This is a genomic window from Salimicrobium jeotgali (assembly GCF_001685435.2).
GTDB lineage: Bacteria > Bacillota > Bacilli > Bacillales > Halobacillaceae > Salimicrobium > Salimicrobium album.
Window position 1 is genome coordinate 343,081 of record NZ_CP011361.2, and the last position, 461,373, is coordinate 804,453.

At 48.1% G+C, this 461,373-nt stretch carries 449 protein-coding genes, 1 tRNA gene, 1 other RNA gene and 7 riboswitches (1 of these 458 only partly in view); of the genes, 360 read left to right on the plus strand and 91 right to left on the minus strand.

Annotated elements, in window-relative coordinates; all coding sequences use genetic code 11:
* Positions 1-170, minus strand: partial view of a homoserine O-acetyltransferase MetX gene (gene metX, locus AAV35_RS01770; RefSeq protein ID WP_040609275.1) — the 5' portion only. It extends 883 nt beyond the left edge of the window; only the first 170 of its 1,053 coding nucleotides appear in the window; its start codon is at positions 168-170; its stop codon lies beyond the left edge, outside the window.
* A gap of 108 nt (positions 171-278) precedes the next feature.
* A riboswitch (SAM riboswitch) is annotated at positions 279-389 on the minus strand.
* A 155-nt stretch (positions 390-544) separates the two neighbouring features.
* Here metX and AAV35_RS01775 point away from each other — a divergent pair.
* The 12 genes from AAV35_RS01775 (at position 545) to AAV35_RS01825 (ending at position 11,129) form a co-directional block, all read left to right on the plus strand.
* Positions 545-745, plus strand: a complete 201-nt coding sequence (locus AAV35_RS01775; protein WP_008589353.1) for a DUF2188 domain-containing protein — start codon at positions 545-547, stop codon at positions 743-745.
* A gap of 311 nt (positions 746-1,056) precedes the next feature.
* Entirely contained in the window at positions 1,057-2,379 is a 1,323-nt protein-coding gene (locus AAV35_RS01780; RefSeq protein ID WP_008589354.1) for an ABC transporter substrate-binding protein, read from the plus strand.
* 100 nt (positions 2,380-2,479) lie between these two features.
* A complete protein-coding gene (locus tag AAV35_RS01785) occupies positions 2,480-3,340 on the plus strand; it encodes a carbohydrate ABC transporter permease (RefSeq protein ID WP_008589355.1) in 861 nt (286 codons plus the stop codon).
* Entirely contained in the window at positions 3,340-4,197 is an 858-nt protein-coding gene (locus tag AAV35_RS01790; RefSeq protein ID WP_065757334.1) for a carbohydrate ABC transporter permease, read from the plus strand. Before AAV35_RS01785 ends, AAV35_RS01790 begins: the two co-directional genes overlap by 1 nt.
* Before the next feature lie 15 nt (positions 4,198-4,212).
* A complete protein-coding gene (locus tag AAV35_RS01795) occupies positions 4,213-5,235 on the plus strand; it encodes a LacI family DNA-binding transcriptional regulator (protein WP_008589357.1) in 1,023 nt (340 codons plus the stop codon).
* Positions 5,236-5,296: 61 nt separating this feature from the next.
* Complete coding sequence (locus AAV35_RS01800; RefSeq protein ID WP_008589358.1) at positions 5,297-6,016, plus strand: ThuA domain-containing protein; 720 nt, start codon at positions 5,297-5,299, stop codon at positions 6,014-6,016.
* Positions 6,017-6,051: 35 nt separating this feature from the next.
* Positions 6,052-7,083 carry a Gfo/Idh/MocA family protein gene (locus tag AAV35_RS01805; RefSeq protein WP_008589359.1) on the plus strand — a complete coding sequence of 344 codons (1,032 nt, stop codon included), beginning with the start codon at positions 6,052-6,054 and terminating at the stop codon, positions 7,081-7,083.
* 1 nt (position 7,084) lies between these two features.
* On the plus strand, positions 7,085-8,149 hold the full coding sequence (locus AAV35_RS01810; RefSeq protein WP_008589360.1) for a Gfo/Idh/MocA family protein: 1,065 nt from the start codon (positions 7,085-7,087) through the stop codon (positions 8,147-8,149).
* The gene (locus AAV35_RS01815; RefSeq protein WP_008589361.1) at positions 8,146-9,114 is read left to right on the plus strand and encodes a sugar phosphate isomerase/epimerase family protein; all 969 of its coding nucleotides are present in this window, start codon (positions 8,146-8,148) and stop codon (positions 9,112-9,114) included. Before AAV35_RS01810 ends, AAV35_RS01815 begins: the two co-directional genes overlap by 4 nt.
* 48 nt (positions 9,115-9,162) lie before the next feature.
* Positions 9,163-9,852, plus strand: coding sequence for a YesL family protein (locus AAV35_RS01820; RefSeq protein WP_244890594.1), 690 nt, complete (start codon positions 9,163-9,165; stop codon positions 9,850-9,852).
* Positions 9,849-9,974: a hypothetical protein gene (locus tag AAV35_RS14600; RefSeq protein WP_272947611.1), complete on the plus strand. Its 126-nt coding sequence runs from the start codon at positions 9,849-9,851 to the stop codon at positions 9,972-9,974. Before AAV35_RS01820 ends, AAV35_RS14600 begins: the two co-directional genes overlap by 4 nt.
* A gap of 12 nt (positions 9,975-9,986) precedes the next feature.
* A complete protein-coding gene (locus tag AAV35_RS01825) occupies positions 9,987-11,129 on the plus strand; it encodes an FAD-dependent oxidoreductase (protein WP_008589363.1) in 1,143 nt (380 codons plus the stop codon).
* Positions 11,130-11,200: 71 nt separating this feature from the next.
* On the opposite strand, the gene AAV35_RS01830 is transcribed toward AAV35_RS01825, so the two are convergent.
* Both AAV35_RS01830 and rarD read right to left on the minus strand, forming a co-directional pair.
* The gene (locus tag AAV35_RS01830; protein ID WP_008589364.1) at positions 11,201-12,055 is read right to left on the minus strand and encodes a TetR/AcrR family transcriptional regulator; all 855 of its coding nucleotides are present in this window, start codon (positions 12,053-12,055) and stop codon (positions 11,201-11,203) included.
* A gap of 233 nt (positions 12,056-12,288) precedes the next feature.
* Positions 12,289-13,191, minus strand: coding sequence for an EamA family transporter RarD (gene rarD, locus AAV35_RS01835; protein ID WP_008589365.1), 903 nt, complete (start codon positions 13,189-13,191; stop codon positions 12,289-12,291).
* Positions 13,192-13,419: 228 nt separating this feature from the next.
* Between rarD and AAV35_RS01840 the strand changes: the two genes are divergently transcribed.
* From AAV35_RS01840 to cls (AAV35_RS01860), 5 genes are all read left to right on the plus strand, one after another.
* A complete protein-coding gene (locus AAV35_RS01840) occupies positions 13,420-14,613 on the plus strand; it encodes an MFS transporter (RefSeq protein ID WP_008589366.1) in 1,194 nt (397 codons plus the stop codon).
* 58 nt (positions 14,614-14,671) lie between these two features.
* The gene (locus AAV35_RS01845) at positions 14,672-15,166 is read left to right on the plus strand and encodes a PTS sugar transporter subunit IIA (RefSeq protein ID WP_008589367.1); all 495 of its coding nucleotides are present in this window, start codon (positions 14,672-14,674) and stop codon (positions 15,164-15,166) included.
* Between the two features lie 82 nt (positions 15,167-15,248).
* Positions 15,249-16,697 carry a glycoside hydrolase family 32 protein gene (locus tag AAV35_RS01850; RefSeq protein WP_008589368.1) on the plus strand — a complete coding sequence of 483 codons (1,449 nt, stop codon included), beginning with the start codon at positions 15,249-15,251 and terminating at the stop codon, positions 16,695-16,697.
* Between the two features lie 118 nt (positions 16,698-16,815).
* Positions 16,816-17,352, plus strand: a complete 537-nt coding sequence (locus tag AAV35_RS01855; RefSeq protein WP_008589369.1) for a transcription repressor NadR — start codon at positions 16,816-16,818, stop codon at positions 17,350-17,352.
* A 144-nt stretch (positions 17,353-17,496) separates the two neighbouring features.
* Complete coding sequence (gene cls, locus AAV35_RS01860; protein WP_008589370.1) at positions 17,497-18,945, plus strand: cardiolipin synthase; 1,449 nt, start codon at positions 17,497-17,499, stop codon at positions 18,943-18,945.
* 51 nt (positions 18,946-18,996) lie between these two features.
* Here cls (AAV35_RS01860) and AAV35_RS01865 read toward each other — a convergent pair whose 3' ends face one another.
* Positions 18,997-19,230, minus strand: coding sequence for a TM2 domain-containing protein (locus AAV35_RS01865; protein ID WP_008589371.1), 234 nt, complete (start codon positions 19,228-19,230; stop codon positions 18,997-18,999).
* Between the two features lie 782 nt (positions 19,231-20,012).
* Positions 20,013-21,164: a S1C family serine protease gene (locus AAV35_RS01875; protein WP_008589374.1), complete on the minus strand. Its 1,152-nt coding sequence runs from the start codon at positions 21,162-21,164 to the stop codon at positions 20,013-20,015.
* 136 nt (positions 21,165-21,300) lie between these two features.
* On the opposite strand from AAV35_RS01875, the gene AAV35_RS01880 reads away from it, so the two are divergent.
* The 3 genes from AAV35_RS01880 (at position 21,301) to AAV35_RS01890 (ending at position 23,895) form a co-directional block, all read left to right on the plus strand.
* Complete coding sequence (locus tag AAV35_RS01880; protein ID WP_008589375.1) at positions 21,301-21,993, plus strand: response regulator transcription factor; 693 nt, start codon at positions 21,301-21,303, stop codon at positions 21,991-21,993.
* Positions 21,990-23,312, plus strand: a complete 1,323-nt coding sequence (locus AAV35_RS01885; RefSeq protein WP_008589376.1) for a sensor histidine kinase — start codon at positions 21,990-21,992, stop codon at positions 23,310-23,312. The genes AAV35_RS01880 and AAV35_RS01885 overlap by 4 nt, the downstream gene beginning before the upstream one ends.
* Positions 23,313-23,385: 73 nt before the next feature.
* Positions 23,386-23,895, plus strand: coding sequence for an acyl-CoA thioesterase (locus AAV35_RS01890; RefSeq protein WP_008589378.1), 510 nt, complete (start codon positions 23,386-23,388; stop codon positions 23,893-23,895).
* Positions 23,896-24,221: 326 nt separating this feature from the next.
* On the opposite strand, the gene AAV35_RS14285 is transcribed toward AAV35_RS01890, so the two are convergent.
* Together AAV35_RS14285 and AAV35_RS01900 are read right to left on the minus strand one after the other, a co-directional pair.
* A complete protein-coding gene (locus AAV35_RS14285) occupies positions 24,222-24,764 on the minus strand; it encodes an ATP-binding cassette domain-containing protein (RefSeq protein ID WP_008589379.1) in 543 nt (180 codons plus the stop codon).
* 105 nt (positions 24,765-24,869) lie between these two features.
* Positions 24,870-25,205: a hypothetical protein gene (locus AAV35_RS01900; protein ID WP_008589381.1), complete on the minus strand. Its 336-nt coding sequence runs from the start codon at positions 25,203-25,205 to the stop codon at positions 24,870-24,872.
* Between the two features lie 156 nt (positions 25,206-25,361).
* Here AAV35_RS01900 and AAV35_RS01905 point away from each other — a divergent pair, with 156 nt between their 5' ends.
* The 4 genes from AAV35_RS01905 (at position 25,362) to AAV35_RS14290 (ending at position 30,479) form a co-directional block, all read left to right on the plus strand.
* Positions 25,362-26,792, plus strand: coding sequence for an alanine/glycine:cation symporter family protein (locus AAV35_RS01905; protein WP_008589383.1), 1,431 nt, complete (start codon positions 25,362-25,364; stop codon positions 26,790-26,792).
* A gap of 239 nt (positions 26,793-27,031) precedes the next feature.
* Positions 27,032-28,906 carry an ABC-F family ATP-binding cassette domain-containing protein gene (locus AAV35_RS01910; protein WP_008589386.1) on the plus strand — a complete coding sequence of 625 codons (1,875 nt, stop codon included), beginning with the start codon at positions 27,032-27,034 and terminating at the stop codon, positions 28,904-28,906.
* A gap of 102 nt (positions 28,907-29,008) precedes the next feature.
* Entirely contained in the window at positions 29,009-30,250 is a 1,242-nt protein-coding gene (locus AAV35_RS01915) for an aminopeptidase (protein WP_008589387.1), read from the plus strand.
* Between the two features lie 55 nt (positions 30,251-30,305).
* Positions 30,306-30,479, plus strand: a complete 174-nt coding sequence (locus tag AAV35_RS14290; RefSeq protein ID WP_008589388.1) for a hypothetical protein — start codon at positions 30,306-30,308, stop codon at positions 30,477-30,479.
* Positions 30,480-30,539: 60 nt separating this feature from the next.
* Here the strand turns inward: AAV35_RS14290 and brnQ are convergent, their stop codons facing one another.
* Positions 30,540-31,877, minus strand: a complete 1,338-nt coding sequence (gene brnQ / locus AAV35_RS01920; protein WP_008589390.1) for a branched-chain amino acid transport system II carrier protein — start codon at positions 31,875-31,877, stop codon at positions 30,540-30,542.
* A 310-nt stretch (positions 31,878-32,187) separates the two neighbouring features.
* On the opposite strand from brnQ, the gene AAV35_RS01925 reads away from it, so the two are divergent.
* The gene (locus AAV35_RS01925) at positions 32,188-34,047 is read left to right on the plus strand and encodes a cation:proton antiporter (RefSeq protein ID WP_008589391.1); all 1,860 of its coding nucleotides are present in this window, start codon (positions 32,188-32,190) and stop codon (positions 34,045-34,047) included.
* Between the two features lie 12 nt (positions 34,048-34,059).
* Here AAV35_RS01925 and AAV35_RS14465 read toward each other — a convergent pair whose 3' ends face one another.
* Complete coding sequence (locus AAV35_RS14465) at positions 34,060-34,236, minus strand: SE1832 family protein (protein ID WP_008589393.1); 177 nt, start codon at positions 34,234-34,236, stop codon at positions 34,060-34,062.
* A gap of 311 nt (positions 34,237-34,547) precedes the next feature.
* Between AAV35_RS14465 and AAV35_RS01930 the strand changes: the two genes are divergently transcribed.
* From AAV35_RS01930 to AAV35_RS01940, 3 genes are all read left to right on the plus strand, one after another.
* Complete coding sequence (locus tag AAV35_RS01930; RefSeq protein ID WP_008589396.1) at positions 34,548-35,105, plus strand: TRAP transporter small permease; 558 nt, start codon at positions 34,548-34,550, stop codon at positions 35,103-35,105.
* Positions 35,106-35,135: 30 nt separating this feature from the next.
* Positions 35,136-36,401 (plus strand): TRAP transporter large permease, encoded by a 1,266-nt coding sequence (locus tag AAV35_RS01935; RefSeq protein ID WP_008589398.1) that lies wholly within the window; start codon positions 35,136-35,138, stop codon positions 36,399-36,401.
* 75 nt (positions 36,402-36,476) lie between these two features.
* Positions 36,477-37,553, plus strand: a complete 1,077-nt coding sequence (locus AAV35_RS01940) for a DctP family TRAP transporter solute-binding subunit (protein WP_008589400.1) — start codon at positions 36,477-36,479, stop codon at positions 37,551-37,553.
* An 80-nt stretch (positions 37,554-37,633) separates the two neighbouring features.
* Here AAV35_RS01940 and AAV35_RS01945 read toward each other — a convergent pair whose 3' ends face one another.
* On the minus strand, positions 37,634-38,704 hold the full coding sequence (locus AAV35_RS01945) for an AI-2E family transporter (RefSeq protein WP_008589403.1): 1,071 nt from the start codon (positions 38,702-38,704) through the stop codon (positions 37,634-37,636).
* 364 nt (positions 38,705-39,068) lie between these two features.
* On the opposite strand from AAV35_RS01945, the gene AAV35_RS01950 reads away from it, so the two are divergent.
* The 5 genes from AAV35_RS01950 (at position 39,069) to AAV35_RS01970 (ending at position 42,641) form a co-directional block, all read left to right on the plus strand.
* Positions 39,069-39,851 (plus strand): TerC family protein, encoded by a 783-nt coding sequence (locus tag AAV35_RS01950; protein WP_008589405.1) that lies wholly within the window; start codon positions 39,069-39,071, stop codon positions 39,849-39,851.
* 14 nt (positions 39,852-39,865) lie between these two features.
* A complete protein-coding gene (locus AAV35_RS01955; RefSeq protein ID WP_008589407.1) occupies positions 39,866-40,057 on the plus strand; it encodes an SE1561 family protein in 192 nt (63 codons plus the stop codon).
* Positions 40,057-40,506 (plus strand): OsmC family protein, encoded by a 450-nt coding sequence (locus AAV35_RS01960; protein WP_008589409.1) that lies wholly within the window; start codon positions 40,057-40,059, stop codon positions 40,504-40,506. Before AAV35_RS01955 ends, AAV35_RS01960 begins: the two co-directional genes overlap by 1 nt.
* A gap of 138 nt (positions 40,507-40,644) precedes the next feature.
* Positions 40,645-41,928, plus strand: coding sequence for a nucleotide sugar dehydrogenase (locus AAV35_RS01965; RefSeq protein ID WP_008589411.1), 1,284 nt, complete (start codon positions 40,645-40,647; stop codon positions 41,926-41,928).
* Positions 41,925-42,641 (plus strand): WecB/TagA/CpsF family glycosyltransferase, encoded by a 717-nt coding sequence (locus AAV35_RS01970; protein WP_008589412.1) that lies wholly within the window; start codon positions 41,925-41,927, stop codon positions 42,639-42,641. The genes AAV35_RS01965 and AAV35_RS01970 overlap by 4 nt, the downstream gene beginning before the upstream one ends.
* A gap of 74 nt (positions 42,642-42,715) precedes the next feature.
* Here AAV35_RS01970 and AAV35_RS01975 read toward each other — a convergent pair whose 3' ends face one another.
* Entirely contained in the window at positions 42,716-44,368 is a 1,653-nt protein-coding gene (locus tag AAV35_RS01975) for an alpha-glucosidase (protein WP_008589414.1), read from the minus strand.
* Positions 44,369-44,587: 219 nt separating this feature from the next.
* A riboswitch (FMN riboswitch) is annotated at positions 44,588-44,728 on the plus strand.
* Positions 44,729-44,897: 169 nt separating this feature from the next.
* Between AAV35_RS01975 and ribD the strand changes: the two genes are divergently transcribed.
* From ribD to AAV35_RS02000, 5 genes are read left to right on the plus strand one after another with little or no spacing between them, the layout of a single operon-like run.
* On the plus strand, positions 44,898-45,992 hold the full coding sequence (gene ribD / locus AAV35_RS01980; RefSeq protein WP_008589416.1) for a bifunctional diaminohydroxyphosphoribosylaminopyrimidine deaminase/5-amino-6-(5-phosphoribosylamino)uracil reductase RibD: 1,095 nt from the start codon (positions 44,898-44,900) through the stop codon (positions 45,990-45,992).
* Between the two features lies 1 nt (position 45,993).
* A complete protein-coding gene (gene ribE / locus AAV35_RS01985) occupies positions 45,994-46,635 on the plus strand; it encodes a riboflavin synthase (RefSeq protein WP_008589418.1) in 642 nt (213 codons plus the stop codon).
* 16 nt (positions 46,636-46,651) lie between these two features.
* Positions 46,652-47,845, plus strand: a complete 1,194-nt coding sequence (locus AAV35_RS01990) for a bifunctional 3,4-dihydroxy-2-butanone-4-phosphate synthase/GTP cyclohydrolase II (protein WP_008589420.1) — start codon at positions 46,652-46,654, stop codon at positions 47,843-47,845.
* A gap of 15 nt (positions 47,846-47,860) precedes the next feature.
* A complete protein-coding gene (gene ribH / locus AAV35_RS01995; RefSeq protein WP_040609268.1) occupies positions 47,861-48,325 on the plus strand; it encodes a 6,7-dimethyl-8-ribityllumazine synthase in 465 nt (154 codons plus the stop codon).
* A gap of 1 nt (position 48,326) precedes the next feature.
* Entirely contained in the window at positions 48,327-49,745 is a 1,419-nt protein-coding gene (locus AAV35_RS02000; RefSeq protein ID WP_008589424.1) for a cryptochrome/photolyase family protein, read from the plus strand.
* A gap of 208 nt (positions 49,746-49,953) precedes the next feature.
* Here AAV35_RS02000 and AAV35_RS02005 read toward each other — a convergent pair whose 3' ends face one another.
* Complete coding sequence (locus AAV35_RS02005) at positions 49,954-51,309, minus strand: IS1182 family transposase (RefSeq protein WP_065757335.1); 1,356 nt, start codon at positions 51,307-51,309, stop codon at positions 49,954-49,956.
* A 445-nt stretch (positions 51,310-51,754) separates the two neighbouring features.
* Between AAV35_RS02005 and AAV35_RS14655 the strand changes: the two genes are divergently transcribed.
* The 8 genes from AAV35_RS14655 (at position 51,755) to AAV35_RS02045 (ending at position 58,056) form a co-directional block, all read left to right on the plus strand.
* Positions 51,755-51,922, plus strand: a complete 168-nt coding sequence (locus tag AAV35_RS14655; protein ID WP_008591491.1) for a hypothetical protein — start codon at positions 51,755-51,757, stop codon at positions 51,920-51,922.
* Positions 51,923-51,930: 8 nt separating this feature from the next.
* Positions 51,931-53,142 carry a PTS transporter subunit EIIC gene (locus AAV35_RS02015; RefSeq protein ID WP_008591493.1) on the plus strand — a complete coding sequence of 404 codons (1,212 nt, stop codon included), beginning with the start codon at positions 51,931-51,933 and terminating at the stop codon, positions 53,140-53,142.
* A gap of 15 nt (positions 53,143-53,157) precedes the next feature.
* Entirely contained in the window at positions 53,158-54,315 is a 1,158-nt protein-coding gene (gene nagA / locus AAV35_RS02020) for an N-acetylglucosamine-6-phosphate deacetylase (protein WP_008591495.1), read from the plus strand.
* Between the two features lie 2 nt (positions 54,316-54,317).
* Positions 54,318-55,055: a glucosamine-6-phosphate deaminase gene (gene nagB / locus AAV35_RS02025; RefSeq protein WP_008591496.1), complete on the plus strand. Its 738-nt coding sequence runs from the start codon at positions 54,318-54,320 to the stop codon at positions 55,053-55,055.
* Positions 55,045-55,773 carry a GntR family transcriptional regulator gene (locus AAV35_RS02030; protein WP_008591498.1) on the plus strand — a complete coding sequence of 243 codons (729 nt, stop codon included), beginning with the start codon at positions 55,045-55,047 and terminating at the stop codon, positions 55,771-55,773. Before nagB ends, AAV35_RS02030 begins: the two co-directional genes overlap by 11 nt.
* A 129-nt stretch (positions 55,774-55,902) precedes the next feature.
* Positions 55,903-56,163: a hypothetical protein gene (locus AAV35_RS02035; protein ID WP_237757040.1), complete on the plus strand. Its 261-nt coding sequence runs from the start codon at positions 55,903-55,905 to the stop codon at positions 56,161-56,163.
* Positions 56,164-56,261: 98 nt separating this feature from the next.
* Complete coding sequence (locus AAV35_RS02040; protein WP_008591502.1) at positions 56,262-56,801, plus strand: YpjP family protein; 540 nt, start codon at positions 56,262-56,264, stop codon at positions 56,799-56,801.
* Positions 56,802-56,811: 10 nt separating this feature from the next.
* Positions 56,812-58,056: an aminopeptidase gene (locus AAV35_RS02045; RefSeq protein ID WP_008591504.1), complete on the plus strand. Its 1,245-nt coding sequence runs from the start codon at positions 56,812-56,814 to the stop codon at positions 58,054-58,056.
* Between the two features lie 86 nt (positions 58,057-58,142).
* Here AAV35_RS02045 and AAV35_RS02050 read toward each other — a convergent pair whose 3' ends face one another.
* Together AAV35_RS02050 and AAV35_RS02055 are read right to left on the minus strand one after the other, a co-directional pair.
* Positions 58,143-59,132: an acyltransferase family protein gene (locus AAV35_RS02050; protein WP_008591507.1), complete on the minus strand. Its 990-nt coding sequence runs from the start codon at positions 59,130-59,132 to the stop codon at positions 58,143-58,145.
* A gap of 182 nt (positions 59,133-59,314) precedes the next feature.
* Positions 59,315-60,664, minus strand: coding sequence for a YjiH family protein (locus tag AAV35_RS02055; RefSeq protein WP_008591509.1), 1,350 nt, complete (start codon positions 60,662-60,664; stop codon positions 59,315-59,317).
* 160 nt (positions 60,665-60,824) lie between these two features.
* Between AAV35_RS02055 and AAV35_RS02060 the strand changes: the two genes are divergently transcribed.
* Complete coding sequence (locus AAV35_RS02060; protein WP_040609665.1) at positions 60,825-61,448, plus strand: DUF1722 domain-containing protein; 624 nt, start codon at positions 60,825-60,827, stop codon at positions 61,446-61,448.
* Here the strand turns inward: AAV35_RS02060 and AAV35_RS02065 are convergent.
* From AAV35_RS02065 to AAV35_RS02075, 3 genes are all read right to left on the minus strand, one after another.
* Positions 61,427-62,299, minus strand: coding sequence for a fructosamine kinase family protein (locus AAV35_RS02065; RefSeq protein WP_008591514.1), 873 nt, complete (start codon positions 62,297-62,299; stop codon positions 61,427-61,429). The two genes, AAV35_RS02060 and AAV35_RS02065, sit on opposite strands and share 22 nt — an antisense overlap.
* 24 nt (positions 62,300-62,323) lie before the next feature.
* Positions 62,324-63,214, minus strand: a complete 891-nt coding sequence (locus tag AAV35_RS02070) for a GNAT family N-acetyltransferase (RefSeq protein WP_008591516.1) — start codon at positions 63,212-63,214, stop codon at positions 62,324-62,326.
* Positions 63,215-63,468: 254 nt separating this feature from the next.
* Positions 63,469-65,628: an immune inhibitor A domain-containing protein gene (locus AAV35_RS02075; RefSeq protein WP_008591518.1), complete on the minus strand. Its 2,160-nt coding sequence runs from the start codon at positions 65,626-65,628 to the stop codon at positions 63,469-63,471.
* A gap of 282 nt (positions 65,629-65,910) precedes the next feature.
* Here AAV35_RS02075 and AAV35_RS02080 point away from each other — a divergent pair, with 282 nt between their 5' ends.
* The 5 genes from AAV35_RS02080 to AAV35_RS02100 all read left to right on the plus strand — a co-directional run bounded on the left by AAV35_RS02080 (position 65,911) and on the right by AAV35_RS02100 (position 70,287).
* Positions 65,911-67,551 carry an ABC1 kinase family protein gene (locus AAV35_RS02080; RefSeq protein ID WP_008591520.1) on the plus strand — a complete coding sequence of 547 codons (1,641 nt, stop codon included), beginning with the start codon at positions 65,911-65,913 and terminating at the stop codon, positions 67,549-67,551.
* 13 nt (positions 67,552-67,564) lie between these two features.
* Positions 67,565-67,876, plus strand: coding sequence for a phasin family protein (locus tag AAV35_RS02085; protein ID WP_008591522.1), 312 nt, complete (start codon positions 67,565-67,567; stop codon positions 67,874-67,876).
* A gap of 183 nt (positions 67,877-68,059) precedes the next feature.
* A complete protein-coding gene (locus tag AAV35_RS02090) occupies positions 68,060-69,394 on the plus strand; it encodes a sodium-dependent transporter (RefSeq protein WP_008591524.1) in 1,335 nt (444 codons plus the stop codon).
* 203 nt (positions 69,395-69,597) lie between these two features.
* Positions 69,598-69,903: a YwdI family protein gene (locus AAV35_RS02095; protein ID WP_008591528.1), complete on the plus strand. Its 306-nt coding sequence runs from the start codon at positions 69,598-69,600 to the stop codon at positions 69,901-69,903.
* Positions 69,904-69,918: 15 nt separating this feature from the next.
* Positions 69,919-70,287 (plus strand): DUF423 domain-containing protein, encoded by a 369-nt coding sequence (locus AAV35_RS02100; protein ID WP_008591531.1) that lies wholly within the window; start codon positions 69,919-69,921, stop codon positions 70,285-70,287.
* Positions 70,288-70,361: 74 nt separating this feature from the next.
* Here the strand turns inward: AAV35_RS02100 and hemQ are convergent, their stop codons facing one another.
* Entirely contained in the window at positions 70,362-71,102 is a 741-nt protein-coding gene (gene hemQ, locus AAV35_RS02105; protein WP_008591533.1) for a hydrogen peroxide-dependent heme synthase, read from the minus strand.
* A gap of 245 nt (positions 71,103-71,347) precedes the next feature.
* On the opposite strand from hemQ, the gene pta reads away from it, so the two are divergent.
* Positions 71,348-72,322, plus strand: a complete 975-nt coding sequence (pta, locus tag AAV35_RS02110; protein WP_008591534.1) for a phosphate acetyltransferase — start codon at positions 71,348-71,350, stop codon at positions 72,320-72,322.
* Between the two features lie 67 nt (positions 72,323-72,389).
* Here pta and AAV35_RS02115 read toward each other — a convergent pair whose 3' ends face one another.
* Complete coding sequence (locus AAV35_RS02115; RefSeq protein WP_008591536.1) at positions 72,390-73,202, minus strand: lipoate--protein ligase family protein; 813 nt, start codon at positions 73,200-73,202, stop codon at positions 72,390-72,392.
* Between the two features lie 164 nt (positions 73,203-73,366).
* On the opposite strand from AAV35_RS02115, the gene AAV35_RS02120 reads away from it, so the two are divergent.
* The 7 genes from AAV35_RS02120 to AAV35_RS02150 all read left to right on the plus strand — a co-directional run bounded on the left by AAV35_RS02120 (position 73,367) and on the right by AAV35_RS02150 (position 80,056).
* Entirely contained in the window at positions 73,367-74,671 is a 1,305-nt protein-coding gene (locus AAV35_RS02120) for an HD domain-containing protein (protein ID WP_008591538.1), read from the plus strand.
* Complete coding sequence (locus AAV35_RS02125) at positions 74,671-75,171, plus strand: YwgA family protein (protein WP_008591541.1); 501 nt, start codon at positions 74,671-74,673, stop codon at positions 75,169-75,171. Before AAV35_RS02120 ends, AAV35_RS02125 begins: the two co-directional genes overlap by 1 nt.
* Positions 75,172-75,238: 67 nt before the next feature.
* On the plus strand, positions 75,239-75,565 hold the full coding sequence (locus AAV35_RS02130; protein WP_008591543.1) for a YolD-like family protein: 327 nt from the start codon (positions 75,239-75,241) through the stop codon (positions 75,563-75,565).
* 341 nt (positions 75,566-75,906) lie between these two features.
* Complete coding sequence (locus AAV35_RS02135; protein ID WP_008591545.1) at positions 75,907-76,350, plus strand: hypothetical protein; 444 nt, start codon at positions 75,907-75,909, stop codon at positions 76,348-76,350.
* Between the two features lie 66 nt (positions 76,351-76,416).
* On the plus strand, positions 76,417-76,842 hold the full coding sequence (locus AAV35_RS02140; protein WP_008591547.1) for a YwiB family protein: 426 nt from the start codon (positions 76,417-76,419) through the stop codon (positions 76,840-76,842).
* Positions 76,839-78,506, plus strand: coding sequence for an arginine--tRNA ligase (argS, locus tag AAV35_RS02145; protein WP_008591548.1), 1,668 nt, complete (start codon positions 76,839-76,841; stop codon positions 78,504-78,506). The genes AAV35_RS02140 and argS overlap by 4 nt, the downstream gene beginning before the upstream one ends.
* A gap of 194 nt (positions 78,507-78,700) precedes the next feature.
* Entirely contained in the window at positions 78,701-80,056 is a 1,356-nt protein-coding gene (locus AAV35_RS02150) for an IS1182 family transposase (RefSeq protein ID WP_065757338.1), read from the plus strand.
* Between the two features lie 228 nt (positions 80,057-80,284).
* Here AAV35_RS02150 and cls (AAV35_RS02155) read toward each other — a convergent pair whose 3' ends face one another.
* The gene (gene cls / locus AAV35_RS02155; protein WP_008590516.1) at positions 80,285-81,460 is read right to left on the minus strand and encodes a cardiolipin synthase; all 1,176 of its coding nucleotides are present in this window, start codon (positions 81,458-81,460) and stop codon (positions 80,285-80,287) included.
* Positions 81,461-81,649: 189 nt separating this feature from the next.
* Between cls (AAV35_RS02155) and AAV35_RS02160 the strand changes: the two genes are divergently transcribed.
* The 8 genes from AAV35_RS02160 to icmF all read left to right on the plus strand — a co-directional run bounded on the left by AAV35_RS02160 (position 81,650) and on the right by icmF (position 93,315).
* Positions 81,650-83,773 carry a (Fe-S)-binding protein gene (locus tag AAV35_RS02160; protein ID WP_008590514.1) on the plus strand — a complete coding sequence of 708 codons (2,124 nt, stop codon included), beginning with the start codon at positions 81,650-81,652 and terminating at the stop codon, positions 83,771-83,773.
* A 286-nt stretch (positions 83,774-84,059) separates the two neighbouring features.
* A complete protein-coding gene (locus tag AAV35_RS02165; protein WP_008590513.1) occupies positions 84,060-85,247 on the plus strand; it encodes an acetyl-CoA C-acetyltransferase in 1,188 nt (395 codons plus the stop codon).
* A gap of 2 nt (positions 85,248-85,249) precedes the next feature.
* Positions 85,250-86,095, plus strand: coding sequence for a 3-hydroxybutyryl-CoA dehydrogenase (locus AAV35_RS02170; protein ID WP_008590512.1), 846 nt, complete (start codon positions 85,250-85,252; stop codon positions 86,093-86,095).
* A gap of 11 nt (positions 86,096-86,106) precedes the next feature.
* The gene (locus AAV35_RS02175; RefSeq protein WP_008590511.1) at positions 86,107-87,243 is read left to right on the plus strand and encodes an acyl-CoA dehydrogenase; all 1,137 of its coding nucleotides are present in this window, start codon (positions 86,107-86,109) and stop codon (positions 87,241-87,243) included.
* A gap of 32 nt (positions 87,244-87,275) precedes the next feature.
* Positions 87,276-88,415, plus strand: a complete 1,140-nt coding sequence (locus AAV35_RS02180; RefSeq protein ID WP_008590510.1) for an acyl-CoA dehydrogenase — start codon at positions 87,276-87,278, stop codon at positions 88,413-88,415.
* A 121-nt stretch (positions 88,416-88,536) separates the two neighbouring features.
* Complete coding sequence (meaB, locus tag AAV35_RS02185) at positions 88,537-89,487, plus strand: methylmalonyl Co-A mutase-associated GTPase MeaB (RefSeq protein WP_008590509.1); 951 nt, start codon at positions 88,537-88,539, stop codon at positions 89,485-89,487.
* Complete coding sequence (locus AAV35_RS02190) at positions 89,474-90,091, plus strand: TetR/AcrR family transcriptional regulator (RefSeq protein ID WP_008590508.1); 618 nt, start codon at positions 89,474-89,476, stop codon at positions 90,089-90,091. The genes meaB and AAV35_RS02190 overlap by 14 nt, the downstream gene beginning before the upstream one ends.
* Positions 90,092-90,111: 20 nt before the next feature.
* Complete coding sequence (gene icmF / locus AAV35_RS02195) at positions 90,112-93,315, plus strand: fused isobutyryl-CoA mutase/GTPase IcmF (protein ID WP_008590505.1); 3,204 nt, start codon at positions 90,112-90,114, stop codon at positions 93,313-93,315.
* Positions 93,316-93,431: 116 nt separating this feature from the next.
* On the opposite strand, the gene AAV35_RS02200 is transcribed toward icmF, so the two are convergent.
* Positions 93,432-93,758: a hypothetical protein gene (locus AAV35_RS02200; protein WP_008590503.1), complete on the minus strand. Its 327-nt coding sequence runs from the start codon at positions 93,756-93,758 to the stop codon at positions 93,432-93,434.
* A 221-nt stretch (positions 93,759-93,979) separates the two neighbouring features.
* On the opposite strand from AAV35_RS02200, the gene rpoE reads away from it, so the two are divergent.
* The 31 genes from rpoE to AAV35_RS02355 all read left to right on the plus strand — a co-directional run bounded on the left by rpoE (position 93,980) and on the right by AAV35_RS02355 (position 122,127).
* Complete coding sequence (rpoE, locus tag AAV35_RS02205) at positions 93,980-94,540, plus strand: DNA-directed RNA polymerase subunit delta (protein ID WP_425319132.1); 561 nt, start codon at positions 93,980-93,982, stop codon at positions 94,538-94,540.
* A gap of 264 nt (positions 94,541-94,804) precedes the next feature.
* Entirely contained in the window at positions 94,805-96,400 is a 1,596-nt protein-coding gene (locus AAV35_RS02210) for a CTP synthase (protein WP_008590500.1), read from the plus strand.
* 270 nt (positions 96,401-96,670) lie between these two features.
* The gene (gene fsa, locus AAV35_RS02215; protein ID WP_008590497.1) at positions 96,671-97,318 is read left to right on the plus strand and encodes a fructose-6-phosphate aldolase; all 648 of its coding nucleotides are present in this window, start codon (positions 96,671-96,673) and stop codon (positions 97,316-97,318) included.
* 34 nt (positions 97,319-97,352) lie between these two features.
* The gene (locus AAV35_RS02220; protein ID WP_008590495.1) at positions 97,353-98,639 is read left to right on the plus strand and encodes a UDP-N-acetylglucosamine 1-carboxyvinyltransferase; all 1,287 of its coding nucleotides are present in this window, start codon (positions 97,353-97,355) and stop codon (positions 98,637-98,639) included.
* Positions 98,640-98,896: 257 nt separating this feature from the next.
* Positions 98,897-100,174, plus strand: a complete 1,278-nt coding sequence (rho, locus tag AAV35_RS02225; RefSeq protein ID WP_008590492.1) for a transcription termination factor Rho — start codon at positions 98,897-98,899, stop codon at positions 100,172-100,174.
* Between the two features lie 148 nt (positions 100,175-100,322).
* Complete coding sequence (locus AAV35_RS02230; protein WP_008590489.1) at positions 100,323-100,568, plus strand: type B 50S ribosomal protein L31; 246 nt, start codon at positions 100,323-100,325, stop codon at positions 100,566-100,568.
* A gap of 323 nt (positions 100,569-100,891) precedes the next feature.
* Positions 100,892-101,464, plus strand: a complete 573-nt coding sequence (locus AAV35_RS02235; protein ID WP_008590487.1) for a thymidine kinase — start codon at positions 100,892-100,894, stop codon at positions 101,462-101,464.
* Positions 101,465-101,541: 77 nt separating this feature from the next.
* Positions 101,542-102,612 carry a peptide chain release factor 1 gene (gene prfA, locus AAV35_RS02240; RefSeq protein WP_008590486.1) on the plus strand — a complete coding sequence of 357 codons (1,071 nt, stop codon included), beginning with the start codon at positions 101,542-101,544 and terminating at the stop codon, positions 102,610-102,612.
* Between the two features lies 1 nt (position 102,613).
* Positions 102,614-103,450, plus strand: coding sequence for a peptide chain release factor N(5)-glutamine methyltransferase (prmC, locus tag AAV35_RS02245; protein WP_008590485.1), 837 nt, complete (start codon positions 102,614-102,616; stop codon positions 103,448-103,450).
* 286 nt (positions 103,451-103,736) lie between these two features.
* The gene (locus tag AAV35_RS02250; protein ID WP_008590482.1) at positions 103,737-104,744 is read left to right on the plus strand and encodes an L-threonylcarbamoyladenylate synthase; all 1,008 of its coding nucleotides are present in this window, start codon (positions 103,737-103,739) and stop codon (positions 104,742-104,744) included.
* Positions 104,745-104,793: 49 nt separating this feature from the next.
* Positions 104,794-105,387, plus strand: a complete 594-nt coding sequence (locus AAV35_RS02255) for a low molecular weight protein arginine phosphatase (protein ID WP_234972610.1) — start codon at positions 104,794-104,796, stop codon at positions 105,385-105,387.
* 163 nt (positions 105,388-105,550) lie between these two features.
* Positions 105,551-106,081, plus strand: coding sequence for a TIGR01440 family protein (locus AAV35_RS02260; protein ID WP_008590478.1), 531 nt, complete (start codon positions 105,551-105,553; stop codon positions 106,079-106,081).
* Between the two features lie 60 nt (positions 106,082-106,141).
* Complete coding sequence (locus AAV35_RS02265; protein ID WP_008590476.1) at positions 106,142-107,398, plus strand: serine hydroxymethyltransferase; 1,257 nt, start codon at positions 106,142-106,144, stop codon at positions 107,396-107,398.
* 183 nt (positions 107,399-107,581) lie between these two features.
* The gene (gene upp / locus AAV35_RS02270; RefSeq protein ID WP_008590474.1) at positions 107,582-108,214 is read left to right on the plus strand and encodes a uracil phosphoribosyltransferase; all 633 of its coding nucleotides are present in this window, start codon (positions 107,582-107,584) and stop codon (positions 108,212-108,214) included.
* A gap of 9 nt (positions 108,215-108,223) precedes the next feature.
* Entirely contained in the window at positions 108,224-109,372 is a 1,149-nt protein-coding gene (wecB, locus tag AAV35_RS02275; protein WP_008590471.1) for a non-hydrolyzing UDP-N-acetylglucosamine 2-epimerase, read from the plus strand.
* 275 nt (positions 109,373-109,647) lie between these two features.
* Positions 109,648-109,866, plus strand: coding sequence for an AtpZ/AtpI family protein (locus tag AAV35_RS02280; protein WP_008590469.1), 219 nt, complete (start codon positions 109,648-109,650; stop codon positions 109,864-109,866).
* Between the two features lies 1 nt (position 109,867).
* Positions 109,868-110,254 (plus strand): ATP synthase subunit I, encoded by a 387-nt coding sequence (locus tag AAV35_RS02285; protein ID WP_008590468.1) that lies wholly within the window; start codon positions 109,868-109,870, stop codon positions 110,252-110,254.
* Between the two features lie 5 nt (positions 110,255-110,259).
* Positions 110,260-110,982: a F0F1 ATP synthase subunit A gene (gene atpB / locus AAV35_RS02290; RefSeq protein WP_008590467.1), complete on the plus strand. Its 723-nt coding sequence runs from the start codon at positions 110,260-110,262 to the stop codon at positions 110,980-110,982.
* Positions 110,983-111,037: 55 nt separating this feature from the next.
* Positions 111,038-111,250, plus strand: a complete 213-nt coding sequence (gene atpE / locus AAV35_RS02295) for a F0F1 ATP synthase subunit C (RefSeq protein ID WP_008590466.1) — start codon at positions 111,038-111,040, stop codon at positions 111,248-111,250.
* A gap of 210 nt (positions 111,251-111,460) precedes the next feature.
* Entirely contained in the window at positions 111,461-111,982 is a 522-nt protein-coding gene (atpF, locus tag AAV35_RS02300) for a F0F1 ATP synthase subunit B (protein WP_008590465.1), read from the plus strand.
* Positions 111,979-112,530: a F0F1 ATP synthase subunit delta gene (locus AAV35_RS02305; protein ID WP_008590463.1), complete on the plus strand. Its 552-nt coding sequence runs from the start codon at positions 111,979-111,981 to the stop codon at positions 112,528-112,530. Before atpF ends, AAV35_RS02305 begins: the two co-directional genes overlap by 4 nt.
* 12 nt (positions 112,531-112,542) lie before the next feature.
* Positions 112,543-114,051 carry a F0F1 ATP synthase subunit alpha gene (gene atpA, locus AAV35_RS02310; protein ID WP_008590461.1) on the plus strand — a complete coding sequence of 503 codons (1,509 nt, stop codon included), beginning with the start codon at positions 112,543-112,545 and terminating at the stop codon, positions 114,049-114,051.
* Positions 114,052-114,158: 107 nt separating this feature from the next.
* Positions 114,159-115,028 (plus strand): F0F1 ATP synthase subunit gamma, encoded by an 870-nt coding sequence (locus tag AAV35_RS02315; protein WP_008590460.1) that lies wholly within the window; start codon positions 114,159-114,161, stop codon positions 115,026-115,028.
* A gap of 38 nt (positions 115,029-115,066) precedes the next feature.
* Positions 115,067-116,461: a F0F1 ATP synthase subunit beta gene (gene atpD, locus AAV35_RS02320; RefSeq protein ID WP_008590458.1), complete on the plus strand. Its 1,395-nt coding sequence runs from the start codon at positions 115,067-115,069 to the stop codon at positions 116,459-116,461.
* Between the two features lie 68 nt (positions 116,462-116,529).
* Complete coding sequence (locus tag AAV35_RS02325) at positions 116,530-116,934, plus strand: F0F1 ATP synthase subunit epsilon (RefSeq protein ID WP_008590457.1); 405 nt, start codon at positions 116,530-116,532, stop codon at positions 116,932-116,934.
* Between the two features lie 201 nt (positions 116,935-117,135).
* Positions 117,136-117,369 (plus strand): DUF1146 family protein, encoded by a 234-nt coding sequence (locus AAV35_RS02330; RefSeq protein WP_008590456.1) that lies wholly within the window; start codon positions 117,136-117,138, stop codon positions 117,367-117,369.
* A 266-nt stretch (positions 117,370-117,635) separates the two neighbouring features.
* Positions 117,636-118,931 (plus strand): UDP-N-acetylglucosamine 1-carboxyvinyltransferase, encoded by a 1,296-nt coding sequence (gene murA / locus AAV35_RS02335; protein ID WP_040609438.1) that lies wholly within the window; start codon positions 117,636-117,638, stop codon positions 118,929-118,931.
* 203 nt (positions 118,932-119,134) lie between these two features.
* Positions 119,135-120,130 (plus strand): rod shape-determining protein, encoded by a 996-nt coding sequence (gene mreB, locus AAV35_RS02340; protein ID WP_008590454.1) that lies wholly within the window; start codon positions 119,135-119,137, stop codon positions 120,128-120,130.
* Between the two features lie 28 nt (positions 120,131-120,158).
* Positions 120,159-120,980 (plus strand): flagellar hook-basal body protein, encoded by an 822-nt coding sequence (locus AAV35_RS02345; RefSeq protein WP_008590452.1) that lies wholly within the window; start codon positions 120,159-120,161, stop codon positions 120,978-120,980.
* Between the two features lie 49 nt (positions 120,981-121,029).
* On the plus strand, positions 121,030-121,866 hold the full coding sequence (locus AAV35_RS02350; RefSeq protein WP_008590450.1) for a flagellar hook-basal body protein: 837 nt from the start codon (positions 121,030-121,032) through the stop codon (positions 121,864-121,866).
* Positions 121,867-121,884: 18 nt separating this feature from the next.
* Positions 121,885-122,127, plus strand: a complete 243-nt coding sequence (locus tag AAV35_RS02355; protein WP_008590447.1) for a DNA-directed RNA polymerase subunit beta — start codon at positions 121,885-121,887, stop codon at positions 122,125-122,127.
* 14 nt (positions 122,128-122,141) lie between these two features.
* Here AAV35_RS02355 and AAV35_RS14295 read toward each other — a convergent pair whose 3' ends face one another.
* A complete protein-coding gene (locus tag AAV35_RS14295; protein WP_143023826.1) occupies positions 122,142-122,288 on the minus strand; it encodes a lmo0937 family membrane protein in 147 nt (48 codons plus the stop codon).
* Between the two features lie 111 nt (positions 122,289-122,399).
* Here AAV35_RS14295 and fabZ point away from each other — a divergent pair, with 111 nt between their 5' ends.
* Positions 122,400-122,822 carry a 3-hydroxyacyl-ACP dehydratase FabZ gene (fabZ, locus tag AAV35_RS02360; RefSeq protein WP_008590444.1) on the plus strand — a complete coding sequence of 141 codons (423 nt, stop codon included), beginning with the start codon at positions 122,400-122,402 and terminating at the stop codon, positions 122,820-122,822.
* A 50-nt stretch (positions 122,823-122,872) separates the two neighbouring features.
* Here the strand turns inward: fabZ and AAV35_RS02365 are convergent, their stop codons facing one another.
* Entirely contained in the window at positions 122,873-123,763 is an 891-nt protein-coding gene (locus AAV35_RS02365) for a nuclease-related domain-containing protein (RefSeq protein ID WP_008590442.1), read from the minus strand.
* 360 nt (positions 123,764-124,123) lie between these two features.
* Between AAV35_RS02365 and AAV35_RS02375 the strand changes: the two genes are divergently transcribed.
* The 15 genes from AAV35_RS02375 to AAV35_RS02445 all read left to right on the plus strand — a co-directional run bounded on the left by AAV35_RS02375 (position 124,124) and on the right by AAV35_RS02445 (position 142,425).
* Positions 124,124-124,741 carry a hypothetical protein gene (locus AAV35_RS02375; protein ID WP_040609424.1) on the plus strand — a complete coding sequence of 206 codons (618 nt, stop codon included), beginning with the start codon at positions 124,124-124,126 and terminating at the stop codon, positions 124,739-124,741.
* A 90-nt stretch (positions 124,742-124,831) separates the two neighbouring features.
* The gene (locus AAV35_RS02380; RefSeq protein ID WP_008590436.1) at positions 124,832-125,968 is read left to right on the plus strand and encodes an efflux RND transporter periplasmic adaptor subunit; all 1,137 of its coding nucleotides are present in this window, start codon (positions 124,832-124,834) and stop codon (positions 125,966-125,968) included.
* On the plus strand, positions 125,969-129,034 hold the full coding sequence (locus AAV35_RS02385; RefSeq protein ID WP_008590435.1) for an efflux RND transporter permease subunit: 3,066 nt from the start codon (positions 125,969-125,971) through the stop codon (positions 129,032-129,034).
* 217 nt (positions 129,035-129,251) lie between these two features.
* Entirely contained in the window at positions 129,252-129,587 is a 336-nt protein-coding gene (locus AAV35_RS02390) for a helix-turn-helix domain-containing protein (protein WP_008590432.1), read from the plus strand.
* A 1,033-nt stretch (positions 129,588-130,620) separates the two neighbouring features.
* Positions 130,621-132,204, plus strand: a complete 1,584-nt coding sequence (locus AAV35_RS02395) for an ATP-binding protein (protein ID WP_008590430.1) — start codon at positions 130,621-130,623, stop codon at positions 132,202-132,204.
* Positions 132,201-132,866: a response regulator gene (locus AAV35_RS02400; RefSeq protein WP_008590429.1), complete on the plus strand. Its 666-nt coding sequence runs from the start codon at positions 132,201-132,203 to the stop codon at positions 132,864-132,866. The genes AAV35_RS02395 and AAV35_RS02400 overlap by 4 nt, the downstream gene beginning before the upstream one ends.
* A 147-nt stretch (positions 132,867-133,013) precedes the next feature.
* The gene (locus AAV35_RS02405) at positions 133,014-134,030 is read left to right on the plus strand and encodes a tripartite tricarboxylate transporter substrate binding protein (protein ID WP_008590427.1); all 1,017 of its coding nucleotides are present in this window, start codon (positions 133,014-133,016) and stop codon (positions 134,028-134,030) included.
* 67 nt (positions 134,031-134,097) lie between these two features.
* Entirely contained in the window at positions 134,098-134,556 is a 459-nt protein-coding gene (locus tag AAV35_RS02410; RefSeq protein ID WP_008590425.1) for a tripartite tricarboxylate transporter TctB family protein, read from the plus strand.
* A 16-nt stretch (positions 134,557-134,572) separates the two neighbouring features.
* The gene (locus tag AAV35_RS02415; protein WP_008590422.1) at positions 134,573-136,063 is read left to right on the plus strand and encodes a tripartite tricarboxylate transporter permease; all 1,491 of its coding nucleotides are present in this window, start codon (positions 134,573-134,575) and stop codon (positions 136,061-136,063) included.
* A 649-nt stretch (positions 136,064-136,712) separates the two neighbouring features.
* On the plus strand, positions 136,713-138,110 hold the full coding sequence (locus AAV35_RS02420) for an O-antigen ligase family protein (RefSeq protein ID WP_008590420.1): 1,398 nt from the start codon (positions 136,713-136,715) through the stop codon (positions 138,108-138,110).
* Positions 138,111-138,128: 18 nt separating this feature from the next.
* Positions 138,129-139,226, plus strand: a complete 1,098-nt coding sequence (locus tag AAV35_RS02425) for a glycosyltransferase (RefSeq protein ID WP_008590419.1) — start codon at positions 138,129-138,131, stop codon at positions 139,224-139,226.
* Complete coding sequence (pssD, locus tag AAV35_RS02430) at positions 139,227-139,700, plus strand: PssD/Cps14F family polysaccharide biosynthesis glycosyltransferase (protein WP_008590416.1); 474 nt, start codon at positions 139,227-139,229, stop codon at positions 139,698-139,700. It begins immediately after the preceding gene.
* The gene (gene pssE, locus AAV35_RS02435; RefSeq protein ID WP_008590413.1) at positions 139,697-140,176 is read left to right on the plus strand and encodes a PssE/Cps14G family polysaccharide biosynthesis glycosyltransferase; all 480 of its coding nucleotides are present in this window, start codon (positions 139,697-139,699) and stop codon (positions 140,174-140,176) included. Before pssD ends, pssE begins: the two co-directional genes overlap by 4 nt.
* Before the next feature lie 37 nt (positions 140,177-140,213).
* A complete protein-coding gene (gene galU / locus AAV35_RS02440) occupies positions 140,214-141,098 on the plus strand; it encodes a UTP--glucose-1-phosphate uridylyltransferase GalU (RefSeq protein ID WP_008590411.1) in 885 nt (294 codons plus the stop codon).
* A gap of 16 nt (positions 141,099-141,114) precedes the next feature.
* A complete protein-coding gene (locus AAV35_RS02445; RefSeq protein WP_008590409.1) occupies positions 141,115-142,425 on the plus strand; it encodes a UDP-glucose dehydrogenase family protein in 1,311 nt (436 codons plus the stop codon).
* A gap of 216 nt (positions 142,426-142,641) precedes the next feature.
* Here the strand turns inward: AAV35_RS02445 and AAV35_RS02450 are convergent, their stop codons facing one another.
* The 4 genes from AAV35_RS02450 to AAV35_RS02465 form a co-directional block, all read right to left on the minus strand.
* Positions 142,642-144,159 (minus strand): putative polysaccharide biosynthesis protein, encoded by a 1,518-nt coding sequence (locus AAV35_RS02450; RefSeq protein WP_008590407.1) that lies wholly within the window; start codon positions 144,157-144,159, stop codon positions 142,642-142,644.
* Complete coding sequence (locus AAV35_RS02455) at positions 144,156-144,905, minus strand: WecB/TagA/CpsF family glycosyltransferase (protein WP_008590405.1); 750 nt, start codon at positions 144,903-144,905, stop codon at positions 144,156-144,158. Before AAV35_RS02455 ends, AAV35_RS02450 begins: the two co-directional genes overlap by 4 nt.
* A 44-nt stretch (positions 144,906-144,949) precedes the next feature.
* Positions 144,950-146,032 (minus strand): polysaccharide pyruvyl transferase CsaB, encoded by a 1,083-nt coding sequence (gene csaB / locus AAV35_RS02460; RefSeq protein ID WP_008590402.1) that lies wholly within the window; start codon positions 146,030-146,032, stop codon positions 144,950-144,952.
* Positions 146,033-146,139: 107 nt separating this feature from the next.
* Positions 146,140-148,092 (minus strand): S-layer homology domain-containing protein, encoded by a 1,953-nt coding sequence (locus tag AAV35_RS02465; RefSeq protein WP_008590399.1) that lies wholly within the window; start codon positions 148,090-148,092, stop codon positions 146,140-146,142.
* Between the two features lie 335 nt (positions 148,093-148,427).
* Here AAV35_RS02465 and AAV35_RS02470 point away from each other — a divergent pair, with 335 nt between their 5' ends.
* The 3 genes from AAV35_RS02470 (at position 148,428) to AAV35_RS02480 (ending at position 153,090) form a co-directional block, all read left to right on the plus strand.
* Entirely contained in the window at positions 148,428-149,813 is a 1,386-nt protein-coding gene (locus AAV35_RS02470) for an N-acetylmuramoyl-L-alanine amidase (RefSeq protein ID WP_008590396.1), read from the plus strand.
* A 95-nt stretch (positions 149,814-149,908) separates the two neighbouring features.
* Complete coding sequence (locus tag AAV35_RS02475) at positions 149,909-151,567, plus strand: S8 family peptidase (protein WP_008590394.1); 1,659 nt, start codon at positions 149,909-149,911, stop codon at positions 151,565-151,567.
* A gap of 140 nt (positions 151,568-151,707) precedes the next feature.
* On the plus strand, positions 151,708-153,090 hold the full coding sequence (locus tag AAV35_RS02480) for an N-acetylmuramoyl-L-alanine amidase (RefSeq protein WP_008590392.1): 1,383 nt from the start codon (positions 151,708-151,710) through the stop codon (positions 153,088-153,090).
* Positions 153,091-153,220: 130 nt separating this feature from the next.
* On the opposite strand, the gene AAV35_RS14200 is transcribed toward AAV35_RS02480, so the two are convergent.
* The 3 genes from AAV35_RS14200 to AAV35_RS02500 all read right to left on the minus strand — a co-directional run bounded on the left by AAV35_RS14200 (position 153,221) and on the right by AAV35_RS02500 (position 156,951).
* Positions 153,221-154,584 (minus strand): IS1182 family transposase gene (locus tag AAV35_RS14200; protein ID WP_156874356.1). Its coding sequence is split into 2 segments (ribosomal slippage): positions 153,221-154,017 and positions 154,017-154,584, totalling 1,365 coding nucleotides; the frame shifts between segments, so codons are not numbered across the junction.
* 343 nt (positions 154,585-154,927) lie between these two features.
* On the minus strand, positions 154,928-155,905 hold the full coding sequence (locus AAV35_RS02495) for a C40 family peptidase (RefSeq protein WP_008590677.1): 978 nt from the start codon (positions 155,903-155,905) through the stop codon (positions 154,928-154,930).
* 236 nt (positions 155,906-156,141) lie between these two features.
* Positions 156,142-156,951 (minus strand): LysM peptidoglycan-binding domain-containing protein, encoded by an 810-nt coding sequence (locus tag AAV35_RS02500; protein ID WP_008590679.1) that lies wholly within the window; start codon positions 156,949-156,951, stop codon positions 156,142-156,144.
* Positions 156,952-157,498: 547 nt separating this feature from the next.
* Between AAV35_RS02500 and AAV35_RS02505 the strand changes: the two genes are divergently transcribed.
* The 15 genes from AAV35_RS02505 (at position 157,499) to AAV35_RS02575 (ending at position 174,440) form a co-directional block, all read left to right on the plus strand.
* On the plus strand, positions 157,499-158,266 hold the full coding sequence (locus tag AAV35_RS02505; RefSeq protein WP_008590681.1) for a YveK family protein: 768 nt from the start codon (positions 157,499-157,501) through the stop codon (positions 158,264-158,266).
* On the plus strand, positions 158,256-158,960 hold the full coding sequence (locus tag AAV35_RS02510) for a CpsD/CapB family tyrosine-protein kinase (protein WP_008590684.1): 705 nt from the start codon (positions 158,256-158,258) through the stop codon (positions 158,958-158,960). Before AAV35_RS02505 ends, AAV35_RS02510 begins: the two co-directional genes overlap by 11 nt.
* A gap of 108 nt (positions 158,961-159,068) precedes the next feature.
* Complete coding sequence (locus tag AAV35_RS02515; protein WP_008590685.1) at positions 159,069-159,833, plus strand: tyrosine-protein phosphatase; 765 nt, start codon at positions 159,069-159,071, stop codon at positions 159,831-159,833.
* Between the two features lie 355 nt (positions 159,834-160,188).
* Complete coding sequence (locus AAV35_RS02520) at positions 160,189-162,036, plus strand: polysaccharide biosynthesis protein (RefSeq protein WP_008590687.1); 1,848 nt, start codon at positions 160,189-160,191, stop codon at positions 162,034-162,036.
* A 38-nt stretch (positions 162,037-162,074) separates the two neighbouring features.
* On the plus strand, positions 162,075-163,202 hold the full coding sequence (locus AAV35_RS02525) for a DegT/DnrJ/EryC1/StrS family aminotransferase (protein ID WP_008590689.1): 1,128 nt from the start codon (positions 162,075-162,077) through the stop codon (positions 163,200-163,202).
* Complete coding sequence (locus AAV35_RS02530) at positions 163,186-163,788, plus strand: sugar transferase (protein ID WP_008590692.1); 603 nt, start codon at positions 163,186-163,188, stop codon at positions 163,786-163,788. The genes AAV35_RS02525 and AAV35_RS02530 overlap by 17 nt, the downstream gene beginning before the upstream one ends.
* 38 nt (positions 163,789-163,826) lie before the next feature.
* Positions 163,827-164,561: a formyl transferase gene (locus AAV35_RS02535; RefSeq protein ID WP_008590693.1), complete on the plus strand. Its 735-nt coding sequence runs from the start codon at positions 163,827-163,829 to the stop codon at positions 164,559-164,561.
* 11 nt (positions 164,562-164,572) lie between these two features.
* The gene (locus tag AAV35_RS02540) at positions 164,573-165,496 is read left to right on the plus strand and encodes a 1-aminocyclopropane-1-carboxylate deaminase/D-cysteine desulfhydrase (protein WP_008590695.1); all 924 of its coding nucleotides are present in this window, start codon (positions 164,573-164,575) and stop codon (positions 165,494-165,496) included.
* Between the two features lie 163 nt (positions 165,497-165,659).
* A complete protein-coding gene (locus AAV35_RS02545) occupies positions 165,660-166,616 on the plus strand; it encodes an ATP-grasp domain-containing protein (protein WP_008590696.1) in 957 nt (318 codons plus the stop codon).
* Between the two features lie 73 nt (positions 166,617-166,689).
* On the plus strand, positions 166,690-167,853 hold the full coding sequence (locus AAV35_RS02550) for a glycosyltransferase family 2 protein (RefSeq protein WP_008590698.1): 1,164 nt from the start codon (positions 166,690-166,692) through the stop codon (positions 167,851-167,853).
* A 481-nt stretch (positions 167,854-168,334) separates the two neighbouring features.
* Positions 168,335-169,414, plus strand: coding sequence for a glycosyltransferase family 4 protein (locus AAV35_RS02555; RefSeq protein WP_008590701.1), 1,080 nt, complete (start codon positions 168,335-168,337; stop codon positions 169,412-169,414).
* A gap of 68 nt (positions 169,415-169,482) precedes the next feature.
* Entirely contained in the window at positions 169,483-170,655 is a 1,173-nt protein-coding gene (locus AAV35_RS02560) for a glycosyltransferase (RefSeq protein ID WP_008590702.1), read from the plus strand.
* 137 nt (positions 170,656-170,792) lie between these two features.
* Entirely contained in the window at positions 170,793-171,968 is a 1,176-nt protein-coding gene (locus AAV35_RS02565) for an O-antigen ligase family protein (RefSeq protein ID WP_008590704.1), read from the plus strand.
* A gap of 813 nt (positions 171,969-172,781) precedes the next feature.
* A complete protein-coding gene (locus tag AAV35_RS02570; RefSeq protein ID WP_008590707.1) occupies positions 172,782-174,059 on the plus strand; it encodes a lipopolysaccharide biosynthesis protein in 1,278 nt (425 codons plus the stop codon).
* Positions 174,060-174,149: 90 nt separating this feature from the next.
* Positions 174,150-174,440: a DUF4282 domain-containing protein gene (locus AAV35_RS02575; protein WP_008590709.1), complete on the plus strand. Its 291-nt coding sequence runs from the start codon at positions 174,150-174,152 to the stop codon at positions 174,438-174,440.
* Positions 174,441-175,208: 768 nt separating this feature from the next.
* On the opposite strand, the gene AAV35_RS14680 is transcribed toward AAV35_RS02575, so the two are convergent.
* Entirely contained in the window at positions 175,209-175,442 is a 234-nt protein-coding gene (locus AAV35_RS14680) for a helix-turn-helix transcriptional regulator (RefSeq protein ID WP_040609479.1), read from the minus strand.
* Positions 175,443-175,882: 440 nt separating this feature from the next.
* Between AAV35_RS14680 and AAV35_RS02590 the strand changes: the two genes are divergently transcribed.
* The 14 genes from AAV35_RS02590 to AAV35_RS02655 all read left to right on the plus strand — a co-directional run bounded on the left by AAV35_RS02590 (position 175,883) and on the right by AAV35_RS02655 (position 192,194).
* Positions 175,883-177,277, plus strand: a complete 1,395-nt coding sequence (locus AAV35_RS02590; RefSeq protein ID WP_008590714.1) for an alanine/glycine:cation symporter family protein — start codon at positions 175,883-175,885, stop codon at positions 177,275-177,277.
* 179 nt (positions 177,278-177,456) lie between these two features.
* Positions 177,457-178,410: a glycosyltransferase family 2 protein gene (locus AAV35_RS02595; protein WP_169819454.1), complete on the plus strand. Its 954-nt coding sequence runs from the start codon at positions 177,457-177,459 to the stop codon at positions 178,408-178,410.
* An 89-nt stretch (positions 178,411-178,499) separates the two neighbouring features.
* Positions 178,500-179,426 (plus strand): GNAT family N-acetyltransferase, encoded by a 927-nt coding sequence (locus AAV35_RS02600; RefSeq protein WP_008590719.1) that lies wholly within the window; start codon positions 178,500-178,502, stop codon positions 179,424-179,426.
* A gap of 14 nt (positions 179,427-179,440) precedes the next feature.
* A complete protein-coding gene (locus AAV35_RS02605) occupies positions 179,441-180,406 on the plus strand; it encodes a serine hydrolase domain-containing protein (protein WP_008590721.1) in 966 nt (321 codons plus the stop codon).
* Between the two features lie 88 nt (positions 180,407-180,494).
* Positions 180,495-181,976: a beta-N-acetylhexosaminidase gene (nagZ, locus tag AAV35_RS02610; protein ID WP_008590724.1), complete on the plus strand. Its 1,482-nt coding sequence runs from the start codon at positions 180,495-180,497 to the stop codon at positions 181,974-181,976.
* 12 nt (positions 181,977-181,988) lie between these two features.
* Positions 181,989-183,287 carry an ABC transporter substrate-binding protein gene (locus AAV35_RS02615; RefSeq protein ID WP_008590725.1) on the plus strand — a complete coding sequence of 433 codons (1,299 nt, stop codon included), beginning with the start codon at positions 181,989-181,991 and terminating at the stop codon, positions 183,285-183,287.
* 144 nt (positions 183,288-183,431) lie between these two features.
* Positions 183,432-184,298 (plus strand): carbohydrate ABC transporter permease, encoded by an 867-nt coding sequence (locus tag AAV35_RS02620; RefSeq protein WP_008590727.1) that lies wholly within the window; start codon positions 183,432-183,434, stop codon positions 184,296-184,298.
* 10 nt (positions 184,299-184,308) lie between these two features.
* Positions 184,309-185,160 (plus strand): carbohydrate ABC transporter permease, encoded by an 852-nt coding sequence (locus AAV35_RS02625; RefSeq protein ID WP_008590728.1) that lies wholly within the window; start codon positions 184,309-184,311, stop codon positions 185,158-185,160.
* Positions 185,157-186,311 (plus strand): exo-beta-N-acetylmuramidase NamZ family protein, encoded by a 1,155-nt coding sequence (locus AAV35_RS02630; protein WP_008590729.1) that lies wholly within the window; start codon positions 185,157-185,159, stop codon positions 186,309-186,311. Before AAV35_RS02625 ends, AAV35_RS02630 begins: the two co-directional genes overlap by 4 nt.
* A 15-nt stretch (positions 186,312-186,326) precedes the next feature.
* A complete protein-coding gene (murQ, locus tag AAV35_RS02635; protein WP_008590732.1) occupies positions 186,327-187,211 on the plus strand; it encodes an N-acetylmuramic acid 6-phosphate etherase in 885 nt (294 codons plus the stop codon).
* Complete coding sequence (locus AAV35_RS02640) at positions 187,208-188,164, plus strand: N-acetylglucosamine kinase (protein ID WP_008590734.1); 957 nt, start codon at positions 187,208-187,210, stop codon at positions 188,162-188,164. Before murQ ends, AAV35_RS02640 begins: the two co-directional genes overlap by 4 nt.
* Complete coding sequence (locus AAV35_RS02645) at positions 188,140-188,991, plus strand: MurR/RpiR family transcriptional regulator (RefSeq protein ID WP_008590736.1); 852 nt, start codon at positions 188,140-188,142, stop codon at positions 188,989-188,991. Before AAV35_RS02640 ends, AAV35_RS02645 begins: the two co-directional genes overlap by 25 nt.
* 242 nt (positions 188,992-189,233) lie before the next feature.
* Positions 189,234-190,028, plus strand: a complete 795-nt coding sequence (locus tag AAV35_RS02650) for a mechanosensitive ion channel family protein (RefSeq protein WP_008590738.1) — start codon at positions 189,234-189,236, stop codon at positions 190,026-190,028.
* Between the two features lie 150 nt (positions 190,029-190,178).
* Positions 190,179-192,194 (plus strand): acyltransferase family protein, encoded by a 2,016-nt coding sequence (locus AAV35_RS02655; RefSeq protein WP_008590741.1) that lies wholly within the window; start codon positions 190,179-190,181, stop codon positions 192,192-192,194.
* Between the two features lie 41 nt (positions 192,195-192,235).
* Here the strand turns inward: AAV35_RS02655 and AAV35_RS02660 are convergent, their stop codons facing one another.
* Positions 192,236-192,796 (minus strand): DUF6241 domain-containing protein, encoded by a 561-nt coding sequence (locus tag AAV35_RS02660; protein ID WP_008590743.1) that lies wholly within the window; start codon positions 192,794-192,796, stop codon positions 192,236-192,238.
* A 173-nt stretch (positions 192,797-192,969) separates the two neighbouring features.
* On the opposite strand from AAV35_RS02660, the gene AAV35_RS02665 reads away from it, so the two are divergent.
* The 4 genes from AAV35_RS02665 (at position 192,970) to asnB (ending at position 197,789) form a co-directional block, all read left to right on the plus strand.
* Positions 192,970-194,346 (plus strand): outer membrane protein assembly factor BamB family protein, encoded by a 1,377-nt coding sequence (locus AAV35_RS02665; RefSeq protein ID WP_008590745.1) that lies wholly within the window; start codon positions 192,970-192,972, stop codon positions 194,344-194,346.
* 64 nt (positions 194,347-194,410) lie between these two features.
* A complete protein-coding gene (gene cysQ, locus AAV35_RS02670) occupies positions 194,411-195,190 on the plus strand; it encodes a 3'(2'),5'-bisphosphate nucleotidase CysQ (RefSeq protein WP_008590747.1) in 780 nt (259 codons plus the stop codon).
* Between the two features lie 53 nt (positions 195,191-195,243).
* Entirely contained in the window at positions 195,244-195,810 is a 567-nt protein-coding gene (locus AAV35_RS02675) for a YdcF family protein (RefSeq protein WP_008590748.1), read from the plus strand.
* A gap of 74 nt (positions 195,811-195,884) precedes the next feature.
* Positions 195,885-197,789, plus strand: coding sequence for an asparagine synthase (glutamine-hydrolyzing) (gene asnB / locus AAV35_RS02680; RefSeq protein WP_008590750.1), 1,905 nt, complete (start codon positions 195,885-195,887; stop codon positions 197,787-197,789).
* Between the two features lie 58 nt (positions 197,790-197,847).
* On the opposite strand, the gene AAV35_RS02685 is transcribed toward asnB, so the two are convergent.
* Together AAV35_RS02685 and AAV35_RS02690 are read right to left on the minus strand one after the other, a co-directional pair.
* On the minus strand, positions 197,848-198,753 hold the full coding sequence (locus tag AAV35_RS02685; protein ID WP_008590753.1) for an LCP family glycopolymer transferase: 906 nt from the start codon (positions 198,751-198,753) through the stop codon (positions 197,848-197,850).
* Between the two features lie 109 nt (positions 198,754-198,862).
* Positions 198,863-199,603, minus strand: coding sequence for a helix-turn-helix domain-containing protein (locus AAV35_RS02690; protein ID WP_008590755.1), 741 nt, complete (start codon positions 199,601-199,603; stop codon positions 198,863-198,865).
* Positions 199,604-199,837: 234 nt separating this feature from the next.
* Between AAV35_RS02690 and AAV35_RS02695 the strand changes: the two genes are divergently transcribed.
* From AAV35_RS02695 to AAV35_RS02785, 19 genes are all read left to right on the plus strand, one after another.
* Positions 199,838-200,695 (plus strand): glycosyltransferase family 2 protein, encoded by an 858-nt coding sequence (locus tag AAV35_RS02695; RefSeq protein ID WP_008590757.1) that lies wholly within the window; start codon positions 199,838-199,840, stop codon positions 200,693-200,695.
* A gap of 461 nt (positions 200,696-201,156) precedes the next feature.
* Entirely contained in the window at positions 201,157-201,828 is a 672-nt protein-coding gene (locus AAV35_RS02700; protein WP_008590759.1) for a sugar transferase, read from the plus strand.
* A gap of 49 nt (positions 201,829-201,877) precedes the next feature.
* The gene (locus tag AAV35_RS02705) at positions 201,878-202,885 is read left to right on the plus strand and encodes an EpsG family protein (protein WP_008590761.1); all 1,008 of its coding nucleotides are present in this window, start codon (positions 201,878-201,880) and stop codon (positions 202,883-202,885) included.
* A gap of 79 nt (positions 202,886-202,964) precedes the next feature.
* The gene (locus AAV35_RS02710) at positions 202,965-203,714 is read left to right on the plus strand and encodes a YveK family protein (protein WP_008590763.1); all 750 of its coding nucleotides are present in this window, start codon (positions 202,965-202,967) and stop codon (positions 203,712-203,714) included.
* The gene (locus AAV35_RS02715; RefSeq protein ID WP_008590765.1) at positions 203,704-204,390 is read left to right on the plus strand and encodes a CpsD/CapB family tyrosine-protein kinase; all 687 of its coding nucleotides are present in this window, start codon (positions 203,704-203,706) and stop codon (positions 204,388-204,390) included. Before AAV35_RS02710 ends, AAV35_RS02715 begins: the two co-directional genes overlap by 11 nt.
* Positions 204,391-204,437: 47 nt before the next feature.
* Positions 204,438-205,745: a lipopolysaccharide biosynthesis protein gene (locus tag AAV35_RS02720; protein WP_008590767.1), complete on the plus strand. Its 1,308-nt coding sequence runs from the start codon at positions 204,438-204,440 to the stop codon at positions 205,743-205,745.
* A 94-nt stretch (positions 205,746-205,839) separates the two neighbouring features.
* Complete coding sequence (gene galE, locus AAV35_RS02725) at positions 205,840-206,928, plus strand: UDP-glucose 4-epimerase GalE (RefSeq protein WP_008590770.1); 1,089 nt, start codon at positions 205,840-205,842, stop codon at positions 206,926-206,928.
* Between the two features lie 73 nt (positions 206,929-207,001).
* Positions 207,002-207,844: a glycosyltransferase gene (locus tag AAV35_RS02730; protein ID WP_008590772.1), complete on the plus strand. Its 843-nt coding sequence runs from the start codon at positions 207,002-207,004 to the stop codon at positions 207,842-207,844.
* 441 nt (positions 207,845-208,285) lie between these two features.
* Complete coding sequence (locus AAV35_RS02735; RefSeq protein WP_008590774.1) at positions 208,286-209,098, plus strand: amino acid ABC transporter substrate-binding protein; 813 nt, start codon at positions 208,286-208,288, stop codon at positions 209,096-209,098.
* Positions 209,076-209,786, plus strand: a complete 711-nt coding sequence (locus AAV35_RS02740) for an amino acid ABC transporter permease (protein WP_169819471.1) — start codon at positions 209,076-209,078, stop codon at positions 209,784-209,786. The genes AAV35_RS02735 and AAV35_RS02740 overlap by 23 nt, the downstream gene beginning before the upstream one ends.
* A 10-nt stretch (positions 209,787-209,796) precedes the next feature.
* Positions 209,797-210,534 (plus strand): amino acid ABC transporter ATP-binding protein, encoded by a 738-nt coding sequence (locus AAV35_RS02745; protein WP_008590777.1) that lies wholly within the window; start codon positions 209,797-209,799, stop codon positions 210,532-210,534.
* A 327-nt stretch (positions 210,535-210,861) separates the two neighbouring features.
* Positions 210,862-211,563, plus strand: coding sequence for an N-acetylmannosamine-6-phosphate 2-epimerase (locus AAV35_RS02750; protein WP_008590779.1), 702 nt, complete (start codon positions 210,862-210,864; stop codon positions 211,561-211,563).
* 1 nt (position 211,564) lies between these two features.
* Complete coding sequence (locus AAV35_RS02755; RefSeq protein WP_008590781.1) at positions 211,565-212,434, plus strand: N-acetylneuraminate lyase; 870 nt, start codon at positions 211,565-211,567, stop codon at positions 212,432-212,434.
* Positions 212,435-212,470: 36 nt separating this feature from the next.
* Positions 212,471-213,508, plus strand: coding sequence for a sialic acid TRAP transporter substrate-binding protein SiaP (locus AAV35_RS02760; RefSeq protein WP_008590782.1), 1,038 nt, complete (start codon positions 212,471-212,473; stop codon positions 213,506-213,508).
* Positions 213,509-213,535: 27 nt separating this feature from the next.
* On the plus strand, positions 213,536-214,000 hold the full coding sequence (locus tag AAV35_RS14470; protein ID WP_008590784.1) for a TRAP transporter small permease: 465 nt from the start codon (positions 213,536-213,538) through the stop codon (positions 213,998-214,000).
* Positions 214,001-214,004: 4 nt separating this feature from the next.
* The gene (locus AAV35_RS02770) at positions 214,005-215,285 is read left to right on the plus strand and encodes a TRAP transporter large permease (protein ID WP_008590786.1); all 1,281 of its coding nucleotides are present in this window, start codon (positions 214,005-214,007) and stop codon (positions 215,283-215,285) included.
* 48 nt (positions 215,286-215,333) lie between these two features.
* Complete coding sequence (locus AAV35_RS02775; RefSeq protein ID WP_008590788.1) at positions 215,334-216,233, plus strand: ROK family protein; 900 nt, start codon at positions 215,334-215,336, stop codon at positions 216,231-216,233.
* A 21-nt stretch (positions 216,234-216,254) separates the two neighbouring features.
* Positions 216,255-217,094, plus strand: coding sequence for a MurR/RpiR family transcriptional regulator (locus AAV35_RS02780; RefSeq protein ID WP_008590789.1), 840 nt, complete (start codon positions 216,255-216,257; stop codon positions 217,092-217,094).
* 32 nt (positions 217,095-217,126) lie between these two features.
* The gene (locus AAV35_RS02785; protein ID WP_008590791.1) at positions 217,127-217,432 is read left to right on the plus strand and encodes a monooxygenase; all 306 of its coding nucleotides are present in this window, start codon (positions 217,127-217,129) and stop codon (positions 217,430-217,432) included.
* A 261-nt stretch (positions 217,433-217,693) separates the two neighbouring features.
* On the opposite strand, the gene AAV35_RS02790 is transcribed toward AAV35_RS02785, so the two are convergent.
* Positions 217,694-219,349 carry a high affinity choline transporter 1 gene (locus AAV35_RS02790; protein ID WP_008590793.1) on the minus strand — a complete coding sequence of 552 codons (1,656 nt, stop codon included), beginning with the start codon at positions 219,347-219,349 and terminating at the stop codon, positions 217,694-217,696.
* A 457-nt stretch (positions 219,350-219,806) separates the two neighbouring features.
* On the opposite strand from AAV35_RS02790, the gene betB reads away from it, so the two are divergent.
* The 3 genes from betB (at position 219,807) to cudC (ending at position 223,642) form a co-directional block, all read left to right on the plus strand.
* Positions 219,807-221,273: a betaine-aldehyde dehydrogenase gene (betB, locus tag AAV35_RS02795; protein ID WP_008590794.1), complete on the plus strand. Its 1,467-nt coding sequence runs from the start codon at positions 219,807-219,809 to the stop codon at positions 221,271-221,273.
* Positions 221,274-221,289: 16 nt separating this feature from the next.
* The gene (betA, locus tag AAV35_RS02800; RefSeq protein ID WP_008590797.1) at positions 221,290-222,975 is read left to right on the plus strand and encodes a choline dehydrogenase; all 1,686 of its coding nucleotides are present in this window, start codon (positions 221,290-221,292) and stop codon (positions 222,973-222,975) included.
* A 121-nt stretch (positions 222,976-223,096) separates the two neighbouring features.
* Positions 223,097-223,642, plus strand: coding sequence for a choline uptake/conversion transcriptional regulator CudC (gene cudC / locus AAV35_RS02805; RefSeq protein ID WP_008590799.1), 546 nt, complete (start codon positions 223,097-223,099; stop codon positions 223,640-223,642).
* Positions 223,643-223,870: 228 nt separating this feature from the next.
* On the opposite strand, the gene AAV35_RS02810 is transcribed toward cudC, so the two are convergent.
* Entirely contained in the window at positions 223,871-225,226 is a 1,356-nt protein-coding gene (locus AAV35_RS02810) for an IS1182 family transposase (protein WP_065757335.1), read from the minus strand.
* 370 nt (positions 225,227-225,596) lie between these two features.
* Between AAV35_RS02810 and AAV35_RS14305 the strand changes: the two genes are divergently transcribed.
* The 4 genes from AAV35_RS14305 to AAV35_RS02825 all read left to right on the plus strand — a co-directional run bounded on the left by AAV35_RS14305 (position 225,597) and on the right by AAV35_RS02825 (position 228,721).
* Positions 225,597-225,734 carry a hypothetical protein gene (locus AAV35_RS14305; RefSeq protein ID WP_156330830.1) on the plus strand — a complete coding sequence of 46 codons (138 nt, stop codon included), beginning with the start codon at positions 225,597-225,599 and terminating at the stop codon, positions 225,732-225,734.
* A gap of 36 nt (positions 225,735-225,770) precedes the next feature.
* The gene (locus AAV35_RS02815) at positions 225,771-226,535 is read left to right on the plus strand and encodes a helix-turn-helix transcriptional regulator (RefSeq protein WP_008586830.1); all 765 of its coding nucleotides are present in this window, start codon (positions 225,771-225,773) and stop codon (positions 226,533-226,535) included.
* Positions 226,536-226,674: 139 nt separating this feature from the next.
* Positions 226,675-228,240 carry a mechanosensitive ion channel gene (locus AAV35_RS02820; RefSeq protein WP_008586833.1) on the plus strand — a complete coding sequence of 522 codons (1,566 nt, stop codon included), beginning with the start codon at positions 226,675-226,677 and terminating at the stop codon, positions 228,238-228,240.
* 184 nt (positions 228,241-228,424) lie between these two features.
* On the plus strand, positions 228,425-228,721 hold the full coding sequence (locus AAV35_RS02825; protein ID WP_237757014.1) for a transposase family protein: 297 nt from the start codon (positions 228,425-228,427) through the stop codon (positions 228,719-228,721).
* On the opposite strand, the gene gdhA is transcribed toward AAV35_RS02825, so the two are convergent.
* Positions 228,705-230,087, minus strand: coding sequence for an NADP-specific glutamate dehydrogenase (gene gdhA, locus AAV35_RS02830; protein WP_008586835.1), 1,383 nt, complete (start codon positions 230,085-230,087; stop codon positions 228,705-228,707). The genes AAV35_RS02825 and gdhA overlap by 17 nt on opposite strands.
* 163 nt (positions 230,088-230,250) lie before the next feature.
* On the opposite strand from gdhA, the gene gltC reads away from it, so the two are divergent.
* Together gltC and AAV35_RS02840 are read left to right on the plus strand one after the other, a co-directional pair.
* Positions 230,251-231,141: a glutamate biosynthesis transcriptional regulator GltC gene (gene gltC, locus AAV35_RS02835; RefSeq protein WP_008586836.1), complete on the plus strand. Its 891-nt coding sequence runs from the start codon at positions 230,251-230,253 to the stop codon at positions 231,139-231,141.
* Positions 231,142-231,234: 93 nt separating this feature from the next.
* Complete coding sequence (locus tag AAV35_RS02840) at positions 231,235-232,386, plus strand: MFS transporter (RefSeq protein WP_008586838.1); 1,152 nt, start codon at positions 231,235-231,237, stop codon at positions 232,384-232,386.
* A gap of 97 nt (positions 232,387-232,483) precedes the next feature.
* On the opposite strand, the gene AAV35_RS02845 is transcribed toward AAV35_RS02840, so the two are convergent.
* From AAV35_RS02845 to AAV35_RS02855, 3 genes are read right to left on the minus strand one after another with little or no spacing between them, the layout of a single operon-like run.
* The gene (locus AAV35_RS02845; protein ID WP_237757012.1) at positions 232,484-232,870 is read right to left on the minus strand and encodes a carboxymuconolactone decarboxylase family protein; all 387 of its coding nucleotides are present in this window, start codon (positions 232,868-232,870) and stop codon (positions 232,484-232,486) included.
* 2 nt (positions 232,871-232,872) lie between these two features.
* A complete protein-coding gene (locus tag AAV35_RS02850) occupies positions 232,873-234,501 on the minus strand; it encodes a thiamine pyrophosphate-binding protein (RefSeq protein WP_008586841.1) in 1,629 nt (542 codons plus the stop codon).
* A gap of 2 nt (positions 234,502-234,503) precedes the next feature.
* Complete coding sequence (locus AAV35_RS02855) at positions 234,504-236,747, minus strand: EAL domain-containing protein (RefSeq protein WP_008586843.1); 2,244 nt, start codon at positions 236,745-236,747, stop codon at positions 234,504-234,506.
* A 254-nt stretch (positions 236,748-237,001) separates the two neighbouring features.
* Here AAV35_RS02855 and AAV35_RS02860 point away from each other — a divergent pair, with 254 nt between their 5' ends.
* Positions 237,002-237,982, plus strand: a complete 981-nt coding sequence (locus AAV35_RS02860) for a CAP domain-containing protein (protein WP_008586845.1) — start codon at positions 237,002-237,004, stop codon at positions 237,980-237,982.
* Positions 237,983-238,072: 90 nt separating this feature from the next.
* Here the strand turns inward: AAV35_RS02860 and AAV35_RS02865 are convergent, their stop codons facing one another.
* A complete protein-coding gene (locus AAV35_RS02865; RefSeq protein WP_008586847.1) occupies positions 238,073-240,439 on the minus strand; it encodes a sensor domain-containing protein in 2,367 nt (788 codons plus the stop codon).
* 236 nt (positions 240,440-240,675) lie between these two features.
* Here AAV35_RS02865 and AAV35_RS02870 point away from each other — a divergent pair, with 236 nt between their 5' ends.
* The gene (locus AAV35_RS02870; protein ID WP_008586849.1) at positions 240,676-241,356 is read left to right on the plus strand and encodes a hypothetical protein; all 681 of its coding nucleotides are present in this window, start codon (positions 240,676-240,678) and stop codon (positions 241,354-241,356) included.
* Between the two features lie 185 nt (positions 241,357-241,541).
* On the opposite strand, the gene AAV35_RS02875 is transcribed toward AAV35_RS02870, so the two are convergent.
* Positions 241,542-242,018 carry a hypothetical protein gene (locus AAV35_RS02875; protein ID WP_156330831.1) on the minus strand — a complete coding sequence of 159 codons (477 nt, stop codon included), beginning with the start codon at positions 242,016-242,018 and terminating at the stop codon, positions 241,542-241,544.
* 120 nt (positions 242,019-242,138) lie between these two features.
* Here AAV35_RS02875 and AAV35_RS02880 point away from each other — a divergent pair, with 120 nt between their 5' ends.
* The 3 genes from AAV35_RS02880 to AAV35_RS02890 all read left to right on the plus strand — a co-directional run bounded on the left by AAV35_RS02880 (position 242,139) and on the right by AAV35_RS02890 (position 246,287).
* Positions 242,139-243,431 carry an acetamidase/formamidase family protein gene (locus AAV35_RS02880; RefSeq protein WP_008586853.1) on the plus strand — a complete coding sequence of 431 codons (1,293 nt, stop codon included), beginning with the start codon at positions 242,139-242,141 and terminating at the stop codon, positions 243,429-243,431.
* Between the two features lie 189 nt (positions 243,432-243,620).
* Complete coding sequence (locus AAV35_RS02885) at positions 243,621-245,006, plus strand: YjiH family protein (RefSeq protein WP_008586855.1); 1,386 nt, start codon at positions 243,621-243,623, stop codon at positions 245,004-245,006.
* Positions 245,007-245,021: 15 nt separating this feature from the next.
* On the plus strand, positions 245,022-246,287 hold the full coding sequence (locus tag AAV35_RS02890; protein ID WP_008586857.1) for an aspartate aminotransferase family protein: 1,266 nt from the start codon (positions 245,022-245,024) through the stop codon (positions 246,285-246,287).
* Positions 246,288-246,356: 69 nt separating this feature from the next.
* On the opposite strand, the gene AAV35_RS02895 is transcribed toward AAV35_RS02890, so the two are convergent.
* Entirely contained in the window at positions 246,357-247,865 is a 1,509-nt protein-coding gene (locus tag AAV35_RS02895) for a BCCT family transporter (RefSeq protein WP_008586859.1), read from the minus strand.
* A gap of 327 nt (positions 247,866-248,192) precedes the next feature.
* Here AAV35_RS02895 and AAV35_RS02900 point away from each other — a divergent pair, with 327 nt between their 5' ends.
* Positions 248,193-248,834 carry a YczE/YyaS/YitT family protein gene (locus tag AAV35_RS02900; RefSeq protein WP_008586861.1) on the plus strand — a complete coding sequence of 214 codons (642 nt, stop codon included), beginning with the start codon at positions 248,193-248,195 and terminating at the stop codon, positions 248,832-248,834.
* Between the two features lie 42 nt (positions 248,835-248,876).
* Here the strand turns inward: AAV35_RS02900 and AAV35_RS02905 are convergent, their stop codons facing one another.
* Complete coding sequence (locus AAV35_RS02905) at positions 248,877-249,776, minus strand: acetamidase/formamidase family protein (RefSeq protein ID WP_008586863.1); 900 nt, start codon at positions 249,774-249,776, stop codon at positions 248,877-248,879.
* A gap of 62 nt (positions 249,777-249,838) precedes the next feature.
* Here AAV35_RS02905 and AAV35_RS02910 point away from each other — a divergent pair, with 62 nt between their 5' ends.
* The gene (locus AAV35_RS02910; RefSeq protein WP_008586865.1) at positions 249,839-250,243 is read left to right on the plus strand and encodes a VanZ family protein; all 405 of its coding nucleotides are present in this window, start codon (positions 249,839-249,841) and stop codon (positions 250,241-250,243) included.
* A gap of 70 nt (positions 250,244-250,313) precedes the next feature.
* Here AAV35_RS02910 and AAV35_RS02915 read toward each other — a convergent pair whose 3' ends face one another.
* The 7 genes from AAV35_RS02915 to hmpA form a co-directional block, all read right to left on the minus strand.
* Entirely contained in the window at positions 250,314-251,606 is a 1,293-nt protein-coding gene (locus AAV35_RS02915) for a nucleobase:cation symporter-2 family protein (RefSeq protein WP_008586869.1), read from the minus strand.
* On the minus strand, positions 251,606-252,190 hold the full coding sequence (locus AAV35_RS02920; RefSeq protein ID WP_008586871.1) for a xanthine phosphoribosyltransferase: 585 nt from the start codon (positions 252,188-252,190) through the stop codon (positions 251,606-251,608). Before AAV35_RS02920 ends, AAV35_RS02915 begins: the two co-directional genes overlap by 1 nt.
* Before the next feature lie 153 nt (positions 252,191-252,343).
* Positions 252,344-252,445: riboswitch (purine riboswitch) on the minus strand.
* Positions 252,435-253,415, minus strand: coding sequence for a GMP reductase (gene guaC / locus AAV35_RS02925; protein WP_008586873.1), 981 nt, complete (start codon positions 253,413-253,415; stop codon positions 252,435-252,437). Its footprint overlaps the riboswitch before it by 11 nt.
* A gap of 338 nt (positions 253,416-253,753) precedes the next feature.
* The gene (locus AAV35_RS02930) at positions 253,754-254,476 is read right to left on the minus strand and encodes an amino acid ABC transporter ATP-binding protein (RefSeq protein WP_008586875.1); all 723 of its coding nucleotides are present in this window, start codon (positions 254,474-254,476) and stop codon (positions 253,754-253,756) included.
* A gap of 5 nt (positions 254,477-254,481) precedes the next feature.
* On the minus strand, positions 254,482-255,138 hold the full coding sequence (locus AAV35_RS02935; protein WP_008586877.1) for an amino acid ABC transporter permease: 657 nt from the start codon (positions 255,136-255,138) through the stop codon (positions 254,482-254,484).
* 84 nt (positions 255,139-255,222) lie between these two features.
* Entirely contained in the window at positions 255,223-256,044 is an 822-nt protein-coding gene (locus AAV35_RS02940) for a glutamine ABC transporter substrate-binding protein (protein WP_008586879.1), read from the minus strand.
* 246 nt (positions 256,045-256,290) lie between these two features.
* Complete coding sequence (gene hmpA / locus AAV35_RS02945) at positions 256,291-257,478, minus strand: NO-inducible flavohemoprotein (RefSeq protein ID WP_008586881.1); 1,188 nt, start codon at positions 257,476-257,478, stop codon at positions 256,291-256,293.
* A 166-nt stretch (positions 257,479-257,644) separates the two neighbouring features.
* Between hmpA and AAV35_RS02950 the strand changes: the two genes are divergently transcribed.
* The 3 genes from AAV35_RS02950 to AAV35_RS02960 are packed head-to-tail and all read left to right on the plus strand — an operon-like array spanning position 257,645 to position 260,065.
* Positions 257,645-258,076 carry an RrF2 family transcriptional regulator gene (locus AAV35_RS02950; protein WP_008586883.1) on the plus strand — a complete coding sequence of 144 codons (432 nt, stop codon included), beginning with the start codon at positions 257,645-257,647 and terminating at the stop codon, positions 258,074-258,076.
* 27 nt (positions 258,077-258,103) lie between these two features.
* Entirely contained in the window at positions 258,104-259,576 is a 1,473-nt protein-coding gene (locus AAV35_RS02955) for a Na+/H+ antiporter NhaC family protein (RefSeq protein ID WP_008586885.1), read from the plus strand.
* A gap of 36 nt (positions 259,577-259,612) precedes the next feature.
* Complete coding sequence (locus tag AAV35_RS02960; protein ID WP_008586887.1) at positions 259,613-260,065, plus strand: hypothetical protein; 453 nt, start codon at positions 259,613-259,615, stop codon at positions 260,063-260,065.
* A gap of 23 nt (positions 260,066-260,088) precedes the next feature.
* Here the strand turns inward: AAV35_RS02960 and AAV35_RS02965 are convergent, their stop codons facing one another.
* The gene (locus AAV35_RS02965) at positions 260,089-261,009 is read right to left on the minus strand and encodes a prenyltransferase (RefSeq protein ID WP_008586889.1); all 921 of its coding nucleotides are present in this window, start codon (positions 261,007-261,009) and stop codon (positions 260,089-260,091) included.
* A 147-nt stretch (positions 261,010-261,156) separates the two neighbouring features.
* On the opposite strand from AAV35_RS02965, the gene AAV35_RS02970 reads away from it, so the two are divergent.
* The 4 genes from AAV35_RS02970 to AAV35_RS02985 all read left to right on the plus strand — a co-directional run bounded on the left by AAV35_RS02970 (position 261,157) and on the right by AAV35_RS02985 (position 264,572).
* Positions 261,157-261,591, plus strand: a complete 435-nt coding sequence (locus AAV35_RS02970) for a YkvA family protein (protein WP_008586891.1) — start codon at positions 261,157-261,159, stop codon at positions 261,589-261,591.
* 80 nt (positions 261,592-261,671) lie between these two features.
* Positions 261,672-262,841 (plus strand): MFS transporter, encoded by a 1,170-nt coding sequence (locus tag AAV35_RS02975; protein WP_008586895.1) that lies wholly within the window; start codon positions 261,672-261,674, stop codon positions 262,839-262,841.
* 140 nt (positions 262,842-262,981) lie between these two features.
* Positions 262,982-264,253: a PTS mannitol transporter subunit IIBC gene (locus AAV35_RS02980; protein ID WP_008586900.1), complete on the plus strand. Its 1,272-nt coding sequence runs from the start codon at positions 262,982-262,984 to the stop codon at positions 264,251-264,253.
* 7 nt (positions 264,254-264,260) lie between these two features.
* The gene (locus AAV35_RS02985; protein WP_237757015.1) at positions 264,261-264,572 is read left to right on the plus strand and encodes a mannitol dehydrogenase family protein; all 312 of its coding nucleotides are present in this window, start codon (positions 264,261-264,263) and stop codon (positions 264,570-264,572) included.
* Positions 264,573-264,666: 94 nt separating this feature from the next.
* On the opposite strand, the gene AAV35_RS02990 is transcribed toward AAV35_RS02985, so the two are convergent.
* Both AAV35_RS02990 and AAV35_RS02995 read right to left on the minus strand, forming a co-directional pair.
* Positions 264,667-265,887, minus strand: a complete 1,221-nt coding sequence (locus tag AAV35_RS02990; protein ID WP_008586904.1) for an iron-containing alcohol dehydrogenase — start codon at positions 265,885-265,887, stop codon at positions 264,667-264,669.
* Positions 265,884-267,449, minus strand: coding sequence for a long-chain-fatty-acid--CoA ligase (locus AAV35_RS02995; RefSeq protein ID WP_008586906.1), 1,566 nt, complete (start codon positions 267,447-267,449; stop codon positions 265,884-265,886). Before AAV35_RS02995 ends, AAV35_RS02990 begins: the two co-directional genes overlap by 4 nt.
* A 147-nt stretch (positions 267,450-267,596) precedes the next feature.
* On the opposite strand from AAV35_RS02995, the gene gvpQ reads away from it, so the two are divergent.
* From gvpQ to ltrA, 22 genes are all read left to right on the plus strand, one after another.
* On the plus strand, positions 267,597-268,070 hold the full coding sequence (gene gvpQ / locus AAV35_RS03000; RefSeq protein WP_008586909.1) for a gas vesicle protein GvpQ: 474 nt from the start codon (positions 267,597-267,599) through the stop codon (positions 268,068-268,070).
* 124 nt (positions 268,071-268,194) lie between these two features.
* Positions 268,195-268,503: a gas vesicle structural protein GvpA gene (gene gvpA, locus AAV35_RS03005; protein WP_008586911.1), complete on the plus strand. Its 309-nt coding sequence runs from the start codon at positions 268,195-268,197 to the stop codon at positions 268,501-268,503.
* Positions 268,504-268,524: 21 nt separating this feature from the next.
* Positions 268,525-268,782 carry a gas vesicle protein GvpR gene (locus AAV35_RS03010; protein WP_008586912.1) on the plus strand — a complete coding sequence of 86 codons (258 nt, stop codon included), beginning with the start codon at positions 268,525-268,527 and terminating at the stop codon, positions 268,780-268,782.
* A 14-nt stretch (positions 268,783-268,796) separates the two neighbouring features.
* Positions 268,797-269,636, plus strand: a complete 840-nt coding sequence (gvpN, locus tag AAV35_RS03015) for a gas vesicle protein GvpN (RefSeq protein ID WP_008586915.1) — start codon at positions 268,797-268,799, stop codon at positions 269,634-269,636.
* Positions 269,637-269,648: 12 nt separating this feature from the next.
* Entirely contained in the window at positions 269,649-270,407 is a 759-nt protein-coding gene (locus AAV35_RS03020) for a GvpL/GvpF family gas vesicle protein (RefSeq protein WP_008586916.1), read from the plus strand.
* Positions 270,408-270,409: 2 nt separating this feature from the next.
* Positions 270,410-270,661, plus strand: a complete 252-nt coding sequence (locus AAV35_RS03025; RefSeq protein ID WP_008586919.1) for a gas vesicle protein GvpG — start codon at positions 270,410-270,412, stop codon at positions 270,659-270,661.
* Positions 270,662-270,672: 11 nt separating this feature from the next.
* Entirely contained in the window at positions 270,673-271,482 is an 810-nt protein-coding gene (locus AAV35_RS03030; protein WP_008586921.1) for a GvpL/GvpF family gas vesicle protein, read from the plus strand.
* Between the two features lie 12 nt (positions 271,483-271,494).
* Complete coding sequence (locus AAV35_RS03035; RefSeq protein ID WP_008586924.1) at positions 271,495-271,743, plus strand: gas vesicle protein; 249 nt, start codon at positions 271,495-271,497, stop codon at positions 271,741-271,743.
* On the plus strand, positions 271,727-272,038 hold the full coding sequence (locus tag AAV35_RS03040; protein ID WP_008586926.1) for a gas vesicle protein K: 312 nt from the start codon (positions 271,727-271,729) through the stop codon (positions 272,036-272,038). The genes AAV35_RS03035 and AAV35_RS03040 overlap by 17 nt, the downstream gene beginning before the upstream one ends.
* Before the next feature lie 37 nt (positions 272,039-272,075).
* A complete protein-coding gene (locus tag AAV35_RS03045) occupies positions 272,076-272,399 on the plus strand; it encodes a gas vesicle protein (protein ID WP_008586928.1) in 324 nt (107 codons plus the stop codon).
* Positions 272,396-273,334 (plus strand): hypothetical protein, encoded by a 939-nt coding sequence (locus tag AAV35_RS03050; RefSeq protein WP_008586930.1) that lies wholly within the window; start codon positions 272,396-272,398, stop codon positions 273,332-273,334. The genes AAV35_RS03045 and AAV35_RS03050 overlap by 4 nt, the downstream gene beginning before the upstream one ends.
* 14 nt (positions 273,335-273,348) lie before the next feature.
* Complete coding sequence (gene gvpU, locus AAV35_RS03055; protein WP_008586931.1) at positions 273,349-273,714, plus strand: gas vesicle accessory protein GvpU; 366 nt, start codon at positions 273,349-273,351, stop codon at positions 273,712-273,714.
* 72 nt (positions 273,715-273,786) lie between these two features.
* Positions 273,787-274,629 carry a Cof-type HAD-IIB family hydrolase gene (locus tag AAV35_RS03060; protein WP_008586934.1) on the plus strand — a complete coding sequence of 281 codons (843 nt, stop codon included), beginning with the start codon at positions 273,787-273,789 and terminating at the stop codon, positions 274,627-274,629.
* 33 nt (positions 274,630-274,662) lie between these two features.
* Entirely contained in the window at positions 274,663-275,652 is a 990-nt protein-coding gene (locus AAV35_RS03065; protein ID WP_008586935.1) for a LacI family DNA-binding transcriptional regulator, read from the plus strand.
* Positions 275,653-275,765: 113 nt separating this feature from the next.
* Positions 275,766-277,163 (plus strand): sucrose-specific PTS transporter subunit IIBC, encoded by a 1,398-nt coding sequence (locus tag AAV35_RS03070; protein WP_008586937.1) that lies wholly within the window; start codon positions 275,766-275,768, stop codon positions 277,161-277,163.
* Between the two features lie 65 nt (positions 277,164-277,228).
* Positions 277,229-278,617 carry a glycoside hydrolase family 32 protein gene (locus tag AAV35_RS03075; protein WP_008586939.1) on the plus strand — a complete coding sequence of 463 codons (1,389 nt, stop codon included), beginning with the start codon at positions 277,229-277,231 and terminating at the stop codon, positions 278,615-278,617.
* Complete coding sequence (locus AAV35_RS03080) at positions 278,614-279,489, plus strand: ROK family protein (RefSeq protein ID WP_008586941.1); 876 nt, start codon at positions 278,614-278,616, stop codon at positions 279,487-279,489. Before AAV35_RS03075 ends, AAV35_RS03080 begins: the two co-directional genes overlap by 4 nt.
* A 50-nt stretch (positions 279,490-279,539) precedes the next feature.
* Positions 279,540-280,049, plus strand: coding sequence for a macro domain-containing protein (locus tag AAV35_RS03085; protein WP_008586943.1), 510 nt, complete (start codon positions 279,540-279,542; stop codon positions 280,047-280,049).
* 165 nt (positions 280,050-280,214) lie between these two features.
* A complete protein-coding gene (locus AAV35_RS03090) occupies positions 280,215-280,487 on the plus strand; it encodes a YhdT family protein (RefSeq protein WP_008586946.1) in 273 nt (90 codons plus the stop codon).
* Entirely contained in the window at positions 280,484-281,938 is a 1,455-nt protein-coding gene (panF, locus tag AAV35_RS03095) for a sodium/pantothenate symporter (protein ID WP_008586949.1), read from the plus strand. Before AAV35_RS03090 ends, panF begins: the two co-directional genes overlap by 4 nt.
* A gap of 206 nt (positions 281,939-282,144) precedes the next feature.
* Positions 282,145-282,315 carry a hypothetical protein gene (locus tag AAV35_RS14310; protein ID WP_156330832.1) on the plus strand — a complete coding sequence of 57 codons (171 nt, stop codon included), beginning with the start codon at positions 282,145-282,147 and terminating at the stop codon, positions 282,313-282,315.
* A 526-nt stretch (positions 282,316-282,841) separates the two neighbouring features.
* Positions 282,842-284,221: a group II intron reverse transcriptase/maturase gene (gene ltrA, locus AAV35_RS03100; protein ID WP_040608979.1), complete on the plus strand. Its 1,380-nt coding sequence runs from the start codon at positions 282,842-282,844 to the stop codon at positions 284,219-284,221.
* A gap of 91 nt (positions 284,222-284,312) precedes the next feature.
* On the opposite strand, the gene AAV35_RS03105 is transcribed toward ltrA, so the two are convergent.
* The gene (locus tag AAV35_RS03105; protein ID WP_008586953.1) at positions 284,313-285,017 is read right to left on the minus strand and encodes a DsbA family oxidoreductase; all 705 of its coding nucleotides are present in this window, start codon (positions 285,015-285,017) and stop codon (positions 284,313-284,315) included.
* A gap of 125 nt (positions 285,018-285,142) precedes the next feature.
* Between AAV35_RS03105 and AAV35_RS03110 the strand changes: the two genes are divergently transcribed.
* The 5 genes from AAV35_RS03110 (at position 285,143) to AAV35_RS03130 (ending at position 293,064) form a co-directional block, all read left to right on the plus strand.
* On the plus strand, positions 285,143-285,814 hold the full coding sequence (locus AAV35_RS03110; protein ID WP_008586955.1) for a M15 family metallopeptidase: 672 nt from the start codon (positions 285,143-285,145) through the stop codon (positions 285,812-285,814).
* Positions 285,815-285,941: 127 nt separating this feature from the next.
* Entirely contained in the window at positions 285,942-290,732 is a 4,791-nt protein-coding gene (locus tag AAV35_RS03115) for a 5'-nucleotidase C-terminal domain-containing protein (protein ID WP_008586956.1), read from the plus strand.
* 150 nt (positions 290,733-290,882) lie between these two features.
* On the plus strand, positions 290,883-291,068 hold the full coding sequence (locus AAV35_RS03120; RefSeq protein ID WP_008586958.1) for a hypothetical protein: 186 nt from the start codon (positions 290,883-290,885) through the stop codon (positions 291,066-291,068).
* Between the two features lie 16 nt (positions 291,069-291,084).
* Positions 291,085-291,390 (plus strand): DUF4212 domain-containing protein, encoded by a 306-nt coding sequence (locus AAV35_RS03125; RefSeq protein ID WP_008586960.1) that lies wholly within the window; start codon positions 291,085-291,087, stop codon positions 291,388-291,390.
* Between the two features lie 12 nt (positions 291,391-291,402).
* Positions 291,403-293,064 carry a sodium:solute symporter family protein gene (locus tag AAV35_RS03130; RefSeq protein ID WP_008586961.1) on the plus strand — a complete coding sequence of 554 codons (1,662 nt, stop codon included), beginning with the start codon at positions 291,403-291,405 and terminating at the stop codon, positions 293,062-293,064.
* 129 nt (positions 293,065-293,193) lie between these two features.
* On the opposite strand, the gene AAV35_RS14475 is transcribed toward AAV35_RS03130, so the two are convergent.
* From AAV35_RS14475 to AAV35_RS03140, 3 genes are read right to left on the minus strand one after another with little or no spacing between them, the layout of a single operon-like run.
* Positions 293,194-293,358, minus strand: a complete 165-nt coding sequence (locus AAV35_RS14475) for a hypothetical protein (protein WP_008586963.1) — start codon at positions 293,356-293,358, stop codon at positions 293,194-293,196.
* A 16-nt stretch (positions 293,359-293,374) separates the two neighbouring features.
* Positions 293,375-293,653, minus strand: a complete 279-nt coding sequence (locus tag AAV35_RS03135; RefSeq protein WP_008586964.1) for a hypothetical protein — start codon at positions 293,651-293,653, stop codon at positions 293,375-293,377.
* A gap of 38 nt (positions 293,654-293,691) precedes the next feature.
* A complete protein-coding gene (locus AAV35_RS03140) occupies positions 293,692-294,141 on the minus strand; it encodes a LuxR C-terminal-related transcriptional regulator (RefSeq protein ID WP_008586966.1) in 450 nt (149 codons plus the stop codon).
* A 158-nt stretch (positions 294,142-294,299) separates the two neighbouring features.
* Here AAV35_RS03140 and AAV35_RS03145 point away from each other — a divergent pair, with 158 nt between their 5' ends.
* Entirely contained in the window at positions 294,300-294,800 is a 501-nt protein-coding gene (locus tag AAV35_RS03145) for a sigma-70 family RNA polymerase sigma factor (protein WP_008586968.1), read from the plus strand.
* A 23-nt stretch (positions 294,801-294,823) separates the two neighbouring features.
* Here AAV35_RS03145 and thrB read toward each other — a convergent pair whose 3' ends face one another.
* The 3 genes from thrB to AAV35_RS03160 are packed head-to-tail and all read right to left on the minus strand — an operon-like array spanning position 294,824 to position 298,096.
* Complete coding sequence (thrB, locus tag AAV35_RS03150; RefSeq protein WP_008586970.1) at positions 294,824-295,747, minus strand: homoserine kinase; 924 nt, start codon at positions 295,745-295,747, stop codon at positions 294,824-294,826.
* Positions 295,740-296,798: a threonine synthase gene (gene thrC, locus AAV35_RS03155; RefSeq protein WP_008586972.1), complete on the minus strand. Its 1,059-nt coding sequence runs from the start codon at positions 296,796-296,798 to the stop codon at positions 295,740-295,742. Before thrC ends, thrB begins: the two co-directional genes overlap by 8 nt.
* A complete protein-coding gene (locus AAV35_RS03160) occupies positions 296,798-298,096 on the minus strand; it encodes a homoserine dehydrogenase (protein ID WP_008586974.1) in 1,299 nt (432 codons plus the stop codon). Before AAV35_RS03160 ends, thrC begins: the two co-directional genes overlap by 1 nt.
* A gap of 273 nt (positions 298,097-298,369) precedes the next feature.
* On the opposite strand from AAV35_RS03160, the gene AAV35_RS03165 reads away from it, so the two are divergent.
* From AAV35_RS03165 to AAV35_RS03195, 7 genes are all read left to right on the plus strand, one after another.
* The gene (locus AAV35_RS03165) at positions 298,370-298,588 is read left to right on the plus strand and encodes a hypothetical protein (RefSeq protein WP_008586975.1); all 219 of its coding nucleotides are present in this window, start codon (positions 298,370-298,372) and stop codon (positions 298,586-298,588) included.
* A gap of 60 nt (positions 298,589-298,648) precedes the next feature.
* A complete protein-coding gene (manA, locus tag AAV35_RS03170; protein ID WP_008586978.1) occupies positions 298,649-299,620 on the plus strand; it encodes a mannose-6-phosphate isomerase, class I in 972 nt (323 codons plus the stop codon).
* Positions 299,621-299,624: 4 nt separating this feature from the next.
* A complete protein-coding gene (locus AAV35_RS03175) occupies positions 299,625-301,319 on the plus strand; it encodes a phospho-sugar mutase (protein WP_008586980.1) in 1,695 nt (564 codons plus the stop codon).
* 76 nt (positions 301,320-301,395) lie between these two features.
* Complete coding sequence (locus AAV35_RS03180) at positions 301,396-301,854, plus strand: IDEAL domain-containing protein (RefSeq protein ID WP_040608981.1); 459 nt, start codon at positions 301,396-301,398, stop codon at positions 301,852-301,854.
* A 253-nt stretch (positions 301,855-302,107) separates the two neighbouring features.
* Positions 302,108-302,347 carry a helix-turn-helix domain-containing protein gene (locus tag AAV35_RS03185; RefSeq protein WP_234972589.1) on the plus strand — a complete coding sequence of 80 codons (240 nt, stop codon included), beginning with the start codon at positions 302,108-302,110 and terminating at the stop codon, positions 302,345-302,347.
* A gap of 18 nt (positions 302,348-302,365) precedes the next feature.
* Complete coding sequence (gene sinI, locus AAV35_RS03190; RefSeq protein ID WP_073991979.1) at positions 302,366-302,467, plus strand: DNA-binding anti-repressor SinI; 102 nt, start codon at positions 302,366-302,368, stop codon at positions 302,465-302,467.
* A gap of 12 nt (positions 302,468-302,479) precedes the next feature.
* Entirely contained in the window at positions 302,480-303,013 is a 534-nt protein-coding gene (locus AAV35_RS03195) for a hypothetical protein (RefSeq protein WP_008586987.1), read from the plus strand.
* A gap of 71 nt (positions 303,014-303,084) precedes the next feature.
* On the opposite strand, the gene AAV35_RS03200 is transcribed toward AAV35_RS03195, so the two are convergent.
* Positions 303,085-304,548: an APC family permease gene (locus tag AAV35_RS03200; RefSeq protein WP_008586989.1), complete on the minus strand. Its 1,464-nt coding sequence runs from the start codon at positions 304,546-304,548 to the stop codon at positions 303,085-303,087.
* Between the two features lie 312 nt (positions 304,549-304,860).
* On the opposite strand from AAV35_RS03200, the gene AAV35_RS03205 reads away from it, so the two are divergent.
* Positions 304,861-305,916, plus strand: a complete 1,056-nt coding sequence (locus AAV35_RS03205; RefSeq protein ID WP_008586991.1) for a glycosyltransferase family 4 protein — start codon at positions 304,861-304,863, stop codon at positions 305,914-305,916.
* A 107-nt stretch (positions 305,917-306,023) separates the two neighbouring features.
* Here the strand turns inward: AAV35_RS03205 and AAV35_RS03210 are convergent, their stop codons facing one another.
* Together AAV35_RS03210 and AAV35_RS03215 are read right to left on the minus strand one after the other, a co-directional pair.
* Positions 306,024-307,013: an LCP family protein gene (locus AAV35_RS03210; RefSeq protein ID WP_008586994.1), complete on the minus strand. Its 990-nt coding sequence runs from the start codon at positions 307,011-307,013 to the stop codon at positions 306,024-306,026.
* 4 nt (positions 307,014-307,017) lie between these two features.
* Positions 307,018-307,671, minus strand: coding sequence for a YigZ family protein (locus AAV35_RS03215; RefSeq protein WP_008586996.1), 654 nt, complete (start codon positions 307,669-307,671; stop codon positions 307,018-307,020).
* 147 nt (positions 307,672-307,818) lie between these two features.
* On the opposite strand from AAV35_RS03215, the gene AAV35_RS03220 reads away from it, so the two are divergent.
* The 30 genes from AAV35_RS03220 to AAV35_RS03360 all read left to right on the plus strand — a co-directional run bounded on the left by AAV35_RS03220 (position 307,819) and on the right by AAV35_RS03360 (position 337,894).
* Positions 307,819-308,964 carry a sensor histidine kinase gene (locus AAV35_RS03220; protein ID WP_008586998.1) on the plus strand — a complete coding sequence of 382 codons (1,146 nt, stop codon included), beginning with the start codon at positions 307,819-307,821 and terminating at the stop codon, positions 308,962-308,964.
* Positions 308,965-309,039: 75 nt separating this feature from the next.
* The gene (locus AAV35_RS03225) at positions 309,040-309,717 is read left to right on the plus strand and encodes a response regulator (RefSeq protein WP_008587000.1); all 678 of its coding nucleotides are present in this window, start codon (positions 309,040-309,042) and stop codon (positions 309,715-309,717) included.
* A gap of 176 nt (positions 309,718-309,893) precedes the next feature.
* Complete coding sequence (locus AAV35_RS03230; protein ID WP_008587002.1) at positions 309,894-310,736, plus strand: DegV family protein; 843 nt, start codon at positions 309,894-309,896, stop codon at positions 310,734-310,736.
* Positions 310,737-310,830: 94 nt separating this feature from the next.
* Complete coding sequence (locus AAV35_RS03235; protein ID WP_008587004.1) at positions 310,831-312,057, plus strand: ATP-dependent helicase ComFA; 1,227 nt, start codon at positions 310,831-310,833, stop codon at positions 312,055-312,057.
* On the plus strand, positions 312,054-312,686 hold the full coding sequence (locus AAV35_RS03240) for a ComF family protein (RefSeq protein ID WP_008587007.1): 633 nt from the start codon (positions 312,054-312,056) through the stop codon (positions 312,684-312,686). Before AAV35_RS03235 ends, AAV35_RS03240 begins: the two co-directional genes overlap by 4 nt.
* Before the next feature lie 36 nt (positions 312,687-312,722).
* A complete protein-coding gene (locus tag AAV35_RS03245; RefSeq protein WP_008587009.1) occupies positions 312,723-313,157 on the plus strand; it encodes a TIGR03826 family flagellar region protein in 435 nt (144 codons plus the stop codon).
* A gap of 55 nt (positions 313,158-313,212) precedes the next feature.
* Entirely contained in the window at positions 313,213-313,500 is a 288-nt protein-coding gene (gene flgM / locus AAV35_RS03250; protein WP_008587011.1) for a flagellar biosynthesis anti-sigma factor FlgM, read from the plus strand.
* A 14-nt stretch (positions 313,501-313,514) separates the two neighbouring features.
* Entirely contained in the window at positions 313,515-313,994 is a 480-nt protein-coding gene (locus tag AAV35_RS03255; RefSeq protein ID WP_008587013.1) for a flagellar protein FlgN, read from the plus strand.
* A gap of 17 nt (positions 313,995-314,011) precedes the next feature.
* Positions 314,012-315,928 carry a flagellar hook-associated protein FlgK gene (flgK, locus tag AAV35_RS03260; protein ID WP_040608984.1) on the plus strand — a complete coding sequence of 639 codons (1,917 nt, stop codon included), beginning with the start codon at positions 314,012-314,014 and terminating at the stop codon, positions 315,926-315,928.
* 9 nt (positions 315,929-315,937) lie between these two features.
* Positions 315,938-316,873 carry a flagellar hook-associated protein FlgL gene (flgL, locus tag AAV35_RS03265; RefSeq protein WP_008587017.1) on the plus strand — a complete coding sequence of 312 codons (936 nt, stop codon included), beginning with the start codon at positions 315,938-315,940 and terminating at the stop codon, positions 316,871-316,873.
* 64 nt (positions 316,874-316,937) lie between these two features.
* Positions 316,938-317,489 carry a DUF6470 family protein gene (locus tag AAV35_RS03270; RefSeq protein WP_008587019.1) on the plus strand — a complete coding sequence of 184 codons (552 nt, stop codon included), beginning with the start codon at positions 316,938-316,940 and terminating at the stop codon, positions 317,487-317,489.
* Between the two features lie 20 nt (positions 317,490-317,509).
* Positions 317,510-317,962 (plus strand): flagellar assembly protein FliW, encoded by a 453-nt coding sequence (gene fliW / locus AAV35_RS03275; RefSeq protein ID WP_008587021.1) that lies wholly within the window; start codon positions 317,510-317,512, stop codon positions 317,960-317,962.
* Entirely contained in the window at positions 317,949-318,176 is a 228-nt protein-coding gene (gene csrA, locus AAV35_RS03280) for a carbon storage regulator CsrA (RefSeq protein ID WP_008587023.1), read from the plus strand. Before fliW ends, csrA begins: the two co-directional genes overlap by 14 nt.
* A 129-nt stretch (positions 318,177-318,305) precedes the next feature.
* Positions 318,306-319,526 (plus strand): flagellin N-terminal helical domain-containing protein, encoded by a 1,221-nt coding sequence (locus AAV35_RS03285; protein ID WP_008587025.1) that lies wholly within the window; start codon positions 318,306-318,308, stop codon positions 319,524-319,526.
* 147 nt (positions 319,527-319,673) lie between these two features.
* Positions 319,674-321,782: a flagellar filament capping protein FliD gene (gene fliD / locus AAV35_RS03290; protein WP_008587027.1), complete on the plus strand. Its 2,109-nt coding sequence runs from the start codon at positions 319,674-319,676 to the stop codon at positions 321,780-321,782.
* A gap of 15 nt (positions 321,783-321,797) precedes the next feature.
* Positions 321,798-322,187, plus strand: coding sequence for a flagellar export chaperone FliS (gene fliS / locus AAV35_RS03295; protein ID WP_008587029.1), 390 nt, complete (start codon positions 321,798-321,800; stop codon positions 322,185-322,187).
* Positions 322,187-322,531 (plus strand): flagellar protein FliT, encoded by a 345-nt coding sequence (gene fliT / locus AAV35_RS03300; protein ID WP_008587031.1) that lies wholly within the window; start codon positions 322,187-322,189, stop codon positions 322,529-322,531. Before fliS ends, fliT begins: the two co-directional genes overlap by 1 nt.
* Positions 322,532-322,944: 413 nt before the next feature.
* Positions 322,945-323,724 (plus strand): 3'(2'),5'-bisphosphate nucleotidase CysQ, encoded by a 780-nt coding sequence (cysQ, locus tag AAV35_RS03305; protein ID WP_008587033.1) that lies wholly within the window; start codon positions 322,945-322,947, stop codon positions 323,722-323,724.
* A 155-nt stretch (positions 323,725-323,879) separates the two neighbouring features.
* Complete coding sequence (hpf, locus tag AAV35_RS03310) at positions 323,880-324,431, plus strand: ribosome hibernation-promoting factor, HPF/YfiA family (RefSeq protein WP_008587035.1); 552 nt, start codon at positions 323,880-323,882, stop codon at positions 324,429-324,431.
* Positions 324,432-324,714: 283 nt separating this feature from the next.
* Entirely contained in the window at positions 324,715-324,858 is a 144-nt protein-coding gene (locus AAV35_RS14315) for a DUF4806 domain-containing protein (RefSeq protein ID WP_156330833.1), read from the plus strand.
* Between the two features lie 84 nt (positions 324,859-324,942).
* Positions 324,943-327,456 (plus strand): preprotein translocase subunit SecA, encoded by a 2,514-nt coding sequence (gene secA / locus AAV35_RS03315; RefSeq protein ID WP_008587037.1) that lies wholly within the window; start codon positions 324,943-324,945, stop codon positions 327,454-327,456.
* Between the two features lie 51 nt (positions 327,457-327,507).
* A protein-coding gene (prfB, locus tag AAV35_RS03320; protein WP_179946307.1) for a peptide chain release factor 2 occupies positions 327,508-328,612 on the plus strand; the annotation gives its coding sequence in 2 pieces (ribosomal slippage) (positions 327,508-327,579 and positions 327,581-328,612; 1,104 coding nt in all).
* Positions 328,613-328,818: 206 nt separating this feature from the next.
* Positions 328,819-329,658 carry a YitT family protein gene (locus AAV35_RS03325; protein ID WP_040609029.1) on the plus strand — a complete coding sequence of 280 codons (840 nt, stop codon included), beginning with the start codon at positions 328,819-328,821 and terminating at the stop codon, positions 329,656-329,658.
* Between the two features lie 43 nt (positions 329,659-329,701).
* Positions 329,702-330,076, plus strand: coding sequence for a cytochrome c551 (gene cccB, locus AAV35_RS03330; RefSeq protein ID WP_008587044.1), 375 nt, complete (start codon positions 329,702-329,704; stop codon positions 330,074-330,076).
* A gap of 236 nt (positions 330,077-330,312) precedes the next feature.
* The gene (gene ftsE, locus AAV35_RS03335; RefSeq protein ID WP_008587046.1) at positions 330,313-330,999 is read left to right on the plus strand and encodes a cell division ATP-binding protein FtsE; all 687 of its coding nucleotides are present in this window, start codon (positions 330,313-330,315) and stop codon (positions 330,997-330,999) included.
* Entirely contained in the window at positions 330,989-331,882 is an 894-nt protein-coding gene (gene ftsX / locus AAV35_RS03340; protein ID WP_008587048.1) for a permease-like cell division protein FtsX, read from the plus strand. Before ftsE ends, ftsX begins: the two co-directional genes overlap by 11 nt.
* Positions 331,883-331,907: 25 nt before the next feature.
* A complete protein-coding gene (locus AAV35_RS14605; RefSeq protein ID WP_008587051.1) occupies positions 331,908-333,416 on the plus strand; it encodes a murein hydrolase activator EnvC family protein in 1,509 nt (502 codons plus the stop codon).
* A 211-nt stretch (positions 333,417-333,627) separates the two neighbouring features.
* Positions 333,628-333,713, plus strand: a riboswitch (cyclic di-GMP riboswitch).
* A gap of 566 nt (positions 333,714-334,279) precedes the next feature.
* Positions 334,280-335,776, plus strand: coding sequence for a S41 family peptidase (locus tag AAV35_RS03350; RefSeq protein ID WP_008587053.1), 1,497 nt, complete (start codon positions 334,280-334,282; stop codon positions 335,774-335,776).
* Positions 335,777-335,974: 198 nt separating this feature from the next.
* On the plus strand, positions 335,975-336,820 hold the full coding sequence (locus AAV35_RS03355) for an ABC transporter ATP-binding protein (protein ID WP_008587055.1): 846 nt from the start codon (positions 335,975-335,977) through the stop codon (positions 336,818-336,820).
* A gap of 186 nt (positions 336,821-337,006) precedes the next feature.
* On the plus strand, positions 337,007-337,894 hold the full coding sequence (locus AAV35_RS03360) for a COX15/CtaA family protein (RefSeq protein ID WP_008587058.1): 888 nt from the start codon (positions 337,007-337,009) through the stop codon (positions 337,892-337,894).
* Between the two features lie 60 nt (positions 337,895-337,954).
* Here the strand turns inward: AAV35_RS03360 and AAV35_RS03365 are convergent, their stop codons facing one another.
* Positions 337,955-341,110, minus strand: coding sequence for a DEAD/DEAH box helicase (locus tag AAV35_RS03365; RefSeq protein WP_008587060.1), 3,156 nt, complete (start codon positions 341,108-341,110; stop codon positions 337,955-337,957).
* Between the two features lie 270 nt (positions 341,111-341,380).
* Here AAV35_RS03365 and AAV35_RS03370 point away from each other — a divergent pair, with 270 nt between their 5' ends.
* From AAV35_RS03370 to AAV35_RS03505, 28 genes are all read left to right on the plus strand, one after another.
* Positions 341,381-342,964, plus strand: coding sequence for a peptide chain release factor 3 (locus AAV35_RS03370; protein ID WP_008587062.1), 1,584 nt, complete (start codon positions 341,381-341,383; stop codon positions 342,962-342,964).
* Between the two features lie 337 nt (positions 342,965-343,301).
* On the plus strand, positions 343,302-345,281 hold the full coding sequence (uvrB, locus tag AAV35_RS03375; RefSeq protein ID WP_008587064.1) for an excinuclease ABC subunit UvrB: 1,980 nt from the start codon (positions 343,302-343,304) through the stop codon (positions 345,279-345,281).
* 7 nt (positions 345,282-345,288) lie between these two features.
* Positions 345,289-348,150 carry an excinuclease ABC subunit UvrA gene (gene uvrA, locus AAV35_RS03380; RefSeq protein ID WP_008587068.1) on the plus strand — a complete coding sequence of 954 codons (2,862 nt, stop codon included), beginning with the start codon at positions 345,289-345,291 and terminating at the stop codon, positions 348,148-348,150.
* Positions 348,151-348,154: 4 nt separating this feature from the next.
* Entirely contained in the window at positions 348,155-348,526 is a 372-nt protein-coding gene (locus AAV35_RS03385) for a YojF family protein (protein ID WP_008587070.1), read from the plus strand.
* A complete protein-coding gene (gene bshB2 / locus AAV35_RS03390) occupies positions 348,519-349,157 on the plus strand; it encodes a bacillithiol biosynthesis deacetylase BshB2 (RefSeq protein ID WP_008587073.1) in 639 nt (212 codons plus the stop codon). The genes AAV35_RS03385 and bshB2 overlap by 8 nt, the downstream gene beginning before the upstream one ends.
* A gap of 28 nt (positions 349,158-349,185) precedes the next feature.
* Positions 349,186-350,175: a DUF4097 family beta strand repeat-containing protein gene (locus tag AAV35_RS03395; RefSeq protein WP_008587075.1), complete on the plus strand. Its 990-nt coding sequence runs from the start codon at positions 349,186-349,188 to the stop codon at positions 350,173-350,175.
* 19 nt (positions 350,176-350,194) lie between these two features.
* A complete protein-coding gene (locus tag AAV35_RS03400) occupies positions 350,195-350,542 on the plus strand; it encodes a phage holin family protein (RefSeq protein WP_008587077.1) in 348 nt (115 codons plus the stop codon).
* Between the two features lie 212 nt (positions 350,543-350,754).
* Positions 350,755-351,714: an HPr(Ser) kinase/phosphatase gene (gene hprK, locus AAV35_RS03405; RefSeq protein ID WP_008587079.1), complete on the plus strand. Its 960-nt coding sequence runs from the start codon at positions 350,755-350,757 to the stop codon at positions 351,712-351,714.
* Between the two features lie 12 nt (positions 351,715-351,726).
* A complete protein-coding gene (gene lgt / locus AAV35_RS03410) occupies positions 351,727-352,563 on the plus strand; it encodes a prolipoprotein diacylglyceryl transferase (protein ID WP_008587081.1) in 837 nt (278 codons plus the stop codon).
* 10 nt (positions 352,564-352,573) lie between these two features.
* Positions 352,574-353,524, plus strand: coding sequence for a nucleoside recognition domain-containing protein (locus tag AAV35_RS03415; protein WP_008587083.1), 951 nt, complete (start codon positions 352,574-352,576; stop codon positions 353,522-353,524).
* A 3-nt stretch (positions 353,525-353,527) separates the two neighbouring features.
* Complete coding sequence (locus AAV35_RS03420) at positions 353,528-354,022, plus strand: acyltransferase (RefSeq protein ID WP_008587085.1); 495 nt, start codon at positions 353,528-353,530, stop codon at positions 354,020-354,022.
* The gene (locus tag AAV35_RS03425; RefSeq protein WP_008587087.1) at positions 354,015-354,560 is read left to right on the plus strand and encodes a glycerol-3-phosphate responsive antiterminator; all 546 of its coding nucleotides are present in this window, start codon (positions 354,015-354,017) and stop codon (positions 354,558-354,560) included. The genes AAV35_RS03420 and AAV35_RS03425 overlap by 8 nt, the downstream gene beginning before the upstream one ends.
* A gap of 219 nt (positions 354,561-354,779) precedes the next feature.
* Positions 354,780-356,444: a glycerol-3-phosphate dehydrogenase/oxidase gene (locus tag AAV35_RS03430; protein ID WP_008587089.1), complete on the plus strand. Its 1,665-nt coding sequence runs from the start codon at positions 354,780-354,782 to the stop codon at positions 356,442-356,444.
* Positions 356,445-356,556: 112 nt separating this feature from the next.
* Positions 356,557-357,369 (plus strand): hypothetical protein, encoded by an 813-nt coding sequence (locus AAV35_RS03435; RefSeq protein ID WP_008587091.1) that lies wholly within the window; start codon positions 356,557-356,559, stop codon positions 357,367-357,369.
* Positions 357,370-357,442: 73 nt separating this feature from the next.
* Positions 357,443-358,624, plus strand: coding sequence for an ATP phosphoribosyltransferase regulatory subunit (locus AAV35_RS03440; RefSeq protein ID WP_008587093.1), 1,182 nt, complete (start codon positions 357,443-357,445; stop codon positions 358,622-358,624).
* Entirely contained in the window at positions 358,624-359,259 is a 636-nt protein-coding gene (gene hisG, locus AAV35_RS03445; RefSeq protein ID WP_008587095.1) for an ATP phosphoribosyltransferase, read from the plus strand. Before AAV35_RS03440 ends, hisG begins: the two co-directional genes overlap by 1 nt.
* A complete protein-coding gene (gene hisD / locus AAV35_RS03450) occupies positions 359,256-360,533 on the plus strand; it encodes a histidinol dehydrogenase (protein WP_008587097.1) in 1,278 nt (425 codons plus the stop codon). Before hisG ends, hisD begins: the two co-directional genes overlap by 4 nt.
* On the plus strand, positions 360,526-361,116 hold the full coding sequence (gene hisB / locus AAV35_RS03455) for an imidazoleglycerol-phosphate dehydratase HisB (protein WP_008587099.1): 591 nt from the start codon (positions 360,526-360,528) through the stop codon (positions 361,114-361,116). The genes hisD and hisB overlap by 8 nt, the downstream gene beginning before the upstream one ends.
* Positions 361,113-361,757 carry an imidazole glycerol phosphate synthase subunit HisH gene (gene hisH, locus AAV35_RS03460; protein ID WP_008587101.1) on the plus strand — a complete coding sequence of 215 codons (645 nt, stop codon included), beginning with the start codon at positions 361,113-361,115 and terminating at the stop codon, positions 361,755-361,757. Before hisB ends, hisH begins: the two co-directional genes overlap by 4 nt.
* A gap of 32 nt (positions 361,758-361,789) precedes the next feature.
* Positions 361,790-362,512, plus strand: coding sequence for a 1-(5-phosphoribosyl)-5-[(5-phosphoribosylamino)methylideneamino]imidazole-4-carboxamide isomerase (gene hisA / locus AAV35_RS03465; protein ID WP_008587103.1), 723 nt, complete (start codon positions 361,790-361,792; stop codon positions 362,510-362,512).
* Entirely contained in the window at positions 362,512-363,270 is a 759-nt protein-coding gene (gene hisF / locus AAV35_RS03470) for an imidazole glycerol phosphate synthase subunit HisF (RefSeq protein ID WP_008587105.1), read from the plus strand. The genes hisA and hisF overlap by 1 nt, the downstream gene beginning before the upstream one ends.
* Positions 363,267-363,881, plus strand: a complete 615-nt coding sequence (gene hisIE / locus AAV35_RS03475) for a bifunctional phosphoribosyl-AMP cyclohydrolase/phosphoribosyl-ATP diphosphatase HisIE (RefSeq protein ID WP_008587107.1) — start codon at positions 363,267-363,269, stop codon at positions 363,879-363,881. The genes hisF and hisIE overlap by 4 nt, the downstream gene beginning before the upstream one ends.
* 113 nt (positions 363,882-363,994) lie before the next feature.
* Positions 363,995-364,993 carry a tetratricopeptide repeat protein gene (locus tag AAV35_RS03480; protein WP_008587109.1) on the plus strand — a complete coding sequence of 333 codons (999 nt, stop codon included), beginning with the start codon at positions 363,995-363,997 and terminating at the stop codon, positions 364,991-364,993.
* Positions 364,994-365,065: 72 nt separating this feature from the next.
* A complete protein-coding gene (gene trxB / locus AAV35_RS03485; protein WP_008587111.1) occupies positions 365,066-366,019 on the plus strand; it encodes a thioredoxin-disulfide reductase in 954 nt (317 codons plus the stop codon).
* Between the two features lie 167 nt (positions 366,020-366,186).
* The gene (rapZ, locus tag AAV35_RS03490; RefSeq protein WP_008587113.1) at positions 366,187-367,074 is read left to right on the plus strand and encodes an RNase adapter RapZ; all 888 of its coding nucleotides are present in this window, start codon (positions 366,187-366,189) and stop codon (positions 367,072-367,074) included.
* Positions 367,074-368,039, plus strand: coding sequence for a gluconeogenesis factor YvcK family protein (locus AAV35_RS03495; RefSeq protein WP_008587115.1), 966 nt, complete (start codon positions 367,074-367,076; stop codon positions 368,037-368,039). The genes rapZ and AAV35_RS03495 overlap by 1 nt, the downstream gene beginning before the upstream one ends.
* Positions 368,040-368,054: 15 nt before the next feature.
* Positions 368,055-369,014, plus strand: coding sequence for a DNA-binding protein WhiA (gene whiA, locus AAV35_RS03500; RefSeq protein WP_008587118.1), 960 nt, complete (start codon positions 368,055-368,057; stop codon positions 369,012-369,014).
* 123 nt (positions 369,015-369,137) lie between these two features.
* Positions 369,138-369,392: an HPr family phosphocarrier protein gene (locus tag AAV35_RS03505; protein ID WP_008587120.1), complete on the plus strand. Its 255-nt coding sequence runs from the start codon at positions 369,138-369,140 to the stop codon at positions 369,390-369,392.
* A 418-nt stretch (positions 369,393-369,810) separates the two neighbouring features.
* Here AAV35_RS03505 and clpP read toward each other — a convergent pair whose 3' ends face one another.
* Entirely contained in the window at positions 369,811-370,389 is a 579-nt protein-coding gene (gene clpP, locus AAV35_RS03510; protein ID WP_008587122.1) for an ATP-dependent Clp endopeptidase proteolytic subunit ClpP, read from the minus strand.
* 189 nt (positions 370,390-370,578) lie between these two features.
* On the opposite strand from clpP, the gene AAV35_RS03515 reads away from it, so the two are divergent.
* From AAV35_RS03515 to AAV35_RS03560, 10 genes are all read left to right on the plus strand, one after another.
* Positions 370,579-370,652 (plus strand) — tRNA-Arg (locus tag AAV35_RS03515).
* A 172-nt stretch (positions 370,653-370,824) separates the two neighbouring features.
* Positions 370,825-371,049, plus strand: coding sequence for a hypothetical protein (locus tag AAV35_RS03520; RefSeq protein ID WP_008587124.1), 225 nt, complete (start codon positions 370,825-370,827; stop codon positions 371,047-371,049).
* Between the two features lie 69 nt (positions 371,050-371,118).
* Positions 371,119-371,358, plus strand: coding sequence for a glutaredoxin family protein (locus AAV35_RS03525; protein WP_040609031.1), 240 nt, complete (start codon positions 371,119-371,121; stop codon positions 371,356-371,358).
* A 132-nt stretch (positions 371,359-371,490) separates the two neighbouring features.
* A complete protein-coding gene (locus AAV35_RS03530) occupies positions 371,491-372,519 on the plus strand; it encodes a sugar-binding transcriptional regulator (protein ID WP_008587128.1) in 1,029 nt (342 codons plus the stop codon).
* 35 nt (positions 372,520-372,554) lie between these two features.
* The gene (gap, locus tag AAV35_RS03535; protein WP_008587131.1) at positions 372,555-373,562 is read left to right on the plus strand and encodes a type I glyceraldehyde-3-phosphate dehydrogenase; all 1,008 of its coding nucleotides are present in this window, start codon (positions 372,555-372,557) and stop codon (positions 373,560-373,562) included.
* 136 nt (positions 373,563-373,698) lie between these two features.
* Positions 373,699-374,880, plus strand: coding sequence for a phosphoglycerate kinase (locus AAV35_RS03540; RefSeq protein WP_008587134.1), 1,182 nt, complete (start codon positions 373,699-373,701; stop codon positions 374,878-374,880).
* An 18-nt stretch (positions 374,881-374,898) separates the two neighbouring features.
* Entirely contained in the window at positions 374,899-375,660 is a 762-nt protein-coding gene (gene tpiA / locus AAV35_RS03545) for a triose-phosphate isomerase (protein WP_008587136.1), read from the plus strand.
* A complete protein-coding gene (gene gpmI, locus AAV35_RS03550; RefSeq protein ID WP_008587138.1) occupies positions 375,653-377,191 on the plus strand; it encodes a 2,3-bisphosphoglycerate-independent phosphoglycerate mutase in 1,539 nt (512 codons plus the stop codon). Before tpiA ends, gpmI begins: the two co-directional genes overlap by 8 nt.
* 31 nt (positions 377,192-377,222) lie before the next feature.
* On the plus strand, positions 377,223-378,509 hold the full coding sequence (eno, locus tag AAV35_RS03555; RefSeq protein ID WP_008587140.1) for a phosphopyruvate hydratase: 1,287 nt from the start codon (positions 377,223-377,225) through the stop codon (positions 378,507-378,509).
* A 164-nt stretch (positions 378,510-378,673) separates the two neighbouring features.
* A complete protein-coding gene (locus AAV35_RS03560; RefSeq protein WP_008587142.1) occupies positions 378,674-379,258 on the plus strand; it encodes a YdcF family protein in 585 nt (194 codons plus the stop codon).
* A gap of 62 nt (positions 379,259-379,320) precedes the next feature.
* On the opposite strand, the gene ytzI is transcribed toward AAV35_RS03560, so the two are convergent.
* Genes ytzI through AAV35_RS03590 form a run of 6 tightly spaced genes read right to left on the minus strand, consistent with a single transcriptional unit; the run spans position 379,321 to position 385,101 of the window.
* The gene (gene ytzI / locus AAV35_RS03565) at positions 379,321-379,473 is read right to left on the minus strand and encodes a YtzI protein (protein ID WP_008587145.1); all 153 of its coding nucleotides are present in this window, start codon (positions 379,471-379,473) and stop codon (positions 379,321-379,323) included.
* Between the two features lie 36 nt (positions 379,474-379,509).
* On the minus strand, positions 379,510-381,228 hold the full coding sequence (ptsP, locus tag AAV35_RS03570; RefSeq protein WP_008587148.1) for a phosphoenolpyruvate--protein phosphotransferase: 1,719 nt from the start codon (positions 381,226-381,228) through the stop codon (positions 379,510-379,512).
* A 4-nt stretch (positions 381,229-381,232) separates the two neighbouring features.
* Complete coding sequence (locus AAV35_RS03575) at positions 381,233-381,499, minus strand: phosphocarrier protein HPr (RefSeq protein ID WP_008587150.1); 267 nt, start codon at positions 381,497-381,499, stop codon at positions 381,233-381,235.
* Positions 381,500-381,551: 52 nt separating this feature from the next.
* Positions 381,552-383,438, minus strand: a complete 1,887-nt coding sequence (locus AAV35_RS03580) for a PTS fructose transporter subunit IIABC (RefSeq protein ID WP_008587152.1) — start codon at positions 383,436-383,438, stop codon at positions 381,552-381,554.
* Entirely contained in the window at positions 383,435-384,358 is a 924-nt protein-coding gene (gene pfkB / locus AAV35_RS03585) for a 1-phosphofructokinase (RefSeq protein ID WP_008587154.1), read from the minus strand. The genes AAV35_RS03580 and pfkB overlap by 4 nt, the downstream gene beginning before the upstream one ends.
* Positions 384,355-385,101: a DeoR/GlpR family DNA-binding transcription regulator gene (locus AAV35_RS03590; protein ID WP_008587156.1), complete on the minus strand. Its 747-nt coding sequence runs from the start codon at positions 385,099-385,101 to the stop codon at positions 384,355-384,357. Before AAV35_RS03590 ends, pfkB begins: the two co-directional genes overlap by 4 nt.
* 207 nt (positions 385,102-385,308) lie before the next feature.
* On the opposite strand from AAV35_RS03590, the gene secG reads away from it, so the two are divergent.
* The 3 genes from secG to rnr all read left to right on the plus strand — a co-directional run bounded on the left by secG (position 385,309) and on the right by rnr (position 388,755).
* A complete protein-coding gene (secG, locus tag AAV35_RS03595; RefSeq protein ID WP_008587158.1) occupies positions 385,309-385,542 on the plus strand; it encodes a preprotein translocase subunit SecG in 234 nt (77 codons plus the stop codon).
* Positions 385,543-385,707: 165 nt separating this feature from the next.
* Positions 385,708-386,454, plus strand: coding sequence for an alpha/beta hydrolase (locus AAV35_RS03600; RefSeq protein ID WP_008587160.1), 747 nt, complete (start codon positions 385,708-385,710; stop codon positions 386,452-386,454).
* A 42-nt stretch (positions 386,455-386,496) separates the two neighbouring features.
* Positions 386,497-388,755, plus strand: a complete 2,259-nt coding sequence (rnr, locus tag AAV35_RS03605; protein ID WP_008587162.1) for a ribonuclease R — start codon at positions 386,497-386,499, stop codon at positions 388,753-388,755.
* 132 nt (positions 388,756-388,887) lie between these two features.
* Here the strand turns inward: rnr and AAV35_RS03610 are convergent, their stop codons facing one another.
* Entirely contained in the window at positions 388,888-389,724 is an 837-nt protein-coding gene (locus AAV35_RS03610; RefSeq protein WP_008587164.1) for a GNAT family N-acetyltransferase, read from the minus strand.
* A 125-nt stretch (positions 389,725-389,849) separates the two neighbouring features.
* On the opposite strand from AAV35_RS03610, the gene smpB reads away from it, so the two are divergent.
* Positions 389,850-390,320 (plus strand): SsrA-binding protein SmpB, encoded by a 471-nt coding sequence (smpB, locus tag AAV35_RS03615; RefSeq protein ID WP_008587166.1) that lies wholly within the window; start codon positions 389,850-389,852, stop codon positions 390,318-390,320.
* Positions 390,321-390,366: 46 nt separating this feature from the next.
* Positions 390,367-390,729: a transfer-messenger RNA gene (ssrA, locus tag AAV35_RS03620) on the plus strand.
* A gap of 188 nt (positions 390,730-390,917) precedes the next feature.
* On the opposite strand, the gene murB is transcribed toward ssrA, so the two are convergent.
* A complete protein-coding gene (murB, locus tag AAV35_RS03625; protein WP_008587168.1) occupies positions 390,918-391,832 on the minus strand; it encodes a UDP-N-acetylmuramate dehydrogenase in 915 nt (304 codons plus the stop codon).
* Between the two features lie 204 nt (positions 391,833-392,036).
* On the opposite strand from murB, the gene ilvD reads away from it, so the two are divergent.
* The 13 genes from ilvD (at position 392,037) to AAV35_RS03695 (ending at position 404,333) form a co-directional block, all read left to right on the plus strand.
* Positions 392,037-393,731: a dihydroxy-acid dehydratase gene (ilvD, locus tag AAV35_RS03630; RefSeq protein WP_008587169.1), complete on the plus strand. Its 1,695-nt coding sequence runs from the start codon at positions 392,037-392,039 to the stop codon at positions 393,729-393,731.
* Positions 393,732-394,129: 398 nt separating this feature from the next.
* Entirely contained in the window at positions 394,130-394,942 is an 813-nt protein-coding gene (locus AAV35_RS03640) for a VLRF1 family aeRF1-type release factor (protein WP_008587173.1), read from the plus strand.
* A 140-nt stretch (positions 394,943-395,082) separates the two neighbouring features.
* Complete coding sequence (locus AAV35_RS03645) at positions 395,083-395,388, plus strand: antibiotic biosynthesis monooxygenase family protein (RefSeq protein WP_008587175.1); 306 nt, start codon at positions 395,083-395,085, stop codon at positions 395,386-395,388.
* A complete protein-coding gene (locus AAV35_RS03650; RefSeq protein WP_008587177.1) occupies positions 395,385-395,753 on the plus strand; it encodes a hypothetical protein in 369 nt (122 codons plus the stop codon). Before AAV35_RS03645 ends, AAV35_RS03650 begins: the two co-directional genes overlap by 4 nt.
* A gap of 6 nt (positions 395,754-395,759) precedes the next feature.
* Entirely contained in the window at positions 395,760-396,395 is a 636-nt protein-coding gene (locus tag AAV35_RS03655; protein WP_008587179.1) for a cobalamin B12-binding domain-containing protein, read from the plus strand.
* Positions 396,392-397,183, plus strand: a complete 792-nt coding sequence (locus tag AAV35_RS03660) for an STAS domain-containing protein (protein ID WP_008587182.1) — start codon at positions 396,392-396,394, stop codon at positions 397,181-397,183. Before AAV35_RS03655 ends, AAV35_RS03660 begins: the two co-directional genes overlap by 4 nt.
* 168 nt (positions 397,184-397,351) lie before the next feature.
* Positions 397,352-399,751, plus strand: coding sequence for a 3-hydroxyacyl-CoA dehydrogenase/enoyl-CoA hydratase family protein (locus AAV35_RS03665; RefSeq protein ID WP_008587184.1), 2,400 nt, complete (start codon positions 397,352-397,354; stop codon positions 399,749-399,751).
* A gap of 14 nt (positions 399,752-399,765) precedes the next feature.
* Positions 399,766-400,944: an acetyl-CoA C-acetyltransferase gene (locus AAV35_RS03670; RefSeq protein WP_008587186.1), complete on the plus strand. Its 1,179-nt coding sequence runs from the start codon at positions 399,766-399,768 to the stop codon at positions 400,942-400,944.
* A gap of 12 nt (positions 400,945-400,956) precedes the next feature.
* Positions 400,957-402,738, plus strand: coding sequence for an acyl-CoA dehydrogenase family protein (locus tag AAV35_RS03675; RefSeq protein ID WP_008587188.1), 1,782 nt, complete (start codon positions 400,957-400,959; stop codon positions 402,736-402,738).
* A 108-nt stretch (positions 402,739-402,846) separates the two neighbouring features.
* On the plus strand, positions 402,847-403,200 hold the full coding sequence (locus tag AAV35_RS03680) for an arsenate reductase family protein (protein WP_008587190.1): 354 nt from the start codon (positions 402,847-402,849) through the stop codon (positions 403,198-403,200).
* A gap of 21 nt (positions 403,201-403,221) precedes the next feature.
* Complete coding sequence (gcvH, locus tag AAV35_RS03685) at positions 403,222-403,608, plus strand: glycine cleavage system protein GcvH (protein ID WP_008587193.1); 387 nt, start codon at positions 403,222-403,224, stop codon at positions 403,606-403,608.
* Positions 403,609-403,672: 64 nt separating this feature from the next.
* Entirely contained in the window at positions 403,673-404,017 is a 345-nt protein-coding gene (locus AAV35_RS03690) for a toprim domain-containing protein (RefSeq protein ID WP_008587195.1), read from the plus strand.
* Positions 404,018-404,027: 10 nt separating this feature from the next.
* Positions 404,028-404,333 carry a thioredoxin family protein gene (locus AAV35_RS03695; protein WP_008587198.1) on the plus strand — a complete coding sequence of 102 codons (306 nt, stop codon included), beginning with the start codon at positions 404,028-404,030 and terminating at the stop codon, positions 404,331-404,333.
* A gap of 216 nt (positions 404,334-404,549) precedes the next feature.
* Here AAV35_RS03695 and AAV35_RS03700 read toward each other — a convergent pair whose 3' ends face one another.
* Positions 404,550-404,966: a TlpA family protein disulfide reductase gene (locus tag AAV35_RS03700; RefSeq protein ID WP_008587200.1), complete on the minus strand. Its 417-nt coding sequence runs from the start codon at positions 404,964-404,966 to the stop codon at positions 404,550-404,552.
* 137 nt (positions 404,967-405,103) lie between these two features.
* A riboswitch (SAM riboswitch) is annotated at positions 405,104-405,214 on the plus strand.
* Between the two features lie 112 nt (positions 405,215-405,326).
* On the opposite strand from AAV35_RS03700, the gene AAV35_RS03705 reads away from it, so the two are divergent.
* Genes AAV35_RS03705 through AAV35_RS03715 form a run of 3 tightly spaced genes read left to right on the plus strand, consistent with a single transcriptional unit; the run spans position 405,327 to position 407,900 of the window.
* Entirely contained in the window at positions 405,327-406,352 is a 1,026-nt protein-coding gene (locus tag AAV35_RS03705) for a methionine ABC transporter ATP-binding protein (protein ID WP_008587201.1), read from the plus strand.
* The gene (locus AAV35_RS03710) at positions 406,345-407,013 is read left to right on the plus strand and encodes a methionine ABC transporter permease (RefSeq protein ID WP_008587203.1); all 669 of its coding nucleotides are present in this window, start codon (positions 406,345-406,347) and stop codon (positions 407,011-407,013) included. Before AAV35_RS03705 ends, AAV35_RS03710 begins: the two co-directional genes overlap by 8 nt.
* 29 nt (positions 407,014-407,042) lie before the next feature.
* On the plus strand, positions 407,043-407,900 hold the full coding sequence (locus tag AAV35_RS03715) for a MetQ/NlpA family ABC transporter substrate-binding protein (RefSeq protein WP_008587205.1): 858 nt from the start codon (positions 407,043-407,045) through the stop codon (positions 407,898-407,900).
* 50 nt (positions 407,901-407,950) lie between these two features.
* On the opposite strand, the gene AAV35_RS03720 is transcribed toward AAV35_RS03715, so the two are convergent.
* Positions 407,951-408,226 (minus strand): hypothetical protein, encoded by a 276-nt coding sequence (locus AAV35_RS03720; RefSeq protein ID WP_008587207.1) that lies wholly within the window; start codon positions 408,224-408,226, stop codon positions 407,951-407,953.
* Between the two features lie 381 nt (positions 408,227-408,607).
* On the opposite strand from AAV35_RS03720, the gene AAV35_RS14720 reads away from it, so the two are divergent.
* The 11 genes from AAV35_RS14720 to AAV35_RS14320 all read left to right on the plus strand — a co-directional run bounded on the left by AAV35_RS14720 (position 408,608) and on the right by AAV35_RS14320 (position 417,142).
* On the plus strand, positions 408,608-408,748 hold the full coding sequence (locus AAV35_RS14720; protein WP_475269804.1) for a YuzK family famiily protein: 141 nt from the start codon (positions 408,608-408,610) through the stop codon (positions 408,746-408,748).
* A gap of 336 nt (positions 408,749-409,084) precedes the next feature.
* Positions 409,085-409,867: a Fe-S cluster assembly ATPase SufC gene (gene sufC / locus AAV35_RS03725; RefSeq protein WP_008587212.1), complete on the plus strand. Its 783-nt coding sequence runs from the start codon at positions 409,085-409,087 to the stop codon at positions 409,865-409,867.
* A 21-nt stretch (positions 409,868-409,888) separates the two neighbouring features.
* Complete coding sequence (gene sufD, locus AAV35_RS03730) at positions 409,889-411,196, plus strand: Fe-S cluster assembly protein SufD (RefSeq protein WP_008587214.1); 1,308 nt, start codon at positions 409,889-409,891, stop codon at positions 411,194-411,196.
* A complete protein-coding gene (locus AAV35_RS03735) occupies positions 411,196-412,416 on the plus strand; it encodes a cysteine desulfurase (protein WP_008587216.1) in 1,221 nt (406 codons plus the stop codon). Before sufD ends, AAV35_RS03735 begins: the two co-directional genes overlap by 1 nt.
* Complete coding sequence (sufU, locus tag AAV35_RS03740) at positions 412,406-412,849, plus strand: Fe-S cluster assembly sulfur transfer protein SufU (RefSeq protein WP_008587219.1); 444 nt, start codon at positions 412,406-412,408, stop codon at positions 412,847-412,849. Before AAV35_RS03735 ends, sufU begins: the two co-directional genes overlap by 11 nt.
* A gap of 32 nt (positions 412,850-412,881) precedes the next feature.
* Positions 412,882-414,279, plus strand: a complete 1,398-nt coding sequence (gene sufB / locus AAV35_RS03745) for a Fe-S cluster assembly protein SufB (protein ID WP_008587222.1) — start codon at positions 412,882-412,884, stop codon at positions 414,277-414,279.
* Positions 414,280-414,401: 122 nt separating this feature from the next.
* Entirely contained in the window at positions 414,402-415,430 is a 1,029-nt protein-coding gene (locus AAV35_RS03750; protein WP_008587223.1) for a DUF2332 domain-containing protein, read from the plus strand.
* Between the two features lie 190 nt (positions 415,431-415,620).
* Positions 415,621-415,845, plus strand: coding sequence for a helix-turn-helix transcriptional regulator (locus AAV35_RS03755; protein WP_008587225.1), 225 nt, complete (start codon positions 415,621-415,623; stop codon positions 415,843-415,845).
* Complete coding sequence (locus AAV35_RS03760; RefSeq protein WP_040609035.1) at positions 415,829-416,239, plus strand: hypothetical protein; 411 nt, start codon at positions 415,829-415,831, stop codon at positions 416,237-416,239. Before AAV35_RS03755 ends, AAV35_RS03760 begins: the two co-directional genes overlap by 17 nt.
* An 84-nt stretch (positions 416,240-416,323) precedes the next feature.
* Entirely contained in the window at positions 416,324-416,692 is a 369-nt protein-coding gene (locus tag AAV35_RS03765) for a hypothetical protein (protein ID WP_374704049.1), read from the plus strand.
* A 273-nt stretch (positions 416,693-416,965) separates the two neighbouring features.
* Positions 416,966-417,142 (plus strand): hypothetical protein, encoded by a 177-nt coding sequence (locus AAV35_RS14320; RefSeq protein ID WP_156330835.1) that lies wholly within the window; start codon positions 416,966-416,968, stop codon positions 417,140-417,142.
* 150 nt (positions 417,143-417,292) lie between these two features.
* Here the strand turns inward: AAV35_RS14320 and AAV35_RS03770 are convergent, their stop codons facing one another.
* Positions 417,293-418,027 carry a MerR family transcriptional regulator gene (locus tag AAV35_RS03770; RefSeq protein ID WP_040608993.1) on the minus strand — a complete coding sequence of 245 codons (735 nt, stop codon included), beginning with the start codon at positions 418,025-418,027 and terminating at the stop codon, positions 417,293-417,295.
* Between the two features lie 191 nt (positions 418,028-418,218).
* Here AAV35_RS03770 and AAV35_RS03775 point away from each other — a divergent pair, with 191 nt between their 5' ends.
* Both AAV35_RS03775 and AAV35_RS03780 read left to right on the plus strand, forming a co-directional pair.
* Positions 418,219-419,088: an ABC transporter permease subunit gene (locus AAV35_RS03775; protein ID WP_146003359.1), complete on the plus strand. Its 870-nt coding sequence runs from the start codon at positions 418,219-418,221 to the stop codon at positions 419,086-419,088.
* Positions 419,088-420,113: an ABC transporter permease subunit gene (locus tag AAV35_RS03780; RefSeq protein ID WP_008587235.1), complete on the plus strand. Its 1,026-nt coding sequence runs from the start codon at positions 419,088-419,090 to the stop codon at positions 420,111-420,113. The genes AAV35_RS03775 and AAV35_RS03780 overlap by 1 nt, the downstream gene beginning before the upstream one ends.
* A 688-nt stretch (positions 420,114-420,801) precedes the next feature.
* On the opposite strand, the gene AAV35_RS14690 is transcribed toward AAV35_RS03780, so the two are convergent.
* From AAV35_RS14690 to mmgD, 4 genes are all read right to left on the minus strand, one after another.
* Positions 420,802-421,137 (minus strand): helix-turn-helix domain-containing protein, encoded by a 336-nt coding sequence (locus tag AAV35_RS14690; protein WP_374704050.1) that lies wholly within the window; start codon positions 421,135-421,137, stop codon positions 420,802-420,804.
* A 217-nt stretch (positions 421,138-421,354) separates the two neighbouring features.
* Complete coding sequence (gene prpB, locus AAV35_RS03795; RefSeq protein WP_008587240.1) at positions 421,355-422,275, minus strand: methylisocitrate lyase; 921 nt, start codon at positions 422,273-422,275, stop codon at positions 421,355-421,357.
* A gap of 22 nt (positions 422,276-422,297) precedes the next feature.
* The gene (locus AAV35_RS03800) at positions 422,298-423,740 is read right to left on the minus strand and encodes a bifunctional 2-methylcitrate dehydratase/aconitate hydratase (RefSeq protein ID WP_008587242.1); all 1,443 of its coding nucleotides are present in this window, start codon (positions 423,738-423,740) and stop codon (positions 422,298-422,300) included.
* 68 nt (positions 423,741-423,808) lie between these two features.
* Positions 423,809-424,924, minus strand: coding sequence for a citrate synthase (gene mmgD / locus AAV35_RS03805; protein WP_008587244.1), 1,116 nt, complete (start codon positions 424,922-424,924; stop codon positions 423,809-423,811).
* Between the two features lie 423 nt (positions 424,925-425,347).
* A riboswitch (cobalamin riboswitch) is annotated at positions 425,348-425,548 on the minus strand.
* 456 nt (positions 425,549-426,004) lie between these two features.
* Between mmgD and AAV35_RS03810 the strand changes: the two genes are divergently transcribed.
* From AAV35_RS03810 to AAV35_RS03850, 9 genes are all read left to right on the plus strand, one after another.
* Complete coding sequence (locus tag AAV35_RS03810; protein ID WP_008587246.1) at positions 426,005-427,645, plus strand: DUF2207 domain-containing protein; 1,641 nt, start codon at positions 426,005-426,007, stop codon at positions 427,643-427,645.
* 166 nt (positions 427,646-427,811) lie between these two features.
* Positions 427,812-428,627 (plus strand): sulfite exporter TauE/SafE family protein, encoded by an 816-nt coding sequence (locus AAV35_RS03815; protein WP_008587249.1) that lies wholly within the window; start codon positions 427,812-427,814, stop codon positions 428,625-428,627.
* A 15-nt stretch (positions 428,628-428,642) separates the two neighbouring features.
* Entirely contained in the window at positions 428,643-430,046 is a 1,404-nt protein-coding gene (locus tag AAV35_RS03820) for a bifunctional metallophosphatase/5'-nucleotidase (protein ID WP_008587252.1), read from the plus strand.
* Between the two features lie 157 nt (positions 430,047-430,203).
* Positions 430,204-430,380: riboswitch (Lysine riboswitch) on the plus strand.
* A gap of 134 nt (positions 430,381-430,514) precedes the next feature.
* Positions 430,515-432,059 carry a Na+/H+ antiporter NhaC family protein gene (locus tag AAV35_RS03825; RefSeq protein WP_008587254.1) on the plus strand — a complete coding sequence of 515 codons (1,545 nt, stop codon included), beginning with the start codon at positions 430,515-430,517 and terminating at the stop codon, positions 432,057-432,059.
* Positions 432,060-432,240: 181 nt separating this feature from the next.
* Positions 432,241-433,773: a sodium-dependent transporter gene (locus tag AAV35_RS03830; RefSeq protein ID WP_008587256.1), complete on the plus strand. Its 1,533-nt coding sequence runs from the start codon at positions 432,241-432,243 to the stop codon at positions 433,771-433,773.
* Positions 433,773-433,868 (plus strand): methionine/alanine import family NSS transporter small subunit, encoded by a 96-nt coding sequence (locus AAV35_RS03835; RefSeq protein ID WP_008587259.1) that lies wholly within the window; start codon positions 433,773-433,775, stop codon positions 433,866-433,868. Before AAV35_RS03830 ends, AAV35_RS03835 begins: the two co-directional genes overlap by 1 nt.
* Before the next feature lie 126 nt (positions 433,869-433,994).
* Positions 433,995-434,270, plus strand: a complete 276-nt coding sequence (locus AAV35_RS03840) for a YutD family protein (protein WP_008587262.1) — start codon at positions 433,995-433,997, stop codon at positions 434,268-434,270.
* 64 nt (positions 434,271-434,334) lie between these two features.
* On the plus strand, positions 434,335-434,772 hold the full coding sequence (locus AAV35_RS03845; protein WP_008587265.1) for a DUF86 domain-containing protein: 438 nt from the start codon (positions 434,335-434,337) through the stop codon (positions 434,770-434,772).
* A gap of 5 nt (positions 434,773-434,777) precedes the next feature.
* Positions 434,778-435,545, plus strand: a complete 768-nt coding sequence (locus AAV35_RS03850) for a TIGR01457 family HAD-type hydrolase (RefSeq protein WP_008587268.1) — start codon at positions 434,778-434,780, stop codon at positions 435,543-435,545.
* Positions 435,546-435,551: 6 nt separating this feature from the next.
* Here the strand turns inward: AAV35_RS03850 and AAV35_RS03855 are convergent, their stop codons facing one another.
* On the minus strand, positions 435,552-436,052 hold the full coding sequence (locus tag AAV35_RS03855; RefSeq protein ID WP_008587271.1) for a phosphatidylglycerophosphatase A family protein: 501 nt from the start codon (positions 436,050-436,052) through the stop codon (positions 435,552-435,554).
* 125 nt (positions 436,053-436,177) lie between these two features.
* Between AAV35_RS03855 and AAV35_RS03860 the strand changes: the two genes are divergently transcribed.
* A complete protein-coding gene (locus AAV35_RS03860; protein WP_008587273.1) occupies positions 436,178-437,137 on the plus strand; it encodes a 2-hydroxyacid dehydrogenase in 960 nt (319 codons plus the stop codon).
* 49 nt (positions 437,138-437,186) lie between these two features.
* On the opposite strand, the gene AAV35_RS03865 is transcribed toward AAV35_RS03860, so the two are convergent.
* The gene (locus AAV35_RS03865) at positions 437,187-437,426 is read right to left on the minus strand and encodes a NifU family protein (protein WP_040608998.1); all 240 of its coding nucleotides are present in this window, start codon (positions 437,424-437,426) and stop codon (positions 437,187-437,189) included.
* A gap of 144 nt (positions 437,427-437,570) precedes the next feature.
* Between AAV35_RS03865 and AAV35_RS03870 the strand changes: the two genes are divergently transcribed.
* From AAV35_RS03870 to AAV35_RS03940, 16 genes are all read left to right on the plus strand, one after another.
* Positions 437,571-437,891, plus strand: a complete 321-nt coding sequence (locus AAV35_RS03870; protein ID WP_008587277.1) for a YuzD family protein — start codon at positions 437,571-437,573, stop codon at positions 437,889-437,891.
* A gap of 1 nt (position 437,892) precedes the next feature.
* Complete coding sequence (locus tag AAV35_RS03875) at positions 437,893-438,129, plus strand: YuzB family protein (protein ID WP_008587279.1); 237 nt, start codon at positions 437,893-437,895, stop codon at positions 438,127-438,129.
* A 58-nt stretch (positions 438,130-438,187) separates the two neighbouring features.
* Positions 438,188-438,550 carry a HesB/IscA family protein gene (locus AAV35_RS03880; protein ID WP_008587281.1) on the plus strand — a complete coding sequence of 121 codons (363 nt, stop codon included), beginning with the start codon at positions 438,188-438,190 and terminating at the stop codon, positions 438,548-438,550.
* Between the two features lie 356 nt (positions 438,551-438,906).
* The gene (locus AAV35_RS03885; protein WP_008587283.1) at positions 438,907-439,392 is read left to right on the plus strand and encodes an RNA polymerase sigma factor; all 486 of its coding nucleotides are present in this window, start codon (positions 438,907-438,909) and stop codon (positions 439,390-439,392) included.
* A complete protein-coding gene (locus tag AAV35_RS03890) occupies positions 439,389-440,288 on the plus strand; it encodes a zf-HC2 domain-containing protein (RefSeq protein ID WP_008587286.1) in 900 nt (299 codons plus the stop codon). The genes AAV35_RS03885 and AAV35_RS03890 overlap by 4 nt, the downstream gene beginning before the upstream one ends.
* A gap of 210 nt (positions 440,289-440,498) precedes the next feature.
* Positions 440,499-440,633, plus strand: a complete 135-nt coding sequence (locus tag AAV35_RS14610) for a hypothetical protein (protein ID WP_272947605.1) — start codon at positions 440,499-440,501, stop codon at positions 440,631-440,633.
* A gap of 325 nt (positions 440,634-440,958) precedes the next feature.
* Entirely contained in the window at positions 440,959-441,183 is a 225-nt protein-coding gene (locus AAV35_RS03895) for a hypothetical protein (protein ID WP_008587288.1), read from the plus strand.
* Between the two features lie 273 nt (positions 441,184-441,456).
* Positions 441,457-441,774: a DUF3870 domain-containing protein gene (locus AAV35_RS03900; RefSeq protein ID WP_008587290.1), complete on the plus strand. Its 318-nt coding sequence runs from the start codon at positions 441,457-441,459 to the stop codon at positions 441,772-441,774.
* Between the two features lie 113 nt (positions 441,775-441,887).
* Complete coding sequence (locus tag AAV35_RS03905; protein WP_008587292.1) at positions 441,888-443,051, plus strand: DUF819 family protein; 1,164 nt, start codon at positions 441,888-441,890, stop codon at positions 443,049-443,051.
* Positions 443,052-443,063: 12 nt separating this feature from the next.
* Positions 443,064-444,128 carry a dipeptide epimerase gene (locus AAV35_RS03910; RefSeq protein ID WP_008587294.1) on the plus strand — a complete coding sequence of 355 codons (1,065 nt, stop codon included), beginning with the start codon at positions 443,064-443,066 and terminating at the stop codon, positions 444,126-444,128.
* Between the two features lie 19 nt (positions 444,129-444,147).
* Complete coding sequence (locus AAV35_RS03915) at positions 444,148-445,140, plus strand: C40 family peptidase (RefSeq protein ID WP_008587296.1); 993 nt, start codon at positions 444,148-444,150, stop codon at positions 445,138-445,140.
* Positions 445,141-445,405: 265 nt separating this feature from the next.
* The gene (locus tag AAV35_RS03920; protein WP_008587298.1) at positions 445,406-446,515 is read left to right on the plus strand and encodes a CdaR family transcriptional regulator; all 1,110 of its coding nucleotides are present in this window, start codon (positions 445,406-445,408) and stop codon (positions 446,513-446,515) included.
* 94 nt (positions 446,516-446,609) lie between these two features.
* Positions 446,610-447,869: a GntP family permease gene (locus tag AAV35_RS03925; protein ID WP_008587300.1), complete on the plus strand. Its 1,260-nt coding sequence runs from the start codon at positions 446,610-446,612 to the stop codon at positions 447,867-447,869.
* Between the two features lie 39 nt (positions 447,870-447,908).
* Positions 447,909-449,045, plus strand: coding sequence for a glycerate kinase (locus AAV35_RS03930; protein ID WP_008587302.1), 1,137 nt, complete (start codon positions 447,909-447,911; stop codon positions 449,043-449,045).
* A 328-nt stretch (positions 449,046-449,373) separates the two neighbouring features.
* On the plus strand, positions 449,374-449,889 hold the full coding sequence (locus AAV35_RS03935; protein ID WP_008587305.1) for a hypothetical protein: 516 nt from the start codon (positions 449,374-449,376) through the stop codon (positions 449,887-449,889).
* Positions 449,890-450,262: 373 nt separating this feature from the next.
* Positions 450,263-451,582 carry an Ltp family lipoprotein gene (locus tag AAV35_RS03940; protein ID WP_008587307.1) on the plus strand — a complete coding sequence of 440 codons (1,320 nt, stop codon included), beginning with the start codon at positions 450,263-450,265 and terminating at the stop codon, positions 451,580-451,582.
* Between the two features lie 89 nt (positions 451,583-451,671).
* Here AAV35_RS03940 and AAV35_RS03945 read toward each other — a convergent pair whose 3' ends face one another.
* The gene (locus AAV35_RS03945; RefSeq protein ID WP_008587309.1) at positions 451,672-452,085 is read right to left on the minus strand and encodes a cupin domain-containing protein; all 414 of its coding nucleotides are present in this window, start codon (positions 452,083-452,085) and stop codon (positions 451,672-451,674) included.
* A gap of 164 nt (positions 452,086-452,249) precedes the next feature.
* Positions 452,250-453,422, minus strand: a complete 1,173-nt coding sequence (locus tag AAV35_RS03950; RefSeq protein WP_008587311.1) for an iron-containing alcohol dehydrogenase — start codon at positions 453,420-453,422, stop codon at positions 452,250-452,252.
* A gap of 289 nt (positions 453,423-453,711) precedes the next feature.
* Here AAV35_RS03950 and AAV35_RS03955 point away from each other — a divergent pair, with 289 nt between their 5' ends.
* Positions 453,712-455,496, plus strand: coding sequence for a DUF2339 domain-containing protein (locus tag AAV35_RS03955; RefSeq protein WP_008587313.1), 1,785 nt, complete (start codon positions 453,712-453,714; stop codon positions 455,494-455,496).
* Positions 455,497-455,714: 218 nt separating this feature from the next.
* A complete protein-coding gene (locus AAV35_RS03960) occupies positions 455,715-455,996 on the plus strand; it encodes a hypothetical protein (protein ID WP_008587316.1) in 282 nt (93 codons plus the stop codon).
* 120 nt (positions 455,997-456,116) lie between these two features.
* Here the strand turns inward: AAV35_RS03960 and AAV35_RS03965 are convergent, their stop codons facing one another.
* The 5 genes from AAV35_RS03965 to AAV35_RS03980 form a co-directional block, all read right to left on the minus strand.
* Positions 456,117-456,782, minus strand: coding sequence for an ABC transporter ATP-binding protein (locus tag AAV35_RS03965; protein ID WP_008587319.1), 666 nt, complete (start codon positions 456,780-456,782; stop codon positions 456,117-456,119).
* A 2-nt stretch (positions 456,783-456,784) separates the two neighbouring features.
* A complete protein-coding gene (locus AAV35_RS03970; protein WP_008587321.1) occupies positions 456,785-457,801 on the minus strand; it encodes an ABC transporter permease in 1,017 nt (338 codons plus the stop codon).
* 92 nt (positions 457,802-457,893) lie between these two features.
* Positions 457,894-458,121: a sensor histidine kinase gene (locus tag AAV35_RS14205; protein WP_082409492.1), complete on the minus strand. Its 228-nt coding sequence runs from the start codon at positions 458,119-458,121 to the stop codon at positions 457,894-457,896.
* Positions 458,122-459,264, minus strand: a complete 1,143-nt coding sequence (locus tag AAV35_RS03975) for a histidine kinase dimerization/phospho-acceptor domain-containing protein (protein ID WP_008587326.1) — start codon at positions 459,262-459,264, stop codon at positions 458,122-458,124. It lies immediately after the preceding gene.
* Complete coding sequence (locus AAV35_RS03980; protein WP_008587327.1) at positions 459,264-459,938, minus strand: response regulator transcription factor; 675 nt, start codon at positions 459,936-459,938, stop codon at positions 459,264-459,266. The genes AAV35_RS03975 and AAV35_RS03980 overlap by 1 nt, the downstream gene beginning before the upstream one ends.
* A 228-nt stretch (positions 459,939-460,166) precedes the next feature.
* Between AAV35_RS03980 and rpsN the strand changes: the two genes are divergently transcribed.
* Positions 460,167-460,436 (plus strand): 30S ribosomal protein S14, encoded by a 270-nt coding sequence (rpsN, locus tag AAV35_RS03985; protein ID WP_008587328.1) that lies wholly within the window; start codon positions 460,167-460,169, stop codon positions 460,434-460,436.
* A gap of 98 nt (positions 460,437-460,534) precedes the next feature.
* On the opposite strand, the gene AAV35_RS03990 is transcribed toward rpsN, so the two are convergent.
* Positions 460,535-461,290 carry an SDR family NAD(P)-dependent oxidoreductase gene (locus AAV35_RS03990; protein ID WP_008587329.1) on the minus strand — a complete coding sequence of 252 codons (756 nt, stop codon included), beginning with the start codon at positions 461,288-461,290 and terminating at the stop codon, positions 460,535-460,537.
* Between the last annotated feature and the right edge of the window lie 83 nt (positions 461,291-461,373).

The window sequence follows — 461,373 nt, forward strand, 5'->3', positions numbered from 1 at the left end:
TGATTGCCTGTGAGAGCGTGACATATAAGGAGCAGGGGCGCATTCTGGTTGCCGGCCTGCTCATAGGCGAGCGTGACTTCCGGCAGCCGTTCACCGGTTTCGCAAATGAACTCCCCGATCGACACTTCTTTATAAACGGTTTCACAAGTTCGGATATGATTGACGGACATCTGTCTTCCCTCCAATGGAATTATATAGGTAATGCGGCCGGGGAGCCCATACATAGAAAAAGCCCCCTTCTGATAAGTTAAGAAGAGGGCTGAATTATATATTGCCTCCTCTTATCTTTCAGATCAGTAAGATCTGTAGGACGTAGCACCTTTTCAAACTGACGTTTGAAGGTTGCCGGGCTTCACAGGGCCTAATCCCTCAGCCGCTCTTAATAAGAGTCGCACGAACTATTCAATTTAAGCTTATTATGAAGTATAACCACCAGAGGAAAGGTATGTCAACTAATTTTCTGACTATTTGAGATATGTTTGAAGGAAAAAGAGGCGGGGTACAATCAAAAGTATCCGATTATTAAAAGAGGAGTGGATTAATTATGGTAAAAGAATATAGCGTAGTACAAAACAAAGACAAAAACGGCTGGTACATTAAAATCGAAGACATCGCTCCGACGGATTTCTTCGAAGATTTTGATTCCGCAGTCAGCAAAGCCGAAGAAATTGCGAAGAAGAACTCTCCGAGTAAAGTTCTGATTCTCGATCAGGACGATAACGTGCAAGAAGAAAGAAGCTTTTAATTTAATTATGCGTAAAGAGCTGAAGGGTACCCCCTTCGGCTTTTTTTGTATGGAAAAAATAATATGATACATATTTTTCAGAATACTTATTGTAATATGTTTGTAATCGTGCTAAGATACAGACAATGAAACTGTGCAAACGAATTCACAGTATCGCTTCTGTCACCTGTCCTTTTCTTTACATAGGAGAAGGAGTAATTTATTGGATATTTTTGCAAACGAATGCACAAACTTTTCCGGCGTCCTTTATTTTTTTGTGTAAGTTGTAAGCGGATTCAAAAAATCAGAAACAGTAAAAGGGAGTGTATGGAATGAAGAAGAAAAAGTTTTATTCAGGGATTGCTACGGCTCTATTGGCTTCAAGTGTGCTGGCGGGCTGTTCGTTCGGCTCAGGTGAAGAATCTTCCGGCGGAAGTAATGACGGTGGAGGAGAAGGCGGCAACGGCGAAGCGGTTACGGTTGACGTTTTTCAATTCAAAGTGGAATTCAAAGATCAGTTTGAAGAACTTGTATCGATGTATGAAGAAGAGAACCCGGACGTCAATATTAACGTCAAAACCGTCGGTGGCGGTAACGATTACGGTGCTTCACTGAAAACTTCCTTCTCCTCCGGCGAAGAGCCTGACGTCTTCAACGTCGGCGGACCGACGGACGTGGACGAGTACGAAGAATATCTGGCCGACGTTTCGGATACGAAAGCTGCCGAAGCGGCTCTTGAGGGGACGTTGAACGGTGTAAGTCGTGACGATCAGGTTCTCGGACTTCCTTATAACCAGGAAGGCTATGGACTTCTTTACAATAAGAAAGTTTTCGAAGAAGCGGGTATTGATGCTTCCTCGATCAAGACGATGGAAGATCTGAAAGGTGCCGTGGAAACCCTGAATTCCAATAAAGAAGAATTGGGAATCAAAGCGCCGTTCGCTTTCCCCGGCAAAGAACAGTGGGTTATGGGTAACCACCTGGCAAACGCCTACCTGGCGGATGAGTTCAATCACGATGTAATGGAAGCATATGAAGCGGAGACTGTGGAATTCGCAATGGGAGATCAGATGAAAGAGTTCACGGATCTTCAGAGTGAAAATTCCATTCAGCCTGTATTGAGTCTCGATTATTCCCAGCAGGTGGAAGAGCACTTTTCTCTTGGAAACGTAGCGATGATTCAGCAGGGTAACTGGGTGTACAACACGATCGAATCCATGGATCAGGAATTCGCCGAAAACAATGTCGGGCTTCTTCCTATTCCGGTGGAAGGTTATGAAGGAAGTATTCCTGTAGGCGTGCCTAACTACTGGGTGGTAAACAAGCAATCCGAAGATGAAGTGGTACAGGCGTCCAAAGATTTCCTCGACTGGATGTACACGTCTGACAAAGGTAAGAAATTCGTAACGGAAGAATTCAAGTTCATTCCTGCTTACGAAGGGTACGAAGATCAGGAAATCGCAGATCCTATTTCCCAGGAAATATACAATTACGCGAACGAAGGTAATACGCTCGGCTGGGTTTTCCTCGGAGCTCCTACAGCGTGGACAGAAGATGCTCTCGGCGTCGCCATGCAGGAATATCTTGCCGGTGATATAACGTGGGAAGAAGTGGAGAAACAGGCGACTGATGCCTGGGAAGAAGCCAGACAATAAGCAAATAACAGAAGACCGGTAAAGAGCGCTGAACTATAGCGCTCTTATTGGTTACTGAAGGCGACAGAAGAGCTTTTTTACAACTGAGGAGGAACTTATTATGAGAAACAGGAGTTTATCATTCTGGCTTTTTCTGACCCCCGTTATTCTCGGGCTCGGAATTGTTGTCGTCATTCCATTCGTATACGGCCTCGTTTATTCATTTACGGACTGGAACGGATTAACGGCGAACAATTTCATCGGTTTGGAAAATTACATAAAACTGTTCCAGGAAGATGAGTTTATGAATTCAATCTGGTTCACTATCAAGTTTGCGGTCATTACCGTGCTGCTGCTGAACATATTCGGCCTTGGCCTCGCACTTCTCGTTACGAGAAACATGAAGACGAATAATTTAATGCGGACCATCTTTTTTATGCCGAACCTTATCGGGGGTCTCATACTCGGGTTTATCTGGCAATTTATTTTCATTTCTGTTTTTGGTGATATATCCGGAATTACAGGAATTGAAGGTCTGAGCGGCTGGTTATCTACGACGAACACAGGCTTCTGGGGACTGGTTATTCTCACTTCCTGGCAGATGGCCGGGTATATTATGATCATTTATATAGCCTATCTTGAAAACGTACCGAAAGAACTGATCGAGGCTTCAAAAATTGACGGGGCAAATGCAGTACAGCGATTCAAAAATGTCATTTTTCCGCTTGTGGCTCCCGCCTTTACGGTCAGTATGTTTCTTACCTTATCCATGTCTTTCAAAATTTACGACCAGAACCTGTCACTGACGAACGGAGGACCTTTCAACTCCACGCAGATGGTGGCAATGGAAATCGTACGTACGGCCTTCAGTGACAGGGAGATGGCGTATGCCCAGGCGAAAGCGGTCATTTTCTTCCTAATAGTAGCCGTCATTTCCCTGACGCAGGTTTATTACAATAAGAAACGTGAGGTGGACGTGTGATGAGGAAGGATAGAGAGAAACGAAATACAAGACTGCTTGAAATATTCGGCTTACTGCTGGCCCTTTTGTGGCTCTCTCCGTTTTATCTGATGATCGTCAACGCTTTCAAAACGAAGCGGGGGATTTTCGAGGGCGTCCTCGGAATACCGGTTGAACTTACATTTGAGAACTTCGTTAACGCTTTCGCGGAACTTGAATTTCTGAAGTCTCTCTTCAACTCCGTGCTTATAACCGGGTTGAGCATTCTGATCATCATTCTTTTCTCCTCGTTGAGCATTCTGATCATCATTCTTTTCTCCTCCATGGCGGGGTATGCTCTTGCGAGGAACAAAAGTAAGCTCTCCGGAATCATCTTTTTCGTATTTGTGGCAGCCATGCTCATTCCGTTCCAGTCTGTTATGATTCCTCTGGTGGCTATTTTCGGTCAGGTGGATATGCTGAATGCTGCCGGTCTCATCTTCATGTATCTCGGGTTCGGATGCAGCCTTTCCATCTTCCTTTATCACGGGGCGATGACCGGCATTTCCAAATCGCTGGATGAAGCCGCTATTATTGACGGGGCCAGCCGGTTTCAGACGTTCTGGTATATCATTTTTCCACTGCTGAAACCGATTTCCGTAACGGTGGCTATTTTGAATACGATATGGATCTGGAATGATTACCTGCTTCCGTCACTCGTACTGAGTGAAGCGAACGCAACGATTCCGCTGAAGATGTTCTATTTCTTCGGTCAGTACACAAAACAGTGGCACCTGGCTCTTGCCGGTCTGACTATAGCGATCATCCCGGTCATCATCGGTTATTTCTTCGCCCAGAAACAGATCATTGATGGAGTGTCGGAAGGTGCTGTGAAGTAGAGAGGAGCAGGAACGATGTCTGTTACGATTAAGGATGTAGCGAAGGAAGCGGGAGTCGCTCCTTCGACAGTATCCCGGGTGATTGCGGACAGTCCGCGAATCAGCCAGGTTACGAAGAAAAAAGTGAAAAAAGTCATGGAGGACATGGGCTATCACATGAACTACAACGCCCGCGTGCTTGTGAGGCAGGCTACCCAGACGATAGGGGTGGTGATGAAACATTCGAGTTCCCATTCTTTCGATAACCCCTTCTTCTCCGAAGTTCTGAGCGGAATCAGTAAGGCATGTCAGGAAAACGATTACAGCCTGAATCTGACGACCGGGGAGTCGGAAGAAGCTATTTTTCGGGATGTTATAAAAATGGTGCAGGGGAAAAGGGTGGATGCGATCGTAGTCCTTTATTCCAAAGAGGACGATCAGGTCGTTCCCTACCTGATGCAGCAGAACTTTCCGTTCGTCATGGTCGGGAAGCCGTTAATGGAGGCATCGAACATAATGTACGTGGATAATGACAACGTGCAGGCTTCGAATGAGGCAACGGATTATCTGATCCAGCTGGGGCATGAGCGGATCGGGATCGTCGGCGGAGAAGCCGATTTCGAAGTGACGAAAGCAAGGGTGGAAGGATATAAAAAAGCGCTCGCTCTCCATGGGTATCCGCAGAACGCTTCCTACATTAAGTACAGAAAAGACGGAAGTTACGACGGTACCATTATTACAGAAGAGCTGCTCGGGCTTCCGGAACCTCCGACAGCCCTTGTGATCATGGACGATTTTCATGCACTTTCCATTATTGCGGCACTCAAGGAGGCCGGCGTTTCCGTACCCGGGGATATGAGTGTTATCAGCTTCAACAATACGATCGTCTCCAGGCTCTCAAGTCCATCCCTTACAACGGTGGATACCAATGCAGGTCAGCTTGGCTATTATTCAGCCGACACCCTTATCGAAAAACTGCAGAAGCCCGGAATGATGAATAAAAGTCTGATTATCCCTACGAATATTGTGGAAAGAGAATCGTGCAGGGAACGAAAATAATTTTTTTTAAAGAAAAGTGCAAGCGATTTCGCTTATTGTTGCACAGAAGGAGGCAGTGAATATGAACGTACTGATATGGAACGAGTATCGCCATGAAAAGGAAAACCCGGCAGTTTCGGATATTTATCCGGAAGGGATCCACGGGGCCCTCGCCGATTTCCTGAAAAAAGACGGGCATACTGTTACCACGGCCACCCTTGATGAGGAGGAACACGGGCTGAAGAAGGAAGTCCTTGACCAGACGGACGTACTCGTCTGGTGGGGGCACAAAGCGCACGAGGAAGTTACCGAAGAGGCGGCCGAGAGAGTGAAGCAGAGAGTTCTCGACGGGATGGGGCTGGTCGTTCTCCACTCCGCCCACTTCTCGAAAGTATTCCGTAAGCTGATGGGAACCGGGTGCGATCTGAAATGGCGGGAAGCCGACGACAGGGAGCGGATCTGGAACGTTGATCCAACCCACCCGATCGCAGAAGGAATCGGTCAGTATTTTGAAATAGAAAAAGAGGAGATGTACGGGGAACACTTCGATATTCCGGCTCCGGATGAACTTATTTTCCTCAGCTGGTTTGAAGGCGGCGAAGTTTTCAGAAGCGGCGCTACGTTCAAACGCGGCAACGGTAAGATATTCTATTTCCGTCCCGGGCATGAAACATATCCGACTTATTATCATGAAGACGTACAGACGGTTATCCGTAACGGTGTCCGCTGGGCGCAGAATACGAACGGTCCGAAGCACCAGTACGGGAACGCTGCCCCGATTGAACGCATCTCCAAAAAATAAAAGTATGTAAACCTTTTGAAGGGAGCTGTTGATTTATGACATTGAAAACGGCAATTATCGGTTGTGGCAGTATCGCCCAGCACCGGCATTTAGTGGAGTATAGAAATAATGAAGAGACGGATATTACTGCAGTCTGTGACATTGTAGAAGAGCGGGCTGCCATCGCGGGTCAGATTTACGATGCCAAGACGTATACGGATTATGAAGAACTGTTCCAGAAAGAAGAAGTGGACATTGTAAGTATCTGCCTTCCGAACCATTTACATGCTTCCGTATCTATTGCAGCCCTGGAAGCAGGGGCTCACGTTTTATGTGAGAAGCCGATGGCTACAAGTACGGAAGAAGCGGAGCGAATGATCAGTGCGGCTGAGAAGAACGGAAAAAAACTGATGATTGCCCACAACCAGCGATTTGTAAAGTCCCACCGGAAAGCCCGGGAGATTGTCCGTTCGGGGGAACTTGGGAAAATCTACAGTTTCCGGACAACATTCGGTCACGGAGGGCCGGAAGACTGGAGCGTGGATGGGAAGGACAGCTGGTTCTTCAAAAAAGACGAAGCGTTCATCGGAGCGATGGGGGACCTCGGCGTCCATAAGGCGGATCTCATTCGCTATATTCTCGGAGAAGAGTTCACGGACGTAGCCGGTTTTGTTGAAAATAACGCAAAAGATGGTATTACGGTCGACGATAACGCCGTGTGCATGCTTCGTTCGGAATCGGGGATTCTCGGTACCCTCGCGGCAAGCTGGGCTTATAACACCGCTGAAGATAACTCCACGGTGATCTACGCGGAGAAAGGGATGCTCAGAATCGAGGACGACCCGGATTATTCTCTCGTAGCTTCTTATACGAACGGAGATGTAATCAATTTTCAGCTCGGTCAGATCCAGTCCAATGAAAGCGGCGGCCAGACGAACACCGGAGTCATCGATCATTTCGTGGAAAGTGTGCTGAACGATGAACAGCCGCTGATTGACGGTCATGAAGGGAAGAAATCCCTTGAAATCATTCTCGCAGCCCTGGAGTCCGGGGAAACGGGTAAAATCCAGTCGTTAAAGAAGGGATAATATGAATAAATGGAAAGTGGGAGTGATCGGTACGGGCGGGATAGCGACAGATCGCCACATCCCGGCCCTGCTGTCACTTCCTCATCTGGCTGAAATGACCGCCGTGCAGGATGTGGACAGGGAGCGGGCTTTGAAAGTCGCAAAGGAGTTTGAAGTGCCTCACGTTTGCACGTCTCCGGAGGAACTGCTCGATATCGTCGACGCTGTCATTATCTGTACACCGAATAAATTCCACGCGGAACTGAGTATAAAAGCCCTGAACAAAGGCGTACACGTCTTGTGCGAAAAGCCGATGGCCATGGACCGGCATGAAGCAGAAGCTATGCTGAGAGCTGCGCAGGAAAATGATAGAACTCTGGCTATCGCCTATCATTATCGTCACACTCCGGAAGGAATTATGGCGAAACGGGTGACGGAAGCGGGAGAACTCGGCAAGCCTCTTGTAGCGAGAGTGCAGGCCATGCGCCGGAGAAAGGTGCCGGGGTGGGGAGTGTTTACGGACAAAGACCTGCAGGGTGGCGGAAGCCTTATTGATTTTGGGTGTCATCTGCTGGATTTGTCGCTCTGGCTGCTCGGAAATCCGGAACCGGTGGAAGTGAGCGCCCAGACGTATAACGAGCTGAGCAGAACGCCGGGTCAGGTGAATGACTGGGGAGAAGTGGATCCTGAATCGTTCGAAGTGGATGATCACGTGACAAGTTACATACGTTTTGAAAACGGAGTGACGCTTCAGTTCGAATGCTCCTGGGCCGCAAATATAAAAGAGGATCATACGACTCTCAGCATATCGGGAGTACAGGGGGGGCTGGACGTGTATCCGTTCGAACTGTATCAGTCGAAACACGGTGCCGTGTGGGATGCCACCCCGGTAATGAGAGAAGAAGAGAGCGGATGGGCAGGGAAAAGGCAGATAGCTAATTTTCTTGAAGGCCTGAACGGCGGGGAAAAACTCGCTGTGCATCCTCAGGAGGCACTCCGTGTCACAAAAATTATAGACGCGATGTATGAAAGCAGTCGTACAGGGCAAGCGGTAGTAATGAACAGGCAGGAGGAGGAGTTACGATGAAACTTGGTGTCTTTGCAGTATTATTTTCAGATCTTTCCTTTGAAGAGATGCTCGACAAAGCGAAGGATTCGGGATTGAAGGCAGTGGAGATAGGGACAGGCGGATATCCGGGGGATGCTCACTGTCATGTGGACGAACTGCTTGGAAGTGAGGAGAAGCGCCGGGCTTATCTGGAGGAAGTGAATAAGCGGGGGCTTGAAATCAGTGCTTTCAGCTGCCACGGCAATCCTGTATCACCGGACGAAGCATTCGCATCCCGCTCTCATGAAAGTTTCGTGAAAACTGTGAAACTGGCCGGCCTGATGGGGGTACCTGTAGTAAATACTTTTTCCGGAACGCCGGGAGGTTCTGAGACGGACAAAACGCCGAACTGGCCCGTCACTCCATGGCCGGAGGAATACTCACAAGTGCTGAACTGGCAATGGGAAGAGAAACTCGTTCCTTACTGGAAAGAGCAGGCTGCTCTTGCTGAGAAGCATGGTGTGAAAATAGGGCTTGAACTTCATGCAGGCTTTCTTGTTCATACGCCGCACACGATGCTGAAACTGCGCGAAGCTACTTCTCCGGCTATCGGGGCCAACCTTGATCCGAGTCACCTGTGGTGGCAGGGAATCGATCCGGTTGCCGCTATTAAAATTCTTGGTAAAGAAGGGGCGATCCATCACTTCCATGCCAAAGATACGTATATAGATCAGGAAAATGTGAATATGTACGGTCTCACCGACATGCAGCCGTACGGGGAAGTTCGCAGCCGGGCCTGGAGTTTCCGTTCGGTCGGGTATGGACACAGCGTGCAGGAGTGGTCCGATATCGTGAGTGCTCTCAGAACGTTCGGTTACGACCACGCGGTGAGTATAGAGCACGAGGACCCGATCATGTCGATCGAAGAAGGTTTCAAAAGAGCAGTGAACAATCTCGACAATGTTATCATCGAAGAACCGCCAGCCGATATGTGGTGGGCCTGAGGCGTAATTCACCGGAGAGTACACGTACTTTAAACAGGGAGGGGAACCATGATGGGAAAACAAACGGGGTTTATGGGCGGTATGTATGCCGTAAGTGAGTGGATAGCAAAATTTTCGTTGACGAACCTGGCCTGGTTTGCCATGAACCTTCCCATTGTCGTCCTCGTTCTAAGTCTTCTTGACGCCCGCGATCAGGGTGAGGTACTCATACTTCTGATACCGATTATCCTGCTCGCTCCGGTGGTCTTTTTCCCGGCTACTGCCGCTTTGTTCGCTAAAGCGAGGGAGTGGGTAAGAAAAGATTATATGGTCGAAAACAAATCGTACTGGAGTTACTACAGGGAAAACTACCTGCAAAGTATTGCGGGAGGGCTGCTGTTCACCCTGCTGTGGGTCATCGTTGCCGTCGATATTTATTATTTTTATGAATCGAGCACGATTCTTACCGGAGTTTTCCTTGTCACTTCCATTTTGCTGTACGTATTTACCGTGAACTTCTTCGCAACAGTCGTACACGTGTCTTTGCCTTTTCGAAAACTGGTGAAGCGGTCTTTCTTCATTACGCTCGGCAGTCCTCTCCTCTTCGGAACGATTGCTGTAACGAACGGCTTCCTTCTGATGGTGAGTGTCTATATGTTTCCGGTGATCATCCCCGTCTTTACGGGAGCAATCGTCGCTTTCCTCAGTTTTTCCGCTTACTATCGTTTTATTATTGCGGTGAAGAAGGAAGAGGAATGAACCGGTCCGTCCCTTTGTGGGGGCGGGCTTTTTTGATGGGGATGCCGGATTGGTTGAATTGTTATTCATTCTATTATACGTTTAAAGAAGAAAGAGACGAAGCGGGAGTGGGGCAGAGATGAAGGAGGAGAAGGATGTCAGATTATGAAGTGATTATCGTAGGAGCAAGAGTGGCAGGAGCCAGTCTCGCTATCAGACTCGGCCAGCTGGGGATACGGACGCTGGTGATTGAAAAAGCCAGCTTTCCGAGCGATACGTTATCGACCCACCTTCTTTCCCATCAGCATTACCTAGACGTACTGGGAGTGAAAGAGAAGGTGGCCGGTCTCGGGCTCAGGGAAATCAGACGGATGCGTACATATATCGGGAAGAGTTTTACAGAAGCAGAAAGAGACGGGGCGACGGTAATTCCGGGACGGGCATCTTTTGACTCCCTGCTTATGGAGGAAGCGACTGCCTTTGAAACGGTAGAGTTCAGGGAGGAGATGCAGGTGCGTCGCCTGCTCTGGACGGATGGAGCGGTTACGGGCGTGGAAATCGTGGATAGAAAGGGGAAGAAAACAGAGCTCACAGCCGGACTGGTAGTCGGAGCCGACGGCCGGAATTCCACCGTCGCGGCGGAAGCGGGAGCTGCCATGTACGATTACACCCCGGCTCAGCGTCCGGTGTTTTACGGATATTACGAAGGTATATCTCCCCTCCCGGACCCGGCGGTGGAGATCTTCCTGGAGGAAGGAAGAATCGGCTTCGTCTTTCCGATGCAGGAAGGGATGGACTGTCTCGGTCTTGAAATCCATCCTGAAGAGTTCAAGTCGTTTGCCCGGGATCCGCAAAACGAGTTTGAAAAAGTATTTAAACGCATGTATGGAATGGAAGCGAGAATGGAGGAGTCCGTGCTTCACGGAAAAGTCATCGGGACGCCCGGGGTTCCAAATTTCTTCAGAGAGCCATACGGCAGAGGCTGGGCTCTTATAGGAGATGCAGCTCACGCCAAAGATCCGAGCACGGGACTCGGAATGAACGATGCTATCTGGCAGGCTCTTCTGCTGGCAGAAGTTATTCAAAAAACGGCAGACGGGGCGTCGTTCGGAGAGGAAATGGAAAAGTACCGCAAAGAACGGGATGAAGTTTTGAAGCCCTCCTACGATTTTACGCTCGGCTACATCAGTACGCTGAGAAGCTGGACGGAGGAGGAACTGGAAGCATTCCGGAAGTGGGCCTCCAACCCGGTGATGGTCAAAAATCAGGTACCTGCTTTTATGGAAATGTTCAAGTGAAGTGAAAAAATCCCCCGTGCTCCGGCAGGAGGTCACGGGATTTTTGAATGGAGAGAAAGACGAATAAAGATTTAACGGGACCTTATCTCCGGATAGGTTTCTTCCACACGGTCTATAATTTCTTCAAATCTGCCGTCTTCCCGAAGGACAGCCGTCATTCCTTTAATGATAGCAGTGCGGGGAGAGGAGGAAGTGAGCTCTTCTTTCAGGATGGTCAGCGCTTCTTTTTCTTCACCGCCGGCTTTCGTTTCTTTTGCCTGTATCAGTTTATGAAGGGCCGATTCGCTGACGCCGAGGAACTCTTCGGGGATGAGGTCCGCCATGTAGGCTTTTGTAAGCAGCGGAGTATCCTGATGATAGAGAAAGCCTTCAACGAGGTAGTCGACCCGTCGCAGTAAGGTTTCGGCCAGGTTCCTGAAGTCGAAGCGGGCTCCTTCCATAAGAATCAGTTCCAGATAGGCTTTGTACATCCCTTCGCTTATGATACTTATTTCAAAAGAGAATTCCTCCGCATTTTTACCGTATATGTCAAGGATATGGTTCTGATAGAACTGGTACGATTCATAACGCATCCGACTGGTGAACGTTTCGATATCTTCGTTGAACGGTATCGTCTGTTCGCGAATCTGCATCTTAATGAAATCCCGGTGGGAGGCTATTTCTTTGAACATTACGGCAAGTTGTGAAACGAACTTCTCGCGCGGATCCGGTTCATTAACACATGCATCCACTTTTGCTTTCATCTGATTATAGTAGTAATCAAACAGGGCAAAAAGCAGTTCGTCTTTGGAAGAAAAGTGAAGGTAAAAAGCTCCCTTGGAGATTCCTGCGTTTTTAGCGATTTCCTGAACGGAAGTCGAGGTGAATCCTTTTTTTGCAAATAATTTGATGGCTGCCTGCATGATGGATATCGATTTTTCGTCCATAGTACATTCTCCTTGGAGTTGCTGATATTTTTCAGTATAACACGGGGCGGAAGAGGATCACTTACGTTCGCACATTTTTCGGCGCATCCCTCCTGCTTCGTTCTGCCGCTTCTAAGCGGAAGGTTTCACTTTTCGGGGGCCAGTTCCACCTTCCAGAAGCTCGTGCCCGAAGCAGGAAGTCCGGGAAAGGAAAACCGCCTTTCGCTTGTCCTTCCTGCTTCGTTCTGCCGCTTCTAAACGGAAGGTTTCACTTTTCTATGGCCAGTTTTTTTGAATCTTTCTACGGTATATAAAAGGAGTCCTGTCCAGATGAAAGCGAAAGCTACAACGTGAACGGAAGTGAAAGGTTCGTTGTACATAAACACCCCGATCAAAAGCATGAGGGTCGGTGCTATATATTGAAGAAAGCCCACCATGGAGAGAGGTATGCGTTTCGTTCCGCTCGTGAAAAGTAACAGAGGTATGGCTGTCACTGCTCCTGCGCTGAATACGAGCAGGGAATTCGAGGAGAACCACGTCACCTCTCCGGGGAAACCGGAAGCAGGAATCAGGTAAACCAGAGCAAGAGGCGTCACGATTGCTGTTTCCACCGTCAGACCGAAAATAGCCGGGATCGCCGCCATTTTCTTCAGCAGTCCATATACTGCGAAGCTCATCGCAAGAGCGACGGACACCCACGGGAATGCTCCAACGTTAACGGTCATATAAGCGACTCCCGCACCGGCGAGAAGGAAAGAGAACCACTGGGCTTTCGTGAAAGTTTCCTTCATTACGAGCATACTGAAAAAGATGCTGATCAGAGGGTTGATATAGTAGCCGAGACTTGCCTGAACCACATGCCCGCTGTTTACAGCCCAGATGAAGATGAACCAGTTCAGGCTGATGGCGAAGGACGCCAGAATAATGCCGATAAGCGATTTTTTATCATTCCATAGCGTCCGTACACTCTGGAAAAAGTCTTTCTGTTTGCGGAGAACGATAACGATTCCAACCATGAATACGAGTGCCCACACTATCCGGTGGGCCAGAATTTCGAAAGGGGCTATGTGTTCCAGTGTTTTCCAGTAGATGGGCAGAATACCCCACAGCAGATAAGCGACGATTGTAATGAGAATCCCCTTGTTTTCCTCTTCCATTTTCCCCCTCCTCCCTGAAGACAGTGCCGTCTGTTTCGTTTCGTTTATGCCAGTCCCATTTTAGCGAAATGACGGTAAGAATGGAAGATTATTGTTTCCGGATACCGGGATCCGGATAAAGAATGGCCGGAGGGATAAATAGACACCACCTTTTGGATATTGTTATAATGGTGGGCGTGCTTACAAATTAGTGTAACTTCAACTGTTAGAAAAAAAGGACGGAGAACGATGAAACAACCTTTGTGGACGAAAAGTTTTTTGAACGTATGTACCAGTAACTTTTTCATATTTCTCGTGTTTTACATACTGTTTGTAACGATGCCGATTTTTTCCATCGAACAGCTGCAGGTGCCTGAGAGCAGAGCCGGGCTCGTAGTCACTGTCTTTCTCCTTTCGGCTATTATTATACGCCCCCTTTCGGGTCACTGGGTGGATGCTATAGGAAGGATGCCGATGCTGATAACGGCTGTCACCATTTTCTTCTTAAGCAGCGGATTCTACTTTTTTGCGGAATCCTTCGGCTGGCTTCTTCTTATCCGGTTTATCCAGGGGATAGGATTCGGTATGGGTACGACTGTTATGGGGGCGCTGGCCGCTGATGTCGTCCCTGATTCGCGTAAGGGTGAAGGAATGGGGTATTTCGCTATGTCCATGAATTTGGCTATGGTGGCCGGTCCCTTTGTCGGACTCACCCTTATCCAGTCGTACACGTATACGACGCTTTTTGCAGTCTGCACGTTATTCGCCGGTCTGGCATTCGCCACCGGGTTATTTATCCGCGTCCCGAAACTCCCTGAGGCGGACAGACCACAAAGTCTTATGCCGGGGGTGAACGGTCTTCTCGAAAAGTCGGTGCTTCCGGTGGCTCTGACCGGGGCGTTCATCGCTCTGGCCTACTCGAGTGTATTGTCGTTTGTTTCCGTACATGCTAAAAACATCGGGCTGGAAGAAGCGGCAAGCTACTTCTTCGTCGTTTATGCCGTAGTACTGCTTCTGTCACGGCCGTTTACCGGAAAATGGTTTGATCAGTATGGCGAAAATATTATCGTTATTCCGGCGATTTTCATCTTCAGTATAGGGATGTATCTGCTCGGATCAGCACAGACGGCTTTCGTCCTGCTGGCAGCCGGTGGTCTGATCGGACTGGGTTACGGCACACTTGTACCGAGCATGCAGACCATCGCTCTGCAAAAGGTTCCGAAACGCGCCGGAGCGGCAACGGCGACCTTTTTCACTATTTTTGATATCGGCATCGGCTCCGGATCTTTTCTTGTAGGGATTGTTGCAGAATCCGTAGGCTTCCGCAGTCTTTACGTGAACAGCTCCATTTTCATCGTACTTATTGTCGGTGTTTACATACTGCTGCACGGAAGATTTCAGCGCGGGAAACACAAAAAGAGTGTACAGTCCCGTGAGGTTTAAATATAATGGTCGAGGGAAAACGGATAAAAGATAACGAATAGAAAGGATGCACGACGACATGTTCAAAAAATTATTTGGTAAAGAAGATAAAAACATTTCGATTGTAGCACCGGTGAATGGTAAAGTAGTAGCACTCGATGAGGTGCCGGATCCCGTATTCAGCCAGCGCATGATGGGAGATGGCATGGCTATCGAACCGTCAGACGGAAAGGTGGTAAGTCCGGTGGACGGAGAGATCGTTCAAATATTCCCGACTAACCACGCTGTCGGTGTCAAAACTTCCAATGGTCTGGAAATCCTTGTCCATATAGGTCTGGAAACCGTATCCATGGAAGGAGAAGGTTTTGAAGGTCATGTAAGCCAGGGAGACAAAGTGAAGACAGGAGACCCTCTTGTCACCTTCGATAAAGACCTTGTTGCCGAAAAAGCCAAGGCGGTCGTCACTCCCGTAGTAATTACAAACTATGATGATGCTGTCGAGTCTTTTGAAGTCCATCAAACGGAGAACGCAACCGCCGGTGAAACGGTCATTGCTTCGGTGACAGCAAAGTAAATTAAGGAACTCCGGCCCGGAAGCACGTCTTTCCGGGCTTTTTTTCGAAGGAAGAAATACACGGGTGAAGGAGTGAGCATTCATGAAAGAGGAAGAATTCAAGAAATCCGTAAAAAAAGAGATACATAAAAACAGAAATGAAGTGGAAGCCGATCCGCATCGGCAAAGCTATCATCTTATGGCTCCGGTGGGGCTGATGGGCGAACCTGCCGGGCTTGTGGAACGGGACGGAGAGTATCATTTGTTCTTTCAATGGAACCCGTTCGACACCGGGCACAGTATGAAAATACGGGGACATTACCGTACAGTCGATTTCCTCCATTACACTCTTGAAGAACCGGCTCTCGTACCGGGTGAGTGGTACGATGCCGAGGGCTGTTCTGCAGGGAGCGCCGTCATCAAAGACGGTGTCCTTCACTTGTTCTATACTGGGTATGCAAAAGATAAGGATGGACAAATACGGGAGTATCCGGCCGTAGCGGTTTCGGAGAACGGTCACAGCTTCGAGAAACAGGAAGTGCTCCTCGATTTGCCGGAAAACGTCACCTCTTCTTTCCGCTCCCCCAACGTGTGGAGAGAAGGGGATCAGTGGTTCATGGCGGCCGGTTCGCAAACAGAGGGGGACAGAGGGGTAATTCTCCTGTATACGTCCCCCGACCTGAAAGAATGGGAAGTCGTTAAACGTCTGGCGGAAGCGGGAAATCAGGAGGGAGAAATGTGGGAGAATCCGGATTACTTCACTCTGGATGGGGAAGACATTCTTTTCTTCAGCGCCCGCGGATTAACCTCAGAGGATATCCATTTCCGGAATGCCTCCCAGGCCGGATATATTTCCGGAGTGACAGAAGGGAAGAGATGGCGAAAGGAAGATTTCAGGGAGCTGGATCGGGGTTTCGAATTTTACGCACCGCAGACGTTCGAAACGGGCGGACGCCGATTGATGATCGCCTGGATGGGAGTACCCGGACAGTATGAAGAGTCACATCCGACGGTAAACAGCGGATGGACACATACCTGGACTATTCCGAGAGAACTTTCATGGGACGGGGACAAAATTATTCAGCGTCCTTTCCCCGAGGCTCGCCAATGGAGAAAAAGCAGGGAACCCGTTGAGAAGAAAGCCGAGATTACCAACGATCAGCAGGAGTTGGAAGGTGTGAACGGCAGGGCAGCAGAGCTTGAGATCGAGTTTGAATCACTGGAGGACATGTGGGCAGTGGAACTGTTCCGTGAAGCATCGTTTTCCTATAAAAAATCCGAAAATCTTCTCACCCTTTCCCGCCCTCACCCCGAAGAACCGGAGATGACCGAATTCAGGCATGTACAGCTGGACGGCCCTCTTCGCAATCTGCATCTGTTTATCGATCGTTCGTCGCTTGAAATCTTCGTAAATGGCGGGGAAGAAGTATTCACATCGCGTATCTTTGCGGATGCTGCGTTGTCCGATCTTGCATTCACTTCTCTTGGAACTTCCACGTTCGGAGTGAAGATGTGGGAGCTTGGTCCTGTAGAAATCACATCCTATGTGTAGGGAGTGAGCGGATCTGTTCGAGCTCCGGGCAGGTCTCCCGATTTCCCCGAAACAGGAATAGAAACAGGGAAGCCTTTGATGTTACGTGAATCATATAAGGAGAAAGAGGGGTGCACCTATGACTTACGGAAAGAAACTGAGAGCCTCCGAGCGCCGGGAAGCTATTTTGCAACGACTGAAAATACAGGGTGCTGCTGTTACCGGTAAATTGCTGGCAGAAGAAATGAAGGTGACAAGACAGGTGATTGTGGCTGACGTTTCACTGCTCAAAGCCGGGGGCGAGCCGATTATAGCTACCAGTCAGGGCTATCTTTACATGAAAGACGAAAAGCAGGATTTTTCCTACAGGAAGACGATCGTATGCTGCCACAGCCCTTCCGAGACGAAGGAGGAACTCGATATTCTTGTCGATCACGGGGTACATGTAAAGAGTGTAGTGGTTGAACATCCGGTTTATGGAGACATGAAAGCCGAGCTCCATCTCGAAAACCGCCGTGATGTGGAACGTTTCGTTGAACAGGTCCATTCCTCGAATGCTTCTTATCTTCTGGAATTGACCGGAGGGGTCCACACTCACGAGATAGCGTCCGAAAGGGAGGGGGCTCTCCACGAAGCGCTCCGGGAACTGGGAGAAAGAGGATTCCTCGTAGAGTAAGAAGCAGGAGACAGTATTCCTGCTTCTTTTATATAAGAAAGAAGCGGGATATGTCACACACAAGATTCGTTATATCTTTCTTCCATCAAACCCCCTATGATATAGTGAACAGATAAGGAATTTCGAGAAAGGGAAGTGGCAGACGTGGAATTTATACCTTATTTTGTAACGGCGATCATTTTTTTAAACGTTCTGCTCGGGTTTACGATTATATTCCTGGAACGCAGGGACGCCAGTGCCACATGGGCGTGGCTGATGGTATTGATGTTTGTTCCTGTAGCCGGTTTCATTATTTATCTGATGTTCGGCCGCCGGTTAAGCAGAAAAAAAATATTCACGTGGGATAAGAAAGCACGCCTCGGCCTGTTAGCGGCTGTGCAGGAACAGCTGCGTGCAATCGATAATGATGAGTTTGAATTGAAACATCCGGAAGTCGCTCCTCACGAAGACCAGATTTATATGCATTTGAAAAACAATGATGCACTACTTAGCCAGGATAATAAACTGGATCTCTATACGGACGGAGAGGAGAAATTCCAGGCACTGATGCAGGATATTGAGAAAGCTCAGGACCATGTTCACCTCCTTTATTACATATTGCGTCACGATAACCTGGGGAGGAGGCTCGGAACGGTTCTGAGAAAAAAGGCCGAAGAAGGGGTCTCTGTGAAACTGTTGTATGACGACATGGGGTCCCGGCTGTTGAGCCGCTCCTACATAAAAGAAATGAAGCGTGCCGGTGTGGAGATGGAATCTTTCTTCCCTCCACTCATTCCTAAACTGAACATGAAAATCAACTACAGGAATCACCGGAAACTGGCAATCATTGATGGAACGGTCGGATACATCGGCGGGTTCAATATCGGGGATGAATATCTCGGCAAAGATAAGAAATTCGGGTATTGGAGAGATACGCACCTGCGTGTCAGAGGGAGTGCCGTCCACAATTTACAGACACGGTTTATTCTGGACTGGAACCAGGCTTCCAAACGCGACATTCTGTATGACGAGCGATTCTATCCCCAATTTGAGTCGGAGCCCGGGGATTCGGCAGTACAGATCGTCTCAAGCGGTCCTGATTCCGAATGGGAACAGATCAAGCACGGATACATCAAGACGATTCTTTCAGCGAAAGAGTATGTATACATCCAGACGCCCTACTTCATTCCGGACGACAGTCTGCTTGATGCCTTGCGCGTCGCTTCTCTTTCCGGGGTGGATGTGCGAGTGATGATTCCTAACAAACCGGATCACCCTTTTGTATACTGGGCGACGTATTCAAACGTCGGAGATCTGCTGTGGGCAGGTGCCAAAGTCTACATTTATCAGAACGGTTTTCTGCATGCGAAGACGATTGTAGCTGACGGCGTGGTCTCCTCGGTAGGTACAGCGAACATCGACGTACGGAGTTTCCGTCTTAATTTTGAAGTGAATGCGTTTGTTTATGATACGAAACTTGCCGGTGAACTGACGGACAGGTTCATGGAGGACAGTGAGCTCACTTCTGAGCTGACCCACTCCCTGTACGAGCAGCGCTCGGTGTGGATCCGCTTTAAAGAAGCGATCGCCCGGCTGCTTTCTCCGGTTTTATAAATGAAAAAAAGAGTTCAACTCCCAATCTCAGGGGTTGAACTCTTTTTTGTATTATTCAGGGTTGCGGCACATGCCCGGAATAAGGAAAATATCGATAACCAGCCAGATCCAGAGTACGAAAAGAGGGAACCAGCCAATCAGTATACCTGTAGTAGCCCAGCCGGCTGCGCCGAGAATCAGCTGGATGATTCCGGAGCCTGTGCGTCCTGTATAAAATCTGTGAATGCCCAGCTGGCCGAGGAACAGCCAGAGAATGTAGGCAAGAATGACACTTCGCTTCTGCATGGAGAGACTCCTTTCTGAATAAGTGTTGTAGAGTAAGGATTCCCGTTTATAAATGAACGAAAACGAACGGAGCACACTTGAAGTGTACTCCGTCCGAAGAGAGGTCAGGTTTTCTGGTGTACTACCAGAGAGTTCGGGTCTTTCGGAAATTCTTTATCGTATCCCGTCGTCATATTGGGATATACCAGGGCAAAGAGGGGAGCCCTTCACCGGGGTTCTGCCGGTGACGTGGAGGGAATTCCGCCTCCACGCGGTATTTGAAAAACGGGTGGTTCCGCTTTTGTTCCTCATCCAGCTGCAACTTCCAGAAGCTCCTGTTGTAAGCAGTACCCTTATTTTCGGGAGAGAGCACCCGAAAAGTAAGTCCCCTGCTTACGCCAGCGCTTCTAACCGGAAGTTTCCGCTTTTTTCTCCTCCAGCTGCACCACCCAGAAGTCCGCGTTCTAAGCAGCAACTTCTTTTTCAGGAAAGACCGCCTGAAAAGCGAACTTTCTGCTTAGTCCGGAACTTCTGAACGGGTGGTTCCGCTTTTGTTTTATCCAGCTGCAACTTCCAGAAGCTCCTGTTGTAAGCAGTACCCTTATTTTCGGGAGAGAGCACCCGAAAAGTAAGTCCCCTGCTTACGCCAGCGCTTCTAACCGGAAGTTTCCGCTTTTTTCTCCTCCAGCTGCACCACCCAGAAGTCCGCGTTCTAAGCAGCAACTTCTTTTTCAGGAAAGACCGCCTGAAAAGCGAACTTTCTGCTTAGTCCGGAACTTCTGAACGGGTGGTTCCGCTTTTTTCTATTGCTCACTCAGTGTGAGGGTTATTTGCTGTTGCTGGCCGTTTCTGTAAACGGTCAGCGTCGCTTCGTCTCCTGCTTTTGCATCCTCATACAGATACTTGCGCAGGTCGAGGGTGGAGGCGACCGTTTCTCCGTTAATTGCTGTAATCACATCATTTTGCTTCAGTCCTGCTTCTGCTGCAGGTGTGCCTGTTGCGGTTTTACCGACTACTGCGCCGCCTTCTACGTTTTCAGGAAGATTCAGTTCCCCCTGAACAGCGCGTGCCGGCAGTTGAGATAAATCATAGAGAGAGACCCCGATATAAGGGCGTTCCACTTCTCCTTTCGATTCGAGTTCCGAAGTGATGGAAGTGACCGTCTCTGCCGGGATGGCGAATCCGATGCCTTCTACTTCCGCTTTCGCTATCTTCATCGAATTGATACCGATCACTTTTCCGTTCTGATTAATCAGAGCCCCGCCGCTGTTACCCGGGTTGATGGCAGCATCGGTCTGGAGAACGGTAGTATGCCAATCCGGTTCTGAATCCCCGTTCAAATCGACGGGTACGTTTCTGTCCAGACCGCTTACGATTCCTTTGGTCACGGAACCGGCGAAGTCCATACCTAACGGGTTACCGATGGCGAAAGCCGTCTGACCGACCTCTACATCTTCACTCTTCGCAAAATCTGCTACTTTGGAAACGTGCTCAGCGTCTATTTCCAGAACTGCCAGGTCCGTAAAGGGGTCACTTCCCTGGAGTTCGGCATCCGTTTTGGTGCCGTCACTTAAAGTGACCTCCAGGTCGGAAGCCTGTTCGATGACGTGGTGATTCGTCACAACAAGGGCCTTGTCTCCGTCCTTTTTATATATGACTCCTGAACCTGTACCGGCACTATTTTCTCCGCGTGCTCCTTCTTTCACGGCACTTACGCCTACGACCGCTTCCTGTGCGGCCTGAATAGCTTTAATATTATTTTTTTCGGTGTTTTCGACAGTAAGCGGGTTCGCCTGAGCTTTTTCAGGGTTTGTTTCTATATTTATCTGAATCCCCTGGGACTGGAATAGTGCCGTTACGATAAAAACGGCTACGATGGCTCCGAAGACCCCGAAGGCGAATCCGTTTCGTTTGGAGACCCGTTTACCGTCTCCGTTGCGCTGAAATAGTTTCATCGTTCGGAAACCGCTCCTTTCTGATACAATATGAATAAATCTGTGAGAAGATGTTGTATAACTTATTATAAAAAAGAGATATGGGATGCATATGGATTATTTACGGAATAAATATGTAAATACAGGAGGTAATGGAATGGACACTTATATAGGACTCGTGGAAGATGATGATAACATCCGGGAAATCGTGAAAACGTATCTGGAGAAAGAAGGGTACCGGGTGGAGGATGTGGATTCGGCGGAACAGGCATGGGAATTATTCAATAAGTCCGCAAAACCTGATCTGTGGGTCCTGGATATTATGCTGCCCGGAATGGATGGTTATGAATTTTGTAAAAAGGTACGCACGCATTCGGAAGTTCCGATCATTATTATTTCAGCCAAAGACGAAGAGGTGGATAAAATACTGGGGCTGGAGCTCGGAGGTGATGATTACCTGACTAAGCCGTTCAGCCCGCGCGAGCTTGTTGCCCGCGTCAAGAGGCATGTGAAACGCTGGAAACAGATGCAGAAGGGGAGAGGAGCCGACGGGGAGGAGACGATTCTTTCCGGGAACCTTGAGCTGAACTTAACGGAACGTCTTGCTTTTTATGCAGGGGAGGAAGTGGAGACGACCCAGAAAGAGTTCGAGATGCTCCGTGTGCTTGCCGAACACGAGAATAAAGCTTTTTCCCGGGAGACGCTTCTCGAGTCCGTATGGGGTATGGATTACTTCGGGAGTGACAGAGCTGTTGACGATCTGATGAAACGACTCAGAAAGAAATTCCCCGATCTCGATCTTGAAACGGTGTGGGGATACGGGTACAGATTGAGGTCTCCGGGCTCATGAGACTGCTCCATCAGCTGAACACCGCCTTTACGGGACTCATTCTCGTCGTAATGACGATTACGGCAATCGTACTGTACTCCCTCGTTATGGATATTTTTATTATGGATGAAAAAAGGCAGCTGGAAATGCGTGCGGAGCTGCTCGTCGACATTTTGAACGATCCGGATCGTCTTCTCCAGTCTCCGGAAGTCTCGAGTCTGATTCAGGATCAAAACTACCCCCTTCTCCTGTTTGATAAGTCCACCGGAGAGCTGTTGTTTCACACTCTCCCGGAAGAGGCAGCGTCAGACTGGGTGGAACGTTACGAAGAAGAGCTTGCGGGAAGTGACACGTGGGACAGCGGGTACGGCCAGTACGTCGTCTCGGATCATGAACTGAGGGGGGACCAGGTACTGGTGATGGCTACGCCTATCGGGGACCTGGCCGCCATCCAGATGAATTTCGTCTGGAGAATAATGCTCATCTTTGTTCTTGGCCTGCTTCTTGCAGCAGTTGTCAGTTATCTGTTCACAAGAAAGCTCGTCACTCCTCTTGAACGGTTGAAACAGGAGGTCAAAAAGATTGAAAAGCGTAAATTCAATGAAGTACAGCCCGTACAAGCGACCGGAGAAATAAAAGAAGTGGACCAGAGTGTAAGACAGATGGCCGGAGAACTTGAAAGATACATCCGTACACAGCAGCAGTTTTTCCAAAACGCCTCCCACGAGCTCAAAACTCCTCTCATGTCCATCCAGGGATATGCGGAAGGTATAAGGGACGGTGTGTTTGAAGGAGAGAAAAGAGATCGTGGTCTCACGGTGATGGTGGAAGAAATCGACCGCCTGAAAAAAATCGTAAATGAAATGATTCTGCTGGCCAAACTCGACAGTAACGAAGATATTTATCGGCCGGAAGACCTGAAGTTAAGTGAATGGACAGGTCGTGCGGCGGACAGGCTGCTGCCGCTGGCGGAAGAGAAAAATATAGAAGTGGACGTGCATATAGAAGGCGACGGGTTCATCAGTGCTGACCCGGAACGTTTCCTGCAGGCTCTCATGAATATAGGGCGAAACGGAGTGCGTCATGCGTCATCCCGACTTTTGATTACGGTGGAAAGAAACGGGGACTTCCTTATCCGCATACAGGATGACGGGGAAGGTATCGGAGAAGAAGTTATGCCGCACTTATTCGAACGCTTCCAGAAGGGGAAAGACGGGGAAACGGGTCTTGGCCTGGCGATCTCAAGAGCGATCATCGAGAGAAGCGGCGGAACGATTTCCGCCTATAATCTGGAAGATTCCGGAGCCGTCTTCGAAATAAGACTCCCGGTCTCGGGGTGAGCGACTTGCAGCACGTGCTATAATAAGATAGGAAATTATATTATAGAATAGAATCAGAAAGGTGATAGATGACATGGAAGCGAAAAAAGCCAGAGAATCCTTTACAGTTAAAAATTCTCACGTCCTCCCCCCGGATACGAACAGTCACGGGACGTTATTCGGAGGCAAGCTGATGGCGTATATCGATGATATTGCGGCAATCGCTGCAGTCCGGCACTGCAGGCAGCCGGTAGTCACTGCATCCATCGATTCCGTGGACTTTCTCCATCCTGTGTTCGAAGGGCACGCGATATGTCTTGAGGCTTTCGTGACCTGGACTCACAATACTTCGATGGAAGTATTCGTTAAGGCGATAACGGAAGACTTGCTGAGTGGAGATCGGAAAGTATGTACCACGGCGTTTGTATCGATGGTAGCCGTAAACGAAGAAAATAAACCTGTACCGATTCCGGCCGTTTATCCGGAAACCGATCAGGAAAAACGTCTCCATGCGGGAGCTTCTGCCCGTCATGACCAGCGAAAAGAAAGAAGAAAAGAATCGAAAGAACTGGCGGAAGTCTATGGAACGGGCCTCCCGTGGTAAAAACAAAAGCGTAGCCATTCGATTAGAAGGTCTAAGATAAGCAGACTCTCCGGGCTTCGGGTGTTTTGTCCCGAAACAGGAGGGGCAGCTTATCTTACGGACTTCTGAATGGCGAAGCTGGATGAAATAAAAAAGCGGAAACTTCCGATTAGAAGCGCAGGTGTAAGCAGGAGGCTTACTTTTCGGGTGCTCTCTCCCGAAAATAAGGTTACTGCTTACAACAGGAGCTTCTGGAAGTTGCAGCTGGACAACAAAGGCGGACCCACCCGTTCAGAAACAAACAAAAGCGCGCAACTCCTGATGAGTATTCAGGGATTGCTCGCTTTTTATCGATCACCGGGAAAATGGTGGACAGCTTCGGAAGGTATTTCTGCCTCGGGCAGGGTCGTACACAGGGAGTCCCAGTCATGAGCGGCACCGTCGCGCATCGTAACGATACGGTCGGCAACAGCTTTTGCATCTTCCCGGTCATGAGTGACGAAAACAGTCGTCGTTCCCGTTTTCTTCAGAATGTCATACAACTCGTTACGAATAGTAACCTGAAGGTCGGCATCGAGACTGCTGAATGGTTCATCAAGAAGAAGCAGGGAAGGGGAGGGAGCAAGAGCTCTGGCAAGGGCGATCCTCTGCTGCTGTCCTCCGCTCAACTCATGAGGATACCGGTTTTTATACTCATCCATCCGGACAAGATCCAGCATTTCAACTTCTCCGCCTCTTTCTTCGGAAGAGGAGGCTTCTTCTGAAGAAGTTTCTTCTTTCTCAGCTTTCTCTCCGTTTCCGGAGCTTTCTTCTTCTCCCGAGTTGTTTCCGCACGCTGCGAGAAGCAGGAGAAAAGCAAGGAACAGGGTTGAAATAAATACTTTTTTCATAGTCCCGGCTTTTTTATGTAGTTCAAATGAAAATGGTTATCATTTGCAGTCTTTATTTTATAACATTGCGAAAAATAGTCAATAGAAATTTCGGATATTTTTGAATTAGACGGAGAAAGCGGCATGCGCTTCCTCTGTCTGTTCAGTGACAGGCTGTATAAATCCTCCCTGTAAAGGGCGATCCAGCAGTCCGGCGTCCATTGGCAGCAACAGGTCTGTGCCTGCAACCTGGCCTTCTCTCCCGAGGCGGACCATAAAGCCGTCCTCCGGTTCCGAAATCGTTGTCTCCGTTACAGTGGCAGGGGTCTGATGTTCAATTTCCTCGACAGTATCGACTATATCAATGTGGTAATTATCATTGGTTCCCGTGTAATCCGAAGTGAAAAAGAGGGCCAGGGCGAGTCCTATTATCGTAAGCACTGTACAAATGGCCTGTTTCATAAAATGTTTTCTCCTTTCGATGAATTGGGTACTCATTGTAGAGATACTTGAAAAAATGTCAAACAGTTCGGGAAAAGAATTTTAATTGTTTTCATTTATTGATAAAGTGAAAGAAGGAGAAGAATTGGTTGTTTTAATTCTAAGGAGGAAAAGAATATGGGGTTAGCGGAAAGTGTTATAAGTTTTTTCAATGATATATTGTGGGGCTATGTTCTCATCGTCGTACTTCTCGGACTGGGGTTATGGTTTTCCATAAAGCTGAAATTCGCCCAGTTCCGTCTCATACCGGAAATGTTCCGGGTGCTTTTCGATAAAAGATCGATTACAGCAGAAGGCAAGAAAGGAACATCTGCGTTTCAGGCATTTGCAATCAGTACTGCCTCCCGGGTAGGGACAGGAAATCTCGCAGGTGTGGCAGCAGCCGTTTCCACCGGGGGGCCGGGGGCTGTGTTCTGGATGTGGCTTGTAGCCATTCTCGGCGGAGCGTCGAGTTTTATCGAAAGTACGCTGGCGCAAATATTCAAAACGCCGGAGCACAATCAGTATCGCGGCGGCCCGGCTTACTACATGGAAAAAGGTCTGAACAATCGTACTCTCGGAATTGTCTTCGCCATCACCATCACTTTTACATACGGGCTCGTTTTCAGTTCCGTCCAGTCTAATACGATTGCTTCCGCCTTTGAACGCTCGTTTTCCCTCGAAGGCTGGGTGCTCGGTCTGGTTCTGACGGTTATTGTAGCTTCCATCATCTTCGGAGGGCTGAGAAGAATCGCCCAGGTGACACAGTTCATTATTCCGATCATGGCATTTTTCTACGTAGCTTTAGCGCTATATGTCCTGTTTCTCAACCTGGGTCAGGTGCCGGATATGCTTGGTCTGATTTTTTCCAGTGCTTTCGGCTTCCGTGAATTCGCGGGCGGCACCATCGGAGGTATGGTTATGATTGGTGTGCAGCGTGGTCTGTTCTCGAACGAAGCCGGTATGGGTAGTGCACCGAACGCAGCTGCCACCTCGGAAGTGACTCACCCGGTGAAGCAGGGGCTTATCCAGACGCTTGGGGTGTTCATTGATACGCTCGTCATCTGTAGTGCTACCGCAACGATTATTCTCTTTTCAGGAGAATACACGGATACAGGAGGGGCAGAAGGGATTCAGATCACCCAGATGGCTTTTGAGAATGAGATAGGGCAGTGGGCTTCTCTCTTTATCGCTGTCGCCATCTTCCTTTTCGCCTTCAGCTCCATCATCGGTAACTACTATTATGGTGAAACGAACCTTGAATTCATCCGCAACAGCGGAAGATTGAAGCTTATCTATCGTACGAGTGTACTGCTCATGGTGATGTTCGGGGCCGTCGCCGAGTTCGGTCTCGTATGGTCGCTTGCGGATCTGACGATGGGGATTATGGCACTGATCAACCTGTACGCGATCTTCCTGTTATCGAAGATCGCTTATGCGGCACTGAAAGACTATTTGAATCAGCGCAGACAGGGGAAAGACCCGGTCTTTTATCAGGACCATCTGCCCGGTGTGAAGGGTATGGATTACTGGAAACGCACGGACCCTGTCAGAAACGATAAGAAATAAACGAAAAAACGTATCCACATTGGATGTCAGGCTGTCGAGAAAATCTCGGCAGCTTTTATTTTTTTTGTTTTTCAATGAAGGGCGAACGGGATTCACCCCCCGCGCGAGAACTCCACAAAACTTGCGGAGAAAGACAGATTCCTCTACAAGCTGAAACCGCTCCCGCAGCGGTTTTTTTCGTATTCGTCCGTCTCTGTGCTAAAATACAATCATGATCTGAACGAAAAAGGATGGTAGCTATGAGTATACTGATCGCAGAAAATCTCGCTAAAGGGTACGGGGATAAAACACTGTTCGATGAACTTTCATTTACGGTGGAAGATAAAGAAAGAATCGGTCTCATAGGCGTAAACGGGACCGGGAAATCCTCGTTACTGAAAATTCTCGCAGATATCGAATCGAAGGATGCAGGTAACGTACATCACGCCAAGGATTTCCACGTGGAATATTTGTCCCAGGAGCCTGAACTTGAAGAGGAAGACACGGTTTTTGAACATATTTATTATGGGGATTCCGAGATAATGAGAGTGCTGCGGAGATATGAAAAAGCTCTTCAGCAGACGATGGAAAAGCCGGAGGACGAAAAGGTTCAGAACGAATTGATGGAAGCACAGGAAAAAATGGAAGATGCGGGAGCATGGGAAGCAAGTACGGAGGCGAAAAAAGTTCTCTCCCAGCTTGGCATCGAAGCGTATGACCATAAGGTGAAGGAACTGTCCGGAGGGCAGAAGAAGCGCGTGGCGATTGCGAAAGCCCTGCTGCAGCCGGCCGATCTTCTGCTTCTGGATGAACCGACCAACCACCTTGATAATGAAACGATCGAATGGCTCGAGGAGTATTTGAGTCAGTACAAAGGGGCACTTATGCTTGTCACCCACGACCGCTATTTTCTGAACCGGGTAACGAATAAAATATTTGAACTGGAAAGAGGACAGCTTTATGAGTACGAAGGTAACTACGAAGTTTTCCTTGAGAAAAAAGCGGAACGGGAAGAACTCGAAAAACGGAGAGAAGCGAAGCATCAGAACGTGCTGAAACAGGAACTTGCATGGCTGAAGCGTGGAGTGAAAGCCCGAGGTACGAAACAGAAAGCCAGAAAGCAGCGTGTGGAAGCGATGAAGGAGAAGACGTTCGAAACGGATAAGGAAGAAGCTGATATAGCTACGGCCTCCACCCGCCTCGGAAAACAGGTGATGGAACTCGAGGATATCGGCCATAAATTTGAAGAGGACTATCTGTTCCGTCATATCAGTGATCTGATTGTACCGGGAGAACGTATCGGCATCATCGGACCGAACGGGACCGGAAAGACGACGCTGCTCAATATAATGGCAGGGCGGAGAGAACCGTCGGAAGGTGCCGTACACATCGGACCGACTGTGAAAATCGGATACTATAAACAGGACCACGAAGAACTCGATGGCGATCAGACTGTCATCGGGTACATTAAAGAGACGGCCGAAGTCATCTCGACGAAAGATAAGCAGCAGGTGACAGCCGAGCAGATGCTTGAGCGGTTTTTATTCTCCCGCAGCCACCAGTGGACGTATATAAGAAGGTTATCGGGGGGCGAACGCCGCAGACTGTATCTTCTGAAAGTGCTGATGGAGGAACCGAACGTCCTGTTTCTCGATGAGCCGACGAACGACCTTGATACGGAAACGCTGAGCGTGCTTGAGGATTATATCGACAGCTTTCCGGGGGTCGTCATTACTGTCAGCCACGACCGTTACTTCCTCGACAGAATCGCCGATCGGCTGATTGCTCTTGAAACCGATGGGAATTTCGAGAAGTTTCAGGGAGCCTACAGTGAATTCCTGGAGAAAAAGAAAGAGGAGAAGAAACAGGACGCTGCACCTGCTCAGAAAAAAGAGTCGCGTACGAAGCGGAAAAAGAAACTGTCCTATCAGGATCAGCAGGAATGGAAGACGATTGAAGACGATATCTCGGCTGTAGAAGAACGGATCGAAGAGATCAAAACAGAAATCAGTGAAACCGGAAGTGATTTCGATAAAGCGGAAGAACTGTACAAAGAACAGCAGAGAAAAGAAGAAGAACTTGAACAGAAAATGGAACGATGGGAAGAATTGTCCGAACTGATGGAAGAAAATTGATGGAAGAAAGCGGGGGCCTTCATGAAGGTCCCTTTTTTGTATTGAAGGGGCAATTGTGAAATAATAGAAAGCGAAAAATTCCTTGGAAAGGTGATGAGTGTTATGCACCAACATATGCTTGATAAGTACGCGGATCTGGCGCTGAGAACCGGAGTCAATCTGCAGAAAGATCAGAAGCTGGTCATTAATTCTACCGTAGAGGGAGCGGACTTTACGCGGGTAATCGTAAAGAAAGCTTTTGAACTGGGCGCAAAAGATGTACATATCAACTGGGCGGACGACGACATTACCCGCCTGCGCTATGAATACGCAGATACTGAGACGTTGAAAGAAGTTCCCGAGTGGCAGCAGGATATGTTCAAATCGTTCGGCGAAGAAGGGATGGCTATTCTTTCCGTACGTGCAACAGACCCCGACCTTCTGCAGGGAATTGACGCCAAAAAGATTGCCGCGGCACAGAAATCCCGCAGTGAAGCCATGGCCGAGTTCCGTAACTACACGATGAACGACCGGATTCAGTGGTCGATCGTCAGTATCCCGATTACTGCCTGGGCGCAGAAAATATTCCCGGAAGCAGATGCAGAAACAGCGAAAGAGAAGCTGTGGGAGGAGATTTTCTCTATCGTCCGCATCGACCAGGAAGACCCGGTCAAAGCGTGGGATGAACATAATGAAATGCTTGAAAACGCACGGCAGTTCCTGAACAGAAAACAGTATAAAGAGCTCGTCTATCAGGGACCCGGTACGAACCTTACCGTTGCTCTTCCGAAAGGGCACATATGGAAAGGCGGAGCGAGCCGGACGGAAGCCGGTGTGCCGTTCAACCCGAACATGCCGACGGAGGAAGTTTTTACGGCTCCTCATAAATACGGGGTGGACGGAATCGTTTCGAGCACGAAACCTCTGAACTACGGCGGCAGTGTAATCGATAACTTTACACTTACTTTTAAAGACGGAGAGGTCGTCGACTTTTCTGCCGAGCAGGGAGAGGAAACACTGGAGCAGCTGCTTGATACGGATGACGGAGCTTCCCACCTCGGTGAACTGGCGCTCGTCCCTCACGAGTCTCCGATCTCGCAGTCAGGCCTCATATTCTACAATACCCTGTACGACGAGAACGCTTCCTGCCACCTGGCTTTCGGAAAAGCGTATCCGAACAACGTGGAAGGCGGTTCTGACATGAGTGAGAAAGAGCTTGATGAGAACGGGGTCAACCACAGTCTTGTACACGTAGACTTCATGATGGGCTCCGGCGAAATGGATATAGACGGAGTTCTTGAAGACGGTACAGAAGAAGCTGTAATGAGAAATGGCAGCTGGTCTCTCGACTTCAATGAAGATTAATACCGGGTCGGGAAGGGTATAAGATTTTCACAACCGAAAAGAAGGAGTGAATCTTATGCCGGGACCGGAACACGAACTTGCAGGGTTCCAGGGGAACCCTAACGAATTCAGTAAATGCAACAACTGCGGTAAACTGCTTCAGACGAAAAAAGAAGAAGAAGTGAAGCTTTGCAAAGCCTGTCAAAAGCGTCATAAAGAACGGGAAACTGATTATGACGATGTAGAATAGAAAGATGCAAAAAAAGAGTTCCGCCGAAAATGGCAGGAACTCTTTTTTGCATCTCTCCCATCATTTACTTCGGGATAATGCGTATTTCTCTCTTCTTCGTTTTGAAGAGGATGGCATCAGCACGTGTATGATCGCTCCGAGTACGCCCCCTGCGAAAGCGGGGAGGACCCAGGCGAGCCCGATCGTTACGAACGGCAACATTTCTACGAAGGCTGTCAGTGGTTCTATGCTGATCTCCAGCACCTGAAGCCCTTCATAAAGACTGATTATTGCGGTAAAAGCGACTGCTCCCCGATAGACGTAGCGCGAGTGCCGGAAATACTTGCCGATAAACGCAAGAATAACGAGAACGATAGTGATGGGATAAAGAAATGTCAGTACCGGTACCGAATACTTGATGATCTGGTTCAGTCCGAGATTTGTAATTCCGAGGCTGAGGATGGTCACGACGGTAATGACTTGTAGATAAGTAAGCTTCGGGATACGCTTCGAAAAGTACTGCCCGCAGGTTACGGTGAGACCTACACAAGTCGTAAAACAGGCGAGCGTTACAAGGAGCCCCAATATAATGGTTCCTGTAGATCCGAACATCGTTTCGGCGGCACTGGACAGGAGAAGACTTCCGCTGGCGAAATCTCCGGATGGGGCCATTTTCACTCCTACCCAGCCGATCGCAGCGTAAACGAGGCTGAGGCCGATGGCAGTGACAGCGCCCGCTTTAATCGTCTGTCTGGTAAGTTGTTTTTGGTCAGTGACTCCCTGCTGCTGGATGGAAGCAATGACGATAATTCCGAAAGCAAGCCCGGCGATAGCATCCATCGTCAGGTAACCTTCGACGAAACCGCTGAAAAAGGGAGTGCTCCCGTATTTCTCTCCCGGGGCGACGGTACCGGAAGAAGGAAGAAATAGGGCCCCTGCCGCCAAGGCTGCGATAGAAAGGAAAAGAAGCGGAGTGAGCCACCGTCCGATTATATCGACGAGTTTCGAAGGGTTCCGGCTTATGAGAAAGACGATAGTGAAAAAGATGAGAGAAAACACAAAGAGAATGGGGGAACTTAAGCCTCCGGTTAATGGAGCCGTTCCCATCTCATAGGCGACGTTGGCCGCTCTCGGGATACCGAAAAAGGGACCGATCGCGAGATAAATGAGTGAAACAAAAGCAATAGCAAAAGCCGGGTGCACTCTTCCGGCAATCTCCGTAGCCCCATTTTTGGAAAGGGAAAGAGCTATTACAGCCGTAATAGGGAGCCCTACCCCTGTAAGGATGAAACCTATGATAGCCGGAAGATAGTTCTCTCCGGCCCCCATGCCGAGGGAAGCCGGGTAAATGAGGTTACCCGCTCCGAAAAACATGGCGAACAACATAAATCCTACTGCTATAGTTCTTGAGTTTTTCAACCGATGCGCCTCCAATGTATCAGGCAGCTTCTTAATAGGAAGTGTGCCTTTTAAAAAATATTAATTTTTAGAAAATAAAATTAAATCAAAACCGAACTTTATGTTATCAACCTCCAAATGCTATGTCAATCTATTTAATGTCAAAGCTCAGGATACCGGCGAGTCAATAATGAAAAGGTTTTCATTATGAAGCGCTCTGAGAGAGGGATTCACGGCGTCTGTATTTGTTTACACGGGAAGAAGTTACATATAGAATAAAGCTATGCTTTTTTGAGAAAAGACTCTTTTCTAAAATGAGGAGATTACCTATATGATCATAGATTCATTATTGTTACAAATAACGCTCATTGGTCTGCTGGGAGTAGGATCTCAGTGGATCGCCTGGAGATACAGGCTTCCTGCCATCGTAGTGATGTCCCTGGCCGGACTCATGGCAGGCCCCGTACTCGGTCTGATGAACCCTTCCGAAAGTTACGGTGATCTGTACTCTCCGGTAATCAGTCTTGCTGTTGCCATTATCCTGTTCGAAGGCAGTCTGAACCTTGATTTTAAAGAGGTGAGAGGGCTCGGGAGACCGGTGTTCCGGATCGTCACCCTGGGCGCCTTTATCGCCTGGATTCTCGGGTCTCTCGCCGCTCATTACATTGCCGGTCTGAGTATCGCAGTGTCTTTCGTTATCGGCGGACTTCTGATTGTGACGGGACCGACCGTTATTCTGCCGCTGCTCCGTCAGGCCAAACTTAAACCGAGGCCTGCCAAAATATTGAAGTGGGAAGGGATTATCGTAGATCCTATCGGAGCTCTCCTTGCTGTATTCACTTTCGAAATCATCGTCTTTCTCATGGGAGATCCGCTCGCACCTTCTGCTCTGGTCACTTTCTTTCTTGCGGCGATCTTTGCCGTCGGGATAGGGTACGGCCTCGGCAGGGGAGTCGGATATATGTTCGAAAACGGCTACGTGCCGGAATTTCTGAAATCGGCTTTCGTATTCGGAGCTGTAATCGTCTGTTTTACGGCAGCCGATGAAATTATGCACGAGACGGGTCTTTTATCAGTGACGGCTATGGGGATGACGCTTGCGAATATGAGAATTTCCTCGATAAATGACATGAGGCACTTTAAGGAGAATATGTCCCTGCTCCTGATTTCGGCGATTTTCGTTATGCTGACGGCCTCTTTGACGAGAGAAACACTCGTGGAAATATTTCAGCCCGAAATCATCGCTTTCGTACTGATTATGCTTTTTGTCGTACGGCCCCTTTCTATATTCATTTCGACTATCGGCACGGATCTCAACAACTCGGAGAAATTACTCGTAGGATGGATTGCTCCTCGCGGGATAGTAGCTCTTACTGTAGCGAGTTATTTCGCCGGCGCGCTTTCCGATGCCGGATTCGAGGATGCGGAGATACTCGTTTCCCTGACGTTTGCCCTGGTGTTCACCACGGTCGTGGCTCACGGGTTCTCGATGAGATGGCTTTCGAAAAAGCTCGATCTTTCGCAGGAAGGTCCGCCGGGAGTGCTGATCGTCGGCGGGAATCCCTTCACGACCAAGCTTGCCTCTACTCTTAAGAGTCTCGACGTACCGGTCGTAGTAGTCGATTCTTCCTGGAGAAAACTTACGAGAGCGAGATCCGAAGGAGTGAAAACGTTCCACGGGGAAATGCTCAGTGAGCAGACCGACTATTCCATTGATATGACTCCGTACGACTATCTCGTAACTGCGACGGAAATGGATTCTTATAACGCTCTCATATGTACTACGTTCGTGCCGGAATTTGGGAGAAACAACACGTTTCAGCTGAACCTGAGTGACCAGCGGGGAGATAATCTCGAGGGACTCAACCACACCATCAGCGGGCGGATTCTGTTCAGAAAAGATGTAACGTGGGAGCCTTTGAATGATATGGTGGAGAACGGGTATGTTTTAAGAAAAACGACTATAACGGAGAAATATACGTACAGCGATTATTTGAATAATCTCGATGATCAGGCAGTTCAGTTATTCGTGAAGAAGAAAGCGACAGGAATGCTTTATTTCTTTACGGAATACGGAGAGCTGGCGCCGGAGACAGGGGATATCGTAGTTTCCCTTACCCCTCCGAGTAAAGAATTCGAGAAAATTCAGGAAAAACTGGAGACGAAACGAAAAAATAAGCAGCAGGGCTGAGAGCCCGGCTGCTTATTTTTGACGTAATTCTTTTTTTAGATCGGAGAGTTCACTTTCAATCTTTTCGAGCTGCGCTTCGGCACGTTCCACATTTCCCCCGTTCGCTTCCAATTTGTCCATATCTCCCTGGACGCGGATATAATCGGATTTCAGTTCGGCGATGCGGGCTTCAATCTCCTGTTTAGACATATGTATGTACTCCTTCTTTGAACGTTATGGTATAATTCATTATATAAAATGCACTGAAAAGATGCAAAACCATGACTTTCCTCCCATGTCTTTACGTGTAAGATTAATTGACTGAATTTTAAGAAAAATGTAAAAATCCTCTGCTTTTCTCATTATGTTTATGATATTCTTTATATAACACAGGAAAAGCCGCTCTAAAGAGAGGAGAAGGGGGTATTTGCAAAATAAGCAGGTTTGTAGGGACTTTAAGCCTTATGTAAAATGAATGATGTCCAAATTACCTGCGTACAACCGAGGGGGTATAGCATAACTTGAAACTGTTTCGAGCTTTAGATCGAGGAATTTTAAAACTGGAAGAATTCATCCTGAGCTATGCCGTCATTCTGATTGCGCTGATGGTGATCAGCAAGCCGATTACCCGGACGCTGCTCGGCTATACGCTTCCTTTTGCGGATGAGGTCAGTCAGATATCAGTGACCGTCGCTACGTTCATGGGAATCAGCTATGCAGCCCGAAAAGGAAGGCATATCAGTATGTCCGCTTTTTATGATCTCTCTCCGTTTAAGGTGAGAAAAGTCTTATCTATATTCATCCCGGCTTTAACGGCTGCCATTTTATTCGTACTGGCCTATTACTCCACGCTCTATGTTCTGGATATCAAAGATTCCGGCCGTGTCACAGCAGCTCTGCAGATGCCGATGTACATCCTCTATATGTTTATCCCGATAGGATTTTCCCTGGGGGGCGTGCAGTTCCTGCGTAACATGTGGGTGAACATCAGGGACAAAGAAAATGTATACATCGGTACGGAAGCCCTGGACTATAATGACATGGAAGATGAGAAAGTGGAAGAAACCGGACACTTATAGTAACTACTTCGAACAAGAGAGGATAACAATATGCTGGCGACAATGTTAACAATTATGGTCATTCTATTATTGCTGAACTTTCCGATGCTGGTTCCTTTAATGGTTGCTCCTCTAATTGTCCTTTTTATCTATTTTCCGAATTTAGACCCGGTAATCATGATGCAGCAGTTCTCGACGGGGATCGAGGCTTACGTACTGCTGGCTGTTCCCCTTTTCATATTCGCAGCCGATATTATGACTACCGGAAAAACTTCGAACAGACTGCTTGATTTCATCGGTTCCTTCATCGGACATATCCGGGGTGGATACGCCGTTACTACAGCCGCCGCCTGTACGCTTTTCGGCGCAATTTCCGGATCCACCCAGGCCACCGTCGTAGCCATCGGTACCCCGATGCGGGAGCGGCTGCTCAAAATCGGTTACAAAGACCCGACCGCTATCGCACTTATCATCAATTCGAGCGACGTAGCTCTGCTCGTTCCTCCGAGTATCGGAATGATCATGTACGGACTCGTCTCCGGAACTTCAGTAGGAGACCTGTTCATCGCAGGTATCATCCCCGGCATCATCGTTTTTCTCGCTTTTACTATTTACAGCGTCACTTACGCTATCGTCAAAGACATACCGCTTGCAAACAAAACAACGTGGAAAGAACGACTGCACATGACTAAAAGAGCCCTGCTGCCTATCGGATTCCCCGTAATCGTCATCGGAGGTATCTACTCCGGGCTGTTCAGCCCGACGGAAGCAGCAGGCGTTTCCGTGCTTTATGCGTTCATACTGGAAGTACTTATATACAGATCCATCCATATTAAAAGACTGCCTAGTATCGCCCGCTCAACCGGTATCGTCACCTCGGCCGTGTTTGTACTTGTAGCAGGAGGTCAGGCATTCACCTGGGTCATCTCGTTCGCGCGCATTCCGCAGATGATAACGGATGCCGTGCTCGGTCCGGACCCATCCGCGATATTCGTACTGCTGATGGTATCTCTGTTTTTCTTCGTCGGCTGTATGTTCGTCGACCCGATTGTGGTCATTCTCGTACTTACACCGATTTTCTACCCGGCGGCTATGGGCGCCGGAGTAGATCCGATCCACCTTGGTGTCGTTATCACTTTCCAGGCGGCGCTCGGCTCAGCCACTCCGCCGTTCGGCGTCGATATTTTCACTGCCAGCGCCGTTTTCAACAAACCTTATCTGGAAGTGATCAAAGGGACACCGCCGTATATAGCAATTATGATAGCAGTAGCATTTTTACTGATTTACTTCGAAGAGTTATCACTTATGCTTTTATAAGCATGTGAAAGTATACCAAAAAAAACTGGGGAGGTTTTCACCATTATTAACAAAAAGAGTTTATTAACTGGTGTCATGGCATTATCGTTGTCGGGATTTCTTGCTGCATGTGGCGGTGGCGGTGACGGAGAAAGTTCCGGAGACGGAGGAGAATCTTCAGGAGGCGGTTCAGAGACCTGGAGAATGGTGACGGAAGAAGTGGACGGCCAGGTACAGTACGAATATGCGGAAGAATTCGGGAAACGTATCAATGAGAAAACCGATGGCAAAATCACGATAGAGCCATATGAATTCGGTGGTCTGGGTAACGAATCGGACCAGGTGGAACAGCTTGAGACAGGGGCCGTTGAAATGGCCGTCATGTCCCCGGGTTTCACAGGGAACATGGTAAAAGAAGGGCAGCTGTTCGCTCTGCATTTTCTGTTTCCTGACAGTGTGGAAAAAACTCAGGAAGTTCTGAACAAGAGTGAGGCTCTGAATAAAGACCTTCGTTCCAAATATGAAGAGCATGGAATCACTCCGCTCGCGTTCTGGACTGAAGGTGCAATGCAGTGGACTTTCAGTAAAAAGGTCGAAAAACCCGCAGATTTTGAAGGGTTGAAAATGCGTACCCAGACATCTCCGCTGATTCTGGAATCCTACAAAGCCTACGGCGCCGACCCGCAGTCGATGAGCTGGGGAGAGCTGTACACGGCGCTTGACCGCGGTACCGTGGAAGGTCAGGAGAACCCGATCTTTTTCATCGGAGATGCTTCGTTCCACGAAGTTCAGGATTATATGACACTCTCCAATCACAACAACTATGTAGCGATGACTACCGTGAACTCCGACTGGTATGACGGTCTTGATGAAGAAATGCAGAAGACAATCGACGAGACTGTGCAGGAAATGCAGGAGTGGGTGTATGAGGAGCAGGAAGCCCAGAACGAAGAATGGCTGAAGACTATTAAAGAAGACGAAGAGAACGCTACGGAAGTTATAGAACTGACGGAAGAACAGCGTGAGGCGTTCCGTAAAGAAGCAATGGGCGTCCGTGACTTCTACAGAGAGGAAGTCTCCACAGTCGATGGGGAAATTCTCGATAAGCTGGAGAAGGAGATAAGTGAAATTTCCGGAGAAGAAACGGGTGAGAGTTCCGGTTCCGAAGAATAATTTCCGGAATCAATTTTATACAGAATGAAAGAAGCTGCCGGGCCTGGCAGCTTCTTTTTTCATATATCGCAGTTCAGTCATTAAACAGTGGGAGACTTCCACTCTTCATATAAATGCGCAACGGTAGCTTTTATGAGTGCGTACGTCGGTATGGCAAACAATAAACCGAGGAAACCTGCGAGACTTCCGGCAGCCAGTATGACAGTGATGATCGTAAGCGGATGGATGTGCAGTGCTTTCCCCATTATATTCGGTGAAATGAGATTCCCTTCGACCTGCTGGGCGATTATCGTAATGATAGCTACCCAGATGACCATGATCGGCTCCTGGAAAACAGCGACGATCAGAGCCGGAATGACAGCGAGAAAAGGTCCGATGAAAGGTATGACGTTCATTATCATGGCGAACAGGGACAGAGTGAGTGAGTACTGCAGACCTATGGCCAGATAACCGATCAGAAGCAGTAAACCTACAGCTACACTGACCGTAAGCTGGCCGAGTATGAATGTGTATAGCGTACGATCCACGGAACGGGCCCATCGCACAAAGCTGTCCGCGAAAGAAGGACTCTTCTCACTCATGTACCCGCTCAGGAACGGGAGCAGACGGTGCCCGTCTTTCAGCATGAAGAAGAGGAAAAACGGGACAAGAATAAGTGAAAACAGAAAGCTGACGACGTTTGTGAGTATGTTGAAGAAAGCCGCGGAGGCCTCCTGAATATAGGACTCCAGATTATCCGTGAAGTTCTGGATAGTATCCGTTACCCTCTCTGGAAGAATATCCTGATTCTGCTGCCAGTAGCCGACTCCCTGTTCGACCGTCTCGACCATTTCCGGAATGTTGTTCATTAATTTCGTGTACTGCTGCTGGGCGATTGGTGCAATGAACTGAACGATCAGATAGCCGGCAGCGATAAAAAGAATGAAGACGAACAGGATAGCGGGGACTCTTGGCACTTTCATGCGTGTCAGCCACTCCACGAGCGGTCTTGAAATATAATAGAGAACGCCTCCGCCGATAAGCGGAAGGGCGATAGCGCTGATGTAGGTGAGAATCGGCTGGAAGAAAAACTGGATTTTATTCAGTAATAATATTAATAAACATATCGCTATCAGGGCGATAATCGTCTGGAACCATTTTTTTTGCAGCATTGCGTATTCCGCCTTTCCTGAAATGATTTTAAGTGACGTGCCGGGAGAAATGCAGGGTTACAGCATCACATGATTACATTTTACTGGAAAGATGTAAGGAAAGAAATGTTTTGTTGGAGACTTTAATTGACAGAGGTTGTCAGGGGGGGAGGTTTTTACTCTCCGGCGTTGACTTCAAAGGGATAAATGGTATGATAAAAAAAGAAGGGGAGTAGCTGTTCGATAAAATCGTCAATACGAGAGAAATCTCCGGTTTTATCGGCAACGACCGTTGTTTGCGAGACCTTTGTCCGGGAAGGGCAGAGGTCTCTTTTTTATGCTCTGCTTTTTACCGGGAATCGATTAATAAGGAGAGCGGAATGTTATGGAAGCACAATTACTGATTGAATATGGCTGGGTACTGATTGTACTCGTAGGACTCGAGGGTATACTGGCGGCCGACAACGCGCTCGTGCTGGCAATCATGGTGAAACATCTGCCGCCCGAGAAAAGAAAGAAAGCTTTGTTTTACGGCCTTGTCGGCGCGTTCATTCTTCGTTTTGCATCGCTGTTCGTTATTTCTTTGCTTGTGGACGTCTGGCAGGTGCAGGCTCTCGGCGCAGCCTATCTGTTAGTTATTGCAGGAAAGAACCTTTATGATAAATGGAAAGCGAAAGGAAACGGGGAAGAGGAGGACGAAGAACCCGCGTACGATGAAACATCGAAAGGGAAAGGCTTCTGGATTACTGTAGTGAAAGTGGAGTTCGCCGATCTCGCCTTTGCGGTCGACTCCATCCTCGCCGCTGTCGCACTTGCCGTAACCCTTCCCGAAACGGAGCTCCCGACGGTCGGGAGTCTCGACGGAGGACAGTTCGCTGTTATCCTTGCAGGCGGGATGATCGGTATTATCATCATGAGATTCGCGGCCAACGTATTCGTCAGAATTCTGCATGACCGTCCCGGTCTTGAAATCGCAGCTTTTGTTATTGTAGGGTGGGTCGGTGTAAAATTGGTCATATCCACTCTTGCCCATCCGAACATTCAGATTCTTAACGAAAGCTTTGCGCACTCGGCACTTTGGAAGATCACGTTTTATACCGTGCTCGTAAGTATTGCGGCAGCCGGCTGGTTTTTATCCGGGGGAAAGAAAAGCGGGGATAGTCAGTAAGGAGAGGAAATAGAATGGGTAAAGCGCTCGAAGGTAAAGACGAACAGTTTTACTACATTAAAAACAGGGTGTCCATGCTGAACGACGTAGTCCAGTCTATGGACGGTCCTGTAGACGAAGAGGATCTCGAAAAGGTGGAACTTATGATCCAAAGCCTCAATGGGAAAGTGCTCAGGTTTCAAAAAGACCGGAAGGAGGAACAATAATGACAAAGCATCATTTTCATATGAAATCGACGTGGCCCGGGGGCCGGGGCTCGGTCGGAATGATCGAAGCCGATAAACTGAAGACGGAAATTTCCATTCCCGAAGAAATGGACGGACCGGGCCAGGGGACGAATCCTGACGAGATGCTGCTTGGGGCGGCATCTACGTGCTATATAATAACGTTAGCTGCTATGATGGAACGGGCTGAGCTTCCGGTTAAAGAAATGGATATGGACTCGGAAGGTGTCGTAAGCGTTACGAACGGTGTTATAACTTATGAAGAGATCATTCACCGTCCGAGAGTCGTCCTTGAAAAGGAAGCTTCCGAGTCTGAACTCGAGAAACTGCGTAAGCTGGCTCACAAAGCGGAATCCTCCTGCATGATTTCAAGAGCGATTGCGGGGAACGTAAAACTTACGCTGGAGCCTGACCTTACGGTATCGAAATAACCGGGGGTCATAGTTTTACGATGTTTCCGGAATATCCGGGTGTTTCTTTGTCACAGGGGAAGAGGATAAGTACCGTAGTAAGTAATAATTGCTGACAATGGTTACGAGGAGATAATAAGGAATCCGGAGGAGTGAACGATGAAGAACATATGTGTAGTAGGACTCGGTCATATCGGGCTTCCGATTTCGGGGGTGCTGGCCGAGGCCGGCATGAACGTACACGGGGTTGATATAGACGAAAACGTGATCGATAATCTTCAGGGAGGAAGCATCCTCATTGAGGAGCCGGGCCTTGAAGATCTGATCAGAGGGGTGGTCAAATCCGGCCGTTTAACTGCAGGCGGGAAGCCTGAAAAGGCGGATGTGTTCATCGTGGCTGTTCCGACTCCCGTTTATGATGATGAGTCGGCGAATATCACTTACGTCGAACAGGCAGTGAAGAGCATTCTTCCATATTTGAATAAAGGGAACGCCGTCATTGTCGAATCCACCGTCCCGCCGCGCACGATACAGGACAAAGTGGCTCCTGTACTTGAAGAAGCCGGCTGGGACGTGGCTGCCAACGAAATATACCTGGCCCACTGCCCCGAGCGGGTGATTCCGGGCAGTGTCATGAAAGAGATAAAAGAAAACACGCTTATTATCGGCGGGTATACGAAAGAGGCGGCGGCAGAGGTCGCGGAAGTGTACAAACTTTTCCTGGAAGGGGAAATTATAGAAACGACGGCGATCACTGCCGAGATGTCCAAACTTATGGAAAATACGTACCGGGATGTAAATATAGCGCTGGCCAATGAACTTGCCAAAATATCGGCGGAGCTGGACGTCAACGCTCACGAAGTGATCCGCCTTGCCAATGTGCACCCGAGAGTGGAGCTGCATGAACCCGGCCCCGGCGTAGGGGGACACTGTATCCCGGTCGATTCTTATTTCGTTATAGAAAAAGCGAAAGATGTGTCGCCTCTGATGCAGACAGCGCGAGAAATCAATAATTCGATGCCTGAATTCGTCCTTTCCCAGATCGAAAAACTGACAAGGAACATATCCAACCCGAAAATAGCTGTCTTCGGACTCAGCTACAAAGGCGACGTGGACGATGTACGCGGAAGCCCGGCGATTGATGTCGTCTTTAAACTGGTGAACAATAAGAAGAACTATAAAGTCTTCTGTCACGACCCTTACGTCAGGGAAGACCAGGTTCCGCTCCGGATCCACCCTCTCGAGGAGTCTCTCGAAAAAGCGGATGTCGCCCTCGTGCTGGTCGATCACAGTGAATATAAAAAGATGGATACCTCTATCTTTGAAGACCGCATGAAGACCCCGGTCGTTCTCGATATGCGGAATTGCCTTCCGGAAGCGAAAGGCGATACGAGAATTTATCCGATCGGGGACCTGAGCGGACTGGAGGTTCTCGGAGAATGATGAAGGAAACTTTTTTGGGCGTCGACGTGGCGCCCGTCACCTATAAACGGGTGATCAGTGAAATTTCAAGGAATATCGATTCGGGGGAGCAGTCGACCATCGTCGCTGTCAATCCGGAGAAAGTAATGGAAGCCTGTAAGGATGAAAAAGTCCGGGAGCTTATCAACTCCTCCACTTTACAGATTCCTGATGGAATAGGAATCGTATGGGCCTCCAAATGGAGAGGCGGACAGATCAGGGAACGGGTGACCGGTATAGACATGATGAGTTACCTCCTGCACTTTGCCGAACAGAAGAACTTGCGCGTGTTTCTGTACGGAGCGGAAGAAGATTCTGTATCAAAAGCCAGGGACAACATTGAAAAACACTATCCCAACATCACCGTGGCAGGATATGAAAACGGTTTTGATGGAAATGAAGACCAGGTAGTGCAGCAAATTCAGGATTGTCAGGCTGACGTTCTGTTCGTAGCACTCGGAAGTCCGAAGCAGGAGCTCTGGATCCGTCGCAACAAAGAAAAACTCGGAGTGAAAGTATTTCAGGGCGTCGGAGGAAGTTTCGATGTGTGGGCCGGTAAGGAGAAGAAGGCTCCGAAACTGTATCGGGATCTGAACGTGGAATGGCTGTACCGGCTGGTTTCCGATCCGAAACGGATCAAACGCCAGCTCGCTTTGCCGAAATTCGCTTTTTGTGTCCTTACTAAAAATCGCTAAAAAAGAAATCAGAAAGCCTCCAACGGAACCGCTCAGGATTCGTGGAGGCTTTTCTAACTCGCGGAAATATTAATTTACCACTCTCTTTTATACACCCGTGCTTCAAAAGGGCGGATAATGGATTTATCGGGAAGATCACGGTAATTATGCAGAAGGAGATCTTCTTCTCGGACATCTGCTTCCGGCGGCAGGGCGGAGCAGGTGCCGGAGAGGTTTGCGATGATCACTGCCTGCTGATTCCCGAGCGTTCTCGTGTAAGCGTAAAGAGAAGGATCGGTTTCCTCCAGTAGATCATATTTTCCATATGTGAATAAATCATACGACTTTTTCAGCCGGATCAGCTGTCGATAGTAGTTCAAAATCGATGTTTCGTCTTCCTGCTGATCTTTTACGTTCACTTGCTTATAATCCGGGTTGATTTTTATCCAGGGGCGGCCTGAAGTGAAGCCGGCGTTGCGGCTGTTCTCCCACTGCATCGGCGTCCGGCTGTTGTCCCGGGAAGTTTCCCTGAGGTTTTGAAGTATCTCCTCATCTTTCCATCCCTGCTCCTTTTTGGCAGTATAGAAGTTCTTCGCCGCCACATCGTCATAGTCGTCGATAGCAGTGAAGCCGGCGTTCGTCATACCGATTTCCTGTCCCTGATAAATGAAGGGGGTACCCTGCATCAGGAAATACATAGTGGCAAGCGACGTGGCACTCTCTTTCCAAAACTCCCCGTCATCTCCCCACGTGGACACGGCACGTGCTTTGTCATGATTTTCGATGAACAGAGCGTTCCAGCCGTCTCCTTCGAGTCCTTTCTGCCATTTCGTAAGGACGCGTTTCAGCGCCGGCACGTCAAGACCTGTACCGCCTTCCCGGTCCCAAAGATCAAGATGTTCGAACTGGAAAATCATGTCCATTTTCCCTTCGTCCCCGACCCAGAGATGTGCTTCATCTGCGCTCACTCCGTTGGCTTCCCCGACAGAAACCGCGTCGTACTTTCCGTATGTTTCTTCTTTGAATTCCTGAAGGAACTCGTGGATGCCCTCCTGATTCATGTGCATATCAAAACTTGATACATACTGTCTTTGTTCGGGATTCGGCATATCAGGAAGCCCGGGACGCTTCTTGATATGGCTGATGGCGTCAATGCGGAAGCCGTCGATTCCTTTATCCAGCCACCAGTTGACGGTGTCGTAAAGTTCACGGCGCACTTCCCCGTTTTCCCAGTTCAAATCGGGCTGGCGTTCCGAGAAGATATGGAGGAAGTACTGGTCCGTCGCTTCATCATACTTCCAGGCCGAGCCGTCGAATATACTTTCCCAGTTGTTCGGCGGGCCCCCGCCGTCGCGTCCGTCTCTCCAAATATACCAGTCGCGTTTGGGGCTCTGTTTCGAAGATTTCGATTCAAGGAACCACGGATGTTCGTCACTCGTGTGGTTTAGAACGAGGTCGATGATCAGGCGCATGTCGCGGTTATGTACTTCTTCGAGAAGCTGATCGAAGTCCTCCATCGTACCGAAGTCCTGAAGAATATCCTTATAATCCGAAATGTCATAGCCGTTGTCGTCGAGCGGCGATTTGTACATCGGACAGATCCAGATAAAATCAATGCCCAGGTCCTTCAAATAATCGAGACGGCTGATCATTCCCTGCAGATCTCCGATACCGTCCCCGTCGGAGTCCTGGAAACTCCGCGGATACACCTGGTAGCCGACGGCCTCTTTCCACCATTTACGTTCCATACTCACTCACTCCTCTTCTCATTTCAAAAACTGCGATTTTATCCGGATGGATCATCATCCGCGTGCCCTGCATTCAATTGTGCAATCGTTTTCACAAACTAAGCATAGCATATCGGAAAGGATATGATTTTGCAACCGTTTCCTTTTTGTGAAAAGGCTGTGAAGCAAAAGGATTGCAGATTTTCCTCTCATCCTATATAGTAAGAAGTAATTCAATACAGTATCTTTCGGGGTCAGGTGAAATTCCTAGCCGGCGGTAATGGAGTAACGTCCTCAGCCCGCGACGGGGAAGAGCGTATTCCCCCTGATTTGGTGAAATTCCAAAGCCGACAGTTAAAGTCTGGATGGGAGAAAGATTATTCTAATCCTGGTACACGTGTACCTTTTTTTAAGTATCTTTATGCCCTGAAGGACAATTGTTCTTCAGGGCATTTTTTATGAAAAAAGACCATTCAGACAGAGCGCTTACTGCGTCCGAACCGACAATAAGCCTGTCTCCCGTAAAGAGAAGAAGTTCGGAGGAAAGCACATGAACAGAGACCGTTACTATATGGAACTTGCTGTGGAGATGGCACAGAAAACGATGGGCCAGACGGACCCAAATCCGGCCGTCGCCGCAGTAGTAGTTAAAAATAACCAGATCGTCGGCACCGGGGTTCACGTCAAAGCAGGGGAGCCTCATGCCGAAGTCCACGCGCTGAATATGGCCGGGACCCACGCCGAAGATGCAGAAATATACGTCACTCTTGAACCGTGCAGCCATTACGGCAGAACGCCGCCCTGCGCCGATGCGATTGTAGCTGCAGGGGTTAAGCGGGCTGTGATCGCCTCGTTCGATCCGAATCCTGAGGTGGCCGGAAAAGGCATGAAAAAAATGAAGGACGGCGGTGTGGAAGTCGTCACGGACGTCTGCCGCGAAGAAGCGGATGCTATTAACCGGCCTTTTTTCCACTATATTTCGAAGGGAAAACCGTACGTTCGGCTGAAGTCGGCGATGAGCCTCGACGGTAAAATCGCCACGTCCACCGGTGAGAGCCAGTGGATTACCGGGGAGAGGGCGCGGAAAGATGGACACTGGTACCGGCACCGTTCGGGAGCTATTCTCGTTGGGATAAATACGGTGCTTACGGATGATCCTATGCTGACCGCAAGACTCGAGGAAGGCGGAAGCCACCCGGTGCGTATCGTTCTCGACAACCATCTGCGGATGCCGAGGGATGCGAAACTTATGCAGGACGACACGTCGCCGGTATGGATTGTAGCCGGTAAAACAGTGACGAATAAGCAGTTGAAGGAATTCTCGGCCCCGTCCCACGTGGAAATTCTGCGACAGTCGGAAGAAACTGTGGACATTGACGTTTTTCTAAAGGAAATTGCGGAGAGAAAGATTTCCTCTCTGCTCGTAGAAGGCGGAGGAACAGTGGCTGACAGTTTTGTCCGCTCAAGAAATGTCGACGAAGTCATTACCTATATCGCCCCGAAACTGATCGGCGGCAGAAAAGCGCTCACCCCCGTGTCAGGGGCGGGTATCGAGCATTTGCATGACGCAATGAGTTTCTCCGTCGTTCATCAGGACCGGTTAGGAGAAGATATTAAAATCGTTTCAAGGAAAGAAGGCGAATGACATGTTTACAGGTATTGTAGAGGAAATCGGAACTATCAGATCGATTGAGCAGAAAGAAGAAGCGATGGATGTGAGTATCGAAGCTTCCGTCATTTTAGAAGACGTGGAAGAGGGAGACAGCATTTCCATTAACGGCGTCTGTTTAACAGTCACCGCATTTACGGAGACGACGGCTTCTTTCGACGTAATGCCGGAGACGTTCCGTGCCACGAACTTTAAAGATCTCACTGAAGGAAGCAAAGTGAATCTGGAACGGGCTCTTGCAGCGGGAGGACGATTCGGCGGCCACATCGTTTCCGGACACATTGACGGCACCGGAAAGATAACCGGGAAAACGCCGGAAGCGAATGCCGTCTATTATGAAATTGAACTCCCGGCAGACCTGATACAGTATTTCATCCACAAAGAGTCGATTGCTGTAGACGGTACGAGTCTGACCGTATTCGGAGTAAAAGGGAATACGATTCTCGTCTCCCTCATCCCGCACACCATGGAACACACCGTTCTCGGGAACAAAGAACCGGGAGATGAGGTTAACGTGGAGTGTGATATGATCGGTAAATATATTGCTCATTTCATGAAGAACAAAAATAGCGGAGAAGAAGTCAGCTCCGATTTTCTTAAAGAAAACGGCTACGTTTAGAGGACAGGGGGATATTATGTTTGATACTATCGAATACGCAATTGAACGTCTGAAACAGGGGAAGATGGTAATAGTATGTGATGATGAGGACAGAGAGAACGAGGGGGACCTCGTCGGGGTGGCGGAATACGCAACTTCCGAAATGATCAATTTTATGATTACCCACGGACGCGGTCTCGTATGTGCTCCTGTTTCCGGAGAAATAGCGGAGAGTCTCGAGCTGATGCCGATGGTCGGGGAAAACACCGATCCAAACAAAACGGCGTTCACTGTAAGTGTCGACCACCGCGATACGACGACCGGGATTTCCGCAGAGGAGCGGGCACTCACTATCCGCGAAATGTTGAGAACACAGGCGACGGCATCTGACTTCAACCGGCCGGGACACATTTTCCCGCTCGTCGGTAAAAAAGGGGGAGTCCTCCGTCGCGCCGGTCACACGGAAGCGTCCATTGACCTCGCCGAACTGGCAGGTGCGAAGTCCGCCGGTGTCATTTGTGAAATCATCAAGGATGACGGGACGATGGCGAGAGTGCCGGATCTCAAGAAGATGTCCGAGGAATTCGATATACCGATGATTACAATCGCAGATCTGATACAGTACCGGTACAACCATGAAGAACACGTCAAACGGGAAGTGGAAATCAAGCTCCCGACTGAATACGGGGACTTCCGGGCTATCGGCTTTACGAACGATATCGACTACAAGGATCATATCGCTCTTGTGAAGGGAGAAATCAACCCGGAAGAACCGGTGCTCGTACGTGTCCACTCGGAGTGCCTGACCGGAGACGTGTTCGGGTCCTGGCGCTGTGACTGTGGACCGCAGCTTCACAACGCTCTGAGGCAGATCGAAGAAAATGGCAGCGGGGTGCTCGTCTACATGCGTCAGGAAGGACGCGGGATCGGGCTCATGAACAAACTGTATGCCTATAAACTCCAGGAAGAAGGCTACGACACGGTGGAAGCCAATGAGAAACTCGGATTTGCTCCGGATTTGCGCGACTACGGGGTGGGAGCACAAATTCTGAAGGACCTCGGGATTACGAAGCTCAACCTTTTGACGAACAATCCGAAAAAAATCTCCGGGCTCGGCGGCTACGGTCTCGAAGTTACCGACCGCATACCGATTGAAATGCCTTCCCGGGAAGAGAACGCGCGCTACATGGAAACGAAACGTTCGAAAATGGGACACTTATTTCATTTATAAAGGGGAGTATCAAGCATGGTGAACAGACTTGAAGGTAATCTGGTAGGAACAGATCTTAAAATAGGTATCGTGACGGGACGATTCAACGAATTTATCACAGAACGGCTTTACGAAGGCGCTGTCGGAGCTTTGAAACAGCACGGTGTGGATGAAGCGAATATTGATGCAGCGTGGGTGCCGGGAGCTTTTGAAGTCCCGCTTGCGGCAGATCGCATGGCATCATCCGGGAAGTATGACGCTGTCATCACTCTCGGGGCAGTCATCCGGGGGTCGACCCCTCACTTCGACTACGTGTGCGGGGAAGCGGCGAAAGGGGTATCCCAGGCTTCCGTGAAGAACAGTCTGCCGGTCATTTTCGGTGTCATCACGACCGACACGATCGAACAGGCGATCGAACGTGCAGGAACGAAAGCCGGAAACAAAGGATCAGAGGCTGCTGTAGCTGCTGTCGAGATGGCCAATCTGATGAAACAGCTGTAATATGAGTACTTCTGTCGTATGGATTCGCAACGACCTGCGTCTGAACGATAATATTGCTCTGGCGGAAGCGGTGAAAAACCTCGGGGAAGAGGATGAGCTACTGCTTCTCTTCCATATCCATCCCGAGCTTATCCGGGAATTTGATCTGCAGGAGGACTATTTTTTTCAGACCGTCCGAAAGTTCCATGAATCATCGGGACCCCTCCATTTCATCTTCGGGGAGGAAGAGGAGGCATTCCGATCCTTTTTCGATACGGTGACGGATGCTGAGGACATTTATTTCAACAAAGCAGAAACCGGATTCGGCAAAGAACGGGACGAACGGGTGCTGCCTGTCTTCGAAGAGCGGGGGGTACGTACGCATACGTATATCGACCACCCTCTCCACGGAGCGGAGGAAGTGACGAAGAAAGACGGCGAGCTTTATCAGGTGTTCTCCCCTTATTTCAAGCAGTGGCAGAAGCTTGACAAACCACCGGTGGTGAAATTGGATACGGATAAAATGAAGCAGCATCTGACAGACCGCTCCGGGGATTTTACAGACGGAGAGGAAAAGTACCGGGAACTTACGAAAGCCCCGCTCCGGAAGTGGGAGGAGGTCGGTGAGGAAGCAGCTGAGCAGCGCCTCACCCGGTTTCTGGATGAACCGATCTATTATTACGACGAAGACCGGGACATCCCCTCGAAAGACGGAACCAGCCTGATGAGCCGCTACTTGCGCACGGGAGCAATTTCCCCGCGCACGGTATATCACAGAGTTCAACAGGAAACGGACGGGCGGAAGCGTCAGGACGGAGTAGAGAGCTTTATCCGGGAACTGGCTTTCCGTGATTTTTATCACATGGTGTACTACAATCATCCGGAAGCTGATGATCAGGAACTTACGGAAAAATTCCGCGATATCCCCTGGAACGAAGATGAGGAAATTTTTGACCGGTGGAAAGAAGCGCGGACCGGCTTCCCGTTTATAGATGCTGCCATGGCACAGATGAACGAAAGCGGCTGGATGCATAACCGCGCCAGGATGGCGGTCGCCTCTTTTCTGACGAAAGATCTTCTTATCGATTGGAGAAAAGGGGAAAGGTACTTCAACCGGAAACTGGCTGATTACGAAGCGGCTTCGAACATCGGCGGCTGGCAATGGGCAGCCTCGACAGGAACGGATGCGGTCCCTTATTTCCGTGTCTTCAACCCCGTCCGTCAGTCCGAACGGTTCGATAAGCATGGGGACTATATAAAAGAGTGGCTTCCGGCGCTTCGGAATGTGCCGGAGAAGTACATCCACGAACCTCATAAAATGTCGGAAGATGAGCAGAAGGAAGCAGGATGTACCATCGGGGAAGATTACCCGGAGCCGATGGTGGATCACAAGCGGATGCGGGAGAGAGCGATAGAAATCTATAAGCAGAAGAAGGACTGACGGAGGTCAGTCAGCTTGTAGAGAAACCCCGTGTTTTTCTGCAAGCTTTTTTTGTGCAGTTCGTGCGGGCGAATACCACTCGCTTTCCGCGGACGAACGCCCGAGCCTCCCTCGTGAAAACCCACACTGCGGGGTCTCGGATCGCCCGTTTTTCCGCAGGAGTCTCCTGGTATTCGCCTTCCCCTCACCGAAAAAGACTCTCCTTCACCTATCTCACCCTGGATAGGTGGAGGGCAATCTTTTTCATGTTTTGGCAGGCCGCCGTCAGTAACGCTTGTTCGCGTACATTCTCTTTTCCGCGCAAGCGACAATAACGCAGCCCGTGCAGTTCTTTTGAATCTGCGAAGCTACGTTCAACTTTCTCTTTTCTCATGCGATAGATCCACTTGCCTTCATTAGAAAGCCGGTTCAACCGAACCTTCTCCTTCGAGCTTTCCCATACATGGCGAGTGATCGTTTTTTGATACTTCTTATTTTGGGTACACTTCGCTAGAAGAGGGCAATCTGCACAATTTTCAGGGTTTGATTTGTAATGCCGATACCCCTCACGATCGGTGGTCGAATAGCTTAAAACTTCACCCTGGGGGCACACATATTCATCCCGCTCTTCATCATATGCATATTTCCATTTCGGAAGAAGCCCTTTCTTTGACTGGTACCTTCGATGAGCAATAACTCCAAATATTCCTCTTTCCATTATAAGCCCATGACATATAGGGTTCGTCAGATAGCCGGCATCTAGACCTACAGCTTCCACCTCAAAGCCAAATCGTTCGATTTGGCGGTCCAAACGTTGTAAGTAAGGTCTGGAATCATGAATATTTCCTGGCGTTACATGAACATCAGTAATGATGTTATGTTTTAAATCTGTGGTACGGTGATCAAGATAAAAGAAGCCTTCCGGCTTATTCTCCCGGTAAAGATAACCACTCTCGCTATCCGTGTCGCTAACCTTAATTTCCTTTGTCTTTTTTACCCCCTCCTTTTCCTTCAGAGGCTTTTTTTCATGATCTTCACGATCTTTTCTTACGGCTTCTTCCAAATCTTTGAGGTAGTCTACCGTTTCTACTTCAACTTCTTGTTTTGAGAATTTCTTCTTATTAGCGTTGGCTTTCAAGTGCGTGGAATCTGTGAATAATACACGGCCGGAGACCATACGGTGGTTCATCGCTTGGAGCACGATTTCATCAAAAACTTCTTGAAAGATATCCGTGTCTTTGAAACGAGTGCGGCGGTTCCAACTAATAGTGGAATGATGGGGGACTTTGTCTGTAAGATTCAACCCTAAGAACCAACGATAAGCAACATTCGTTTGAATTTGTCGCTCCAATTCGCGTTCGGAACGAACGCCATAGATATAACCAATGAACATCATTTTGAATAAAACAAGAGGATCCAAAGAGGGACGACCATTATCTTCTGAATAGTAAGGACGGACTTTTTCAGGAATGAAAGAAAAATCTATGTATTGGTCAATTTTGCGTAGGAGATGATCTTCAGGGACAAGCTCTTCAATGGTAACCATTTCGATTTCATTTTGTCGTTCAGTTTTAGATTGAAACATCCAATCACCTTTCGTTGATAAGTTACAGCTATTATAACAAATTAACGCGGTGATCTATTAAAAAAACAGAAAAAATAAAAGCTGCCGAGACTTTCTCGACAGCCTGACTGACGGAGGTCAGTCTTTTTTTGTGAGTAACTTTCCAGAGGTTCCCTGACCTGTGGGAGGACAGGGGACTGCTTTTTTCGTTACCTTCAGGCGCACTTGAAGCTTCCGAAGGTAACGTTTTCGCCTGAATCGTGACGTTCAAAGAAGAATATCCTCCGCGAAGGGAAGGAAAACGGTAGAATCGTTACCTTCAGCACCTGAACATTCCCGTGAAGGGAACGATAGCCGTACCCGAGCCAAATCAATTTCTTCTTCCGATAAATTGGTATAGACAACTATATACGTGAGTGGTAGAATTTATATAAAGCGTTTTCAAATAAAGAGAGGAGTTTTAATCGTGTTAGCATTTTTTCAACGAATCGGGAAATCACTGATGTTTCCCATTGCCACACTTCCGGCTGCGGCGCTGCTGTTGCGTCTCGGCATGGATGATATGCTCGATATCGACTTTATTGAAGCTGCAGGAAGCAGTATTCTTGATAACCTCCACTCATATTCGGTATAGGTATCGCGATGGGATTTGCGAAAGACGGAGGGGGAGGTGCAGCTCTGTCCGGGGCTATCGGGGTCCTCGTCCTACAGGCGGGAGTCGAAGCCATTAACGAAAATATATCTATGGGCGTATTCGCCGGTATCATCGCCGGTATTTCGGCCGGTATGTTGTACAACCGCTTCTACGATATTAAACTTCCGGAATATTTATCTTTCTTCGGAGGAAAGCGATTCGTACCGATTGTGACGTCTGCTGCCATGGTAGTCATGTCTTTCATCATGGGGTATTTATGGGTTTATCCGCAGTATGCTCTTGATGCGACAGCCCAGTGGATTCTTTCTTCCGGGGAAGCAGGCGTCGGTCTTTACGGATTCCTGAACCGCCTGCTGATACCGGTCGGGCTTCACCACGTCATGAATACACTGATCTGGTTCGATTTCGGAAGCTTTACGACGGCTGCAGGGGAGACAGTGAACGGGGAGATCAACCGTTTCCTTAAAGGGGACCCTGAGGCCGGGTACTTCCTTGCAGGTTTCTTCCCGATTATGATGTTCGGTCTGCCCGGTGCATGTCTTGCCATGTATGCGGCTGCCAAAAAAGAGAAGAAGGCAATTGTAGGCGGGATGCTCGGAAGTATCGATCTTACTTCCTTCCTTACGGGTGTTACGGAACCGATCGAGTTTTCTTTCATGTTCCTCGCTCCGCTTCTGTACGTAGTCCACGCCGTTCTGACCGGAGTATCGATGATTGCGGCTTATATGCTTGACGTGCGGCACGGATTCGGATTTTCGGCCGGGCTGATCGACTATTTACTGAACTTCAACATTGCCCAAAATCCGCTTCTGCTTCTCGTGCTCGGGCTCGTTATGGGAGCTTTGTATTTTGTCGTTTTCTACTTCCTCATTACGAAACTGGACCTGAAAACACCTGGACGTGAGGATGATGACGAAGAGGACGTCGAAGAAGCGTCTGGTGGAACGTCCGACTATGACGAAAAGGCGGCCGCCTATCTTCAGGCACTCGGCGGTGAAGAGAATATCGACACGCTGGAATACTGTACGACAAGACTCAGACTTACGATGGAAGACAGAGAGAAAGTGGATGACAAGAAGCTCAAACGTGAAGGGGCACGGGGTGTCATCAACATCGGTTCGAAAAACGTGCACGTAGTTTTAGGCACAAGCGTCGAGTTCCTCGCAGAAGCAATCAAAAAACAGATGAAAAATAAATAAGAGGAGGTGCACGGGATGAGTGTCGAGTATCAAAACGTGCGTATTGTACAGAAGGATCGTACTATTGAAGAGGGGAGCGTACTCTTTGAAGAAGGCGAAATCCGCAATGTGAGCGACTCCCCTCTCGGCCGGGGGGATACGGTCATCGATGGGAAAGGGCTTTCCCTGTTCCCCGGTTTCATCGACGTGCATATCCATGGCGCGAACGGCCACGATGTAATGGATGCCACTCCCGAAGCTCTGCAAGGCATAGCGGAGATTCTTCCGGAGGAGGGGACTACGTCTTTTCTTGCTACTACGATGACCCAGTCCCCGGAAAACATAGAGCGCGCTCTTCGTAACGCCGGCTCTTTTACAGGAGAAAACGTAAGCGGAGCCGAAATGCTCGGAGTGCATCTGGAGGGGCCGTTCATATCCGGCAGGAAAGCCGGAGCACAGCCCGTGGATTACATCCGTGAGCCCTCCGTCACTAAGTTCGAGTCCTACCGTAAAGCAAGTAATGACATGATCAGCCTCGTTACGCTGGCTCCCGAAGAAAAGGGCGGGGAGGAACTCATCCGTCATTTGAAAACAAGAGGCATCATCGCCTCGATGGGTCATACAGATGCAACGTTCGATGAAGCGGAAGCCGCTGTCGAAGCGGGTGTAAGTCACGTGACGCATTTATACAACCAGATGAGCGGGCTGCATCACAGGGACCCGGGCGTGACCGGGGCGGCCTTCACGGACCCGCGTCTTATGGTGGAACTGATTGTGGATCATATCCACTCACGTAAGGAAGCTGTCGAGATCGCCTACAGGCAGCTTACGGATGAGAGAATGCTGCTGATTACGGATGCGATGCGGGCCAAATGTCTGCCGGAAGGCACTTATGACCTCGGAGGCCAGGATGTGACTGTCGAAAATCAGAAGGCGGTTCTTGAAGACGGGACGCTTGCCGGGAGTATACTTACTCTTTCAAAAGCCGCGTCTCTTATGAAAAAACATCTTCATCTGTCGGACCAGGAATTGCTGGCCATCACTTCCGGAAACGCAGCCGGCGAACTTGGAGTGGAAAACCGGAAAGGCAGTATTGCGCCCGGAAAAGATGCCGATCTCGTACTCGTTGATAATGATTTCAACGTACATGCGACATGGTGCCGGGGAGAACTGGTATATGAAAGGAAGGAATAGGAATGGAAGTTATCGTTGTGAAAAATTATGAGGAAATGAGCCGGAAAGCGGCCTCTATTATAGAGGAAAAGGTGAATGCTGATCCTGAGTGCGTTCTCGGACTGGCTACCGGAGGAACGCCGCTCGGTACGTACGAACAGCTCATAGAGGGACACAGGTCACGCGGAATCGACTATTCCGGGGTTACGACGTTCAACCTTGATGAGTACGTGGGTCTGCCGAGAGATCACAGTCAGAGCTATCATACGTTTATGCAGGAACAACTCTTCTCGCACATCCCTTTTTTAAATACGTACATTCCGAACGGGGAAGCAGAAGATCTGGACAAAGAGTGCAGAGAGTATGAAGCACTTCTCGATAAAGAAGGTCCTGCAAACATTCAGCTGCTCGGGATAGGGAGTAACGGTCACATAGGTTTTAACGAGCCGGGAGCTTCCTTTGAAGCCGGGACGCACGTGGAAGAACTGGATCAGGTCACAAGGGAGGCGAACGCAAGATTTTTCCCGTCTCTTGAAGCAGTACCGACGGAAGCGGTAACGATGGGCATCGCCTCTATTCTGAAAAGTGAGGAAATCCTTTTGCTGGCTTCAGGAGCAAATAAACAGGAGGCTATCCGGCGGCTGCTGAAAGGAGAGATGGAAGAAATGTTTCCCGCTTCGGCTCTCTACAATCATAAACATGTTACATTGATTGTAGACGAAGAAGCTTACGGGAAGGACGTGGACACCAGTGCTGAATAAAGGATCTCCTCTGCCGATGTACTACCAGATAGAAGAGGATCTGAAACGGAAGATCGAGTCCGGTATTTATAACTATGGAGAGGCGATTCCTTCCGAAAGAGAGCTGTCCGAAACCTATGAAGTGAGTCGCATGACCGTCCGTCAGGCGATTTCGAATATGGTCCGGAATCGTATCCTTTACAGGGAGAAGGGGCGGGGCACGTTCGTAGCCGAAGAAAAATTCGAACAGCCTCTTCAGGGGGTCACAAGCTTCAGTGAGGATATGAAACGCCGCGGGCTTACGCCTCACAACGAACTGCTTATATTTGAGAAGCAGGAACCGGACGAAACGACGAAAGACATTCTTCAGCTGAAAGAGGGGGAAGTCTATTACCTGAAACGGATCCGTTATGCGGATGAGGAACCGATGGCTATCGAAGAGACTTTCATACCGGTCCATCTGTTTCCGGAACTCGATGCCGACAGACTGGAAGGTGTCTCCTTTTATGAATATATCGAAACGAAAACGGCACATTCGATTGAACGGGCCAGACAGACGATCGAAGCGGGGACAGCTGTTTTGGAAGAAGCAGAACCTCTTTCCATCGAAGAAGGAGATGCGATACTGCGGATAGAGCGTCTCGGTTACCTGAGTGCCGGCGTTCCATTTGAGCGGAACACATCCATTTATCGAAGCGATCGCTATAAATTCATCAGTGACATGCAAAGAGAAAAATAGTCCTTCTCTGCTTTTTAACGGTAAAGTGTTGAAATTGTGTGAGAATTTTGCGATAATTGACTCAACTTACAAATTGTCACACAATTAAATGCGGTTTTCCGTGATATAAGGAGTGATCTCTTGAAAATCATGACCCAAGTATGGATGGATGCCAGGCATCGCGTCGGGATAATGGAAAGAGAAGATGGACACCTCGGCAGGACGTATCACCCGATTGAGGTTACGGACAGGGAAAAAGGCGAATTTTCCGTAATTGGCAACAAATGGTTTACCACCTACAACGGAGCACGGGAATTTTTCCGGCATGAAACCAATCACTATACCGTTCAGGGGCGGATGAAAAAGGTCGATGTCACACTGAAACTGGAGACTTTCGTACTTACAGAGTAGAAATCGGCTGACACCTCTATGCGCGGGCATAGAGGTGTTTTGCGAGGACAATGATAAGTGGGGATAGTCCGACTTTTATCGATAAAAGGATGAGAAATATGAAGATATGGCTTAGAAAACTGTTTGTCTCCCTTGTAGCTGTTATGACACTCGGACTGTACATACCGCAGGCTCCCCTGGAATCCGAAGCGTCCGATGTGGAAACGGCCAGTGAAGAGACAGCCTTTTCGGATAAGCTGTCGCAGCAGCTTACCGTGGAAGACCTGACGGACAAAGCGAAAGAACAGACGTTCATGAAACTGGGGCCGCGCATCAAGGAGAAAGTGGAAGAAGACATGGTCGAGATTATCTTTCCGGAAATTGAAGCAGTAATCGAGTCCTGTGTGGATGTCGGAGATGTACCTGTCTATGAAATTTCGGAGAGCCCGGCTGGAGGTTATGGAGAAAAAATTTTCAACCTGACAAATACCCGTTCCGGTGAAGAGCTGGCGCGCTTCCACGTCAGGCGGGACCTGCGTCCGGGGGAAGGGTACTGGTTTAATTTCCATTATCATGTGAAAGAAGACGGGTATGAAAACCACCACCCGTTGGGAGAAATATACTGGGATAAAAACACACCACCGAAGTGGATGTCGTAGGAGGATGAGCATGAGTACATTTCAGAAAAAGCTTGAGCAGTATGCAGATGTTGCATTGCAAAAAGGGGTCAACATACAGGAAGGCCAGGGGATCATTATCAACGCCCCGATAGAAGCTGCCGATTTTGTGCATATACTGAGCGCAAAGGCGTACGGACGCGGTGCGAAAGACGTACACGTCCAGTGGGGCGATAACGTCCTCACTTATATGAAAATGAAACATGCAGCAGACGAAGTGCTTGAGAACTTCCCGCGCTGGCGGGCCGAGGGTCTTGAAGAAATGGCTAAAGACGGATATTCGGTAGTGAACGTCTACGGACCTGATCCGGACCTTTTAAAAGATGTGGACTCGGAAAGAGTAGCGAAAGCCAATAAAGCGAGTGCCGAAGCGCTCACCACCTACAGGGATTATATTATGGAAGATAAAATAACCTGGACGATCGTAGCTTTCCCTCATCCGGACTGGGCAAAGAAACTTTTTCCGAATGAGCCGGTGGCATCAGCTCAGGATAAACTGTGGGAACAGATTTTCCATATTACCCGGATTGATAAAGAAGACCCGATGAAAGCCTGGGATGAGCACAATGAGAACCTGCGTAAAGCGAGAGAGCTGCTGAATGATAAACAGTTCAAAAAGCTTCACTATAAAGCGCCTGGGACGGAACTTACGATTGAGCTTCCGAAAAATCATATTTGGGCCGGCGGCGCTGCCGAATCTGTGAAAGGCGTGAAGTTCAACCCTAACATGCCGACAGAAGAGGTGTTTACGATGCCTCATAAATACGGAGTGAACGGAACGGTACGGAGCACGATGCCGTTTAATTACGACGGGAACCTGATCGAGAACTTCTCGCTTACATTCGAAGAAGGGAAGGTCGTAGATTATAAGGCGGAATCCGGGGAAGAGTCCCTGAAATATCTTCTTGAAACGGATGAAGGAGCGAAACGTCTCGGCGAAGTTGCTCTCGTCCCTGTCGAATCACCGATTTCCGAGTCCGGTCACATCTTCTACAACACGCTGTTCGACGAGAATGCCTCCTGTCATATTGCTCTCGGAAAAGCTTATCCGACCAACGTGGAGAAAGGCTCGGAGATGAGCGCAGAGGAGCGGGATAAAAACGGAGTGAACGACAGTCTCGTGCACGAAGACTTCATGATCGGTTCGGCTGAACTCGATATTGACGGAGAGAAAGAGGACGGTACGTTTGAACCGGTGTTCCGCAACGGCAGCTGGGCCGGGGATTTCAGGAAGTAAAAACGGCACCGGAATCGAACGTGTAAGTCATTGTAAAAGCCCCCTGACAACATCTTGTTGCAGGGGACTTTTTCGTATTTATGACTTTATTGAAACGTACGGATCTTTCGTCTCCGGGGAAGTTTCGCTTCAATCAGAGGCGACGCCGCTTTCATCATGAAAGTGGAAGAGAAGAGATAGACGATTCCGAGCGATACGAAAAAGACTCCGAATACGTCCAGCCAGTGAGTATATGTGAAAAATTCTGTTTCCCGGAAAAACTGGATGACGAATCCGTGCAGTAAATACACGTAAAGCGTCCGCTGACCGAGTTTCGTGAAAGAGAAATGGCGACTCGGAACCCAGGCCAGCACGGATACTGTCATGGCAGCAGCAAGTACGTAGACTCCGAGACGGACCCAGCCGCCGGATTCAGGACTGCCGAGAGTGGCATAGGATTTGGAACCGAGCAGCCAGTCGGAACTGAATTCCGGAAAAAGGACGATCAGCGTACCTATCACCCCCATCGTCACGAGTGAACCGGCACGCACGGAAGTAATCTGCCACACTTTCACCTGCCGGGTAGTCAGCCAGTAGCCCGCAAGAAAGAATGGAAAGAATACAAAGGTGCGCGACAGACTGTACGTATGGCCGATGTCGCTGAAATATCCGATGACGAGACCGAGCTCAAGCGAAATAAGTATACCGAGGAGCGGCGGCAGCTTTTTGAACCCGATGAGCAGAATATGCCAGCAGAACAGACTGATGAGGAACCAGAGAGACCAGTGCGGGTGAAAGAAACCGTTGTACCATCCCTCGTCCCCGAGAGCGTAGTAATAGCCGCTGTACACTGCCTGAAAAAGGAAATAAGGGAGCAGCAGTTTCTTCACCATTTGCAGTATATACTTTTTGTCCCTCGACCCTTTGGCAAAAAAACCAGCAAGGAGAATGAAGGCCGGCATGTGGAAGATATAGATGAATGTGTAGAGATTATATACAAAGACGGAATCATTCGTCATCGGCTGTATCGCGTGTCCGAATACGACGAGCACGATCAGAAACAGTTTCGCATTATCGAAAAAAGCATCGCGTTCCATGTATGTCCCCGCCTTTTCTATAAGCATTAGTGTTATTTATATCGTACTACTTACCGGGGTGTTTGTGTATAAGTAAAAGAACAATGTTAGTAGAACGTAAAAGAGCTGTAACAGGAAGATATATCTTCATTATGAAAATAAGCAGAGACGACGGCCGGTCCGGCTGTCATCTCTGCTTTTATTTAAAATATCAGATGGGCGATCAGTGCAATCACCGGCAGGGTGATAATCGTCCTCTCGAGATAAATGATGAACAGATCTTTGATACCGACGGGTACTTTCGATCCGAGGAGAAGCCCACCGACTTCCGACATGTAAATCAGTTGTGTTACGGACAGGGCGGCAATGACGAAGCGGGTCATTTCACTTTCAATGGAAGCACCGATCAGTGCCGGCAGGAACATATCCGCGAACCCGATCAGAATGGTTTCGGATGCAGCCTGGGCCGACGGAATCTGCAGCAGTTCCAGAATCGGGATGAACGGCACACCGAGCCAGGAAAACAGCGGGGTGAACTCCGCCAGTACCAGAGCTATCGTACCGAGCGCCATAACGATGGGAGCCACGCCCATCCACATATCGAGGATGTTCTGCACCCCGTTTTTAAGGAAACCGGTGACCCCCGGGGACTGGTTCCCCTGTTTGACCGCCTGCTTATAACCGTAGGCGAAGGCGTTCTCCGATTTTGGAACATCATCCCCGTTCCCCTGAGGTTCTTCCGTAACGAACGTGTCGGGTTTTCGGGAAAGCGGAGGTATACGCGGCATAATCAGCGCTGCCACGACCCCGGCGACAACTATCGTTCCGTAAAGAGGGAGAAACATGTGCCCGAGTCCGAGTTCTTCGATGACGACGATCGTAAACGTTATCGATACGACGGAAAAGGTGGTACCGATGACGGCAGCTTCACGTTTCGTGTAATATCCTTCCTCGTATTGCTTACTCGTGAGAAGCACACCGATCGTCCCGTCACCAAGCCAGGAAGCAAGTGAATCGATCGATGAACGCCCCGGAAGTGTGAAGAGCGGACGCATAATTTTCGTCAGCAGCACTCCGAAGAGTTCCAGCAGCCCGTAATTCAATAGCAGGGGCAGGAACAGTCCGGCAAAGAGGAATACTGTAAACAGCACGTGAAGAAGGGAATCGAGAAGCATGCCGCCGGTATTTTCCGAAATGATCGCTTCCGGGCCGATCTGGAAATACACCATCAGGGCAAAAATCATTCCGAGAACCCGAACTCCTGTCCAGAAAGGGGTGACGTCCAGCAGTGAAGTGAAGAAAGGAGAGGACTTAACGTTTTTACGCCCTCCTGCTTTTACCCAGACGGTAAGTACAGCCGTAAGAGAAATGATGAACGTCATTATTAAAGATAAATAACCTGCCAGTGCCTCTTCAAGCCATCCGGCGAAAATAGCGACAAGTATGGTGAGGGATTCACCGGAGGGGATGGGCACCATAAACAGAATCACACCGATAAGAGAAGGTATGATGAATTTTAAATGAGCAGATAAGGGGAAAGTGTGTTTATTCATGAGAGCGCTCCTAACTTAGTATAATTATGCAATAAAATAGATTTTAATACATAAACGTCATATTGCCAAGTATTTTATGACTGCTTTTATGTTATTCGACGGCTATGACGGGGAATCCTTCTTCGTAGACAGAATCTTTCGTAAAAAGGGAGAGAGTGACGTGGACTATAAACAGAAGCCTGCTATATATATTGAAAGAGACGTGGACATCAGCAGGGAGTACTTACATCGACTGGAGGAATACGTAAATATTACCGGGAATCGCCATGCCGACGGGAGCAGCTCCGCTTCTTTTCTGATTCATGCGAGCCCTGAAGATCTCGATGACTTCTGGACGAAAATGTTTACGCTGCATCGCCTGAGAGAAGTGTTCGAGCAGGAATCAAAACGGCGGCTGTTCGATTTTCAATCGGATCATAAATATTTACTGATGGCGTACTCCCCGGGTATACAGAAACAAATGGGTCGATTATTGGCCCGGGGAAGAGAGACCCCGTTCTTTGAGCTGGCCGAAGATTATCGCCAGCTTCTCGAGAAAGCGGTGGAGACTCCTCCGACCCGGGCGAGACACGTCAATGCCTGTGAACATATTGCGGGACACGTAAAGCGGCAGTTATCCGAAGAAGAAAAAGAACTGCTTCAGAGAAAACTGAAGCAGTTCGTGGATGGTGCGATTTCTTTGGATGAAGTAAGAGCATTACTGAAAGATTTCGGTCATAAATATGAAGATGACTACGTACTATCCCAGGCTTATCTCTACCCTCACCCTTTCGTTTCTGTGTAATGAGTGAGAATCCGGTCCACCTGGCTTCCGAAGGCCTCCCCGAACATATTCAGGTGAACGAACAGATAAAACAGCTGGTATAAAGGTTTCACGTCCTGATAATAGTCGGGGAGAGGGGTGTACGCGGCATACGCCTCATAAAAATCCCGGGAATATCCTCCGAACAGTTCGGTGAAAGCGAGATCCATCAGTCTGTCTCCATATAAGACGGAAGGGTCTATCAGGTAAGGCGTGTCTTCGGGACCTGTCATCCAGTTGCCGCCCCAGAGATCACCGTGGAGAAGGGAACTTCCGGGATCTTCGGGGATCCACGTGTCCAGATGCTCCAGAAGCTGATGGGCACGTTTTTCTCTGTCCGGCGGAAGTTTCCCTTTTTCTCCTGCCAGTTTAATCTGTGGAAGAAGCCGTTCGCTCCGGTAATACTCCAGCCAGGACGGATACATATGATTCTCCTGCAGAAGTTCCCCGATGAACGTGGGCTGATCGAAACCGTAGGCACTGTTTTCCATGGCATGCATACGGGAAAGCCGCTCCCCGAGTCGGTGTTCGGACAGCGGGGAGGTAGTGCCGGCCGGGATATATTCCAGAACGAGCCACGCTTCCTCCTCGTTTCCTCCGTGATGATAAACTCGCGGAACGTCGATCGCGCCGGTCTGCCGGAGGAGCTCAAGACCTCTCGCTTCCGTCTGGAAGAACCGGGAAGAGGCTCCTTTATTTCTTTTCGCAAAATATTCCTGCGCTTTCGTCCGTACATAAAAAGCTTCATTGATGTCTCCGCCGCTTACCGATTTTTGCTTTATAATCGGTGTGGTGTCTCCTGTAGATTTTAAAATATCTTCAAGATAGCTCATGCGTTCCCTCCTTTTCCGCCGAAATCAGTGGACAAGTTTCGGAGGCGGCTGTGTTTCGATCGTTTTGTTGTAGGCGTAGATCGTATGCCATTCATAAAAGCCGAACTGCCTGTACAGATTCTCGGCTCCGCTGTTAGCTTCCCGCACGGAAATCGTAATATAGGAAAAGTTTTCCCTCCGGAATCCGAGAGAAAGGGCATAGGTGAGCAGGGCACTGCCGACGCCCTCTCCCTGTTCTTCGGAAGCTACGTTTACGAAACAGATTTCCCCTTCTTCTTCCGGGAGTATAGTTTCCAAATATAGATAACCGGCAAGAGCGTCGCCGTCGAAGTACCCGAGCAGGTGGTGGCCGTTTTCACGGGAAAATGTGAGCATTTCATCCGTCGTATAGTAGGCCCCGGCCGGATGAATCGAATCGAGCTCTTCGCGCCGGGATTCATCCAGCGGAGCGATTGGAGCACCCTCCGGTTCCTGGGTGAAGGATTCTTTATCAAGCCGGAGTGTCTTCTCTATATTATAAAGTTCAAATTCATAGTGTTCCGCGAAGGTGAGAAGTTCCGTGTTCACATCGAAACAGGCAAGCTTCGCCGCATCAAAATACATTTCGAGCGTAAGAGAAGCCTTCTGCCATAACCTCTCGATAATCAGAGTTTCCTGTTTTGTCGCGAATGGGCCGAGAAGTCTGCACACTCTCTGTTCGAAAAAAGGGAGTATGCCGAGGAAGCCGACGATTTCTTCCCCGTCCCATGCTACAAATGCGAAGGGATCGTTCAGCTGGGTAAGCCCCCAGATCTGTTCGAATATCTCTTTCGGATCCGAAGCGAGCCAGGCGACGAAGTGTTTATCATCCCCGTTCATCCGGTGCAGCCATTCGGATACCGGACGTAAATCTTTCACTTCCAGTTCTTTTATCATCAAGGAAAATCCCGTCCTCTCTAAGTACGTTCTCCCACTATCATGGCAAAAATCACCTCAAATGAAAAGTAGAATCAATCATCCGGGCGTCCCCGCGACAGGAGAATAGTTTTGCGTTCCCTCTAGGTGCCGTTCACTGAGAAAACAGAGTGGCGAACGTAACGAAAGAAAGCTTCGTCCGACATAAAAAATCTGCCGAACATACCGGGCTTTACGAAAAAAGAGAACCGGCCCTCCGAAAGGGCCGATTCTGCTTATTTCTGTTTGTTTTTTCCGTTGTTCCCGCTGTTACCATTATTCCCATTATTGCCTTTATTGCCTTTATTCCCGTTCTCTTTGTAGGAAATTTCATATTCGAAATTCACATACTCCGTACTGTCCTGCGGCGCAGCGTAATGAGTGGTCATGTACGTTTTGCCGGGACGGAATACCTGCTGAAGTTCGAGGGCATCCTTGTCTGTAATATTGAACGGGTCGACGTGTACGACCTGATACTTTCCGTTATTCTTCTCTTTGAAGAAAGAAACGCCGTAGTTCACGTAGTTTTCGTTCAGTTCCGCCTGGGAAGTAAAGCCTTCCGTACTCTCCCCGGTGTAAGAGACTCCTGCTTCCGGAACTTCAATGTTGTCGAGATACCAGCCTTTTTCGGTGGAACCCCAGTCCGTAAGGTAACGGAAGGAGATCAGTACGTTCTCTCCGGCATATTCAGAGAGGTCGAATGTTTCGTTTTGGAAAGAACCATTGCTTCCGGTGAAACCTGGAACGTTTTCTTTGATCTTCGGATACCCCTGATCGGTTACGTTACTCGTCGTGTTCCCGTTGGAGAGGGACGTCCACGTATCGCCGCCGTCGGTGGATACCTGAACCATTCCGAAGTCCCAGTTCTCTTCAATCTGGTAGTAGTGATCAAAAGAAAGAGTGGCTTCGTTAAGTCCTGAAAGGTCCGCTTCAAAAATCATCGCGTTATCCATTTCATCGCCTTTGGTACTGTAATATACATCGTTGCCTTTATTCAGCGGGTCTTCTGTCGAGGTCCATTGGAAAGGAAGGAAATCGACGCCGTTGAAATCGAAGGATTCCACATTTTCTCCCGGTTCAAAATTGAATTCTTTGAAATCGGTCCCCCAGGCAGGTACGCCTTCTTTTTCATAGTCTTCGGCTTTTTCGAAGTTTACAGTTTTTTCGCGTGTCCCATCTTCTGTCGGAAGATCGCGCAGGTCTACATTTTCAAATCCGTATTTTCCGCCTTTGAACTTGTTGTCGTCCATGACGAGTGCGGAAGTGAAGTCCTGATATACTTCCTCGAACGACTTATCGATACCGAATTCTTCATACGCTTTTCTGTAGCTGTCGATGCTGTTGATATCGCTTGTAGCTACAGAACGGATGAATTCCTGACCGAACTGTTCGTAGTTGTAAAGAGTGAACAGCTGCACGAGACCGTAGTCCGCAATCGTTTCCGGCCCCGTTTTTGCATCTACGTGTTCATCCCAGGCAGTAAGAGAGTTCTCCGGATGATCGAGCAGGAAATTGATGGAGCCGGCATCTACGCCGTAGCCGCCCAGGTACTCGGAGAACGTGGACATCCCTTCGTTCACCCAGGATGTTTCGTCGCTGTCATTATCAGCGTGAATCAGGTGCTGAAGTTCGTGGATGGTGGTCGAGAAAAAAGATTCTTCCAGACGCTCGCCCCAGTCCCGGGAATCGATCGTTACGATATTACGGTCCGTATACTGTTCGATCGTCTGCCAGAAAAAGCCTGCGACGAAGAACGGGTAGTCCGGGTCGTTGTAGTTGTCGTCTTTGATATTGTTCACGAGAATGGTGATTTTCTCATCGTCTTCGGTCTCGTAGTAACCTTCAGGGACGACGCCGAGATCCACCAGCTGGGCATTCGTCCCGTCGAGCGGATCCTGCTTACCGAAAAATTCGGTAGCTTTCGGATAAATATTCGTATCGAATTCTTTTGTAAGTTTATCTACCTGTTCCTGATTGATTTTATGTGCGTCACGCGGGTCACCTTCCGGGAAAGAAAGATCATCCGCTACCCACACTTCCACATGCTCGCCCGAACTGCGGAGAGTGAAATCCTGGAATCCGAGATCCCGGTCAAGAAACTTTTTCGTTCCTCCATCATATGTAAATCCGGAATCTCCACTTCCGTTTTCCGAACCTTCTTGTTCATTAAAGTTAACATTTTCTGCATTTTTTCTGATCGTTTCGATAGCTTTCTCATCGAAACCTTCCTGCTCGGATTTCTGCCTAAGCATGCTGTCGATGTGCATTTTGTCCGTGTAGCGTTCCTTGTTCCAGTTCGTGTAGTCTTCGGTGGAAGATGTTTCGGCACTTACTGTCGGAGCAGCGAGTACCATTGACAGTGCCCCGGCAGTCAGCCAGGTGGATAATTTCCTCATTTCCAGACCCCCTGTATCGATTTTGATTACAAAACCTATTATGCACATAATTGATAAAATTTTCAAAATAATTAAAATAGTAAAAAAGTACAGGTGTAACAGGTTCTGTTCGTTTGATAGAATTCTGATCATTATTTCATTTTAATAAGATAGTACTTTAGTTTTATTAAAAGTAAAAAAAAGTAAATAAACAAGTCTTTCAGATTAAATGTATGTTTTTTTATGGTTGAAAGAAAGCTGGAAAGGGAAAGGGTCATTACACTTGCAAGAGGGGGGAAGGCATTGGAGTCGAAGAAGTACATAGGGATTTATAGAATGTATATAATTATCTGGATGTCCATAAAGTTTTTGTGGAAAATATTCTGGTTCCAGAAACTGAACAGAATCTGGGATCAGGAAACGGAAAGAAAGTGGGAAAAACTTTTAAAAGAACTGGCTACCGAATACAGGCAGCGCGCCGTTTATCTGGGAGGACTGCTTATCAAGTTCGGCCAGTTCTTAAGTTCACGCGGTGACTTACTCCCTTCTTCTTTCATACGTGAACTTGAAGGTCTGGTCGATCGCGTCCAGCCCGTACCTTTTGAGTATTCGAAAGGGATTATAGAAGAGGACTGGCAGGAGTCCATGGACAAATATATCGCCTCCATCGATGAAGACCCCATCGCTTCCGCATCAATCGGGGAAGTGTATAAAGCTTATCTTCATAATGGCACCCCTGTGGCAGTCAAAGTTCAGCGATATCGTGTAAGAGAAATTTTCCAGACGGATTTCAAGGCGATGAGAGTGGTGTTCGGGATACTCAACCGCTTTACTATTTTCGGGAAGAAAGCGGATCTGCCTTCTCTATACAAAGAAGTCGTAGCTGTGATGAGCGACGAACTCGATTTCACGATGGAGCTGGAGAACGGGAATTATTTCCGGAAAAGGTTCGAGAATCATTCCAACGTGTACATACCGGAATATTTCACTGATCTTTCCACCGGCCGTGTGCTTGTGATGGAATGGGTGGAAGGCACGCGGGTAACGGATATTTCCTTCATCAAAAGAAACGACCTGGACCGTGAGAAACTTGCCCGGACTATATTCGACCTTTGTGTGGAACAGTTCGTCAATGCCGGAATGTTTCATGCGGACCCGCATGCGGGAAATATAATGATTAAAGAGGACGGTACCGTAGTCGTTATCGATTTCGGTATGGTCGGAAAAGTGAAAAGGGAAGACGTCGACCACATCCGCTCTATGATCGAAGGATTCATTATCGATGATTATGACAGAGTGGTGGATTCGCTCAGGGAAATGAACTTTCTTCTCGATGATGCAGATACGGAAGCGATGAAGAAGATGATGCGCCGACTGGTGTCGATGTATTTGAGTGAAGATATGAGTAAGATGGATGCAACCGTCATGAACGATATTCTGGAAGATCTTCAGGATTTCGTTAAGGACCAGCCGATACAGCTCCCGGCCGACTACGCTTTTCTCGGAAGGGCGGCGTCCATGATTTTAGGGGTGCTTACGGCTGTATACCCGCAAATGGATCTCGTATCGTGGGGCAAACCGGTGATCAACGAATGGATGACGGGCAGTCAGTCCAAATTCGGGTTTTATAAAAATATAGTAAAAGAAACGGGCCAGCCTCTCCTATCCCTGCCCCGGGCACTCGTGGAGTTTCTCGAAGACGGGGATAAGGAGCGGGAATGGCAGCAGACGAAGCAGCAGCAGACGTTGTGGCATCATTTTTATTTTTTCTATGCTGCTGTCACTTTTTTAATCGGGAGTACCATCCTGGTCGCCTCCTTCTTTCTGCCAGAGAGCTTACAGGAGATTCCGATCTGGGTGTTATATCTAATATCAGGCTTGAGTTTTGCCGGAACTTTTCTGTTTTCATGGAAACATGCAAGTATGATCAAAAATATTTCCTAGGAGGAGTGATAGAATGATGGACAAGTGGATGAAGCGCGGGTTTTACCTCGGTGTCGGAGCAGCTATAAGCGGCAAGGAAAGATTTGAGAAGATGGTGCAGGACATGGTCGACAAAGGGGAAATGACCCCGAAAGAAGCGAAAGCGATGATGAATGAATGGGTGGAAAAAGGTCAGAACGCCGACACGGACTTCACGAACCAGACGCGGACTATGATGAAAGACCGGCTGAAGGAAATCGGTTTTGTTACGGAAGAAGACTACTATAAACTTGAAGCCCGGGTGGAACGTCTGGAGAAGCTTCATCGCGAAAATGAGAATGACTAAGAAACATAAACTGTGAAGAGCCGTATTCCCGGGAAAAAAGGGGAGACGGCTTTTTTACTGTCTTATATAATATTCATACATCAACATGAATAAACCGAATAGTTGGAAAAAGGGGTAACCCGTGTCGTAACCGGGGGGTATGTGTGGTATGATGGTGCATATTCAATGTGGAGGAGGTCTATTATGGCTCGTGAACAATGGGGGACGAAACTCGGGTTTATGCTTGCAGCAATGGGTTCGGCTGTAGGTCTCGGAAATATATGGCGTTTTTCATTCGTAGCCGGAAACAACGGTGGCGGAGCGTTTCTGCTTTTATATCTTGTATTTGTATTTTTAATCGGAATTCCGCTCCTGTTGGCAGAAGTCAGTATCGGGAGGAAAGCGAAAAGTGATGTGATCGGCTCTTATCAGAAGCTCGCACCCGGGACGCCGTGGTTTCTGACCGGATTCTTCGGGGTCTTCAGCGCTTTTCTGATTTTGAGTTTTTATGCAGTAGTCGCCGGCTGGTCACTCTACTACCTGTTTCATTACATCACAGGTGACTTCTTCCAGGCTCCTGCGGAGGGAGGATACGAAGGAGCTTTCGGCGGGTTCATTACGCAGGAGTGGCAGCCGCTTTTCTGGTCCGCTCTATTTATGACTATGACCATCGTGATCGTGTTCAGTGGAGTGAAGAAGGGGATAGAGACGGCGAATAAAATATTCATGCCGCTGCTCGCTCTGCTGCTTCTGGCCCTTGCAGGGGTCAGCCTTTCGCTGGACGGGTCCATGGAAGGACTGAGTTTCCTGTTTCGACCGGACTGGTCGGCGCTGACCCAGCCTTCGATTTACGTGCAGGCCCTCGGTCAGGCCTTTTTCTCCCTGAGTCTTGGTATGGGGGCGCTGCTTACGTACGGCAGCTACCTGTCGGACGATAAACGGCTGCCGGGGGCTGCCGTCGGAATCGGTCTGATGGACACGTTTTTCGCCGTCATTTCAGGAATCGTCATTTTTCCGGCGGTGTTCGCCTTTAATATCGATCCATCATCAGGACCGCCGCTTGTGTTTATAACGCTTCCTTCCATCTTTGAACAGATGCCGCTTGGGGGGATAGCGGGGCTGCTGTTTTTCTTCGCTCTGTCGCTGGCAGCTCTCTCTTCGGCGATTTCCATACTCGAAGTGCCGACAGCTTACTTCATGCGCCTTTTCCGCTGGAGCAGAACGAAGGCAAGCGTCATTGTCGGGGTAATCATGTTCTTTCTCGGCATCTCCGTATCCCTCGGTTTCGGAATCTGGTCCGGGATAACGCCGATCGGAGAGAGGAACATCCTCGACTCGATGGACTACATCGCCTCCAATATCCTGCTTCCGCTCGGAGGACTTTCCATGGCGCTGTTTGTCGGCTGGTACTTTACGAAGGCTACAGCACTGAAAGCCGTGGACTTCGGTGATAATGTCATCGGGAACGTCTGGTATGGCCTTGTGAAGTATCTGTTACCCGTTATGATCATCATTATTTTTATAAGCAGTGTTCTGTAACCTATGAGTCCGGAGCGAAACGGATCTTCATCAAATGAACAATGATTGATTTCAGGAAGAACAACACGGATAGATCTGCGTGTTGTTCTTTTTTGCCTGTCCGGTTTTATCCCCTGTTCCCTTTGAAAATATTATCGAATTTTTGTCATAGGTAATTCCGTGGCAATCGTGATAAACTGACAGATGGAAAGGATGTGTAGCTGATGAGCATCTCCATGCAACAATTACTGCAGCGAATGAATAAGGAAATAGAGGAAGCTATGCTCAGGCACGAAGACCCGGTCCGGGTCAGGGAACATGCCCGGGCTGTCCGGCTGCTGTGTGATCTGGTGCTCGAAGAGGAAAGGCAGGAGTCCGCCGGGGCACCGGAAACTGCGAAGAAGAACGATATGCAGCCGACGGCGGAAGAAATGAGGAAGATGATGGGGGAAGACCCGCCGGAGCGGAAAAGCACAAATGATAAACTGGATCACGACGGAGCGAACGGTTCGTCTATCTTTGATTTTTGATAAGGGGGAAGAATAATGAAACTGTTTTTATTGCTGGGAGTCATTAACGGCTTTCTTGCTGTGGCACTCGGAGCGTTCGGGGCACACGGGCTGGAAGGAAAAGTGTCCGAAAAAGGACTCGGTCAGTGGGAGAAAGCGGTGAACTATCAGATGTTCCACACGATGGCGCTGTTCATAACGGCGCTGCTGCTCGGTAAGGGTGCATCCGGAATGTTCACAGGAGCCGGGTGGCTGTTTTTTGCCGGCATTCTTCTGTTTTCCGGAAGTCTTTATGTATATGCCGTAAGCGGTGTGAAAACATTTGCCATGATCACTCCGTTCGGTGGAGTCGCTTTCCTTATCGGATGGGTACTGCTCGGTATTGGAGCGATGAAAGTTCTATAGTCGGCAAGTGTTGCAATTGAAAACCCCGGTCTGACAGTGTCAGGCCGGGGTTTTGTTTTGCGGAAAAAAACGTTTTATGCTTCGAAGAACGTCTCCGCTTTTTCTTTTGTAAGGAGGTTGCCGATGAAAAAGGAACCGAAGTCACCATAACGGGAAGTCACTTCGTCAAAGCGCATCTCATAGACGAGCTTTTTGAATTGAAGAACGTCGTGCGCAAATAGGGTCACGCCCCATTCCCAGTCGTCAAAACCGATCGATCCGCTGATGAACTGACGGATTTTACCGGCGTACTGACGCCCGGTCATGCCGTGCTCGTACATCAGTTTCGCCCGCTCGTCCTTCTCGAGAACGTACCAGTTGTCATTCCCCTGACGACGCTTATCCATAGGGTAGAAGCAGACGTGTTCCCATTTCGGAAGTTTCGGCTTCAGACGGCCTTCGATTTCCGGATCTTCCGGATTCTGGTCGCCTCCCATGTAGTTGGAGAGTTCGATGACCGACACGTAAGAGTAGGCCGGCGTCATGAATTCCGCCAGTTTGGATTTATTGAAAGCCGTCTCGATTTCGTTGAGTTCTTCCATAGTCGGGCGCAGAATCATCATCATGAGATCAGCTTTCTGGCCGACAATCGTATAGATAGCGTGACTTCCTTCGCGGTTGTCTTCTTTCGTCTCAAAGGTCTCCATCAGCGCCTGAAATTCCTGAATCGCCTGCTGGCGCTCTTCGGCACTCGCGTACTTCCAGGAAGTCCAGTCCATCGTACGGAAATCGTGAAGGACGTACCACCCGTCCATTGTTATAACCGGTTCTGGCATAGTCGAATCGCTCCTTTATGGTTGATATAATTATGTCCTTATTCAATATAACATACGAGTGCCGGAGGGGCATGTGAAGTACTTTCCTGTAAACGATTTTTCCGATTTCTGTCACATATTCGAAAGAAGATTAGGGAACAGTGAAAATAAAGAGCGGTTACTGACGGCCGTTTGCGTGTATCGCTTTTCTTTTAAGCTGGCACGTTTTATCATATGATACAGACATCAAAACAGGAGGGGTACACATGAGTGATCTTTTTGACACACTGAAAGGAAAAATAGAAGGCAAAGGAAAGCGGATCGTCTTTCCGGAGGCCGGGGATGAAAGAATTCTGACGGCTGCGGGCAGGCTCGGGTCGGAAGGATATGTCCGTCCTGTATTAGTCGGAAATGAAGGTGAAGTGAAACAGAAGGCGGAAACGAACGGAGTCGATCTCAGCAGCGTGGATATCGTGGATCCGGAAACTTATGGAAATATGGATGATATGGTCCGGCTTTTTGTGGATCGGCGAAAAGGTAAGACGAGCGAAGAGGAAGCCCGCGACATTCTGAAAGACGGTAACTACTTCGGTACCATGCTCGTGTATATGAACGAAGCGGACGGACTGGTAAGCGGAGCAGTACACTCCACAGGAGATACGGTGCGCCCGGCTCTTCAGATTATAAAAACGAAAGAAGGCATCAACAAGACGTCCGGAGTATTCGTCATGGTCCGGGACGAGGAAAAATACATTTTCGCGGACTGTGCCATCAATATCTCCCCGGACAGTCAGGATCTGGCCGAAATCGCGATGGCCAGCGCAGACACTGCTGCCCTTTTCGATATCGACCCTCGTATAGCTATGCTCAGTTTCTCCACGAAAGGTTCGGCCGTCTCTCCGGAAACCGAAAAAGTGGGAGAAGCTCTCGAGATTGTGAAAGAGCAACGGAGCGACCTTCTGATTGATGGGGAATTTCAGTTTGACGCTGCTTTCGTTCCTTCCGTCGCTGAAAAGAAAGCGCCGGATTCTCCACTTGAAGGAAAAGCGAACACGTTCATCTTCCCGAGCCTCGAAGCGGGAAATATCGGCTATAAAATAGCCCAGCGTCTCGGTGGTTTTGATGCTGTCGGACCCGTGCTTCAGGGACTCAATCAGCCTGTGAACGATTTGTCGAGAGGCTGTAATGCGGATGATGTGTACAAGCTTGCCATCATAACAGCCGCCCAGTCTGTAGAGTAATATACAAAAAGCGTGGTGCCGATAGCGGGCACCGCGCTTTTTTAGCAGCTCAGGATTTCTGGTCTTTTTACACTCTTTTGTTTCTGGACACCATCTGTTCTGTCCGTTTACTGAGCCACTCTACTTCTTGGTCCGTAAGCGGGTAGGAAATGACGCTGTCACTGTAATGACGGAGACGGTCTTTGATCCGTTCCGTGATCGATTCTATCGTAACCGTTTCTTCCAGCAGTTCGTTGAGTGAAGCCATGACGGACGGATCGATATCGGGAAAAGAGAATTTTGTCTCCTCCCCTTTTTTCGCTGTGTCGTAAAAGTTCCGGATCAGCTCTGCCCGCTGCTGTCCGCTTCCTGTCACATCAAGGTAGATCTGTACGGCGAATCCGCCTTTTACACGGCGCTGGGATATACCTGCAAACTTCCGCCCGTCTATACTCAAGTCATAGTCGCCCGGACAGTAGGAGCGGGAAATCTCATATACATCGATGTCGGCATCGATAAGAGAGCGGATGAATTCGACCATAACGTCGTACCCGCCATGAATATCGACTCCTTTCGTCTCCGGAAAGATGAGGGAAAGGTTGAGTACTCCTTCGTCCAGTACGACGGCGAGACCTCCGGAGTTTCGGACGACGACGCTGTACCCTTCTTCTTCCAGGTAGTCGATACCTTCGGAGATGTAGGGAAGGCGCGCGTCGGGTATGCCGAGGACGACGGTTTTCGGGTGTACCCACAGACGGGCAGTGGCCGGGCTCGTCCCTGCCCCGACAGATGTCGCCAGCGCATCATCATAGGCGAAGGACGGCAGGGCGGATGTATGAAGTTCCGGGTCGCTGTGGTCCACGAGCCTGTATTCCGGTTGCTGCAGTATGGATGAAATCATTGGTCGGTCTCCTTTTGCATTCAGACTGCCACCATTATAGCAAATTTTTTTTGTGTTTGTAGAACGGGAGGAAAAGCGGATTTCACGGCTCTCCCGTATTGTCAAGACGTTTCTTTCCGGCCCGCAAAAGGCTATACTGGACAAAAAAGGAATGGAGCAGACACATGGCTTATCGTGATGAAAAATTAGACGAAGAGAAAGTATTCAAAGATCCGGTCCATCGCTACGTCCACGTCAGGGACCGTGTAATCTGGGATCTGATCGGTACCCGGGAATTCCAGCGGCTGCGCCGCGTTAAGCAGCTCGGAACCACGTACCTTACGTTCCACGGAGCGGAACACAGCCGCTTCAGCCACTCTCTCGGGGTATATGAAATCGTCCGGCGCATCCTTGAGAACTTCCGTGATCACAAAGACTGGAATGAAGACGAGCGCCTGCTTTCCCTATGTGCGGCCCTGCTGCACGACCTCGGCCACGGCCCTTTTTCCCACTCGTTCGAGAAAGCTTTCAGGCTCGATCACGAAGATTACACGCAGTCGATTCTGCTCGGTGATACGGAAGTGAACCGGGTGCTGTCCGGAGTGGAAGAAGGGTTCCCGAAGAAAGTGGCGGATGTAATCAACAAGACGTACACGGATAAGCTCGTCGTCAGCCTCATTTCCAGCCAGATCGACGCCGATCGCATGGATTACCTCCAGCGTGATGCTTATTTCACCGGGGTCAGCTACGGTCATTTCGATATGGAAAGAATACTCCGCGTCATGCGCCCGCTCGAGGATCAGGTGGCGATCAAGGAAAGCGGTATGCATGCGGTGGAGGACTACATAATGAGCCGCTATCAGATGTACTGGCAAATTTATTTCCACCCCGTGACCCGCAGTGCGGAAGTGATCCTGTCGAAGATTCTGAAGCGTGCCAAGGAGCTGTATAAAAACGGCTACGAGTTTGAGCTTAAACCGGTACACTTCTTCTCCTTTTTTGAAGAGGCGCCTTCTCTCGAAGAATATCTGGATCTGGATGAGAACGTAGTGATGTACTACTTCCAGATGTGGATCAGGGAGAAAGACCCGATTCTGAGCGATTTGTGTGAACGGTTCGTAAACAGGAAGCTGTTCAAATATATTGAATTCAACCCGAATCTGCAGATGAACGCCTGGCGGGAACTGTACGATTTATTTGAAGAGGCGGGAGTCGATCCGCGCTTTTATCTTGAAGTGGATTCAAGCTCCGATCTTCCTTACGATTTCTATCGTCCGGGAGAAGAAGGAGAAAGACTGCCGATTCATCTTCTGCAGCCGGACGGGGGACTGAAGGAACTGTCCCGGCTCTCCGAAATCGTCGAATCGATTTCCGGAAAGAAACGGACGGACCATAAACTCTATTTTCCGGCGGATACGGTTGAGCAGATCAGTGATGAGAAAACGAAGCAGCGGATTAAAGGAATTCTGTATGGCAGGGAGGAACAGTAATGCTCGAGAAACATGCGAGACTAATGCACTTTTTAAACAGTTGTGAGGAAGTAGTGGGACGAAAACGTCTTCAGAAAATGATATTCATTATGAAAAAATGCGGGGTTCCTTTTGAAGAAAAGTATGAGTTCCATTTTTACGGTCCTTATTCGGAGGAACTGACGCTTCGTATAGAAGAAATGTGCAACCTCGGTTTCATTTCGGAAGCGATGGAAGAAAAGCGGAATTATTACCAGTATCGCTATAACCTTACGGACTCCGGACACGATTTTCTGGAACATGCGGATATTGAACGTCCGGAACTCGGGGGATATATCAGTGCAATGAATGAAAAAAGTTCCAGGTTCCTTGAACTGGTGTCGACGATGCTCTTTTTTGAACACTTGCCGAAAGAGGAAATTGAAGAGAAGGTATATACGGTGAAAAGCAGACAGAATTACAAACAGGAAGAACTGGAGGAAGCGTGGGCTTTCATCCGGGAATTGCGTCCTGTTTCCTGATACCCCCGTGCACAAAAACGAGTAGTGTGATAAGATAGGAACAAATGTTCGTGTTGGAGGGATGATGATGAATCAGGAACCGAAAGATCGCGGCTCCATCAAATGGACTTCACTCATGCTGCCGGAGCACATCGAGATGCTCCGTAATCTCTGGAAAGAGGACGAGCGGGTTGAACAGGGGCATATGGAAGAACAGCAGGCGGCAGGAATCGATTTTTTATTGCAGCACGCAATGAACGGGCAGGTTCCTGTCTGTATTGAAATGGACGGGGATGTGCATGAAGTGGTGCCGCTTCGTTTCCACAGACGAAGCGGGGAGCTGGAGTGCCGTGATATCCACGGCGGCCGGCTGCTGCGACTCAGTCGCGATGAAGTTACCGACGTATCGATGTGAACAGGAAAGTACGGCCCGGGAGCTTTTATCGGCCGTCTGTGTCACAAAATGTTCACTTTTCCAGGATCTCCCGACTTGAAAAATATCACCCGCAGTAATATATTTGAAGTAGCATGGAAAAATGCTTTTACTAAGACAGAAAGAGGACCGGCTGAATCGTCAGCCGGTCTTTTTTCTATTCGAATGACGAAACGCAAGTGCTTCAGAGGGCGCACAAGCGTAAACCGGGGGCTTTGGCGGAACCGATAACTCGTGCTAAAATAGGTGGGATGAAAGTGAAATGATCCGGATGCACCCCGTCGCTTCGTTCAAAAGCCGGGGGCAGAGAAAGGGAAGGCTTTATGAATAAAAAACTGTTATGGATACCTGTAGTTTATGCGATTGTTATGGGAACGCTTCTGGTGGCCACCATCGGATATTCTTTTACACCTGTTCCTTACGAACATTCGATAGAAAACAATACGTGGAAAGTTGAGTACAAAGGGGAAACGTGGGAGACGAGTGCAGAAGAGCACGTGAACGAAGCACTCCGGGCTTCTGTCATCAGCAACAGGGAAAAGGAGCAGTGGACCCGGGACATCGTGGCCGTCGGAGCACTGCTGCCGTTTATTCTCTTCGCTTTTCATAAAAATTACCGTCCCTTCCGCAATAGAGTGCCCTACAAGTGGTATGCAGGCCTCATAGCGGGTGCGGTGGTACTGTACAGTATCTTCAGCATTACGACGCACGTGGATATCCATGCGGAACTGCAGGAGACGATCGACTATTTACGGGAAACAACTTGAGTTTTTACTGCACTCTTCTTATAATGGATTAGTTATAAACGGGACGAAAAAAGGAGCGATTACAGCATGACAAACGTAGCTGTTACGTTAGAAACGCACATCCGGGACGGTTCGGACTCCGAGCAGATGTCCCTGTCGGAAAAGGGGCGCTTTTTCAGAAAAGGGAATATGGACGTAGTGACTTTCAGGGAACACCCGGAAGGAAGAGAGCCGGTGGATACGATGGTGACCATCAAACCGGGTCATGTAAGCATTAAACGCTCCGGAGGCGTGGAAATGCGCCAGCTGTTCGAGGTCAACACGGAAACCGAGAACACGTACGTACATGAATACGGAAAACTTTTCATGAGCACCTGGACGGAACAGCTGGAATACCGTCCCCCGGGCGACTCAGGAAACGGTGAGCTGTTCATTGTCTATAAGATGACGGTCAATGAAGATGTCACACAGAATCACCAGCTGAAATTAACGCTTAAGGAGGAAACGGAATGAACATTGCAGAAAAGACGGAAGCAAAGATCAAAGAAGAGATCGTCCGCGCCGTGGAAGCAGCGGGGCTTGCTTCTTCCGAAGAAATCCCCGACGTGGTGCTCGAGCAGCCGAAAGATAAACAGCACGGGGATTATGCCACGAATATGGCTATGCAAATGGCGAGGATCGCAAAAAAGAATCCGAGAGAGATCGCAGGGGACATCGTAGAGGCTTTCGATAAGTCGAAAGCTTCGATAGAGGAGATGGAAATCGCCGGTCCCGGGTTCATCAACTTCCGCATGAACAATACGTATCTCGCAGAACTCGTTCCATCTATCCTCGAAGAAAAAGAAAGCTACGGTAAAAGCGGAGAAGCCCGCAGGGAGCGTATACAGGTGGAGTTCGTATCTGCGAATCCGACAGGAACGCTGCACCTGGGTCACGCCCGTGGAGCAGCCATTGGAGATGCGCTTTGTAATATCCTTGAAGCGGCCGGGTACGACGTGGAGAGGGAATACTACATCAATGATGCAGGGAATCAGATTTCAAAACTCGCAGAATCTGTAGAAGCCCGCTACATGCAGGCGCTCGGAGAAGAATACGCGATGCCTGAAGACGGTTATCACGGAGCTGACATCATTGAGCTCGGGAAGCAGCTTGCCGCAGAAGAAGGTGCCAGGTGGACGGAGGTCTCCGGAGAAGAGAGACACCGTCATTTCCGTGAATCCGGCCTCCGGTACGCACTCTCCCGTATAGAGAAGGACCTTGGTGATTTCCGCGTCACTTTCGACGAATGGTTCTCCGAGACGTCCCTGTACGAGGAGAACAAAATCGAAGCGGCTGTCGAAGAACTGAGAGCGCGGGATCTCGTGTATGAGCAGGAAGGGGCGACGTGGTTCAGAACTACGGAGTACGGAGACGACAAAGACCGTGTCCTCGTGAAAAACGACGGCACCTATACGTATCTGGCTCCGGACATTGCTTATCACAAAAACAAGCTGGACCGCGGTTTTGATACCCTTATCAACATTTGGGGCGCCGACCATCACGGGTATATTCCGCGGATGAGAGCGGCCGTTCAGGCGCTTGGCTATGCCAAAGAGACGCTTGAGGTCGAAATCATCCAGATGGTCAACCTGTTTGAAAACGGGGAAAAAGTGAAGATGAGCAAACGTACCGGCAAGGCCGTTACGCTTCGCGAACTGATGGATGAAGTCGGAGTGGACGCCATGCGCTATTTCTTCGCAATGCGTTCGAGTGATTCACACCTCGACTTCGACATGGACCTGGCCCGTTCCGAATCCAACGAAAACCCGGTCTACTATATACAGTATGCACACGCACGTATCGCAACGATGCTGAAACAATCCGAGGAGAAGAATCTCCGCTCCGATGAGTTCGACGGCACGCTGCTCACTTCGGAGAAAGAAATCGATCTTCTGAAGCGTCTCGGGGAATTTCCGCAGATCGTGAATGACGCTGCAGTGAACCGGACGCCACACCGCGTCACTCAGTACGCGTTCGATCTTGCATCGAACCTGCACAGTTTCTATAATGCGGAAAAAGTTCTGGATGCCGGGCATCCTGTACGTACGGCTTCCCGCATCAAACTGATGGAAGCTGTAAAGCAGACGCTCAGGAACGCTCTTTCTCTCGTCGGCGTCGAAGCCCCCGAAAAAATGTAGGCACAACCGCCAGCCTTCTGTCCGGGCGTAAATGATAATATATAAAAAAAGAGTGATGTTCTTCGATTTATAGAAGAACATCACTCTCAGGCTGTCGAGAAAGTCTCGGCAGCTTTTATTTGTTTTCTGTTTTTTAATAGATCACCGCGTTAATTTGTTATAATAGCTGTAACTTATCAACGAAAGGTGATTGGATGTTTCAATCTAAAACTGAACGACAAAATGAAATCGAAATGGTTACCATTGAAGAGCTTGTCCCTGAAGATCATCTCCTACGCAAAATTGACCAATACATAGATTTTTCTTTCATTCCTGAAAAAGTCCGTCCTTACTATTCAGAAGATAATGGCCGTCCCTCTTTGGATCCTCTTGTTTTATTCAAAATGATGTTCATTGGTTATATTTATGGCGTTCGTTCCGAACGCGAATTGGAGCGACAAATTCAAACGAATGTTGCTTATCGTTGGTTCTTAGGGTTGAATCTTACAGACAAAGTCCCCCATCATTCCACTATTAGTTGGAACCGCCGCACTCGTTTCAAAGACACGGATATCTTTCAAGAAGTTTTTGATGAAATCGTGCTCCAAGCGATGAACCACCGTATGGTCTCCGGCCGTGTATTATTCACAGATTCCACGCACTTGAAAGCCAACGCTAATAAGAAGAAATTCTCAAAACAAGAAGTTGAAGTAGAAACGGTAGACTACCTCGAAGATTTGGAAGAAGCCGTAAGAAAAGATCGTGAAGATCATGAAAAAAAGCCTCTGAAGGAAAAGGAGGGGGTAAAAAAGACAAAGGAAATTAAGGTTAGCGACACGGATAGCGAGAGTGGTTATCTTTACCGGGAGAATAAGCCGGAAGGCTTCTTTTATCTTGATCACCGTACCACAGATTTAAAACATAACATCATTACTGATGTTCATGTAACGCCAGGAAATATTCATGATTCCAGACCTTACTTACAACGTTTGGATCGCCAAATCGAACGATTTGGCTTTGAGGTGGAAGCTGTAGGTCTAGATGCCGGCTATCTGACGAACCCTATATGTCATGGGCTTATAATGGAAAGAGGAATATTTGGAGTTATTGCTCATCGAAGGTACCAGTCAAAGAAAGGGCTTCTTCCGAAATGGAAATATGCATATGATGAAGAGCGGGATGAATATGTGTGCCCCCAGGGTGAAGTTTTAAGCTATTCGACCACCGATCGTGAGGGGTATCGGCATTACAAATCAAACCCTGAAAATTGTGCAGATTGCCCTCTTCTAGCGAAGTGTACCCAAAATAAGAAGTATCAAAAAACGATCACTCGCCATGTATGGGAAAGCTCGAAGGAGAAGGTTCGGTTGAACCGGCTTTCTAATGAAGGCAAGTGGATCTATCGCATGAGAAAAGAGAAAGTTGAACGTAGCTTCGCAGATTCAAAAGAACTGCACGGGCTGCGTTATTGTCGCTTGCGCGGAAAAGAGAATGTACGCGAACAAGCGTTACTGACGGCGGCCTGCCAAAACATGAAAAAGATTGCCCTCCACCTATCCAGGGTGAGATAGGTGAACGAGAGTCTTTTTCGGTGAGGGGAAGGCGAATACCAGGAGACTCCTGCGGAAAAACGGGCGATCCGAGACCCCGCAGTGTGGGTTTTCACGAGGGAGGCTCGGGCGTTCGTCCGCGGAAAGCGAGTGGTATTCGCCCGCACGAACTGCACAAAAAAAGCTTGCAGAAAAACACGGGGTTTCTCTACAAGCTGATCACTCTTTTTGTTTTTTACAGAAAGAAGGTCAAAGCATCCAGCGAAACGGTTTGACGAGCTGCGTTTTCACTTTTGTGGCTACAGAAGGGTTAGCAGCCTGTTCCTTACCGTATACGAGAGAGTTTTCTGTATCTTTGAAGTACTCGGAACGCAGATGCCGGACGAAACTTTCTTCGAAAATGGAGATAGTCACTTCCTTATTCAGAAACATACTCCGCTTATCGAAATTCGCCGTACCGATATCGGCGGCTTCTTCGTCAACAAGAACGAGCTTCGCATGATAGAAGCCTGCGTTGTAGTGGTAGACGTTGGCTCCGCTAAGGACAAGTTTCTGAAGAGACGGGAAACCGGCCTCTTTTACGAAAGCGTGATCGCGTTTCAGCGGAAGCAGAATATGGACGTCCACCCCGCGCTCCAGCGCCTTGAGCAGTTCCCGGTGAATCCTTTTGGTCGGGATGAAGTAGGGGCTGCCGATGAGAATTTCCCTCCGGGCCCGCCTGATCATCGTAAGGAAAGTATTTTCTACTCCTATTCCGTCGAACGCTACAAGCTGGAAGGGGTGTTTTCCTCCTTCCCGGTAAGCGACGGAAGGAAGAGCCCCCCCGGTATTGTACGTCCAGTCACTCGCGATGATCCGGTGCAGATCGCGGACAATCGAACCTGTCAGCCGCAAATGATAGTCGCGCCAGTCGATGAACTGGGAACTTTTTCCGATATACTCCCGGCCGACGTTGAAACCGCCCACGTAGCCGATCACTCCGTCGATGACCACCATTTTCCGGTGGTTCCGCCGGTTGAATGTATAGAAGAAAAAAGGGAACTTCGGCGTCTCAGCGAAGGCTACGTCCACGCCCGCTTTCTTCAAAGATCGGTATTCCCGGCGAAGCGGCGCGCTTACGAGCCGGTCAACGAGAAGGTTGACCCTTACACCTTCCTCCGCTTTCATTTTGAGGAGTGTCATAAACTTGCGGCTGATGATATCCCGGCGTACGAGATAGTAGTATACGTCAATCTGTTCCTGGGCCTGGGAAATCTCTTCGAACAGATCCTCAAAAAGCGGAGTACCGTTTTTGTAGAAGCGGTAGTTCCCTCTCGTCTGTTCGAACGCAAGCGTACGGTTATGTTTGCGCTGACTTCTCCTGCCGAGGATCAGATCGAGCACGATCCATAGTAAAAGTGAAATGATAATTTTAATAGTGCGCAACTCTCCACCTCCAAAAATCCATACCTTGATTGTAACTGAAATTATAGAGATATACACGTATCTCCATTCACAAATACAGGAAGAAAAAAAGCGAAACATGTTGACTGAATGCTCATTCAGTTTTATAGTAGAGTTAACTGGAACATGAAAGGGGTTTCAATACAGAAAATAGGAAAGAGGGGGAAAAGGATGGATCCTTTACTGTTGGTGAACTGGTTGTTTTTTCTCGGAATAACGATTTATGCGCTTTATCTGTTCGCGCGTATCGTTCAGACGAGAATTGCTTATATCCGTATGGGGAAGAAGTTTGAATTCGACGGAAAGATCAAACGTCGTCTTCAAAAGATAGGTATTTACGTTTTCGGTCAGAAAAAATTGCTCAAAGATAAGAAATCCGGAGCAATTCACGTCATGATGTTTTATGGATTTATACTTGTACAGTTCGGAGCGATCGATTTTATTTGGAAGGGGCTGGCGCCTGATTCATACTTGCCGCTGGGTCCGTTGTATCCTGCCTTTACGTTTTTCCAGGAACTCGTAACACTCACTATCATCGTTGCCGTCGTCTGGGCTTTCTACCGTCGTTACATAGAGAAGCTCGTCCGCCTGAAGCGCGGCTGGAAAGCCGGTCTTGTACTTATTTTCATCGGAACACTGATGGTGACGGTACTGGCCGGAAACGGTATGAACATTATCTGGCATGGCCATGAAGCAAGCGTCTGGGAACCGGTGGCCAGTGCTATCGCACTCGGATTCGGATGGCTCCCGGAAACAGCGGCAGCCGCAGTATTTTTCGTTATGTGGTGGATTCACCTGATTACGCTACTCAGCTTTCTTGTATATGTACCTCAGTCGAAACACGCTCACCTTATTGCAGCTCCGGTCAACGTATTCCTCAGTCGTGAGGATGCACCTGGGAAGCTGAAGCCGATCAATTTCGACATTGATGATGAAACGGACGAGGAAGATGTGTCCTTCGGTGTCGGAAAAGTGGAAGAATTCAACCAGCTTCAGATGATCGATCTGTATGCGTGTGTGGAATGCGGGCGCTGTACGAACGTCTGTCCCGCTTCCGTATCCGGGAAGATGCTGTCTCCGATGGACCTTCTCGTTAAGATCCGTGACCACCTGACCGAAAAAGGGGCAGCGGTCACAGGGCGCGAAGCGTGGGTGCCATCCTACGCATTCTCCGGAACCGAAGGTAATATGCTCGCGTCGATGGCCCGCAATGAACAGAACGATGCTGTCGACCGCGTGAACGAAACGAACCTGATCGGGGACGTCATCACCGAAGAAGAACTTTGGGCATGTACGACGTGCCGGAACTGTGAAGACGCCTGTCCGGTCATGAACGAACACGTCGATAAAATCATCGACCTGCGCCGCTATCTCGTAATGACCGAAGGGAAAATGGATCAGGATGGTCAGCGTGCTCTTATGAATATCGAGCGTCAGGGGAACCCGTGGGGACTTTCCAAGAAAGAACGCGAAAACTGGCGTGACCTTGATGAAGAAGCATACATTCCGACGGTGAAGGAATTGAAGAAAGAAGGCGAAGAATTCGAGTATCTGTTCTGGGTAAGCTCTATGGGATCATATGATAACCGCAGTCAGAAAATAGCGATGGACTTCGCTAAACTTATGAACAAAGCGGGCATCAAATTCGCTATTCTCGGAAACAAGGAACAGAACTCCGGAGATACGGCCCGCCGCATGGGGAACGAATTCCTGTTCCAGGAACTTGCGGAGAAGAACATCAAAGAATTCGAAAAGAACGACGTGAAGAAGATCGTCACGATCGATCCTCACGCCTACAACATTTTCAAAAACGAGTACCCGGACTTCGGTTTCGAAGCGGAAGTGTATCACCACACGGAACTGCTTGCAGAGTGGCTTCAAGAAGGCCGTCTGAAACCGGAAGCACCGGTCAATGAAAGAATTACGTATCACGACAGCTGTTACCTCGGTCGCTACAACGAGGTGTATGAACCGCCTCGTGAAGTACTTGAAATGATTCCGGGTGTAGAAGTTGTGGAAATGCAGCGTAATCGTTCCAACGGCATGTGCTGTGGAGCGGGTGGCGGAATGATGTGGATGGAAGAGAAGACCGGAAACCGCGTCAACGAAGCCCGTACCGAACAGGCACTTGAAGTGGAACCGACTATGATCTCCAGTGGCTGTCCGTTCTGCCTGACTATGCTCTCCGATGGTACGAAAGCGAAGGAAGTCGAAGAAACAGTCAGCACGATGGACATCGCGGAAATACTTGCAAAATCCATCTTTGAAAAAGATAAAGCGGGGGCTTCCGCTTAGAAACACCGGAATAAGCAGGCCGGCCATCCGGAAGAGGTTTTCCTTCCGGTGGTCCGGAGGGCTTATAACGTGAGTTTCTGGAAGCCCGTGAGCTGGCATGAAAAAGATAAAGCGGGGGCTTCCGCTTAGAAACACTAAAGCGAAAAATGCCCGATCTGTAAAATAAAATTCAAAAAATTGTGGAAAGTGTACAGAAAGTTTTGTACACTTTCCTTATGAGAGGAAATTGAGCGAGCGTTCAATAGGATTATTTGAAAGCGTTACCACTACAGAGGAGGAATTATTAATGGTAAAAACAGTGATTGTTGATGGAGCACGTACCGCGTTTGGCAAACTCGGAGGAAGTCTCTCTTCTTTATCTGCTTCGGATCTTGGCGGAAAAGTCATTGCGGAAGCTATGCAGCGTGCCGGCGTAGAAGGTAAGGATATTGGAGAAGTCATTATGGGAAGCGTACTTCAGGGCGGACAGGGACAGCTGCCTTCAAGACAGGCGGCCCGGAATGCGAATATACCGTGGCATGTGAAGACGGAAACCGTCAACAAAGTTTGTGCTTCCGGTATGCGCAGTGTAACGATGGGTGATCAGTTCATCCGTCTCGGAGAAGAGGAGATCATCGTCGCGGGCGGCATGGAAAGTATGAGCAGTGCTCCGTATTTCCTTCCAAAAGCGAGGTTCGGCTATCGTATGGGCGATGGTGCCGTGAAAGATATGATGCTTCACGACGGTCTTACCTGCTCTTTCGAGGGCATCCACATGGGAAGCTACGGCAACCGCACGGCTAATAAGCACGACATTTCCAGAGAAGCCCAGGACGAATGGGCGGCGCGCAGTCATGAACTTGCCGGTAAAGCGATCGAATCCGGCGTGATGAAAGAAGAGATTGTACCGGTTGAAGTACCGCAGCGAAAAGGTGATCCGATCAGTGTCGATACCGATGAAGCACCGAGACTGGATACGACAGCGGAGAAACTTAAGAAGCTGAAACCTGCTTTCGACCCGGATGGCAGTATTACGGCAGGCAACGCACCTGGTGTGAATGACGGAGCCTGCGCAATGGTACTGATGAGTGATGAGAAAGCGAAGCAGCAGAACGTTAAGCCGCTTGCCACAATCATCGCCCACGATGAAATTGCAGTGGAAGCTCAGGATTTTCCTGAAACACCGGGACTCGTCATTAACAAAATTCTTGAAAAAACAGGCAAGAAAATGGAAGATATCGATCTGTTCGAAGTGAACGAAGCTTTTGCGGTCGTGTCACTGGCCGGCGGTAAGATTGCAGGACTTGATACGGATAAAGTGAACGTCAACGGTGGTGCCGTGGCGCTTGGTCACCCGATCGGTGCAAGTGGTGCCAGAATCATTCTTACACTTGCCTACGAACTTCGTCGTCGCGGCGGCGGTACCGGAATCGCTGCTATCTGCTCCGGCGGAGGCCAGGGTGATGCGGTTATGATCGAAGTGGAGGGAGCTTAATCATGAAGAATATTTTTGTTATAGGTGCCGGTCAGATGGGCGCCGGAATTGCACAGGTATTTGCTTCGCACAATTTCTCCGTAAAGTTGTTTGATGTAAACGAAGAAGCGTTGAAAAAAGGGATCGAAGGAATCTATAAGCGTCTTGACCGTGCTGTCGAAAAGGAACGTATGACAAAGGAAGGCGCGGAGCAGGCGAAAGCTCACCTCGAGACCGCTTCCGGTATGGAAGACGCTGCCCATTGTGACTTTGCAATCGAAGCCGTAGTAGAGCGGATGGATGTGAAGGAAAAAGTATTCCGTCAGCTCGATGACATTATGCCGGACCATGCCATTCTTGCGACGAACACCTCGTCTCTTCCGATCACGGACGTGGCGGCGGTAACGAATCGTCCGTCCCAGGTTATAGGTATGCACTTCATGAACCCCGTACCGGTGATGAAACTGGTGGAAATTATCCGTGCGATTCAGACGAGTGATGAGACGTTCGAACGGGTGGAACAGCTGGCGGAACAGCTGGCCAAAACACCGGTGGACGTGAGCGATTACCCGGGATTCGTGGCCAACCGGGTTCTTATGCCGATGATCAACGAAGCGGTTTTCACTATTTACGAAGGTGTGGCTTCAAAAGAAGACGTGGATACCGTTATGAAGCTCGGCATGAACCATCCGATGGGACCGCTCCAGCTGGCGGATTTTATAGGCCTTGATACTTGTCTGTCCATTATGGAAATACTTTACGACGGATTCGGCGATTCGAAATATCGTCCATGTCCGTTACTCAAGAAATATGTAGCAGCCGGCTGGCTCGGGAAGAAATCCGGGCGCGGTTTTTACGTTTATGAATAGGAGAGAACCGAATGTTTTTAACTGATGAACAGCAGATGATGAAGAAAATGGTCCGGGACTTCGCTGAGAACGAAGTCGCCCCGGCCATAGAACGCATGGAAGCGGAAGACCGCTTTCCGATAGAAGTAGTGAAAAAGATGGGAGAACTCGGCCTGATGGGCATACCGATCCCTGAAGAATATGGCGGCTCCGAGATGGATTTCACCTCGTACATTATCGCCATCAATGAACTGTCGAAGGTCAGCGCGACAGTCGGGGTGATTCTGTCCGTTCACACTTCAGTGGGCACGAACCCGATTCTTTACTTCGGAACGGAAGAACAGAAGAAGAAATACATTCCGAAACTGGCAAGGGGGGAGTATCTGGGAGCTTTTGCCCTCACGGAACCAGGCGCAGGGTCAGACGCTGCCAGTCTGAAAACGAAAGCGGTCAGAGACGGGGATTCCTACATCCTGAACGGCTCTAAAGCGTACATCACTAATGCCGAGGCGGCAGATACTTTCATCGTATTCGCCCGTACCAACCCGGAAGAATCGAGGAGCAAAGGCATCAGCGCTTTTATTGTGGAAAAAGACACTCCCGGTTTCACTGTCGGAAAAGTGGAAAGAAAAATGGGGCTGCACGGATCAAGCACGTGTGCCATCAACTTCGAGCAGTGCCGGATACCGAAAGAGAACCTGCTCGGGGAAGAAGGGAAAGGGTTCGACGTTGCGATGGCCAACCTTAATACCGGAAGAATCGGCATCGCGGCTCAGGCACTCGGGATAGCGCAGGCTTCTCTGGAGCATGCGGTAGGTTACGCGAAAGAACGGGAACAGTTCGGCAAACCGATTGCCAAACACCAGGGTCTCTCTTTCAAACTTTCGGATATGGCTACGGATGTCGAAGCCGCCAAATTGCTGGTGTATGAAGCGGCCCGTCTGCAGCAGGCACAGCAGCCATGCGGCAAAGAAGTGTCGATGGCAAAACTTTATGCTTCCCGTGCTGCGGTTAATACTAGTATTGAAGCTGTCCAGGTATACGGCGGCTACGGTTATACGGAAGACTACCCGGTAGAACGGTTTTTCCGTGATGCCAAAGTTTGTGAGATTTATGAAGGTACAAGTGAAATTCAGCGGATGGTCATTGGAACGCACTTGATGAAATAATAAGCAGTCGAACCGAAGAAAGGGGAACAGGTATGAACTTTCAATTGACAGAAGAACAGCAGATGCTCAAAAAAATGGTACGTGACTTCGCGGAGAATGAAGTAGAGCCGACAGCGGCGGAACGGGACGAAGAGGAAAGGTTTGACCGCAATATTTTCGATCAGATGTCCGAGCTCGGTCTTACAGGCATTCCGTGGCCGGAGGAATACGGCGGAATCGGATCCGATTTCGTAAGCTACGCGATTGCGGTGGAAGAACTCTCCCGCGTCTGTGCATCGACCGGTGTGACGCTTTCTGCCCACATCTCCCTTGCCAGCTGGCCGATTTACACGTTCGGAAACAAGGAACAGAAAGAAAACTTCCTGACACGTCTTGCAACAGGGGAAGCTCTTGGAGCCTATGCATTGTCCGAGCCGGGCGCAGGAAGTGACGTCTCCTCCATGCGTACTCAGGCGAAAAAAGACGGAGACGATTATATTCTGAACGGTAACAAAGTGTGGATCACGAACGGCGGCGTGGCGGACATTTACCTCGTTTTCGCCAAAACGGATCAGGATGCCGGCCATAAAGGCATCAGCGCGTTCATCGTGGAGAAAGGGACGGACGGTTTCACGTTCGGTAAGAAAGAGAAGAAACTCGGCATCCGGTCTTCCCCGACGACGGAACTTATTTTCGAAAACTGCCGCATACCGAAAGAGAACCTCCTCGGAGAAGAAGGGGAAGGATTCAAAATCGCTATGCAGACTCTCGATGGAGGACGGAATGGTATCGCTGCCCAGGCTGTAGGAATCGCCCAGGGTGCTCTCGATAAATCCATCGGCTATGCCAAAGAACGGGAACAGTTCGGCAAACCGATCGCCAAACATCAGGGTCTCTCCTTCAAACTGGCGGACATGGCGACAGACGTGGAAGCGGCCCGTCTGCTTACTTACCAGGCAGCTTTTCTCGAGTCGGAAGGAAAGCCGTACGCAAAAGCTTCCGCAATGGCGAAACTGTTCGCCGGTGACGCTGCAATGGAAGTAACGACAGAAGCCGTCCAGGTCTACGGCGGGTACGGGTATACAAAAGACTATCCGGTAGAGCGCTACATGCGTGACGCGAAGATCACTCAGATCTATGAAGGTACCAACGAAATCCAGCGTCTCGTAATCGGACGTATGGTCACCAGCTGATAGCGTAAGTTGTGCGCTCCCGTCTTCGCGGGGGCGACTGCTTTCGTTCAGTAAAAGGTCTTTCGGTACCGTAAACCGATTATAAGAAGTAAAAGTACCGGAATACAGAAAGGACGATTCGATGCATTCGCTGGCTGAAAGAATTCATAACGGAGATCGTCGGGCACTCGCAAGAGCCATTACGCTGGCAGAACGGGAAGACGAAGAAAAACTCACGCTGATGAGTGATATATTCTCCATTAAAAAACAGGCTCACTATATCGGTATTACAGGCTCTCCCGGCGCCGGTAAAAGCACGCTTATCAACGAGCTCCTTCATCTTCTCCGGGAACGGCATCTCAGTGTGGCGGTCATTGCCATCGATCCGACTAGTCCGTTCAGCGGAGGCTCGATTTTAGGGGATCGGACGAGGATGCATCAGCATTTCGTCGACCCCGGCATCTTCATCCGCAGTATGGCCACGAGAGGAAGTCTCGGCGGGCTTGCCAGGGCGACGAAAGACGCGATCCGTATGTGCGATGCTGCCGGTTTTGACATCGTACTTGTGGAAACAGTCGGAGTCGGACAGTCGGAGCTCGACGTGATGAAAGTGGTGGATACGACCGGGCTTGTACTTACGCCGAACAGCGGAGATATTCTTCAGATTTTCAAAGCCGGTATTATGGAAATCGCCGATCTGTTCGTTATCAACAAGGCGGACCTGCCGGACGTCGAGAAACTGAAACTTACACTCGAAGACTACATGATGATTGCCGATCCGAAAGGGTGGCAGCCGCCGATCGTCAAAACGGTATCGACGAAAAAGCAGGGTATTTTGAAAATGTGGGAGAAAATGAAGAAACACCGCATTTACCTCGAAGAAACGGCTTCCGGTCAGGAGAAAAAGCGGATGCAGCGGGAAATGGAAGTGTACGAGCTCATCCGTGAAGAAATATGGCGGGATGTCAGGCGCTGGATTGAATCCGGCGACCGCAGCAGAAATCTCGAGCGTGAGGATTACGATCCTTATGCACTCGCGAAACAGTGGTTCGGTGAATGGAAGCAGGAGGGGAAAGCCGATGGCGGGAAGTAAACAGGTTCCATCTTCCATTAAGAACAGGGCTCTCGTGGAGAAGAGGCGCCAGGAAATGATCCGCGGTGCTGTCTCTCTTTTCCGGGATAAAGGGTTCCACAAAACGACGACGCGTGAAATCGCGAAAGCGAGCGGTTTCAGTATCGGTACGCTTTACGAGTATATAAGGACGAAAGAAGATGTGCTGTTCCTTGTATGTGATTCCATCTACGAACAGGTGAATGAACGGATGAAAGAAGTGGTGGACACCTCCGTGCCGGACGGTGCTCCTCTTGAAGAAGCGGTCCGCTCCTATTTCCGTCTGATGGATGATCTGCAGGAGGAAGTAATCGTTCTTTACCAGGAAGTGAAGGCACTGCCGAAAGAGGCGAAAGATTATATCCTTGAGAAGGAACAGGAAATGGTGGCTATGCTGGAGGAATTACTGGCGTGCAGCCTTCCGGGAGCATCACGCGGTAAAATATCGGTCATTGCCAACAACGTGTTCGTGGAAGGTCAGATGTGGGGGTTCCGCAGATGGATTCTTCAGAGGTCCTTCACACTGGAAGAGTACATCGATCATCAGGTCAGTCTTTTGCTTGAAGGAGTTGCAACTTACAGATAGCCATAAAGGAGGAATTTATTGTGGAAGTATATAAACCGAAACATGCGGTGCGATTTGTAACCGCTTCCAGTCTGTTCGACGGTCACGACGCTTCAATCAACATTATGAGACGTATTCTGCAGGCTACAGGTGCCGAGGTTATTCATCTCGGGCACAACCGCTCTGTGGAAGACGTAGTCAACGCTGCCATACAGGAAGATGCCCAGGGGATTGCCATCTCCTCCTATCAGGGCGGTCATATGGAATACTTCAAATACATGATCGATCTACTGAACGAAAAAGGTGCAGAGCACGTCCAGACGTTCGGAGGAGGCGGGGGAGTCATTCTGCCCCGGGAAATCAAGGAGCTCCATGAATACGGAGTGACACACATCTTCTCTCCGGAGTTCGGACGGGAACACGGCCTGCAGGGTATGATCAACAGCATGGTCGAAAAAGCCGACTTCCTTCCGCCGGTGAAAGATAACATGGATCTGGAATCCGGGGACCCGGTTACGATCGCAAGAATGATCACGCAGGCGGAGAACGCAGATGAGAAAAAACTTAAAAGCTACCGGAAGCAGTGGCAGACGGATAAAGACGTACCCGTACTCGGTATCACCGGTACCGGCGGGGCAGGGAAAAGTTCCCTGACGGACGAACTGATACGCCGCTTCCTGAATGAAGTACCGGATAAAAAAGTGGGGATTCTCTCGGTGGATCCGACGAAGAAGAAAACCGGCGGTGCTCTCCTCGGGGACAGAATCCGTATGAACGCCATCTTCCACCCGAACGTATACATGAGATCTCTTGCGACGAGAGAAGCGCGTACGGAGATATCGACAGCGGTGACGGACGCGGTACAGATTCTGAAAAGAGCAGGCTACGACTTCATCATCATCGAAACGAGCGGAATCGGCCAGGGGGATGCCGAAATTACGGAAATCACCGACCTTTCCATGTACGTCATGACCGCCGAGTTCGGGGCGCCGTCCCAGCTCGAGAAGATCGACATGATCGACTACGCCGACTTCATCACTATCAACAAATTCGAACAGAAAGGTTCGGAGGATGCGCTGAAACAGGTGAGAAAGCAGTATGAACGCAGTCACATGCTGTTCCACGAAGATCATGAATCGTTCCCTGTCTACGGCACCATCGCCAGTCAGTTCAACGATCCGGGGACGAACACCCTTTTCGCTGCCCTTCTTGATGAAATAAATGAGCGGTACGGCTGGGATACGGAAACGTCGCTTGAACGGGTATCCAAAGTCGAAAAGCAGAACGTTATCATTCCGAACGACCGGAAGCAGTACCTCCGGGATATCGCGAAAGAAGTGCGCGGCTATCATGAATTCACGGAAGATCAGGCAGAAAAAGCCCGCCAGTGGTATCAGCTCGAAGGCACGGAGAAAATCGTCGGTGAGAATGAAGCCATCACGGGAGCGAAGAAAAAAGTAGTGAAAGAAATCAACGGCGAAGTGAAAGAAAAGCTGGAACATTGGGATACGCTCCATGAGAACTATTCAGGGGAGACGTTCACATACAAAGTGCGGGACAAGGAATTTACGATGGATCTGACGACAGAAAGCATATCCGGAACGAAAATCCCGAAAGTGGCCCTTCCGAAGTATGCGGACTGGGGCGACCGTCTCGAATGGCTTCGTAAAGAGAACGTACCGGGAGCCTTCCCGTTCACGGCCGGTGTATTTCCTTTCAAACGGAAAGGAGAAGACCCGACGAGACAGTTCGCCGGGGAAGGGACGCCGGAGAAAACAAACCGCCGGTTCCACTACCTCTCCGAAAACGAAGAAGCGAAAAGACTCAGTACCGCTTTCGACTCCGTAACCCTTTACGGGGAAGACCCGGGCGAGCGTCCGGACATCTACGGAAAAGTCGGGGAGAGCGGTGTGAACATCAGTACGCTCGAAGACATGAAGAAACTGTATGAAGGATTCGATCTCGTCGACCCGAAAACTTCCGTTTCCATGACGATCAACGGACCGGCTCCGATCATCCTTGCCATGTATTTCAACACGGCTATCGATAAGGAACTTCAGAAATTTGAAGAGAAAGAGGGCAGGAAGCCGTCTGCCGAGGAAGCGAAGCAGATCCGTGAAGACACGATCCACGTAGTGCGCGGAACGGTCCAGGCTGACATCCTGAAAGAGGATCAGGGACAGAACACATGTATCTTCTCGACAGAGTTCGCCCTCCGTATGATGGGAGATATCCAGCAGTACTTCATCGACCACGACGTGCGCAACTACTACTCCGTGTCGATTTCCGGGTATCACATCGCGGAAGCGGGAGCGAACCCGATTACGCAGCTCGCTTTCACGCTTGCAAACGGGTTCACCTACGTGGAGTACTATTTGAGCCGCGGTATGGACGTCGACAAGTTCGCACCGAACCTGTCTTTCTTCTTCTCGAACGGTCTGGATCCCGAATACAGCGTACTCGGGCGCGTCGCACGCCGCATCTGGGCAATCGTGATGAAGAATAAGTACGGAGCGAACGAGCGCAGTCAGAAGCTGAAGTATCACGTTCAGACATCCGGCCGTTCCCTGCACGCTCAGGAAATCCAGTTCAACGATATCCGTACGACGCTGCAGGCTCTGCTGGCTATCCAGGACAACTGTAACTCGCTTCATACAAACTCCTACGACGAGGCGATTACGACGCCGACGCAGGAATCCGTACGCCGGGCTATGGCGATCCAGATGATCATCAACAAGGAATACGGTCTTACGAAGAACGAAAACTCCCTGCAGGGGTCTTTCGTAATCAGAGAACTCACCGATCTCGTCGAAGAAGCGGTCATGCAGGAGTTCGAAAATATGAACGACCGCGGCGGAGTACTCGGGGCTATGGAGCGCCAGTATCAGCGTGGTAAGATTCAGGAAGAGTCCCTGTATTATGAAAGTAAGAAACATTCCGGTGAAATGCCGATCATCGGGGTGAATACGTATCTTAACCCTAATCCGCAGTCGGAAGAGGATATTGATTCGATGGAACTTGCCCGTGCCTCCACAGAAGAAAAAGAACACCAGATCAAAGAGCTTCGTAACTTCCAGAAGTCCAACGAAGATAAGGCGGAGGAAGCACTGAACAGACTGAAAGAAACGGCCAGTTCAGGCGGAAACGTGTTTGCCGAACTGATGGAAACCGTCCGCGTTGCAAGTCTCGGCCAGATTACCCACGCTCTTTACGAAGTGGGCGGTCAGTACCGCAGAAATATGTAAAAAACGGCAGGCGGGGAATGACATAATTTTCATCCCCTATCCTTTTATGACAGCTTAAAAACAGAAATCCGAACATCAATGTTCGGATTTCTGTGTGTATCATGCAGTTTCTGTTGTCAGTGACCGCCGCCGGTGCTGTCATCATCGTGGGCCTGGTTGATGGAGACGACTTCGGGCTCTTTCTGCCCGTACCATTCATACGTGATTTCATATTTCTCCTCAGGTTCGATGAGCATCCACTGGCTGGAATCGGACAATTTGATATCTTTACCGTCCGCGACGATATAATATTCGTCCTTTTCGTGATATTTTTCCGAGACGGTGGCTTCTTTAACATGTTCCTCATGAATGAGCCCGTAATTCATATAAAGCCAGGAAGGCACGAAAATCAGAATCAGGGCGATAATGACCCAGGTCACAGGGTGCAGTTCTTTAAGCTTCATCGGTCTCTCTCCTTCGTTCGATAGCTGTTTATATTGTACGGGAAAACGGGAGGGGATTCCAAAGAAATTCTCTGTTATTGATTTTTTTCTCCGTTCTTTTTATAATAAAGGGTATGGTTACAGTGAGAAACGTGTGTAATTGACGAAAAAAGCGAAAGTCTGTCCGGTCTCCTCCGCTTATGGAAGGGTAGGGACGGTCGGAACAGAATTGAGAAAAAGGAGTGCTGACGTTGAGTTTTGAAGAAATGACCCAACAACAGATAGACGAAACCTCTATGCTTGAAATGGCTTATACCATCCTGGAAGACGAGCATCAGACGTACGATTTCAACGAACTGTTCAAACAGATCGCCGACAGGAAGAATTATACGAAGGCACAGAAAGAAGAGGCCATCGCCCAGTTCTACACCGATATGAATCTCGACGGCCGTTTTACGACGACCGGTACGAACCAATGGGGACTTCGCAAATGGTACCCGATTGAACAGATGGAAGAAGACATCGCCAATCTTCCGAAAGTGCGCAAGAAGAAAAAGAAGAAGAAAAAGAAACCTTCCAAGCTTCTTGAAGATGAACTCGGCGTTTCGGAGTACGATGCCGACGAAGAAGATGAGAATACAGAAGAACTTGACCTGACGGATGAAGAACTCGATCTCGACGATGACGATGACTTCGAAGGTGACTATGAAGAGGATGAACTCGACGACGAAGAGGAAGAGATGGTGGACGAAGACACCAGCTTCATCGGCGACGAGGACGAAGAGGACAAAGAAGAAAGTTAATTTTTTCCTGTTCTTGACTTTACAGGTGAACCTTTTTATAATTCTATGTGGGCTCTTAAAAAAGGACGACCTTAACAGAAGCTCCCCAATTACGATTGGGGAGCTTTTCTTTTTTGCAGGAGATCCGGGGCATACCGGTTCCGGATTCCAGCAGGGAAGTATAACGGATTTTCTTCGGTGACGGGCGGTGCAACAGCCGCCCTTTCTATATTTATTCCGAAACAGAAGAAGTCATTACTAACAAACAAGGAAAGAGGGATGAACGTGACAAAGTACATTTTTGTTACCGGCGGTGTTGTATCTTCATTAGGAAAAGGAATTACGGCGGCATCACTGGGCCGTCTACTGAAAAACCGGGGGCTGAGCGTAACGATCCAGAAGTTCGACCCGTACCTGAACGTGGACCCGGGAACGATGAGTCCTTACCAGCACGGAGAAGTATTCGTAACGGACGACGGGGCGGAGACGGATCTTGACCTTGGTCATTACGAACGTTTCATCGATATCAATCTGAATAAGTTCTCAAACGTAACGACCGGTAAAGTCTACTCGAACGTGATCAAAAAAGAACGTCGCGGCGACTATCTGGGCGGTACGGTCCAGGTGATTCCGCATATTACGAACGAAATCAAGGAAAGGGTATATCGTGCCGGACACGAATCGAACGCAGATGTCGTCATCACGGAAATCGGCGGTACGGTCGGAGACATCGAGTCCCTTCCTTTCCTGGAAGCGATCCGTCAGATCAAAAGTGACATCGGCCGCGATAACGTCATGTATCTTCACTGTACTCTCGTTCCCTACATCCGGGCCGCGGGCGAACTGAAAACGAAGCCTACGCAGCACAGCGTGAAAGAACTGCGCTCCCTCGGCATACAGCCGGATGTGATCGTACTGCGTTCCGAAACGGAAATTTCCGATGATATGAAAGAGAAGATTTCCCTTTTCTGCGACCTGAAAAAAGAGGCCGTCATCGAAATGGTGGACGCGGAAACACTTTATGACGTTCCGCTTACGCTTCAGGAACAGAAGCTCGATCAGCTTACATGCGACCACTTCGGGCTGAACTGTCAGGCGGCTGACATGACGGAGTGGAATGAGCTTGTGGAGCGGGTCAAGCATCTGGAAGAGAAGCGTACGATTGCTCTTGTCGGGAAATACGTAGAGCTTCCGGACGCCTATATTTCCGTAGTGGAAGCACTGAAACACGCAGGCTACCAGCAGAACGCCGATGTGGAAGTGAAGTGGGTGAACGCTGAAGAAGTCACTGAGGACAACATCGGGGAACTCGTGGCGGATACCGACGGCATACTTGTGCCCGGCGGATTCGGACACCGCGGCATCGAAGGGAAAATCGAAGCGATCCGCTACGCACGTGAAAATAAAGTACCATTCCTTGGCATCTGCCTTGGTATGCAGCTGGCAACGGTGGAGTTCGCCCGTAACGTGCTGGGCTATAAGAACGCACACTCGGCGGAAATCGACCCGTCGACGAAAGATCCGATCATCGATCTGCTTCCGGAACAGAAAGATGTGGAAGATCTCGGCGGAACACTGCGCCTCGGTATCTATCCATCCCGTATTAAAGAAGATACGAAAGCGATGGAAGCATACGGGGAGGAAGTGATTTACGAACGTCACCGTCACCGCTTCGAGTTCAATAATCACTACCGTGAGGAGATGGAAGAGAAAGGATTCCTTTTCTCAGGCACCAGCCCGGACGGACGCCTTGTAGAAATCATCGAGGTCAAAGACCATCCGTGGTTCGTAGCCAGTCAGTTCCATCCGGAATTCAAATCCCGTCCGACACGCGCCCAGGAACTGTTCACCGGTTTCATCGGAGCGACATTCAACGGGTAACATATAGTCAGGACACCGTCCCTTACTAAAGGGGCCGGTGTCTTTTTTTATATTCGGAAGCTGTGAGAGAAATGAAAAAATTCTGATATGTAAGCGCTGATATACACACGAGCTGTTGCACCTTTATAAACGTACTGGTATTCTTAGAAGTATCAGTTCAAGCCCTGCCGGGGTGACGGAACGACAGTCTCTCCGCCGGTTTGGCAGGTGGAACAAAAGAGTGTTCCATATTTTGAAAACGCAATCACACTTATAAGGGGGAAATCAGTTATGAAATTTTTCATTGATACTGCAAACATAGACGAAATAAGGGAAGCGAATGCCCTCGGGCTGCTTTCGGGTGTGACCACCAACCCTTCCCTGGTAGCGAAAGAAGGCGTTTCCTTCCACGATCGTCTCCGTGAAATCACTTCGGAGGTGGACGGGTCTGTCAGTGCGGAAGTCGTTTCTGAGGACGTGGACGGTATGATGAAAGAAGCCAAGGAACTGGCTGCAATCGCCCCGAACATTACGGTGAAAGTTCCGATGACGATGGAGGGACTGAAAGCGGTGAAGCAACTTTCAGACCTGAACGTAAAAACGAACGTCACTCTCGTTTTCTCTGTGAATCAGGCGCTTCTTGCAGCGCGGGCCGGTGCTTCCTACGTGTCCCCATTCCTCGGTCGTCTGGATGATATCGGACACAATGGTATGGATCTGATTGCGCAGATTGCTGAAGTTTTTGACCGTCACGCCATCGACACGGAGATTATCGCAGCTTCCGTTCGCCACCCGATGCACGTCCACGAAGCAGCTTTGAACGGGGCGCATATTTCGACGATTCCTTTCAAAGTCCTTCACCAGCTCGTGAAACATCCGCTCACCGATCAGGGGATCGAGAAATTTCTGAACGACTGGAACAGTGCTCAAAATAAATAAGTTGCACAGGAATGTGTAAAGTGAGGAGTCCGATATGCATAAACTAATGATAGAAGGCGGCAGGCCTCTGGAGGGGACCCTTCGTGTCAGCGGAGCGAAGAACAGTGCCGTAGCTCTGCTTCCGGCAGCCATCCTGGCTGAATCACCGGTGACCATCGAAGGCCTGCCGGATATTTCGGACCTTGAGACGCTGAGCGGACTGCTCCGGGAGATCGGCGGGGAAGTGACCGAAGAGGGAAGAACCATTCACATCGACCCTTCCGGAATGGCTCCTCTCGCACTTCCGAATGGCCGGGTGAAGAAATTGCGGGCTTCCTATTATTTCATGGGAGCAATGCTCGGACGTTTCAACAAAGCCGTACTCGGGATGCCCGGAGGCTGCCATCTGGGTCCCCGTCCGATCGACCAGCACATTAAAGGTTTCGAAGCACTTGGAGCGGAAGTCACGAATGAACAGGGCTCCATCTGTATCCGGGCCGAGAAACTGAAGGGTGCACGGATTTACCTGGATATGGCCAGCGTCGGTGCCACGATCAATATTATGCTTGCAGCCGTAAGGGCCGAAGGGAAGACGCTCATCGAAAATGCGGCGAAAGAACCTGAGATCATTGACGTCGCCACCCTTCTGTCCAGCATGGGAGCGAATATCAAAGGGGCGGGGACCGACGTGGTCCGTATCGAAGGTGTCGAACATCTTTCCGGCTGCCGGCACACGATCATTCCGGACCGCATTGAAGCAGGGACGTACGCGATTCTCGCATCGGCTCAGGGGAACGGGGTCATCCTTGATAACGTCATCCCCCAGCACCTCGACTCCCTGCTGGCTAAACTGAGGGAGACGGGGGTGACGATTGAAGAGAAGGATGATCAGCTGTACATACGTCCGCCTGAAACATATAAGAGTGTGGATGTGAAAACGTTCGTATATCCCGGCTTTCCGACCGACCTGCAGCAGCCGTTCACTTCACTTCTGACGAAAGCCGAAGGCAGTGCGGTGGTAACTGATACTATTTACCCGTCCCGGTTCAAACATATCGATGAATTGAGACGGATGAACGCCAAAGTGAAAGAGTATGAAGGGTATGCAATTGTGGAAGGTCCGGTCCCTCTTCAGGGGGCCCGGGTCCGGGCTTCCGATCTTCGTGCCGGAGCGGCGCTCGTTATCGCCGGCCTGATGGCTGACGGGGTGACAGAGATTCGCGGCGTCGAACACATCGAGCGCGGTTACGAAAATATGGTGGAGAAACTGAACAGTATAGGTGCCAATATGTGGTACGAAGAAATCAGCGAAACGAAGCAGGAGCAGTTCCAGAAGTACTGACGAAACTCAAGAGGGGTACGCTTACCCTTTTGAGTTTTTTATTATGAAAAGCATTTTTCCACCCCGATTTTTTAAGAAGTGCGTCAAACCTCCTATTGAAGTGAAGATGTGATAAGATGTAAACTGAATATGTTTTAAAGACACCTGCCTCGGTAAGCTTCAGAACAATCACTCCAGCACCTTCTCTATATTTCTTCAACATTCATAAGCTGTCGAGACATTGTACGGATTCAAAAATTAATTAAAGTGGTGATTTTGTGGCGGAATTGAACATTTCCAGCTTGGAAACATTGAAATTGAAAGAACTCTATGACAAGGCACGTGAATACAAAGTGTCCTATTACTCCAAACTGACAAAGCGTGAACTTATATTTGCCATCCTGAAAGCACAGGCCGAAAAGGACGGCTATCTATTCATGGACGGCATTCTCGAAATCATCCCTTCGGAAGGTTTCGGTTTCCTGCGGCCGATCAACTACTCCCCGAGTGCGGAGGACATCTATATTTCGGCTTCCCAGATAAGAAGATTCGATTTAAGGAACGGGGACAAAGTCTCCGGTAAAGTCCGCCCGCCGAAGGAGAACGAACGGTACTACGGCCTGCTGCACGTGGACGCAGTGAACGGGGAAGACCCGGACTCCGCCAAGCAGCGGGTACACTTTCCGGCGTTGACCCCGCTCTATCCGGATCGTCACATGAATCTCGAAGTGGCGCAAAATCAGCTGGCAACGAGGATCATGGATGTAATGGCTCCTGTCGGGTACGGCCAGCGCGGGCTTATCGTCGCTCCGCCGAAAGCCGGGAAAACGATGCTTCTGAAGCAGATGGCGAACAGTATAGCCAAAAACCATCCCGACTCGAAACTGATCATTCTTCTCGTCGACGAGCGTCCGGAAGAAGTGACGGATATCGAACGTTCGGTAGCTCCGGATGTGGATGTAGTCTCCTCCACGTTCGATGAAGTGCCGGAGAACCATATCAAAGTTTCGGAACTGGTCCTCGAGCGGTCGATGCGTCTCGTGGAACATAAACGGGACGTGATTGTACTGATGGACAGTATCACTCGTCTTGCCAGAGCTTACAACCTGGTGATTCCGCCGAGCGGGCGCACGCTTTCAGGTGGTATCGATCCTGCTTCTTTCCACCGTCCGAAAAGGTTCTTCGGAGCCGCGCGTAACATCGAAGAAGGCGGCAGTCTCACCATTCTTGCTACGGCTCTGGTGGATACCGGTTCGAAGATGGACGACGTCATTTATGAAGAATTCAAGGGCACCGGTAATATGGAACTTCATCTCGACCGCAATCTGGCGGAGCGAAGGATCTTCCCGTCGATCGATCTGAAACGGTCCGGCACGCGAAAAGAGGAACTGCTTCTTTCGAAAGAACAGCTGGAGAAAATGTGGGCGATCCGTCAGGCGATGACGAGCTCCCACGATTTCTACGAACGCTTCCTGCGCCGCATGAAGAAATCGAAAGACAACCGTGAATTCTTCGACGTGATGGATAAGGAGATGAATCAGACATCTAAAAAGTAAAGCCTGCAATCACAGGTTGCATTACAGACAGCGACCTGCTATAATCACTCTATGTGAGTTTCAGTCAAGGGACAGATTACACCCGAAACGGCTCTTACAATAACTCTGTGCTGAAAAAGGGCTCAGGGCAAAAAGGAGTGGAAGAGTAATGAAAAAAGACATTCATCCAGAATACCAGAAAGTTGTATTCCTAGACACAAGCTCTGATTACAAGATTCTTACAGGATCTACTCAGACTTCCGATGAGACGATCGAATGGGAAGACGGTAACTCGTACCCGTTGATCCGTGTAGAGATCAGCTCTGCATCTCATCCGTTCTACACAGGTAAACAGAAAGCGGACAAAGCTGGTGGCCGTGTAGACCGTTTCAAGAAAAAATACAACCTTTCCTGATCGTTTTGGGAAGTTTACAGAGAACAGGCAGATGTCGCTTCCGGCATATGCCTGTTTTTTTATTGGCGGAGGACCGGTGAAGGTGTTTTTCGTGCCTTTGAGCTTAAAAAAACGGAGCCGAAGGGAAGGATTAGGCAGAAATCGTGACCTTCGGCTCCATTTTTCAGTACCCATTGTAACGATTCGGGGAGGATCGTTACCTTCAGGTCGCACCGGACCGTGCTGAAGCGAAGGAAAAAATTTTGAGAGAAACGGGGACATCTGCACGACCGTTATTTTTGTGTATAATGGGAGAAGCGCTTAGAAAAAAGGGGAGTCTGCACATGGCACAACTGTATTTTAAATACGGGGCAATGAACAGCGGAAAATCAATCGAAATCATAAAAGTCGCCCATAACTACGAAGAGCAGAATAAACCGGTGCTCATATTCACACCGGGGCTCGACGACCGGGATGAAATCGGATACGTTTCTTCGCGGATCGGTCTGCGCCGGAAAGCTTATCCGATTTTCGAAGAAACCGATCTGTACGAAACGGTGAAGCAGGAAGAGGAACAGCCGTACTGTGTCCTCGTCGATGAGGCACAGTTCCTGGATAAAGAACACGTACTGCAGCTTACGAAAATAGTGGACCGGCTGAACATCCCGGTCATGGGATTCGGTCTCAAAAACGATTTTCAGAACGAGCTGTTTGACGGAAGTAAGTATTTCCTTTTGTATGCAGATAAAATCGAAGAAATGAAAACGATCTGCTGGTTCTGTGAGAAGAAAGCGGTGATGAACCTGCGGGTGAATGAAGCCGGAAAGCCGGTCTACTCCGGAGAACAGATCCAGATCGGCGGAAATGATGCGTACTACCCGGTCTGTCGTAAATGTCACGGGAATCCCCCACTGTAAAGGACGGGGGCGCGGTTGTATCCGGGGTCTCCCTATAATATAATGACAATCGGTAGAGAAAAGTAGAGGTGAAGAAAATGATCGAACGGTTACAGACATTGGAAGATCGATACGATAAACTGAACGAGCTGCTGAGTGACCCGGAAGTCATCAGCGATACGAAGAAGCTGCGTGAGTACTCGAAGGAGCAGTCCGATCTTTCGGATACAGTCCGCGCCTATCAGGAATATAAAAGTGTAACTTCACAGATTGACGAAACGAAAGAGATGCTTGAGGACGAAACGGATGAAGAAATGAAGGAAATGGCGAAAGAAGAGCTGAGCGAACTCACTTCCCGCAAAGAACAACTTGAGGAAGAACTCCGCGTTCTCATGCTGCCGAAAGACCCGAACGACAGCAAAAACGTTATTCTCGAAGTTCGGGGAGCAGCCGGCGGCGATGAAGCTGCTCTGTTTGCGGGTGATTTGTACCGTATGTACACACGCTACGCCGAAGGAAAAGGGTGGAAAACGGAAGTCATCGATTCTACGGCGAGTGAAGTCGGAGGCTACAAAGAAATCACGTTTATGATTAAGGGAGAAGGAGCGTTCTCCCGCTTCAAGTATGAAAGCGGAGCCCACCGCGTCCAACGCGTACCGGAAACGGAATCCGGAGGCCGTATCCACACGTCGACCGCGACTGTCGTCTGCCTGCCGGAAGCGGAAGATGTCGAAGTGGATATCCACGAAAAGGATATACGTGTGGACACGTTTGCATCGAGCGGCCCGGGTGGTCAGAGTGTCAACACGACGATGTCCGCTGTGCGTCTTACCCACGAACCTACAGGAATTGTAGCCTCCTGTCAGGACGGCAAGTCCCAGATTAAGAACAAGGAAAAGGCGATGCAGATTCTGCGGGCCCGTATCTACGATAAGTACGAACGGGAAGCGCAGGAAGAGTATGACGAAAGCCGCAAATCTGCTGTCGGTACAGGAGACCGTTCGGAACGGATCCGTACGTACAACTTCCCGCAGACGCGTGTCACCGACCACCGTATCGGTCTCACGCTGCAGAAGCTCGATCAGGTGCTTCAGGGAAACCTCGATCAGATTATTGAGCCGCTGCTTATGGAAGAACAGGCGAAGAAGCTTGAAGAGATCGGGCAGTAATATGGAGACGATGACAATCAGGGAAGCTCTTCACCGGGCTTCTTCTTTTTTGCGGGAGCACGGACGCGAGGAGAGAGTAGGAGAATTTCTGCTCGAGTTTTATACGGGTCTCGAAGGTCCGGCCTTACATCTTGAAAGTGACTGCTCCCTCTCTTCAGAGGAGCAGCATTCTTTCATGGAAGCAGTCAGAACCCACGCTCTGACCGGTAAACCGTACCAGCATATCACAGGAGAAGCCCATTTTTATGGCCGGACCTTCATGGTCACTCCCGATGTTCTTATTCCGCGCCAGGAAACAGAGGAGCTGATGGATCTCGTCAGGTCCTGTGCGAGAACTGGTGAGCGGATCGCCGATATCGGCACGGGGAGCGGTGTGCTCGCCGTTACGCTTGCCCTGGAAACGGAAGCTGACGTGCTGGCTACCGACATATCCCCCGCCGCACTCGAAATCGCCCGTCATAATTCCGAGAATCTGGGGGCAGAGATCCGTTTTTTTGAAGGGAGTTTTCTTGCTCCCCTCAAAGAAGAACACGTGGATATTCTTGTTTCCAATCCGCCCTACATCTCCTGGAGAGAAAAAGAAGAGCTGGATATAACGGTCAGGGATTACGATCCGGAACTTGCCCTGTTCGCGGAAGAAGATGGTCTGGCGGCATACGCAGCGATATGCCGGGAACTTAAGGAACGCCCTCAACAACCGCGGATGGCAGTTTTCGAAATCGGACACACTCAAGGGGAGGCGGTGACCCGGCTTCTCGGAGAAGCACTGCCCGGACACCGTTTACAGGTTCATAAAGACTTGAACGGGAAAGATCGGTTCGTCACTGCCGGCCACTAGTTTCATAAGCCTCCGCCCCTCCGGACAGGAGGCTTTTTTTATAGGTGAATTTACTTACGGTTACATTCTGTGGATAAGTGGATAAATGACCGGTGCGGCTTGTGGATAGTGTGTATAAAAAGTAGATAACTTTATTATTATTTGATTCATAATTGTACACAACCTCATTTGTTGTGGAAAAAGCTGTGGATGAACGCTATACCACCCGGCGTGCTCATGCTTGCCTGTATCTTCAGCTTTGTCCATAATGGATAGTAGAGAAAACCGGAATAAAGGGGATTAAAAAATGCGTACGAAGATATGGACGATGGAGGAAGGATTGAGCGGAGCGGTAGAGGCTCTGCGCCAGAAAGAAACGGTAGCCTTTCCGACGGAAACGGTGTACGGCCTCGGGGCGGATGCTACGAGTAAAGAAGCGGTAAGTAAAATATTCAAAGCCAAAGGCCGTCCTGCGGACAACCCGCTCATCGTCCACATCGGTGAGCGCAGCCAGCTGAGTGCAATCGCTTCTTCCTGGTCGGAGACGGCCGAGAAGTGCATGGATGCGTTCTGGCCGGGTCCGCTTACTGTCATTGTTCCCTCGAATCATGAGGCGGCACCGAACGTCACGTCGAACCTTGATACGATAGGGGTGCGTATGCCGGATCACCCGGTCGCACTGGAACTGCTGTCGAAAGCAGGAGTGCCTATAGCTGCTCCGAGCGCCAACAGTTCAGGGAAGCCTTCTCCTACGACGGCAGGGCACGTGTATGAAGATTTGAACGGCAAAATCACGGGCATTGTCGATGGTGGTCCGACGGGAGTCGGGGTGGAGTCGACAGTTGTGGACTGTACGTCGGAGGTCCCTGTGATTTTACGTCCGGGCGGAATAACGAAAGAAGATCTGGAGCGAGTATTCGGTGAGGTGCAGGTGGATCCTGCTCTGGAAGGAGCCGGGGACCGGCCGAAATCTCCAGGCATGAAGTATCGTCACTATGCGCCGGATGTACCGCTGTGGCTCGTGGAAGGGGATGACGGGAGATTCGTCACTGCCCTGAAGTATTACAAAGAGGAAGGGAAAAAGATAGGTGTCATCGCAAGCCGGGAACTGGCACGGAAACTGGATCATGAGCCACTCGTGGAGTGCGGCTCCCGGGAGGACATGGGAGAAGTGGCCGGAGGGCTGTACAGCGCGCTCCGCTCTTTTTCCGATACGGAGATCGACCTTATTTTATGTGAAACGTTCAAAGAAGCGGGGATGGGCACGGCAGTCATGAACCGTCTACGGAAAGCGGCGGACCACACTGTCGTGTGAGGAAGCCGTAACCGCGCAGCCGGAATTTACGAGGAACGGGAGGAGAAATATGATGAATATCTTGTTTGTTTGTACAGGTAATACGTGCAGAAGTCCGATGGCTGAGGCCATTCTGAAAAATAAAACCTCAGGACACGACGTCCGTTCCGCCGGAATGTTCGCCGGCCACGGTTCCCCTGTGTCCCGGGGAGCCATGCAGGTGATGGAAGAAGAAGGAGTAAGTACCGATGGCAATTCCCAGCCTGTATCGCCGGAGCTCCTTTCCTGGGCGGATCTCGTTCTTACGATGACGGAGGGCCACAAACAGACGATCGCCATGCAGTATCAGGGGTATGAAGATAAACTGTTCACCCTGAAGGAATACGTTCTCGTGCCCGAAGAGAAATGGGACCGTCTGAAATCACTGTACAGTCGGGTGGAAGAGAAAAGAAATCAGCTTCGGCAGGAAGAAACAGAAGATGTAAGTGAAAAATGGCAGGAAGCATGTCGTGAAGAGCTCGAAGAAATCGAGGAACTGGAAGATTCTTTTCCGGATGTGAACGTGTCGGATCCGTTCGGGGCGGATGTGGAAATGTACAGGGAAACCTACCGCGAACTGGAGAAGTATATCGATCTGCTTATTGATAAGACCGGCGATAAATAAAGTTCCGGAGAGAGCCGTTCAGGCGGCATGATGCCAAAACCCGAACATTGCCGAAAACAGAAATTAGTAATACAATAAAGGAAAGTTTTATAGAGAAGCTCATGCTTCTCTTTTTTTGAAGAAGGAACAATACACTTTCGCGTGGAGAGGGAGGGACAGCTTTATGAATATACAACAGGATATAACCGCCCTTCTGCAGCAGCTCTCGGACACCGGATATATGACCGGAGGCACGCTCGTGGTCGGATGTTCCACAAGCGAAGTCCACGGCCGTAAAATAGGCACGTCCGGCAGCGGGGAAGTCGCCCGGGACCTGTACACGGAATTTTTACGTTTCAGGGAAAGAACCGGAATGTCGCTTGCCTTTCAGTGCTGTGAGCATCTGAACCGCGCTCTCGTCGTTGAAAGGCAGACGGCTGAGCGCTGCGGGGGCCGTATCGTCGCTGCTGTACCGGTACCGAAAGCAGGAGGGGCGATGGCGGCGCATGCTTACCGCGAGATGGAGGACCCTGTCCTGGTTGAGAGTATGGAAGCGGAAGCCGGTGTGGATATCGGTGAAACGATGATCGGCATGCATTTGAAACACGTCGCCGTACCGCTCCGCCTCGATCAGACCTCAGTAGGAGAAGCGAGGGCCCGGGCTGCCAGAACGAGACCGCCTATGATAGGCGGACCGCGTGCGGAGTACGAATGAAACGAGGCATCGCCAGGAAGAGAAAATAACGAGGGAAAGACGAAAGGGGAATACGAATCGATGAAACAACTGAAATCGCAAGACCCGGAACTGTTTGCATCTATCCAGAAGGAACACCACCGTCAGGACTATAATATCGAACTGATTGCATCCGAAAACTTCACTTCCGAAGCGGTTATGGAAGCGATGGGCTCTGTAATGACGAACAAATATGCCGAAGGATACCCGGGTAAACGCTACTACGGCGGCTGCGAATTCGTCGATGAAGCGGAAAACCTGGCTCGGGACCGGGCGAAAGAGATTTTTAACGCAGAACACGCGAACGTCCAGTCCCACTCCGGTTCCCAGGCGAACATGGCAGTTTATTTCACCGTTTTGAATCCCGGGGATACCGTGCTCGGAATGAATCTGAACCACGGCGGTCACCTGACGCATGGCAGCCCGGTGAACTTCAGCGGCTCCCTCTACAACTTCGAAGAGTACGGGGTGGATAAGGAATCGGAACTGATCGATTATGACGCCGTTCTCGAAAGGGCGAAAGAAGTTCAGCCGAAACTTATCGTTGCAGGAGCAAGTGCCTATCCCCGCGACATCGACTTCGCCCGTTTCCGTGAAATCGCGGACGAAGTAGGCGCGTACCTGCTCGTGGACATGGCACACGTAGCCGGACTTGTGGCAACCGGGCATCATTCCGATCCCGTTCCGCATGCTCACTTTGTAACGACGACTACACATAAAACTCTTCGCGGTCCACGTGGAGGGATGATCCTCTGCAAGGAGGAATTCGCGAAGAAACTCGACAAAAACGTTTTTCCCGGCATGCAGGGCGGCCCGCTGATGCACATCATCGCTGCGAAAGCCGTCGCATTCAAAGAAATTCTCGACAGTTCCTTCAAGGACTACTCGAGCCAGATCATCAGTAATGCGAAGAAACTCGGAGAAGCACTGCAGCAGAATGATATCCGTCTCGTCTCCGGCGGTACGGAGAATCATCTCCTTCTTCTTGACCTGCGCAATAAAGGCCTGACAGGAAAAGTGGCCGAAAAGGCGCTGGACGAAGTAGGTATCACTACGAACAAGAATACGATTCCATTCGATCCGGAAAGCCCGTTCGTGACAAGCGGTATCCGTGTCGGTACGGCAGCCGTAACGACGCGCGGTTTCAAAGAGGAAGAGATGAAGGAGATCGGGGATCTGATTGCATTCACCCTCGATCACCATGAAGAGCCCGGGAAACTGAAAGAAGCGAAGGAACGTGTACGTGCGCTTACGTCCCGCTTCCCGCTTTACCCCTCCCTGGAAAGTGCGGATGAATAATACGAATAAACGAAAAGTCGCTCGTCTGAGAGCGGCTTTTTGTGTGGAAAATCGTAAGTTCTGTAAGCACTTAGACATGGTTATGTTACGAATTTTTAAACCTTTTGTCCCTCGTTGCAAAACAGCTTATTATTCAGTACAATAAGACAGATATGAATAAAATTAACGAAGGAGAGTGCTTCGATGAGTAACGTTTACGTACTGGACCATCCGCTGATCCAGCATAAACTGACGTACATAAGGAAAAAAGAGACGGGAACGAAAGATTTCCGGGAGCTTGTGGACGAAGTGGCTACACTGATGGCGTTTGAAATTACCCGGGATCTTCCGGTCGAGGAAGTGGATATCCAGACCCCGGTCGTCGATGATGCAAAAGCGAAAGTCCTGTCCGGAAAGAAAGTCGGTCTGGTACCTATTCTGCGTGCCGGTCTCGGCATGGTCGACGGGATGGTAAATATGATTCCGGCAGCTAAAATCGGCCACGTGGGACTTTATCGTGATCCGGAAACGTTGAAACCGGTAGAGTACTACGTGAAAATGCCGAGTGATATCAGCGAACGCGAACTCATCGTTCTCGACCCGATGCTTGCTACCGGCGGTTCGGCAATCGAAGCTATTCACTCCCTGAAAAAACGTGGGGCGAAACAGATCCGTCTCATGTGTCTCGTGGCAGCTCCGGAAGGCGTGAGGCTGATGCAGGAAGCCCACCCTGACGTGGATATCTATTTAGCGGCTCTCGATGAGAAGCTTGATGAAAAAGGATACATCGTACCCGGTCTCGGGGACGCAGGCGACCGTCTGTACGGAACGAAGTAGGAAGTGGCTATGTCACGTCCGATTAAAGTGCTGACAGTGTTCGGAACGAGACCGGAGGCTATTAAAATGGCTCCTCTCGTTCTTGAATTGAAAAAGCGGAGCAATGATTTCGAAACGTCAGTGGCCGTCACGGCCCAGCACCGGGAAATGCTCGACCAGGTACTGTCGATCTTCGATATCAGACCCGACTACGATTTGAACGTCATGAAAAAGAAACAGACGCTTGCCCACGTTACCACCGGTGCGATGGAGGGGCTGGATGAAGTGATGAAGGAGGCAGCTCCGGATATCATACTTGTCCACGGAGATACGACGACGACGTTCGTCGCCTCCCTTACCGGATTTTACAATCAGATTCCGGTGGCACACGTGGAGGCGGGACTCCGGACTTGGGATAAAAAGACCCCTTTTCCCGAGGAGATGAACCGTCAGCTGACCGGGGTGCTCGCCGATCTCCACTTTGCCCCCACCAATCAGGCAAGGGACAATCTGCTTCTTGAAAACAAAAGGGAAGATCAGATTTTCGTCACCGGAAACACGGCGATTGATTCCCTTAAAACGACGGTGGATGAGGCGTATTCCAGTAAAGTGTTCGATTCGCTGGAAGGACGTCGCCTCGTACTTATGACTGCCCACCGGCGCGAGAATCTCGGTATGAATATGAAAAGAATGTTCAGGGCTGTGAAGCGGATCGTTGAGACTCATAAGGACGTGGTAGTCGTATACCCGGTTCACCTGAATCCGGAAGTACAGGAAACCGCAGAAGATATTCTCGGAGGCTGGGAGAGGGTCAAGTTGATCTCTCCGCTCGACGTCATTGATTTTCATAATTTCGCCTCCCGGGCCCATCTTATCCTTACCGATTCCGGCGGCGTGCAGGAGGAAGCCCCTTCTCTCGGCGTCCCTGTACTGGTCCTCCGTGATACTACGGAACGTCCGGAGGGGATAGATGCGGGCACGATAAAACTGGCCGGGACGGACGAGGAAAACATATTCAGACTGGCCGATGAGTTACTTTCGGACCCGGAGGCCTATGCAAAAATGTCAGGAGCCTCCAATCCGTACGGGGATGGCCAGGCGTCTGCCCGTATCGCGGAAGGACTCCGGTATTTCTTCGGAAAGACCGACAGAAAACCGGCCCCGTTCGAAATCGAATGAAAGCCGTCTGACCCCGGGACAGGTTCGGGTGTTTATCTCTGATCCCCCCTGTTGCAGGAGGGATGACCCCTTATGGAACAAACGTTTGCACACCCTTTTAAATTTCCTTGCTGAAATGTGGCAGAAATGTGAAAAAAACCGGGTTTATTGTTTACACTTTTATTCCACAAATTATTGACACTACAACAGTGCTAATGTAATCTTACATAGTGTGGAATGATAAGGTTTTCATGCAAAGAAAAGCTTGCACACAAAGGGAACGGGTGAGACGGTGTATGGGAAAATCGAACGGTTCGTTCCGGACAATCGGTCTTGTCAGCGCCATATCATCACAGCTGGCAGGAGGCATCCTCGTCGGTATCTATGCCGGCAAATGGGTGGACGGACAGTTCGGGAGTGACCCGCTGTTTCTGATTCTCGGTCTCCTGACCGGTCTTTCAGCAGGTACATACGGAACGATTCATTTAGTAAGGAAGTATACGGGGGACGATTAACTTGAAAGACTTTGATGTTATGGCGACCCGTCAACGTAAATGGATGTTCTACCTTCTCGCACTATTGGTTCTCGCCTATGGACTTACTCCATGGAAAGCATTTTTCCTCGGGACACTTCTCGGCACCGTACTCAGCTTCTACAATCTGTGGTTGATGCAGCGCAAGATGAAGCAGCTCGGGGAAACAGTAGCCGCCAATAAGTCGATGAAGGGGATCGGCACGTTCACGAGACTTGCGAGCGGAGCGCTCGCCGTCGTTGTCGCCCTTCAATTCGAAGAATATTTCCATTTAATTGGCGTAGTATCGGGCCTGATGACAGCTACGGTTGTCATTTTTATAGATGCCTTCATTAATTCTAGCAAGGATAGTAAGATGGAAGAGAGGTGAAGAGATTGGATCACGAAGCACCAATGTGGAATGAAGCGTTTGGCATACCATGGTTAACTTTTAACCTGTCGAACGTCCTCATGATGTTTGTCGCGTCTCTCATAGTCTTTATTGTGTGCGTTGCAGCAACAAGGAATCTGCAGCGACACCCGAAAGGCATGCAGAATGTGATTGAGTGGACCGTCGATTTTATAAAGAATATCATCGGCACCAACATGGACTGGCGAACAGGAAAGATGTTTCTGCCGCTTGGTTTAACGTTATTCCTCTACATATTTGTCTCAAACATGCTGGGGGTTATCGTTACCGGAACTGTCGGACACACGTTATGGTGGAAGTCACCGACTGCAGACCCTCTGATAACGATGACATTAGCTGTCATGGTAGTGGTGCTTACCCACTACTACGGGATCAAACTGAAGGGATCCAAAGAGTACGCAAAGGATTATGTACGTCCGTTGCCGTTCCTCCTGCCCTTCAATATCATTGAAGAATTTTCGAACACTTTGACGCTCGGTCTGCGTCTTTACGGGAACATTTACGCAGGCGAGATTCTTATCAGCCTGCTTCTGGGACTGGCATCAAGCGGTTTCTTCGGTTTCCTTGGAGCGTCAGTGCCGATGGTCGCCTGGATGGGTTTCAGTACATTCATCGGTTTTATCCAGGCATTCATTTTCGTTATGTTGACGATGGTTTATATGTCTCACAAAGTGAGCGAAGACCATTAACATATTTTTTTGAAATAACTAATCATTAATAAAATATTTGGGGAGGATTTACATTATGAATCTTTTAGCAGCAGCTATCGCAGTAGGACTGGCAGCACTTGGTGCCGGTATTGGTAACGGTTTGATCGTAAGTCGTACGGTAGAAGGAATTGCACGTCAGCCGGAGCTTCGCAGTGCCCTTCAGACAACAATGTTCATTGGTGTGGCTCTGGTTGAAGCGGTTCCGATCATCGGTGTTGTAATCGCGTTTATCGTAATCGGCGGCTAATGTCGTCCATCTGAACAGGGCGGAGTCTATCTTCGCCTTTCTTATATCTGTTTGGTACCCGGTAAGAACATGTAGGAAACGATATATTTCTGGCACTAGCGCTTGTACCTGACGCCTTTTTAAGCCGACGGTTAATCGGGGAACGGGCCGGGTGTCGGCGCTATTCTTATGTATGTTTAGGTATGTTGAGGAAAGAAAGGAGTGAGAGCTGTGTACGGGTTGACTGATAACCTGATTGTTCAGGCAAGTGGTTTTCCATTCGGAGATGCGATTATCCAGTTATTCTTCTTCATCATTTTGCTGGCACTGTTGCGCAAATTTGCGTGGGGCCCGCTCATGAATATGATGAAAGAACGGGAAGATTACATTTCCGGTGAGATAGAAACGGCGGAGAAAAGCCGTGAAGAAGCAGCACGCCTTCAGCGTGAAGCCTCCGAAGAATTGAAACAGACGCGTCAGGATGCACAGAAGATCATCGAAGATGCGCGTCAGACGGCTACAAAACAGGAGAAAGATATTATCGCTTCTGCAAGAAACGAGTCCGACCGTATGAAAGAATCGGCACGACAGGAAATCGAGCAGGAGAAAGAAAAAGCTGTACAGCAGCTTAAAGATCAAGTCGCTTCCATGTCCGTCATGATTGCATCGAAAGTTATCGAAAAAGAACTGTCCGAAGAGGATCAGAAACAGCTTATCGAACAATACGTGAATGAACAGGGAGAAGAGCGATGAGCGAGACAGTCGTAGCAAAAAGATACGCAGATGCCCTCTTTGAGCTCGGACAGGAAAAATCGAAACTTGATGTTTTTCAGGAAGAAATGAACATATTGAAAAAAGTGGCGCGCGAGAACCCTTCGTTAGAAAATGTTCTCAAGCATCCACGCATTCCGGCCGACCGTAAGAAGGAAGTCATGACGAACAGCTTCAAAGGTTTCTCCGAAGAAGTGCTTCACACGCTTCACCTTCTTATCGACCGTCACCGTACGGACCTTATGGTTCCGCTTGCGGACCGTTTCCTTGCCAGGGTGAACGATTACCAGGGCGTGCAGGAAGCTGTCGTTTACACAGTAAGGGAAATGTCGGAGGATGAGAAACAGCGTTTGTCCAGAACGTTTGCACCGAAAGTAGGAAAGGATTCCCTTATTATCGATAACCGCGTGGATCCGGATCTTCTCGGTGGAATGCGTATACGTATCGGGAACCGGATTTTCGACGGATCCCTCCGTGGCAAACTCGATCAAATGGAACGTAAGCTGCTCTCAGCGAACAATAGAGGATAGGGGTGAAACCGCATGAGCATCAATGCTGAAGAAATCAGTAGTCTGATTAAACAACAGATTGAAAATTATGAAGCAGACATGGAAGTTACCGATGTCGGTACCGTCATTGAAGTCGGAGACGGCATCGCCCGTGCTCATGGCTTGGATAACGTCATGGCCGGGGAACTCGTTGAATTCTCAAACGGTGTTATGGGACTTGCACAGAACCTGGAAGAAAGTAACGTCGGTCTCGTTATATTGGGACCGTTCACAGATATCAAAGAAGGCGACGAAGTCCGTCGTACCGGCCGCATCATGCAGGTACCGGTAGGCGAGGAACTTCTTGGCCGCGTCGTCAACCCGCTCGGACAGCCGGTTGACGGCCTCGGGAACATCGAAACGACGAAAACCCGTCCGATTGAATCTCCGGCTCCAGGTGTTATGGATCGTAAGTCCGTGGACGAGCCGCTTCAGACCGGTATTAAGGCGATCGACGCACTTGTACCGATCGGCCGTGGCCAGCGTGAGCTGATCATCGGAGACCGTCAGACCGGTAAAACGTCTGTAGCACTGGATACGATTCTGAACCAGCACGACCAGGACATGATCTGTATCTACGTCGCCATCGGTCAGAAAGAATCGACTGTCCGCAGTACTGTAGAAACACTCCGCCGTCGCGGAGCACTTGATTATACGATCGTCGTGACCGCCAGTGCTTCCCAGCCGGCACCACTTCTTTACCTGGCGCCATACTCCGGCGTATCCATGGGAGAAGAATTCATGCATAACGGAAAACACGTACTCGTCGTGTACGATGACCTGTCGAAACAGGCGTCCGCTTATCGTGAACTGTCCCTTCTCCTTCGTCGTCCGCCAGGCCGTGAAGCATTCCCGGGAGACGTATTCTACCTTCACTCCCGTCTTCTTGAGCGTGCGGCAAAACTGAGTGACGCCAAAGGCGGAGGCTCGCTTACCGCACTTCCATTCGTCGAAACACAGGCCGGAGACATTTCCGCCTACATTCCGACGAACGTCATCTCGATTACGGATGGTCAGATCTTCCTGCAGTCCGACCTGTTCTTCTCCGGTGTACGACCGGCGATCAACCCGGGTCTATCCGTATCCCGTGTAGGTGGTTCCGCCCAGCTTAAAGCTATGAAGAAAGTGGCCGGCACACTTCGTTTGGACCTTGCTTCCTTCCGTGAGCTTGAGGCATTCGCCCAGTTCGGTTCGGATCTGGACAAAGCGACACAGGCGAAACTGAATCGCGGGGCACGCACGGTGGAAGTTCTGAAACAGGGACTGCACCAGCCTATATCCGTCGAGAAACAGGTAATGATCATTTATGCTCTTACAAAAGGGTACATTGATGACATTCCGACTGAAGAAGTAACCCGTTTCGAGCGTGAGTTCCACGACTGGCTCGATAACAACCGTAAAGATCTTCTTCAAAAAATCCGCGAAACAGGCAAACTTCAGGACGATGAAGTGATGGCCGAAGCGGTTACTGAATTCAAGAAAACCTTCGTAGTTGCCGAATAAACAGTAAGGATTCAGAAAACCTTCGTCTTAAAAAAGGAAGGAAGACCGCAACACACTTCCTTCCTGCACGGACGGACAGAGTTTTTAAGAAAGGGTGGTGAATCAGCTTGGCATCCCTTAGAGAGATTAAAGGTCGTATTAGTTCCACGAAAAAAACGAAACAGATCACGAAAGCGATGCAGATGGTTTCAGCTTCCAAACTGAACCGTGCGGAAGAGAACGCAAAATCCTTCGTACCGTACAGTGAGAAAATCCAGGAAGTCGTCGCCAGTATCGCTCAAGGGGGAGGAGATGCATCCCACCCGATGCTTGAGGAGCGGGAAGTGAAACGTAGAGGCTACGTTATCGTCACTTCGGACCGCGGTCTTGCAGGAGCATACAACGCAAGTATTCTGCGGAAAGCTTATCAGGACATCTGGAACAATCATACCTCTGCCGACGAGTACAGAATCATAGCCATCGGCCGGATTGGCCGGGACTTTTTCCGGAAACGGAATATGGCAGTGGATAAAGAAATCACCGGTGTGGCCGACCAGCCTGACTTTGAAGATATCAAAGAACTGGCCTCCGAAACGGTCGATCTTTTCACCGAAGAAGACATCGATGAACTTTACGTCTACTACAGCCACTACGTCAGTGCGATTACCCAGGAAGTGAAGAAGACGAAAGTACTTCCGCTCAACGATATCTCTGCTGAGCAGGCAACGAAATCATCGTCTGCTTCCTACGAATATGAACCGAACCAGGAAGAAATTTTGTCAGTGCTTCTGCCGCAGTATGCGGAAAGTCTGATTTACGGAGCACTTATAGACAGTAAGGCCAGTGAACATGCTGCACGTATGACGGCAATGAAAAGTGCGACCGACAACGCCGACGATCTTATCGACGACTTGTCACTCACGTACAACCGTGCCCGTCAGGCAGCAATCACACAGGAAATCACCGAAATTGTCGGTGGTGCATCCGCCCTCGAATAGTAAGACGGGGGAGAAGTTAAGTTAGGAGGGAATAGCAGATGAGTGTTGGACGCATAACACAGGTTATGGGACCGGTCGTAGACGTCACTTTCGACGATGGCCAACTCCCTGATATTAACAACGCTCTCGTTGTGGAACGGGATGGCAGCGAAGATTTGACATTCGAAGTAGCTCTTCACCTCGGTGACAATGCTGTTCGTACCATTTCGATGGGCTCGACAGACGGAGTGCAGCGAGGACTTGAAGTGAAAGATACAGGCGGTGCAATCAACGTACCAGTAGGGGACGTAACGCTTGGCCGCGTATTCAACGTACTTGGTAACAACATCGACCTCGACGAACCGCTTGCGAGTGACGTTCGCCGGGAACCGATTCACAGACTGGCGCCTACGTTTGAACATCTGGCGACAGAAACAGAGATTCTTGAAACGGGTATTAAAGTCGTAGACCTGCTCGCCCCTTACGTAAAAGGTGGTAAAATCGGTCTCTTCGGCGGTGCCGGTGTAGGGAAAACAGTACTTATCCAGGAACTGATCAACAACATCGCACAGGAGCACGGAGGTATTTCCGTATTCGCAGGCGTAGGGGAGCGTACCCGTGAAGGGAACGACCTTTACTACGAAATGAAAGACTCCGGTGTTATCTCGAAGACAGCGATGGTGTTCGGACAGATGAACGAACCGCCTGGCGCCCGTATGCGTGTCGCGCTTACAGGACTTACGATGGCTGAGCACTTCCGTGATGAACAGGGGCAGGACGTACTGCTGTTTATTGATAACATTTTCCGTTTTACCCAAGGAGGTCTGGAAGTTTCCGCCCTGCTTGGACGTATGCCTTCCGCTGTTGGTTACCAGCCGACTCTGGCAACGGAAATGGGTCAGCTTCAGGAGAGAATCACGTCCACGGACAAAGGTTCCGTAACATCGATCCAGGCAATCTACGTACCTGCCGATGACTATACAGACCCGGCTCCTGCGACGACGTTCGCCCACCTCGATGCGACGACGAACCTGGAACGTAAGTTGTCCGAGCAGGGTATTTATCCTGCCGTGGACCCGCTTGCTTCCACGTCCCGTGCCCTTGACGCAGATATCGTGGGAGAAGAGCATTACAACGTTGCGCGTGAGGTGCAGCAGACGCTGCAGAAATACAATGAACTTCAGGATATCATCGCCATTCTCGGTATGGATGAACTTTCGGATGAGGATAAACTCACGGTTTCCCGTGCACGCCGCATTCAGTTCTTCCTTTCCCAGAACTTCCACGTTGCCGAACAGTTCACCGGTCAGAAAGGGTCCTACGTTCCTGTATCGGAAGCTGTGAAAGGGTTCAAAGAAATCCTTTCCGGTAAACACGACGATATTCCGGAAGACGCCTTCCGTCTTGTCGGCCGTATTGAGGACGTTGTAGAAAAAGCGAAGAACATGGAGTAAGTACAGGAAGGATGACAGGTGTCTCTTAAGCAGGCACTTGTTATTCCATTGCCGAAGGAGGTAGATCCATGAGCACACTAACAGTGAGTGTTGTTACTCCTGACGGCCCGGTATTAGAGGAAGATTTCAATATGGTCAGTGCCAAGGCGGAAAGCGGTGAACTCGGTATTTTGCCCGGTCACATCCCAATGGTAGCTCCGCTTACGATAAGCGCGGTGCGACTGAAAGGGGACGGCGATTCCCGGAGAATAGCTGTAAGCGGCGGATTTCTTGAAGTTCGTCCCGACAAAGTAACGATCTTGGCGCAGTCGGCAGAACTTCCCTCGGATATCGATGTGGAACGTGCCCGAAAAGCGAAAGAACGTGCGGAACGCCGCCTGAAAGAAAAACAGGACGATATTGATTTTCGACGGGCAGAACTGGCACTTAAACGGGCAATGAACCGTCTGGATGTATACAATAATAATTTTTAAACTGCTTTCCCGAGGGAGAGCAGTTTTTTTTGTTGCAACTTCTCTTCACATCCTCTAAGCTAATGAAATGACCGTGACCGTGTGGAACGGGGATTCTCTCCTCATCAATGCGGAAAGAAAAACATACACCCCCAAGAAAGAACGGGTACGTCCCGAAATGATTTACTATTTCCCGGGAAATGTCGAAGGAGGAAATTTACGATGGAAGATGTGTTTGTCCAGGAAGCACTGATGAGTATGACTTCTCACCTTATTTTTATAGTAATCAGCTGGTACGCTCTCCAGTCGCTGAATCTGGATGGATTGTTCCGGAAGGGGAAAGTGTTCGAAGCCAGAATACTGGTGATATTTCTTACGATTGCAATAGGAACGACCGTGAGCAGATTCTTCCTGGATTTTCTTTCGTGGTCTAATAGTCTCACTTATCTGTTTTGACAGAAAAGCGTTTATCAGAAAAACATGTAGGGAAATTGTTTATTAAACAACATTTAAAGGAAAAAGCAATTTTTACATCCCATCGCCAAATATCCCACTTTTAGCCCTTGCGCTTTTGTTGACAGTGGTGATACGATTAGTGTTGTTTTGTTTGTGTGAAAAAGGTCACTAATGTGAATTGAAGAAACTTTTGATGAAAATTGGAACTGTAATTAATGATGGGTGAATATGATAACTAAGAATCTCGACGCAGAGGAGAATGTATGGTGGAAAAAATCATCGTCCGCGGTGGCGGCAAACTGAACGGTAGTGTAAAAGTAGAAGGTGCCAAGAACGCCGTGTTGCCTGTGATCGCAGCAAGTATTATTGCAAGTGAAGGAAAAAGTGTATTGCATGAAGTCCCTGAATTGGCGGATGTAACGACGATTAATCAAGTCATCTCTCACATGAATGCCGAAGTGAGAACTTCCGGAAATACGGTGACAGTGGATGCGTCCCAGCCGCTTAAGACGGAAGCTCCTTTCGAATACGTGCGTAAAATGCGCGCTTCCGTACTCGTACTCGGCCCGCTCCTTGCCCGCTACGGGCACGCTAAAGTAGCTCTCCCCGGCGGATGTGCCATCGGGTCACGCCCGATCGATCAGCATCTGAAAGGTTTTGAAGCTATGGGCGCCGAGGTGACGGTCGGAGACGGCTATATCGAAGCGAACACAAACGGCCGTCTGAAAGGCGCGAAGATTTATATGGATTTCCCGAGTGTCGGTGCCACTGAGAATCTCGTAATGGCAGCAGCTCTCGCGGATGGAAAGACCGTAATTGAGAACGCAGCGAAAGAACCGGAAATCGTCGACCTGGCCAACTACCTGAACAAGATGGGGGCTAACATCGTCGGAGCCGGAACGGAAACGATAAAAATCGACGGGGTCGAAAAACTCCACGGTGCGGAACATACGATTATCCCGGACCGCGTCGAAGCGGGGACTTTCATGGTCGCAGCGGCCGTCACGGGCGGAAACATTCTGCTTGAGCGTGCGGAAGCGGAGCATTTGAGAGCCGTTATTTCAAAACTTGAGGAAATGGGCGTATCTGTCGAAGAAGAAGGCGACGGTCTACGTGTCATTGGACCGGAACAGCTGAAAGCGACAGATATCAAAACGATGCCGCACCCCGGTTTCCCGACAGACATGCAGTCGCAGATGATGGCGGCCATGCTGAGGGCGGAAGGTACGAGTGTCATTACGGAGACGGTATTCGAGAATCGTTTCATGCACGTGGAAGAATTCCGCCGTATGAACGCTAAACTGCGGATTGAAGGCAGAAGTGTCATCGTTGATGGCCCTTCGAACCTGCAGGGAGCGGAAGTCGAAGCGACCGACCTTCGTGCCGGAGCAGCACTCATACTCGCAGGACTCGTTGCCGAAGGTGCCACCCGTGTAACGGAGCTTCGTCACATCGACCGCGGTTACGTTGATTTAGCAGGAAAACTCGCAAGTCTCGGAGCAGATATAGAACGTGTTGCTGCCCCAAAGTCTGAGCCTCAGGAATCATTATCAACATCATAATTCATAACAAATCTGAAGCATCGCCCCCGTGGCGGTGCTTTTTTTCGATAATCTGCGGGTGGACGTTTATTTTTTTGGAAAAATAAGACGAAATTCTTTATATTATGATAAAATAATGGAATAGATGCGTTCTTAATATCATATAAACAGTCGCTCGGTTAGGATGGTTGTTCAGTATGGCAAGACTGGGAGGTTCTTCACTCATGTTTGCTGAGGAGATAGGAGTGGATCTGGGTACTGCCAATGCAGTGATATATGTGAAAGGAAAAGGGATACTGCTTAAAGAGCCCTCTGCAGTTGCGATGGACCGGAGAAAGGATGCCGTAATCGCAGTAGGTGAACCCGCACAGCGGATGCTCGGCCGTTCGCCGGAGCATATTGAAGTGATCCACCCGCTCAGGGAAGGGGTCATTGCAGATTTTGACACAACCGAAAAAATGCTCAGATATTTTCTCGAAAAAATAAAAGTTCAGCGTCTGTTAAGCAAACCCGGCGTGCTCATCTGTCATCCGGCCGATATAACGGAAATAGAGAAGAAAGCCCTGCTGGAAGCGGCAGAAAAAGCCGGCGGGAAGAAGATCGAGCTGGCCGAAGAGCCGAAAGTGGCAGCCCTTGGCGCCGGAATGGATATTTTTCAGCCCGATGGCAACATGATCGTCGATATCGGAGGAGGAACGACCGGGGTCGCCGTGCTTTCCATGGGAGAAATTGTGTCGGCCCGTCTGATCAGAGGAGCGGGGGATAAATTCAGCACCGATCTCACTACGTACATAAACAAACGATACGCTCTTCAGGCAGGGGAGCATACAATCGAAAAAGTGAAGAAAAATATTGCTATAAACGCGGACGCCGGTGAGAGCGATAATATACAGGTGGAAGGTCTTGATATCATCACCGGACTACCCCGGGTCATTACAGTCACTTCCGGTGAACTGACAGAAGCTCTCGAAGAGTCGCTCGGGATGATTACACGCACGATAAAAGCCGTTCTGGAAGATACACCTCCGGAGCTGACGACTGACGTAAAAGAACGCGGCATCGTTCTGACGGGGGGAGGAGCTCTGATGAAAGGACTCGGGGTCCGGTTTCGGGAAGAACTTAATATGCCCGTATTTGTCTCTGAAGATCCGCTTCACAGCGCAGCAAAAGGCGCCGGAATGATGCTTGAGGGTAATTTCAGAAGAAATAGAAGGACGTAAACTTAAAAAGGGAAGGCAGGGGAGGCTCATGCTTCGTGGATTTTACAATTCTGCATCGGCGATGGTGGCGAATCAGCGATATCAGGAGACACTGACCAACAATATTTCAAATGCAAATACGCCGGGGTACAAGCAGGACCAGGGAGTGAAACGGGCGTTCCCGGAAATGCTCATTAAAGAGTCGGGCCGGCTGCAGCTTCCTGTAAAAAGCGGCCTGAGCCTCCCGCAGGACCGGGGTATCGGCTCAATGCACACGGGAATGTATCTTCAGGAAACCGTACCTTCTTTTACGCAGGGGCGGCTCAGGGAAACAGGGACCGCGACAGACGTGGCTCTTCTCCAGAAGGGCGCGCCGGATGAAACAGGGTTCACGTTTTTCAACGTCCGGAATGAAGATGGTGAGACGCGCTATACGCGGAACGGAAATTTCACCGTGGACGGGGAAGGGTTTCTTACCACGAATAAAGGCAACTACGTACTGAACGCCGAAGGGAACCCGGTCCAGACCGGAGGCATGGAGTTTACGGTACGAAATGACGGTACAGTTGAAATAGACGGAGAAGAAGAACCTCTCGGCATTACGTACACGCCGGATGCTTCCCAGTTTATAAAAGAAGGGGGTGACCTGTTCCGGGCAGGGGAAGATGCTGTAACGGAAGAGGCCCGGGGGAAAGAGGATATGGAGTTCGAAGTCAGGCAGGGGATGCTTGAACGGTCGAACGTCGATGCCCAGGCCACGATGACCGAAATGATGAGTAACTACCGGTCCTTTGAATTGAATCAGCGTGTGCTGCGTGCCTACGACCAGAACCTGCAGTCGGCCGTCACCGAAATCGGCAGAGTCCAGTGATGAACTTACTGAACGGGAAACCGGGGAAGAATAGAGGAGGAGGGAAACTGTGGTAAATCGTGCAATGATGCAGTCAGCCGTAACGATGGGCCAGGTGCAGCGAAAGCTTGATATCATCGGACAGAACATTTCAAATGCGAACACGGCCGGATACAAATCCAGGCAGGCCGATTTCACTTCACTTCTCACTCAGAACATAGACAACCTGAAAGATAAAGAAGCTGCTGTCGGACGCCGGACGCCGGATGGAATCCGTCTCGGATCAGGTGCCCGGCTCGGACATACGAACCTCGATCTGAAGCAGGGGACGGTCCGGACGACGGACAGGGAACTCGATCTCGCGCTTTTGAAAGAGCGTCATCTGTTCCGTGTTCAGGTGCCGACGGAGGCAGGAAACGAAACGCAGTACACACGGGCCGGGAACTTTTATTTTTTGCCGGTGGAAAACGATCAGCTTATGCTGACGACGGGGGAAGGCCACCCGGTTCTCGGGGAGGACGGGGAGGAGATCCGCCTCGATAACGGTTTTGACGACTTCACGATCCGGGGAGACGGCTCGATTTCCGTGAAGAGAGGCGACCGTGAAGAGACGGAAGCAAGTATCGGTATCGCGGAGGCCATCCGTCCGCGCATGCTCGAGACAACGGAGGGGAACCGTTTCCGTCTGCCTGATACAGAGGCTCTCGGGTTTAACGAAGAGGAGATCCTTGCCGCTGTGCAAAATGAAGATCGCTCCGTCCGCAGCAATTCATTGGAGGCATCGAACGTGGATACCGGACAGCAGATGACCGGGATGCTCCAGATGCAGCGGGCCTATCAGTTCAACGCCCGGGCTTTATCGACGTCGGATGAAATGATGGGACTCGTCAATCAGTTGCGATCCTGAATATAAGGAGATTTATGTATGGTAGAAAATACGAGAAAGAACTACAGAAAGAATAAAACGAACGAAGCGAAGACACGGAACAAGAGACGGAGAGCACTCCCGATCTGGCTGCGTCTCATCATCGTCGTGCTTCTATGCCTGCTTGCGCTCGTCGTCGGGCTGATGATCGGTTACGGCGTCATAGGCGGAGGCAATCCGCTTGAAGTGTTCGACTGGTCGCTGTGGCAGCAGATCATCGATATTATGACAGGAGCAGAGTGACGGATCACTCTGCTCTACTTTTTCCCTGTGACCATTTGAATAAGTCTGATGACGATAAGTACGATGGCTGCGATGACGAGCAGATGAATGATAGCTCCAAGATCGATGACGAAACCGACCAGCCACAGTATCAGGAGAATAACTATTATTGTCCATAACATATCTTTCCACCTCCTTCTTAACGTTCTATACCCTTACTGGGAGAATCGGCAAACCTTTTTGCGTTCCACAGAAAACATACTTATAATGTAGGAAAAAAGGAGAGTGTACATATGCTTGATATTAATGAAATCAAAGAAATCATTCCGCACCGCTACCCGTTTCTGCTCATCGATGAAGTCGAGGAGCTCGAAGAAGGCGAGCGGGCGGTCGCTTATAAAAATGTAAGCGTCAATGAACCGTATTTCCAGGGCCACTTCCCCGACTATCCGGTAATGCCGGGAGTACTGATCACGGAAGCGCTGGCCCAGACCGGTGCTGTCGCTATGCTGAAGAAAGAGGAGAACCAGGGGAAACTCGCCTTCTTCACCGGCATCGACAAGTGCCGCTTCAAACGTCAGGTGAAGCCCGGGGATCGACTGAAGCTGGAAGTGGAAATCGTCCGGCTCAAAGGCCCGATGGGTAAAGGGAAAGCTGTTGCTTCCGTAGACGGCGAAGTCGCCTGCGAAGCGGAAATCATGTTCGCCCTGAAATAAAAGGAAGCGACCTCTCTCAGGGAGGTCGTTTTTGTTTGGAAAAAAACGGTTCACACGTAGTGTACACCCCGCCCTTGTCCTTTTTCGTTAAAATGACGAGCGAGCGCGCGTCTGATCTGTTTGTCGGAAGCGACGCGGCACCAATTTCGTGCCGAAGAAAGGGTGAGACGCATCTCCGGAAAGAGAAGACGGAATTCCTTCAGCGCTTCATAAATGAGCCGGCCCGCCGGGTAATGGTTGTCACAGTCCGGACAGAAGAATGTTTTGAACTGGCGGCACACGGGTCCGGCACAGCCCGGACAGAACAGATTTTTGTGCAGTTCCCCGTAGAGAACATCCTGTGTCGCAGACGGCTCTTTTCTGTGCAGGGAACAAAGCAGGTCCGCCAGTTTGTGGTGGGTGGCCGTCAGAACCCCGGCAGCAGCGTGACGGGTGATATGACTTTTCCACTGCGGGAGAAAAAGAAAAGAATCGGTTACAGGGGCATGGTACAGGAAGAAATGGGGGTGAGGGAAAACGACGTAGGCCCGGACCGGAAAAGAATATCCGTGTTCTTCGAGCAGCTGGTGCAGCAGGGTGCGGGCGCGCAGAAGCTGATGCAGGGGATTGAGGATCACTTTACCGCCGGAGAGTTTGAAGTCCCCATCCTCATACACGAACTCGCCGTTATAGTACTTCACTTCGTACAGGTAAATCGCATCCGGGCGGATGAGCAGCGTATCCAGCTGAAAGGTGGAACCGCGGCAGGTCAGCCGCAGGTCGTGAAGCTGAAGTGTCTCTTTGGACACGGTCCCGGTCATCCGATCGAAAAGCTGCTCCCCTTCCCATCCTTTCTCGAGCCGGCTTTTCTGCAGCAGTTCCTGCTCCGTCAGCGTTTTTCTTTTCTCCAGCGCGTGCAGAATCTTCAACTGGACCGGCTTGTCCCGTTTTTTTCTGATCAAATGCATCATCCTTTCTGTATGTTTCTTCATTATTATACCTTAAGGAAAAGGAATGAGTGCGGAAAGTTCGCCTGAAGCGTGGAATCGTGCCGTTCAGCTTCCCTTTTCCTGTCCGAAGGTCACGAAACAGCGGGAATCGTTACCTTCAGAGCGCCTGGTCCGGCACGAAGGGCACGATTACGGCAGAAACGTTACCTTCAGCGAAAAAATAAGCACCCGAAGGGCACGATTCATGCTCCGAACGGCAGAAATTTTGTCACAGCGGGGTAAATTTCCTAAATAGATTGGAAAAACCCGTGACCTTCTGTAAAATAGGGAACAGTAGAGGATTCGAAAACTAAAGTCGGGGTGAGAAAAATTATGAAATATCGTGCATCACAGGAACTCACATCAATGATCATTGGTGATTATGAAGAGTTGATCAATGCTATTCCGGAAGAGAAAGTCGCAGTATATCTGTACACGAACCGCATGTATCATTCTACATACGTGCCGGAAGACGGGCTGTACCAGTTTGTGTTCCGTCATTTTTACAGACTGGAGAATCCGAGCCTGACTCAGGACTTCAAGGACAGGTTCTTCGATCTGATGGAAGGCGTGCGCGGAGAGACGCGTCCGAATGTCTACCACATTACAAAAAGCCTGTATGAAGTGGCGAACCACAAGGGTGCTTACACGCTGCAGTTCCCTCTGGCGACAGCGATGCTGCACGCGATAAACCCGGCCTTCCCGCACTATGATACCCAGGTATTCAAAGCTTTTGATTTCTCATCTGCGTATCACCTGTCCGGGTTCTACAAGAAGATGAAGCGGTACATCGATCAGTACCGTCACATGTACGAAACGTACCAGAAACTGATCGATCTCGAAGAAATGCAGCCGGTGTTCGATCATTTCGATGAACGGTTCGGAGGGTATCAGCTTCCCGTCGAGAAAAAAATAGATCTGATCGTATCACAGCTGGGTTCTACGCTATAAACAATGATGAGCTGTCGCGTACAGGCGGCAGCTTTTTTTCTGATAAAATGAGAGCGTTTTAATATTTTTCACACTGAAGGAGTATGCCCCATGAAACGAGGAATTTTACTTTCGCTTTTGCTGATACTGCTGGCAGCCTGTTCAAGTGACGAAACGGAAGAAGAAAAGACACGGGTCACCCCGGTGGAAACAGAGGAAATAAGGGAAGGCACATTCACCGTGGAACGGGAGATCATTGCCCGGGCCGAGCCTTCTGCCACGTCCCCTGTCGTCCCCGGCGCCCCCGGAGAAATTACGTTTATCAGTGTGGAAGAAGGAGACAGCGTGGAAAGAGGCGATGCGCTGGCTGAAATTACTCCCGGCCAGGGAGAGTCTCAGGTGGAACTTCAGGAAAACGCACTGGCTCAGGCACGGCAGCAGCTGGATCAGGCAATCGCCTCCCGTGATGACGCGGAAGAAGCTGTGGAAAGAGCCAGAAGTCAGGAAGCACCGGAAGGTCTGAGCGGGTTACTCGGACCTTCAGAGCAGGAGCTCGAAGGCCAGGTAGCTCAGGCCGAACAGCAGCTCAGTCAGGCCAGATCCGCGGTGGAGTCGGCACGGCTGCAGGTGGAACAGGCGGAAATTCAGCTGGAGCAGGCACGGGAGCAGTCGGGACCGGAGACGCTCACCTCCCCGAGGAGCGGCGTAGTCACCTCCATACAGGGGAACGTCGGAGATATGGCTACGAACCAGCAGCCGTTCGCAACGGTAGTGTCGCTGAACCCTGCTCTCATTACTGCTTCGATTACGGCGGAACAGACATCTCTTTTCGAAGAAGGAGCGAAGTATCAGGTGGACGTGGAAGCATCCGACGAGCCGGTGGAAGCACAGCTGACGAATGTCGCCACCGTGCCCGGGGATACGGGACTTTACAGCGTGGAAGCGGAAATCTCCAACCCGGACGGTTCCATAAAGCCGGGCACGACGGCTGTATTTCAGCTGCCGGAGACGGTCGTCGAGAACACGACGATCATTCCTACGGAAGCGCTCGTTGAGACGTCGGACGAAACTTTCGTTTATAAAGTGGAAGAGAAGAAAGCTGTCAAAGTGCCGGTATCGGTGGAGTCCTCGCAGACGGAAGAATCGGCGGTCACCGGGGACGTCAGCGACGGGGACAGAGTCGTCACTTCCGGTCAGATCACCCTGACGGACGGGGCGGAGATCCGCATCATCGGGGAGGACGAATAGATGAAGCTCGTAAGGACGTCCATCAAACGCCCCGTCGGTGTCATTATGATCGTCGCTGCCATCCTCGCTCTCGGGTTCGTATCTCTCCGAAACCTGACGATCGATCTGTACCCGGACATCGATCTGCCGGTTGCGGTCGTGTCGACTTCCTATGAGGAAGCGGCCCCGCAGGATGTGGAACAGCTCGTCAGCCGTCCGATCGAAGGGGCGGTCAGCTCACTCGAAGGACTCGAAGTGCTGCAGTCCCAGTCCCAGCAGGGAGCCTCGCTTATTTTCATGCAGTTTTCGACGGGAGTGGATCTTGACAGTGCCCTTCTTGAAGTGAGAGAAGCGGTCTCCCGGGTGTCGGGAGTGCTGCCGGAGAACGCCGGGGAACCGAGCGTTCTGCGTTTCGACCCTCAGGCTCTGCCGATTATGACCATCGGATTGTCCGGGGATACGCCGGCGGAGCTTCAGCAGATCGCCGAAGACCAAATCGTTCCTTATCTGGAGCGGCAGGGTGGAGTCGCTTCGATTTCCGTCGAGGGCGGCCGTACCGAAGAAGTTCAGATTGAAATCGAAAGGGAAAAACTCGCCCGATTAGGCATCGATAGTCAGACGATAATCCAGACTCTGAACGCTTCCAATCAGGCGGCGACAGCAGGGTCCGTCGATAAAGGGGATAAGAACCTCCGTATCCGTGTGAACGGGGAATTCGATTCGATCGATGACGTCAAGAACACCGTCCTGACCACGGAGTCCGGAGATCGTCTGAAGCTCGACCAGATCGCCATGGTGGAAAAAAGGATCGAAGACACCGGGACTGTCTCGGAAGTGAACGGGGAGACGGCCGTCGTACTGTCCGCTCTGAAAAAGACGGATGCGAACACGGTGGAGACGGCTGAAAACATCCAGACCGCGATGGATGAAGTAGCTCCCGAACTGCCGGAGAACGTGGAGATGAAAACCGTGCTCGATACGTCGGAGTTCATCAAAGTTTCAATCAACAGCGTCATCGTGAACATCATTATCGGTGGTCTGTTCGCCGTCGCGGTACTGCTTCTGTTTCTGAAGAGTATACGGGCGACGCTCGTCATCGGAATCTCCATTCCGATCGCGATCATATCGACGTTCACTCTCATGTATTTTACCGGGGAGACGCTCAACGTTCTGACGATGGGCGGACTGGCGCTCGGTATAGGGATGATGGTGGACAGTTCCATCGTGATCCTTGAAAATATCGTCAGCTACCGGCAGCGAGGATTCTCGATGAAGGAAGCAGCGGAGAAAGGGGCCTCCGAACTGGCTCCGGCCGTTATCGCTTCCGCCACTACGACACTCGTCGTATTCCTGCCGATCATGCTGGTGGACGGAATCGCCTCCGAGCTGTTCACGCCGCTCGCCCTGACCATTTCGTTCGCCCTGCTCGCTTCTCTCGCCGTTTCGGTGACGCTTATACCTATGCTGTCCTCCAAACTTTTGACGAAAGCGATGCGCGACGGGAAGCGGAACTGGTTTGACCGGCTCCTTGGAAAAATGAACAGGGGATATCAGCGGGTGCTGAGGAAAGTGCTGAAATTCCGCAAAACGACCGTGCTGCTCACGATTCTCTCCATAGGAGGCAGTATAGCGCTCATCCCGCTCGTCGGAACTTCTTTCATCCCGGAATCCGATCAGGGGCAGATAGAAGTCGACGTTTCACTTGAGCGTGGGACATCTCTTGAAGAAACAGAAACCGTTACTTCGGAGATAAGCAAGCGTCTGAATGAGTTCAGTGACGTAGTCGACGTCCATTACCTGTCAATCGGCAGCGGAGAAATGGGGCTGGCCGGCGGCAGTGCTGACCGGGCCAGTTATACCGTACAGCTCGTGGACCCGGGAGACCGGGAGCGGTCCACGCAGGAAGTGATGGAAGATATGGAGAATGATCTCAGTGACGTCGTCGGAGCCGAGGTCGAAGTGACGGAGATGAGTGCCGGACTCGGAACCGGGGCTCCGCTCGAGGTGCAGATTAACGGCCAGGACAACGCGGTGCTGAACGAACTGGCAGAACAGATCGTGTTGATTATGAAAGATGTCGAAGGGGTAGTCGCTCCCTCCTCGTCGACGGAAGACTCCGAACCACAGCTCGACATCCAGGTCGACCGTAACAAAGCGAGCGGATACGGGCTTACGGAACAGCAGGTCATTTCACAGGTGCAGCTGGCGTTCCAGGGACAGACGGCCACCCGTTACCGTGAAGGCGGGGAAGAGCTTGAAGTACGTCTCGTCACGCCGCTCGATGAGAGTGCGGGCATCGCAGAACTGGAAGGTACACCGATATCGACAGCTTCTGGAGACACGGTTCCCTTATCCTCCATCGCAGAGATTGAACAGGTGCAGGGGCCGGTAGCGCTGAACCGGGAGAACCAGCAGCCGCAGGTGAACGTCACGGCAGATATTGGGGAGCGGGACCTCGGCAGTGTCACGGCTGATGTGGAAGAGGAAATCGACCAGCTGAACTTCCCGGAAGGCTATACGTATGAAGTGGGCGGACAGGCCCAGGATATGGAAGAGGCTTTCGGAGACTTATCTGTCGCGCTCCTTTTCTCGCTGTTTCTCGTATATGCGGTGATGGCCGTGCAGTTCGAGAACTTCCTGTTTCCGTTCATCATTATGTTCAGCCTGCCGGCGACTGTCGTCGGTGTAGCGGTCGGCCTGTTTGTTACCGGTCTCCCGCTCAGCATGCCGGCGTTCGTCGGAATAATTATGCTCGCGGGAATCGTAGTGAACAACGCCATCGTTCTCGTGGATTACATCAACATTTTGAGGCGGCGTTCGTACAGCCGGTACGATGCGATTCTCGAAGCGGGACCTAACCGTCTGCGGCCGATTCTCATGACGACGGTGACTACGGTGCTCGGCATGGTGCCGCTCGCTCTCGGAATCGGCCAGGGCGCAGAAGCCCAGCAGCCGCTTGCGGTGACCATCATTTTCGGACTGACGGTATCCAGCTTCTTTACGCTGGTGCTGATCCCGGTCGTCTATACGTATTTCGATGACCTCTCTGTTAAAATCAACAAATTTTTTCAGAAAAGAGTAGAATGAAGCTTTCCTTCACTGAAGGAAGGCTTCTTTTTTAAGACTATTAAATTTTATTTACAAAAAGGTTTTGAAGGTTGATAATAAAGGAATTATGGAGAGTGTGAAGGAATTCGCTATGCACGGATTTTTTGTGAAGTATTTCATCTATAACTTGAATGGTACTTTATATAGAACATCATGAAATAATGTGCTATACTTTTTTAGAAAGAAGGTGAGAGATATGATAGGCGATCGTATACAGCATATAAGGAAAAACCGGGGGTACTCCCTGTCTGAACTCGCCGAAAGGGCGAACGTTGCCAAATCGTACTTAAGTTCGATTGAACGCAACATTCAGAAGAACCCGTCGGTTTTATTCCTGGAGAAGATTTCAAAAGAACTCGATGTCTCCATGAACTATCTTCTGCACGGAGAACAGCAGGACGTCAACGAGCCGCTGGATGACGAATGGGTGAACCTGGTGAAAGACGCTATGAGTTCGGGACTCTCCAAGGAACAGTTCAAAGACTATCTGGAATTCAATAAATGGAAGTTGAATAAAAGCGATAAGGAATAAGTGCGCCCGGCAAGGCGGCACTTATTTTTTTGTGAAAAACTATAGACTTTATTCGTGATAAATAATATAATGTTCTTAATAAAGAAATATGTTTAGAGCACATACAGCCGGGAAACACTAAAATGAAGACAGAGGCAGGAATTTTTACGAGGAAATATCTGGTTTTTGCAGTGGTTTATGATATAATGTGAAATGATATTGAACGAACGGACCAGTTCCGGGCTGATTCATACACCCCGGGATATGGAGCACTCCAGTGAGAGATTTGTAGAAGGGTCATCACGGATTACTGATTTATAAAGATAAAAACATCAGAAGAAAAAGGTGAGTATTGTGCAACAGCAAGAACAGTTGAAGGAAGTTTTGCAAAACGTCATCCAGAAGGCTGAAACGTCCGAATTGGCGACTTCCCAGGACGTCATCCAACAGTTGATGGAACTTCTTCAAAAATGATTATGTAAAAGAGGGTCTGCCTTAGTATAAGGCAGACTTTTTGTATGGCTGATTTTACGTTTTGCGTGCCCTTCAGAAGCCCGGTGACTGTCTGAAGGTAACGAAACCGCCCGAATCGTTCCCTTCACACCTGTTAAAAGTCTCCGAAGGTAACGATTACTGAACAATCGTTCCCTTCACACCTGTTGAAAGCCTCCGAAGGTAACGATTACTGAATAATCGTGCCCTTCACGGCCGAAAACCTCCTCCCAAGGGAACGAATACGAACGCTGGCACGAACCGGCCCCAGGAAATACGGCTTTCGTGCCCTTTAGAAGCCTTTCATCCGGCCGAAGGTAACGAAACCGCCCGAATCGTTCCCTTCACACCTGTTGAAAGCCTCCGAAGGTAACGATTACTGAAGAATCATGCCCTTCACGGCTCAAAACTCCATCCCAAGGGAACGAAAGCCTCGCGAATTAAACTATCAAGCAGCTTTTCTTCCCCTAAGACTTACCAGCGCTTCTTTAATAATAACCACCCGCCCCCGTAGATGCATATGTTACTATATCGAAGAGAGATCACGTGAGGGGGAGCCGGCATGAATGTAAAATTGCAAACGAAGATTCTGGGCCTTGTGCTGTCTTTACTTCTCCTGGTCACTGTAACTTTTACGGGTGCTTACGCTTTTATGGAAAAAGAAGAAGTGGAACAGGACGTAGGGCAGTTGGCATTACAGGTGGCTTCTACCATTTCATTTATGCCGACAGTGAAAGAAGCTTTTGCATCGGAAAATCCTTCGGAAATCATCCAGCCTATAGCGAAAAGCGTCCAGGGAGAGACAGGTGCAGAATTCGTAGTAGTGGGGAATAAGGATGGGATTCGTTACGCTCATCCCGACGAATGGAAGATCGGGAAAAAGATGGTAGGCGGAGATAACAGCCGGGCTCTCAAAGACGGTGAATATTATACGTCGAGAGCGGAAGGAACGCTTGGACCATCGCTTAGGGGGAAAGCACCAATCATTTCCGACAGTGGGGAGATCATCGGCCTCGTTTCGGTCGGATTCCTTATTGAAGATATACGTACGATGGTATGGAATGAAATGGAAACCATCATACTTATCGCCACCGGCGTTCTTCTGCTGGGTGTAATCGGAAGCTTACTCCTGGCCCGCAGCATCCGAAAAGATACCCTTGGACTTGAACCCTATGAAGTGACTTCTTTTTATCAGACGCGGGAAGCGATTTTATCATCCGTAAAAGAAGGGATCATAGCGATCGACAGTCAGGGGCGTGTGACGATGATCAATCAGTCGGCACTGGAACTGCTTGGATTGGAAAATGCGGACGCCGGTGCGAATATAATTGATATTTTTCCGAATACGGGAATGCTTCGTACATTACAAAGCGGTAAAGCAGAGCAGGATGAGGAAATAGTTCTGAATAACAAAGTGGTGATTGTGAACCGTACGCCCATCCGGGAAAAGGGAGAGACAGTAGGAGTAGTCTCCAGCCTCCGGGATAAAACGGAAGTCAGAGAAATGGTCAACACGTTGTCCGAAGTAAAGCGTTATTCGGAAAGTCTGCGTGCCCAGACGCACGAATACACGAACAGAATGTATGTTTTACTTGGCCTGATGCAGCTCGGTAATACAAAAGAAGCGACGGAAATGATAGAACAGGAGTTTACAGAATCGGAGCCCCAACAGAAAATCATCTTCCAGCGTATACATGACGATACGACGCAGGCTATTCTTACAGGGAAGATCAGTAAAGCATCCGAGAAAAAAGTCAGATTCAAAATTGACGAAGATTCTTCTCTGGAGCGTCTGCCTGAACACATTAATAAAGTGGAACTTATAACGATCCTCGGTAATATTGTGGATAATGCTTTTGAAGCGGTGCAGAATCAGAAAGAAAAGCTGGTTGAAGTTTTCATCACGGATATCGGCAATGACATCATATTTTCCGTGACAGATAACGGGCCGGGGATACCGGAAGATATGTATGAATCTATTTTTCAGAAGGGCTCTTCCACCAAAGACGGCGTGATGCGGGGATACGGCCTTTGGAACGTCCAGCAGATTATTGATAAGCTCGGAGGGACGATTGAAATTCTCGATAACACAGGAGGAGGCACTGTTTTCTCCGTGTTTTTACCGAAAGAGAGGGATAGACGATGAAAGTGATGATTAGCGAAGACGATTTCAGAGTGGCGAATTTACATGAACAGTTTCTGAATACGATCGAGGACATAGAGGTTGTCGGAAAAGCTGCGAATGCTGAAGAAACAATCGCTCTCGTGGAAGAAAAACAGCCGGACCTTCTCCTTCTTGATGTGTATATGCCCGATGAACTCGGTTCACATCTGCTGCCCCGCATTCGTGATAAATCTCCGCAGACGGACATCATAATGATTACGGCAGCGAAGGACAAAGAAACGGTGGAACACTCCCTGAACTATGGGGTAGTGGACTATATCATTAAACCAATAACGATCGAACGATTCCAGAAGACTATTGAAGAATATAAAAAAAGAGCACATATCCTTAATAAAACCGAAGAGTTCAGTCAAGAGACGCTCGATTTTCTCCTGAATCAGAAAGAAGAGAATAAGGAAGAAGAGGTACCCAAAGGAATCGACCCGCTTACTTTAAAAAAAGTCGAACAATTTTTGACGAGTGAAGAAGCAGGAGTGACGGCGGAACAGGTGAGTGAGAGAATGGGTGCTTCGAAAACGACAGCACGAAGGTACCTGGAGTATCTGGTTTCCATTAATACTGCGGTAGCCGAAATGAAATACGGAAGAGTCGGTCGCCCGGAAAGAAAATATTACCCCTATTGATCAGCTGGATAAACCGGCTGATCTTTTTCGTGAATTTTATTTGTTTAATTCATTTAACTTTTCTAATGAAGGATAATTTGAAAACGGTTACATTCAGAAAATTATAATATAAAGTGGAATTATTACAAAAAGAAGGGGAGTTGTAACATGAAAAAAATATTCGTCTTTATCTCTATCATGTTTATTTTTGTTCTGGCAGCTTGCGGAAGTTCCGGTAGTGAAGAGAGTTCAGGGGGCGGTGAAGGAGAAGGAAGCGAGGACTGGAAACCTGAGAAGAACGTTGAAATTGTAGCACCGGCCGGAGCTGGCGGCGGTTGGGACACTACAGCACGAAGTGTAGGGAAAATCCTTGAAGAAGAAGACATTATGGACAAAAGTGTGGGCGTCGTGAACAAAGAAGGTGGAGGTGGTGCCGTAGGGTGGTCTTACATAAACAGCACGAACAACCCTCACAATATTTTCGTTTCCTCACCGCCTCTCGTATTTATCCCGTTGAATGGCCAGTCGGAGCTCAGCTATGAAGATTTCACTCCTCTGGCTAACATGATCGCTGACTACGGTGCGTTCGCAGTGGACGCAGATGCCAAGTGGAATGACCTGAACGAATTGTTCGAGGATATGAAGAAAGACCCTTCAAGCGTAACGGTCGTGGGGACGTCTTCTCCCGGATCCATGGACCACATGCAATTTGTTTCTATAGCGAAAAAAGCAGGCGTGGACATCAAAAAAATTAAATACGTATCTGCTCAGGACGCAGGTGGTATGACTCAGATCATGAATGGCAGCGCTGATGTCTACTCTACGGGTGTGGCAGAGACGGTGGAACAGGTGAAAGCAGGAGAAGTGAAAGTTCTCGGTATCACAGCAGAAGAACGTCTCGACGGCGAAGTCCTTTCTGAATTCCCTACCGCCAAGGAACAGGGAATTGATGCAACGTTCGTTAACTGGAGAGGGTTCTTCGGCCCCGGTGACATGACGGAAGCTCAAGTTTCTTTCTACGAAGAAAAGTTGAAAGAAGTGAGCGAATCCGAGGCCTTTGCCGATATTCGTGATAACTACGGATGGAATGAAATGTATATGAACAGTGACGAGTACAAGGAATTTCTCCAGAAACAGACAGAAGAATTGGGAGCCCTTCTGGATGAACTGGACATGAAAAAATAATGGTTGAAGAAAGGGCCTTTTTACGAAAGGTCCTTTCCTTAAGTGAATTCACCAGGGAGGTGTTGATATGTTGAAGACGATGAATCAGAAAGTCAGTATTTTTCTGATTGTACTTGCAGTCGGCTATCTTTATGCAGCGTACAATTTGAAGAAATATCCGTACGTTCCTGTAGACGCCGATGCCGTCCCTAAAGTGTTGGGGTACTTGCTTATCGGGCTTGCAGTCATTCTGTTTTTCGACAAATCCTCGGAGACTGAAGAGGATAAAGAGAAGCGCAACGTACCGAAGAAAGAAATTCCGATTATGCTCGGAGTAGGAGTTTTGATTTTCCTTTACATATTTCTTCTCGAAATTCTGGGCTTCATCGTTACCTCTGCTCTGTTTATTTTTGGATGTTCTCTGTTTCTCGGTTACAGAAAACATATTACGAATGTGCTGGTGTCGATCATCGTTCCAGGAGTGCTTTATGTAACGTTCACTTATCTTCTTAACATTATTCTGCCACAAGGCATATTGCCATTTTAGAAAGGAGGAAACACGTATGGGTGCAATGGAAGGAATAGCTCAGGGATTCCAGGTTGCTTTCAGTTTGCAGGGCATCCTGTTTGTACTGATCGGTGTCATCGCCGGAACACTTATAGGAATGATGCCCGGGCTGGGACCGATCAGCGCAATAGCTATCATGATTCCTGTCACTTACGGGATGGAAGCATCGGTTGCTCTGATCATGATGGCAGGAGTATATTACGGAGCGGTTTTTGGAGGATCGACGTCTTCCATTCTTCTGAACGCTCCCGGCATTTCCGGAACGGTAGCATCGTCCTTTGACGGGTACCCTATGGCACAGAGGGGGGAAGCGGGTAAAGCTTTAGCGATTGCCGCGATTTCATCCTTCGTCGGCGGTACGGTATCGGTCGTACTATTGATGCTGTTTGCCCCGATGCTTTCACAGGTGGCAGTCTCTTTCGGTCCTGCTCAGTACTTCGCTCTGATGTTCCTCGGACTGACTGCTATTTCAAGTCTGTCCGACGGTTCGACGACGAAAGCGCTGATCACTGCAACGATAGGGTTCATGACTGCTACTATCGGCCTTGATGGTCAGACGGGAACGAGCCGTTTTACATTCAACAACCCAAACCTTATGGAAGGGATCGATTTTCTCGTAATCGCCCTTGGATTATTTGCTATTGCGGAAGTCTGTTTTTTGATCATTAAAAGAAAAGATACTTCCCTAAGTGATCAGGGGGACATCGGAAGCCTTCGTCTTTCTAAAGAAGATTTCAAAGAAATGAGAGGACCCATGACACGTCAGTCGTTCCTCGGTTTTCTTCTCGGTGTTTTGCCGGGAGCTGGTGCAACCATCGCTTCTTTCATCGGCTATATTTCCGAGAAACGGATCGCTAAAAATCCTGAAAAATTCGGGAAAGGTTCCATTAAGGGGCTGGCCGCTCCTGAAACGGCGAACAACGCTGCGACCAGCGGTGCATTTGTACCACTCCTGAGTCTTGGGATCCCGGGATCCGGTACAACGGCCGTCATGCTGGGTGCTCTGCTGGTACTCGGTATTCAGCCGGGACCGCTGCTCGTGCAGGAAAGCCCGGACGTCTTCTGGGGTATTATCGCAAGTATGTATATAGGGAATATTTTCCTGCTGATATTAAACCTGCCATTAATACCTTACATTGCTAAAATACTGAAAATATCCAGACCGCTGCTCATTTCGCTTGTCATCATCTTCAGTTTAATAGGAGTGTACTCCATCAGTTTTAACACGTTCGACCTTTACGTCCTGCTCTTTTTCGGGGTAGTTGGCTACTTTATGAGAATTCTGAACTTCCCGGCCGCTCCGTTCATTCTGGCGTTTATACTCGGAGGTATGATGGAACAGTCGCTGCGACAGGCCTTAACTGCTTCCGGCGGGAATGTTATGGCACTAATATCCGACCCCGTATCGATCAGCCTTTACGTAGTGAGCGCCTTATCTTTTATCGTTCCTTTGATTCGTACGAGAAAAAACAAATCAGCCGCGTGAAAAAGGACCGCCTCGTTTTTGAGAGCGGTCTTTTCAGTGTGTTATTCTATTTCTTTCGTTCCCTTCAGGAGCCCTTCATCCGCCCGAAGGTAAGGAAACCGTCCGAATCGTGCCCTTCGCACCTCTTGAAAGCCTCCGAAGGTAACGATTACTGAATAATCGTGCCCTTCGCACCTCCTAAAAGCATCTGAACGTCACGATTTCCTGGCCGCCTTCTTTTCTCCGGTACACCTTTGTACATACTCTCATAGTACGGTAGAATAGATGAAGATAAATAACGGTGTGCATCTTTATTTCCCCGGAAATACTACAATCCTCTGCTGCCGGATTTGAGGGAAGGGAGCACGGAAATATACTTTTTATTATAGAAACGTATAACTTCCTTACTATTTTCGAAAAAGAAACTGGATTGCCCCCCCTTTATCAAAGCGATTTAATGTTATAATGTTGCAGTGCAACTTTAATGATTGATGAAAGAGGTTGTCACATGGAAGAAGCACGGAGGTCGCAAAACCATCAGCACGCATACAGCGAATCACACTGTTACATAAAAAAAGTATCATCACAGACATAAAATATCTTTATATCCGAAAAGGCTATCTTTAGGAGCCGTGATAGATATGAAGAGATACCTAGGAGGATTTATTAAATGCAAGCGATCAGCGATAATAACAAATTGAAAAAAGGGCTGGAGGTATATTTCCTGCTGTACATTCTGCTGCAGCCTTTTCTTGATATCACAGCTTTCGTGAATCTGCCTGTCTCTGAGCCTGTACGTGTCCTTTCCATGATGGCGGGTGTTTTTTACGTCGTTTTTCTGACAGCACCGTCTAAAGGGAAGAAAATAGCTCTCCTGTACATTGGAGCAGCCGCCGCGTTTTTTGCTTTGAATCTTATCAACAACTATATTTTCAAAGATCCGTTCTCGTTAGTAGCGGAGATTACTTATTTAACAAAAACAGCGTATGTTGTAATGATGATCGTCATTTATTACTTTGTAATTGAAGCTCTTTACTCAAGAATCAAGTGGAAAGCTCTGATCAGACAGCTCGTATTCTGGGCCATCTCTGTCGTGAGTATCGTCATGGTCGTGGCGTCCATAACGGACACCGGAAAAAGGAGTTATGGTTATCTCGCGAAAGAAGGGCACTCCGGATGGTTCTTCTCCGGTAATGAGATCAGTATTATTATCGGCATGGGCTTCGGTTTCATGCTGCTCGCCTACATGGTCCGTGACGGGGAGAAAGAGTCACTCTGGAAGCTTCCGCTGGTGGGTCTGACCATTTATGCGGCTCTGACCGTCGGCACAAAAGTCGCCCTCGGTTCCATACTCGCACTTCTCGCCGTAGGTATTCTGGCAGCGCTGATTCAGTGGTGGAAGAAGAAGGGATGGCACAATGTTGTCGTATTGCCCGTCCTTCTTCTGCTGACGGTTATGGCTATTCCTTATACGGCTATCGGGAATAACCTGGATCTGACGATAAGTCAGATTGAAGAAGAGCAGGAAGCGCAGCAGGACAACGACCCGGCAAACAGCCCGGGCGGAGGTTCAGCGGAAGAGGGGGGAGAGACTGCGGACAACAGTACCGGAGGAACTTCTCAATCAGTGGAACAATTACTGAGCAGTCGCGGTGACTTCTTTGACGCGCAGCTGGTGGACTATAAAGAAGCGGTCATCACCCAGAAGCTTCTCGGCATGGGGTACGGCGGGAATTATGAAGGAGATCCGAAACTGGTGGAGATGGACTTCTTTGACTGGTTCTTCAACTTCGGAATTATAGGCTTTATCCTATTGAGTGCTCCCATCTGGTTCCTTCTCGGAAGGACTGTCGTATTAATTGTCAAAGCGAAAGGGAAAGTGTTCACGCCGTACTTCCTGCTTACAGGAACGGCTGTCGGTCTCGGACTCGGAGCTGCATTTACCGCCGGGCACGTATTGTCTTCTCCGGCTTCCGGTTTCTACCTGGCCCTTGCAGTCGTCTATTTAAACTTCGAAACGTATCAGCTGTATAGACAGAATAGCCGTGAGAGCTATCATTTCAGATAAAAAAGGAGCAGCTTCTTTATGAAGAGAATCTTAGTGATTTCCAATATGTATCCGGGAAAACGAAGCAGAACATTCGGTATCTTCGTCAAGAATCACGTGGAAATGCTTCGCAGTCGCGGTTTTGAAATAGACGTACTCGGCATCCGTGACCCGCGTATGGGGAAAAAATTTGTCATACAGAAGTACGTAAAGTGGCTCGGCAAGTTTGCCTGGCAGCTTCTTAAGAACAGGAAAAAATACGATGTCATCCATGCCCACTACGTATTCCCGAGCGGTCTCCTCGCCCGGATCTTCAAAAAAATATCCGGAGCCCCTATGATCGTCACTGCTCACGGCGGTGATATCGACCGGATGGCAAGAAAAAACAATCTGATTGCCGGAGAAACGAAACGGATACTCCGGGATGCGGATGCGATCATCGCAGCCGGAGAAGGATTGCGGCAGGATATGATCAGCGATTTCGGCGGGGACCCGGAGAAAATATCCGTCCTCAGCATGGGAGTGGACCGTAACAAATTCTACCCGCGGGATAAAAGTGTCAGCAAAAAAATGCTCGGGCTTGATGTTAACTGTTTTCATATCCTGTACGTAGGCAATATAATTAAAGCGAAGGGAATCGAAGAGCTGGTGAACGGTTTTCGGGAAGTAGAAAAGCAGAACAGCAGCGTTCATCTTCACCTCGTCGGCGAAGTGAAGGAACCGGACTTTTACAACGAAGTGAGAGCGGCTATTCCGGAATCGCCCGAAAGTCGTATCCATTTCCACCCTTCCGTCAATCAGGATAAACTGGCCGAGTGGATGTCGGCGGCCGATCTGTTCGTCCTGCCGTCCCACATGGAAGGCCTCGGTCTCGTCGCTATCGAAGCGATGGCCTGCAATACGCCGGTACTTGGTACCCGCGTCGGCGGGTTGCAGTATGTGCTGGCAGACGGGAGAGGCGAACTTGTGGAACCGCAGAACGAGCGTGCACTGGCTGAAAGCATGAACAAGCTTATCAACGACCCGGAATTGAGAAAAACGTACACAGAACAGGGAGAAACGATGGCACAGAAACATGATTTAGAAACGGTGGTACGTAAGCTGGGACAGATGTACGAAGAGATGGGGGAGAAATGAATGGGTAAAGATAAAAAATTACTGCTGATATCTTCAATCGGGGGACATCTCACTCAACTCCTTCAGCTCGAACCATTGTTTTCCCAGTATGACTACCACATCGTGACCGAAAAATCGGCGATTACGAAACAAATGAAGAAGAAGCACCCGGTCTCCTTCCTCGTTTACGGGGGCAGGAACTATCCGGTGCGGTACATTTTCAAGTTTTCCTTCAACATCATGAAGTCTTTTTTCCTTTTCTTAAGAGAAAGGCCGGACGTGGTAATTACGACCGGAGCTCACACGGCGGTGCCGATGTGCTACATAGCGAAGCTTTTCCGGAAGAAAGTGATTTACATTGAAAGTTTCGCCAAAACTACGTCACCAAACTTGTCCGGCAGACTCGTCTATCCGATTGCCGACCTTTTCGTCGTGCAGTGGGAATCGATGAAGAAAGTCTACCCGAAAGCAGTGAACGGGGGGTCGATCTATTGATTTTTGTAATTCTCGGTACGCATGAGCTCCCCTTTCCGCGACTCTTGAAAGAAGTGGAAAGGCTGAAGATTGACGGGGTCATTGACGAGGAGATCATCGTGCAGAACGGTCACACGTCCTACAGCAGCGAATATATGACTTTCTCTCCTTTCGTCAGCTATGAGGAGATGGACAAGCTCTTCGATCAGGCGGACCTGATCATTACTCATGCAGGAACCGGCTCGGTGACGACCGCCCTCAAAAAGGGAAAGAAGGTGATTGCGGTAGCCCGCCTGGCGGAATTCGGGGAGCACAACGACGACCATCAGCTCGAACTGGTTAACGTCTTCGAGGAACAGGGCCATATCCTCAGTTGGGCCCCGGGGAAAGACCTCGCGGAAGTGATCGCCCAGGCCAGGAACTTTGAACCGGAGGCTTTCGTCTCAGGAAAAGCGGGTATGATCAACCTGCTGGAAACATATATAGAAAATTTATGATAGAATTGAAGGAAATGGATAGAAAGGTGGAGGTCAAATGAAAGTGAAAAAAGCTATTATCCCGGCAGCGGGACTCGGTACACGTTTTTTACCTGCAACAAAAGCTCAGCCGAAAGAAATGCTTCCGATTGTAGATAAACCGACGATTCAGTATATCGTCGAGGAAGCAGTGGATTCGGGCATCGAGGATATCATTATCGTCTCCGGCCGCGGCAAGCGGGCAATCGAGGACCACTTCGACAAATCATACGAGCTTGAAGAAAAGCTTGAGGAGAAAGAGAAGTATGATCTGCTCAAAGAAGTGGAGGACATTTCCAACCTTGCGAACATCCACTACATAAGACAGAAGGAACAGAAAGGACTTGGTCACGCAATCGCCACTGCCAGCCGGTTCATCGGCAACGAACCGTTCGCTGTTCTGCTCGGGGACGACATCGTACAGGCGAATGGAACTCCGTGTCTGCGTCAGCTGATGGATGTGTACGAGAAGGAAGAAGCATCCGTCGTCGGCGTCCAGGACGTACCGGAGAACCAGGTCTCAAGCTACGGTATCATTAAGACGAAGAATAACGAAGAACTGTCGGACGGATACGTCGAAGTCGAGGACCTTGTGGAGAAACCTGCCCTTGAAGATGCTCCGTCGAACCTTGCGATTATGGGCCGGTATATTCTTACGCCGGAAGTGTTCGATATTCTTGAAACACTTCCACCCGGAGCAGGCAATGAAATCCAGCTTACGGACGCCATCAAAAAGCTGACGAATACACAGAAGGTACTGGCTTACAATTTCGTGGGTGAAAGATTCGATATCGGAAACAAACTCGGGTTCATCGATGCCCAGATTGATTTTGCACTGAACCGCAGCGATCTGAAAGAGGATATACTGCAGCTTCTTGAGGATAAACTGGAGAAATATAAGTGAGGAAACAGGTGAGACAATGAAAATTTCAGTAATTGGTACAGGATATGTAGGACTTGTCACAGGGGTATGTCTTTCAGAAGTCGGCCATGAAATTACCTGCCTGGATATCGACTCCAGGAAGGTGGAGCGGCTGAACCGTTCGGAGTCGCCTATTTATGAGCCGGGTCTTGAGGATATGATGAAAAAGAATATCGATGCAGGCCGTCTTGATTTCACAGACAGCTACGAGACGGCCATGCGGGGCCGCGACATCGTCATCATCGCTGTCGGTACGCCGCAGGCGGATGACGGTTCCGCAGAGCTCGTTTACCTGAATAACGCCTGCCGCAGCATCGCCGAAACGATGACGAACGACATGATCGTCGTTACGAAAAGTACGGTGCCGGTCGGTACGAACGAGCACGTGAAGAACGAAATCGAGAAACACCATAACGGATCTTACAGCGTCGAGGTCATTTCCAATCCGGAATTCCTGCGCGAAGGTTCCGCTATTCATGACACATTCAACGGGGACCGCATCGTCGTCGGAGGCGAGAGTGAACAGGCCGTTGAAAAAGTGAAGAGCATATTCGAACCGTTCGGCGTTCCGATCATCATGACCGACCTGCGCAGTGCCGAAATGATCAAGTACGCGTCGAACGCCTTCCTTGCGACAAAGATCAGCTTCATCAACCAGCTCAGTAATCTGTGCGAACGGATCGGCGCAAACGTCGAAAGCGTCGCGAAGGGTATGGGCATGGACAAGCGTATCGGCGACAAATTCCTGAACGCGGGAGTCGGCTACGGCGGCTCCTGCTTCCCGAAAGATACGAGCGCCCTCAGTGCCATCGCTCAAAGTGTAGATTATGATCTTACTATCGTGGACAGCGTCATCGCTACGAACGAAGGGCAACAGCGTATTATCGTGGACAAGATCAAGAAAGTTTTCCCGGATCTTGAGAATAAAAGAATCGCCGTTTTAGGTCTTGCTTTTAAACCGAATACGGACGATATGAGAGACGCCCCGTCGATCAAGGTTGTACGTGAGCTTGTCGATGCGGGAGCGGAAGTGTACGCGTATGATCCAATCGCAAGCGAAAACGCGAGAACGTATCTGCCGGGTGCTACCAACTACATGGATTCGGTCGAAGAAGCCATCGACGGTAAAGATTTCGCCGTCATTATGACGGACTGGAAAGAGATCAAGGAGTATTCTCCGGAGAGCTATGCGAAATCTCTCACTAACCCTGTCGTTTTCGACGGCCGCAACTGCTACGGCCTTAAAGAAATCGAAAACACGGGACTTGAATATCACTCGATAGGACGTCCTACTGTTTACAATAAATAATTTAAAGCCACGGAGGCGATAGAACGCTCCGTGGCTTTTTTGTATCTTAATTGTGACGTTGAGAAGGAGAATTTGAGGCTGAAGGTCACGATTAGGCAGTAATCGTTACCTTCAGTAAGAAAAATAACATCCGAAAGTCACGATTCCCCCGTAATCGTGACCTTCAACGCAACGATACGCCCCCGAAGGGCACGCAAACTACAGAACCCCGATTTCTCACCGTTTAACGAGCAGTTTCAGCTCCTGTAAGGACACTACTCTCAACACAAGTAAGCTGCCTCCATAAACTAAGGCCCCTGCCGAAAGGGAAATCATTACAAACAGAAAAGCTTCTCCTCTCGTCCAGCCCCCCGGGGAAAAAAACAGGAAAGGTACAGCCATCGCCGCGCCGGACATTAAAGTACTCCCGAGCAGCCGCAAAAACCGGTCCGGTACCAGACGCAGCTGTGCAGATCTCTTAACAAGCAGCGCATTACCGATATAAATAAACAGGAAGGTCAGCACATTGATGAGAGCGGCACCCGTGAGTCCGAATGCTGGGACAACCAGCAGGTTAAGAACGATTTTCAAAACGGCTGCTGTTGAAATGACCACAGCCGCCTGTTTCCCTTTGCCGAGCCCCTGCAGTATACCTGTCGTAATAATGGAAAAGGAAATGAACACAGAGCTCGCTCCGAGAATGGCCATGACTAAGGTGCCGGATGCATCGGTGAACAGGGCCACGTTCAGCGGAAGGGCCAGGACGACAAAACCGCAAGCCGCCGGCCAGGAAACCAGATGATTCCACCTGTCTGCATTACGGATATCCAGTTTCACTCCGGAGACATCGCCGGCTGCAAGCCGGTGCGAGATGGCCGGAAGAAGGGGATAGATGACGGCTGTTGCAAAAACGGTCGAAATCTGAATAAGCGATAAGCCCCGGCCGTACAGCCCGAAGAGGTAGTTCGAGTCGGCCCGGAGGCCGGCCGGAATCGTGACGGCGTCCACGAACTGAAGCAGTGGCACCGTGAGGGTACCGAAAGCGATCGGGAGCGAAATTTTAAGTATGTATTTACTCCACACCCGGAAATCTTCAAGAGTATATGTTCCGGTGAATTTCCTTCTCGCAGACGGTACTTTTGAGTAACGGAAAACGAGATAGAGGAAAGAAGCGGCGACCCCCACTGTCGAACTCGTCATGACGAACCCGGCCGTCGTGGATGCTTCCATTCCCATGCGGACGGAGATGTAGGCTGCCCCTATAATCACCGCAACTCTCACCGTCTGTTCCATGACCTGGGAGAGAGCCGTCGGTGTCATATCGCCGGTGCCTTGAAAATATCCTCTGTACACCGCCATATAAGGGGCGAAAAGGAGAGCGAAAGACACGGCCCGGATCGCAGGAAGTGTGGAAGGGCCGCCGAGAGCTGTGGCCAGGGGAGAAGCTAATACGTTAACGATAAGAAAAGCGCTGACTCCGAGGAGCGCGCCTAACACGTTGGCGGTTCTATGTATGACCCGGATCTCCCGGGAACTTTCCCTTTCTGCAATCAGCTTCGACAGCGCAAGCGGTATACCGGCTACGGATAGAGTGAGCGCTACCATATATACCGGGTAGACGAGCGAAAAAATACCGAGTACCGAGTCACCCGCAATATTCTGGAGCGGAATTCTGAAAAAGCTTCCGAGAATTTTTGAGAGAAGAATCGACGCGGATAATAGAACCGCACCTTTCATAAGCCCGTTCGTCTTCATTTTCGCATCCGCACTTTTTCTTTGAGTACGCTGAGAGCAAACTGGGGGAGAGAAATCATGCGTCTCCATCTTGCAGGCTGCTGGAGGAGACGGTACAGCCATTCCAGGTTGCAGTTCTGCCAGGAGATGGGTGCTCTCTTCGTAACGCCGGCAAGTACATCGAAGCTGCCTCCCACGCAGAGGAAGACACCTTTGTCGAATCGGTGATAGTTTTCGGCGACCCATTCTTCCTGACGCGGTACTCCGAGCCCGACGAATATAAGGTCCGGTTCCAACGCCCGAATCCGTTCCACAATCAATGTCGTCTCTTCTTCATCATGTATGTTGAAGTACCCGTCGTGATAACCGGCGATGTGCAGATTCGGGTAGTATTTCTCAAGGTTACGCACAGTCTGGGTGATGACTTCGGGTTTAGCTCCGAGCAGGAAAATTTTATAGGAATATTCCTGGGAGACTCTTATAAAATCAACCATAAGGTCGTACCCTGCGACTCTCTCCGGAAGAGGGTTGTTCATGATCCGGGAGGCTTTAACGATACCGATGCCGTCTGCGGTAATATACGAAGCGGACAGGATAGCACTCATATAAGAATTGTTCTTCTTTGCCGTCATAACGATTTCCGGGTTGGCAGTTACGACAAATGATTTTTCCGCGTTTTCGATATGAGAAATGAGATTATTTTTAAGTGTATGACGATCGATACTGCTTACAGGTATCCCGAGGATATCCACGTTCTTCGTTTCCATATGAATCTCCTTTAGTGATTTACAGAGTTCTTTCGGCGACCGGTTCAGTCAAGCCTCTTTCTGAAGTAACGGAGGGCCAGTCCCGGGGTTTTTTCGGCTTCTTTTATAAGAAAGCGGACGGTTGTACAATATTCCGCATAATTATCCTCATCTGACAGATGTTCGAAAGACGCGTTCATTTTAGCGGGGTCCCACGTTTCTTTTTCATCATTTACGTCTCCGAGGACCGGCTGTTTCAGTTCTTTTGCGAACGAATCGATCTTCGGGTCGTACGAAATAGCTGCGAAAGGAACGAAGGCGTTCGCCGCCAGAATAAGAGAGTGCAGACGCATTCCTATGAGCAGAGCGGACGACTCGATGAGTGCCGCTTTCTCTTCAAGAGATAAATGAGAAGGGCTGATCAGGGGCTCCGTTTTCATGAGATGTGCAATATCTTCGGCAGCCTCCGTGTCCGGGACGCCGTGCATCGAAATGAAAAGAACGGTATATCCTGACTCTGCAAGGCGGTCGAGAGCGGAGGCGAGCCCGTGTTTATATTCCCGTGAAACGGTCCAGTCCCGCAGGCTGACCGTCACAATCTCGGAAGTGAGTTTCTTCTCTTCAAGCCATGTACAGGAGGGTTCTGCGAATACAGAGCCCAGCACCGGGTCGGGTGACACCGAGAACGGTCCTTTCACTCCCATTCTATGAAGAAAATTGAGTGATTGTGCATCCCTTACCGTACCTTCCACGTTCTTCAGAGCTCTCCGGGTCATAAGACGGGAGATGGGCCGCTCGAGCGGACCGACGCCCTGGCTGTAAAGAAATACGGGTTTATTATGAAATTTGGCTATACTGACGATAGAAGTGTAATAAATAAGGGTGTTGAGGCTTGTAACATCCTGAAACAGGCTGCCTCCGCCGCTGATCAGTCCGTCTGCCTGACGGATGACCCTGCGGATCTGAGCCATATCCCACCTGTTTACGCCTTCCACCTCGTAGTTACTGCACGTAGTGACGGGGTCGTTGGAGAGGACGGTAAGCCGCACTCCGGGTTCCTGCCGGCGAAGCTGATAAACCATCGCCTGCAGAATAGCCTCATCCCCCGTATTCTGAAAACCGTAGTATCCTGATATGACCAGGTGCATAAATTCTCATCCTTTATTTTCCTTATGTTTTATATCTCATCATTTCCATTTTATCACGAAAAGAACAGGGGAGTAATCATTAAAAGCGATTACTCCCCTGGTGCCGATTATTCAGCGATATTGAGTTTTTCCAGATTCGTTCCATATCGTCCATTATGGCTGTAAACAAAACCTTCGCCGTGATCGACAGGTTTTACACCCGTTTTTCCTGATTCATAGTCTTTCGTCGTGACTTCATACCACGTACCTTCACTCGATGTGTTCACCGTATCAAGAATCTGTACGGTACTTCCTGCTTTCCCGAGCGAGTAAATTTTGCCGGCGGAAGTTCTGGCGCTGGTGCGGACGTTCGTATCCGGCTTCAGCGTTTCCGCGAGAGGAGAAGCGCCGCGTTCGCTTTTCCCTCCATATTTTTTGCTTAAATATTTATCGGCTCTGTACATATGGCCGGCGATCTTCTGTCCCCAGTACGGGTCTGAGGCGTAGTAGACGTTCATACCGGAGCTCTTGTTGCCGAGATGAGCTCCGTAGCTCTTCCACGTGTTCTCGAAATAGCCGGGAACGATGAAATCTTCCGCCGCTTCAAGAATGCCCGTTTCGAAGTTCTTATAGGAGTAGGCACTTTCGTAAGGAGTGCCGTCTCTCGCTCCTATACCGAACAGGTTGTTTTTATCCTGGGCGATCCGGCTCTTACCCCAGTTACTCTCATGGATGGCGTGGGCCATCAGGTACAATGCGTTCGTTCCGTGCAGTTTTTCGGCTTTCTTGAAGTCATCACCGGTACCGATAAGCGGACTATTCGGCTGTTCGGCGGCGATGAAATTGTCGAGCTGTTCCGCTGTGTAGGACGTATCACTGTAAAGAGGGAGGCGGTTGAAATACTGATACGCACCTCCTGCTTTGCTGCCGTTTTCGTTCAGAAAAGTGTTGCCATTATAGCTGTAATACTTCCGTCCTTCCCGCATGAAAGAAGGAGCTTTTCCGTATACGTAGGAGCTTCCTGATTTAAGGGATGTATTGTACTTGTAATGGTACAGGTCTCCGTTCTTCGCATAGTAATACGAACGTCCCTCGATCATGGAAGAAGGAACAAGATTGATGTCCTCCTGAGCTACATAACCGACCGTGTCGGCAAGTTGGACTTTCGCATAATCTTCAGTAAGGTCGAGCAGTTTCACTTCGACGCCCGAGGTGAAGTACGTCAGAGAGCTTGAGAGATTCTTATCTTTGTAAATACTTGTGAAAGTGTTCGAGACGGCTTTCCCGTCTTTGATCCAGGCGACGCTGTTCCCTTTCAGCACGACCTGACCGGAAGAGGCGTTGGAGACAGCCTGGTCGTATGTTTTATAACTCTTATGGATGACCGGCTCTTTGTCTTTGCCAAGCGTGGCCACACTGTAGTTATATTTCTCTTCCGGAGGGTTCAGTACTTTCAGTAATCTGTTGATCACGGCTGCCGTTTCCCCCCTCGTCGTAAGGTCGGAAGGAGCGAAGTAAGAGCCCCCGTTAATTACTTTCCCGTTGATGATTTCCAGTCCCGTAAGAATCTGGACCGCTTCTTTCGCGTAAGACCGGATCTTTCCGTTGTCTTTGAACGTCAGAGGTTCCGTTTCCGTAACGATACCTTTGGATTTGGCTGCATTCATCATGATGACGGCCATATTCTGACGGCTTATTTTTTCGTTCGGTTTAAAAGTGCCACCCGGGTAACCCTGAATCAGACCTTCGTTGTTCGCAACGAGTATATAAGGGTAATACCATCTGCCCGGATCCACATCGGAAAAAGAAGTTGGATCGAGCGACTGTAGCTCAGTGATGACTTCTTCTGTCACCGGTAGATCAAGCGCCCTTGTGATGAACGCTGTGAACTGAGCGCGCGTCACCTCAGCTTTTGGCCTATATGTACCGTCCTCGAAGCCCTGCATTATTTCTTTATCTATCAGCGATCTCATATCTTCTTCAAAAGGTGACCCTGAGATATCATCCTGCGCGTGCAGGGCCGGGGCCGAAATGGACAGGAGCATCAATAAAGTGACCAGAAAAACGGAAATCTTTTTCATCAAACAAAACTCCTCCTTGTGCTTTTTCGTTCTCTATAATAAACTATCAGATTAGAACACGTTTGAATAGCTGAATTTTAGGAAAAAACAACAATTTTTTAAGTAATCTATATTTTTGACCATTAAACGCTGGTAAACAGGAGTTTTAATGAACTGAAAAGGGAAATGAATACCCGATTTTTGAGTCTTAAAACCGGGAATTTTGTTAATTGGTTAAAAAGTCCTGTTTAATAAACTTAAAATTAATCGATACAACAAATAGTGAGGAAAAATTCTCGTGCTCCGATCATTCGGACCGGAGCGTAAGTAATAAATCAGGAAAAGGGGTTAAGTGAATGAGAGGTAAGGGTTTACGCTATGCGGTCGTCGTCCTCGTCGCTGTTCTGTTGTTGAGTATGGGAGCAGGCAGTGTGTCAGCTGACACGGTCACCGGGGTTCCCGGTAAGTACAGTAAAGAAATAAACTATTTGATCAGTGAGAACATCATCCAAGGATATCCGGACGGAGATTTTCACGGAGATGACAAAGTTACGAGAGCCCAGGCTGCGGTCATGGTAGGGAGAATGCTCGGACTTCCCGGTGAAAAAAGAAGTACAGATTTCCCTGATGTAGACAAGGGCTTGTACGCTTCCGGATATATACAGTCTGCTAAAGATAAAGGTATCATCACCGGTTTTCCGGAGGGTGACTACCGTCCGAACAAGAGCATGACAAGAGCGGAAATGGCTTACCTGATCGTTAAAGCACTGCGCCTTGAGGCGAAGAGCGACGTTACGTTCACGGACATTCCTAAATCGTCGAAACTCTATGACTATGTGAACAAGCTCAGTACTGCAGGTATTTCAGAAGGGTTTCCTTCCGGAGAATATAAGCCGGACAGAATCATTTCCCGCACAGAATTCTCCCTGTTCGTTGCACGCGGCATGAACAAGGAATTTAAAGTTTCGTCGGGTACGGAAGAGCCGATGGAAGTGCTTGAAAAGCAGATTGTTACGGCTGATTTCCTGAACGTAAGGAATGGAGCCGGATCGAATAACCAGATCGTCGGCAAAATTTATACGGGGGATACCGTCTCCGTTTATAAGAAAGAAGGCAGCTGGTACTACATTTCTTCCGACAACATAAAAGGGTATGTGCATTCCGCGTACCTGATGGATAAGCCATCGAAGACGTATAAAGTCGCCATCGACCCGGGACACGGGGAAAGAGATCCAGGCGCTTCGGCGAACGGTATCGTGGAGAAAGAGCTCGTGCTTGATGTGAGTAAGAAAACGCGGGAGTACCTGGAGAACGCAGGAATGGACGTAGTAATGACGAGACAGTCGGACTGGTATCCTTCCCTGTCAGGCCGGGTAGCTATCGCCGAGCGTAATAACGCTACGGAATTCGTGAGTATTCATGCGAACGCCGCTTCCGAAGGCGCAAACGGTGTAGAGACCTTCTATTACGCAAGCGGTATGTCCAGCAGAGAATTCAACAGCTATAAGCTGGCCAAATTCATCAACGAAAGACTTTACAAAGAGATGGATATGACAGACCGTGGAGTCAAAAACGGGAACTTCCACGTCATAAGAGAGACGTCGTTGACGGCTGTCCTTACGGAAATCGGTTTTCTGACGAACAAAGAAGATGCAGGAAAGCTGAAGACCCAGCACTACCGTGAGGCCGCAGCGAGAGCGATTGCACTTGGAGTCATGGACTATTACAACTGGAAAGAATAAAAGGAATAGAAGCGGACGAATCCTGTCCGTTTCTTTCTGTCGTTTTCCGCTCAGGAGATCCGGCGGAGAAGACAGGAAAAGAAAGGATGGAATGAATGAAGGATATGGGCAGCAAACTCCTGCTCGCAGGCCTTCTGGCGCTGATTGCGGCGTTCGGAGGAGCGGTGACGGAGAACGTTTCAGCCGAAAGCAGTTACAGAGTGGTAGTCGGATTTGAAGAGGGCACCTCGGGCAGGTACAGAACTGCAGGGGAAGGGGAGCATTTACATACGTACGATTCTCTGAACGCTGTAGCTATGAAGATGAACCGTGAACAGATCATCGAGATGCAAAAGAAGCCGGAGGTGGCCTGGGTCGAGTTTGACCAGAGAGTCTCTGTAGCTGCTGAAAGAGAAACGTGGGGCTACGAAGCAACGGAACCGTCGAAGGCAAGAAGCTGGGGCCTTACGGGTGAAGGCGTGAATATTGCAGTCATCGACACGGGAGTAGCCAAAGACCACCCGGATCTCAACGTCCGGGGCGGTGTGAATACGATCGAGGGCTCGACCGGATGGGCGGACGACAATGGCCACGGTACCCACGTTGCGGGCGTACTCAACGCCCAGCCGAACAATAGAGGAACAGTCGGTATAGCTCCCGATGCCGATCTTTATGCTGTCAAAGCCCTGAACAAAGACGGGGACGGCTGGGAAAGTGAAATCATCGCAGGGATCGAGTGGGCTTTCAAGAAAGATGTGGATATCATCAATTTAAGCCTTACGACCTGCAGCTCCTCCATTCCTATGAAGAAAACGCTTGAGAAAGCGGAAGAGAAAGGGGTATTAGTTGTTGCCGCCTCCGGCAACAAAACTCCCTGTAACGGAAGATATCTTCCGGACGTCATGTATCCGGCACGCTATGACAGCGTCGTCGGTACGGGAGCGGTGAATGATGAATTCCAGAGAGCCGCTTTCTCCTACGGAGGTAATTCTCTTGACGTAGTTGCACCGGGCACCGGAGTATACAGCACATATGTAGATGCAAAGACAGGGGTGAACGGATACGAATATTTGAACGGTACTTCCATGGCAGCCCCTTTCGTAAGTGGAGTATTCGCTTTGAACAGAGAAGCCTATCCTCATTACACTGTCCAGCAGCTCAGGAAAGAAGTAAGAGACCGGGCGAAAGACCTTGGACCAAAAGGAAAAGATAAAGACTTCGGTCACGGCCTTGTCCAGGCTCCGGTCAATCCTTTCAAAGATGTGTCTTCCGGCCGCTGGTACTATGAGCCCGTCCGCAAGCTGTACGTCGATGGAACAGTTACAGGGTTTAGAAATGCCACGTTTCGGCCGGATGGGAAGATCAGCCGTCAGGACGTCGTTACGATGCTCGGCAGAACGTTGAATCTGGAGGAAAAAGACTCGAATACCGGATTCCCGGACGTGCAGGAGAATTCGTACAGCGCGGGGTATATATCCGCCGCTGTAGAGAAAGGATTCATTAACGGCTTTCCGGACGGAACGTTCGCTCCGCGTAAAAATATCACGCGCGGCGATATGGCAGTCATGCTGGACCGGGCTTTCCAGTTTCCGGAGGCAGGCAGATCCTATTTCTCGGACGTAAACGGCCGTTACTACACTGAAGCTATAAATGCCGCTGCAAAAGCAGGAGTTCTTTCCGGGTACAGGGACGGGACATATCAACCGTCCGAACCTGTAAGCCGTGCGGAACTTGCTAAAGCACTTTACGAATCAAAAGAATACTCATCCAGATAGTTACTCACCAATATTACAAGAGCATTACAATAATGTTAAGAAACTAATAGTATGCAATAATCATCTATTAATAAAATAATAGTATATTATAATGAACAAAGAGTATCATAAAAATTTGAAAAAAAGGGAGTTTTAACCACATGATCAAAAACTTTAATAAGGTTGTTGTGTTCATGGTCTTTGCTGTTCTTTTCACTGTCGTTCCGCTGAAGGAAGCGAACGCTGCCGTTACAGGAATACCGGGCAGCTATAAGTCTGAAATCAACTACCTCATCCATAAAAAGGTAATCGCCGGTTACCCGGACGGTCGATTCAGAGGAGATGAAGAAGTAAGCAGACAGCAGGCCGCCACGATGGTCGGCAGGGCTCTCGGTCTGAATAACAGGAAGCGGACTACGGAATTTCCCGATGTAGATAAAAATTCGTACGCTTCCGGATACATACAGTCCGCCAAAGATAAAGGAATCATTACCGGTTACCCGGATGGCACATTCCGTCCTCAGAATACGATGACGAGGAAAGAAATGGCCTACCTCGTATCCAAAGCGTTCAATTTCTCGAAGATGAGCGGGGAGTACTTTTCAGATGTAAAAGGCCCGGGTGCCGGCTACAGAGCCGTGAATAAAGTGGCAACAGCCGGTGTAAGTAACGGAACGCCGGACGGAAGATTCCTTCCGAACAAGAAAATAACGAGAACAGAATACTCCCTGTTTCTGGCCCGCGCGATGAATAACGACTACCGGGTGGAACGTGATCTCGCGGTACAGGAAGAAAGAATAATCTCAAGCAGCACTCCCCTTAATGTAAGAATCGGCCCGGGGACTGGATACAAAGTGATTAATCAGTTCAAAACGGGCAGAACTGTCCGTGTCCATAAAAAGGTCGGAAACTGGCTTCAGGTCTCCTATGGAAACACGCTCGGTTTTGTGCATGCAAACTACACGACTTCCGATGTAAGCAGCTCGAGAGTCGTCGCGATTGACGCCGGTCACGGCGGCTGGGACCCGGGTGCTTCCGGACATGGGGTAGTAGAAAAAGAAGTGAACCTGAAAGTATCAAAACTTGTAAGAGACAAACTCGCAGCTTCAGGAGTGAAAGTGGTAATGCCGCGCCGGAATGACACATACATTTCTCTTTCCGGACGGGTGGATTACGCGCAGCGTAATAACGCGGATACGTTCGTAAGTATTCACTCCAACTCTTTTTCGAGTGAAAATGCCTCGGGAGTAGAGACGTATTACTCGGCGGCAGCACTTGGACCGAGAGCATATAAGAGTTATAAACTTTCCCACTTCATTCAGCAACGCCTTGTGAAAGCTATGGATGCTTCCGATCGTGGTGTGAAAGAAGCAGGGTTCCACGTAATCAAGAGAACGACCCTGCCTTCTGCACTTGTCGAGCTTGGATTCGTAACGAACAGAGAAGAAGCCCAGAAACTCGGGTCCTCCTACTGGAGAAACAGAGCGGCAAATGCCGTGTCCCAGGGTATTATTGACTACTACAACTGGGAGGAAAGAAGATAGAGGGAAAATGAGCCTGCAGCTTAGCTGCAGGCTCAGTTTGTTGAGAAAGATAGATAATTGATTTGTTCAAACCACCGTGGAACGTGTCTTTCTTACCTATGTAGATATTTGTAAGGAAAAATGAGCTTTCTTACGCTCGTTTTTTCTCCAGGGTAGTGATTTTTTTGATATTTTGAGCCGTAGCGGTCATGTATGCCTGTTCCTGGACACACGTATGCCCTCGGCCTCTTGCGTATCGATAGCCATGTCGTTCCTTGGCATCCGCGAAACTTCGTTCCACGGTCCAGCTCCGGGATTTATAGAGACGTTTGCCGGTAGCTGTTCGCTTATTCGCTTTGAGTTTTTCTTTCTCTTCCTCCCAGACATGCCGGGTAATGGTTCGCCGGTCGGCTTTTGCGGAAAAACAGTCGCCCCGTAAGGGGCACCCCTGACAGTCTTCAGGACGACTTTTGTACTGACGATATCCCTGACGATCGGTGGTTACATAGGAAAGTTTACAGCCCATCGGGCAGGCGTAAACATCCAGGGTGTCCACGTACGAAAACTTACGTTTCGGTACTTTCACATTGCCACCCTTAAAACGCCGATAGCCAACAACGGCAAAGATTTTTTCTTTATTCAACGTTTTTGCGATATGGCCGGTGGCGTACCCGGCATCCAAAGCGACAGCTTCTACGCAGAAACCGAACGTCCGGGTCTGCGCCCGAAGTCGGTCCAGATAGGGTACGGAATCATGAACATTGGCGGGAGTAATATACGTATCCGTAATGATATTGTACTTAGCATCCACGGTACGGTGATCAAGATAGAAAAACCCTCGAGGCTTATGATCACGCATAAGAAAACCGCTATCGGGATCGGTGATGCTCTCCCTGGTCATCGCGATTTTCTTTGAAGCTGTTCCGCGAGCCTTTTTGGGTTTTAAAGCTTTTTTCCGTGGGTTCTCCGATCTTCCTGAACATCTTCTTCCAGCTCTTCAAGATAATGAGCAATCTTTTCCTGTTTAACCTTACGGACATAGCGGTTCTTATTGGCATTCGCTTTGATATGTGTGGAATCCGTGATCAGGATACGGCCGTCCACCAGACGCTTTTCCTGGGCCTGACGTACGATTTCCTGAAAAATTTCTTCAAAAACGGTCGTATCCTTGAATCGTTTGTGACGATTGAAACTGATGGTAGAGTGATCGGGGATAGGGTCCCGAAGGGAAAAACCGAGAAACCAGCGATACACGATGTTCGCTTTCAGCTCTTTCTCCAGCTGGCGTTCGGAACGAACGCCATAAAAGAAACCGATGAAAAGCATCTTGAATAGGGTGATAGGAGGGATGGAGGTTCGACCATTATCGTGGCAATAGTAAGGGGAAACAATGGTTTCGATAAAGGAAAAATCAATGATTTCATCGACAGCTCGAAGAAAATGATCAGAAGGAACGAATTCTTCTGTAGAGACAGAAACGACGTCACGACGATGATTCACAGGGGTACCCATCATGAGAAATCTCTCCCTTATTCCTTTTCTTTATTATACAACGAAACCATCAAAGAAAGTAGAAAAAAACAAGCTGTCGAGGATAGTTCCTCAACAGCCTGAGCCTGCAGCTTAGCTGCAGGCTTTTTGTTTGTATATAGAGGAGAGGAGCAGAGACATCTGCTCGCTTTCTAAAACGATATATAACGCTAGAATATGAATAGCGACGTACTGTTCAGATAGCACCGGTGAAAAACGAAACAGAGCCACTAATCCAGAACGTCAAGGTTCCGGTGTTAGTGGCTCTGTCATTTCTCAAATACTGATAAAGCAGTCTTCTGTCGTGAAACAACAGAATCAATCCGTATTAGTTGATAGCATTATAGACGAAAGCGGCGAACTCACTTCTTGAAGTGGTCTTTTTAGGTCGGAATGTATTGTCCTCGTACCCGTTTGTAATAGAATTGGAAGCCAACGCCTGAATGGATTCGTAAGACCAGTTGTTACTGCTCACATCTTTAAAGCCTACTCTTCCGCTGCCGGAGAGGTCGAAAGCCCGCGTCAGCACGGCAGCGATCTCTTCACGCGTCATATGTTCTTCGGGTCTGTATGTTCCATCTTTGTAGCCTTTGATATATCCTCTTGCTGCTACTGCGTTTACGTACTCACTTGACCAACCAGACAAGTCAGAGAATCTGTCTCTCGAAGACGTACCCAGGTTCAGTGCTTCACTGATCATTTTAGCTGCTTCCCCGCGTGTCACGTTCGCTTTCGGGCGGAAGTAACCGTTGTAACCTTCAATGATGCCTTTATCGCTTATGTATGAAATCTTCTTAGCTGCCCAGTAATGATCAGGGACGTCACGGAAATCAGTAATGGTGTTGGAAGAAGTGTGGGACTGGTCTTCTTCGAACACACGACGTGCTCCGCTATAGTTACGTTTCCAGTATCCGTAATTGAGAGATGTCACTTCAATATCATCTCTTGAGTTCTCAGCAGAAATCATTTTACCATTTCCTATGTAAATGCCTACGTGATAGACGGGTTTACCGAAGAAGACGAGATCGCCCGGTTTCAGATTCGATCGGCTGACATATTTCCCCTGTCTGGCCTGCTGACGGGATGTACGATTCAGTTTGACACCGTTTTTCGCATAGACGTAGCGGGTGAAGCCGGAACAGTCGAAACCGGATGGAGTAGTACCTCCGTAAACGTACGGTGAACCTGAGTATCTGTAAGCTGTATCAATAATACTCTCCGCTTTGCTTTGTGCGGATGAGCCTGGAGCGAATAATAAGAATACTGCTGCAAATGTAAATAAAAAAGCCGCCAGTCGCTTAATCATATGTAAATCCCCCTGTAAAGTTATTTGTTTCAAGCCTAGCATACGAAAGTTTTAGACAAGTTACAGATTTATGACAATTGGGTTACAGCCGTTTTATGATCCGTCAAATCGGGAATACTTTGGTTTCTTAAATTTAGTGGATTCCCGTTTAACTTCCTGATAAAAGTCACTGATTCCAAAAGAAAAGCGTCCACCCGCACGGGGAGGACGCTTCATTCATTTAGACTCTGCTATTATTAGTTAAGAACTTTAACGGTTACGTTGCGACGACCGAAGTCCAGAGCGTCGCTGTTGCTTGGCATGAAGACATCGATACGGTTACCTTTGATAGCGCCACCTACGTCACCGGCGATTGCTGTTCCGTACCCTTCAACCCATACCTTGGAGCCGAGTGGGATAACGTTAGGGTCTACAGCGATAACTTTCTGGTTAGGGTTAGCTCTAAGGTCCTGACCTGTTGCAGTGGTACCACTGCAGCCTGCGCAGTAAGCAGTGTAAGCAGTAGCTTCTGCTGTGAACTGTTTAACTACATCGCCCTGACTGCTGCTGTTGTCAGAAGAAGCAGAGGAGGATGCTGTCGTATTGCTTTCCTCGGATGCTGTGTTGCTGCTTTCATTGGAAGCACTGCTGGATTCGGATTTCACTGCAGTGGATCCGCCTACAGCCAGCTGATCACCAGGGTGGATCAGGTTAGAAGAAAGGTTGTTCCAGGATTTGATCTGGGAAACGCTTGCTCCGTGTTTTTTACCGATGGAGTAGATAGTATCTCCGGATTTAACTGTATACGTGTTCGATTCGCTTGCCTGATTACTGCTGCTGTCAGAAGCAGTAGACTGACCACTAACTGTAAGAGACTGGTTAGGGAAAATCAGGTTAGAAGAAAGGTTGTTCCAGGATTTAAGCTGGCTTACAGATACGTTATTTTGCTGGGAAATGCTCCAGAGTGTATCTCCGCTATTTACGTTATATTCTTCCGCACTTACAGTAGTCGCGAACGCTCCTGTCAAAGCTGCGGTAGTTGCTAAAGTAATCATTTGTTTTTTCATTTATAATTCCTCCTGTGTGTTTAAATAATCCGTGTCTCATCTGCACAACCACAATACTAAAGTCATTAAACATTAAAGTTAAGAACAAAACGCTAACATTCGTATTGCAAATCTGACAGTTATATTGCAGTGAAGTTACAAAGGAATAGAAAAACCCGTAATGACGGGGATGAAGTGAAAGAGATTTTCCTGAAAATAAAGGCGAAAAGTAGATAAAATTATTTGAAATAATGGTTGCATTTCATATTTTTAAGGTTGAAGGAGGTTTTTTTGATAAATCGATCCTCTCTCGGGAAGCTTTTTCTAATCAATATGGTCACGTTAATAACGTGTAATTCAGGAAACATATATAATATTGAAGAAACTCGTCAGGAAATATTAAAGAAATAGTTGAGTGAAAAGTGTGAAAACAACAGTTACCTAGAAGAAACCCGCTTCAAACGTAAAAATATTCAATAATTTACAAAATGCATACTTGTTCTAAATGTTGTTATGTTATAATGAAAGTCGGTTTGTTTGATTTTTAAGGGAAAGTAGGGGGCACATTATGGAAGAAACAATTTCACTGAAGGAAATTATGAGCGTACTGAAGAAACGGTGGCAGCTGATAGTAGGTTTTGTTGTCGGTGCCATTCTTTTGAGCTCTATTGCAACGTTTTTCTTTATGACACCGACGTATCAGTACTCTTCGGAATTCATCGTTAATCAGGAAAGAAATAATGACCAGCAACAGGCCGGATACGACATAAATGAAATAAGATCAAGTGTCGAACTTATCAATACATATAATGTAATTATTAAGAGTCCGGCTATTTTGGAAGAAGTGAATAGTGAACTGGATCTCAACTTAAGCGCAGATCAGCTGGCAGAAAAAATAACCGTGTCTAACGCTGAGCAGTCTCAGGTAGTTACGGTGGCGGCGACGGATGAATCAGCGGAAACCGCAGCGAACCTTGCGAATGCGACAGTGAAAACGTTCGAAGCGAAGATTCCTGACTTAATGAACGTTGATAACGTAAATATACTTTCAGAAGCGGAAGCCGGAATCAATCCATCTCCTGTCAGCCCAAATGCTCCCCTGAACCTTGCTATTGCAGCGGTTGTCGGACTTATGTTGGGAGTAGGGGTAGCGTTGCTGCTTGAATATCTCGATACTACGGTTAAAAACACGGACGATCTGGAAGAAGAATTCGGAATGGCAGTTTTAGGTTCCATTTCCACTATTTCGCCCGGAGAAGCCTCTAAACAGGAAAGAAGGAATACGAACACTAGAAGTGTAGCGTCAAGACAAAGGAGGGAAAACGTTGGTTCTTAAAAAAAGGAAAAATTCACCTTTGATGAAGAGATCACTCATTGCCCACGAGAACCCGATGTCTCCGGTTTCTGAGCAATACAGGACAATCAGGACGAACCTTGATTTCGCTTCCGTCGACAGCGAATTGCAGATGATGACCGTTACCTCTGCCGGACCTTCCGAAGGAAAATCGCTTACGACGGCCAATTTAGCAGTAGTATTCGCACAACAGGGAAAGAAAGTACTTCTCGTCGATGCGGATATGAGGAAGCCTACTGTTCATTACACCTTCCGTCTCGATAACGTAGCGGGGCTGAGTAATTACATAGCAGGTCATGACCATTCTCTCGCTGATCTTATAAATAGCAGTCGTGTGGAAAATCTCGATATCATGACGAGCGGTCCGATAGCGCCGAATCCTTCAGAATTGCTTGGGTCGCAAAAGATGGATGAATTTCTTAAAGAAGTGAAGCAGAAATACGATCTGATAATATTCGACTCCCCGCCGGTACTCGCAGTCACCGACTCGCAAGTACTTACTTCACAGACGAATGGCACTTTACTTGTCGTAAGAAATAAAAGGACGGAGAAAGAAGCTGCAAAAAGAGCGAAAGAGCTGCTGGAGCAGGCAAAGGCAAATGTTTTGGGGATGGTGCTGAACGATGTACCTCAGAAAGAAAGCGGATACTACGTTTATTACGGTACAGGAAAATAGGAAAGGCCAATGCTCTTCTGTAAACATACAGAAGAGTTGTATCTTTTAGGAAGCTTTTGTTATGGTGAAAGAATGAAGGTTCATCAATTTAGATAGGGAGCGAAGCCGATGATTGATATACATAGTCATATATTGCCTGATGTCGACGATGGAGCCCAATCGGAACAGGAAAGTCTGGAAATGGCGGAACAGGCTCTTGAGGAAGGAATCCACACGATTGTAGCAACTCCTCATTTCAAAAATGGGCATTGGGACAATTCACGAGGCGATATAGAAGCGAAAGTTCACGTTCTTAATCGTTTTTTTGAAGAAAATGAGGTCCCATTAAAGGTTTTGCCAGGGCAGGAAACGCGTATTAACGGGGATATGCTCGCAGACATTGATAACCAGGAAGTACTTACTATTAACCACAGTCAGTATGTTTTTGTGGAATTCTCTTCAGATTCAGTGCCGAGATACACCGGTCAATTGCTGTATGATCTACAGTTGAAAGGATACAAACCGATTATTGTTCATCCGGAACGGAACAGCTACCTGCAGGAAAAGCCTTCCGTTCTTCATGATTTCATACAGCAGGGAGCTTACGCTCAGCTGACTGCAGGAAGTCTGATTGGAAGTTTCGGCAAACCGATAAAACAGTTCAGTGAACAATTACTGGAGGCGAAACTCATTCATTTAATTGCGTCAGACGCTCATAATGTGAAACATCGACCGTTCCACATGGAAGAGGCTTTTGAGAGAATCGAGAAGCTGTACGGTCCGGAGACCAGAGAAGCTTTTCTTGATAATGCACGTTTTGTGGTAGATGATGAACCTCTATTCGCCGAACCACCGGAACATGTAAGGAAGAAGAAAAGATTCGGTCTCTTTTAGAAACATCACAGGACCCTCTGACCTTATTAATAAGGTCAGAGGGTCCTGTGATGTCATTTGAAAGTTTTTATTAATACGGTGAATAAATCGAAAACTTTACCTTTCTTATACAAAAATATGTATTTATAGTGTAGCTTTATAAAGCCGGTGTTGCCAGTAAAGGAAAGTATTGTTAAACTTATAAAGCAATTCTTAACAGGTACATAATGAAAAAAAGATACTGGAATTACTATGGTTAAGACACTAATCAAAACGAAGGTGTCACTATGGCAATACCCTGTTATTAAATAATGTAAACACTTGAATTTGTTCATCATAATAGATACTACATAAGAAAGTAGGAGTTTTCATGGTCATGACGAAAAATCGGAGATTGTTGCTGTTAATTACGATAGATTCATTGATTGTGACGTTCTCTATTTTTATGTCGCATTTCTTCCTCAACCCTTATTTCCACGTCTTTAATCGAATTGTATTTGTTACTTCCCTCATGCTGCTTGTAACCCACCACCTCTTTTCCTGGACGCTCGGCATGTATAGAAAGAAATGGCGCTACGCCAATATGGAAGAACTTTTGGGACTCACTACGGTTGTAACATCTTCTATACTGTCCACAGCTATACTCCAATTCGGTTTATTCGGAACTGTATATGAGCGGGCACTGATTGTTACATGGATGCTTCATGTTCTTATGATCGGCGGGGTCAGATATTTATGGAGATACTACAATACGTATGGTATTACTCTTACCCCGGGCCTTAAAAAAATTAAAATTATGAAGAACAATCCGGAGGCCAGACGCACGGTTATTATCGGGGCAGGGTCTGCGGGACAGATGCTCGCTAATCAGATGAGAGGCAATGGAGATACAAGTGTCAATCTTATCGGGTTTATCGATGATGATTCATACATACAGAACATGTCTATAGCATCTGTGCCTGTTCTTGGACGAGTGAGCGATATTGAAAAGGTGGTTAACAGCAAAGAGATCGATCATGCTGTAATTGCTATGCCTTCCGTAGACCGTTCGCGCATGCAGGAAGTCATCAAGCGCGTGCAGCCTCAAGTGAAGAGTGTACAGACGTTGCCGATGATCGAGGATATCGCCTCTGGAAAAGTGTCAGTGAGTCATATCCGCGACGTGTCGATTGAAGATTTGCTCGGTCGCGATCCTGTAGAGCTGGACACGGATTCCATTAATGAAGAAATCACCGGGCAGACGATTCTTGTTACAGGGGCGGGCGGATCCATCGGTTCTGAAATCTGTCGCCAGCTCGTTAATTTCAAGCCGACGCGATTAGTGCTTTTGGGTCACGGAGAATTCAGCATTTATAACATTCATATGGAATTGTCCAACCTTGACCTTGAGACAGAAATCATTCCGGTCATCGCAGACGTGCAGGATCGCGAGCGTATTCATCAAGTAATGGAAGAATACAACCCTCAGTACGTCTACCACGCAGCGGCACATAAACATGTTCCTCTGATGGAAGCGAACCCGAAAGAAGCGGTGAAAAATAACGTGATAGGCACCAAAAATGTTGCCGAAGCTGCTGACAAAGCCGGTGTGAAGACTTTCGTTCTTGTGTCGACTGACAAAGCAGTAAACCCTACTAACGTTATGGGAGCAACAAAACGTCTGGCTGAAATGGTCATCCAGTCCCTGAATCCCGAAAGCGATACGGATTATGTAGCTGTTCGGTTTGGAAACGTACTGGGAAGTAGGGGAAGTGTCATTCCCCTGTTCAAAAAACAGATTGAAGCCGGTGGCCCGGTCACCGTTACTGATCCCAGGATGACTCGCTATTTCATGACCATTCCTGAAGCATCAAGGCTTGTCCTTCAAGCAGGTGCGCTCGCAAAAGGCGGGGAAATTTTCGTGCTGGATATGGGGGAACCTGTTAAAATCGTGGACCTCGCGAAAAACATTATTTATCTTTCCGGTTTCTCTGAAGATGAGATACCTATTGAATTCTCAGGTATCCGTCCGGGAGAGAAGATGTATGAGGAGCTGCTTGGAGATAATGAAGTTCATCCAGAGCAGATTCATCCGAAAATTTATATCGGTAAAAATAACTATGTGACTAATGAAAACATCAGAGAGATAGCTGAACACGAACTGGCTTACTTAGACACAGAAAAAATACCAGACAGAGTGTTTGAACTTATTTCTACAAAAAAACAACATAAGGCTTATAATTAAAAAAGTAATCTCTTAGTCAAAGGAAGGGCGTATAAATCATGACAGAGCGAATTTTTCTCTCTTCACCTCATATGAGTGAAGAAGGTTACGAACGGAAATTTATAGAAGAAGCGTTTGATACGAACTGGATTGCTCCATTAGGTACAAATGTAAATGAATTCGAAAATGAGCTGGCAGGCAAAGTAGGTATACGCTCAGCTGCTGCGTTATCTTCAGGCACAGCTGCCCTTCATCTTGCTTTAAAAGCTGCAGGAGTAGGTGAAGGTGATGTTGTGTTTTGCCCTTCCCTCACCTTTTCCGCTTCAGCGAACCCGATCATTTATCAAAACGCAACACCTGTATTTATTGATAGCGATGAGAAAACGTGGAATATGGATCCGGAAGCTTTGCAGGAAGCACTGAAGAAGTACCCGAAAGCAAAGGCTGTAATTGTTGTACATTTGTACGGGTTATCCGCAGATATGGACAGGATAATGGAAGTTTGCAAAGGTTATAACATATCTGTTATTGAAGATGCAGCGGAATCCCTCGGTACTTATTACAAAGGAGTACAGACCGGAACGATAGGTGATTACGGTGTATATTCGTTCAATGGAAATAAAATCATCACCACTTCGGGCGGTGGAATGCTTGTTTCAAACAATGAAGAAATGGTACAGAAAGCAAGGTTTTGGGCGACTCAGTCCCGAGATCAGGCACGTCACTACCAACATAGTGAACTCGGATACAATTATCGAATGAGTAATATTGTGGCCGGGATCGGTAGAGGACAATTGAAAGTTCTTGATAAGAGAGTGGAAAAGAAAAAATATATTCATGATTTCTATAAAAGAGAACTCAAAAGCCTCCCGGGCGTTCAGTTCATACCTACAAACGAATGGGATGATCCTAATTACTGGCTTACAGCTATGACTGTGGATGGTTCAGTTACTCCTAATGAAATAATAGATGCGTTAGAAAAGGAAAATATTGAATCAAGGCCCGTCTGGAAACCAATGCACATGCAGCCATACTTTGAAAAATATGATTTTATAGGCGATGATATAAGTCGGAGAATATTTAAAAAAGGTATTTGTTTACCCTCTGATACAAAAATAAAGCAAGAGGAACTAGAGAAAGTGGTGAGAATAATTAAAGGGTTGTGGGAAAATGGCTGCAAAAATTAATCTATTATTGAAGAGAGCTATAGATTTATTCGGAAGTTTGTTAGGTGCTATAGTTCTTTCTCCATTTATAGGGCTAGTCGCTATTATGATTAAATTGGGTTCGAAAGGACCAGTGTTTTTTCGGCAGAATCGTCTTGGTAAAAATGGGAAAACCTTTGAACTCCTAAAGTTCAGAACTATGGTGACAAATGCGGAAAATATAGGGGACGGAATATTTGTTAGGGAAGAAACGGATCAGCGTATTACAAAAGTAGGCAAACTGCTAAGAAGTACCAGTTTAGACGAACTGCCCCAATTGCTCAATGTTATAAAAGGAGAAATGAGTTTAGTAGGTCCTCGTCCGCCAGTTCCATATCATCCTTATAAATATGAAAACTATTCACAAGAACAGATTAAAAGGTTTTTAATGAAGCCAGGAATTACAGGATTGGCGCAGATAAGGGTTAGAAATTCAGCTCCTTGGGAAAAAAGGATTACAATTGATGTAGAGTATATAGAGTCTTTTAATGTTTGTTTAGACATTAAAATCTTAGTAATTACAGTTTTAAAATTGTTTCGAAAAGATAACATTTACCTTGGATCTTAACCAACTAATTTAAATGTAGAGCATTGGAGTGTTAAATAGTGAAAAAAGTAGTTTTTTTTGGTTCCATTCCCTTAGCAAAGAAATGTTTAGATGAGATAGTTTTAAATGAAGATGTGCAGTTGTTGGGGGTATGCTGTGAACCTATCAATAATGGCTGGAGGGAAGAGGAGTCTGTTTATGAATATTGTCAAAAAGAAGATATTCCTATATTAAAATTAGACGAAGTACCTTCTTTAAAAGCTGATATTGGTATATCAGTACGATTCAATAAAATCATTTCTAAAGAAGTAATCCAATCTTTCGCTCAAGGAATTTTCAATACTCATGGAGGGATTTTACCTGAATATAGAGGTTCTTATTGTAATATTAATACAATACTGAATGAGGATAAAGAGTTTGGCGTGACACTTCATTACATAAGTGAGGGTGTAGATACAGGTGATATAGTGGCTACTAAAAAAGTGAAGGTTTCGGAGGAAGATACGGGTTTTACTTTATATAAAAAAAGTGAACACCTTTGTTATGAATTGTTAAATGAAAAGTTTGGTTTAATTCTAAATGACAAAAACCCACGAATTCCTCAGGAAAGTTTGATTTCAGATGATCGTCCCGCAAATACTTACTACTCTAAAAAAACACTTGCCAAGAAAGAGTTGTGCGATTTGAATTCATCAGAATCTTTAAAAGTAGTAAAGGCTTTTGATTCTCCTCATCATGAACCGGCGTACATAAAACTTAATGATGAAAAAGTATACTTAAGGACAACTTATTAAAGGAGATTATTATGAGCAACTTCTCCCCGAATACTCCAATACAAAGAATTAGTAATGATACCAATAAAATTTTTGTTAAAAGAGATGACTTATACCCTGTTTCTTTCGGCGGTAATAAAGCGAGGAAAGCTATCAATTTCTTTGAAGAAATTGATAAGGGTCATTTTGACTGTGTTTTGACCTATGGGAGCAGTAGTTCAAATCATTGTCGTGTAATAGCTAATATGTGTGCATCTCGAGGTTTGCCTTGCTTCATAGTTTCACCTAATGAAGGGGAAACAACGTACAATAGCAAAATGTTTGAATGGTTCGGGGCAAAGATAATTAAATGTAATATCAGTAAGGTAAAAGAAACGATTAATCATACGTTGAGTCAACTCCAAGAACAAGGATACATCCCTTATTTCATTCAGGGAGGCGGTCATGGAAATCTAGGGACTAAGGCTTATGTAGAAGTTTATAATGAAATCGTCGATTACGAAAGTGAGACTGGCGTTCAGTTCGATTATATATTTCATGCTAGTGGTACTGGAACAACCCAGGCTGGACTAGTTTGTGGTAAACACTTAAACCAAGATTATGATCGCAAAATTATAGGAATAAGCATCGCACGCAATCTTTCAAGAGGGAAACAAGTTATTCACGAAAGTGTAGAGAATTACTTTCAAAATGCAGATGGTTTGTCACTACCGGAAAAAAAAGAAATAATATTCGACGATTCTTTTACAATGGGTGGTTATGGAATTATGAATAAGGAAATAAAATCTACAATTAAAGAAACTTTATTTAAAGAAGGACTCCCACTAGACCCGACTTACACCGGGAAAGCTTTTTTAGGGATGAATAAATACTTAGATAGGGAGAGAATATTTAACAAAAATGTACTATTTATTCATACAGGGGGAACTCCTTTATTCTTTGACTATTTAAATTGAAAAAGAGAGGTTAATTCTGCAAAGGAGAACTAAACGGACTTACTAAGTTAATTATTAAAATAAAAAGCATTTACAATAATAGTGGTGGTTGCAGAAATTTATTTACACTTTATTTGTTAAAAAACAAAATAAACTTCTTAAAGAGTGAAGGTGACAATTTATAATGAATGTTCTGATTTTGAGTTGTGGTACTAGAAATAAAATCGTTCAATATTTTAAGCAAGAACTAGAAGGAAAGGGAAAGGTTATAGCTACGGATTGTAGTAGTTTAGCGCCGGCATTATATGAAGCTGATGAATATTATTTAGTTTCTAGAATTGATGAACCAGGGTATATTCATGAAATATTTGATATATGTAAAGAAAATAGAATAGATGTAGTTTTTTCTCTTATTGATCCTGAATTGAGTTTGCTAGCAGAACATAAAAAGAAATTTTTGGAATTAGGAGTAATGCCCGTCGTATCTGAAAAAGAAGTTGTTGAATTGTGCTTGAATAAATATAATTTTCAAGATTTTTTAAAAAATATAGGTTTGAATTATATTAAAAGCTATACAAAAAAAGAAGAATTTTTCCAAGATGTTATTAAAGGAGAAATTAAATACCCTGTTTTTGTAAAACCGATAAACGGAAGCTCTAGTTTGAGTGTAAGTAAAGCTTACTCTAAAAAAGAAGTAGAACTACTTTTTGAAAGAAAAGAAAATCTGATTATTCAAGAGTTTATAGAAGGAAAGGAATATGGAGTAGATGCATATATAGATTTATATACTCGTGAACCGGTATCTATATTTATAAAAGAAAAAATTAGCATGAGAGCAGGTGAGACTGATAAAGCAGTTTCATTAAAAAATAAAAGTTTGTTGGAAGACGTAGAAAATTTTTTAAAGCGAATAGAATTAGTTGGAATTATAGACATCGACGTATTTGAAAAAAATGGGGATTATTATATTTCGGAAGTTAACCCAAGATTTGGAGGAGGGTATCCATTAGCGCAAGAAGCTGGTGCTAACATGATTAGAAATTGCTTAAACAATATTGAGGGTAAAGTTAATAATAAATGTGAAAATAACTATGAAGAACAAAAATACATGATGAAGTTTAACGAAGTTTTTATTAAATAAAAAAAGCTTAATAAGAAGTGTTTAAAAAATTGTTAGTTCACATTACTATAAGTTTTAAATTAGGGGAGATAAATTGAATATAGCAACTGGAATATTTATGTTAAGTTCCTTTATTATTTTGTGGGGAATGGTATTGTATCCACTTTCTATAAAAATTTTAGGTAAATTGTTTAAAGGGAGAAAAAATTCAAAGAACTATTCTAATACACCTACGGTTACTGTAATGGTAGTTGCTCACAATGAAGAAACAGTGATTAAAGAAAAATTAAGTAATCTACTGAATTTAGATTATCCAAAGAATAAAATGGAAATACTTGTTTCCTCTGATAATAGTAATGACCGTACCAATGATTTTGTGAAAACTTTCCAAAAAGAACATCCTTTCGAGAATATAAGGCTTTTCGAAGTAAAAAAAAGAAAAGGCAAAACTAATGCACAAAATGAAGCGCAAAAAACAATTGATAGTGAGTTTATAGTTTTTACTGACGCAAATTCAATGTTACACTCTCAAGCTGTTAAGGAGCTAATGGCCTCCTTTACTACTCGTGACATATGTTATGTAACGGGGCGTTTATCAATATTAAATTTTGATAAAGGTGAGGTAAGCGGTAATGAATCAAAGTATTGGTCAAAAGATTTAAAAATTCGAGAAATAGAATCGAGAATTCATACTATAACCGCTGGTAATGGAGCGTTGTATGCTTGTAGAAACGAAGACTATGTAGATTTCGATCCTATAAAATCACATGACGGTCACATGCCCAAATATTTCGCCTTCAAAGGTAGCAGAGCAATTGCTAACCATGACGCAATTGCTTACGAAAAAGCAGGGGAAGTTATCGAAGATGAATTCAAAAGAAAGGTAAGAATGAATCGGGGGATTCTTAAAAATATAATCCCGGACATACGGTTATTTAATGTAGTGAGAAACGGTTGGTTTAGCTATTTTTATTTCGGCCATCGAACTTGCCGCTATTCACTATGGCTTGCACATTTTACATTGTTATTATCTAACGTATATTTAGTCACAGACTCTTGGTTTTATTTCGTCACTTTAGTAGGGCAAGTATTCTTTTACTTAATTGCATTACTCAAAATTACTTTTAAAATTGATAACAAGTATATTTCAATGATTTATTATTATTGTGTTACTTTAGCTGCTCAATGGGTTGGTGTTTATAATATGTTAACTGGAAAAGCTAAACCTTTTTGGGAAAAAGCAGAGAGTACTAGGTAATTAATCGGGAATGTACTGACTAGTTCAATGTTTTTGGGGTAAACCTTCTATAATTAAAGGAAAAAATTAGTTAATTTCTTTAGTTTAAACATATTGCGTAATGCAATCTAGTAATCAAGAAGTATACAAGCGAAATCTTTGAACATTGCAACCTATAATTTATAAGTTCATTCAAGTTCATTTGAGGTGGAGAAATGAGAATGATAGCTTGATCGACTAAGCCAATTCCCTTGCAACTACTGGCTTCCTGACTTTTGAGTCATTCTCGTAGATGCGCTCCATGTCAAATGAAAATTCGCTTCTAAAGTTTTTATTGCAATTTTATAAATCTCGCTTTGTAATGTTCTTAAATCTATTCTTGCAAAATACACATAAAAGGGAGAAAAATAGGGTCCAAGTTTTCCCAAATAATTAAAACAATAAAATCTGTTAATAAATGTGAACTTAAAAGTCCTTGGAGGTCAAGGAAAGAGGGGTTAGAATGAAAATTCTTTTTTTAGCTGCTGCTGATAATATACATACCGTTAGGTGGGTTAATGCTTTATCTAAGAGAGGGCACGACGTGTACTTGATCACCAATAAAAACCACTTGTTAGCTGAAGATAAAATAAATGAAAAAGTAAAAGTATATTTTTTATATTTTGGAGGTACTCTAGGGTATTATTTAAATTTTTTTCAACTTAAGAAACTTTGTAGAAAGATAAATCCAGATGTCATAAATACGCATTACGCAAGTGGATATGGCACACTAGCACGTCTAGCAAACTTGACGCCGAATGTACTCTCGTTGTGGGGAAGTGACGTTTTTATATTTCCATATAAAAGCAAAGTCAAATACAATATTCTTAGGAGAAATATAGATAACTCCAGTCTTATGACTTCTTCTAGTCAAGTGATGGCTGAACATACAAAAATGTTGATGAATAAAGATTTAAAAATTAGAATAGTACCTTTTGGAATTGATACCGATGCTTTTTTCCCTAAAAATCGAGTTAACTACAATAATCACGTTACTATTGGAATAGTTAAGTCTTTAGAGAAGGTATACGGTATAGATGACGTAATAAAAGCTTTTTCAATATTAGAAAGAAATCTTAATGAAAGTGAAGTTAATGTAACATTAGAAATATACGGAAAAGGGACACAGTTAGAAAATTTGAAAGCATTATCGCGTGAATACAACATTGAAAATGTAGTGAATTTTCATGGTTACAAAAAAAATAATGAACTTCCGGAAGCTTTAAACAAAATAGATATTTTTTGTTTGGGAAGTATTAGTGAAAGTTTTGGAGTTTCTGCAATTGAAGCCATGGCCAGTGGTTTGCCTGTTATCGCAACTGACACACCGGGATTTAAGGAAATAATTAAAGATAAGGAAAGTGGTTTTATTGTTCCTAAAAAAGATCCCGAAGATATGGCGAAGAAAATGCATTGTTTAGTTATGGACGCTAATTTACGTTACGAAATGGGGGTAAAAGGAAGAAGAAGAGTTGAAAAGTTATACGACTGGGAGGAGAATGTCACTTGCATGGAAGAAGTGTACAAAGAGGTTCTCAGTTAATAGTATACGAGACGACTAAGATCAAAAACACCTTTTAGCTAATTGAAACTGTAGAGGGGTATAATAAAATGAATGTTTTAGTAGTAAGTCACTTCTATCGACCTTATAGTAAAGTAGCCGCCCAAAGAATAAACTATCTCACTGATTATTTAGACAAGTTAAATCACAAAGTTACAGTAATAAAAGTTTCAAACGAAGTTTATGGCAATAATTTGACCAAGGAAGAAATTAACTTAGCCAATACTATTAAAATTGATTCAATAGAAGCAGAGAGCAAAGTTTTAAAAATAAAACCATTGATAAAATTAATATATATAATTAAGTATGCATTAAGAATAAATCATCACTTAAAGAATAAAAACATAGATTTTTTATATCTTAATGGTGGCCCTTTCTATTATTTCCCATTAGCACGATTTTTTAAATGGAAATATAAAACTAAATATGTTTTAGATTTTCGTGATCCTTGGGTAGTCGGCCATTACAATAGATCTAGTAATTTTTTCTCCAAATGTGTTGAAAAAATTTGCTTAAAAGGTGCAGATTTAGTAGTTAACGTAACTGGTTCCGCTATGAAAAAACAAATAAAAGCCCATCAAATAAAAAAGAGTAATAAATTCATAGTAATTCCCAATGGTTACGATGAAAGCAAAGTGCCTAAACTTAATGATAATTTTGAAAACTCAAACAAGAATCAAGGGAAGTTAATAATCGGAATTTTTGGTAAATTCAGCCACTATAAAGAATCTAGCGTTGATATGCTCCTGGAAGCTATCACAGAGCTTAGTATTAAGAACAAAATAAAGATTGTGCATATAGGAGAGAAAGAAAAGGAAAAATACCTTATAGAAAAATCAAAAAAATATGGATTAGAAAATATTTTAGAATTCAATGGCGTTCTTCCTTATGAAGAGGGTATTAAAAGACTCAAAGAATGTAATGTTTTAATGTTAAACCATCGTCAGCCTGAGATGGTGGGAACAAAAATTTATGATTATATTTATTTGAACAAACCAATTGTTGCATTTCCCACGCAAAGTAACGACGAGATATCATTGCTTCTATCAAACTTTTCAAACTCTTTTCTAGTTTATAGTAAAGAAGAGCTAGTTGTTAGTTTGAAAAGGATAGTAGAACATAACTTGAAATTATTAGAAAAAGAAATCAATGTAAAAAATTATTCAAGAGAAAAGCAAACAAAAAAACTAGTTGATAAGTTAATTGAAATTGAAAAAAGATAAAACATTCACTAAGAAACTTAAATATATGTTTATACAACGTTAACCCTTTTAGATATAGGCATTTAAAGCCTCCAATTGTATAAAACTAAAAATATAGTCTAGTACCTTACACAAAAATGACTTGGTGTGTTGTAAATATGAAAATGATTAAAAAAAATACAAATAATATCAACTCTCTTTTGCTAGCTGTTTTCTTACTTTTAAGTTCAGTTACTCTTCCGCTAAATCAATTTTTTGAAAATGGTATCGCGGTATGGTTCTTCACCATAATTATAGTAATCACTTCTTTAGTCGTTAATGGTTTTAGGGTTAATTTCCAGGGAGTTATAATTTTATTAATTATGTTCCTGTTGCTAGGCATAAATTATTTCTTTGTATCTTATAAAGCTTATGTTTTTCCTATAGTTATGGATTTTATTAAACTTGGGGGTGTAGCTTTTTACCTAGCAACTTGCAGATTGGATATGAGAGTTTTTATTAAAGCTTGGGCCTGGATAAGTGTTTTATCTATGATGTTTTGGTTCTTATATTTAAATGAGGTAATTTCCGGTAACATAAGTTACATGTTTTTTGGGACCCAAACCACAATAATGGTTATAGGATTTTTGTTATATCACTTTAGTATTAAAAAAAATACTTTTTTTATTATTTTTTCCATTGTAGGGGCTGGACTAGTAGTTACGCTAGGAAACAGGAGTTCCTTATTAATTATCGTGATAATATATTTGATGTTGTTAATATACTCTTTTAAAAAAGATTCTTTTATAAAGAGTTATTTTAAAGGGATAAGTTTCATTTTATTAATGTTATTGGCCACACTTAATGCGGAAAAAATACTAATTTTAGTAAATGAAAGATTATTAGCAATGGACATTCATTCCTATTCTTTGAATAAGCTGATCTTAGCTTTTGATAATGGCATAGTGGAAACTTCTTCGGGTCGTGAAGAACTTTTAGGTCTAGGATATGAAATAGCTAAATCAAATAATTTTATGCCTAAAGGAGTAGGGTACTTCCAATATATAACTGAGGGTAATTATCCCCACAACATTTTTATAGATGTACTTGTTAGTTTTGGTTTCTTTGGAGTGATTCTTTTATTAGTACTTTTTGGATTAGGTGTATATCAGTACAAGAAGATGAATAATGAATTATTAAAGTTAATTACACTTGCTTTTTTTGTTTTTGTTTTTATTAGGTTGAATTTTAGTAGTACTTTTTGGATATCTACAGAATTTTGGATTTTGTTGGGCTTAGTATTTACCCCCAAACAAGCACTTAACAAAAACGGAAATATCCACCAGAAGTTTTAGAAGAAGGCTAGATTACTTGATTGAATTCATTTTATAATTGCTTTCTTAAAAAAATGTTCAATCGTCCAAAAATTTCACCCTTGTAATTTAAATACAGGAAGTTTAAATCTCTAATTCATCCTGCTGACTAATCGGTCCACAGCTAACTTCGATTGATCATAAAACAGCGTGACTAGTTGGAAGGGAATCTTAGCTTTCGCTTCCTTCATTTGCCGAACATTATTCAACATAAAGTACGGCTTCAGATAACCGATGACTCGTTCGACGGCGATTCATTGCTTGTAGATGGCGTACCACTTCTGAGTCCCCTAGGTCAAGAACTAAATTCACGCATATCCTGGGCCCGTTTAAACTTATACACTTTCTGACATACCTTCTAATAGTTAAGCGGGCATTTGTTACATTCTTTAGGCGTTGTATGTTTCAAGCTATCTTATGTCTCATCATGGCTGTCATAGTGGTAGGAGTGCTCCCGGACTCATGGAGGGGCGAAGTGCTCCTTGAACCCTACAAAATACTTCTCGTTTCGGCAGGTATGTTTCTGCTCCTTATCGAAAATGAATGTTAATCTTTCAAGATTAAGGAGAAAATTAGAATAGAGAACTCTAATTAGGTTATCTTAAACTTCACTCGTAAATAATGCGACGAGCTTTTTCGTGGCCGTGTTTTAACGTTTCTTCAATTTGATTATGTAAGTGGTGATTATAGATAAAAGTGAATTTAGTAATATTTTTAGCTCTAAAAATATCACTAAGTGGAATTATAGGTTTGTTAACAGTTCAAATTTTATAAATTTTTAGAAAGAGATGACTAATGACACAATTTGTTAAGCATAAACTTCAAAGACCGTTCGTTCAAAGAGTGCTAGTTATGATATCAGGTACAACAGGGGCTCAAGCTATTACATTGTTGGCTTCCCCACTCATCACAAGGATCTACGGCCCAGAAGCTTTTGGGATATTGGGAATTTTCCTAGCTGTTTCTATGATGTTGATGCCTTCCTCGGCGTTAGGCTATGATCAAGCTATAGTATTAGCAAAACATGAAAAAGAAGCTATCGGCTTAACTAAAATTGCTTTGTTTTTTAGCAGCTTTATCGCTTTGTTTTCTTGTATCATAGCAGGGGTTTTTGGTGAAAGAATACTTGAATTTTTAAAATTTACTGATATAAAAAAATATATATATTTCATTCCGTTGATGATATTGTTTGGTGGGCTCTTTAGAATTTCTCAACAATGGGCTGTAAGGTTACAAGAATTTAAGCTGCTTGCTAAAGTGAATATATTTCAAGCCCTTATAATTCAAGGAAGTATTGTGGGAATCGGTCTTGTATACCCTTTCGCATCAATTTTAATTTTCTTAAACGTTCTTGGTCAGTTACTAAGGGCTATGTTTATAGAATTAGAAAACGTAAAAAGAAGAAAACTGAAAAATATTTTTAGTTACAGTCACTCTCCTCTAAAGGGAATAGCTTATAAATACAGGGACTTTCCTAAGTATCGTGCTCCAGAAATGTTTTTAAGTGCTGCAACTCTAAATTTGCCAATTTTACTTTTAACTAGCTTTTCAGGTCCGGTTTCAGCGGGTTTTTTTACCTTGAGTAAAAGAGTGTTAGATGCACCTGCCACTTTAATAGGCAACTCAGTTGGGAATGTATTTTATCCGCGGATTACCAAAGCTTACTATAATAATGAAAATTTAAACAATTTAATCAAAAAAGCTACCTTAGGTCTCGTGCTTGTCGGGGCAATTCCTTATAGCTTAGTATTTTTATCAGGACCCTGGTTATTCGAAATTGTTTTTGGAGGTGAGTGGCTACAAGCAGGTATATATGCTAGATGGATGGCTTTAGATATTTTTTTTAATTTTATAAATAAACCCAGCGTTAAAGCTTTACCTGTACTTTCTGCCCAACGTTTTCAATTAATATTTACGATCGTGAGGTTAATAATAAGGTCGGTAATGTTAGTTCTAGGTTTATTGATATTTAAGAATGATATCTTAGCCATCGCTCTGTTTAGTATAAGTGGGGCACTCTTAAATTTATTTCTTATAATAGTGACATTAAATATAAGTAAAAAAATTCACTAAACCAATAACTACTTGCCAACGTCCTTGTTTATCTATCTAGATTTTAAAACCAATACAAGAATTTTTGATCAGTAAAGGAGGAGTAAGTAAATGAAAAATTTCTTGGATTTCAATAAAATGATTACTCCCTCAATCATAAAGATTATTTTTATTATCGGGGTAGTCATTTCTGTGCTAATGGGAATATCACTCATAGGAGCTGGGTTAGATAATCCTTACGGTGGTAGCGGAAGTGTGTTCATGGGGCTTTTAACGATTGTTATCGGTCCTCTTGTAACAAGAGTTTATTGTGAAATTATAATTGTGGTCTTCAAAATGCACGAATCACTCCATGATATTAACAGTAAAATAAAAGTGCAGGAAGACGATAGGGATATGTAAAGTAACATCAAATACGGGAAGCAATAGTAAATAATCATTTAGGCTATTAAGTCTCCTCAACAATTTAATTCTCATTTTTGTCTCGGCGCAATACGCGGTTGAGAGAAATGAGAATTAAAGTTTTAGGGAGTTTATATTTTAAAATATCTGAATGTTCTGTTATTAAAATAAGCAATAAGAAATTAGTTTGTATTTAGCAAGAGAAATTTTCCGATTATAGAGCCGATAATCATACCGAAATATGTAGATGTAGTTTTATGAAGACGGAGGAAAACGAACAGTACTCAGTCCTGGTGGTGGGAAGACATTCACCTTAGTCTAGTTAGTTACAGCCAGTTCGTCGAAAGTTACAACGTCATTTTTGTATTTAGAATTACATAAAAGTTGAATCAATTAATTTGTGAAAAGGTCACGGTTATCCGAAATTATGCGACGAAGTATGGTGGCGAGCACTTTGTTCAAATCTTTCCCTTCGACCTGGTAAGGCATATGATAGAAGACTGACCGGGCGTAGAAATAATTCTCTCCCAGAACTTCAATATCGATGAATGTGTCGGCCAGGGGAAAGCGGAGGTAACGTTTTTTAGTGAAGATGAGAATCACCTTTTTCTATTAGGATGGATGTTGCAAAGGGGAGGGGAAGAGGAGGGTGCTATTTGTAAGAAACGAATAAGATCGGAGATGAAAGCTATTCCCTGGTTTTTCATGCTGTTTGTAACTGAAAGGGCTTTATGGCAGGAAATTGTAAGGCAGCTGGGACCTCAGAATTTATGAGCCGCTTCTGCCCGTATTTCTTACGAGAGCTTCCGGCTTTGTATCCAAGGCTTCCGCAATTTGATAAAACAATAGTATGGAAGCATTTACCTCCCCGCGTTCAATCTTCCCTATGTATGAGCGGGAAATTCCGGCTTCCCACCCCAACGTTTCCTGCGACATGTTTCTTTCTATTCGTAAGAGTCTTATGTTTTGTCCTAGTTTTTGCAGAGGAGTTAAATTAGTCATAGTTTTATATTCTTATGGAGGTTCAATTTATACTACGTTCTCACAGGAGCATTTTGTAATAATATGTAAAACGAACTCTTTTTAATAGAAAATTTCAGTCAAATAGAGATTAATAGCTGCAGTCAGTATTTTTGAGGTCCATCCCTTTCGCTTCTTTTATAAAAGTGAATCATCCCTTTTTTACAGTTCCGTGGGAAAATCGAAAACGTTCATCGGTTTTACAGTAGCTTATTTCTAAGCATCTCCCTTTAGGTATTTTCGTTTCATGAAAGTGTATGAGTAACAAGTAGATCTTATTCGCTATCCAAATTGACAGACAATGGAATTTAACATAAGATTGAATAAATTTCATTGGACGGATTATTGATTTCCAGTGTAATTTTTACATACGAATTGTAAGCGATTACTTAATTACGGGTAACCGACTGGGGAGGGCCAGCATGGAACAATTCACGGAAATCATCGCAAAAGTTACCGAAATCGTATGGGGTTTGCCTATGATTATTTTACTGCTGGGCGGCGGGGTCTTTTTGACATTGAAGCTCGGATTCTTTCAGTTCAGGCATCTGCCGCATATTCTCGGTGAAACACTTGGAAAGATGTTCAAAAAAAGTGATCATCCAGGCTCGGTGTCTCCTTTCCAGGCGACGACAAGTGCTCTTGCGGCGACGATGGGAGCGGCGAACATCGTCGGGGTACCGGTGGCGATTGCTCTCGGGGGGCCGGGATCGATTTTTTGGATGTGGATTGTCGCTCTGATCGGTATGGCTACGAAATATTCGGAAGTCGTCCTCGGTATCCGGTACCGGGAGACGAACGAGAAGAATGAGTACGTCGGCGGCCCGATGTACTACATTCGGAAAGGGCTTGGCTGGAAGAAGGTCGCGTATTTTTTTGCGTTCGCCCTTATGCTTGAAATTATCGCAAGTACGATGGTCCAGGCGAACTCCGTGGCGGAGACAATTAACGGATCGTTCGGCATCTCCCCGCTATGGACCGGGCTCGTCGTTATGCTTCTCGTCGGCATGGTAATTATCGGCGGCATTAAGCTTATCGGAAAAGTGACGGAAAAACTGATTCCGGTTATGATTCTCGCTTACATAACAGGTGTACTTACAATTCTTATCATCAACATCAGTGAAGTGCCGCAGGCCTTTCTGCTGATTTTTGAATACGCTTTCCAGCCGATTTCCGCTGCGGGAGGATTCCTCGGGGCCGGGGTAGCTGCAGCTATACGCTGGGGGCTGGCACGCGGTCTGTACTCTAACGAAGCGGGGATGGGGACCGCTCCGATCGCCCACTCGGCTGCGAAAAACGATCACCCGGCCAGACAGGGGTTCTGGGGGGTGTTCGAAGTCATTATGGATACGCTCGTCGTCTGTACGATGACCGCTATGGCTGTTCTTACGACGGGTGCCTGGAAGGAAGTCGGTCCGGACAGCGCCGCCGACATGGTGCCGACGGCTTTCGCTACGATATTCGGCTCCTCTCTCGCAGGAAGCATCATCTCTCTTATTCTGTTTTTCTTCGTTATTACTACTGTGCTGATTATCGTCTACTACGGGGAGAAGCAGGCGGAGTTTCTGTTCGGCCGTAAGTTCTCTCTCTTCATGCGCTACGTCTATCTTGTGGCTATCGTTCTCGGTGCTATAGGCGGGCTGAAGTTCATCTGGCAGTTCCTCGATCTGCTGCTGGCAATGATTGTCATCCCTAACATGATCGCCGTCGTATTTTTAAGTAAGCAGGTGAAGTCGATTACGGATGATTACTTCAAGAACTACTTGCATGGAGAGAGTGAGAGTAAGTATAGAGGAAATGGAGAACATCAGGAGTAAGATTTAGGCAGGGCCTTTGCTTTACTCCTCTTTTTATATTTCATTAAAACAGTTCCTGGCAGGAATTGTTTTTTATTTTGTTGTTTTGTTTCTTATAATGAATTAGAATGGATTATAGAGAATGAAATTTCATATAGACCGCCACGATTGATTAGTTAAAAGGGAGAGGGTGCATGTTGGTGAAATTATCAATTATCGTCCCCCACTTTAATTCCTCCGGATCCCTGGAGCGACTGCTTGCCTCAATCCCTGCCCGCCATTCACTGGAAGTGATTGTTGTGGATGACCATAGTGCCCCCGATGAAAAAGCGAAGCTGGAAGTGCTGCGCGATAAGTTTTATAAACATCGTCTTTCTTTTTTTACAAACGCAGCTGATAAGAAAAGTGCCGGGGCTGCAAGAAACGAAGGTCTGTATTACGCATCGGGTCAGTGGGTTCTGTTCGCTGATGCGGACGATTACTTTCTGGACGGTTTTTATGAAAAGGTGAGTGCTTTTTTTGAAAGTGCGTACGACATCGTATATTTCACTCCGATAAGTGTGTATAACGGTACTGACGAACAGGCGGACAGACATGTGAAATATGAGGTTCTTGTAAAGAATTACCTGAAGGAAAAGAACCGTCTAGCTGAACTGAAATTGAGGTATCAGTTCGAGGTACCGTGGTCGAAGCTGTTTCGCCGTTCGCTGATTATGAGGAACTATATTAAGTTTGACGAACTCATGTATGCCAACGACGTCCTTTTTTCCGTGAAGACGGGCTACTATGCGCAGGAAATATATGCTTCCGACGAACAAATCTACTGTGCGACGAAAGACAGCGGCAGTTTGACCACTGTCGTAACGGAGAAATCGTTTGATACCAGGTGCCACGTTTTCCTGAGGGAACATTATTTTCTGAAAGACCACTTATCAAAAGCGGAGTTTGAAATCATTGAACCGAACGGACGTTACTACCTGCTGGGGGCGCGGAAGTTCGGTATACGTAAAGTGTGGAAAGTGTATAGAGCGTTAAGGAAACAGAAAGTGAAAATCCTTACGCGACGTATGCTTAATCCGTGGTGGTTCAAAGACAGGTATAGAAAGGTGAAAAAGGAAGAAACGGAGTTAGAAAGATTTAAGGATTTTAAATAGAAATCAGGTTAAAGTTAAAATGTAAGTGTAAATTTGATTTTAGAAGTGGTGGATTATTTTTTGTCTTAATTTATGAAAGGAGTACATTTATGCACTATATTCATTGGGAAAAAGCTGATTCGACAATTGTTACATCATTATGGAATAAAAATATCGGGGAAACATTTCCAATGAGAAACCATCTTATGCGACAGAACAGTTTCAATCATTCTCAAGTGATAAAAAATGCTTCCTGGCTGGCTCTTAATGAGAATAATGAATTGGTAGGTTTCATAGTAGGGAAATCATCTGGCAGGGATGGATGGATTCAGATGATTATGGTTGATGAAGAATACAGACATGAAGGTATCGGCAAAGAACTACTGAAGTTATCAGAAGAAGGATTAAAAGAAAACGGAGTAAATAATATAGCACTTGGGAAAGACAGATACCACTACTTTCCAGGAGTGCCTGCAAATTTGCAAGATTTACAGAGGTTGGTGAAGAAATCTGGCTATGAATCTGACGGTTTTGAGTATGATATGTTAGGAGACTTCTCTGCAGGGGTGAGTATACCGACCTTGCCTGCTGGTGTAACGTGTGAATTGCTTCCCTTTAAACAAAAGAATGCTCTACTTGAGTTTCTACAAATTAACTTTCCAGGGCGTTGGGTCGAAGAAGCGGAGGATTATTTTATAGAAGGAGGACAAGGTAGAGAATTTCTTATAATGAAAGATGGTGGTAAAATCATCGGATTTGCTCGTATTAACGATGAGAAGTCTCCTGTGATTTTTCAGAATACTTATTGGACTCCGCTTTTTGATAAAAAGGTGGGAGGAATAGGGCCTCTTGGTATTGTAGCAGAAGAAAGAGGAAATGGTTATGGGGAGAAACTGGTACAGGCAGCTATGGCTTTTCTCTCTGAAAGGGGCATTCAGAAAATCATCATAGACTGGACTACCCTCGTCTCGTTTTATAAACGTTTGGGTTTTGTTCCCTGGCGTAAGTATAATACCTACAGCAAAAATGTTGAGTAAAGGAGAGGAGCCTATTGAGAAAGATTATAGAACAGTATATACAGGAAGAGAAGATTCCCGGAGCCAGGTTATATGTGATTGGCGAAAACGGAAAAATATTCGACGAAACTATAGGTCACCGAGCTCTTTATCCGAGAAAGCTTCCAATGACGCAAGACACGATTTTCGATCTTGCCTCTTTAACAAAAGTAATAGTAACTACTCCGTTGATACTTCAGTTAGTTGATGACAGAGAAATTACATTTAAAGATAAAGTTTCATATTTTATACCGGAGTTCAGTGAGGGCGATAAATCCCGAATTTCGGTGGAACATTTGCTTACTCATACTTCAGGGTTGCCTGCACATCGGGCTTACTTTAAATATCTTAATAGCAAGAAGGAAGTTGTACAAGCTGTAATTAAAGAACCGCTAGTCTATTCACCGGGCGAGAAAATGGTTTACAGTGACATCGGCTTCATTTTGCTAGGACATCTAATTGAACAGATTACAGGTACGTCACTTCAGCAACTAGCAAAAAAGAAGCTTTTCATTCCTTTGGGAATGGCCGAAACTTCGTTTTCGCCGGAAGTTTCTAAAGATTGTGTTGCTGCTACAGAAGCGGGCAAAAGTGGTATTGTACACGATGAAAACGCAGAAGCTATGGGAGGCGCAGCTGGCCATGCAGGGTTATTTTCAAGTATGGAGGACGTAGTGGCATGGACGACTATGTGGAATAACGATGGTGTATTCAATCGTCAAGAAATCATTTCTTCTACTTTGATTCAGAAAATAGTAAAAGAAAAGAGAGAAGGACGTGGTATGGGGTGGGAAGTGGACAATCTTGGGTATGGGCACACAGGATTTACTGGAACGAGTATTCGTTTCGAAAAAAATTGGACAGCTGTGTTGCTTACGAATCGCATACACGCAGGAAGAGATACTCCTATATTAGAGATGAGGAAAAAGCTATACGAGGAAATACGCGCGTCTTTAATGTAATAATATTTCGAAAATTTAATTGACTTATGAAATATAATTTATTAAAATATGAATTAACATTCACTGGGAGGTGAGAGGAGGACAAACGGTGACAATTGAGAAAAATAATTGGACATTGGAAGAGAAAATTGGACAGCTTTTTTGTATAGGGTTTGACGGAGAAGAAATGAACGAAGCTGTGCTTACTATGATTAGAGAGAAACATGTGGGAAACGTTATACTGTTTTCAAGAAATATTACATCCGCTGATCAGGTGAGAAAACTCACCGACTCTTTGAAGGAAGAAGGGAGTCGAAAGTCACCTTTATTCGTAGCTATTGATCAGGAGAATGGAATTGTCAACCGGATACCGAGGGATGAAGCGAATTTTCCAGGTGCTCGGGCGCTGGGTTACATCGGGGATACACAATTTACAAAAGAAATCAGTGTTGCTACGGCATCGTTGTTGAGAGAGTTTGGTATTGATATGAATTTGGCGCCAGTTCTGGATGTTAATAGCAATCGAAGCAACCCAGTCATTGGTCTTCGGGCTTTTGGTGAGGATAAACACACGGTAATGGAACACGGAGTTGCTTTTATGGAGGGGCACGAAAGTCAGGGTGTAGTGGCTTGTGCGAAGCATTTCCCAGGCCACGGTGATACATCGACTGATTCACACTTGGGGATACCGGTGGTAGATAAGTCTTATTCAGATTTATTAAAGACAGACATACCTCCCTTCAGAAAAGTGATAGTCGAAGGATGTTCTGCACTAATAATCAGCCACGTTATATATCCGGCGCTCGGGGAAGAAAAATTACCGGCAACTTTGTCACCAAAAGTGATCAATGAATTTTTGAGGGAGACTCTTGGATTTGATGGTGTAGTCGTAACCGATTGCCTTGAAATGAAAGCGGTTTCTGATAACGACACTCCCAAAGCCGCTGTACAGGCGTTTTTGGCTGGCGCGGATATAATGGTTATTTCCCATACTTTTGAAAAACAAAAACAGGCGATTGAATTGTTGCTTCAAAAGGTCCAGCAAGGAGAAATAACGGAAGCACGCATTAATGAAAGCTTTCGAAGAGTCATGGAAATGAAGAGCAACTATTCTGTACTTAAACGATCTGAAGTAGAAAAAGATAAAGAGAAGTTAGAAGAGGAAGCGTATAGTCGTTCATTGTTCATAAATGTACCTCAGGGTTTTATTCCTGCAAAAAGAAATAACCATGTGCATGTTCTCCGTTATCTGAAAAGTCAGGGAAGTAAAGCTGAAGATCAAAATGATCAGCACTTGTATTTTGCTGCTTCAAAAGTAACAGTGACAGAAAGCATTAGTTCTGAGAGGGTTGCAGAAGATGCGGACGTTACCATACTTGTAACAGATGCAGGTTATGACGATGAGACGGCACAAAAGTTAATTTCGACACTTTCGAAAAAAGAAAAACCGCTCCTCGTTATAGCTATAAGAACTCCATACATACTTGATAATCTACCAGATACAATTGGAGCGGTTGCCACTTTCAATCCTTCTCCCAATCATGTGGAGAGGGTGTTTAGAGAAGTAGTACAAAAAATTTTTGATTATTGAGAGGAGAATTTGATGAAGAAGCTAATTAAGCTTGGTCTTGTACTCGCACTGGTTCTTATTACCGCGGCCTGCAGCCAGGGCGCTAATTCAGAAAACAACAGTGAAAGCACGGAAGGGTCGGAAGATAAGAATACGACTATTGAGTTTTGGACAATGCAGCTGAAGCCGACATTCACAGATTATATTCAAGGGGTTATCGATGATTTCGAAAAGGAAAATCCTAATATTACAGTGGAGTGGCTTGATGTTCCTGCAGCTGATCTCGATAAGAAGATTCTATCGTCAGTAAGTTCAAACACTGCACCGGATGTTGTGAACCTTAACCCCACGTTTGCTTCTCAACTAGCCTCTATGGACGCTCTGGTAAATATGGACGAAGAATTGAGCGATAAAGAGCAGGAGAGCTATGTAGAAGGAGCCTGGGAGGCGAATCAGTTAAACGGGGAAACTTTTGCTATGCCATGGTATCTTTCCACAGAAGTTACACTTAATAATTCTATGATTTACGAAGAAGCTGGACTTGATATCGAAAATGCTCCGGAAACGTATGAAGAGGCCCGAGAAATGACAGAAACAATTATGAACGAAACGGATAAGTACGGTTATTTTCCTTCTATGGATCTTTCCCTTGTGCTTCAGCACATGGTGAAAATGGGTGTTGATCTTACAAATGAAGATATGAGTAAAGCTGCTTTCAACACGGAAGATGGCCTGAAAGCATTCGAATATTTCACTGAAATGTATCAAAATGACATGATGCCGGCTGAAGCTCTTACAGGAGATCAGCGTGAATCGATTGATATGTATCAGGCTGGGCAGACTACATTCTTTGCAGGAAGTCAATTTATCTCCCAAATCGAAGAAAATGCTCCTGAAATTTATGAAAATACGGTGCCATCTCAAGCTATTACTGGAAAATCCGGTAAGAAGTCAATCAGCGTACAAAACGTCGTTGTTCCTTCTCAAACGAAGAACAAAGATGCTGCTGTGAAGTTCGGGAAGTTTTTAACGAATGCAGAAAATCAACTTGCCTTCACAAAGCTAACACCGATTCTCCCTTCCGCCAAAGAAGCGCTTGAAGATCCTTACTTTACCGAAAAGCCGGAGGATGCCACTCCGAAGGATATGGTCCGTCTTGTCTCTGCCTCTCAACTCGATGAAGCAGAACTACTTGTACCGCCTATGGACAACTACAATGAACTGCGTCAGTCGATGTTTGATGCAATTTCGGCTTCTATGCTTGGAGAAATGGAACCTCAGAAAGCGCTCGACAAAGCTGAAAAAGAATGGAATGAAATTTTGTCTCAATAAGAAACGGAGAGGGGGCGGTTTCCGTCCCTTTCTTATTTTCAATAACTAAAGATTCAGAAAGCGAATTATATACAAATAAGAATAAAAACACTACATAACGGATGATGCCGCGTAACTACAATAACAAGGAGAGGTGGGTGACTTGTGAAAAATAAGAAATGGACTCCTTACTTATTTCTGCTCCCTGGAAGTGCGATCTTATTACTGTTTATTTTTTATCCAATGCTTCAGGCAATCTGGCTAAGTTTCACCCAATACAACATGGTAACAGAGGCCAGTTTCATAGGCACAGAAAACTACGAAGAGCTGTTCAACGATGAACTGTTCTGGAATGCTCTTAAAAATACAATTATTTATCTCGTTGTAGTGGTCCCTGCTCTAGTCGTTGTGCCAATATTTCTGGCCGTTCTAGTGAACCAGAGGTTAAAAGGAATAGGAATTTTCCGTTCTATTTATTATATACCTGTAGTCACTTCGTTAGTTGTAGCTGGGATAGCCTGGGATTGGGTATATAAGGAAAACGGTCTGTTGAACTATTTACTGGATATTCTTGGAGTTATATCAGAGCCGATAGGGTGGCTTACATCGACGAACACAGCAATTTTTGCAGTTATGGTGGTGACTGTTTGGAAAGGACTTGGCTACTATATGATTATCTATTTAGCAGGGCTTCAGTCCATCCCGGAAGATTTGTATGAAGCAGCAGAAATTGATGGGGCGAACTGGTGGCAAAAAATCACCAAGGTTACCATCCCGATGCTTCTTCCCTTTGTGCTTATCGTTTCTATTATGTCCTCCATTGCAGCTATGAAAGTATTCGAGGAGATTTATGTTATGACAGGTGGAGGCCCCCTCCACAGTTCTGAGACGCTCGTGTTCTACATTTATCAGCAAGCCTTCGACAATCTGAATATGGGATATGCAAGTGCTGCAGGGGTAATTCTCTTCTTAATAACGCTTGTCTTTTCCCTTATTAATCTGAAGATACTTGGTAAAGATAATAAAGCTTAGGAGGGGCAAAATGGCTAAATATAATAAAAAGAAAAAAAAACACCCGATTCTACGAAAAATCGGTCAGTATTCACTTCTTATATTAGTTACTATTTTCATGATTGGGCCATTTTTATGGTTACTCGCCACCGCCCTCAAATCAGGAAATGAGAATATTTTTCAGTATCCTCCCACATTTATTCCGAGTGACCCAACATTTTCGAACTTTGGGAAAGTGTTGGAAACCTTTCCGTTTTTTCGATATTTGTTCAATAGCATAGTGGTTGGCTTTCTTACGGTATTCCTGAACGTATTGTTCTGTTCGTTGGCGGCTTACCCGCTTGCACGAATGAAATTTCGAGGTTCGAAGACTATTTTCATTCTTATTATCAGCACGATGATGATTCCTTTTCAGCTGTTGATGATTCCAGTATATATTATTTCTTTAAATCTTGGTTTGCAGAATACATACCTGGGAATGGTACTGCCACATATCACTACTGCTTTTGGAGTATTTCTCATGCGCCAGGCGTTCTTAACGATCCCGGAAGAGTTGGACGAATCTGCCCGTATGGATGGAGCTAACAGTTTTCAAATCTGGTGGAGGATACTTATGCCGCTGGCCAAACCATCCATGGTTACTCTGATGATTTTCACTTTCGTGTCAGCATGGGGAGACTTCCTATGGCCGCTTATTATTATTAATGATCAAAGCATGTACACTTTACCTCTCGGGCTCAACATGTTATCAGGAACATTCACTTCTGATTGGCGATTGATAGCGGCTGGAACGATTCTTTCTATGCTGCCGATTTTAATTGTATTTTTATTATTGCAGAAATTCTTTATTGGAGGAGCAATGAAAGGAGCGGTGAAAGGGTGAAAGATTTTAAACTCGGGTCTGAAGTGTTTTTGGAAAAAGAGTGGAAAAACTATTCCGGAATGCGCCTTGGTCTTTTGACGAATGCAACTGGAGTGGATCATGAACTTGTTTCTACTATCGACCGGTTCTATAATCATTCTGAACTTTCGCTGACTACGTTGTTTTCACCCGAACATGGAATACGGGGCACCGAAGAAGCTGGTCAAAAAATCAAAGATACGACAGACATTAAAACTGGCCTTCCTGTTTACAGTCTTTATTCTGGCAAAGGAATAATAGAACCATCGCTGTTCGAAGAAATCGATGTTTTATTCTGTGATTTACAAGATATTGGAGTGCGCTACTTCACCTTTATCTATACTTTGGCAGATATTATGAAAATATCTGCAGAAGCTGATATCAGGGTAGTTGTATTGGATCGTCCAAATCCTATCGGGGACAAAGTAGAGGGTAACAGAGTAAAAGAAACATTCAACTCATTCGTTGGAGCTTACACCTTACCTGTCAGACACGGGATGACTATCGGAGAGATAGCCAACTTTTTGCAAGGAGAGTTCCATAATAGTTGTATGCTCACCGTAGTTCCTATGGAAGGTTGGGAAAGGAGCAGTTATTTCGATGAACTGGATATGCCGTGGGTGCCCCCTACTCCGAATGCTACTGGGGTAGAAATGGCTCTCTTGTACGGTGGTACGTGTTTACTGGAAGGGACAAACATCTCAGAAGGCCGGGGGACAACCGCTCCATTTCGTCTGATGGGCGCCCCTTTTATTGATGGGGAAGAACTTGCAGAACGATTGCGAAGAGAAAAATGGAACGGAGTAGGTATACGCCCAACATCATTTAAACCCTGTATGAGCAAACATAGAGGTAAGACTTGTGGAGGAGTGGAGTTGCATGTGACGGACCGGGATACATTTGAAGCTTTTCGTACGGGTAGCGAAATTTTGAAGATTATTGTAGAACTCTATCCCGGGAAAGTTGAGTTCTTAAAAAATGACGACTTTGGGGGCGCGTATTTCCTTGATCTGCTTTTTGGGAATGATAAACTTCGTCTTCAATTAAGCGAGGGAAAGCCGGTTCCGCTTGTTGAAGAAAAACCTGGTATCTCATTCAGTAAGGTGAGAGAGCCCTACTTATTATACGTGTAAAGAGGAGAGATTATAATGGAGAAACTTGATGAGAAAACACCAGAAGAATTATTAAAGTTGATGAACCGGAAAGATAAAACTGTGCCGGAAATGGTAGAAGAACAGATTCCTTTTATCAAATCAGTTATTGATCAAACAGTTAACACTATAAAGAATGGAGGTAGAGTATATTATATGGGCGCAGGCACGAGTGGCCGACTTGGTATTCTCGATGCATCTGAATGCCCTCCGACTTTTGGGGTGGAACCAGATTTGTTTACAGCTTTGATTGCGGGTGGAGACGAAGCAATTCAAGTAGCTGTAGAGGATGCGGAAGACGATACGTACAGGGGAAAACAAGAGACCTTGGAAAAATTGACAAGAAAAGATATTCTTATTGCAATTTCTGCCAGTGGTAACACACCATATGTGCTCGGAGGAATTGAAGGGGCGAAGGAAAATGGCGCAGCTACGGCTTGTGTAGTATGTGCAGAAAACTCGCGTATCGAACAAGAAGTAGTAACCCCGATAGTAATCCCTGTTGGTGAAGAGATGGTGCAAGGTTCCAGTCGATTAAAAGCAGGCACAGCACAAAAATTAGTGTTAAACATGATTTCTACAGTTTCAATGATTCAGCTAGGAAAAGTTTATGATAACTACATGGTGGACGTAAAAGCAACCAATCAAAAACTTCGTGAACGTGTTCTGCAAATTTTGATGAAGATAACTAACGAGACAGAAGAAAATTCGAGACAGGCACTGATTGACATGGAGGGAGATCTGAAAGTTGCTGTATTACATATACTCTTCTCTACAGATTATGAAACCGGAAAAAAATATTTAAATTATTACGAAGGCGATTTGAGAAAAACTATACACTTTTTGCGAGAAATGTCAGTATCAGAAAGAGAGATAGAATGAAAGTATTTGTGGGGGTAGACGGAGGAGGAACGAAAACAGAAGCTATTGCAGTGGACGGGACTGGTAAGAAAATAGGAGAAGTTAATAGTGGTCCTACAAATCCTAACGCTACACCGTACTGGAAAGAATCTCTTCGCTCGATTTCTCAACAGCTGGCTCTTCCTGAAAAAACTAACGTGCGTATTTTTGCCGGAATTTCGGGGGCCGGAACTTCGGAAACGAGAGAGGAGTTGATAGAAGCATTCAGAGAACTATTCAGTGCAGAAATTGAAGTAGAGCCTGATCCATTAAACATTCTTTACGGTGGTTTGTATGGTAGCGCAGGAATAGTCCAGATTTGTGGCACAGGTTCTATAACTTATGGGGTGAACGAAAAAGGTGATTATGGACGTATAGGCGGGTGGGGGTATTTACTTGGCGACAGAGGGAGTGGATATGAAATAGGAAGGCGCGGGCTGCTTGCAAGCATTGAAAGTGAAGAGGGTCTTGGTTTTCCTACAGTAATTACCGAGTACATATACAATAAGTTTCGAGGAAAAGACTGCAGAGAGATATTGCAAAAAATCTATTCCTCTACTGCTCCGAAAGAACTTGTTTCTCCACTAAGTAAAATCGTTATAAGAGCAGCTGAAGAAGGGGATAAGGTAGCCTTGAATATACTATACGAAGAAGCTCTTATGGTGTGTTCCTATATCTTTCGATTAGAAAAAGAGCTTTTTGCATTTAAGAAGCAACCAGTTATTTTAGCAGGAGGGGTGTTATCTACTAGCAATCCTTTTCAATTGATGGTGAAAAATGAATTGGATAGAAAAGGTATTAGTACTTTCCTCCCTGAGCATACTCCAGTAGAGGGCGCTTTAATAGGTGCTGTTCGAAAGGAAAATGGTATAATAAAGAAAAATGTTTTAGCAGCGATAGGAGGAAGAATATGGGGGCCACAACTGGAGGATTAACAATTCTGAAAGAGATGATGCCACGCCTTAGTCCTTCGGAACAAAAAATTGCTCGTTACATCTTAAATCACCCTTCAGAAATTATCGATTATACAGCAAAAACACTTGGAGAAAAAAGTCAAACAAGCAGCGCAGGTGTTATAAGGTTGTGTAAATCCATTGGATTCAAAGGGTTTCAGGAATTGAAAATCCGCGTAGCCGGAGATTTAAAAGAAGATGAAGAAGATCTAAGGGATATTGAACCAAAAGAAGACTACAAACACATTGTTACAAAAGCTACCTCGAATATTAATCAAACTATACGGGAAACGACAGATATTCTTGATATAAATAAAGTGAAACAAGCAGTAAAAGCATTAAGAAAAGCGAAATCTATTTTGTTTATAGGGTTTGGGGCTTCATATGTTGCTGCTATAGATGCTGAGCAGAAATTTGTCCGGATCAATAAAAATGCTCGCGCATTGGCCGACGTTCACATGGCAGCTACTTTTATCGCTAATAAAGGCCCTGGAGATGTAATAGTAGCAATATCTTTTTCTGGCGAAACGAAGGAAGTTATTCAATTGCTGGAATTGGCTGAGCAGAAAGGTGCTAAGATAATAAGTATTACGCAATATGGCAAAACTTCAGTTGGGCGGTTGGCTCATCATCACTTATATACTTCTGCTTCAAGGGAGGCTGTGTTCAGAAGCGGTGCCACCTCTTCGAGAATTGCACAATTGTATGTAATTGACATACTATTTATGTGTCTTGCGTCGGAAGAGTATGAGGAAACGATAGGACACTTAAATGAGACTAGAGCAGCAACAAATTTTCTGAACGAATAGTAAAATTAATGTATTTTACACTATTACGTTACTCATGAGGCTCTCTTAACCGGGAGTCCTCTTTTTAGTTTTGCACAAAAAAACCTGATTAAAATTAAGTAATAAATACTTTTCGTAACATTTCGTAAAGTCTGGATTCACTCTCGGGAATTTCCATATATTACGTTGTTCGCTGCCCGAAAAGAATGTAAGATAGGAATGGAATTTATAATTTATCCATTGTAGAAAGAGGAGGAATTTCCGTGGATTGGTTAGAAATCATTTTACCTATTGCAAAGAGTATAGCTCTTGCACTTATTGTACTGCTTGTAGGACTTGCAGTGATCAGAGTCATAACAAAATTCGTAGCTAAAGGGATTGATCGTTCGAAAATGGACGATACGCTGAAGCCGTTCCTTACTTCTATGGCGGGTACAATCCTGAAAATCCTGCTGGTGTTAACGGTCGTTCAGATTCTCGGCGTTGATATCACTTCGTTCGTCGCTATCATCGCAGCGGCCGGATTCGCTATCGGTCTTGCCTTCCAGGGGTCGCTTGCTAACTTCGCCGGTGGTGTTCTGCTGCTTACCCTCCGTCCGATCCGGGTCGGGGACTACGTGGAAGGCGGAGGATATGCAGGTACCGTACAGGGGATCAAGATTCTTTATACAGAGCTCGTCACTCCCGACAACAAAGTCATCTTCGTGCCGAACGCTTCGTTGTCCAACACCGGACTGACGAACTACAACGTCAAGGACACGAGACGTGTGGACTTTACGTTCGGAGCCGGCTATGAGACGAGCGCAGACTACGTCATCCAGTCTCTTACGGAAATCGTCAGTAAGCATCCTCTCGTTTTTCAGGACCCTGCTCCGTTCGTCCGAATCTCCGAGCACGGGGAGAGTGCTGTCGTCTATACGGTGCGCGTCTGGTCAAAGTCGGAGGACTACTGGACCGTACACTTCGATGTAATGGAAGATGTGAAGAAGTGGTTTGAAAATGATGAACTGTCCATCCCTTATCCGCAGATGGACGTCAACGTAAGTCAGAAGCAATAGGCCGTGACATCCGAATGGAGAGGAAGTGCCGTGGGCACTGCCTCTCTTTTTACGATTCATTGAAAAATTATACCAGTTGATGTATTATTACGTTGCATAATAACCGTTTACAGTGCTCGGAATATATTAAAGATAATGGAGAGGGTAACTATGGACAACATAGAAAACAGCAGCGACTTGAAAGCGCCGGAGAAGCGCTTCCGTCCTGAACTCGAAGGAGTGCGTGCAGTGGCCGCTCTTCTGGTGGCTATTTATCATATTTGGTTAGGCTCCGTGTCGGGGGGCGTAGATGTATTCTTTATCGTATCCGGCTATTTGATTACTACTTCGCTTCTATCCCGGATGGTGAAATACGGTCGCATTAATTTGGCGGAATATTTATTGGGCCTTGGCAAGCGTCTTTTCCCGGTCGCTTACGTAGTCATTATAACGGTCGCCCTGTTGTCCATCGTCATTATGCCGCTCTCCCAGTGGCCTCAGCTCATTTCGCACATGTTTTCTTCCGCTTTTTATTTTCAGAACTGGCAGCTGGCATTTAATGCGGTCGATTACCTGGCTCAGACCAATAACTCCAGCCCTTTCCAGCATTTTTGGGCACTGTCTCTGCAGGGGCAGTTTTATGTCACCTGGCCTTTAGTTATTTTTCTTAGTGTAATGCTGGCTAAAAAGCTGCTGAAGACGCCTGTCAGAAAGACGCTTCTCGGTGTGCTCGCCTTTATATTTATAGCTTCTATGTCCTACTCCATCTATATTACGGAAGTGAACCAGCCATGGGCTTATTTCGACACTTTCGCCCGGGCCTGGGAATTCAGTCTCGGCGGTATGCTGGCGCTCCTTCTTCCTTATCTGCGGTTACCGAAAAGCTTCAGTTTTGTCTTAGGATGGGCAGGGCTTGCGGTCATCTGCCTGACGGGTATTCTTGTGCCTGTTTCCACCATGTTTCCGGGATATGCTGCACTTTTACCTATATCCGGGGTCATTATGGTCATTCTGGCGGCAGAAACCGGTCACGGATTCGGGGTGGAAAAACTGCTCGGCTCCAAGCCTTTCATGTATTTCGGAGGGATTTCCTACGGGTTTTACCTGTGGCACTACCCGCTTCTGATTTTCTACTACAACTATTTCGGCACGGACACGATTCCATTTCAATGGGGAGTGCTGCTTCTCGTCGTCACGTTCTTGTTATCGGTAGTGTCAGTAAGACTGGTTGAGAATCCAATCCGCACCATTAACCTGAGAGAAGCGAAAAGGAAAGTCGCTGCCGTTCTCGTAGCGCTGGTCGTTCCGGTGCTGGTGGTATACTTTTCCTGGGACATTTACGCCTCACAGGCGAAAGATGATTTGAACGACGATTACAACCAGCAGGATTACCCGGGGGCTTTGGCGATTGATGAAGGAGTGGACGCGCCGGATGGAGTGGAGCCTATCCTCAATCCTCCCGGTTCAGAGAGCAACCTACCTGACTTCTACAGTGACAAAGACTGCTACACTGATCTCGAGGAGGAAGGCGTGAGCCACTGCTCCTACGGTCAGACCGAAAACCCGGACTATACGGTAGCTCTGGTGGGAGGTTCCCACACAGGCCACTGGTTCCCGGCGCTTGATCGTCTATCGGACGAGTTGAATATGCAGATAGATGTGTACAATAAGGACGGCTGCAGATTCACCACAGATGATTTCGGAGGTGCCATGAATGAATCGTGCATGGAATGGAACGAAAAAGTGATTGAACCTCTCCTGGAAGACCCGCCGGAAATGGTATTCGGTACGGCTACTGTAAATAACATGCAAAAAGTGCCTGAAGGATATATTGAACAGTGGGAGAAGCTGGACGGCGTAACCGAAGTGTTCGCCATCCGGGATAATCCGCGTATGGGAGAGAGGATCCCGGAATGTCTGGAAACGAAGTCTGAAGAGGAATGTTCGATTGAACGGGAAGGCTCATTACCGAAGACACCGCCGTGGGAAATAACAGAAGGTATTCCGGATAACGTGACTTTCGCCGATTTATCGGAGTACTTCTGTGACGAGGACACCTGTCACTCCGTAGTCGGAAACGTTATCGTTTATCGCGACGTGCACCATATCTCGAACCTTTATTCCTACACGCTGGCCGAACCGTTGAAGAAACCGTTGAAAGAAGCTCTGGAAAATTTGGATAAATAGAAAAAGAAGCCATAGCCGGCGATTCGGCTATGGCTTTTCTGTTACTGGGCAGAGTCGATGTATGCCTGTTCTTCCTCTTCGCTAAGGACGCCGGTCGCTTTCCCGACGTTTCCGCCCTGCATTTTCCATATAGTATTATGATGCTCATCGATATTACTGAAATTCCCGTTACTCCAGGCATTCAGTATGTTTTCATACTGATCCCCTTCACTGTATTCATTCCTCTTCACTTTATCGGAGAGCCAATTGATTCGCTCCTCGGTTATACGGTAAAAGCCCCACTTCTGTTCGGCCTGCACTTTCTGGTGGCTCATCTGGTGGATGTAATCCCGGATGGTCGATTCAGGGACAGTGTCAGCTTTCTTCTCATCCCCGAACGGATTCAGTTCCTCCTCGTCCGAGGATTCCTCGAACTTCTCCTCAGACAGTTCTTCGACTTCTTTCTCCTCTTCCTTTTTCTTCGGTTTCTCTTCTTGAGAATCGGACGGCTCCTCTTCTTTCGTTTCGGTGTTTTCCGTACCTGTTATGTAAAAGTAACCCCAGGTCCCCGCTCCGGCAAGGAGCAGAATACCAAGCGTCCACAGCATCGTTTTCTTGACCATAATAAAACCTCTCCTCTCCTTGCATTCCATCTACATGCTATCGATGATATACTTGGAGTTCAAGAGAGAAAAAGCAGGCAGGCCAATTATTTGTATACGTTTTCGCTACGGGGAGAAGGGTAAGTTTGGTAAGTATAATAAGAGAACGTCTATCCTAATGGAGGAGGTCACTGATGAAGAAACGAGTCCGTAATGTAATGTTATCCGCTTTATTTTTGACGGGGAGCCTGATGATGACCGAACAGGCATCTGCTGCGAAAGTCGGTCCGGAGGAGTGGACGGAGTACCGGATGAATTCCGAAAACAACCCCGTGTACAACAGCAGTTTCGACGAAGAGATACAGGATGTCATCGAAACGAACAACCAGATACGGTCGACTCCCGTGATTGTCGGTAACAATGCCTACATAGGAAATCACGAGTCCGGCGATCTTTACTCTTATAATCTGGTCGAGGGTACGATGAACTGGGAAGCAAAAGCTCCGAACTGGGTACACTCGGAAATGATTTATGCCGAAGATAATCTGTTCGTAGGTTTCGGAAACCGTTACTTTAAGAACGAAACGACGAGAGGTACGGAAGAAAGCGGAGTCCTTAGTCTCGATGCCGAAACGGGGGAGACCCGCTGGAAGTTTGAAACCGACGGAGAAGTGATGCCGACACCGGCTTTTCATGACGGGACGGTATACATTGTAGCCGGAGATCGACACCTGTATGCCGTGGATGCAGAGAGCGGGGAAGAAGAGTGGAACTTAGAACTCGGCCACGTGATGAGTATGTCCTCTCCGACGATTGAAGACGGGATGCTGTACGTAGGGGGAGGGGCGCCTACGCCTTACACATTCACAGCCGTCGATCTTGAAAAGGAAGAAATCAGCTGGCAGACGGAATTCCCGGAAGCTTATGCGGGTCTTGATGACGTACCGCCGGTCATTTATGAAGATTCCGTTATTACAACAGCCCTTGAGGGGGAAGAGGACGACAATCCCACCCACATGATCTACGCCATGAATACGGACAACGGAGAGATGAAATGGAAAGACAGCCTTGGCCAGGGGGAAATGGTGAAAAATAATAAGTCGGGAGCTCCGATGATCTATGAAGACCAGGTATTCGTGGCGAGTCCGATCACTAAATCCTATTACGCTTACAACGCGTCGGACGGAGAGAGGAACTGGAAGTACGAGGCGAACGTCAGTAAGGCGCCTCCGGTTGCGGAAAATGAGGTCGTGTACTTCACAGATAAAGAAGGGTTCGTGTACGCTTTCGATACCGAAACGTATGAGCTGCTCGGGAGTAAGGAACTCGGAGGAGTCCTGGCCCCCTCCGGCCCGGTACTGATGAACGGAACCCTGATTGTCGGGAGTCAGGACTCGAACGTGTACGCCCTTCCCACCAGTGACGTCAGAGGTTCCTCGGACGCTTCCTTTTTTTGGACGAGTCCGCTAGGAATAACTCTGTTCGCCGCGACGGCACTGCTCGCCGTGGTGCTTCTGTTCATATTAAGGAAAAGGACAGTCAGGAAAGATCCCCGGAGAGTAGGGAAGTAGAGGCCTCCGGCGGGGAATCATGTATAATAAACAATAAATTATAGTGAACTAGGGGGAGAAACATATGGAACAAGCGGTTGCAGCTGCTCTTAAGGCAGGTCAGGAAATTATGAAGATTTATGAAAGCGAAGACTTCGATGTCGAAACGAAAGAGGACGATTCACCGCTCACCCGGGCGGACCGTGCCGCTCATGGTATTATCGTGAAGAAACTGGAGGAGGGGGAGGACTCTCTTCCGATTCTGAGCGAAGAAGGAAGCTCCATTTCCTACGAGGAGCGTAAAGAGTGGGGAGAATTCTGGCTCGTCGATCCGCTGGACGGAACGAAGGAGTTTCTTAAGAAGAATGGAGAGTTCACGGTGAACATCGCGCGGATCAGAGACGGTAAGCCGGTATTCGGCGTCGTGTATGCTCCGGCTCTTGAGGACCTCTACGTAGCGGTCGAAGGGAAAGGAGCTTTTAAGCTCACTTCCGTCCTGCGTCCGGAGTGGGAGAAAAAAGCGACGGTTCTTCCTGCTCTCCCTGCAGCAGGAGATACGGCACGCATCGTCGCAAGCCGTTCGCACATGTCTGAGGATACGAAGGAGTTCATCGGGGATCTCGAAATGACGTACGATTCCGTCGAGACCGTCTCCGCCGGAAGCTCACTTAAATTCTGTCTGGTAGCGGAAGGGGTAGCCGACTACTATCCGCGCTATGCTCCGACGATGGAGTGGGACACGGCAGCCGGTCAGGCAATCGTCGAGCTTGCCGGCGGCTCCGTCGGTGTCGCCAATTCGATTCATTCGCTCACATACAACAAAGAGGATCTGCATAACCCGTGGTTCCTCGCCACACGAGGATAAGAACCGGCACTCCTTTACGGGGTGCCTTTTTTTACGATAAGGGGAGGTCTGTTATGCAAACGAAGAAAAAAGTGATCGCCGGTGTTCTTCTGTTATTTTCTCTGATTTTTTTGGCTGTCGTTATCATATTCACTGTACTCGGACGTGACTTTCTCGTTATCAAAGAAAAACCGAAGCCTTCCGAAGTGATATACGTGCTGGACGGAAGCCCCGGACGGGTGGAGCGTGGTCTCGCACTTTATAAGGAAAGATACGCGGGACGCCTCATCCTCTCCGGAGGCGTTCAGCCGGAGGATGCAGAAGCGTTCCCAGCACTGACCACGGCTGCCGTCACCGGTACTCCGGAAGCGGAAAGTACGTGGGAGGAAGCGAGGAATATGGAAAAGATAGTGAAAGAAGAAGAGATACGGACGCTGCTGGTCGTTACAGAAGACTACCACTCCAGAAGAACGAAAATTGTTTTTGATAAAGTGATCGGAAATGAAAATACAGACGTAAGCTATGCGACGGCAGATACCCCATTCGATCCCGAAAGCAAGCTGACGGAAGAGCAGCATCTGACCGCTTTCCGGGAGTACGTGAAACTGATGTTCTACCAGATCCGACTTATATTCGAATGAATGATGATTAAAGGGTTATGGCATCACATGGATAGTGGTATAATAGTCCTGTGTTGATGGAAGGAGGTTAAACTATGTGCGGTTTTATCGGCGTCCTCAGAAACGTCCCCCGGCATATGACAGAAGAAGAGAGGGTGCTGTTCCGTAAGAAGAACGATCTTCTTACGCATCGCGGTCCTGATGAGGAAGGAATATACCATAACGACTATATATCTTTCGGGTTCCGGCGGTTGAGCATCATAGATATTGAAAACGGCCAGCAGCCGCTGAGCTACGAAAATGACAGATATTCCCTCGTATTCAACGGAGAGATCTACAACTATATTGAATTAAGGGCAGAGTTGCAGGAAAAAGGGTATACGTTCGCTACCGAGTCCGACACGGAAGTCATCGCCGCTCTGTTCGAGGCGAAGCGTGAAGACGCATTCAGCCGTCTTCGCGGCATGTTCGCCATCCTTCTCTGGGACAAGCAGGAAGAGATGATGTACGGAGCCAGAGACCCTTTCGGAATCAAACCGATGTACTACTCGGTGGAGAAAGATGGGACGTATTTCGCTTCGGAGAAGAAGTGCCTTACGTTTGATGATGAGCCGGTCGACGTGGACGAAGAAGCCTTGAGCCATTATTTAAGTTTCCAGTACGTTCCCGAACCATGGACGATGACGGCCAGCATTCGGAAAGTACCGGCCGGTCACTATTTCACTCAGAAGCCTGGCGGGACCGTGACGTTCACGCAGTACTGGCACTCCGGGTTCACCCCCGTAATCATGGAGAAAGGGAAGTGGGTCCATCGTGTCCGGGACGTCATGTATGATTCGGTGGAGAAACATATGCGGAGTGACGTTGAAGTCGGTTCTTTCCTCTCCGGCGGGATCGACTCCAGTCTGATTGTGGCCATGGCCAAAGAGCTCCATCCCGGCCTCCGCACGTTTTCGGTCGGATTTGAAAGAGAAGGATATTCCGAAGTGGATGTAGCGGCGGATACAGCGGAAAAGCTCGGCGTGGAGAACCATTCGTACATGATCTCACCGGAAGAGTACGTACAGAAACTTCCGAAAATCATGTATCACATGGATGATCCTCTTGCCGATCCTGCCTGCGTCCCTCTGTATTTCGTCGCAAGAGAAGCTCGCAGACACTCCACCGTCGTTCTCTCCGGAGAAGGGGCGGACGAGCTGTTCGGCGGCTACAACATTTACCGGGAACCTCAGTCGTTGAAGGCCTTCACAAAAATTCCCCGGCCGGTGAACTACTGGCTGAACCGCGTCGCGTCGATCATGCCTGAAGGGGTGAAAGGGAAAAGCTTCCTTGAACGCGGTACGACCCCGCTCCGCGACCGCTATATAGGGAATGCGAAAATGTTCGAGGAGAAAGAAAAACAGGAGCTGCTTCGAAACCACACCGAACCTCCGTATCAGAAAGTGACGGAAACCCTTTTTGATGCAGCGAAAGATTATGATTACGTCCATCAGATGCAGCATGTGGATATCCACACCTGGCTGCGTGGGGACATTCTGTTGAAAGCGGACCGGATGACGATGGCTCACTCGCTTGAACTGCGGGTCCCGTTTCTTGATAAGGAAGTATATGATGTAGCGAAACACATTCCGGCGGATCTGAAGATAGCGAACGGAACCACGAAGCACATTTTACGGGAAGCGGCAGAAGGCATTGTGCCGGATCACGTGCTGGACAGGAAAAAGCTCGGGTTCCCCGTGCCGATCCGTGAGTGGCTGAAGAATGAAATGTACGACTGGGCACGGACGCTTATTTCCGAAAGTGAAACCGGACGTTATTTTCATAAGGAGTACGTCCTCCAGCTCTTGGAAACGCACCGGAGCGGCAAACATGATTACAGCCGGAAGATATGGACGGTGCTCATGTTTATGCTGTGGCACCAGATTTTCATAGAGAAACGCTATCCGCTCGAAGAACTCATTTCGGAAGATAAAACAGAGAGCAAACTGACTCTTGTATAAATGACAAAGAAGCCTGACGGAGAGTTATCCGTCAGGCTTCTGTTTTGGTAAGGGCTGTTTACGAATCGGGGGTGATGAGCGATTTCGCTTTAGCGATTTCCTCGTCGGGCATCTGCATGTAGTAGATACCGTCGATGGTGACACCGCTGCCTTTCATCTGGTACGTGTCGATATTCTGACCGGACTTCCGGTAATCCTGGAATAGCATCTTCATCGTATCGAAGTCGGCGTTCGTCGTGACGTTGCCGCCGAGGACGTCCAGAATCCCCTGGATTTTGCTGACCGAGGAGAAGGAAGCGGCTTTGTCAACCACCCCTTTGATCACTTCACGCTGTCTTTCGTTACGGCCGAGGTCGCCGTTAGGATCGTTCTTTCTCATTCGTGCATATTCAAGCGCTTCGTTTCCGCTTAGATCAATCTCCCCTTCGGGAAATTCGATCCCTCCCTGAGTGAAAGCTCTGTCATTAGTGACAGTCACTCCGTTCACGGCATCCACCAGTTCGACGAGACCTTCCATGTTGATTCTTACGTAGTAGTCAAGCTCCATATCCATGAACGTCTCTACCGTATCCACAGCCATATCGACTCCCCCGAAAGCATAGGCGTGGTTGATTTTATCCATCCTCCCGCTCTCCGGTTCATTCCCGCCGAGCACCGTTCTGGTGTCTCGCGGTATGCTGATCATATTGGTCTTCTCCTTGGACGGCTGGACGGAAGCGACGAGGAGGGTATCCGATCTTCCGCGGTCGCCTTCCCGCTCATCGACGCCCATCAGCAGTATGTTGATCGTTTCTTTATCTTCGACTTTTTTCTTCGTTTCTTCATGATCGATAGAGGTGACCGGCGAATGCATATTGCTGTTCACCGTCGTTTCTGCCTGACTGTATACATATCCGGCGTACGTCCCGGCTCCGAAAAACAATAAAATAGCGACAATTGCAGTGATTTTTCCAAGTTTCTTCAAATGAAACCCTACTTTCCAAGTGTAGTGGTAGTACCGGTTCGCGATGCGAAACCATTATTCTTTATTTTAACACAAAAGTCGAAGGGCGGTGTAATTCAGGAAAGATATTTCAGAACGAATGGGCTTTCCGGTACTTGAGAGGAGTCGTCCCCATGACTTCCCTGAATTTCCTTCCGTAAGAGGTCACCGATGAGTACCCGTATTCCAGAGCCACGTTCTTGATCGAATAGTCGGTGAAGATAAGATGTTCCGTGGAAGCTTTTATCTTCTTGCGGTGGATATAGGAAGTGATCGTCTCCTGCATTTCTTTTTGGAAAATGGAAGACAGATAAGGAGAGGAGATATCGAGTTCTTCTGCTACAGTACTCAGCTGCAAATCCCGCGACTTCACTTTTGTATTGATGAACTGGATAGCCTTGGCGACATGCGAGTTCGTTATCGTGTCGAATTCCTTCACGCTCGAGGCGTACAGATCAATGATCTTGTCCGTCAGAAAACGTGCCCCCGCCTCCGCCTGCTCCGCCTTCATCTCGTCAATCGTGTGGAACAGGGAGAAGACCTGAGCCATAGACATCAGGGTGAGATGCCTGGCCTCGGACTGAAGACTTGCGGAAGCGAGAATGCTCTTCCAGAAAAACTGGATACTTTTCCACTGTTCCGGGTCCGGGTATTCCTCATAACAGAAACCGGTGGATTGGAAAACGTTATAGAGACTCTCCCGGTCGTTGTCGGCGAGAGAATGAGTGATGTTATGAACGTCTCTCGAGGTTGTGGAATGCGAGTTAAGATGATCCACAGCCCGCATAGTCTCATCCAGACGTTTCAAATAAATATGTTCAGCTGACTCCAAAGGGAATAGCCTCCTTTCTGAATTCCGTCATTATTTAAATTTATAATACACTAGTCCTAGGTAAAAGTGAAAAAAAAGGTTCTTTATAATCATACAAGCGCATTTTTTTGAATAGCTATGAAAGTGAAAAACACCTTTTGTTCTTTATAAAATAAATTTGTTTTCTTTTTAGACACCTACGTGTATACTGAACGTAATGATGAACGGAATATTATGGTCGGGAGGGGCAGCGGAATGAAAAATCATAAGTTCTCCTTAATCTTATGTACGCTCGGAAGAACGGATTTGGTAGGGAACTTTATAACGTCAATATCTTCACAGACGTATCAAAATTTGGAACTTATCATTGTCGATCAGAATGAAGATGAGAGAATCCACGAGCTGTTGAAGAGAATGGAGCCGGATTTTCCCGTTCTTCACTTGAGTTGTGAAAAAGGCCTGTCCAAATCCCGCAATGAAGGTTTGAAATATGTATCCGGGGAGATTGTAGCCTTTCCGGACGATGACTGTTTGTACCCGGAGAATTTACTGCGGAGAATCAACGATTTTTTCGACGAGAATAATTTAGATGTGCTGGCGATTAAAATGAAGAACAGCGTTCCGACAGGAAGAAAAGTACAGGAAAATACGAAGTCCCAGTTCGTTCATAAATACAATGTTATCGGTCTGATGGCCTCTATCTCCTCTTTTTATAAAAAAGAAGTTATCGATCAAGTCGGCGGGTTCGATGAAAGGCTCGGCCTCGGAGCGAATACGATATTCCAGGGCTGTGAGGATTACGATTATCCGATTCGGGCTCTTAAAGAGGGGTTTATCATTTATTACACGAATACGATAGAAGTACTGCATCCCTGGGATTATGAAATGGTTGATAAAAACAAAGGTTTGAAAGGTCGATCCTATAACGGGGGAGCGGCCGAAATGTTTCTTTTGAATAAGCATAACTATTCTCTTTTCTATCGACTGAAACGGATATTCAGGAGAATAATGGTGAGTTTGTACTATATGTTGAAGCGAAACCGGTATAAAGCAGGTCTCAGTATTGCAATTTTAAGAGGTATGATTGCTCACTTCAGGTATCGCCCGGGATAGGTAGTATAAACGTAGCATCTTTACAGAAGCAGAGCCTCCTCCGCTGGGAGAGGCTCTTTTATATAGAAGGTTTCGGGACTGTAGTCAACATCATTCTTTATAAAGAATTCAAAACAGGGAAGCACAAAAAGGTTTTGTTCTTTATAAAATATATATTTTCATTATTTTAAACAAAGGCTAGGCTTTTTGTAAACGATGTAGTATAATACTAAACAAGACCAGAAGAAAAAATAGCGAATTTCCGGATTGGAAATAAAGAGTGAAAGGAGTGGATTCAGTTTATCGTTCCTTATTAAGAACAAAGGCTGTGTTTTCCGAAAAAAGTGAGCTTCAGCGTGAGTCTTTTATTTTTTGCCGGTTTGTTCTTTATAAAGAATAAAATAACTTTAATGGAAATGCACCTTCAGCAATTGCAGGAAAGAAAGGGGCGATCTTTTAACAGGAAAAGGAGTGACTTTAATATGGAAAACTCTGTTGTTCAGAAAAAACCCGTCCCACGTCCCTCCGGAAAATCATTTCAGGGAGTCGTTAAGAGAAGTCTCGATATTATTTTAAGCCTGATCCTCCTCATGATTTTGACACCTGTGTATGTGTTCATTGCTGCTGCCATCTATATAGAGGACGGCGGTCCGGTTCTGTTCAGACAGACACGCACCGGTAAGGATGAAAAACTTTTCCGTATGTATAAATTCCGATCTATGCGAGTAGTGATGAAAGAAGAAAGGTCGGACGGAAAGATGTACAGCTGGACGAACGGTGTACCGGATGATTTCGTATTCAAAAGCTGCTCCGAATGGCATCCGGATGTCACCAGAGTGGGAAGGTTCATTCGGAAGTTCAGTCTGGACGAACTGCCTCAGCTGGTGAACGTCTTAAAAGGCGAGATGAGTATGATAGGACCAAGACCGGAAGTTCCGGAAATCACGGACTGCTACAGTCCCTCTCAGAAAAGAAGGCTGGAAGTGAAACCCGGCATCACCGGATGGGCTCAGGTAAATGGAAGAAGTGAAATAAACCACGGTCAGAAAGTACATTTCGATAACCATTACGTCGATCATCTGTCATTGAAAATGGATGTAAAAATCTTTTTTCTTACCATATTGCAAGTACTGAAAGGAAAAGGTGCTGTGTAATGAATGGCAAATGGAAGAAAAGGGTTACCGGGTTCAGGGGGAAAAGCTGATGGGAGCATTGATGGCTTTCTATGTAAATACGTTCCTGCTAGCAATCGTCAATCTGAAATTGCGCAACAGAACACTCGGTTTTTTACTGATAGCATCCCTTTTAATCTTTTCTGCTTTCCGGAAAAATATCGGTACGGATTTCGAGTCTTACTTTCTTCTTCAAAAGGCAGCAGATGTAAATCTGGCCTATGTATATTTTGAACCGTTCCACAAACTGTTGTTTTTCCTCGGTACGGTCACAGGTTATGAATACGCTTATTTCGTGCTTACTACCCTGTTCATCTTCTTCTTTCTCGTCAAAATCCTTAAAGATCATGCGAAAGTGGCACCGGAACTTACGCTCATTTTTCTGACATCGGGATTTTTCTTCTATTCGTTCAACGGTATCAGACAGTTTATGAGTATCATCGTCTTTCTGTACGCCGTGAAGTATCTGGAGAGGAACTTACTGAAGTACTTCCTGTACATCGGCCTTGCGATCACCGTACACTACAGTGCCATGATTCTGCTTATCGTACCGTTCGTATTGAAGGGTCTGAAAAAGGTACCTGATAAACTGTTTATTTTCATTATTCTTTTCTCCATAGCGTTCTCACCAGTAATTAACATAGCGATAGAGTTCATCGTCGAAAGTGTTCCTGTCCTGGAGACTTATTCCTTCTACGTTCGCGAAGATTTTGTGGAGGTAAGCGCCAAACACTTTATGGAACGGCTGGCGTGGGTGGTGCTGGCAATGTTTCTGATACTCGGCACCGGTAAAAATGTCAAAAATAATTTTTACTACCTGGTGCTGTTCGGAATCATACTTCGGCTGGTTCTGCCGCTTTCCTTATCGAGAATAGCCCTGGACTTCCTGATGGTACAGATGCTGCTTTTCCCTTATCTGCTCAGTTTGACCGGCGCTAATGTAAACCGGAGTATCAGAACTGTAGTGCTGGCGTTCTCTCTTATCCTGTTCTGTACGTACCTGTTAACCAACACTTCCCACATTTTCGGTATCAGATAGAGCTGGGGAGATAATACTGTTCCTTCGTTCTTTAAAAAGCACGTTACGACTATTCACAAAACAAAAGGGGCTGTTACTAGTGGAAAATGGTTATTCGACCATGGAACTTCTGCTTATATTGAAACGACGCTGGCTGGTTATCGCTCTCATAGTAATTCTGGGGCTCGGAGCGGGTGCTTTCGTTACGTTTTACGTAATGACTCCCCAATACAAGATGTCCTCGGAGTTCATCGTCAATCAGTCTCAGCCGGTTTCTACAGAAAGTAATTCAGTGACATCGGAGAGTATAAGATCGAATATCGAACTGATCAACACGTATAACGTCATCATTAAAAGTCCTGCCGTGCTCGACGAAGTGACTTCGTGGCTGGGTCTTGAAATGAGCGCAGAAGAACTCAAAGACAAAATATCGGTATCAAGTGCCGAAGAATCACAGGTAGTCGAAGTCACGGTAGTCGACGCAAGCCCGGAGAAAGCAGCCGAAATCGCTGATACTACGGTCCTTACTTTTAAAGATAGTATTCCTGAACTAATGAATGTAGATAACGTGCAGATTCTTTCGGAAGCTGGCCCGGCCGGGGAGGCTGTTCCGGTCAGCCCTAATATAATGCTGAACCTGCTCATAGCCCTGGCGGGGAGTGCAGCTGTCGGAAGCGGAGTCGCTTTTATCCTCGAGACGTCGGATACGACACTTCGAAAAGAAAGTGACGTAATCGAAAACCTTGGTGTACCGTTTATGGGTAGTGTCGAAGTAATTGTAGAAGAAGGAGAAGACTCCATCCCTGCTTCTAACACTGTGGAAATGAGAGGTGAGTCCATTGGTTCGTAAACAGACAGTAAATAAAAAAGGCAGTTACCTTGTTAACGGTAGACATTCTTTAGCGGCAGAGCAGTACAAAACAATCAGAACGAATCTGGAATTTGCGTCTGTAGATCGTAAACTCCGATCATTTTTCGTCACATCGCCGGGCCCGGGAGAAGGTAAATCTACAACTGCCGCCAATCTGGCTGTCGTTTTTTCGGAACAGGGAAAAAGAGTGATTCTTATTGATGCCGATATGCGTAAACCGACCCTTCATTACACGTTTTCCTCCGAAAATGTAGTTGGTCTCAGCAATTATCTTGCCGGTCAGAAAACTTCCGTCACCAATGTAATTCAGGAAACAGGAGTGAAGAATCTGGATATAATAACGAGCGGGCCGGTTCCGCCGAATCCGGCTGAGTTGCTGGGCGGAAATTCCATAAAGACTCTTATGAACGAATTGAAGAGTACTTACGACCTGATCATTTTCGACACGCCACCCGTACTTTCTGTGACTGATTCACAGTTACTGGCCCCGCATACCGAAGGGGTGGTTCTCGTAGTACGGAGCAGGAAGACGCGAAGAGAAGAAGCGAATAAAGCCAAAGAAGTACTCCTGCACTCACGGGCCAGGATCCTCGGTGCGGTACTGAACGGTAATGAAATGGAAAAAAGGAAGAAAAACTATTATTACTACGCTTAGCAATGGGAGATTCAAAAAAGAGAGCAGAACTTCTGGAAGGGATGCCTATGGAAAATATATTAGTGAAAATTTCACAGAAAACATTTGTCAGAAACGTAGTGATCGTAGCTTCCGGTACCGCCTCTGCGCAGGTAATTATGGTAGTGAGTTCTCAGTTTTTAACGAGAATATATGGACCTGAGGCTTTCGGCATGTTTGGAGTCTACTCTTCGATCATCGCCATCCTGGCTCCCGCAGTCGCCCTGACTTATCCTATTGCCATCGTATTACCGAAGTCGAAAGAGACAGCGATGAACCTGATGCGGCTTTCTTTTTACGTCACGCTACTGGTGGCGTTGCTGACGGCGGTGGTGCTGTTCTTGTTCAATGACCTCATAGCATCAGTGTTCCATTTACAGGAAGTCGCCGCTTTTCTTTACTTTCTTCCATTCGTCATTTTCTTTTCAGGATGTCTGCAAATCATAGAGAACTGGCTCATTCGTAACAATCAGTATAAAGTTACGGCTCGTTCCATTATGGGTCAAACGACCATCGTTCAGGCAGGCATGGTCGGAATCGGTTTTTTCAACCCAATGGCAGCCGTACTGATTCTGTTCACTTCGATGAACCAGGTGTTGCGATCTTTTCTTATGGTAACCGGTGCCGGTTACTTTCGACTCGGAAAACTCACGGCTTTTTTGAAACAGACGAATACGCAGGAGATGAAGAGGTTAGCGAAAAAATATTATGACTTCCCGGTTTATCGGACCCCTGAACTTTTGCTGAATGGATTCTCTCAGGGGTTCCCGGTTCTGATGCTGAGCAGTTTCTTCTCTCCTGCAGCCGCAGGGTTTTACGCCATAGGCAGAATCGCTCTCGATATGCCGACTCATTTGATTGGGAAATCCGTCTCAGATGTTTTTTATCCCCGGATTACAAAGGGAGCGAATAACTTTGAAAAGATCACTCCCATACTGATGAAGGCGACAGCGGTGATGACTGTCATAGGTCTCCTCCCGTTTGGCCTCGTCATCCTGATTGGCCCGTGGTTATTCGAACTGGTCTTCGGAGAAGGATGGGCGATGGCGGGGGAATACGCCGTGTGGATTGCAGTGTGGGGGTGGACAAGATTTTTGCAGGGACCAAGTACCAGTACTCTGCCGGTTTTGTCGGCGCAGGGATTCCATCTCGTCTTCACGATCTGTTCCTTAAGTGTCCGGGTTTCAACGATGTTTGCCGGATACTGGATTTTCGGTGATGACCTTATAGCCGTGGCGTGTTTTTGTCTGGGAGGTGCGGTAATGAACATACTTCTTGTGCTCATTACGTGGAAACGAACTCGCAGATTTGATACGGAGCGAAGTAGTTTGATGTAAGAAGGAGGAATTATACACTTTCGTTCGTTATATAGAATTAATTTTCTTTGTTGCCTGGAGGAATCGCAGACTTAAATAAAGGAGGACATTGAAAATGAAAAAGAATGCTCGTAACTCAAAAGATACGGTTCTGGTTACGGGAGGAGCGGGGTATCTCGGCTCCCATACGAGTGTCGCCCTGCTTGAAGCCGGTTATAACGTCGTCGTCGCTGACAACCTCATTAACGGATACGAGGAGAATGTAAAAAAAGTGGAGGAAATTACCGGAGCGTCCGTCACCTTCTATCGGGCGGACGTAACAGATGAACAGGCATTACAAAAGATATTTGCGGAACATTCGTTCGATGCGGTCATGCACTTCGCCGGACTGAAATCTGTTAAAGAATCCTTCGCGAGAGCGCTGGACTATTACCACACGAACGTCAGCGGAACTGCAACGCTGGCGAAAGTCTGTAACGCTTTCGGAGTAAAAAAATTCATCTTCAGCTCATCCGCTACAGTTTATGGAGAGAACCAGGTTCCGTTTACGGAGCACATGCCGCTGAAGCCGACCATCAACCCGTACGGAGAAACGAAAAGTATGTGCGAACGCGTACTGCAGGATTTTTCATTGATGAATCCTGAGTTTTCCATAGCCATTCTTCGCTATTTCAACCCTGTCGGTGCTCATGCAAGCGGGAAGATAGGTGAAAACCCGCGTGGTATCCCTGATAATATCATGCCCTACATTACCCAGGTTGCGACCGGGAAACTTGAGAGGCTCCATATATTCGGGAACGATTACGAGACACCGGACGGAACGTGTATAAGAGATTTCGTCCACGTCATGGATATTGCCGAAGGACACGTGAAGACGATGGAACATCTGGACGGCGGGGCAGTCGTTTACAACCTCGGAACCGGAAAAGGGACGAGTGTGAAGGAACTGATTTATACATTCCAGCAGGAGAACAACGTCCGTGTGCCGCATGAATTTGCAGCACGAAGAGAAGGGGACATAGAAATCTGTTATGCAGACACCGGAAAAGTCAACAGGGAAATCGGCTGGCGGGCGGCACGCACGGTAGCGGACATGTGCAGGGACGCATGGCAATACGAACTCGCTCTCATGAAAGAAAAGGCGACGCTGCTTGAAGCCTCGAGAGGGGGAGGGACTTTTATCGATATGGAAAAGAAAGTCTGATCTGCGGTCATGATTGACAGTCTTCGGAAGATCTCGAACATCGGATCGATTACTGAAAAGGGGCGGTGGGACAATGAAATTCTCTGTATTGATTTCCGTATATGATAAGGAAACTCCCCGATTTTTCAAAGAAGCGTTGGAGAGTGTAGTCGAACAGACTAGGAAGCCGGACGAAATCGTAGTAGTAAAAGACGGAAGACTTACTGATGGGCTGGAAGAAGTGCTTCGAACATTCGAGCGGGAGAATGAGCCGTTAGTGAAAATCGTGCCACTCGAGGAGAACGTGGGGCTCGGGGAAGCTCTCCGGACAGGGATATGGCACTGTTCCCATCCTGTCATCGCCCGCATGGACAGTGATGATATAAGTCTTCCTCACCGGTTTGAAACGCAGATCGATTATTTGAAAACGCACGTAGATGTGGACCTTGTAGGAGGATGGATTTCCGAGTTTGATGAAAACGACTCCAGGAGGCATACGAGAACCGTACCCACGGGACATGAAACGATTAAGAGACGGGCCAGATACCGGAACCCGCTGAATCACGTATCCGTCATGTTCCGAAAGCAGGCAGTGCTGAAGAGCGGAAATTACCAGACGTGCCTGTGGAATGAAGATTACTATCTCTGGATCCGCATGCTGAGCAGAGGATGCAGAATAGAGAATATTCCGGAAGTCCTCCTGGATGTAAGGACCGGGAAAGGGATGTACCAGCGCAGGGGTGGAAGAAACTATATAATGAATGAAGTGAAATTTCAAAGAATAATACTGGAATCGGGATTCATCTCTCGTTCGGAATTTGTGTTCAACGTATCGAGCCGCACATTCGTAAGAGTGCTTCCGAACGACGTACGTTCTCTGATATATACCCGGATGCTGAGGAAAAAGCCGGTTGTGCCTCAGGCTGCCGGAGAATAGAGCTTGAAAGCTGCGGTCCCTGAGTGGACGGCAGTTTTTTTATGTGGTCGTCCCCCGAATCCTGACGTTTGGGGGAGAAAATGCAGTGTGAAGGTCACGAAAAGGCTGAAATCCTTCCCTTCGGAGGAGGAATTGTCTGTTGAAGGTAACGATTCGGAGTTAATCGTTACCTTCAGATCTTTTTGAGAACGGTGAAGGTCACGAAAGAGACTTGATTGAGAAAGTGAACACGTGTTTCAGTGTTTTTTTCATTCAATTAGCAGTAAACAACAAAAAGCCCTGAAAAAATGAGCGATTCACTTAAAATAATTTTAATAATTTTAATATTCGAATATATTCCAATACTTTCTTGAAGAACGTTTAGTTGTTGACGAAAAGCATCTCCTTTTGTATCCTTATTAAACATACCATTTTACTAAGGATTAGAAGGAGCTGGACTATATGAAGAAAGTTTTCGGTTTTATATTTATTATTATTTTCATGGTGATCCTCAGCGCATGCGGATCAAATGGAGAAAGTGAGACCTCTTCCGATGAACAGAGCGGAAGCGTGTGGGAAAGCATTCAGGAAGAAGGGGTACTTACGGTTGGTACGGAAGGGACGTATGCTCCATATACTTTCCACAACGAGGAAGATAAACTTACCGGGTATGATGTGGAAGTTGCGAAAGAAATAGGGAACAGGCTCGGGGTCGAAGTGAATTTCGAGGAAACGAAATGGGACTCCATGTTTGCAGGACTTAACAATGAGCGTTTTGATATGATTGCCAACCAGGTCGGCATCAAACCGGACAGGGAGGAGAAGTATGCATTTTCCGAACCCTACACGTATACCTCTGCTGTCCTCGTAACTCAGGAGGACAATGAGGATATCCAGAGCTTCGAGGATCTGGAAGGTGCGACTTCCGCTCAGTCTCTGACGAGTAATTACGCGTCCATTGCCGAGAAACACGGAGCGGAAATCGAAAGTGTCGAAGGGTTTAACCCTGCGATGGAGCTTCTGGCAAATGGCCGGGCAGACGCGACTGTGAACGACCGTTTATCCGTGCTGGATTTCCTGAATACGAGAGGAGATAAGACCGGGGTGAAAATTGCGGATCGCAAGGATGATGCTTCTGAAACAGCGATGATGTTCCGCCAGGGAAATGAAGAATTGGTGGAAGCTGTGAACGGAGCTCTTGAAGAAATGAAAGAAGACGGTACGCTTAAAGAAATCTCCAATGAATGGTTCGATGAAGATGTATCTGTTCAGTAGTATTCTCTGGATGAGCTCGGAGAATATAGAAATACTGAAAGAGTCGTTCCTGCCGCTAATGCGGGGAGTACTTACGTATACGATTCCTCTCTCCCTGCTGTCGTTTTTTATAGGATTGGTTCTTGCGATTGTTACAGCGCTTAGCCGTTTGTCAGGTATAGCTTTACTGTCGGGAGCGGCGCGGGTGTATGTCTCCATCATCCGCGGAACGCCGCTTCTCGTTCAGTTATTCATCGTCTATTTCGGTCTCGGTAATCTCGGAGTGGAATTCTTGAAATTCGAACCGTTTACCGGTGCCCTGATCGCTTTTTCCCTGAACACGGGTGCTTACGCTTCCGAAACGATACGGGCATCGATTCTTTCCGTGAATAAGGGGCAGTGGGAAGCGGCCTCGTCCATCGGAATGTCCTACATGCAGTCGCTCAGGCGGGTGATTCTGCCGCAGGCGGCCCGCGTTTCGATTCCGCCGCTTTCTAATTCGTTCATCGGTCTTGTGAAAGAGACGTCACTCGCTTCGACGATTCTCGTGAGTGAGATGTTCCGGAAAGCTCAGGAGATCGTCGCGACTACTTACACGCCGCTTCTGCTATATATCGAGGCGGCAGCTATTTACTGGGCGATCTGTTTCGTCCTGTCCCTTATCCAGGGAGGAATCGAAAATAAAATGAACCGTTATGTGAATACGTGAGGAGATTTGTATGATTACAGCAACAAATATATCAAAACGTTTCGGAGACTTAGAAGTACTGAAACAAATAAATATGGAAGTGGATACAGGGAAGGTTATCGTCATCATCGGGCCGTCCGGTTCCGGAAAAACGACCCTCCTGCGGTGCCTGAATCTGCTGGAACAGCCGGAGTCCGGAAGTCTTACCATAGATACGCAGACGATAGACTTCCGCGACAAAATTTCAAAACATAATATCCGTAACTTCCGCAGGCTGTCGGGGATGGTTTTTCAGACGTATAATCTTTTCCCTCATTTCACTGCCATCGAAAATGTGATGGAAGGGCCCGTAATTGTCCAGAAAGTGAAAAAAACGGAAGCGAGACAGAAAGCGGAAGGGATTTTGGCTAAGGTTGGGCTGAAAGAGAAAGCAGATACGTACCCGTACCAGTTATCCGGAGGTCAGCAGCAGCGTGTCGGGATTGCAAGGGCAATGGCCATCGATCCGAAAGTGATGCTTTTCGATGAGCCTACCTCCGCTCTTGACCCCGAGCTCATAGGAGAAGTGCTGCAAGTCATGAAGCAGCTGGCAGAAGAAGGACGTACGATGGTCGTCGTCACCCACGAAATGAATTTTGCGAAAGAAGTGGCGGATGAAGTTATTTTTATGGATGAAGGGGCGGTCGTGGAGAGAGGGACCCCCTTTGAAGTGTTCGAACAGCCGAAAGAGGAGCGGACGAAACGGTTTCTCAATCTGCTGAAAGAGTAACGGGAAGAGTCGTGATCTCCTGTTTCGGGAATAAATGTTTGGATTAAGATTGCAAGGAAGCGGACAGCACCGTTTCCGTTGCAATCTTTTTTTGTTATCGTGCCCTTCAGCCTCGTTCGAATACTTCCAACGTCACGAAAAGCTCTTCATATCAAGAATTTCAAAACTATCAAAAAAGACTGTTAATTGATAATTTATTATCATTTTATAAAAAATAATGATGATTATTATTTGTCATTTTTTATTATTTTATTGACAGTTATATTTCACTGTATTATTCTTGATTCATGAAAACGCTTTATAATAATAGTCTGCGAGGGGAACTTTATGGAAGTATTGGATAACTTGAAAGGTCATCTGATCGTTTCATGTCAGGCTCTGGAAGAGGAACCGCTTCACGGATCCGAAACGATGGGTAAGATGGCGAAAGCAGCAGGAGAAGGTGGCGCCCGGGGTATTCGGGCTAACGGAGTTGAAGACATCAAGGCTATCAAAAAGGAGGTGGACCTTCCTTTAATAGGTATCATTAAGAGAGTGATCGGCGAAAGTGAAGTTTTTATCACTCCTACTTTTGAAGAAATAGAAAAGCTCATCAGGGAAGGTTGCGACATTATAGCTTTCGATGCTACAGATCGCCTGCGTCCGGACGGTAAAAGTTTTAAGGAATTCTTCACATTGATTAAAGAAAGTTTTCCTGAACAACTGTTTATGGCGGATGTTTCTACGGTGGAGGAAGGTTTGCAGGCCGAAAAAATGGGAGTAGATCTTATTGCCACGACGCTGGTAGGCTACACGTCTTACACGAAAGGGCAAGAGCCCCTCGATGTATTAAAAGGACTGACAGCTAAAGCTTCAATACCGGTGATTGCCGAAGGAAATTACGATACGGAAGATAAGGCACGCCGTGCAGTAGAAGCAGGGGCGCATGCAGTAGTTGTAGGGAGCGCTATTACCAGACCGCAACTGATAACGAAAAAATTCACGGAAGCTTTAGAGAAAGAACAAGTAACAAAGCAGGAGGGGAAGTAAGATGAAAGGTATTTTTACAGCTCTAATTAATTCCTTTGATGAAAAAGGAAACATTAATGAACAGGGATTGAGGGAAATCGTCCGTTACAATATCGACGTATCCCAAGTGGACGGTTTGTACGTAAATGGCAGTACCGGAGAAAACTTTATGCTTTCAGCGGAAGAAAAGAAAAAAGTATTCAAAATCGTCAAAGACGAAGCGGGAGATGAAGTGGACCTTATCGCTCAGGTCGGCGCTTTGAATATTTTCGAAGCGAAGGACCTGGCCGCTTACGTCACGGATCTCGGATACGATGCCCTTTCTGCCGTTACTCCTTTTTATTACAAGTTCGATTTTGAAGAAATCAAGGATTACTATAATTCTATACTTGAAGATGTCGATAATCAGATGCTTATCTATTCCATACCTGCCCTGACAGGCGTGAATATGGATCTGAAACAGTTCGGGGAGCTTTTTGAAAACGAAAAGATCACAGGCGTGAAGTTTACAGCCCCCGACTTCTTCCTTTTGGAACGTCTGAGACACGCCTACCCTGAAAAACTGATTTTCTCAGGGTTCGACGAAATGCTTCTGCCTGCAAGCGTTTACGGAATTGACGGAGCAATCGGAAGTACCTTCAACGTAAACGGGAAGAGAGCGAAAGGAATATTGAAAGCGGTTCATGAAGGAGATTTAGGTGAAGCACGGAAGCTTCAAAAAGAATCGAATGATCTGATTACGGCCATATTGGATAACGGCCTTTACCAGACGATAAAAGAGCTTCTGAAAGTTAAAGGGGTAGACGCCGGCTACTGCCGTAAACCGATGAAGAAACCGGGAGATGAGCAGATAGAAAGTGCAAAAGAGATCGGCCGTACACTCTTGGATTGAACAGAGGAATCAACTAATTAAAATGGAGGGGTTCATATGTTGAAAAAATTGTTTATGTTGAGTGCTATTCTGCTGTTGGCCGGTTTTCTCGCTGCCTGTTCAGGCGACGGGGGAGGAGAAAGTGAAGCTTCTTCCGATGGAGGATCAGGTGACGGAGAAACGAAAGAACTGAAGTTCGGTATGGTAGCTGGTACGGCTCAGAACGAATATAAAGCCGGAGAAACTTTGAAAAAGTATGTGGAAGAAGAGAGTGGCGGGGATTTATCAGTGAAACTGTATCCGGATTCCCAACTCGGAGACGACCGTGCCATGCTCGAACAGGTTCGTGAAGACAGTCTCGACATTACATTAGCTGAAACCGGCCGTTTCGGTATCTGGGTGCCGCGTGCAGAACTGATGGGACTCCCTTACATCGTGGACGATTTCGATCACCTTAAAAAAGCTGTCTATGAAACCGAGTACGGAAAAGGAATCCATGAAGAACTGAAATCCGAGCATAACTGGAGAGTCGCAGGTACTGCCTATAACGGGACGCGTCAAACAACCTCGAATTCAGCGATTAAGTCTCTCGAAGACATGGAAGGTATGAAGCTGAGAGTTCCGGAAGCCGATACCCTTCTCGACTATGCGGAATATACGGGTGCAGCACCGACTCCTATGGCTTTTACCGAAGTGTACATGGCTCTTCAGACCGGTTCGGTTGATGGACAGGAGAATCCGCTCTCTACGATTGACGCACAGAAATTCTATGAAGTCCAGGATTACCTGGCGATGACGAACCACGTCGTTAACGACGCCAACTATGTAGTGAGCCAGAATACGTGGGAATCCCTCTCCGAAGAGAACCAGAAGATTTTGCAGGAAGGGATTGATAAAGCAGTAGAAGAACATACGAAACTGTTCAAAGAAGAAGAGAAGAATCTGATTTCCAAGTTCAAGGAAGAAGGAATGACTGTAACAGAACCGGATCTGAAACCTTTCCGCGAGGCTGTTTCCGAAGTTTATCCTGAATACCTCGAAGATATCGAAGGGGATGGAGAAGCCTATCTTCAACAGATCAAGGAAGCTAAATAAGTCTTTTACGTATAGGAGTATCAGTCTATGAAAAAGTTTTTCAGGAATTTTGAGGAGATTATCGGCGGATCTCTGTTCATCGTCATTTTTGTGGTGCTGATCGTCCAAATTTTCTCCAGACAGGTTTTAGACAGCCCTAATACGTGGTCCGAGCAGTTGGCGAGGTTCCTGTTTGTTTATGTCGGTTACCTCGCCGTCTCCTCTGAAATCAAAAACGAGGGTCACGTGCGTATCGAGTATTTTTTCGACAAGCTGCCCGAAAAAGTACGCGTTGCCCTCCACTACTTCTTTCAGATTATAATGGGAGTCATCCTCATCGTAATGGGATATATCGGTTATGAGATGGCAATGAGGAAACTGCCGGTGGAGATTGTTTCACTGAACATTTCCTACTTCTATATGTATATGGCTCTTCCTGTGCTTTCTGTTCTCATGCTTTACCGTCTGGTGGAAGCGAACATAAGAAGAATCAAAGACGGCAGGGGGGTATAAGAAGATGGACGTGTTCATAGTATTATTAGTCTGGATTGTACTGCTGCTGCTTGGAATGCCGGTAGGGTTCACACTGTTGTCGGCAGCGTTCCTTTACTTCATATCGAATGACTGGAACCTTGTCTTCTTTTCCGGAGCCAAACTGGTGGACAGTCTCGATACCTTTTCTTTGCTTGCTGTTCCGTTTTTCATCCTGACCGGAACCCTTATGAATTCCTCCGGTATTACGGAGAGGATTTTCAGTTTTGCGAAGTCACTTGTCGGTCATTTCACCGGGGGGCTCGGTCATGTAAACATTATGGCCAGCCTTATGTTTTCCGGGATGTCCGGCTCGGCGTTGGCGGACGCCGGGGGACTTGGACAGCTTGAAATCAAATCGATGCGTGACGGCAAATATGATGACGATTATGCGGGAGGGCTTACTGCAGCTTCTGCGATTATCGGTCCTATCATACCGCCGAGTATCCCCTTGATTATTTACGGAGTTGTTTCGGATCAGTCGATTGCCAAGCTGTTTCTCGCCGGTGTCGTACCAGGTATCATTATGGCAGGCAGTCTGATGGTAGTCGCTTATACATTCGCTAAAAAGCGTGGTTTTCCGAAAGAAGAGAAATCAACTTTCAAAGAACGTGGTATTCACTTCAAGAAAGCTTTCTCTGCTCTGCTGACTCCTGTAATCATCATCGGAGGAATATTTTCCGGATTATTTACGGCAACGGAGGCCGCTGTAGTAGCTACGGTCTACGCAATGATTCTCGGTTTCTTCTTCTATAAAGAATTGACGCTGAAGAAATTCTTCCAGAACGTCGTGGATTCACTGAAGTTGACTGGAGTAGCCGTACTTATGATTGTAGCGGTCGAATTTTTTGGTCAGATGATCGCTCATGAGCAGGTAGCTATGAATATTGCCGACTTTTTCCTCAATGTGACGGATAACCCTGTTATTCTGTTACTATTGATAAACGTACTGCTGATTTTTCTCGGGACTTTCATCGAATCACTTGCGCTGCTCATCCTTCTGATACCGATTCTTGTGCCAGTCGTGATGACGGCCGGTGTGGACCCGGTTCATTTCGGTATCATCGTGATATTGAACCTGATGATCGGTATTCTTACACCGCCTATGGGCATGGCGCTGTTCGTCGTTTCCAGAGCAGGAAACATACCGATACACACGATTACGAAAGGCGTACTGCCTTTCTGGATACCTCTGTTCCTGACGCTATTGCTGATCACTCTGTTTCCACAGTTAGTGATGTTTTTACCAAATGTATTAAGCCCATAGAGGAAAAGCCTGTAAAGGTTTTTCCTCTTATTTTCTAGGAGGGGTACAATGAAGATAGCAGCCTTTGATATTGGTGGCACGAATATAAAGTGGGGAATTGTTACAGATGGAGGGGAAATTGTCGATAAAGGGTCGTTTCCTTCCCGGGTGCAGGATGGGGCGGATCAGTTGATAGAAAATGTTCAGCATAAAAGCAGACAACTTAAGGAAGAATATTCTGTGAGCGGTATAGCTATCAGCACAGCGGGACAGGTAAACAGTGATAAAGGAGAAATCGTCCATGCCACGGGTAATATCCCGGGATATACCGGGATGAAAGTTGCTGCACGTATCGAGAGTGCAGTCGGACTCCCCGTCCGCGTTGAAAATGACGTTAACTGTACGGCACTTGGGGAAGCCTGGAGGGGAAACGCCAGAGGGGTTAAGAACTTCTTCTGTGTAACGCTTGGAACCGGTATTGGCGGAGCTCTCGTTATGGAAAATAATCTTGTGCCCGGGGCCAGCTGGTGTGCCGGGGAGATGGGGCACATGCCGCTCTATCCTGGTGGTCTGACCTGTACGTGCGGCAACCGGGGATGTCTGGAACAATACGCTTCTGCCAGCGCCCTAGAGAGACAGGTCGAAATACAGAAAGGCCGATTTGTTTCGCTGCCTGAATTCTTTGAGGAGGTACGTAACGGAGTGGCAGAGTCGGTCCGGATTTTTGAGACGTGGGTCGATCATTTGGCATGCGGCCTGCAGAGTATTGTACATTTGCTCAACCCGTCTGTTCTGATTATCGGAGGAGGTATATCGGCACAGGGTTCTCTTTTAACGGATGCGATCACTGAATCTCTCAGCGGAAAAGTGATGCCGAACCACTTTTCTGCGTTACATGTACGGATAGCGGGTAAAGGAAATGAAGCGAACCTGTTAGGGGCTGTAAGCCATTACCTTGATAATCAGTAAGTGGATGGAGGAGGGGTTTTTGTGGAAAAACTGCAACGAATTACGACGAAACCTTCGATTGTCATGGAACAGAATAAACATACCTTCACGAAATCGGAGCATAAAATATATGACTACATTTTGAAAAAAGAGGAAAACGTGCTATATCACTCGCTTACTGAAATTTCTGAGGCCGGCGGGGTTGCCGAAGCCACGGTTCTTCGTTTTTTCCGTAAGCTAGGATATAAAGGCTTTCAGGATTTTAAATTTGCTTACGCTCAGGAATTTTCAGGGCAGAAGGAACATTCGGAGGAAGAAACGTACGTGGAGAAAATTAAAAATAATATGGTCCAGGCTGTAGAAGACTCTTATGAAATCGTGGATATGGAAACTTTGGATAATTGCGTAGAATTATTGCACAGTCATGAAGACGTAGTAATATTCGGTGTTGGTTCATCAGGGATAGCTGCTGAAGATATGCAGACCAGACTGATGAGAGTAGGGAAGCACGTAAACGTAGTTACAGATCCTCATTTTCAAATTATGCGTGCGTCCTCCATGACCGAAAATACTCTGGTGGTCGCAATCAGCCTGACCGGAAGCACGAAGGACATTGTCGACAGCGTAGCCGTGGCGAAGGAGAAAGGAGCGACTATCGTAGCGCTCACCAATTATGTGAAGTCTCCGCTTACAAAGTACGCAGACCAGGTTCTTTTATCTTCCTCGAAAGAAAGTCCGCTCGACAGTGGTTCTCTCGTTTCGAAGATGGCTCAATTGTTCCTAATTGACCTGCTCTGCACAGGTTTCACTCTTCATAACTATGAAGATGCTGAAAAAGTGAAGCTTAGCATAACGAAGAATACGGCCCGGAAGCTGTATTGAAAAATAAGAGTTTTTGAAAGAAGTGCGTACGTATGACTTATATTCTCCAGATGGATTTTGACATGGACGGTCCGTTCGGCGAGGAGATGGCCGAAGGTTTTGCCGGGACGGCCGAGAGTATTAATGAAGAAAAAGGATTTCTGTGGAAGGTATGGACCGAGAACCCGGATACAAAGGAAGCCGTAGGCATTTATGCTTTTGAGACGAAAGAAGCAGCGGAGAAGTACCTGGAAAAGCATTCCGCAAGGCTTGAGGAATTCGGTGTTACCAGCATCCGGTCGAAACTGTTCCGGATGAATGAAACACTCACGAAGATCAACTATGGAACTGCAGAATAATTCTTAACGATTGCAACGAGGCCGGCATGACCGGTTTCCGTTGCAATTTTTTTATTTTCGTGACGTTCGGGACCTTTTTGTGCCGGTGAACGGCACGCAAATGACCGAATCGTTCCCTTCAGGAGACAATCGAGTGCCCGAAAGTAAGGATTACCGGTAAATCGTTACCTTCAGAGCGCTAAAGAAGTTCCCAAGGTCACGAAACGCCCGTTCATCCCTGCAAAAAACAGGCAGCTCCCTCGAAGGAACTGCCTGTTTTCATTATTCTTCCGCCATTTCCGTTTTCAGCTTGCGAAGCGGCTGAGGCGGGCATGATTTCTGAGTAAGACGGGAGACGATGATGATCGTCAGTAACCCGGCGACCATAGCGAGCGTCCGGAACGGGAAGAGGACGACCCCGTCTTCCACCATCGGATAAGGAAGGAAAGCCGGGAGTCCGAGCGCCGGTTCCCCGCCCCCGATACGGAGGAAGAACGATACACCGAATCCGGCGAGCGCGCCGTACGTGTTCGCTTTTTTATCAAAAAGTGCTGTCGTGAGCTGCGGGAAAAGTACGCAGTAGACGAGATCGGCACACAGATACCAGAGCGTGTACACGCTGTCGATGTTGAGGGCGACCATTGTCGCTGCCAGGCCGATCAATATGATAGAGATACGGATAGCACGTTTAATGTCTTTTCCTTCGGCTTTCGGTTTAATCAGTGGACGGTAAATATTCCACGCTGCCATGGAAGAAGCAGATAGAATAGATGAGTCCATGGAGGACATGACGGCAGCCGCCACGGCACCGAGAGCCACAATAGCTACGAGATAAGGAGCCATATAGTTGATGACGTAGGCGAGAATATCGGAAGAAGCAGCCGGTCCTTCAATACCGTAGCTTGCCCAGTCGGCCGAGAATCCTGCTACACCAAGCATAATAGCCGGTACTGCAAGGATAATGCAGAATACACCTGCCGCAATGGATAACCACATGGCGGTGTTTTCATTTTTCGATGAAAGTACTCTCTGGAAATAGACCTGCCACGGAATACCTCCAAAAATGAGAAGAAGGGCGGAGTCCCACCAGTAGAAGTACTGGTTTCCCCAGTCCGGATGATTCCAGCCGTCGAGAGGTGGAATCAGGTTCGTAAATCCGGCCATACCTTCTTTATAAGCTCCCCATGCCTGACCGAGTCCGCCTACTTCTGCAAGAGCGAAAGGCACGACGAGGAACATACCGACGATAATCATGATGATTTGCGCTACGTCGGTGAGCGCGACCGACCACATACCGCCGACGAACGTGTAGGCTACTGCAATGAGAGCCGAAACGATAATGGAAGTCGTGAAGTCTATACCAAGAATCAGTCCGAACGTGGATCCTAACGCTACCAGAATCGCAGCACTCCAGAAAAGTTCTCCAAGCAGTGCAGGCAGGTAAAGGACACCGGTCACTTTTTTACCGAAACGGACTTCGAGCGGATCGAGCATGGTCGTGAATTCATATCTTCTCATTTTTCGGGCGTAAAAAACCCCGCCTATAATCAGACTCAGGCCGAAACCCCACGGAGCCTGGACCCAGACGATACCGGAGGCGAATGTCGACTCAGCCGTACCGGCGATGTAACCGCCGCCGACCCAGGTGGCCGTCATCGTGAACATGGCGATCCATAACGGCATCGCCCGACCGGCGACCATCATATCTTTGGCACTGTCTGATTTTTTCCCGGCCGTAATGGAGCCTATGTAGAAGATGATAGCGTACGCGATGAACATGAAAATGAGGGCGCCCCAGTTGACGTTGTTCCCCGTAAAACCTACATAGACGGCTACTCCGAGAAGCAGCCCCAGAAATCCGAACGTTCCTGCTTTTTCATAATTCTTATTTTTCTTATCCTGCTTCCCTTCTGGTGTTTCAGATGGTTGCGGTTGCACGAAACCACTCCTTTTCGAGTATTTATTATGTGTAGTGTGTACATTTCCGGATGTAAAGCTTACGACGGTACCGTGTCGCTTAATTAATTTAAAACGTTTAATAATTATTAAACAATCAACATGTATTACTGTAACGTACAATAAAATAATGTCAACTCCGCTTCGGAGACAAATACGGGCTGGCAGCTTCAAAGACAGGGGGTAGAGGGAATTTCAACAAAATCCTTCTCCGTGTATAGGACATGGAAGGCTTTACATAGGAAATGGGAAAAGTTCAGGGTCCCTGAAATCGTTCCTTTCATTAAAGGCTCTGAAAAGACTCTGAATTTCCTTTCTCCAATAAGAAAAGTTTAGCGGGCTCCGGTTTACAACTAAAAAATCATGTGCTAGCATGAAAATTGTTAAAAACGTTTAAAAATAATTAAATAAAATAAACGTTAAAAAGGAGGCGCGGAAAATGAAACAAATGTATATTAACGGAAACTGGGTGGACGCCCGTTCCGGAAATAAGAGAGAAATCATCAATCCTTACAATCAGGAAGTGATCGCCGAAGCAGCAGACGGGAACGAAGAAGATGCCAAAATAGCGATCGCTGCAGCACGCGAGGCTTTCGATAATGGGGAGTGGGCATCGACTCCTGCAGCAGCCAGAGGAGAAAAGGTGCTGCGTATAGCGGAACTGATTGAACGGGACAGAGAAGAACTTGCCAGGATGGAAACTCTTGATACCGGCAAGACAGTAGAAGAAAGCCGGGAGGACATGGACGATATAGCCGGAGTCTTCAGGTATTTCGGCGGTCTTGCCGACAAGGACGGCGGAGAGATGATCGAGTCTCCGATTCCGGACAGTCAGAGCAGAATCGTCCGGGAACCGGTCGGAGTGTGCGGGCAGATCACCCCGTGGAACTATCCGCTCCTTCAGGCTTCGTGGAAAATCGCTCCCGCTCTTGCAGCCGGAAACACAATCGTAATGAAGCCGAGTGAAATAACTCCACTCACAACTGTCAAAGTGACGGAGCTGATGGAAGAATCCGGGTTCCCGGCTGGTGCCGTCAACCTGGTGCTCGGCGACGGGGCTACGGTCGGAAATGAACTGGCAGAAAGCGACAGCGTCGATTTGATTTCCTTTACCGGCGGTATCGAAACCGGGAAGAAAGTGATGCAGAAGGCGAGCGGTAACATGAAGAAAATCGCTCTTGAACTCGGTGGTAAAAACCCGAACGTTGTGTTCGCCGACGCTGATTTCGAGACAGCTGTCGACCAGGCACTGAACGCCGCGTTTTTCCACGCCGGTCAGGTCTGTTCAGCAGGAGCGCGTCTTATTGTGGAGGATTCGATCCATGATGAGTTCGTTAAGGAACTGGCAGACAGAGCAGGACGCATCAAGCTCGGTGACGGTTTCGAAGACGATACACAGTCAGGACCTCTTATTTCCGCAGAACATCGCGGAAAAGTGGAAAGCTACGTGGAAATCGGTAAACAGGAAGGTGCGAAGATTGTTACCGGCGGAGCACGGCCGGAAAAGGAAGAGCTTCAGAACGGCTTCTTCTACCTTCCGACGATTTTTACGGAATGCACATCTGATATGAGAATCGTGCAGGAAGAAATCTTCGGACCGGTACTTACGGTGGAGCGTTTCCACTCCGAGGAAGAAGCAGTGACTCTTGCGAACGACTCCATTTACGGACTGGCAGGAGCCGTTTTCACTACAGACATCGATAAGGCGGAACGTGCAGCTGCCAAAATGCGCATGGGAACAGTGTGGATCAATGATTTCCATCCGTACTTTGCTCAGGCGCCATGGGGCGGTTACAAACAGTCCGGTATCGGCCGTGAACTCGGAAAACCGGGACTTGAAGAATATACAGAAACGAAACATATATACAGAAACTTGAAACCTGAACCGATCCACTGGTTCAAATAACAGGGAGGTCATCAAAATGAGTGAATCATACGATATTGTAATAATCGGAGCAGGAAGTGCCGGTTCGATTCTTGGGAACCGGCTGAGTGAAGATGGAACGAAAAGTGTACTTGTACTGGAAGCCGGACGCAGTGACTATCCGTGGGACCTGCTGATCCAGATGCCGGCGGCTTTACCATTTCCGGCAGGAAAATCCCTCTATGACTGGAAATATGAATCGGATCCGGAACCGTACATGCACGGACGCAGAATCAAGCACGCCCGTGGTAAAGTGTTAGGCGGTTCCAGTTCCATAAACGGAATGATTTACCAGCGCGGCAACCCTAAAGACTATGAGCGCTGGGGAGCGGACGAAGGGATGGATAAGTGGGACTTCGCCCATTGCCTTCCTTATTTCAAACGTTTAGAGAATACGATCGGTTCCGATAAGAGTGATGAATACCGTGGTCACGACGGCCCGGTTAAACTGACACGCGGACCTGCGACGAGTCCGTTATTTCAGGCTTTTTTCGAGGCTGCTTCAGAGGCTGGGCACGCAAGAACTCCGGATGTGAACGGGTTCCGCCAGGAAGGGTTTGGTCCGTTTGATAAGCACGTCTATAACGGGCGACGTATGTCCACCTCCCGCGCTTACCTTCGTCCTGCGATGCGCAGAAAGAATCTTACGGTACGGACGCTCTCTTTCGTTCAGCACATTGATATCGAGAATGGAAAAGCACGGGGTCTTACTTATAAGCGGAACGGGAAAGAACATTACGTATCCGCAGGAGAAGTCATACTCTCAGGCGGTGCAATTAATACGCCTCAGCTGCTTCAGCTCTCCGGCGTAGGCGACCCTGAACATCTCCGTTCCGTCGGCGTTCAGCCGAAAGTGAATCTTCCGGGAGTGGGTGAGAACCTGCAGGATCACCTGGAAGTCTATATTCAGCACGGCTGCCCGCTGCCGGTTTCCGAGCAGCCGAGCCTCAAACTGAAAAACATGCCGTGGATCGGTCTGCAATGGCTGTTGAAACGTCAAGGACCTGCTGCGACGAATCATTTCGAAGGGGGAGGGTTCGTGCGGTCGAACGAAGACGTGGAGTACCCGAACCTTATGTATCATTTTCTTCCGGTCGCCGTCCGGTACGACGGTGAAAAAGCACCGGTGGAACACGGTTTTCAGGTACACATCGGACCGATGTATTCGGACGCCCGCGGTTCCCTGAAGATACAGTCCAACGATCCAAAAGCGCATCCAAGCATGATTTATAACTACCTATCCACTGAACAGGACAGACGTGAATGGGTGGAAGCAGTGCGCGTCACGCGTGAAATTATGAACCAGCCTGCCATGAAACCTTACAACAGCGGAGAGATTTCGCCGGGACCGTCGGTGCAGACGGAAGAAGAAATTCTGAACTGGGTGGCAGAAGACGCAGAAACGGCTCTGCATCCGAGCTGCACAGCGAAAATGGGGCCGGAGTCCGACCCTATGGCCGTCGTCGATCCGGAAACGATGAAGGTTCACGGTCTCGACAACCTCCGGGTGGTCGATGCTTCCGCTATGCCGTACGTAACGAATGGAAATATTCATGCTCCGGTACTGATGCTCGCCGAGAAGGCTGCAGACATCATCCGCGGCAAAAAACCGCTCGAACCCGAGTATGTAGACTATTATAAGCACGGCGTACATCCGGCAGATGCAGGAACCGTTAAAGTTTAACCAGAAAAGAAATAAGGAAACTACTAAAATCAGGGACTGTTTTACAGGTCTCTGATTTTAATTTGTGTTATATTTTAGTTAATATTAAATATTTTAAATGAAATAAAAGGAGTGGTTCCCGGTGAAAAAGGATTCGGAAGCACTGATTGAGGAAGCGGAAGGGGCCGTCGTCGATTCCATTGCCGAAACGATGGACCTGTACGGTATCACCCCGTCAACGGGGCGGCTTTTTGCACGGATGTATTTTAAACATCAGCCTATGACTTTGGACGATATGAAGGATGATCTCGGAATGAGTAAGCCGAGTATGAGCATAGCCGTCCGTAATCTTCAGGAAGTGAGCATCGTAAAGAAAGTCTGGCAGAAAGGCTCCCGTAAGGACGCTTTTACGGCTGAGAAGAACTTTTTTAAATATTTTTCTCATTTTTTTGGCAACAAGTGGGAAAGAGAAGCGAAATTGAATTTATCCGCAATCGAATATGCAGAAGAGAAGCTTCAGGAAGTCATCGATGACGAAAGTACGGAAGAAGAACTGAAGGAGAGGGCGCGCAAAGACTACAATCAGCTCGAAGAATACCGTAAGTATTGTAAGTGGCTGGAACGTCTTGCAGATTCCATAGAATCCGGAGAGATTTTCGAATTTCTTCCTATAGAGGAAGAAAAATAACCGGGAAGAAACACCTGTAGGAACAGGTGTTCAGCTTGTAGAGAAACCCCGTGTTTTTCTGCAAGCTTTTTTTGTGCAGTTCGTGCGGGCGAATACCACTCGCTTTCCGCGGACGAACGCCCGAGCCTCCCTCGTGAAAACCCACACTGCGGGGTCTCGGGTCGCCCGTTTTTCCGCAGGAGTCTCCTGGTATTCGCCCTCCCCTCACCGAAAAAGACTCTCCTTCACCTATCTCACCCTGGATAGGTGGAGGGCAATCTTTTTCATGTTTTGGCAGGCCGCCGTCAGTAACGCTTGTTCGCGTACATTCTCTTTTCCGCGCAAGCGACAATAACGCAGCCCGTGCAGTTCTTTTGAATCTGCGAAGCTACGTTCAACTTTCTCTTTTCTCATGCGATAGATCCACTTGCCTTCATTAGAAAGCCGGTTCAACCGAACCTTCTCCTTCGAGCTTTCCCATACATGGCGAGTGATCGTTTTTTGATACTTCTTATTTTGGGTACACTTCGCTAGAAGAGGGCAATCTGCACAATTTTCAGGGTTTGATTTGTAATGCCGATACCCCTCACGATCGGTGGTCGAATAGCTTAAAACTTCACCCTGGGGGCACACATATTCATCCCGCTCTTCATCATATGCATATTTCCATTTCGGAAGAAGCCCTTTCTTTGACTGGTACCTTCGATGAGCAATAACTCCAAATATTCCTCTTTCCATTATAAGCCCATGACATATAGGGTTCGTCAGATAGCCGGCATCTAGACCTACAGCTTCCACCTCAAAGCCAAATCGTTCGATTTGGCGGTCCAAACGTTGTAAGTAAGGTCTGGAATCATGAATATTTCCTGGCGTTACATGAACATCAGTAATGATGTTATGTTTTAAATCTGTGGTACGGTGATCAAGATAAAAGAAGCCTTCCGGCTTATTCTCCCGGTAAAGATAACCACTCTCGCTATCCGTGTCGCTAACCTTAATTTCCTTTGTCTTTTTTACCCCCTCCTTTTCCTTCAGAGGCTTTTTTTCATGATCTTCACGATCTTTTCTTACGGCTTCTTCCAAATCTTTGAGGTAGTCTACCGTTTCTACTTCAACTTCTTGTTTTGAGAATTTCTTCTTATTAGCGTTGGCTTTCAAGTGCGTGGAATCTGTGAATAATACACGGCCGGAGACCATACGGTGGTTCATCGCTTGGAGCACGATTTCATCAAAAACTTCTTGAAAGATATCCGTGTCTTTGAAACGAGTGCGGCGGTTCCAACTAATAGTGGAATGATGGGGGACTTTGTCTGTAAGATTCAACCCTAAGAACCAACGATAAGCAACATTCGTTTGAATTTGTCGCTCCAATTCGCGTTCGGAACGAACGCCATAGATATAACCAATGAACATCATTTTGAATAAAACAAGAGGATCCAAAGAGGGACGACCATTATCTTCTGAATAGTAAGGACGGACTTTTTCAGGAATGAAAGAAAAATCTATGTATTGGTCAATTTTGCGTAGGAGATGATCTTCAGGGACAAGCTCTTCAATGGTAACCATTTCGATTTCATTTTGTCGTTCAGTTTTAGATTGAAACATCCAATCACCTTTCGTTGATAAGTTACAGCTATTATAACAAATTAACGAAGTGATCTATTAAAAAACAGAAAACAAATAAAAGCTGCCGAGACTTTCTCGACAGCCTGAACACCTGTAGGAACAGGTGTTTTTTTATTGCGTGCAGCCGTAGGAGCGGGAGTGAGGGTAAGGTTTTCGGGAGCAGGAGTTAATGTTATGATGTTATTAGAAAATTCAATCAATATGCACGAATTAGGTCAAAAGTCATGATTTGTTACAATGTTGAATTTTAATAATAAATGTTCGTAATTATGAATGTATTATCTGTTATTTAGGGTATGGTTACATTAACAGCGTAATACCTGTTACGAATTCAGGAGGATTGTTCATTTTGAGTTACAACGTACGAGCGATGACGTGTATTCAATGCCAGACTGATTTCGAGGAAACAGTTATAGACAGAAAAATCATCCACCTCCAGTGTCCCTACTGCAGAGTAGAAGAATCTGCCGGTAACAGCAGCCGGTAAGTATCAGGTAAAAGGACGGGAGGAAGGTGATCCTGGGTGAATAGTACAAACGAGAAAAAGTTCAAACAGCTGTATGATCAGGAGCTTTTCAACCTGCAGAACACGGAAGAAAAGATTTTTGCCACTATTATCAAGGAAGAAGAGTATTATTTCGCAGCCGTATGTAACAGCAAACAGTCCGAAGCTTACAGACGGATAGAAAACATTGCTGATATTCTGGCAGGAGAGAAAGACCCGCAGGAACGTGTGAAGGATTACCGGAGATTTTTCGTTTATCTGGCCGGAGCTTCAGCGGAACGTTTTTCGAAGCGTTTTGTGTTTGCGTGGGAGTTTTTGGCTACAGCCGTTTCTTTAATGAAACTGGTCGAATCATGGGAAACGGAAGAAGATTTTCGGACGGGGATGTATTTCATGACCGATACATTTATGCACACAGTCAATACATATTCCCTGGAGTCTCCGTCCCACCCGCAAGTGATGAAGTTCATTCAGTACGTGGATGAACATTTGTACGATCAGCTTTCCGTCACTTTGATAGCTGACGGGCTCGGAATGTCTCCCGGTCATCTGGCGCGGCTGGTCCGTACTCATCTCGATACCACCTGCAATGAATATATAAAAAGAAAGAAGCTTGAGGAAAGTGTGCTTCTTCTTCAGGATATGACCCTGCCCATACGGGACATTGCCGATAGAATCGGCATCAGTAACGGACACTTCATCCGTATCTTTCAGGAGAAGTATTCCTGTTCTCCCAGTGAATACCGGAAACGGATCGTCACGGGAATTACCGCAGACGTATAAGCATTCCGGCCGTTTTCCGGCGCATGATGGTCTCTGTCTGAGGCCGTTATGCTCCGGGAAATGTTTCCCGGAAGGAACTTTGCTCCGATGAAGGAGGAAGTGATTCATTTTTTAAAATATAGTAAAGGAGGATGATCGTGTGGATGGTCTCATGAAGACATTCGAAGATTTTATTGCGCAAATACCGCAGCTTCTTCTCGCGCTTCTCGTACTAATTATAGGATTTATAGTAGCTGCGATAGTTTCCAGAGGGGTCAAAAAAGCTTTAGAAAAAATGGAAGTAAGCAGGAGGTTGTTCGGAAAGAAAGATTCGGACACGCCCCCGTCGTTCAGCGTTGAAAAAGTCGCCGGGAAAATCGTTTACTGGCTGATCGTCATTATAGCCTTTGTATGGTTCCTTAATATGCTGAATATCGACATGCTGGCAGAGCCGCTGTCCAATATGCTATCAAGCATCACTTCAGCAATCCCTGCAATCGTAAAAGCAGGTGTCATTCTGCTCGTCGCCTACGTTATAGCGACAGTACTTAAGAAGCTGATCGAAGGCGCTGGAGGAAAAATGTCCGGAATGATGGTGAAGTCCAAGGTAGCAGATGATGAAGAATCTGCTCAAAAAGGTGTGAATACACTTGCCCAGATCGTATTCTATCTTATCCTTTTACTGGCGCTTCCGGCTGTGCTCGGTGCCCTGAACATCGACTCTCTGAGCGGATCCATCTCTTCTATGATAGAGAGTATCCTTACCTTCATTCCTAAACTGGTAGCAGCTGCGATTACGCTGCTGATCGGCTGGTTTGTAGCTAAAATCGTACGGGATATCGTTACGAAATTCCTTCAGAGCGTCGGAACGGACCGCGTATCCGAGAAGATGAACCTTTCTTCTTCTATGAAAGGAACCAGTCTTTCCCAGATCATCGGTACGGTAGTATTCGTACTCATACTGATTCCGGTCGTTATTTCCGCACTGGAAACACTGGATCTTGAAGGTATTTCAGCACCGGCTATCGCTATGCTGAACACCGTACTGGAAATGATCCCGCAAATCATTGTAGCTGCTCTGCTGATTATGGTAGGTGTAGTAATCGGTGGCTGGCTGAAGGACGTGGTGGCCAACCTTCTTGAACGTGTAGGTTTCAATTCCCTTATGAGCAAGATGGGGCTTGGAGGAGCAGAAGAGAACAGAAACATCCCTAAACTGTCCGAAATTGGTGGCTACATTGTACAGATTTTCGTTATATTCCTGTTCGCTGTAGAAGCTCTTCAGGTAATACAGCTTGAGTTCCTCGTCGATCTTGCGACAGGAGTCGTCAGCTATCTGCCATCTGTATTCGCTGCAATCGTCATTCTCGGTATAGGTATGTGGCTTGCGGATGCGGCTTCCCGCTTCGTGAAGAGTGCCGTCCGCACTCCTGGAGGCGAATCCAACATTCTTGCCTCTGTTGCCAAGTATGCTATTCTGGCTTTCGCATTGTTCATGGCACTCGACCAGCTCGGTGTAGCTGATTCGATCATCAACACTGCGTTCATGCTTATACTTGGAGCACTTGCCCTTGCGTTCGGTCTTGCCTTTGGACTTGGCGGCCGTGACAAAGCGGCCGAGTACCTTGAGAAAGCTGACCGCAAGATGGAAAAAGTAAGTGTAGAAAAAGATTCGAAGCCTGAGGATCCTGGTGAACCTGGTCCGGGCCCGAATGATCTTCCTTAAGGCAAAAGACGAAAGGCTGCCGGTTTTCTCAAACCGGCAGTCTTTTTTTCGCTCTACAATATTTGTTGGGGTATCAGAAAAATTTAGCCAAAGAAATACACACAAGCTCCTTTATCTTTTACACTTGAATTGCCTAGAAACAAGAAAAAGATAGGAGCTGTGTGTATATATGCATTCTACCATGATGATTCCAGGATTTGAAGGTGTGGAAGTGAGGAAGACGGAGGAACGGGGCGGGTGTTTGTATCTTCATGTACAGATACTGACACAAACACAAGTTCGCCCTTCCTGTCAGGCTAGAACCCGTCGGGTTCATGACTATCGGGTACAAAAAGTACAGTACCTTAAATGGTTTGAACGCCTGACCTACTTATTCTATCGAAAACGACGGTATGTCTGTGATTGTGGAAAAAGATTTTCAGAACGAAAAATCCGAACGGTTATATCCGTTCGGATTGTGTCTATTATATACCTTGCATAAGCATCGCACCGGCCACTCTTTTGAAGCCGGCAATATTCGCTCCTGCTATAAGATCGCCGGGCTTTCCGCATTCTTCCGCAGCTTCCTGGGAACGATCGTGGATATCTTTCATGATCGCTTTCAATTGCTCATCCACTTCTTCGAAGGACCAGGAGAGACGAGCACTGTTTTGGGCCATTTCCAAAGAAGATACTGCAACTCCTCCGGCATTGGCCGCTTTCGCCGGGGCGAAAAGAACATCGTTTTCCTGGAAGAGATCAATCGCCTCAGCATCACATGGCATGTTCGCTCCTTCTCCGACGGCGAGCAGTCCGTTAGAGACAAGGATACGTGCAGCCTCTTCATTGAGCTCATTTTGCGTAGCGCATGGTAACGCTATGTCGCATGGGACGGACCAGATGTCCGGACAGTTATCGAAGTAGCGGGCTTGCGGATGTTCTTCCACGTACTTGGATATCCTCTCTCCTTCATCGATCTTCAAACGTTTTACCGTTTCAATATCAATTCCGTCTTCGTCATAGATATACCCCGAAGAATCACTGCAGGCTACAACGTTGGCTCCAAGTTCATCGGCTTTTTCCATCGCAAAACAGGAGACGTTCCCGGAGCCTGAAACGACAACTGTTTTTCCACGGAAAGAAAGACCGCGCGTTGCGAGCATTTCTTTCACGAAGTAGACAGTACCGTAACCCGTAGCTTCGGTACGTACAAGACTGCCTCCGAATTGTGGACTTTTTCCGGTCAGCACGCCGGCTTCAAAAGCTCCGCGCATCTTTTTGTACTGTCCGAACATATAGCCTATCTCCCGGGGACCGACTCCGATGTCTCCGGCAGGTACGTCCGTGTCGGGACCGATATGGTTGGAGAGTTCAGTCATGAAACTCTGAACAAAACGCATGATCTCACGGTCGGACTTTCCTTTCGGATCAAAGTCCGAACCGCCTTTCCCGCCGCCGATCGGCTGGCCGGTAAGAGAGTTTTTGAAAATCTGTTCAAAGCCGAGAAATTTAATAATGCTTGAATTTACGGTCGGGTGAAAACGGAGCCCGCCTTTATAGGGTCCGATTGCGCTGTTGAATTGGACCCGGAATCCACGGTTAACACGAACAGCGCCTGTATCGTCCGTCCAGGGCACCTGAAAGCTTATCATTCTTTCGGGTTCCACAAGGCGTTCGAGGATCCCATTATTGATGTACTCCGGATTTTCTTCAAGAAGGGGAATAAGGGAATGAAGGGTCTCCTTGACGGCCTGATGGAATTCAGGTTCATGAGGATTTCTTTCTTTTACAGTCTGAAGAACCTCGGAAACGTATTTGGTCGCTTTGTCTTTTTGTGGTTTCGTTATATATTGTTGGGTTGTCGGCATAAAATTACATGCTCCTCTCTGACGTTTTCTATAAAAGAAAGTAAGATCTTTTAAGTTGTATTTGAGTGTTATCTATTTTACAATTTATTTTTAATAAAACCAATCTAATAATTAGATTGTTATCATGAAGTTTTTCGATAATTTAGATAAAGGAGGGCTCAGTGTGGAATTAAAACAGCTTCGTTATTTCATGAAAGTAGCGGAATTGGAGCACGTTACAGACGCCGCTCTGTCTCTCGATATTTCCCAGTCGGCCGTGAGCCGCCAGATTTATAACCTGGAACAGGAGCTGGGTGTCGAAATTTTTTATCGCCGGGGGAGAAATGTCATACTGACCCATGCCGGTAAAATGTTTTATGAACATATGGACAGGATCCGTGTCCTGTTCCATCAGGCGGAGAGGGAAATACGGGAGTTTCAGAGTCCGAAAACAGGGACCGTCCATATAGGCTTTCCTTCAAGTATTGCTACGTATATTATGCCGGCGGTAGTATCCGCTTTCAGGGAAGAATATCCGGAAGTGAAATTCCGGCTGAGCCAGGGTTCTTATTACGAATTGATCAATATGGTTGTGAAAGGTCATGTGAACATGGCTCTCCTCGCTCCTCTGCCGGAGGATGAGAGAGTGGAGGGGGAGACACTGTTTACGGAAAAAGTAGTAGCTCTTCTGCCTTCCAGCCACCCTTTGGCTTCGGAGGAGGAAATTGAAATCAACAGTTTAAGGAATGAAGAGTTTGTCACATTTCCGGAAGGGTATATTTTGCGGGATCTTATTATGGAGGCTTGCCATAAAGGCGGATTCGCACCTGACGTTTCCTTCGAAGGAGAAGATATTGAAACGATCAAAGGTATGGTTTCGGCAGGTCTCGGTGTTTCTTTCATACCGGAAGTGACGCTGGTGGACGGCATGCCGAGGAACGCTGTCAAAATCCCCCTCAAAAACCCGGTCGTCACCAGATCGATCGGAATCGTCAAATCGAAAGAACGCCCTCTGCTGCCTACGGAGGAGACGTTCTACAGGTTTTTAATCGACTTCTTTTCCCATAGACGGTAATCAAACAGGAAAAGGATAGTTCCGGATACTGGAAAGAACGGAAAACGGAGGGTAAAATAGGGGTATCTGCGGTGAGTAGAGGAGAGGTTGATTTTGAAAGAAATAACGGAACGTGATTACACCCTGCTTTCTATTATTTCTATATTTTTTATGACAGCCGGTATGGGGACCAGGCCGCTCGTGTCGATCCTCGGAAACGAACTGGGAGCCACTTCGTTTCAGATCGGGCTGATCATTTCCCTTTTCCCGCTGCTCCCTCTGTTTTTATCCGTACCCATCGGCCGATTTATAAACTTCCATGGAAGTAAGGGTCCGCTTCTTCTCAGTGCTGCACTGACGATGGCTGCACTCAGTCTGCCGTTCTTCTGGACCTCCCTCACCGGGCTCATCGTGTCTCAGGTAGTAGCAGGGGCCTTTCACACTGCTTTTATCATTTCGGCCCAGAGCTACGTAGGTCAGTCGCGGGACGGAACGAAACGGGATCATCACGTTATGAAGTTCAGTATCGGAGCTGCGACAGGAACATTTCTCGGTCCGGCGATCGGCGGAAGCGTGGCGGACGGATTCGGAACGCCGACAGCTTTCCTTCTTCTCAGTATCATCGGAATGATAGCCGTAGCGATGACGTTCCGGCTAACGAAAGAACCGGAAAACGAGCCGGGAGAAGAGGATGCGAAGCGGAATGCGTCTATGGGAGAACTGGTTGGTATTGTGAATTTCCGCCGTGCCATATATATAAGTACGATGGTGCTCACAGGAAAAGATGCGTTCACCTCTTTCTTTCCGCTTCTCGGGGTGGAAATCGGTCTTTCCGGTACCGAAATCGGACTTATCGTATCGGCCAACGCTCTGGCCGGTCTGCTCATCCGTTGGGGGATGACTTTCTTTCTGGCACGTTTCTCAAGAAATACGGTTGTGCTCACTTCCATCCTGGCTTCCGGAGTTATGTTCCTTCTTATACCGTTCTTTAATTCCGTCTATATCATAGGGGTTATCGCTTTTATTCTCGGATTAGGAGTAGGGCTCGGGCAGCCTCTTTCTATATCGACCGCCCTTCATTCCCTGCCGAAAGATGTCGTCAGCCAGGGTCTCGGCGTACGTATTACGGCAAACCGTTTCGTCCAGGTCACTTCGCCTCTATTGTTCGGAGGCGTAGCCCAGTTCATAAGTATTTCAAGCATCTTCTGGCTGACTGGAGCTCTCTATCTTTTCGGTTCGGTAAAAACGCGGATCCGGCAGGAGTGAGGATTTCCGGGTATTTGAGATAGATGGGGGTAGTATTATCCGCCGGATAAACAAAAAAGAAGAAGGCGCAACTGCGTCCCTTCTTCTTTTTTTAGTATCACCTGGAACTGTATTCCGACCTCTCCTGAAACACTTCCGCTGCTATCTGCATAGCGTGTATGGCCTTCGGAAAGCCGACGTAGCCGGTACACTGGATAATGATTTCAGTTATTTCCTCCCGGGAAAGACCGACATTCAGCGCCGCCTCCAGATGGACTTTCAGCTGATCGAAAGCCCCCTGGGTAATAAGCGAGGTGATCGTTACGATTTCCCGCTGTGAAAGAGAAAGACCTTCCCGGGAATAAAGGTCTCCGAAACCGAAGGAAACTATCATGTCCCACAGGTCGGGGGAGACGTCTTTCACACCTTTCATCTCCTGTCTCACCTGTTCCGAAAAAAGTTCTTCCATCACTTTCTGTCCAGCTTCATATCTGCTGTTCTCCATCATTACTGCCTCCCCATGGTCGGCGGTATTTCATTACCGTCGACAATTGCGTCGATGACTACCGGTTTGTTCGTTTCTTTCATCGTCTGAAGGGAAGTTCGAATCGCTTCCTCCACCTCTTTTTTATTATAGCACGTGTGAGCTTCCAGTCCCATAGAACGGGCGAAAGCCGCCCCGTCAAGAGGAGTGTCGTATACCCCGCCGATCGAGGTCCCGATCATTTTCCTCATACCTTTTTCGACCATGTCGAGACGTCCATTATTCATCATAATGAACAACACGGGCGCATTATAGTTATAGGCAGTGGAGATCTCGGTGCCGTGCATGAACATGCACCCGTCCCCCGTCAGGCATGCGATCGTTTTGTCGGGAGCGGCGAGAGAAGCACCAATGGAATAACCGATACCGTTACCCATCGCCCCGAAAATATCGTCGAAGAAGTAGGTGCCCGGATAACGCACATCGAAGTGACGGATGCCGTAAAAGGAATGGCTCCCGTCATCTCCGAACAGCACAGCTTCATCCGGCAGAGAATCCCGCATCGCTTCGATGACCGCGACCGCCGACATCAGTTCTGTATCTGCAACGGCGGGCTGTGTGCGTGCAGGGAGGGTGCGGGTTTCTTTCTTACCCGGCGGGGCTGCGGCGATAAGCGACTGGAGGTTCGTTTTTAAATCCCCGAGTACGGCTGTCGTCTCTGAGTTCAGGGACTTGCCGATAAACGTAGGGTCATGGTCGAAATGAAAGAGGCGTTCCGGCGTCATGTCTTCGGTGAATCCGGGGATGCTCATGTCGCTGAGTCTCGTTCCGAGTACCAGCATCAAATCCGTCTTCTGTTTCAGATAGGCTGCTGCTTCTTCCGTGCCGCCGAGTCCGAAACCTCCGAGAGACAGAGGGTGGTCTGAACGGAAGCAGCCTTTCCCTCCCGGAGTGGTGATGACCGGAATCTGCCAGCGTTCGGCGACTTCTCTCACTTCTTCATAACTCCTGCTTGCATGGACCCCTTTTCCGAGAAAAAGCACCGGTTTTTCCGCTTTTTCAAGGAGAGGAGGGAGGTTGTATATTTCGGGGGAGATGACGGGCGTCCTGTCCGGAATATCAAGAAGAAACGGTTCCGCTTCCTCGAGAAGTATATCGAAAGGAATCGAAAGATGAACGGGTCCCTGAACTCCGGTAACTGCTTTTTCCAGGGCATGGCCCAGAAGCGGAGCCAGCCGTTCCGCATGCTCCACTCTTACGCTGAATTTCGTCACAGGTTCAAACATGCGGCACAAATCGGTACCGAACATACTGGAATCCTGACCCTGTCCTTTACCCGTGTCTTTCATGGAAGGGTGCCCGGTAATGATGAGCAGGGGAGTATGGAAAGCTTTAGCCTGCCCGGCTGCGGTAAGAAGGTTCGTCCCGCCGGGTCCTGACGTACCGATAGCCACCCCGGGGACATCCTTCATCATTGCATATCCTGCCGCTTCGAATCCCGCTGCCCCTTCATGCTTACTCAGAACGAATTCAATGTCGGTGTTTAACAGTTCAAAAAGGATGGGGGAGATGGCTTTCCCCGGTATCCCGAAGACGTGTGTAATTCCCCAGTGGACGAAATGATCGGTCAATATAGAAGCGAGTTTCTTCATTACTAATTTCCCTCCTGTGGCGCCTGTGGGCGGATGTAGGATTTTTCGATATCATCAGCGGTGAGCGGTTTGCTGAAATAGAACCCCTGGGTCACGTCACAGTTCTGGCGGATGAGGAAGTCGAGCTGTTCGCTCGTCTCGACCCCTTCGGCGATGACCTGCATGCCAAGGTTGTGGGCAAGACTGATGATAGCATTCACAATGATCGCATCGTTCTCGTCGTGAAGGATTTCATTGACGAAGGATTTATCTATTTTAATGTAGTCGATCCGGAACTGTTTCAGGTAGTTCAGGGAACTGTATCCGGTGCCGAAGTCATCGATGCTGATACCTACACCGATTTCTCTCAGTTTTTCGAGTACGAGAAAAGAACTGTCATATTCCATCGCCATATACTCCGTAACTTCGAGGACGAGATACTCCGGAGCTAACCCCGTACGTTCCAGAACGTCCTGGACGAGGGTGATCGTATTTTTCGTAAGGAACTGCTGGGTGGACATATTGACGGAAACTTTCACCGGTCTGCCGCCCGCCTCCTGCCACTTCTTATTCTGCCGGCACGCTTCCTCGATAACCCATTCTCCGATTCTCGTGATGAGACCATTCTTTTCGGCAAGATGGATGAAGGACCCGGGAGAAATCAGACCGAATTCCGGATGCTGCCACCGTATAAGCGCCTCGACACCCACCACTTCACCGGTAGTGTTGTTGATCTGGGGCTGATAGTGCAGGACGAATTCATTCTTCTCCAGCGCTTCCCGTAAGTCGGCTTCGAGCCGGAATTCTTCCATCATGTTCTCAAGGGAATGGGAGGAATAGACGACGTATCGGTCTTTCCCGTCCAGTTTCGCCTGATACATGGCGTTGTCGGCGTAAACCATGAACGTTTCCAGAGAGACGTACTCTTCGGGGTAGTAGACGACTCCGATACTCGCGGTTGTGTACAAATATTCATCGTCCACCTGAAAAGGATGACGGAATTCCTGGAGTACTTCTTCGGCTTTTCGGGTCACGTAGTCCGCGTCTTCGAAATTTTGAAGTAACAGGACGAATTCATCTCCGCCCATCCGGGCAAGAATGTCGTTTTCACCGAGGTACTTTTTCAAATGCCTGCTCACTTCAATAAGAAGATGGTCTCCGCACGTATGACCGAAATTATCGTTGATGATTTTAAAACGGTCCAGGTCGATGAAAAGTAAAGCAAGACTGCTGCTTTCCCCGCTCTGGAGTTCTTCGATAGCTCTTTTCGTTTCAATGTTCACATAGCGGCGGTTGGGGAGACCGGTAAGGTCATCATGGTAGGCCAGGTAGTTATATTTTTCCTGAAGGTTGTATCGCTCGGTGATGTCACGGAACTGACCGAAAGCGCCGGCCAATTTCTCTTCTTCGTAAATAGGCTGGGCGTCGAAAAGGCAGATGACGCGATCCCCGTTCTCATCCGTGAATTTCAGTATTTCATTGGAAAAGCTTTTTTCCTGTTCGAGGAGCTCTTCGAAATAGGAACCGGTGATCGGGGACTCCCGGATGTTGCGGCCGAGGACGTCATCTTTATCTGTTCCTGATATCTTTTGGGCGAAATCATTGAACTCCGTAGTGATACCGTTCTCATCCGTGACAACTATGCCGTTTCTCGTACGGCTCAACATGATCTGGTTCATAATATTCAGTTTTTTGTTCTGTTTCCTGAGCAGCAGCTCCCGTTCAATAGAGTCCACGACTTGCGAGAGCATCGTCAGGAAGAGAGGGTTTCTGTATTCGATCGGCATCATGATCGACAGACTGCCGAGCAGGTTATTATTATCGGTGTATCGGAAAGCGGTCCCGTAACAGGCGGTGCTGTGCAGAAACGTGTGGTAGTGACTTTTTCCTATGAGGCTGATGGGATGCTTTTGATCAAGAGAGAGGCTGATCACGTTCGTTCCGGTATCTTCCTGGCGAAAGAGGCTGCCCGGAAATATGCCGAACTGTTCGATAGTGGAGCGGATCGTCTCATCTCCTTCCACTTTCAACAGGTATCCGTCGGCGTCGGCTACACCTACAAGGATCGGCGTTCCTTTCAAAGAGTCCAGCAGTTTATTCGAAAAAAAACTGACGACGGATAATATTTCATCATACTCTTCTTTCTTGGCTTCCAGTTCGGAACTGGTTAATATGGTGTCGGGACGCGGGATCTCGTTCGGGTTCATTCCCGCTATTTCACACAAGCGCTTCGATTCAACGATGAAATCCGGTTCATTATTTGTCATAGGGCTCTCCTTAACAAGAATTTATTTTAACTATATACTTCTTTGTTCAAGCCTGTCAAAAGCATTTTGTGTTCCACTACCCCAAGTGAATATGACGACTACGGTTTGAATTAAGTGTCAGCACGCCTGCTCAATGATAAAATTAGAGAAACAGCAGTCTCAGTAAAAGAAGATCCGGTTGAGTATATAAAGGTAGTTATTATTATTATCGGTTTAGGGACCTTAAAAATAAATGAAGAAGGAGACTGAAGCGGATGAAGAAGGCAGTCGCGTTACTGGCACTCCTGTTCCTCGGAACGTGGGTCATCACAACTCTGGATTCCGAATGGGATACCGTGAAGAAGGAAATGGATTCCTTCATGGAGAAGTTCGAAAACTGGGAAACCGGTCAGGCGATCGATTCGGCTCCTGTTTCTCCGGAAGAGGAGGAAAAGAAGGTTACTTCCGGGAAAGAGTCTTCGGCAACAGCCGGGGAGCAGACGGTACAAAGTATTTACGGCACCCCATGGATGTTGAAAGGGACGACGTCGGGGAATTTCTCTTTCGCCAATAAAGATAGCACCGGTCGCTACCTGGGAAAAGAAGGGGAGAGCTATGACGGGATAACCATTGGCCAGGAAAGCTCCACTGCAGAGAAAGCCTGGGGCGAACCGGCGGATGCGGTCAGACGGGGTATGACGAGTGTACGGTCTCCGGCTGAAAATTATGACGTGTACGAACGGAACAATAAGGAAGTGACGGTCTTTTACGACCGTCATGAAGGGGACGTCATCAAGTCCATTTATATCGTTCCCAAAACCGTTACTACGAATATGAACAGCTACTACGCGAATGAACAGGACTGGGTCGGGAAAGACCAGGCGGAAGTTATGTTCGGACTTATCAACAGAGACCGTACGGCGAGGGGACTGGAGCCGCTCAGCTGGAGAGAGGAACTGGTCCCTGTAGCAGAAGCCCACAGCACGGATATGACGGAGCGTGATTACTTCTCTCACACTAATCCGGAAGGACAGGGACCGGCGGACAGAGCCAGGGAAGCCGGGGTATCTTTCCGGATCATCGGGGAAAACCTCGCTTACGGGCAGAGCAACGCCGTTTACGCCCACGAAGGGCTGATGGATTCCAAAGGCCACCGCGACAATATCCTCAATCCTGCGTATGAAGAAGTCGGAATCGGTGTCGCAGTCGATGACAAAGGTGCTCCTTACTTTACGGTACTGTTCTATAAGGGATAGTGTATGACAGAAGAAAAAAACAGCCGGGACCTCCTTCGCAGCAGTAGCTGTATGGAAATATTCCGGCTGTTTTTGTTTATGGAGTACGCGCTATTTGTGAAAAAGTTTCGGATTGAAGTGGGAGACGATTTGTTCCGGTTTCATAGGTTTTGCAAAATAGTATCCCTGGTACTTATCGCATCCGTTTCTTCTGAGGAAATCCAGCTGGCTGGCTGTTTCCACACCTTCTGCAATAACTTCGAGATTCAGACTGTCGGCAAGGGAAATGATAGTAGTGATGATATCATTGTTTTCCCGGTCGACTCCTATATCTTTAATGAACGATTTGTCGATTTTGAGCTGGTGGATAGGGAACCGTTTTAAATAACTGAGGGAGCTGTATCCTGTTCCGAAGTCATCGATGGAGATTTTAACCCCGAGACCGCTCAATCTGTTTAAGATGTCGGTGGCTTCTTCCGCGTGTATGGCCATAGACTCTGTGATTTCCAGTTCCAGATATTTTGCAGGCAGCCCGGTCTCCTGAAGGATTTGTGCCACCATTTCGACTAAATCGTTATGGTAAAACTGACGCATGGACAGGTTGACGGATATTTTTACAGGCGGGTACCCTTCATCCTGCCAGGCTTTTGCCTGCTGGCAGGCTTCCCTGATCGCCCATTCACCGATAGGTACGATCAGACCAGTTTCTTCGGCAATCGTAATGAATTCGGAAGGAGAGACGAGACCGAGGTCTTTATTTCTCCACCGGAGCAGTGCCTCTATACCGATTAGATGGCTGCTGTCTTTTTCGAACTGCGGCTGATAAACGAGAAAAAACTCCCGGTTCGCGAGTGCTTTGTAAAGGTGGGACTCTGTTTTAAGGTCCGTCTTCCGCTTTTGAACCTGGCTGTTGTAAACCTGCCAGGTGTTTTTGCCGAGGTTTTTCGCATGATACATAGCGTTATCCGCCTGGCGGATGAGTGCGGCGGTCGTGTTGCTGTGCTCCGGTGACATGCTGATACCTATGCTCACTGTCACCAGTGCCTCATATCCGTTCAGGTCATAGCTTCGCTCCATTTCCGAAGTGATATCGGCAGCTATTTCTCCCGCCTCTTCCGTATCGACTTCCGGCAGGATGATCAGAAACTCGTCGCCTCCATACCTGAACACGTTCCCCCGGGTGCCGACAAGCCGGAGCAGACGGCGGGATACCTGTTTCAACAGTTCATCTCCCATGTGGTGGCCCATATAATCGTTGATAAATTTAAAACGGTCGAGATCCAGGAAGAAAAGGGCGAAGTTTTCCCCTGACGCAAGTTTCTGTTCGATGGTCTCGTGGAAGTAACGCTGGTTCGGAAGTCCTGTGAGCGTGTCATGATAAGCGAGGTGGTTCATTTTTGTATTAAGCTTTTTCAACTCGGTTACGTTTTTGGCCACACAGTGGATACCCGTAATGCTTCCGTCGATGTAAATAGGTACGAGTGCTATGTGCAGGTACAGCTTCTCTCCTTCCGACATGGTGAGCTGCGTTTCATATTGGTGGGGTTGTCCCTGAAGAGAAGTGAAAAAATGTCGTCTCGTCTCCTCCCGTACCTCCTCTGATATAAAAGGTAAAAACGATTTACCTCTCAGCTGTTCAATCGACATACCGGTAAGTTTCTCCGTACTTGCATTCGCATGGGTGAACGTACCGTCTGTATCAAACGTCATCACTGCATCCGTATTGTAGTCGAACAGGGAGCGGTAGCGCTGTTCGCTTTCGGTAAGAAGCCGTTCCGTCGCTTTTTTCACTGTCATATCTCTCGCAATACCGATGACTCCCGTAATGACGTTGTCGATAATCAGAGGCACGGCGGTAACATCCATAATATGTCTGGCTTCATCCCGGGAGATGAGGGTGGTTTCAAATCGTACCGTTTCCCCGTTAGTAACTTTTCTGAAATGAGAAAGGGTCGCTTCACCGGCTTCTTTCGTAAGAAACTCCAGATAGGAGGAACCATTGATTTTTTCGGGAGCATAGCCGAACAGCTCTACACCGGAAGGGTTGATATTCGTATATCTTCCGTTCATATCCAGGGAGAAGATAGTATCCGGGTTGTAGAGGTAAAGAGACTTGAACTGCTGATCCTTATGCTTCAACCGGTATTTTATTTCTCTGTTTTTCGTAATATCTTTAACTGTTGTAAGCGTATAGAGGCGGCCGTCCGAAAGAGGAAGGGGGCGGCTGACGGTTTCGACGAGAAGTTCCTCCCCGTTTTTCTTATAGAGCACCTTTTCCTGCTTTTCAAGGGGCAGTGTATCGAAGAGATCAGAGAGCGGAAGGGAAAGAAACTCTTCCCGTGTATATCCGAGATTCGATAAAACGGGAGTGTTGACTTCCACGAAGCGGTTTTCATCGGGGACGCTTACCAGTAGGCCGGTGTCCGCATTGTGCAGTATTTTCAATAAATCCTCTTTCGTCCATGCGGATGCATCCATGACTTTTCCTCCCTGTCTGAAGTGGATATTCTATATCTTAGTTTAGCAGGGAAGAAGAATTGTTTCTATACTTTTTGATGAGTGACTGGGAAAATTTACTCAGAAAAGGTATATAATTTTGGAAATTAGGGAAAATAAAAGGAAGGCAAGCGTCGTATTTTATTTGTTCTTCGGAAGTGTCTGTGCACATAGAGGAATTGAGACAGTAAAATCCAAACCGGAAAGAGGAGAGACGTATGTGGAAATGGCTGATTGCGTTATCCATTCTGCTTGCCGCCTGCGGGACGGGGGAACAGACTCCGGAAGAATCTGCGGAAGCCGGTGACACCCCGGAGTCAGAAACATCCGCAGATGAAAGTGAAGGAGGATCGGAAGAGAACTCTGAAGGTTCTATCGATGTCGATAAAGGAATGTTTAATGTAAAAGTGACACTTCCCAAAACGCTTTTGGAAATGGAAGACGGAGATTTTGAAGAAATAAAAGCTTCTGCAGAAGAAGAAGGAATCAGTGAAGTGACGGACAACGGGGATGGAACGATTACGTATAAAATGTCCAAATCGAAGCATAAGGAAATGATGAAAGAAATGGAGGAGGAGATTGAGAGCTCTCTGGAAGAGATCCGGGAAGGCGGGGAATATTCATCCATTCAGGGGGTCACCGCAAATGGTGATTACTCCGAGTTTACGCTCGAAGCAGAGCAGACTGCCTATGAGGAGAGTTTCGACGGATTTGCGGTCTTCGGTATCGGTGTTCTAGGTTTATATTATCAACTTTTCGATGGAGCGGATCCCGATGATTACAGCGTCGTCATCCACGTTACCGACGCTGAGACAGGGGAGGAATTCGATACGGTGGAGTTCCCGGAAGTACTGGATAAAATGAGCGGCGAACAGGGAGAAGAGTACGGAACAGAATAGCGCAGACAGAACCGGACTTTGACGTCCGGTTTTTGTGTGCTTTTAGCAGAGAGGATGGTCAGTGAGGCTGTTCATTTCCGGGGAAGCTGTTTTCCTTCCCCTCAGGCGAGTGGGAACGTGTTGAAGGGAAGGAAAACTCCATTCGGAGGTTCTTTTTTCATATTCTGCACGATCTGCTGAAGATATCAATTGTTACGGTGATGTGCCGAAGTTCCTTTCCGCAGCTGAACGAACAGCAGCAGGCTGACCGGTAGTATATAGAAGAATTCATACCGGATAAGAGAAAGGCCGTACGTCGCTCCAGTTATCGGATAAAGCAGATGGACTCCGTTCCCGAGATAGTCGATACCGAGCGCGCTTACTACGAGTACGAGAGTCAGCCGCCACCATATAGAAAAAAACGACATAGTAAGCAGCGCCCGCGTGAAAATAGCGAAAAACGCGGCAATAATGGGTACGGTAACCAGGGAGTGGCCGATCAGCACACCGAACAGTTTGGGGAGGTCCGGCATCAGTACGATGACCCCGACGCCCCCGAGAAGAACAAATCTTGCTTTTCTATTATGGAAGTCAGGTCCTTTAAATAATAAATCCGCCACCAGCAGCCCCGTAAGTATGTGGAGCAGGGTAGACGGGATATGACTGAGTAATAATTCCGTCATGAGCATCTATCCTTTCCTCTCTCTTGTTACCCTGAAGGGGCCGGGGTGAAAAGTCTTTATTTTTGTAGAATTGTCTGTAATATTCTAAAATTAAGACAATAACAAAAAAGGGGTGTAATAATGAAAGCTAAACAGACTGTTTTCGTTAACGATTTTACCGACGGCGTGCTGGATCCCTCGAGGGAAATGGAGTACAAAGTACGGGATGGCGGGCACATCGTCGCCAATACGACACCCGGATGCTGGGGACCGATGATCACCCCTGCCCTGAAAGGCGGGCATGAAGTGACGAAGCCCGTTTATGTGGAAGGAGCGGAAGTGGGAGATGCGATTGCTATCCGTATTCATTCCATCGAAGTGACTTCTATAGCGACAGCTTCCGGCAACGACAAACCGGTGGAAGGGCGTTTCACCGGCGACCCGTTCATAGACGGGAAATGTGCGAACTGTGGTACGGAGAATCCCGAAACATATATCGAAGGCATCGGCCAGCAGGCGATCCGCTGTCAGGTGTGCGGAGAGGACGTGACTCCCTTTGCGTTCACGAATGCGTATTCCATCGCCTTCGATCACAAGAAGGAAGTGGGTTTGACACTGGATAAACAGGCGGCGGAAAAAGTGGCGAAGGACTCGAAACATTACATGGCAACACCCGAGGGCTCTATTCAGAACCCGGTCGTCACGTTTGCTCCCCACGATATCGTCGGGGCTATGGCAAGACTGCGGCCTTTCCTCGGACAGCTCGGCACCACACCTTCAAGGGCTATTCCCGACTCCCACAACGCCGGAGATTTCGGACAGTTCCTGATTGATGCTCCGCATTCGTATGGACTCACGGAAGAGCAGCTGGAAGAGCGGACGGATGGACACATGGATATTAACCGCGTTCGGGAAGGGGCAGTGCTTATCTGCCCGGTGAAAGTGGAAGGCGGAGGAGTATACCTTGGGGACATGCACGCGATGCAGGGGGACGGAGAAATCGCCGGACATACGACGGACGTCTCGGGTATTGTCAGTCTGGAAGTGGAAGTGATGAAAGGCGTCAACATTGAAGGGCCGATCCTCCTCCCGGTGGAAGAAGACCTTCCTTACCTTGCTAAGCCGTTCACGGAAGAGGAGAAACAAAAAGCCGAAGCACTCCGGAAAGAATGGGACATAGAAAAAATGGAAGATTCTCTCCCGGTGTCCTTCGTCGGCAGTGGAGCGACACTCAATGATGCGACGACGAACGGTATGGAGCGCGCAGCGAAAGCTTTCGGCATTGATGTGCCGGAAGTGATGAACCGGGCTACGATTACCGGGTCTATCGAAATAGGTCGTCATCCCGGCGTCGTCACTGTCACATTTTTGACTCCGAAAAACTATCTGGCGAAAATCAGTCTTGAGGAAATAGTGAGTGACTTCTATAACTAAAACCGAAGCATCTGCCTGAATGGCGGGTGCTTTTTTATATAGCAGTAGGTGTATGACCCGGGTCCATTTATGCCGCAGATTACTTCCGGGTATCTATTTTTTAAATATACTGATACATCCTGTTGAATAAAAATGCATTTGTGTGTATTATTACCCAATAAAGATTTTTTCTGATTGGGGGAGAAAAGCATGGAGATTGACGAGGCTGCAACTGCGAATGACAGAACAAACGGGAGGTACACGACGAAGCAATTATTGAAATTTCTTATTCCGTCATTGATCGGAGTGCTTTTGTTCCTTGTACCTATTTCTGTGAATGATACGGTTACGATCGGTCTCGGGGTGATGGCTGATGGCCTGCAGGCGGTTATTGGACCGTACATTCCTGCTTTTATGACAGCAGTATTGTGGGTATCTGCCCTCGGCAGTATAATCACCCGGTTTGTTCCTGAAAAATTATATAAAGATAATATTTTTATCGTGGCTATTTTCGACGTAGGGACGTTCTGGATCACGCTTCGGGTCATCGGTGCCGTCTTTGCGGCTATGACGCTGTGGAGTATCGGTCCTGAAGTGATATGGTCGGAAGTGACGGGAGTCGTCGTTCTTTACGATCTCGTTCCCGTGCTTATGGTCTGGTTTTTATTCGCGAGTCTGTTCATGCCGCTACTGCTGGAGTTCGGGCTGATGGATTTCATCGGAGCGATAGTCAGAAAAGTGATGAACCCGCTCTTCCAGCTTCCCGGCCGTTCTTCCGTGGATGCCATGGCTTCCTGGATGGGGAGCGGTACCGTCGGTGTTCTTCTGACCACCCAGCAGTATGAACAGGGATATTATACGAAAAAAGAAGCTTCCATCATCGCTACGAACTTTTCGATAGCGTCTATCGCGTTCAGTCTTGTTATCGCAAGATTTCTGTCTATCGACGATATGTTCGTCCAGTTTTATGCTACGGTAGTGGTGTGCGGCATTGTAGCGGCAATCGTCATCCCGAGGATACCTCCGCTTTCCGGTAAAAAGACGACATACCATGGACCGGTCGGCCGTCAGATACAGGAAGATGTTCCCGAAGGCTGGTCAACGTTCCGGTGGGGTGTGGACCGTGCCATAAAGAAAGCCGATCAGGTGAAAGGGGCCGGGGAAGTCGTTAAGAAAGGGCTGTTCCACGTAGCTGATATCTGGCTCGGCCTTATTCCGCTCGTCATGGCTCTCGGTACCGTCGCGCTCATTATTGCGGAGTTCACGCCGATTTTCACTTTCCTGTCCTATCCGTTCATTCCTATTCTGAATCTGCTGCAGCTGCCGGAAGCGGAAGCGGCAGCACCTGCGATGATCGTCGGGTTTGCGGACATGTTTCTGCCCGCGGTCATCGGAAGCGGAATCGAAGCGGAAATCACCAGGTTCGTCATCGGCGTCATGGCTCTGACACAGCTCATCTATATGTCTGAAATAGGCGTGCTGCTCATTAAATCGAATATACCGATCAATCTGTTTGAACTATTCATCATTTTTCTGCAGCGGACGGCTGTAACTTTGCCGCTTGCCGCACTGATTGCACATTTATTTTTCTTTTAGGAGAGGATTACAGTTATGGATGAAATCAAAGATCTCGTGGACAGACACCTGGCACCGAGCATGGCCAAGGACCACCCGAACCTTCCGGTGGAAAAAGAAGAGGGGCATTATTACTACGGAAAAGACGGACGGCAGTACCTTGATTTCACTTCGGGAATTGCAACGACGAACGTCGGACACCGGCATCCCAAAGTGGTGGAGGCGATTAAAAAAGGTGCGGATGAACTTACGCACGGACCGTCCGGGGTTATTATGTACGATTCCATTCTTGAACTGTCACAGCGTCTTGCTGCCCTCCTCCCCGGGAATCTCGACTGCTTCTTCTACGGAAACAGCGGTGCCGAAGCGGTGGAAGGCGCTTTGAAGCTCGCCCGTCACGTCACGGACCGCCCTTATGTCGTTTCTTTTCTCGGCGGATTCCATGGTCGTTCCATGGGGGCGCTGAGCGTCTCCACTTCGAAAAGCAAGTACCGGAAACATCAGCCGGTCAATGGCACATACCAGCTGCCTTATGCTGATCCGGAAGCGGAAGATCCGGTTGCAGAACTGGAGCATCATGCTGAACAGCTGTTCAAGTATCAGGTGGCCCCCGAAGAAGTGGCGGCATTTATTGTGGAACCCGTGCTTGGGGAAGGCGGGTACGTCGTGCCCCCGGAGCCATGGCTCCGGAGAGTGAGGGAACTGTGTGACGAGCACGGCATTCTGCTTATTTTCGATGAAGTGCAGACCGGGTTTGGCCGTACCGGGGAATGGTTCGCTTCGCACACTTTCAATGTCACACCGGACATCATGGCGATTGCGAAGGGTATAGCGAGCGGTCTGCCCCTAAGTGCGACCGTAGCTTCGCGGGAACTTATGCAGAAGTGGCCGCTTGGCAGTCACGCAACGACGTTCGGCGGGAATCCTATTGCCTGTCACGCTGCAAATGCAGTACTCGACGTCATCGAAGAGGAGAACCTGCTTGCCAATACGAAAAAGCAGGGAGCTTACGCTTATGAGAGACTGCTTACTATGCAGAAGAAATATCCGGAAATAGGGAAAGTCCGGGCCCTCGGTCTTATGATAGGAATCGAAATGGTGGACCCGGTGACGAAAACTCCGAGCAGTGACGTGTTGTTCGACTGCCTGGATCGTGCTCTTGAAAAAGGAGTGTTGTTTTACTTCGGGGGAAACGAAACGGAAATTATGCGGATGATTCCACCGCTTACTATTACAAAGGAAGAAATTGACCGCGGACTCGATCTGTTTGAAGAAACCCTGAAAGAACGGGCAAGCAGTTAGATTATTTCCGTATACCCATTAAAAGAAGCCGGCCTGCTTTTCTAATAAGCAGACCGGCTTTTGGTTTGACTATGAATTCTGTTTCTTTTCTTCTTCCGCTTCCATTTTCTTGTGTTCCTCGTTGAGCGCCTTGAAGAGGGCGATCACCATGAGAATCATGACGAACGAGAACGGAAGCGCCGCAGCGATAATCGTATTCTGTATCGCCTGCAGACCTCCTACGTACAGAAGAATGAGAGCAACGGAGGACTGTGCCAGTCCCCAGACGATTTTGATTCTGTTCGCCGGCAGCAGAGAACCGTTTGTGGACTGCATACCGAGCACGAACGTGGCGGAATCGGCCGATGTAATGAAGAATGAACCGATCAGCACTATTGCAAGCAAAGAAAGAATGAGTGACAGCGGAAGCTGGTCGAACATGTTGAACAGAACGAGTTCTGTCGCATACTGCGTGAGTTCCGTACCGTTGTTCTGGATATTACCGGAAGTCGTCCCGAAAACGGCGAACCAGATGGACACGAGCAGGGTAGGAATAGTAAGAACTCCGGTAAGGAACTGCCGGATTGTACGACCACGGGAGACGCGGGCGATGAACATACCTACGAATGGAGCCCACGACACCCACCAGGCCCAGTAGAAAATCGTCCAGCTGTCGAGCCAGCTTCGATTATCGCTCTCGAGAGGAGCCGTACGGAAACTGATTTCGATAAAGTTCTGTATATACATACCGAACGTTTCTGTGAACATATTCAGAATCAGTATCGTCGGTCCGATGATCAGAACGAGAACGAGCAGAACGACGGAAAGGACAAGGTTCGTATTGGATAAATACTTAATACCCTTGCTTAACCCCGTCCACGCTGACACTAAGAATAATAGCGTTACGACTGTAATGATGAAGAATTGCGATGTAAAACCGACTTCGACATCGAACAGATGGGAGAGTCCGCCGTTGATCTGTACAGCTCCGAAGCCGAGAGATGTCGCCACTCCGAAGACGGTTGCGAATACAGCGAGGACGTCGATCAGCGTACCGAGCGGCCCGTTCATTTTATCGCCGAACAGCGGCTTCAAAGTCGTGGAAATAAGGCCGGGCTCCCCTTTTCGGAACTGGAAGAAAGCCAGAGCGAGTGCGGTGACACCATACATCGCCCAGACGTGGATACCCCAGTGGTAGTAGGCGTAGACGAGTCCTTCTTTGAACGCTTTTCCGCTTCCTGTTTCTGCAGTGGGAGAATCGGAGAGATAGTGGAAAAGAGGTTCGGCTGCTCCGTAGAATACGAGACCTATCCCCATTCCCGCCGAAAAAAGCATAGCTGTCCAGGTAGGGAGGGAAAACTCCGGTTTTTCCCCGTCTTTACCGAGGCGTATTTTCCCCCACGGACTGATGGAAATAGAGACGGCAACAATTACGAGTGCGGACATGAGGAGCAGGTAGTACCACCCGAATGTCGTGGCTACGTAAGATTTAATGCTGCCTGTAATCCCTTCGAACTGTGCCGGAAATGCAGCACCGAATATAACGGTTATAATAACTAAGGCAAGTGTAATGTAAAAAACTCTGGATACGTTCTTCATGTCTCCTCCTAAATGAATTATGGTATAAAAACAAAAAAATACTTCCGTAAAACTGAAATGTTCATTTTATAAGAACAAATGAAGTCTTACTGAAAGTATTTCACCTTACATATTATACTCATTTTTTTAAAAATGACAAATCACGATTGAAAAAAGCATCCATTAAAATTTCGTTTTCAACCGTATAAATATTTATAAACCGGTGTGTCCTTAAATAGAGCGTTTTCAGCAAAAAATCATTGATATATCTAAGATTTTCTCCTTGTTTCTCCTTATACCTTCTAATAAAATGGCTTTTAGATTTCAGGAAAGAAGGAGGGGGAAGCCATGTTATATCGTTCCTCTGTATACTTGCTGGGTATGCTTATCAATTTTTTCGGGGTCGCGCTTCTTATCAACGCTACTCTCGGAGCAGGATTCTGGACGGCCTTTTTTATCGGCGTCTCCGATCACTTAGGATTTACGACAGGTTTCTGGTACGGAGTATTTCAATTTCTGATTGTTTTCGTGAACGCCCTGCTTATGAAGCAGGCGCCGGAAATCAGAGCGGCCATTCCTATATTCATGGAGAGTCTGATTTTGGATTTCTGGTTGGAGTTCGTATTTGCACCGGTCAACCTGGCCGGCTACCCGTTTCTCCTGCAGTTTGCACTGCTGCTCGTCGCAGTAATGATCATCGGTCTTGGAGTGGCCATCTATATTCTGCCTCAGTTCGCCCGCGCTCCGGTCGATCAGCTGTTCCTTGCGGTGAGCCACAGATATAATTTGAGTCTGCAAGTGTCCCAGACGGCAGTAGCGGTCGTCATGGCTTCCCTCGCTTTCATCATCGGCGGTCCTGTAGGTCTTGGTACAATTGTTCCGATGCTTCTGCTCGGGCCGTGGATTCAATGGTTCTATACGAGGGTGTATACGATGTACTATCGTTTCCGCCCTTCAGGAGATATGAGTCTCGAAGAAGAACTGCAGTAAGAAAAAGTGCTTCGCAATCTCGCGAAGCACTTTTTTAGTGGATCAGAATAGCTGAATACCATACGCTTCCAGAACGTACCGCGGCATAGAGAAGCGGGCCGTTTTGAGCGGATCCACTACCTGGCTGACTTCGACCTGACCTGCGGCGCTTGCAAGCATCGTCAGTTCGGATAGCGACATATCGAGGTGCGGATGAAGATGGTCGATCATCATTTCCACTGCTGTATCCACTGCATCATCCAGAGTTTCCTTGGAAACAATTATAGACGCCCCTTCTCCGTCTTCAAGCATCGGGTAGGAGATAGAGTCTGTTTTGAGCGTTTCCACTGTCAAAGTCACTTCCGCCGGAATTTCAACACCCGAGACGCTGACCTCCCCATCTCCCATAGCCGCATGAAGGTCGCCGAGTGAAAGCAGCGCTCCCTTTTGGAAGACCGGAAAATAAAGAGTGGCACCTTCCGCAATACGTTTCGTATCCATATTCCCTCCGTGAGCGTCAGGGGTTCCGCAGTTCACGCCTTCGCCTTCCGGTGCCACCCCGATGACACCGATCATAGGATTGAGGGGTAGAGACAATTTCTCATCAAACACCACTTTTCCGTCTTTCAGTGGGAGTATTTTAACTTCGAAATCTTCCATACGGTGACCGAGTACGCCGAGCCCGGGACCTGTAAGCATGACGCCCTGGTCGCCGAGAGTGATATCATCGATATGGACTTTCAGTACGTCCCCGGGTTCTGCATCCTCCACGTAGATCGGTCCGGTTGCGGGATTGATTTTTTCCCAGTCCATACTTTTCATTTCATAATCTTCCGTCCGGATCTGGTTTTCGAAACAGTCGTATGTATCGATTTTGATCTGTTCACCGGAAGAAACCGTGAGAGCCGGAGGATTATCTTTATCCATAGAATAGACGAAGTGCTCTTTCGCTAAATGTTTCATCGCGTTATCGACTCCTTTCTTGTGATTAGGTATTATTATATAGGAAAGGGAGTGGCCGGGTCATGTCGAAAGTTCAGAAAATTTCAGGAGTTCTTGCCATTCTCTGGATGGCATGCATTTTTTACTTATCCCATCAGGCAGGAGAGGAGTCGAGTCAGCTAAGTTCAATTGTTGCAGCTCTGTTTTCGGCGATTCCGGCGGCAGAGGAGACCCTGCATTATATCGTAAGAAAAGGCGCGCACGTTTTTGCTTATTTCCTTTTGACGCTGTTTCTTTACGGTGCTTTTCAAAAGTGGTACAAAGCTTTTGCAGCAGCCGTTCTTTACGCTGCAACTGATGAGTTCCACCAGACCTTCATTCCGGGGAGAAGCGGGCAGGTCAGCGACGTGGCCATCGACAGCATAGGCGTTGTAACCGCAGTACTGCTGGTTTTCCTCGTTCTGAACAGGAGCGGCCGGCATACGTAGAGTCCGTGGAAATAATAAAAAAACAGCACATCGCTCCCCGTAAGGAGTCCATGTACTGTTTCGGAATAGTTCAGGAAGCTCTTTCGGCAGCCGGCACTTCCACTGCGCTTTTTTTCGAAAAAGAGGCGTGGAAGACGATGTTGAGAACGATGGCGGTCAGGCTTCCGGCTACGATACCGTTACTTGTCAGAATCTGTATGCCTTCCGGAAGCGAACGGAAAAGCTCGGGAACGGTCGTTACACCGAGCCCCATTCCGATGGAACAGGCGACGATCATCGAGTTTTCCGTGGAATCGCGGATAACCGGGCTGAGCATTTTGATGCCCTGGGAAATTACCATGCCGAACATCGCAAGCATCGCACCTCCGAGAACCGGTGTCGGGATGACAGTAGTGACCGCGGCGATTTTTGGAAGGAAACCGAGGATGATCAGCATACCTCCCGTTGTGAAAATAACCTTCCGCGACTTTACCCCCGTCATATTCATCAGTCCGACATTTTGAGAGAAAGCTGTGTATGGAAAAGCGTTGAAGACGGCGCCGAGAAAGATAGCAAGACCTTCCGAACGGTACCCGCGGGTGAGGTCTTTCTCGTCCGGAACTTCGTCCCTCATATCACTGACAGCGAAGTAGACCCCTGTGGATTCCACAAGAGACACCATGGCGACGAGCGTCATAGTCAAAATCGCCGACCAGTGAAACGTAGGCATCCCGAAGTAGAAAGGTTCTACCATGTGGAATACGTCAGCTTCTCCGACGGCCTGGAAATCCACTTTTCCGAAGAAAGCGGCAATCACCGTACCTGCAATAAGTCCGAGCATGATGGAAATGGCTCTCGTGAATCCGGTTGAAAACCGGTACAGAGCGATGATGACGGCAAGCGTGCCGAACGCGAGAAGAAGGTTGGATGCGGAACCGAAATCTTCTGCTCCTTCGCCGCCGCCCATATTTTTGATTGCTTCAGGTATGAGAGTGATTCCTATCACCGTGACGACAGTTCCTGTCACGACGGTCGGGAAAAAGCGGACGAGCTTTCCGAAGAAGCGGGCGAAGAGCATAACGAGAAGACCGGAGGCGAGGAGAGCTCCGTATATTCCGGACACTCCGTACTGGCCTCCTATCGCAATCATCGGACCTATTGCTGTAAACGTACATCCGAGGACGACCGGAAGCCCGATGCCGAACCATTTCGTCCGGATTACCTGAAGGATAGTGGCGACCCCGCACATAAGCAGATCGATAGCGACGAGATAGGTGAGCTGGGCGGATGATAGCCCGAGGGCTCCTCCTACAATCAGCGGAATAAGAACGGCGCCTGTATACATGGCGAGCAGATGCTGGAAACCGAGTGCAGCTGTTTTCATCAATCTTCCTCCCTCTCAGAAAAAGTGATCGTTTCTTCGGTCATTTCGCTTATAATCGCCAGTGATTCGATGCGGATATTGCTCTTTCTTAAGTCGGAACCTCCGTTTTGAAAGCCTTTTTCGATGACGATGCCGCATCCGGCCAGCCCTGCACCGGACTCACGTACGATATCGATCATCCCTTTAAGGGCCTGGCCGTTGGCGAGAAGATCGTCAATGATCAGTACGTGATCATTCTCACTAAGATACTCCTTCGATATACTTATGCTGTTCGTCGTTTCTTTTGTATAGGAATATACGTCCGCGGTGAACAGCTGATCGTTCAGAGTCAGTGACTTCTGTTTTCTGAGAAACACGACCGGTACGTCAAAAAACAGTCCGGTCATGACAGCAGGAGCGATACCTGAGGACTCCAGCGTTATAATTTTCGTGACGGGTTCATTTTTGAATTTCGTGTAAAAAGCTTCCCCGATATCCTTCATGAACGAAGGGTCCACACTGTGGTTCAGAAAAGAATCGACTTTAATGACAGAAGGCGAGAGGACCACGGCTTCTTCTCTTATTTTTTCTTCAAGTGCTTTCATAAGGCAGCATCTCCTAACAAAGGGTTTTGACCAAACATTTTCGTTTATAAATAAAGAAGACGCATCTGCTGTGAAAAAGCAGACGCGTCTCTTACAGGGGTGTTTCCCTCATAAGCGGAATCGGAAAGGCTTCCCGAAATAAGAGTCCTTCCCGGCACGTAACAGCTTTTTCATAGTCAGTCCCTTTACGGGGGACCGGTAGAAACTCGCAGGCCATATCCCTGCTATTATATGAAAAAGAAAATCAGATTCTATCTCCGTTGAATATCGAGTTTTTGACGATTACATAATCGACGTGGCGCAGTCCTTCGATATCTCTTCCTCCTGCGTAGGAGATGGCGGACTGAAGGTCCTGTTCCATTTCCGTAAGGGTGTCTTTGATGGTCCCTTTATGTTCCACGACTATTTTTTTACCTTCCACGTTTTTCTTCTCACCTTTTTGAAACTCGGAGGCGGAGCCGAAGTACTCTTTATAAAGAGTGCCGTCCACTTCTTTCGTGTCTCCGGGAGATTCTTCGTGACCGGCGAACAGAGAACCGACCATGACCATGCTTGCACCGAAGCGGATCGACTTGGCTATATCTCCGTGTGTGCGGATACCTCCGTCGGCGATCACCGGTTTCGTTGCGGCTTTTGAGCACCAGCGGACTGCAGCCAGCTGCCATCCTCCGGTACCGAAACCGGTTTTCATTTTCGTGATACAGACTTTACCGGGACCGATACCGACTTTCGTAGCGTCCGCTCCGGCATTTTCGAGTTCACGCACAGCTTCCGGTGTGCCTACGTTCCCGGCGATAACGAAAGTTTCCGGCAGTTCTTTCTTGATGTAGCGGAGCATGTTCAAAACAGCGTCCGAGTGACCGTGTGCAATATCGATCGTCATATAATCAGGGACCATGTTTTCTTTTTTCAACGTGTCAAGGAAGTCATATTCCTCATCTTTTATGCCGACACTGATCGAAGAAATGAGTCCGGCCTTTTTCATCTCCCGTACGAAATCCAGCCGTTTCTCCGGTTCGAACCGATGCATCACGTAGAAATAATTGTTTTCCGCGAGTTTCCTAGCGAGGGACTCGTCCACGATGGTCTGCATGTTGGCCGGTACGACCGGTAATCTGAACGTGTGTTTTCCGAGCGAAACGGAAGTGTCACATTCCGAACGGCTCGAAACGATACATTTCGAAGGAATGAGCTGTATATCTTCATAGTCAAAAACGTTTTCCATGATTTTTCACCTCTAAAAGCGAATATTTTTTATGTGTTTATGTTTATCATTCGGTCTATGAATAATGTAAAGGAATTTTGGATGTTTGTCAAAGTAAAAACCGAACAATATTTTAATTATAAAATAAATGTTCGGTTTTTAGCCGGAACTACTATTTTCGGAACCATAACAAAAGAACAGCACATAAGTCCTGCGCGAATTTGGATCAGACTGCCGGAATCAGTCATATCGGCTGATTTAAAGGTGGCAGGGACCGATCCGGCTCCGCAGAAGTCTATGTGCTGTTCCTGGAACATCATCGCCGTCGGCGTGAATGTTCGGTTTCTGTTTCTATACTTTCACAAAACTTTACTTAAAAACTCTCTGGTCCGTTCATGCTGGGGGTTCCCGAACAGATTCTCCGGAATGTCCTCTTCCATAATAACCCCTTCGTCCATAAAAATAACCCGGTCTCCCATCTCACGGGCGAATCCCATTTCGTGTGTAACGACGACCATGGTCATACCTTCTTTCCCCAGATCTTTCATTACTTCGAGAACGTCTCCCACCAGTTCCGGGTCGAGGGCCGAGGTCGGCTCATCAAAAAGCATGATTTTCGGGTTCATCGCAAGAGAACGGGCGATGGCTACACGCTGTTTCTGGCCCCCGGAGAGGCTCTCGGGATAAACGTCCGCTTTTTCTTCGAGGCCGACTTTCCTTAGAATCGGGATGGCTTCTTTTCTGGCCTGTTCTTTGGAAACGTTTTTGATTTTCATCGGCCCGATCGTAATATTTTCCATTACGGTCATGTGCGGGAAAAGATTGAAGTGCTGAAAGACCATTCCTACGCGCGTACGTACTTCGTTGATGTTTACGTTTTTGCCGGTAAGGTTGTCGCCTTCGATGAATACGTCCCCCGAAGTCACCTCTTCGAGCAGATTCAGACAGCGTAACAGCGTGCTTTTACCCGAACCGGATGGCCCGATGACACACACGACTTCCTGTTCCTTCACTTTCATGTCGATCCCTTTCAGCACTTCGTTTTTTCCGAAAGATTTATGCAGGTTATTCACTGTAATCATTTCACTCATACATCCAGTCTCCTTTCCACTTTACGAAGGTACAGGGCTGTCGGCACCGTGATTGCAAGGTAGAGAAGACAGACCATCGTGAGAGCTTCAAAAGCGGCGAAAGTGGTACCGTAGTATTGCTGCCCCATATACAGCAGTTCTCCCACAGCGATTACCGAGAAAAGGGATGTATCTTTCAGGCTGATAACGAACTGATTTCCAAGAGGCGGAATCATCCGTTTGAAAGCCTGGGGCCATATGATATATCTCATCGTCTGAGACCTGGTCAGACCGATGGAGCGGCCTGCTTCGCTCTGTCCTTTATCGATGGAGTAGACGGCGCCACGGACGATTTCTGCTATGTAGGCTCCGGCATTTAATGAAATCGCTATGATGGACGCACTGATTTTATCGATATTGAACCCGAGAAGGTCGGGGAGACCGAAATAAATGAACAGGATCTGGGCAAGGATCGGTGTCCCTCTGAGAGCCTCCACGTAAATAGAAGAGATCCCGTAAATGAGTTTATTTTTAGATAATCGTCCCATTCCGAAGATGGCTCCGAGAATGAATCCGAAAAACAGACCGACTCCGGTAATGATCAGAGTCCAGATCAGCCCTTCGAACAGGAAAGGCAGTACCCGTATGTAGTGAGACTCCATAAATGCTTCCATGTAAACGAACGCTCCTTCACTATGAATGGATGATTGAAATGGTAAAAATCAGGCGTAACAGAATACCGCTACGCCTGAGCTGGTTTATTCCGAGGATTCCGTGCCGTATTTACGTTCACCGAACCACTCTTCATAAATATCATCATACGTTCCATTGTCGATCAGTGTCTGAAGAGCTTCGTTGGCAGGGTCTACAAGTTCGGAATCTTTAGGGAAAGCTATACCATACTGTTCTCCCTGAAGCGTCTCGCCGACCGTTTTCAGCTCACCTTTGGCATCGTTATTTACGTAGTACTTAACGTTCGGGACGTCATACATGACTGCGTCCACCCGTCCTGCCTGCAGGTCCATGTATGCTTCCACAATACCCGGAAAAGTGACAACTTCGGCATCGGGATGGTTTTCTTTCAGGTACTGCTCACTCGTAGTACCGGAACGTGTCCCGACTTTCTTTCCTGCCAGGTCATCTTCCGATTTGATATCGCTGTTGCTTTCCTGAACGGCGATTGTAAGTCCGGCGTCATAATATGGTTCCGAAAAATCGATCGTTTCCGCACGTTCTTTGGTGATAGTCATACCGGCAATTCCGATATCATATCGTCCGGACTGCATACCGGCCACCACTCCGTCGAACTTCATGGATTCGATTTCCACTTCAAAACCGGCTTCATCGGCTACGGCGCGGATAAGATCCATATCGAAACCTTCCATTTCACCTGTATCTTCGTTCAGAAATTCAAAAGGGACGAAGTTGTTATCGGTGGCGACAGTGTATGACTCCCCGCTTTTCCCTTCATCACCGGATGATTCTTTGCTTTCGTTGGCATCGCTCTCTTCGGATGAACCACAGGCTGCAAGTAACAAGATGAAGAATGAAATAATTAAAAGACCTGACCACTTTTTCATCAATTTTCCCCCTCTTATAAGATACCTTTAATTATTGCAAACTTTAGCAATAAAGTAAATATTCTGAATAATTGAAGATTGCAGGATATACTCCCGTATAACGGGGTTCGATGAAGAAAGAGAGGGCTTTCCTTTTAAATACTCATGCTGCCGTCCCTATACGTTCCAACATGAAAAAACCGCAGAAAACAAATTGTTTTCTGCGGGCGAAACTGCTTCGATACCGGAGTTTGTTTCTATAAAAATTTACAGAGTGCCTTTAGGGCCGAAAAATTCATAATTGACCTGCTCATCAGGAATTCCCCACTCGTGCAGGGCTCCGTTCATGGCACGCATGAATCCTTCAGGACCGCAGAAGTAGAAGTCCGCTTCTTTCGGGACAACGTTTCTGAGCCAGTCGAGATCCACGTACCCGGCTTTATCGTAAGCGGCAAGCGTTTTATCCTCTTCGGAAGGTGTTTCGTAGACGACGTACGTCTGCTCACCGTCCATCTCTTCTTTTAACCCGTGGACACCGCCGTTTCTGGCAGCGTGAATGAAGTAAACGTCGCGCTCGTCCCGTGTTTTCTTGTACATACTCATGAGAGGAGTAAGGCCGACACCTCCACTAAGCAGCACGACCGGGCGGGAAGTGGACTCATTGAGGTAAAAGTCCCCGGCAGGTGCACTTATCGGCACGACATCCCCTTCCTGTACCTGGTCATGAAGCCAGGTGGAGACGAGCCCGGCAGGAATTTCTTCCGTTCCGCCTTCACGTTTGACGCTGATGCGCAGATAGTCCTTGCCCGGGGCATCGGATAAACTGTATTGTCTGCGCTGCGTATGCGGATAATCAGGGATATCCGCTTTGATACCGATGTACTGACCGGGCCGATAGGAAGGAAGAGAACCTCCGTCTTCCGGTTTCAAATAGAAAGAGGTGATTTCTTCACTTTCTTTCACTTTTTTATGGATAGTGAAAAGACGGTATCCCGTCCAGGCACTTGCTTTGTACTTCTCATCTTCGATACTGATGAAAAGGTCGGCTATCTCTCCGTAGGCGAGTTCCCAGGCGTCAATGACTTCTTCATCTACTGCGTCACCAAGAACTTCTTTGATCGCTTTAAGGAGATATTCTCCGATAATCGGATAATGTTCCGGACGAATGTTGAGGCTAACGTGTTTTTCAGCAATCGTTTCAGCGGCCGGAGCGATGGCGGAAAGATCATCAATGTGGCTGGCGGCAGCATAGACCGCGTTCGCAAGCGCACGTGGCTGCTTTCCGTCTTTCTGATGAGTCATGTTGAAATAGTTTTTCAGTTCGGGACGTTCCGTGAGCATTCTTTTATAAAAGTGGGTGGTAATGGCCTCACCGTGTTCTGCGAGCACCGGTACGGTCGCTTTCACAATTTCTCTTGTTCTTTCATCTAAACGGCTTGTTACTTGAGTAGCCATATTCTCAACCTCCAAAAGATGTATTTTTAATATACCTTTATGATAATAGTATTTAAAATGAATAACAATGGGTTTGCAGAGTCTTTTATGAATATTTTGTTAACGGAATCAAAAGCGGATATGATACCATAAGTGGTACGAGAAAAGTGAAAATGAGGAATGAAATATGAGATTAAAGAAATATACAGACTATGCTCTGCGCGTTCTTATGTTCACCGCGGTGAAAGAGGACGGGGAACTGGCCAGTAAGAAAGAGATTTCCGCAGCTTTCGGGATATCGATGAACCATCTTGCCAAAATCGTCCATGAACTTCAGAAATCGGGGTATGTGGAAACGGTGCGCGGCCGAAACGGCGGCATCCGTCTGGCCAGGCCCCCGGAGGACATCAACGTCGGGGCAGTGGTGAGGGTGATGGAAGATGACTTCAATCTGTTTGAGTGCTTCAGTTGCGATACGGATTACTGCGTCATTTCTCCCGTGTGTAAACTGAAAAGTATCACGGGGAGAGCGCTCAGAGAATTTCTGAGAGTGCTTGATGCGTACACGCTTGCGGATATCGTCGAAAACAGGCAGCAGCTTGAGGAGTTTTTAAACTAAACACAGGAATAGTTAGGTGGGAGAAGTATGAATGGTAACGACGCGATTAATGAAGCTACTGGAGAAAGAGAAGTAAAACGACTGGATTTTCGTGGCGGACCGTTCGCTGCCACGATTCCACTCGTTTTTTTCATTATATGGGCGATTACGCTCAGTGTGACAAATCTCGTCACGGAGCGGGCACTGATACTCGGTATAGTCATCGGTGTCGGGATCGGGCTGTTTTTCGTCAAGTCCAAATGGGCGGACTATGCCCAGTCGCTGATCAGTGGTATGGCGCAGCCTGTGGGTATTGTTGCCATCATCGCCTGGTTCTGGGCCGGTATGTTCGCCACTCTTCTTTCGGCCGGAGGTCTCGTGGACGGGCTTATCTGGTTCGGCTTCCAGACAGGTCTTGAAGGGGGAGGGTACGTCGTACTTACGTTTCTGCTCGCTTCTCTTTTCTCGACTGCTGTAGGTACAGGGTACGGGACGGTGGCCACGTTCGGTATCCTTATGTATCCGGCAGGGATCGTCCTCGGTGCGGACCCCGTTATTCTGCTGGCTGCTATTTTGAGCGGTGCCGTTTTCGGAGATAACCTTGCGCCGGTCTCCGATACGACCATCGTATCCGCAACGACTCAGGACGCAGACGTGCCCGGTGTTGTGCGTTCCCGTTTCAAATACTCGGTTTTTGCAGCTGTCCCGGCAGCCCTGCTGTTTTATTTTACCGGGGGAGGCGGTCAGACAGGAGATGCTGCTCTTGTCGCCGAACTGGAAAGTGAAGTGGCTGCGAGCGGTCTTCTTATGCTGATTCCGTTTGCGCTCGTTCTTTACCTGGCACTTAGCGGCCAGCATCTGATCACTTCGCTTACTTGGGGGATTCTTGCCGTCATCGTTTTCATCTTATTCATGGACGTGCCTCTTACGAGTGTACTTAACATCTATGAAAACAGTGCAGGAGATGCGGTAGTCGAAGGAGCTCTTATCGAAGGGATCAGCGGCTACTTCAATATGGCTATTCTCATACTGTTCATTATGGCATCGGCTCATCTGCTGGAAGCAGCAGGCACAATGGAGAGAATCAAAGATTTCTTTCTCGGAATCATCAAAAACGTCGTCCGGCGCGCAGAGCTTACCATGTTCGGAATTGTAGCTTTTCTCAACGTATTCATTACAATCAATACGGCGGCTGAAATTGCAGCTGCACCTTTTGTGAGAAAAATAGGAGAGGAAATGAATATCCATCCCTACCGCCGGGCTAACTTTCTGGATACTGTAACTTCGGCACTCGGCTACATATTTCCGTGGAGTGCGGGCGTGCTGCTTGCGTGGACAACGATTCAGACGGCGGCCGAAAACTACGACTACGTTACAGTCGTATCGCCGATGGAAGTATTCCCGTTCGTTTACCAGGGATGGGGGCTTCTTATCGTAATGTTCGTTGCCGGCTGGACCGGCTGGGGCCTCAGATTCAAAGGTAAAAACGGTGAGGAAGTGAAACCGGGTGATGAAAAATAATACTGCACATATAAGTGCGAGTGAGGTGTCCGACTGGTGAAGTATGTTGCCGGAGTTTTGATTATTGCTTTTCTCGTAGCGGGAGGAGTATTTGGCGCCTTTTTCCTCACTTCCGGAAACGAGATAAAGGACCCGGAAATAAGCAGAATTGTAGAAGACGACTATAATCTCGAAACGAATCGTGAACAGTCGAATGTGAAAGACAGCTATGAAAGTTTACTCACCCAGGCGGAAGACCGGCTTGCAGAACTTAAGACAGAGGTGAAAGAAGACCTGGAAGAAGAGAGTTCCTACCTTGATATGTATGAAAAATATGAGCCGGCTGCAAAAAAACTGGAAGAGAAAACGGATGAAAAATTTCAGGATCTGCACGAGCAGTTACAGCAGGCAGGGGAAGAAGAGAAAGCTTCCACACTGAAAGCACAGTATGAACGGCAAAAAGAGGAGTGGAAAAAGTCGATTGTAAAAGAAATGAAGGAGAGACTCTGAACGGCTCTCCTTCCCTGTGTTTTTCAGATGAATAATCCTGACCACAGACCGACGATTGCTGTGAGAAGGAATAATTTCTTTTGTTTTCGTGAAACATCTTTGTTGTCGTCAACATCCATACGAAGCACGATGAAAATGGCTGCGAAAGATAAAATAGCCGCTCCAGCCCCTGCTATTGGACGTTCCATAAAAATCCAAAAGGCACAGAGACTGCATAAAAGAAAATAGAGGAGGGCGGGTGCACGGCTGTACGTGTCTCCAAATTTATTTTTCATCCATACGACAGTCGTAATTTTGGGAGGTGAAGCATTCTCATCCGCAAACCGGTCCGGAATATGGTGGACCATGACCCAGGCCTGAGTAAACAGAGCTATGAGGAGGGCGTTCTGATATGCCCAGAGGGGCGGCGACTCCATAATGATCCAGGGACCTGCAAGCCCTATGAAGAACACAGCAGGAAACATGGAGAACCATTCCCCGACCAATGGATAATAGCCCAGTCTCAGCGGAGGCATGGAGTAGGTAATGGAGCTCCAGAGTCCTATCAGCAATAAAATAGCTATTTTTATGTAACCGGAGAAAAAGAGGACGATGCCTGCAGTAAGAATGACGATAATAGAAATGATGCCGATTTTGAGGAGTGTCCCGGCAGTAACGAGGTTATTCTGAATAATGCGGCTTCCTCCTGAAAGAATACCCGGGCTTTTATCATCCGTGCCGGACATACTGTCGGCATAGTCGTTCAGTACGTGTGTGAGAAACCCGTGGATAAGTAACGCTCCTGCAAGAAGTAAGAGGAGAACGAGCGTAAGCTCTCCTGCAGAATAGGAATAGTACAGATACATAGGCAGAATGGTGGCTATAATTGCTGCGAAGCTTGAAAAAAGGACGGCGATGAGTCTTACCAGAGTGAAGGCTGTCCGAAATAGCGAAGGAACATCCATCGTAAACCTCCTTTTTGCTTTATTTTACAGAGGGGAAGAAGGAATAGCAATTGAACTTCCCCATTTCCCGGGAAATATTCGTTCGAAAAGGAACGTTTACAGGTGAAGGGTAAGGGAAAACAACAGTCTAGAAGGAGTGATAGCATTATGAAGAAGAAGTTCGACCCTAAAAAACTTTATCGTGATTTCATGGGAAAGAATAGAGGAACAGTAAGAGAATACATGTCGAATCCGTCCAAGATGAAACAGCTGTTTCAAAATGCGGAAGAGAAAGCTGAGAAAAATGAAGGGTATCTTAAGGAAGCTGTAGAGAAGATCATGCTTCTGGCTTCTCTCCTCAGAGCGTACAAACGGGGAGAATACAGAGATGTATCCAACAAAACGATCGTTATGGTTGTAGTGACGCTTCTCTATTTCGTGACTCTCGTAGACGCGTGGCCGGATTTCCTTCCGCTTGGGTACGTGGATGACCTTGCTCTTCTCGGTTATACGATGAGAGTGATCAACGAAGATCTGGATGCGTTCCGTGAATGGAAGGAAGCGCAGGAACAAGAGGAAACAGCTGCCGAAAATAACTCCTGAAATACCGGGGGTTATTTTTTATAACAAAAATTCAACCTGAAAATAACGGGTAATAACTAATCATCAGTAGGAGGGGTGAAATGAAAGATAATTTCTGGACCGGGAGAGAGCACGTCATGTTTCTCGGTGCCATATTCTGTTTCTGGTTCGCAACTTACATATATGTACCGACGTTCAGCGTCTATCTGGAACGTATCGATCTTTATTACTCCGAGATAGGGATAATCCTCGGAGCATACGGAATCACTCAGGTTCTGTTCAGATGGCCGCTCGGAGTACTGCTTGAATGGATGAGCGGGAATAAGAAAAAGTGGCTTCTGCTCGGATTCATGATCGGTACCGGAAGCGGAGTCATTCTTGCTGTATCCGAAACGTTTTCCCTGATTCTTATCGGACGTCTCCTCGCCGGAGTAACGGCCTCCATGTGGGTAATGGCAACTATTATGTACGGTCAGAACTTCCCGCTATCCAAAAGTACGCAGGCGATGAGTACGATGCAGTTCATGACCGTGTTCACCCAATTCGTCAGTATGCTTCTCTGTTCTGTACTGATCAGCTGGTACGGATGGGACTTTCCATTCTGGGCCGCTTCCGTATTCAGCGTCATAGGAGCTCTCCTTTTACTGGCCGTTCCGGAAATGAAATCCGACACAGAGAGAGGCGAGCGGACATTCCGGCAGATTTTTATGAAAACGCTGGGTATGGGAGAAGTGTGGGGGATCTCCGGTCTATCGCTTTTTGCTTACGCTATCCTGTTCATCACTATTTTTGGTTTTTCTCCTCTTTATATTGTGGAACAGGGGCATTCGGAATCGGCGATTACGTGGCTCGTCGTTGCCTTCTTTCTTCCGCATATGCTCACGTCTCTTTCTCTAGCCTACATACCTCTCAGGGAAGGAAGCGGATTACGTCTGGTGTTCGGAAGTTTCCTGCTCTCTGCAGTTTTTCTGGCAGTTCTGCCCACGGCTTCGTTTGCAGGCTTCCTGCTTTTGCATGCAGGTACAGGCTTCGCGCTTGGTATGATTCTCCCCCTCCTACTTGGCCGGGCAGCTGCTTTGGGGAAGGAAGGGGACGGTATGGCAGTAATGGGAATGTTCCAGTCGCTGTACGCCATTGGCATTTTTGCAGGCCCTTACGTGTCCGGGAAGCTGGCAGAAGGGGCCGGGCTGACCGCTCCTTTTTACTTTGCCGCCGCACTCGCTGTCACGGGGGCGCTGCTTACGATGGTAATGAAGAAGTGGTTATCGTGAATTCATAAAGAGAATGCTCCGGGCTTATTTCCGCTTTTAATTTTTATCATCGCAGTTGTGACAAAGACGTGTTTTTGTTTTCTTGTTCCCCTCCATGTAATCGCTTTATTATTAAGGTAACAACAAAGGAGGAATCGAGGATGGAACAAGCAGAAAAACAGGGCGGAATCCGCGCAAAAGTACAGCGGTTCGGAAGCTTTCTCAGTGGAATGATCATGCCGAATATCGGGGCTTTCATTGCCTGGGGTCTGATTACGGCATTATTTATTGAAGACGGATTTTTACCGAATAAAGATCTGGCTTCACTTGTAGGTCCGATGATTACGTACCTGCTGCCTTTACTGATCGGTTTTACCGGAGGCCGTCTTATCCACGGCATACGGGGCGGAGTGCTCGGTGCAATTGCCACGATGGGAGTTATCGTAGGTGCACCGGAGACACCTATGTTCATGGGAGCGATGATCATCGGTCCGCTTGCCGGATTAAGCATCAAACTTATTGATGATGCGCTTGAAGGGAAAATCCGTTCCGGTTTTGAAATGCTCATCAACAATTTCACCGCCGGAATTGCCGGTGCGATATTGGCAGGATTCGGTCTGTTCCTTATCGGTCCCGTAGTGGCGGGGCTCACCACTGTTCTTGGGGCAGCGGTCGAACTCATGATTAATTGGGGAGTGCTTCCTCTCGTCAACTTATTCATTGAACCGGCAAAAATACTCTTTCTTAACAACGCGATCAACCACGGAATTTTAAGTCCGCTGGCAGTGGATCAGGCTCAGCAAACAGGGAAGTCTATTCTCTTCCTGCTTGAGACGAACCCGGGTCCCGGTCTCGGCGTTCTGCTCGCCTACATGTTTTTCGGAAAAGGAGTCTCCCGTCAGACGGCTCCGGGCGCTGCCGTTATCCACTTTTTCGGTGGTATCCATGAAATCTACTTTCCTTATATTCTTGCGAAACCGACGCTTATCCTGGCGGCTATGGCCGGTGGTGTGACCGGTACGGCGACTTATGTGGCGATGGGAGTAGGAGCGACGTCCACTCCATCCCCGGGAAGTGTGTTCGCAGTTCTCGGTCTTACTGCGAACGGTGACCATTTAGGAGTAGCTTTCGGTATTTTGACGGCGACACTTGCCTCACTGCTTGTCGCTTCGCTTATCCTTAAATTCAGTAAAGAGAAAGGAGAAGGCGATTTAAATGAAGCTACCGAAAAGATGGAAGGAATGAAAGGGAAGAAGAGCAGCGTTTCTTCCGCTATCACTTCTACCGGCGAAGAGAAGACAGAACAGGAGCCGACTGCAGCTGCAACGAGTGCCGGAGAGGTTCCGGACGTAGACAAGAAGGAAGTCGACCGCATCATTTTCGCCTGTGATGCAGGAATAGGATCCAGCGCTATGGGAGCTTCGGTATATTGAAAAAATCATAGAACGTTTCAACAATCCGGATCTTTCCGACTTCGTAGCCCGAGTGGGCAGAGGTCCGATACGGAAGCTCGGCCCGGATGACCGCCTCGTGAAACCGGCCCGGACATATATTCAAACGATGCATGAAGACCCCGTGAATCTTATAGAAACAATTATGTCTGCTCTCACCTATGAAAACAGCGAGGACCAGGAAGCTGTAAGGCTGAAAGAATTGCGGACAAGAATGGGGATGCTTGGAGCTTTCAAAGAAATAACGGGTCTGGATGACCGGGACGAACTGGTGGAAGCTATAGCGAAAAAGCTGGATTGACGTGAAAACAGCCCCGCCGGAAACCCTGGTATAGCTTCCGGTGGGGCTGTTCAGTATTTCTTCCGGAATCGTCCGGACAATGATGCAATCTGAATCATACTTTTTGTGCACTTACCTTTTCGTAAATACGTGTCATTTCGTGTGCAGACATAAATTTAGGAACCGGGTAAAGAGGATGTGCTTCCTGCAGTGATTTTTCAACCATTGCAGGGATATCCTCTTTTTTTATTTCCGGAAAAGTCTCTTCTATACTCATTTCTTCGTTCATCTTCCTGATTGATGTAATGAAAGCTTCGGCTTTTTCCCTGTCGTTCATCGAAGAAGTCGTTATGCCGGCACTGGCAGCAAGGTCTGCCAGACTTTCGTATACGGTCTCTCCGTAATACTCAAGTACGTGAGGCAAAAGAGCGGCGTTCGCTGCTCCGTGCGGCGTGCCGTAAAAACCGCCGAGTGTGTGGGCGATGGAATGCGTGTAGCCGACGTAGGCTCTGGTAAAAGCAAGACCTGCGTAATAGGCGGCCTGCTGCATGGCGAAACGCGCCTCCCTGTCGCCGGGATGATGGTAGGAGGTGAGCAGGTTTGCGAAAATAAGTCTGACCGCTTTACGGCTCAGGAGTCGGGTTTCCCTCGTGCCGCTTCCTCCGATGTAGGATTCCACCGCATGAGTGAGGGCGTCCATCCCGGTAGTCGCCGTTATTTGGGCAGGAAGGTTCAGAACGAGCTCCACATCGAGAACTGCTTTATCGGGAATGAGGGAAAGGTCGATCAAAGGATACTTCTCCCGGTGTGCCGGATTGGAAATAACGGTAGCCGCCGTCCCTTCACTCCCTGTACCTGTCGTGGTCGGTACAGCGATAAGCATAGGCGTCTTTCTTCTCACGCGGAACAGCCCTTTCATATCTTCGATTGTTTTGTCAGGACAGGCTACTTTCGCAGCTACCCCTTTGGCACAATCCATCGGGGAGCCGCCCCCGAAAGCGATGATCGCCTGACAGTGATGATAGCTGTATTCGTGCAGCGCATCTCTGATGTTATCGAGCGTCGGGTTCGGCAGGGTCCGGTCATAAACGACGTACTCAATGCCCTGCTCCCATATATTCTGGAGGAAAGCCTCCATGATTCCGGAAGTCTTTACTCCGCTGTCCGTAACGATCAGCACTCTTTCAAATCCGTCTTTCCCGAGCTGTTCGGCAAGGGACAGAACGCTTCCTTCCCCCTGATAAAGTTCCGGACGCCGCCAGGGAAGAAGACGGCTGGATGCTTTCATCGTTTTCTGGAAAGCGCGGTATGCGATTTTCTTCTGCAGACTGATCATGACTCTTCTACTGCCAGGTTGCGAAGCTTCACTTTCTGGATTTTTCCGCTTGCTGTTTTCGGAAGTTCTTCCAGGAATGTGACGGCTGTGGGACATTTGAAGTGAGCAAGTTTTTCCCGTGAAAATGAGATGATTTCATCTTCGCTCAACTCGGAACCTTCCTTACGTACGATGATCGCATGCGGCGTTTCTCCCCATTTTTCGTGAGGAAGAGCTATAACGGCCGCCTCCTGGATTTCATCGTGATCATAAAAGACACTTTCCACTTCAATGGAAGAGATGTTTTCGCCGCCGCTGATGATGATATCTTTTTTTCTGTCGGTGATGGCGATTCTTCCGTATCCGTCCACAGTACCCATATCTCCGGTGTAGAGCCACCCGTTCCGCAGCGTGCGATTCGTTTCTTCTTCGTTCTTCCAGTAGCCTTTCATTACGCCGGGTCCTTTTACAATCACTTCTCCGACTTCTTTCCCGTCTTTCGCGACTTCTTCACCTTCCTCGTCCACTACCCGCACTTTTGTACCGATCACTTCAAGTCCGGCTTTCGCTTTCGCTGCATAATAATCATCACCTTCGTACTCTTCCTCCGTAGATATATAGGAAGCGGTACTGAGCGGGGAGGATTCGGTCATGCCGTAGACCTGATAAAACTCCCAGCCGATTTCTTCTTCGATTTCTTTCACGAAAGCCTTCGGCGGAGCGGAGCCTGCAATGACCAGACGCATATTATCGGGGGTCTCGGGCTTCGTTTCATGATATTTACTGATCAGGCCGTTAAGGACCGTAGGCGCCATATGCATAACGGTAGCGTTATGTTTGTGAGCCTTTTCCAGAATCTCTTCGGGTATGACTTTTTTCTGCATGATTTGCGTAGCACCATTGGCTGTGTAGTAAAAAGGGGACCCCCAGCCGTTCACGTGGAACATCGGAAGAATATGGATAAGTTTGTCCTGATCGCTCACTCTCAAATGATGCTGGATGGAGAGAGCGTGAAGGTAGTTGTTTCTATGTGTAAGCATTACGCCTTTCGGGTTCCCGGTCGTGCCGCTCGTATAAAGAAGCGTCGCCGTATCATTCTCTTTTACATCGGCACGGGGGAAATCGGAGTCGGGAAAAGAAGCGAGCCAATTTTCATACCCCGGCATCCCGTTTTTATCCTCTTCCTCGCCATGAACGATAATATGCTCTACGGTGTCAAGCTGTTCTACAATAGGTTCGATTAAAGGCACGAGTTCATAGTCCACGAACAGCACTTTACTGCCACTGTGGTCAAGGATGAAGCGGTAGTCTTCCGGTTTCAGGCGGGTATTCAGGGAGACCATGATTCCTCCGGTCTGAAACACTCCGTAAAACCCTTCGTACATTTCAAGGGTGTTCGGAGCGAGATAAGCTACACGATCCCCCTTTTCCACGCCGAGACTCGAAAGTCCATGAGAGAGCTGCTGAACCCTTTTATATACCTCATTATATGTATGGGCATAACCATCCTGGTCGATGATAGCTTCTTTCGTACCGTAAACCGTTACGGCCCTGTCCAAAAAATCAGTAAGCAATAATTCCATATTCTGAACCCCCTTTTATATAATTACGGGAATTATACCATAAATATGTAAGCGTTTTAAATATCTGTTATAAAACACGAATACACGTTTAATTTAAAAAAGAGAGGGAATACTCGATAAAACCGAAAAACGTGGAGGGAGGTCCCTATGTTAGAAGGAGCTGGAAAGTTCGTGCGACTGGCTGGAAATGTCATTCCTAATGTAAAGAAAGCTTTGAAAAAATCGGACGACCCGGAAGAAGCGGTCGAAGAAACGCAGGAAGCAGCGAAAGAAGGCGTGCAGGAGACAGCTAAAGGGCAGTTCAAAGCATCCATCCAGGAAAAAGCTTCCGATATGAAGGAATCTCTCGAGGAACAGGTGCAGGAAAATGCGGAATATGTGGACGAAAAGAGTGACGAAGCGGAAGAAAAAATGCAGGAAGGGCTGGAGAAAGCCGGTGAAAAAGTGAAAGAAGTGAAAGAATCCGGCGAACAGCTGCAGGAGAAAATCGGCGGTTCTTCCACCAAGAAAGTAAAACACGCCGATGATTTGAAAAGCGTCAATGAAATAAAAGGAGTCAACGATATAAAAACACCGAAAGATATAAAGGGAGTACCGTATATTCCGTCCTACAACGATTGAGCAAATAGAAGGAAAATCGACGTAGTGCCTATTGTTTATTTATTGAAACATTCTGTAATGTCGTGTAGACAGCTGTTCTATTGGGAAAGGTAAGTATGAATCCAAATTTAAGGAGGAATGAAACATGGCAGTACAAAAGTCAACAGACAGTTCCAGCTTGGCCGAAGTTATCGACAGGATTTTGGATAAAGGTATCGTAATCGACGCCTATGCCCGTGTATCCGTTGTAGGTATAGAACTGATCACCATTGAAGCACGTGTGGTTATAGCAAGTGTGGATACGTGGTTGAGATATGCAGAAGCAGTAGGTCTTCTGCGTGATGAAGTGGAAGATGAAGGTGTGGAAGGTGTAGAAGAGCGCCTCAGCAGTCGCGGATCTTCGAGAATTGCTTCATCAGGCGGATCGAACGAAAAGAGTGAATTCAACGTTTAACGTGAGGAGGGCTTTCTCGTTATGAAGGCGATTAAAATCGTTAGAGAATTTTTTGAAGATGAAATCGCCCCACCACACAAGATAGTCGCCATGGAGAAACAGCAGGAAGGCGGCTATCGCGGTCTGGTGGAAGTGGTTGAAGAAAGAGAATATATGAAGAAATATGCACATGATGAAATGATAGGTCTATATGAAGTGTTCGTCGAAGATGATGAAGTATCAAGTTTTCAGCGGGTAAGCCTTCGTTACCGGACAGACCTTGAAGAGCAGTCGTCATGAAGGAGGGAGCTTCAGTGACTACCCGTCGAAAAGAAGATTATCAGGAAAGTCTCATTAAACGCTCCCTCAGATATTTGAACACGGGTTTCCCCGTACATTTCACAGGACCTCCGGGGGTCGGTAAAACGACCTCCGCTCTTCAATTGGCGAAAAAGCGGAACCGGCCGGTTATTTTCATGAGCGGTCACGAAGATCTTTCCACGAATGATCTGATAGGTTCTTTCAGCGGCTACAAACGTAATAAACTGGATGACAACTACATTCATACCGTGCGCAAAGTGGAAGAGAATGTAGAAGAGTCCTGGAAAAAAGGAAGACTTTATGAAGCTGTCGAGCAGGGGCATACGGTCATTTACGATGAATTCACCAGAACGTCACCGGCCGTGAACAACCTTTTCCTACCGGTGCTGGAAGAGAGGATTCTCCCGTTATTCGGCACCAAACGGACGGCGTCCTATATTGATGTTCACCCGAAGTTTGCGATGATTTTTACGAGTAACCCTCTGGAATACTCAGGCGTCCATCCTTCCCAGGACGCACTGAGAGACAGGATGATTACGATGCGCTTTCAGCTTATGGAAGAAGAAAGAAAGCACCAGGTTCTGGCTTCCGAAACATCGCTTAAGGATAAGGATATCAGCATGATTCTTTCCATCGTATCCCGCGCGGAAGAGAAAAAGAATGAACAGGGCGGCAGTGTGCGCCTGCCACTCATGATAGCCAAAGTCGCCGATCGTTACCAGATGAAAGTGTCAGGGGACAACCCTAACTTCCGTGAAGTATGCTATGACATTTTGTGGCATCATGAGGATGATATGAGCGACGAAGAGTTTGAAGAACTGTTCAGTAAATAGGGGGAATATGACGTGAAAGAGGAAAATGGCATTTACCTTTTTGGTATCATCCGGTCGGAAGAGAAGGAATCTTTCGGCCCGGTTACGTTTGATGAAGAAATGACAGAAACGTATACGTTGCAATTCAAAGAAGCCGCTGCAGTAGTGGCGCCGGTATCAAAACGTATTTTTACACCGAACCGTAAAAATCTTACTGCCCATCAGGGCGTGATTTCAGGCATGATGGAAAGAGAGTTTGATGTCGTACCGGTCAGTTTCGGCAATGTGTTCCGCTCCGAAGAAGATGTTAATGCTCTTCTTGAGAATCTGCATCCGGAACTTGTGAAATTGTTCCCGGAAGTGCATGGAAAAATAGAAGTCGGACTGAAAGTCACCGCGAAGAAGGAGTGGCTGGAGGAATTGACTTCCGGAAATGAAACGCTGACTGCCCAGAAGAAACGGGTGGATGCAAAATCCAAGGAAGCCGGCTACTTTGACCGGATGAAACTTGGTGAAATGGCTGCGAATCTCGTAAAAGAAAAACGGGAGGAAGTGGAAACGGATATCCATTCCAAACTGGAATCTGAAGCGGTTTCGGCTAAATCGAATGAACCTTCCGGAGAAAAGATGCTGCTGAACGGTGCTTACCTGATAGAAAAAGAGAAAGAGGAAACATTCGACGAAGCAGTGAATGAACTTCATGAACGTTGGAAAGATAAAGTGGACTTCCATTACACAGGACCATGGCCTGCATATAACTTCATTAATATGAAATTAAAGGTGGAGAATTAAACATGATTCATAAACTTGCTACTGCCCCGCTGAATCTCGTCGTGAAAGTCGGAGAGAAAGTGAAAGAGGAAGTGGACAAGGAACTGTATGACCTGGAAACGATTCAGCAGAAGCTTGTGCAGCTTCAAATGATGTACGAGCTTGGTGAAGTGGATGAGAAGGTATTCGAAGAGCAGGAAGCAGTTCTGCTCGCAAGGTATGAACAGGCGAAACGTATGGAACTCGAAGAAATAGATGAAATGATGGACTCGTAGGGGGAAGACTTATGGGAAAACTAGTATATTTGTATGGAATTATACCGGAAGGACACGACATCAATGAACTTTGGAATCCCGAGAAATCGGCTATAGAGGGGGAAGACCTCCCATACGTCGAAGATTTCGGGGGATTAGCGGCTGTTGTTACGAAAGTGAGCGAAGATGAATTTGGAGAGACAGCGATGGAGGAGAACTCCAACAACACAGCCTGGATACAGGAAAAAGCTTTTCATCATCACGAAGCTCTTCTTGAACTTCAACGTCATACCACCGTCCTTCCGATGAAGTTCGGCACTATTTTTGAATCTGTAGAAAGTCTTAAACAGATGATTGAAGAAAAAGAAGAACACCTCCAACACACCCTCCAAACACTTGAAGGAAAAGAAGAGTGGAATGTGAAAGCTTATATTAATCCGAAAACGTTTTATGAGCGGGTGGCGGAAGCGAATGAAAACGTGAAAGCCAAGCGTGAGGAAATAGAACAGATGAGTAAAGGGCGCCAGTACCTTGAGAAGAAGAAGCTCGATAAATTCATCGAAGAAGAAATGTTCAAGGACCAGGAGAAGAAAGCCGAAGAAATGTACGACAGATTAGCAGGATACAGTGAAGATTCGGAAAGGAAGAAGAACTGGAAGAAAGATGTAACGGGAAGGGAAGACGAAATGGCTCTGAATTCCGCCTTCCTGGTGGTTAGTGAGGATCTGGAAAGCTTTCTCGATCAAATCAGGGAAATGGAGAAAGAAAAAGAAGAAGACGGCTGGCTGATTGAAGCGACCGGACCGTGGCCGGCTTACCACTTTGCCACTATGGAAGAGTAAGGAGGAGAGCATATGGCGGTTAGTGATCCCTATGAAAATAAAGACATTGCGCTTATAGACATACTGGATACCGTTCTGTATAAAGGCGTCGCTATCCAGGGGGACCTGGTCATCTCTATCGCCGGGATCGATCTTGTCTATGTAGACTTAAAAATATTGATTGCTGCTGTAGAAACTCTTGCTGAAGCCAGAGAGAGAGAAATAGCTTCTATTAAATTTGATGAAGAGAGGGAGGCGTTAGAACGTGCCACAGAAGACTAACGTACCGGAGAGCGCTAAGGTACCGGAAAAAAGTGGGAAAATTGAACTGGATCCGGCCGGCGCCGAAGAAGGACTCGCGCAGCTTGTGCTTACGGTGATTGAACTTCTCAGGGATCTCGTAGAACGTCAGGCCATCCGAAGAGTGGAAGGCGGAAGACTCACAGAAGAGCAGGAAGAGGAATTAGGCATAGCCCTGATGAATCTGGAGACGAAAATGGACGAGCTGAAGGAAGTCTTCAATCTTACCGATGAAGATCTTAACCTCGACCTCGGACCGCTCGGCAAACTTATGTAAACACGTCTCATCTGATAATGAAGAAGGAGGAAATCGTATGCCTATAGAACAGTCAACCAGATCCGACAGTATCGTCGATGTGCTGGAACTCGTACTGGATAAAGGTGTGGTCATTGCCGGGGATATCAGGGTCAACATCGCTGACGTGGAGCTTCTTACCATAAAGATCCGTCTGATTGTCGCCTCCGTCGATAAGGCAAAAGAAATCGGAATGGACTGGTGGGAAAGCGACCCGTTCCTGAATTCGCAGGCAGCCAGAAAAGAAGTGGAAGATGAGAACAGGGAGCTGAAAGAAAGACTGGAAAAACTGGAGAACAGTATGGCCAGTGACCGTACACAGATAGGGGAGGATAACAAATGAGTAATGAAAATAAAAAAAGCTCCAGTAAAATGTTAAGAGCTATTGTCGGGGGCACGCTCGGTGCCCTCGTCGGATGGATTTTCAAACCGGACGTCAGTGACAAATCCGGGGAAGAGGAAGCCGATCAGAAAAAAGAGCAGTCGAAACAAAAAGGGTCAAAAGATAAGAAAGAACCCGCAAAAGAATCGAAAAAGAACGAAAAGCAGGATGACAGCAGCAAGGAAGAAAATGAGGATAAAGATGTCCGTAAGCGGGATAAGGTGAAAGAAAAGCTTAAAATCAGCAAAGATGACAACGATGATGAAGATGAATCAGAAGAGGACTCCGGAGAAGACTCTGACAGGAAAGAGACTCGTAAAAGAGATAAAGTCAAAGACAAACTGACCCGGAACAGGAAGAATGACGAAGAAGAGGACGAAGAGGAAGAGGAAGAAAGCAGCACCCGTAAGCGGGACAAACTGAAAGATAAACTCAAAGGAAATAAACAAGAGAAGAACGAACAGAAAGACCAGGAAGAAAAAAATGAAGACGACGAAGAAAACGAAACCAGTTCTGATGAATCGGAAGAGGATGAGTCTGGCAGCAGCAAGTCTTCCCGAAACCAGAAAAATAGGAACGGCAAACAGGATAATAGCAGCAATTCTGCGGATTCTGTCGACTCCGATGAGTCTGATGAAAGTGATGCAGGCCAGTCGGGGAAAAAGAAAACTTCTTCAGATAAGAAGAATGAGAGCAGCAAGAAGGGCAGCAAAGCCAAAAAAGAAAGCAAGAACAGTAAAGATGAGCAAGACAAAGATGACGAGGATTCCTCCGTCGTCAAACGTGTAGAACCTTCTTCCAACAAGCAGAATACTGTGAAGAAAAGCTCGGGCAGTAAAAAGAAAACGGTGAATCAGGAAAATGCAGTACACCCTTCTTCTGAAGAGGAATCCTGAGAGGAGGACTAAGAATGGATGATATTTTAGAAACGTACGTTAAATCTGCGAATGAAGAAGATTTTACGGTCGATCTGACCCTTCAGGTGAAAGGGGCGTTAGTGACAGGCACTCTTACGTCTGCCCACGATTATCTGAATGCCACTTCCCACCTGCTGGAAAACGGCGGGGAAGCGTCACAGAAAATCAGTGAGCAGTTTGAGAAAGCTGCAGAATCGACGAAAGAACAAAAACATGAGCACTATTCTTTCATTCATCTGAAAGACGCCAAAGTGTTCATCTCCGATACTCCGACCCCGGAAGAGGGCGGCGTTTACTGGAGAGGTACTCTTGAACAGGTGGACGGGTATTTTCTCGGTAAAATAGAAGTCGAAGAATAACAAAACTGCCTTTTAACTAAGGCAGTTTTGTTATGTCCTGTGTTATTATTAAAAAGAGAAGGAGGGCGTTATATGAAGGCTGTCGCACTGGATATGGACGGAACGATTCTGAATGATGAACACATCATTACCGATGAGCTCCTTTCCCTTGTTTCATCTTTACAGGAGAAAGGCTACTATATTTTTCTTGCCACCGGCCGCACACTCAGTGATGTGCAGGAAGTTCTGGCTAAAGACATGAGGCCTGATGGAATCGCCGCTGCCAACGGAATGGTGGCTGTAGCCGGAGAAACGATACTTGCAGACGAAACGCTCGATGAAGAGATCGTCCGGAAGCTGATTGAAGAAAATCGTAAACACCGATTGTATTATGAAATACATACAAAAGACGGAAGACGGATCTCTTTTAAAGAAGATGAAATATCCCTCGTAGAAGAACTGGAGGGGCCGAAAGCCGAAACAGTCCGTGAGCACGAGTGGAATTCACGTCAGAAAGTATGGAAAGAACATCTCCAACTTGAAGAGGATCCCGATTTGAAGGAAGTAGTGAAAGTCTACTTCTTTACGAATGATCAGGAAAAACTGGAGAACTGGGAAGTCAGTCTGGGCGGAAACAAGGCCCCTTTCATAACTTCATCGTCCTCTGAACATAATGTGGAAGTGATGAAGGAAGGTATCAGTAAAGGTTCGGCACTTGAATTGCTGCTTGATTATTACAGCATCGCTCCGGAAGAGCTGATTGCAATCGGGGACGGCGGGAACGACATTCCGATGCTTGAGCTGGCAGGGAGACCGGTAGTGATGAGTAACGCCCCCGAGGAGCTGAAAGATCAGTTCCCGGAAGTGACCGACTATCCGAATACCGAAAATGGAGTGTATAAATTTTTGAAAGAAGCGCTGGAAGAGAAAGAATAGTTTCCGGATTAATCGATAATAGGAGAGAGTCAGATGACTACAATTAATGATATAGCCAAGTTGGCAGGTGTCTCCCGGACGACCGTGTCCCGTTTTCTGAATAACAGCGGCTATGTCGGCCAGGAAGCCAGTGAAAGAATTGCACAGGTCATTAATGAAACCGGGTATATGCCTAGTCAGTCCGCCCAAACGCTCCGCACGAAAAAGACGGGAGTCATCGGCATTATTCTGCCGAAAATCAGTACGGAAACATCAAGCCGTGTCGTATCAGGTATCAATAAAGTTATGAAGCGGGAAGGCATGCAGATTCTGCTGACGGATACGGAACTGGATCCGGATAAAGAAATTGAATATCTGCGCCTGCTCAAAAGCAGGCAGGCGGACGGGATCATCCTTCTGGCTACTAACATCGGGGAGCGGCTTCAGCAGGAAATAGAAGCCTTTCCCATCCCCGTGGTGGCCCTTGGCCAAAATATCCCGGGGGTACCGTCGCTCACGTATGCGGATTATGATGCTTCCTCAGACATTATGCAGCTCCTTATCGGGAAAGGGCACAGGAAAATCGGCTTTATCGGTGTCTCCGAAACGGATCCTGCCGTCGGAAAGTTGAGGCAGAGCGCCTACACGGAGGCCATGAAGAGACAGAACCTGGAAGTGAAAGAGAGTTGGATGGCGGAAGGAGATTTCAGCATAGATTCAGGCTACGAAGCTATGAAACGGATCATTACCGGCAACCGTTCCGATCCTCCGGACGCTGTCTTCTGCGTCACGGATCGGATGGCGACAGGAGCAATGGAATATTTGAAAGAGCAGGGTTTCTCTATCCCTGGTGACGTAGCCGTAGCGGGGATTGGTGATGCCGTTATGGCCAGGTACATCACTCCTTCCTTAACTACAGTGAATTATTACAACGAAGAAGCCGGGGAAGCAGTCGGGGAGATGCTGCTTGAGACGATGGCCGGAATTAAGCACAGCAAAAAAATGATGCACAAGTATAGACTTATAAAAAGAGATAGTGTATAGTGAAAAATATCAACGATGTGTAATCGATTACACATCTTCTTTTTTAACAAAGTGTGAAAGCGCTGTTTTTATTTATATGTGGAATCGTTCACACAATTTGAGGAGGGTTACAATTGTCCAGTAATGAAGAGATTGCTAAACAAGTCGTCAAAGCAGTCGGAGGAGAAGAGAATATCCAGTCGATCGCTCACTGTGCCACACGTCTGCGGGTCATGGTACACGATCATGAAAAAGTGGACGTAGACGGGGTAGAGGATATAGACAAAGTAAAGGGCGCCTTTTATAACTCGGGGCAGTACCAGATTATATTTGGCACGGGGACAGTGAACAGAATCTACGAAGAAGTGACGAATCAGGGAGTAACCGGAACGACTAAGTCCGAAATGAAAGAAGAAAGCAAACAGCAGGGGAATCGATTCCAGAGAGCAATCCGTACTTTCGGTGACGTTTTCGTACCGATCATTCCCGTGCTGGTTGCTACAGGACTGTTTATGGGTGTCCGTGGGCTGGTGACACAGGAGCAGATACTCACTCTTTTCGGTATGGCCCCGGAAAATATCTCGGAAAACTTTATTTTGTTCACTCAGGTACTGACGGATACTGCTTTCGTATTTCTGCCTGCACTTGTCGCATGGTCGACATTCCGGGTATTCGGAGGGACGCCGGTGCTCGGGCTGGTGCTCGGACTGATGCTCGTCTCCCCGTCGCTTCCGAACGCGTGGGAAGTGGCCGGCGGTACGGCTGAACCTCTGCAGTTTTTAGGCTTTATTCCCGTAATCGGGTATCAGGGTTCTGTCCTGCCCGCTTTTTTCGCAGGGATTGTGGGTGCGAAAGTGGAGAAGTTTTTCCGGAAACGCGTCCCGGAAGCGCTCGATTTAATCGTAACTCCGTTTCTGGTTCTGCTCATTATGATTACGCTGTCTCTGTTTGCCCTGGGTCCAATCCTTCATATAGTAGAAGGCTGGATTTTCGACGGAACGAGAACACTGCTTGAACTGCCGTTCGGTCTGAGCGGACTGATCATCGGTTTCTTTAACCAGATCATAGTCATAACCGGGGTGCATCACATATTCAATTTCCTTGAAATTCAACTGCTGGAGAATCTCGGATACAATCCGTTTAACCCTATTGTAACGGCAGCTATGGCCGCTCAGGGGGGCGCAGCACTTGCAGTAGGTGTGAAAACGAAGAAAGCTAAGATGAAAGCTCTTGCTTACCCGTCCACCCTTTCCGCTTTTCTCGGAATTACCGAACCGGCGATTTTCGGTGTAAACCTCCGCTACGGTAAGCCGTTCATTATGGGATTGATTGGAGGAGGTGCCGGCGGATTCCTGGCTTCGATTCTCGGCCTTAAAGCCACCGGAATGGCAATCACCGTTATACCCGGGGCGCTGCTGTATCTGAACGAACAGATCATCTGGTACATCGTAGTGAACCTGGTCGGTATCACCGTAGCCTTCGTCCTCACATATTTGTTCGGTTTCGATGAGAAAATGGAAGAGAATATGTAAGAGGAAAGCCGGTTACCTCCGGCTTTCTTTCTTGTGATAAGATTTTAAGGAACGGGGGAGAATTCATGACGGAGACTGTAATGAAAAATGAAGCAAAAGAAAAGATAGCCAGATGGGGCAATACGGTGAAACAGGATCCTTACTACCCTGCCTACCATATAGCGCCACCGGTCGGTCTGCTTAACGATCCGAATGGCTTCATCCACTGGAACGGGACGTATCATCTATTCTATCAGTGGATGCCTTTTCACACCGGACACGGGGCCAAGTTCTGGGCTCATGTTACTTCCGGAAACCTGGTGGACTGGAAATTTCACGGCCCGGCGCTTGCACCGGACCGGTGGTATGACAGATCCGGATGCTATTCGGGGAGTGCTGTCGAAAAAGACGGGGAGCTCATCCTGTTTTATACGGGCAATGTCAAAAACGGGGAGGGCGAACGGGAGAGTTATCAGTGTAAAGTCCGTTCTCCGGACGGCGTCACGTTCGAAAAGCTTGGGGTAAGTATTGAACTTCCGAAAGGTTTCACCCCTCACTTCCGCGATCCGAAAGTATGGAAAACAGGCCACAGCTGGTATATGGTAATAGGAGCTCAGACCGAGGATAAGGAAGGGTGTGTCGTCCTCTACGACTCCCCGGATCTTGAGTCGTGGCAGTACAAAGGGATACTCGCATCCGGACTCGGGTATATGTGGGAATGCCCGGACTTTTTCCGGCTCGAAGGAGATGTGCTGTTATTTTCTCCGCAGGGGCTGGAGGAGCAGGGTATGGACTACAGAAACATGTATCAGTCCGGCTACATCATCGGGGATTTTGAAGACGGGTTCCGCACGGAGGACTTCCGGGAGCTGGACCACGGCTTCGAGTTCTATGCTCCGCAGACGATGGAGGATGATGCCGGACGCAGAATAATAATCGGCTGGATGGGCATGCCGGATGGCGGAGAGGAATACTTCCCTACCCACGACTATCACTGGATTCACCAGATGACGCTGCCCCGGGAACTTTCGCAGAAGGGAGATACGATCGTCCAGAAACCTCTCGTGGAAATGGAAGAACTGCGCATGCGGAAAGTAGTTGAGGAGTCACAGGAAAAATGGGAAGGGAAGATTCCTGCGAGCAGCGAGATTCTGCTTCAGGATATAGACGGAGACGTGGACATAGAACTGTTCCGTTATATATCTCTTCGTTGCAGCAAAGGAAAAGCGATATTGACGAGACCTGCGATGGACGGTTCGGGGGAAGAGTGGAGAGCGACAGTGCTCGACTCCCCTCTTACGGAAATGCGGTTATTCGTCGATCACTCTTCAATTGAAATTTTTATAAACGGAGGAGAGACTGTATTCTCCTCGAGGATATTCCCGGAAAAAGAAGAAACTTCCGGTATAATAAACGGAGATCTTTCCCTTACTGTATGGGAACTTCGCAGACAGACAGGAGGTAAAACTGTATGAATCTCGGAGCAATTGAAGCCGGAGGAACAAAATTCGTACTGGCAGTAGGTAACGAAGAGGGAGAGATTCTGGAAAAAAAGGTAATTCCTACAGAACATCCTTCCATCACTATGCCCGCAGTCATCGATTTTTTCAGAGGGAAAGATATTGAAAGGCTCGGAGTCGGGAGTTTCGGACCTATTGATGTGAACGCGGACAGTGCCTTCTACGGCCAGTTGCAGAAAACGCCGAAGACGGAGTGGGTGGATTATCCGCTCGGCAAAGAGCTACAGGACCACCTCCTCATTCCGGTCATCATTGATACGGACGTAAATGTGGCAGCGATGTCGGAAGCTAAGTGGGGGGACGCTAAAGACGTGGACTCCTGTCTCTACATTACGGTAGGTACAGGAATCGGAGCCGGAGCCTATATAAAGGGTGAGACGCTGAGAGGATTATCTCACCCGGAAATGGGACACATACCCGTGCGCCGTCATTCGGATGATGATTATGCAGGAGGCTGTCCGTATCACGGAGACTGCCTGGAAGGTATGGCTGCAGGACCTCATATCGAAAAAAGGTGGGGCCGCCCCGCAGAAGAGCTGGTGGACCGGAAAGAGGTATGGGAGATGGAAGCTTATTATCTCGCCCAGGCTCTCGTCAACTATATATACATCGTCTCTCCTGAGAGAATCATTTTGGGCGGGGGAGTCATGAAACAGAAACAGCTGTTTCCGATGATCCGAACGATGGTACTGGAACTTTTGAACGGGTACGTAAGCTCTCCGTACCTGACCGAAGATACTATCGACAAATACATCGTATCCCCCGGTCTGACTGATGAAGCGGGAGTAAAAGGGGCACTTTATCTGGCCATGGGAAGCCGGATGTGAGAAAATTTCAGTGAAGGTCCTATCACCGATTGTTCAGGAGGGATGTTTCGATGAAGATAGAGGTCGTTAAAGGAGATATAGCGGACCAGTCCGACATGGAAGCAGTAGTGAACGCGGCGAATAAAGAACTGCGGTCAGGGGGCGGCGTCGCGGGAGCTCTTCACAAAAAAGCGGGACCCGGGCTTCAAAAGGCCGGAGAGCGGTATGCACCCCTGCAGCCGGGAGAAGCCGTCGTCACGGAAGGATTCGGCCTTCCGAACGATTTCGTGATCCATACGCTCGGTCCGGTATACGGAACGGATGAGCCGGCGGAGGAGCTTCTTGGAAGCTGTTACGGAGAATCACTGGAGAGGGCACGGGAACATAATATAACCAGTGTCGCTTTTCCGCTGATTTCGACCGGTGCTTTTGGCTACCCTCTGGAAGCTGGTATCGATACGGCACTCGAAGTCGTCGAATCCTACTTCCCGCGTCCGGGCAGCCTGCAGATCGTCCGGTCCGTTCTTTTCTCCGATGAACAGTATGAAACATTCAAACGGAAATACGAAAGCCGCTCATAGATACTGACTCCCGGAAGTTAGAATAAAAAATCTAACTTCCGGGGTGCATTGCCATAGATGAGGGGCTTTTTGTATACTATTTTTCTCCACGATAATTCACTTCTCATTTATCAGAAAATGTTGCATAATGAGTAGTGTTATAACAAAAATCGGGGAGGGGTACTGGTGGAAAAGCACGACGAAAGATTCAAGGTGGCTAACCGGGAGGCTCTGATCGGCGTAGGTCTGGCACTCATCAATTTTCTATGGTGGTTCGGTTTTGCGTATGGCCTCGGCAGTAAGCCTCCGGAGGAATACAGTTACATATTCGGTCTTCCCGCCTGGTTTTTCATGAGCTGTGTAGGCGGTTTTATCCTTATGTCGGTGCTGGTCATCTTTGTAGTGAACGTATATTTCACGGACGTACCTCTTGAAGCGAAGGATGAGGATATAGAATGAACTGGGCGGTAATCATACCATTACTTCTATTTATTATACTTATTTTTATTATCGGATTCTGGGCGAACCGGTCCATCCGTCTCTCTAAAAAGGATTTCATGCAGGAGTATTTTTTAGGAGGACGGGAACTGGGCGGTTTTATCCTTGCCATGACAATGATGGCTACATACGGAAGTGCGAGCAGTTTCATAGGTGGCCCGGGGGTAGCTTACACCGAGGGCCTCGCCTGGGTACTGCTTGCGATGACTCAGGTCGTGACCGGGTACTTCGTACTTATGGTACTCGGGAAGAAGTTTGCGATTAAGGCGAGGGAGTATAAAGCCGTAACTCTCACCGATTATTTACGGACGCGGTATCAGAGCCACGTGGTAGCCCTGCTCGCCGCAGTCAGTATCATTATTTTTCTGTTCTCTGCAATGGCAGCCCAGTGGGTAGGCGGAGCAAGACTCATCGAGACGGTGACGGGTATCCCTTACACATCGGCCCTGTTTATTTTTGCTGCCTCTGTCCTTATTTATGTCATTATCGGAGGCTTCCGCGCTGTCGCTCTGACAGACGCTGTGCAGGGGAGTGTGATGTTTGTCGGTACGCTCATCCTGCTGATAGCCACCGTGATTGCAGGAGGAGGCGTCGAGGAAATTATGCAGGGACTGACCCGGGAAAACCCGAACCTGATTACACCGTTCGGGGCAGACCTCACTCTTACACCAGCCTATGTATCCTCTTTCTGGATTCTGGTAGGGGTGGCGGTCGTCGGGCTTCCTCAGGTGACGCTCCGGGCCATGTCCTACAAAAGCTCCAAAGCGATGCACAGAGCTATCATCATCGGTACCGTCGTGGTCGGTTTCGTGATGCTCAATATGCACCTGATCGGTGTATTCGCGCGTCCCATCCTTCCGAGTATCGAAGTAGGGGATAAAGTTATGCCTCTTATCGCTCTTGAAGTGCTGCCGGGCTGGGTGGCTGGCCTCGTCCTTGCCGCTCCGATGGCCGCTATTATGTCCACCGTCGATTCCCTGCTGCTTCTTGTAAGTTCCGCATTCGTTAAAGATATATATGTAACGTATCTGAAACCGGATGCGAGCGAGCGCCGGGTGAAAGGGATGAGTTTCGGGGTGACGGGAGTGCTCGGCATATTCGTGTTTCTCATGGCCCTTCAGCCGCCGGATCTTCTCATCTGGCTGAACCTGTTCGCTTTCGGGGGGCTTGAAGCCACTTTCATCTGGCCGGTGGTACTTGGTCTGTACTGGCAGAAAGGGAACAAGTACGGCGCAATCTCTTCGATGCTGACAGGGATTCTGTCCTATGTAATTGTCGATCAGTTCTTCAACCAGCCGCTCGGAGTCCATAGTGTCGTTCTTCCTGTACTGTTTTCTTTCATAGTATACGTACTGGTCAGTGCCGGTACGACACAGAACTACACGGCCCCTGTGACAAATCCGACGAGATAATCATCCTCCGGCATTTATGCCGGGGGAATTTTTTTGAAAAACGTTTGAATCGGGCAATCCCGTACGTATAAACAATCGATAAATGAAATATACCTCCCCTGTTTTTGAAATTTGTACACGTGATACACCGGGACCTCGCTGTTATGGTCTTTTGCCACACATTACAGGAAGAAGTAGGATACATAGTGAGAGGAGGGGGGAAGCACTTGCATATCGAGCAGGAGCAGTGGTATACACTTACAAGATCATGTCATCACTGTAATACGGAAGAACTCGAAGATTATATGTTTTTTGTAAAGGACGGGGTCCGTGACGGCACTATCCTTTGTCAGGACTGCTATTATTTTTATCTGGAAATAAGCGGAAAGAACGAATAATCCGGTGTCAGGAGAAAGCGCATATGGATACTGAGGAGTAAAAGGTATGAGGGAAAGGAAAAGGCGAGCGTCTTGGGGGAGACGCTCGCCTTTTATGTGTGCCCGGCATGGGCTATAACTAGGTGGTGAAAGTCCACTACAGGCTTGGCAGTAGGAACTGTTAGCCAATGGCAAGGGTGTCCATCGTGAGGTGGAATCTGAAGGAAGCCGGAGGCAAAATCCCGGACTGACGGACAGAAACTGTATACAAGGCTGGTTCGGAACGGACGAGTTTGCATAACAAAACGAAGTCCGATACTGCCCGAATTCTGATCAGTAAATACAGCAGTTACACGGGAGGAAAGTTATAGCTCTTACCCGGGGAGGTCTTACAAGGGTTCCCGCCAAGAGGAAAGGAATTTTCCACAGGAACAACCAGGACAGTGATGGTCTGGTGAATTGTAAGAAGTCAGCCGAAGCCATAGTAGTCCCAACAGGGACGAAGGGCTGAACAATAGAAATCTTGGACATCGTGGAGGTGGGAGACATGCAAGAATCACAGCCAACGCCGGACGGCGGCTATCTACAGGAGAATAGGATGGAATCCGAAGGAAATGTAGAAGTGTGTAGCAGTTCTCGCGGTGAAACGGGTGGAAAAGATGGTACGCATCATTTCATAAACAAAGTCGTCCATCGTACCAATCTGAACCGGGCGTATGAAAAAGTGAAAGCCAACAAGGGAGTTGCAGGCGTGGACGACATGAGTGTTCAGGAGTTATACGGTTATCTAGTCTTGAATAAAGATACGCTTATCTCCGACATCAAAAACGGTTCCTATGAGCCTCAACCCGTCAAACGTGTGGAAATAGATAAAGAGGACGGGTCCAAACGAAAACTGGGGATTCCTACAGTGAAGGACCGTCTGGTCCAACAGGCAATCCTCCAAGTTTTAGAGAAAACGATAGACCCGACATTTTCCGATGACAGTTACGGGTTCAGACCAAACCGGAGCGCTCACGACGCTATGCGTCGGGCGAAAGAATTCTATGAAGACGGGTACCATACCGTGGTGGATATCGATATGGAACAATACTTCGATACCGTGAACCACGATAAACTGATGTACCACGTTGGAGAACATGTGAAAGACCCGACGGTCCTTCGACTTATCCGTAAATTTCTGAGAAGTGGTGTCTCCATTGATGGAACCATCTACGCTACAGAAGTAGGATGCCCGCAAGGGGGAAACCTTTCTCCGTTACTGAGCAACATTTACCTCGATCAGTTGGATAAGGAGTTAGAGAGACGTAATCATAGATTCATTCGCTATGCCGATGATTGTAATATCTACGTGACATCCAGAAAAGCAGGACACAGAGTAATGAATAGTGTGACCACCTTTTTGGAAAAGGACCTCAAACTCACCGTGAACCGTCAGAAAAGTGAAGTGGGTAGCCCGACGAAACGAAAGTTTCTCGGATTCTGTCTGCATACCACTAAAGACGGTGTTGGCTTCCGCCCTCACATCACATCGAAAAAGAAATTCGAGAAGAAACTCAGAGAAAAGACGAGCCGGAAACGTAGTGGTTCCACCTACCAAATCATCAAAGAAGTGAACGAAATAACAACCGGGTGGATTGCTTACTACAGCATCAGCTATATGAAAAAATATATCCAGCGCATAGACCAATGGCTCCGGCGTCGCCTGAGACAAATTATATGGAAACGATGGAAGAAGGTCAAAACCAGATACCAAAACCTTGTGAAATTAAACATTCCCAGGCAGAAAGCCTGGGAATGGGCAAATACAAGGAAAGGGTACTGGCATATTGCCTGTAGTTATATCCTTCATAGAGCAATACGAAATGATCGTCTTGAAAAGACGGGATTGAAGAATCTTAATCAGCTTTTCAAGAAAGCGCACTGAACCTATTGAACCGCCGTATACGGAACCGTACGTACGGTGGTGTGAGAGGACGGAGGTTAATTACCTCCTCCTACTCGATTTATGAATAAAATCAGTCACAACCGTCTTCACTGCAGGTGCTGCCCTGCTTTGAATTGAGGCTGGTAAAGGCGGGAGTGCCGCGTTCTTCCTCCCACACCTGTTTCAGTGCATCTTCGAACGTTTCTTTCGGCTGAGCTCCGGATACCGCATATTTACGATTGATGACGAAGAAAGGAACGCCCTGGACACCAAGCTGATAGGCTTCACGTTCTTCCTCACGGACACTTTCTTCATAGTCATCCCCGTTCAGAATCTGTTCCACTTCTCCGGCAGGAAGTCCTGCCTCCACGGCCAGGTTGTACACGGTCTCGGAATCCCCGATATTTTTCCCTTCTGTAAGAGCGGCACTCAGAAAACGTTCGGTTACTGCATGACTTTTTCCCTGCTCTTCAGCGAATTTGGCTATACGATGAGCTTCGAACGTATTAGCAGGAATCATCTGATCGAACCGGAAATCGAGACCGACTGCTTTCGCCTGCTCTTCCATGGAAGAAGTCATTTCTTTCGTCTGTTCAAGCGACTGATTATATTTTTTTGCCAGTTTTTCGTGCATCACCGGTGTCGTCTCCGTTTTCGCATCCGGGTCCAGCTCAAAACTTTTGTATTGTATATCCACTTCGGCATCATCCGGAAGCGATTCTAAAGCCTCTTCCAGGCGACGCTTTCCGATGTAACAGAAAGGACACACGAAATCGGACCATATTTCTATTTTCATATTATCCACCTCAATTAATTGCATGATATCTTTCATTTTAAGATGCCGGATTAAAAAAATCCATTAATCTGATTACACGGAAGGGAAGTCCGTTTCGATTGTAAGGACAAAAGGGGGAATGATGTATGATAGTCAGTAAAAATGAGCTGGTAAGACGGAGTGTGAGGAACATGGGCAATGTCGATCATCGGATTGCCGTCTTTGGAAAGAAAATCATAGCCGCTGCGTACGATGAGGGTATTTGTGCTCAAATAACAGAAGGCCACCGTTCGTACCGGAGACAGGCGGAATTGTATGGTCAGGGACGTTCCTGGTATAGGTGGGACGGGCGGAATTACGGGAGCCGGGGAAGTATCGTCACACACGCAAGGCCCGGGCAGAGCATCCATAATTACGGACTTGCTATCGATTTCTGTCTGGTAGACAAAAGCGGACAACAGGCAATTTGGAGGGTGGATGAAAGCTGGAGGAGAGTGGCATCTATATCAAAAGACCTGGGCTTTACGTGGGGCGGAAATTGGAGAACCTTCAAGGACTATCCTCACCTGGAATGGACGCACGGGATGACGTGGAAGGATCTGGCTTCAGGACGGGGGCCTTTCGATTACCCGGGATTTCTGATCCGGAGGGGAAGCCGGGGCCGGAGAGTAAAACAGGTTCAGCTAGAACTCGGAACTGCGGCAGACGGCATTTTCGGACCTCTTACGGAGAAAGCGGCAGTTACATTTCAACAGAAAAACAACATTCAGGTTGATGGTATTATCGGACCACAAACATGGAATAAATTTTACAATTGATCAGTTCATTCAGTTGTACGATTACAAATAATCAGTTTACATTTATTTATCAAAAAGTATACACAATATTACAGGACATCCTTTATAATAAGAATGCGTTTACATTTTTCACAAGGAGGAGACGCATTTGAATTATGTAAAAAGGTTGGCTCTCGGAATTGGAGCAGCAGCTATGGTTTTATCCCCCTACGCAAGCGTGGGGAAGGTTAATGCTGAAGAGACATCGGACTTATTGTTTTCTGAATATGTGGAAGGGAGCAGTTACAACAAGGCTCTCGAAATTTATAACGGGACAGGGGGACCGATCGACCTCTCTGATTACACAGTAGAGCTTTATTCGAACGGAAGTTCAAGTGCTTCGAGTGAATTGAAACTGGAAGGTACGCTTTCATCCGGAGATGTACACGTCATCGCGCATACGAGTGCCGGAGAGGAAGTGCTGGCTGAAGCGGATACGACAAACGGCGGAGTAACGAATTTTAACGGAAATGACCCGGTAGTTCTGAAGAAGAGCGGAAGTGTCGTCGATTCAATCGGGCAGACGGGAGCGGATGCGGAGTTCGGTAAGGACGTGACTCTCGTCAGAAAGGAAAGTGTGACTGCCGGGGATACTGTTCCTGATGATGCGTTCAACGCATCCGGCGAATGGAATGCTTTCAGTAAAGATACGTTTGAACATCTCGGAAGCTACGAAGTGAAGCAGGAAGAGGCTGTCGAAAAAATCAGTGTCGCTGATGCGAGAGCAGCTTCCGAAGGAGAGACGGTACGTATTGAAGGTACGGTCACTGCTTCATTCACGGCAGGAGGACAGACGAATCTGTACGTCCAGGATGGAACAGGAGGCGTAATCCTGCGCGGCCCTTCCCTGAACGTTGAGCTCGGCACGAGTGTGGAAGCACAGGGAACACTTGCAGATTATTACGGCATGGCACAGATCGAAACGACGACGTCCATGCTTGAAGAAACCGGAACTCCCGGGGTGCCTGATGCTCAAACCGTCAGCAGCTCCGACATGAACGAAGATGTGGAAGGGGAACTCGTCCTGGCGGAAAACGTCACTGTTGAAAGCGTAAGCAGTGAAGGGGATTACACGCTGACGGATAACGAAGGTACTCTTTATTCCACTCCGAAAGAACAGGGACTCCTCCAGGTAGGTGATACATATGAACAGCTTACCGGCGTAGTCGACTACAGTTACGGAGAGTACAGAATAGTACCGAGAAATAAACGGGATGTCGTCACCGAAGTTTTTGCGGTTCAGGCTTCTGAAACTTCAGGTGACATTGTGGAAGGCAAAGAAGTGGAGCTGTACACGGCTTCCGAAAATTCGGAAATACGCTACACCACTGACGGTTCAGCGGCAGGATCTGACAGTACCCTGTACACGAAGCCTGTCGTGATAAATGAAGATACGACGTTGAAAGCGGTCGTAGTGAAAGAGGACGGTACCATAAGTGATGAGAAAACATTCACCTACAGCGTCCTGCCGGCAGCAGATAATGTGGAGATTCATGATTTGCAGGGGGCCGGTCACACATCCCCATATGAAGGGGCCGCAGTCAAAGGAGTAACGGGTGTTGTTACAAAACTTGATGGTTCCAACGGTTTCTATATGCAGTCCATGAATCCGGATGACGATATAAGCACTTCGGAAGGTATCTATGTTTATAAATCCGGCCACAGTGTGGAAGTCGGAGACGAACTGAAGGTTGACGGTAAAGTTACAGAGTGGAGAGAAGACGGCTACAGTGATGCCAACGATCTTCTTACGACCCAGATTTCTGCCGGAACAATCGCGAAGGAGGCGTCCGGTTCCGAACTTCCGGATACGACAGTGATCGGGGAGGATCGTAAGCAGCCTACGGAGACGGTAGAAGATGACGGAATGACTTCTTTTGATCCGAAGACGGACGGTCTTGATTTCTATGAAAGTCTGGAAGGAATGCTTATTGAACTTCCGGACGCCACTGTCACCGGACCTGTGAAGTATGATGAACTTCCGGTGTACGTGGAAACGAGTGAAGATCAGGCGTTTACGGATGTGGACGGACTACGTCTTACCGAAGAAGACATCAACCCTGAAAGAATGCTGATCGATGTAGACGGAAAAGGAATTCAGGCTAAAACCGGAGATTATTTCCAAGGCCCGATTACAGGCGTTGTGAATTACGATTACAGTAATTACAAAATACGTCCTGCCGGAGAATTTCCTGCTCTGTCTGACGGAGGAGCCGAAGAGGAATTCGGTACGATCAAAGGTTCGGAGTCCGAATTGTCAGTAGCTACGTACAACATGGAAAACTTCTCTCCGGAAACGAGTCCTGAGAAAACGGCAAGAATCGCTGAACAGATGGTGGAAAACATGAACGCACCCGATATCGTCGGGCTTGTCGAAGTGCAGGACAACAGTGGCAATGAAGACGACGGTACGGTGGACGGCAGCGAAAGCTATGAGACGTTGATAGCTGCCATAGAAGAAGCGGGCGGCCCGACTTATAACTATGCGGAAGTCGTTCCTGAAGACGGTCAGGACGGAGGTATTCCCGGTGGTAACATCCGCGTGGGAGTCATCTATAATCCGGATCGCGTATCGATGACGGAGAAACCTTCCGGAGACGCAACAACAGCGGTGGAGGTTACAGAAGACGGGCTTTCCCATAACCCTGCACGTATCGCTCCGCAGAACGAAGCGTGGAACGAATCACGGAAGCCGGTGGCTGCAGAATTCGAATTCAACGGCGAAAAAGTGATCGTCGTAACCAACCACTTCAACTCCAAAGGAGGAGATGGAGCGCCGTTCGGTTCGGAACATCCGTATGAGCTTGGAAGTGAGGAGCAGCGAATGAAGCAGGCTGCTGTGATCCGTGAATTCACGGAGAAAGCCGAAGCGGAAATGGACGATGCAAACGTTGTGATCATGGGGGATCTGAACGACTTCGAATTCTCCAATCCACTGGAGGAACTTGAGGGGGATGTATTGAACAACCTCATCGAAGACGTGGACCCTGAAGATCGCTACACGTACAACTATCAGGGGAACTCTCAGGTGCTCGATCATATACTTGCTACAGATGATTTATATGACGACTCCGAAATAGAAACCATTAATGTAAACTCGAACTTCGGTGTGGAAGACGGCCGAGCGAGTGACCATGATCCTGTGCTGGCCTCCTTCGAGATCGAACAGGAAAATAGTCATCCCGGCAAAGGGAACGGGCACGGAAAAGACAAAGACCATCCTGTATTCGATGAACATCCGGGCAAAGGAAATGGAAAAGGAAAAGATAAAGATAAAGATAAAGAACACCCGGTATTTGATGAACATCCGGGCAAAGGGAAAGACAAGGGTGAAGATCATCCGGGTAAAGGGAACGGGAAACACAAAAATAAAAAGCTGGACCTTGAGCTGATGCATACGAACGACACGCACGGCCATATAGGTAACATTGCAATAACGAAAACTGCAGTGGACAACTACAGAGAAAAATATCCGGAGGCTCTGCTCTTAAGCGGAGGAGATATTTTCTCCGGAACGCTGTATTTCCAGGAATTCCTGGGGCAGGCCGATCTGAAGTTCATGAATATGCTTGAGTATGACGCCATGAGTTTCGGTAACCATGAGTTTGATTTAGGTGACGGTGAAAATGGACATAAAGCTCTTCAGGAATTCATCGAAGGGGCAGACTTTCCATTTGTAGCTTCCAACGTGGATTTCTCGGCTGACCCGCTTTTCGATGAAGTGGATGAGACGGGAACGGTAACGGCCGAAGCTGAGGACGGGGAAATCTACAGCGGCATCACGAAAGAAGTTAAGGGCGAAAAAGTAGGCATTTTCGGTCTGACGACAGAAGAAACGAAAGATATTTCAAGTCCAAAAGACATTACTTTCTCCAACTATATTGAAGAAGCGGAAGCTATGGTGGAAGCTTTCGAAGACAGAGGCGTGCACAAAATAATCGCCCTCACTCACCTCGGTCTGGACGACACGGCGAAATATGATAACGATCTGATTCTTGCCGAAGAAGTGGACGGAATCGACGTAATTGTAGGAGGACATACGCATACGGAAATCACCGAGCCCCGTATTGTGGAAGATAAAGAGCCTACTGTCATCGTTCAGGCAGGAGAGTATAACAATAACCTCGGTACTCTTGAAGTTGAGTTCAACAAAAAAGGAGTCATCACCGGCTATGAGGGAGAACTCGTACCTCTTGAGGGTCTTGAAGAAGACGAAGAATTTGCCGAAGAACTGAAACCGTATACTGAGCAGATTGAAGCGATCCAGAAGGAAGAGATCGGCGTCACTGCCGAAGTACCGTTGAACGGCGTCCGGGAAGACGTACGTACGAAGGAAACGAATCTCGGAAATCTGATCTCTGACGGTATGCTATGGAAAGCGAAACAGATCAATCCCGAAACGCAGATTGCCGTATCCAACGGAGGAGGCATCCGCGCCTCCATCGATGAAGGGCCGATTACGCTCGGAGAAGTGCTGACGGTGATGCCTTTCGGTAACTCCCTTGGAATTATGAATATCCAGGGAGACGAATTCAGGGCTGCACTCGAACACAGCGTATCGACCGCCCCGAATCCGGGAGGGCAGTTCCTGCAGGTGTCAGGGATGAAGTTTGAGTATGACAGTACTAAACCTGTCGGAGAGCGTGTAGTCAAAGCTGAAGTACTTCAGGATGACGGCACCTATGTTCCTCTTCAGGACAGTGAAATGTACTACGTCGCAAGTAACCTCTTCACGATTAAGGGAGGAGACGGTTACGGTATGTTTGAAACGGTATACAACGATCAAAGGGTAAGTGAGCCAGGCTTCGTGGATTACGACGTGTTCACACAGTATCTGCAGAGTCAGGGGAGCAGCGTTTCTCCCGAGACTGAAGGACGGATCGTGGATATCGGTAAGTAAAAGAGATGGAGAGTGACTTCCGGCATAGCCGGGAGTCACTTTTTTTGTTAAAATATTGACATTTATGTGAACGTCTAGTTAAATAATAGTTGGAATATTTAATGAATTTAGAAATTTCTGTTTTATTAAAATTACATAAGGAGGCGGGTCATGGTATTAGTTGCGGGGTTTGTGCTGCTTACGATCGTAAGCGTAGTACTCGGTCTTAAAAAAGGGAAGGCGCTTTATCTTACTTTTCCTTTTGTCGCTTTAGCGGGATTCGTGCTGATCAAAATCGCTATGGTTCCGCTCCCATTCTGGGAAACGGTCTCATTCATTTTCGATCTGAGAGATTAAAAGGGAGGGAAGTTATTTGAAGAAGATAGACAAGAAGACGGCCGACGCTTATTTTCGTACGCGGACTACACTGATCGTCATTTATCTTATTATAGGTTTCTGTGTCTCCTACGGAGTGGTGCTATTCGCAGAACCTTTATCGTCCATTACTTTCCTGAACATGCCGCTTCACTATTATATGGGGGCTCAGGGTGCCGTTTTGACGTTTATATTCCTGCTTTTTGTGAATGCAATTGTAAGCGATTTCGTAGACAGGAAATTCGGCCTGCTGGATCTGGATAAAGAAGAGGAAAACGAAAGCGGAAAAGCGGTCAATAAATAAGGGAGGGAAGGTATGGAAACTCAATTTTTAGTATCACTTACACTAATACTGGCAACATTTGCATTATACATAGGCATTGCAGTATTCAACACAGCAAAGAAGACGTCGGATTTTTATGTGGCGGACCGCGGGGTGCCCCCGGTGTTCAACGGGATGGCTATCGGAGCCGACTGGATGAGTGCGGCGTCGTTTATAGGTATGGCGGGTACCGTCATGCTGCTCGGCTACGATGGTCTGGCGTACATAATGGGATGGACGGGAGGGTACCTGCTGCTTACGTTTCTTCTCGCTCCTCAGCTCCGGAAATACGGAAGATATACGGTGCCGGAATTTATCGGGGACCGATACAAGAATGATACTGCACGGCTGATTGCAGCAGCAGCTACGATTATAATAAGTTTCACATACTCCGTCGGACAGCTCGCAGGCTCCGGTGTAGTAATCGGAAGGCTTCTGGAAGTGAACACGGCTGTCGGTACACTCGTCGGTGTGGTCCTTATCGCTTTTTATTCCGCCTTAGGAGGGATGAAAGGAATTACGTGGACGCAGGTGGCCCAGTACGTCGTTCTGATTGCCGCCTACGTCATACCGGTCGTATTTATGGCGCTCCAGCTGACTAACAATCCGCTTCCATGGATTTCCTACGGGGAAGTCGTTTCGGAGTTTACCACACTGGATCAGGAACTCGGTATCACCGAATATCTCGTACCTTTCACGGAAGGGACGAAATGGCAGTTCATAGCTCTCATGTTTACACTTATGGCCGGCACAGCGGGTCTCCCACACGTAATCACACGGTTCTTTACGGTAGCCACTATGAAAGCGGCCAGGTGGAGCGGTGCGTGGGCGCTCGTGTTCATCGGACTTCTTTACCTGTCCGCACCTGCCTACGCTGCCTTTTCCCGGTTCATTCTCATGACCCAGGTAGCCGGTTCACAAATCGATAATCTTCCTGCATGGACGCAGTCCTGGGTCGATACAGGACAGCTGTCGGTGGCCGATACGAGCGGGGATGGCACGCTTCAGTGGTCCGAGCTTGTCATCAGCGGAGACATCGTCGTGATGGCAACTCCGGAAATTGCGAACCTCGGCATATTCGTAATCGGGCTGATGGCAGCCGGAGCTATGGCTGCGGCATTGTCCACAGCCGGCGGGCTGATGATTACGATATCAGCCGCTCTCTCTCACGATATTTACTATCGTTCCATTAACCCGAAAGCGACAGATAGGAAGAGACTCGCGGTAGGACGCTGGTCTATCGTAATAGCGACGGTAGTAGCGGGACTGATTGCCCTGAATCCGCCGGGAGCTATTACCCAAATTGTAGCCTGGGCTTTCGCACTAGCCTCGGGCACCTTTTTCCCGGCCCTCGTTCTCGGGGTATGGTGGAGGCGGGCGAACGGACCCGGAGTTGTTGCCGGTCTTCTCGTAGGTCTGACGGTGACGCTCACATACATTTTCCTCGCTAAATTCGGAGGCATCACTCTGCTCGGCATTATCGACACAGGGGCAGGTATTTTCGGAGCTGCGGCGGGTTTTCTTACGAACGTCATAGTATCTCTTTCGACGAAACCGCCGACTCAACAGACGGCGGAAGAAGTGACCGATCTCCGCTACCCGGAACAGCTTATATATGAAAACGGAGAAGTATGGGTGAAGGAAAAAGCTGAATAGTGAAAGTGCCTCGTCCGGTGAAGCATCGGACGGGGCTTTTTTTATTTTTGCACCGTCGCCCGTCTTTTCCCGGGAAATAAAAAAATGCAGAGGATCTGTGCTCCTCTGCAGACTTTAGGCGTCCGGAAATCATTCTTCCGGATCTTTCTTTTTCTCTTTTACATAAAGATAGACGTTCAGAAGTATAAAAGCGATAGCTATAATCCCGCCTACAGTCGTAAGTTTCAAAAGGTCGGTAAATAGCCCGACCAGAAAGTAAATGAGAAAAAACAGTGCGAAACCTAAATAATACAAGACAATCCTTCCCCTTCTATAACGGATACATATAAAAGCGATAGACCGTGAATTCCTCTCCCTGCATAATATCATAAGCTTCTATATTTATCGACGAAAAAGTCAGACCGTCTTCCTGTTCGAAAGAAAGCGTCATTAAATAATCTTTGTCTTCAATAAGAGGGATAGGTTGAGGATTGACGATTTCAATCACCCATTCGTAGGCGAACCTTTCTATGAAGGCATGTGTGAATTCGGTGTGCGTACCATCGAACCACAAATTAGTGAGGGATATCAAATCGCGTTTTGATTGCATATGCTTTTCTCCTTCGATGTTGGTAGTATTAGTTTCCCTTAATCGGGGGAGAATGAAACATAAGAGGATAGTTTTTGACGAAGTTTTTTTCGTTCACGGAGAACGGTTGATTTGGAAAGAGCCAGGAGTGAAGCGATATCTTCCGTAGTGTAGCCTTCCATGTAGCAGGTGAAAATCTTTTCTTCTCTGACATTGAAACCGGGATAGATGAAATAGTGGTCGATGTGGACAGAGGGGAGCCGGGGCGATGTCATCGTCAGAATCTCTTTGCGTCGTTTTGATTTACGGAGGGCGGACTGGTAGTGGAATTTCAACTCCTGGTAGTAGTAAGTGGAGAATTTTGCCCGGGAAGGATTAAAGTTACCGGCACATCTGTGGTAAACGAAGTAGGCTTCCTGCCGTTCGTCTTCATACGGAGGAGGGATGCGGAGAAGGCGGAGGACGTCCATGATCATTGGATAATAGTCGGTGAACGGTTGTATATTCATAGTTCACTCCTTTCTTACCTATTATCTCTGTTTGTGGGAAGAAAAAGAAGAGAAATTTGAAAACTACAGCAGAAAAATCAATTTTTGTAAAAATTAATGACACCAAAACGCACTCTTACCACGATTATAAAGTAAGTAAAGAATAAGGATGTGGTAACGTGTCACCGGAATCATTCGAAAAAATTGTACAAACTCATGAAAAAAGAATCCATTATTTTATTCATCACCTCGGCATCAGAGACGACGAAGGAGATTTCTATCAGGAAGGTCTGATCGCTTTGTGGAATGCCTGTACGACATACGTTGCAGGAAGAAGCGATTTTTCTACATATGTGAACTGGAAAATAAAGAACGCCCTCATCGATCAGATCAGACAGAGACAGCGGCATGCCGAAAAGGAAGAGCACTATCGCCACATGACCGGAAGGCCGGAAACCGAATACGTCCCCCGCGAAATGTTCGATGAAGAACTGTGGAAGGGTATCAGGGGAATGCTGACAGAGAACGAATGGAAATGGGTCACCCAGTTCATCATAGAAGATAAAGCGGTAGCGCAAATCGCTGTTAAAGAAAATGTGAGCCGGGATGCCGTGAAGAACTGGGGGAGGCATGCCAGACGTAAGTTGAAACATTTCCCTTTACTCATGGATGAAAAATAACAAAAAAGAAGCCCCCGGGCTGGTCAAGCCTCGGAAACTTCCTGATGGGCATGCACTTCCACCCGTACTCCCTCTGTATCTGTCCGCAACGACTCAAAATGAAGATGGGGAAACACGGATCTCAATTCTTCCACCTCTTTTTCTTCCAGTTCCTCGAACAGACCGATCATCGTAGGCCCGGCCCCGCTCACGTAAGTTCCGGCACTTCCGGCGGTTTTCAAAGCTTTTGAAACCGGCGCGAAGTCAGGGAGGAGGGGGCTGCGGTACACCTGGTGAAAACGGTCCTTCTCCATCATCTCCCCGGCAAGTTTCCAGTCATGCTGAGCAAGGGCCGCAACGAGAACATTGCCGGTACTGCTTGCATATACAGCTTCTTTGTAAGAAAAGTGTTTCGGAAGAAGATCTCTCGCTTCTTCCGTTTTCAGATGAAAATCAGGGACGATGGTCAGCCACTGCAGAGATTGGACGCCGTTCGTCAGCTTTACATATTTTGGAACGTCATAGTCATAGTGGGCGATAACGATACCACCGCAGATGGCAGGGGCAACGTTATCGGGATGCCCTTCGATTTTACAAGCTACTACGACTTTCTCCTGCTCGCTTAAGTCCAGACCGAGCAGCTGATTGGCGAGTTCAATGCCTGCGACGACCGCCGTAGAGGAACTGCCGAGTCCGCGGGAGACCGGTACCTCGTTCGAAGAGGTGACGACGCACGGGATGAGTTCTTTCTGTCCATATTCCCGGGCTGTGAAACTGGCCGCCTGATACACAAGGTTATCTGTACCCGCCGGTATGAATGGCCGGTCCGCTTCCGGTACGATGAAGTGCCAGGCATCAGACGGTTCACAGTGGAAGGAGGCATACTTCGTGAGAGCGATACCGACAGAATCAAAACCGGGGCCGAGGTTCGCGGAAGTAGCCGGTACTGTTATAGTGAAATTATTCATGATGTCCTCCTTTCAAAGCTTCCCTGAACGCCTGCAGGTCATTTTCGATGACTTTCGGCTTCAGTTCGCTAGTATCAATCGCTGTATTAGGATCTTTCAGCCCGTTACCGGTTAACACGTGGACGACAGTGGAACCTTTATTTATCCTTCCCTGTTCCAGTTTTTTGATTGTGCCTGCCAGAGAGGCACAGGAAGCGGGTTCCGCAAAGATTCCTTCTTTCTGGGCAAGCATGTGATAAGCCTGCAATATTTCTTCATCCGTCACTTTGTCGATCTCCCCGTCCGATTCTTCAACGACGGTATTTGCAGGTCCCCAGCTGGCGGGGTTTCCGATCCGGATGGCGGTCGCCACTGTTTCCGGCTGTTCATAAATGCGGTCATCTGTAATCGCAGCAGCACCGCTCGCTTCAAATCCATACATCTTCGGAAGGCCGGTAGCATGTTTTTCATTATACTGCTTGAAACCGCGCCAGTATGCTGTAATGTTTCCGGCGTTTCCTACAGGGATGGACAGGTAATCCGGAGCTTTTCCGAGTGCATCACACACTTCGAAAGCGGCCGTTTTCTGCCCTTCGATCCGGTTCGGGTTCAGGGAATTGACGAGTGTGATGCCGTCTTCTTTGGCGACTTCTTTTACAATTTCCAGCGCCTGGTCGAAATTACCTCTGATGGAGAAAACCTCTGCCCCGTACATGACAGCCTGGGCAAGTTTTCCTTCCGCTATTTTCCCGTCCGGAATCACTACGATACAGCGCAGATTCGCCCGGGCTGCAAAAGCAGCAGCGGAAGCGGACGTGTTACCGGTGGAGGCGCAGATGACGGCCTCAGAACCATCTTCGATTGCTTTGGCCATCGCCATTACCATACCCCGGTCTTTGAAAGAACCGGTAGGGTTGGCGCCTTCCACTTTTACGTAAGCATCAATATCAAGATCCCGGGAGAGATTCTCAAGCCGGATGAAAGGAGTGTCCCCTTCATTTAATGTAAGTGCCGGTGTAGCGTCTGTCACCGGCAGCGAATCTCTGTAATGGTGAAGTAAGCCATGCCACATCAGTCGTCTCCTCCTTCCACGCGAAATACACTGTCGACGGAACGGACGGAAGCGGCCTGTTCCAGTGCTTCCATCGCTTTTTCAAAAGCTTCTTCGTTCACGGAATGGGTGATCATCATCAGTTCGCGCTCTTCCCGGGAATCGGAAGGCTGCTGGATAATCTGGTCGAAAGAAATATCTTTGTCGGCAAAAATCCGGGTGATTTCCAGCAGAATACCCGGCTGATCGAGGACGTGCAGCCGTATATATTTCTTCGAGTACGTTTTTGCTTTCGGTTTCAGGAGCCGATCGTGCTGCGGGTGGACGTAGTTGTTTCCATTGGTGCCGAGCCGGATATTCTTCACGACGGCGATCAGATCGGAAACGATAGCTGTAGCCGTAGGCCCTTTACCTGCGCCCGGACCGTAAAACATCGTTTCGCCGACGGCATCTCCGTAGACGTACACCGCGTTATACTCGTCATTCACCGAAGAGAGCGGATGGGCCTTCGGAAGCAGGGAAGGCTCGACGCTGAGCGTGATACCTTTCTCATCGTGTTCTGCGATTCCGATCAGTTTGATCGTGTATCCGAGCTTGTCTGCGTAAGCGATGTCCGATGTGGACATACCGCGTATGCCTTTCAGCTTGACATCGCTCAGTCTCGTCGGCATGGAGAATCCGAGTATGGAAAGAATCGTCATCTTTCTCGCTGCATCCAAACCGTCCACATCCGCTGTCGGATCCGCTTCGGCGAAACCGAGCTCCTGTGCTTCCTTCAGCACGTCATCAAAGTCGGAACCGTCCTGACTCATCTTTGTCAGAATATAGTTTGTCGTTCCGTTGACGATTCCCATCATTTTCCGGATGTTGTCTGAGGAAAGTCCGTCGACGATGGAGCGGATAATCGGTATGCCGCCGGCTACGCTGGCTTCATAATAAAGATCCGTTTCGTTACGGACGGCCGCGTCGAAAAGGATTTCACCGTGTTCCGCAACGAGATCCTTATTGGCGGAGACGATATGTTTTTTATTTTCGATCGCCTCGAGCAGTACGTTCAGCGTATGTTCCACGCCTCCCATCACTTCCACTACCACATCGATTTCAGGATCTTTCGTTATGTCTTCGTAGTTCGTCGTCAGCTGGACGGCTTCGCCCGGAAGGTCTCTGGTTTTATGGATATCGTGGACGAGAGCCCTGGTGACTTTCACTTCACATCCCGTTTTATGTTTAATACTCTCCTTGTTGGTGTGTAAAATTTCGATGACACCTGTGCCGACGGTGCCGAGGCCCAACAGGCCTACCCTGATTGTATCTTTCATGTCATCACTCCCTGTCCACTTCTGAAATACATTAATGTTTATATAATGGACATTGTACATGAATAGAAAGGGGGCTACAAGATAAGTAATCTAAATATTTGCGCGGAAAACGCTTTCTTAGTTGAGAAAAATATGAATAATACGAAAAAAAGATTGTAAAAGGCATAATTACCTATATAATTGTTACAGGACGGTAAAAATGGTAATTCATTTTACACACACTCCCTGGCTCCGTTTATACCGCTCCGCAATTATATACAGGAGTTGAAGTGGATGAACTTGCGTGAATTTATCGATACTTGCGCCGTCTCTATTGACGTATTGATTTACAGGCTTGGTGTTCAGGGGCATTACGAAGTGTTTTTCAGTGAAGCGAAGAAAATAGCCGAACAGGAATATACGGAAAACCCCGGTATTGAAATGAACACACTGATGTCGAAAATACATACGCACTACCTGGAAATGTTAGATGCTTCTTTACAGAAGAGATGAAATTAGCCGGCGGATGCCGGCTTTTTTTGTTATAATGGAGGAAAATAAAGGTGGGATCAGATGTATAAAGAGCCGATAATGCTTGCCCCTCTTTTCAAGGAAAGAATATGGGGAGGGACGAAGCTCAAAGATATGTACGGGTATGTTCTTCCGTCCGAAAAAATCGGGGAATGCTGGGCGATTTCAGGGCATGAGAACGGGACAAACGAAATCAGGAACGGTCCGCTCGCGGGCACTACGCTTAAACAGGCGTGGGAGAATCACAGGGAACTGTTCGCCGGAGAAGAGGGAGAAGAGTTTCCGCTTCTTACAAAAATTCTCGATGCCAATGATAAGCTGTCCGTCCAGGTGCACCCGGACGATACATACGCTAAAGAAAAAGAGAATAAAACTTACGGAAAGACGGAATGTTGGTACGTCATCGATGCCGAGGAAGGTGCTCAGATCGTTTTTGGCCATCACGCGGATAACGAAGAGGAGTTTACGCAAAGGATAGAGAACGGGGAGTGGGAAGAATTGCTCCGGTACGTGAACGTACAGGCGGGTGATTTTTTCTACGTACCGAGCGGCACGATCCATGCTATCGGAGCAGGAGTGAGGATCCTCGAAACGCAGCAGAACTCGGATATCACGTACCGGGTGTACGACTACGACCGGAGAGATGGGGATGGGGAAAAGCGGGAGCTGCACCTGGAGAAATCCATCGAAGTTGCAAAGATTCCGCACGAAGACCCCGTCACGGAACGGACGGAGAGTATAGTGAAAGGGATGAAGCGGGAGCATTTGATCAGCGAGCAGTATTTTTCCGTAGAAAACTGGGACGTGCACGGCTCCACCGAAGAGATCGTGAACCCTTCCTATCTGCTGCTCAGTCTTCTGGACGGAGATATGATAGTGCGGACCGAAGGAGAGTCGTACCCGGTACGAAAGGGAGACCACTTCATCATCCCGGCCACGGTCGATTCTTTTACACTGGAAGGAACGGGAAAGCTTATCGTATCCCATTCCAACAAAGAAAAATCAGGAGGTTGATACAATGGACTGGAAGAAGGAACTGAACAGATGGAAAGAGGAAGAAAATATAGATGGATCGCTGAAAGAACAGCTGGAACTTCTCGATGAAGCCGAGCTGGAAGACGCATTCTACAAAGAGCTGGAGTTCGGTACCGGAGGGATGAGAGGGAAACTCGGTCCCGGCACGAACCGGATGAACGTTTATACGGTCCGGAAAGCGGCGAAAGGGCTGGCAGAATACGTAAAGAATAAAAAAGGTGACAGTATCGTCATCGCCTATGATTCCAGATACCTCTCCGAAACGTTTGCGGTGGAAACAGCACGGGTGGCCGGAGCTGAAGGTGTGAAAGCCTACGTCTTCTCCTCGCTCAGACCCACTCCCGAACTGTCTTTTGCCGTCCGTCATCTGGGAGCGGATGCAGGTGTTGTCATTACTGCGAGTCACAATCCTCCGGAGTATAACGGGTTCAAAGTATACAACGAAGACGGGGGACAGCTGCCACCGGCCGAGGCGGAGAAGATGATTACACTCGTTCAGAAGGTCGAGAACGAACTGGAAGTGGACACGGAAGAAGCGGGAACGCTCGAAGAAAACGGTCTTCTCGCGTGGGTGGATACGGATGTGGATGAAGCTTACCTGGAAGCTGTGCAGGGCATCCGTCTGTCGGATGATATAGATAAAGATATGTCGATCATTTTCACACCGCTGCACGGTACTGCGCATCCTCTCGTTACGGACAGCCTGAAGCGGGCCGGATTTACGAACGTCAGTCTCGTGGAGGCTCAGGCGGAGCCGGACCCTGAATTTTCGACGGTGGCCTCCCCGAACCCGGAAGAAACCCAGGCTTTTACTCTCGCCATGGAAAAGGGCCAAAAGACAGGAGCGGAGCTGCTCATAGCTACGGACCCGGACGCGGATCGTGTGGGGCTGGCCGTGCCGGGAGAGGACGGAGAGTACCGTGTGCTGAACGGAAATCAGACGGGCGCTCTTATGCTCGACTACATTCTTTCACAGAACGAAGAGCTTCCGGATAATAAGATCATGATCAAAACGATCGTAACCTCCGAAATGGGAAGAGCTATCGCTTCGAAATACGGAGCCAGGACCCTCGATACACTTACGGGTTTCAAATTCATCGGAGAAAAAATCCGTGAATTCGAGGCCTCGGGAGAAGCGACGTTCGCATTCGGTTATGAAGAAAGTTACGGGTATCTCGTCAGCAGCTTCGTCAGGGACAAGGATGCCGTCCAGGCTTCCCTGATGGGAGCCGAGATGGCGGCTCACTGGAAAAAGAAAGGATACACCCTTCTCGAAGCGCTCGAGGAGCTTTATAAAGAACACGGCTATTATATAGAAGGAATGGACTCCCTCAAACTCGAAGGTCGCGCCGGTACGGAAAAAATTGCGAGAATCGTCGACAGTTTCCGGGAAACGGAGCTTAAAAAGGCGGGAGGTCTCGAGGTTCTGGCCACCGAAGACTATCAGTCGTCCGAACGTATTTTTGCGGATGGTACGAAAGAAACGATCCATCTCCCGAAATCGAACGTCGTCAAGTTTATTCTTGAAGAGGACGGCTGGTTCTGCCTTCGTCCTTCCGGCACGGAGCCGAAACTCAAATGCTACTACGGCGTAAAGTCCGGGAACCGGGAGAGAAGTAAGGAACTGCTAGAAGCATTGCGGGCGGAAGTTTCCGAAAAATGGCATGCAGTTAATTGAAACGCTTTCATTCATCTGGATTTTAAGGTAAAATGATGTAATACACAGAAAATTCAGAATGAATGGGGTGGGAGTAATGATGCAACTTGAACATTTACAGCCATATGCGATTATTGAAGACGGGCCGTTTCTCCGGATTATATTCGATCATTCCTATGTCACTCTGAATGTCGATGAAGAAACGTATCAGTTTATTCCCTCGGAGTCCTGTGAGATTTTTATCAACAAGGATCTGAATAAAGTACACAACCTGTTCGACGTCTTCACTTTCGAAAGCGGTAAAGAAGTCCTTCACGTCACGGTTATCGATCTGATGCATATGAAGGAATTCCGGAACGAACTTTATGGAATCATCCATTCCTTTTATGAAAAGCGCACGACGATTCCGGCAGCGGCAGTGCAGGAAGTAGTACAGGAGCTGGAGAGGGGGAATATACTCCGGCTGATCGACCGGGCAATAGACGAAGGGGAAGAAGCGGCTTTTGTAGAACTGACGAACAGATTATCGGAATATGAGGGGAAAGTGGAAGAATAGCGATGGCCTGTAACGCATATAACCTCCGGGAGGCACTCTGAACTGTCAGGGTGTCTCTTTTTGTGTTTTTGTTCTCTTAAAAGAATAAAAGCAGTTTATAATGTAAAAGTTTATAAATGAACGAAAAAAAGAGATATAGCGAGTAAAATGTATAAAAAGTGAAGGAAACGACGGAATTCGGCTCTTTCTATTTTCCTGCCGACAGCATATACTGAAAATATAAATTCGTTATAAAGAACAAAATGAATGGAGGATGGAATATGTGACGACTATCGGGGAAAGGATTCGCGTGCTCAGACTCGGCAGAGGACTTTCAGTGAGTGAACTGGCCAAACGTTCCGGGGTTTCGAAATCATATATCAGTAATATTGAACGCGGCGTGCAGAAGAATCCTTCCTATATCGTAATGAGCAAGCTGTCCAAATCTCTTCATGTACCTCTGGAAGATTTAATTTCGCGCACCGGCAATTCTTCGGACGAAGAAGCTAAATAACAGGGAGGCCTGCGATCCATGGAGAAGGTGGAACGGGATTGGATAGAGCTGCTGCAGGAAGCCAAAGATCTCGGTTTGACTCTTGAAGAAGTGAAGAGGTTCCTTGAAACCTGTGAGTGAAAGGAGATGCCGATGGGCGGAAAAACCGTTTTCAAAAGAAGCGCGGTCCAGTCGAATATTGTTGCACATATTGCTCCCGCCCGTCCCGGGTCAGGGCCTCCATCAAGAGATATAACTCCGGTCGTCACATCGTTTTCCCAACTCCGGGTAGTAAAGGAAGCGGGGAGTACTGGTGCAGATGTCATGAAGAAAGTAGCCGGAGACTATTCGCCGCTTTCCTACCTTCAGGCGGCGATATGCTTTCATCTGCTGAATACTCATCCGGGCATGGAGAGCAATTCAGTGATAGACGAGTCCTATGTTGAAGTGCTCCGGAGCTTCGACCTCTGGCCTTTCGGTGATATCGCAAGAAGCCTCAATCCTCTATTTTTCCGTGACTCCCGGGGTCATCCCGTCGTAGTTTTTTTTACGTATCACCGTGCCGCCAGAGAGACGATAGTGAAACACGTGCACCGCTTCAACCGCGAAGGCTACAGTTTAAAATACGGAAGCCGGACGTGGGCGGTCCACAACAGAAGTCAGCTGTCGTTGAAAAGGATCAAATAGTCCGGGTGGCCGGATTGGAATAATAGAAAAAGGTTCTGCTCCCGTCGAGACAGGAACAGAACCTTTTTCTATTACACTTCTTCTTTTTCCAGAATGAGATAATTCATATCTTTCTCAGCTATATCGTTATAACGTTTCTGATTGGCAAAGTAGAAGACGATACCAAGCAGAATCCATACTCCGAGAGCTATATAAGATTCCCGGCCGAGCGACGAAGGCATCGGTGGGAACAGAAGCAGTACAAGAAAGCCGATGGAGCTGATCAGTCCGAGCAGGGAAAAGGCCTTCCTTACCGGAGATACGAGAGCTTTCGGATTTTTCTTTTTGCCGCTTTCCGACCAGGCGAAATATTTATAAGCGGTAGCCGTACAGAAAAAGTAGGCGATCGCGACACCTGTCGAGGACATATCCACTACCCACAGCAGTGCTTCACGGCCGAACCACGGAGCAATCAGGCAGATAAGCATAGTGAAAGCGACACCGACATAAGGGGTGTTATATTTCGGGTGCAGCTTGCGGAATACATTCGGTAAAATGCGGGCCCGGCCCATGGCGAAAGTAAGACGGCTCGATGAAATCATGAAACCGTTCAGACCTGTGAAAATACCCATGGAAACAGCGGCTGCAATGATGAAGACGCCGAGACGTCCCATATAGCTTTCGATGGCGTGACCGACACCCCACTCGATATTCTGAGCGTTGATGACGTTGTTAAGTTCCTGCCACGGCATAGTGCTGGCGGTGATCAGAATCATCGCCGAGTAGGCAAGACCGGCTGCCAGAAGCGACCAGATAATGAGAGCGAATGCTTTCTTCGGACTGAAGTCGAATTCTTCCGCCGCCTGAGGGATGTTGTCGAAACCGACGTAGGCGAACGGAGCGAGAGCAAGAATGGTCAGAATCGAGACGACCATGGACTGATCAGGTTTGAAAGCAGGGGTGGCATTCGATATCGAAGGGCCTTCCGTAAAAATAGCTCCGAGACCGAGCAGCACGATTCCCGTAATCAGCACCATAGCGAATATAAATTGCACGTTTCCCGAAAATTTGGCGCCGCGTATGTTCAGAAGGCCGAAAATAATGATGGCAAGACTCGATAAAAGAATCTGCATAATCGACACGTCGTATCCGGCCACCGTATACAAAGTACCTATCGTCATGAAGTCCGGAAACAGGAACTTGGCCAGAAGTGACAGAGCCGACGCATTCAAAGCTACGATACACATATATCCGAGCGTAAGAAACCAGCCGGCGAGAAATGCGAATTTTCTCCCGAATCCTATGTAGGCGTATGCGAATTCCCCGCCTGTAACCGGGAACTTTTCAATAAGATATCCGTAACTTACTCCGATAATCATCATAAGGATGGCACCCAGCAGAATACCTATGATTACCCCGAGCGGTCCGGCATCACCCATCCAGTCCGGCGGCAGGATGAACGCCCCCCAGCCGATAGCCGAGCCGAATGCAATCGCCCAGACCCAGTGAGGCTTCAGTGATCTTTCTAATTTCTTCCTGTCTTCTTCTATACCCATAAGGTGAAAATCCTCCTAGAAACTTTTCCCAGCGAGACACAGCCGGGTTTATTTAACCACCATACCTCATTGTAAACAAAGTTAAACAAATGAAAAGTGATTTATGAATGTTTTTTAAATCGAAGGAAGGGCTCAATGCTCTTCCGGACGGGACCGGGGCAGTGTGAGAAACTGGGGCGAAATGTTTATTATTCCAGAAACCTTTTCTTCCGGAAGCAGCTATGTGATATAATCTTTGTAGTTTGTGAAAAAAGTAATTTGTTACGTATATCATCAAAGATGTAAGAGATAGATATAAAGAGGAGGATCTCCATGGAGTATCAGGCGTTGTTAGTCTGTTTTATCGTGGCGATAATAGTGACACCGCTGGTAAAAAAACTGGCTGTTTATATAGGGGCCACCGATAAACCGGACCCGAGAAAGGTCCATAAAGTACTGATGCCGCGTCTCGGCGGTCTGGCCATCTTTATCAGCTTCATTATCGGATACTTCCTGTTCATGCCTCCGACCCCTATTTTCTGGCCCGTTTTGTTCGGAGCTGCGATCATTATCATCACCGGGGTGTGGGACGATCTTCGGGAACTGTCGGCGAAGTGGAAGCTGGCAGGGCAGATTCTCGCTGCGGCCGTCGTCGTATATGCCGGAGAGGGCGTCGTCGTAACGTTCGTCAATATCCCGTTTACGGATAATACGCTCGAGTTCGGTATGTTCAGTGAGATCATTACGATGATCTGGATTATCGCCATCACTAACGCCATCAATCTCATCGACGGGCTGGACGGCCTTGCTGCCGGAGTGTCGTCCATCGCACTTCTTACCATTTCCGGGATGGCGATTACGATGGGGAACGTGTTCGTCGTATTCGCAGGGCTGATGATGCTCGGAAGTACGGTCGGATTCCTTATCTACAACTTCTACCCGGCAAAGATATTTATGGGAGATACGGGAGCGCTGTTCCTCGGTTTCATGATCAGTGTACTTTCCCTGCTCGGGTTCAAAAACGTCACTTTGTTTTCGTTTGTCATTCCGGTGATCATACTCGGTGTGCCGATATCCGACACGGTATTCGCCATCGTCCGCCGGAAGCTGCAGAACAGGCCGATGTCAGCTCCGGACAAGTCCCACCTGCACCATAATCTGCTGAACCTCGGCTACAGTCATCCGGAAACGGTACTGGTCATCTATACGATAAGTGCGCTTTTCAGCCTGGCTGCCGTCGTGTTTTCGCAGGCGACGCTGTACGGTGCACTGCTGGTTATCGGTTTTCTCATTCTGATGCTTGAGCTGCTGGTGGAGTTCACCGGGTTGATCGGCAAAGACTATCGGCCGATTTTGAATCTGTTCAAAAGTCAGCGTTCAAAAAAATAGAATAACTGTTAAAAGCCCCCGCTGGAAACCGGATGATAATCTCCGTTTTTCAGCGGGGGGCTTTTATGCACGAATACCGGCATGGGAATACCGCGGGCACGTCGTTATCAGCCGGGTGGCTCTTGGGCCTCGGGTTCCTCCGGGAGTTCAAGGTGGTTGCGCAGCCGGTCTTTCGTTTTTTCAAGACTTTCTTCGTCCGTCATGAAGTACCACGCACCGTTACTGGCGTACCCGCCTTCTCCGTCCAGCTGCATCGTTTTGAAATCGAATCCGTCTTCCTTGAGAAAGTAGTCTTTGAACGCAATCATCTGATCGAACGTCATGTTGGTCGTCAGGTCTTCCCCGACCGCATCGATGATATTGTCGTAGTTTCTGAAAGAGCTGAACGAATTCATTTCTCTCGCAATCGCTTTGATCAGTTCCATCTGTCTCTGTCCCCGGGCGAGGTCACTGTCGAGCTTTCTCGTACGGGCCAGCGCCAGCGCTTCTTCCCCGTTAAGCAGCTGTCTTCCTTCCTCAAGTTCGATAGCGCCGTCCTTTCCTTCGGAGTTCTGCTCCTCGAGATCGTAAGGAACTTCGTATTTGATTCCGCCGACGGCGTTCACTACTTCTATAAAAGCGCTGAAATTGAAACGGGCGTAATAGTCGACCGGGATATCGAGAAGACCTTCGACCGTTTCCACCGTGGAGTCGATTCCGCCGTAAGCGTGCGCGTGGGTAATTTTATCTTTGCGGTCCACTTCCGGGATGTAGGTATAGGTGTCTCTCGGGATACTGAGAAGTCGTACGGATTTTTCGTCGTTGTTGAAGGTGGCGAGAATGAGGGCGTCGGAGAGGCTGCTCCGGTCCTCGTTCTTCTCAAGCCGGGCTGCACTAGCATCGACTCCGACGAACAGGACGGAGAGATTGTCTTCTCCGGGGGTGACGGCGGTGGTCCGTTTGTCCGACTTGCCGCCGCGTCCGAGTTCTTCGTGGGAATCCTCCGCAGACTCACGGACTTTATCCGTCAGGTAAGCGCCGTACCCCGCTGCGGCTCCGATGGCCAGCAGCAGGACTGCCGCGAGGATCCAGAGGGTCGGTTTCAACCATGTTTTCATATAGTTACTCCTTCGATCCGTCATTGGAGAGTACGGACTCCATATAGAAGAGTCCGCCCTCTGCTACTGTGGCCTGGGCGTTCGTGACGTCCGCTGTCCACTGGTGGAATTCTTCCTCTTTTCCATGAGGGGCATACAGTACGAGTTCCGCTTTTTCCATATAGTTGATGGTTTTTAAAGGGTAGTCCGACTGTCGCACCTGGTTCTCCATCTTTCCGAGGAGAGAGTAGTCGATGGTGACGTGCATCTCCCTCATCAGCCGGCGTTCCACGATGCCCGTTTCCTCGATCGCTTCCGAAACGGCACCGGAGTATGCGCGGATGAGGCCGCCGGCTCCGAGTTTTATCCCTCCGAAATACCGGGTGACGACGGTCGCCGTATCTTTCAATCCCCGTTTTTTCAACACTTCAAGCATCGGGACGCCGGCTGTACCACTCGGCTCTCCATCGTCGTTCGCTTTCTGGAGGAGGTCGTGCTCGCCGATCATGTAGGCGGAACAGTTGTGCGTCGCATCCTTATGCTTCTTTTTGATTTCCGAAATGAACTGCTGCGCTTCCTCTTCCGTTTCGCACCTGCGTATATGGGCGATAAAACGGGACTTCTGGATAACTAGTTCTTTTTCTCCTTCATAATTTACCGTATAATAAGTATTTAACATATCGATGTCTGCCTCCTGGGTTTTCATTATATACAGGAACAGCCATATCAGCAAATGACGGAAATAGATAAGGAATGACTTTTCACCCCCATAGAAGGACGTAGGCAGAACGAATGATATGAACAGGCATGGATGGAGGTCGTTTGAATGACAGACGTTTCGCCCGCTGAAAAGTCTCTGGATTCGATCATACAGGAAATGGTCGATCACGTTTCGATCAGTAAAGATGAAGTGTTCACCATCAGCGAGAAATCCCGGAAAGAACATGAAAGTCTGGAAGAGGAGCTCGTTGACCTGAAAGCCCGCATTTCCTCCTTCATCGAAGAAGAGGAAAAGCTTGAGGAGAAAGTGAAAGGATCAAGGAAGAGGCTCGCCCGGATGAGTAAACAGTTCAATGACTACTCCGAAGCGGAAATACGGGAAATGTACGAAGAGACACACCGGCTGCAGACGGAGCTCACTGTGACGGGCGAGAAAGAGAAGCAGCTGAGGGAGCGGAGAGATGATATTGAACGTCGGCTCCGGGACCTGGGGGAAACGATCGAGAAAGCGGAGACTCTCGCCGGAAAAATATCGGTCGTCCTCAATTATCTGAACGAAGATTTCCGTGAAGTGAGCGAAGTGCTGCAGGATGCCAGGCAGAAGCAGGAGTTCGGACTCAGAATCATCGAAGCGCAGGAGGAAGAACGCCGCCGTCTTTCCCGGGAAATACATGACGGACCGGCACAAATGCTTGCCAACGTCCTGCTCCGGTCCGACCTCGTGGAGCGCACGTTCCGGGAGCGTTCTCCGGAGGAGGCTATTCTGGAGATGCGCAGCGTGAAGAAAATGGTGCGCTCGTCCCTTTATGAAGTGCGCCGCATCATCTATGACCTCCGTCCTATGGCACTCGATGATCTCGGAATCCTGCCGGCCCTCCGGAAGTATTTGTCGACAGCTGCCGATTATCACGGACTGGACATACGTTTCCAGCCTTTCGGCAAAGAGCGGAGACTCGATCCGCAGTATGAAGTCGCCATGTTCCGTCTCATCCAGGAAGCGCTGCAGAATGCGGTGAAGCATGCAGGGGCGAGCCGGGTGGACGTGAAAGTCGAACTCACCTGGCGCACGATTATGATCATCGTGGAAGATGACGGCAGCGGTTTCGACGTGGAAGAGAAGAAGCAGACTTCCTTCGGGCTGATGGGTATGAGTGAACGAATCGATATGCTGGACGGCGAGCTTAACATCACCTCTGTCCCGGATGCCGGAACGAAAGTAACGATTAAATTACCGATAAAGAAAGATATATAGCATAAAATTTTCAAAAAAGGGAATATAATTCTTAAAAAGTGATTACCAAGTACGAAGAGCACAGGAGGAAAACAGATGTCTACAAAAATTTTACTGGTTGATGACCACAAATTGTTCAGGGAAGGTGTCCGGCGTATCCTCGAATTCGAAGAAGACTTTGAGGTGGTCGGAGAAGGGGATGACGGCACGGTGGCGATCGATCTTATTACGGAACATCAGCCGGATGTTGTACTGATGGACATCAATATGCCGAAAAGAAACGGAATTGAAACGACGGCGGAAGTGACGGAGCGTTTTCCGGAACTGAAAGTCATCATCCTATCCATACATGACGATGAGAACTACGTGACGCACGCACTGAAAACAGGAGCGCAGGGGTACCTGCTTAAGGAGATGGATTCGGAATCTCTGATCGAAGCGATCCGGGTCGTGTCGGGAGGCGGATCTTACCTCCATCCGAAAATCACCCACAATCTTGTGAAAGAGTACCGCCGGCTTTCCGACGGGACGAGTGATTTCGCCTATAAAGCCGTCGAGTACCGTAAACCTCTGCACCTTTTGACCCGCAGGGAATGTGAAGTACTGCAGCTGCTCGCCGACGGGAACTCGAACAAAGGCGTGGCGGAATCCCTTTATATCAGTGAGAAGACAGTGAAGAACCACGTTTCGAACATATTGACGAAGATGAACGTAAATGACCGGACGCAGGCGGTTGTTACCGCCATCAAGAACGGCTGGGTGGAAGTTTTATAATCATATATCTCTGACAGCCGCGTCTGTACCGGAGATTTTATGAAAAGCAGAAGGGCGGACCCGGTTCCGTCCTTTTTTTGTATGTGGAAAGAAGTTCGCGAATGTCGGAATTAAAGCTGAAATCCGTCCCGAAGTACGGTAGAATGAACGTAAGGTATTCAGGAAAGGGAGATTCAATGAAAACTGCGGTTCTCACTGACAGCACAGCTTACATATCAGCACAAATGAGAGAAGAATCCGATATTCATATGGTACCTCTGAACGTCATTTTCGGAGAAGAAGCGTATCGTGAGGAAATCGACCTTACGGCGGATGAGTTCTATTCGAAAGTGAAAGAGACGAAAGAATTGCCGAAAACCTCCCAGCCTTCCGTCGGGACGATACTCGAGAAGCTGGAGGAACTGAAGGAAGAGTATGATGAAGTCGTCGCCATTACGCTTTCAAGCGGAATCAGCGGGACTTACCAGTCCATGCGTTCGGCAGGGGAGATGGCTGAAGGAATCGAACTTCACCTGTTCGATTCGGAAATAAGCTGCCTCATGCAGGGATATTATGCGCTTGAAGCGGCAAAACTCGCAGCGGGCGGGGAGGATGCGGAGAAAATAATAGCCCGCCTGGAAGAGATGAAGGAAACGATGCGTGCGTATTTCATCGTAGACGACCTTAATCACCTGGCCCGCGGCGGGAGGCTGCACGGCTCCCAGGCATTCATCGGCAGCATGCTGCAGGTGAAACCGATTCTGCACTTCGTCGATACGAAAATCGTCCCGTTCGAAAAGATCCGTACGTATAAAAAAGCACGGAAACGTACGCTCACGCTTTTTGACGAAGATGCTTCCGGCGGAAAGAAAATCCGTGCGGCCGTCATCCATGCCAACCGTCCGGAGGAAGCGGAGCTGTGGAAAGAGGAGATCGAGAAACAGTATCCCAACGTCGCGGTGTCCGTCAGTTATTTCGGCCCGGTCATCGGCACCCACCTCGGAGAAGGGGCTCTCGGCCTCGGCTGGTATAAAGAATAACCGTATTTATAAAATGACATGATCGATTGTTTCAGCGCCTTTCCCCCGAAGGCGCTTTTTTACTACCGTTACGTACAAACAAAGGGGGATTTACATGTTCAGCGGCCAATGGCTCCTAAAACAGGAACTGCCGGATTATATCGATCCGTCCACTCTCCCGGCTCACCCGGGTATTATCCGCAGGCAGTGCCAGCGCTGCGGTAATAAAGCACGGTACAAGTTTGCGCGTTTCCCGCATGCGGCGTGCGGGAAGAAGTGCCTCTATTGCCGCAACTGCATCCTGATGGGACGTGTTTCGTCCTGCGAAGTCCTGTACGAAATGCCTTCCTCGGTGCAGCTGCCGATTCCGGATACTCTGAAGTGGGAAGGGACCCTCACCCGTCACCAGCAGCATGCGGCAGACGAAATAAAGAATACTGTCATAAGAAGAGGGCAGCTGCTCGTCCACGCCGTCTGCGGCGCCGGAAAAACCGAAATGATTTTCCCCGGCATCGAAGCGGCACTCGCCCGGGGAGAGCGGGTATGTATCGCCACACCGCGGGCTGACGTCGTCCGGGAGCTGTACCCCCGCCTCCGGCAAGCGTTCCCCGGCGTACCGGCCGCCGCTTTATATGGCGGCCACTCCGCTCAGGTCACCTACACTCCTGTCGTTTTAAGTACGACCCATCAGCTCTATCGTTACAAACAGGCTTTCGACGTCCTTTTTATCGATGAAGTGGACGCTTTCCCCTACCACAACGACCCTTCCCTCCAACGGGCTGCCCGGGAGGCAGCGAAACCGGATGCCGCTATCATTCACCTGACAGCGACGCCGGGGAGAAAACAGAAAAATATTCCGAAAGTATTCGTGCCGGTACGCTACCACGGGCACCCGCTGCCGGTACCCGTGTTCCACTTATTTCCCCGCATCCGAACGAAACTTCCGCACATCGAAGCAGGAGACCGTCAGCTGCTTATATTCGCTCCCACAATTTCAAGGGCCGAGGAAATCGCGGCTGAACTCTGTGTTCCTCACGTCCATTCGGACACACCGGAGCGCGAAGAGGTGATCGACGCCTTCCGTAACCGTAAGATCCACACACTCGTGACGACGACGATTCTCGAACGCGGCGTGACTTTTCCGTCGGTGGACGTGTACGTCATCGATGCCGGTCATGACGTGTTCGACGAAGCGGCTCTCGTACAGATTGCGGGGCGTGCGGGCAGGAGCTCCGATGACCCGGACGGAGACGTGCGCTTTTACATGGAAGGAAAGACCGATGCTGTTATAGCAGCACGGGATGCGATTAAAAAGATGAATAAAAGGGGATACAATACATGAAGTGTGTCTACTGCTTTCAGCCGGTTCATCCGAAAACGGACTGGCGTAATGCTTTCCTCCCCGGGCGGCCGTCACGTTTGTGCGAGGAGTGTATGAACGGTTTTGAAGTCATCACGGAAGGGTGTCCGCGCTGCTGCAACCCGCGTTACAGCGAAACGTGTCCCGACTGCCGGCAGGACTCTGCGCTCCTCTCGAACACCTCCCTTCTTTTCTACAACGATTTTGCGAAAGAGTGGATGGCCCGGTTCAAATATCGCGGGGACTATGAGCTGATTGCTTCGATGTCCGTCTTCCTTCCTTACTTTGTGAGAGGGAAAGCTGTGCCGGTGCCGCTCAGTGATGTACGTCTCGAAGAACGGGGCTTCAATCAGGCAGAGGCGATCACCGAACTTCTGATGAAGAGACCGCGACCGTACCTGAAACGGTCCCACTCCGAAAAGCAGGCGAAGAAATCGAAACAGGAACGGGAAAGAGGTGCCAATCCTTTTCTTCCCGTACAGCAAGTGCGGGGGAATCTGCTTTTAATCGATGATATCTATACGACGGGCACGACGATGAAGCAGGCGGCAGCCGTACTGAAAGAAAACGGAGCCGATTCCGTCCGGGGCTTAACGCTTTTCCATTCCTGACGATAATAGAAGAAAGACGTACAGGGAGTGGAATATATGGCAGAACCGGCGAATTGTTCGCGATGCGGCGGACTTTTTATGAAACGAACGCATACGTTCTGTGAGACGTGCCGCAACCGCGAAGAGCTGGACTACCGCGCCGTTTACAAATTTCTGCGTGAGCGGGAAAACAGAGCAGCGACCGCCGATGTGATCGCGGAGGCCACAGGAGTTGAAGAAAAGCAGATCCGTAAGTTCGTAAAAGACAGGCGGCTGCACCCGATGAACTTCCCCGGTCTGTCGTACGCGTGCGAGCGGTGCGGGGGAGCGATCCGGCAGGGACGGCTGTGCGCCTCGTGCAGCAAGGAACTGAACGAGGCTCTTGCTAAGATCGACAGAAATGAAAAAGCACGCGAAAATCGGAACCACCGGGAAGAGGAGCCTGAGATCATCCGGAGTTCCTACTACTCGATAGATCGTAAAAAGCGGTGATTTCCGCTTAACTTTCTCATGATTTTGCCGATATAATAAAGAAGAAGGCTACGGAATGAACAGAAAAGAGGTGAGTCGGATGAGAATCAACGGAACGAATCAGACGAATTGGAACCCGTATCAAAAACAGGCGCAACAGCAGAAACAGGTGCAGGCGCAGCCGAATCAGGACAGACTGGAAATCTCCGATGCCGCCAAGTCGATGCAGGAGGCGGGAAAACTTCCGGAAGCCCGTAAGGAACGTCTGGAAGAACTGAAGCTGCAGGTGGAGAACGGTACGTACAAAGCGGACCCTTCTGTCATTGCCAGAAAAATGATCAATTTCTTCTCTGAAGGAGAATAAAGGAGCCGTACGTTATGATCGAACCGATAATATCCGACATGAAGCGTCTCGTGAAGCTGCACAGAAGTCTGCTTTACGTCTCGAAGGAAAAGACGGAGGCGCTGAAATCGAACGATACGCCGAAGCTCCGGCAGCTGGACCTTGAGGAGAAGAAGCATATCCAGGCGATTCAGAAAGTGGAAAAAGGGCGGCAGGAGCACGTAAACGACTGGTACGCCCGGCAGGGAACCGAAGATCAGCAGACGATCAGCGATATGCTGACTCACCTGGAAGGGGAGGAACACGAGCAGCTGAATGAAGAGTATGAGGCGATGATTCTCGTACTGGCCGACCTTAAACATCAGGAGCGGCTGAACGGGGAACTGACGAAACAGTCGCTGCAGTTCATCAATCTCTCACTCGACCTTCTTAAGCCCGAACTCGCGAATCTGAATTACGGCAGCGAAGAGAAACCGGCGCACTCGAACAGGTCCATCTTCGATTCGAAGGCGTAAGGAAAAGAGGAATAACTATGATGTCCACCTTTCATGGACTGGAAGTAGCCAAGCGCGGACTGTTCACCCAGCAATCCGCGCTTTATACGACCGGTCATAATATATCGAACGCCAACACCGACGGCTACAGTCGGCAGCGCATCAATATGGAACAGACGGGCGCTTTCCCATCAGGATCCAGGAACCGTCTCGAAATCGCCGGACAGATGGGAAGCGGCGTACAGGCCGGAAGCGTCCAGCGCGTACGTGAAGCTTTTCTTGATGAGCAGTTCCGGTCCGAGGCGAAGAAGCTCGGATATTACGACGCTCTTGAAAACGGACTCGGCAAAATGGAAGACGTTATGAACGAACCGACGGACCAGGGTCTCGCAAAAACGATGGACCGGTTCTGGCAGTCGCTGCAGGATCTTGCGGTGAACCCGGAGGACGCCGGTGCCCGTGCTGTCGTGAAAGAGCGCGGCAAAGCCGTGGCCGAGACGTTCAACTACCTGTCGAATTCGATACAGACGCTGCAGCGGGACGCGAAACGGGAAGCGGACATTACGGTGAAGAATGCCAACTCTATCCTCCAGCAGATCGATCAGCTCAACCGGCAGATCGGCAACGTGGAGCCGCACGGTCAGCTTCCTAACGATCTGTACGATCAGCGCGACCGTCTCATCGACGACCTGTCGGAGATCGTCAGTATAGACGTGTCGTATGAAAAGAGTGCCGCCTCCTCCAAAGACATAGCGGACGGCCTGGCAACGGTGCGTCTTGCCGATGCTCTCGGGCGTCCCCTTGATGGAGCGCCGGCGCTCGTGGATGCAGGCGGCGCCCCGGCGAGCTCGCTTTCCGTGGACTACCGGGAAACGGACGGCCGCATCGCTTTCGACTCTCTCCGCGTGTTGCATTCGGACGGGGAGACCGCGTCTCTCGACTTCCATACATTACCTTCCCCCGGCAAACTGAAAGGTCTCGCCGATCTTGCGGGTACGGTAACGGCCACGCCTCAGAGCAGCGCGGTGATGGTATCGGACGCTTTCCCTGTCAATAAGGAAACAGGCGGAGCGACATTCCCTGAAGGAACGCTTACCCTTACCGGATCTTTTGTGAACGAAGACGGAGAAGTCGACCAGGGAGAGACGGTGGAAATCGCTTCTTCGGGGAAAGAAACGATGGAAGAAATAGCGGCTCGGATCAGTAAAGAGGAAGGTCTCGAAGCGGAAGTACTTTCCCAGGACGGGGAGCAGCGGCTCCTCGTCCGCTCGGAAGCGGCCGGCCGCAGTGCGGCGCTAACCGTTACGGGTGATGGAGCGGAAGGTGCCGGATTACAAGGGACGGTCGAAGGGAGTAACGAGCAGGAGGGGAGTTACGCTTCCATGCTTGATGATCTCGATAAGCTGGCCACCTCGTTTGCGACGCAGTTCAACGCCGAACATAACGACGCGGAGAGTGCCGGACTGGAAGGGGGACCGTCAGCGACGACGGATTTCTTCTCCTACGGAAACTCCTACCCGGATACAGGCGGTGTGTACAGAGGGCTCGCTTCTGCACTTGATATAACCGGTGCGATTAAGAAGAACGCCGGAATGATCGCAGCGGCCAATTCGACAAGTGTCGGAGACGGGGACAATGCCCGGGACCTCGCTGTCCTCCGGGACAAGGTGGATGGACTTCTCGGCGAAGGGGCGACCGTCAGTACCTTTTACGAAGGGATGATCGGCGGAATGGCTGTGGAGACGCAGGAAGCGGGACGGATGAGCGACAATATACAGACGCTCCGGGATTCCGTCCAGAACCGGCGTTTTTCGGTCAGTCAGGTCTCCCTCGATGAAGAAATGACGAACATGATCAAGTTTCAGCACGCTTACAATGCTTCTTCGAGGAATATAACCGCTATTGATGAAATGCTGGACCGCGTCATTAACCAGATGGGCGTCGTCGGAAGGTAGGGATGAAGAATGAGAATTACGCAGGGGATGCTTTCGAGTAACATGCTGCGCAATATGAGTAAGAGTTACGAAAGTATGGGCAAATACCAGGATCAGCTGACTACCGGCAAAAAGATCAGCCGACCGTCGGATGACCCGGTAGTGGCCATGCAGGGCATCAACTACCGCTCCGAGCTCACGAAAATCGGCCAGTTCCAGCGCAACATCGGCGAAGTGTACAACTGGATGGACAGCTCGGATGCGGCACTCGATAAAGCGACGAAAGCTATGCAGCGCGTACGCGAGCTGACGGTGCAGGCCAGTAACGATACGAACGGCGAGCAGAGCCGGGAGAGTATCGCCAAGGAAATCGAACAGCTGGCCGGCCACCTCAGGGATATCGGCAACACGCAGGCGAACGGCAAATACCTTTTCAACGGAACCGATACGCTCACCGCCCCGATGGACGCGCGGCAGGCGACAGACCCCGCGACCGGAGAAACCGGGGAAGTACGTCTGCCGGTGAACAGTACGCCCGTCACGATTGAAGTATCAAAAGGCATTCCTCTGCAGGCGAACGTCGACGGCACGAAGGTGTTCGGAGGCGGGAATACGGATGAGGATGGACGTCAGCTGTTCGATACGTTGCAGCAGCTCGCGACTGACCTGAGGAATCCGGGGACGCATGAGGAAGAGCTAAGCAGCTATCTTGAAAGCATTGACGAGCACGTGAATACCATCATTGACGAGCGGGCCGACCTCGGTGCCCGGATGAACCGGAGAGATCTCGTCGAAGACCGGCTCGGCACGCAGGAGATCATCGCTACCCGGGTTTTGTCCAATAGTGAAGATGCCGAAATGGAAAAAGTGATTACGAATCTGAAAACGGAAGAAAGCGTACTAAGAGCCGCCATGGGAGCGGGAGCAAGGATCATTCAGCCGACACTTATGGACTTTCTGCGTTAATGCGTTAAGGAGCACCTGAAATTGCCAGGCGCTCTTTTTTATAACAAAAGAGAGGGGCACGGGTATGATGATGGCGAGAATGGAAGTGAACACGCAGCAGGCGAGACTCGAGGTACGAACGCATAACGCGGAGCTGACTATACGTCAGCCGAAAGCCGAGCAGCGCATCGCGCAGCCGCCGGCAGACGTGACCATCAGGCAGCGGCCGGGAAAACTTTCAATTGATCAGACTACCGCTTGGCACAATCTGCAGTTCTATTCGTCGGCGGAGCGGACGGATCTGGTGGCGGACTTCGGTCATCAGGACTGGATAGAAGGGCTCGAGCGCGTCGCCCGGGAAGGGGACGAGCTGATGAGGATAGAGAATCAGGGGAACCCGGTAGCCGCTCATGCGAAACAGAACGCCGTATGGGAAATCGCTTATAACCCGGGGAGCAGTCCGGTGCATGACCTGGTAAATGTGACGTATGAAGCGCGTCCTGCGGAGATTGACGTGAAGCGGAGCGACCCGGTCATAACCACAACTGCGAAACCTCCTGAATTCAGCTATCAGCCCGGGCGTGTGGACATTTCTCTGGCGCAGTACCCGCGTGTTACGATTGATTGGAAAATATGAGAAACAAAGGTGAGGATTTTATGAAAGTGGCAACGAAATATTTCGGAGAAGTGACAGTCGAGGATAAAGAAATCGTGCACTTCTCTCAGGGACTGCCGGGATTCAGACACATCAACGAATTTATCCTGTTACCGCTGCCGGATGCGCCGATGTACTCGGTTCTGCAGGCGGTCGGGGAAAAAGAGACGGCTTTTGTCACAGCGAACCCGTATTTATTTTTTAAAGACTACGAGTTTGATATAGACGAAAATTCGAAAGTGGAACTGCAGCTGGAGACGCCGGAGGACGTGGGGCTGTACTGCGTCCTTACGGTGAGGGACCCCTTCCGCGAGTCGACGATTAACCTGCAGGCGCCCGTCGTCATCAACAAGCGGACGAACCAGGCGAAGCAGCTGATTTTAAATAGCAGCCGGTATCATACGAAACACGGAATCGCCGATCAGAAAGCGGGGGATGAGCATGTTAATCCTTAACCGGAAAGAAAACGAGTCGATCACGATCGGGGATGACATCGAAATCAAAGTGGTGTCCGTCGAAGGGAACCAGGTGCGCATCGGCATCGATGCCCCCTCCCACCTGGACATTCACCGCAAGGAGATTTACATGGCCATCCAGGAAGAGAATAGAGCCGCAGCTTCGGCTTCGGATGATTTGATGAATCTGTTAAAAAGAAGTCAAAAAGAGTAAACAATCAAAAAAGCCGGCCGATATAATAAGTGTAAAGCCAAACACTTAAGTCGGCCGGCTTTTCCTTTGGCAACACATCTTAATTATTCCACAAGGACGTGGAATCTAAAATCAGGGAGGATACTAATTATGCGTATTAATCACAACATTGCAGCTTTAAACACTCACCGTCAGCTGGGAAGCGCGAATAACGCTCAGCAGAATTCTATGGAGAAACTTTCATCAGGTCTCCGTATTAACAGTGCGAAAGACGACGCAGCAGGTCTTGCGATTTCCGAGAAGATGCGTGGACAGATTCGCGGCTTGGATATGGCTTCTAAAAACGCCCAGGATGCGAATTCCATGATACAGACGGCAGAAGGCGCACTGAATGAAACTCATGATATCCTGCAGCGCATGCGTGAGTTGGGAGTTCAGGCTTCGAACGATACGAACACAACTGCTGATCGTGAAGAAATCCAAAAAGAAGTTAATCAGCTGACTTCTGAAATAAACAGAATTGGTAACACAACAGAGTTTAATACTCAGAAATTGTTGAACGGTTCAAAGGATGAGTCCACTGGGACTACACCAGGGCAAGTGTCTATCGGTTCACTGGACTTTGATTTTTCCGCAGGAAGCGAGCTGAATGGCTGGACCGTTGAGACTGGTACTGTCACTAACGATACATCAGCATCTGCATCTATTGATACAACCAACCAAAAAATTGTTATCAATGGAGACTTTGACGATACTACCGCTGGAATGGTAGCAGCTGGAGATTTACAAACTGAAATTAATAATGCGTTATCAACAGCAGGATTTACACAAACCGTATCCGTCACTGGAACTGCAACTGATGGTACTTCTACGGGTGTATCATCAAGCGCTTTAACAGGTGGTACTGATGCTGGTTCATCTCTTCAATTCCAAATTGGAGCTAATGAAAATCAAAGTTTAACATTGGATATCTCTGATATGAGAGCCGATAATTTAGGTCTAACTAGGGCAGGCAGTGATGCTAAGTTTGGCGTAACGGATGGTACGAATAGCACCGTTACCGAAATGGCTCTTGATGTAACATCACATACAAGTGCGGCGGATGCCGTAACTAAGATTCAGTCTGCGATTGATCAGGTCTCGGCAGAACGTTCTAAACTGGGTGCGACTCAAAACCGTTTGGATCATTCAATCAACAACCTGAACACATCGTCCGAAAACCTGACCGCCGCGGAATCTCGTATCCGTGATGTGGACATGGCGAAGGAAATGATGAATCAGACGAAACAAAGTATTCTTTCCCAGGCTTCTCAGGCTATGCTTGCCAAAGCGAACCAGCAGCCACAGGGAGTTCTACAGCTTCTTCGTTAATATTGAATCGTTTATCAGAGGCTCCACTTCGGAGTCTCTTTTTTTATGTCCAGACTCCTCTTTTCCCCTCTTAACTTCTCCCGTTTTAAGCCGATACATACCATAACGAAAGACATCGCCAATCCTAAAAACTAAGCAGGTGAAATGATGAGTGATATGAGAATCGGAGGCCTTGCCTCCGGAATGGATACCGATAAAATCATCAGTGATCTGATGAAAGCGGAGCGCATGCCGCTGAAGAAGATGGAACAGGAACAGACCTCTCTCGAATGGAAAAGGGATGACTACCGGGAAGTGAATACGAAACTGCTCGGCTTCCGCGAAGAACTGGTGAACATGAAATTATCTGGAGTCTACCGGGCCCGCACCACTTCTTCCACCCATGAGAACCTGGCCAGCATTACTGCCACTTCCGCTGCTTCGGAGACAGGCTACTCACTCCAGTCCGTATCGCAGCTCGCGACTTCTGCGACAAAAGTAAATAGTGGCAGTCTGTTCAATACAAAAGATCAGATCAGCTCCTCCCAGTCGTTTGCAGAACTGGAGGCCAGCGAAAGTCTTGCCACGAGTGGCAGCTGGACGTGGAAGACGGGAAGCGTCGAGAAGTATGCGACCTCGATCGGGGAAGCGACGGCGAATCCGACTGTTCCTCTGAAAGAAGGAGCTTCGATTCAGAATCCGCTGTCTGAGATGATGGTGAAAGTGGACGGGAAACGGTTTGACGTCGTAGGGACGGAAGCGGAGCTCGATGAGAATTCGGTCATGGTGGACGCTTCCACCGGAGAACTGAGTTTTGCCACTCCGCTCGAGTCGAAAGCCCGGCTTGAAGTGTCCTACGTAGCCGATCGGGCGGTGGAGAGTTCCGTTGCAGGAGCCGATACGAACACCTTTACCTTGAAAAAAGAGGCGATTGTCCCGGATAGCCTGACGGTAACCGTGGACGGGGCTTCCGGAACAGCGACCTATACGACCGACGCGAACGGGGACATATGGAACGAAGCAAAGGATGCGGTCCTTGGAAAACTCGATGCCGGCAGCGGGAAAATCACGTTTAATGAAGCGATAGAAGAAAAAGCGGAAGTGACGTTCACCTACCAGGAGAACTATACGACTTCTTCCCTTGGCGCCCACACGTCGGACGGACCGAAAGAGGAACTGTTTTTCATTCAAGGCTCCGATTCGGTGAACGACTTCGTCAAAGACGTAAATGATGCCGATACCGGCGTCCGCATGTTTTTCGATGATTTCACCGGTCAAATGAGCGTCAGCCGTACCGAGACCGGGAACTTCAACGGCCAGGGGTCAGGAAGTGCGGGGTACGGACAGAACGCCGATCATCAGGAAATTTTCACGTCCGGAGCATTTATAAACAACGGGCTGTTGTTCGGAGGTGTGGAAGAAACAGGCGGGGATAACGCGAAGCTGGAGCTGAACGGCCTGCAGACGGAGCGGTCGTCCAACAATTTTTCCATGAACGGCGTTACGTTCAATCTGAAGGACACGTTCGGGGCACCGGGAACGAACAACCCGGGAACGTCCGGAGTGAATTTATCCGTCAGCAACGATACGGAAACCGTATTTGAAAACATTAAGAACTTCGTCGATAAATATAACGAAACGATTGAATTTCTGAACGATAAAGTGAGTGAAGAGTTTTACCGGGACTACAAGCCGCTGAGCGACGAGGAACGGGAAGCGATGACGGATAAACAGGGAGAGCTGTGGGATGAGAAAGCCCAGAGCGGCCTGCTTCGGAATGACCGGACGATCCGGAGTGCCTTAAGCGAGATGCGTCAGGGATTCTATACGCCTGTTAGTAATCCCGAGATCAGTTCGGAGTTCCAGCAGCTTTCGCGCATCGGTATTACGACCACCTCCAATTACCTGGAGGGTGGCAAACTTAAAATAAATGAAGCCGAACTGAAAAAAGCGATTCAGGAAGACCCGGAGTCGGTGGAGAAGCTGTTCACCTCATCGGATGAGGACTACGGCAGGAAGGGGATCGTTCAGCGCGTCTACGACTCTACGCTGCAGACGATGGAGAAGATTACCGATAAAGCTGGCAACCAGTTCCAGTCGCAGAACCAGTATTCCATCGGGAAAGATCTTAAAGGGCTGAAGGAAGAAATGAGCGATTTCGAAAACAGGCTGAATCAGATTGAAGACAGATACTGGAGAGAGTTCGGGGCGATGGAGAAAGCGATTCAGAAGATGAATCAGCAGTCGGCCTACATTATGCAGAATTTCAGCTATTAACAGAGGGGGAATTACATGTCCATCCAGGCGTACGAAAACAACACAGTGGAGACAGCGTCCCAGGGCGAGCTCGTTCTGAAACTGTACAACGGATGCATCAAGTTCATAAAAGCATCCGGAAAAGCAATGGAGAACAACGACATAGAGAAGAAGAACCTGAATATCCAGAAAGCGCAGCGTATCGTTCAGGAACTGATTATAACGACCGATCCGTCGTACGACATCAGCCAGCAGATTCTGCCGCTGTATGAATACATGAACCGCCGGCTGCTGGAAGCGAACACGAAGAATGACCGGGAAATTCTTGACGAAGTGCGGGGTCTGGCCGAGGAGTTCCGCGATACGTGGAAGGAAGTTCTTATACAGACGCGGAAAGCGGAATACAGTAAGGGCGGGAACGTGTAGTGGCGACGTGGGAAGAATTTTCGGCCATCACGCGCCATCTCGAAGGAGTGGTTCAGAGAAAGACGCTGAACCGCTCCGAACAGGTGGGTGAAATCGAAGCGCTGATCGACAAGCGCGGGAATATGATGCAGACACTACCGGAGCCCGGAGAGACGGAGAAACATATCGTAAGAGACGTCCTCGAACGTGACAAAACGATCAATCAGCGTCTGGAAATGATTTTCACCGGCGTGAAAGAGGATATGCGGAACAATAAGAAACAGAAGTCGACGAAAAATCAGTATACAAACCCGTATCAGAACGTAGCCGGTTCGGACGGCATGTTTCTCGACTCGAAGAAATAGAGCGGAGATGAAGAACAACACACAGAACCCTGCGGGCGCGATGTGTTGTTTTTTTGTCTACAGTCCTTCAGGCTATCGGCTTTTTTCTATTTTCAGGAGGTTTATTCTTTCTATTCCTTTATTAGTTTCAAGATTCGTTTCACATCCGCTGAGTCCACGATGAGCGTTCGGTGGTGACGCCTGCGGGAACAGCACGAGCCGAAGCTCCACCTGGTCAAATGATTTTTCTGACCAGGTTAGCTGAGGCCGTGCCCGCGGCAAGCATCCATCGATAAGCGATTCGTGAGAATCAATAACTCGATCAGGGGAGGAGCTTTTCAGCAGTCTCGTCCTGATTGGGGGATTTTTTTACGTTAGAGACAAAAGGTTTAAGGGTACAAGGTATCGTAGCATACAGAATGGAGGTTTCGGTTATGAAGGAAGTAATTCAGGCCGCCTTACGGGCAGGCCAGGAAATCATGAACGTATATGAAACGGATTTTGACGTGGAAGAGAAACAGGACCACTCCCCGATTACGAAAGCGGACGAGAAAGCACACGACATCATCGTGAAGCATCTCGAGGAGTATGACCCGTCCATCCCCATCCTCAGTGAGGAAGGGGCGCAGGTGTCCTACTCGAAGCGTCAGGACTGGGACGAATACTGGCTCGTCGACCCGCTCGACGGTACGAAAGAATTCGTGAAGCGTAACGGGGAGTTCACGGTGAACATCGCTCTTATCCGTGAAGGGAAACCGGTGTACGGTGTCATCTACGCTCCGGCACTGCAGGACCTGTACGTTGCCGATGCTGAAAAAGGCGCCTATAAATTCACGTCGGTCCTTGATAATTATAAAGACGGGCTCGAGGCCCTCCGTCTGCCTGCGATAGAAGCGAATAAAGACACGGCCACCGTGATCGTGAGCCGCTCCCACCAGTCGGAAGAAGAAGAGAGTTTCATCAACCGCATAAGTGAGAACTACAGTTCCGTAAATACCCTCACGTCCGGAAGCTCGCTGAAACTCTGTCTCATCGCAGAAGGTGTGGCAGACTTTTACCCACGCTTCAAACCGACGATGGAGTGGGACACGGCTGCCGGTCAGGCGATCGTGGAAATCGCCGGAGGCAAGGTGCACGTCGCGAATACGGATAAGGATCTCACATACAATAAGGAAGAATTGGAAAACCCTTCCTTCGTCGCTTCCCGAAACTGATGAATATAATATGGACGATAAACGGGGAACCCCAGAACAACGGGGTTCTCCAACCTTTTTATCATTTTTCAGATAATTCGCTCTAGTTTATGCAGAAGTCGCCAGGGGTATGGTAGAATGTAAGGTATATAAGGATGAAAGGAGGACACTTCTATATGTTCCAATTTAATATTCGTGGAGAAAACTTAGAAGTGACAGATTCTATTAGAGATTATGTGGAGAAAAAGGTGACGAAACTTGAGCGTTACTTTGACACTCCCCCATCTTCTGAGGTCCACGTAAACTTAAGTGTCTACAACAAAGAGCAGACGATTGAGGTGACAGTTCCGATGAAAAACCTTCTGCTTCGTGCGGAAGAGCATAACGCGGATCTATACGCTGCGGTCGATCTCGTTGTAGATAAATTAGAACGTCAAATCCGTAAACATAAAACGAAAGTGAACCGCAAGGCTCGCCAGGAAGGTGCTCCTAAACACGTATTTGCCGAAATGGAAAGAGACGCCCAGAGTCGTCTGGAGGAGGACGATGAGGAAGTGAAAATCGTCCGTACGAAACGGTTCGATCTGAAACCGATGGCCTCCGAGGAAGCGGCCCTTCAGATGGATATGCTTGGACACAGTTTCTACGTATTCACGAACGCGGAAACGGATGAAACAAATATCGTATATAAACGTCGTGACGGCCGTTACGGTCTGATCGAGACCTGATATCCCCCCTTGTAGTGATACGGGGAAATGAAGAACGGAGCACCGGATAACGGTATTTAAAATAGCGGGCTGCATGGGAGGACAATCCCTGTGCAGTCCGCTTTTCTCATGACGATTGTAACGTACGGCGAATTTTTACTCACTTTTTACATAAAAATTGAAAAGTTCACAGGTGCAAAATCGGTTTTCTCCCTCATATAAGCGCCCTGAATGCCTTTCTTCCATCTTTGTCATCCGTAAGCCGGATGTGCTATAAAAAGGTAAAGAAAAGGAGCGATGTGGCATGTGCGGGAAATGCGAACGTCTGGAAGCGAGAGTCCGGCAGCAGGAGGAGACGGTGGCTCAGCTTATTGAAATGATAGCCTCTGTAAACGGAAAAATGCAGTCATTGAACGAGAAGGAAAAAGGAGTCCCCGGGAGGCGGTGATTAGTTGTCACTCCTGTTCGGCTAGTGTTATCATATAGAATGGATACAGTTACGATATTGCTATGATACAGAGGAGCGTTCAACATGCTTGGATCATTGAAAAAAATATTTGGAGACGGGAACCAGCGTGAAATCAAACGTCTGCAGAAAATTGTCGATAAGATTGAAGCCCTGGAACCGGAAATAGAAAAGCTTACAGATGAAGAACTGCGTCAGAAAACAGATGAATTCAAAAAACGCTACGAAGACGGGGAAACGCTTGATGATCTGCTTAATGAAGCCTACGCCGTCGTCCGTGAAGGGGCGAAGCGCGTATTAGGTATGCGTCCGTTCCCGGTACAGATCATGGGGGCGATTTCCATGCACGAGGGGAATATTGCCGAGATGAAGACCGGGGAAGGGAAAACACTCGCGTCCACTATGCCTGCCTATTTAAATGCCCTGTCCGGCGAGGGCGTCCACATCGTCACTGTGAACGATTATCTGGCGAGCCGTGACTCGGAGGATATGGGAGAGCTTTACGACTTCCTCGGACTGACGACCGGACTGAATGCGAACGGCCTGTCTAAAGAAGAGAAGCGCGCGGCTTACAATGCGGATATTACGTACGGAACGAACAACGAGTACGGGTTCGATTACCTGCGCGATAATATGGTGCTGTACAAGGAACAGATGGTACAGCGGCCGCTTCCATTTGCAATTATTGACGAAGTCGACTCGATCCTTATCGATGAAGCGCGTACGCCGCTCATCATTTCGGGAACGGCGAAAAAGTCGGCGGATATGTACAATGCGGCCAATGCGTTCGTACGTCTGCTGAAGATAGATGAAGACTTCACGTATGACGAAAAGACGAAAAACGTTCAGCTGACTGAAGACGGTATCGATAAAGCGGAGCGCTATTTCAAAATCGAGAACCTGTTCGATCTCGGTAACGTGGCGCTCATCCACCACATTAACCAGGGTCTGAAAGCCCAGGAGACGATGCACCGCGATGCGGACTACGTCGTACAGGACGGGGAAGTCGTTATCGTCGACCAGTTTACGGGCCGCCTTATGCAGGGCCGCCGCTACAGTGACGGTCTGCACCAGGCAATCGAAGCGAAGGAAGGACTGCCGATTCAGAATGAAAGTATGACGCTTGCGTCCATCACGTTCCAGAACTTCTTCCGTATGTACGATAAGATTGCCGGTATGACCGGTACGGCGAAGACGGAAGCCGAAGAGTTTCTGAGCATCTACAATATGCACGTCGTCCAGATTCCTACGAATAAACCGATTATCAGGGAGGACCATGCCGATCTTGTATATAAAACGACCGACGGGAAGTTCCGTGCCGTCGTTGAAGAAATCAAGGAACGGTACGAAAAAGGGCAGCCTGTTCTTGTCGGTACCGTGGCGGTCGAGACGAGTGAAATCATTTCCCGTTACTTGAAGAAAGCGGGCGTGCCGCACAACGTGCTGAACGCGAAGAACCACTTCCGGGAAGCGGAAATCATCGAAAATGCCGGCCAGAAAGGTGCTATCACGATTGCGACCAACATGGCCGGCCGTGGTACGGACATCAAACTCGGCGAAGGCGTCGTCGATCTCGGCGGTCTTGCGGTTATTGGTACCGAACGTCACGAATCGCGACGGATCGATAACCAGCTCCGTGGCCGTTCCGGTCGTCAGGGAGATCCCGGTATGTCACGGTTTTACCTTTCGACCGACGATGAACTGATGCGCCGGTTCGCCTCCGATAACGTCCGCAGCATGATGGAGCGTCTCGGCATGGATGATTCTCAGCCGATCGAGAGTAAAATGATCTCCCGCGCCGTGGAATCTGCCCAGCGCCGCGTGGAAGGAAACAACTTCGATGCGCGTAAGACGATCCTCTCTTTCGACGACGTCCTCCGCCAGCAGCGGGAAGTCATTTATAAGCAACGCTATGAAGTGCTCACTTCCGAGAATCTGCGGGAAATCGTCGAGCAGATGATCGCGCGTACGGTCGCGCGTACCGTGCAGGCCCATACGGCTGATGAAGTCGATGAAAACTGGGAAATCGACGCCATCGTCAACTATTTGCGTTCGAATCTGCTGATGGAAGGTGACATTTCGGAAGACGATCTTAAAGGGAAAGAACCGGAAGAGATGGAAGAGCTTATTATGAAGAAAATACTCGAGCGTTACGATGAGAAAGAAGCGGAGCTCACCGAAGAACAGATGCGTGAGTTCGAGAAAGTTATTCTTCTTCGTACCGTGGACCAGAAATGGATGGATCACATTGACCAGATGGATCAGCTTCGTCAGGGAATCCACCTGCGTGCCTACGGACAGAATGACCCTCTCCAGGAATATCAGATGGAAGGGTTCCGCATGTTCGAGGAAATGGTCCAGGCGATCGATGAAGAGTCGAGCCGCTACGTCATGAAAGCGGAGATCCGCAACAACCTGCAGCGTCAGGAAGTTGCCGAAGGAGCCACCGCCGTTTCCGGAGATGGGGAAACCAAAGAGAAGAAAAAAGCGAAACCGTACGTGAAGCAGGATACGGTCGGACGTAACGACCCGTGTCCGTGCGGAAGCGGCAAGAAATATAAAAACTGCCACGGCAGCTGATTCATCCCCTGATTTTGGGGAGGTACACATTATTTAGGAGTGATCAGTAAAATGGAAATGTCAGAAATCAAGCACAAGCTGGACGAAGCGAGCCGGCAACTACAGAACTTCAGGGGGTCTCTTTGACGTCGATCAGCGGAAGACCCGAATCGCCGAACTTGAAGAGCAGATGACCGAGCCCGACTTCTGGAACGACCAGGAGACGGCTCAGGAAGTCATCCAGGAAGTGAATGGACTGAAAGGCCTCGTGCACACACTGGAGGATTATGAAGAAACCCTCGGAAACCTGGAAGTCTCCTATGAACTGGTGAAAGAGGAAGAAGACGAGGAACTGCGTGCGGATCTTGAGACGGAGACCGAGCAGCTTCATAAGGACCTTGATCAATTCGAGCTCGACATCCTTCTGAGCGAACCTTACGATAAGAACAATGCGATTCTCGAGCTGCATCCCGGTGCGGGCGGTACGGAATCGCAGGACTGGACGAGCATGCTTCTTCGTATGTATAAGCGCTGGGCCGAATCCCGCGGGTTCAAGGTGGAAACCCTCGATTACCTTCCCGGGGACGAAGCCGGTGTGAAGAGCGTCACGCTCATGATCAAAGGGCACAACGCCTACGGCTACCTGAAAGCGGAAAAAGGGGTGCACCGTCTCGTACGTATTTCACCTTTCGATTCTTCCGGACGTCGCCACACGTCATTTGCTTCCTGCGAAGTAATGCCGGAGTTCAATGATGAAGTGGAGATTGATGTGAAAAACGAAGATCTGAAAATCGATACGTACCGGGCAAGCGGTGCCGGCGGTCAGCACGTCAATACGACGGACTCGGCCGTCCGTATCACCCACCTGCCGACGAACACGATTGTGACGTGTCAAAACGAGCGTTCCCAGATCAAAAACCGGGAGCAGGCCATGAAAATGCTGAAGTCGAAGCTGTATCAGCAGGAAATTGAACGGCAGCAGCAGGAAATGGACGAAATCCGCGGAGAACAGAAAGAAATCGGATGGGGGAGTCAGATCCGCTCCTACGTCTTCCACCCATACAATATGGTGAAAGATCACCGGACGAATACTGAAAGCGGGAATACCCAAGGCGTCATGGACGGACAGCTGAACATGTTCATCAATGCCTACCTGCGTTCCCGGATGGACGGGTAACACCATCCTTATAAAAGACACGGCGAACACTTTCGCTGTGTCTTTTCTTTTGTTCCCGGGGACCTGCCTTCCGGTATGGATCCCTTTAACGTAGCAGTACATTATCTTGCTGTCATTTACAGAAAAATGCGGTACTGGTATACTCCTTAACGGTTAAAGATTGGAGGGGTTCCGTGGTTACACTGGATAAATATCGGAGAGAACCGATGCCGCCCCGGATGCGGCTGGCGATAGAATTCTCCTACGTCATTATCGGTTCTTTATTCATAGCACTTGCATTCAACCTGTTCCTGCTTCCGAACAATATCGCCTCCGGCGGTGTGGCGGGTATCAGTACGATTACGAAAGATGTGTTCGGCTGGGAGCCCGGAATTGTGCAGTGGGTGTTGAACATCCTGTTTTTTTCGATGGGACTGTTCATCCTCGGAAAGAATTTCGGAATCAAATCTCTCGTCGGGACGCTCATTCTACCCTTTTTCGTCCTGATTACGAGTGACGTTGTAACACCGACGGAAGACCCGCTGCTCGGGGCCATTTTCGGCGGAATGGGGATCGGTCTCGGCCTCGGTATCGTCTTCCGCGGGCGGGCGTCGACGGGCGGAGTGGATCTTGGAGCACAGGTGCTCCATAAATTCACGAAGCTGCCGCTCGGTATTTGTATCGCCATTCTCGACGGAACGATCGTATTCACTTCTGCTATCGTTTTCTCGGTGGAAGAAGGTCTCTATGCTCTCATCTCTTTATTCATTACGAGCCGTACGATCGATCTCGTCCAGGTCGGTTTCAATACGTCGAAAAACGTCATGATCATTTCAAAAAAAGAAATGGAAGTGAGACGTGCACTCCTGAATGATATCGACCGCGGGGTAACAGTGCTGAAAGGAGCCGGCGGATATACCGAAGAAGACCGGCCGGTCATCATGTGCGTCGTGCAGCAGAACGAGTTCATGAAGCTGACTCGTACCATTAAGGAAATCGATCCGGGAGCCTTCATTGTAACGATGAACGCAACGGAAGTTCTCGGCGAGGGTTTCAAAACTTCCTGAATAGGTTATAATGACAATATATGAAAATTTAAGGAGGTATTATATGAAGTGGAAATTGTTGACGGTCCTGTTCGCTGCTATGTTTGTACTTGCAGCCTGTGGGGGAGGCGGAGATGAAGGATCCTCCGGTGACTCCGGCGGCGACACGGGTACGGAAGAACAGGAAAGTTCCGGTGAAAGCAGCGGCGGTGAAGTGGATTCTGCAGCTGCTGAAGAAGCGTTCCAGGCTAACTGCGCGAGCTGCCACGGCGGTGACCTCGGCGGCGGTGTCGGACCTGCTCTTGATAGTGTAGGAGCTGACATGTCCCAGGATGATATCGTCACTATTATACAGAACGGAAGAGGCGACATGCCGGCTCAGGATGTAGACGAAGAAACTGCTACACAGATTGCAGGCTGGTTGGCTCAGAAAAAATAATACTTACCTTTATCTCCCCGGTGTGACTTTTACACCGGGGAGTTTTTTATGGGAAGGATTGGACGACTGTTCATTATTGATAACGAATTGTAGTTTTATTGAAATATAAATGTAACAATTTGTTGAACTAAATAATATAAAATGAATGATATACTATGTGCAGACTTTCAGCAGAGAGAAAAAAAGAAAAAAATACGGGAAAGTCGATTTTAAAGAAAAGTATAGGTGGTTAACTTATGATTGAAATGCAGGGAGTTTACAAGACTTACCCTAACGGTGTCACTGCATTGAATGGTCTCGACGTGAGGATTCAACAGGGGGAATTCGTTTACGTGGTAGGACCGAGTGGCGCGGGGAAATCGACGTTCACGAAACTGATTTTCCGGGAGGAGAAACCTTCGAAAGGGAGTATCCACATCAACGATCTGGATCTGGCAGCGATGAAGGAAAGACGGATCCCTAAGCTGCGGCGGAATATCGGAGTCGTTTATCAGGACTTCCGTCTGCTGCCGAGACTTACCGTTTACGAAAATGTCGCTTTCGCTCTTGAAGTGATCGAACAGCGGCCGGCGGAGATCAAGACCCGGGTTATGGACGTTCTCGAACAGGTGCGGCTTAAGAACAAAGCGAGATTCATACCTGACGAGCTCTCAGGGGGAGAGCAGCAGCGTGTATCGATCGCAAGAGCCATTGCCAACCGTCCGCGTATTTTGATTGCGGATGAACCGACCGGGAATCTGGATCCCGAGACCTCATGGGAAATTATGCACATCCTCGAAGAAATAAATCAGACCGGCACGACTATCCTTATGGCTACCCATAACCGTGAAGTGGTAAACCGGGTACGTAAACGTGTCATTGCTATTGAAGACGGAGTTATCGTACGGGATGAGCGTCGGGGGGATTACGGCTATGAAGATTAGAACGATAGGCCGTCACCTCCGCGAAGGCCGTAAGAGTGTTTTCCGTAACGGGTGGATGACGGTATCGGCCATAGGAGCGACCACGACGACGCTGTTGCTGGTCGGAGTGTTCCTCGCTGTAATGCTGAACCTGAACCAGTTCGCAAATTCCATCGAAAATGATATTGAAGTCCGCGTATTTATCGAACGTACTGCAGATGAAAGTCAGGTCGAACAGCTCGGTGATGATATCGAAGCGATCAATGAAGTGGCTTCGGTGGAATACTCATCCAAAGACGAAGAGCTTGAAGGGCTCGTGGACAGTCTCGGAGATGAGGGGAAAGCGTTCGAACTGTTCGATCAGACGAATCCGCTCAATGACGTGTTCGTCATTGATCCCTCCAGCCCTTCCGCCGCAGATTCCATCGCCTCCGATGTCAGGGAGCTGAAGTTCGTGGATGAAGTGGATTACGGAGAGGAAGTCGTGCAGAGAATTTTTACTTTCAATGAATATGCACGCACCATAGGCCTTGTGCTCATTATAGGTCTCGTTTTTACGGCTATATTCCTTATTTCGAATACGGTACGTATAACGATAGTGGCAAGAAGAAAAGAAATCGGAATCATGAAGCTCGTCGGGGCGACCAATGCGTTCATACGCTGGCCTTTCTTCATTGAAGGGATGCTTCTCGGCCTGCTTGGCTCTATCATCCCGATTGCGGCTGTAACCGGAGGTTATTATTACCTTTATTATCATTTGAGAGATTCGATCAATTTCGATTTCGTCCAGCTTCTGCCTTTTAATCCATTCATATGGCAGCTGTCGGGACTTATTCTGGCAATAGGCGTGTTCATCGGCATTTGGGGAAGTGTGATGAGCGTGCGTAAATTCTTGAAAGTATAGACAGTCTTAGGGAGGAATACGGGAAATGAACAAGGGACCATCCATGCTGTTGATAACAGCACTAATTGCAGCTTTACTATTCACCGCCCTTCCGGGGAGCGCATTTGCGAATCTCGGCAGCGTAAATAATAAGATCAGCAATTTACAGGAAGAAAAGAAAAACGTCGACGATAAGCAGAATGACGTATCCGAAGAGAAGAACCAGAAAGAAACGGAACTCTCCGAAAACGAAAAGAAACAGGCGAAAGAGGAAGAAGCGATTAAAAAGATAGATTCGAAGCTTTCCGATACGCTTGCGAAACTGAGAGAGAAAGAAGACGAAATCTCGGCAACGAAAGAAGAGATCGAAGAACTTAAGAAAGAAATCGCCGACCTTGAAGAAAGTATAGCCAAAAGGGAAGAGATCCTGACGGACCGTCTCCGTTCACTTCAGCAGAACGGCGGAGACGTGAAGTACATGGAAGTGCTGCTTGATTCCCAGAGTTTCGGGGACTTTCTGGAACGTGCTTCCGCTGTTACGACCATCATGGACCAGGATAAGAACATCTTCGATACCCACGTGGAAGAGAAGAAAATGCTTGAGAATAAGAAACAGGAACTGGTCGATAAAAAGTCTTCACTCGAAGAGCAGAGAGCGGATCTGAAGCAGCTGAAGGCCGATCTCGACAGTCAGTTGAAAGAGAAAGAGAAGCTGATGGAAGAGCTTGAAATAGAACATGGAGAGCTGCACAATACTAAACTTAATCTTGAGGAAGAACAGCAGATCCTCGAGAGACAGGAAGCTTCCATCCAGTCCGCTATTCAGGAAGCGGAAAAACGCGCTGCCGAAATAGAAAAGCAGAAGCGAGAAGAAGAAAGAAAACGGAAAGAAGAAGAACGGAAGAGAAAAGAAGCGGCAGCAGCTAAAGCCGAAGCAGAGGCAAAAGCTGAAGCTGAAGCTGAAGCACAAGCCGCTGAACAGGAAGAAGCAGAACCGGTTGAGGAAACACCGGAAGTGAGCACAGCGAGTGCTTCAGACAGCAGCTCTTCCGCCGCTCCGGAAGAAGCATCCAAGCCTGAAACGTCCACATCCTCAGCAACAGAAAGTCCGGCACCTGAGCCGGAACCTGAACCTGAACCGGAAGCATCAGCACCCGCTACAGGAGGATTTATAAATCCGGCTCCGGGTCCGGTTACTTCCGAGATGGGCCCTCGCTGGGGTCGCATGCATACGGGAATAGACATCGGCGGAAACGGAATCCCGATTAAAGCCTCCGCTTCCGGCCAGGTCTTCCGTTCGTACCAGTCCGGCTCCTATGGGAATGTCGTTATGCTTACGCATTCCATTAACGGGAAGGTGTATACGACAGTGTACGCCCATATGCAGAACAGAGAAGTATCAGAGGGGGACTGGGTGAGCCAGGGTCAGCAGCTCGGCCTTATGGGGAACACAGGACGGTCCACCGGTCCTCACCTTCACTTTGAATTGCACGAAGGTCGATGGAGTCAGGATAAACGGAACGCCGTCAACCCGCGCAAATATGTCAACTTTTAATAAGAGTTTCCACTTCCCGGGTGTTCGATTAACCCGGGGAGTTTTTTTGTAATAATAAATCTGAATTTTTAAATAAATGTATTGACTTACCCGTTTTATTCATTATAATGAACAGTAAGAGGTGAATAACATTCCCGACAGGAATAGTCGAACTCCTCTTAAAACAGTGCTTTACCCAGCGTGGGCAATGAAACCTTAAATAAATCCTGCTTTAACGAAAAGGCAAACCTTATGAAAATAAGGGACGCAAAGCCATGGGTCTAAGGGAGAATCATCCTAAGACAGCCGGTTATCGAAAAAAGGTGGTGATGATCAGTGACGAATAGCTGTTTGTTGAATACGCACAGTTACGAGGTGAAGCTGCATCCGATGCAGAATTCTCCTTAACATATACGCGTGATTACGAAATGATTGAATCATTGCCCAAAAAACAGACCTTGAAGCAGTATATATAAATACCCACTCTATGTATGGAACGAAGAACACTCCCCCCTTCAATATGATAGATCAACGGATTATAAAAAAATGCCCGGTCTTTTATTAAAACCGGTGAGCACATGAAAGAGTCAGGAGACATCTCCCCGGTCGAGCTCCGGATAAACGTCGCTCTATTTCCCGGGAAATAGTTCCGCTGCTCCCGGTGAGGTCTCCCTCCGATTTTAATGAAGACGAGACATGATGATTCCCGCCGTTACCATCGACTCTCCCACTCTTAAGTCCTGATAACGGTTATTATTAAGCCCTGCTTCTCTCTGAATGAGAGGTGCAGGGTTTTTGAATGTGAAAAAATAATAGAGCGGGTTTCTTTTTCTATGTTAAGATTAGGAAAGTATTTAAGTTCTTCAGAGAAAGGTGCCTTCACTATGAATTGGAAAAATCGTCACATAATTATACTGGCCGTTGTCGCGCTGCTCGTCGGGGCTGCCGGAACGTATATCGGTATGCAGTGGTTCGCTCCGGGAGAGACAGCGACGTCCACAGAGGACTCTTCATCCGGAAAAAGCTTCGGGGACATGACGCAGGAGGAGCAGAAAGCTTTTATAGAGAATGCCCAGGGGTCCTCGAATTTAAAAAAGGTGGAAAAGGCTTACACTCTCATTGACGAACGTTACGTGGAAGATGTGGATAAGAGTACACTCGTCGAAGGTGCCATAGAAGGTATGATCAATAAACTGGATGATCCCTACAGTACGTATATGGATCAGGAGACGATGGAGCAGTTCAACCAGTCCATCGAGTCCTCATTTCAGGGGATAGGGGCTGAAGTGAGTATGGTGGACGATAAAGTGACCATCGTTGCACCTATCAAAGGATCTCCCGCTGAGGAAGCGGGGCTGAAGCCGAATGACCAGGTTCTGAAAATAGACGGGGATTCGACGAAGGGGCTCGATCTTCAGGAGGCGGTCAATAAAATACGCGGGGAGAAAGGTACGGAAGTCACGCTCACCGTCGATCGCCCGGGAGCGCCGGAGCCGATTGAAATAACGATCACCCGTGATGATATTCCGAAAGAATCCGTATACAAGGACACGAAAGAGGTAGACGGAAAGAAAGTCGGCGTCCTTGAAATAACGTCTTTCTCCGAAGAGACGTCGAAAGAATTCAAGAAACATTTGACCGATCTTGAAGAAGAAGGAATCGAAGGGCTGGTCATTGACGTACGGGGGAATCCCGGCGGACTATTCACAGACGTTCAGGACGTGCTGAAGCAGCTCGTTCCGGACGACAAGCCGATCGTTCAGATCGAAAGCAGGGACGGGGAGAATTCGAAATACTATTCCGAACGCAGTTCCGGAAAAGAGTATCCGATTTCCGTGCTGATTGATGAAGGAAGTGCCTCCGCCTCCGAAATCCTCGCCGCTGCGATGAAAGAGATCGGCAATCACCCGGTGGTCGGTACTACGAGTTTCGGTAAAGGTACAGTGCAGCAGGCCGTGCCGATGGGGGATGGCAGTACGCTGAAGCTGACGATGTTTAAATGGCTCACTCCGAACGGCAACTGGATCCATGAAGAAGGGGTGACGCCTACGGAAAAAGTGAAGCAGCCGGCATTTTTCTATACCCATCCTGTAACAGCTGAAAAGACGCTCGATACGTCGTCTTCCGGTGACAAGGTGAAGAATGTCCAGCAGATGCTGAAAGGTCTCGGATATGCGAAGACGGAAACGGACGGCTCTTACGGGGAAGGTACGGAAGCCGCTGTAAAAGCGTTTCAGCAGGATCATGATCTGGAAGCTACAGGAGCCGTCAATGAAAAGACGGGCGGTGAGCTTGAAAAGCAGGTCGTCGAAGAAGTGCAGAAAGAAGAGAATGACAGACAGATGCAGAAAGCGCTCGACGTCCTTTTCCGGGATGCCTGAGACCGGAAGTCATAAGACCTGCAGCCCGGGCGGCTGCGGGTCTTTTTACAGATAGAATACGCACGTGGTGAATGAAAACGATTCTCATATTCATTGACAATCTATAGCCTGCCACGTAAAATCTTATACAGAAACTATTTTTGTGCCGTCGTATAACTTTGGAAATGAAACCCTATAGAGTATAAAGGGAGAGATCCTATGGATACACTACAAACAAATAACCTCACATTAGGATACGGAGACTCGATTATCATCGACTCTCTCGATATAGAAATCCCGAAAGGTGAAATAACTGTTTTGATTGGAAGTAACGGCTGCGGGAAGTCTACACTTCTGCGCTCCCTCGCCCGCCTTCTTAAGCCGAAAGACGGTCAGGTAGTACTTGATCAGAAAGATATTTCCCAGATGAAAACGAAAGAGGTAGCCAAAAAGATGGCCATCCTTCCTCAAAGTCCGTCCACTCCGGAAGGTCTTACCGTCTATCAGCTGGTCAAACAGGGACGTCACCCTTACCAGTCGTTCACAAAACGCTGGTCGAATGATGACGAGCAGGCGGTGGAGAAGGCGCTTGTCGACACCAATCTCGTCGAGCTGAAGGAAAGAACGGTCGACTCCCTCTCCGGGGGTCAGCGTCAGCGTGCCTGGATTGCGATGACGCTTGCCCAGGACACCGAAACTCTTCTCCTTGATGAGCCGACGACATATCTCGACATGACTCATCAGATAGAAGTACTCGATCTTCTGTTCGATCTGAATAAAGATCACGGCAGAACGATCGTAATGGTACTTCACGATATCAACCTCGCCTGCCGGTATGCTGACCATATCGTAGCGGTCCGCGACCAGACTGTTTATGCACAGGGAAGACCTGAAGAAGTGGTTTCCTGTGAAATGATGCATAACGTGTTCGATATGATGTGTGATGTGAGAGAGGATCCTTTATTCGGCACGCCGATGTGCATCCCGCACGGAAAAGGACGCTGCCTCATCAAACAGGCACAGGAAGAAGCGAAACAGAAACAGCACATATATTCCGTTACGTAATCGAACCCTCCTTGATGGGAGGGTCTTTTTTTGTGCACTTCCTCAGGGAAAAAACATACCCCCGTTGTACATCTTTTCAATAAAAATTCATAATTTAAGTGGAAAGGCAGATTTCTAAGTGTACCGTTTCGTGGTAAGATGATGATGGATGCTTATGGAAAGTGTTAAAGATAAGGAAGGATATCGATGAAGAAATTTTCTATATTTACAGTGGGAGTAACGTTCCTTTCCCTTATACTCGGCAATCTGGTTGTGGCGACGGATTCAGGCGATGCCTGCGGTACGTCGTGGCCTTTTTGTAATGGAAAAGTGATCCCTGACCTGACAGATTTTCACATATTGGTGGAATATTCCCACCGCCTGTTCATACCGCTCCTGACCGTCGTCACGCTTATTAACGCGGCAGGTGCAATATACTTTTTCAGGAAAAATAGAGCAGTGCTCGCGTTTGCAGTATTGAGTCTGCTGCTTCTCATCATCCAGTCGCTCATCGGTGGATTCAACGTACTCCTCGGTACACCACCGGGCTTCACGACTCTCGATGTCACTTTCAGTCAGCTGCTCCTTTTGAACAACGTACTGTTAAGTTACAGTCTGCATGAGAAGAAGGTATCGCTTGATAAGAAACACGCCGGCACCGTGAAGATGAGTTACCGCGCTTTCCTGCTCGGATTCCTTTTTTACGTGGCCCAGGTGATATTCGGGGCTTTCTTTAAACACAGCCGGGCGAGCAACGTCATGATGGATATCGGAGCGGAAGAATATCTGATCCGGTCCGAGACGCTGGCGGACGCCCTGTTTTCGATTCACTGGGTAGCCACCGTCGTCATTCTTGTAAGTGCGATATGGTTCATCTTTTATGCTTCCAAATTCAGATATCACGTATTTCTGTCGTGGCTTTATTTCCTCACCATTTTATTGAACGGAGCGGTAGGGCTCGTGATCGTCGTTACCGGCAACGTCATTCTGGCTTCTTCGATACATATGATCCTCTCGACGCTTACGATGATGGTGGGCGGTGCCATACTGGGAGGATACTGGTTCAAGCTTCACCAGCGGACAATACGCGCCTGACAGATAAAAACAGCGGCTTCGCCTTTCAAAAGGCGGGCCGCTGTTTTTATGTTCAATGGTTTACGTCTTCAGCTGGAACAGTTCCCGGATATCTTCTTCGCTTAAGCTCTGAAGCACGGATTCTCCGGGCTGGATGATCTGGTCAACGAGATCACGCTTTTTCTGCTGCAGCTGATAAATTCTTTCTTCAATCGTGCCTTCGGAGATCATGCGGATCACCTGTACACTTTTCTTCTGTCCGATACGGTGGGCACGTCCGGCTGCCTGTTCTTCCACTGCCGGATTCCACCACAGGTCGTACAGGATGACCGTATCGGCCCCTGTAAGGTTCAGACCGGTACCGCCCGCTTTCAGGGAAATGAGGAAAATGTCATTTTCTCCTCCATTGAATCGTTCCACATATTCCATACGTTTATCCGATTTCGTGCTCCCGTCCAGATAAAAGCAGTTGTAGCCGAGAGAGGTGAGTTCATCGTACAGCAATGAAAGCATACTCGAGAACTGGGAAAACAGCAGCACCCGGTGATTGTTCTGTTTCAGTTCGTCCAGCAGTTCTTTCAGCTGATCGAGTTTGCCGGAAGTGCCTTCGTAGTTTTCGAGAAACAGAGAAGGGTGGCAGCAGATCTGGCGCAGTCTCGTCAGTCCTGCCAGTATTTCGATCTTCCCTTTCTGCAGTCCTTTGTTCTGAATCGTGTCTTTCACGTCTTTCTGGATTCTTTCGAGATAGGCCAGATACACTTCTTTCTGGTTTCTCGTCAGTTCGGAATACTGGACCGATTCCAGTTTATCCGGGAGGTCATCGAGCACTTCCGTTTTCATACGACGAAGGATGAATGGCCGGGTCATCCGGGAGATCTGACTGTGCGGCAGGTTGAGAAACTCTTTTTTATTTTTGTAGAAGCCGGGCATCAGCGTCTGGAAAATCGCCCAAAGTTCGGTCAGAGCGTTCTCGATCGGCGTGCCGCTCAAAGCAAAACGGTGCTTCGCATGGATCAGCCTCGTCGCTTTTGATACCTTCGTCGCTTCATTTTTGATGGCCTGGGCCTCATCCAGAATGAAAGCATGGAACTGGTCCGTTTCGTACGCCTCCGCGTCACGGCGGAGCAGCGGGTAGGAAGTGACCCAAATATCCGCCTCCGACTCCTCCCGTATCTGTTCCCTTTCCTCCCGGGAGCCGGAAATGACTTCGGCTTTCAGGCCGGGCGCGAACGTTTCGATTTCCTTCTTCCAGTTGAAGACGAGTGAAGCGGGGGCGACGATGAGTGATCGTCCCACGTTCCCTTTATCTTCGAGTTCCGACAGAAGGAAAGTGATCGTCTGAATCGTTTTACCAAGCCCCATATCATCCGCCAGTATTCCCCCGAGAGAATAATCGGCGAGCGTCTTCATCCAGCGGAAGCCGGTGATCTGGTAAGGACGCAGTTCCGCATCAAGGCCGGAAGGGAGCGGGTGACGGCTCGTTTCGGGATTCCTCAGGTGAGTGATGAGCGTCTGGAATCTCTTTTGCCGCTCCTCCTCGCTCAGTTCCAGCACCTCATCCACCTGCATGCTTCGCATCTGCGAGACGGAGATCGTCGAACCGTCGAGAGAATGGACGTCGAGTTCGTCGGCGAATTCCCGGAACCGGTCGAACGACTCGTTCTGCAGGGAGAGAAGAGTGCCGTCTTTCAGCCGGAAATACTTCTGTTTTTCCATAGCCGCCTGCATGACGTTCGTAATATCTTCGTCATCGATCCCGTCGATTGCAAAAGAGATATCGAGCCAGTCCGTCGATTCGTTTATATCGATCGTCGGTTTCAGCACAGGAGCCGACTGCAGCAGATGTTTCAGCCGTGACGATAAGTACACTTCGGCCTGTTCCTGAAGACGGGGGAGAGTGTCCCTTAAGAAAGTATCGATTTTTTCCTCGTCGTCGATATAGACGAAAGAACCGTCAAACTTGAAGTCCGCCTGCTCGATAAGCTGCATGATTTCGTCTTCTTTCTGAAAATCCCTTTTTACGATCGCCTGATGGTCGGAAGAGGGACGGAAAGGGTCGATACCGTGATCACCGTAAAGAAACTCGACGTCGATGGTAAGCAGCCAGTCGCGCTGATCGATGGATACGATGCTTCTTACATCTTTTTTGATGATCGACTGTTTCGCCGTTTCGCTGTAGTGCACGTCCCCGGCTTCCTCGAGTACCGGCAGTACGTGGGAAACGATGCCCTCCATATCTTCCGCCGGAATCACCTGGGGCCTGGAGGCAGAGAAAGGAATGGCCTCTTTCCATTTGCGGATTACGTCGTGCTGCTCTTTCGTAAGGGCATAAATCGTATGTCCTTCATACATCAGCCGGTAATCGGGCAGGTGCCGGTAGTTCTCCAGTTCCCGGAATGACAAAACGAAATCTTCCTGCCTCCGGTTTACGTGAAAGGACAGTTCCGGGAGCTCCCTGTATTGAAGAGGACCGGGACCCGCCTTCTGTTCCACCATCGTCGTATGCGACTCCGCCAGCAGTTCAAGGAGCCGGCGGGCGTGAGCGGGAGGTATGGGTAAATACCTCTTTTCCCGGGGAAGGGAAAACTGATCGAAAAACCGTTCTTCTCCTATTATGACGGAAAGAAGGTCGAGAATGGCCGCATCGGTTTCAAAAAGCTGATGGACAGCCGGGTCGTACGTGAATTTCTTCGTTACGGGCAGTTCTTTCTCTTCCGTAACGTGGGTGACGCAGTTTCTTATATCTTTCATGACGTAGGGCTGATATTCCCCCATCTTCAGTTCCAGGGACAGAGCCCGGCTGGAAACGTGGAGATAGTAGTGGAACATGAGCGTCGTCTTTTCTTCCGGAAGAACGGTCTCCCGGCGGAAAACTTCGGTCAGCGGTCCCGAATAGGAAACGGGTTTCGGGGACGAGGTATCCCGGGCGAGCGCAGGTGAGAGCTTCTGCATCATCTCTTCCCGAATAGCCAGAAGTACGGCCGCTATATGCTTACACGTAAAGTACGTTTCGTAAGCTTTGCATTCACAGGTGCTGTCGAAATCGTCCTCATCATAAAAGAAGACCCGCACCTCGTAATCGTCCGTGCCCGTTACTACCGCCCGCCACGACTGGATAGCTTCATTGTAGGAAAGTCCATATACTTTTCCACGTTCGAAGTACGTTTTCCCGCGTTCAAAAAACGCTTCTCCGGTGAGCTGTTTAATTTTGTTCGGTTGTAGTAAAGTAGCTTGCATTGCCGGCATCCTAACTGTTTCAATATTTTCATTCATGTATCGCGTGTATTTAAGCATGGTCCTGATGATCTCCGCCTCCGAAAAACCCGGGGCGGTTTTATCCACTTTTCCTATTATAACAATTATTTTCGTTTTTTGTTGTGCTATACTTTAAAGAAATGAACGATGGAGAATGAGGCAGGAAGCGCCTGAGCCGGCTGCACGGATTGATTTTGAAGCGGTTGTGTGCTACTTTTTGTTGAGGGAATGATCAGAGTGGAGGAATTAGAAATGTCAATACAGGAAGAGGTCGGAAAGCGGCGGACGTTTGCGATAATATCGCACCCGGACGCCGGAAAGACGACGATGACCGAGAAAATGCTGCTGTTCGGAAACATGATCCGTTCCGCAGGTACTGTAAAAGGGAAGAAATCAGGAAAATTTGCGACATCCGACTGGATGGAAATAGAGAAACAGCGTGGAATCTCCGTGACTTCGAGTGTCATGAATTTTCCGTACCGGGGTTACCAGGTGAATATTCTCGACACTCCCGGCCACGAAGATTTCAGTGAGGACACTTATCGGACGCTGACGGCGGTGGATGCCGTCGTTATGATTATCGATGCGACGAAGGGAATTGAAGCTCAGACGCTGAAGCTGTTCAAAGTATGCCGAATGAGAGGTATTCCGATTTTTACATTCATGAACAAACTGGACCGCGAAGGACGGGAGCCGTTTGACCTTCTGGAGGAAATCGAAACGGAACTGGAGATCGAAACCTACCCGATGACGTGGCCCGTAGGGATGGGTAAAAGATTCGAAGGGGTATTTGACCGTCACAATGAACAGTTCGTCCGCTTTTCGGGAGACGAGCGGGAAGAGTACATCCCGTACAGCGAACTTGATCAGCACCCGGAGCTCACGGAAAGTCCGACGTATAAGGAAGCGGAAGATGAGCTTTCTCTCGTCGATGAAGCAGGGGATACATTTGAAATCGAAAAAGTGCTGAGAGGAGAACAGACTCCTGTATTTTTCGGAAGTGCTCTTGCACCGTTCGGCGTGGAAACCTTTTTTGACACGTTCATCGATATGGCACCGGCTCCGACGCCGCGGAAGTCGACGAAAGGGCTGGTTTCTCCTGAGAACGAAGAATTCTCCGGATTCATTTTCAAAATCCAGGCTAATATGAACCCGAAACACCGCGACCGCGTCGCTTTCGTCCGGGTCTGCTCCGGCAAGTTCGAGCGGGGCATGAGCGTCACGCTCGGGCGGACCGGTAAGGCATTTAAACTGGCCCAGTCCCAGCAGTTCGTCGCCTCCTCCAGTAATACGGTGGAAGAAGGATATGCCGGAGACATCATCGGTATCTACGACCCGAACGTATATCGGATCGGGGATACACTGCTTACCGGGAAAGAGACGTTCGAATATGACGAACTTCCTCAGTTCCCGCCGGAGCAGTTCAAAAAAGTGACGGCTAAAAACGTCATGAAATCGAAACAGTTCTACAAAGGAATCGAACAGCTCGTACAGGAAGGCGCTATCCAGCTATTCAAACGTCCGTACTTCGAAGACTATATCATCGGAGCGGTCGGAGAACTTCAGTTTGAAGTTTTCGAATACCGGATGAAGCATGAGTATAACGTCGATATCGAACTCACTCCGTACGGGGAACGGATACCGCGCTGGCTGAAAGAAGATCAGGTGGACACCTCCCTCTTCGACGACAGGAATATGCTCGTGGAGGACCGGGAAGGCAACAAAGTCGCCCTGTTCAAAAACGACTTCTCGCTGCGCTGGTTCATCGATAAACATCCGGATATGGATCTTATCGACCTGTTTGAAGTCAATCAGTATACGCAGACGAACGAATAGACGGCCCCTGGGGGGTCGTCTGTTTTTTTGTGCCGGGATTCCGTGAGGGTTTTCGTTACGATGGGAGGGGATTTCCGCTTCCGAAGGTAACGATTAGCCCGGAATCGTGACGTTCGCGGGCAAAAGTTCAGGATGAAGGGAAGGATTCTCGTCTTTTCGTTACCTTCACCCGGCGATTCCTCCTCCGAAGGTAACGATTCGGCGTAAATCCCTTCATAAACAGGGCGCATCTTCTTCTTCCCGTCCTCCGGTAACGAATGTTTGTTCGCAGGAGGTTAGAATGATAAACTATTGTGGTAAACTATAGAGGAAAAGATAAGAACGGAGGTTTTTCTTCGTGGAACATACATTTGAACTGAAATCGGATTTTTCCCCGGAAGGTGATCAGCCAAAGGCGATCCAGGAACTGGTGGAAAGAATCAACGGCAAGAAGAAACATCATACTCTCCTCGGTGCCACAGGGACCGGGAAGACGTTCACTATGTCAAACGTCATTCAGGAAGTGAAGAAACCGACTCTCATCATCGCCCACAACAAGACACTGGCGGGGCAGCTTTACAGCGAGTTCAAGGAATTTTTTCCGAACAATGCTGTCGAGTACTTCGTCAGTTACTACGACTATTACCAGCCGGAAGCCTATGTCCCCCAGACCGACACCTTCATCGAAAAAGACGCGAATATCAATGATGAAATAGATAAACTCAGACACTCGGCGACATCTGCCCTGTTCGAACGGGACGATGTCATCATCGTATCCAGTGTCTCCTGTATCTATGGTCTCGGTTCCCCGGAAGAGTACAAAAGTATGGTCCTCTCCCTCCGTATGGGAATGGAGAAAGACCGGGACGAACTGCTGCGGAATCTCGTCGACATCCAGTATGCGCGCAATGATATAGATTTTCAGCGCGGTACTTTTCGTGTGCGCGGAGATTCCGTTGAGATCATTCCGGCCTCTAGAGAGGAGCACGCGATCCGGGTCGAGTTTTTCGGAGACGAGATCGACCGGATCCGGGAAGTCGACGTACTCACCGGTGACGTAATCGGTGACCGGGAACACGTCGCTATTTTCCCGGCATCGCACTTCGTAACGAGAGAAGAGAAGATGAAAAAGGCTATTGAAAATATAGAAAAAGAGCTGGAAGAACAGCTGAAGATTTTCCGCGAAGAAGATAAGCTTCTTGAAGCGCAGCGTCTGGAACAGCGGACGAATTATGACCTGGAGATGATGCGGGAGATGGGTTTCTGTTCGGGTATCGAGAACTACTCGCGACACCTGACATTCCGGGAAAAAGGAGCTACTCCTTATACACTGCTCGACTATTTTCCGGAGGATTCCCTCATTATGGTGGATGAGTCCCACGTGACTATCCCGCAGATCCGCGGAATGTTCAATGGGGATAAAGCGAGAAAGCAGGTGCTCGTCGATCACGGGTTCCGTCTGCCTTCCGCGCTTGATAACCGTCCGCTCATGTTCGAGGAGTTCGAAAAACACGTGAACGAAATCACTTATCTTTCGGCTACGCCGGGACCTTATGAACTGGAACATACGGATAAAGTAACTGAACAGATCATCCGTCCTACCGGTCTGCTCGATCCGAAAATCGAAGTGCGGCCGATTCATGGACAAATTGACGACCTGATCGGTGAAGTATACAAGCGGCAGGATAAAAACGAGCGGGTGCTCGTCACGACGCTTACGAAGAAAATGTCAGAGGATCTGACCGCCTATCTTAAAGAACTCGGCATTAAAGTGGCTTATCTGCACTCGGAGATCAAGACGCTTGAGCGTATCGAAATCATCCGCGATCTGCGGCTCGGGAAATACGACGTTCTCGTAGGAATCAACCTGCTGCGGGAAGGGATCGATATACCTGAAGTTTCACTTGTAACTATCCTTGATGCCGATAAAGAAGGCTTCCTCCGTTCCCAGCGCTCGCTCATCCAGACGATAGGACGGGCTGCGAGGAACGACGATGGTACCGTTATTATGTATGCGGACAAAATCACCGATTCCATGCGGATTGCCATGGACGAAACGGAGCGCCGACGTGAAAGACAGATCGCTTACAACGAAGAACACGGCATCACGCCGACGACTATCAACAAAGCGATCCGTGATGTCATTCAGGCTACAAGTGAAGCGGAGGAAGAAGAAAGTCCTCTGTTCGATAAGAAACCGTCCGAAATGACGAAGCAGGAACGCCAGGAATTCATAGACAACATGGAAACAGAAATGAAGCAGGCAGCAAGGGACCTCGATTTCGAACGGGCCGCCGAGCTGCGGGATATACTGCTTGAACTAAAAGCGGGAGGATGACTTGTACATGCCAAGCAAATATATAAGCATCAAAGGAGCAAGAGCCCACAACTTAAAAGGCGTGGATATCGACATTCCGAAGAACAAAATGGTAGTGATGACGGGACTGTCCGGCTCCGGTAAATCGTCTCTCGCGTTCGAAACGATCTATGCGGAAGGGCAGCGGCGCTATGTGGAATCATTGAGCGCTTATGCGAGACAGTTTCTCGGTCAGATGGACAAGCCGGATGTGGACTCGATTGAAGGACTGTCCCCGGCGATTTCCATCGACCAGAAAACGACGAGTAAAAACCCGCGGTCCACGGTCGGAACAGTGACGGAGATTTATGACTATCTCCGCCTGCTTTACGCCCGTATCGGCCGACCGGTGTGTCCGAACCACGGCATAGAGATCGATTCCCAGACGATCCAGCAGATGGTCGATCAGCTCACTTCCTACGAGGAGCGGACGAAGATGCAGCTGCTCGCGCCGATTGTATCCGGTCGTAAGGGAGAACATAAGAAAACGCTCGAGCGTCTTCGTAAGGAAGGTTACGTACGTCTCCGGATCGACGGGGAAATGAGGGAAGTCTCCGAAGATATTGAACTGGAAAAGAACAAAAAGCATTCTATCGATGTTGTAGTGGACCGGGTAGTCGTAAAAGAAGGGGCGGAAGGACGGATCGCCGACTCTCTGGAAACGGCCCTTGAACTTGGCGGCGGACACGTAACTGTCGACGTAGTCGGTCAGGAAGAAGTGAGTTTCAGTGAACACCATGCCTGCCCGATTTGCGGATTCTCCGTCAGTGAACTGGAACCCCGTAAATTTTCTTTCAACAGCCCGTTCGGGGCCTGTGACCGATGTGACGGTCTCGGCGTGCAGCTTGAAGTGGACATAGACCTCGTCATCCCGAACTGGGACCTTTCCCTGAATGAGGGTGCGATTGCAGCGTGGCAGCCGACGAGCTCCCAGTACTACCCGCAGCTGCTGAAAAGCGTAAGCGCCCACTATGGAATCGATATGGATCTACCGGTAAAAGATATTCCGAAGCAGCAGCTGGAGCGCGTGCTGTACGGAAGCGGAGAAGAAATAATCCATTTCCGCTACGAGAATGACTTCGGAAAAGTCCGGGACAACGATATTTATTTTGAAGGTGTCATTCCGAACGTTTCGCGCCGCTACCGCGAGACTTCATCCGACTTCATCCGCGAACAGATGGAAGAGTATATGGCGCAGAAACCGTGCCCGAAATGTAACGGCTACCGCCTCGGCAGAGAGGCCCTTTCCGTTAAAGTGAACGGCAAACATATCGGTCAGGTGACGGATTTCTCCGTAACGGAAGCGAACAGTTTCTTTGCGGATGTGCCGCTCACCGAGAAAGAAAGAACAATCGCCAACATGATTTTGAAAGAGATCAGTGAACGGTTGAGCTTCCTCGCAAACGTCGGTCTCGATTACCTGACGCTGTCCCGCTCTGCCGGTACGCTTTCGGGCGGAGAAGCTCAGCGGATACGACTTGCCACCCAGATTGGATCGGCGCTGACGGGCGTTCTGTACGTTCTCGATGAACCTTCCATCGGTCTGCATCAGCGGGACAACAACCGTCTGATCCAGACACTGAAGCGTATGCGTGACCTCGATAACACGCTCATAGTGGTCGAGCACGACGAAGACACGATGCTCGAAGCAGACTACATCGTCGACATCGGGCCCGGAGCCGGAGAGAACGGCGGCCAGATTGTCGCCATGGGTACTCCGAAACAGGTGATGAAGAGCAGGAAATCACTGACCGGGCAGTATCTTGCCGGGAACCGTTTCATCCCTCTCCCGCTGAAACGGAGAAAGCCGGACGGCCGGACTCTGAAAGTGAAAAAAGCGGAAGAGAACAACCTGAAGAAAGTGAACGCCGAAGTACCACTCGGGATTTTCACCGCAGTGACGGGCGTATCCGGTTCCGGAAAAAGTACGCTTATCAACGAAATATTGTACAAGTCGCTGTCCATGAAGCTCCACAACGGAAAACAGAAGCCCGGGGCACACGAAGCGATAGAAGGGGTGGATCAGCTTGAGAAGGTGATCGAAATTAACCAGGCGCCGATCGGTCGTACGCCGAGGTCCAACCCTGCGACTTATACAGGAGTCTTCGATAATATCCGTGATATTTTCGCTGATACGAACGAAGCGAAAATCCGCGGGTATAAAAAAGGAAGGTTCAGTTTCAACGTGAAAGGCGGCCGCTGCGAAGCCTGTCGCGGAGATGGTATCATTAAAATTGAAATGCATTTCCTTCCGGACGTATACGTACCGTGTGAAGTGTGCGACGGGAAACGTTATAATAGAGAAACACTGGAAGTGAAATATAAGGGTAAAAATATAGCGGATGTGTTGGAGATGACGATCAGTGAAGCGCTCGACTTTTTCTCCAACCTTCCGAAAATCAAGCGGAAACTGCAGACAGTGGAAGACGTCGGTCTTGGTTACGTAAGGCTCGGACAGCCCGCGACGACTCTCTCCGGCGGAGAAGCACAGCGCGTGAAGCTGGCGAGTGAACTGCACCGCCGATCCACCGGAAAGTCGTTCTACATTCTGGATGAGCCGACGACCGGGCTGCACGTCGATGATATTTCAAGACTTCTGCAGGTAATCCAGCGGCTCGTAGATAATGGTGATTCGGTAGTGATCATCGAGCATAATCTTGATGTGATTAAGGAAGCGGATCACATTATCGATCTTGGCCCGGAAGGCGGAGACGGAGGCGGGAAAATCATTGCGACCGGTACGCCGGAAGCTGTGGCGGAAGAACCTGCTTCCTATACCGGGAAGTTTTTGAAACCGATTCTTGAAAGAGATCGTAAACGCATGGAAGAACGTATGCAACAGGGAGGCTGACGATATGGAACCGATTGTAAAGGAAGAAGCACAGAAAGAAATTGACAGATTCGCCGGAATACCGGTTTATGTACATCTGGAAACGACGAACGGGGCGTATGCGAGTCACTTCAACGCAGAGGCACACAACGTCGGTGCCTTTATCCGCAATGCGCACGTCACGTATGAACACGGAAAAATAGTGAGCACCGGCGGCGGCTACCGCGTCGGGCTGAAGCTTGAACTCGGCTGGGTATATGCCGAAGGGCTCACGGATTACGAAGTGGATGAACAGAACCGGCTGCTGATGGCCGGACATGACGAACAGGGGCGGCTCATGGTAGCCCTTGAAATCAGCGAAACGCCGTTTGCCCACGAGGCCGATTATCATGAGTAAACGGGTCATCGTCATTTTTCCTCACCCCGATGATGAAACGTTCGGTGCCGGCGGGACGATAGCCTCTCTTGTGGAAGAAGGGGCGCACGTCACTTACTGGTGCGGAACGCTCGGGGAGATGGGACGTAACATGGGGAACCCGGTGTTCGCCAATCGTGAAACGTTGTCCATCCACAGGAAGAGGGAGCTCGAGGAAGCGGTATCGGTGCTTGGCATTGACGTCGTCCACCTCGGCTACAGAGATAAAACGATCGAATTTGAACCGCTGGAAGAAATGGTGACACACCTCCGGACGAAATTGGAAGAAGAGAAGCCGGACCTCGTTCTGACCCATTATCCGGGATATGCGGTCCATCCGGATCACGATGCTCTCGGACGGGCGGCGGTGGAAGCGGTGAAAGAAATGGAAGAGCCGCCGGAGCTCTGGCTGCACGCCATCTCGAACGACTCGGAGAAAGACCTCGGGGAACCGGCTATCGCCCGGGACATCAGCAACTACTGGGACACGAAATGGAAAGCGATCCGTACGCACCTTTCCCAGGCGGACGGTATGGTCGATCTGTTGAACAGGGAAGACCAGCTCGAACGGATGAAAACAGAACGTTTTTACACGGGAGATCAGCTCCGGTGATACCTGGTGCCGAAAAGGAGGAGTAGAGATGTCAGAAGAACGGATGAAAATACTTAAGATGATCGAACAGGGAGACATCAGTGCGGAGGAAGGAGCCAGACTTCTGGAATCCGTGAACGAGCCTGATAAAACCTACACGTGGAAAAGTTTTCTCGGCGATGCCGTGGACCGTGTCAAAAAGGGCGATTTCGATTTAAGCTTCGGCAATACGATCGATTTCGGGGAAGCGACGGAAGTGGACGCCACCTCGTTTGAGGATATGGACATTCATATCAACAACGGTACCGTCCGGATCCTCACGCACGAAAAAGATACAGTGAAAGCGGAATATGAAGTGAAGATGTATCAGAGTTCTTCCGAAGAAGAGGCGAAGCAGCGTTTCCGGGAGGAAGTGCGTCTGGACACGTCCGCCGATCTGCTCAGACTGTCGAGCCCTTCGAACAAGATCAAAGTATCCGCGACGTTGTATGTCCCGGACCGTGCTTACGCTTTCGTGAAGACGAAGGTATTCAATGGCCGGGTCGATCTTTCGGCTCTGCGTGCGGAACAGGTGGAGACGAAAACGACCAACGGAGCTGTTACGCTGTCGGAAGTCCACGGAGAGAAAGCCAACGTGGAGACAGGCAACGGAAGCGTTGACTTTCAGAACTGTTCCTTCTCCCGGTGTGATGCCAGAACAATCAACGGCAAAGTAGCCGCGAGCGGTTCTTTCGTCAAACTCGATCTGTCGACGGTCTCGGGAGGAATCAATGTATCCGGGCAGGACCACCGTGCCGAACGCGGATTTTTCAAAACGTCCACCGGCTCCATCAACGTTCAGCTTCCGGAAGAGAAACGTATCGAAGGAAATCTTGCTTCGGCTTTCGGGAAACTGAGCTGCAAACTGGACAACTACAAACTGCTTTCCGATAAGAACGACTGGCTGACGAAAGAACTTAAATTCACGGCCAGGGAAGATTATGAAACGGTGTACTACGTGGACGCCGACGCCAAGTCCGGCTCCGTAACCGTATACTAGAAAGAGAGGGGGACAGATGATGAAGAATGCGCTGCTGCACGTAATCGTTAACGCAGTCGCTCTGCTCGTTGTGAGTGTGCTGTTTGATTCGATTCAGGTCGATGGATTTACGGGAGCCCTGTTCGCGGCTCTTATCCTTTCGATTCTGAACGCCATCATCCGGCCGATACTCGTCGTGCTGACGCTGCCGATTACCGTGCTTTCTCTCGGTCTCTTCCTGTTCGTCATCAACGCTATTACGCTCCTGCTCACAGACGCCCTTCTCGGAGGACTGTTCGAGATCGGAAGTTTCGGCGTCGCCATTCTGGCAGCCGTCCTTATCTCCATTGTGAACCTGGTGCTTAATAAATTGATACAGGATCTGTAATGATAAGCCTTCTCCGCGCGCAGCGGAGGAGGTTTATTTAGTGCGGAGAGAGTTTCGTGACGTTCAGGCTGACAGTCCGTTTCTGAAGGTAACGAAAAGGAGGCGGACCCGTTCACGAAAAGTACAAACCGGCCGATGAACATCATCTTCCGCTTTTCTGCCCAGTCATGCTACAATGAAAAGCAGCGATAATTGATTTAGGGGGCGATAGCGTGGCGAAAGTAATAACCCAGGAGCTGCTGGACAGATTTGAATTAGAGTTACTGACCGGGGACTCGGGAGTACACAGGGAAATACATACGAGCGATATTTCAAGACCGGGCGTGGAGATGACAGGATATTTTAAATTTTATCCTAAAGAACGTCTGCAGGTACTCGGAAAAACGGAAGTTTCCTATTTGAACGAGCTCACGCAGGAACAGCTGCGGGAACGGATGGATAATCTTTGTACCGATGTAACACCGGGCATCGTCGTTACGCGCGGACTCGACGTCCCGCAGGAACTCGTGGATGCTGCCGAAGCAGGCGGAGTGCCCTTGATGAGCTCTCCTTATAAAACGACGCGGGTCATAAGCAGGCTGACTAATTTTCTGGAGACGAAATTCGCTCCGTTTACGGCTATCCACGGCGTGCTCGTCGATCTGTACGGAATCGGCGTGATGATTACAGGGAACAGCGGAGTCGGGAAGAGTGAAACCGCTCTTGAACTCGTCAAGCGCGGCCACCGGCTTGTAGCGGACGACAGCGTGGAGATCAGACAGGAAGATTACGATACGTTGATCGGGAACAGTCCGCCTCTCATCGAACATCTGCTTGAAATACGCGGCCTTGGAATCATCAACGTGATGACTCTGTTCGGGGCGGGTTCGGTACGGAGTCACAAGCGTATTACGATGGTCATCAACCTGGAACTGTGGAATGAAGAGAAACAGTATGACCGCGTCGGGCTCGATGAGGAAACGATGCGCATCATGGATGTGGAACTTCCGAAGTCGACGATTCCTGTCCGCCCGGGACGTAATTTGGCCGTCATCATCGAAGTGGCCGCCATGAATCTCCGTCTGAAGCGGATGGGGATCAACGCGGCGGAGGAATTTTCCGAGCGGCTGACAAACGTTATAGAAACCGGGGAAGATCAGCCGCCTTCCCCCGAAGACCGTTCCGAAGATTAAGGAGGAAGAAGTATGACTTGTACGACAGACCCTCTCGACCCCATATTTCTGGAGCTGGGAGTTCTCAACATTTACTGGTACGGGCTGATTATAGCGACCGGGGCCCTGCTTGGACTGTGGCTTGCGACTTATGAATCGGAACGGCTCGGTCTGAAAAAAGATTACATGGTGGATCTTTTGATTTATGCGATTCCGATTGCGATTCTCTCCGCCCGTATTTATTACGTTATTTTTGAATGGGACCGATATGCCGGCCAGCCATTCTGGAAAGTCTTTGCCGTCTGGGAAGGCGGCATCGCCATTCACGGAGCGCTGATCGGATCGGTGCTGACGGCCATCGTGTATACGAAAGTGCGTAAATTATCGTTCTGGATGATGGCGGATATCGCCGCACCGAGTCTGATACTCGGTCAGGCCATCGGCCGGTGGGGGAACTTCATGAACCAGGAAGCGCACGGCGGCCCGGTTTCCGAAAGTTTTTATCAGAACGTGATGCAATATCTTCCCGGTTTCATCAACCAGCAGATGTGCATCGACGGCACATTGTACCACCCGACATTTTTGTATGAATCCTTATGGAATATTACGGGTTTCGTACTGCTTCTCCTTCTCGCAAGGAAAGTGAACCCCCGCCGCGGAGAAGTATTCTTAAGTTACGTCATCTGGTATTCGTTCGGCCGCTTCTTCATTGAAGCGATGCGGACGGACAGTCTGTATATCGTCGGCCAGCTGCGCACGGCCCAGGTCATCTCCATCGTCCTGATCGTCGGTGCGGTACTGTTGATCTGGTACAGACGCAGAACGAAACAGGCGGACCGGCATTATAACGGAAAAAAAGTGAGACAGTGAGGCGATAATGATGCAGGAAATTTTTAAAAGGGGGCTGAAACAGGGCCTCGTTCTGACGTGGGCCCTCGGGAAGATCATCTTCCCGATTACCCTCCTCATGACTATTGTGCAGTATACGCCCGTGTTCCCGTGGCTCATGGATAAAATAGCACCGCTCCTCAGCGCGATCGGGCTTTCGGCGGAAGCTGCCGTGCCGCTTGTCATCGGTAATTTCCTGAATTTATACGCGGGGATAGCAGCGATCATTTCTTTCGAATTTACGGTGAAAGAAGTATTCATCATGGCGATTATGCTGTCGTTTTCGCATAATCTGATTCTGGAGTCGGCCGTCGCCAAAAAAGTGGGAGTGAGCTGGTGGTTCGTAGTCGGCCTGCGGGTCGGGCTTGCTCTGTTCTCCGCCTGGATTATAAACGTTTTCTGGCAGGGGGGAGCGCAACTGGCTTCTTACGGATTCGCAACTTCCGGAGGGACGGACCCGTCCGGGGCTCTTGAGATCGCCTGGCACGGAGTGACGACTGCAATAATGGGGATCGTTCAGCTGGCGCTGATCGTTCTGCCGCTGATGATCGTGATGCAGTACTTGCGCGAACTCGGCTGGATCGGCACGTTCTCCTCCTGGATGGCCCCATTCATGAAAGTGCTCGGTATGAAACCGAACACGTCCACAACGGTTACGGCAGGACTTACGATCGGTCTTGCGTATGGAGCGGGCGTGATGATCCAGGCGGTGAAAGAAGACGGAGTTTCCAAAAAAGACATGTACCTCACAATGATCTTTCTCGTCTCCTGTCACGCTGTAGTGGAAGATACCCTTGTATTCATTCCGCTCGGCATTCCCGTATGGCCGCTGCTGGCTATACGTCTGGCGACGGCCATCATACTTACGGCGGCTGTCGGACTGGTGTGGAACTGGAAACTGGATAAGAAAGAGGCCACACGTCATTCCTATCAGGGAGGGTAAGCTATGCGCCGTACAGACAGATATGTGGTAACCGGAGCGAATTCGCTGTGGCAGCTTTATCAGACCGTGCCTTTTTCGAAAGTTGCGCGAAATTTCATCGTACTGCAAATGGCCCGCTACACTCCTTTCATCCCCTGGAAAAACTGGATGTACCGCCGTTTTCTCGGGATGGAAGTGGGGAGCAGGACGGCGTTTGCACTGAAGGCTATGCCGGATGTGATGTTTCCGGAAAAAATAACTCTCGGCGCAAACTCAATCGTCGGCTATAATACGACGATCCTTACGCATGAGTATTTGACGAAGGAGTACCGGCTCGGGGAAGTGGTCATCGGTTCGGATGTCATGATCGGGGCCAACTGTACGATACTCCCGGGCGTGACCATCGGTGACGGAGCCGTAATCGGCGCCGGGTCGCTCGTTCATAAAGATGTGGCGCCCGGAAGCGTCATGGGCGGAAATCCTCTGAGACCGCTCGGGAAAGGAGAAGTTCATGATTGAACAACAGGTACTGCCGGCAGTACGCCGCATGAAGGATTTTGAAACTCTGCTCGAATCGGATACGGAATACATGGTATTTCTGGAGACGAGAATCGGGCTGTTGAAAAGTATGGTCCGGGAAGCGAAGAAAAAGGGTAAAACCGTATTTATCCATGCCGATCTCGTTCAGGGACTGAAGACGGACGAATACGGAATGGAGTACCTGGGCCGGGAAATCCGCCCGGACGGAATCATTTCCACAAGATCCGGTGTCATCCAGCAGGCGAAACGGTATGGGATTACGTCGGTGCAGCGGCTGTTTCTGATTGACAGCCAGGCCCTCGTCCAGAATAAAAGACAGGTGCTGAAGACGGACCCTGACTACATCGAGCTCCTCCCGGGCATCCTCCCGGGGATGATCGCCGAAATAAAGCAGGAGCTTGAGATTCCCATCATTGCAGGGGGACTTATACGTACGGCGGGGGAAGTGGATGAAGCACTGAGCGCAGGAGCCGTCTCGGTCTCAACCTCCCAGCCTGAACTCTGGCGTTTTGCATAACGGTTGCTTTTTCGGAGAAACATCTGCTACAATGAACATAAGTTAATAAATGGTCGGAGTGCAGGAGAGACCGCAGAACTTTACGCCCGGCGTAAAGTTGTCTGTGGTCTCTTTTTTTGTGGGGAGAAAAAATTCCTTTTCTGCTCCTCTGCATAACTTCCGGTTTATTAGGGAATACACGTATCAGACAATGATAGCGAAGGAAAGGGGTATAATTACATGAGTTTTTCCAGTTATGAACGTAAAGAACAGTTCCGTAAACTTACAGAAGAACAGTGGGATGTATTAGTGATCGGAGGAGGTATCACCGGAGCCGGTATTGCTCTTGATGCTTCGAGCCGCGGTATGAACACGGCTCTGGTTGAAATGCAGGATTATGCAGCGGGTACATCTTCCCGTTCAACGAAACTTGTCCACGGGGGACTGCGTTACCTGAAGCAGTTCGAAGTGAAAATGGTGGCGGAAGTAGGGAAAGAACGTGAAATCGTTTATGAAAACGGCCCTCACGTGACAACTCCCGAGTGGATGATGCTTCCATTTTACAAAGAAGGTAACTTCGGTCCGTATTCCACGAACCTTGGACTGATGGTCTATGATTTTCTTGCAGGCGTGAAAAAGGCGGAGCGCCGCCGCATGTTCTCCCCTGAAGAAGCGATGGAGAGAGAACCGCTTGTAAACGGTGAGAACCTGAAAGGTGCAGGTTTCTACGTCGAATATAAGACGGACGATGCCCGTCTGACGCTGGACGTTATGAAAAAAGCGGAAGAATTCGGAGCTACGGCTGCGAACTATGCGAAAGTGACCGATTTCATCTACGAAAACGGCAAAGTGACCGGAGCCGTCGTGGAAGATACGATCACCGGTGATACGTATCAGGTAAAAGCGAAGAAAATCATCAACGCCGGAGGCCCGTGGGTCGATACGCTGCGTGAAAAAGACGGATCGAAGAAAGGGAAATCGCTGAGACTGACGAAAGGGATCCACCTCGTTTTCGATCAGAGCACGTTCCCGCTCCACCAGGCGATTTATTTCGACAGCCCGGACGGCCGGATGATTTTCGCTATACCGCGGGACGGCAAAGCCTATATCGGAACGACCGATACAGTATACGAAGGGGATATCGCCCATCCGACGATGACGGTTGAGGACCGGGATTATCTTCTGCGGGCGCTGAAGAGCATGTTCCCTCACGTAAACGTAACAAAAGACGATGTGGAATCCAGCTGGGCCGGTCTTCGTCCACTGATTTATGAAGAAGGGAAAGACCCTTCCGAGATTTCAAGAAAAGACGAAATTTTCGTTTCCGATTCCGGACTTATTTCCATGGCCGGCGGTAAATTGACCGGATACCGTAAGATGGCGGAAGATGCCGTAGATCTTATCCGTGATCAGCTGGCGAAAGACTACGGTGTCTACTTCGGAGATACCGATACTGTCCACATTCCGGTTTCCGGCGGGGAAGTCGGAGGTTCTGAAGGTTTCGAGAAATTCCAATACGAAAAAGTGATCGAGGGTGTGAAACTCGGCCTTGAAAAAGAAGAAGCGGAGAGACTTGTAAGTTTCTACGGTGCCAACGTGGACAAACTTTACGCTCTATATGAAGAGAACAAAGTGAAAGCAGGAGAAGAGGAGATCGATCCGGTCGTATTCACTCAGCTTATCTACGCTCTGAAAGAAGAGCAGACGTACAAACCGGTGGATTTCTTCATCCGCCGTACCGGCGCCCTATTCTTCAACATCAACTTCGTGCGCGAGCACAAAGATAACGTAATCCGCTACATGGCGAAAGAACTTGAATGGACAGAGGAACAGACGAACGAATATAAAGAAGAACTGGAACAGCTGCTTATAGAAGCGGTGAAGCCGGTGGAATATGCACGATAACAGGAATGAACCTGCAGGGATATTGTATCTTCTGCAGGTTTTTTTATGCCGGAAGAGTCTTAGCTTTTTGCCGGAATTTTCTCTATAATGAGAGAAGAAAGGGGATGAGGGAATGGATTCGGTGGAAAGTCTTATTAAAAAAGAGGGAAGAAATCAGTGTCTGAGCGGAATCGCTCTCATGCTGGCCGGAGCCGGTATACTCATGTTTTTTCTCATCGGTAAAGGAGGGACAGGGTTGATGTTGATCTACGGAATTCCCGCTCTCGGTGTCGGTCTTTATTTCTTTCAGGCCGGATGGAAGGATCTCACAAAAGTCGACGGGGCGGCTGAACTGAAGATGACGCGCGACCCCGTAGCATTCCCTGAAGTTCCGAGAACGATGTACCTCGGAACCGGGGCAGGCAGAGACGCCCGTTTTTTTGATATGGATGGAAACGCCATGGGGGACATTACGGACAAAAAGACATCGATGGGCCGGGTGGCTGAACTGCTGTTGCTGTCCCCGGCATCGGCCAATTTTCCTTTACCACGGGTGTACCAGGTGAAAGAAGAAGGGGAAGTCCTGTACGAACTGGAAAAGAAAGGGTTTTCCCTTCGTTCGAAAGCTTACGTTAAGGGACACGAAGATACATACGTCGGATTGATGAAAGCAAAGAAAGATAAAGAGAGTAAACAGATGGTGTTCTCCTATCAGAAGAAAGATGAAACACTCTACTACACCTCGGGAGATCCTTATATCGGAAAATATTACGTAAAAGACAGCCGGGACCGTACGCTTCTTACGCTGAAAAACGGGGCGATACCTGTAGGTGCTCCGGATAAACTGCAGCGGATGAACGGTTCTGTGATCGAATGGGAGACGACGGAAAACATTCCTTATACGCTGCTCTTATTCATTTTTTTCCTGTCGCACACGGAACAGTAACTATGGATTGACGCTATATCTTTATTTTGTTAGCATGTTAGCATACTAAAGGATGAACGGGAGGACGGGCACGATGACGAAGAAACTCATGTTTGAAAAACCCCTGGGAATGCGCGATACGCTTCCTTTTTTCCACAATAAAAAAGAACACGTCAGAAAAAATATGGCACAGGTCATCGAATCGCACGGTTATCAGTTCATGGATACACCTCTCGTGGAGTATCACGAAACTGTCGGGAAGATGAGTGCGACTCATGATACGCACCTGTTCAAGCTTCTGGATCAGCAGGGACATACGCTCGTACTGCGTCCGGATATGACGGCGCCGATTGCACGGGTAGCCGCATCACAACTGAAAAAAGAAGGGTTTCCGCTCAGACTCGCCTACGACGGTTCCGTATTCCGTGCCCAGCAGTCGGAAGCGGGTAAACCTGCTCAGTTTGAACAGGTCGGGACAGAACTGATCGGCGATCATTCTTCGTACGGGGATGCCGAGGTGATCGCTCTTTTGATCGACTCCCTGAAACAGACGGGGCTCGAGGAATTCGTGATCACTGTCGGTCACATCGGTTACGTCCGTTCTCTTTTTGAAGAACTGCTTCCCGGGGATCAGGACGCGGTAGCTGCGCTGCTTTCCTATCTGCATCGTAAAAACTACGTCGGATACGAAAAATATGTCCAATCGCTCGGAGTATCGCAGGAAGCGAAAGATAATCTGAACGCTCTGCTTCGACTCCGCGGTGGAGAGGGAGTGTTCGAAGAGGCCAGAGCCCTGTCTAAAGGCCAGGCGGGTCTGAAGGCGATGAACGACCTTAAACAGCTCTACCGGACGCTTCAGGAGTATGGCGTGGCATCATTCGTACAGTTCGACCTGAATCTGATCAGTCACATGGATTACTACACGGGTATTCTGTTCGAAGGGTACGCTCCGAACGTCGGCGCTCTTCTCTGCAACGGCGGAAGATACGATACTCTGCTGCCGTCGTTTGAACTGAATGCTTCCGCGACCGGTTTCGCCGTACACGTGGAACGACTTGTCGAAGCGCTGGACGGGGCATCGGATACGAAGAAAGGCCCGCTATGCCTGCTTGTCGATGATGCTACATTCAAAGCAGGACTTCAGGAAGCGGCACGTCTGCGGCAACAGGGAGACCAGGTGGTTATCCAGCATATCGACCAGGTCGCGGATGTGGAGAAATTTTCTCTGAAATTCAAAACAGTGAGAGAAATGTATAAGGAAGGGGGCGACAGGTGATGACGAAACCGTTGACAATCGCTATGCCGAAAGGCCGCATATTCGAAGAGGCAGCCGGGCTGATGCAGCAGGCAGGGTATGATATAGGCGCCGGGGCGGAAGAATCAAGGAAACTGATTCTTGAATTTCCGGAGCAGAATATCAACGTAATGATGGCTAAACCGATGGACGTCGTAACTTACGTGGAGTACGGAGCGGCCGATATCGGAATCGCCGGCAAAGACGTTCTTCTTGAACAGGACCGGGACGTCTACGAAGTGCTTGATCTTAAAATAAGTCCCTGCTACATTGCGGTGGCCGGGCTGCCGGACCAGCCGCTCAGCCGGATTGCGCCGAAAATCGCCACGAAATATCCGAAAGTCGCATCCGACTATTACCGGGAGCAGGGGGAGCAGATCGAAATCATCCCTCTGAACGGATCGATCGAACTCGCACCCCTGATCGGTCTCAGCGACCGGATCGTCGACATCGTTTCCACCGGCCGCACCCTGAAGGAAAATGGGCTCGTGGAATATGAAAAAATCACCGAAATCACTTCCCGTCTTATCGTGAATCCGGTGAGCTACCGGACGAAAAGTGAGCGGATCGACCCGCTGATTGAGAAGATGGGCGAACAGGTAGGAGTGAATTCATGAGAAGACTGACGAGAGAAGACATCAAAAAATGGAAGACGTCGCGCCAGGAGGACACGTCGGACATCCAGGGGAAAGTCAATGACATCGTGAGTGGCGTACGCAGACGGGGGGATGCGGCTGTAAAGGAATACACGGAGAAATTCGACGGTATTTCCTTATCCGATTTCCGGGTGACGCGCGAGGAGATAAGTGACGCTTACGAATCGTTGAGCGGTAAATACCTGGACATTATTCAGGAAGCGGCCGGGAACATTCGCCGTTTTCATGAGAAACAGCTGCCTTCTTCGTGGTTTGATACATCCCAAGACGGTTCGATGCTTGGTCAGAAATACACCCCAATCGACAAAGCCGGTGTCTACGTGCCGGGAGGAACCGCAGCTTACCCGTCTTCGGTCATGATGAACATCATTCCGGCGCAGGTAGCCGGCGTGGAACGCATAGCCATGGTTACTCCGCCGGGGACGAACGGCCGGGTGCCGATCGGAGTACTTGCGACGGCCCAGATTCTCGGGGTAACAGAAATATACAAAATAGGGGGAGCACAGGCGATTGCCGCTCTTGCCTATGGTACAGAAACCATCCCTGCCGTGGATAAAATAACCGGACCAGGTAATATGTTCGTCGCCCTTGCCAAAAAGCAGGTGTTCGGAGATGTGGACATCGATATGATCGCCGGACCGAGCGAAATAGCCGTGCTCTGTGATCACACGGCCCGTGCAGGAGAAGTCGCGGCGGATCTGCTGTCGCAGGCGGAGCATGATGAAAGATCTTCTGCGGTATGCATCACTACGTCGCGTCAGCTGGCGGATGACCTGGACAGAGAAGTGAAAGAGCAGCTGAAACAGCTCCCGAGAAAGAATATCGCAGAAGCGAGCATCAACTTTTTTGGCGGCACAGTCGTCGTGGACACGATGACAGAGGCCGTGGACACGGTGAATGAGTTCGCTCCCGAGCATCTGGAAGTGATGACGGAGAACCCTTACGAACAGCTCGGCGCCATCAGGCATGCCGGGGCTATTTTCCTCGGTCCGTACAGTTCGGAACCTGTCGGCGACTATTTTGCAGGCCCCAACCATGTCCTGCCGACGAGCGGCACGGCCCGGTTCTCAAGTCCCTTGAACGTACATGACTTCATGAAGAAATCGAGTGTCATCTCCTACAGCGCAGCTGCGTGGCACAGGAATGTCGATAAAATTGCAAGTTTTGCCCGGCTCGAGGATCTCGAAGGGCACGCCCGGGCGGTGGAGAAAAGAAAGGAGCGGTTTGATGACTAGATCGGGGAGCGTAACGAGAAAGACGAGAGAGACGGAGATCGACCTGAAGCTTGAGGTAGACGGAGAGGGCGAAGCGGACCTGAACGTGCAGGTACCTTTTCTTTCCCATATGCTGGAGCTGTTCACGAAACACGGACTGTTCAATATGACACTCACCGGTAAGGGGGATGTGGAAGTGGATGATCATCACCTTACGGAAGATATAGGCATCTGCCTCGGCCAGGCACTGCATCAGGCTATCGGTGATAAGTACGGTATGAAGCGGTACGGATCGATGATGCTTCCGATGGACGAAGCACTCGTCACGGTAGCCGTCGATATGTCGGACCGGCCTCATCTCGAGTGGCATGCGGACATCCCTTCTCAGAAAATCGGGACGTTCGATACGGAAAATGTTCACGAATTTTTCTGGAAACTGGCTCTGGAAGCGAGAATGAACTTACACATCATCATCCACCACGGTCATAATTCCCACCACATCGTCGAGGCTATGTTCAAGGCGCTCGGCCGGGCCCTCGACGAAGCGACCCGGGTCGACCCACGGGTCAAAGGAGTGCCGAGTACGAAAGGAAGTCTGTCATGATCGGAATCATCGATTACGGAATGGGAAATCTTTTCAGCGTATCAAAAGCATTGGAACGCCTGGATGTGGAGTACAGCATAGGAGACAGGCCGGAGCAGCTTGAGCATGCCGACGGTCTTATACTGCCGGGTGTCGGTGCTTTTCCGGATGCGATGAAAGCTCTCGGAGAGCACGGCTTCCGCCAGTTCATCTTAGAAAAGATCGACCGGGGTGTACCGTTTTACGGAATCTGTCTCGGCATGCAGCTGCTGTTCGAAAGCAGTGAAGAAGGCGGCTTTACGGAAGGACTGGGAGTTTTCGAAGGAACGATCAAGCGTTTCCGGGGTGTAACGGATGCAGGGATGAAGTATAAGGTTCCTCATATGGGATGGAACCGGCTGACACTTCATCATCCCGGTCACTTTGTACTTGAAAACGTCGGGGAGGAATACGTCTATTTCGTTCACTCCTACGTAGTGGAGACGGAGGACGAAGACGTTCTGCTGGCAACCGCCGATTACCACCGGGAGGTCCCGGCCATCATCGGGCGCGGGAATGTCGTGGCCAGTCAGTTTCATCCGGAGAAAAGCGGCAGGGCCGGAATTCAGCTGCTTGATAACTTCTGCAGCAAAGTGGAGAACCGGCACGTCACCCGCAGATAAGCGGTAATTATACAGGGAGAGCAGGTGGAAATATGAGTTTTACCATTTATCCTGCGATTGATATGCGCAACGGCAAATGCGTACGTCTCGAGCAGGGAGATTTCAGCAGGGAAACGATATATGGCGACAGCCCGTTCGACGTCGCCCGCGATTTTTCGGAAAAAGGGGCTTCCTGGATACATATGGTTGATCTGGACGGCGCGAAAGAAGGATCGAGGAAAAATGCCCGGGACGTTATCCGTGCAGCAGAAGAGCTGGACAGCCAGATTCAGGTCGGCGGCGGTATCCGTTCCATGGAAGACGCAGCCTTTTATCTTGATGCCGGCGTGGACCGGGTCATCATCGGCTCGCTTGCCGTGAAAAATCCGGAGCTGACGAAAGAACTTCTCCGTACGTACGGCTCCCGCATCGTCATCGGACTTGATGCAAAAGACGGGTACGTCGCGACGGAAGGCTGGCTTGAAACCTCGGAGATCAGGGCGGCGGACATTGGCCGGGAGTTACAGGAAGCGGGCGCTGCGACTTTCATCTATACAGACATTGCGCGTGACGGCATGCTCTCCGGCCCGAATACGGAGGAAATCGCGGCACTCGCTAAAGAGACGGGCGCCGAAGTAATCGCCTCGGGCGGCATTCAGGGGCTTGCGGATATACGGGAGCTGAAGCATCACGAAAATATCAGCGGTACGATTATCGGTAAGGCTCTTTATACCGGACGCTTCACGCTTACGGAAGCGCTGAAGGAGGAAGTGTAATGCTCGCAAAGCGCATCATCCCCTGTCTCGATGTCAAAGAGGGAAGAGTCGTAAAAGGTATACAGTTCGTCGACATCCGTGATGCGGGTGATCCGGTGGAACTGGCGAAGATGTATGACGAAGCCGGCGCGGACGAGCTCGTTTTTCTCGATATTTCAGCAACGCACGAAGGACAGAAAACGATGATCAATGTGGTGAGGGAAGTAGCCTCCGAACTTCTCATTCCGTTCACCGTCGGCGGCGGAATCCGGACTATCGCAGATATGCGGGAAACATTGCGGAACGGGGCGGATAAAGTAGCTGTCAACTCGGCGGCCGTAAAAAGGCCGGCTCTCATAAGAGAAGGTGCGGATTATTTCGGGTCCCAGTGTATCGTCGTCGCCATTGACGGAAGATGGGATGAAGAAAAGCATGAATGGTTCGTCTACACTGCGGGCGGCCGTCACCGGACTGAACGGACGGTCACGGCGTGGGCCAAGGAAGCGGAGCGTCTCGGAGCGGGAGAGATTCTTCTCACCTCCATGGACCAGGACGGTGAAAAGACGGGCTTCGATCTTGCGATGCTTAAAGCCGTGCAGGAGATAGTGACAATTCCGGTTATAGCCTCCGGCGGTGCCGGAAACAAAGAACATTTCCATGAAGTGTTCACGGAAGTGGACGCCGATGCCGCTCTCGCAGCCTCTATTTTCCATTACAAAGAAACGTCGATTGAAAATGTGAAAGACTATCTGAGAAATAAAGGAGTGGAAGTACGGTGAAAACAGAAGATGTCGTATTCGATGAAAAAGGGCTGGTCCCGGCCATTGTCCAGGATGCCCGTTCCAAAACAGTGCTGACACTCGCCTATATGAACGAAGAGGCACTGAAACAGACGCTGCAGAGAAAAGAGACGGTTTTTTACAGCCGGTCGCGGCAGGAGCTGTGGCACAAAGGGGAAACGTCCGGAAATACCCAGAAGGTGGAAGCTATTTCTTATGACTGTGACCAGGACGCCGTGCTCGTGCAGGTCATACCGGCAGGACCGGCCTGTCATACCGGCAGTTACAGCTGTTTCAATGATGCGCTGTACTCACAGGACTCGGACCGTTACCGGATGCTGACAGAGCTCGGAGAACTTCTCGCTAAAAGAAAAGCGGAACTTCCGGAAGGGTCGTATACATCGAAACTGTTCCAGGAAGGAGTCGACCGGATCGCGAAGAAAATCGGGGAAGAAGCCGGGGAAGTCATAATCGCCGCGAAGAATGATGACCGCGAAGAACTGGCTCTTGAATCGGCCGATCTGCTCTTCCACCTATTGATGCTTCTGACAGACAGAAACGTCCCTCTGGATGACGTTCTTGCTGTCCTCGAGGAGCGCCACAGTAACTGATTCACGCGTCCTTTTGTCTTAAATGAAAAAACCTCTCACCACTCGCTCCGTTTTATGATATACTGCATAATTGGTAGTATTTTTGATACGGAACGAAAAACAGGAGGCAATTTATGACGACGATGGTAGAGGAAGAGAGCAAAGTCATTCCCTTTGTCCCGACCAGCAATTTTTATTTCAGCCACGGGGTACAGGCTTTTCAGAACCGGTATTTCGACCGGGCGGTGCGCTGGTTGCGGAAAGCGATAGAAATAAATGAAAACGAACCATTGTATAAATGCCAACTTTCCGTCGTCTATACGGAAGTTGGTTCTTATCATGCAGCGAACCAGCTGTTGACAGACGTCCTCCGCGATAAAGGGGACGCCTATCCGGACTGTTATTATCTTATGGCGAACAACTACGCTCATCTCGGACTTTTTCAGGACGCCAGCAGGCATATCGACACGTATATGAAGAAAGACGAGGACGGGGAGTTCCGCGAAGCGGCGGAACAGCTTAAGGAAATGATCGATTCCCTTGAACCGGAAGAACGCGAGGAATTTCAATTTGATGAAGAGGACGAGCTTCTCGTCTACCAGGAAACGGTCCATTACCACCTTGAACATCACGAGTGGCAGGAAGCCCTTGCGCTTCTCGATGAAATGATGGAACTGTTCCCTTCCTTTCCGCTGACGAAGCATCAGTATGCTTACGCGCTTTTCCATACCGGGAAACAGGAAGCCGCGGTGGAGATGGAACGGGACTGGGCCGAAGAGTCGCCGGAGGATATCCATTGTCATATCAACCTGGTAACGTTTTACGTGGAGATGAATCAGTTCGAACTCGTGAAACACCACATTCACCAGTTGAAAAACGTCTTCCCGATGCATGAGGAACAGCAGCTGGCCGTAGCGACGGCTCTTACGAGAGCTGGGGAATATACGGAAGCGGCGGAACGGTTCCGGAAGCTCGGTAAGAAAGCTGTGAAAAACCGGTATCAGTACATGAAATGGTACAGCATCGCCTCTTTCCATACCGGAGATCCTCATAAAGCGGAAGAACTGTGGAAGAAGGGACGAGCCCGATTCCCTGTCCTGACGGAAACGGAAGGTCCGTGGATCATCGGATAAGCAAATAAATAGACGGACTGTGACAAATTTACTATGATGATGAAAGATTGAAAGACAAAGGAGTGAATAACCATGAATGAGGAGAACATTTATGACGTTATTATTATCGGTGCAGGGCCGGCGGGACTGACATCGGCTGTTTATACTTCACGGGCAAACATGAGCACACTGATCATTGAACGCGGAATTCCGGGCGGTCAGATGGCGAATACGGAAGATATAGAAAACTATCCGGGCTACGAAAGCATTCTCGGGCCGGACCTATCCAATAAAATGTTCGGCCACGCGAAGAAATTCGGTGCCGAATACGCCTACGGAGATATCAAAGAAATCATCGATGGCAAGGAGTACAAGACGATAGTAGCCGGAAAGAAAGAATATAAAGCGCGCTCTATCATTCTCGCTACCGGTGCCGAATACAAAGAACTCGGCGTTTCCGGAGAAAAAGAGCTCGGAGGCCGCGGCGTATCCTATTGTGCCGTATGTGACGGCGCCTTTTTCCGCGATAAGGAAATCGTTGTTGTCGGCGGCGGCGACTCTGCTGTGGAGGAGGGTGTTTATCTTACACGCTTCGCCAGCAAAGTTACCATTATTCACCGTCGTGACGAACTTCGGGCCCAGAAGATTCTTCAGGACCGTGCTTTCGACAACGATAAAATCGACTTTATCTGGGACACAACTGTAAGTTCCATCAACGAAGTGAACGGTAAAGTAGGCAGTGTCACTCTCTATGATAAGAATGAAGAGAGAGAGTACGATCTGAAAACAGACGGAACATTCGTCTATATCGGCCTCATTCCTCTCAATACTCCTTTCCTTGACCTGGGGGTTACAAATGAGGAAGGATACGTCGAGACGGATGAAAGAATGGAGACGAAGGTACCGGGTGTTTTTGCTGCCGGGGATATCCGTGATAAAGAGCTCCGTCAGATTGTGACAGCTACAGGAGATGGCAGTATTGCCGCCCAGTCTGCGCAAAACTATATCGAGAACCTGATGGAAGAACTTGAAAAAGTAGGTTCCTGAGAAACGTACGGACGGGAGTAATGGTTCTCCCGTCGGGCTGTCGCCCCTTTTTTAAGGTATATCTTTAAGGTGCAGGTGTTTATCACCTGCGCTTTTTTGTATAAGGCTGCGAAAACGTAGTATAATGAGGAAGAATAAAAAGCAACGTACCGATAAGGGGGAAAAGTATGGATCCGCAAGCATATAAAGCGAAACTTGTCATTATCACCGGTATGTCAGGCGCCGGTAAGACGGTGGCTGTTCAGAGTTTTGAAGATCTCGGCTACTTCTGCGTAGACAATCTGCCTCCGGCGCTTCTTCCGAAATTTCTGGAACTGATGAAGGACCCGAGCAACAATATCCAGAACGTCGCTCTCGTAATGGATCTTCGCGGAAGGGAATTTTTCGACTCACTGATCGAGTCGCTTGATGCTCTGAGCCAGGAAGAGTGGGTCGAGGATCATATACTTTTCCTTGATGCCGAAGATCAGGAACTGGTGTCCCGTTATAAAGAAACGAGAAGAAGCCATCCGCTCGAACCGAAGGGACTGCCGCTTGAAGGCATTAAAAAAGAAAGGGAAATGCTGGATGAGCTGAGAGGAAGAGCGCAGACCATATTCAATACGACGGATCTGAAACCGAAGGCGCTGCGCGAAGATATACTCCAGACGTTTAAAGAGAAAGAACAGCAGGTGTTCTCCGTACAGATGGTGTCTTTCGGTTTTAAACATGGTGTACCGATTGATGCGGATCTTATGTTCGACGTGCGATTTCTTCCGAATCCCCATTACGTGGAAACGATGCGGCCGAAAACCGGCCTTGACGATGAAGTGGTGCAGTATGTGTTCAAATGGGCCGAAACGAAACAGTTCCTCGATAAACTGAAGGATCTGCTCGCTTTCATGCTTCCCCGCTATCGTAAAGAAGGGAAGTCCCAGATTGTAGTGGCGATCGGATGTACGGGAGGTCAGCACCGTTCTGTAGCGATTGCCGAATTTCTGGCTCAGCATTTCGCGGAGGATTTCCTCACGAAAGTGACGCACAGGGACATCGAAAAGAGAAGGGAACTTTCCTGATGGGACAGCCGGAGAACAAAGTGCTCGTCGTCGGGGGAGGAACGGGGATGCCCGTTCTTCTCAGAGGCCTGAAAAAGCAGCCTATTTCTCTGTCTGCTCTGGTGACAATCGCTGATGATGGTGGAAGCTCCGGAAAGATACGCTCGGAGATGGAAATCCCTGCTCCGGGGGACATCAGGAACGTAATTGCCGCTTTATCGGAAGCGGAGCCGATTCTGCTCGATCTTTTCCAACACAGGTTTCCGGATGGGAACGGCCTGTCCGGCCATTCGATGGGGAACCTTCTTCTCGTTGCACTGACAAATATGACGGGTGATTTTTATGATGGGATCAAGCAGCTCTCCCGCGTCCTTAACGTAAAAGGGGATATTTATCCTGTATCCAAATACTCGATGAATCTCCATGCCGAGATGGATGATGGGACGATCGTTTCCGGTGAATCGAAGATACCGGAGGCGAACAAGCGGATCAAACATCTGTTCCTGAGCCCGACGCCGGCCGAACCTCTGCCGGAAGCCATTGATGCTATCATGGATTCCGAACTGATCGTCATTTCACCCGGAAGTCTTTACACAAGTATACTGCCGAATCTGATCATTCCCGAAGTGAAAGAAGCGCTCCGCGAAACAAAAGCGACTGTAACGTATGTGTGTAACGTAATGACCCAGGAAGGGGAGACTTCCCACTACACAGCTGCCGATCATCTGCAGGCGATCCATGATCACATCGGGGACGACGTGGTGGATTCGATTATTGTGCACAATAAGCCGATCCGCTCCGAGATGCGTGAACTTTACGCAAAAGAGAACGCACAGCCGGTCAGCTACGACCTCGACCGCCTGCGATCGATGAATATAAGGATTATCGAAGAAGACATCATTGACAGAACAAAACAGGTGATCCGTCACGACCCTGAGAAGCTGTCCAAATTGCTGTACAACATGATAAACGACCGCAGCGTTTAGAAAGGAGGGATGACGATGTCCTTCGCCTCTGAAATAAAGAAAGAACTTACGAATATGAAAGAAGACCTCGAAGCCAATGAAGCGGAACTCGCAGCCCTTGTAAGGATGAACGGCACTTTTTCGCTCAGAAACAAACAGTATCTGCTGGACGTACAGACGGAAAACGCAGCGATCGCCCGCCGTATTTATACGCTGATGAAGCAGCTGTTTCCTTACCCGGCCGAACTGCTCGTACGTAAGAAGATGCGTCTGAAGAAAAACAACGTCTACATCGTCCGGATGAAAGAGAATGCCGAAGTAATACTGAAGGAACTGGAAATACTGGAGGGCCCTCTTTCCGTCAATAAAAAGATTCCCGCTAAGTATTCCGGTACGACGAAAGGAAAAAGGGCTTATCTGCGCGGGGCTTTCCTTGCCGGAGGGTCCGTCAATAACCCTGAAACGTCTTCCTATCATCTGGAAATGAATTCTTCGGATGAGTATCACAACGAAGAACTGTGCAAAATGATGAACACGTTCGACCTTCACGCCCGTACGCTCGAGAGGAGAAACGGTTTCATCACTTATTTGAAGGAAGCGGAGAAAATTACCGAATTTATCAGTAATATTGGCGCTCACCAGGCGCTTTTCAAGTTTGAAGACGTAAGAATTGTCCGTGATATGAGAAACTCGGTGAACCGTCTCGTCAATTGTGAAACGGCCAACCTCAACAAAACAATCGGAGCTGCGTTCCGTCAGGTGGAAAACATCCGTTTCATCAATAAAACAGTAGGTCTCGATGCGATGCCGCCGAAGCTGAGAGATCTGGCCCGGGTGCGTCTCGAGCATCAGGACGTCTCGCTGAAGGAACTCGGTGAACTGGTTCCGGGCGGCAAGATCAGTAAATCCGGAATCAATCACCGTCTGAAAAAAATCGATGAATTCGCTGAAAAAGTAAGACGAGGGGAAGTCTCCGGGACTTCGGGGAGGACCTGATGTATTAAAACGGTTTTCATGCTATAATGAGAACCACTGGAAACGTCACCCTTTCCCCGGGGACGTTTTTTTCGAACAGACTGTATGCGCTTTCAAAATAGATTATAAGAAGGAGGATGACCGGTGATAGAAAAAAAGGTGAAAGTCGAATTATCCACGGGACTGCAGGCGAGACCTGCCGCCCAGTTCGTCCAGCTGGCGAATCGTTTCAGCTCGGACGTCTTCATTGAAAAGAACGAAAAGCGGGTAAATGCCAAAAGTATAATGGGGCTGATGAGTCTGGCTGTCGCAGGTGACGAAGAAGTAGTGCTTGTTACGGACGGCCATGATGAAGAAGAAGCCATGACGAAGCTCGAGGAATTTGTAAAAGAGGCATAAATGCTCAGTTGAAAAATATACATACAGAGAAAAGTCTCCGGAGCAGAGGTAAAAGAAGTCTGTATCAAAACTGAATAGCATACATGAAACCGGACGGTCCGTGACGTCCGGTTTTTTGCATTCAGAGAAGAGAGTCTGTACTGCCCGGTCATGATTTCAGGCCCCGGGAGTTTCGTTATCCTGCCCTTCAGCCCGCTTCCTTCTCTCCGAAAGGAAGGAAAAAGCGGTTTTCGTGACCTTCGGAGGGGAAAAATCGTGCTGAACGTCACGATTACGTGATAATCCTTCCCTTCAACTCCCTCGGGAGCACGTGGAGGGAAGGAAAGAGGTGCACCAAATAAAAAAAGCGGGCAGTATGGAAAAGATCCATACTGCCCGCTTTTAAAGTGTTTTTCAATATAGAGTCGTAATAGTGAAATTAGTTCTCCATTACTTTGTCGATCAGACCATAGTCCACTGCTTCGTGAGCATCCATGAAGTTGTCACGGTCCGTGTCGCGCTGAATAACTTCATAAGGCTGACCGGTACGCTCGGAGAGAATCTTGTTCAGTTTCTCTCTCATTCTGATGATTCTGTTGGCATGGATTTCGATGTCGGAAGCCTGACCCTGAGTACCGCCGAGTGGCTGGTGGATCATCACTTCACTGTTCGGAAGTGCGTAGCGCTTGCCTTCCGTACCGGCGTTAAGCAGGAAAGCACCCATGGAAGCTGCCATACCTGTGCAGATAGTGGAAACGTCCGGTTTAATGAACTGCATCGTATCAAAGATAGCCATACCGGCAGTGATGGAACCGCCCGGAGAGTTGATGTACAGGGAGATGTCTTTATCGGGATCGTCCGCAGCCAGGAATAGAAGCTGGGCTACGATCGAGTTCGATACGTTATCATCGATCGGACTGCCGAGCATGATAATCCGGTCTTTTAACAGCCGGGAATAAATATCATAAGCCCGTTCCCCGCGGTTCGTCTGTTCAATTACTGTTGGTACTAGATTCATAATGTATTCCTCCTCATTACATTCTCAATGAATGATTTTGTATGTTCATCATACCTTTATGGTCAATGAAGGTCAAACAATTTACTTTCATATCCACGAATATTGTTTCCCTAACCCGGATGAAATAAACATTTAAAGGGGACTTGCGTTCTGAAGACATACCCTTTATAATGGTTTTTGTGTCGATATGCGCCCGTAGCTCAGCTGGATAGAGCGATAGATTCCGGTTCTATAGGTCGGGGGTTCAAGTCCTCTCGGGCGCACTTGTATATACCGGAAAGCTCTCCAATATCATTTGGAGGGCTTTTTTGTTACAATATAAGCAGTGAAATCATTGGTGTTCTTCATTCAGAAAAGGTCAGACAGCCGGAACTGTTCGACTTAAAAGTCGTGCAGGCATCCGGCTGAATCGCTTTGGACCAGGGAGGTACTGCTATGGCAAAAGTTATCCGCTTTACGATTTTATGGACGGAACAGTTGATGGAGAGCCGGAGAATTCATCTGTTCGATATGAAGACACAGAGCAGAATTTCTTTTAATCATGAACTGATAGAACGGGCTCCCAGATGGACGGTGGAAAAAGAACTGATCACGTTCCTTCAATCGAAAGAAAGAAAAATAGACAGCGGTTATTACGATGGAAAGAAGCATGCTTCCTAGCTGCTTCTTTTTAAGTGAAAAACTTTTCCATCAGTGGTAAAATGAAGAGGAAGTGAAGGTGGGATGGAGATGAACGAAATCACTCTGTTTTCAAGAAATAACTGTTCGCTTTGCGAAGAAGTGAAAGTCTGGATAGATCTGCTCGCTTATGATTATTCTTTTGAATTTCGGGAAAAGGATATAGAGGAGGACGATGATCTTCATGAAAAGTACGCCCTCCAGATTCCGGTCGTACATGTGAATGGCGAGGAACTCATTTTTCCGCAGTTGAGCGAAAATGCTGTAAGAGAGCGCTTGCAGAAGTATTAAACTTGCACTTTTCAACAGCAGTTGGTAGTATAGTTTGTGAAGGAAATATTTTTTTGCTCCTAGCGGGACACAAAATGATGTAGTGGGACGTTATTGCCCCAATCTTCTTTTTAAACTGAAGGAGCAATGTTTATGAAAGAATGGATAGAATTACAGAAGAAACTTTATCCGGATGTTCTGGAGATTATTCAGAACAGATATCGGCTTCTCCATTACGTTTCACTTATGGAACCGATCGGACGCAGGACGCTTGCGGATAACCTGAATCTCAAGGAGCGCAGCATACGCTCCGAAGTCACCTTTCTGCAAAACGGCGGAATGGTGGAGGTGACTACGCGGGGGCTGTTGCTTACCGGGGAAGGAAAGTCCCTGCTTGAGAACATGGCCCCTTACATGAGGGAAGTTTCAGGGGTGAAGGTTTTAGAAGACCGTTTAAGGGAAAAGCTAAAACTGGAGTCTGTCATCGTCGTACCCGGCGACAGCGACGAGTCCGAGTGGGTGAAAGAGGAAATGGGAAAAGCGTGTGTCACGTACCTGCAGTCTATTGCGGGACCCGGTCAGACGCTTGCAGTGACCGGGGGGACGACGATGGCCTCCGTGGCTTCGAGAATGACCCCTTCGGCCGGGATGGAAGACTGGCTCTTCGTTCCGGCGCGGGGAGGCCTCGGAGAACGGGTGGAACATCAGGCGAATACGATTTGTGTGGAAATGGCCAAAAAAGCGATGGGGAACTACCGTCTGCTTTATGTGCCGGATCCGATCAGTGAAGAATCGTATCAGAACATTATCGAGGAACCTTCCGTCAAAGACGTTCTCGGTATCATCCGCTCTTCCGACATCGTCATCCACGGTCTCGGAGATGCACTTACGATGGCTAACCGGAGAAAGACCCCCGATGACCAGCTTGCCGTAATCAAAGAAAGGCAGGCGGTAGGGGAAGCTTTCGGGTACTACTTCAGCCAGTCGGGTGAAGTAGTGCATAAGGTGAGAACGGTCGGTCTTCAGCTCGAGGACCTGGAAGGAGACAGAGAGGTGATTGCCGTCGCAGGCGGCAGTTCCAAAGCGGATGCCATCTCTTCCTACTTCCAGCCCGGCAAGAGCAGCGTTCTCATCACCGACGAAGGCGCAGCGAAAGAGTTGATAAGGGATACGTCCCTTTAAATAATTAAATGTAATATTCTAAGGAGGAATTCAGCATGACAGTAAAAGTTGGTATTAACGGTTTTGGACGTATCGGACGTAACGTATTCCGTGCTGCTCTGAAAAACGATGAAGTGGAAGTAGTAGCTGTAAACGACCTTACAGATGCGAATATGCTGGCTCACCTTCTTCAGTATGATACCGTTCACGGTACGCTTGAAGAAGAAGTTGAAGTCAACGGCGAGAACCTTGTAGTAGGCGGTAAAGAAATCATCGTGAAATCCGAAAAAGATCCGGCACAGCTCGGCTGGGACGACCTGGGCGTAGAAGTGGTCATCGAATCGACCGGACGCTTCACACAGCGTGACGATGCCAAGAAACACATTGATGCAGGAGCTAAGAAAGTAATCATCTCCGCACCTGCCAAAGGTGAAGATCTTACAGTAGTTATGGGTGTTAACGAAGGTGACTACGATCAGGACAGCCACCACGTTATTTCCAACGCATCCTGCACTACGAACTGCCTGGCACCATATGCGAAAGTACTCCATGACAAATTCGGAGTTAAGCGCGGTATGATGACTACAGTTCACTCTTACACGAACGACCAGCAGATCCTTGACCTGCCGCACAAAGACTATCGTCGTGCCCGTGCTGCAGCTCAGAACATCATTCCAACAACTACAGGCGCAGCTCAGGCAGTTACAAAAGTTCTTCCTGAACTCGAAGGCAAGCTGAGCGGTATGGCTATGCGTGTTCCGACACAAAACGTATCCATCGTTGACTTCGTGGCGGAACTTGATAAAGATGTAACTGTAGATGAAGTGAACAGTGCACTGAAAGAAGCTGCAGAAGGCGAACTTAAAGGTATCATGGGGTACAGTGAAGAGCCGCTTGTATCTTCCGACTATAACGGTAATACGAACTCTTCCGTAATCGATGCCCTTTCCACATTGAGCCTTGAAGGCAACATGGTGAAAGTAGTATCCTGGTACGACAACGAGTTCGGTTATTCCAGCCGTTGTGTAGACCTTGCTGCTTACCTTAAAAAACAAGGAATCTAAGCTTTAATCACTAAAAGGAGGAGGTCCTGTATCCTCCTCCTTTTCTTCATTTGCTGAAGAAAAAAATTAATGTGTTTCCGCTGATATCTTTAGTGGAAACATACATACCAGACAGATCAAAGGAGGTTCTCGGAAGATGAATAAACAGACGATCAGCGATATAGAAGTGGATGGTAAGACGGTTTTCTGCCGTGTGGACTTCAACGTGCCCATGAAGGACGGAGAAGTGACGGACGATACGAGAATCAAAGCGGCCCTGCCGACAATCCAGCATCTTACAGGTAACGGAGCTAAAGTTATTCTGGCAAGTCATCTCGGGCGTCCGAAAGGGGAAGCCCATGATGAATTGAGACTGGATCCGGTAGCGGAGCGTCTCAGTGATCTGCTTGGTGCGGAAGTGCTGAAGTCGGATGAAGTGTACGGTCAGGAAGTGACAAAAGCGATTTCCGAAATGGAACGCGGAAAAGTCCTTCTTCTTGAGAACGTGCGGTTTGATCCCGGCGAAGAGAAGAACGACGCAGAACTTGCGAAGCACTTTGCCGACATGGCTGACCTTTACGTCAATGATGCGTTCGGAGCGGCTCACCGTGCCCATGCTTCCACAGCAGGGGTGGCGGAGTACATCCCGGCAGTAGCCGGTTTCCTCATGCAGAAGGAACTGGAAGTGCTCGGGAATGCCCTCGCCGACCCGGAACGTCCGTTTACAGCTATTATCGGTGGTGCTAAAGTTAAAGATAAGATCGGTGTCATCGATCATCTTCTCGACAAAGTCGATAACCTCATCATCGGAGGCGGACTCGCCTACACGTTCGTGAAAGCACAGGGGTATGAAATCGGCAAGTCGCTTCTCGAGGAAGATAAAATCGATCTTGCCAAACAGTACATGGAGAAAGCGAAAGAGAATAATGTGAATTTCATTATGCCTGAAGACGTCATCGTTGCAGATGATTTCAGTGAGGATGCGAATACGAAAGAAGTAAGTATCGAAGAAATTCCGGAAGACTGGGAAGCTCTCGATATCGGGCCGAAAACCCGGGAGACGTATGCAGATCTCGTCAAGGATTCGAAACTCATTATCTGGAACGGGCCGATGGGCGTTTTTGAAATGGATACGTTCGCCGGCGGTACAAAAGCTGTCGCAGAGGCCCTCGCCGGTACAGAAGGATATACAGTGATCGGCGGCGGAGATTCCGCAGCGGCAGTCGAAACGTTCGGCTATGCCAGTGATATGGATCACGTGTCCACAGGCGGAGGCGCTTCTCTTGAATTCATGGAAGGGAAAGAACTTCCGGGAGTAACGGTTCTGAACGATAAATAATCTGAAGAGGTGATGAATATGCGTAAGCAGGTAATCGCAGGAAACTGGAAAATGAACAAAACGCACAAAGAAGCGGAATCTTTCATTAATGAAGTCAAAGGAAAAGTGCCTTCGAAGGAGAGTGTGGAGTCCGTCGTTTGTGCACCGTTCCCTTTTCTTCAGAAACTTGTGGAAGAGACGAAAGACTCGGATGTCGAAATAGGTGCACAGAACATGTACTTTGAGGAAAACGGTGCATTCACAGGGGAAGTCAGCCCGGTAATGCTGAAAGAACTCGGAGTAACGTACGTCGTGCTCGGACACTCGGAACGTCGTGACGTTTTCGGTGAAACAGATGAAACGGTGAACAAAAAAGTCCATGCGGCTTTCGACCATGACCTCACTCCGATCGTCTGTGTAGGAGAGTCTCTCGAACAGCGTGAATCGGATGAGACGATGAACCATATCGAGAGTCAGATTACGAAAGCTGTCGAAGGGCTTACAGATGACCAGGTGAAACAGCTGATCATCGCTTACGAACCGATCTGGGCCATCGGCACCGGCCGTACTGCATCGAGCGAGCAGGCGAATGAAGTATGCACCCATATCCGTAAAGTAGTCGGAAAGCTCTCCGGTGACGAAGCTGCAGAAGCAGTACGCATCCAGTACGGAGGAAGTGTCAAACCTGCAAACGTGGATGAACTGCTTTCCCAGTCGGATATCGACGGAGCTCTCGTAGGAGGAGCAAGTCTTGAAGCCGACTCCTTCCTGAAACTTGTGGAGGCAGGTAAACATGAGTAAACAGCCTTTAGCAGCACTGATCATTCTCGATGGTTACGGACTGCGTGATGAAGAATACGGAAACGCCGTAAAAGCGGCGAATACGCCGAATTTCGACCGTTACTGGAGCCGCTTCCCCCATTCTCAGCTGACCGCCTGCGGAGAAGCGGTCGGTCTTCCGGAAGGACAGATGGGTAACTCGGAAGTGGGACATTTGAACATCGGAGCCGGCAGAGTGGTTTATCAGAGCCTGACCCGTATAAACATGGCGATACGGGAAGGCGACTTCTACGAGAATGAAACACTTCTCGGAGCTGTCCGTCATGCCAAGGACAACGATAAATCGCTGCACGTGTTCGGACTTCTTTCGGACGGGGGCATCCACAGTCATAACAGTCACATTATGGCCGTTATCGAACTCGCGGCGAAAGAGGGGCTTGAGGACGTATATCTTCATGCTTTTCTGGACGGCCGTGACGTCGGTCCACAGTCCGCCAAGAAATACCTGAAGGACACAGAGGAAAAGCTGAAGGAGCTCGGTACAGGAAAAATTGCCACCGTATCCGGACGCTACTATGCCATGGACCGGGATAAACGCTGGGACCGTGTGAAAAAAGCGTACGACGCCATCGCACATGGTGAAGGAAAACAGGCCGTGGATACCGTTGAAGCAGTGGAACAGTCCTACGAAGAGGATATACACGATGAATTCGTGCTGCCGATTGTAATGACGGATGAGAATGGTACGCCGGTTGCTCAAGTGGAAAGTGAGGATGCCATCGTGTACGCAAACTTCCGTCCGGACCGTGCGATTCAATTGTCCCAGGCTTTTGCGAACGATGATTTCGAATACTTCGACCGTGGTGATGCACCGAAAAATATCTATTTCGTCTCGATGACGGAATATAGTGAAACGGTGGATACAGATAAAGTCATCTTCCCGCCTAATGAACTGAAAAATACGATCGGTGAGGTTCTCGCGAAGAATAATATGACTCAGTTGCGCATCGCCGAAACGGAAAAATATCCTCACGTCACGTTCTTCATGAGCGGCGGCCGTGAAGAGGAGTTCGAAGGGGAAGACCGTATTCTCATCAATTCCCCGGATGTGGCAACGTATGACCTGAAACCGGAAATGAGCGCCTACGAAGTGACGGACGCGTTACTCGAGGACCTGGATGAGGAGAAACACAATGCAATCATCCTGAACTTCGCCAACCCGGACATGGTCGGTCACTCCGGTATGCTGGAGCCGACGGTCAAAGCGATTGAAGCGGTGGACGAGTGTCTCGGTAAAATCGTCGATAAAATCATCGATAAAGGCGGATCGGCCATCATAACTGCCGATCACGGGAACTCTGATGAAGTGACGACGACCGAAGGGGATCCGATGACCGCTCATACGAAAAACCCGGTACCGGTCATCGTGACGAAAGAAGGAGCAGAGCTTACAGAAGACGGAATTCTCGGCGACCTTGCCCCGACTCTTCTCGATCTGCTGAATGTCGAAAAACCGGAAGATATGACCGGAAACTCGATCATTAAGAAATAACTAAACTACAATGACTGAAGGAGAGATTTTCATGCCATATATTACTGATGTTTATGCACGCGAAGTACTGGATTCCCGCGGGAACCCGACAGTGGAAGTAGAAGTGTACACGGAATCCGGAGCGTTCGGCACAGCTCTTGTTCCGAGTGGCGCTTCCACCGGAGAATACGAAGCAGTAGAACTACGTGACGGCGATAAAAACCGTTACCTCGGCAAAGGCGTTCAGAACGCCGTTGAAAACGTAAACGAAAAGATAGCTCCGAAACTGCTCGGTATCGACGTAACCCAGCAGGTTATCATCGATAACCTTATGAGAGAAATCGACGGATCCGACAACAAAGGCAACCTTGGTGCAAACGCCATTCTCGGTGTTTCCATGGCAGTTGCCCGGGCGGCCGCAGAGTATTCCGAACTGCCACTGTACAAGTATCTCGGCGGATTCTTTGCTCATACGCTTCCGACTCCGATGATGAACATTCTTAACGGGGGAGAGCATGCGGACAACAACGTAGACATCCAGGAATTCATGATCATGCCTGTAGGTGCTCCTACATTCAAGGAAGGTCTCCGCATGGGTGCTGAAGTTTTCCACGCGCTTAAGAAAGTTCTTAAAAACAAAGGTTATAATACAGGCGTCGGGGATGAAGGCGGATTCGCTCCGAACCTGAAATCCAACGAAGAAGCCCTCTCCACGATCATCGAAGCGATCGAAGAGGCAGGATATAAGCCGGACGAAGAAGTGCAGCTTGCTATGGACGTAGCGGCTTCCGAAATTTATGAAGACGGTACGTACAACCTGAAAGGGGAAGGCGTAACGCGGACTTCCGAAGAAATGGTCGACTGGTATGAAGAACTGATCGGCAAATATCCGATTGTTTCCATTGAAGACGGCCTGGACGAAAACGACTGGGAAGGCACGAAGCTGCTTACGGACCGTATCGGTGACAAAGTACAGCTGGTCGGGGATGATCTGTTCGTTACCAACACAGAAAAACTGTCCCGTGCCATCGAGCAGGGTGTAGGAAACTCCATCCTTATCAAAGTGAACCAGATCGGTACGATGACGGAAACGTTCGACGCTATTGAAATGGCGAAACGTGCCGGCTATACTGCAGTCATCTCCCACCGTTCCGGAGAGACGGAAGATGCAACGATCGCTGATATCGCAGTTGCCACAAACGCCGGTCAGATTAAAACAGGGGCACCGTCCCGTACGGACCGTGTTGCGAAGTACAACCAGCTTCTGCGCATCGAGGATCAGCTGCTTGATACAGCCAAATATGCAGGAAAGACAGCTTTCTACAACCTGAATAAATAATACGGAATGACCGGTTCCCGGTTTTTGGGAGTCTGAAGGCCTTCGGGGTGTGCACCCCGAAGGTTTTATTTTTATCTTTCATCTGTGGAAGTATCTTTATCTTTTGCAAATACCGCCCCACGTAGTATTATGAGAAGACGAACGTACAGCGAAGGAGAAAAACTATGAAAAGAATCATCCAATTGTTAATAATGATAGCCGTCGTGTTTGCAGCCGTCAGCGCCTGGCAGGTGTGGACATACGGTGTAGAAGGGGATAAGAAGGTCGATGCAGCCATCGTCCTTGGAGCGGCGCAGTGGGGCGGGAAACCGAGTCCGGTGTTTGAAGGAAGGATCCGTGAAGCAATCGAGCTGTACGAGGAAGGGAAGGTAGATTATCTGATTTTTACCGGGGGTAAGAGCGAAAAAGCGGAATTTTCCGAAGCGGAAGTAGGCAAGGGGAGTGCTATGGAAGCAGGAGTTTCGGAGGAAGATATATTAATGGAAGAAAGTTCGCTCGAGACGAAGGAGAATCTCTCCGAATCCAAAAAACTTCTTGAAGAAAAATCGATCACCAGCTTTTATCTCGTCAGCGACCGGTTCCATTTAAAACGGGCCACGGCTATGGCAACGGATATGGGAATCGACGCTGAGGGGGTGCCGACGGAATATTCCGCGTATCAATCATTGAATACGAAGCTTCCGTTTTTTTTCGAGGAATGGCTCTACTATATGTGGTATGAAGTCGGCAGCTGGGTGAATCCTGCGTGAGCCGGAGACAATAAAATAAAGCTGCCGGGATTCCCGGCAGCTTCAGCTGAACCTGTAAGGGTTCAGTTTTTTTGTGAAGAAGAATCTCCATCCTGTTCCGGATGAGCATCAATCGTGTGTTTGTAGTCATATCCTTTGGAAATGACCGTGCCGAACGCTGCGGCCACACCGACGATGATAGCAATTGATACCAGCATTACGATTGTGAAGGTCATCAACAGTCCTCCTTTACTTCTTCTTCCGAAAACAGCCTATTCAAGACCTGCTTTCTCTTTCACGAAAGCGACCACGTCTTCAGACGTATTCATGGATAGAAGTTCGTCTTTGAAAGAACTCATTTCCGCTTTGGAAAGCCCGAGGATTTGAGTTCTTGCCGGAAGGATGGAAGAGGAACTCATGCTGAATTCATCAAGTCCAAGACCGAGAAGAATCGGAATGGCGATTTCATCCCCTGCCATCTCACCGCACATGCCGGCCCATTTTCCTTCTGCGTGGGCAGCTTCAATGACGTTGTTTACGAGATTGAGGATAGCCGGGTTATAAGGCTGATACAGGTAGGAAACGCGCTCATTCATCCGGTCGGCAGCCATCGTGTACTGAATAAGGTCATTCGTACCGATACTGAAAAAGTCGACCTCTTTGGCGAACTGCTTGGCCATTACGGCTGTCGCAGGGATTTCCACCATGATACCGACCTCAATGTTGTCCGCAACTTCTTTCCCTTCCCGGATGAGGTTTTCTTTCTCTTCGGTCAGAATAGCTTTCGCCTCGCGGAATTCGTCGAGCGTTGCAATCATCGGGAACATGATCTTCAGGTTTCCGTGTACGCTCGCCCGCAGCAGTGCCCGGAGCTGAGTACGGAAAATGTCGTCACGCTCAAGGCAGAGCCGGATAGCACGGAAGCCGAGGAACGGGTTCATTTCATCAGGAAGGTCGAGGTAGTCGAGCTCTTTATCTCCCCCGATGTCGAGTGTACGCACTACGACAGGCTTGTCTTCCATCTGCTTCAGTACGGAACTGTAAGCATCAAACTGCTCATCTTCTGTCGGAAGCTGATTTTTGCCCATGTAGAGGAACTCGGTCCGGTACAGTCCGATTCCTTCGCCTCCGTTTTCAAGGACACCCGAAACATCATCCGGCGTACCGATATTGGCAGCCAGTTCCACGTGCTCGTTATCGCTTGAGACGGTGGTCTCATCTTTCAGTTTTGCCCACTCCTGTTTTTTCTCTTCAAATTCCGAACGCTTCTGTTTGTACGATTCGATCTGCTCATCAGTAGGGTCGACGATTACGTCACCGCTCAGGCCATCTACAATGACAGTCACACCTTTGTCCGCCTGTTTCGTAATCTCTTTCGTACCGACGACTGCCGGAATTTCGAGAGATCTCGCCATAATGGCCGAGTGGGACGTGCGGCCCCCGATATCGGTAGTGAAGCCCTGGACGAACTCTTTGTTCAGTTGAGCGGTATCGGAAGGTGTAAGATCTTCTGCCACAATGACGACCTGCTCATCGATAAGAGCAGGGTCCGGAAACTCGGCGTCCAGAAGGTGGGCGAGCACGCGCTTAGTAACGTCATGGATGTCCGCAGCACGTTCTTTCATGTATTCGTTGTCCATGTTTTTGAACATGTCGATGAACATATTGGCCGTTTCATCGAGAGCCGCTTCCGCATTGACGCTTTCCGTTCTGATTTTATCTTCCATGGGCTGGATCATTTCAGGGTCGCTGAGTACGAGAAGGTGAGCGGAGAAGATTTCTGCGTGTTCATCTCCGAGGGACTTCCTCGTGTGTTCTTTAATTTTTTCCAGTTCCGACTTGGAAACCTCCAGAGCGTCGTGGAGACGTGTGATTTCTTCGGCAGGCTCATCCACCGTCGTTTTGTCATAGGATAGGTCAGGCGCCTCCAGACGGTATGCTTTTGCAATCGCAATACCGCCGGAAGCTGCTATACCCTGAAGTTGTGTCATTTCGTTACTCCCCCAAGCCTTCATTTTGCATAGTCTGCGTCAGATGATCGATTGCTTCCTGCTCATCGTCACCTTCTGCTGTAATTTTGATTTCTGCTCCGGCCGGGATACCGAGACTCATGATTCCCATGATGGACTTCAGGTTCACTGATTTCTCTTTATAGTGAAGATTGATGTCTGATTCGTATTTCCCTGCGTTCTGTACAAGTACTGTCGCCGGACGTGCATGCACACCGTCAGCGGATGTGACTTTGAATGTTTTTTCTACCATGATAGTTTCCTCCTCAAAAGTGAAAATATATACTTGTTCTAATTACACTATTTTAAGCCTTTCGTACATCCTTTTTCAAGAATCCGAGCATAATTGCCGAAATTATCGAACCGGCCGCGATGGCAAGGATGTAAAGGGCTGCTTCGGTGAACCCTCCTTCGACGAGACCGATGACGAAAATACCTCCGTGGGGAGCGGTGAGACCGATACCGAAGAGCATGGTGAGCGCTCCGGCCGCTGCTGATCCGACGACCGCCGAAGGAATCACCCGGGCCGGGTCCGCAGCTGCGAAAGGAATGGCGCCTTCCGTGATGAAGCAGGCCCCGAGAGCGTAGGCCGTTTTGCCGGCCTCCCGCTCTTCTTTCGTAAATTTATTTTTGAAAAATGTGCTGGCAAGCGCCAGGCTGAGCGGAGGCACCATACCCCCGGCCATCGCTGCTGCAATAATCGAATAGTTGCCGGCATCAAGAGTGGCAAGGCCGAACGTATACGCTGCTTTGTTAACGGGTCCGCCCATATCAACGGACATCATACCGCCTACAATGATGCCGAGTATGGCGACGTTGGCACCGCTCAGTCCCTCAAGCCAGCTTAAGAGACCGGTGTACACACTGGTGAGTGGCGGGTTGATCAGAAGCATGATCATTCCTGTACCGAAAATGGCAAGTACCGGGTAGAACAGAACCGTCTTCAATCCGTCCAGCCAGGCAGGAAGACCTTCCAGGCTTTTTTTAATGCCGAGCGTAAGGTAACCTGCCAGGAAACCGGCGATCAGACCGCCGAGGAAGCCGGAACCGCCATCCGCAGCACCGGACGACACTGCTATATAGCCCCCGACAACCCCTGGTGCGAAACCGGGACGGTCGGCGATGCTTGATGCGATGAAGCCGGCGAGAATCGGGACGAGGAAGAAGAAGGCGTTACCGCCGACGGTATCAAGCATTTCTGCAAGCCTATTGTACTGATCACTTTCCGGGTCTGCGGCGTTGATACCGAAGAAAAAGGAGAAAGCTATGAGAATACCTCCGCCTACGACGAAAGGAAGCATGTTGGACACACCGTTCATCAGATGTTTGTAAATGCCGGATCGTCCTTTGGAATCTTCTCCGTCTTCTTTTTTGCCGTCGGAGTGATGAACAGGAGCATCCTTCTGAAGAGCCCGGTCCAGCAGTTTGTCCGGTTCGTGGATAGCTTTTGCCACCGGTACTTCGATGACATGTTTCCCGTCAAAACCGCTCATATCAACTTTTGTATCTGCCGCGACGATAATGGCATCAGCACGTTCAATATCATCCGGAGTAAGACGGTTCTTCACTCCGCTTGAGCCGTTCGTCTGTACCTTGATCGGAATATTTCTCTGCCCGGCTGTATCCTTCAGCTTATCTGCCGCCATGTACGTATGGGCAATTCCTGTCGGACAGGCAGTTACGGCAAGAATCAGGTTCCCGGAGGTCTCCGTCGCTTCTTCATCTTCTTCGTCTTCTTCCCGTTCCTTCGTATTGATAATTTCCATGACTTCCTCTTCGGATTCGGCTTTCATAAGGTTTTCCCGGAAATTTGTATCCATCAGAAAGGAAGAAAGACGTGATAGAGCATTCAGGTGAGTGTTATCGGCACTGTCCGTCGCTGCTATCATAAAGAACAGGTGAGCCGGCTGCCTGTCGAGTGATTCGTATTCGATTCCTTCGCGGGAACGGGCGAAAGCGATGGCCGGTGTCTTTACGGCTTCTGACTTTGCGTGGGGGATGGCGATCCCGTCTCCCACTCCTGTTGTACTCTGGTCTTCTCTCGCCTGAATAGCTTCGCGGAATCTGTCCCGGTCTTTCAGACGTTCGGCGGTCTCAAGCTTCGCCGTCAGTTCGTCCAGAATTCCTTTTTTATCGGAGGCGTCTGTTGAGAGCAGCATCGTATCCTTTTTCAAAAGGTCTGTAATTTTCATCGTCTCTCTCCTTCCTTATATATGTGAATGGAATCGTACAGGGCTTCTGCTTCTTCTTTCGTACACAAATCTTCTCCGAACGCTGTGGCACTTCCGCAGGCTATGCTCTTTTTGAAAGCCTCTTCGTCGGTGAGATAAACTTCTTTCGCAGCCAGGAATCCGGCAACCATGGAATCACCCGCTCCCACCGTGTTGACGACCGGGCCTTTTGGTGCTTCTGCGAACCAGATACCTTCATGATTCGCATATACGGCTCCGTCACCGCCGAGGGAGATGAGGACGTTCCGGCAGCCTTCTTCCACCAGTTTTTCCGCGTAGCGGGCGACGGTCCGATTATCTTCCATCGTTTCCCCGAACAGTTCCTCAAGCTCCTGCCTGTTCGGCTTGATAAGGTAGGGATGATAGGATAAAAGGTCTTTCAGTGCGCGTCCCGAGGTATCCACGGCCATCGGTACCCCTTTATCTTTCAGGTTCTCCGCTATTTCCCGGTAGAAATCCTCGGGGAGAGAAGAGGGGACGCTGCCTGCAATTAGTAGAACGTCCTCCGGGGTGAGCGTATGGAGCTGTTCCAGCAGCCGCCCTTTGAGCGAGTCCGAAAGTTCAGGTCCCGGGCCGTTTATTTCCGATTCCCTTCCGTCTTTCAGTTTCACGTTGATTCTCGTCGGTTCGTCTGTTTCTATAAAAGCTTCTTTTACTCCCTTTTCTTTGAGGGAGGTTCTGATGAACTCCCCGGTGAACCCTCCGATGAAGCCGAGCGCCGTCGAGGGGACGGACAGATTCGAGAGCACCCGGGAAACGTTGATTCCTTTTCCGCCGGGGTAATAAGCCGTTGCTGTAGAACGCGTCAGTCCGCCCGGCTGTAATTTGTCCACGTGCATAATGTAGTCGATGGAAGGGTTGAGTGTCAGTGTGTAAATCATGGAAGCATCACCTCTATGTCTTTGTTATTCTGCATTGCCGTCACGACAGGTCCGGAAGAGTCGGTCACCAGTATGGCGTCTTCCGCTCCGGCGAAAGTTATGAAAGTCCTTTCTCCGAACTTGGAAAGATCAGCAAGGACGTATCTGTTCATAGACTGATAGAGCACTTTTTTCTTAATGGCTGCTTCTTCCGGATCGGGTGTCGTGAGCCCGTCTTCTTCCGTAATCCCGTTGACTCCGAGAAAGCAGCGGTCGAACCGGTACTGTTTCAGGTTTTCTACAGCATTGGCGCCGACGATGGCCCTGGTTCCCGGCTTGACGAATCCTCCTATGACGTAGGTGGTTATGCCGCGTTCCGCCAGATGGGGCAGGTGCTCCGGACCATTCGTGACGACGGTGACAGAAGAGTCCAGATAAGGGATCATCAGGGTCGTCGTCGATCCGGCGTCCAGAAAAATAGTTTCTTTTTTGCTTATTGTTCCCGCAGCAAGGGAAGCTATTATTTTTTTCTGTTCGTGATACTGGCCGGTTTTTTCACTCATCGGCGCTTCTTCCCTGGAAGCTGAAAGAGAAGATGCGCCTCCATGCACCCGCTTTAAAGCGCCCTGTTGCTCCAGGGCGTCCAGATCTCGTCGTATCGTGGAGTCGGAGGCGTTTGTCCGGTCGCTCAGTTCCTGGAGACGGACGGTTTTCTTCTCCGCCAGCAGGGACAGGATGAGCTGATGCCTCTCCATAGTAAGCATAAGCGTTCCTCCTTTAGTGAATGACTTCATTATAAGGGAAGCGTTTGCAACATTCAATCAAAAACAATCGTTTTTGCGCATTTTCATTCAAAAATGTTCAAATATCATTCAAAAAACAGCACCGGTAATTACACCTTGTAGGGAAAAAAGATGTATGCTATATTTGTTCTAGTCATTTGTCCGTTCTAGGAGGTGCAACAATAAACTATGCAAACACTTACGGTTTCATTACTTATTATTGATACAATTGCTTTAATTACACTTGTGCTGTTGCAGTCCGGTAAGAGTGCCGGTCTGTCGGGAGCGATTTCCGGCGGAGCCGAGCAGGTTTTCGGTAAGCAGAAGGCAAGAGGAATAGATAAAGTTCTACACCGTGCCACTATCGTCACTGGTGTCCTGTTCTTCGTGCTGGCATTTATTTCCGGGTATCTTATAGGATAATGTTCGTAAGCCGCGCCTTGAGCGTGGCTTTTTCGTTTTTTATTGCGGCACGGTTTCCCCCGGGATGCGGGGGGAGCGTTTCAGATTGCTGGCAGCAAGTGAATGTTTCTGTCAGCTGAATATGGGTAGTACATCAACAGCAAAGAAAAAAGGAGAGAGGAAGTTATGAAAATAAAACCGCCTGAGCCATTTACATTCGAAGGTGGAGGAGATCGTGCTGTGCTGCTGCTGCACGGCTTTACAGGTAATTCAACAGATGTACGCATGATGGGAAGGTTTCTCGAAAAGAACGGATATACGACTCATGCCCCTATATACCGGGGGCACGGCAAGGAACTGGAAGCACTGAGCGATGCGACTCCGGACCAGTGGTGGGAAGACGTACAGAACGGTCTTCAGCACCTGCGGGACCTGGGATATGAAAAGGTAGCTGTGGCGGGTCTGTCCCTCGGTGGAGTTTTAGGATTGAAACTCGCATACTGCGAGAAGATTCAGGGTATTATACCGATGTGTGCCCCGATGTTTTTCGATAACGAAGAACAGCTTAAGCAGGGATTCAGGTTCAAAGCGAAACAATATAAACAACTCGAAGAAAAAGACGAAGCAACCATTAAGAAAGAAATGAATGAATTAGAAGAACAATCAAAGGACATGTTTACTCAATTAGGACAGTTCATCAACGAAGTACACGACCATGTGGACGAGATTTATACTCCCGTCTTTGTGGTCCAGGCTTCGAAGGATGAGATGATCAACACGGAGAGCGCTCCATATATCTATGAGACGGTGGAATCCGATCACAAAGATATCAAATGGTACGAAAACTCCGGTCACTTCATTACAGTGGATAAGGAAAAAGACGAACTTCAGCAGGACGTACTGGATTTTCTTAATTCATTGGACTGGTCATAAGCGAATAGAAGACATGTCCGAATAATGAATAGGAGGACTATTATGTCTGTAGAAAGAAAAAAAATACTTGATCATTTCAGAGAATCGGCTTCACGCCCTTTGTCTGTCAATGAACTGGAAGAAGAATTAGGTCTCACCGGAAGTGAAGACCTGAAAGAATTAATGAATGAACTGAATGCACTTGAGGAAGAAGGAGATCTCGTCCGTACGAGAAAGAACCGCTTCGGTCTTCCGGAGAAGATGAATCTTATTAAAGGCCGGATACAGATGAATGCGAAAGGATTCGCCTTTTTGCTTCCGGAGGAGGAAGATAAGGACGACGTCTATCTTCATCATTCCGACCTGAACAGTGCGATGAATAATGATAAGGTTCTCGTACGCGTCGAAAAACGGCGGGACGACGGGCAGCGCCCGGAAGGAACCGTCATAAGGATTCTTGAACGCGCCCAGGCGAGACTTGTCGGTACCTATGATGCGAACGGCAACTTCGGTTTCGTCATCGCTGATGATAAACGGGTACCGAACGATATCTTCATCCCGAAAGGAAAAGAGAATGGAGCGGCTGATGGACATAAAGTGATTGTCGAAATCACGAAATTCCCTGAAGGCCGCATGAGCGCCGAAGGGGAAATCACAGAGATTCTCGGACATAAAAACGATCCGGGAATCGACATCATTTCCATTATCCATAAGCACGGAATCCAGGTAGATTTTCCGGAAGAAGTGATTCAGCAGGCAACAGATACGCCGGATGAGATAAATGAATCAGAAATAGAAAATCGTCGCGACCTCCGTTCCGAGCAGATTGTGACCATCGACGGTGCCGATGCGAAAGACCTCGATGATGCCGTCCAGGTGAAGAAACTCGATAACGGTAACTATAAGCTCGGCGTCTACATTGCGGACGTTTCCTACTATGTCGATCAGGAATCGCCGATTGATAAGGAGGCAGCGGAGAGAGCTACGTCCGTCTACCTCGTCGATCGCGTCATTCCGATGATTCCGCACCGTCTGTCGAACGGTATCTGTTCCCTCAATCCTCAGGTGGATCGCCTGACGCTCTCCTGTGAAATGGAGATAAACGAGGACGGGGAAGTCGTGAACCACGAAATTTTCCAAAGTGTTATCAGAACGGACGAGCGGATGACGTATAAGGATGTAAACGGAATTCTCGCCGATGGCGACGAAGAACTGAAGAAGCGTTATGAACCATTAGTACCGATGTTCAAAGATATGGAAGACTTAGCGCAGATTCTTCGGGAAAAACGTTTCGACCGCGGTGCCATCGATTTTGATTTCAAAGAAGCGGGCGTCATCGTGGACGAAGAAGGAAAAGCGAAAGACGTACAGCTACGCGAGAGATCGGTCGGGGAGAAACTCATCGAAGAGTTTATGCTCGCGGCCAACGAAACGGTAGCCGAGCATTTCCACTGGCTTGATGTTCCGGCGATTTACCGTATCCACCAGGATCCGGATTCCGCTAAACTGCAGAACTTTTTCGAGTTCGTTGCAAACCTCGGATATTCGGTGAAAGGGACGTCCGATGATGTACACCCGCAGGCGCTTCAGAAAGTGCTTGAAGAAGTGAAAGGGACCCAGGAAGACCTCATCATTTCGAAACTGATGCTCCGTTCGATGCAGCAGGCGAAGTATGATCCTTCGAACGTCGGGCACTTCGGGCTGGCGACGAACTTTTACACACACTTCACATCACCGATCCGCCGGTACCCGGACCTGATCGTGCACCGTCTGATTCGTACGTATATCATTCAGAAAGATCTGAGCCAGGAAACGACGAAGTACTGGAAAGATCACATGCCTGAGATTGCCCGTCATTCTTCGGAGAAAGAACGTGCATCCGTCGACGCGGAACGTGAAACGGATGATCTGAAGAAAGCGGAGTATATGCAGGATAAAATCGATGAAGAGTATGAAGGAATCATCAGTTCCGTCACGAGCTTCGGTATGTTCGTGGAACTGCCTAATACGGTGGAAGGACTGGTACACGTCAGTACGCTGACGGATGACTACTACAACTTCATGGAGAAACAGTATGCCCTCATCGGTGAACGTACGGCGAATATGTACCGGATCGGGGACGAAGTGAAAGTGAAAGTCGTCAACGTCAATCTCGATGAAAAAGTCATCGACTTCGAAATCGTAGGTATGAAGCCGAAAAGTGATAAGAAGCAGCGCCGGGAACAGCCGAAACAGATCAAGGCCAGCGCCAAGAAGAAAAAGAAACAAAAAGGGAACAAGCCATTTTACAGAAATAAAGGAGTTCCTAAAAAGAAAAAGTAGGCACATGAAAAAAAACACGCCGTTTTCCGCGGGCACGGTCTGGCGGGGGTCTGGTCAATTGGCCCCCCGGCTCGTGCTGTTTCCGCAGGAACCGTCGTGTTTTTCTTCTGCATTGCCAAAAAGAGTATCTGACTACTTTCTGTACAGCACCCATTCACCCTTTGATTCGACGGGATAAGGGAGAGGAGTGTCGCTGTACTGCTGATTGAACCAGGCACCGTAGTGTCCGGGATTGTTCTGTATCTCCTTCTTTACGAGATTCAGCACACCCCGGTCGCTTCCGGCATCAGCAAAGGGGTATATAACGTTGGTGTATGTTTCTCCTTTTACATCTTCCTTCATAAGAAGAAACCGCTGCTCATCGGGTGACAGAAACATACGGGCTTTCTGCAGCGGGAATTCCCGAAGCAGATTTCCGGAAAGCGGAAAAGGGTAGTAACATTCAAACGGAAATAAACGGTCGGATGGGTGGAGAGCGCGGACCCACCGCATTTTTTCGGAAACCGGGCTGATTTCCGACCATCCGTGTGCGGCTTCTGGAAGCTTCTCCAGTTCCGCTCTCGGCACTACGTTATATTGTAGGGGTTCGGAAGGGGTCATCCCTATTTTTTCAAGGACGCGCCGGGCGCGCAGGTTCTTCGTTTCCGTGTTCGCTCCGATCCAGCGGATAGCCGGATTATTTTCAAGTTCGGCGACGACGTGATGGAGAATTTCGGTTACGAACCCGCGGTCCCGGTACCTCCGGTCGCTGCGGAAACGCCCGAGCATTGCATAAGTCCCTTCCGCGAACAGGCTATAGCCCGCCGTCGAGACGAGCTTTCCCTGATAGAAAAGACCGTATAAAGTGTGAGAATCAGAGGTGACGAGACGGTCAAAAATACGGGCTATGTAATCATCCTTTATTCCGTTATCCATGGACATAAACATCGATTTATCGCTTTGGGTCAGCAGTTTCAGGGTTGAAGTCATTGTCTCTTCCTCCTTATCCATTAATACTATCTCACATGCTTATTTGTGCTGTCTAATCAAATATCTTTTTCATTAGCACAGGGAATTTGATAGAATGAATACCAGAGAAAGAAGGAGTGGTCAGGATGCCAAGAGGAGATGGACGGGCGATTGCCCAGAACAAAAAAGCAAGGCACGATTATTTTATAGAGGAAACGTTCGAAGCGGGCATCGTCCTGCAGGGGACGGAAATCAAATCGATCCGTAACGGCCGGATCAACCTGAAAGACAGCTTCGCCCGCGTGAACAGACACGGAGAAATGTATATCCACAACATGCATATTTCTCCCTATGAACAAGGAAATATTTACAATCATGACCCCACACGGGCACGTAAACTGCTGCTGCACCGGAAAGAGATCGACAAACTGATCGGGCAGACACAGCAGAAAGGGTATTCGATTGTACCTTTGAAAGTCTACATTAAAAACGGGGTAGCCAAAGTTCTCATCGGTCTCGCCCGCGGTAAGAAAAAGTACGACAAGCGGGAAGCGCTGAAACAGAAACAGGTGAAACGGGAAATGGACCGGGCGATCAAGGACAGTTTGCAAAAGTAGTGAACTATGGTATAATAATTTAAGTAAATGCAGCAATTACTGTAACGGGGACGTTACGGATTCGACGGGGATAGTTCGAACTCGGGCTGCAGGTCGAGGCGACGACTCGACAACGTCATTTGCCTAAATATAACTGGCGAATCTGAAGACAACCTAGCTCTAGCAGCGTAAGCTGGCTTGAGCGATCCTTCCCGGCATCGCCTGTGTGCCGGTGCAAGGGTCTCAAACTGAAGCAGGCTACGCGTTTCTCCACCATCTGAGGAGAAACGAAGAGACTAATCAGATTAGCGTCTGCGATAAGCCGGTCGATAGGCTGAGCAGTTCGCGAATCAGAATATATCGACTAAGCTTGTAGATGCCCGAGTGCCGATATCTCCGGACGCGGGTTCGACTCCCGCCGTCTCCACCAATACATATTATTGGTGGTTTTTTATTGCAAAAATATTATTTGTTACCCGAAATATAATTATGTAAACTTAAATGCGGGACATCGGCAACAGAAGTGGGAATCGGAATGAATCACTCCCAGATACTCACCCGTCCCTGAATACGAAAAAGCCTGGAGGAAGGAACCTCCAGGCTTTTACTTTATTACTATTATTTATCTTCTCCGATGACTCTTACTTCCCGCTCGAGATCCACGCCGAAATTCTCCTTGACGGTCTTCTGCACGTGTTCGATCACGGCGATATAATCGGCTGTCGTCGCATTGTCTTTATTGACGATGAAGCCGGCATGCTTCGTGGACACTTCTGCACCGCCGATGTTCGTACCCTGAAGCTTGCTGTCCTGGATGAGTTTTCCGGCGAAATGTCCCGGCGGACGTTTGAATACGCTGCCGCAGGACGGGTATTCGAGCGGCTGTTTGGATTCCCGCCTGTAAGTGAGGTCATCCACGGTAGCTTTCACATCTTCGTATTTTGCCGGGGTCAAATCGAAAGTGGCTTCCACAACGATGTCCCCGTTCTCGGGAATATTGCTCGTACGGTAGTCGAAACCGAGCTCTTTGGCATTCCGTTTCACCAGTTCCCCGTGTTTATCCACGACGTAGGCGTAATCGAGCACATCCTTGATTTCCCCGCCGTAGGCACCTGCGTTCATATAAAGGGCACCTCCGACCGTCCCCGGGATGCCGCAGGCGAACTCGAGACCCGACAGGCTCTCGTTCAGAGCGTGACGGGAGACGTCGATGATTCTTGCTCCGCTCTGGGCTACGACAGTCTCTCCTTCACTGCTGACATCGTTCAGATACTTCAGGTTCATCACTACGCCGCGGATCCCTCCGTCTTTGATGATCAGGTTCGATCCGTTGCCGAGAAGCGTGTGTTTAATACCGGCGCGATTAGTGAACCTGACGACTTTCTGTACTTCTTCGAAGGTCGTCGGCATTACGAGGTAATCCGCCTTTCCGCCAAGCTGGGTATACAGGTGATTTTTCAATGGTTCGTCCATTTTTACATATTCGGATTTAACGATATTTATCAGTCCGTTGTAGATTTCGTTCTTTTCCATACAAGTACACTTCCTCATCGATAGTCTGGTCTTAAGCAAGTGTATAACAATCTGCCTTTTATGGAAAGAGAGAAAGTCCTTATTTTGTCGAACGGGATAACCAGAGGTATATGGGAAAGTTTCCTCTATTCAGAATATTCATTGCTAAAATACCTGTTTGCTAGTATCATCATGATAAACTTATTTCTGAAAGGGTGCTGGATGATGGATGAAAGCAAAGATTTGCGAATAAGAAGTAACGTAATCAGTGATGATGAGAACAGAGTTGCTAACCGGGCGATGCTTCGTGCTGTAGGATTCGAAGACGAAGATTTCAAAAAACCGATGATCGGGATCGCCAGCACGTGGAGTGAGGTTACGCCGTGTAACGTCCATATTGATGAACTGGCCCGAAAAGCGAAAAGCGGCGCCGGCGGTAACGGAGGCGCTCCGATGATTTTCAACACAATTACCGTATCGGACGGTATCGCCATGGGGCACGAGGGAATGCATTATTCCCTGCCGAGCCGTGAAATTATCGCAGATTCCATTGAAACGGTGACAAACGCCGAGCGTCTGGACGGCGTAGTGGCTATCGGCGGGTGTGACAAGACGACGCCGGGCTGCCTGATAGCTCTCAGCCGCCTCAATCTCCCGTCGGTCTACATATATGGAGGCACGATACAGCCCGGAAAACTTGACGGGAAAGACATTGATATCGTTTCTTCGTTCGAAGCAGTCGGTAAATATCAAAGCGGAGAAATCGATTCCGAGGAGCTGCACCGCGTCGAATGCAACGCCTGCCCGGGAGCAGGAGCTTGCGGGGGTATGTATACAGCTAATACGATGGCGGCGGCTGTGGAGGCTCTCGGTATGAGCATCCCGGGTTCTTCCTCCACTCCTGCAATCAATGACTACAAAGAGGAGGAGTGCCGGCAGGCGGGAGAACTCGTCGTAGAACTTCTTAAAAAAGACATTTACCCTAAAGATATCATGACGAAAGAGGCGTTTGAGAACGCGATTACTGTAGTAATGGCACTTGGCGGTTCGACTAACGCGTTCCTTCATCTGACAGCGATGGCTCACGCAGCGGAAGTCGACATCTCTCTTGATGATTTTGAGCGGATCCGCCGTAACGTCCCGTTTCTTGCCGACATGAAGCCGAGCGGTACGTATGTAATGCAGGATCTTTATGAAGCTGGCGGGGTCCCGGCCGTGATGAAACTTCTCCATGATAACGGCTACCTGCACGGGGGCTGTCTGACAGTTACAGGACAGACGCTCGCCGAGAATCTGGAAAATGTCGATCCTCTGAAGGACGGGCAGAAGGTGATCCGTCCTCTCGACAATCCGATCAAAGCGGAAGGTTCCCTCGTACTGATGAAAGGAAACCTTGCCCCGGACGGAGCGGTGGCGAAGATGTCAGGGCTGAAGATTACAAACTTCGAAGGCCCTGCCAAAGTGTACGACAGTGAAGCGGAAGCAACGTCAGCGATTTCCGGAGGGGACGTGAAGGAAGGGGACGTTGTCGTTATAAGAAACGTCGGACCTAAAGGCGGGCCGGGCATGCCCGAAATGCTCTCCATTACAGCGATGCTCGTCGGCCAGGGACTCGGCGGTAAAGTGGCGCTGCTCACCGATGGCCGTTTCTCGGGAGGGAGCCACGGATTCGTCATCGGGCACATCTCCCCTGAAGCTTACGTCGGCGGTCCTATCGGTCTTCTCGAAAACGGGGACATTGTGAATATTGACAGTAGTACGCAGGAAATCAATATGAAAGTCAGTGATAAAGACCAGGAAGAACGGAAAAGCCGCTGGAAACGTCCGGAACCGAAATTCAGGCGCGGAGTGCTCGCCAAATATTCAAGGCTCGTTTCCTCCGCTTCCAAAGGAGCAGTTACAGACGATCCTGATGAATAAACTGGATGAATTCCTGGATAAAACTGAATACTACACACTGAAAACCGGACCTTGAGGGCCCGGTTTTTGTGCTTTCCGAACCCTGTGATTCTGTTTTCCTTCCTTTCAGAGATCCGGGAGCCCGCTGAAGGTAACGAAAAAACCGTTTTCCTGACCACGGGGAAGGAGCGGGAGCGATGAAGGTAATGATTAAGGCATAATTGTAACCTTCACCTTGAAATTTAGTGCGTGAAAGGTGGGAAAAGCCGGAGAACGCAGCGATCTCTCTCATCCATTGCCTTCCGGATTCCGGTTTGAGCGCATTCAAAGAGAAGTTTTCACTTTTTTATATAATATGTTTAACGCTCTTTTATTTAGGAAACATAGAAATCAAACAAGTAATTAAGGAGTGAAGTGCTTTGGATTTGAAAAAAGAAATAACTAAACTGGAAAACGTACATTTAATGAAACCTGAAAAGGTATTTACTATGTATTTAAATACAGACCCGGCCGACCCGGATCAGCAGGGCGGCGAATGGAAGATTCACCTAAAAAACGGTCTGAATAACTTCGAACACTATCTTCAGGAAGACGGAGATTCTGATGAGAAGCGTAACTACTGGGCAGTAAAAGAAAAAATCCAGAACTATATTGATGAAAACGAACAGCACTTCGGTAAAAGCGTTGTAATCATCGCGTCCGCCGATGAAACAGTGTGGTTCGCAGAGAGATTCCAGATGCCTGTGGAAACAGCGTTCTACTGGGAAGAACAGCCGGTCGTTGATCAGCTGAAGGAAATGTACAAGCAATTCCCGAAAACAGGTATCATCCTTACCCAGAAAGAAAACATTAAACTGATTGATGCAGAGCTTGCTCAGCTGAAAGACACGAAAGTTTATGAGCTTGATCTGAATACGGAGGACTGGAGACTTCACCAGGGCGGTCACGCAGCCGGTGCCTCCACAGGAAGCGGCGGAGCGAAACAGTCTAAGTCCGATCAGTACAACGAGCGGTTTGAGGCCAACCGTTACCGCTGGTATAAGAGTGTCGCTCCTAAACTGGACAAACAGGCGAAAGAGCACGGCTGGGAGCAGATCATCATGGTAGGCGACAAAGAAGAAGTCGATGACCTGCGTGATAACATGAACAAAGAAGTGGACAAAATCGTAAACAAAAACCTGCTTGATCATGAAGAAATGAAAGTGATCGACCAGGTAGTATACGAAGAATAGAATAATACAAGTCATCCTGTGATCTTTACATAAGATCACAGGTTTTTTTATGTGGGACAACCCGGCAGGTTCAGAGAAAGAAATCTGCAAAAGTATGTGTTAAAATAAGGAGCAGTGCAGTGATAGAGGAGAGTGAAAGAGTGTATGTTGTCGATTCTAAAGTGACGGTTCCTGATCACAAGGCGGAGGATCTGATCTCCATCTATCAGACCCGTTCCCGGCTCGTTGATGAGCAACCGGGGTTTCTTTCGTTTCAGCTTCTGCAGAACGAACATCGACCTGGAGAGCTTACAGTACATATGGAATGGGAAAATAAACAGGCGTATCTGACCTGGGCCCGCAGTGAACAGTTCCGGAAGATCCATGAACTTGAAAAAAACTATCCGGATCAGGAGCTTCAGGGCTACGTTCCGAAAGTTTATAAATATGAGGTTGTTGCCACATGAAAACGGAAGCAAAACAGTACATTACGGATAAAGTGACTAAGGAATTTTACATAAGATATCCCTGGCTTGAGGAGAAATTTGGTGAAAAAGGCAAAAAACATACGAGAGAGGATAATGACCATCATTTGAACCATCTGGAGCTTTCCTATAAAAGAAAAGATGAGTCATTTTTCAGTGATTATACCGTCTGGCTTAATGACGTGCTCGTCTCCCGGGGGGTGGGTACGAAGCTCATAATCGAGAATTATGAAATGATAGGACGGTATCTTCAGGAAGTGGATATGCACGGCGACGAACGTGATTACTATATCCGCCTGCTGGAGTCGTCGATAGCACATTTGAAACGTATAACGGACACGGGGTGACGACGAATGGAAGAGGTTTACAAACAATTAACGGGCTATTTGCTGGAAGGCGAAGAACAGGAAGCACTGCAGCTGGTACGGAAGTGGGTGGACGAACGTTCTTTACTGGAAGTGCATGAGGAGATCATAACACCGGCGATGTACTACGTAGGAGAACTGTGGCAGACGAACCGTATTTCGGTAGCGGATGAGCATCTGGCCACGGCGACCTGTGATTACATTATGACATTGATATCGCCGCGGAAAGGCGCCTCGAACGGAAAGAAGGCTATTTTTTTCAACGTGGAAGAAGAAGAGCACCATCTGGGTCTGAAAATGGCAGCGGACATCTTCCGCGAAGAAGGCTGGGAGTCCAGGTTCCTCGGGACAGGTGTACCTGACGATCACGTTCTGCAGCAGATAGAAAAATTCCGCCCGGAGGTCATATGCATTTCTGCCGCTCTTTCCTATAGAGTGCCCGAGATGCACAACATAATCGATATTCTGAAAAAGCGCATGCCCGATTCCGTCATACTTATCGGTGGCCGTATTGTTAAGAATCACGGTATGAGTGAATGGAATGTGAAACGCGTGCACACAATGAGTTCCCTGACCGCCGTAAGAGAATGGCTGCAGAACGGGAAGGAGGGACGCAGGCAATGAAACGGGTGGAAGCTACTTTCCCGCTCCCTTATTATGAGATAGACGCAGCCTGGAATATAATCGCTTATTCACAGGAAGCGGAAGGGCTGTTCGGTCTGCCGGATAATCTCACCAAAATAGTCGATGAAGGAACGTATGATAAGGCACGGGAGTGGGTTAATTTTCATCGCAGGAAAACGGTTATTGAAATGAACGTCATCAAAGAGAACAGCGACGTAATTTTAGCGGATGTTTATATTACGTGGACGGACGAAGAGAAAGCAGAACTTCTTCTGATACCGAAAGATTCGCAGGTGGACAAAGTGGCTGCGAGTCTCAAAACGCTGCAGAGTGAGCTGTTAAAGACGAAAACAGAACTGATTGAAGAAAAGGAGCGGGCGGAGCAGGTGATTGAACAGAACAATAAACTTTCAGCCCCCTTCATTTCATTAAATAAGGAAACGGCTCTCGTGCCGTTATTCGGCGATTTGAGTTACGATAAAATAATGAGCGTCGAACATAATCTTCTCGAGGCAGTGCGTGAAAGTGAAGCGGAGGAACTTCTGTTTGATTTCACGGCAGTCGGCAATATCGAAAGAGAAGGTTTCAATTACCTGGCTTCCGTATTAAAAGCCCTCAGTCATATTGGGGTCGAACTTTTCGTCATCGGGCTTAAACCCGGACACGTGCCGAATATTTTCAAATGGTCCCTCCCGGAAGGCGTCCGGTTCAGGCAGTCACTGGAACAGGTGATTTCCTCTAAGAGATCCCGCCGGGAAGCAGAAAAAGATAAGCAGAAGGAGACGTAACCGCTCTTCTTTTGCTTTTTCTCTACGGAATCGGATAATTGTGGAAATTGATAAATAATGATTGCGAAAAGTCTGAAAGTAATTTATAGTAAAAGAAGAAAACGTATCCTATTTTTTTGAACTAAAAATGAATGAGTATTCATTCAAAGAACGCAAGGGGGATTTGTAATGACTCGAAAAATCAGGCGTGCCGCAGTTCTCGGTTCCGGAGTGATGGGAGCGGGAATAGCCGCACATTTGGCTAACGTCGGTATACCGGTGCTTATGCTCGATATCGCACCGAAAGATGTAACGGATAAAGAAAAGAAACAGGGTCTTACTATGGAAGACAGACAGGTAAGAAACCGGGTAGCGATGTCCGGGAAGGAAGGGCTCAAAAAGCAGAAGCCCGCACCACTAACATCAAAAGAGAATCTCCACCTTATAGAAGCAGGTAACATGACGGATGATATGGACAAACTCTCGGAAGTGGACTGGATCATCGAAGTGGTTGTTGAGAACCTCGATATAAAGAAATCCGTATTCCGGGAAGTGGATAAATACAGAAAAGCAGGTTCCATCGTAAGTTCCAATACGTCCGGAATCTCCATTGAAGCTATGTCCGAAGACTGCAGCGAGGATATGAAGAAACACTTCCTCGGCACTCACTTTTTCAATCCGCCCCGCTATCTGAAACTGCTCGAGGTGATTCCGACTTCGAGCACGGATAAGGACGTCCTTGAATTCATGAAGAAGTTCGGGGAGGATACACTAGGAAAAGGGGTCGTAGAGGCGAAAGATACTCCGAATTTTATCGCCAACCGCATCGGAACATACGGCCTGTTAGTGACGGTAAGAGAGATGCTGGAGCAGAACCTGAGCGTCGGAGAAGTGGATTCCGTGACCGGACCGATGATCGGGCGGCCGAAAAGCGCTACATTCCGGACGCTTGACGTTGTAGGGCTCGATACATTCATCCACGTGGCAAATAACGTCCACGATCAGGTCAAGGGTCAGGAGAAAGAGGTTTTCAAAGTACCGGAATTTATGCAGGACATGAATGAAAAGGGATGGATCGGTCAAAAAGCCGGCCAGGGATTCTTTCTGAAGAAGAAGAGTGAAGAAGGCTCCGAAATCCTTCAGCTGAACCCGGAGACGATGGAGTATGAAAAACGCGGGAAGCTGAAAACGAAAGCTGTCGAAGCTGCGGGACAGGAAAAGGGACCGAAACGGAAACTGGCCTCTCTCGTCAAAGCTAAAGGAGATCAGGCGGGAGATTTTGTCTGGTCTATCGTAAAACCCGTCCTCCTCTACTCCGCAGAACTTACAGGAGAAATTGCGGATGATCTCGTCTCCATCGATGAAGCGATGCGCTGGGGATTCGGCTGGGACCTCGGTCCGTTTGAGATGTGGGATGCCATCGGGGTACAAAAGTCTGTGGAACGGATGAAAGAAGAAGGAGAAACCGTTCCCGAGTGGATAGACGACATGCTGAAGAATGGAAATGAATCTTTTTATAAAAAAGAAAATGGAAACGTTTACTATTATCATAAAGGAGATTATAAGCAACAGGGATTCAACGCCAAAGATATCAATCTGCGCCTGCTGAAGGAAACGAAGGAAGTACTCGCGAAAAATGCCGGAGCGAGCGTCATCGATCTCGGAGACGGAGTCGCCGGACTTGAATTCCACTCCCAGAGCAATGCCATCGGTATGGACGTCATCCAGATGATCAATAAAGCGGTCGATATCGTCGATGAGGACTTCGAAGGACTCGTCATCGGAAACCAGGGGAATAATTTCTGCGTCGGTGCGAACCTCGGCATGATGCTTATGGAAGCACAGGACCAGAACTTCTTCGAAATCGAACTCGTCGTCAAACAGTTCCAGCAGGCGATGATGCGCATCAAATACTCCGATAAGCCTGTTGTTGCCGCTCCATTCGGAATGGCGCTCGGCGGAGGAGCGGAAGTATGCCTGCCGGCTGCTGCGATCCAGGCTTCGAGTGAGACGTATATGGGACTCGTGGAACCGGGTGTCGGACTCATCCCGGGCGGAGGCGGAAACAAAGAACTTTATCTGAAGCATCTGAACAATATGCCGGAAAGTGTAGACTTTGACCTTCAAAAGGTTTCCAATAGCGTATTCCAGAAAATCGCTACCGCTAAAACGTCGACTTCCGCCGAGGAAGCACGTCAAAACGGATTCCTCGATCAGATGGATGCGATCTCTTTCAATCAGGACCACCTGCTTCACGATGCGAAGCAGAAAGTACTCGGGCTTGCCCGGGCCGGATACCAGGCACCGAAACGTAAACCTGTTCCGGTAACCGGGGAATCAGGTTTTGCCACGATGCTTCTTGGTGCGAAAGAAATGCACTACGGCGGCTTCGCTTCGGATCACGATCTGAAAATCGCGGAAAAACTTGCATTCGTATTGGCCGGAGGACGTGTGAAGGAAGGATCGAAAGTGGATGAGCAGTATCTTCTGGATCTCGAAAGGGAAGCTTTCCTCAGTCTGATCGGTGAAGCGAAAACACAGCAGAGAATGCAGCACATGTTACTTAAAGGGAAACCACTTCGTAACTAAAGGGGGAGAAAGTTGTGAGAGAAGCAGTAATTGTGGCCGGTGCACGTACGCCGGTCGGTAAAGCGAAGAAAGGCACGCTTGCAAGCAGTCGCCCGGACGATCTTGCGGCGCTGACAATCAGGGAAACGCTAAGAAGAGCAAATAACTACGACGGTCCTATTGATGATGTCATCATCGGGTGCGCGATGCCTGAGGCCGAGCAGGGGATGAATATGGCACGGAGTATCGGGGCTCTTGCGGGTCTGCACCACTCCGTTCCGGCGATTACAATCAACCGATACTGTTCATCCGGACTTCAGAGTATAGCCAATGCCGCCGAGAAGATTATGCTCGGACATTCGGAAGCTGCGATTGCCGGAGGCGCGGAATCGATGAGTCTGATCCCTATGGGAGGACACGTCATCAAGCCGAACGTGGAGCTTGTGGAGAACGCTCCTGAGTACTATATGTCGATGGGACACACGGCAGAGGAAGTGGCGAACCGCTTCAACATCTCCCGGGAAGATCAGGATGCTTTTGCGGCCAGAAGTCACGAGAGAGCGGCTAAAGCTCTGGAAGAAGGGAAGTTCGACGAGGAAATCGTTCCTGTCGAAGTGACCGAAAATGTCCCGGGGCCGGATAACACGACCAGGAAAGTGACGCGTACGCTCGAGCGGGATGAAGGGGTACGTCACGGTACGACGACAGAAACACTTGCCAAACTGAAGCCTGCTTTCCACGTAAAGGGATCGGTTACAGCAGGAAATTCATCCCAGATGAGCGACGGAGCAGCTTCGGTGCTCGTCATGGACCGGGAGAAAGCCGAGAAGGAAGGCCTGCAGCCGCTCGCCAAGTTCCACTCTTTCGCAGTGGCCGGTGTGGAACCGGAGATTATGGGAGTAGGACCGATTGAAGCGGTGCCGAAAGCTTTGAAAATGGCAGGCCTTTCCCTGGAAGACATCGGTCTGTTCGAACTGAACGAAGCCTTTGCTTCCCAGTCACTTCGGGTCATCCGTGAACTCGGACTTGATGAGGAGAAAGTGAACGTGAATGGAGGAGCGATCGCTCTTGGACACCCGCTCGGCTGTACAGGAACGAAGCTGACGCTGTCACTTATTCATGAGATGAAACGCCGCAACGAAAAATACGGCGTTGTAACGATGTGTATCGGCGGCGGAATGGGCGCTGCCGGAGTATTCGAACTATTATCCTGAGGAGGAATAAATATGAGTGATGTTAAAGATATGATCAAAGGCGGAAGTTTTCTGGTGGAAGATGTGGAAGCGGAAGATATCATCACCCCGGAAGATTTTACCGAAGAACATAAAATGATTGCCAAAACGACAGAAGATTTTATCACGGGTGATGTACTACCGAAAGTGGATAAAATCGAGAACCACGAATTCGAACACTCCCTCGAGCTTATGAAGAAAGCGGGAGAACTCGGATTGCTCGGTGCGGACGTACCGGAAGAGTATGGCGGGGTACAGCTGGACAAGATCAGTTCTTCCCTTATTACGGAGAAATTTGCCCGCGCCGGTGGTTTCTCTTTGACCCACGGAGCACACGTCGGAATCGGTTCTCTGCCGATCGTCTTCTTCGGAAACAGTGATCAGAAGAAGAAATATCTGCCGAAACTGGCGACAGGTGAACTGCTGGCTGCGTATGCCCTGACTGAACCGGGTTCAGGGTCTGATGCCCGGGGAGCCAAAACGACAGCCAAACTGAATGAGGCCGGTACTCACTACGTACTGAACGGAGAGAAGCAGTGGATTACGAACTCCGCGTTCGCGGACGTATTCATCGTCTACGCAAAAATTGACGGAGAGAAATTCACGGCTTTCATCGTAGAAAGAGAGCACCCGGGCGTATCCACTGGTCCTGAGGAGAAGAAGATGGGGATCAAAGGGTCCTCCACCCGTACCCTTATCCTTGAAGACGCCGAAGTGCCTGTCGAGAACGTTCTCGGTGAAATCGGCAGAGGGCACATCATCGCTTTCAATATCCTGAACGTCGGCCGTTACAAGCTGGCGATCGGAAGTGTCGGAAGTGCGAAGAGAGCCATCGAACTTTCCGTCAACTACGCTCAGGAACGGAAACAGTTCGATACTCCGATTATGAGCTTCCCGCTTATCAAGGAAAAAGTGGCGTCCGTCGCAGCGAACACGTACGCGAACGAAAGCGCCGTCTACCGTACCGTCGGGCTGTTTGAACAAAGTATGGGACGGCTTTCCGAGGAAGAACTGAATGACGGAAAAGCTGTCGCCAACGTCATCGCCGAGTACGCCATCGAATGTTCTCTTACGAAGGTGTTCGGTTCGGAACTGCTTGACTTCGCAGTGGACGAAGCGGTACAGATCCACGGCGGATACGGTTTCATGCAGGAATACGAAGTGGAACGTATGTACCGGGATTCCCGTATCAACCGTATTTTCGAAGGAACGAACGAAATCAACCGTATGATCGTTCCCGGCAACCTCGTCAAAAAAGCGATGAAAGGCGAACTGCCGATTTTTGAAAAAGCTAAGAAACTTCAGGAAGAAATCATGACGATGATGCCTGAAGAACCGGGAGACGCTCCGCTTGAACAGGAATTCTACCTGCTGAAGAATGCGAAGAAGATCGCTCTGCTGGCTTCCGGACTTGCTGCTCAGAAATATGGGGAGAAACTGGATCAGGAACAGGAAGTACTTGTGAACCTGGCAGACATTACGGGTGAAATTTTCAATATGGAATCTGCCATTCTCCGTACGAAGAAAGCTGTCGACAAAGACGGAGCCGAAAAACACAGCCAGAAACTTCTATATACGGAAGTGTACGTTCAGGAAGCGTTCAATCGTATCGAAGCGCACGCGAAAGAAACACTTATCGCAGCGGAAGAGGGCGACGATCTCCGCATGATGCTCGGAGCTCTCCGGAAGCTGACGCGTCATAACCCGGTGAATGTTATCAAGAAAAAACGTGAAATTTCCGTCGGTCTTGAAAAAGCCGGAAAATACTTCGTGTAATTTCGAAAAAGGCTGTCCTCTGCCGGGGGACAGCCTTTTGTTTTTCAACAAAGAGCGGTTGTGGTAGGATAAATGTGATATTGTTTTGTTAGGAATGGGGGAGAAGTCATGCTTACCTTTTACTGGTATCCGAAGTGCGGCACGTGCCGCAACGCGAAAAGATGGCTTGATGAGAACGATGTGGATTATAAAGCTGTGAATCTCGTGGAAACTCCACCTTCGAAGGAAATGCTGCTGCAGATGATGAAAAACAGCGATCTTCCTTCGAAACGTTTCTTCAATTCCAGCGGGAAGAAGTACCGTGAGCTTGGACTGAAAGACAAAGTAGGGGACATGACGCTTGAAGAACAGGCGGAGATACTGGCTTCCGACGGCATGCTGATCAAGCGGCCGCTAGCTACGGATGGAAGTCGCGTGACCGCAGGGTTCAAAGAAACGGAGTACGAAGCCAACTGGCTGTAATTTTTGAAGGAGGGGTCAATAATGGAACTGCCAAAAGAATTTCGTTATTCAAAAGAACATGAATGGGTAAAAGAAGAAGGGGATAACCTTCGCATCGGTATTACAGAGTTCGCCCAGTCCGAACTCGGTGACGTCGTGTTCGCCGAGCTTCCGGAAGTCGGTGATGAAGTGGAAGTGGATGAGCCGTTCGGAAGTGTGGAATCCGTGAAGACGGTATCCGAACTTTATGCTCCCGTCAGCGGGAAAGTCGTTGAAGTGAACGATGAACTCGAGGACAGCCCGGAACTAGTAAACGAATCTCCTTACGATAAAGCGTGGATGATCGTAGTCGAGCCTTCCGGGAAGTCCGGACTGGATGATCTGATGAGTGCGGATGAGTACGAAGCTATGATTTCCGAAGATGAATAGAACTTATTAACTTCGACAGACCATGGATCCGCATGGTCTGTTTCTGTATAAAGGGGTAAGCGGGATGAATGAACCTATTTTAATCGTTGAGGGGATTACGGACAAAAAGCATATTAAGAAGATGCTGGCGCAGCCTCTTGAAATCATCTGCACGTATGGAACACTCGGCCTGGAGCGTCTGGATGAGCTGATTTATGAGTACGATCTGGATCACCGCAACGTTTATATACTCGTCGATGAAGACTACTCGGGCTACAGACTCCGGGAACAGTTCAGGGAAGAACTTCCTCACGCTGTACATCTGTACACAAGCAAAACGTACCGGGAAGTAGCTGCTACGCCGGAACCGGAACTCGCACGGATGCTTGCGGGGTACCGGTTCCGGATCAAACCTGTCTACATGATGTAAGGAGGCAACAATGAAAGAAGTGAATGTAAGGGAAACACTGCCGGAAGTAGGAAGAGGGTACGTATTCATTTACAGTCCCTTTTGCGGAACGTGCCACCTGGCAAGGGAAATGCTTGATATCATCGAGAAGATGAGAGAAGAAGATGTCTTCTATGAAATGAACGCGAGCCTCTTCCCGGACTTCATGCAGGAGAAACAGGTATCAAGCGTACCCTGTCTGCTCGTATGGAAAGACGGGAAAGTGGAAGAGAAAGTGTATGCGTTCGAATCGGTGACGAAAATTTTCAATCTGATGAAAGAAAAAGAGAAAATATAGCGAAGCACCAGCTCATCATCCCGGGAGCTGGTGCTTTTGTGAACGCGGACGGGAGAATCGTTCCTTTCGGAAGCGCCACGGGGGCCTGAAAGGAACGATTTACGCCGAATCGTTCCCTTCAGAGAGGGAAGGATGTGCTGAAGGGAAGGAAACAGAGAGAAACGTGACCTTCGGGGCCGGATATGGCGTCCGAAAGTCACGCAAAAGAAATCTCCACTATTCCACCGTTTCTCCGACGGCTTTCATAATGTCCATAAAGGAAGCGTCATCGCCGAATTGATGAACGATTTCCCCTTCGGATGAGATGATGACGGTGGTAGGAACACCGGTGCAGCCGTAGAGGTCATACACTTTCGTTCCATTATCCTCAAGCGTCGGCTGTGTCAAAAATTTCTCTTTATACTTTACGGCATCTTCCCTCTTTCCTTCCCGGCCGGCAACGTTGATGGTAATCATTTCCACGTCGTCCGTATGGAGCGAATCGAAAAGCTGCTCTTTTTTCGGCATATCTGCACCGGAATCCGGGCACCAGGAGGCCCAGAAAGTAAGAATGGTGACTTTCCCCGGAGTTTCCGGAAGTGTATAAGTGCCTTCTCCGGTAAGGTATGGTAATGTGAATACGGGTGCTTTCATAAGTATCGGATCCTTTCTTCAATAGCAAGTTTGCAAAAATCGTAACATATACACGCTTTTTATTGAAGTTTATTGACACCAGCCCGGTACAGTGCTAAAATCTTCCGTATCGCTCTATAAATTGAATAAATGAAATTCTCTTATCAAGAGAGGTGGAGGGACTGGCCCTATGAAGCCCGGCAACCGTTAAACATTCTGTTTAAAATGGTGCCAAATCCTACAGAACAATCGGTTCTGATAGATGAGAGAACAGAATTGATTTTTAAATACCAACCTTTCTGTTCTTTCAGGCAGAGGGGTTTTTTTTATTTGCTAAAACCGTAAGAGACAGCGACTCTTACAGACGCAGGAGGAAAAACAATGATTTCGATTAAAGGTCTGTCAAAAGTGTTCCGAACGAAGGATCAGGATGTACACGCGGTCAGTGACCTCGAGGCGACGATCGACTCCGGTGAAATTTTCGGCGTCATCGGATACAGCGGGGCCGGAAAAAGTACTTTCATCCGCCTGCTGAACCGTCTCGAAGACCCGAGTGGCGGAACGATCAATATAGACGACAGGGAGATTTCTTCACTGTCAAAAGGAGATCTCCGTCTGGCCCGCCAGGACATGGGAATGATCTTCCAGCACTTCAACCTGCTGTGGTCCCGTACAGTGGAAGATAATATCGCTTTTCCACTCGAAATTGCGGGAGTATCGAAGGAGGAAAGAAAGGAACGTGTGGACGAACTGGTGGAGCTCGTTGGTCTCGGCGGCCGCGGGACCTCGTACCCTTCCCAGTTGAGCGGGGGTCAAAAACAGCGTGTCGGTATCGCCAGAGCACTCGCAAATCGCCCGAAAGTCCTTTTATGTGATGAGGCGACCTCCGCTCTCGATCCGGAAACGACCGACTCCATTCTTGATTTGCTCGTCGATATCAATGCGAAACTCGGACTTACCATCGTGCTCATTACTCACGAAATGCACGTCATCCGTAAAATCTGCCACCGTGTGGCTGTAATGGAAGACGGAAAAATTGTGGAAGAAGGTGACGTACTGGACGTATTTTTAAGACCGAAACAGAAAGTGACGAAACGTTTCGTCGACCAGGTGATGGGAGACCCTGACCGGGAATCTTCTCTTTCTCTTATTAAAGAGGAATACCCTCTCGGGGAAGTGGCCCAGTTCCATTTCGTCGGAGAACGTACGCATCAGGCACTGATCAGTGAAGTGTCCCGGAAGTTCCAGGTGGATGTGAACGTGCTCCACGGGAAGATCACCCAGACCCAGAAGGGTGCATATGGTACATTGATCGTGCATCTCGAAGGAGAAAAAGAAGAAATTGAACGGGCTCTGACGTATGTAAGAGAAACGTCTGTAGAAGTGGAGGTGGCCCTTGATGTTTGAACAATTGTTTCCTAACGTTCAGGTTGACGACATGATTACCGCGACGAACGAGACGCTGTTTATGACGTTCTTCTCCGTTCTCGGAACGTTCATATTCGGCCTGCTTCTCGGTCTGCTGCTTTATTTAACAGGCCCGGGAGGCATCTGGCAGAATAAAATAGCGAACTGGATTACCGCAGCTTTCGTCAACGTCTTCCGGGCTATCCCGTTCATTATTCTCATCCTGCTTCTGTTCCCGTTCACCGATTTTTTCGTCGGGACGATACGCGGGCCTTCAGCAGCACTGCCGGCACTCATTATCGGAGGTGCGCCTTTCTATGCCCGTCTCGTTGAAATAGCACTTAAAGAAGTGGATAAAGGTGTAATCGAAGCGGCCAAAGCGATGGGAGCCAAATACCGTACAATCATTTTCAAAGTTCTTCTGCCGGAATCGACTCCGGCTTTGATATCCGGACTTACAGTAACGGCCATCGCTCTGATCAGCTATACAGCTGTAGCGGGAGTGATCGGCGCCGGAGGTCTCGGGGACTTCGCTTACTTTTACGGGTTCCAGAGGAACAGTTTTGATGTCGTATTCGTATGTACCGTGCTTATCGTCATTATCGTATTCGTTTTCCAGTTCATCGGAGACTTCGCTTCCAGAAAACTGGACAAAAGATAAAACTACGTTTTAAAAAAGGAGAGAGTACCATGAAAAAGTTTCTACTCACGTTAGCCACTATAGCCCTTGTTTCCCTGCTCGCAGCATGTGGATCGGACAGCTCAGATTCCGGTGATTCGGAAGGATCGGATAAAGAAACATCCGAAATATCCGTCGGCGCCACCAGTGTTCCGCACGCAGAAGTGTTGAAAGAAGCACAGCCGCTTATGGAAGAAAAGGGCATTACGCTGAATATCGAAGAATATCAGGATTACGTCCTCCCGAACCGTGATCTGTCTGAAGGGGAGATCGACGCAAACTATTTTCAGCATATTCCTTACCTGAATACGCAAATGGAAGAGAACGGCTATGATTTCGCCAACCTTGGAGGTATCCACATCGAGCCGATGGGTATCTACTCCAAAGGAATCGAAAGTATCGAAGATGTGGAGGATGGAACGACGGTGCTTATGAGCCGCTCTGTCGCAGACCATGGGCGTATCCTTTCCCTTCTCGAGAAAGAAGGCCTGGTGAAAATCGACCCGGACGTGGATCCGGTGAACGCTAAACTGGAAGACGTCGTCGAGAACCCTAAAAATCTTGAGTTCGACGCAGGGATCGATGCAGCCCTTCTACCTGAAAACTACGAGAGAGAAGAGAATGCGCTTGTCGCCATCAACACGAACTACGCGATCCAGGCGGACCTTAACCCGAGTGAAGACGCCCTTCTTCTCGAAGGTTCCGACTCTCCTTACGTAAACGTAATCGCAGCGAAAAGTGAAGATAAGGACAGCGAAGCATTGAACACCCTGGTGGAAGTACTTCGCTCCGATGAAATCCAGTCCTTCATGAAAGAGCAGTATGATGGTGCGGTCGTGCCTGTAGACGGCAGTGACAGCGAAAAATGAAAAGGAAGCACTTCCCCTGACTTGAGTGGGGAGTGCTTCCTTTTTTTGCTTCAGCTATTGTCCGTTTTCAAATTATCTACATAGCGCTTTCCTTCGACGAGAGAAAGTCCGAAAGCCTGCCGTGCTTTTTTGACAGCTTTTATTTCCTCTCCCTGCCCGAGTAATTCCAGCAGTTCTTCATCGACCGGGTAGCCGGAAACGTTTGTCTGTGCTTTGATTGTATCAAGTTTATAATGCAGCCCTTCCACCCGATTTTCTAAATTACTGATTTTAATTGAGAAATAGATGATGACCAGTATGATGATTCCGGAAAAGCCAAATACCATGTACATTCCCTCCCGTTGTAAATTGCGTATAACGCATATACGGAAGAAGGAGGCGCGAAGTTTCAGAACTTCTGAGGTTCCCGGCATCCGGAATAGGAGAAGGATATTCAAAAAAATGTGTTTAATTTTCCGAGTGCGGGGAATCACCCCCATATAACAACAGAAGAGTATAAAGAAGAGAAAAGGACGAATTATAGGCATGCCTTTCCTGATTTATTCTCAGAGAGTATATCTATACGAAAATGCTGAATAATCATAAGATTTGCGCTTTTGTCTGATTTCTTCTTTGTGCTATTCTTATAGTTGTAAAAACTCTGAAAGGATTGATTAATTATCAGCGACTGTTTGGGTTTAACTTATACGAGTGAAATGGAAAAAGGAATGTTCCAGGCACACGACATTTGCTTTGCGGAATACGGCAGAAAGTTGGAAACCCAGATTCATGTAGAGAAGAAACGGAGCCGGGAGTATGAAGAAAGCAAGAAAATACACTCGGAAATGGAAAGACAGCTGCACAGATAATATATAAGTATAAAGGAACCGCCCGGAGAGAAGGATCAATCTTCTCTCCGGGCGGTTTTTTCCTGCAGGCACGCATGGCACTCTCGCACACTTCATCTCAGCAGACGCCCCTGTCTCCAAATTGAATATCAAAAGATTAATGTAATAGATAACTTTAGCTATTCCTTAAGTTTTTGTTATAATAGGAGATGGTGCAAACGGGAAATGGAAAGGACGAAAAAAGTTGATATCAGCTTTGAAATGATTTAAGATTATAATGAGAATAAATTGAGAATGGTTTTAAATCAACCGACCATACACCCAATAATTGATCACAATACACAGGAGGTATTATACATGGCAGGCTCAACACTCGAAATCAAAGATCTTCATGTTGAAATTGAAGGTTTGGAAATTCTGAAAGGTCTAAATTTAACTCTAAAAGGTGGAGAATTCCACGCGGTAATGGGACCGAACGGAACCGGTAAATCCACACTGGCTTCAGCAGTGATGGGTCACCCTAAATACGAAGTTACCCAAGGTGAAATTCTGCTCGACGGGGAAAACGTTCTCGAGATGGAAGTGGACGAACGTGCCCAGGCGGGTCTGTTCCTTGCTATGCAGTACCCAAGTGAAATCAGCGGTGTGACGAACTCCGACTTCCTTCGTTCGGCGATCAACTCCCGCCGTGAAGAAGGCGACGAGATTTCCCTGATGAAATTCATCAAACAGATGGATGCGAAGATGGATACACTCGACATCGATAAGAATATGGCTCAGCGTTACCTTAACGAAGGTTTCTCCGGCGGAGAGAAGAAACGTAACGAAATCCTTCAGCTTATGAACATCGAGCCGTCTATCGCCATTCTGGATGAAATCGACTCCGGTCTCGATATCGACGCTCTTAAAGTCGTAGCAAAAGGCATCAACGAGATGCGTGACGACTCCTTCGGCTGCCTGATCATCACTCACTATCAGCGTCTTCTCAACTACATCACTCCTGATAAAGTGCACGTAATGATGCAGGGACGCATTGTGAAAACCGGCGGACCTGAACTTGCTCAGCGTCTCGAGGAAGAAGGGTACGACTGGATCAAGGAAGAACTTGGAATCGAAGACGAAACAATCGGCTCTAAATAATCGAAGGTTAGGAGGGATCTCATGGCTGTAGAAGTATCAATGCCATACGACAAGCAATACGTCACAGAATATTCGAACAAGCATAACGAACCGGCATGGATGAAAGAGCTTCGTCTGGCGGCTCTTGAAAAATCGGAGAATCTTCCGATGCCGAAGCCCGATAAAACTAATATAGAGAAATGGAACTTCACCGATTTCTCTCATGACGTGGAAGGAACGAACATCGACTCGCTCGAAAATCTTCCACCGGAAATCCAGAATTTCCTCGATCAGGAGAAAGAAACGGAGAACCTTCTCATTCAGCGCAACCACACGGCTGCATACTCTTCTCTTAACCAGGAACTGCAGGACAAAGGCGTGATTTTCACGGACATTTTCACTGCACTCCGCGATCATTCAGAACTCGTGAAAGAGTATTACATGACAGAAGCGGTAGCTGTAGATGAACACCGTCTCAGTGCTCTGCATGCAGCTCTTATGAACAGCGGTATCTTCCTTTACGTTCCGAAAAACGTGAATATCGAAGAGCCGCTTCAGGCAATCTTCTGGCAGGAGGATGAGCGCGCATCTCTTATCAACCACATCCTCGTCGTAGCAGAAGAGAACAGTTCCGTCACTTACGTGGAAAACTACATTTCCAATAACACGGAAGCTCAGACGTCAGCTAATATCATTACGGAAGTCATCGCAAAAGATAACGCGAAAGTTTCCTTCGGTGCTGTCGACAACTTCGCAGCAGGTACGACCGTCTACTCGAACCGCCGCGGTATTGCAGGCAGAGATGCCCGTATCGAATGGGCGATCGGTCAGATGAACGAAGGGAACACCGCAGCTGAGAATATCACGCATCTCGTCGGTGATAACTCGGAAGGCGATGCGAAGATGGTTGTCGTCGGACGTGGAGAGCAAAAGCAGAACTTTACGACGAATATCCGTCACTTCGGTAAAGAATCGGACGGCTTCATTCTTCAGCACGGAGTTATGAAGGACAAGTCTTCCGGTATCTTCAACGGCATCGGCAAAATCGACCACGGTGCAACGAAAGCGAATGCGGAACAGGAGTCCCGTGTTCTTATGCTCAGTAAGGATGCCCGTGGGGATGCTAACCCGATTCTTCTTATCGATGAAGACGATGTAACAGCAGGTCACGCAGCTTCTGTCGGACGTGTGGACCCGGTTCAGCTTTATTACATGATGAGCCGCGGTATTCCGAAGAGAGAAGCAGAGCGCCTGATCATTCACGGATTCCTGGCACCGGTCGTCAACCAGCTTCCGGTAGAGGCTGTGAAAAATCAGTTGCGTCAGGTAATCGAAAGGAAAGTGAATTAATGGATGTATTGGCGGTACGTGAGGCATTTCCGATTCTTCATCAGGAGGTAAACGGTCATCCTCTTGTATACCTCGATTCGTCGGCGACGTCCCAGACACCACAATCTGTCATTGATAAAATCGATGACTATTACAAGCGGTACAACTCGAACGTTCACCGCGGAGTGCACACACTTGGGGCTTTCGCTACGGATGAATATGAAGGAGCACGCGAGAAAGTACGCTCTTTCATAAATGCATCCAATACGAAAGAAATTGTTTTCAATCGTGGTACGACAACGGGAATCAACACGGTAGCCCAGAGCTACGGTGTGGATAATGTGGCTCCTGGTGATGAGATTGTCATTACGGAAATGGAACACCACAGTAACCTGATACCATGGCAGCAGCTTGCGAAGCGTAAAAATGCAACACTAAAATATATCCCGATGCAGGAGGACGGCACGCTTTCCCTGAGCGATGTGAGAGACACTATCAGCGAAAGAACCAAAATAGTAGCTGTCTCCCACGTCTCAAACGTTCTCGGTACCATCAACCCGATCAAAGAAATCGCAGCGGCGGCTCACGAGAAGAATGCAGTAATAGTCGTGGACGGTGCTCAGAGTGCTCCTCACATCAAAATCGATGTGCAGGATCTGGACTGTGATTTCTATGCCTTCTCGGCCCACAAGATGTGTGGACCGACGGGAATAGGGGTATTGTATGGTAAGAAAGATTTGCTCGATAATATGGAACCGGTAGAATTCGGCGGAGAAATGATCGATTTCGTCAGCCTGTACGATTCCACGTGGAAAGAGCTTCCGTGGAAATTTGAAGGAGGTACGCCGATCATAGCCGGAGCGATTGGACTCGGTGCTGCCATCGATTATCTTGAAAGTGTCGGTATGGAAGAAATCGAAAAGCACGAAGAGGAGCTCATCAGCTATGCGCTTAAAAAGATGGACGACATGGACGGAGTGACTGTCTATGGTCCGAGAGAACGGGCAGGACTTGTCACTTTCAACGTCGACGGCGTCCACCCGCACGATCTGGCTACCGTTCTGGATACGGAAGGGATAGCCGTAAGGGCCGGACACCATTGTGCCCAGCCGCTTATGAAGTGGCTCGGTGTAAATGCAACAGCCAGAGCCAGTTTCTATTTGTATAACACGACGGATGAGATTGACCGCTTTGTGGAAGGACTTCAGAAAACAAAGGAGTATTTTGGCGATGTCATTTAATAACTTAGACACACTTTATCGCCAGGTTATCATGGATCACTACAAAAATCCCCGCAATAAAGGGTCTATCGAAGGCGAGCACATGGCGATCGATATGAATAACCCTACATGCGGAGACAGAATCCAGCTTCAGCTTCAGCTTGAAGATGGAGTGGTGAACGAAGCTAAATTCGACGGAGAAGGCTGCTCTATCAGCCTTTCCTCCGCCTCCATGATGACAGAGGCAGTAAAAGGGAAAACAGTCGAAGAAGCTCTTGAAATGTCGAAACTTTTCTCCGCTATGATGCAGGGAGAAGACGTCGACCCGGAACAATTCGCACTGGAAGATATCGAGGCGCTTCAGGGAGTTTCCCAGTTTCCGGCCCGTATCAAATGTGCCACCCTCTCCTGGAAAGCGATGGAGCAGGGGGTAGAGGAGTCCGAAGAAGCTTAAACGGATGAATCAATATATAAGGAGGTAATATCATGGCTAAGAAAGCTCCAGAAATGGAAGACTATAAATATGGCTTTCACGATAAAGACGTATCTGTTTACAGGACCGAAAGAGGTCTGACAGAACAGGTCGTAAAAGATATTTCCGCACGTAAGGAAGAGCCGGAGTGGATGCTTAACTATCGCCTGAAGTCTCTTGAACAGTTCTACAAGAAACCGATGCCTCAGTGGGGCGGCGACTTGTCAGAGCTTGACTTCGACGATATTACGTATTACGTAAAGCCTTCCGAAAATACAGAACGTTCCTGGGATGAAGTACCGCGGGAAATCAAAGACACCTTTGATCGTCTCGGTATTCCGGAAGCAGAACAGAAATATCTTGCCGGTGTATCTGCCCAGTATGAATCCGAAGTTGTATATCACAACATGCAGGAAGATCTGGAGAACCTCGGCGTTATTTTCAAAGATACGGATACAGCGCTTAAAGAAAACGAAGATCTGTTCCGGCAGTATTTCGCAAAAGCGATTCCGAACTCCGACAACAAGTTCGCAGCGCTGAACTCAGCCGTATGGTCCGGCGGTTCCTTTATCTACGTACCGAAGAATACGAAAGTGGATACACCGCTTCAGGCCTATTTCCGTATCAACTCGGAAAACATGGGTCAGTTCGAACGTACGCTGATCATCGCAGATGAAGGCGCATCCGTGCACTACGTTGAAGGCTGTACAGCACCGACGTACTCCTCAAGCTCCCTGCACAGTGCAGTAGTGGAAATCTTCGTTAAGAAAGATGCCTACTGCCGTTATACGACGATCCAGAACTGGGCGAACAACGTCTATAACCTGGTTACGAAACGTGCTGTAGCGGAAGAGAACGCTTCGATGGAATGGGTGGACGGTAACCTCGGTTCCAAACTTACAATGAAATATCCATCCGTTCTTCTTACAGGTGAAGGAGCACGCGGTAACACGCTTTCCATCGCTCTTGCCGGCGCAGGTCAGCACCAGGATGCCGGTGCGAAGATGCACCACCTGGCACCGAATACTTCATCAAGTATCGTTTCCAAATCCATCTCCAAAAACGGTGGTAAGGTAACGTACCGCGGAATCGTCCAATTCGGTAAAAAAGCGGAAGGCGCCCGCTCGAACATTGAGTGCGACACGCTGATCATGGATAACGAATCCACATCCGATACGATTCCTTATAACGAAATCATGAACGAAAACATCTCTCTCGAACACGAAGCGAAAGTTTCGAAAGTGTCCGAAGAGCAGCTATTCTATCTCATGAGTCGCGGTCTTTCTGAAGAGGAAGCGACTGAAATGATCGTAATGGGCTTCATCGAGCCATTTACGAAAGAACTTCCGATGGAATATGCGGTAGAAATGAACCGTCTCATCAAATTCGAGATGGAAGGTTCTATCGGTTAATAGCTGTAAGACCCCTGTCACGATTCAATTCGTACAGGGGTTTTTTGTTTCGTTATTTTAGTTAAATGTAAATTAGTGTAAGATAAAAGGAAGAGTAACTTACCTAAAGAAGGAGGGAGAAGATGAAGAAGTTGCTCACTGACACGTTCAAGGATTTTGCCGAAAAAGAATGCATTGGTTCCAGTCCGCTTTACCGGGAGCTGAGCCTTAAAATTGCAGAAGACGAAGACATACTGGACCTGTGTACCGAGGTAGAGAAAAGTCAGCCGATACCGAATCTGCTGTTCGGGGCTGTACACTATCTGCTGCTCAAAGATACGGAACACGAACTGAAAGACTACTACCCCAGTCTCGTGGATTTCCCGAAAAGAGACCGTTATCTGTACCGGATATTCAAAGACTTCTGTTTGGAAAATAAGGAAGAAATAAAAGTAATTTTGAAAAATAACATCGTACAGACAAATGAAGTGAGACGCTGTGCCTACCTGTGTCCTGTCTTTTCTTACATATACGAACAAACACAGAAACCTCTGTCGCTTATAGAGATAGGAACGAGTGCAGGGCTGCAATTACTATGGGACCAGTATGCTTACAGCTACGGCACTGGGAAAACGTATGGAAAAAAAGATTCTGCCGTACATTTGGAGTCGAAAGTACGGGAGGGGAGAATACCGGAACACTTGCTGAACGATGTTCCTCCGGTTGCAGAACGGACAGGGGTGGATTTGAATATCGTGGATGTGACCGTAACAGAAGAGAAATTATGGCTGGAGGCGCTCATCTGGCTCGAACATGCCGACAGACGACGCAACTTTTTGCGCGCCGCCCGAAAACTGCAGCAGCAACCGCTCGCTCTCATAGAAGGAGACGGTGTCTCCCTACTTCCTGAGATTGCGGCAGAAATGTCTGAAGATTCCACTCTATGTATTTTTCACACTCATGTAGCTAATCAGTTCACGAAAGAAGATAAAAACAGGGTGGAGGAGGAAATAAGGAAGCTCAGTGAACAAAGACGGGTTTTCCACGTTTATAACAATATGCAGGACCGCCAATTACACATCGATAGCGTCTTCCGGAGGGAAACAAAAACGAACACACTGGGCGATACGGACGGGCACGGCCGATGGTTCGACTGGAAGATCCAACTATAGAAAATACAGAATTTCGAATGAGGCGGAGCACAGAATATCTGTTATATATCCCCATGATTGCCCATATCCATACTGTAAAGACGCTTACCTTTATATTGGATAAGCGTCGACTTTTTAGATTTAATGTAATGTATATATTGAATCATGTAATTTATATGTTACTTTATATAGTGAAGGGGGTCTTACATAAGTGAAAAATAACGTAAAAATAGCCCGCGTGCAAATGGATATGACCCAGGCCCAATTAGCCGAACAAACAGGCGTTACCCGTCAAACGATCAGTTTAATAGAAAAAGGAAAATACAACCCTACGCTGAAACTGTGCCTTGCCATTTGCGACGGGGTACACAAGTCTCTGGATGAACTGTTCTGGATAGATAAGGAGGAGCGGACCGATGATACAAAAAATAAATGATGAGCGATTGAAACGGAAGAATTTGGAGAACACGCGAATTTTATTTATCGTTCAGACCGCTGGAATCATAGGCATATTAGGGTACGATCTGGTTACGAAAGGTATGGAAGGGATGACCGGTAACCCGCTGTGGTTTGTGCTAATTCTCACAGGCATAGTCTCTGCTTATTTATCTATGAGTATAAGCGTGGATCATGAATCAGATAAAAAGTCCCCTAAGAAAGGATTTCTTACTTCGATAGCGGTAATTAGTGTTATTGCAATCGGTCTCGGTGTTGCAGTTACTCTTACTGCGGATTTAAATACGGGAATCCTCATAGGAGCGATAGTTTTTATATGTTTCGTAGTACCTTACTTTTATCTTTATTATTTACGGAAGAAACAGGAAGATTGAAGCATTGAAACGTTTCCAAAAGGATTTTGACAAATCGCCGGGTTTTGTCTAACATAAATTGGAAAGAACATTATTTTCAATGAGGTGCTTATTTTGGAATTAGTCAGTTTCGGAATCATTGTATTCGCGGGCTTGGTTATTTTCTTCGCTTCCGGATGGTTTACCGGTACGGATGAATTTGGCGGGGTCAATACGAGAGATAGTGAACGCTTGAAGATTATTAAACAGAAAGCTATTGTAAGCAGTTGGATTTTACTCGTAATGGTTTTCTTTTTAAGTTCCGTTTTCGAATTCCTGCAATTGAATAACGGAGGGTGGAACTTATTCGGGAGCATTAAACCTGAACTGCTTTATTTGCTTGTTGCTGTTATCAGCTATTTCGTCTATTACTGGATGTATAAACGTCGCCTAAGCAGCAGTACGTCTCTGCAAGGTAACACAGACAGGAGTTGATTTACTATCGACGTTTTAGTTTTTATTGTCATTTGTTTAGTAATTCTTGCTCTTCCCGTTGCGATAATATATTGGGGAGTAAAACAAATCACCGGTGCGCTGAAACCGAAGATGAATGAGTTTTCGGAACAAAAAGACAGAATAAAATCTTTGGAAACGCGGGTTAAGGTACTCGAAAGAAGATTGGACGAAAAATAAATAAGAAATTTCCAGGATTTACGACAAAAGACAATTTTAAAGAGAGCCATGTTAGTAGATTAAGGAGGGGTATCTGTGAAATTGAAAACTCTGGCCGGCATTTTGATGGGTTTCACAATCGGATTCCTGCTAGTAAGCCTTTGGAAGACCGACTTGGACTGGAGTTTGTGGGGAGGGCTCATGATCGGCGGAACGGTCGGACATTTTATCATGGTAACCTTGAATAGACGTAAGAAAAATAAACAATTATAACGATAATTTTAACGCCATTAACCACTTTTCCTTTTGAATACCTCTAACGGAATACTGCTTTTTTCTTGTACCATGATTTTAATATGGAATATAGATCACCCCGATAGCGTACACTATTCAGGGTGTAGAATTTACTGCCATTATACAGTATCAGTTTTTGTTCCTCGCTGCATAAACGCTCATAGCTTTAGCCATGAAATCAGCCAGGCCTTCTCCGAACTGGTCTATGTTTTCAGTGAAGCGTTCATCATTTACGTACATATGGCCGAGCCCCTCGAAAGCCTGAGGAGAGTAGTTCCCCACTTCATTTAAATAGCGGTACCATATACCGATTTTTTCCTGAGCTGCATCAGATTCAGGTGATACATTACGGATATGAGCCAGTTCACGGAAGATTTCGTTGAATTTCTCCTCATCATATGCTGTCATATTCCTAACTTTTTCCTCGGATTTATTAACTGTCTCGTCCCCCCACCTTTCTCTCGCTTCTTTCTTGTAAGGATTATGACTGAAATCAAAGCCGGTAAATTTATCGCGGTTTGGCATCTGTATCTCTCCTTTCGACTCTTGTATCGTTTTTTCAATAGTTGTAATCACCCGGTTAAGCCGGTCTCTTTTCCCGTAAAGCATGTCGCGTTGACTGATCAACGCCTGGTGCCGGTCGAACGATGGGTTATGCATGATTTCTTTGATTTTTTCCAATGAAAAGCCGAGCTCTTTAAAAAACAGAATCTGCTGAAGGGTATCGAGATTTTTGTCGGAATAAACCCGGTATCCGGCTTCTGTAACTTTGGCCGGAGTTAATAATCCTATTTCATCGTAATGATGCAGCGTACGAACACTGACACCCGCTAACTCTGCTATTTCTTTTACTTTCACCATCACGCCCTCCTTTCATTATTAACTATAAAGTATCCCGTAGCGGAAGGGTCAACGGTAATTACCTGTAAAAAACTTATCATTTCTGTTAAAATAGTTACAAAATTTAGAATATTAATTGCTGTATGAGTAATTCAGGTAACGGGATAATAGTTTACTGGAATTTTTAACGAACGGACGGGACGGTGAGGTCTTTGGTGTGGAAGTCATATGTGATACATGAATGCATTAAACCATTCTTTTTAATAGTGGGCGTATTGTTCATAAGTGTCTCTCCTTTATTTATATCGGTGGAGGGGTTCGTCTGGCCCGGGATTGAAAAGATCCTCGGTGTTTTCGGTCAATTGATGAATCCTGAGTCGCTGGTCTATATCAATCCTGAATCCGGTGAGGAGAGAAGTCTGTTTCCTATTATATTTAAAGCTTTTGCGAGTTCTTTGACAGTATTGGGAATAGCTCTCGTCATTTCTTTCTCCCTGGCTGTTCTCGGTACATTTATATTGTGGCGCGCACCAAAAAAGATTTACCAGCTGTGCTTATCTATCACCTCCCTTCTGCAAAGCATACCGGACGTCGTGTTCGTCATTTCTTCCCAGATGTTTCTCGTGTGGCTGTATATACAAACAGGTACCACTTTCATAAAACTTGCGGGTGCGGGAGAAGAAGAAGCTGTGCTAGCGCCGGCTCTGGTCCTGTCGATTCTTCCGACTATTTACTTTTTTCAGTCGATGCTCAGTCTTGTGGAGGAGGAAAAAGAAAAACCATACTATGAAATGGCTGTAAGTAAAGGGCTGCCGAAAACATTCATACTGCTAACCCATATTATGAGGAATATGCTCGTGCGTCTGTCTTATCAGGCGAAATTCCTGCTCAGTATTATGATCAGTAACCTGCTTATCGTGGAATATCTTTTCGAGAATTTCGGAATGGCTTCTTTTCTTCTCACTTACTCGCAACCTCCTGTATTTTTCGTTACAGCTCTATTATTCTTTGTTCCTATTTATCTTTTCTTGAAAGGGATTGAACTGTCCCTGTACTTTTTTACGAGGGAGGAGGTCTCCCTGTGATGAAAAGATTAGTTAAACAGTCGTTATTCCTATGGGGATTCGGATTTATAATAATTATGCTGGCAGGCAGCTTGATACACGCTCATTTTTTCGATTCTTACGTACGTCACACTCCTTTTCTTACGAACGGGCAGGGGGAGATGGTCGGGCCTCCCTTCGCCCCCTTCGAACACTCGATTTTGGGAACGGATATGAACGGTAATCATATCGTTTATTATATATTAAAAGGAGCTAAATATACGATTCTGGGTGTCTTTTCTATAGGGTTACTCAGCTTCGCTCTGGCTTTCCTGATCGGCATTCCTCTCGGGTTCAAAAATAAAGGCAAATCAAAAATCATCGAAAACATGCTTTCCGCTTTATATTTCATTCCTGTTTCCGTTATTGCCTACAATTTTCTCAGGCCGTTATTATTGGAGCCAATCTCCGGGTTCCCGACGACGCTCGGGTTTCGGTTAGGGACAGAGGTACTGGTTATCGGTATTTTGTTGACACCTCCTGCAGCCATTTACATAGCGAACGAGACGAGCACACTTTTAAAGCAAGAGTACATCACGACAAGCAGGTCGCTCGGAGCGGGATCGTTTCATCTGTTCCGTTCCCATCTTCTTCCGTATCTGAAAGAACGGCTCGTTACACTGTTCATGAGACAGAATATCCAGGCTGTTCTCGTTATGAGCCATCTCGGCGTATTTGAACTTTTTTTCGGAGGAACGAAAGCAGAATTCGGATTAGCGGCCGGGCGTCCGGTGCCCGTCACGTATGAATGGGCTTCCATGGTAGGTATGTATTTTCGTACACTGCAAACGAACGTATACTGGCTCGTAGGTATACCACTCCTTTTTCTCGTGTTGTTTGTTCTTGCTTTAGCCGGTATGAGCCGTGCGGTTAATAATATTATGCGGGAGGATGAAAGGATAATTTGTTTAAAGGATAATAATAAGCGATCACTAAGTGCAGACATAGATGATTTCACCATTGTTGAAAATTCTTCCAAATCCGAACAAAGAGGGGATGAGTTATAAAATATGTGTGACGATATTAATGGAAAACGATTAAAAAGCCTCAAGCTCTAGTAGTGGCCCCTAAAAGTTAGGGTTTTCATTAGGAAACCAGCTAATTTTGCTTTTACGCGTTCATAGTTGTAGTACTCTATGTATCCCTCGAGCTTTTTTCAAGCCCTTCATAAGAAACCGGTTTTCGCCTGTAATATATTTCCTATTGGAGAATTCCAAAGAAATTCTTCATCGCCGCATTATTTGCGCAGTTCGCTTTTCTGAACATACTCTGGAAGATACGATGTTTCTTTAACGTTTCCCCATTTGCGGTATTGGTAATGCCAAACTTGATCGGAGTGGATGGTTGTCCGGTATTCAGCTTCCGTTTCGATGGTTTCCAACGCTTCCTTTAACGACTTTAACACAACACCCAGGATCGGTCGTTTGAATATACCGAAAGAAATAATCTCTACATGCTTTGTTCGGATCTTCCTCGTAGACATGCTTCCTCTGGTAATGATAGGTGGCTTCAGGAATGCCTACTTTTCGTAACACGTCTTTTACTTTGAATCCTTCCTGTTTGAGTTCGAACACCAGCGCTGCTTGTGCTTTCCGAGATAGGCATTCGGATTCTCCTGAAAAGCTTTGACCTTTTTTAGATAAGAATTCTCCAGACGCAAAAGTTCATTTTCACGTTCTGAATGTTCTTCACGAGTCAAGGATTTTTCGGTTTTGGGCGACGTTTTTTTAGGTTTTTTGACATAGAAGGCCGCCCTTTCGCTTTTCCCCGGAGACCTTCGACCCCTTCCTTGTTAAATATGCGGGTCCAGTTCGCAATTAACGAAGAGTTGTTCACATGGAAGGCGATCGCCGTCTCCTGAAGAGAAGCTCCTGTCTTTTTCCTAAAGTGTAATACATCCAGCTTGAATTGGACAGGATAGACTTGTTTGGAGCGCTTCCTTTTCAATCCTTCTTCCCCGAACGTTTGATACGCCTGGACCCAACGTCTTATTGGAGTTTTATCAGGAAGAGCGTATCTTTTGCCCAACAACGTGTACCCTAGAGAACCTTCATTACCACATTTACCTTAAATGCTTTACTATAATTGGACATAAAAACACCCCGGAAGTTAGATTTTCACTCTAACTTCCGAGGTGCGCTACCTCTATGAGACTTTTTGATAGTTTGTGACTTATATCGTATATCCTTAAAAATGGTAATATGCAGAATTTTTAACACTCAAGATTCAAACAGGATATCTACATGAGTCACTTATGCTCTTTTCCCATTTGCGGTAAGATGGTTTTTGCTACTTTTTCATCTAATTCTTCATATTCATAATATTTAATGGTTTTATACAACTCTTCCCGTGATTGCATATCTTCAAGCAATCTTTTTTGAGTACCGTGTTCCATAATTTCACTGAAAACACGTTCATAAGCTTTGGCTGCCACACGTAAGGAGGTGACTGGATATATAACCATATCCATGCCTAATGCCTGAAAGTCTTTTCCCGAGAAATACGGGGTTTTGCCGAACTCAGTCATGTTTGCAAGTAACGGCCCGTCGATAACCGAAGAAACGTAACGGAAATCATCTTCACTCGTCAAAGCTTCCGGGAAAATAGCGTCAGCTCCGGATTCTAAATACCGGTTTGCACGCTCCGCGGCTTTATCCAACCCTTCTACTGATTTAGCATCGGTGCGCGCGACTATTATGAGCGTCGGGGCGACTTCTCTGATTATGCGGATCTTTTGCATCATTTCCTCTGTATCAATCAGTTTTTTTCCATTCAGATGCCCGCATTTCTTCGGTAGAAGCTGGTCCTCTATCTGAACTGCCGCTACTCCTGCTTCTACCATCTCTCTGGCGGCTCTGGCCACATTAATGACACCACCATAGCCAGTGTCAATATCGACTAGCAGAGGCAAATCAGAAGCGCGTATGAGTTCTTGTGATTTCTGTGCCATTTCATTCGAATAAATGAGGCCGAGATCCGGGAGGGACTGGCTGGCTGTATAAGCTGCTCCTGATAAGTATAGTGCTTGGAATCCGATATCTTTTGCAATCTTGGCGGACATTCCATCATGAGCTCCGGGAATCTTCATTATTTCTTCCTGAAGCATCATTCGGCGGAACGAATCTGCTCGTTCCGATTGAGTAGACTTAGGTTCGACGATCCATGACATTGTCATTTCCTCCTAGCGTGGTTTATATTCTGAATTGGTCCATGAACTTATTGACGCTTGTTTCCTTAAGTCTTTCATAATCACTGCAAAGATTGTAAATTTGTTTCACTTGGCGTTTTGAGAAGCAGACGGTGAGATTGTCATGAAATTTATTCAGCAACAAAGGCAGTCCTTCATCGCGACGGCGCCGGTGGCCGATCGGGTATTCAATCGCCACATTATCTGTAGAGCTGCCATCTTTGAAGAACACTTGTATTGCATTGGCAATAGAACGTTTATCCGGGTCGAGATAGTCTTTACTGTACTGTTCGTTTTCAACGGTAACCATCAACTCCCGCAAATGATCAATAGCAGGGTTTTCAGCTACGCTATCTTCGTAGTGGTCTGCAGTGAGGGTCCCGTAAAGCAAACCGATAGCTGTAATGTATTGCAAGCAGTGATCCCGGTCTGCCGGGTTGTGGAGGGGACCTTGTTTATCAATGATGCGGATGGCGGATTCGTGGGTTGTAATCACTACCTGTTTAATGTCCGCTATTCTATCTTTGACTTGCTCATGCAGAGCAATAGCCGATTCAGCTGCCGTCTGGGCATGAAATTCGGCGGGGAAGGAAATTTTGAACAGTATGTTTTCCATGACATATGAATTGAAAGATCGACTCAAAGTCAGTTCTTTTCCACTGAACAGAACGTCCTGGAATCCCCAGCCAGGGGCGGAAAGGGCAGTTTGATATCCCATTTCACCATTCATTGTCATCAGAGCTAAACGAACTCCACGAGCGGTCGCGTCTCCGGCTGCCCAGGATTTTCTCGATCCCGTATTGGGTGCGTGTCGATATGTACGAAGACTGGAGTTATCGATCCATGCTTGAGACACTGCATTTATAACATCTTTTTTGTCGCCTCCCAGCATAGCAGTCACTACAGCTGTGGTTGCAACTTTGACGTAAAGTACATGATCGAGACCTTCCCGATTCAAACTGTTTTCGAGCGCCAGGATACCTTGAATTTCATGAGCTTTCACTATATTTTCCAGTATAACATGCATGTTAAGGGAGTCGTTCCCTTCTGATAATCGTGTTCGACTGATGTAATCGGATATTGCCAATATGCCTCCTATATTATCAGAGGGGTGTCCCCACTCAGCGGCCAGCCAGGTATCATTATAATCAAGCCAGCGGATCATACATCCAATATTGAAAGCTGCATGGACCGGGTCCAGTTCATAAGAGGTGCCTGGCACACGTGACCCATTCGGAACTATTGTACCTGGAACAATCGGCCCTAGATGTTTTGTACACTCCGGATAGCGCAGGGCTAAAAATCCACAGCCCAGAGTATCTATTAATACATAGTGAGCAGTCTCCAGTGCTTCTTGACTATCTATTTCCCCTTCCACTGCATATTCAGCAATCTTCTCCAACACTTGATCTGTGGCTGGTGTTCTATTTTTGGTGATTTCCTTCATTGAATTCTCCGCCTTTCATTGTAATGATAAGATTTCAATATTCCGAATAGCCGGGATGGCCTTATTTTTTATGGATGCAGATTCCGTGGTCCCGTATAAAGTACCCTTGGTCTGAATAATTTATTGGTGTTATACTGCTCTGCTACGTGAGCACACAACCCGAGGGTGCGGGCTGCAAAGAATATGGGGGTGTATAAATCGATTGGAATACCCAACAAATAATAAACAGGAGCTGCATAGTAATCCAGGTTCGGGTAAAGGCCTTTTTCTTCTTTCATTACGCTTTCTCCTACTTCACACATTTCAAATAGGTCCTCCCGGTTTTTATCCACCGAAAGCTCACGTAAGGATTCTTTCATTAAGGCAGCCCTTGGATCCATTTTTTTCATATAAACCCTGTGACCGAAACCCATGATTTTCTCTTTTCGATTTAACTTATCATAAAGAAGAAGACGAAATCCTTCTGAGGTTTTTCCTTCTACAAGCATTTGCATTACTGCTTCATTTGCTCCACCATGGAGGTTTCCTTTCAAAGAAGCCACAGCTCCTGTGAGTGCCCCGTAAATATCGGCATTCGTCGAAGCGATGACCCGTGCTGTGAAGGTTGAATTTGGCATCTCATGTTCACTGTACATCATTAGTGACTGATCAAAATAAGCTACTTCCCGGGTAGTGGGTTCTTTCCCTGTAATCATATACAGAAAGTTAGCGCTGTAAGATAACTCCTTTTTCGGTTCGATTGCAGATTCCTTATGAAGAATATGATAGCTGTTGGCTACGATGTTTGAAATTTTAGCTAATAGTTTCACAGCAATATTATTGATAGTATCCTCTTGACGCTTGTCTATATCCTTGTCATATCCGGCTAAGGCCGAAATTCCTGTTCTTAGTGCATCCATCGGGTGAGTATCCTCCGGGAGTTTTTTGAATAGGGAAAAGAAAGAGTCAGGAAGAGTATATTCCTTTTTCATTTCCTCTTCGAGAGAATTGCGTTCCTGTTCATCAGGAAGTGATCCACGTAACAAAAGTTGAACTAAGTCAATGTACTCTTTACTATTGGCAAGTTCAATCAGTTCATATCCGCGGATGACGATTTCTTCCGCATCAACATCCAAATAGGAAAGCTCAGTTTCAGTTGCAACAACACCATCTAAACCTGGCGTGTACGTTGAATATTTTGTCATAGAAAGCCTCTCCTTTTAGTAAACGTTTTCAAAAATGCTCGTGTTCTTGAAAAGAACGACTCTTATCCGAAAATATCTTTTCGAATAAGGCGATAGGCTTGTTCAAGGTTTTTATAGGCCTCATTCTCTTCATCCCCTTTAGGAATCTCCGACTTTAACCATTCATAGGTTTCACTTAAAGTAGCGACTTCCAATGAATATAAGCGGTTCATAATACACGTTCGAAAAAGATCTAAATAATGCTGAGTAGATTTAACCAAACAGAACACCTCTGATCCAGTAAAAATAAAACCAATAAAAAAACAACTTCTTGAAAGAAGTTGTTAAGTTGAGCTACCTATTGATAGGATACAGGTATTATACTTTGACATACCTATCCCTGCTTATCCGCTCGGACTTAACACCTCCTATCCTCGTAGGTACTGATGTTCGCTGAAACAGGCAGGTCTCCTGGCTTATGATCATCGATCCCTGAATCCTTCCCACTCTTATTATCCTTAAGAGCAGTGGTATCTCCAGTTCACTATCAAATACAGTTGCGGGACAGCATCGGATTAACACCGATTTCCCTTTTAAGCGAATAAGAGTCAAGGACTTATTCGCACCTGATTCAGAATTAGTATTCAATTGTAACATCTATACTATAGCAAATATTTTTTCAATTAACAATTATTTCTAATGAATATCCTTGATTTAAAATTAAATCAAGGACTCTGTACTGCATAGTAATCATAAATGAGAAGTTTTTCTGCTCACAAAAATCGGGAATTATTTTTCTCATCGATGATTATTTTAATAGTGAATTAAATCCGAAGCAGGAACACCTAGAATTATTGAACCTGTTCATTGAGGACTATTGTTGTAATGGTAAGCGTAAGTAGGGGCTGCTATTTCACTAATGAAATTATCAAGTAACGAGGCGGAAGGTTTCATTTGAATGAAAAAGGTTAGAGAAAGAATAAAATATGAAACATTTCAAATCTAGAGGTATAGGGAACTTTTGAGAATCACTCTATTTGATCACTTGAAACCTTTCAGTGCTCATAACCGTAGGAAGTAGGAAGAGAGCGAGGGGAAACCATGAAAAAAATCATACTCATGCTGAGCTTACTGATATTTATTTTTCCTATGCATGCGTTCGCGGTGGAATACGACATTGAGAAAACTGCTATTACGGCAGAACTGCAGGAAGATGGAACGGTACACGTGGAAGAGCGGCATACGTATCAATTCGAAGGAGAGTTCAGTGGAATATCAAGAACGCTCATACCTAAAGACAATGCAGTGATCGAAGATGTGAAGGCTTTTGAACAGGGGAAAGAACTCGAAGTGGAACAGGAGGATGAATTGTATAAAGTTCATCGTTCCGGTGAAGACGAAACAGTATCGGTCAGGCTTACCTACTCTATAAAGGGAGGAGTGGAAGTATATTCGGATGTTGCCCAGTTCTACTGGCCGTTTTTTGACAGCAGTAACGAATCGGATTATGAAAATATGACGATTACGGTTGTACCACCGGAGCCGTCCGAAGCAAAAGCGGCTTATGGTTATGATGCCGCTTATCATACCGTAGACAGCGGTTCCGACGGCACAGTGGTTTTCGATATGGGGAAAGTGCCGGAAGGGAAGAACGGAGACATACGCGTCGCTTATGACGCCGCCCTTTTTCCGCAGGCAGAGCTGTCCAGTGATGAAGCCATGCTGACGGAAATCCTTAATGACGAAGCGAAGTTGAATGAGAAAATGATTGCCAGACAGGAGCGTCACGAATTGTGGAGCGGCCTCGGTCCTTATATAACAGGAGCTTTTTTCCTTTTGGCATTCGTCCTGTTCCTCGTCGGTTTTCGGAGAAGGAAGGAGACGCTGCGGGAAGCGGAACGTAAGAGAAGCGGCACCGGCAGATTCCCGGAAACTACAATGAGCCTGCCCGCAGTGCTTATGTTCGGCAATCATGGTCAGGTGACGATTCCTATGATGACGCCTGCCCTGCTTGAGCTTGTGAGGAAAGGAAACGTCGAGGAAGGACCGGAGGGGGAATTCCGGGCAGTGAACCGGGAAACCGATTACCCCCATGAGACGCTTCTGATGAACTGGCTGTTCGATGAAGTGGGGGAAAACGGGACGTTTAAGGTGGAGGATCTGGAAGAATACCTTGAAGACGAAGATCATATTGAATCCTACCAGGAGAACTTCCGTTTGTGGAGCGAAGCGGTGAAACAGGAAGTGAAGCAGTACGACCTGTATGAGGATAATACGAAAGCCCGCTGGGCGGCCGGAGTGGCGGGGCTGGCCATACTGCCTTTTACGATTCTGTTTCCAGTCTATGAAGTATTTATCTGGATGACGGCTGCGATTGCGTTATTCTTTTACTTTCTCATTTTCTCTTTACTTTATCGTCCTCTTACGTTTGAAGGGCAGCGGCTCAAACAGGAGCTCGAACCGCTTAAAACGGGGGATGAATGGCAGCAGTGGGAAGAGAAAGATCAGATATCCGCCTACCTGTATCAGGTGGGCGCAGGGAAAAGAAAATCGGACGTCGATCTGCCCGCAAGTGCCGTAACTGTGAACGATCTCGCCATGTTTATGATACTTGCAGGAACGCTTGATCAGAGTTTCCGGCAGGCCGATCAGACTGCTTCCGTTTCGGCTGCGACTACAGGCGCCGGAGCCGGTGGTGGTGCCGGAGTAGGTGGGGGTGGCGGTGGTTCAGGTGCTTTCTGATACGCCGATTCGATTCTCAACACGTACACTTATAAACCGTTAAATTTTCAATTTAAGCACGAGCCTCTTCAGGGGCCCGTGCTTTTTTCCATTCACTGAAAACCTGTGTTATCATCGTTCTAATAAGGGTATAGTTGAATATAAAAGATAAAGAGGGTACATATTTATGATTTTTGTGATTATTTCATTGATTATCGGGTTCCTTACCGCTTTCATCGGAAGTATAGCCGGTCTTGGCGGCGGAGTGATTCTAATACCGTCCCTGCTGTTCCTGTCCGATTTCTTCGAAGCTTTTTCGTGGGTTACTCCTCAAAAGATTGTGGCGATATCTCTCATTGTCATGATTTTCACCGGGATGTCTTCAGCCCTTTCCTATATTCGGCATAAGAGGGTCGATTTTAAACTAGGGGCTCTGTTTCTTATCGGAAGTATCCCGGGCGGCATATTCGGGGCGTACATTAACGGTTTTCTCAATGCGGATGTATTTTCCCTCATTTTTGGAGGAGTTATGATTTTCGTATCCCTTCTTTTCTTCCTGCCGAGGCGCCAGGGCTCCACGCCTCTCTTCAAGAAGGGGATGAAAGGAGTCCGGACAGTAGCCGGGGAGGAGTATCACTATACGGTTCCGATTACTCTCGGTCTTGTCCTCGCTTTCGTGGTCGGGACGTTATCCGGACTGCTCGGTATCGGAGGCGGATCGCTCATGGTGCCGGCGATGATTCTGCTGTTCCAGCTGCCTCCGCATATTGCCACAGCCACCTCGATGTTCATGATATTTTTTGCCGTAATCCCGAGTTCCGTGACGCATATCGGTCTCGGTCACGTGGACTGGTATCGGACGCTGTTCTTTATTCCGGGAGCGTATCTCGGCGGCACGGTCGGGGCGTACGTGAATCGTAAAATGAATGCGAAAAGTATAGAATGGGTGCTGCGCATTCTTCTGATTGTCGTAGGTATCCGTCTGATTTCTCAGGGATTATGATAAGGAGAAGAGATTATGATAGAGAAAATATTTATTTACTATACGAGCGATTTGCACAGTTATTTCGAAAAATGGCCGAAACTCGCCGGTTATATCGAAGAGAAACGGCGGGAGCATAGAAACAGAGAAGAAGCTTCTTTCGTATTCGACAACGGGGACCACGTAGACCGCTTCCACCCCGTGGCAGAAGGACTGAAAGGCAAAGGGAACGTGGAATTACTGAATGCAAGCGAATATGATGTAGTGAACTTCGGCAACAACGAAGGCATCACCCTTGCGGAACAGGAACTTTACCATCTGTACGACGAAGCGGACTTTCCGGTAGCCTGTGCGAATGCTTTCCCTATGTCAAAAGAAGATCCGGACTGGCTGAAGCCTTACGTCATCAGGGAGACTGCGAGCGGTGTGAAACTCGGCATCATCGGGCTCACTGCTCCTTTCCGTGTATTCTATCAGCTGCTCGGGTGGAAAGTGGAGGCCCCGGAGAGAATGATGGACAGGTATATGGAGGAAGTGAAGGCACAGAGTGATATCGTGGTTCTTCTTTCCCACCTCGGTTACCACACGGACCGGCAGATGGCTGCCGATTATCCCGGACTTGACGTAATCATCGGAGGTCATACTCATCACCTTCTTCCGGAAGGGGAGAAGCACAATGGCGTGCTGCTTACGGCTGCTGGGAAGCACGGAACACATCTCGGTGAAATTTTTATAGACTGGGATCATTCGAAGCAGAAACTGGTGAATAAGGAAGCGTACACGGTCGCATCCGATACGCTTGAAGAAAGTGCGGAAGTGAGAGAAAGGCTCGAGAATTTAAAAGAAAAAGCGCACCGGCGTCTTTATTCGACCGTGGCGGAACTGAAAACTCCTCTGACAGCGGACTGGTTCCATGAGACACCGCTGATGAGAGAACTGACGAAGGAACTGCGCAGCTGGACAGAGGCAGATATAGCTATGCTGAATGCCGGTGTCATTCTTGAAGGACTGGATGAGGGAGCCGTGACGTACGCGGATCTGCACCGGATCTGTCCCCACCCGATGAACCCCTGCAAGGTCCATTTGAGCGGCAAGGAAATCGTCGAAGTCGTCCGCTCCGCCTACACGAAACAGGTGACGGAATTTCCGCTGAAAGGGCTCGGGTTCCGCGGAGAAGTGATCGGTAAAATGATTTTTGAAGGTATTGAAATCGAAACGGCCACTTCCCCGGGCGGAGGCGAACACGTGCGTAAAGTATGGTTCGACGGTCAGCCGATCGAACGGGACCGCTGGTACAGTCTGGCTACAGCAGATACGTTCAGTTTCGGGAAGTTTTTCCCGGAAATCAGTCATAGTGCGACGAAAACGTATTACCTGCCGGAAATGCTTCGCGATCTGCTGCTTGAAGTTGTGCAGTCCGGAGAGTATTCTTCCCGGTAACGGTATCGAGGGCGTCGTCGTCCATTTTTTAGTAATAAGCCGGTTTAAAAGAATTGCTGGAGACGGCAATTCTTTTTTGAAGCTTAAGTCCCCTTGCAATAGGGAAGGGAAGCTGATAGAATTTAATCCGAATTGAATACGCGTGACCTTATCGCCACGATGAGGTAGAGGTGCAGGACATATCAGTATCGGGAACGAGCGTGACAGCGAAGAGCCCCCGGGAAAGGATGCCCTGCCGAAGTATGGACGGATCGTCATACCTTCCATGCTGGTACATGTTTGAATAAAAGATGTACTGTCATGCATGTTACATGCATGGTGCGCTACTGATCGCATGGAGGATAATCATATTGCTGAAGCAATGATGGATTATTTTCTGTCATTGTTTTTTTATATGCAAAAAAACTTCGATTACTCCTATGTTCATGTAGTCGATCCATGCCAAAAAAATTTTGGAGGTACGACTTTATGGAAGGAACAATCTATTCTCTTATACCGGCCGTTCTTATGCTTATTCTGGTCATAGCGACCCGGCAGGTTCTGCTGTCTCTCGGTCTCGGAATTCTCATCGGAGCGTTTATGCTTACCGGGTTCGACGTAACGGGAACTCTCAGTCTTCTGTGGCAGGAATTCTATACGATTTTCTATACGGACGGGGCACTGAATATCGGGAACCTGTACCTGCTCTCTTTTCTGCTGCTGCTCGGCGTCATGACCGCGTTCATGACCGCCTCCGGCGGAAGCAGGGCGTTCGGGAAGTGGGCAATTTCCCGCGTGAAGACGAAGCGGAGTGCTTCTTTAGTGCCGGCAGTGCTCGGTATCATCATTTTCATCGATGATTATTTCAACGCTCTTGCCGTCGGTCAGGTAGCCCGGCCGGTTACCGACAGACAAAAAGTGTCGAGAGCTAAACTCGCTTATTATATCGATTCCACTTCGGCTCCGGTGACGGTGATTTCTCCTATATCGAGCTGGGGCGCCTATATCATCGGTACAATCGGTACGATTCTCGCTGCGAATGAAATAACGGATATCGGGGCGTTCGAAGCGTTCATCCAGATGATTCCTTATAACTTCTACGTCTTTGCCGCGCTGCTTCTCGTCTTCCTCACTATAATGCTGAAGCTGGACCTCGGTTCCATGAAAAAGCACGAACGAAGAGCGGAGGAGACGGGGGAACTGACCGATCCGAAGCATACGGATATACCCGGGGATCTGAATGAAGAGTTCCATCCTCATGATAATGGACACATCAGACACCTGCTCGTGCCGATTGCCGTCCTCGTTGTGATGACAGTAGGGCTCATGATATTTACCGGCGTCCGGGCCAGTGAAGGTTCTGCGGATATTTTGAGTACGTTCGCCAACACGAACGTCAATTTCTCCCTGTTTTACGGAGGACTGACAGCGGCTGTCGTAGCGATTCTGATGTACACCGGTCTCCCTTCCGGCAAGTCTCCACTCCGGAAAGTGCTCCTGGAAGGAATCAAAGCGATGCTTCCGGCCATTTATATTCTTGTACTGGCATGGATGATCGGTTCAGTGATCGATCAGCTGAGTACGGGTGAGTATCTTGCCGGGCTCGTGCAGGCATCGAACCTGAATGTCGCCTATCTTCCCCTGCTTATTTTCTTTACGGCAGGGTTTATGGCTCTCGCAACTGGGACGTCCTGGGGTACATTCGGGATTATGCTTCCGATTGCAGGGGAAATCGCTGCAGTTACGGATCCGTCCTTCATTGTACCGGCACTGTCCGCTGTTTTGGCAGGTTCCGTGTTCGGGGATCACTGTTCCCCGATTTCTGATACGACGATTCTTTCTTCAACGGGAGCCGGATCCCATCACATTGATCACGTGCTGACCCAGCTACCTTACGCTATTATTGCAGCGGTCGCCGCTTCGACGGGATATTTCCTTTTTGCGCTGCTGGAAAGTGTGCTGGTACCGCTGCTTGCGACTCTTTTAGTAGTGGTTGCAGCCGGTTTCCTGTTCAAACCTGAAACGAATAGCTGAATGCCCCTAAAGACCGACGTGTGTCGGTCTTTTTGTTTATGTTGGATTGTCTAAAGTTTCTTTTGACATAGTTGAAATTTCCCATTATACTTTATACAAGATTACAGAATAATCTCATTTGTCCGAATTTTTTAAATTTTAACCATGGGGGACAGGTGAAGTCTAAAGGGAGGTCTTTTCTATGGAAAATCGCTCACAATGGGGCACCCGGGTAGGGTTCCTGCTTGCAGCGATGGGGTCGGCTATCGGCCTTGGTAACATCTGGCGTTTTCCGGCTACAGCTTATGAAAGTGGTGGCGGTGCATTCATCGTTCCTTATCTATTCGCGCTACTCACTGCCGGGATTCCGCTGTTGATTATGGAGTACACTATCGGTCACAGGTACAGAGGATCCGCTCCGAAATCCTTTGCTACCATCAACAAAAAAATGGAATGGATCGGCTGGTGGCAGGTGCTCGTCGCGTTCGTCATTTCGACGTACTATGCAGTCATCATCGCCTGGGCACTCATGTATGCTTATTATTCGATCGGTCTGTCCTGGGGGAGTGATCCGACGGCTTTCTTCGTGGGAGACTTCCTTAATCTTGCAGACCCCGGTCAGCTTGGCGGTCTCGTACCTAAAGTACTCATCCCTCTCGTTATTGTATGGGCTATAGTGCTCGGAACACTGTCTCGGGGAGTCAAAAAAGGGATTGAAGTCGCCAACAAGATATTCATCCCGGCTCTCGTCGTTCTGTTTCTTATCATCGTCGTTCGGGCTGTAACGCTTCCCGGCGCAATGAACGGTCTGAACAGCTTTTTCGAACCGGATTGGAGCCGAATACTGGATGCAGAAGTATGGATTGCTGCTTACGGGCAGATTTTCTTCAGTTTATCCATCGCTTTTGCAATTATGGTAACGTATGCCTCCTATCTGCCGAGAAAGTCCGATATTACGAACAACGCATTTATTACCGGTTTTGCGAACTCATCTTTTGAAATTCTTGCAGGAATCGGGGTATTTTCCGCAGTCGGATTCATGGCTTTCCAGTACGACACGACTGTGGCAGGCCTGGCAGCCGAGAAAGGGGTCGGAGGGATAGGACTTGCTTTCATGGTGTTCCCTGAAATCATCAGTCAGATTCCGGGCATACCGGGACTGTTCGGTGTCCTGTTCTTCGCCTCTCTCGTTCTGGCAGGGTTCTCCTCTCTAATCTCGATTTCGGAGACATATGTAGCCGCTGTATCCGAAAAATTCAATATTTCCCGTCAGAAATCAGTAATCTTCGGCGGAGGAATTGCAGCTATTCTTTCCCTGCTTTATGCAACAAGAGGCGGATTGAACATACTCGACACCGTCGACCACTTCATCAACAGCTATGGCGTGGCTCTTGCGGGTCTTGTCGAAGTAGTGGCTGTCGTGTGGTTCGCAAAAGAACTGAAAGCTCTTCAGGAGCATGCGAACTCAAGCTCTGACGTTATGCTTGCCGGCTGGTGGCGATTCTGTCTCGGTGTCATCACGCCAATTGTACTCGGGTTCCAGATGGTCCAGAACCTTACTGGTGAACTTGCAGAACCGTACGAGGGATACCCGACGGATTTCCTTATCTACTTCGGGTGGGTGGTGGCATTCGCTGCTATCCTGATCGGTTTTGCTTTCTCCATGAAGAAATGGCCACAGGGAACGGCGTTTGAAGACCCGACTAAGCCTAACCACAAGGAGGGGTCACTCTGATGGCTATAGTTATGTTCATTCTTACCATCACCATCATTTGGGGCGGACTTGCTCTAAGTATTACCAACGCTGTACGGAAATCCAAAAATTCATAGGATACAGGCGGTCTGCACTTGGTGCAGGCTGTTTTTTTATATGGGAAATACCCGGGAGGTGGTCGTTACCTTTTTCTTCGGAGTGTGGAATTATGGTATACTGGCAACAGTGTAAGAGGTGATAACATGTTGGAATTGTTAGGTAAACAATATGAAATTTTAGAGGATCACCGCAATGCGGTGGAAGAAGAGTCTATTGAACAAAGAGCAAGCGAGATACTAGGGAAATACGATTTCATCGTAGGTGACTGGGGATATGGTCAGCTCAGGCTGAAAGGGTTCTATGATGATCAGAACCAGAAAGCGACGTTCGATACGAAAATAAGCACGCTCGAAGATTATTTGTACGAGTACTGTAACTTCGGTTGTGCCTATTTTGTACTGAAACGCATTGATAAGTAGAAGGAGGAGGTGAATGCGCGCCCCTCTTATTTCTTATGAGAAACCGGGAAAGGTGTGAAACGGAATGTATTTTGTGAATCGTGAAGAGATTGATAACCTTCTCATCTACGTGGAAGAACTGATCCCTGAACTGCAGCAGGCAGGGATGGAGACCACTACGGAACGGCTTGCTCTGGAAAGAGCTACCCACATGAGTGTGGAAGTGATGATTGATGTGGGGAATAAAATGATCGACGGCTTCATCATGCGCGATCCGGGCAGCTACCATGATATTATCGATATTCTTATGGACGAAAAAGTTCTACCTTATGAAGAGGAGAATCAGTACAAGAGGATCATCGATATGAGAAAGGCAGTCGTGCGTGAGTATACGACCGTTTCCCATGAACGTCTGTTAAGCGAGTGGAACGAATGCCTCGGGTCTTTAAGACAGTTTCCGGAGCGTATCCGTCACTATTTGAATGCCGAACTGGGAAGTGTTTCGGCGTTTACGAAGGAGTGACAGCAATGAAAAAGTACAAAGGACTGCTGATCGACCTGGACGGTACGATGTATCGGGGGAACGAAGCGATAAAGGAAGCGCCCTTTTTCGTCGAAGAGTGCCGAAAACAGGGCATCCCCTACGTATTCCTTACCAACAACTCCTCGAGACAGCCTTTGCAGGTGGCGGATAAACTGAACGGGATGGGGATACACGCCCTTCCGGAGCAGGTATACACGTCCAGCATGGCGGCCGCCGCTTACATACAGCGCACGTTTCCTGAACCGGACGTCTTCATGATCGGAGAAGAAGGGCTCGAGTCAGCCCTGCTTGCAGGAGGCGCGACGCTTACCGAGGAGAACGCTGACGTGGTCGTCGTCGGTATTGACCGCGAGTTGTCGTACGATAAATTGAGGAAGGCTGCGCTGAATATCCAGAACGGAGCGGTGTTTGTAAGTACGAATAAAGACAGGGCGATTCCGACAGAAGAGGGAATGCTCCCCGGGAACGGAGCGATAACGGAAGCGATTGCTCTCACTACCGGAATCAGCCCCGTGTATGTCGGGAAACCGGAAGCGTTGATTGTGGAAGAGGCGCTGGAAGTGCTCGGTGTGAGTAAAGAAGAGGCGCTGCTTGTTGGGGATAACTATGAAACGGATATATCAGCCGGCATCCATGCGGGAGTGGACACACTGATGGTAGAAACAGGAGCGACCTCGTTCGAAGACTTGAACGAGGTCGCGAGTCAGCCCACTTATAAAGTGAAGAAACTGGATGAGTGGACGTTTTCCTGAGGCCCTTTATTCGTCGTTATCACCTGCAGCACTGTGGGCCAGCCTGCTGGAAGCAGCTGCTGCGATAGCCCCTACGATGTCATCGAGGAAAGTGTGGCATTTGCCGGACGATTTATCGTCCAGTTCTTTCAGAATGCCGGGTTTCTGTTTGTCGATGTAACCATAGTTGGTGAACCCGATGGAACCATAGACGTTCACGATGGAAAAAGCGATGATTTCATCGATGCCGTACAGACTTTCGTCGGTTTCGATTGTACTCTGAAGCGGTTCTTCGAGCTTATTCTCTTCTGCGAGCTTGTCCATTTGAATACCGGTGATAATGGCATTCTGTACTTCTCTTTTATGAAGGACTTTCTGGACGTTTTCCCGGCAGTCTTCCATCGTCAGACCTTCGTGATATTTCGCCTGAAGATAATAGACGAGATCCGCAATGTCATCGATTGATACACCGCGTTCTTTCAGCCACGCCCGTGCCGTCTGTTCCAGTTTGGTAATTTTATCACTCATTATAACTTCCTCCTAACGACTCAGTACAATTTTCTCTTTCCCTGGTTTATATAGGAACAAACCCGTGAATAAAGTATAACAAAGAGACAGACCGGATGTCTGTATCAAGAATGGGGGACTTATACATGCGAAAGCCGAAAGTATTGATTACGAGACCATTACCGGAAGAAGTCGTTGCTCCTTACCGTGACCGACTCGACATTGATATGTACGACATCGACCAGCAGATCCCGGAGGAGGAGCTGAAAGCGAAAAGAGGAGACATTGATGCTCTTGTTCCGATGCTGAGCGAGAAATTGGATGATGACTTTTTCCGGAACACGTCCGCCAAAATCGTAGCCAATCTGGCCGTCGGTTTTGATAACATTGATGTGGAATCAGCGCGGAAGAACGGGGTGACCGTGACGAATACGCCTGATGTTTTAACCGAAACGACAGCTGATCTTACGTTTGCTCTTCTGATGAATACCGCAAGAAGAATCAGCGAAGCTCAACATTACATAAAAGAAGACAGGTGGAAGCAGTGGTCTCCGCTGCAGCTGGCCGGCACGGATATCCACCATAAAACCGTCGGTATCGTCGGAATGGGACGCATCGGAGAGGCAGTGGCTAAAAGAGCCGGAGGTTTTTCGATGGAAGTGCTCTATCACAACCGTTCCCGTAACCCCGAGGCGGAAGAGCAGACAGGGGCCCGGTACGTTTCTCTCGATGAACTGCTTCAAACGTCCGACTACGTCGTCTGTATGACTCCGTACACGGAGGAAACCCATCATATGTTCAATGATGAAGCGTTCCGTACCATGAAAGACACCGCTTATTTCATCAATACCTCCCGCGGGAAAACGGTGGATGAAAAAGCTCTGCAGCACGCTCTTGAGAACGGGGAAATCAGGGGATGCGGCCTTGATGTGTTCGAAGAGGAGCCGATTTCTGCAAATCACCCGCTTCTCGGGTTGAAAAACGTGACGGCCACCCCTCACATCGGTTCGTCAACAACAGAGACGAGGTATCGCATGATGCAGCTCTGTCTCGACAACGTCACGCGTGTCACTGCGGGGGAGAGTCCTCTCACCCCGGTCACGTGAACATAAAAAAAGAGAAGGGGAGCCCCTTCTCTTTTTACGTAATGTATAATCAGAATACCTGCTCGACTTCGTAGATGCCCGGAACTTCCTGGCTGAGAGCCCGTTCGATTCCGGCTTTCAATGTAATCGTTGAACTTGGGCAGTTACCGCACGCTCCCATAAGGCGCAGGCGGACGATGCCGTCTTCTACGTCTACAAGTTCCACGTCCCCTCCGTCACGTAACAGAAATGGGCGCAGTTTATTCAGGACTTCCTGGACTTGTTCGTTCATATCCACTTGTTGTTGCATATCAACTTTCCCCTTTCGTGATGATGTTATCTATACTATATCACAAATGTAGCATCCATAGCTTTGGAAGATGAGAACTATTATCATTTTATCTTTTCTCAATAGTTTTGTAAAATGAAAGTAACCGATAAGGAGGAGAGGCCGGTGAATAAGGAGAATGTAACTATCACTGTGTACGGGGCGGATCAGCGCTGTGCGAGCTGCGTGAATGCGCCGGGGTCGAAAGAGACATATGAGTGGCTCCAGGCAGCCATCGGTCGCAAGTATGGAAATGAAGAAATCACTTACCGATACATTGATATATTTACTGCAGAAGAAGATGAGTACACCGAAAAGATTATGGAAGACGAGCTTTTTTATCCACTGGTGCTGGTCGAAGGAGAAATAGCCGGAGAAGGAGACCCGCGTCTCAAATCCGTCTATCAGCATCTGGAAAAGCACGGTCTTTCGGCACAGGAGGGATAAATTGAATCCTCTTATAGAATTTTGTGTAACGAACCTCGCCGACGGTTCCCAGGAAGTGAAAGAGAAGCTGGAGAAGGACCCGGATCTGGATGTTCAGGAATGGGGCTGTCTGAATCACTGCGGGATGTGTGCCATCAAAAATTACGCTCTCGTCGAAGGACAGCGGATATTTGCTAATTCTCCGGATGAACTGCTTGAGAAGATTTATGAATACCTTGAGGAAGAAGAGCTGATATGAATGGATTGAACATTTACTGATCAGCCTATATACTGATAGTAGAAAGGAGAGGTTCCGAATGGTTCTGAATATTACGGAAGCTGCAATTTACAGAGTGAACGAAATGCTGCAGGAAGAAGACTCTCAAGATAAATACTTACGCTTCGGTGTCCAGGGCGGAGGATGCAGCGGTCTTTCCTATAAGCTCGGTTTTGAAGAAACAATGAATGAAGAACTTGATATAGTAGAAGAACACGACGGCCTTCAGGTCATCATCAATAATCAGGATGCTGCAATTATTGAAGGGACGAAGATCGATTTCAAACAGAACATGATGGGTGGCGGGTTCACGATTGATAATCCGAACGCCATCGTATCGTGCGGCTGTGGATCATCCTTCAAGACAGCGACAAACGCAGGCACGCCGGACCCGAACTGCTGATTGCCGATTTCAAAGTTCGTTTTATATTCGTTTGAGGGAAACGACCCTCTTTCGTGTCTTCACATAATACACCTTCTTAGCGAACGGAACATTCGTCAGGGAGGTGTATATTTTTGTGGATTTATACCTAAGAAAAAAGCGGACTCCCTTGCCCTGGAAAAAACCGGGAAAATAAACTGAAGCTAACGTTGTGGGAGAAGATAACCTTAGTTATCTTTTTATTGGTTACAAAAAAACTATATACCAATTACTTAAATGTCCTGGAACTGAACGCTTCAGTTGAATAAAAAGAAAAAACTTTAAAATCTCTGTAAGATTTCGTGAGGTTGTGCGTCTAATATGTAGGAGGTGAAAAAGTGACCGGGCTGGAGGAGATATATAAACGGTATTTTAAGGATGTTTACTTATTTGTTTATAGCTTATCAAAGAATCGACATGTTGCCGAAGACATTACTTCTGAAACATTTTTGAAGGCTATCGACGCACTGGATTCATTTGAAGGAAAAAGCGACATAAAAGTATGGCTTTTTCAAATTGCTAAAAATAGTTATTACTCTTATTTACGAAAAAATAAGCATGTAGTAAACAGACAGGAAATTCCTGAAGAAACAGATGATACAAGTATAGAAAAAAAGGTTTTGGATAAGGAAGAATCGATGCGTATTCATAAAATTATTCATGCACTACCGGATACTTATAAAGAAGTAGTTACACTGAGAATGTTTGGAGAATTAAGCTATAAAGACATTGGTGAAATTTTTGGAAAAACGGACAATTGGGCCTGTGTCACTTTTTACCGTGCCAGGAAAAAAATCAATGAAAAAATGAGGGAGAACAAATGAAGGTAACGTCTTGTAATGTAATTCAAGATCTTATTCCTCTGTATGCAGAAGACATGCTTAGTGAAGATTCAAAAGAATTAGTAGAAATCCATCTGGACGAGTGTAAGGAATGTAACGAGTATTTAAATGAACTTAAGACGACAGAAAAGGGACATTTTCCGATAGAGACAGATTCTCGTCCGTTGAGAAAGATTCAGACTACTTTACGGAAAAAGAAATGGCAGACGATTATTTTTTCCGCACTGCTCACTCTTTTGATTGGTGTCCTTGCAGTATCTTTTTTGACAGCTCGTGAATACCTGCCATATTCAGAAGAAGTAGTGTCAGTCAGTGAAACAGATAACGGCTCAGTTCTTGCCGTTTTTGATGATGAGGTGGCCGGCTACGATCTTGAAACTTATCCAGATAAAAGTGGAACGGGTTCGATTTATCATTTGACGGCCTGGGAGACGAGTTGGCAAGACTTTACTAATAATGAAGGAAACGCGCCGATTGTATTGAACCCGGATGGTGAGTCAGTGGAGTCTGTGTATTACTATCACACTGACGGAAGCCAGGATCAGCTTATTTATGGAGAGGACCAGCATTCGGGAGGGGGCGTCGTTACATTGCCAAGATTGTCTTTGGCTTATTTCTCAGGGTTAGCAATGATTGCACTATTGTTCTGTGTAGGACTCATATTCGCTGTTCGTTCGAATGAAACCTGGGTCGCACGAATAACCAATGTAACTTTTCTTCCGTTATCTTATTTACTCGCTCAACTCATTGTAGTTGGATGGAATACCACGACATATTCAGTAACAAGAGACTTCACAGCTATTTTATTAGTTGCTATCTTATTATATGGGATTCTTTCGATAGGTTCAAAATGGGTGAAAACACGTTTAATTAAATGAAAAAAGTATAAGGAGGATAAACGTATGTTTAGTTGTGAACGGTACACGTTCTCTGTTCACCTCAGTAAATGAAAGAATAAGAGTAGTAGAATTAAGGAAGTAGTAATCTTTGAGATTGATGGTATCTTATTTCACACAGAGAGAAGCGTTGCACCGGAGACTGGACAAACTGTGATTAAGCGAACGAGACCTCGAAGGGGAAACTTAATTATGAATGAAAATAGTACATTGAAAAATCAAAATGATACAATTGCCGGTATAATTGCAATGTTTTTAATAATAGGTATGGCAATTACCGATGTTCCATTCCATTTGAGCGTGATTGTATTTATAAGTATTTTTTGATTAATTTTATATGGAGTATCTCAGAAAGAGAAAATAGGAAAAGCGGGGCTTATAAAGAATCATTCAAGATTTTATTAATAATGCTTCTGGTAACAGCTGCTATAGGTCTATGGAGAACTATATTTAGTTCATTTTATTGAGAATACTTCATGTCTTTTCAATAATTTATAAGTGTCCTGGGAAAGAAAAAGGATTAGAGAACTGTGCTGAAGAAATAATTAAAGAAGTGTAAAAGATCCGGGTGGAGCTTATATACTGTTACCAAGTAGAGCTTTATAAGGGTACTAACTTATAATAGCAATGACTCTTTGGGGAGGGGGACTATATGAACTGGCCAGTAATAAAAGACAGAAGATGGATGATATTGCAGTCAACCTCGATTTTTTTGGCAATCATTGCATTAATATTGGCAGTAAACAACAATAGTTACTGGGTGGTATTTTCTGCTCTTTCTATGCTACTGATGGTTATAGGTGTGGATAGAGCAGCCAAAATAACACATGAGAAACCTGAAATTGCAGAAGGTAAACACCCTTGTAAAAGACAGTAAGTTAACTTTTAGCATTATATAGAAATAAACTCTTACGTAATTTCTTTAGAATTATTATGAAAGACCTGATGTACACTCTTGTAGATAAGGGTTTGTCAAAAGAACATCCATCACCTAAATTATGTGAGAAAATTCAAAAAGTGTTTGAAAGCGCTTTATAGAAATGGTACTATTTTAATAAACACCGATTGGATCTGCATTTTGTAACGGCGGTTCGCTTTTATCCGGGCGGGCTATCCTTGCAAAAGATGCCGGAGATTCGGAGGAAACTTAATGTATGAATCACAGACGTGTTACATAGTGGGTGAATCCAAATCACCCGGGAATAATGCCATTACGAAAAAATATGATTCCTTTTTTGTCGGATTTGTCGTGGATATGAACAGTAATGAAATCGTCGATGTCGAATGTACGGCCATGCTGGACATCACCGTCCATTTTGTCCACAGTCTGTTCATCGGGAAAAAGATGACGGACGGGGAAACAGTCGAACAGGCGATTACGACGCGGTATTTCGGCTCCTCCAAAAAAGCACTGATCGTTGCTTTTAAACAGGCACAGCTGAAGTACTATGACATTATGAATATATGATACCGATTGCTTTATCTCACTGATCGTGGATAAAATCCAGTCGACAAGAAGCGTATTCTTGCCGGCTGGTTTTTTGTTTTTATACATAATATCAATCAAGGGGGAGAATCATTATGATCGAAAGTGGATTTCTTTATCTGGGAGTCATCATAGGTCTGGCCGGACTGGTAGCTTTTCTAGAATCATCAAAAAGTAAATTTTTCAAATACGTGCCGGGTATCGTGCTTATTTACTTCGGAGGTGCGATTCTGAAGACGACAGGCGTCATCGGTTCTACAGAGACTATTGACAGTACATATGGGAATGTCCGGGACATTCTGCTGCCGATGCTTATATTCCTGATGCTCATTAACTGTGACTTGCGTAAATTGAAAAAACTTGGTCCGAAGATGCTGATCGGTTACTTTACAGCTGCTTTCAGTATTATGCTCGGATTCGTCGTCACGTACCTGCTGTTCCAGGGGTTATATGCTGAAAATACGTGGCAGGCCCTGGGAGCTCTTGCCGGAAGCTGGACGGGCGGCTCCGCCAACATGGTTATCATTCAGGGGATCCTCGAAGTGCCGGAGAATATTTTTGGTTACGCCCTTATTATGGATACTGTCAACTATTCCTCCTGGGTCATGATTATGTTCTGGCTCGTTCCATTCGCGGCCCTTTTCAACAAATGGGCTAAGTCCAATACCGAACATCTCGATGAAATCACCGCTGACCTCGTGGAGGAGGATAAAGAGAAGGATGCGAAGAATATTACTTTCGTCCACATGCTCGGTCTTTTATCCATAGCCATATTCGTTTCCGCAATAGCTGCCGAGATCGGCGGAGTGCTCCCTTCTTTCGGTACTGTCGTTAACGCGACGACGTGGACGATCCTCATCGTTTCCATTATCGGTGTGCTTCTTGCTATGACGAAGCTTGCGAAAGTTCCGGGTTCGATGGATATCGCAAACGTCTTCCTTTATATCGTTATCGCTTTAATCGCTTCTCGTGCCGATTTCTCCCAACTGGGACAGGCACCGGTGTATATCATTTCCGGTTTCGTGATTCTCGCTGTGCACGCGATCATTATGTTGCTTGCCGCTAAAATTTTCAAACTGGATCTGTTCACACTCGGTGTTTCGAGTCTTGCGAATATCGGCGGTATGGCGTCCGCACCACTGCTTGCAGGAGCTTACCACAGATCGCTTATACCGGTCGGGGTCCTGATGGCGCTCGGCGGTTCTTTCCTAGGAACGTATGGTGGACTGCTGGTTGCCGAAGTGCTTTCGATGTTGTAGGGGAGGAGCTATATGAAAATAACTGATATCGTATGCGAAAACAGAACTGTTTCTTTGAAGCGGCCTTTTAAAACAGCCGTCCGTACCGTGGAAAACATTGAAGTAATGGATGTCTTCGTGAAAACAGAAGAGGGGATCGAAGGGTACGGGTCGGCGACGGCTTCCCTCCAGGTGACTGGAGACTCTCTGGAAGGGATGAGAGCGGCCGTGGAAGGACCTGTCCGGGATGCCCTTATGAATGAGGATATACAAAAACTGAACCATCAGCTCATTAAATTGGAAAAAAGCTGCATCCATAATTCGAGCGCGAAAGCGGCTGTGGATATAGCTCTCCATGATGCTTTCGGAAAGTATAACAACCTCCCCATATATAAAATGCTGGGCGGGGAACGAGGAGTGCTTGAGACGGATATGACCGTCAGTGTAGACGACCCGGCTCTCATGAAACAGGAAGCGGTCGCAAGAGTCCGGGAAGGATTCGATGTTCTTAAATTGAAAGTGGGCATGGATGAAAAAGAAGATTTTAACCGTCTGCTGCATGTGAAAGAAGCGGTGGGAGAAAACGTTCGCCTTCGTCTTGATGCCAACCAGGGGTGGACGGGGAAACAGGCCGTCCACTTTCTGAAACGGATAGAACAGGAAGACATCAACGTGGAACTCGTCGAACAGCCTGTTCCGTCTCATGATCTGAAAGCTCTGAAATATGTGCGTGAACACGCCCACGTGCCGATCATGGCCGACGAGAGCGCTTTTTCTCCGAGAGAGGTACTCAGGCTTGTGGAAATGGATTGTACCGACTACGTGAACATTAAACTGATGAAAGCCGGGGGATTGAGAAGAGCAGGGCAAATCGCTGACATCTGCGAGAGTGCAGGCGTACCCTGCATGATCGGAAGCATGATGGAATCGACTGTTTCGGGAACGGCGGCTGTTCACCTTGCTATGGCCCACCCGAACATAACGATGTACGACTTAGATGCCCCGGCCTGGATGAATGATGAAGGTTTGAAAGGGGGGATGAGCTACGAAGGAAGAGAAGTGACGTTGAACGAACGCCCCGGGCTCGGTTTTTATTAATCTTTGGAGGTGGTTATTGATGAAAAATAAACTTTTATGGATAACGGCTGTATTGCTGCTCAGTTTCGTTTTCACTTCTGCTGTCCAGGCAGAGAATAAAGAGAAGTACGTTGATGTCTCCGTAGCTACGTTGTGGAGTGAACCTGCTGAGACAAGGGATGTTGATGCTCCGGCAATCAGTAACCCGGTCGATATGCGGGAATGGACGGAGAGCATGACGTATGAACAGAAACTGGGACTTGTCGGTAAATTGCAGACGCAGGCTCTTTATGGACAGAAAGTCACCATCCTTGAAGAAAAAGGGGACTGGGTGAAAGTCGCCGTCCACGGTCAGCCGACACCGAAAAATGAACTCGGCTACCCGGCCTGGATGCCGAAAGAGCAACTGGCGGATGAGAAAAGGTACAGCACTTTAAAAGATAAGAAGCCGTTTGCACTCGTCACATCTCCTACTGCTCATCTTTATGACGATAAAAACAGAGGAAAGGAATTCAAAGAAATCAGTTTCAATACGAAACTTCCTGTCGTAACCCAGGCTGGAGATTCCATGCTGGTGGCTACTCCGAGTGATGGAATGAAATGGATGAACGAAGAGGATGCTTCCGTTTATAACAGTGAGGAAGAAATCCCTGAAGCGGACGGTGAGGACCTTGTGGAAACGGGGAAACAATTCCTGGGGCTGCCGTACTTGTGGGCAGGTGCTTCCGGTTTCGGGTTTGACTGTTCAGGCTTCACGCACACCATCTTCAAATCCCATGGAATCTCAATACCGCGAGACTCTTCCGTACAGGCGGAAAACGGGACTCCTGTAGCAAAAGAGGATCTGCAGAAAGGAGATCTGCTGTTTTTCGCTTATGACGAAGGAGAAGGATATGTCCACCACGTCGGTATGTATATCGGAGACGGGGAGATGATCCACTCCCCTAATTCGGCCAGTACGGTAGAGATCATCGACGTGTTCGAATCGGACTACGCCGTCGAATTTGCAGGTGCGAGAAGATATCTGGATTAATGTAACGTAACCCTCCGGCACTTTTGCGGGAATAAATTACGTGTTGCTTACGATGATCCAAAACGTTGAAGCTTTAAAGAAGCCTTGAGGAAATTAATTTTCCTTCAGGCTTCTTTTTATGAGAACAGCTTTATTCACATTAAAAATGCGTGCTATGGTTCAGGAACCCGTTTTAATGAAATATGTAAAGAGAGGTTGAGGACGGGACACCGTCGCCTGCATAATAGAAAGCATCATAGCAATTACGCGAGGAGAGGGACGTCAATTGATATCGAATGAAATTGCACAGATGATTGTAGACAGAACCATGGCTATTCTTTCTTATAATATCAATGTCATGGATGAAAAGGGGATAATTTTAGGGTCTGGTGATACGAAGAGAAGAGGGACCATACATGAAGCAGTGAAGTATAGAAAGCACCCCGAAGACAACCTGGAGATCCACCCGGAGGAAAAAGAGAAATGGAATGGCGTCGACCAGGGAATCAATTTACCTATTTATTACGGTAACCGTACAATCGGAACCGTAGGGATAACCGGGCCGCCCGGGGAAGTGAGGAAGTACGGAGAGCTCGTAAAAATGACAGCAGAAATGATTATAGAGCAGAGGTACCTGCTGGATCAGGTTCAGTATGATGAACGGATTCGCAGGGAATTTCTGTATCAGTGGCTGGAAGACACCTATGCCAATGACCGGGAATTTAAACGGAAAGCGGATATGCTCGGGATCGACCTTAAACTCCCACGGATTGTTATATGCGTTTTTCCGGATTCTGAAAAAAACAGCCGGGACCATCTGGATCAGCTGGAACGAAAAATCAAAACACATCTAAAGACACAGGAGCTGGCTACTGTGCTCGAAGATAGAATCGTGATCATAAAAACGATTGCTCTGTCAGAGGAGTACGAAACGAAGTTAAAAGAATGGATCCGCTTTTTACATCTGCCGTCCAGTTACGTAGGGACTCCGGCTTCTGAAGCCTCGGAAGTTGCCCGTTCCTATCAAAGAAGCCTGATGACGAGGAAGACTGCTGCAGCAACATCAATGAAAGATGATGTTGTATTTTACGGGCAGCTGTCCCTGGAGGTGCTGCTTTATGACTTGTATCAAAACGACGGGTTTTCGGTACATCAATCCGATGAACCGCTCCCGGAAGTACTGATTGCCACTTTAAAGACGTATGTAGAATGTGACGGAAAATCTGCAAAAACGGCTGACGAATTATACATACATCGAAATACACTCCAGTATCGTTTTGCAAACATCCTAAATATTACCGGCAGGGATCCACGGAACGTGAGGGATTTGTTTTATTTATATGCAACCCGTGTCTTTTTACACAGCTTCAAAGAACAGGAGGACTTAATACAGTAAAATGATAGCGGTTTAATTTGTGCAAACGACTGATGATTTCTTTTCGGAAGGCGCTTACAATGGGAGGAGAGTTTTTAAGCGAGGAGTGTTTAAAGTGCCTGTAACAACTGTTGGAGCAATCGGTGGTCTGGTTTTAGCCATCGTAATGATTTTAAGAAGAGTACCGCCCGTGTATGCGCTTATCACCGGAGCTCTGGTTGGAGGAATTGTCGGCGGGGCCGGTCTCACGCAGACAGTGGAGCTGATGGTGGAAGGGGCAGAAGGGATCATCCCTGCCGTGCTGCGGATCCTTGCAGCCGGTGTTCTGGCCGGTGTTCTGATCGAGTCGGGAGCGGCAAACTCCATCGCGAATGCTGTTGTGGAGAAACTGGGTGAGAAGAAAGCTCTCCTCTCCCTTATTTTAGCGACGATGGCGTTGACTGCCGCAGGTGTGTTCGTGGATATAGCGGTAATCACGGTGGCGTCGATTGCATTGGCGATTGCTTACAAAGCGGGTTTGTCCAAAACGGCCATATTACTTGCTATGGTGGGCGGGGGGAAAGCAGGGAATATTATGTCCCCGAACCCGAATACCATTGCCGTTTCGGAAGCTTTCAACGTTCCATTGACTTCCGTAATGGCCGCAGGAATCGTACCTGCCGTCTTCGGTATTTTCGTTACATATATTATGGCTCAGCGCCTTGTAAAAAAAGGTAGTTTCGTCGCTGAGAGAGATCTGGAAGAAGGAGAGGATAAGAGGCTTCCTCCGGTCACACTCGCCCTGATCGCGCCATTAATTGCAATTTCCTTACTCGTTCTCAGGCCAATTGCCGGTATTGAAGTCGACCCTATGATCGCGCTTCCCGCAGGAGGGCTGGTCGGGGCGATCGCTATGGGCAAATGGAGGTCGATCAATTCGTTTATCATTACCGGCCTCAGCAAAATGTCAGCAGTCGCCGTACTCCTTCTCGGTACCGGAGCCATCGCGGGGATTATTTCGAATTCCACACTGCAGTATCTGCTGATAGATACCATCGAATATTTAGGGCTGCCGAGCTACGCATTAGCTCCTGTTTCCGGAATTTTCATGGGGGGAGCGACCGCTTCCACGACGGCAGGATCCATTGTTGCAGCAGAAGTCTTCAGCGGGACACTGCTTGAAATGGGCGTCAGCGGCCTGGCAGGTGCAGCGATGATCCACGCCGGGGCGACAGTAATCGACCATATGCCTCACGGAAGCTTCTTCCACGCCACCGCCGGCAGTGTACTGATGAGTATCCAGGAACGCGTGAAGCTGATACCTTATGAAACTGTCGTAGGTTTGACGCTCGCTGTCGTATCTACACTGATTTTCGGAGTGTTTCAATTATTTTAACGGGTACAGCTATAACAGCAACTATGAGGAGGATGAAAGATGAAAATCGTTATCGCTTCTGATTCTTACAAAGGAACCCTTACCTCGCGACAGGTGGGGGAGGCTGCCAAAGAGGGGCTCGGACGCGTGCTGGATGCAGAAATTGTTGTGTGCCCCATGGCCGACGGAGGAGAAGGGACGATGCGTGCGTTAGTGGATGCTTCTGGAGGAAAAGTGGTCACCGCCAACGTGTCCGATCCTTTCGGAAACTCCGTGGAAGCTCCCTATGGCATTTCCGGAGATGGCAGCACGGCAGTGATCGAGATGGCGGCGGCTTCCGGTATTCAGCACACGACTGCCGAGACGAGGGACCCGACGATCACTTCCACTTTCGGTACAGGGCAGTTGATCAGTCACGCTCTCCGGCAGGGCGTACGATCTTTTATTATCGGACTCGGCGGAAGTGCGACGAATGATGCGGGTGCAGGGATGCTTCAGGCACTGGGCGTTTCCTTCACAGATGAAAACGGGGAGGAATTGGCGCCGGGCGGAGCTTCTCTCTCCCACCTGGCACATATAGATACGAGCGGGATGGACCCGAGAATCAAACAGTCCCACTTCCGTATCGCCTGTGATGTCGATAACCCTTTAATCGGGGACGATGGTGCCTCAGCCATATACGGTCCGCAAAAAGGAGCGTCCCGGGAAGACATTGTGCTGCTCGACCGTGCCCTTGCGAATTTTGCAACTGTCGCCGGGGGGCAGGTGGAGCGGGACATCGTTCACACCCCAGGCGCCGGTGCAGCTGGGGGGATGGGGGCTGCCTTTCTTGGATATTTCCCCTGTTCACTTGAAAAAGGGGCCGCGATTGTGGCAGACGTGACCCAGTTGAAAAAGCATATGGAGGACGCTGATATTGTCATCACGGGAGAAGGCGGTATCAATCATCAGACGGTATTTGGAAAAACACCCGTGTACGTAGCGAAAGTAGCGAAGGAAAATACTCCTCCATTACCTGTAATCGCCTTATGCGGCAGTGTCGAAGAAGGGTACGAAACAGTGTTTGATGCAGGAATCGACGCCGTGTTCAGCACAGTTGCCGGACCCGCCGAGCTGGAAGAGTTGAAGAGGGTCTCTTTTCAGAACGTGGCGCAAACCGCAGAAAATGTGGCCAGACTGATGGGACTGTACCGATAGTATTATAATCAGAATGCTATAAAAGGGGAGAGAAAAATTAACTCCCCTCTTAAAATTAGAGAAATTAGGTTTATGATTTTCTGCTCTCGACCTGTTTGTACTGTTGTGCGCTTATTTTTGAACACTTGTGGAACCTTGTAGTATGTCGCGTAATGAGAATATTTCAAGTGGAAAATACTACCTTAGTTTGCCGCTTGAAATAATTTCCGAATGTGATAAGGTGCATGCATCGATGAAACCTAACTAGTACGATGCCTCTAGATGCTATTGTCAGCCGGGAGATTCAACAGTTTGCCGGTTATTTTACTTTCAGGAAGGGTGATTCAGCATGAAAAAAGTATTATTTGCTTTTGTAGTCTTACTTACTTTATGTATCGTAAGTGCATGTTCAGAATCTGAAAGCTCTACTAAAAAAAATGAAATTAGTAAAAATGGTGAATTCTCAATTGAAAATATTTCTGCAAGTTCTCTTTCTTCAGGGGAAAAATATTTTTTTGTGATACCAATAAAATGGTCTGGAAATAAAACAGCAAAAATAGCTTCTGTAGAAATGATTAACCGTGAAGAATCTGTCCATTCTGACGATGGGATTAATTATAATTTTTATGGGGGAAAAGCGGATAAGAAAACAGGAGTATACGAAAGAGATGATATAGGGGAAAAAGAAGAAATAGAAGGTTTTGAGATTGATGATAAAGCCTCCCTAATTTTAGAAACTTCTTTAAAAAACCATGTTGAAACGAATAAGAATAGAAAAATTCAAATTACTTATGACGTAAATGGACAAGAAAGAGACCAGATTATTTCATCATCTACCTTTGAAAATTTAAGCACGGAAAAATAATAAGCGTGATAACCTGACGTACAATAACAGAGCTAAGCATATAAAAAAGTAATTTAAGATAGAAATTGAAATGAAAGCATTTAGATCTATATTTCGTAAGACTTTTAGCCTTTATATTAATTTTTAAGTGTAGCAATTAAAAAAGTAAGCGTTAACAAATTATTGCTTACCTTATAAAAACTTTGGGGAATTTCACCTAATTTAACGATTATCATGGTAAAGTTTAAGGAAAGAAGGCATTGGTCAGTAGACCTTATTGCTCCTCAGAACGTACAGATTATAAATCTGATCAGTACAGATGAGCGCCCTGGAAAAACTCTGCAAAGGTTAGCGCCAGTCCGTGGAAAATGAATCTAAAAACGGGGGGATTACAATGGCACGAAATAAAACAAAAAAACCTGTCTACAAACGATTCTGGTTCTGGACAATTTTGATTTTAGCCATGTTAGTCATAGGGAACTTTGGGGACAAAGGGAGCACCGAACAGACGGAAAGCACCTCAAACAGCGAACAGGCGGCCAGTGAAGAAAGTGAAAGTAAAGAAGAAGTGGAAGCCAGTACGAAAGAGAAGGGTGAAAAGGAAAGTACTGAAAAGGGAAGCGAGAAAGCCTCAAAGGAAAAGAAAGAAGAAAATAATACAATAACCACTTCTCAGAAAAATGCGGTGCAGGAGGCCGAGGATTACTTAGAGTTTTCTGCCTTTTCCAGAGAAGGTCTCCTTAACCAACTGTCTTCTGAAGCAGGAAGCGGCTATCCACTGGAAGATGCTGAATATGCGGTGGATCAGTTAAACGTGGATTGGAACGAGCAGGCGGTGAAAAGCGCGGAAAATTATATGGAGGTCAGCGCCTTTTCTGAACAGGAGTTGAAACAGCAGCTCACTTCGGATGCCGGCGAAGGTTTTACCGAGGAGCAGGCGCAATATGCCATCGATCAGATCGATTTCAGTAAAGAGGAGACAGTCAGCGAAGAATCCTCTGAAGAGTCTTCCGCAGATAGTAGTGAATCGGAAAGTGATATGACTACTTCCCAAAAGAACGCCCTTCAGGAAGCGGAGAGTTATTTGGAATACACAGCTTTTTCCAAACTGGGCCTTATCGATCAGCTGTCCTCCGACTATGGTAGTGGCTATCCCCGGGAAGACGCTGAGTTTGCAGTGAATCAATTGGATGTAAACTGGAACGAGCAGGCAGTGAAAAGTGCAGAGAGTTATTTAGAGTACAGCTCATTTTCAGAAAGCGGGCTGAAACAACAGCTCACTTCGGACGCCGGGGAAAAATTCACGGAAAAACAGGCCCAATATGCGGTCGAACAGATGAATTTCGGAGGAAACGAAAGTTCTTCGGATGAGTCCTCTGATGAGGACGGAAGTTCGGATGGTTCTATGACGAAATCTAAGCAGAATGCAGTGGCACAAGCAGAGAGCTATCTGGAATTCAGTGCTTTTTCCAAAAAAGGTCTGGTCCAACAGTTATCTTCGGATGCGGGAAGCGGGTATCCGCGGGAAGACGCTGAGTTCGCGGTGAATCAATTGGATGTAAACTGGAACGAGCAGGCGGTGAAAAGTGCGGAAAGCTATCTGGATACGATGTCCTTCTCGAGAGATGGTCTGATCCAACAGCTATCGTCGGATGCAGGAAGCGGATTTACCAGAGAACAAGCGGAATACGCAGCCGATCAGGTGGGGCTGTAGCTGCGGAGATAGGTGGAGAATTGAAACAGGAGAATATGAATAAAAAATGCTTTCCATTGTTGATATGGAAAGCATTTTTAAGGTTGAGATTAATGGTCGTGATCTTCCATTCCTTCGGCTCTCGTCTTGTGTACGGTTCCGTGGTCGTGTTCCGGAGGCGCATAAATAGAGTAGATTTTGAGCGGCTTGTCGCCTTTGTTCGTTATGTTGTGCCATTTTCCTGCCGGAACGAGTACTACATCATCGTCGCCTACTTTCTTTTCGAAATCCAGGTTGTTCTCACTGTCTCCCATCTGTGCAAGACCTTCTCCTTCTTCCACCCGGAGAAACTGGTCCAGTTCGTGATGGACTTCAAGACCGATATCTTCTCCCACATCGATACTCATCAAAGTGACCTGAAGATTCTTTCCAGTCCATAAAGCTGTACGATAGTTCGTGTTCTCTCTAGTGGCTTCTTCAATGTTCGTTACAAATGGGGCCGAACCGTAATCTTTCAATTCCATCGTCTATCCCTCCTGAAGTAGTAATATGATCTTCTTACTCTGTACCTGTTTCTGTCTGAAATTAAACGTTGTACGCCGGACTTAACAAGCTTTGCATTTATTACCAAAAAAACAGAGTTCCAAGGGGTGTCCCTGGAAACTCTGTTATAAAACCGTGCTGAAACTTATGCTTTTACGAGAGCTTCTTTGCCGTAGTAAGAAGCTTTGAATAGTTCTTTCATCTGTTCGAAAGATGTTTCGCGCGGGTTGGTGCCTGTGCATGGATCTTCGAGAGCGTTCTCGGCCATCGTGTCCAGATGCTTGTTGAAGTCTTCTTCGGGTACACCGAAGTCCTGGAGAGTCGTTGCAAGACCGAGGTCTTTGTTGAGCTGATAGATGTATTCTACAAGAGAATCGGTCAGTTCAGCATCACTGTTCCCTTTCAGGTTAAGACGGCGGGCAACTTCGGCGAAACGATCTTCCACTACTTCACGGTTGAACTGGATGACGTAAGGAAGATAGATCGCGTTAGCATAGCCGTGCGGAATGCCGAATGTCGGACCACTTTTGTGGGCCAGGCTGTGCACGTTACCGAGTACGGCGTTCGCAAAAGCCATTCCTGCCATCGCCTGAATGGTGTGCATCTGTTTTGCAGCTTCCTGATCCCCTTTGTAGGAAGCGAGCAGGTTATCTTTAATCACTTCAGCTCCCCCGAGGGAAAGGATATCTGTATACAGCGTGCGTGGTTTCGCTACGTACGCTTCAATCGTATGGGTGAAGGCGTCCATGCCTGTATAAGCAGCGATATGCTTAGGAAGTTCCTCAACCATGACAGGGTCGATGATAGCGACATCCGGTGTCAGTTCAAAGTCTGCCAGCGGATATTTCACGTTCGTCGTTTCATCGGCGACGACGGACAGGTTGGATACTTCGGAACCACTTCCGCTTGTCGTCGGAATGCCGGCGAATTTCGCTTTCTGGCGAAGACGCGGCAGTTCGAACGGTTTTACAGCATCTTCAAAAGAGAGATCCGGATATTCGTGGAAAAGCCAGATCGCTTTGGCGGAGTCCATCGCAGATCCGCCGCCGATACCGATAATCCAGTCCGGCTGGAACTGATCAAAGTCTTTTGCACCTTTTTTCACCGCTTCGAATGTCGGTTCTGTATCGTAGCCTTCAAATACTTCTGTTTCTATATTCGCAGCTGCCAGGTGTTCCTGGATCTTCGTAAGGTTTCCGTTTTGTTTTACGGAACCGCCGCCGATGACCAGTGCGGCTTTCTTCCCTTCAAAGGATTCCAGTACTTCCAGTGCGTTCTCTTCAAAATAAATATCGCGCGGAATCGTAAAACGACTCATAAATAATAGCCTCCTTCAGTTGGCTTCGTTGATTAGTCTCTTCCTGATGACAGTTGCCGTATTAATGAAACGGCAACGCTTGAGCAGTGTTCCCTCTCTGAACTTCATTAAACAAAAAAAATCTATTTATGGTGATTTAAGGGAACGATTACTGTCGCTTGGGGAGTGTTCCCCCGTGTTCCCTGCATTAAACACAAATATTATAAAAGGTGTACCGGGATTTTAGACGAATAATGTATGTAGAAGATATATTGAAATTACGCAAAAGCAGAAGGAGCGGAGACCGGAGATGAATAAAAATGAATCGGACCGTCGTCTGGAGGAGCGTCTGGATAAGCTGGAAAGAGAAATGGAAGAAATAAAATCTATGCTTAAAGACAGAGAACCGGAAGAGAAAAAGGGGATAAAACAACCGTTTTTTTCTCAACCGGAAAAGCATGATTCCTACTTGTCCGAAGAAACGGAAAAAGGTTTGGGGGAAACGAAGCCTGCAAAGAGAGACTGGGAAGCATGGATCGGGCAGGTGTGGCTGCCACGTGTGTTCATCGTTGTCCTGCTGATCGGTGTGGTATGGGCCTTCCAGTCTGCCGTCGAGAACAACTGGATTACGGAACCGGCCCGGGTACTCATCGGCTTTGTATCTTCCGTAGTACTCGCCATTACCGGGGTGTACCAGACGAAGAAAGACCGGAGAGGACTCGGGGTAAGTCTGATCGGTGGCGGAGCAGGTATATGGATATTTTCCACCTTTGCAGGTACCGTTCTGTACGGGCTGGTTCAAATGCCGATCGCTTTTGTTCTGTACATTTTCGGTATTTTTACGGGATTATACCTGTCACATATATACAAATCCCAGGCTCTCGCCGTCTTTTTGACTATAGCCGGTTTTTTCGTGCCATTTCTCGTTGGAGGAGAAGAGGGGAACTTTTTCGTATTCTTTTTTTATGAAATGCTGCTCGTTGTGACGCTCGGTTTATATGCATGGAAATGGAGGTATATGGTTCTGTTGTACGCGGGAACGCTGCTTCCTTCCGTTACGTTTTTCGTTTATGTGATAGCATCTGCGCTGGCAGATTCACAAGTGAACAGTATCGGCCCTATTGATCAGTATGAGATATTCGCCTACACCGTCGTAGCGATACACATAGGCCTTTCCGCACTCCTGTTCTATTCGGATGCTCTATCCAGGGCGAAGGGGGTGCTTCTGTCTCTTACGTTTATAGCTGCACTGATCTGGCTGTTTGTAACTCCTCTTTCTCCTGCTTCTATATATGAATACGGGTGGGTGACTCTGATTGTTTCCGTACTCGACGCTTTTCTCGTCACAGGCACTCTTCTTTACGGAGGGATTGCTTACCGGAGCCGAAACAACCGGGGTATGCTTTTTCACTTATATACACTGTTCGCAGTGGTGCTTGGTACGTTCGAGATATTCCGTATTGTCGATTACGAAGGGTACGCGATTCTATACCTTGTGGAAGCGATCGCTCTTTATCGTCTCGGCTTCGGCATCAACAGCCGGGTGCAAACCGTTCTAGCATCCATCTTCTTTATCATCGGTGCCTCCTTAACACTCAGCAATCTCGAGTATATTGAATCCGCAGTGGACGTACCGGTATTTGAGGGGATCACCGCCGCCATCGTAGCAGGGCTCGCTTATTTGCTGTTCCGTTCCTATACGGGTAATAAAGTGATGACGGGTATCGTCCGGCGTACGTGCATTTACGTATTTGCTGGAGCAGGGCTAGGTTTTGCACTTCTTACCCTGACGCAGGTGGCCTTCCAGATTGGAGAGGAGAACTTTTATGACTACCGGAACATAGCGGTATCAATAAGCTGGATCCTATTCGCAGTGGCCGCGTTGACAGCGGGAATTTTAAAAGACAAGAGACCGCTTCGTGTTTTCGCGATGATATGGATTTTCATTACGCTCGGAAAAGCCTTTCTGGTCGATATTTCCTATATCGATGCTATCGTACGCGGTCTGTTGTTTATAGGGCTTGGTGTTGTGGGAGTGCTGGTATCAAGGTTTTTCTATCGTTCGAATAAACAAAATAGCAGCAAAAAACGTTGAAATAAGTTAGACAGATGAGTTATTAGTAAATCAAGATTCTTTAAGAATATAACTGACCTTGTCGCTGTTTTTGTCAGTAAAGAGGTGGGAGTGGCTCATTTCTCCTTTATACAGTGATCGTCGTTTCAAGAATGAGTCAACCTGTCTAAATTTATTTTACTTTTATGTGTTCGCCCTTCTTTGTTAAATGTAATCAAACTCATAAAGGTGGTTTTAGGTTGAATAAAAAGTTAACTTTTTATAGTTATGGTTCTTTTATTAGTAGTCTCTTTACCATGCCCTTTTTTTATTTACTTATATACGATTTTATCCCGGTGAATTTCCGTTTAGGTATTGTAGTAGTTGGTGTCATGATTTTGGCTACGTTCGTATTAGGTATAATGGCTTGTTTTAAAGATGGAGAAAAAAATTATTTAGCGGTTATTTCATTTATTATAGGAGCAGTAAATTTATTCGTTTTTGGTACTGGGTTATTGATGTCTCAAATGGCGTCCGCTTAATTCAAAAAAAAGCCGGTGGTTTACTAAACTACACCCCGAGTAGCGGGACACTTATAACAAGTGTCCCGCTACTCGGGGATATAGTTCAAGTTGAGCTCTAGTACCTGGACTGTTCTTACATCACACTAATATCTTCCCGTCTTCCATATGAACGACCCGATCTGCGTAAGAAAGCATCTCCGTTTCGTGGGTGACGAGGAGGGTGGCCATGCCAAGCTCTTTCGTCATGTCTTCGAGGAGCTGCATCACTTCTTCCGATTTTTTTGAATCGAGACTTGCCGTCGGTTCGTCGGCGAACAGAACGGAAGGGCGGTGGATAACGGAGCGGGCGATGGCGGCACGCTGTTTTTCTCCTCCGGACAGGGAAGAAGGATAGGCCTTCCTGCGATGAGAAAGTCCTACCTTACTCAAAATAGCTGTTACTTCTTCTTCCTCTTTCTTTTTCCCGGCCACCTCAAGCATCATGAAGAGTTGTTCCTCCACAGTAAGGAAAGGGACTAAATGGGACGACTGGAAAATGAATCCGAATTCCTCTGCCCGCACTTTACGTAACTTTTCCTCTTTCACATCAGCCAGGTTTTTTCCTTTAAAACTGATTTCACCTTCGGAAGTTTCCTGCAGACCTGCGGCTATGGTGAGCAGCGTGCTTTTTCCTGAACCGGAAGCCCCGGTCAAAGCAGTGATTTCTCCCGGGCGCAGGGAGAGGTTCACGCCTTTCAGTACTTCCTCTTCGACTTCTCCGTTTTTGAATGTTTTTCTGATATTCTTTAAATGAAATGTTTCCATAGTTACCCCTCTCCCTGCTGGATCGCTTCCAGCGGTTTAATTTGACGAATGCGCAATCCGGAAAATGTGGAACCGATAAAACCGACGACGAGAAATACGACTGCAAGAGCCAGGGTCGTCGAAATCGGGAGATCATAAGGCATCGCTTCCGGCAGGAGGACTCCTGCGGTCTGACCTGCGAGGCCGGAGAGCAGTACAGCCAGGCTTGTAATCGTCAGCATCTGGACCCACATCATATAAAACAGGCGTCTCGTACGAACACCGATCGCTTTTAGAATACCGAACATCCCCGTTTTCTGTACGTTCATCATGTAGAAAAAGATCGCAAACAGCATGCCGCTGATCAGGACGAGGAACCAGAGAATCATCGACAGAGTCATCTGTTCCGCCTGATAGCTCGGGATAGAGGACAGGAATTCGCTCTTCGAAAACGTCTCCAGTCCGCTTATATCTTTTGCATTCTCTGTATAAAGAACCTGGAAATCTTCGATGCGGAACATGGAAGAAAACTCTTCCTGATTTACGAAAGCGGCCGGGGAGTGGCTGAATCGTTCATTATCCGCGAACCCGGTCACTTCCAGTTCTTCACCCGTCTGCGGGTGTGTAAGCGTATCACCGACAGAGACTCCTTTTTCTTTAACAGACGAATCGAGTACAACCTCTCCTTTATCCGGCTGCGGGAACGGGGAGGCTGAGGTGGAAGTGAAGAAAGCGAGCGAATACTTGCGTTCCGATTTCTCAAGGCCTCCCATCTGCACGGAAAAAGCGTAATTGTTCTGACCGGTGGCACTTTTTACAGTGGCTTCATCCAGATTGGAACGGGTGTAGGAACCTTCTGCATCCTCCGTCAAATGAAAATTCCCCTCGGGCAGATTACGGATGGACGCCATATTGTCCTCCGAAAGACCGTTCGCGAGTCCGGATAATAGAAAAGTCAGCAGGCTGATCAGAAAAACGACCGCGCCTATGATCAGGAACCTCGTTTTATTTTTTTTCATTTCTTTTAATGCCATATTCATCTGTTCTTCAACCCTTTCTGTATAATAAAAACCTTTCGTTCCTTCTACTGACTATGGTAAATCAGCAAGGTGAACGAAAGGTTAACGGGGTGTTACAGATGGGGTAGGGTGATCGTGAAGACTGTGCCTTCTCCAGGAATGCTCGAGACGCTCGCCGTTCCTCCGTGAATGTCGGTGACTTCTTTGACTATGGAAAGACCGAGTCCGGTGCCGTCTGTCGTGCGTGACCGTGCTTCATCCGCCCGGTAGAAGCGGTCGAACGCCCGGCTCATTTCCGCTTCACTCATCCCTATCCCTTCATCCCGGACGGAAACTGTGATTTATTTATCCATATTCTGTAAGGAAACGTGGATGGAAGAATCGGGTTTTGAGTATTTGATGGCGTTGGTGATGAGGTTGTCCCATACCGCCTGAAGGAGTTCCGCATTCCCGCTGTACGTCGCTTCATCGAAAGAGTACGTCAACGCCAGTCCTTCCGAGCTGATTCTCCAGTGATAGCGCCGGAGCGTCTCTTCCAGCTGACGTTTGATATCGAAACTTTGCCGTTCGATAAGATTTCCGCTGTCTTCGATGGACGAAAGAAGAAGGAGCTGCCTCGATAATGTGGACAGTCGCTCTGTTTCATCCTGAATAATCTTGATGTATTCCGTTTTCTCTTCTTCGGATAACTCGCGGCTTTCCAGCAGGTGACTGTAGCCGCGTATGTTCAGCAGGGGCGTCTGAAAATCGTGACTGACGTTTGATACGAAGTTACGACGGAGCCGATCGACTTCCCCTAGCCGGTCGATCATGGAAGAGAAGTTTCGTGCAAGCGTTCCGATTTCATCTTTCCGGTGAATGTCGGGATGCACGGTGAAGTCACCTTTTTTGATGACGTTGGTCGTCCGGGAAAGCTTGCGGATCGGGTGAACGAGAATCCCGGAAAAAAGAAGCATCGCCAGAAGACTCAAAATGATGATGACAACTGCCATCTGACCGAAGAGAATGTGAACTTCGTTAAAAAGAAGTTTGATATCCGGACGCAGGAACAGCGCATGAGGCTCACCTTCTATCGTTACAGGCACCCCGACGGAGTTCCGCAGTTCGTTCGCGAAAAATCCGGTTACGAAAATCCCTGCCGAAAAATCCCTCATGCCGTGATACGTTTCTCCGTCCATGACGCGCTGGACGTCTTCTTCCGGAAGATCTTTTCCATCAAAAGGATTTCCGAAAAAACTGGACTTCTCCGGTCCCTTCAGAAACAGCTGATAACCGGTAGCGGCCGTAGTGGACAGGTAGGCCTCCGGATTGTCGGCCGACTCGGCGTAAGAAGCTATCTGTTTTGCGATTTGCATGTTCTTTCTGTCGGTTTCAGGCTTCAGGTTGTTCTGATAGTAAGCATTCGCCAGAAGAAAACCGATGAGAAAACTGGCGCTCATAATGATTAGAGTGTACAGTAGAAATTTTGTATATAGGGATCTCACTACCCGTTCACCTCAAGCCTGTACCCGACGCCGCGTACCGTCTGTATGGTAACACTGTGGGTAAGCGGTGCGAGACGCTCTCTTAATCTTTTTATGTGGACGTTAAGCGTACGCTCATCTCCCTCGAATTCAAGACCCCACACCTGTTCAATCAGATGGTCTCTGCTGAGCACACGGTTGGGAGTGGAGGCGAGGAGAGCGAGAAGGTCGAATTCCTTCAGCGGAAGCATGAGGTGACTGGTACCGATCCGGACGTCGTAATTATTCCGGTCGATGACGAGTTCTCCCGCAGCTAACGACTGGACATTCGGCTTGTCGTATCTTCTGAGAACGGCTTCGATCCGGAATAGCAGTTCTTTCGGTTCAAACGGCTTCACGATGTAATCGTCCGTCCCGGCCCGGTATCCCTGTTCTTTGTCGTGCAATTCGCCTTTAGCCGTGAGAAGTATGACGGGAAGTCCGTAATCTTCCGTGACTATTTTCGTTAAGGCGTATCCGTCCGTTCCGGGCATCATGACATCGACGACAGCCAGATCGATACCTGACTTATCCAGCACGGATATAGCTTCGTCTGCATTGGAAGCTCTGTATGTCTCGTATCCTGATGATTCAAGTGTCCGGGAGACGAGTTTTCTGATATAGGGGTCATCATCTGTAATCAGTATGGAAGTCATGCTTTTCATCCTTTCCTGTGCATTCCTTCTTTTAGGATAACAAAAGAAGGTGAACGGAAGGTGAACAAAAGTCTTAGTACAAGGAGGACAGGCGCTGAATTTGAATAAATTCCAGGCAGATGATATATTTAAAAAGCAACTTAAATAGTAATGATTACGATTTAGGTTGCGTTGTTTACTACTATTTAATTAAATATAAAGTTATATTTACAGGGAGGTTCATATAGAATGGCTAAAAAGTCGAAGGTCGCGAAAGAAAAAAAGCGTCAGCGGATGGTCATGCAGTACGCCGACTTGCGTAAAGAACTGAAAGAAAAAGGGGATTACGAAGCACTTCGGAAGCTTCCGCGCGATTCATCTCCGACCCGTCTCACCGGCAGATGTGAAGTGACGGGACGTCCGCGCGGTTATATGAGGAAATTCAAAATGTCGAGGATCGCTTTCAGGGATTATGCGCACAAAGGACAGATTCCGGGTGTAAGCAAAGCCAGCTGGTAAAACTTTGTGATATTTCTTTAAAATAAAAGCCGCAACAACCAACCGGATTCGGCGTTGTTGCGGCTTTTTAGTTTTGTGTCTTTATAAGTGATGACGGTTTACCTCAGCTTGGTGGAACCTCCGTCGAGCATGAGCGTCTGTCCCGTCATGTAGTTGGAGTCATCCGATGCGAGGAAGACGGCCGCTTTTCCGATATCTTCTTCCGGATCACCGAAGCGCTGCATCGGAATGTTTCCGAGCACTTTTTTATAGTATTCAGGATTGTTTGCTGCCCACTCCTGGACACCTTCGGAATTGGCTATAGGGGAGATGAGGTTGACATTTATTCCGAATTGCCCGAGCTCATTCGCAGCTACGCGCGTCATGCCGCGGATCGCTTCTTTTGCAGCGGCGTAAGATAATTGATTGGCGTCTCCATTGATTCCTGCGCCCGAGGCGAAGTTGATGATCGACCCTTCCGTTTTCTTCAAATGAGGGGAGGCTGCCTGCATAAGATAGAAGGTAGGGTAGAATCCTGTATTGAAAGACAGATCCATATCTTCTTTCGTCGTTTCAAGGAAAGAAGCCATTTTTGATGCGTGCGCATTGTTCACAAGGACATCCAGACCTCCGAATGTTTCCACCGTTTTATCGACGATGGAAGACAGGGCGGCATGGTCGGTCAGATCTGCGTGGATGAACAGACTGTCCGCACCACTGTTCTTCAGATGTTCTGCGGCTTTCTGGCCGGTTTCTTCATTAACGTCAACGAGTACGACGTTCGCTTTCTCTTTGGCGAATGCTTTGGCGATACCGAAGCCGATACCTCCGGCTCCGCCTGTGATGATAGCTGTTTTTCCGTTAAGTTTACTCATGTGAAATTCCTCCTTTTACAGTTATATTTTATCACTGGAGACAGCCTTGGGAAGCGAAAGCACTTTTATGGAAAAGGCCCACT

Coding starts and splice junctions, on each gene's coding strand:
- AAV35_RS01775 (WP_008589353.1), top strand. CDS start 545: ATGGTAAAAGAATATAGCGTAGTACAAAACAAAGACAAAAACGGCTGG.
- AAV35_RS01780 (WP_008589354.1), top strand. CDS start 1,057: ATGAAGAAGAAAAAGTTTTATTCAGGGATTGCTACGGCTCTATTGGCT.
- AAV35_RS01785 (WP_008589355.1), top strand. CDS start 2,480: ATGAGAAACAGGAGTTTATCATTCTGGCTTTTTCTGACCCCCGTTATT.
- AAV35_RS01790 (WP_065757334.1), top strand. CDS start 3,340: ATGAGGAAGGATAGAGAGAAACGAAATACAAGACTGCTTGAAATATTC.
- AAV35_RS01795 (WP_008589357.1), top strand. CDS start 4,213: ATGTCTGTTACGATTAAGGATGTAGCGAAGGAAGCGGGAGTCGCTCCT.
- AAV35_RS01800 (WP_008589358.1), top strand. CDS start 5,297: ATGAACGTACTGATATGGAACGAGTATCGCCATGAAAAGGAAAACCCG.
- AAV35_RS01805 (WP_008589359.1), top strand. CDS start 6,052: ATGACATTGAAAACGGCAATTATCGGTTGTGGCAGTATCGCCCAGCAC.
- AAV35_RS01810 (WP_008589360.1), top strand. CDS start 7,085: ATGAATAAATGGAAAGTGGGAGTGATCGGTACGGGCGGGATAGCGACA.
- AAV35_RS01815 (WP_008589361.1), top strand. CDS start 8,146: ATGAAACTTGGTGTCTTTGCAGTATTATTTTCAGATCTTTCCTTTGAA.
- AAV35_RS01820 (WP_244890594.1), top strand. CDS start 9,163: ATGATGGGAAAACAAACGGGGTTTATGGGCGGTATGTATGCCGTAAGT.
- AAV35_RS14600 (WP_272947611.1), top strand. CDS start 9,849: ATGAACCGGTCCGTCCCTTTGTGGGGGCGGGCTTTTTTGATGGGGATG.
- AAV35_RS01825 (WP_008589363.1), top strand. CDS start 9,987: ATGTCAGATTATGAAGTGATTATCGTAGGAGCAAGAGTGGCAGGAGCC.
- AAV35_RS01830 (WP_008589364.1), bottom strand. CDS start 12,055: ATGGACGAAAAATCGATATCCATCATGCAGGCAGCCATCAAATTATTT.
- rarD (WP_008589365.1), bottom strand. CDS start 13,191: ATGGAAGAGGAAAACAAGGGGATTCTCATTACAATCGTCGCTTATCTG.
- AAV35_RS01840 (WP_008589366.1), top strand. CDS start 13,420: ATGAAACAACCTTTGTGGACGAAAAGTTTTTTGAACGTATGTACCAGT.
- AAV35_RS01845 (WP_008589367.1), top strand. CDS start 14,672: ATGTTCAAAAAATTATTTGGTAAAGAAGATAAAAACATTTCGATTGTA.
- AAV35_RS01850 (WP_008589368.1), top strand. CDS start 15,249: ATGAAAGAGGAAGAATTCAAGAAATCCGTAAAAAAAGAGATACATAAA.
- AAV35_RS01855 (WP_008589369.1), top strand. CDS start 16,816: ATGACTTACGGAAAGAAACTGAGAGCCTCCGAGCGCCGGGAAGCTATT.
- AAV35_RS01865 (WP_008589371.1), bottom strand. CDS start 19,230: ATGCAGAAGCGAAGTGTCATTCTTGCCTACATTCTCTGGCTGTTCCTC.
- AAV35_RS01875 (WP_008589374.1), bottom strand. CDS start 21,164: ATGAAACTATTTCAGCGCAACGGAGACGGTAAACGGGTCTCCAAACGA.
- AAV35_RS01880 (WP_008589375.1), top strand. CDS start 21,301: ATGGACACTTATATAGGACTCGTGGAAGATGATGATAACATCCGGGAA.
- AAV35_RS01885 (WP_008589376.1), top strand. CDS start 21,990: ATGAGACTGCTCCATCAGCTGAACACCGCCTTTACGGGACTCATTCTC.
- AAV35_RS01890 (WP_008589378.1), top strand. CDS start 23,386: ATGGAAGCGAAAAAAGCCAGAGAATCCTTTACAGTTAAAAATTCTCAC.
- AAV35_RS14285 (WP_008589379.1), bottom strand. CDS start 24,764: ATGAAAAAAGTATTTATTTCAACCCTGTTCCTTGCTTTTCTCCTGCTT.
- AAV35_RS01900 (WP_008589381.1), bottom strand. CDS start 25,205: ATGAAACAGGCCATTTGTACAGTGCTTACGATAATAGGACTCGCCCTG.
- AAV35_RS01905 (WP_008589383.1), top strand. CDS start 25,362: ATGGGGTTAGCGGAAAGTGTTATAAGTTTTTTCAATGATATATTGTGG.
- AAV35_RS01910 (WP_008589386.1), top strand. CDS start 27,032: ATGAGTATACTGATCGCAGAAAATCTCGCTAAAGGGTACGGGGATAAA.
- AAV35_RS01915 (WP_008589387.1), top strand. CDS start 29,009: ATGCACCAACATATGCTTGATAAGTACGCGGATCTGGCGCTGAGAACC.
- AAV35_RS14290 (WP_008589388.1), top strand. CDS start 30,306: ATGCCGGGACCGGAACACGAACTTGCAGGGTTCCAGGGGAACCCTAAC.
- AAV35_RS01925 (WP_008589391.1), top strand. CDS start 32,188: ATGATCATAGATTCATTATTGTTACAAATAACGCTCATTGGTCTGCTG.
- AAV35_RS14465 (WP_008589393.1), bottom strand. CDS start 34,236: ATGTCTAAACAGGAGATTGAAGCCCGCATCGCCGAACTGAAATCCGAT.
- AAV35_RS01935 (WP_008589398.1), top strand. CDS start 35,136: ATGCTGGCGACAATGTTAACAATTATGGTCATTCTATTATTGCTGAAC.
- AAV35_RS01940 (WP_008589400.1), top strand. CDS start 36,477: ATGGCATTATCGTTGTCGGGATTTCTTGCTGCATGTGGCGGTGGCGGT.
- AAV35_RS01945 (WP_008589403.1), bottom strand. CDS start 38,704: ATGCTGCAAAAAAAATGGTTCCAGACGATTATCGCCCTGATAGCGATA.
- AAV35_RS01950 (WP_008589405.1), top strand. CDS start 39,069: ATGGAAGCACAATTACTGATTGAATATGGCTGGGTACTGATTGTACTC.
- AAV35_RS01955 (WP_008589407.1), top strand. CDS start 39,866: ATGGGTAAAGCGCTCGAAGGTAAAGACGAACAGTTTTACTACATTAAA.
- AAV35_RS01960 (WP_008589409.1), top strand. CDS start 40,057: ATGACAAAGCATCATTTTCATATGAAATCGACGTGGCCCGGGGGCCGG.
- AAV35_RS01965 (WP_008589411.1), top strand. CDS start 40,645: ATGAAGAACATATGTGTAGTAGGACTCGGTCATATCGGGCTTCCGATT.
- AAV35_RS01970 (WP_008589412.1), top strand. CDS start 41,925: ATGATGAAGGAAACTTTTTTGGGCGTCGACGTGGCGCCCGTCACCTAT.
- AAV35_RS01975 (WP_008589414.1), bottom strand. CDS start 44,368: ATGGAACGTAAATGGTGGAAAGAGGCCGTCGGCTACCAGGTGTATCCG.
- ribD (WP_008589416.1), top strand. CDS start 44,898: ATGAACAGAGACCGTTACTATATGGAACTTGCTGTGGAGATGGCACAG.
- ribE (WP_008589418.1), top strand. CDS start 45,994: ATGTTTACAGGTATTGTAGAGGAAATCGGAACTATCAGATCGATTGAG.
- AAV35_RS01990 (WP_008589420.1), top strand. CDS start 46,652: ATGTTTGATACTATCGAATACGCAATTGAACGTCTGAAACAGGGGAAG.
- ribH (WP_040609268.1), top strand. CDS start 47,861: ATGGTGAACAGACTTGAAGGTAATCTGGTAGGAACAGATCTTAAAATA.
- AAV35_RS02000 (WP_008589424.1), top strand. CDS start 48,327: ATGAGTACTTCTGTCGTATGGATTCGCAACGACCTGCGTCTGAACGAT.
- AAV35_RS02005 (WP_065757335.1), bottom strand. CDS start 51,309: ATGTTTCAATCTAAAACTGAACGACAAAATGAAATCGAAATGGTTACC.
- AAV35_RS02015 (WP_008591493.1), top strand. CDS start 51,931: ATGGGATTTGCGAAAGACGGAGGGGGAGGTGCAGCTCTGTCCGGGGCT.
- nagA (WP_008591495.1), top strand. CDS start 53,158: ATGAGTGTCGAGTATCAAAACGTGCGTATTGTACAGAAGGATCGTACT.
- nagB (WP_008591496.1), top strand. CDS start 54,318: ATGGAAGTTATCGTTGTGAAAAATTATGAGGAAATGAGCCGGAAAGCG.
- AAV35_RS02035 (WP_237757040.1), top strand. CDS start 55,903: ATGACCCAAGTATGGATGGATGCCAGGCATCGCGTCGGGATAATGGAA.
- AAV35_RS02040 (WP_008591502.1), top strand. CDS start 56,262: ATGAAGATATGGCTTAGAAAACTGTTTGTCTCCCTTGTAGCTGTTATG.
- AAV35_RS02045 (WP_008591504.1), top strand. CDS start 56,812: ATGAGTACATTTCAGAAAAAGCTTGAGCAGTATGCAGATGTTGCATTG.
- AAV35_RS02050 (WP_008591507.1), bottom strand. CDS start 59,132: ATGGAACGCGATGCTTTTTTCGATAATGCGAAACTGTTTCTGATCGTG.
- AAV35_RS02055 (WP_008591509.1), bottom strand. CDS start 60,664: ATGAATAAACACACTTTCCCCTTATCTGCTCATTTAAAATTCATCATA.
- AAV35_RS02065 (WP_008591514.1), bottom strand. CDS start 62,299: ATGAGCTATCTTGAAGATATTTTAAAATCTACAGGAGACACCACACCG.
- AAV35_RS02070 (WP_008591516.1), bottom strand. CDS start 63,214: ATGATAAAAGAACTGGAAGTGAAAGATTTACGTCCGGTATCCGAATGG.
- AAV35_RS02075 (WP_008591518.1), bottom strand. CDS start 65,628: ATGAGGAAATTATCCACCTGGCTGACTGCCGGGGCACTGTCAATGGTA.
- AAV35_RS02085 (WP_008591522.1), top strand. CDS start 67,565: ATGATGGACAAGTGGATGAAGCGCGGGTTTTACCTCGGTGTCGGAGCA.
- AAV35_RS02090 (WP_008591524.1), top strand. CDS start 68,060: ATGGCTCGTGAACAATGGGGGACGAAACTCGGGTTTATGCTTGCAGCA.
- AAV35_RS02095 (WP_008591528.1), top strand. CDS start 69,598: ATGAGCATCTCCATGCAACAATTACTGCAGCGAATGAATAAGGAAATA.
- AAV35_RS02100 (WP_008591531.1), top strand. CDS start 69,919: ATGAAACTGTTTTTATTGCTGGGAGTCATTAACGGCTTTCTTGCTGTG.
- hemQ (WP_008591533.1), bottom strand. CDS start 71,102: ATGCCAGAACCGGTTATAACAATGGACGGGTGGTACGTCCTTCACGAT.
- pta (WP_008591534.1), top strand. CDS start 71,348: ATGAGTGATCTTTTTGACACACTGAAAGGAAAAATAGAAGGCAAAGGA.
- AAV35_RS02115 (WP_008591536.1), bottom strand. CDS start 73,202: ATGATTTCATCCATACTGCAGCAACCGGAATACAGGCTCGTGGACCAC.
- AAV35_RS02120 (WP_008591538.1), top strand. CDS start 73,367: ATGGCTTATCGTGATGAAAAATTAGACGAAGAGAAAGTATTCAAAGAT.
- AAV35_RS02125 (WP_008591541.1), top strand. CDS start 74,671: ATGCTCGAGAAACATGCGAGACTAATGCACTTTTTAAACAGTTGTGAG.
- AAV35_RS02130 (WP_008591543.1), top strand. CDS start 75,239: ATGAATCAGGAACCGAAAGATCGCGGCTCCATCAAATGGACTTCACTC.
- AAV35_RS02135 (WP_008591545.1), top strand. CDS start 75,907: ATGAATAAAAAACTGTTATGGATACCTGTAGTTTATGCGATTGTTATG.
- AAV35_RS02140 (WP_008591547.1), top strand. CDS start 76,417: ATGACAAACGTAGCTGTTACGTTAGAAACGCACATCCGGGACGGTTCG.
- argS (WP_008591548.1), top strand. CDS start 76,839: ATGAACATTGCAGAAAAGACGGAAGCAAAGATCAAAGAAGAGATCGTC.
- AAV35_RS02150 (WP_065757338.1), top strand. CDS start 78,701: ATGTTTCAATCTAAAACTGAACGACAAAATGAAATCGAAATGGTTACC.
- AAV35_RS02160 (WP_008590514.1), top strand. CDS start 81,650: ATGGATCCTTTACTGTTGGTGAACTGGTTGTTTTTTCTCGGAATAACG.
- AAV35_RS02165 (WP_008590513.1), top strand. CDS start 84,060: ATGGTAAAAACAGTGATTGTTGATGGAGCACGTACCGCGTTTGGCAAA.
- AAV35_RS02170 (WP_008590512.1), top strand. CDS start 85,250: ATGAAGAATATTTTTGTTATAGGTGCCGGTCAGATGGGCGCCGGAATT.
- AAV35_RS02175 (WP_008590511.1), top strand. CDS start 86,107: ATGTTTTTAACTGATGAACAGCAGATGATGAAGAAAATGGTCCGGGAC.
- AAV35_RS02180 (WP_008590510.1), top strand. CDS start 87,276: ATGAACTTTCAATTGACAGAAGAACAGCAGATGCTCAAAAAAATGGTA.
- meaB (WP_008590509.1), top strand. CDS start 88,537: ATGCATTCGCTGGCTGAAAGAATTCATAACGGAGATCGTCGGGCACTC.
- AAV35_RS02190 (WP_008590508.1), top strand. CDS start 89,474: ATGGCGGGAAGTAAACAGGTTCCATCTTCCATTAAGAACAGGGCTCTC.
- AAV35_RS02200 (WP_008590503.1), bottom strand. CDS start 93,758: ATGAAGCTTAAAGAACTGCACCCTGTGACCTGGGTCATTATCGCCCTG.
- fsa (WP_008590497.1), top strand. CDS start 96,671: ATGAAATTTTTCATTGATACTGCAAACATAGACGAAATAAGGGAAGCG.
- AAV35_RS02220 (WP_008590495.1), top strand. CDS start 97,353: ATGCATAAACTAATGATAGAAGGCGGCAGGCCTCTGGAGGGGACCCTT.
- AAV35_RS02230 (WP_008590489.1), top strand. CDS start 100,323: ATGAAAAAAGACATTCATCCAGAATACCAGAAAGTTGTATTCCTAGAC.
- AAV35_RS02235 (WP_008590487.1), top strand. CDS start 100,892: ATGGCACAACTGTATTTTAAATACGGGGCAATGAACAGCGGAAAATCA.
- prfA (WP_008590486.1), top strand. CDS start 101,542: ATGATCGAACGGTTACAGACATTGGAAGATCGATACGATAAACTGAAC.
- prmC (WP_008590485.1), top strand. CDS start 102,614: ATGGAGACGATGACAATCAGGGAAGCTCTTCACCGGGCTTCTTCTTTT.
- AAV35_RS02250 (WP_008590482.1), top strand. CDS start 103,737: ATGCGTACGAAGATATGGACGATGGAGGAAGGATTGAGCGGAGCGGTA.
- AAV35_RS02255 (WP_234972610.1), top strand. CDS start 104,794: ATGATGAATATCTTGTTTGTTTGTACAGGTAATACGTGCAGAAGTCCG.
- AAV35_RS02260 (WP_008590478.1), top strand. CDS start 105,551: ATGAATATACAACAGGATATAACCGCCCTTCTGCAGCAGCTCTCGGAC.
- AAV35_RS02265 (WP_008590476.1), top strand. CDS start 106,142: ATGAAACAACTGAAATCGCAAGACCCGGAACTGTTTGCATCTATCCAG.
- upp (WP_008590474.1), top strand. CDS start 107,582: ATGAGTAACGTTTACGTACTGGACCATCCGCTGATCCAGCATAAACTG.
- wecB (WP_008590471.1), top strand. CDS start 108,224: ATGTCACGTCCGATTAAAGTGCTGACAGTGTTCGGAACGAGACCGGAG.
- AAV35_RS02280 (WP_008590469.1), top strand. CDS start 109,648: ATGGGAAAATCGAACGGTTCGTTCCGGACAATCGGTCTTGTCAGCGCC.
- atpE (WP_008590466.1), top strand. CDS start 111,038: ATGAATCTTTTAGCAGCAGCTATCGCAGTAGGACTGGCAGCACTTGGT.
- AAV35_RS02305 (WP_008590463.1), top strand. CDS start 111,979: ATGAGCGAGACAGTCGTAGCAAAAAGATACGCAGATGCCCTCTTTGAG.
- atpA (WP_008590461.1), top strand. CDS start 112,543: ATGAGCATCAATGCTGAAGAAATCAGTAGTCTGATTAAACAACAGATT.
- atpD (WP_008590458.1), top strand. CDS start 115,067: ATGAGTGTTGGACGCATAACACAGGTTATGGGACCGGTCGTAGACGTC.
- AAV35_RS02325 (WP_008590457.1), top strand. CDS start 116,530: ATGAGCACACTAACAGTGAGTGTTGTTACTCCTGACGGCCCGGTATTA.
- AAV35_RS02330 (WP_008590456.1), top strand. CDS start 117,136: ATGGAAGATGTGTTTGTCCAGGAAGCACTGATGAGTATGACTTCTCAC.
- mreB (WP_008590454.1), top strand. CDS start 119,135: ATGTTTGCTGAGGAGATAGGAGTGGATCTGGGTACTGCCAATGCAGTG.
- AAV35_RS02345 (WP_008590452.1), top strand. CDS start 120,159: ATGCTTCGTGGATTTTACAATTCTGCATCGGCGATGGTGGCGAATCAG.
- AAV35_RS02355 (WP_008590447.1), top strand. CDS start 121,885: ATGGTAGAAAATACGAGAAAGAACTACAGAAAGAATAAAACGAACGAA.
- AAV35_RS14295 (WP_143023826.1), bottom strand. CDS start 122,288: ATGTTATGGACAATAATAGTTATTCTCCTGATACTGTGGCTGGTCGGT.
- fabZ (WP_008590444.1), top strand. CDS start 122,400: ATGCTTGATATTAATGAAATCAAAGAAATCATTCCGCACCGCTACCCG.
- AAV35_RS02375 (WP_040609424.1), top strand. CDS start 124,124: ATGAAATATCGTGCATCACAGGAACTCACATCAATGATCATTGGTGAT.
- AAV35_RS02380 (WP_008590436.1), top strand. CDS start 124,832: ATGAAACGAGGAATTTTACTTTCGCTTTTGCTGATACTGCTGGCAGCC.
- AAV35_RS02385 (WP_008590435.1), top strand. CDS start 125,969: ATGAAGCTCGTAAGGACGTCCATCAAACGCCCCGTCGGTGTCATTATG.
- AAV35_RS02390 (WP_008590432.1), top strand. CDS start 129,252: ATGATAGGCGATCGTATACAGCATATAAGGAAAAACCGGGGGTACTCC.
- AAV35_RS02395 (WP_008590430.1), top strand. CDS start 130,621: ATGAATGTAAAATTGCAAACGAAGATTCTGGGCCTTGTGCTGTCTTTA.
- AAV35_RS02400 (WP_008590429.1), top strand. CDS start 132,201: ATGAAAGTGATGATTAGCGAAGACGATTTCAGAGTGGCGAATTTACAT.
- AAV35_RS02405 (WP_008590427.1), top strand. CDS start 133,014: ATGAAAAAAATATTCGTCTTTATCTCTATCATGTTTATTTTTGTTCTG.
- AAV35_RS02410 (WP_008590425.1), top strand. CDS start 134,098: ATGTTGAAGACGATGAATCAGAAAGTCAGTATTTTTCTGATTGTACTT.
- AAV35_RS02415 (WP_008590422.1), top strand. CDS start 134,573: ATGGGTGCAATGGAAGGAATAGCTCAGGGATTCCAGGTTGCTTTCAGT.
- AAV35_RS02420 (WP_008590420.1), top strand. CDS start 136,713: ATGCAAGCGATCAGCGATAATAACAAATTGAAAAAAGGGCTGGAGGTA.
- AAV35_RS02425 (WP_008590419.1), top strand. CDS start 138,129: ATGAAGAGAATCTTAGTGATTTCCAATATGTATCCGGGAAAACGAAGC.
- pssD (WP_008590416.1), top strand. CDS start 139,227: ATGGGTAAAGATAAAAAATTACTGCTGATATCTTCAATCGGGGGACAT.
- galU (WP_008590411.1), top strand. CDS start 140,214: ATGAAAGTGAAAAAAGCTATTATCCCGGCAGCGGGACTCGGTACACGT.
- AAV35_RS02445 (WP_008590409.1), top strand. CDS start 141,115: ATGAAAATTTCAGTAATTGGTACAGGATATGTAGGACTTGTCACAGGG.
- AAV35_RS02450 (WP_008590407.1), bottom strand. CDS start 144,159: ATGAAGACGAACGGGCTTATGAAAGGTGCGGTTCTATTATCCGCGTCG.
- AAV35_RS02455 (WP_008590405.1), bottom strand. CDS start 144,905: ATGGAAACGAAGAACGTGGATATCCTCGGGATACCTGTAAGCAGTATC.
- csaB (WP_008590402.1), bottom strand. CDS start 146,032: ATGCACCTGGTCATATCAGGATACTACGGTTTTCAGAATACGGGGGAT.
- AAV35_RS02465 (WP_008590399.1), bottom strand. CDS start 148,092: ATGAAAAAGATTTCCGTTTTTCTGGTCACTTTATTGATGCTCCTGTCC.
- AAV35_RS02470 (WP_008590396.1), top strand. CDS start 148,428: ATGAGAGGTAAGGGTTTACGCTATGCGGTCGTCGTCCTCGTCGCTGTT.
- AAV35_RS02475 (WP_008590394.1), top strand. CDS start 149,909: ATGAAGGATATGGGCAGCAAACTCCTGCTCGCAGGCCTTCTGGCGCTG.
- AAV35_RS02480 (WP_008590392.1), top strand. CDS start 151,708: ATGATCAAAAACTTTAATAAGGTTGTTGTGTTCATGGTCTTTGCTGTT.
- AAV35_RS02495 (WP_008590677.1), bottom strand. CDS start 155,905: ATGATTAAGCGACTGGCGGCTTTTTTATTTACATTTGCAGCAGTATTC.
- AAV35_RS02500 (WP_008590679.1), bottom strand. CDS start 156,951: ATGAAAAAACAAATGATTACTTTAGCAACTACCGCAGCTTTGACAGGA.
- AAV35_RS02505 (WP_008590681.1), top strand. CDS start 157,499: ATGGAAGAAACAATTTCACTGAAGGAAATTATGAGCGTACTGAAGAAA.
- AAV35_RS02515 (WP_008590685.1), top strand. CDS start 159,069: ATGATTGATATACATAGTCATATATTGCCTGATGTCGACGATGGAGCC.
- AAV35_RS02520 (WP_008590687.1), top strand. CDS start 160,189: ATGACGAAAAATCGGAGATTGTTGCTGTTAATTACGATAGATTCATTG.
- AAV35_RS02525 (WP_008590689.1), top strand. CDS start 162,075: ATGACAGAGCGAATTTTTCTCTCTTCACCTCATATGAGTGAAGAAGGT.
- AAV35_RS02530 (WP_008590692.1), top strand. CDS start 163,186: ATGGCTGCAAAAATTAATCTATTATTGAAGAGAGCTATAGATTTATTC.
- AAV35_RS02540 (WP_008590695.1), top strand. CDS start 164,573: ATGAGCAACTTCTCCCCGAATACTCCAATACAAAGAATTAGTAATGAT.
- AAV35_RS02545 (WP_008590696.1), top strand. CDS start 165,660: ATGAATGTTCTGATTTTGAGTTGTGGTACTAGAAATAAAATCGTTCAA.
- AAV35_RS02555 (WP_008590701.1), top strand. CDS start 168,335: ATGAAAATTCTTTTTTTAGCTGCTGCTGATAATATACATACCGTTAGG.
- AAV35_RS02560 (WP_008590702.1), top strand. CDS start 169,483: ATGAATGTTTTAGTAGTAAGTCACTTCTATCGACCTTATAGTAAAGTA.
- AAV35_RS02565 (WP_008590704.1), top strand. CDS start 170,793: ATGAAAATGATTAAAAAAAATACAAATAATATCAACTCTCTTTTGCTA.
- AAV35_RS02570 (WP_008590707.1), top strand. CDS start 172,782: ATGACACAATTTGTTAAGCATAAACTTCAAAGACCGTTCGTTCAAAGA.
- AAV35_RS02575 (WP_008590709.1), top strand. CDS start 174,150: ATGAAAAATTTCTTGGATTTCAATAAAATGATTACTCCCTCAATCATA.
- AAV35_RS14680 (WP_040609479.1), bottom strand. CDS start 175,442: ATGACTAATTTAACTCCTCTGCAAAAACTAGGACAAAACATAAGACTC.
- AAV35_RS02590 (WP_008590714.1), top strand. CDS start 175,883: ATGGAACAATTCACGGAAATCATCGCAAAAGTTACCGAAATCGTATGG.
- AAV35_RS02600 (WP_008590719.1), top strand. CDS start 178,500: ATGCACTATATTCATTGGGAAAAAGCTGATTCGACAATTGTTACATCA.
- AAV35_RS02615 (WP_008590725.1), top strand. CDS start 181,989: ATGAAGAAGCTAATTAAGCTTGGTCTTGTACTCGCACTGGTTCTTATT.
- AAV35_RS02625 (WP_008590728.1), top strand. CDS start 184,309: ATGGCTAAATATAATAAAAAGAAAAAAAAACACCCGATTCTACGAAAA.
- murQ (WP_008590732.1), top strand. CDS start 186,327: ATGGAGAAACTTGATGAGAAAACACCAGAAGAATTATTAAAGTTGATG.
- AAV35_RS02640 (WP_008590734.1), top strand. CDS start 187,208: ATGAAAGTATTTGTGGGGGTAGACGGAGGAGGAACGAAAACAGAAGCT.
- AAV35_RS02645 (WP_008590736.1), top strand. CDS start 188,140: ATGGGGGCCACAACTGGAGGATTAACAATTCTGAAAGAGATGATGCCA.
- AAV35_RS02655 (WP_008590741.1), top strand. CDS start 190,179: ATGGACAACATAGAAAACAGCAGCGACTTGAAAGCGCCGGAGAAGCGC.
- AAV35_RS02660 (WP_008590743.1), bottom strand. CDS start 192,796: ATGGTCAAGAAAACGATGCTGTGGACGCTTGGTATTCTGCTCCTTGCC.
- AAV35_RS02665 (WP_008590745.1), top strand. CDS start 192,970: ATGAAGAAACGAGTCCGTAATGTAATGTTATCCGCTTTATTTTTGACG.
- cysQ (WP_008590747.1), top strand. CDS start 194,411: ATGGAACAAGCGGTTGCAGCTGCTCTTAAGGCAGGTCAGGAAATTATG.
- AAV35_RS02675 (WP_008590748.1), top strand. CDS start 195,244: ATGCAAACGAAGAAAAAAGTGATCGCCGGTGTTCTTCTGTTATTTTCT.
- asnB (WP_008590750.1), top strand. CDS start 195,885: ATGTGCGGTTTTATCGGCGTCCTCAGAAACGTCCCCCGGCATATGACA.
- AAV35_RS02695 (WP_008590757.1), top strand. CDS start 199,838: ATGAAAAATCATAAGTTCTCCTTAATCTTATGTACGCTCGGAAGAACG.
- AAV35_RS02700 (WP_008590759.1), top strand. CDS start 201,157: ATGGAAAACTCTGTTGTTCAGAAAAAACCCGTCCCACGTCCCTCCGGA.
- AAV35_RS02705 (WP_008590761.1), top strand. CDS start 201,878: ATGGGAGCATTGATGGCTTTCTATGTAAATACGTTCCTGCTAGCAATC.
- AAV35_RS02720 (WP_008590767.1), top strand. CDS start 204,438: ATGGAAAATATATTAGTGAAAATTTCACAGAAAACATTTGTCAGAAAC.
- galE (WP_008590770.1), top strand. CDS start 205,840: ATGAAAAAGAATGCTCGTAACTCAAAAGATACGGTTCTGGTTACGGGA.
- AAV35_RS02730 (WP_008590772.1), top strand. CDS start 207,002: ATGAAATTCTCTGTATTGATTTCCGTATATGATAAGGAAACTCCCCGA.
- AAV35_RS02735 (WP_008590774.1), top strand. CDS start 208,286: ATGAAGAAAGTTTTCGGTTTTATATTTATTATTATTTTCATGGTGATC.
- AAV35_RS02740 (WP_169819471.1), top strand. CDS start 209,076: ATGAAGATGTATCTGTTCAGTAGTATTCTCTGGATGAGCTCGGAGAAT.
- AAV35_RS02745 (WP_008590777.1), top strand. CDS start 209,797: ATGATTACAGCAACAAATATATCAAAACGTTTCGGAGACTTAGAAGTA.
- AAV35_RS02750 (WP_008590779.1), top strand. CDS start 210,862: ATGGAAGTATTGGATAACTTGAAAGGTCATCTGATCGTTTCATGTCAG.
- AAV35_RS02755 (WP_008590781.1), top strand. CDS start 211,565: ATGAAAGGTATTTTTACAGCTCTAATTAATTCCTTTGATGAAAAAGGA.
- AAV35_RS02760 (WP_008590782.1), top strand. CDS start 212,471: ATGTTGAAAAAATTGTTTATGTTGAGTGCTATTCTGCTGTTGGCCGGT.
- AAV35_RS14470 (WP_008590784.1), top strand. CDS start 213,536: ATGAAAAAGTTTTTCAGGAATTTTGAGGAGATTATCGGCGGATCTCTG.
- AAV35_RS02770 (WP_008590786.1), top strand. CDS start 214,005: ATGGACGTGTTCATAGTATTATTAGTCTGGATTGTACTGCTGCTGCTT.
- AAV35_RS02775 (WP_008590788.1), top strand. CDS start 215,334: ATGAAGATAGCAGCCTTTGATATTGGTGGCACGAATATAAAGTGGGGA.
- AAV35_RS02785 (WP_008590791.1), top strand. CDS start 217,127: ATGACTTATATTCTCCAGATGGATTTTGACATGGACGGTCCGTTCGGC.
- betB (WP_008590794.1), top strand. CDS start 219,807: ATGAAACAAATGTATATTAACGGAAACTGGGTGGACGCCCGTTCCGGA.
- betA (WP_008590797.1), top strand. CDS start 221,290: ATGAGTGAATCATACGATATTGTAATAATCGGAGCAGGAAGTGCCGGT.
- AAV35_RS02810 (WP_065757335.1), bottom strand. CDS start 225,226: ATGTTTCAATCTAAAACTGAACGACAAAATGAAATCGAAATGGTTACC.
- AAV35_RS02825 (WP_237757014.1), top strand. CDS start 228,425: ATGATTCCAGGATTTGAAGGTGTGGAAGTGAGGAAGACGGAGGAACGG.
- gdhA (WP_008586835.1), bottom strand. CDS start 230,087: ATGCCGACAACCCAACAATATATAACGAAACCACAAAAAGACAAAGCG.
- AAV35_RS02845 (WP_237757012.1), bottom strand. CDS start 232,870: ATGGAGAACAGCAGATATGAAGCTGGACAGAAAGTGATGGAAGAACTT.
- AAV35_RS02850 (WP_008586841.1), bottom strand. CDS start 234,501: ATGAAGAAACTCGCTTCTATATTGACCGATCATTTCGTCCACTGGGGA.
- AAV35_RS02855 (WP_008586843.1), bottom strand. CDS start 236,747: ATGACAAATAATGAACCGGATTTCATCGTTGAATCGAAGCGCTTGTGT.
- AAV35_RS02860 (WP_008586845.1), top strand. CDS start 237,002: ATGAAGAAGGCAGTCGCGTTACTGGCACTCCTGTTCCTCGGAACGTGG.
- AAV35_RS02865 (WP_008586847.1), bottom strand. CDS start 240,439: ATGGATGCATCCGCATGGACGAAAGAGGATTTATTGAAAATACTGCAC.
- AAV35_RS02870 (WP_008586849.1), top strand. CDS start 240,676: ATGTGGAAATGGCTGATTGCGTTATCCATTCTGCTTGCCGCCTGCGGG.
- AAV35_RS02875 (WP_156330831.1), bottom strand. CDS start 242,018: ATGACGGAATTATTACTCAGTCATATCCCGTCTACCCTGCTCCACATA.
- AAV35_RS02880 (WP_008586853.1), top strand. CDS start 242,139: ATGAAAGCTAAACAGACTGTTTTCGTTAACGATTTTACCGACGGCGTG.
- AAV35_RS02885 (WP_008586855.1), top strand. CDS start 243,621: ATGGAGATTGACGAGGCTGCAACTGCGAATGACAGAACAAACGGGAGG.
- AAV35_RS02890 (WP_008586857.1), top strand. CDS start 245,022: ATGGATGAAATCAAAGATCTCGTGGACAGACACCTGGCACCGAGCATG.
- AAV35_RS02895 (WP_008586859.1), bottom strand. CDS start 247,865: ATGAAGAACGTATCCAGAGTTTTTTACATTACACTTGCCTTAGTTATT.
- AAV35_RS02900 (WP_008586861.1), top strand. CDS start 248,193: ATGTTATATCGTTCCTCTGTATACTTGCTGGGTATGCTTATCAATTTT.
- AAV35_RS02905 (WP_008586863.1), bottom strand. CDS start 249,776: ATGAAACATTTAGCGAAAGAGCACTTCGTCTATTCTATGGATAAAGAT.
- AAV35_RS02910 (WP_008586865.1), top strand. CDS start 249,839: ATGTCGAAAGTTCAGAAAATTTCAGGAGTTCTTGCCATTCTCTGGATG.
- AAV35_RS02915 (WP_008586869.1), bottom strand. CDS start 251,606: ATGAAAACAGCTGCACTCGGTTTCCAGCATCTGCTCGCCATGTATACA.
- AAV35_RS02920 (WP_008586871.1), bottom strand. CDS start 252,190: ATGAAAGCACTTGAAGAAAAAATAAGAGAAGAAGCCGTGGTCCTCTCG.
- guaC (WP_008586873.1), bottom strand. CDS start 253,415: ATGGAAAACGTTTTTGACTATGAAGATATACAGCTCATTCCTTCGAAA.
- AAV35_RS02930 (WP_008586875.1), bottom strand. CDS start 254,476: ATGATTACAGTGAATAACCTGCATAAATCTTTCGGAAAAAACGAAGTG.
- AAV35_RS02935 (WP_008586877.1), bottom strand. CDS start 255,138: ATGGAAGCATTTATGGAGTCTCACTACATACGGGTACTGCCTTTCCTG.
- AAV35_RS02940 (WP_008586879.1), bottom strand. CDS start 256,044: ATGAAAAAGTGGTCAGGTCTTTTAATTATTTCATTCTTCATCTTGTTA.
- hmpA (WP_008586881.1), bottom strand. CDS start 257,478: ATGGCTACTCAAGTAACAAGCCGTTTAGATGAAAGAACAAGAGAAATT.
- AAV35_RS02950 (WP_008586883.1), top strand. CDS start 257,645: ATGAGATTAAAGAAATATACAGACTATGCTCTGCGCGTTCTTATGTTC.
- AAV35_RS02955 (WP_008586885.1), top strand. CDS start 258,104: ATGAATGGTAACGACGCGATTAATGAAGCTACTGGAGAAAGAGAAGTA.
- AAV35_RS02965 (WP_008586889.1), bottom strand. CDS start 261,009: ATGGATGTTCCTTCGCTATTTCGGACAGCCTTCACTCTGGTAAGACTC.
- AAV35_RS02970 (WP_008586891.1), top strand. CDS start 261,157: ATGAAGAAGAAGTTCGACCCTAAAAAACTTTATCGTGATTTCATGGGA.
- AAV35_RS02975 (WP_008586895.1), top strand. CDS start 261,672: ATGAAAGATAATTTCTGGACCGGGAGAGAGCACGTCATGTTTCTCGGT.
- AAV35_RS02980 (WP_008586900.1), top strand. CDS start 262,982: ATGGAACAAGCAGAAAAACAGGGCGGAATCCGCGCAAAAGTACAGCGG.
- AAV35_RS02990 (WP_008586904.1), bottom strand. CDS start 265,887: ATGATCAGTCTGCAGAAGAAAATCGCATACCGCGCTTTCCAGAAAACG.
- AAV35_RS02995 (WP_008586906.1), bottom strand. CDS start 267,449: ATGGAATTATTGCTTACTGATTTTTTGGACAGGGCCGTAACGGTTTAC.
- gvpQ (WP_008586909.1), top strand. CDS start 267,597: ATGTTAGAAGGAGCTGGAAAGTTCGTGCGACTGGCTGGAAATGTCATT.
- gvpA (WP_008586911.1), top strand. CDS start 268,195: ATGGCAGTACAAAAGTCAACAGACAGTTCCAGCTTGGCCGAAGTTATC.
- AAV35_RS03010 (WP_008586912.1), top strand. CDS start 268,525: ATGAAGGCGATTAAAATCGTTAGAGAATTTTTTGAAGATGAAATCGCC.
- AAV35_RS03025 (WP_008586919.1), top strand. CDS start 270,410: ATGATTCATAAACTTGCTACTGCCCCGCTGAATCTCGTCGTGAAAGTC.
- AAV35_RS03030 (WP_008586921.1), top strand. CDS start 270,673: ATGGGAAAACTAGTATATTTGTATGGAATTATACCGGAAGGACACGAC.
- AAV35_RS03035 (WP_008586924.1), top strand. CDS start 271,495: ATGGCGGTTAGTGATCCCTATGAAAATAAAGACATTGCGCTTATAGAC.
- AAV35_RS03045 (WP_008586928.1), top strand. CDS start 272,076: ATGCCTATAGAACAGTCAACCAGATCCGACAGTATCGTCGATGTGCTG.
- AAV35_RS03050 (WP_008586930.1), top strand. CDS start 272,396: ATGAGTAATGAAAATAAAAAAAGCTCCAGTAAAATGTTAAGAGCTATT.
- gvpU (WP_008586931.1), top strand. CDS start 273,349: ATGGATGATATTTTAGAAACGTACGTTAAATCTGCGAATGAAGAAGAT.
- AAV35_RS03060 (WP_008586934.1), top strand. CDS start 273,787: ATGAAGGCTGTCGCACTGGATATGGACGGAACGATTCTGAATGATGAA.
- AAV35_RS03065 (WP_008586935.1), top strand. CDS start 274,663: ATGACTACAATTAATGATATAGCCAAGTTGGCAGGTGTCTCCCGGACG.
- AAV35_RS03075 (WP_008586939.1), top strand. CDS start 277,229: ATGACGGAGACTGTAATGAAAAATGAAGCAAAAGAAAAGATAGCCAGA.
- AAV35_RS03080 (WP_008586941.1), top strand. CDS start 278,614: ATGAATCTCGGAGCAATTGAAGCCGGAGGAACAAAATTCGTACTGGCA.
- AAV35_RS03085 (WP_008586943.1), top strand. CDS start 279,540: ATGAAGATAGAGGTCGTTAAAGGAGATATAGCGGACCAGTCCGACATG.
- panF (WP_008586949.1), top strand. CDS start 280,484: ATGAACTGGGCGGTAATCATACCATTACTTCTATTTATTATACTTATT.
- ltrA (WP_040608979.1), top strand. CDS start 282,842: ATGCAAGAATCACAGCCAACGCCGGACGGCGGCTATCTACAGGAGAAT.
- AAV35_RS03105 (WP_008586953.1), bottom strand. CDS start 285,017: ATGAAAATAGAAATATGGTCCGATTTCGTGTGTCCTTTCTGTTACATC.
- AAV35_RS03110 (WP_008586955.1), top strand. CDS start 285,143: ATGATAGTCAGTAAAAATGAGCTGGTAAGACGGAGTGTGAGGAACATG.
- AAV35_RS03120 (WP_008586958.1), top strand. CDS start 290,883: ATGGTATTAGTTGCGGGGTTTGTGCTGCTTACGATCGTAAGCGTAGTA.
- AAV35_RS03130 (WP_008586961.1), top strand. CDS start 291,403: ATGGAAACTCAATTTTTAGTATCACTTACACTAATACTGGCAACATTT.
- AAV35_RS03135 (WP_008586964.1), bottom strand. CDS start 293,653: ATGCAATCAAAACGCGATTTGATATCCCTCACTAATTTGTGGTTCGAT.
- AAV35_RS03140 (WP_008586966.1), bottom strand. CDS start 294,141: ATGAATATACAACCGTTCACCGACTATTATCCAATGATCATGGACGTC.
- thrB (WP_008586970.1), bottom strand. CDS start 295,747: ATGAATAATTTCACTATAACAGTACCGGCTACTTCCGCGAACCTCGGC.
- thrC (WP_008586972.1), bottom strand. CDS start 296,798: ATGTGGCATGGCTTACTTCACCATTACAGAGATTCGCTGCCGGTGACA.
- AAV35_RS03160 (WP_008586974.1), bottom strand. CDS start 298,096: ATGAAAGATACAATCAGGGTAGGCCTGTTGGGCCTCGGCACCGTCGGC.
- AAV35_RS03165 (WP_008586975.1), top strand. CDS start 298,370: ATGAACTTGCGTGAATTTATCGATACTTGCGCCGTCTCTATTGACGTA.
- manA (WP_008586978.1), top strand. CDS start 298,649: ATGTATAAAGAGCCGATAATGCTTGCCCCTCTTTTCAAGGAAAGAATA.
- AAV35_RS03175 (WP_008586980.1), top strand. CDS start 299,625: ATGGACTGGAAGAAGGAACTGAACAGATGGAAAGAGGAAGAAAATATA.
- AAV35_RS03180 (WP_040608981.1), top strand. CDS start 301,396: ATGATGCAACTTGAACATTTACAGCCATATGCGATTATTGAAGACGGG.
- AAV35_RS03185 (WP_234972589.1), top strand. CDS start 302,108: ATGGAATATGTGACGACTATCGGGGAAAGGATTCGCGTGCTCAGACTC.
- sinI (WP_073991979.1), top strand. CDS start 302,366: ATGGAGAAGGTGGAACGGGATTGGATAGAGCTGCTGCAGGAAGCCAAA.
- AAV35_RS03195 (WP_008586987.1), top strand. CDS start 302,480: ATGGGCGGAAAAACCGTTTTCAAAAGAAGCGCGGTCCAGTCGAATATT.
- AAV35_RS03200 (WP_008586989.1), bottom strand. CDS start 304,548: ATGGGTATAGAAGAAGACAGGAAGAAATTAGAAAGATCACTGAAGCCT.
- AAV35_RS03205 (WP_008586991.1), top strand. CDS start 304,861: ATGGAGTATCAGGCGTTGTTAGTCTGTTTTATCGTGGCGATAATAGTG.
- AAV35_RS03210 (WP_008586994.1), bottom strand. CDS start 307,013: ATGAAAACATGGTTGAAACCGACCCTCTGGATCCTCGCGGCAGTCCTG.
- AAV35_RS03215 (WP_008586996.1), bottom strand. CDS start 307,671: ATGTTAAATACTTATTATACGGTAAATTATGAAGGAGAAAAAGAACTA.
- AAV35_RS03220 (WP_008586998.1), top strand. CDS start 307,819: ATGACAGACGTTTCGCCCGCTGAAAAGTCTCTGGATTCGATCATACAG.
- AAV35_RS03225 (WP_008587000.1), top strand. CDS start 309,040: ATGTCTACAAAAATTTTACTGGTTGATGACCACAAATTGTTCAGGGAA.
- AAV35_RS03230 (WP_008587002.1), top strand. CDS start 309,894: ATGAAAACTGCGGTTCTCACTGACAGCACAGCTTACATATCAGCACAA.
- AAV35_RS03235 (WP_008587004.1), top strand. CDS start 310,831: ATGTTCAGCGGCCAATGGCTCCTAAAACAGGAACTGCCGGATTATATC.
- AAV35_RS03240 (WP_008587007.1), top strand. CDS start 312,054: ATGAAGTGTGTCTACTGCTTTCAGCCGGTTCATCCGAAAACGGACTGG.
- AAV35_RS03245 (WP_008587009.1), top strand. CDS start 312,723: ATGGCAGAACCGGCGAATTGTTCGCGATGCGGCGGACTTTTTATGAAA.
- flgM (WP_008587011.1), top strand. CDS start 313,213: ATGAACAGAAAAGAGGTGAGTCGGATGAGAATCAACGGAACGAATCAG.
- AAV35_RS03255 (WP_008587013.1), top strand. CDS start 313,515: ATGATCGAACCGATAATATCCGACATGAAGCGTCTCGTGAAGCTGCAC.
- flgK (WP_040608984.1), top strand. CDS start 314,012: ATGATGTCCACCTTTCATGGACTGGAAGTAGCCAAGCGCGGACTGTTC.
- flgL (WP_008587017.1), top strand. CDS start 315,938: ATGAGAATTACGCAGGGGATGCTTTCGAGTAACATGCTGCGCAATATG.
- AAV35_RS03270 (WP_008587019.1), top strand. CDS start 316,938: ATGATGATGGCGAGAATGGAAGTGAACACGCAGCAGGCGAGACTCGAG.
- fliW (WP_008587021.1), top strand. CDS start 317,510: ATGAAAGTGGCAACGAAATATTTCGGAGAAGTGACAGTCGAGGATAAA.
- csrA (WP_008587023.1), top strand. CDS start 317,949: ATGTTAATCCTTAACCGGAAAGAAAACGAGTCGATCACGATCGGGGAT.
- AAV35_RS03285 (WP_008587025.1), top strand. CDS start 318,306: ATGCGTATTAATCACAACATTGCAGCTTTAAACACTCACCGTCAGCTG.
- fliD (WP_008587027.1), top strand. CDS start 319,674: ATGAGTGATATGAGAATCGGAGGCCTTGCCTCCGGAATGGATACCGAT.
- fliS (WP_008587029.1), top strand. CDS start 321,798: ATGTCCATCCAGGCGTACGAAAACAACACAGTGGAGACAGCGTCCCAG.
- cysQ (WP_008587033.1), top strand. CDS start 322,945: ATGAAGGAAGTAATTCAGGCCGCCTTACGGGCAGGCCAGGAAATCATG.
- hpf (WP_008587035.1), top strand. CDS start 323,880: ATGTTCCAATTTAATATTCGTGGAGAAAACTTAGAAGTGACAGATTCT.
- AAV35_RS14315 (WP_156330833.1), top strand. CDS start 324,715: ATGTGCGGGAAATGCGAACGTCTGGAAGCGAGAGTCCGGCAGCAGGAG.
- secA (WP_008587037.1), top strand. CDS start 324,943: ATGCTTGGATCATTGAAAAAAATATTTGGAGACGGGAACCAGCGTGAA.
- AAV35_RS03325 (WP_040609029.1), top strand. CDS start 328,819: ATGCCGCCCCGGATGCGGCTGGCGATAGAATTCTCCTACGTCATTATC.
- cccB (WP_008587044.1), top strand. CDS start 329,702: ATGAAGTGGAAATTGTTGACGGTCCTGTTCGCTGCTATGTTTGTACTT.
- ftsE (WP_008587046.1), top strand. CDS start 330,313: ATGATTGAAATGCAGGGAGTTTACAAGACTTACCCTAACGGTGTCACT.
- ftsX (WP_008587048.1), top strand. CDS start 330,989: ATGAAGATTAGAACGATAGGCCGTCACCTCCGCGAAGGCCGTAAGAGT.
- AAV35_RS14605 (WP_008587051.1), top strand. CDS start 331,908: ATGAACAAGGGACCATCCATGCTGTTGATAACAGCACTAATTGCAGCT.
- AAV35_RS03350 (WP_008587053.1), top strand. CDS start 334,280: ATGAATTGGAAAAATCGTCACATAATTATACTGGCCGTTGTCGCGCTG.
- AAV35_RS03355 (WP_008587055.1), top strand. CDS start 335,975: ATGGATACACTACAAACAAATAACCTCACATTAGGATACGGAGACTCG.
- AAV35_RS03360 (WP_008587058.1), top strand. CDS start 337,007: ATGAAGAAATTTTCTATATTTACAGTGGGAGTAACGTTCCTTTCCCTT.
- AAV35_RS03365 (WP_008587060.1), bottom strand. CDS start 341,110: ATGCAAGCTACTTTACTACAACCGAACAAAATTAAACAGCTCACCGGA.
- AAV35_RS03370 (WP_008587062.1), top strand. CDS start 341,381: ATGTCAATACAGGAAGAGGTCGGAAAGCGGCGGACGTTTGCGATAATA.
- uvrA (WP_008587068.1), top strand. CDS start 345,289: ATGCCAAGCAAATATATAAGCATCAAAGGAGCAAGAGCCCACAACTTA.
- AAV35_RS03385 (WP_008587070.1), top strand. CDS start 348,155: ATGGAACCGATTGTAAAGGAAGAAGCACAGAAAGAAATTGACAGATTC.
- bshB2 (WP_008587073.1), top strand. CDS start 348,519: ATGAGTAAACGGGTCATCGTCATTTTTCCTCACCCCGATGATGAAACG.
- AAV35_RS03395 (WP_008587075.1), top strand. CDS start 349,186: ATGTCAGAAGAACGGATGAAAATACTTAAGATGATCGAACAGGGAGAC.
- AAV35_RS03400 (WP_008587077.1), top strand. CDS start 350,195: ATGAAGAATGCGCTGCTGCACGTAATCGTTAACGCAGTCGCTCTGCTC.
- lgt (WP_008587081.1), top strand. CDS start 351,727: ATGACTTGTACGACAGACCCTCTCGACCCCATATTTCTGGAGCTGGGA.
- AAV35_RS03415 (WP_008587083.1), top strand. CDS start 352,574: ATGCAGGAAATTTTTAAAAGGGGGCTGAAACAGGGCCTCGTTCTGACG.
- AAV35_RS03420 (WP_008587085.1), top strand. CDS start 353,528: ATGCGCCGTACAGACAGATATGTGGTAACCGGAGCGAATTCGCTGTGG.
- AAV35_RS03425 (WP_008587087.1), top strand. CDS start 354,015: ATGATTGAACAACAGGTACTGCCGGCAGTACGCCGCATGAAGGATTTT.
- AAV35_RS03430 (WP_008587089.1), top strand. CDS start 354,780: ATGAGTTTTTCCAGTTATGAACGTAAAGAACAGTTCCGTAAACTTACA.
- AAV35_RS03435 (WP_008587091.1), top strand. CDS start 356,557: ATGGATTCGGTGGAAAGTCTTATTAAAAAAGAGGGAAGAAATCAGTGT.
- AAV35_RS03440 (WP_008587093.1), top strand. CDS start 357,443: ATGACGAAGAAACTCATGTTTGAAAAACCCCTGGGAATGCGCGATACG.
- hisG (WP_008587095.1), top strand. CDS start 358,624: ATGACGAAACCGTTGACAATCGCTATGCCGAAAGGCCGCATATTCGAA.
- hisD (WP_008587097.1), top strand. CDS start 359,256: ATGAGAAGACTGACGAGAGAAGACATCAAAAAATGGAAGACGTCGCGC.
- hisB (WP_008587099.1), top strand. CDS start 360,526: ATGACTAGATCGGGGAGCGTAACGAGAAAGACGAGAGAGACGGAGATC.
- hisH (WP_008587101.1), top strand. CDS start 361,113: ATGATCGGAATCATCGATTACGGAATGGGAAATCTTTTCAGCGTATCA.
- hisA (WP_008587103.1), top strand. CDS start 361,790: ATGAGTTTTACCATTTATCCTGCGATTGATATGCGCAACGGCAAATGC.
- hisF (WP_008587105.1), top strand. CDS start 362,512: ATGCTCGCAAAGCGCATCATCCCCTGTCTCGATGTCAAAGAGGGAAGA.
- AAV35_RS03480 (WP_008587109.1), top strand. CDS start 363,995: ATGACGACGATGGTAGAGGAAGAGAGCAAAGTCATTCCCTTTGTCCCG.
- trxB (WP_008587111.1), top strand. CDS start 365,066: ATGAATGAGGAGAACATTTATGACGTTATTATTATCGGTGCAGGGCCG.
- rapZ (WP_008587113.1), top strand. CDS start 366,187: ATGGATCCGCAAGCATATAAAGCGAAACTTGTCATTATCACCGGTATG.
- AAV35_RS03495 (WP_008587115.1), top strand. CDS start 367,074: ATGGGACAGCCGGAGAACAAAGTGCTCGTCGTCGGGGGAGGAACGGGG.
- whiA (WP_008587118.1), top strand. CDS start 368,055: ATGTCCTTCGCCTCTGAAATAAAGAAAGAACTTACGAATATGAAAGAA.
- clpP (WP_008587122.1), bottom strand. CDS start 370,389: ATGAATCTAGTACCAACAGTAATTGAACAGACGAACCGCGGGGAACGG.
- AAV35_RS03520 (WP_008587124.1), top strand. CDS start 370,825: ATGGCAAAAGTTATCCGCTTTACGATTTTATGGACGGAACAGTTGATG.
- AAV35_RS03525 (WP_040609031.1), top strand. CDS start 371,119: ATGAACGAAATCACTCTGTTTTCAAGAAATAACTGTTCGCTTTGCGAA.
- AAV35_RS03530 (WP_008587128.1), top strand. CDS start 371,491: ATGAAAGAATGGATAGAATTACAGAAGAAACTTTATCCGGATGTTCTG.
- gap (WP_008587131.1), top strand. CDS start 372,555: ATGACAGTAAAAGTTGGTATTAACGGTTTTGGACGTATCGGACGTAAC.
- AAV35_RS03540 (WP_008587134.1), top strand. CDS start 373,699: ATGAATAAACAGACGATCAGCGATATAGAAGTGGATGGTAAGACGGTT.
- tpiA (WP_008587136.1), top strand. CDS start 374,899: ATGCGTAAGCAGGTAATCGCAGGAAACTGGAAAATGAACAAAACGCAC.
- gpmI (WP_008587138.1), top strand. CDS start 375,653: ATGAGTAAACAGCCTTTAGCAGCACTGATCATTCTCGATGGTTACGGA.
- eno (WP_008587140.1), top strand. CDS start 377,223: ATGCCATATATTACTGATGTTTATGCACGCGAAGTACTGGATTCCCGC.
- AAV35_RS03560 (WP_008587142.1), top strand. CDS start 378,674: ATGAAAAGAATCATCCAATTGTTAATAATGATAGCCGTCGTGTTTGCA.
- ytzI (WP_008587145.1), bottom strand. CDS start 379,473: ATGACCTTCACAATCGTAATGCTGGTATCAATTGCTATCATCGTCGGT.
- ptsP (WP_008587148.1), bottom strand. CDS start 381,228: ATGACACAACTTCAGGGTATAGCAGCTTCCGGCGGTATTGCGATTGCA.
- AAV35_RS03575 (WP_008587150.1), bottom strand. CDS start 381,499: ATGGTAGAAAAAACATTCAAAGTCACATCCGCTGACGGTGTGCATGCA.
- AAV35_RS03580 (WP_008587152.1), bottom strand. CDS start 383,438: ATGAAAATTACAGACCTTTTGAAAAAGGATACGATGCTGCTCTCAACA.
- pfkB (WP_008587154.1), bottom strand. CDS start 384,358: ATGATTTACACACTGACACTCAACCCTTCCATCGACTACATTATGCAC.
- AAV35_RS03590 (WP_008587156.1), bottom strand. CDS start 385,101: ATGCTTACTATGGAGAGGCATCAGCTCATCCTGTCCCTGCTGGCGGAG.
- secG (WP_008587158.1), top strand. CDS start 385,309: ATGCAAACACTTACGGTTTCATTACTTATTATTGATACAATTGCTTTA.
- AAV35_RS03600 (WP_008587160.1), top strand. CDS start 385,708: ATGAAAATAAAACCGCCTGAGCCATTTACATTCGAAGGTGGAGGAGAT.
- rnr (WP_008587162.1), top strand. CDS start 386,497: ATGTCTGTAGAAAGAAAAAAAATACTTGATCATTTCAGAGAATCGGCT.
- AAV35_RS03610 (WP_008587164.1), bottom strand. CDS start 389,724: ATGACTTCAACCCTGAAACTGCTGACCCAAAGCGATAAATCGATGTTT.
- smpB (WP_008587166.1), top strand. CDS start 389,850: ATGCCAAGAGGAGATGGACGGGCGATTGCCCAGAACAAAAAAGCAAGG.
- murB (WP_008587168.1), bottom strand. CDS start 391,832: ATGGAAAAGAACGAAATCTACAACGGACTGATAAATATCGTTAAATCC.
- ilvD (WP_008587169.1), top strand. CDS start 392,037: ATGGATGAAAGCAAAGATTTGCGAATAAGAAGTAACGTAATCAGTGAT.
- AAV35_RS03650 (WP_008587177.1), top strand. CDS start 395,385: ATGAAAACGGAAGCAAAACAGTACATTACGGATAAAGTGACTAAGGAA.
- AAV35_RS03655 (WP_008587179.1), top strand. CDS start 395,760: ATGGAAGAGGTTTACAAACAATTAACGGGCTATTTGCTGGAAGGCGAA.
- AAV35_RS03660 (WP_008587182.1), top strand. CDS start 396,392: ATGAAACGGGTGGAAGCTACTTTCCCGCTCCCTTATTATGAGATAGAC.
- AAV35_RS03665 (WP_008587184.1), top strand. CDS start 397,352: ATGACTCGAAAAATCAGGCGTGCCGCAGTTCTCGGTTCCGGAGTGATG.
- AAV35_RS03675 (WP_008587188.1), top strand. CDS start 400,957: ATGAGTGATGTTAAAGATATGATCAAAGGCGGAAGTTTTCTGGTGGAA.
- AAV35_RS03680 (WP_008587190.1), top strand. CDS start 402,847: ATGCTTACCTTTTACTGGTATCCGAAGTGCGGCACGTGCCGCAACGCG.
- gcvH (WP_008587193.1), top strand. CDS start 403,222: ATGGAACTGCCAAAAGAATTTCGTTATTCAAAAGAACATGAATGGGTA.
- AAV35_RS03690 (WP_008587195.1), top strand. CDS start 403,673: ATGAATGAACCTATTTTAATCGTTGAGGGGATTACGGACAAAAAGCAT.
- AAV35_RS03695 (WP_008587198.1), top strand. CDS start 404,028: ATGAAAGAAGTGAATGTAAGGGAAACACTGCCGGAAGTAGGAAGAGGG.
- AAV35_RS03700 (WP_008587200.1), bottom strand. CDS start 404,966: ATGAAAGCACCCGTATTCACATTACCATACCTTACCGGAGAAGGCACT.
- AAV35_RS03705 (WP_008587201.1), top strand. CDS start 405,327: ATGATTTCGATTAAAGGTCTGTCAAAAGTGTTCCGAACGAAGGATCAG.
- AAV35_RS03710 (WP_008587203.1), top strand. CDS start 406,345: ATGTTTGAACAATTGTTTCCTAACGTTCAGGTTGACGACATGATTACC.
- AAV35_RS03715 (WP_008587205.1), top strand. CDS start 407,043: ATGAAAAAGTTTCTACTCACGTTAGCCACTATAGCCCTTGTTTCCCTG.
- AAV35_RS03720 (WP_008587207.1), bottom strand. CDS start 408,226: ATGGTATTTGGCTTTTCCGGAATCATCATACTGGTCATCATCTATTTC.
- AAV35_RS14720 (WP_475269804.1), top strand. CDS start 408,608: ATGTTCCAGGCACACGACATTTGCTTTGCGGAATACGGCAGAAAGTTG.
- sufC (WP_008587212.1), top strand. CDS start 409,085: ATGGCAGGCTCAACACTCGAAATCAAAGATCTTCATGTTGAAATTGAA.
- sufD (WP_008587214.1), top strand. CDS start 409,889: ATGGCTGTAGAAGTATCAATGCCATACGACAAGCAATACGTCACAGAA.
- AAV35_RS03735 (WP_008587216.1), top strand. CDS start 411,196: ATGGATGTATTGGCGGTACGTGAGGCATTTCCGATTCTTCATCAGGAG.
- sufU (WP_008587219.1), top strand. CDS start 412,406: ATGTCATTTAATAACTTAGACACACTTTATCGCCAGGTTATCATGGAT.
- sufB (WP_008587222.1), top strand. CDS start 412,882: ATGGCTAAGAAAGCTCCAGAAATGGAAGACTATAAATATGGCTTTCAC.
- AAV35_RS03750 (WP_008587223.1), top strand. CDS start 414,402: ATGAAGAAGTTGCTCACTGACACGTTCAAGGATTTTGCCGAAAAAGAA.
- AAV35_RS03780 (WP_008587235.1), top strand. CDS start 419,088: ATGAAAAGATTAGTTAAACAGTCGTTATTCCTATGGGGATTCGGATTT.
- prpB (WP_008587240.1), bottom strand. CDS start 422,275: ATGTCATGGATCGTCGAACCTAAGTCTACTCAATCGGAACGAGCAGAT.
- AAV35_RS03800 (WP_008587242.1), bottom strand. CDS start 423,740: ATGAAGGAAATCACCAAAAATAGAACACCAGCCACAGATCAAGTGTTG.
- mmgD (WP_008587244.1), bottom strand. CDS start 424,924: ATGACAAAATATTCAACGTACACGCCAGGTTTAGATGGTGTTGTTGCA.
- AAV35_RS03810 (WP_008587246.1), top strand. CDS start 426,005: ATGAAAAAAATCATACTCATGCTGAGCTTACTGATATTTATTTTTCCT.
- AAV35_RS03815 (WP_008587249.1), top strand. CDS start 427,812: ATGATTTTTGTGATTATTTCATTGATTATCGGGTTCCTTACCGCTTTC.
- AAV35_RS03820 (WP_008587252.1), top strand. CDS start 428,643: ATGATAGAGAAAATATTTATTTACTATACGAGCGATTTGCACAGTTAT.
- AAV35_RS03825 (WP_008587254.1), top strand. CDS start 430,515: ATGGAAGGAACAATCTATTCTCTTATACCGGCCGTTCTTATGCTTATT.
- AAV35_RS03830 (WP_008587256.1), top strand. CDS start 432,241: ATGGAAAATCGCTCACAATGGGGCACCCGGGTAGGGTTCCTGCTTGCA.
- AAV35_RS03835 (WP_008587259.1), top strand. CDS start 433,773: ATGGCTATAGTTATGTTCATTCTTACCATCACCATCATTTGGGGCGGA.
- AAV35_RS03840 (WP_008587262.1), top strand. CDS start 433,995: ATGTTGGAATTGTTAGGTAAACAATATGAAATTTTAGAGGATCACCGC.
- AAV35_RS03845 (WP_008587265.1), top strand. CDS start 434,335: ATGTATTTTGTGAATCGTGAAGAGATTGATAACCTTCTCATCTACGTG.
- AAV35_RS03850 (WP_008587268.1), top strand. CDS start 434,778: ATGAAAAAGTACAAAGGACTGCTGATCGACCTGGACGGTACGATGTAT.
- AAV35_RS03855 (WP_008587271.1), bottom strand. CDS start 436,052: ATGAGTGATAAAATTACCAAACTGGAACAGACGGCACGGGCGTGGCTG.
- AAV35_RS03860 (WP_008587273.1), top strand. CDS start 436,178: ATGCGAAAGCCGAAAGTATTGATTACGAGACCATTACCGGAAGAAGTC.
- AAV35_RS03865 (WP_040608998.1), bottom strand. CDS start 437,426: ATGCAACAACAAGTGGATATGAACGAACAAGTCCAGGAAGTCCTGAAT.
- AAV35_RS03880 (WP_008587281.1), top strand. CDS start 438,188: ATGGTTCTGAATATTACGGAAGCTGCAATTTACAGAGTGAACGAAATG.
- AAV35_RS03890 (WP_008587286.1), top strand. CDS start 439,389: ATGAAGGTAACGTCTTGTAATGTAATTCAAGATCTTATTCCTCTGTAT.
- AAV35_RS14610 (WP_272947605.1), top strand. CDS start 440,499: ATGAATGAAAATAGTACATTGAAAAATCAAAATGATACAATTGCCGGT.
- AAV35_RS03895 (WP_008587288.1), top strand. CDS start 440,959: ATGAACTGGCCAGTAATAAAAGACAGAAGATGGATGATATTGCAGTCA.
- AAV35_RS03900 (WP_008587290.1), top strand. CDS start 441,457: ATGTATGAATCACAGACGTGTTACATAGTGGGTGAATCCAAATCACCC.
- AAV35_RS03905 (WP_008587292.1), top strand. CDS start 441,888: ATGATCGAAAGTGGATTTCTTTATCTGGGAGTCATCATAGGTCTGGCC.
- AAV35_RS03910 (WP_008587294.1), top strand. CDS start 443,064: ATGAAAATAACTGATATCGTATGCGAAAACAGAACTGTTTCTTTGAAG.
- AAV35_RS03915 (WP_008587296.1), top strand. CDS start 444,148: ATGAAAAATAAACTTTTATGGATAACGGCTGTATTGCTGCTCAGTTTC.
- AAV35_RS03930 (WP_008587302.1), top strand. CDS start 447,909: ATGAAAATCGTTATCGCTTCTGATTCTTACAAAGGAACCCTTACCTCG.
- AAV35_RS03935 (WP_008587305.1), top strand. CDS start 449,374: ATGAAAAAAGTATTATTTGCTTTTGTAGTCTTACTTACTTTATGTATC.
- AAV35_RS03940 (WP_008587307.1), top strand. CDS start 450,263: ATGGCACGAAATAAAACAAAAAAACCTGTCTACAAACGATTCTGGTTC.
- AAV35_RS03945 (WP_008587309.1), bottom strand. CDS start 452,085: ATGGAATTGAAAGATTACGGTTCGGCCCCATTTGTAACGAACATTGAA.
- AAV35_RS03950 (WP_008587311.1), bottom strand. CDS start 453,422: ATGAGTCGTTTTACGATTCCGCGCGATATTTATTTTGAAGAGAACGCA.
- AAV35_RS03955 (WP_008587313.1), top strand. CDS start 453,712: ATGAATAAAAATGAATCGGACCGTCGTCTGGAGGAGCGTCTGGATAAG.
- AAV35_RS03965 (WP_008587319.1), bottom strand. CDS start 456,782: ATGGAAACATTTCATTTAAAGAATATCAGAAAAACATTCAAAAACGGA.
- AAV35_RS03970 (WP_008587321.1), bottom strand. CDS start 457,801: ATGAATATGGCATTAAAAGAAATGAAAAAAAATAAAACGAGGTTCCTG.
- AAV35_RS03980 (WP_008587327.1), bottom strand. CDS start 459,938: ATGACTTCCATACTGATTACAGATGATGACCCCTATATCAGAAAACTC.
- rpsN (WP_008587328.1), top strand. CDS start 460,167: ATGGCTAAAAAGTCGAAGGTCGCGAAAGAAAAAAAGCGTCAGCGGATG.
- AAV35_RS03990 (WP_008587329.1), bottom strand. CDS start 461,290: ATGAGTAAACTTAACGGAAAAACAGCTATCATCACAGGCGGAGCCGGA.